Source organism: Paenibacillus sp. FSL R7-0313, assembly GCF_037969885.1.
Lineage (GTDB): Bacteria > Bacillota > Bacilli > Paenibacillales > Paenibacillaceae > Paenibacillus.
This window is the reverse complement of sequence record NZ_CP150219.1, coordinates 288,357-749,729: the sequence shown is the minus strand read 5'-3', so window position 1 is coordinate 749,729 and position 461,373 is coordinate 288,357. Positions and strand designations below refer to the sequence as shown.

At 47.4% G+C, this 461,373-nt stretch carries 396 protein-coding genes, 6 rRNA genes, 6 pseudogenes and 6 riboswitches (2 of these 414 running past the window's edge); of the genes and pseudogenes, 289 read left to right on the top strand and 119 right to left on the bottom strand.

All coding sequences use genetic code 11. From position 1 onward, the window contains the following. On the bottom strand, positions 1–250 hold the beginning of the coding sequence (locus tag NSQ38_RS03135) for a GerMN domain-containing protein (RefSeq protein ID WP_339787018.1). The gene continues 311 nt to the left of window position 1, outside the view; only the first 250 of its 561 coding nucleotides appear in the window; its start codon is at positions 248–250; its stop codon lies beyond the left edge, outside the window. Positions 251–284: 34 nt separating this feature from the next. Then, on the bottom strand, positions 285–1,697 hold the full coding sequence (locus NSQ38_RS03130) for an N-acetylmuramoyl-L-alanine amidase family protein (protein ID WP_339787015.1): 1,413 nt from the start codon (positions 1,695–1,697) through the stop codon (positions 285–287). Positions 1,698–1,979: 282 nt separating this feature from the next. Between NSQ38_RS03130 and NSQ38_RS03125 the strand changes: the two genes are divergently transcribed. Further along, positions 1,980–3,209 carry an anhydro-N-acetylmuramic acid kinase gene (locus NSQ38_RS03125; RefSeq protein WP_339787012.1) on the top strand — a complete coding sequence of 410 codons (1,230 nt, stop codon included), beginning with the start codon at positions 1,980–1,982 and terminating at the stop codon, positions 3,207–3,209. A gap of 123 nt (positions 3,210–3,332) precedes the next feature. Continuing rightward, positions 3,333–4,172, top strand: a complete 840-nt coding sequence (locus NSQ38_RS03120) for a MurR/RpiR family transcriptional regulator (RefSeq protein WP_036616797.1) — start codon at positions 3,333–3,335, stop codon at positions 4,170–4,172. 148 nt (positions 4,173–4,320) lie between these two features. Here NSQ38_RS03120 and murQ read toward each other — a convergent pair whose 3' ends face one another. Next, on the bottom strand, positions 4,321–5,226 hold the full coding sequence (murQ, locus tag NSQ38_RS03115; protein WP_339787009.1) for an N-acetylmuramic acid 6-phosphate etherase: 906 nt from the start codon (positions 5,224–5,226) through the stop codon (positions 4,321–4,323). Positions 5,227–5,248: 22 nt separating this feature from the next. After that, positions 5,249–6,211, bottom strand: a complete 963-nt coding sequence (locus NSQ38_RS03110; RefSeq protein ID WP_339787006.1) for a BadF/BadG/BcrA/BcrD ATPase family protein — start codon at positions 6,209–6,211, stop codon at positions 5,249–5,251. Positions 6,212–6,568: 357 nt separating this feature from the next. On the opposite strand from NSQ38_RS03110, the gene NSQ38_RS03105 reads away from it, so the two are divergent. The 7 genes from NSQ38_RS03105 (at position 6,569) to nagZ (ending at position 15,039) form a co-directional block, all read left to right on the top strand. Then, the gene (locus NSQ38_RS03105) at positions 6,569–7,921 is read left to right on the top strand and encodes an extracellular solute-binding protein (RefSeq protein WP_339787003.1); all 1,353 of its coding nucleotides are present in this window, start codon (positions 6,569–6,571) and stop codon (positions 7,919–7,921) included. Positions 7,922–7,976: 55 nt separating this feature from the next. Further along, positions 7,977–8,900: a sugar ABC transporter permease gene (locus NSQ38_RS03100; protein ID WP_017691097.1), complete on the top strand. Its 924-nt coding sequence runs from the start codon at positions 7,977–7,979 to the stop codon at positions 8,898–8,900. A 64-nt stretch (positions 8,901–8,964) separates the two neighbouring features. After that, positions 8,965–9,798: a carbohydrate ABC transporter permease gene (locus NSQ38_RS03095; protein ID WP_017691096.1), complete on the top strand. Its 834-nt coding sequence runs from the start codon at positions 8,965–8,967 to the stop codon at positions 9,796–9,798. A 43-nt stretch (positions 9,799–9,841) separates the two neighbouring features. Beyond that, positions 9,842–10,951 carry a sn-glycerol-3-phosphate ABC transporter ATP-binding protein UgpC gene (gene ugpC / locus NSQ38_RS03090; RefSeq protein ID WP_091038031.1) on the top strand — a complete coding sequence of 370 codons (1,110 nt, stop codon included), beginning with the start codon at positions 9,842–9,844 and terminating at the stop codon, positions 10,949–10,951. Positions 10,952–11,382: 431 nt separating this feature from the next. Continuing rightward, positions 11,383–12,093 (top strand): hypothetical protein, encoded by a 711-nt coding sequence (locus NSQ38_RS03085; protein WP_339787000.1) that lies wholly within the window; start codon positions 11,383–11,385, stop codon positions 12,091–12,093. After that, positions 12,093–13,289, top strand: coding sequence for a DUF1343 domain-containing protein (locus tag NSQ38_RS03080; protein ID WP_339786998.1), 1,197 nt, complete (start codon positions 12,093–12,095; stop codon positions 13,287–13,289). Before NSQ38_RS03085 ends, NSQ38_RS03080 begins: the two co-directional genes overlap by 1 nt. 31 nt (positions 13,290–13,320) lie before the next feature. Next, on the top strand, positions 13,321–15,039 hold the full coding sequence (gene nagZ, locus NSQ38_RS03075; protein WP_339786994.1) for a beta-N-acetylhexosaminidase: 1,719 nt from the start codon (positions 13,321–13,323) through the stop codon (positions 15,037–15,039). 172 nt (positions 15,040–15,211) lie between these two features. Here nagZ and NSQ38_RS03070 read toward each other — a convergent pair whose 3' ends face one another. Next, positions 15,212–16,567 carry a serine hydrolase gene (locus NSQ38_RS03070; RefSeq protein WP_339786992.1) on the bottom strand — a complete coding sequence of 452 codons (1,356 nt, stop codon included), beginning with the start codon at positions 16,565–16,567 and terminating at the stop codon, positions 15,212–15,214. A gap of 312 nt (positions 16,568–16,879) precedes the next feature. On the opposite strand from NSQ38_RS03070, the gene NSQ38_RS03065 reads away from it, so the two are divergent. The 3 genes from NSQ38_RS03065 to NSQ38_RS03055 all read left to right on the top strand — a co-directional run bounded on the left by NSQ38_RS03065 (position 16,880) and on the right by NSQ38_RS03055 (position 20,592). Next, the gene (locus tag NSQ38_RS03065) at positions 16,880–18,853 is read left to right on the top strand and encodes a methyl-accepting chemotaxis protein (protein WP_339786989.1); all 1,974 of its coding nucleotides are present in this window, start codon (positions 16,880–16,882) and stop codon (positions 18,851–18,853) included. A 272-nt stretch (positions 18,854–19,125) separates the two neighbouring features. Beyond that, positions 19,126–20,319 carry a DUF2087 domain-containing protein gene (locus tag NSQ38_RS03060; RefSeq protein WP_339786987.1) on the top strand — a complete coding sequence of 398 codons (1,194 nt, stop codon included), beginning with the start codon at positions 19,126–19,128 and terminating at the stop codon, positions 20,317–20,319. Between the two features lie 99 nt (positions 20,320–20,418). Then, positions 20,419–20,592 carry a hypothetical protein gene (locus tag NSQ38_RS03055; protein ID WP_176873052.1) on the top strand — a complete coding sequence of 58 codons (174 nt, stop codon included), beginning with the start codon at positions 20,419–20,421 and terminating at the stop codon, positions 20,590–20,592. Between the two features lie 188 nt (positions 20,593–20,780). Here the strand turns inward: NSQ38_RS03055 and NSQ38_RS03050 are convergent, their stop codons facing one another. Further along, a complete protein-coding gene (locus NSQ38_RS03050; RefSeq protein WP_339786984.1) occupies positions 20,781–22,277 on the bottom strand; it encodes a monooxygenase in 1,497 nt (498 codons plus the stop codon). A gap of 24 nt (positions 22,278–22,301) precedes the next feature. After that, the gene (locus NSQ38_RS03045; protein ID WP_091038044.1) at positions 22,302–22,703 is read right to left on the bottom strand and encodes a RidA family protein; all 402 of its coding nucleotides are present in this window, start codon (positions 22,701–22,703) and stop codon (positions 22,302–22,304) included. 287 nt (positions 22,704–22,990) lie between these two features. Between NSQ38_RS03045 and NSQ38_RS03040 the strand changes: the two genes are divergently transcribed. Continuing rightward, positions 22,991–23,470, top strand: a complete 480-nt coding sequence (locus NSQ38_RS03040; protein WP_235193904.1) for a MarR family transcriptional regulator — start codon at positions 22,991–22,993, stop codon at positions 23,468–23,470. Positions 23,471–23,546: 76 nt separating this feature from the next. Here the strand turns inward: NSQ38_RS03040 and NSQ38_RS03035 are convergent, their stop codons facing one another. Both NSQ38_RS03035 and NSQ38_RS03030 read right to left on the bottom strand, forming a co-directional pair. Further along, on the bottom strand, positions 23,547–23,693 hold the full coding sequence (locus NSQ38_RS03035; RefSeq protein ID WP_339786980.1) for a hypothetical protein: 147 nt from the start codon (positions 23,691–23,693) through the stop codon (positions 23,547–23,549). A gap of 154 nt (positions 23,694–23,847) precedes the next feature. Further along, positions 23,848–25,848 carry a methyl-accepting chemotaxis protein gene (locus NSQ38_RS03030; RefSeq protein ID WP_339786977.1) on the bottom strand — a complete coding sequence of 667 codons (2,001 nt, stop codon included), beginning with the start codon at positions 25,846–25,848 and terminating at the stop codon, positions 23,848–23,850. A gap of 446 nt (positions 25,849–26,294) precedes the next feature. Between NSQ38_RS03030 and NSQ38_RS03025 the strand changes: the two genes are divergently transcribed. From NSQ38_RS03025 to NSQ38_RS02995, 7 genes are all read left to right on the top strand, one after another. Next, a complete protein-coding gene (locus tag NSQ38_RS03025; protein ID WP_339790381.1) occupies positions 26,295–26,999 on the top strand; it encodes an AzlC family ABC transporter permease in 705 nt (234 codons plus the stop codon). Continuing rightward, positions 26,990–27,319 (top strand): AzlD domain-containing protein, encoded by a 330-nt coding sequence (locus tag NSQ38_RS03020; protein ID WP_076319591.1) that lies wholly within the window; start codon positions 26,990–26,992, stop codon positions 27,317–27,319. The genes NSQ38_RS03025 and NSQ38_RS03020 overlap by 10 nt, the downstream gene beginning before the upstream one ends. 288 nt (positions 27,320–27,607) lie before the next feature. After that, on the top strand, positions 27,608–28,405 hold the full coding sequence (locus NSQ38_RS03015; protein ID WP_338594811.1) for an NAD(P)-dependent oxidoreductase: 798 nt from the start codon (positions 27,608–27,610) through the stop codon (positions 28,403–28,405). 302 nt (positions 28,406–28,707) lie between these two features. Beyond that, on the top strand, positions 28,708–29,364 hold the full coding sequence (locus tag NSQ38_RS03010; RefSeq protein ID WP_076216567.1) for an SGNH/GDSL hydrolase family protein: 657 nt from the start codon (positions 28,708–28,710) through the stop codon (positions 29,362–29,364). 292 nt (positions 29,365–29,656) lie between these two features. Beyond that, the gene (locus NSQ38_RS03005; RefSeq protein WP_339786973.1) at positions 29,657–31,663 is read left to right on the top strand and encodes a heparinase II/III family protein; all 2,007 of its coding nucleotides are present in this window, start codon (positions 29,657–29,659) and stop codon (positions 31,661–31,663) included. Then, positions 31,656–33,626 (top strand): glycosyl hydrolase, encoded by a 1,971-nt coding sequence (locus NSQ38_RS03000; protein WP_339786970.1) that lies wholly within the window; start codon positions 31,656–31,658, stop codon positions 33,624–33,626. The genes NSQ38_RS03005 and NSQ38_RS03000 overlap by 8 nt, the downstream gene beginning before the upstream one ends. A gap of 190 nt (positions 33,627–33,816) precedes the next feature. Further along, positions 33,817–34,953: a glycoside hydrolase family 88 protein gene (locus NSQ38_RS02995; RefSeq protein WP_339786966.1), complete on the top strand. Its 1,137-nt coding sequence runs from the start codon at positions 33,817–33,819 to the stop codon at positions 34,951–34,953. 262 nt (positions 34,954–35,215) lie between these two features. Here the strand turns inward: NSQ38_RS02995 and NSQ38_RS02990 are convergent, their stop codons facing one another. Next, the gene (locus NSQ38_RS02990) at positions 35,216–35,821 is read right to left on the bottom strand and encodes a class I SAM-dependent methyltransferase (RefSeq protein ID WP_036616541.1); all 606 of its coding nucleotides are present in this window, start codon (positions 35,819–35,821) and stop codon (positions 35,216–35,218) included. A 226-nt stretch (positions 35,822–36,047) separates the two neighbouring features. Between NSQ38_RS02990 and NSQ38_RS02985 the strand changes: the two genes are divergently transcribed. Next, complete coding sequence (locus NSQ38_RS02985; RefSeq protein ID WP_339786963.1) at positions 36,048–38,405, top strand: Ig-like domain-containing protein; 2,358 nt, start codon at positions 36,048–36,050, stop codon at positions 38,403–38,405. A 159-nt stretch (positions 38,406–38,564) separates the two neighbouring features. On the opposite strand, the gene NSQ38_RS02980 is transcribed toward NSQ38_RS02985, so the two are convergent. The 8 genes from NSQ38_RS02980 to NSQ38_RS02945 all read right to left on the bottom strand — a co-directional run bounded on the left by NSQ38_RS02980 (position 38,565) and on the right by NSQ38_RS02945 (position 45,729). Continuing rightward, a complete protein-coding gene (locus NSQ38_RS02980; RefSeq protein ID WP_145152194.1) occupies positions 38,565–39,110 on the bottom strand; it encodes a chromate transporter in 546 nt (181 codons plus the stop codon). A gap of 2 nt (positions 39,111–39,112) precedes the next feature. Continuing rightward, a complete protein-coding gene (locus tag NSQ38_RS02975) occupies positions 39,113–39,700 on the bottom strand; it encodes a chromate transporter (RefSeq protein WP_074093159.1) in 588 nt (195 codons plus the stop codon). 12 nt (positions 39,701–39,712) lie between these two features. Next, positions 39,713–40,207 carry an Lrp/AsnC family transcriptional regulator gene (locus NSQ38_RS02970; protein WP_062837151.1) on the bottom strand — a complete coding sequence of 165 codons (495 nt, stop codon included), beginning with the start codon at positions 40,205–40,207 and terminating at the stop codon, positions 39,713–39,715. Between the two features lie 267 nt (positions 40,208–40,474). Beyond that, a complete protein-coding gene (locus tag NSQ38_RS02965) occupies positions 40,475–41,590 on the bottom strand; it encodes a PAS domain-containing protein (RefSeq protein WP_338590209.1) in 1,116 nt (371 codons plus the stop codon). Beyond that, positions 41,583–42,233 (bottom strand): response regulator transcription factor, encoded by a 651-nt coding sequence (locus tag NSQ38_RS02960; protein WP_017691068.1) that lies wholly within the window; start codon positions 42,231–42,233, stop codon positions 41,583–41,585. The genes NSQ38_RS02965 and NSQ38_RS02960 overlap by 8 nt, the downstream gene beginning before the upstream one ends. A 123-nt stretch (positions 42,234–42,356) precedes the next feature. Next, positions 42,357–43,355, bottom strand: a complete 999-nt coding sequence (locus NSQ38_RS02955) for an ABC transporter substrate-binding protein (protein ID WP_339786960.1) — start codon at positions 43,353–43,355, stop codon at positions 42,357–42,359. A 117-nt stretch (positions 43,356–43,472) separates the two neighbouring features. Then, positions 43,473–45,083, bottom strand: a complete 1,611-nt coding sequence (locus NSQ38_RS02950; protein ID WP_339786957.1) for an AraC family transcriptional regulator — start codon at positions 45,081–45,083, stop codon at positions 43,473–43,475. A 214-nt stretch (positions 45,084–45,297) separates the two neighbouring features. After that, the gene (locus tag NSQ38_RS02945; RefSeq protein WP_338590216.1) at positions 45,298–45,729 is read right to left on the bottom strand and encodes a GAF domain-containing protein; all 432 of its coding nucleotides are present in this window, start codon (positions 45,727–45,729) and stop codon (positions 45,298–45,300) included. Positions 45,730–46,102: 373 nt separating this feature from the next. On the opposite strand from NSQ38_RS02945, the gene NSQ38_RS02940 reads away from it, so the two are divergent. Next, complete coding sequence (locus NSQ38_RS02940) at positions 46,103–46,879, top strand: Crp/Fnr family transcriptional regulator (RefSeq protein WP_240768291.1); 777 nt, start codon at positions 46,103–46,105, stop codon at positions 46,877–46,879. Positions 46,880–46,968: 89 nt separating this feature from the next. Here NSQ38_RS02940 and NSQ38_RS02935 read toward each other — a convergent pair whose 3' ends face one another. The 3 genes from NSQ38_RS02935 to NSQ38_RS02925 form a co-directional block, all read right to left on the bottom strand. After that, positions 46,969–47,523, bottom strand: a complete 555-nt coding sequence (locus NSQ38_RS02935) for a GNAT family protein (RefSeq protein WP_339786954.1) — start codon at positions 47,521–47,523, stop codon at positions 46,969–46,971. A gap of 124 nt (positions 47,524–47,647) precedes the next feature. Beyond that, positions 47,648–47,803, bottom strand: a complete 156-nt coding sequence (locus NSQ38_RS02930; protein WP_017691064.1) for a hypothetical protein — start codon at positions 47,801–47,803, stop codon at positions 47,648–47,650. Positions 47,804–47,956: 153 nt separating this feature from the next. Next, a complete protein-coding gene (locus NSQ38_RS02925; RefSeq protein ID WP_339786951.1) occupies positions 47,957–48,250 on the bottom strand; it encodes a hypothetical protein in 294 nt (97 codons plus the stop codon). Between the two features lie 224 nt (positions 48,251–48,474). Between NSQ38_RS02925 and NSQ38_RS02920 the strand changes: the two genes are divergently transcribed. The 4 genes from NSQ38_RS02920 to NSQ38_RS02905 all read left to right on the top strand — a co-directional run bounded on the left by NSQ38_RS02920 (position 48,475) and on the right by NSQ38_RS02905 (position 54,521). Next, entirely contained in the window at positions 48,475–49,989 is a 1,515-nt protein-coding gene (locus tag NSQ38_RS02920) for a DUF6359 domain-containing protein (protein WP_339790378.1), read from the top strand. A 207-nt stretch (positions 49,990–50,196) separates the two neighbouring features. Then, a complete protein-coding gene (gene cdaS / locus NSQ38_RS02915; protein WP_339786948.1) occupies positions 50,197–50,826 on the top strand; it encodes a sporulation-specific diadenylate cyclase CdaS in 630 nt (209 codons plus the stop codon). Positions 50,827–51,112: 286 nt separating this feature from the next. Beyond that, positions 51,113–52,219, top strand: a complete 1,107-nt coding sequence (locus tag NSQ38_RS02910) for a Glu/Leu/Phe/Val dehydrogenase (protein WP_017691060.1) — start codon at positions 51,113–51,115, stop codon at positions 52,217–52,219. Positions 52,220–52,454: 235 nt separating this feature from the next. Continuing rightward, positions 52,455–54,521 (top strand): methyl-accepting chemotaxis protein, encoded by a 2,067-nt coding sequence (locus tag NSQ38_RS02905; RefSeq protein ID WP_339786945.1) that lies wholly within the window; start codon positions 52,455–52,457, stop codon positions 54,519–54,521. Between the two features lie 330 nt (positions 54,522–54,851). Here the strand turns inward: NSQ38_RS02905 and NSQ38_RS02900 are convergent, their stop codons facing one another. From NSQ38_RS02900 to NSQ38_RS02885, 4 genes are all read right to left on the bottom strand, one after another. Further along, positions 54,852–55,430 (bottom strand): nitroreductase, encoded by a 579-nt coding sequence (locus NSQ38_RS02900; RefSeq protein ID WP_339786943.1) that lies wholly within the window; start codon positions 55,428–55,430, stop codon positions 54,852–54,854. Beyond that, positions 55,431–56,447 (bottom strand): iron-siderophore ABC transporter substrate-binding protein, encoded by a 1,017-nt coding sequence (locus NSQ38_RS02895; protein WP_339786941.1) that lies wholly within the window; start codon positions 56,445–56,447, stop codon positions 55,431–55,433. 87 nt (positions 56,448–56,534) lie between these two features. After that, positions 56,535–58,118 (bottom strand): AraC family transcriptional regulator, encoded by a 1,584-nt coding sequence (locus tag NSQ38_RS02890; RefSeq protein WP_339786939.1) that lies wholly within the window; start codon positions 58,116–58,118, stop codon positions 56,535–56,537. 63 nt (positions 58,119–58,181) lie between these two features. Continuing rightward, the gene (locus NSQ38_RS02885; RefSeq protein ID WP_339786937.1) at positions 58,182–59,045 is read right to left on the bottom strand and encodes a LysR family transcriptional regulator; all 864 of its coding nucleotides are present in this window, start codon (positions 59,043–59,045) and stop codon (positions 58,182–58,184) included. Between the two features lie 165 nt (positions 59,046–59,210). On the opposite strand from NSQ38_RS02885, the gene NSQ38_RS02880 reads away from it, so the two are divergent. Continuing rightward, entirely contained in the window at positions 59,211–60,263 is a 1,053-nt protein-coding gene (locus NSQ38_RS02880) for an alkene reductase (protein ID WP_339786935.1), read from the top strand. A 141-nt stretch (positions 60,264–60,404) separates the two neighbouring features. Further along, positions 60,405–60,773, top strand: a complete 369-nt coding sequence (locus tag NSQ38_RS02875; RefSeq protein ID WP_091038078.1) for a VOC family protein — start codon at positions 60,405–60,407, stop codon at positions 60,771–60,773. Between the two features lie 142 nt (positions 60,774–60,915). Here NSQ38_RS02875 and NSQ38_RS02870 read toward each other — a convergent pair whose 3' ends face one another. Then, positions 60,916–62,130, bottom strand: a complete 1,215-nt coding sequence (locus tag NSQ38_RS02870; RefSeq protein WP_339786932.1) for an MFS transporter — start codon at positions 62,128–62,130, stop codon at positions 60,916–60,918. A gap of 286 nt (positions 62,131–62,416) precedes the next feature. Between NSQ38_RS02870 and NSQ38_RS02865 the strand changes: the two genes are divergently transcribed. Further along, positions 62,417–62,995 (top strand): TetR/AcrR family transcriptional regulator, encoded by a 579-nt coding sequence (locus tag NSQ38_RS02865; RefSeq protein WP_339786928.1) that lies wholly within the window; start codon positions 62,417–62,419, stop codon positions 62,993–62,995. 98 nt (positions 62,996–63,093) lie between these two features. On the opposite strand, the gene NSQ38_RS02860 is transcribed toward NSQ38_RS02865, so the two are convergent. Continuing rightward, positions 63,094–64,218, bottom strand: a complete 1,125-nt coding sequence (locus tag NSQ38_RS02860) for an LLM class flavin-dependent oxidoreductase (RefSeq protein WP_339786925.1) — start codon at positions 64,216–64,218, stop codon at positions 63,094–63,096. A 264-nt stretch (positions 64,219–64,482) separates the two neighbouring features. On the opposite strand from NSQ38_RS02860, the gene NSQ38_RS02855 reads away from it, so the two are divergent. The 10 genes from NSQ38_RS02855 to NSQ38_RS02810 all read left to right on the top strand — a co-directional run bounded on the left by NSQ38_RS02855 (position 64,483) and on the right by NSQ38_RS02810 (position 75,507). Next, positions 64,483–65,868, top strand: coding sequence for a transcriptional regulator (locus NSQ38_RS02855; RefSeq protein WP_338590247.1), 1,386 nt, complete (start codon positions 64,483–64,485; stop codon positions 65,866–65,868). 209 nt (positions 65,869–66,077) lie between these two features. Next, positions 66,078–66,602: a pyruvate kinase gene (locus NSQ38_RS02850; RefSeq protein WP_339786922.1), complete on the top strand. Its 525-nt coding sequence runs from the start codon at positions 66,078–66,080 to the stop codon at positions 66,600–66,602. 310 nt (positions 66,603–66,912) lie between these two features. Continuing rightward, the gene (locus NSQ38_RS02845) at positions 66,913–67,101 is read left to right on the top strand and encodes an aspartyl-phosphate phosphatase Spo0E family protein (RefSeq protein ID WP_223868875.1); all 189 of its coding nucleotides are present in this window, start codon (positions 66,913–66,915) and stop codon (positions 67,099–67,101) included. A gap of 241 nt (positions 67,102–67,342) precedes the next feature. Then, on the top strand, positions 67,343–69,166 hold the full coding sequence (locus NSQ38_RS02840) for a sensor histidine kinase (protein ID WP_339786919.1): 1,824 nt from the start codon (positions 67,343–67,345) through the stop codon (positions 69,164–69,166). Between the two features lie 5 nt (positions 69,167–69,171). Beyond that, positions 69,172–69,939 carry a response regulator gene (locus tag NSQ38_RS02835; RefSeq protein WP_339786917.1) on the top strand — a complete coding sequence of 256 codons (768 nt, stop codon included), beginning with the start codon at positions 69,172–69,174 and terminating at the stop codon, positions 69,937–69,939. Between the two features lie 103 nt (positions 69,940–70,042). Continuing rightward, a complete protein-coding gene (locus tag NSQ38_RS02830; RefSeq protein ID WP_339786914.1) occupies positions 70,043–71,338 on the top strand; it encodes a sugar ABC transporter substrate-binding protein in 1,296 nt (431 codons plus the stop codon). A gap of 30 nt (positions 71,339–71,368) precedes the next feature. Next, positions 71,369–72,079, top strand: a complete 711-nt coding sequence (locus NSQ38_RS02825; RefSeq protein WP_339786912.1) for a hypothetical protein — start codon at positions 71,369–71,371, stop codon at positions 72,077–72,079. A 278-nt stretch (positions 72,080–72,357) separates the two neighbouring features. Continuing rightward, the gene (locus NSQ38_RS02820) at positions 72,358–73,272 is read left to right on the top strand and encodes a sugar ABC transporter permease (RefSeq protein WP_339786909.1); all 915 of its coding nucleotides are present in this window, start codon (positions 72,358–72,360) and stop codon (positions 73,270–73,272) included. Further along, positions 73,256–74,110 (top strand): carbohydrate ABC transporter permease, encoded by an 855-nt coding sequence (locus NSQ38_RS02815; protein ID WP_338590262.1) that lies wholly within the window; start codon positions 73,256–73,258, stop codon positions 74,108–74,110. Before NSQ38_RS02820 ends, NSQ38_RS02815 begins: the two co-directional genes overlap by 17 nt. Before the next feature lie 59 nt (positions 74,111–74,169). Next, entirely contained in the window at positions 74,170–75,507 is a 1,338-nt protein-coding gene (locus NSQ38_RS02810; protein ID WP_339790376.1) for an FAD-dependent oxidoreductase, read from the top strand. A gap of 518 nt (positions 75,508–76,025) precedes the next feature. Here the strand turns inward: NSQ38_RS02810 and NSQ38_RS02805 are convergent. From NSQ38_RS02805 to NSQ38_RS02790, 4 genes are all read right to left on the bottom strand, one after another. Further along, on the bottom strand, positions 76,026–76,676 hold the full coding sequence (locus tag NSQ38_RS02805) for an amino acid ABC transporter permease (RefSeq protein WP_339786905.1): 651 nt from the start codon (positions 76,674–76,676) through the stop codon (positions 76,026–76,028). A 223-nt stretch (positions 76,677–76,899) separates the two neighbouring features. Next, a complete protein-coding gene (locus NSQ38_RS02800; RefSeq protein ID WP_339786903.1) occupies positions 76,900–77,622 on the bottom strand; it encodes an amino acid ABC transporter permease in 723 nt (240 codons plus the stop codon). 101 nt (positions 77,623–77,723) lie between these two features. Next, positions 77,724–78,554, bottom strand: a complete 831-nt coding sequence (locus NSQ38_RS02795; protein WP_017691036.1) for a transporter substrate-binding domain-containing protein — start codon at positions 78,552–78,554, stop codon at positions 77,724–77,726. Between the two features lie 39 nt (positions 78,555–78,593). Beyond that, entirely contained in the window at positions 78,594–79,322 is a 729-nt protein-coding gene (locus NSQ38_RS02790; protein ID WP_051449904.1) for an amino acid ABC transporter ATP-binding protein, read from the bottom strand. A gap of 480 nt (positions 79,323–79,802) precedes the next feature. Between NSQ38_RS02790 and NSQ38_RS02785 the strand changes: the two genes are divergently transcribed. Continuing rightward, positions 79,803–81,416, top strand: coding sequence for a glycoside hydrolase family 28 protein (locus NSQ38_RS02785; protein ID WP_339786901.1), 1,614 nt, complete (start codon positions 79,803–79,805; stop codon positions 81,414–81,416). Positions 81,417–81,568: 152 nt separating this feature from the next. On the opposite strand, the gene NSQ38_RS02780 is transcribed toward NSQ38_RS02785, so the two are convergent. Then, entirely contained in the window at positions 81,569–82,420 is an 852-nt protein-coding gene (locus NSQ38_RS02780) for an AraC family transcriptional regulator (RefSeq protein ID WP_339786899.1), read from the bottom strand. Between the two features lie 257 nt (positions 82,421–82,677). Between NSQ38_RS02780 and NSQ38_RS02775 the strand changes: the two genes are divergently transcribed. Next, positions 82,678–83,139: a cupin domain-containing protein gene (locus NSQ38_RS02775; protein ID WP_017691032.1), complete on the top strand. Its 462-nt coding sequence runs from the start codon at positions 82,678–82,680 to the stop codon at positions 83,137–83,139. Between the two features lie 152 nt (positions 83,140–83,291). Here NSQ38_RS02775 and NSQ38_RS02770 read toward each other — a convergent pair whose 3' ends face one another. From NSQ38_RS02770 to NSQ38_RS02760, 3 genes are all read right to left on the bottom strand, one after another. Then, a complete protein-coding gene (locus NSQ38_RS02770) occupies positions 83,292–84,143 on the bottom strand; it encodes a hypothetical protein (protein WP_339786896.1) in 852 nt (283 codons plus the stop codon). Further along, the gene (locus NSQ38_RS02765; protein WP_339786893.1) at positions 84,140–84,658 is read right to left on the bottom strand and encodes a sigma-70 family RNA polymerase sigma factor; all 519 of its coding nucleotides are present in this window, start codon (positions 84,656–84,658) and stop codon (positions 84,140–84,142) included. The genes NSQ38_RS02770 and NSQ38_RS02765 overlap by 4 nt, the downstream gene beginning before the upstream one ends. A gap of 271 nt (positions 84,659–84,929) precedes the next feature. Then, a complete protein-coding gene (locus tag NSQ38_RS02760; RefSeq protein WP_339786890.1) occupies positions 84,930–85,757 on the bottom strand; it encodes an aldo/keto reductase in 828 nt (275 codons plus the stop codon). Between the two features lie 455 nt (positions 85,758–86,212). On the opposite strand from NSQ38_RS02760, the gene NSQ38_RS02755 reads away from it, so the two are divergent. The 4 genes from NSQ38_RS02755 (at position 86,213) to NSQ38_RS02740 (ending at position 89,779) form a co-directional block, all read left to right on the top strand. Continuing rightward, entirely contained in the window at positions 86,213–87,469 is a 1,257-nt protein-coding gene (locus NSQ38_RS02755) for a DUF445 domain-containing protein (protein ID WP_339786887.1), read from the top strand. A gap of 378 nt (positions 87,470–87,847) precedes the next feature. Next, the gene (locus tag NSQ38_RS02750; protein ID WP_017691026.1) at positions 87,848–88,129 is read left to right on the top strand and encodes a hypothetical protein; all 282 of its coding nucleotides are present in this window, start codon (positions 87,848–87,850) and stop codon (positions 88,127–88,129) included. Between the two features lie 31 nt (positions 88,130–88,160). Next, a complete protein-coding gene (locus tag NSQ38_RS02745) occupies positions 88,161–89,450 on the top strand; it encodes a hypothetical protein (RefSeq protein WP_338590282.1) in 1,290 nt (429 codons plus the stop codon). A gap of 56 nt (positions 89,451–89,506) precedes the next feature. Further along, a complete protein-coding gene (locus NSQ38_RS02740; protein WP_339786884.1) occupies positions 89,507–89,779 on the top strand; it encodes a hypothetical protein in 273 nt (90 codons plus the stop codon). A gap of 228 nt (positions 89,780–90,007) precedes the next feature. On the opposite strand, the gene NSQ38_RS02735 is transcribed toward NSQ38_RS02740, so the two are convergent. The 4 genes from NSQ38_RS02735 to NSQ38_RS02720 all read right to left on the bottom strand — a co-directional run bounded on the left by NSQ38_RS02735 (position 90,008) and on the right by NSQ38_RS02720 (position 94,611). Continuing rightward, a complete protein-coding gene (locus NSQ38_RS02735) occupies positions 90,008–90,769 on the bottom strand; it encodes a YcnI family protein (protein ID WP_339786881.1) in 762 nt (253 codons plus the stop codon). 387 nt (positions 90,770–91,156) lie between these two features. Continuing rightward, positions 91,157–92,872: a copper resistance protein CopC gene (locus tag NSQ38_RS02730; protein WP_339786878.1), complete on the bottom strand. Its 1,716-nt coding sequence runs from the start codon at positions 92,870–92,872 to the stop codon at positions 91,157–91,159. A gap of 250 nt (positions 92,873–93,122) precedes the next feature. Next, a complete protein-coding gene (locus NSQ38_RS02725; RefSeq protein ID WP_036616682.1) occupies positions 93,123–93,779 on the bottom strand; it encodes a response regulator transcription factor in 657 nt (218 codons plus the stop codon). A gap of 1 nt (position 93,780) precedes the next feature. Continuing rightward, complete coding sequence (locus tag NSQ38_RS02720; protein WP_339786875.1) at positions 93,781–94,611, bottom strand: histidine kinase; 831 nt, start codon at positions 94,609–94,611, stop codon at positions 93,781–93,783. A 305-nt stretch (positions 94,612–94,916) separates the two neighbouring features. Here NSQ38_RS02720 and NSQ38_RS02715 point away from each other — a divergent pair, with 305 nt between their 5' ends. Continuing rightward, positions 94,917–95,084, top strand: a complete 168-nt coding sequence (locus NSQ38_RS02715) for a hypothetical protein (RefSeq protein ID WP_017691019.1) — start codon at positions 94,917–94,919, stop codon at positions 95,082–95,084. A 133-nt stretch (positions 95,085–95,217) separates the two neighbouring features. Here the strand turns inward: NSQ38_RS02715 and NSQ38_RS02710 are convergent, their stop codons facing one another. The 3 genes from NSQ38_RS02710 to NSQ38_RS02700 form a co-directional block, all read right to left on the bottom strand. Beyond that, positions 95,218–97,050: a diguanylate cyclase gene (locus NSQ38_RS02710; protein ID WP_339786872.1), complete on the bottom strand. Its 1,833-nt coding sequence runs from the start codon at positions 97,048–97,050 to the stop codon at positions 95,218–95,220. A gap of 311 nt (positions 97,051–97,361) precedes the next feature. Beyond that, positions 97,362–97,952, bottom strand: a complete 591-nt coding sequence (locus tag NSQ38_RS02705) for a DUF5317 domain-containing protein (protein ID WP_338590296.1) — start codon at positions 97,950–97,952, stop codon at positions 97,362–97,364. 242 nt (positions 97,953–98,194) lie between these two features. Then, a complete protein-coding gene (locus tag NSQ38_RS02700) occupies positions 98,195–99,616 on the bottom strand; it encodes a hypothetical protein (protein WP_339786869.1) in 1,422 nt (473 codons plus the stop codon). A gap of 276 nt (positions 99,617–99,892) precedes the next feature. Here NSQ38_RS02700 and NSQ38_RS02695 point away from each other — a divergent pair, with 276 nt between their 5' ends. The 7 genes from NSQ38_RS02695 (at position 99,893) to NSQ38_RS02665 (ending at position 106,855) form a co-directional block, all read left to right on the top strand. After that, positions 99,893–100,924 carry a BMP family protein gene (locus NSQ38_RS02695; protein ID WP_017691014.1) on the top strand — a complete coding sequence of 344 codons (1,032 nt, stop codon included), beginning with the start codon at positions 99,893–99,895 and terminating at the stop codon, positions 100,922–100,924. 114 nt (positions 100,925–101,038) lie between these two features. Beyond that, a complete protein-coding gene (locus tag NSQ38_RS02690) occupies positions 101,039–102,538 on the top strand; it encodes an ABC transporter ATP-binding protein (RefSeq protein ID WP_339786866.1) in 1,500 nt (499 codons plus the stop codon). Next, positions 102,535–103,602: an ABC transporter permease gene (locus NSQ38_RS02685; protein ID WP_062837193.1), complete on the top strand. Its 1,068-nt coding sequence runs from the start codon at positions 102,535–102,537 to the stop codon at positions 103,600–103,602. The genes NSQ38_RS02690 and NSQ38_RS02685 overlap by 4 nt, the downstream gene beginning before the upstream one ends. Next, a complete protein-coding gene (locus NSQ38_RS02680; RefSeq protein WP_076332630.1) occupies positions 103,586–104,509 on the top strand; it encodes an ABC transporter permease in 924 nt (307 codons plus the stop codon). Before NSQ38_RS02685 ends, NSQ38_RS02680 begins: the two co-directional genes overlap by 17 nt. Before the next feature lie 47 nt (positions 104,510–104,556). Beyond that, positions 104,557–105,228, top strand: a complete 672-nt coding sequence (locus NSQ38_RS02675; RefSeq protein ID WP_339786863.1) for a sulfite oxidase-like oxidoreductase — start codon at positions 104,557–104,559, stop codon at positions 105,226–105,228. 1 nt (position 105,229) lies between these two features. Further along, the gene (locus NSQ38_RS02670) at positions 105,230–105,988 is read left to right on the top strand and encodes a nucleoside phosphorylase (protein WP_339786859.1); all 759 of its coding nucleotides are present in this window, start codon (positions 105,230–105,232) and stop codon (positions 105,986–105,988) included. Between the two features lie 255 nt (positions 105,989–106,243). Beyond that, on the top strand, positions 106,244–106,855 hold the full coding sequence (locus tag NSQ38_RS02665; protein WP_339786857.1) for a hypothetical protein: 612 nt from the start codon (positions 106,244–106,246) through the stop codon (positions 106,853–106,855). 65 nt (positions 106,856–106,920) lie between these two features. Here NSQ38_RS02665 and NSQ38_RS02660 read toward each other — a convergent pair whose 3' ends face one another. Then, positions 106,921–107,106 (bottom strand): Arc family DNA-binding protein, encoded by a 186-nt coding sequence (locus NSQ38_RS02660; RefSeq protein ID WP_339786854.1) that lies wholly within the window; start codon positions 107,104–107,106, stop codon positions 106,921–106,923. A 159-nt stretch (positions 107,107–107,265) separates the two neighbouring features. Here NSQ38_RS02660 and NSQ38_RS02655 point away from each other — a divergent pair, with 159 nt between their 5' ends. From NSQ38_RS02655 to nfsA, 8 genes are all read left to right on the top strand, one after another. Then, on the top strand, positions 107,266–107,454 hold the full coding sequence (locus tag NSQ38_RS02655) for a hypothetical protein (RefSeq protein ID WP_244898276.1): 189 nt from the start codon (positions 107,266–107,268) through the stop codon (positions 107,452–107,454). Between the two features lie 123 nt (positions 107,455–107,577). After that, entirely contained in the window at positions 107,578–108,066 is a 489-nt protein-coding gene (locus tag NSQ38_RS02650) for a GNAT family N-acetyltransferase (protein WP_339786852.1), read from the top strand. A gap of 123 nt (positions 108,067–108,189) precedes the next feature. Then, on the top strand, positions 108,190–108,591 hold the full coding sequence (locus NSQ38_RS02645; protein WP_283945829.1) for a metal-sensitive transcriptional regulator: 402 nt from the start codon (positions 108,190–108,192) through the stop codon (positions 108,589–108,591). Positions 108,592–108,650: 59 nt separating this feature from the next. Then, positions 108,651–108,851: a copper ion binding protein gene (locus tag NSQ38_RS02640; RefSeq protein ID WP_017691004.1), complete on the top strand. Its 201-nt coding sequence runs from the start codon at positions 108,651–108,653 to the stop codon at positions 108,849–108,851. Between the two features lie 217 nt (positions 108,852–109,068). Then, the gene (locus NSQ38_RS02635) at positions 109,069–111,558 is read left to right on the top strand and encodes a heavy metal translocating P-type ATPase (protein WP_339790372.1); all 2,490 of its coding nucleotides are present in this window, start codon (positions 109,069–109,071) and stop codon (positions 111,556–111,558) included. A 352-nt stretch (positions 111,559–111,910) separates the two neighbouring features. Then, positions 111,911–113,071, top strand: a complete 1,161-nt coding sequence (locus NSQ38_RS02630; protein ID WP_091038143.1) for an ABC transporter permease — start codon at positions 111,911–111,913, stop codon at positions 113,069–113,071. 155 nt (positions 113,072–113,226) lie between these two features. Next, positions 113,227–113,826: a TetR family transcriptional regulator gene (locus tag NSQ38_RS02625; protein WP_339786850.1), complete on the top strand. Its 600-nt coding sequence runs from the start codon at positions 113,227–113,229 to the stop codon at positions 113,824–113,826. Next, on the top strand, positions 113,819–114,562 hold the full coding sequence (nfsA, locus tag NSQ38_RS02620) for an oxygen-insensitive NADPH nitroreductase (protein WP_339786847.1): 744 nt from the start codon (positions 113,819–113,821) through the stop codon (positions 114,560–114,562). Before NSQ38_RS02625 ends, nfsA begins: the two co-directional genes overlap by 8 nt. Positions 114,563–114,678: 116 nt before the next feature. On the opposite strand, the gene NSQ38_RS02615 is transcribed toward nfsA, so the two are convergent. From NSQ38_RS02615 to NSQ38_RS02595, 5 genes are all read right to left on the bottom strand, one after another. After that, positions 114,679–115,509: a TatD family hydrolase gene (locus NSQ38_RS02615; protein ID WP_339786843.1), complete on the bottom strand. Its 831-nt coding sequence runs from the start codon at positions 115,507–115,509 to the stop codon at positions 114,679–114,681. A gap of 81 nt (positions 115,510–115,590) precedes the next feature. After that, complete coding sequence (locus tag NSQ38_RS02610; RefSeq protein WP_339786840.1) at positions 115,591–116,499, bottom strand: ABC transporter ATP-binding protein; 909 nt, start codon at positions 116,497–116,499, stop codon at positions 115,591–115,593. 37 nt (positions 116,500–116,536) lie between these two features. Further along, positions 116,537–117,295 (bottom strand): ABC transporter permease, encoded by a 759-nt coding sequence (locus NSQ38_RS02605; RefSeq protein WP_339786838.1) that lies wholly within the window; start codon positions 117,293–117,295, stop codon positions 116,537–116,539. Then, positions 117,295–117,585, bottom strand: a complete 291-nt coding sequence (locus tag NSQ38_RS02600; RefSeq protein WP_017690996.1) for a thiamine-binding protein — start codon at positions 117,583–117,585, stop codon at positions 117,295–117,297. Before NSQ38_RS02600 ends, NSQ38_RS02605 begins: the two co-directional genes overlap by 1 nt. Before the next feature lie 225 nt (positions 117,586–117,810). Next, complete coding sequence (locus NSQ38_RS02595; protein WP_339786833.1) at positions 117,811–118,851, bottom strand: ABC transporter substrate-binding protein; 1,041 nt, start codon at positions 118,849–118,851, stop codon at positions 117,811–117,813. Between the two features lie 221 nt (positions 118,852–119,072). Beyond that, positions 119,073–119,185: riboswitch (TPP riboswitch) on the bottom strand. Positions 119,186–119,292: 107 nt separating this feature from the next. Here NSQ38_RS02595 and NSQ38_RS02590 point away from each other — a divergent pair. The 3 genes from NSQ38_RS02590 to NSQ38_RS02580 are packed head-to-tail and all read left to right on the top strand — an operon-like array spanning position 119,293 to position 122,719. Further along, on the top strand, positions 119,293–120,702 hold the full coding sequence (locus NSQ38_RS02590; protein WP_339786830.1) for an SIR2 family protein: 1,410 nt from the start codon (positions 119,293–119,295) through the stop codon (positions 120,700–120,702). Next, positions 120,692–122,491 carry an ATP-binding protein gene (locus tag NSQ38_RS02585; RefSeq protein WP_339786827.1) on the top strand — a complete coding sequence of 600 codons (1,800 nt, stop codon included), beginning with the start codon at positions 120,692–120,694 and terminating at the stop codon, positions 122,489–122,491. The genes NSQ38_RS02590 and NSQ38_RS02585 overlap by 11 nt, the downstream gene beginning before the upstream one ends. A gap of 12 nt (positions 122,492–122,503) precedes the next feature. Continuing rightward, complete coding sequence (locus NSQ38_RS02580; protein WP_339786824.1) at positions 122,504–122,719, top strand: KTSC domain-containing protein; 216 nt, start codon at positions 122,504–122,506, stop codon at positions 122,717–122,719. Between the two features lie 324 nt (positions 122,720–123,043). Here NSQ38_RS02580 and NSQ38_RS02575 read toward each other — a convergent pair whose 3' ends face one another. After that, positions 123,044–123,973: a hypothetical protein gene (locus tag NSQ38_RS02575; protein WP_339786821.1), complete on the bottom strand. Its 930-nt coding sequence runs from the start codon at positions 123,971–123,973 to the stop codon at positions 123,044–123,046. Between the two features lie 550 nt (positions 123,974–124,523). Between NSQ38_RS02575 and NSQ38_RS02570 the strand changes: the two genes are divergently transcribed. Beyond that, positions 124,524–124,985, top strand: a complete 462-nt coding sequence (locus NSQ38_RS02570) for a hypothetical protein (RefSeq protein ID WP_339786819.1) — start codon at positions 124,524–124,526, stop codon at positions 124,983–124,985. A 430-nt stretch (positions 124,986–125,415) separates the two neighbouring features. Here the strand turns inward: NSQ38_RS02570 and NSQ38_RS02565 are convergent, their stop codons facing one another. After that, a complete protein-coding gene (locus NSQ38_RS02565; RefSeq protein WP_339786816.1) occupies positions 125,416–126,651 on the bottom strand; it encodes an MFS transporter in 1,236 nt (411 codons plus the stop codon). Between the two features lie 387 nt (positions 126,652–127,038). Between NSQ38_RS02565 and serS the strand changes: the two genes are divergently transcribed. Further along, complete coding sequence (serS, locus tag NSQ38_RS02560) at positions 127,039–128,337, top strand: serine--tRNA ligase (protein WP_339786813.1); 1,299 nt, start codon at positions 127,039–127,041, stop codon at positions 128,335–128,337. 223 nt (positions 128,338–128,560) lie between these two features. Here the strand turns inward: serS and NSQ38_RS02555 are convergent, their stop codons facing one another. Then, complete coding sequence (locus NSQ38_RS02555; RefSeq protein WP_062837211.1) at positions 128,561–128,764, bottom strand: hypothetical protein; 204 nt, start codon at positions 128,762–128,764, stop codon at positions 128,561–128,563. Between the two features lie 181 nt (positions 128,765–128,945). On the opposite strand from NSQ38_RS02555, the gene NSQ38_RS02550 reads away from it, so the two are divergent. The 26 genes from NSQ38_RS02550 (at position 128,946) to NSQ38_RS02425 (ending at position 155,991) form a co-directional block, all read left to right on the top strand. Next, positions 128,946–130,052, top strand: coding sequence for an Ig-like domain-containing protein (locus NSQ38_RS02550; protein WP_339786809.1), 1,107 nt, complete (start codon positions 128,946–128,948; stop codon positions 130,050–130,052). 385 nt (positions 130,053–130,437) lie between these two features. After that, positions 130,438–130,989 (top strand): GrpB family protein, encoded by a 552-nt coding sequence (locus tag NSQ38_RS02545; RefSeq protein ID WP_339786806.1) that lies wholly within the window; start codon positions 130,438–130,440, stop codon positions 130,987–130,989. A 4-nt stretch (positions 130,990–130,993) separates the two neighbouring features. Further along, the gene (locus NSQ38_RS02540; protein WP_339786803.1) at positions 130,994–131,401 is read left to right on the top strand and encodes a DUF2809 domain-containing protein; all 408 of its coding nucleotides are present in this window, start codon (positions 130,994–130,996) and stop codon (positions 131,399–131,401) included. A 28-nt stretch (positions 131,402–131,429) separates the two neighbouring features. Continuing rightward, positions 131,430–131,987, top strand: a complete 558-nt coding sequence (locus NSQ38_RS02535) for a GNAT family N-acetyltransferase (RefSeq protein WP_339786799.1) — start codon at positions 131,430–131,432, stop codon at positions 131,985–131,987. A gap of 51 nt (positions 131,988–132,038) precedes the next feature. Next, positions 132,039–132,368: a DUF952 domain-containing protein gene (locus NSQ38_RS02530; RefSeq protein WP_339786796.1), complete on the top strand. Its 330-nt coding sequence runs from the start codon at positions 132,039–132,041 to the stop codon at positions 132,366–132,368. 68 nt (positions 132,369–132,436) lie between these two features. Next, complete coding sequence (locus NSQ38_RS02525) at positions 132,437–133,027, top strand: DUF1572 family protein (protein WP_091038170.1); 591 nt, start codon at positions 132,437–132,439, stop codon at positions 133,025–133,027. Further along, a complete protein-coding gene (locus NSQ38_RS02520; protein ID WP_339786793.1) occupies positions 133,024–133,614 on the top strand; it encodes a histidine phosphatase family protein in 591 nt (196 codons plus the stop codon). The genes NSQ38_RS02525 and NSQ38_RS02520 overlap by 4 nt, the downstream gene beginning before the upstream one ends. A 3-nt stretch (positions 133,615–133,617) precedes the next feature. Beyond that, the gene (locus NSQ38_RS02515) at positions 133,618–134,451 is read left to right on the top strand and encodes a DUF2785 domain-containing protein (RefSeq protein ID WP_339786790.1); all 834 of its coding nucleotides are present in this window, start codon (positions 133,618–133,620) and stop codon (positions 134,449–134,451) included. A gap of 37 nt (positions 134,452–134,488) precedes the next feature. Further along, a complete protein-coding gene (gene pxpB, locus NSQ38_RS02510; protein WP_339786787.1) occupies positions 134,489–135,205 on the top strand; it encodes a 5-oxoprolinase subunit PxpB in 717 nt (238 codons plus the stop codon). After that, positions 135,202–136,233, top strand: coding sequence for a biotin-dependent carboxyltransferase family protein (locus tag NSQ38_RS02505; RefSeq protein ID WP_339786784.1), 1,032 nt, complete (start codon positions 135,202–135,204; stop codon positions 136,231–136,233). Before pxpB ends, NSQ38_RS02505 begins: the two co-directional genes overlap by 4 nt. After that, positions 136,233–137,006 (top strand): 5-oxoprolinase subunit PxpA, encoded by a 774-nt coding sequence (locus tag NSQ38_RS02500; RefSeq protein ID WP_339786781.1) that lies wholly within the window; start codon positions 136,233–136,235, stop codon positions 137,004–137,006. The genes NSQ38_RS02505 and NSQ38_RS02500 overlap by 1 nt, the downstream gene beginning before the upstream one ends. Before the next feature lie 86 nt (positions 137,007–137,092). Beyond that, a complete protein-coding gene (locus NSQ38_RS02495; protein ID WP_339786778.1) occupies positions 137,093–137,551 on the top strand; it encodes an NUDIX domain-containing protein in 459 nt (152 codons plus the stop codon). Positions 137,552–138,013: 462 nt separating this feature from the next. Continuing rightward, positions 138,014–138,430, top strand: a complete 417-nt coding sequence (locus tag NSQ38_RS02490; protein WP_339786775.1) for a pyridoxamine 5'-phosphate oxidase family protein — start codon at positions 138,014–138,016, stop codon at positions 138,428–138,430. Positions 138,431–138,907: 477 nt separating this feature from the next. Further along, entirely contained in the window at positions 138,908–141,157 is a 2,250-nt protein-coding gene (locus NSQ38_RS02485) for a bifunctional 2',3'-cyclic-nucleotide 2'-phosphodiesterase/3'-nucleotidase (protein WP_036673194.1), read from the top strand. Between the two features lie 214 nt (positions 141,158–141,371). Then, complete coding sequence (locus tag NSQ38_RS02480; RefSeq protein WP_339786772.1) at positions 141,372–142,439, top strand: EAL domain-containing protein; 1,068 nt, start codon at positions 141,372–141,374, stop codon at positions 142,437–142,439. Positions 142,440–142,612: 173 nt separating this feature from the next. Then, on the top strand, positions 142,613–144,700 hold the full coding sequence (locus NSQ38_RS02475; protein ID WP_339786770.1) for a methyl-accepting chemotaxis protein: 2,088 nt from the start codon (positions 142,613–142,615) through the stop codon (positions 144,698–144,700). A 187-nt stretch (positions 144,701–144,887) separates the two neighbouring features. After that, entirely contained in the window at positions 144,888–146,180 is a 1,293-nt protein-coding gene (locus tag NSQ38_RS02470; protein WP_047840355.1) for an arsenic transporter, read from the top strand. Positions 146,181–146,744: 564 nt separating this feature from the next. Further along, positions 146,745–147,671, top strand: coding sequence for a phosphate ABC transporter substrate-binding protein PstS family protein (locus NSQ38_RS02465; protein WP_338590379.1), 927 nt, complete (start codon positions 146,745–146,747; stop codon positions 147,669–147,671). A 142-nt stretch (positions 147,672–147,813) separates the two neighbouring features. Further along, positions 147,814–148,722, top strand: coding sequence for a phosphate ABC transporter permease subunit PstC (gene pstC, locus NSQ38_RS02460; RefSeq protein ID WP_100528178.1), 909 nt, complete (start codon positions 147,814–147,816; stop codon positions 148,720–148,722). A 2-nt stretch (positions 148,723–148,724) separates the two neighbouring features. Beyond that, a complete protein-coding gene (gene pstA, locus NSQ38_RS02455; protein ID WP_026081329.1) occupies positions 148,725–149,612 on the top strand; it encodes a phosphate ABC transporter permease PstA in 888 nt (295 codons plus the stop codon). A 12-nt stretch (positions 149,613–149,624) separates the two neighbouring features. Continuing rightward, positions 149,625–150,380 (top strand): phosphate ABC transporter ATP-binding protein PstB, encoded by a 756-nt coding sequence (pstB, locus tag NSQ38_RS02450; RefSeq protein ID WP_036616781.1) that lies wholly within the window; start codon positions 149,625–149,627, stop codon positions 150,378–150,380. Positions 150,381–150,563: 183 nt separating this feature from the next. After that, positions 150,564–151,595: a phosphotransferase gene (locus tag NSQ38_RS02445; RefSeq protein ID WP_339786768.1), complete on the top strand. Its 1,032-nt coding sequence runs from the start codon at positions 150,564–150,566 to the stop codon at positions 151,593–151,595. A 355-nt stretch (positions 151,596–151,950) separates the two neighbouring features. Further along, a riboswitch (glycine riboswitch) is annotated at positions 151,951–152,075 on the top strand. 252 nt (positions 152,076–152,327) lie between these two features. Further along, positions 152,328–153,017: an L-serine ammonia-lyase, iron-sulfur-dependent subunit beta gene (gene sdaAB, locus NSQ38_RS02440; protein ID WP_339786766.1), complete on the top strand. Its 690-nt coding sequence runs from the start codon at positions 152,328–152,330 to the stop codon at positions 153,015–153,017. After that, a complete protein-coding gene (gene sdaAA, locus NSQ38_RS02435) occupies positions 153,007–153,945 on the top strand; it encodes an L-serine ammonia-lyase, iron-sulfur-dependent, subunit alpha (protein ID WP_339786764.1) in 939 nt (312 codons plus the stop codon). The genes sdaAB and sdaAA overlap by 11 nt, the downstream gene beginning before the upstream one ends. A 264-nt stretch (positions 153,946–154,209) precedes the next feature. Next, positions 154,210–155,424 (top strand): ABC transporter permease, encoded by a 1,215-nt coding sequence (locus tag NSQ38_RS02430; RefSeq protein WP_339786761.1) that lies wholly within the window; start codon positions 154,210–154,212, stop codon positions 155,422–155,424. Between the two features lie 54 nt (positions 155,425–155,478). After that, the gene (locus tag NSQ38_RS02425) at positions 155,479–155,991 is read left to right on the top strand and encodes a PadR family transcriptional regulator (RefSeq protein ID WP_339786759.1); all 513 of its coding nucleotides are present in this window, start codon (positions 155,479–155,481) and stop codon (positions 155,989–155,991) included. Positions 155,992–156,125: 134 nt separating this feature from the next. Here the strand turns inward: NSQ38_RS02425 and NSQ38_RS02420 are convergent, their stop codons facing one another. Continuing rightward, entirely contained in the window at positions 156,126–157,880 is a 1,755-nt protein-coding gene (locus NSQ38_RS02420; RefSeq protein WP_339786757.1) for an alpha-glycosidase, read from the bottom strand. A 215-nt stretch (positions 157,881–158,095) separates the two neighbouring features. On the opposite strand from NSQ38_RS02420, the gene NSQ38_RS02415 reads away from it, so the two are divergent. The 5 genes from NSQ38_RS02415 to NSQ38_RS02395 all read left to right on the top strand — a co-directional run bounded on the left by NSQ38_RS02415 (position 158,096) and on the right by NSQ38_RS02395 (position 162,785). Beyond that, complete coding sequence (locus NSQ38_RS02415) at positions 158,096–158,779, top strand: response regulator transcription factor (protein ID WP_339786755.1); 684 nt, start codon at positions 158,096–158,098, stop codon at positions 158,777–158,779. 44 nt (positions 158,780–158,823) lie between these two features. Next, positions 158,824–160,341, top strand: coding sequence for a HAMP domain-containing sensor histidine kinase (locus tag NSQ38_RS02410; protein WP_339786752.1), 1,518 nt, complete (start codon positions 158,824–158,826; stop codon positions 160,339–160,341). 80 nt (positions 160,342–160,421) lie between these two features. After that, positions 160,422–161,336, top strand: coding sequence for an ABC transporter ATP-binding protein (locus tag NSQ38_RS02405; RefSeq protein WP_339786749.1), 915 nt, complete (start codon positions 160,422–160,424; stop codon positions 161,334–161,336). After that, the gene (locus NSQ38_RS02400) at positions 161,333–162,049 is read left to right on the top strand and encodes an ABC transporter permease (RefSeq protein WP_091038202.1); all 717 of its coding nucleotides are present in this window, start codon (positions 161,333–161,335) and stop codon (positions 162,047–162,049) included. Before NSQ38_RS02405 ends, NSQ38_RS02400 begins: the two co-directional genes overlap by 4 nt. Position 162,050: 1 nt before the next feature. Further along, positions 162,051–162,785 carry an ABC transporter permease gene (locus NSQ38_RS02395; RefSeq protein WP_339786747.1) on the top strand — a complete coding sequence of 245 codons (735 nt, stop codon included), beginning with the start codon at positions 162,051–162,053 and terminating at the stop codon, positions 162,783–162,785. Positions 162,786–162,878: 93 nt separating this feature from the next. Here NSQ38_RS02395 and NSQ38_RS02390 read toward each other — a convergent pair whose 3' ends face one another. Then, positions 162,879–163,439, bottom strand: a complete 561-nt coding sequence (locus NSQ38_RS02390; protein ID WP_091038205.1) for a DapH/DapD/GlmU-related protein — start codon at positions 163,437–163,439, stop codon at positions 162,879–162,881. A gap of 657 nt (positions 163,440–164,096) precedes the next feature. On the opposite strand from NSQ38_RS02390, the gene NSQ38_RS02385 reads away from it, so the two are divergent. Then, entirely contained in the window at positions 164,097–166,805 is a 2,709-nt protein-coding gene (locus NSQ38_RS02385; RefSeq protein WP_339786744.1) for a PAS domain S-box protein, read from the top strand. A gap of 257 nt (positions 166,806–167,062) precedes the next feature. Here the strand turns inward: NSQ38_RS02385 and NSQ38_RS02380 are convergent, their stop codons facing one another. Continuing rightward, a complete protein-coding gene (locus NSQ38_RS02380; protein ID WP_339786741.1) occupies positions 167,063–168,016 on the bottom strand; it encodes an L-lactate dehydrogenase in 954 nt (317 codons plus the stop codon). A gap of 543 nt (positions 168,017–168,559) precedes the next feature. Between NSQ38_RS02380 and NSQ38_RS02375 the strand changes: the two genes are divergently transcribed. Both NSQ38_RS02375 and NSQ38_RS02370 read left to right on the top strand, forming a co-directional pair. Then, the gene (locus NSQ38_RS02375) at positions 168,560–169,246 is read left to right on the top strand and encodes a hypothetical protein (RefSeq protein WP_338590414.1); all 687 of its coding nucleotides are present in this window, start codon (positions 168,560–168,562) and stop codon (positions 169,244–169,246) included. Between the two features lie 105 nt (positions 169,247–169,351). Continuing rightward, positions 169,352–170,203: a protein kinase gene (locus NSQ38_RS02370; RefSeq protein ID WP_339786739.1), complete on the top strand. Its 852-nt coding sequence runs from the start codon at positions 169,352–169,354 to the stop codon at positions 170,201–170,203. 220 nt (positions 170,204–170,423) lie between these two features. Here the strand turns inward: NSQ38_RS02370 and NSQ38_RS02365 are convergent, their stop codons facing one another. Further along, positions 170,424–170,633: a hypothetical protein gene (locus NSQ38_RS02365; protein WP_017690946.1), complete on the bottom strand. Its 210-nt coding sequence runs from the start codon at positions 170,631–170,633 to the stop codon at positions 170,424–170,426. Positions 170,634–170,840: 207 nt separating this feature from the next. On the opposite strand from NSQ38_RS02365, the gene map (NSQ38_RS02360) reads away from it, so the two are divergent. Next, on the top strand, positions 170,841–171,587 hold the full coding sequence (gene map, locus NSQ38_RS02360; RefSeq protein ID WP_211084250.1) for a type I methionyl aminopeptidase: 747 nt from the start codon (positions 170,841–170,843) through the stop codon (positions 171,585–171,587). 174 nt (positions 171,588–171,761) lie between these two features. After that, positions 171,762–172,775 carry an NADP-dependent oxidoreductase gene (locus NSQ38_RS02355; RefSeq protein ID WP_076215938.1) on the top strand — a complete coding sequence of 338 codons (1,014 nt, stop codon included), beginning with the start codon at positions 171,762–171,764 and terminating at the stop codon, positions 172,773–172,775. Positions 172,776–172,894: 119 nt separating this feature from the next. On the opposite strand, the gene NSQ38_RS02350 is transcribed toward NSQ38_RS02355, so the two are convergent. Further along, a complete protein-coding gene (locus NSQ38_RS02350; RefSeq protein WP_339786736.1) occupies positions 172,895–173,380 on the bottom strand; it encodes a cytochrome c biogenesis protein CcdC in 486 nt (161 codons plus the stop codon). A 217-nt stretch (positions 173,381–173,597) separates the two neighbouring features. Here NSQ38_RS02350 and NSQ38_RS02345 point away from each other — a divergent pair, with 217 nt between their 5' ends. The 3 genes from NSQ38_RS02345 to NSQ38_RS02335 are packed head-to-tail and all read left to right on the top strand — an operon-like array spanning position 173,598 to position 177,360. Beyond that, on the top strand, positions 173,598–174,752 hold the full coding sequence (locus NSQ38_RS02345) for a HEAT repeat domain-containing protein (RefSeq protein ID WP_339786734.1): 1,155 nt from the start codon (positions 173,598–173,600) through the stop codon (positions 174,750–174,752). Continuing rightward, positions 174,733–176,175, top strand: a complete 1,443-nt coding sequence (locus tag NSQ38_RS02340; RefSeq protein ID WP_339786732.1) for a glycosyltransferase family 2 protein — start codon at positions 174,733–174,735, stop codon at positions 176,173–176,175. The genes NSQ38_RS02345 and NSQ38_RS02340 overlap by 20 nt, the downstream gene beginning before the upstream one ends. A 54-nt stretch (positions 176,176–176,229) precedes the next feature. Further along, entirely contained in the window at positions 176,230–177,360 is a 1,131-nt protein-coding gene (locus tag NSQ38_RS02335; RefSeq protein WP_339786727.1) for a hypothetical protein, read from the top strand. A 492-nt stretch (positions 177,361–177,852) separates the two neighbouring features. Here NSQ38_RS02335 and NSQ38_RS02330 read toward each other — a convergent pair whose 3' ends face one another. Both NSQ38_RS02330 and NSQ38_RS02325 read right to left on the bottom strand, forming a co-directional pair. Further along, the gene (locus tag NSQ38_RS02330) at positions 177,853–178,425 is read right to left on the bottom strand and encodes a TetR-like C-terminal domain-containing protein (RefSeq protein ID WP_339786724.1); all 573 of its coding nucleotides are present in this window, start codon (positions 178,423–178,425) and stop codon (positions 177,853–177,855) included. Next, positions 178,422–179,153 (bottom strand): MBL fold metallo-hydrolase, encoded by a 732-nt coding sequence (locus NSQ38_RS02325; RefSeq protein ID WP_339786720.1) that lies wholly within the window; start codon positions 179,151–179,153, stop codon positions 178,422–178,424. Before NSQ38_RS02325 ends, NSQ38_RS02330 begins: the two co-directional genes overlap by 4 nt. Before the next feature lie 431 nt (positions 179,154–179,584). Here NSQ38_RS02325 and NSQ38_RS02320 point away from each other — a divergent pair, with 431 nt between their 5' ends. After that, a complete protein-coding gene (locus tag NSQ38_RS02320) occupies positions 179,585–180,049 on the top strand; it encodes an Rrf2 family transcriptional regulator (protein ID WP_091038227.1) in 465 nt (154 codons plus the stop codon). Positions 180,050–180,311: 262 nt separating this feature from the next. After that, positions 180,312–180,938, top strand: coding sequence for a nitroreductase family protein (locus tag NSQ38_RS02315; RefSeq protein ID WP_076215923.1), 627 nt, complete (start codon positions 180,312–180,314; stop codon positions 180,936–180,938). Between the two features lie 194 nt (positions 180,939–181,132). On the opposite strand, the gene NSQ38_RS02310 is transcribed toward NSQ38_RS02315, so the two are convergent. Together NSQ38_RS02310 and NSQ38_RS02305 are read right to left on the bottom strand one after the other, a co-directional pair. Continuing rightward, complete coding sequence (locus NSQ38_RS02310; RefSeq protein WP_282319572.1) at positions 181,133–181,816, bottom strand: S-layer homology domain-containing protein; 684 nt, start codon at positions 181,814–181,816, stop codon at positions 181,133–181,135. A gap of 146 nt (positions 181,817–181,962) precedes the next feature. Continuing rightward, the gene (locus tag NSQ38_RS02305; protein WP_338590447.1) at positions 181,963–182,823 is read right to left on the bottom strand and encodes an AraC family transcriptional regulator; all 861 of its coding nucleotides are present in this window, start codon (positions 182,821–182,823) and stop codon (positions 181,963–181,965) included. A gap of 235 nt (positions 182,824–183,058) precedes the next feature. Between NSQ38_RS02305 and NSQ38_RS02300 the strand changes: the two genes are divergently transcribed. The 7 genes from NSQ38_RS02300 (at position 183,059) to NSQ38_RS02270 (ending at position 191,718) form a co-directional block, all read left to right on the top strand. Next, positions 183,059–184,114 (top strand): lactonase family protein, encoded by a 1,056-nt coding sequence (locus NSQ38_RS02300; RefSeq protein ID WP_339786715.1) that lies wholly within the window; start codon positions 183,059–183,061, stop codon positions 184,112–184,114. A 379-nt stretch (positions 184,115–184,493) separates the two neighbouring features. Continuing rightward, entirely contained in the window at positions 184,494–185,750 is a 1,257-nt protein-coding gene (locus NSQ38_RS02295; protein WP_339786713.1) for a transcriptional regulator, read from the top strand. Positions 185,751–186,147: 397 nt separating this feature from the next. Then, positions 186,148–187,893 (top strand): rhamnogalacturonan lyase, encoded by a 1,746-nt coding sequence (locus NSQ38_RS02290; protein ID WP_339790369.1) that lies wholly within the window; start codon positions 186,148–186,150, stop codon positions 187,891–187,893. 482 nt (positions 187,894–188,375) lie between these two features. Further along, a complete protein-coding gene (locus tag NSQ38_RS02285; RefSeq protein ID WP_339786710.1) occupies positions 188,376–189,455 on the top strand; it encodes a sulfate ABC transporter substrate-binding protein in 1,080 nt (359 codons plus the stop codon). Positions 189,456–189,542: 87 nt separating this feature from the next. After that, positions 189,543–190,379: a sulfate ABC transporter permease subunit CysT gene (gene cysT / locus NSQ38_RS02280; RefSeq protein ID WP_017690928.1), complete on the top strand. Its 837-nt coding sequence runs from the start codon at positions 189,543–189,545 to the stop codon at positions 190,377–190,379. 67 nt (positions 190,380–190,446) lie between these two features. Further along, positions 190,447–191,322 (top strand): sulfate ABC transporter permease subunit CysW, encoded by an 876-nt coding sequence (gene cysW / locus NSQ38_RS02275; protein ID WP_076332673.1) that lies wholly within the window; start codon positions 190,447–190,449, stop codon positions 191,320–191,322. 156 nt (positions 191,323–191,478) lie between these two features. Then, on the top strand, positions 191,479–191,718 hold the full coding sequence (locus NSQ38_RS02270) for a YezD family protein (protein WP_036607453.1): 240 nt from the start codon (positions 191,479–191,481) through the stop codon (positions 191,716–191,718). Positions 191,719–191,819: 101 nt separating this feature from the next. Here NSQ38_RS02270 and NSQ38_RS02265 read toward each other — a convergent pair whose 3' ends face one another. Both NSQ38_RS02265 and NSQ38_RS02260 read right to left on the bottom strand, forming a co-directional pair. Then, on the bottom strand, positions 191,820–193,460 hold the full coding sequence (locus NSQ38_RS02265) for an extracellular solute-binding protein (RefSeq protein WP_339786707.1): 1,641 nt from the start codon (positions 193,458–193,460) through the stop codon (positions 191,820–191,822). A 210-nt stretch (positions 193,461–193,670) separates the two neighbouring features. Further along, the gene (locus NSQ38_RS02260) at positions 193,671–195,992 is read right to left on the bottom strand and encodes a helix-turn-helix domain-containing protein (protein ID WP_339786705.1); all 2,322 of its coding nucleotides are present in this window, start codon (positions 195,990–195,992) and stop codon (positions 193,671–193,673) included. 364 nt (positions 195,993–196,356) lie between these two features. Between NSQ38_RS02260 and NSQ38_RS02255 the strand changes: the two genes are divergently transcribed. Further along, a complete protein-coding gene (locus NSQ38_RS02255; protein ID WP_339786703.1) occupies positions 196,357–199,068 on the top strand; it encodes an S-layer homology domain-containing protein in 2,712 nt (903 codons plus the stop codon). Positions 199,069–199,845: 777 nt separating this feature from the next. Here the strand turns inward: NSQ38_RS02255 and NSQ38_RS02250 are convergent. Beyond that, positions 199,846–200,733, bottom strand: coding sequence for a hypothetical protein (locus tag NSQ38_RS02250; RefSeq protein WP_339786701.1), 888 nt, complete (start codon positions 200,731–200,733; stop codon positions 199,846–199,848). 111 nt (positions 200,734–200,844) lie between these two features. Between NSQ38_RS02250 and NSQ38_RS02245 the strand changes: the two genes are divergently transcribed. From NSQ38_RS02245 to NSQ38_RS02200, 10 genes are all read left to right on the top strand, one after another. Continuing rightward, a complete protein-coding gene (locus NSQ38_RS02245; RefSeq protein ID WP_253429549.1) occupies positions 200,845–201,258 on the top strand; it encodes a GNAT family N-acetyltransferase in 414 nt (137 codons plus the stop codon). Between the two features lie 159 nt (positions 201,259–201,417). Further along, positions 201,418–201,795, top strand: a complete 378-nt coding sequence (locus tag NSQ38_RS02240) for a hypothetical protein (protein WP_047840324.1) — start codon at positions 201,418–201,420, stop codon at positions 201,793–201,795. Continuing rightward, a complete protein-coding gene (locus NSQ38_RS02235) occupies positions 201,785–203,065 on the top strand; it encodes an MFS transporter (RefSeq protein ID WP_256332437.1) in 1,281 nt (426 codons plus the stop codon). The genes NSQ38_RS02240 and NSQ38_RS02235 overlap by 11 nt, the downstream gene beginning before the upstream one ends. Positions 203,066–203,251: 186 nt before the next feature. Continuing rightward, positions 203,252–203,389: a hypothetical protein gene (locus NSQ38_RS02230; protein WP_161799395.1), complete on the top strand. Its 138-nt coding sequence runs from the start codon at positions 203,252–203,254 to the stop codon at positions 203,387–203,389. A gap of 118 nt (positions 203,390–203,507) precedes the next feature. Beyond that, positions 203,508–206,252 (top strand): lanthionine synthetase LanC family protein, encoded by a 2,745-nt coding sequence (locus NSQ38_RS02225; RefSeq protein WP_339786699.1) that lies wholly within the window; start codon positions 203,508–203,510, stop codon positions 206,250–206,252. Next, complete coding sequence (locus NSQ38_RS02220; RefSeq protein WP_339786697.1) at positions 206,230–207,030, top strand: hypothetical protein; 801 nt, start codon at positions 206,230–206,232, stop codon at positions 207,028–207,030. The genes NSQ38_RS02225 and NSQ38_RS02220 overlap by 23 nt, the downstream gene beginning before the upstream one ends. Then, positions 207,027–208,493 (top strand): hypothetical protein, encoded by a 1,467-nt coding sequence (locus tag NSQ38_RS02215; RefSeq protein ID WP_339786696.1) that lies wholly within the window; start codon positions 207,027–207,029, stop codon positions 208,491–208,493. The genes NSQ38_RS02220 and NSQ38_RS02215 overlap by 4 nt, the downstream gene beginning before the upstream one ends. Next, positions 208,475–210,229 (top strand): prolyl oligopeptidase family serine peptidase, encoded by a 1,755-nt coding sequence (locus NSQ38_RS02210; protein WP_339786693.1) that lies wholly within the window; start codon positions 208,475–208,477, stop codon positions 210,227–210,229. The genes NSQ38_RS02215 and NSQ38_RS02210 overlap by 19 nt, the downstream gene beginning before the upstream one ends. Before the next feature lie 261 nt (positions 210,230–210,490). Further along, positions 210,491–211,123: an NAD(P)H-binding protein gene (locus NSQ38_RS02205; RefSeq protein WP_091038252.1), complete on the top strand. Its 633-nt coding sequence runs from the start codon at positions 210,491–210,493 to the stop codon at positions 211,121–211,123. Between the two features lie 201 nt (positions 211,124–211,324). Continuing rightward, positions 211,325–213,004 carry an NAD(P)H-hydrate dehydratase gene (locus NSQ38_RS02200; RefSeq protein ID WP_339786691.1) on the top strand — a complete coding sequence of 560 codons (1,680 nt, stop codon included), beginning with the start codon at positions 211,325–211,327 and terminating at the stop codon, positions 213,002–213,004. Positions 213,005–213,890: 886 nt separating this feature from the next. On the opposite strand, the gene NSQ38_RS02195 is transcribed toward NSQ38_RS02200, so the two are convergent. From NSQ38_RS02195 to NSQ38_RS02180, 4 genes are all read right to left on the bottom strand, one after another. After that, positions 213,891–215,543: a methyl-accepting chemotaxis protein gene (locus tag NSQ38_RS02195; protein ID WP_133386892.1), complete on the bottom strand. Its 1,653-nt coding sequence runs from the start codon at positions 215,541–215,543 to the stop codon at positions 213,891–213,893. A gap of 26 nt (positions 215,544–215,569) precedes the next feature. Next, positions 215,570–216,583 carry a BMP family ABC transporter substrate-binding protein gene (locus NSQ38_RS02190; RefSeq protein ID WP_133386891.1) on the bottom strand — a complete coding sequence of 338 codons (1,014 nt, stop codon included), beginning with the start codon at positions 216,581–216,583 and terminating at the stop codon, positions 215,570–215,572. Positions 216,584–216,950: 367 nt separating this feature from the next. Beyond that, positions 216,951–218,561: a gamma-glutamyltransferase family protein gene (locus tag NSQ38_RS02185; protein ID WP_339790367.1), complete on the bottom strand. Its 1,611-nt coding sequence runs from the start codon at positions 218,559–218,561 to the stop codon at positions 216,951–216,953. A gap of 124 nt (positions 218,562–218,685) precedes the next feature. Beyond that, a complete protein-coding gene (locus tag NSQ38_RS02180; RefSeq protein WP_036607429.1) occupies positions 218,686–219,585 on the bottom strand; it encodes a glucose 1-dehydrogenase in 900 nt (299 codons plus the stop codon). Positions 219,586–219,740: 155 nt separating this feature from the next. Here NSQ38_RS02180 and fosB point away from each other — a divergent pair, with 155 nt between their 5' ends. Both fosB and NSQ38_RS02170 read left to right on the top strand, forming a co-directional pair. Then, positions 219,741–220,160 (top strand): metallothiol transferase FosB, encoded by a 420-nt coding sequence (gene fosB / locus NSQ38_RS02175; RefSeq protein WP_091038258.1) that lies wholly within the window; start codon positions 219,741–219,743, stop codon positions 220,158–220,160. 141 nt (positions 220,161–220,301) lie between these two features. Further along, positions 220,302–222,113, top strand: a complete 1,812-nt coding sequence (locus NSQ38_RS02170; protein ID WP_339786688.1) for a S9 family peptidase — start codon at positions 220,302–220,304, stop codon at positions 222,111–222,113. A gap of 184 nt (positions 222,114–222,297) precedes the next feature. Here the strand turns inward: NSQ38_RS02170 and NSQ38_RS02165 are convergent, their stop codons facing one another. Beyond that, positions 222,298–223,332, bottom strand: a complete 1,035-nt coding sequence (locus NSQ38_RS02165) for an aminoglycoside phosphotransferase family protein (RefSeq protein WP_339786685.1) — start codon at positions 223,330–223,332, stop codon at positions 222,298–222,300. 21 nt (positions 223,333–223,353) lie between these two features. Then, positions 223,354–224,328: an SMI1/KNR4 family protein gene (locus tag NSQ38_RS02160; protein WP_339786683.1), complete on the bottom strand. Its 975-nt coding sequence runs from the start codon at positions 224,326–224,328 to the stop codon at positions 223,354–223,356. A gap of 60 nt (positions 224,329–224,388) precedes the next feature. Between NSQ38_RS02160 and NSQ38_RS02155 the strand changes: the two genes are divergently transcribed. Next, the gene (locus tag NSQ38_RS02155) at positions 224,389–224,970 is read left to right on the top strand and encodes a hypothetical protein (RefSeq protein WP_339786680.1); all 582 of its coding nucleotides are present in this window, start codon (positions 224,389–224,391) and stop codon (positions 224,968–224,970) included. 386 nt (positions 224,971–225,356) lie between these two features. On the opposite strand, the gene NSQ38_RS02150 is transcribed toward NSQ38_RS02155, so the two are convergent. Beyond that, complete coding sequence (locus NSQ38_RS02150; protein WP_036607380.1) at positions 225,357–226,388, bottom strand: ribonucleotide-diphosphate reductase subunit beta; 1,032 nt, start codon at positions 226,386–226,388, stop codon at positions 225,357–225,359. A gap of 209 nt (positions 226,389–226,597) precedes the next feature. After that, complete coding sequence (locus NSQ38_RS02145; RefSeq protein WP_339786677.1) at positions 226,598–228,916, bottom strand: ribonucleoside-diphosphate reductase subunit alpha; 2,319 nt, start codon at positions 228,914–228,916, stop codon at positions 226,598–226,600. Between the two features lie 773 nt (positions 228,917–229,689). Between NSQ38_RS02145 and NSQ38_RS02140 the strand changes: the two genes are divergently transcribed. Continuing rightward, the gene (locus NSQ38_RS02140) at positions 229,690–230,016 is read left to right on the top strand and encodes an MTH1187 family thiamine-binding protein (protein WP_339786675.1); all 327 of its coding nucleotides are present in this window, start codon (positions 229,690–229,692) and stop codon (positions 230,014–230,016) included. A gap of 185 nt (positions 230,017–230,201) precedes the next feature. On the opposite strand, the gene NSQ38_RS02135 is transcribed toward NSQ38_RS02140, so the two are convergent. Next, positions 230,202–231,326, bottom strand: coding sequence for a PsbP-related protein (locus NSQ38_RS02135; RefSeq protein ID WP_339786672.1), 1,125 nt, complete (start codon positions 231,324–231,326; stop codon positions 230,202–230,204). A gap of 343 nt (positions 231,327–231,669) precedes the next feature. Between NSQ38_RS02135 and NSQ38_RS02130 the strand changes: the two genes are divergently transcribed. The 6 genes from NSQ38_RS02130 to NSQ38_RS02105 all read left to right on the top strand — a co-directional run bounded on the left by NSQ38_RS02130 (position 231,670) and on the right by NSQ38_RS02105 (position 236,886). After that, on the top strand, positions 231,670–231,774 hold the full coding sequence (locus NSQ38_RS02130; RefSeq protein ID WP_017690880.1) for a hypothetical protein: 105 nt from the start codon (positions 231,670–231,672) through the stop codon (positions 231,772–231,774). A gap of 43 nt (positions 231,775–231,817) precedes the next feature. After that, complete coding sequence (locus tag NSQ38_RS02125) at positions 231,818–231,925, top strand: hypothetical protein (RefSeq protein WP_017690879.1); 108 nt, start codon at positions 231,818–231,820, stop codon at positions 231,923–231,925. A gap of 264 nt (positions 231,926–232,189) precedes the next feature. Beyond that, positions 232,190–232,501 (top strand): hypothetical protein, encoded by a 312-nt coding sequence (locus NSQ38_RS02120; RefSeq protein WP_017690878.1) that lies wholly within the window; start codon positions 232,190–232,192, stop codon positions 232,499–232,501. 1,105 nt (positions 232,502–233,606) lie between these two features. Continuing rightward, on the top strand, positions 233,607–234,203 hold the full coding sequence (locus tag NSQ38_RS02115; RefSeq protein ID WP_076215584.1) for a sigma-70 family RNA polymerase sigma factor: 597 nt from the start codon (positions 233,607–233,609) through the stop codon (positions 234,201–234,203). After that, positions 234,200–235,183: an anti-sigma factor gene (locus NSQ38_RS02110; protein ID WP_339786669.1), complete on the top strand. Its 984-nt coding sequence runs from the start codon at positions 234,200–234,202 to the stop codon at positions 235,181–235,183. Before NSQ38_RS02115 ends, NSQ38_RS02110 begins: the two co-directional genes overlap by 4 nt. Before the next feature lie 191 nt (positions 235,184–235,374). Then, complete coding sequence (locus NSQ38_RS02105) at positions 235,375–236,886, top strand: HD domain-containing phosphohydrolase (protein ID WP_339786666.1); 1,512 nt, start codon at positions 235,375–235,377, stop codon at positions 236,884–236,886. A 4-nt stretch (positions 236,887–236,890) separates the two neighbouring features. Here NSQ38_RS02105 and NSQ38_RS02100 read toward each other — a convergent pair whose 3' ends face one another. After that, positions 236,891–237,544 carry a phosphatase PAP2 family protein gene (locus tag NSQ38_RS02100; RefSeq protein ID WP_083657323.1) on the bottom strand — a complete coding sequence of 218 codons (654 nt, stop codon included), beginning with the start codon at positions 237,542–237,544 and terminating at the stop codon, positions 236,891–236,893. A gap of 478 nt (positions 237,545–238,022) precedes the next feature. On the opposite strand from NSQ38_RS02100, the gene NSQ38_RS02095 reads away from it, so the two are divergent. The 4 genes from NSQ38_RS02095 to NSQ38_RS02080 all read left to right on the top strand — a co-directional run bounded on the left by NSQ38_RS02095 (position 238,023) and on the right by NSQ38_RS02080 (position 242,121). Continuing rightward, a complete protein-coding gene (locus NSQ38_RS02095; protein ID WP_339786661.1) occupies positions 238,023–239,438 on the top strand; it encodes an ATP-binding protein in 1,416 nt (471 codons plus the stop codon). Positions 239,439–239,592: 154 nt separating this feature from the next. After that, positions 239,593–240,804 (top strand): MFS transporter, encoded by a 1,212-nt coding sequence (locus tag NSQ38_RS02090; protein ID WP_339786658.1) that lies wholly within the window; start codon positions 239,593–239,595, stop codon positions 240,802–240,804. Between the two features lie 113 nt (positions 240,805–240,917). Further along, positions 240,918–241,598, top strand: a complete 681-nt coding sequence (locus NSQ38_RS02085; RefSeq protein WP_339786655.1) for an oxidoreductase — start codon at positions 240,918–240,920, stop codon at positions 241,596–241,598. A 148-nt stretch (positions 241,599–241,746) separates the two neighbouring features. Next, positions 241,747–242,121: a RidA family protein gene (locus tag NSQ38_RS02080; protein ID WP_017690870.1), complete on the top strand. Its 375-nt coding sequence runs from the start codon at positions 241,747–241,749 to the stop codon at positions 242,119–242,121. Between the two features lie 116 nt (positions 242,122–242,237). Here the strand turns inward: NSQ38_RS02080 and NSQ38_RS02075 are convergent, their stop codons facing one another. Next, complete coding sequence (locus NSQ38_RS02075; RefSeq protein WP_339786653.1) at positions 242,238–242,996, bottom strand: tryptophan-rich sensory protein; 759 nt, start codon at positions 242,994–242,996, stop codon at positions 242,238–242,240. A 225-nt stretch (positions 242,997–243,221) separates the two neighbouring features. Between NSQ38_RS02075 and NSQ38_RS02070 the strand changes: the two genes are divergently transcribed. Both NSQ38_RS02070 and NSQ38_RS02065 read left to right on the top strand, forming a co-directional pair. Further along, positions 243,222–244,187, top strand: a complete 966-nt coding sequence (locus NSQ38_RS02070; protein ID WP_339786649.1) for a bile acid:sodium symporter — start codon at positions 243,222–243,224, stop codon at positions 244,185–244,187. A 72-nt stretch (positions 244,188–244,259) separates the two neighbouring features. After that, positions 244,260–244,454, top strand: a complete 195-nt coding sequence (locus NSQ38_RS02065; RefSeq protein WP_339786647.1) for a hypothetical protein — start codon at positions 244,260–244,262, stop codon at positions 244,452–244,454. A 90-nt stretch (positions 244,455–244,544) separates the two neighbouring features. Here the strand turns inward: NSQ38_RS02065 and NSQ38_RS02060 are convergent, their stop codons facing one another. Together NSQ38_RS02060 and NSQ38_RS02055 are read right to left on the bottom strand one after the other, a co-directional pair. Continuing rightward, positions 244,545–246,173, bottom strand: coding sequence for a response regulator (locus NSQ38_RS02060; RefSeq protein WP_339786645.1), 1,629 nt, complete (start codon positions 246,171–246,173; stop codon positions 244,545–244,547). Between the two features lie 5 nt (positions 246,174–246,178). Further along, complete coding sequence (locus tag NSQ38_RS02055; protein ID WP_339786643.1) at positions 246,179–248,008, bottom strand: sensor histidine kinase; 1,830 nt, start codon at positions 248,006–248,008, stop codon at positions 246,179–246,181. Positions 248,009–248,151: 143 nt separating this feature from the next. Here NSQ38_RS02055 and NSQ38_RS02050 point away from each other — a divergent pair, with 143 nt between their 5' ends. From NSQ38_RS02050 to NSQ38_RS01980, 15 genes are all read left to right on the top strand, one after another. Continuing rightward, positions 248,152–249,033 (top strand): sugar ABC transporter permease, encoded by an 882-nt coding sequence (locus NSQ38_RS02050; protein ID WP_036607341.1) that lies wholly within the window; start codon positions 248,152–248,154, stop codon positions 249,031–249,033. Continuing rightward, positions 249,033–249,869, top strand: coding sequence for a carbohydrate ABC transporter permease (locus tag NSQ38_RS02045; protein WP_091038297.1), 837 nt, complete (start codon positions 249,033–249,035; stop codon positions 249,867–249,869). Before NSQ38_RS02050 ends, NSQ38_RS02045 begins: the two co-directional genes overlap by 1 nt. Before the next feature lie 1,004 nt (positions 249,870–250,873). Further along, positions 250,874–252,172 carry an ABC transporter substrate-binding protein gene (locus NSQ38_RS02040; RefSeq protein ID WP_339786641.1) on the top strand — a complete coding sequence of 433 codons (1,299 nt, stop codon included), beginning with the start codon at positions 250,874–250,876 and terminating at the stop codon, positions 252,170–252,172. Positions 252,173–252,486: 314 nt separating this feature from the next. Further along, positions 252,487–253,710 (top strand): ATP-grasp domain-containing protein, encoded by a 1,224-nt coding sequence (locus NSQ38_RS02035; RefSeq protein ID WP_339786639.1) that lies wholly within the window; start codon positions 252,487–252,489, stop codon positions 253,708–253,710. Positions 253,711–253,732: 22 nt separating this feature from the next. Beyond that, a complete protein-coding gene (locus NSQ38_RS02030; RefSeq protein WP_339786636.1) occupies positions 253,733–254,785 on the top strand; it encodes a YqcI/YcgG family protein in 1,053 nt (350 codons plus the stop codon). Beyond that, positions 254,782–256,050 carry an ATP-grasp domain-containing protein gene (locus tag NSQ38_RS02025; protein ID WP_339786633.1) on the top strand — a complete coding sequence of 423 codons (1,269 nt, stop codon included), beginning with the start codon at positions 254,782–254,784 and terminating at the stop codon, positions 256,048–256,050. The genes NSQ38_RS02030 and NSQ38_RS02025 overlap by 4 nt, the downstream gene beginning before the upstream one ends. After that, positions 256,047–257,279: an MFS transporter gene (locus NSQ38_RS02020; protein ID WP_339786629.1), complete on the top strand. Its 1,233-nt coding sequence runs from the start codon at positions 256,047–256,049 to the stop codon at positions 257,277–257,279. Before NSQ38_RS02025 ends, NSQ38_RS02020 begins: the two co-directional genes overlap by 4 nt. Before the next feature lie 338 nt (positions 257,280–257,617). Continuing rightward, on the top strand, positions 257,618–258,184 hold the full coding sequence (locus NSQ38_RS02015) for a TetR/AcrR family transcriptional regulator (RefSeq protein ID WP_036607516.1): 567 nt from the start codon (positions 257,618–257,620) through the stop codon (positions 258,182–258,184). Positions 258,185–258,244: 60 nt separating this feature from the next. Continuing rightward, complete coding sequence (locus NSQ38_RS02010) at positions 258,245–260,233, top strand: alpha/beta fold hydrolase (RefSeq protein ID WP_339786626.1); 1,989 nt, start codon at positions 258,245–258,247, stop codon at positions 260,231–260,233. Positions 260,234–260,326: 93 nt separating this feature from the next. Further along, positions 260,327–261,274 (top strand): aminopeptidase, encoded by a 948-nt coding sequence (locus tag NSQ38_RS02005; RefSeq protein WP_338590545.1) that lies wholly within the window; start codon positions 260,327–260,329, stop codon positions 261,272–261,274. 624 nt (positions 261,275–261,898) lie between these two features. Then, positions 261,899–262,318 carry a chemotaxis protein CheW gene (locus NSQ38_RS02000; RefSeq protein WP_249913036.1) on the top strand — a complete coding sequence of 140 codons (420 nt, stop codon included), beginning with the start codon at positions 261,899–261,901 and terminating at the stop codon, positions 262,316–262,318. A gap of 205 nt (positions 262,319–262,523) precedes the next feature. Continuing rightward, entirely contained in the window at positions 262,524–265,727 is a 3,204-nt protein-coding gene (locus tag NSQ38_RS01995; protein WP_339786624.1) for a DEAD/DEAH box helicase, read from the top strand. A 46-nt stretch (positions 265,728–265,773) separates the two neighbouring features. Further along, entirely contained in the window at positions 265,774–266,586 is an 813-nt protein-coding gene (locus NSQ38_RS01990) for a hypothetical protein (protein WP_339786621.1), read from the top strand. 405 nt (positions 266,587–266,991) lie between these two features. Continuing rightward, on the top strand, positions 266,992–267,966 hold the full coding sequence (locus tag NSQ38_RS01985) for a M15 family metallopeptidase (protein ID WP_339786618.1): 975 nt from the start codon (positions 266,992–266,994) through the stop codon (positions 267,964–267,966). Positions 267,967–268,199: 233 nt separating this feature from the next. Then, positions 268,200–268,601 carry a RidA family protein gene (locus tag NSQ38_RS01980; RefSeq protein WP_339786615.1) on the top strand — a complete coding sequence of 134 codons (402 nt, stop codon included), beginning with the start codon at positions 268,200–268,202 and terminating at the stop codon, positions 268,599–268,601. A gap of 641 nt (positions 268,602–269,242) precedes the next feature. Here the strand turns inward: NSQ38_RS01980 and NSQ38_RS01975 are convergent. Then, positions 269,243–270,301: a copper amine oxidase N-terminal domain-containing protein gene (locus tag NSQ38_RS01975; protein ID WP_339786612.1), complete on the bottom strand. Its 1,059-nt coding sequence runs from the start codon at positions 270,299–270,301 to the stop codon at positions 269,243–269,245. 261 nt (positions 270,302–270,562) lie between these two features. Between NSQ38_RS01975 and NSQ38_RS01970 the strand changes: the two genes are divergently transcribed. Together NSQ38_RS01970 and NSQ38_RS01965 are read left to right on the top strand one after the other, a co-directional pair. Next, entirely contained in the window at positions 270,563–271,039 is a 477-nt protein-coding gene (locus NSQ38_RS01970) for a GNAT family N-acetyltransferase (protein WP_017690853.1), read from the top strand. Positions 271,040–271,086: 47 nt separating this feature from the next. Next, entirely contained in the window at positions 271,087–272,157 is a 1,071-nt protein-coding gene (locus tag NSQ38_RS01965) for a Gfo/Idh/MocA family oxidoreductase (protein ID WP_047840275.1), read from the top strand. Positions 272,158–272,250: 93 nt separating this feature from the next. On the opposite strand, the gene NSQ38_RS01960 is transcribed toward NSQ38_RS01965, so the two are convergent. The 3 genes from NSQ38_RS01960 to NSQ38_RS01950 form a co-directional block, all read right to left on the bottom strand. Then, positions 272,251–272,619 carry a hypothetical protein gene (locus tag NSQ38_RS01960; RefSeq protein ID WP_076332722.1) on the bottom strand — a complete coding sequence of 123 codons (369 nt, stop codon included), beginning with the start codon at positions 272,617–272,619 and terminating at the stop codon, positions 272,251–272,253. 93 nt (positions 272,620–272,712) lie between these two features. After that, a complete protein-coding gene (locus tag NSQ38_RS01955) occupies positions 272,713–273,030 on the bottom strand; it encodes a hypothetical protein (RefSeq protein WP_339786609.1) in 318 nt (105 codons plus the stop codon). A gap of 20 nt (positions 273,031–273,050) precedes the next feature. Beyond that, positions 273,051–275,633: a UvrD-helicase domain-containing protein gene (locus NSQ38_RS01950; RefSeq protein WP_339786607.1), complete on the bottom strand. Its 2,583-nt coding sequence runs from the start codon at positions 275,631–275,633 to the stop codon at positions 273,051–273,053. 349 nt (positions 275,634–275,982) lie between these two features. On the opposite strand from NSQ38_RS01950, the gene NSQ38_RS01945 reads away from it, so the two are divergent. Then, positions 275,983–276,798 (top strand): zinc ribbon domain-containing protein, encoded by an 816-nt coding sequence (locus NSQ38_RS01945; RefSeq protein ID WP_315939146.1) that lies wholly within the window; start codon positions 275,983–275,985, stop codon positions 276,796–276,798. A gap of 73 nt (positions 276,799–276,871) precedes the next feature. After that, positions 276,872–277,678 (top strand): TrmB family transcriptional regulator, encoded by an 807-nt coding sequence (locus tag NSQ38_RS01940; RefSeq protein ID WP_101315035.1) that lies wholly within the window; start codon positions 276,872–276,874, stop codon positions 277,676–277,678. A gap of 269 nt (positions 277,679–277,947) precedes the next feature. Here the strand turns inward: NSQ38_RS01940 and NSQ38_RS01935 are convergent, their stop codons facing one another. Further along, on the bottom strand, positions 277,948–278,640 hold the full coding sequence (locus NSQ38_RS01935; protein WP_339786604.1) for an NUDIX domain-containing protein: 693 nt from the start codon (positions 278,638–278,640) through the stop codon (positions 277,948–277,950). Positions 278,641–278,719: 79 nt separating this feature from the next. Here NSQ38_RS01935 and NSQ38_RS01930 point away from each other — a divergent pair, with 79 nt between their 5' ends. Beyond that, the gene (locus NSQ38_RS01930; protein ID WP_339786601.1) at positions 278,720–279,022 is read left to right on the top strand and encodes a hypothetical protein; all 303 of its coding nucleotides are present in this window, start codon (positions 278,720–278,722) and stop codon (positions 279,020–279,022) included. Positions 279,023–279,263: 241 nt separating this feature from the next. Here the strand turns inward: NSQ38_RS01930 and mscL are convergent, their stop codons facing one another. Further along, positions 279,264–279,758, bottom strand: coding sequence for a large conductance mechanosensitive channel protein MscL (gene mscL / locus NSQ38_RS01925; RefSeq protein WP_249913043.1), 495 nt, complete (start codon positions 279,756–279,758; stop codon positions 279,264–279,266). A 271-nt stretch (positions 279,759–280,029) separates the two neighbouring features. Further along, positions 280,030–280,129, top strand: a riboswitch (purine riboswitch). A gap of 300 nt (positions 280,130–280,429) precedes the next feature. Between mscL and NSQ38_RS01920 the strand changes: the two genes are divergently transcribed. Then, positions 280,430–281,017 carry a xanthine phosphoribosyltransferase gene (locus tag NSQ38_RS01920; RefSeq protein ID WP_036613196.1) on the top strand — a complete coding sequence of 196 codons (588 nt, stop codon included), beginning with the start codon at positions 280,430–280,432 and terminating at the stop codon, positions 281,015–281,017. A gap of 1 nt (position 281,018) precedes the next feature. Beyond that, positions 281,019–282,380, top strand: coding sequence for a nucleobase:cation symporter-2 family protein (locus NSQ38_RS01915; RefSeq protein ID WP_289391047.1), 1,362 nt, complete (start codon positions 281,019–281,021; stop codon positions 282,378–282,380). Between the two features lie 289 nt (positions 282,381–282,669). On the opposite strand, the gene NSQ38_RS01910 is transcribed toward NSQ38_RS01915, so the two are convergent. Genes NSQ38_RS01910 through NSQ38_RS01900 form a run of 3 tightly spaced genes read right to left on the bottom strand, consistent with a single transcriptional unit; the run spans position 282,670 to position 283,476 of the window. Next, positions 282,670–283,008 (bottom strand): hypothetical protein, encoded by a 339-nt coding sequence (locus NSQ38_RS01910; RefSeq protein WP_338590575.1) that lies wholly within the window; start codon positions 283,006–283,008, stop codon positions 282,670–282,672. Between the two features lie 28 nt (positions 283,009–283,036). Continuing rightward, positions 283,037–283,189, bottom strand: coding sequence for a hypothetical protein (locus NSQ38_RS01905; protein WP_338590577.1), 153 nt, complete (start codon positions 283,187–283,189; stop codon positions 283,037–283,039). A gap of 11 nt (positions 283,190–283,200) precedes the next feature. Then, positions 283,201–283,476 carry a transposase gene (locus tag NSQ38_RS01900; protein ID WP_338590579.1) on the bottom strand — a complete coding sequence of 92 codons (276 nt, stop codon included), beginning with the start codon at positions 283,474–283,476 and terminating at the stop codon, positions 283,201–283,203. Between the two features lie 399 nt (positions 283,477–283,875). Between NSQ38_RS01900 and NSQ38_RS01895 the strand changes: the two genes are divergently transcribed. From NSQ38_RS01895 to NSQ38_RS01855, 9 genes and pseudogenes are all read left to right on the top strand, one after another. Next, positions 283,876–284,064 (top strand): hypothetical protein, encoded by a 189-nt coding sequence (locus NSQ38_RS01895; RefSeq protein WP_017690840.1) that lies wholly within the window; start codon positions 283,876–283,878, stop codon positions 284,062–284,064. Positions 284,065–284,197: 133 nt separating this feature from the next. After that, positions 284,198–284,959, top strand: a complete 762-nt coding sequence (gene map / locus NSQ38_RS01890; protein ID WP_091038334.1) for a type I methionyl aminopeptidase — start codon at positions 284,198–284,200, stop codon at positions 284,957–284,959. Positions 284,960–285,524: 565 nt separating this feature from the next. Beyond that, positions 285,525–286,577 carry a cytochrome c oxidase subunit II gene (coxB, locus tag NSQ38_RS01885; RefSeq protein WP_047840266.1) on the top strand — a complete coding sequence of 351 codons (1,053 nt, stop codon included), beginning with the start codon at positions 285,525–285,527 and terminating at the stop codon, positions 286,575–286,577. 32 nt (positions 286,578–286,609) lie between these two features. Then, positions 286,610–288,497: pseudogene (ctaD, locus tag NSQ38_RS01880) on the top strand (cytochrome c oxidase subunit I). Then, the gene (locus NSQ38_RS01875; protein WP_047840264.1) at positions 288,494–289,120 is read left to right on the top strand and encodes a cytochrome c oxidase subunit 3; all 627 of its coding nucleotides are present in this window, start codon (positions 288,494–288,496) and stop codon (positions 289,118–289,120) included. Before ctaD ends, NSQ38_RS01875 begins: the two are co-directional and overlap by 4 nt. Before the next feature lie 3 nt (positions 289,121–289,123). Then, a complete protein-coding gene (locus tag NSQ38_RS01870; RefSeq protein WP_036613178.1) occupies positions 289,124–289,444 on the top strand; it encodes a cytochrome C oxidase subunit IV family protein in 321 nt (106 codons plus the stop codon). Positions 289,445–289,552: 108 nt separating this feature from the next. Further along, positions 289,553–290,476: a cytochrome c oxidase assembly factor CtaG gene (ctaG, locus tag NSQ38_RS01865; RefSeq protein ID WP_339786599.1), complete on the top strand. Its 924-nt coding sequence runs from the start codon at positions 289,553–289,555 to the stop codon at positions 290,474–290,476. A gap of 35 nt (positions 290,477–290,511) precedes the next feature. Next, positions 290,512–290,976 carry a DUF420 domain-containing protein gene (locus NSQ38_RS01860; protein ID WP_036613174.1) on the top strand — a complete coding sequence of 155 codons (465 nt, stop codon included), beginning with the start codon at positions 290,512–290,514 and terminating at the stop codon, positions 290,974–290,976. Positions 290,977–291,118: 142 nt separating this feature from the next. Beyond that, positions 291,119–291,490, top strand: a complete 372-nt coding sequence (locus tag NSQ38_RS01855; RefSeq protein WP_074093350.1) for a hypothetical protein — start codon at positions 291,119–291,121, stop codon at positions 291,488–291,490. Positions 291,491–291,600: 110 nt separating this feature from the next. On the opposite strand, the gene NSQ38_RS01850 is transcribed toward NSQ38_RS01855, so the two are convergent. Continuing rightward, the gene (locus NSQ38_RS01850; RefSeq protein ID WP_339312009.1) at positions 291,601–291,930 is read right to left on the bottom strand and encodes a hypothetical protein; all 330 of its coding nucleotides are present in this window, start codon (positions 291,928–291,930) and stop codon (positions 291,601–291,603) included. A 209-nt stretch (positions 291,931–292,139) separates the two neighbouring features. On the opposite strand from NSQ38_RS01850, the gene NSQ38_RS01845 reads away from it, so the two are divergent. From NSQ38_RS01845 to NSQ38_RS01800, 10 genes and pseudogenes are all read left to right on the top strand, one after another. Next, the gene (locus NSQ38_RS01845; protein ID WP_339786597.1) at positions 292,140–292,853 is read left to right on the top strand and encodes a hypothetical protein; all 714 of its coding nucleotides are present in this window, start codon (positions 292,140–292,142) and stop codon (positions 292,851–292,853) included. Positions 292,854–292,942: 89 nt separating this feature from the next. Further along, positions 292,943–293,332, top strand: coding sequence for a GntR family transcriptional regulator (locus NSQ38_RS01840; protein ID WP_091038380.1), 390 nt, complete (start codon positions 292,943–292,945; stop codon positions 293,330–293,332). A gap of 15 nt (positions 293,333–293,347) precedes the next feature. After that, a pseudogene (locus tag NSQ38_RS01835) lies at positions 293,348–294,243 on the top strand (ABC transporter ATP-binding protein). Between the two features lie 20 nt (positions 294,244–294,263). Further along, the gene (locus NSQ38_RS01830) at positions 294,264–295,166 is read left to right on the top strand and encodes an ATP-binding cassette domain-containing protein (RefSeq protein WP_062837363.1); all 903 of its coding nucleotides are present in this window, start codon (positions 294,264–294,266) and stop codon (positions 295,164–295,166) included. Next, a complete protein-coding gene (locus tag NSQ38_RS01825; protein ID WP_339786595.1) occupies positions 295,159–296,454 on the top strand; it encodes an ABC transporter permease in 1,296 nt (431 codons plus the stop codon). Before NSQ38_RS01830 ends, NSQ38_RS01825 begins: the two co-directional genes overlap by 8 nt. A 147-nt stretch (positions 296,455–296,601) precedes the next feature. Beyond that, entirely contained in the window at positions 296,602–297,822 is a 1,221-nt protein-coding gene (locus NSQ38_RS01820) for a TraB/GumN family protein (RefSeq protein WP_339786592.1), read from the top strand. Positions 297,823–298,406: 584 nt separating this feature from the next. Further along, positions 298,407–299,959 (top strand): 16S ribosomal RNA (locus tag NSQ38_RS01815). A gap of 312 nt (positions 299,960–300,271) precedes the next feature. After that, positions 300,272–303,195: ribosomal RNA gene (locus NSQ38_RS01810) — 23S ribosomal RNA — on the top strand. A 75-nt stretch (positions 303,196–303,270) separates the two neighbouring features. Then, positions 303,271–303,387: ribosomal RNA gene (gene rrf / locus NSQ38_RS01805) — 5S ribosomal RNA — on the top strand. The 16S, 23S and 5S rRNA genes sit together here, the layout of an rRNA operon. Before the next feature lie 284 nt (positions 303,388–303,671). Continuing rightward, positions 303,672–304,025, top strand: coding sequence for a FlxA-like family protein (locus NSQ38_RS01800; RefSeq protein WP_339786590.1), 354 nt, complete (start codon positions 303,672–303,674; stop codon positions 304,023–304,025). 160 nt (positions 304,026–304,185) lie between these two features. Here NSQ38_RS01800 and NSQ38_RS01795 read toward each other — a convergent pair whose 3' ends face one another. Continuing rightward, positions 304,186–305,541 carry an MATE family efflux transporter gene (locus NSQ38_RS01795; protein ID WP_339786586.1) on the bottom strand — a complete coding sequence of 452 codons (1,356 nt, stop codon included), beginning with the start codon at positions 305,539–305,541 and terminating at the stop codon, positions 304,186–304,188. Positions 305,542–305,703: 162 nt separating this feature from the next. Here NSQ38_RS01795 and NSQ38_RS01790 point away from each other — a divergent pair, with 162 nt between their 5' ends. From NSQ38_RS01790 to NSQ38_RS01740, 11 genes are all read left to right on the top strand, one after another. Beyond that, complete coding sequence (locus NSQ38_RS01790) at positions 305,704–306,438, top strand: class I SAM-dependent methyltransferase (RefSeq protein WP_339786584.1); 735 nt, start codon at positions 305,704–305,706, stop codon at positions 306,436–306,438. A gap of 230 nt (positions 306,439–306,668) precedes the next feature. Beyond that, positions 306,669–307,247, top strand: coding sequence for a sigma-70 family RNA polymerase sigma factor (locus NSQ38_RS01785; RefSeq protein ID WP_339786581.1), 579 nt, complete (start codon positions 306,669–306,671; stop codon positions 307,245–307,247). After that, positions 307,244–308,521, top strand: a complete 1,278-nt coding sequence (locus NSQ38_RS01780; protein WP_339786579.1) for a hypothetical protein — start codon at positions 307,244–307,246, stop codon at positions 308,519–308,521. The genes NSQ38_RS01785 and NSQ38_RS01780 overlap by 4 nt, the downstream gene beginning before the upstream one ends. Positions 308,522–308,579: 58 nt before the next feature. Further along, on the top strand, positions 308,580–309,038 hold the full coding sequence (locus NSQ38_RS01775) for a DUF523 domain-containing protein (protein WP_339786577.1): 459 nt from the start codon (positions 308,580–308,582) through the stop codon (positions 309,036–309,038). A 161-nt stretch (positions 309,039–309,199) separates the two neighbouring features. Continuing rightward, complete coding sequence (locus tag NSQ38_RS01770; protein ID WP_339786575.1) at positions 309,200–310,978, top strand: methyl-accepting chemotaxis protein; 1,779 nt, start codon at positions 309,200–309,202, stop codon at positions 310,976–310,978. Between the two features lie 211 nt (positions 310,979–311,189). Beyond that, positions 311,190–311,867, top strand: coding sequence for an NAD(P)H-dependent oxidoreductase (locus NSQ38_RS01765; RefSeq protein ID WP_249913872.1), 678 nt, complete (start codon positions 311,190–311,192; stop codon positions 311,865–311,867). A gap of 160 nt (positions 311,868–312,027) precedes the next feature. Then, positions 312,028–312,471, top strand: coding sequence for a MarR family transcriptional regulator (locus NSQ38_RS01760; RefSeq protein WP_339786571.1), 444 nt, complete (start codon positions 312,028–312,030; stop codon positions 312,469–312,471). 170 nt (positions 312,472–312,641) lie between these two features. Beyond that, the gene (locus NSQ38_RS01755; protein WP_339786568.1) at positions 312,642–313,223 is read left to right on the top strand and encodes an NAD(P)H-dependent oxidoreductase; all 582 of its coding nucleotides are present in this window, start codon (positions 312,642–312,644) and stop codon (positions 313,221–313,223) included. A gap of 114 nt (positions 313,224–313,337) precedes the next feature. Continuing rightward, on the top strand, positions 313,338–313,649 hold the full coding sequence (locus NSQ38_RS01750) for a metalloregulator ArsR/SmtB family transcription factor (protein ID WP_036668255.1): 312 nt from the start codon (positions 313,338–313,340) through the stop codon (positions 313,647–313,649). 159 nt (positions 313,650–313,808) lie between these two features. Next, positions 313,809–314,843, top strand: a complete 1,035-nt coding sequence (locus NSQ38_RS01745) for an LLM class flavin-dependent oxidoreductase (protein ID WP_051449565.1) — start codon at positions 313,809–313,811, stop codon at positions 314,841–314,843. 313 nt (positions 314,844–315,156) lie between these two features. Next, positions 315,157–316,317, top strand: coding sequence for an AI-2E family transporter (locus NSQ38_RS01740; RefSeq protein ID WP_036614215.1), 1,161 nt, complete (start codon positions 315,157–315,159; stop codon positions 316,315–316,317). A 151-nt stretch (positions 316,318–316,468) separates the two neighbouring features. Here NSQ38_RS01740 and NSQ38_RS01735 read toward each other — a convergent pair whose 3' ends face one another. Continuing rightward, positions 316,469–316,840 carry a metalloregulator ArsR/SmtB family transcription factor gene (locus NSQ38_RS01735; protein ID WP_100526808.1) on the bottom strand — a complete coding sequence of 124 codons (372 nt, stop codon included), beginning with the start codon at positions 316,838–316,840 and terminating at the stop codon, positions 316,469–316,471. A gap of 227 nt (positions 316,841–317,067) precedes the next feature. Between NSQ38_RS01735 and NSQ38_RS01730 the strand changes: the two genes are divergently transcribed. The 7 genes from NSQ38_RS01730 to NSQ38_RS01700 all read left to right on the top strand — a co-directional run bounded on the left by NSQ38_RS01730 (position 317,068) and on the right by NSQ38_RS01700 (position 325,485). Further along, entirely contained in the window at positions 317,068–319,401 is a 2,334-nt protein-coding gene (locus tag NSQ38_RS01730) for a heavy metal translocating P-type ATPase (RefSeq protein WP_339786564.1), read from the top strand. 205 nt (positions 319,402–319,606) lie between these two features. Next, positions 319,607–319,975, top strand: a complete 369-nt coding sequence (locus tag NSQ38_RS01725; RefSeq protein WP_339786561.1) for an SdpI family protein — start codon at positions 319,607–319,609, stop codon at positions 319,973–319,975. Between the two features lie 190 nt (positions 319,976–320,165). Next, complete coding sequence (locus NSQ38_RS01720) at positions 320,166–320,618, top strand: MerR family transcriptional regulator (protein ID WP_338590632.1); 453 nt, start codon at positions 320,166–320,168, stop codon at positions 320,616–320,618. A gap of 229 nt (positions 320,619–320,847) precedes the next feature. Beyond that, positions 320,848–322,068 carry an MFS transporter gene (locus tag NSQ38_RS01715; protein WP_062837652.1) on the top strand — a complete coding sequence of 407 codons (1,221 nt, stop codon included), beginning with the start codon at positions 320,848–320,850 and terminating at the stop codon, positions 322,066–322,068. A 21-nt stretch (positions 322,069–322,089) separates the two neighbouring features. After that, the gene (locus tag NSQ38_RS01710) at positions 322,090–322,512 is read left to right on the top strand and encodes a universal stress protein (RefSeq protein WP_339786558.1); all 423 of its coding nucleotides are present in this window, start codon (positions 322,090–322,092) and stop codon (positions 322,510–322,512) included. Between the two features lie 177 nt (positions 322,513–322,689). Continuing rightward, positions 322,690–324,114: an aldehyde dehydrogenase family protein gene (locus tag NSQ38_RS01705; protein WP_339786555.1), complete on the top strand. Its 1,425-nt coding sequence runs from the start codon at positions 322,690–322,692 to the stop codon at positions 324,112–324,114. A 558-nt stretch (positions 324,115–324,672) separates the two neighbouring features. Further along, positions 324,673–325,485 carry a TipAS antibiotic-recognition domain-containing protein gene (locus tag NSQ38_RS01700; protein ID WP_339786553.1) on the top strand — a complete coding sequence of 271 codons (813 nt, stop codon included), beginning with the start codon at positions 324,673–324,675 and terminating at the stop codon, positions 325,483–325,485. Between the two features lie 151 nt (positions 325,486–325,636). Here NSQ38_RS01700 and NSQ38_RS01695 read toward each other — a convergent pair whose 3' ends face one another. Beyond that, positions 325,637–326,134: a GAF domain-containing protein gene (locus tag NSQ38_RS01695; RefSeq protein WP_036614172.1), complete on the bottom strand. Its 498-nt coding sequence runs from the start codon at positions 326,132–326,134 to the stop codon at positions 325,637–325,639. 185 nt (positions 326,135–326,319) lie between these two features. Between NSQ38_RS01695 and NSQ38_RS01690 the strand changes: the two genes are divergently transcribed. The 3 genes from NSQ38_RS01690 (at position 326,320) to NSQ38_RS01680 (ending at position 328,941) form a co-directional block, all read left to right on the top strand. Beyond that, a complete protein-coding gene (locus NSQ38_RS01690; protein ID WP_036614170.1) occupies positions 326,320–326,616 on the top strand; it encodes a hypothetical protein in 297 nt (98 codons plus the stop codon). A 199-nt stretch (positions 326,617–326,815) separates the two neighbouring features. Beyond that, positions 326,816–327,388 carry a GNAT family protein gene (locus NSQ38_RS01685; RefSeq protein ID WP_339786551.1) on the top strand — a complete coding sequence of 191 codons (573 nt, stop codon included), beginning with the start codon at positions 326,816–326,818 and terminating at the stop codon, positions 327,386–327,388. A gap of 47 nt (positions 327,389–327,435) precedes the next feature. Further along, positions 327,436–328,941 (top strand): MDR family MFS transporter, encoded by a 1,506-nt coding sequence (locus tag NSQ38_RS01680; protein WP_339790364.1) that lies wholly within the window; start codon positions 327,436–327,438, stop codon positions 328,939–328,941. Between the two features lie 467 nt (positions 328,942–329,408). Here the strand turns inward: NSQ38_RS01680 and NSQ38_RS01675 are convergent, their stop codons facing one another. Beyond that, the gene (locus NSQ38_RS01675) at positions 329,409–329,870 is read right to left on the bottom strand and encodes a MarR family transcriptional regulator (RefSeq protein ID WP_017690799.1); all 462 of its coding nucleotides are present in this window, start codon (positions 329,868–329,870) and stop codon (positions 329,409–329,411) included. Between the two features lie 510 nt (positions 329,871–330,380). Between NSQ38_RS01675 and NSQ38_RS01670 the strand changes: the two genes are divergently transcribed. The 3 genes from NSQ38_RS01670 (at position 330,381) to NSQ38_RS01660 (ending at position 334,748) form a co-directional block, all read left to right on the top strand. After that, the gene (locus tag NSQ38_RS01670) at positions 330,381–331,712 is read left to right on the top strand and encodes an MFS transporter (RefSeq protein ID WP_339786549.1); all 1,332 of its coding nucleotides are present in this window, start codon (positions 330,381–330,383) and stop codon (positions 331,710–331,712) included. Positions 331,713–331,919: 207 nt separating this feature from the next. Continuing rightward, the gene (locus NSQ38_RS01665; RefSeq protein WP_339786546.1) at positions 331,920–333,272 is read left to right on the top strand and encodes a hypothetical protein; all 1,353 of its coding nucleotides are present in this window, start codon (positions 331,920–331,922) and stop codon (positions 333,270–333,272) included. A gap of 45 nt (positions 333,273–333,317) precedes the next feature. Then, a complete protein-coding gene (locus tag NSQ38_RS01660) occupies positions 333,318–334,748 on the top strand; it encodes a hypothetical protein (protein ID WP_339786544.1) in 1,431 nt (476 codons plus the stop codon). 80 nt (positions 334,749–334,828) lie between these two features. On the opposite strand, the gene NSQ38_RS01655 is transcribed toward NSQ38_RS01660, so the two are convergent. Next, on the bottom strand, positions 334,829–335,221 hold the full coding sequence (locus NSQ38_RS01655) for a type II toxin-antitoxin system death-on-curing family toxin (RefSeq protein WP_339786541.1): 393 nt from the start codon (positions 335,219–335,221) through the stop codon (positions 334,829–334,831). A gap of 1 nt (position 335,222) precedes the next feature. Then, on the bottom strand, positions 335,223–335,516 hold the full coding sequence (locus tag NSQ38_RS01650; RefSeq protein WP_339786538.1) for an AbrB/MazE/SpoVT family DNA-binding domain-containing protein: 294 nt from the start codon (positions 335,514–335,516) through the stop codon (positions 335,223–335,225). A gap of 195 nt (positions 335,517–335,711) precedes the next feature. Between NSQ38_RS01650 and NSQ38_RS01645 the strand changes: the two genes are divergently transcribed. The 3 genes from NSQ38_RS01645 to NSQ38_RS01635 all read left to right on the top strand — a co-directional run bounded on the left by NSQ38_RS01645 (position 335,712) and on the right by NSQ38_RS01635 (position 338,207). Beyond that, positions 335,712–336,443 carry an ABC transporter ATP-binding protein gene (locus NSQ38_RS01645; RefSeq protein ID WP_339786535.1) on the top strand — a complete coding sequence of 244 codons (732 nt, stop codon included), beginning with the start codon at positions 335,712–335,714 and terminating at the stop codon, positions 336,441–336,443. 21 nt (positions 336,444–336,464) lie between these two features. After that, positions 336,465–337,712 carry an ABC transporter permease gene (locus NSQ38_RS01640; protein WP_339786532.1) on the top strand — a complete coding sequence of 416 codons (1,248 nt, stop codon included), beginning with the start codon at positions 336,465–336,467 and terminating at the stop codon, positions 337,710–337,712. 111 nt (positions 337,713–337,823) lie between these two features. After that, positions 337,824–338,207: a hypothetical protein gene (locus tag NSQ38_RS01635; protein WP_339786530.1), complete on the top strand. Its 384-nt coding sequence runs from the start codon at positions 337,824–337,826 to the stop codon at positions 338,205–338,207. A 143-nt stretch (positions 338,208–338,350) separates the two neighbouring features. On the opposite strand, the gene NSQ38_RS01630 is transcribed toward NSQ38_RS01635, so the two are convergent. Further along, positions 338,351–339,619 (bottom strand): NAD(P)/FAD-dependent oxidoreductase, encoded by a 1,269-nt coding sequence (locus NSQ38_RS01630; RefSeq protein WP_338590663.1) that lies wholly within the window; start codon positions 339,617–339,619, stop codon positions 338,351–338,353. 195 nt (positions 339,620–339,814) lie between these two features. Here NSQ38_RS01630 and NSQ38_RS01625 point away from each other — a divergent pair, with 195 nt between their 5' ends. From NSQ38_RS01625 to nadE, 3 genes are all read left to right on the top strand, one after another. Continuing rightward, complete coding sequence (locus NSQ38_RS01625; protein ID WP_338590665.1) at positions 339,815–341,509, top strand: ATP-binding protein; 1,695 nt, start codon at positions 339,815–339,817, stop codon at positions 341,507–341,509. A gap of 221 nt (positions 341,510–341,730) precedes the next feature. Further along, positions 341,731–342,165: a BrxA/BrxB family bacilliredoxin gene (locus tag NSQ38_RS01620; RefSeq protein WP_091038991.1), complete on the top strand. Its 435-nt coding sequence runs from the start codon at positions 341,731–341,733 to the stop codon at positions 342,163–342,165. A 139-nt stretch (positions 342,166–342,304) separates the two neighbouring features. Beyond that, positions 342,305–343,114, top strand: coding sequence for an ammonia-dependent NAD(+) synthetase (gene nadE / locus NSQ38_RS01615; RefSeq protein ID WP_338590668.1), 810 nt, complete (start codon positions 342,305–342,307; stop codon positions 343,112–343,114). Between the two features lie 160 nt (positions 343,115–343,274). On the opposite strand, the gene NSQ38_RS01610 is transcribed toward nadE, so the two are convergent. Next, positions 343,275–344,090, bottom strand: coding sequence for an alpha/beta fold hydrolase (locus NSQ38_RS01610; protein ID WP_339786528.1), 816 nt, complete (start codon positions 344,088–344,090; stop codon positions 343,275–343,277). A gap of 249 nt (positions 344,091–344,339) precedes the next feature. Between NSQ38_RS01610 and acpS the strand changes: the two genes are divergently transcribed. The 6 genes from acpS (at position 344,340) to NSQ38_RS01580 (ending at position 351,067) form a co-directional block, all read left to right on the top strand. Beyond that, positions 344,340–344,738, top strand: a complete 399-nt coding sequence (gene acpS / locus NSQ38_RS01605; RefSeq protein ID WP_036614140.1) for a holo-ACP synthase — start codon at positions 344,340–344,342, stop codon at positions 344,736–344,738. Positions 344,739–344,767: 29 nt separating this feature from the next. Then, the gene (gene mutY, locus NSQ38_RS01600; RefSeq protein WP_339786525.1) at positions 344,768–346,135 is read left to right on the top strand and encodes an A/G-specific adenine glycosylase; all 1,368 of its coding nucleotides are present in this window, start codon (positions 344,768–344,770) and stop codon (positions 346,133–346,135) included. Positions 346,136–346,388: 253 nt separating this feature from the next. After that, positions 346,389–347,045: a TetR/AcrR family transcriptional regulator gene (locus NSQ38_RS01595; protein ID WP_339786522.1), complete on the top strand. Its 657-nt coding sequence runs from the start codon at positions 346,389–346,391 to the stop codon at positions 347,043–347,045. Between the two features lie 157 nt (positions 347,046–347,202). Beyond that, a complete protein-coding gene (locus NSQ38_RS01590) occupies positions 347,203–347,988 on the top strand; it encodes a tyrosine-protein phosphatase (RefSeq protein WP_339786520.1) in 786 nt (261 codons plus the stop codon). Positions 347,989–347,991: 3 nt separating this feature from the next. Further along, positions 347,992–349,353 (top strand): glycoside-pentoside-hexuronide (GPH):cation symporter, encoded by a 1,362-nt coding sequence (locus tag NSQ38_RS01585; protein WP_339786518.1) that lies wholly within the window; start codon positions 347,992–347,994, stop codon positions 349,351–349,353. Continuing rightward, on the top strand, positions 349,346–351,067 hold the full coding sequence (locus tag NSQ38_RS01580; protein WP_339786515.1) for a glycoside hydrolase family 3 N-terminal domain-containing protein: 1,722 nt from the start codon (positions 349,346–349,348) through the stop codon (positions 351,065–351,067). The genes NSQ38_RS01585 and NSQ38_RS01580 overlap by 8 nt, the downstream gene beginning before the upstream one ends. Positions 351,068–351,202: 135 nt before the next feature. Here NSQ38_RS01580 and NSQ38_RS01575 read toward each other — a convergent pair whose 3' ends face one another. Continuing rightward, a complete protein-coding gene (locus NSQ38_RS01575; RefSeq protein WP_339786512.1) occupies positions 351,203–351,814 on the bottom strand; it encodes a superoxide dismutase in 612 nt (203 codons plus the stop codon). A 420-nt stretch (positions 351,815–352,234) separates the two neighbouring features. Here NSQ38_RS01575 and NSQ38_RS01570 point away from each other — a divergent pair, with 420 nt between their 5' ends. The 8 genes from NSQ38_RS01570 (at position 352,235) to NSQ38_RS01535 (ending at position 359,171) form a co-directional block, all read left to right on the top strand. After that, complete coding sequence (locus NSQ38_RS01570; RefSeq protein WP_017690782.1) at positions 352,235–352,660, top strand: GNAT family N-acetyltransferase; 426 nt, start codon at positions 352,235–352,237, stop codon at positions 352,658–352,660. Between the two features lie 325 nt (positions 352,661–352,985). After that, the gene (gene lepB, locus NSQ38_RS01565; protein ID WP_339786509.1) at positions 352,986–353,591 is read left to right on the top strand and encodes a signal peptidase I; all 606 of its coding nucleotides are present in this window, start codon (positions 352,986–352,988) and stop codon (positions 353,589–353,591) included. A gap of 171 nt (positions 353,592–353,762) precedes the next feature. Next, entirely contained in the window at positions 353,763–355,643 is a 1,881-nt protein-coding gene (gene queG / locus NSQ38_RS01560; RefSeq protein WP_339786506.1) for a tRNA epoxyqueuosine(34) reductase QueG, read from the top strand. Positions 355,644–355,658: 15 nt separating this feature from the next. Then, a complete protein-coding gene (locus NSQ38_RS01555) occupies positions 355,659–356,690 on the top strand; it encodes an HD domain-containing phosphohydrolase (RefSeq protein WP_339786503.1) in 1,032 nt (343 codons plus the stop codon). Between the two features lie 165 nt (positions 356,691–356,855). Beyond that, complete coding sequence (locus NSQ38_RS01550) at positions 356,856–357,119, top strand: YneF family protein (RefSeq protein WP_017690778.1); 264 nt, start codon at positions 356,856–356,858, stop codon at positions 357,117–357,119. Positions 357,120–357,233: 114 nt separating this feature from the next. After that, a complete protein-coding gene (folE, locus tag NSQ38_RS01545) occupies positions 357,234–357,827 on the top strand; it encodes a GTP cyclohydrolase I FolE (RefSeq protein WP_036668229.1) in 594 nt (197 codons plus the stop codon). Positions 357,828–358,021: 194 nt separating this feature from the next. After that, a complete protein-coding gene (locus tag NSQ38_RS01540; RefSeq protein ID WP_339786500.1) occupies positions 358,022–358,876 on the top strand; it encodes a lipoate--protein ligase family protein in 855 nt (284 codons plus the stop codon). A 70-nt stretch (positions 358,877–358,946) separates the two neighbouring features. Beyond that, positions 358,947–359,171: a hypothetical protein gene (locus NSQ38_RS01535; RefSeq protein ID WP_036614132.1), complete on the top strand. Its 225-nt coding sequence runs from the start codon at positions 358,947–358,949 to the stop codon at positions 359,169–359,171. 148 nt (positions 359,172–359,319) lie between these two features. Here the strand turns inward: NSQ38_RS01535 and NSQ38_RS01530 are convergent, their stop codons facing one another. Next, entirely contained in the window at positions 359,320–360,600 is a 1,281-nt protein-coding gene (locus tag NSQ38_RS01530; protein ID WP_339786498.1) for a Fe-Mn family superoxide dismutase, read from the bottom strand. A 150-nt stretch (positions 360,601–360,750) separates the two neighbouring features. Further along, a complete protein-coding gene (locus tag NSQ38_RS01525) occupies positions 360,751–361,776 on the bottom strand; it encodes an alpha/beta fold hydrolase (protein WP_339786495.1) in 1,026 nt (341 codons plus the stop codon). A gap of 359 nt (positions 361,777–362,135) precedes the next feature. Between NSQ38_RS01525 and NSQ38_RS01520 the strand changes: the two genes are divergently transcribed. Both NSQ38_RS01520 and thiC read left to right on the top strand, forming a co-directional pair. Then, positions 362,136–362,879: an IclR family transcriptional regulator gene (locus tag NSQ38_RS01520; protein ID WP_017690772.1), complete on the top strand. Its 744-nt coding sequence runs from the start codon at positions 362,136–362,138 to the stop codon at positions 362,877–362,879. A gap of 149 nt (positions 362,880–363,028) precedes the next feature. Further along, positions 363,029–363,142: riboswitch (TPP riboswitch) on the top strand. Between the two features lie 418 nt (positions 363,143–363,560). Next, entirely contained in the window at positions 363,561–365,345 is a 1,785-nt protein-coding gene (gene thiC, locus NSQ38_RS01515; RefSeq protein ID WP_339790361.1) for a phosphomethylpyrimidine synthase ThiC, read from the top strand. A gap of 534 nt (positions 365,346–365,879) precedes the next feature. Here the strand turns inward: thiC and NSQ38_RS01510 are convergent. The 4 genes from NSQ38_RS01510 to NSQ38_RS01495 all read right to left on the bottom strand — a co-directional run bounded on the left by NSQ38_RS01510 (position 365,880) and on the right by NSQ38_RS01495 (position 369,231). Continuing rightward, positions 365,880–366,566: a hypothetical protein gene (locus tag NSQ38_RS01510; protein ID WP_339786493.1), complete on the bottom strand. Its 687-nt coding sequence runs from the start codon at positions 366,564–366,566 to the stop codon at positions 365,880–365,882. A gap of 186 nt (positions 366,567–366,752) precedes the next feature. Continuing rightward, positions 366,753–366,920, bottom strand: coding sequence for a hypothetical protein (locus NSQ38_RS01505; RefSeq protein ID WP_017690769.1), 168 nt, complete (start codon positions 366,918–366,920; stop codon positions 366,753–366,755). A 468-nt stretch (positions 366,921–367,388) separates the two neighbouring features. Continuing rightward, complete coding sequence (locus NSQ38_RS01500) at positions 367,389–368,207, bottom strand: zinc ribbon domain-containing protein (protein WP_339786490.1); 819 nt, start codon at positions 368,205–368,207, stop codon at positions 367,389–367,391. Between the two features lie 73 nt (positions 368,208–368,280). Further along, the gene (locus tag NSQ38_RS01495) at positions 368,281–369,231 is read right to left on the bottom strand and encodes a YafY family protein (protein ID WP_339786488.1); all 951 of its coding nucleotides are present in this window, start codon (positions 369,229–369,231) and stop codon (positions 368,281–368,283) included. An 84-nt stretch (positions 369,232–369,315) separates the two neighbouring features. On the opposite strand from NSQ38_RS01495, the gene NSQ38_RS01490 reads away from it, so the two are divergent. The 7 genes from NSQ38_RS01490 to NSQ38_RS01460 all read left to right on the top strand — a co-directional run bounded on the left by NSQ38_RS01490 (position 369,316) and on the right by NSQ38_RS01460 (position 373,828). Next, a complete protein-coding gene (locus tag NSQ38_RS01490; protein ID WP_036614121.1) occupies positions 369,316–370,011 on the top strand; it encodes a response regulator transcription factor in 696 nt (231 codons plus the stop codon). Continuing rightward, positions 370,004–371,092 carry a HAMP domain-containing sensor histidine kinase gene (locus NSQ38_RS01485; RefSeq protein ID WP_339786486.1) on the top strand — a complete coding sequence of 363 codons (1,089 nt, stop codon included), beginning with the start codon at positions 370,004–370,006 and terminating at the stop codon, positions 371,090–371,092. Before NSQ38_RS01490 ends, NSQ38_RS01485 begins: the two co-directional genes overlap by 8 nt. A gap of 98 nt (positions 371,093–371,190) precedes the next feature. Then, the gene (locus NSQ38_RS01480; protein ID WP_339786484.1) at positions 371,191–372,054 is read left to right on the top strand and encodes a M15 family metallopeptidase; all 864 of its coding nucleotides are present in this window, start codon (positions 371,191–371,193) and stop codon (positions 372,052–372,054) included. Between the two features lie 28 nt (positions 372,055–372,082). Continuing rightward, positions 372,083–372,643, top strand: coding sequence for a VanZ family protein (locus NSQ38_RS01475; protein WP_339312069.1), 561 nt, complete (start codon positions 372,083–372,085; stop codon positions 372,641–372,643). A gap of 13 nt (positions 372,644–372,656) precedes the next feature. After that, entirely contained in the window at positions 372,657–372,866 is a 210-nt protein-coding gene (locus NSQ38_RS01470; protein WP_074093413.1) for a hypothetical protein, read from the top strand. Positions 372,867–373,082: 216 nt separating this feature from the next. Continuing rightward, entirely contained in the window at positions 373,083–373,481 is a 399-nt protein-coding gene (locus NSQ38_RS01465) for a hypothetical protein (protein WP_339786481.1), read from the top strand. 32 nt (positions 373,482–373,513) lie between these two features. After that, positions 373,514–373,828: a hypothetical protein gene (locus NSQ38_RS01460; RefSeq protein WP_047841416.1), complete on the top strand. Its 315-nt coding sequence runs from the start codon at positions 373,514–373,516 to the stop codon at positions 373,826–373,828. Between the two features lie 132 nt (positions 373,829–373,960). Here the strand turns inward: NSQ38_RS01460 and acnA are convergent, their stop codons facing one another. Continuing rightward, positions 373,961–376,675: an aconitate hydratase AcnA gene (gene acnA, locus NSQ38_RS01455; RefSeq protein ID WP_339786479.1), complete on the bottom strand. Its 2,715-nt coding sequence runs from the start codon at positions 376,673–376,675 to the stop codon at positions 373,961–373,963. A gap of 377 nt (positions 376,676–377,052) precedes the next feature. Between acnA and NSQ38_RS01450 the strand changes: the two genes are divergently transcribed. From NSQ38_RS01450 to NSQ38_RS01375, 16 genes and pseudogenes are all read left to right on the top strand, one after another. Further along, complete coding sequence (locus NSQ38_RS01450; protein ID WP_339790358.1) at positions 377,053–378,057, top strand: amidase domain-containing protein; 1,005 nt, start codon at positions 377,053–377,055, stop codon at positions 378,055–378,057. Between the two features lie 137 nt (positions 378,058–378,194). Then, positions 378,195–379,295: a D-alanine--D-alanine ligase gene (locus NSQ38_RS01445; protein WP_339786477.1), complete on the top strand. Its 1,101-nt coding sequence runs from the start codon at positions 378,195–378,197 to the stop codon at positions 379,293–379,295. Positions 379,296–379,325: 30 nt separating this feature from the next. Further along, positions 379,326–379,649 carry a hypothetical protein gene (locus NSQ38_RS01440; protein WP_338590712.1) on the top strand — a complete coding sequence of 108 codons (324 nt, stop codon included), beginning with the start codon at positions 379,326–379,328 and terminating at the stop codon, positions 379,647–379,649. Between the two features lie 155 nt (positions 379,650–379,804). After that, on the top strand, positions 379,805–380,806 hold the full coding sequence (gene uvsE, locus NSQ38_RS01435) for a UV DNA damage repair endonuclease UvsE (protein WP_339786474.1): 1,002 nt from the start codon (positions 379,805–379,807) through the stop codon (positions 380,804–380,806). Positions 380,807–380,904: 98 nt separating this feature from the next. Beyond that, on the top strand, positions 380,905–381,777 hold the full coding sequence (locus NSQ38_RS01430; RefSeq protein ID WP_036614103.1) for an inositol monophosphatase family protein: 873 nt from the start codon (positions 380,905–380,907) through the stop codon (positions 381,775–381,777). A 24-nt stretch (positions 381,778–381,801) separates the two neighbouring features. Then, on the top strand, positions 381,802–382,092 hold the full coding sequence (locus tag NSQ38_RS01425) for a hypothetical protein (RefSeq protein ID WP_338590718.1): 291 nt from the start codon (positions 381,802–381,804) through the stop codon (positions 382,090–382,092). A gap of 393 nt (positions 382,093–382,485) precedes the next feature. After that, a complete protein-coding gene (locus NSQ38_RS01420; RefSeq protein ID WP_339786472.1) occupies positions 382,486–383,808 on the top strand; it encodes a stalk domain-containing protein in 1,323 nt (440 codons plus the stop codon). Positions 383,809–384,074: 266 nt separating this feature from the next. Beyond that, positions 384,075–385,052: pseudogene (locus NSQ38_RS01415) on the top strand (InlB B-repeat-containing protein); the annotation flags it as partial. Between the two features lie 71 nt (positions 385,053–385,123). Next, the gene (locus NSQ38_RS01410; protein ID WP_339786469.1) at positions 385,124–387,472 is read left to right on the top strand and encodes an InlB B-repeat-containing protein; all 2,349 of its coding nucleotides are present in this window, start codon (positions 385,124–385,126) and stop codon (positions 387,470–387,472) included. A 269-nt stretch (positions 387,473–387,741) separates the two neighbouring features. Next, positions 387,742–389,529: a histidine kinase gene (locus NSQ38_RS01405; protein ID WP_338590722.1), complete on the top strand. Its 1,788-nt coding sequence runs from the start codon at positions 387,742–387,744 to the stop codon at positions 389,527–389,529. Next, positions 389,504–391,056, top strand: a pseudogene (locus NSQ38_RS01400) (response regulator). The gene NSQ38_RS01405 and the pseudogene NSQ38_RS01400 overlap by 26 nt, the downstream one beginning before the upstream one ends. A 221-nt stretch (positions 391,057–391,277) precedes the next feature. Beyond that, a complete protein-coding gene (locus NSQ38_RS01395) occupies positions 391,278–392,561 on the top strand; it encodes a sugar ABC transporter substrate-binding protein (RefSeq protein WP_338590726.1) in 1,284 nt (427 codons plus the stop codon). Positions 392,562–392,698: 137 nt separating this feature from the next. Beyond that, positions 392,699–393,600, top strand: a pseudogene (locus tag NSQ38_RS01390) (sugar ABC transporter permease). Between the two features lie 2 nt (positions 393,601–393,602). Next, positions 393,603–394,442 carry a carbohydrate ABC transporter permease gene (locus tag NSQ38_RS01385; protein ID WP_338590729.1) on the top strand — a complete coding sequence of 280 codons (840 nt, stop codon included), beginning with the start codon at positions 393,603–393,605 and terminating at the stop codon, positions 394,440–394,442. Positions 394,443–394,515: 73 nt separating this feature from the next. After that, complete coding sequence (locus tag NSQ38_RS01380) at positions 394,516–395,757, top strand: rhamnogalacturonan acetylesterase (protein ID WP_339786466.1); 1,242 nt, start codon at positions 394,516–394,518, stop codon at positions 395,755–395,757. An 805-nt stretch (positions 395,758–396,562) separates the two neighbouring features. After that, a complete protein-coding gene (locus NSQ38_RS01375; RefSeq protein WP_339786463.1) occupies positions 396,563–396,979 on the top strand; it encodes a sensory rhodopsin transducer in 417 nt (138 codons plus the stop codon). 86 nt (positions 396,980–397,065) lie between these two features. On the opposite strand, the gene NSQ38_RS01370 is transcribed toward NSQ38_RS01375, so the two are convergent. From NSQ38_RS01370 to NSQ38_RS01350, 5 genes are all read right to left on the bottom strand, one after another. Continuing rightward, positions 397,066–397,578, bottom strand: coding sequence for a Ger(x)C family spore germination C-terminal domain-containing protein (locus tag NSQ38_RS01370; RefSeq protein WP_339786460.1), 513 nt, complete (start codon positions 397,576–397,578; stop codon positions 397,066–397,068). Further along, positions 397,497–398,144, bottom strand: a complete 648-nt coding sequence (locus NSQ38_RS01365; RefSeq protein WP_339786457.1) for a hypothetical protein — start codon at positions 398,142–398,144, stop codon at positions 397,497–397,499. The genes NSQ38_RS01370 and NSQ38_RS01365 overlap by 82 nt, the downstream gene beginning before the upstream one ends. A gap of 73 nt (positions 398,145–398,217) precedes the next feature. Then, a complete protein-coding gene (locus tag NSQ38_RS01360; RefSeq protein WP_289391102.1) occupies positions 398,218–399,687 on the bottom strand; it encodes a spore germination protein in 1,470 nt (489 codons plus the stop codon). Beyond that, a complete protein-coding gene (locus tag NSQ38_RS01355) occupies positions 399,668–400,774 on the bottom strand; it encodes an endospore germination permease (protein WP_339786455.1) in 1,107 nt (368 codons plus the stop codon). Before NSQ38_RS01355 ends, NSQ38_RS01360 begins: the two co-directional genes overlap by 20 nt. A gap of 207 nt (positions 400,775–400,981) precedes the next feature. Further along, positions 400,982–401,929, bottom strand: a complete 948-nt coding sequence (locus NSQ38_RS01350; RefSeq protein WP_339786452.1) for a DMT family transporter — start codon at positions 401,927–401,929, stop codon at positions 400,982–400,984. A gap of 159 nt (positions 401,930–402,088) precedes the next feature. On the opposite strand from NSQ38_RS01350, the gene NSQ38_RS01345 reads away from it, so the two are divergent. Then, positions 402,089–403,483, top strand: a complete 1,395-nt coding sequence (locus NSQ38_RS01345) for a PLP-dependent aminotransferase family protein (RefSeq protein WP_339786449.1) — start codon at positions 402,089–402,091, stop codon at positions 403,481–403,483. 209 nt (positions 403,484–403,692) lie between these two features. Here the strand turns inward: NSQ38_RS01345 and NSQ38_RS01340 are convergent, their stop codons facing one another. Further along, positions 403,693–405,009: a glutamate-1-semialdehyde 2,1-aminomutase gene (locus NSQ38_RS01340; protein WP_339786447.1), complete on the bottom strand. Its 1,317-nt coding sequence runs from the start codon at positions 405,007–405,009 to the stop codon at positions 403,693–403,695. A 131-nt stretch (positions 405,010–405,140) separates the two neighbouring features. Further along, entirely contained in the window at positions 405,141–406,184 is a 1,044-nt protein-coding gene (locus NSQ38_RS01335) for an LCP family protein (protein ID WP_091018703.1), read from the bottom strand. Positions 406,185–406,396: 212 nt separating this feature from the next. Between NSQ38_RS01335 and NSQ38_RS01330 the strand changes: the two are divergent. The 4 genes and pseudogenes from NSQ38_RS01330 (at position 406,397) to bcp (ending at position 409,539) form a co-directional block, all read left to right on the top strand. Continuing rightward, a pseudogene (locus tag NSQ38_RS01330) lies at positions 406,397–407,442 on the top strand (ATP-binding cassette domain-containing protein). Between the two features lies 1 nt (position 407,443). Then, entirely contained in the window at positions 407,444–408,238 is a 795-nt protein-coding gene (locus NSQ38_RS01325) for an ABC-2 family transporter protein (RefSeq protein WP_062837592.1), read from the top strand. A 4-nt stretch (positions 408,239–408,242) separates the two neighbouring features. Then, complete coding sequence (locus NSQ38_RS01320; RefSeq protein WP_076333833.1) at positions 408,243–409,028, top strand: ABC-2 family transporter protein; 786 nt, start codon at positions 408,243–408,245, stop codon at positions 409,026–409,028. Positions 409,029–409,074: 46 nt separating this feature from the next. Further along, positions 409,075–409,539 (top strand): thioredoxin-dependent thiol peroxidase, encoded by a 465-nt coding sequence (gene bcp, locus NSQ38_RS01315; RefSeq protein ID WP_339786445.1) that lies wholly within the window; start codon positions 409,075–409,077, stop codon positions 409,537–409,539. Positions 409,540–409,629: 90 nt separating this feature from the next. On the opposite strand, the gene NSQ38_RS01310 is transcribed toward bcp, so the two are convergent. From NSQ38_RS01310 to NSQ38_RS01275, 8 genes are all read right to left on the bottom strand, one after another. Beyond that, positions 409,630–410,757 carry an endospore germination permease gene (locus tag NSQ38_RS01310; RefSeq protein ID WP_339786444.1) on the bottom strand — a complete coding sequence of 376 codons (1,128 nt, stop codon included), beginning with the start codon at positions 410,755–410,757 and terminating at the stop codon, positions 409,630–409,632. Between the two features lie 86 nt (positions 410,758–410,843). Next, complete coding sequence (locus tag NSQ38_RS01305) at positions 410,844–411,206, bottom strand: GerAB/ArcD/ProY family transporter (RefSeq protein ID WP_339786441.1); 363 nt, start codon at positions 411,204–411,206, stop codon at positions 410,844–410,846. Beyond that, entirely contained in the window at positions 411,137–411,973 is an 837-nt protein-coding gene (locus NSQ38_RS01300) for a GerAB/ArcD/ProY family transporter (protein ID WP_339786438.1), read from the bottom strand. Before NSQ38_RS01300 ends, NSQ38_RS01305 begins: the two co-directional genes overlap by 70 nt. 18 nt (positions 411,974–411,991) lie before the next feature. Next, positions 411,992–412,228 carry a hypothetical protein gene (locus tag NSQ38_RS01295; RefSeq protein ID WP_339786435.1) on the bottom strand — a complete coding sequence of 79 codons (237 nt, stop codon included), beginning with the start codon at positions 412,226–412,228 and terminating at the stop codon, positions 411,992–411,994. Between the two features lie 6 nt (positions 412,229–412,234). Next, entirely contained in the window at positions 412,235–413,182 is a 948-nt protein-coding gene (locus NSQ38_RS01290; RefSeq protein ID WP_339790355.1) for a Ger(x)C family spore germination protein, read from the bottom strand. Beyond that, complete coding sequence (locus NSQ38_RS01285; RefSeq protein WP_339786432.1) at positions 413,179–413,436, bottom strand: hypothetical protein; 258 nt, start codon at positions 413,434–413,436, stop codon at positions 413,179–413,181. The genes NSQ38_RS01290 and NSQ38_RS01285 overlap by 4 nt, the downstream gene beginning before the upstream one ends. Before the next feature lie 20 nt (positions 413,437–413,456). Then, positions 413,457–414,971: a spore germination protein gene (locus NSQ38_RS01280; RefSeq protein ID WP_133387491.1), complete on the bottom strand. Its 1,515-nt coding sequence runs from the start codon at positions 414,969–414,971 to the stop codon at positions 413,457–413,459. A gap of 132 nt (positions 414,972–415,103) precedes the next feature. Next, positions 415,104–415,751: a DedA family protein gene (locus NSQ38_RS01275; RefSeq protein WP_339786430.1), complete on the bottom strand. Its 648-nt coding sequence runs from the start codon at positions 415,749–415,751 to the stop codon at positions 415,104–415,106. Between the two features lie 240 nt (positions 415,752–415,991). On the opposite strand from NSQ38_RS01275, the gene NSQ38_RS01270 reads away from it, so the two are divergent. The 10 genes from NSQ38_RS01270 to rrf (NSQ38_RS01225) all read left to right on the top strand — a co-directional run bounded on the left by NSQ38_RS01270 (position 415,992) and on the right by rrf (NSQ38_RS01225) (position 432,216). Further along, positions 415,992–417,188, top strand: coding sequence for a polysaccharide deacetylase family protein (locus NSQ38_RS01270; protein ID WP_339786426.1), 1,197 nt, complete (start codon positions 415,992–415,994; stop codon positions 417,186–417,188). A gap of 206 nt (positions 417,189–417,394) precedes the next feature. Continuing rightward, complete coding sequence (locus tag NSQ38_RS01265) at positions 417,395–418,384, top strand: MoxR family ATPase (protein WP_339786423.1); 990 nt, start codon at positions 417,395–417,397, stop codon at positions 418,382–418,384. Next, positions 418,381–419,646, top strand: a complete 1,266-nt coding sequence (locus NSQ38_RS01260) for a DUF58 domain-containing protein (protein WP_339786421.1) — start codon at positions 418,381–418,383, stop codon at positions 419,644–419,646. The genes NSQ38_RS01265 and NSQ38_RS01260 overlap by 4 nt, the downstream gene beginning before the upstream one ends. After that, positions 419,633–421,996, top strand: a complete 2,364-nt coding sequence (locus NSQ38_RS01255) for a transglutaminase-like domain-containing protein (RefSeq protein ID WP_339786418.1) — start codon at positions 419,633–419,635, stop codon at positions 421,994–421,996. The genes NSQ38_RS01260 and NSQ38_RS01255 overlap by 14 nt, the downstream gene beginning before the upstream one ends. Before the next feature lie 380 nt (positions 421,997–422,376). Further along, complete coding sequence (gene guaA / locus NSQ38_RS01250; protein WP_091018677.1) at positions 422,377–423,915, top strand: glutamine-hydrolyzing GMP synthase; 1,539 nt, start codon at positions 422,377–422,379, stop codon at positions 423,913–423,915. A 241-nt stretch (positions 423,916–424,156) separates the two neighbouring features. Next, positions 424,157–424,408, top strand: coding sequence for a hypothetical protein (locus NSQ38_RS01245; protein ID WP_339786414.1), 252 nt, complete (start codon positions 424,157–424,159; stop codon positions 424,406–424,408). A gap of 402 nt (positions 424,409–424,810) precedes the next feature. Beyond that, positions 424,811–424,910: riboswitch (purine riboswitch) on the top strand. A gap of 170 nt (positions 424,911–425,080) precedes the next feature. Continuing rightward, complete coding sequence (locus NSQ38_RS01240) at positions 425,081–426,457, top strand: NCS2 family permease (protein WP_091039082.1); 1,377 nt, start codon at positions 425,081–425,083, stop codon at positions 426,455–426,457. Positions 426,458–427,231: 774 nt separating this feature from the next. Then, positions 427,232–428,782 (top strand): 16S ribosomal RNA (locus NSQ38_RS01235). Positions 428,783–429,097: 315 nt separating this feature from the next. After that, positions 429,098–432,025: ribosomal RNA gene (locus NSQ38_RS01230) — 23S ribosomal RNA — on the top strand. Between the two features lie 74 nt (positions 432,026–432,099). After that, positions 432,100–432,216: ribosomal RNA gene (gene rrf, locus NSQ38_RS01225) — 5S ribosomal RNA — on the top strand. 182 nt (positions 432,217–432,398) lie between these two features. Here the strand turns inward: rrf (NSQ38_RS01225) and NSQ38_RS01220 are convergent. Next, a complete protein-coding gene (locus NSQ38_RS01220; protein WP_339786412.1) occupies positions 432,399–432,953 on the bottom strand; it encodes an NAD(P)H-dependent oxidoreductase in 555 nt (184 codons plus the stop codon). 300 nt (positions 432,954–433,253) lie between these two features. Here NSQ38_RS01220 and NSQ38_RS01215 point away from each other — a divergent pair, with 300 nt between their 5' ends. After that, entirely contained in the window at positions 433,254–434,258 is a 1,005-nt protein-coding gene (locus tag NSQ38_RS01215; protein ID WP_339786409.1) for a ketoacyl-ACP synthase III, read from the top strand. 178 nt (positions 434,259–434,436) lie between these two features. Here NSQ38_RS01215 and NSQ38_RS01210 read toward each other — a convergent pair whose 3' ends face one another. After that, on the bottom strand, positions 434,437–436,371 hold the full coding sequence (locus tag NSQ38_RS01210) for an amidase family protein (protein WP_339786406.1): 1,935 nt from the start codon (positions 436,369–436,371) through the stop codon (positions 434,437–434,439). 371 nt (positions 436,372–436,742) lie between these two features. On the opposite strand from NSQ38_RS01210, the gene NSQ38_RS01205 reads away from it, so the two are divergent. The 22 genes from NSQ38_RS01205 to NSQ38_RS01100 form a co-directional block, all read left to right on the top strand. Next, positions 436,743–438,872, top strand: a complete 2,130-nt coding sequence (locus NSQ38_RS01205; RefSeq protein ID WP_339786404.1) for a DNA topoisomerase III — start codon at positions 436,743–436,745, stop codon at positions 438,870–438,872. Positions 438,873–439,037: 165 nt separating this feature from the next. After that, complete coding sequence (locus NSQ38_RS01200; RefSeq protein WP_017690703.1) at positions 439,038–439,175, top strand: hypothetical protein; 138 nt, start codon at positions 439,038–439,040, stop codon at positions 439,173–439,175. A 125-nt stretch (positions 439,176–439,300) separates the two neighbouring features. After that, positions 439,301–439,564: a DUF1294 domain-containing protein gene (locus NSQ38_RS01195; protein ID WP_017690702.1), complete on the top strand. Its 264-nt coding sequence runs from the start codon at positions 439,301–439,303 to the stop codon at positions 439,562–439,564. Positions 439,565–439,742: 178 nt separating this feature from the next. Beyond that, entirely contained in the window at positions 439,743–440,177 is a 435-nt protein-coding gene (locus tag NSQ38_RS01190) for a universal stress protein (RefSeq protein ID WP_047840488.1), read from the top strand. A gap of 270 nt (positions 440,178–440,447) precedes the next feature. Beyond that, a riboswitch (purine riboswitch) is annotated at positions 440,448–440,549 on the top strand. A 194-nt stretch (positions 440,550–440,743) separates the two neighbouring features. Further along, complete coding sequence (gene purE, locus NSQ38_RS01185; protein ID WP_017690699.1) at positions 440,744–441,229, top strand: 5-(carboxyamino)imidazole ribonucleotide mutase; 486 nt, start codon at positions 440,744–440,746, stop codon at positions 441,227–441,229. After that, positions 441,226–442,428, top strand: coding sequence for a 5-(carboxyamino)imidazole ribonucleotide synthase (purK, locus tag NSQ38_RS01180; RefSeq protein ID WP_339786402.1), 1,203 nt, complete (start codon positions 441,226–441,228; stop codon positions 442,426–442,428). The genes purE and purK overlap by 4 nt, the downstream gene beginning before the upstream one ends. Further along, complete coding sequence (gene purB, locus NSQ38_RS01175) at positions 442,425–443,723, top strand: adenylosuccinate lyase (RefSeq protein ID WP_047840491.1); 1,299 nt, start codon at positions 442,425–442,427, stop codon at positions 443,721–443,723. The genes purK and purB overlap by 4 nt, the downstream gene beginning before the upstream one ends. A gap of 252 nt (positions 443,724–443,975) precedes the next feature. Continuing rightward, entirely contained in the window at positions 443,976–444,848 is an 873-nt protein-coding gene (locus NSQ38_RS01170) for a phosphoribosylaminoimidazolesuccinocarboxamide synthase (protein WP_339312112.1), read from the top strand. Between the two features lie 556 nt (positions 444,849–445,404). After that, entirely contained in the window at positions 445,405–445,650 is a 246-nt protein-coding gene (gene purS / locus NSQ38_RS01165) for a phosphoribosylformylglycinamidine synthase subunit PurS (protein ID WP_017690695.1), read from the top strand. Positions 445,651–445,654: 4 nt separating this feature from the next. Beyond that, positions 445,655–446,344 carry a phosphoribosylformylglycinamidine synthase subunit PurQ gene (gene purQ, locus NSQ38_RS01160; RefSeq protein WP_036606071.1) on the top strand — a complete coding sequence of 230 codons (690 nt, stop codon included), beginning with the start codon at positions 445,655–445,657 and terminating at the stop codon, positions 446,342–446,344. Next, positions 446,322–448,565, top strand: coding sequence for a phosphoribosylformylglycinamidine synthase subunit PurL (gene purL / locus NSQ38_RS01155; RefSeq protein WP_339786399.1), 2,244 nt, complete (start codon positions 446,322–446,324; stop codon positions 448,563–448,565). The genes purQ and purL overlap by 23 nt, the downstream gene beginning before the upstream one ends. Beyond that, a complete protein-coding gene (gene purF / locus NSQ38_RS01150) occupies positions 448,550–450,028 on the top strand; it encodes an amidophosphoribosyltransferase (protein ID WP_339786397.1) in 1,479 nt (492 codons plus the stop codon). The genes purL and purF overlap by 16 nt, the downstream gene beginning before the upstream one ends. A 642-nt stretch (positions 450,029–450,670) precedes the next feature. Then, positions 450,671–451,711: a phosphoribosylformylglycinamidine cyclo-ligase gene (purM, locus tag NSQ38_RS01145; protein ID WP_339786394.1), complete on the top strand. Its 1,041-nt coding sequence runs from the start codon at positions 450,671–450,673 to the stop codon at positions 451,709–451,711. Continuing rightward, on the top strand, positions 451,711–452,328 hold the full coding sequence (purN, locus tag NSQ38_RS01140; protein ID WP_338590815.1) for a phosphoribosylglycinamide formyltransferase: 618 nt from the start codon (positions 451,711–451,713) through the stop codon (positions 452,326–452,328). Before purM ends, purN begins: the two co-directional genes overlap by 1 nt. A 295-nt stretch (positions 452,329–452,623) precedes the next feature. Continuing rightward, on the top strand, positions 452,624–454,171 hold the full coding sequence (purH, locus tag NSQ38_RS01135) for a bifunctional phosphoribosylaminoimidazolecarboxamide formyltransferase/IMP cyclohydrolase (protein ID WP_133387391.1): 1,548 nt from the start codon (positions 452,624–452,626) through the stop codon (positions 454,169–454,171). A gap of 129 nt (positions 454,172–454,300) precedes the next feature. Further along, positions 454,301–455,566 (top strand): phosphoribosylamine--glycine ligase, encoded by a 1,266-nt coding sequence (purD, locus tag NSQ38_RS01130; RefSeq protein ID WP_339786391.1) that lies wholly within the window; start codon positions 454,301–454,303, stop codon positions 455,564–455,566. A 502-nt stretch (positions 455,567–456,068) separates the two neighbouring features. Then, complete coding sequence (locus NSQ38_RS01125; protein WP_339786388.1) at positions 456,069–456,221, top strand: hypothetical protein; 153 nt, start codon at positions 456,069–456,071, stop codon at positions 456,219–456,221. A 63-nt stretch (positions 456,222–456,284) separates the two neighbouring features. Next, positions 456,285–457,622 carry a hemolysin family protein gene (locus NSQ38_RS01120; RefSeq protein ID WP_339786385.1) on the top strand — a complete coding sequence of 446 codons (1,338 nt, stop codon included), beginning with the start codon at positions 456,285–456,287 and terminating at the stop codon, positions 457,620–457,622. 280 nt (positions 457,623–457,902) lie between these two features. Further along, entirely contained in the window at positions 457,903–458,985 is a 1,083-nt protein-coding gene (locus NSQ38_RS01115) for a hemolysin family protein (RefSeq protein WP_124118555.1), read from the top strand. A gap of 251 nt (positions 458,986–459,236) precedes the next feature. Next, positions 459,237–460,190, top strand: a complete 954-nt coding sequence (locus NSQ38_RS01110; RefSeq protein ID WP_091038938.1) for a ring-cleaving dioxygenase — start codon at positions 459,237–459,239, stop codon at positions 460,188–460,190. A 14-nt stretch (positions 460,191–460,204) separates the two neighbouring features. Continuing rightward, entirely contained in the window at positions 460,205–460,810 is a 606-nt protein-coding gene (locus tag NSQ38_RS01105) for an alpha/beta hydrolase (RefSeq protein ID WP_339790352.1), read from the top strand. 217 nt (positions 460,811–461,027) lie between these two features. After that, positions 461,028–461,373: the beginning of a glycoside hydrolase family 3 C-terminal domain-containing protein gene (locus tag NSQ38_RS01100; RefSeq protein ID WP_339786382.1), read on the top strand. The gene runs 1,946 nt beyond the window's last position; 346 of the gene's 2,292 nt are visible here — the first part of the coding sequence; its start codon is at positions 461,028–461,030; its stop codon lies beyond the right edge, outside the window.

The window sequence follows — 461,373 nt, the reverse complement described above, 5'->3', positions numbered from 1 at the left end:
TTTTGTATTCAATTTCCTGCTCTGTTTTCTCAAGCTCCAGTACCTGAGAATCTGCCAAATATACATCGACGACTTGTATATTCATTGTGCCCAGATCCACCTCCGTTTCGGATGGGTTTGGTGACTGCGCCTGTCCTCCCTGAACAGCAGGTTCATTTGAACCGGATTGGCTCACTGGCTTCTGGGCACATCCAACTCCGATAAGGATCAAGCATGATAATATAAGTGCACAACCTAACTTCTTATTCAAAGAATCACTTCCTTCATTTAATTTATTTGATAATTTATAGGCCCAAATACTCCTTGATTCCATCGGCTATCGCTTGAGCGGCTTTCATCTGAACAACTTCGGACGACATCAGTTCTTCATCGAGTACATTACTCAAGAATCCCACCTCCAAAAGCACTGCAGGCATGGTCGTGTCTCGGATTACTTCCAAGTTGCCATTTTTCACACCACGATCTCTGAGACCCATGGCTTTCACCAAACGTTGATGAATGATAGTAGCTAATTCCTTGCTGTTACTGCGTTGATAATAATATGTCTCTGTACCTGTGGCTTGGGGGGCGGACTTCACACTATTGCCATGGATAGATACAAATACATCTGCATTTAATTGATTGGCAAGCTGAACACGCTCAGGACGGGTCGGATAGGTATCACCTTCACGAGTCATCACCAATTCGATATTAGGTTCATTGAGCAACAGGGCTTGTACTTTGTGAGCCAATGCCAGGTTGTATTCTTTTTCGGGTTTGTTCGTGATGCTGATCGTCCCCGGGTCACTGCCACCGTGTCCTGGATCGATGACCACGACCTTGCGTCCTGAATCGCCTACTGGAGTGACTGGAGCAGGTGTGACATTGTCTCCCGCAACATTCAGATCAATAATCAGTTTGTCGGCAATCACATTTTGGCTGTACTGGACATTCTTCACATTCTTCAATTCCACGACAATGCGAACTTGTGCCGGTTCTCGTTTGAACAGTGAATATCTCACTTCTGTCACATTGGGATAACCGCTCACATCCAACTTGCCATTGAGTCCTTGATCCAGCGGTTGGGAGATATCACCAAAGGTGGCTCCGGGCAAGTCCACAACCAGACGATCAGGGTACTTGAGGGTCGTTACTATCGGCTGAACGGCCCCATCGGTGGATAAAACGAGCTGATTATTAGCAAATTGGATATCGGTAACCTGAGCGGTAGAGCTTGAATCCCCTTTTCCAGGACTATTTCCTGGTTCAATAGCAGGTTCCTTACTGGTGTTTGTTAAGTATACGATCTTATCTTGATTATTCCATCTTACCTTAAGCCCCATTTGTTCACTGACAAATCGAATGGGCACCACCAGCGTTTTATTCAAAATCTGCGGTGCTGTGTTCAAAGTGACTTGTTTGTCAGCAACCATGGCTTGCTTTTGATCGACGGTTAGGGAAATTGTCTGTTGATCTTGCTGAATTTTTACAGTTCGTGCTTGTTGGTTCCAATCAACTTTGAATTTCAAATTTTCGGCAACGACACGAATCGGGATCATCACGTTTTTATTGATAATCGTCACCTGTACATCACTTGGGAGGACTAATTCCTCTCCATCCATAAAGATTTTCGACGAACTTGCAGCGGCATTTCCCTGATTAGGGAACAAAACGAGTAAGAACAGGCTCAGAAACAATAGTAAAATGGTTTTCTTCATTATGCACCTCGACTAGTATTAGATCTATATGACACTTCCAAAATATGCCTACATAGTATAAACGGTAAAAATGTAAAAATGTTTCTCTTCTGATATCTAATTATCAATTGATGGAAGAAAACATGATGTGTGATCGCAAATGGGATGAATATCTCTCTTTTTATTTTCAATGATGTAATTAAATTTCATATAATGTTTGACTTGTGAAATTTAATATCATATACTGGGTGAAATTATGGCAGGATGACGTGTTCATCGGGTCTTGCAGGAGGTTGGAAGTGGATGGATACAGGCAGCTATCCGATGTGGGAGAAGTATCGTTTGAAGCAGGAGCATCTGGTCATCGGACTAATGTCAGGAACGTCACTTGATGGAACTGACGCGGCATTGGTGCGTATTCAAACCGATATGAGCGGGGCATTACAGCAGATCGAGCTGGTTGATTTCGTCTGTGTGCCGTATTCGAATGGATTGAGAGACGTGCTGATCCGGTTATGTTCACCGGGGACAGCTCGTGTCGACGAGCTGACAGCCGCGCATTTTGGTGTATCGGAGTGGTATGCGCATAGCGTTACGGAACTGATGCGGTCTGCCGGTATTTCAACGCAGCAGGTGGATGTGATTAGCATGCATGGACAGACGGTATGGCATGCTCCTGTAGCCTCTGCATTTCCAGGGCCAACGGGAGCCAGTATTGATGTGGTATCGACATTGCAGATCGGTGAATGTGCTGTCGTTCGAGAACGGACAGGGCTGCCAGTGATTGGTAACCTACGAGCAAGGGACATGGCGGCTGGTGGGGAAGGTGCCCCGCTTACGCCTTATGCGGATGCTCTGATGTTCCGCAGCCCGACGGAAGGACGGCTGGTGCAGAATATCGGTGGCATTGGCAATGTGACGGTGCTTCCATCCGAGTCATCTACCGAAGGTATTTCGGCATTTGATACGGGACCGGGGAATATGGTGATGGACGCCATTGTGCGGCAGGCAACGGATGGGCGGCAGCATTATGATCCGAATGGAAGTATTGCCGCACAGGGGAAGGTCGATCAGGGTCTGGTAGAACTGTGTTTGGAGGATGAGTACTTCAAAAGACTTCCGCCGAAAAGTACCGGGCGAGAAGTATATGGAGCCGCATATGCAGTGAGACTCATGGAGATGGCCGCAGCGCGTTCCTTAACGTTTGAAGATACGCTGGCTACTGCCACCTGTCTGACCGCGGAGACCATCGTGCGCGCAGTAAAGGATTTTATCCTGCCCAAGGTGCAGATATCGGCCATGCTAGCGTGCGGTGGTGGTACTTCCAATGCCACGTTGATGGAGATGATCCGTCAGAGACTACCGAAAGATATCCGTTTGGAACGAACAGCAGATTATGGCGTACCTGATGATGCTCGGGAAGCCATTGGATTTGCTCTACTTGGCCATGAGGCACTTATGGGAAGAACCAATACACTCCCGGCAGTAACCGGAGCGAAACACGCCGTAATCTCAGGCAATCTCACACTCTAGTGAGGCCTGACTTTAATTTGAGTTCAGTTATGGAAGGGCGAGGGATTCGATTAGACGCGAGTGGAATTATAAGATAAAATGCTTGTACATGAATGCAGTAGAAAGGAGGAGCGAATGGAAGGCATGAAAGGTGGACTTGTACGTTTACGCGCATTAATGGATGACTTGACCCCGTCCGAACGGAAGATCGGAGCTTATATTCTCGATCACCCGCAAGAAACTGTTCAATCCTCGGTGGCCCAGTTGTCTGAACGGAGTGGAGGCAGCCCAGCTGCCATTATCCGTCTCTGCAAATCACTTGGTGTAACGGGTTTTCAGGAGCTGAAGCTGAAGATTGCCGGAGATTTGCAGACGAGTGAGCCATATCAATATACGGAGATTCGTCCCCAGGACTCCATGGAGAGCATTATTCAGCATGTGTCCGCAAACAATATTCAGTCGGTGAAGGATACGGTTCATATTCTGGACCCACGTCTGGTGGAAAAAGCCGTGGACGTGCTTCATCAGGCGAACCGAATCTTTTTCTATGGAGTAGGGGCCTCCAACCTGATTGCGCTGGATGCACATTACAAGTTCATGCGAATCAATCGTACAAGCTTTTCGTTCGCCGATCCGCATATGCAGATTTCGTCCGCAACGACGCTTCGTGAGGATGATGCGGTGGTATGTATCTCGTATTCAGGGGAGACTTCAAACGTAATCTCCTGTCTCAAGCATGCTCACGATGGCGGTGCAGCGACAATCAGCATTACCAAGTGGGGCAGCAATACACTCAGCAGTATGGCGGATGTGCCTCTGATGATTACTTCCACCGAAAGTGATATTCGGAGCGGAGCCACATCGTCACGGATTGCTCAGTTGAACGTGATCGACATTTTGTATCTGGCGATTGCCAGTCGGGATTACAACCAGTCGGTGGAGTATCTGGAGAAGAGTCGACAGGCTATTCTGGAGCACAAGTGAAGTAGAACCATATGAATCCCTTTCTGATTATGCAGGAGGGGATTTTTTGACGATTATATCCGCTTTTAGTATAAAAAAATCAAAAAAAGAGCCCAGACTAATATCGGGCTCCTCTCTTTCAACCTCTAGAAATATCCCACTGTACGGCTCAGGAAGGCCCCGCAATGGCGCTGCGGACAAATCCGTCAGCCAGATCAAGCCTGTGCTGGGCTTCTGTTGCATCCACGCCTGCCATCAGCATGACGATTGCCGTTTTTACATGACCGTCTGCACCAGTAAAAGCCTCTTCAATATCTGCTTCATTCGCTCCGGTTGCCAGATGGATCATGCGTTTGGCCCGATGGACAAGCTTCTCGTTCGAAGGGTTCAGATCAACCATGAAATTACGGTAAACCTTGCCCAGACGAATCATGGCGGTAGTTGTGAGCATGTTCAAAATCATTTTCTGGGCGCTGCCTGCCTTCATACGTGTTGAACCCATGACAACCTCTGGGCCGACAACGGCCTCAATGCTCACATCAGCCAACAGTGTCATCGGCGTGCCTGCATTATTACTGAGGCTGATCACCGTAGCCCCGATCTCCTTGGCGTGTCTCATCGCACCCAGCACATACGGGGTTCGTCCACTGGCTGCAATGCCAACCACGACATCGTTTTTGTCTAAGCCATGTTCATCAAGGTCCGCAGCTCCCAACTCCTCACTATCTTCAGCACCTTCAACCGGGTCCTTCACTGCCCGGAATCCCCCTGCAATAATACCCTGCACCATGGAAGGCGGGGTTCCGTAGGTAGGCGGGCATTCCGAAGCGTCAAGTATTCCTAATCGTCCACTGGTACCTGCGCCTACATAAAAAAGCCTGCCGCCAGACTGAAACGCCTTCAAGATTCGATCCGCAGCCTGAGCAATGACCGGAATTAGGGGCTGAATGAGCTCCGCAATCCGTTGATCTTCCTTATTAATTAGCTCCATAATTTCTGCCGAAGGCAATTCATCTATATGATCCGTTAGTGGATTGGGTTGTTCTGTTATTAGTGAATTCAGCATGTGATTCATCTGTATGGCCTCCTTCTCTCTTTTAAAATGATTCATTCAGGGAACAGCGTTTTCTTGCCAGTTGTGCTGCGCCAACCGCTGGAGCGGGGGCATCTTCACGATATACAAAGTCCAACTCTCCATAATATCCCGATAACTTCTGAATAAATGTATTTCGGAAAAGTGCAGCGTATCGAAAAAGTGATCCGGACAGGACAACCTGAGTGGATGCAAATTCCCGATGACGGGCAATCAGCGCCTTGGCGGTATCCGCCAATTGGGAGGCTTCGTCGATGACCAGTGCCCGGGCGGCCTCATCTCCGAGTTCAGCTGCTTCTATAGCTAAGGGGGCGATGGATGCGGTCTCGGTTTTGCCCCAATCCGTCTGATAAACTCGCGTCTTTAGCTCCGATATATCTTGAAGGCTCAGATTCTTTAGAAGAAGCGGGGTTAAACGGGTTGGAGGAAGAACACCGTCATAACTCTGCATAACTACTTGGAGTGCACGCTGCCCAATACGATAACCGCTACCCTCATCTCCGAGCAGATGACCCCAGCCTCCTGCACGGTATCGCTCTCCTTCCAGCGTAAATCCGTACACGATGGAACCTGTTCCAGAGATACACAATACACCGTGAGTATGTCCGAGAGAGGCCATCAGAGCAATCTCTCCTTCGGATACAACCCAGACTGGACAACCTTCTGATGCCTGTCGATTACGACTCTTCATATAGTTATTTACTGCTTTGGCTATAAGTTGCCGCTCTTGGATCGCATCTATACCTGACATACCAAGGCATATACCCTCACAATTTGTCGATAAATCACTTATTAGATTAAATAGCTGTTCCAGCACTCGTTGCAGTTCGGAAAGGGCCTGTTCAGTTGATACGCTATGAGGATTCGTGGGACCTCCGCTGAGTCGGGCAAGAATTTCACCAGATTCGGAAATGATTGCTGCATCAGTATTGGTACCGCCTCCATCTACGCCTACATATACTCGCAAAGTGGCTCACCTCGCTTGCTTGGGTTTTCTTTTTACATAGTATAGTGGCATGAAAAGAAAAAGTAAAATTAAATTTTATAATAAAAAATAATGTTGAATTTTTATTTTACAACTCATATAATGAACTCAATCTACAATTTTGGAAGGAATTAATACTGTTAATGTCAATTAAGTTGACGTTAATATTGCATTTAAGAGATTTAGCCTGCGACTGGCAGGTCCAATCTCCAGGGGAGGTGCTTTTCCTTACTGCCGAGTTTATGGGTGGATGCCGTTTAAAGGCTGAATGATCACAAAAGGGGTAGCATGGTTAGGCAATGAAAGAATCGGATGATGACATGCGAAGGAGATGAAGGGATGAAAAAGAAGGGTCTGGTATGGACGATGTTGTTGATGATGGTCTTGGTTACTGCCTGTGGGAATAGCGGGGGTGCTGCTTCAGATGATCCGAATGCGGAAGATACAGTGACGGTATGGACCTATCCTGTACATGGCACATATGAAGATGAACTCAAGGATCTAATCGTTGATTTCAATAAAGAACACCCCAACATTACCGTGAAGACGGAAATGCTCTCCTGGGCGGAAGGGCCCAAAAAATTCGATGTCGCTTTGAACGCGGGCAACCCGCCGGATCTTTACTTTCACAGCGTAGATGGCACATATGTGAATACGGGATTGGCACTTGAATTGGACAGTTACCTGACACCTGAGGTTAAGGACGACTACCTGCCAGGTACGCTGGATTTAGGCCAGATTCAGGGGAAACAGTATGGTCTGCCCTTGTATCAATTCCAATGGGCTTGGGGTGGTAACAAACGCATTCTGGAGGAAGCGGGCATTGATTGGAAGTCCATTCAGCAAAATGGCTGGACCTGGTCCGAATTCAACGATGCTGCTGCCAAGCTGACCAAAACGCTGGATGGCGGGGCCAAGCAATATGCACTGGTTACCGACGGAACCTCGCTTGACTTCATTGAAATGCTGTCCCGGAACAACGGGATGATTGATGTTCTTGATAAAGACGGCACTTTCCAATGGAATGATGGTCGGATTCTGGATACCCTCTCTTTTATCAAAAACCTGATGGATCAAGGGTATATGCCGAAGGAAACGGCGGCTCTCGCTCCAGCGAAACGGACGGATATGTTCTACGCGGGGGAAACGGCGATTATCTCCAAAGCGATTCCTTATTATGATGTGATGATTCAGAACCGCAACAAGGACATCGATGATGGCAAGGTGCAGGGAGAGAAGATTGATTTTGTCCTGTTGCCTGTACCGCATAATGATGATCAACCTGAAGCAACAACGATGGGCGGCGAAGGGTATGTAGCCTTCAAACAGAAGAAGGACAAAGGCGAACAGCATGCCAAAAATACGTTCCTTGTGATGGAGGCGCTTAGTGGTGCCAAAGCAGGGAACTCGGCCAATGAACTGGCACTTCCATTCGTAAGACAGTCCCAAGTGGAACTGTTTAAAGGAAAAGAACTTGGTCAACCGGATAATCTGGCTGCTGCAAAAGTCATGGCAGAGAATATCGCGATGCCGGTTGTACTGGAACTGGATATCGACAAAGCATCCCAGCAAAAACAATTCAAGGAACAGGTTGTGAAGCCAAACATCCAGGCGCTGTTCTCGGGAGAAAAATCACCAGAGCAGATCGCAGAAGACTTCAAGAGCAAAGGCCAGCAGATGTTTGGACAATAACTCGGACAATCAAACATAACGCAAAACCACACTGATTAGGAGAGGAGGATTCGCCATGCAGACCGCCCTTGCGCCAAAACCGTCTGTGCCCCGGACTTCCCGGGTTGCCCGGTTTTGGCGAGACTACGGGTGGGCGTATTTGTTTATTTTGGCGCCTGTCCTGCTGTTTCTCATTTTCACACTGTATCCCGTTCTGACGGCTCTTGTGATGAGCTTCCAGAAATACAACATTATGAACTCGACGTGGGTTGGATTGGATAACTACGAGCGTTTGGTAAAAGATGAGACGTTCTGGAAGTCGATTAAAAATACAGTGATCTTCACCGTAGGCACAGTCCCGGTCAATATTCTCATTACATTTGTACTGTCCTATTTCATCTATCAAATGAAAAGCAAATGGCAGACATTTTTCAAAGCTACCATGTATCTGCCTGCGGTAGCCTCCGGGGTAACCATCTCCATTGTATGGCTGGCAATCTTTGACCCGACGGATTCAGGACTGCTGAACCGCTTCCTCGGCCTGTTCGGTCTTGACCCGGTAATCTGGCTGGGCCAATCGGGAACGGCACTTTTTTCCCTCATTCTGATGAACTGGCTTGGATCACACGGAGCGGGCATTATTCTGTATCTGGCAGCCATGGGCGGTATTCCGAAATCGCTGTATGAAGCGGCGGATATTGATCATGCCAGCGGCTGGACCCAGTTCAGCAAGATTACATGGCCGCTGCTCAAACCAACGACGCTGTATCTGCTCGTCACGGGTGTCATTACATCCTTCCAGGTGTTTATCTCGGTATATCTGATGACACAGGGTGGACCGAACTTTGCGACAACTACTATCGCTTATCTGATCTACGAGACGGCATTCAAGTTCTATGAATTTGGATTGGCTTCGGCTCAGTCGTTTGTACTGGCGATTATCATCATTGTCATCTCCGTCATACAGTTCAAATATTTCTCCAGCGATATTGAGTATTAGAGGTAGTTCAAAACACGTACGATTAGAGCACGTTGCATTAAGCATCCGGGGGTGAATGAAATCCATGAAATCAACACAGAAAAAGATTCTGCTCGTTGTTGCATCCATTCTGCTGGTGGTCTGGGCGCTGGTGACGGTCATTCCGATGTATTGGATGCTCGTTGGTTCGGTGCAGGATAGTGCGATGTCGGCTTCGTTTAAACCACAGATGATTCCGGAGCAGCTGTCGTTATCACCATATGAGCGCTTTTTTGCCAAAACCGATGCCTGGCGCTGGTTATACAACTCGCTGCTCATCTCGATCATTCTGACCGTTACAAATGTATTCTTCGCCTCCTTGGCGGGATATGCGTTCGCCAAACTGAAGTTTCCGGGTAGTCAGGCGGTATTCTGGACGTTGCTTGGGACAATGATGATCCCGGCACAGGTGACGCTGATTCCTTTGTACATTCTGATGGTCAACGTGTTTGACCTGGGAGATACGTATACGGCCATTATTCTGCCTGCTGCCGTTAGCGTAGGGAACATATTCTTGATGAAACAGTTTATGTCTACGCTGCCCACATCGCTGATCCATGCGGCACGTATCGATGCATGCAGTGAGTTCGGTATCTTCTGGAAAGTCATTCTGCCGATGGCAAAGCCGGGAATCGCGGTGCTGGCGATATTCACGTTTGTGGCTTCGTGGAACGAATTCTTCTGGCCGTTCCTCATTACCAATTCCAACGAGATGCGTACCATTCAGGTGGGGTTGGCCTCGTTTGTATTTGCCGAATCAACGGACTTCGGCGCAATGATGGCAGGGGCTACAATAGGTGCGCTGCCCATGATCATTCTGTTTTTCTCACTGCAACGTTACTTCCTGCAGGGCATTACGATCGGTGCGGTTAAAGGTTAACTTTTAGTTCAGGACAAGCGACAACGTAAAGGGGGATCTACCTATGGCACGCGTGGAGTTTCGCCAAGTGCGCAAAGAATTCAAAGACGATCATAAAGGAACGTTCACGGCTGTGGCCGGCTCGGACTTTGTTATAGAAGATAAGGAATTCGTAGTGTTTGTGGGTCCTTCGGGCTGTGGCAAGACAACGTCACTGCGGATGATTGCCGGACTTGAAAAGCAAACGAGCGGTGATATTGTGATCGGTGACCGGCTTGTTAACGATCTGCATCCGAAGGATCGGGATATCGCGATGGTGTTTCAGGATTATGCACTCTATCCGCATATGACCATCCGCGAGAATCTTTCCTTTGGCCTGAAAAATCTGAAAAAGCCAAAGTCCTATATTGATGAACAGGTGCAGAATGCGGCCTCCATTCTGGGACTGGAAGCAATGCTGGAGCGCAAACCACGCGAGCTGTCTGGTGGTCAGCGCCAGCGTGTTGCGGTGGGACGGGCGATCGTCCGTGATCCGCAGGTGTTTTTATTCGACGAACCACTGTCCAATCTGGATGCCAAGTTGCGGGTGCAGATGCGGGTGGAGTTGGGAGAGCTGCATAAACGTCTCGGTGCCACGATTGTGTACGTGACACATGATCAGGTAGAAGCCATGACGCTTGGGGAACGCATCGTGGTCATGAATCATGGAGATATTCAGCAGGTGGCTTCACCAAAAGAACTGTATGCGAGTCCGCGGAATATGTTTGTTGCCGGATTTATCGGTTCCCCGGCGATGAACTTCATTGATGCCCGGATTGAAGGCACGCAGGTTGTCATCGAGGGAGCGTCATTCACCTTGCCAGCAGATGTACTCGCTCGTCTTCAGAGTCATCAAGGCAAACCGGTGATTATGGGTCTGCGTCCAGAGCATATTTTTGGTGATGATGTCGCTCCGAATATCCCGACAGACCACATGCTGCAGGCGCGAGTTCAAGTTGTAGAACATCTGGGCTCCGAGAATTTGGTGTATTTCCATTCCGGTGCCCGTACTGTTACGGCTAAGGTTCACCCGGAAACACATGCTTATGTAGGAATGGACAAAAAGTTTGTGCTGGACCTGCGTAAGGCACACTTTTTCGATCCAGAGACGGAGCTTGCGATTGGACGGGAGTAAGTGGGGCTGTCCTAAAAGCAATGAGCGTGAATGTGTACTATTTTTTCTCGTTATAATTTTGTTTTAAGGAACCTTACACACGTTATTCGCTCCCATTTGCACCGGTTTGAAATGTAACGAATCACAGAGACGTTATTTACTCGAAGATGTTGTTTTTCAGGCTCTGACGCCTTGGTTGTACCGAAATAACGGCACTGAAGTTCGTTAAAATTGGCATGCCTCGAAAATCTGTCGTTTAAGGTGCGGTAGATTCGTTAGCACGTTGCAAGTTTGGTACAACATACTGACCGGCGGTGCGGCCAAGCCAACCCAAATGGGGAGCCCTTTTAAGACAGCCCTTGTGGGCGAACGCTTCGCTTCTCCAGATTTGTTCTGTTTTCTCCGTTATCGTGTAAATGTTTAGTCCAACTTATATAGAAGGGAGAATAAAAATGCGTAAGCTGAGTGAAGTATTGATCAAATCGGGTGCGGAAATCTATCGGGATATTATTTCGGTGGCCTTGTACAGTGTCGTTAGCTCTATCGTATTGGTTCCCATTCTGATGTTTGCTCCGCTGCCGATCGCTATACTGCTCCTGGCCTTAATATATATGCCCATCCTGTTCGGTGTTTGTTATGCCGTGCATCACAGATTGGAGCGTAAGGAACGGCGCAATGGGCTTAAGGATATATGGATCGGAACGTTGAAGGGAATAATCCCTGGAGTGTCGGTGGGGGTGCTTTTCGCGGTGCTTGGCTTCATTCTATGGTCAACCTGGTGGTATTACGGTGGACAGGGTGGAATTACAGGTACAGCAGTGGGTGTATTCCAGACGTTCTTTGTTCTCATGGCGCTGATGTCACAGTTCTATACCTGGCAGCTTGTTTTACAAAAAAACATGGGCATCGTTCAGGCGATGGGGGAAAGTGTAAAGCTGTTCTTCCGTCACCCGGGGTACACGATGGGCGCTTGTTTTCAGGCCATGTGCCTGACTGCGCTGCTGATGCTGACTGTCGTTGGTTTCGGAGCGCTGTTTGGAGGTATGTTTGCCATCTATCAGCACAAGGTTGCTCTTAATGTGCTGGAGCCTGAAGAAGAGCCTGTCGTAACAGGTGGTAATGATCACCAGCATACAGGCTGGATAAGCCAGGGGAATGTGTGATGGGCCAGTTGAAGGGGACCGAGCAGCTCCCGGCTGTAAAAACGGGAGTTGATCTTCTGTCCAGAGGGTTATCGCATCCATGGTTAAAGGGTGCTCGCATCGGTCTAATTACGAACCCAACTGGTATTACAGCGAATTTTGTATCGACAATAGATGTGTGCGCCGGACTTGCTAATGCCAAGCTTACAGCGCTCTATGCCTGTGAGCACGGACTGGAAGGAGAGCTTCAGGCGGGTGTCAGATTTGGGGACATGATTCATCCGCGTCTGGACATTCCGGTGTTCAGCCTGTATGGAGATCACAAGAAACCTATGCCTGCAATGCTGGCTGGAGTTGATACGGTCCTGTTTGACATTCAGGACGTGGGCGTTCGTTATTACACGTATGCCTCAACCCTCTTCCATATGATGGAGGTCTGTGCTGTAGCAGGCAAACGTATGCTGATTCTGGACCGCCCCAATCCGTTGGGGGGAAACGTTGTTGAAGGCGGTGTGCTGAACGCGGGGTATGAATCACTTGTTGGCGCTTGGCGTGTACCCGTACGTACCGGATTGACGGTAGGTGAATTGGCCTTGATGGTCAATAGCGAGATGGATGTACCTTGCGAATTGGACGTGGTTGCCATGGAAGGATGGCAGCGCTCCATGGATTTTGCGAATTGTGGGCTTCCCTGGATGTTGCCTTCCCCCAATATGCCTACGCTGGACAGTGTGCGGGTATATGCGGGGACGTGCCTGTTCGAAGGCACTAATGTATCGGAGGGCAGGGGCACGACCCGCCCATTTGAGTGGATTGGGGCCCCCTGGGTTGAGGGTGAACGTTTGGCGGAACGATTTCGGGAATACAAGCTGGAAGGTGTGCATGTGCACCCAGTGTACATGTCCCCAACATTCTCCAAAAATGCAGGTGAGCTGTGTGGTGGTGTAAGGATTTTTGTAACGGACAGCAGGAAATTCCGGGCGGTAGAGACAGGGTTGGTGCTTTTACATGAACTGGTATCACTCTATCCGGAGCAATTCTGCTGGCTGGAGCCACCAGAGCCGGGTTCAAGGTACTTTATCGACCTGCTGGCAGGGGGTAAGGAAGTCAGGGAAACGATTCATGACCGGGCGGGCTTCGTTCGTTTAATGGAAGCGTGGAATGTACAGGCAGCGGAATGGAAGGAGCGGCGAAAGCCGTTTTTGTTATATCAATGAATGGATGTTTGTTATCGGAGGGAGGCATGAAATGAGTGGGCTAAACGAGTTATACCAGTCGAGGCTGAAACAGATGACTTTGCGTGAGAAAGTTGGGCAAATGCTGCTTTGTGGCTTTCATGGCACTGAAGCTGCTGGCGATGTGGAATCCTTTCTCCGAAAGTATCCCATCGGTGGCGTAATTTATTTTGCGCGCAACATTGAGTCGCCAGAGCAGGTAGAGCGGTTATCGTTAGGGTTACAGCAGATTGCCAAAAGCAGTGGTAATGTGCCGCTCTGGATCTCCATTGATCAGGAGGGCGGCATGGTTGCTCGAATTACCGAAGGGATCGCCTTGATGCCTGGACCAATGGCCATTGCCGCTGCCAGTTCCATTGAAGATGCGTATCAGGCGGCATATATCAGTGGGTTGGAGCTGAAGTCCATGGGCATTAACATGAACTTTGCTCCGGTATTGGATGTGAACAATAACGCGGCTAATCCGGTCATCGGTGTGCGATCATTCGGCGAATCTCCACAATCCGTTGCAGAATATGGGGCCAGGACCATTGCGGGAATACAGGACGCTGGGATTGCAGCGACAGCCAAGCACTTCCCGGGGCATGGGGATACGGATACCGATTCCCATCTGGACCTCCCGATCATCACTCATGATCGGGAACGGGTAGAGCGCCTGGAGTTGATTCCATTCCGAGCCGCTATCGCTGAAGGTGTCGATGCCATGATGTCGGCGCATATTTATTTCCCTGCACTGGAGCCAGAGCGTCTGCCCGTAACGCTATCGCAAACGGTATTAAGCGGTCTGCTTCGCCAGGAACTGGGTTATCAGGGCATGATCGTGACAGATTGCATGGAGATGGATGCCATTGCCGTGAATTATGGCACTGTCGATGCAGCCGTAATGGCGGTAGAGGCCGGGGCAGATCTGGTGTTAATTAGCCATACGGCTAAGCTTCAGGCAGAGTCATTTGAAGCATTGTTAGCAGCTGTGAGGAGCGGGCGGATTAACGAGAGACGTATTGATGAGTCGGTGAATCGCTTGCTGATGTACAAGGCGAAACGTGGTTTGCTGGAGAGTGAAACGGGCGGTGCAGGTGATGAGAAAGTGAATATTGCAGTATCGAATGCATCATTGCCAAAGGCATCAAACACTCCTGCTCTATCCAGTTGGTCGGAGCGCAACAGTTCATTACACCAAGAGGTTGCCCGCCGTATTAGCGAGAACAGTATCACACTGGTGCGCGATCAGCTGAATATGTTGCCTTTGAAGTCGGAACGCACGCTGGTCATAACGGTTGCCACGTCCGTGACGACAATTGCCGACGAACAGCTGACTCAGACGTTCACCTTGGGCTCAGCCTTATCCAATTATGGTCTGGATGTTGTCGATCTGACGGTCACACCAGAGGACGTTGCCATTCGTTCCGCACGTCTGCTTCAGGCAGCGGAAGCAGATGACATTCGGCAGATTGTGGTGGGTACCTACAATGCGGGAAGTCCCTCCGGCGATCCACAGTGCAGGCTGATTGGTTGGATACAGCAATTGGGCAAACCGCTGGCTGTTGTGGCATTGCGAAGCCCCTATGATCTGCTGGCGCTCCCGGATGCCCAGGTCTATGTAGCGGCTTACGAGAGCCGGCCACTTGCCATGGATAGCGTCGCTCAGGCGCTGATGGGGCGTATTCCTTTTGCGGGAAAACTTCCTGTAACATTAAAGCAGACAGATGATGAAAGAGCGGATGTTTCCTAGGCAGTGATAAGAATATGAGTTAATCTGCCTTTTGCAGAATGGAGAAGAGATGGATTGTGGGTTGAGCGAAACGGAAGTGTGAGTCGTTAAAATGAGAACATATACAGAGCAAAGAGACGATCCTCCATAGGACCGTCTCTTTGCTCGCTCTGTATAAATGAATCATTATAAATTATTGCAATTGCAGTGCTTTGGCTGTTTGTGCCTCAACTTCATCCAAAAGTGAAGTCATGTCCATACCTGCGTGGTTGCCGAGCAGGATAATCGTGATATCATCGGACAGATTACGTGAAAAGGCTGTAGCGAACCCGCCACCACTACCGTTATGGAAGACGGTACGGTTGGTGCCGTTCTCTTTGAGAATCCAGGCGTAGCCATAGTTTTTATCGGAGTAGGGCTCATACATCTGTTCAATCGTATCTTGGCTTAGAATCTTGTCCGTATACAACGCACGATCCCATTTCAGCATATCATCCACCGTAGAATATATGGTTCCTGATCCGGATTGGGAAACATAATATGGGGCAGTTACCCATGCGTTATCTTGTTGAACAAAACCACTAATCGTGTGCACTTTACGGGAAGCCTCTCCCGAATTTTTCATGCCAAGTGGTTTCAATATCGTCTGCTGCACGTAGTCGGCATAACTCATGCCAGATACCTGTTCAACGACGTATGCAAGTAAAACATAACCGCTGTTGCTGTACAGATAGGCACTTCCTGGTTCAAACTTCAGCGTTTTGTGGCGAATCTCCTCTACAGTCTCTTCCATAGAAGTTCCTTCACCCCGACCGAATGCCGATGGCAGACCTGAAGTCTGGGATAACAGCATATGCAGCGTGATCTGATCTCCCTTCGGTATACCGGAGATGTACTTAGAGATTGGATCTTGCACATTAATCTTACCATCCTCCACGAGACTCAGAATGGACGCGGCTGTGAAGGATTTGCTCAGCGATGCGATTCGAGTCTTCTGATCCGGACGATTCAGCGTCTGTTCGTCGGCAAGTCCGTAGCCTTGTCTTAGCAGAACTTCGCCATCACGGGCAATCAGCGCCATACCTGGATAGTTGATCTCGCGCAGATACGCATCTACACTGGCAACTTCGCTGTTCAGCAGGCTAACTTGATCGGTTACCATATTCACACTCATCTGACCTGTAGCTGTACGTTGGACTTTGATATCGGCCTTGATTGAATTAGCCATAGCCCGGACAGGTATCATCAACGTACCGTTAACGGTACGTGAATTCACACCTGTGGCCAGATCGACCTTGTTTACCTTAATGGAATTGCTGCCAGCCTGATGGATCAGCTTGTCTCTGCCAACGGTAATGGTAGCCGTCTTGGTGCGATTATCCCATTTCAACGTGCCTTTAACCGATGTGACCACATCCCGTAGTGGAACAAACGTTGAGCCTTTGATTATAAGTGGTGCGTTCTTCCAAGATTGTTGCTCACCATTCACTTCAATGTGAACTGCTTGCGTCGTCTGCGCTGCGGATGCCGTAATACCAGCTTGTCCCATAATCGGGCCTGCGCACAGGATGAACGCTAACAGAATGCGGAACATGGATGAATATAACGTGGAAATACGTTGTCTTTCATTTGACTTGCGTAAGATGTGAATCCTCCCCTTCCAATCGTTTCATGAATAGTCAACTTATGAGCATTGTAAACGATCTCGCGTAGAGGGTCAAAACGATTAAGCGGATATAATCCATATCATCTGATCAGATCATTTAAATTAAATTTGTACTAATTTAGTATCGATACATAATATTTTTATAGCGATTGTCCGATAAAAGGATGGGTGAAGATTATGATGGGGGATAGTTAAATGAAGAAAAGGATTCGAAATTGGTTTACTTTAACCGTAAAAAAGCGCCTGATCGCTGCATTGCTCCTGTTCCTGATTGTACCGAGCATTACCGTGGGATGGTTGTCTTATCAAAAAGCTGCTGACCAGGTTAAAATGGAAATTATTCGTTCCGCACAGGCCAAAACAGAAATGCTTAGTCTGCAGATAAATCAAATGCTGGATATGGAGAAGGATAACGCAGCGCAGATGGCTGCGGGTATTACTTCAAACGATATTATTAATAAATCTCCTGCACTGCAAAGGCAGATGGATCGGATGTCTCAGAATCATAAGGAACTGGGTGTACTCACCGCAGGTGCGGAAGATGGCAGCTGGATGAAATCTCCTGATCCTGGGGAACAGATCTATGATCCGCGTGAACGTTCATGGTATACGATGGGCATGTCTCAGGACGAACCTGTAATCTCGGATACATTCCAGTCGGCCACGACAGGTGAATGGGTCGTAACGGCGGCTGCCAAGCTGGCTGATGGCAAAGGGGTATTCGGGGCCAATGTCAGTCTCAATCATCTGAAAGAATCCGTTGATCAGATACGTATTGGTAAAGAAGGCAAACTGTACATGCTGGATAACGGGGGTAAATTCCTGTTCCACTACAATATTGAATCCGGTACACAGTCGGATGAAAGCTACATTAATGAGATGTATACAAAGGAAAGTGGAACGGTGAAGTATACATATGATGGTCACGAAGTGGAAGCTGTGTATTTCACCAATCCGGTGACAGGTTGGAAAATTGTTGGCGAGATGGTTCCTTCCGAAGCAAGTGAAGCCGTAATGCCTATTTTGATCCGTGCAATTACAATTGTTGCATCTGCATTGGTTATCGGGTTGATTCTGCTTATATTCATTATCCGCAGCATTCACCGGCCATTGCTGCAATTAACGCAGGCAGCATCCAAAGTAAGCGCCGGGGATCTCACCGTTCGGGTTGGTTTGCAGCGCAAGGATGAGTTCGGACAGCTTGGAGATAGCTTCGATACGATGACGACTTCACTTCGTAATGTGCTTGGAGAAGTGCATGATACGTCCAGCCAGCTGGCGGCATCTTCTGAAGAACTGATGGCAAGTTCCGAACAGACATCCAAAGCCACAGAACAGGTGGCCGAACTGATGCAGGATGCAGCTGCGGGAACGACTTTGCAGAACAATAGTCTTGCTGCTACAGGTCAACTCGTGGGCGAAATGTCCATTGGAGTCAAAGAGATCTCATCAAGTGCTGAAGACACCGCTCGTATCGCTCTGGATGCATCCACCAAGTCGGAAGCGGGTATGGTTACAGTAGAAGAAGCGGTTACCCATATTCAGCAGGTGAATGATGAGAGCAAAGCCATGTCTGTGGTCATTGAGGATTTGCGCGCGAAAAATGAAGAGATTCTTGTGATCGTGGCCGAGATTACGGCCATTGCCAAGCAGACGAACATTCTCGCTTTGAATGCATCTATTGAAGCTTCAAGAGCTGGTGAGCAAGGGCGTGGATTCGCGGTTGTAGCCAACGAAGTGAAGACACTGGCTCACAGTTCAGGCGCTTCAGCCGAGCGGATTAATGAACTTATGCATGAGATGCAGGAGAAAACCAATGCGGTGCAATCCACTTTTGCCCGTACGGGAGAAGGTATGGTGAAGAGTTCGCAGATGGTTACAGAAGCGGGCGAAGCATTCCAGAACATTCGTACTGCGGTTCAGTTGGTGGCTGCACAAGCTGGAGAAGTATCCGCGGCTTCCCGTCAAATTGATGGGGGCATGAGTCATATCAACAAGGCAGTAAGTGATACAATGGTTCTGTCGGACAGAATTGCCTCTGGAACGGAAGATGGATCAGCGGCTGCTCAAGAGCAGTTGGCTACAATGGAAGAGGTTGCAGCTTCTTCGGCAGCATTGTCACGTATGGCTGAAGATCTGCAAAGCATGATTGAACGGTTTAAGTTGTAACAGAGATTGAAATGAAAATGATTGAGGATAAATACTTATGGAAGGTGCTGAAATGCCCTTTCTGCGATGAGACTGCAGGGTTGCGACCCTGCGGTCTTTTTTCTGTTGAACAAGGGGCATCCGTTATGTATTTAAACACAGCATTCTTTTCCGTTATATTGACATATAACAAACAAGATTATATTATATCTATAAATAAACAAACAAAATTATATTATATTTGATTATTATACGGTTGAAATGACCATAACAATGATAAAAGGAGCTTTTACATGAAATCATCGGAATCCTGGTTGCAAACAGCTTCATTGGAAGAGATCAAGCGTGGTTATATGGAGGAGGGTCCCGCCTATATATGTGTCTGCTGCGGATACAGGACGGAATCTGGGATTATCTACCCTGAAGAAGGAGTGCTCTATGAGGCAGCCCGTTATATGCGAGTACACATTGAGAAGGTTCATGGATCGGTATTTGAATATTTGCTGGAGCTGGATAAAAGCGTAACCGGATTGTCTGATGTCCAGCGGGGCTTGTTGTCACAATTCTATGAAGGCAAGAAGGATGCTGAAGTACAGAAGACCCTTGGCATCGGGAGTGCCTCCACGATCCGTAATCATCGGTTTGTATTAAAGGAGAAGGAACGACAGGCCAAGATATTCCTGGCATTAATGGAACTGCTCAAAAGTAAGGATACCCAGGCTCCAGCCGAATGGGTGTCACCGGTGACCAGGCATGGACATACGATCCGTCGTGATTCATTTGATATTACAGAACAGGATCGGGAGAAGGTGCTGAATAAGTATTTTCCAGAGGGTACTGGCGGTCGGCTGACGACGTTTCATATGCAGCAAAAGCATAAATATATTGTGCTTATCGAAATTGCCAAACGATTCGAGACAGAGCGCAAATATTCCGAGAAACAGGTCAATGAGCTGCTGAAGGAAGTTCATGATGATTACGTGGAAATACGGAGGTATCTCATCGACTATGGTTTGCTGGAACGTGAGCCAGACGGCAGTCAGTATTGGCTGGCAAGCAGCGCAGATCAACAGATCGCCGGAGATGGAAAACAGGAACGCAAAGAAAAGGGGGAGCAGGAGAAGATGAATCGTCGTAAAGAATTGCAGGAACAGGCCAAAGAAGTTAAAACGGAAGCGGGCGTCTACCAGATTCGGAATGAACGTAACGGCAAAGTTTATATCGACAGCACACTGAACCTGAAAACCATTAACGGACAACGGTTTATGTTACAGATGGGTAGCCATCTGAATCGAAGATTGCAGGCTGAATGGAATGAATATGGAGAGACTGCGTTTGTGATCGAGGTGCTGGAGACATTGAAACAAGACGATAACCCGTATTACGATTCCAAAGATGCACTCGCCAAATGTCTGAATCGCTGGTTTGAACAGTTAGAGCCCTATGGAGATCAAGGGTACCACGGAGATAAAAAGCAATCGGTTTAACTCCGTTATTCCGTACCAAACCCCTCTTATTCAAGCGAATGCATAGAATTGCTTAATTTTCTCAGGCTTCAGGGATCATCATGAGTTCGAATAATTCTATTGTGCAGTTGGGCAGCTGTAGAGGCTGTAATCGGAGGTATTGTTGTAGAAAGCATCTCGCTAGCATCCGTTGGTTTGCTTGGTGGAGCTTTGGTTGCCATTGGACTGATCCCGGCTATTATTTCATTGTCCCTGCGTCGCCGATCTGCAGCTGCGGAACGAAATGGAGCGTAAAGTACCTTCTTTCTCAGAAATGAAAATACCGCCTGAGCGTTGTTGAATAACGCTCAGGCGGTATTTCCATACTCATGGAGAACATTGCATTGCGTTTTTTTAAGTGCAGCATACCGTGATAGTTCATTCAGACGCCCCAAATACAAGTTCATCCTATGGGAAGTCAGTTGTGCACCTCGAACGAATGACTACACGGTAATGTCTCCGCACCAGCGAGTGATTCCTTCATTTATGGTTTGCATTGGATTTGGATCGGATAGAGAAATCGCCCAGGCAATATGCCCATCCGGCCGAATAAGCGCCGTGTGGATGTCGTTCCAATCCGCGTCAGCCTCAGCCAAAGAGGCATGTACAACTTGAAGGTTGTTATACGATTCCCATTGACCGCTATTCTGTTCATTAGAATGGAAATGCAGCAGAAGAAAAGTACCTTTGTGTAGTAACGGATAGGCGTTGATCAATTGCCCGTCTTTCAGCTTTAAGCCTAGATCCTTAAAACGTTTCCCATTTAAAGGATGGGGAGGCGCTTCGGCGTCTGGAGCATAATGTACATCCATTGCGGAAACTTGTGCGGCGATTTGATAATTTGCCTCCGGTATTTGAATCAGTTTAGCTAACATGCTTCGAAGTTCCGTGATAGGGGGAGTCACGTCCAGAAGCAAGGTTTGGACCTCGGTATTCCGGAGCAAGGCCGTATTCCATGGAAAGCGTTCGGCATGATAACTGTTCAATAGCCAGTCCGGAGCCCAGCCTTTGATTGCTCCTGCAAGCTTCCAGCCTAAGTTCATCGCTTCTTGTAAGCCAACGTTCATTCCCTGTCCACCAGCGGGAAAATGAATGTGCGCCGAATCTCCCGCCAAGAACAATCGACCATTCCGATATCGTCCCGCTTGCCGCGTCGCATTTCCGAAACGGGACATCCATTTCACATCGTTCAATCCCAGGTCGCTTCCGGTCGTACGGATGAGCGATGAACGAAACTCTTCCAATGTAACGGGCTCATCCTTAGAGATGTTACTTCTCTCCATATCGATCATCAAGATCCGATACATATGATCATTGATCGGCATGATGCTGACCAATCCTTTTTCTGTAATCCGGGATATGACACTCATAGGAGCCAAATCAGATAGAATGGCATCCCCCAGAATTGCCGTGAAGGTCGCATCTGTACCTTCAAATGATATATTTGCATGCTTGCGAACCAAACTTCTGGCTCCGTCTGTACCTACCACATAAGCTGATCTTAACGTTGTTTCTCCATGAGGTCCTGCGATCTTAACGTCAACCCCATCCTCATCCTGGTGTACAGATAGAGCCTCAACCTCTCTCCAGACCTCTGCGCCAAGGCTAAGCGCCCATTCCTCCAATACCTTCTCCGTCTCACTCTGCGGTAAAAATAGAGTGTGATTGGAAGAAGAATCCAAAACGGTGAAATCCAAAGGAGTTTCTAATCCGGCGAAATGTCCTCTCGAAAGTAAGCGGCCTTGACTGATTAATTGTGATTTCACTCCACGCATATCTAATATTTCAAGAGTTCGAGGATGTACGGTAAGCGCGCGTGAATAAGGGGTTGTCTCTTTTAATCGCTCAATGACGCAGACCTTTACACCGGCTAATGCCAATTCCCCAGCCAGCATCATGCCGACAGGTCCGCCACCAATCAGGATGACTTCATATTTCATATCAAAACCCTCTTTTCTTATACATTATGGGAAAATCACGATAGCGTCTATTTCGATAAGCCATTCAGGATCGGCTAGTGCTTGAACGCCTATATACGTACTTGCTGTCTTCGGCCAGTTAGGGCCAAACACATGAAATCCTGCCTCAAAAATAATCGAAATCAATTCCGGGTTGTGGTTTACAACAAAAATATTCATCTTTACAATGTACAAGGGATCCGCTCGCACGGCTTCCAATGCATACTTAAGGTTGGTGAACACTTGAATCGCTTGCGCGTAATAGTCCCCTGAACCGACCAATAATCCTGTTTCATCTACAGAAACCTGACCTGAGATGAAAGCCAATTTGGAGGCAGTAGTCACCACGACATGAGAAATTACAGATGTAACCTTATCCGTCAAGGTCTTCGGATTTACGACTTCCATAGGCAGGTATGCTCCATTTCCATATTTTATAAATTTCCTCTTGAAAAGTGGACAAGTATTTCCGTCAAACCTCCTTCATCAATTATTGTTTCGTTAGAACCTTTTTTATTGCCTGTTAAAACAAGTGTGATGAAAATTATATATAATTTTAGTTTCATACGAAACAATATAACTTTACTTGGTTTCTATTTACCATGTCAACCCCAATCCCAATATGGGTATGCCCATATGTTTCTCAGAGAACAATCTATGATATAATAAAACAAATAAGTCGAGGAGCCAGCATAATGATGGATACTGCCAGTAAAAACAAAACGGCCATTCATGAATTTTTCGTTCAGTTTCTTGAGCAAAAAGAGCAATATGAAACCCGAATAACTGCCTCATACCTGGAGGATATCCGGAAGCATATTGAATCAGAATTCAGCTTGAATATGACGGAACTGCACACCATTGCATGCATCGGAGAGCAGGAGCCGATCAATCTCACTTCCATCGCGGAGAGAATCAATTTAAGTAAAGGAAATACCTCCAAGATCGCAAATAAATTACTAAAGGCAGGTTGGGTGCGAAAATCCCAGTTCAACGACAACAAAAAGGAAGTGTATTTTCGGCTAACGCCTATCGGCAAAAAGCTATTTGCTGCTCATGATGAGCTTCATACGAAGGAAAAGCAAAGAATGTACGAATTTTTGGAAAGATATAACGAAAGCGAGCTCGAATTTATTAAACGGCTGTTTGGAGATATGGTGGACTTCTATCGGTAACGTACCCAATAAATTGTTGTACATAGGTTAGACATCAATAACAATTGGGGATACAGTTCAAGTGGGAGGCTGCTTATTACACGCTTAACCTCGTCCGCAAAATGCAATATTTTAGCGAAGTATTGATCTCAAGTTGAAACACGTTGGTGAACACATCGATGATGCTCATCAGGAAGAAGAAGCGTCCTTCGCCTTCGATCAGCCATATTTCACGTCCTATCATTACCAAAATCCCCTCTGCCAACGTGATGGCAAAGGGGATTTTGATGTAACAGACTATTTATTAAATAAGTTGGACTAATCTTCTGTACGAAAGCAGCGATTGGCAGATTATTCTGTCATCGTAGTGTTAGTGTAAACAATCTTTCGTTCAACGATTACAGCTTGAATTGTTCCACCAGCTTCTGCAGCTTGTGAGCCAGATGTGCAAGGGAATCAGCAGAGGATGATATCTCCTGCATGGAAGCCACCTGCTCCTCCGTAGCAGCAGAGATGTTCTCCGTTCCATCGGCATTGGTTTCCGATATCGCGTGGATCTGATCAATGGATTGCACCACTTCGGCTGTACTTGCAGACATCTGTTGTGAGGCAGCTGCAATGTTCTCAAGCTGATGATTGACGACCCCAACAGCCTCACTAATCTGGGCAAAAGCTTCATCTGCAAACTGAACGGCACGAATGCCGTTGCTTACATCCTGTTGCCCGATCTGTACATTGTGATTGGCCATGGAAATCTCCTGTTGAATCGCTCCGACCATCTCTACAATCTTCTGGCCTGAAAGGCTGGATTGTTCCGCGAGCTTGCGGACCTCGCTGGCAACAACGGAGAAGCCGCGTCCATGCTCACCTGCACGAGCTGCTTCAATGGAAGCATTGAGAGCAAGCAAATTGGTCTGTGCAGCGATATCTGTAATGACAGATACCATCTCACCAATCGATGTGGAATGCTGTTCAAGTCGTCCAGCAGTATCTGCCATACCTTGCACAAAGCGACTCACGGAACTCATCTCGGATACGGCCGTCTGCATGGTGGCATTCCCTTTATCCGCGAGCTCACTTGCTTGCATGGCAGCTTCGGATACTTGCTGTGTGCTGTTCGTTACCTGTCCTACACCTCCAGCAAGCTCATTCATCTGTAGTGCCGTATGTTTCAGGCTGCTTGTTTGTTTCTCAAGTCCAGCTGCGGATTCTTCCGTGATTAAGGCGACTTGCTCTGTTGCTTTGGTTGTCTCCGATGAGTTGACTGCCAATTGTGTAGATGAGGCGGTTAACTCGTCAGCCGTGTGTCGCACGTCCTGAATAACGGTTCGCAGGGATTCGCTCATTTTATTGAAGCTGGTGCTCAGCTTGCCAAATTCATCCTGTCCCAATACAGCAACCTCGATGGTCAGATTACCATTACTAATTTCGTCAGATGCCTTCACCAAGCGGTTCAGTGGTTTGGTGATTGATTGCACAATCCAGAAAATAATGATTGAGCTTACCGCAATTGCAATCGCTACAACAATAAGTGTGGTGTATAGGATTGGACGGACAGAAGCCGTCACTTCCCCACTGTCAATGACACCAACCACGGTCCAACCCGTCGTTTCATTGGTGGAGAAAAAGGCGTGTTCCTGGTTTCCATTTAGCGTATAAGTCAGACTTCCGTTTTTCTGTGCAAAAATATCTTTATAGGGTGCCATGGTTCCTTCGGTCCCCGGTTTTTCGGTAGGATGTACAATGATTTTATTGGCATTATCAATGATATAGATATAACCCTTCTCGCCAATCTTTGTGGAATTAACGGTCTTCGAGAGGGCTTCAAGCGACAGGCTGACAGAGACAACACCATGGCCATCTGCTGAGGTCTGAGCTACCGAAGCAACAACATTGCCGGTATTGCTTGATATGTAGGGGGTGATTACGGTAGGGACATCTTTGTTCTGTGTAGCAGCCTGATACCACGGGCGTTCGCGCGGGTCATATCCTTCTTTGTTCACCGCAGTTACAGGGGAATTAATATACACACCCTGATCAGTACCGATGGAGGCAAGTTCCACGTCATCATGGGTTTCCTTATACGCGTCGAGCAAGGTACGGATGGTCTCCGTTTCGTCACCCTGATTGGGTCCGACATTGCCTGCGTCCAGCTGACTTGCCAGGAAATCAACATTTTTGCGTGTTGCACCAATGATCTGGTCAATGGTCTGGTTGAGCACCGTAACACTGCTGATCGCGTTCTCATACATTTTCTCTTCAACCTTGGCTTCGGCTGTTTGGAAAGAGATAATGCCCAGACTGATTGTTGGAATGAGTAGCACGATGGCAAATGACAAAATCAGTTTCTCTCTCATCTGCATCGTTCTCTTGGCCCCTTGTTTACGAATCTTTTTCATACACATTCCCCCTCTGTGTAACTCATCCCCATGTCTAGTGGACAAGTCCAACTGTTAAAAGATATTTCGTTCCATTCTTTCCAGAAGTTTCTGGTGCTATCGTATGACAAAATTCGAGTTTATTCAACATTTTTTATGAGTTTCACGAAATTTTTTTTCGTTTTTATAGGTATTTAGGATCACAGCTGTTCTATAAAAAGTAATCTGTCTCTCCCTTAGTGCACATCTTGTGGTATATTTCTAGATTAATGTGAAGTGAATACTGCAGATTGTGAAATCCATAACGCATGTACCTGGTCATGTTGAATACATAAAAAAGTTGTTTTCATGGAGAATGTACCTGGATGAATCTACATCCATATATATCGGTTTATGGAGACAGAAATTGGAGAGGGGTTGTACGGCAGTTGGACCAAAGTACACTACAGATATCTGGACAGGAGAACATGGAAGAGGTCCAGGATCAGGCTACATTCATGCAGGGAGTCAAAGATTGTATCCCAACCCTGCTTGGTTATTTGAGTATTGGTTTTGCAGCGGGTGTCATTGAAATGACCGCAGGTCTGAGTCTGGCGGAAACGGCACTGCTCAGCCTGATTTTATATGCAGGATCGGCTCAGTTCATTGCAGCAGGCATGCTCGCATCGAATGGGTCAGCAGTAGCGATCATATTCACCATATTTTTTGTGAATCTTCGCCATTTGCTGCTCAGCGCAGCTGTATCGCCGTATTTTCGGCATCTGACCCCGCTTAAAAATATGTGGATTGGTTCATTGCTTACGGATGAGTCTTTTGGCGTAGCGATGACACGTGCAATTGGCAGAGAAAGGCTCAGTGAACGCTGGATGCATGGTCTGAATATTACCGCGTACCTGAACTGGTTCGTGGCTAATATGGCGGGAGCATACTTTGGACGCTGGATTACCAACCCGGAACGGCTGGGTCTGGATTATGCCCTGCCAGCGATGTTTATCGGACTGGTTGTCCTGCAGTTGGTGCATCGTAAAAACAAAAAAATACACATTAATGTGGCTATTATCGCCGTGGTCTGTGTAATCTTCGCCAGCATGGCTTCACTTGGCAGCATGAGTGTCATTGTGGCTGCGGTCATTGCGGCAACGATGGGAGTGTTCATGGAACGATGGAAGTAAGATGGGATGTATTCTGGATTATTATGGGATCGGCGCTGTTAACATTTATCCCGCGTGTACTGCCACTGATGCTGTTCAGCAAGATACAGATTCCAATGTGGTTGTTACGCTGGCTGGAATATGTACCCGTAGCGGTCATGGCAGCGCTGATTGGTCAGGAACTGTTCATGTCGGACAACCAGTTAGTGCCGATTACGCAAAATGCAGCTCTGTGGGCTTCCCTGCCTACGATTGCAGTAGCGATCTGGACACGCAGTCTGCTTGGAACGGTATTGGTCGGTATTGTAGCTATGATGATTCTGCGATATTGGATCGGATAGTTGAACTAAAGAATATTTACACTAACCACTTCGATGACAGAACAACCTTCCGATCACTGTTATCCCCAGATTTTTCAATTCACTTTTATAAAGGTGGAAATCTTGTGATAAAGGCGAACGCTTCGCTTCTTCAGGTTCTTTCTGTCCTCACGTTCTCGTGTAAATGGCTAGTTCAACTTATATAGGTTGTATTGTAATATCCGGTAACTCTTTCGCAGGATCGGTTAATACTGTTCTATAGAGGACAGATAGCCTATCTGAGCGAAGGGAGCTGGATTCATGAGTGAACTGAGGCGCAAGTTGTTAATTACGGGAGCTGCCGGAGTCATTGGTCGCAGTCTGCTGGAGGGGCTGAGAGCCAAGGGTGCGTATGACATCGTTGCAGCTGATCTGCGTGAAGACGAGGAAGCTGGCATTGTAGCCATGGATGTGACAGATGGGGAACGCCTGAAGGAACTAATGCAGGGGGTTCACACCGTTCTGCACATTGCATGGGCCAAGGATGAGGAAGATTTTCTGGGCAAAGTTCTGCCGATCAACCTAACCGGAGCTTACCATGTGTATGAAGCTGCACGGTTAAACGGTGTTCAGCGGGTGATCTTTGCAAGTTCCAACCATGCGACAGGCTTCTATCCTACAGGTGAAGATATTGAAGTGGATGACCCATACCGGCCGGACAGCTTCTATGGACTTAGCAAATGTTATATCGAACTGCTGGGACGTTATTACGTCGACAAATATGACCTGTCCTCATTCAACATTCGGATCGGAAACTTCTCAGGTGATACATACCCGCACTCGGAGCGCTCGGCTCATATTTGGATCTCACCAAGGGACATGGTCCAGCTCGCTGAGTGTTGTATTGAAGCGGATTCGGATATGAAGTATCTGAATCTGTACGGGACTTCAGCGAATACAGACAATTACTATGATATTGGCTATCTGGCGCAGAAGATTGGATACCGCCCACAGGATGATGCAGCCGAGTTGTGGGAAGAGGCAAAGCTTAGAGGCGTACCCGACAAACAGGATGAGACAGCCTATCAGGGCGGAGGCCATGTGGAGAAAGAACCAAAGGATTCATAGATGGGTATCTATATAAGATGAATTAATCATTTATACGATAACGGAGAGGGCAGAAAAAACCTGAAAAAGCGAAGCGTTCGCCTTTATCCTCGGATTTTTCCCTTCGGAAAAGGGAATCAAAAAAATCTGGGGATAACAGCGATTGGAAGGTTGTTCTGTCATCGTAGTGTCAGTGTAAATATATGTAGTTCAACTTATATAGTGATGAAAACGCTATTTTCTATTGTGGCCGAAAGGGATAAAATGGAGACTGAGGTGTTCAGTGTTTCCATTTTGCACAAGAGGAAGGAACGATTTCAATCATGAGTACTAGTCCATCCGTTATATTGTTTCAGGGAGACTCGATTACAGATGGGGGAAGATCACGCAATGATGATCCGAATCATTTTCTCGGACACGGATATGCGTATCTGATCTCCAGCAAACTGGGTATGGAACTGGCGGGCAAGCAAAAGACCTTCTATAACAGGGGCATCAGCGGGGATCGAGCATCCGATCTGTACGCACGCTGGAATGAGGATACAATTAGTCTGAAACCGGACCTGATCAGCATCCTGATTGGGGTTAATGATGCATGGCGCACGATGAATGGTGAACCTAGCGGGGTAACGGATCGTTTCGGACGGGCGTATCGCCATTTGCTCGAAGAGACTCGGGAAGTGATGCCGGATACGGGGCTGATTTTGATGGAGCCGTTTATTCTGAGAACCGGAGCGACCGCGGAGAAATGGGAAGCCTGGGAAGAGTATATCGGTCAATATCAGAAACTGGCCCAAGGTCTTGCTGAAGAATTTGGAGCTGTGTGGGTGCCATTACAGCAGACGTTTAATGACGCTCTGAAGCAGGCGGATGCAGCGTACTGGTTATGGGATGGCGTACATCCAACTGCGGCAGGTCATGAGCTGATTGCACGTCAATGGTTGTCTGTTGTACAGAATTCTTCGCTTGCAATTGTGTAACATAAACAACAGCGGACAGTTGCGATATGGGCAACAGCATTATAGGTATACAGGATTAGTTGAGGATATAAGATAGTTAAGAATATGAGATAGCCATAAAAAGCCTGTGGTGACAGGCAGAATGTAACGGAGAACCTGACGAAGGTTCTTCGTTTTTTTGTGTTGGGAAGGAGAAGGGCGTAACGTCGTGGAAAGGGTTCTAATGGATAATTCTTCAAAAGTGCTATCATATCCGGTAAAATGAAATCGATTACATTGTAATATTGATATGACAATCCATTAACGAAGAGTGGTGAATCCAGTGGAAGATTCCATTCACGAAGTCGAAAATGAAAATATAAACCAATGTGGAAATGAGAGCAGAGCATTGAGATCCTTAAGTGCCGACAGACTCTTAGAGAAGTTATCCCGGCCTGAATTGGCTACGTTATACACAGACTTGAAGGCTTACGCTGAACGTGCCTTGAAAGAACCGATGCCTTCCTTGTCGTTCCGTCTATATCGACAGTTCAGTGATACGGGTGAGCGCAAAGCCTATGAAGAGGCTTATTTCGATCGAAGAGGCAGACTTGCTGCTGTGGCGATGCTCGCCTTGGACACGGCTAGGCCGGATGCACTGCTAGCGCTGGAAGAAATGTTGTGGGACGTGTGTGGTGAGTATACGTGGTGTTTGCCCGCGCATCTGGGTACGGGGGAGATCAACCAGGTGGATGGAAACATCGATCTGTTCGCCGCAGAGACGGTACATATGCTGGCCGAGATTGTGAACATTCACACCGAGCGACTGGATCCCCTTGTCATAGAGCGGGTTAGGTCTGAAGCAGAGCGGCGAATTTTCAAACCGCTTTACCGGGAGCAACGGAAGTTCCACTGGCAGACAGCGGATCACAACTGGTCGGCGGTCTGTGGTGGGTGCTGTGGCATGGCTGCATTGTTGCTGCTCGAGGATGAGTTCACACTACAGGAATCGATCTCCCATACGGTCAGCTGTATGAACGCATTCTTGAGCGGATATGGCGAGGATGGCGGCTGTGCCGAAGGCATTGGATATTGGGTATATGGCTTTGGTTATTTCACCTATTATGCCGAGATGCTTCGTGAGTACAGTGAGGGCGAACTAGATCTGCTGGCGGGTCCCAAAATCGCAGACATCGCGGCTTTTCCGCTGCGAGTTCATCTGTCGGGCGGCACATATGTGAATTATTCGGACAGTGCCGAGCAGGAAGAGATCCCTTCTGGATTACTCTCCCTACTCGCGTCCCGGGTTGGGTTGCAGATAGATCTTCCGTTTCATATTCCACTGCTTACTGATGATCCATGTCATCGCTGGGCTCATCTATTGCGGAACGTGATGTGGAGCGATCCGGCAGTATACGGTGATGAAGGTGCCTCTGGGCAGGCTGAACGTGGGTTCGTTTTTCAAAATCTGGGCTGGATGATTGCAAAAGGCTCGCTCGATTCTCCGGATACAAAACGTACAAACGGCGCACCCCTTCATGTGGCTATTTCCATTAAAGGCGGGCATAACGATGAACCTCACAACCATAATGATCTGGGACAGTTCATTATCCATTGCGGTGGTGAGAATATTCTGTGTGATCCAGGAGCAGGGTTGTATACCCAAGCGTATTTTGCACCAGGCAGAGAGCAGTTGTTACACATCTCATCATCCGGGCATAACGTTCCGCTCATTGAAGGCCAGGAGCAAAGCTCGGGCCGGCAAGCGCAAGCCCATGTGTTAGAGGCAAAGCTGGCAGAGGGTGGCTGTGAGCTGAATGCAACAATGGATCTAACATCCGCATACTCTGGAGCTGCTTCACTGGCTCGTTATACGCGCCAATTTCATTGGAAGATGGCTGCTGACGGTAGCGGGAATGGAGCGGAATTGCGTCTGATTGACCGTTTTCAATGGAAGAGCAGGATTATGCCTTCGGCTAAACGATCATCTTCGGTGGACGATTCAGTTTCACATGCAGAGTGTTCAAGTGTTGTGGAGCGATGGATGAGCAGAGTAAAACCTGAGGTGGTGAAGAGCGGTAATCTTCGCTGGCAAGGCATACATGGAACGGTCCATATGATGTATGATGCGAACCAGTGGCAGGTCTTTACGGAGGCAATAGACACAGTTGATCATGATAATGTTCCGGTCACATTCTATCGGACGTCACTATCATGGACAGGTGTGATTGATGAGACGGATGTTTGCATAGAAAGTTCTGAGCTGATTGAAACGGTATGTGAGGTACGCTTCATCATTGAACCGAAAATGGGAGAAACCGAGGTGAGCATGCATGAGTAAATATACATCCGCGTCCACGTATCCATGGAAAGATGAACTCGAACATTACCGCACATTGGCAGAACAAGCGGGCCCCCCTCCGGCAGACGGCTGGAATAGGGAGCGCAAGTTGGCACTTGTTGAGAGTGTTGTTCGCGCTTACACACCTTATCAGGACAGCCAGGGTGCAATTATCGACCCGTTCTCGGGTGTGGAGAGATATTATTCTACACCAGCCTATGCGATGGCTGCGGCGGTTCTGGTTGACGCAGGGCGTACAGATCTGCTCCAATCCGCAGCGGCAGCCCTGTCACAGAGCATTGATGCCGTGGTCAAACGTAGTGCACCTGACAATCACCCTGATTTTTTTCCTGTACTCATGATGAGAGCTTATATGTTGTTGAAGTCACATCTGCCTGAACAAGCACAGATCTGGGCTGAGGCACTCAAGACGATCCATCCTGAACAAGATTATGTATTTACGATGAGCAACATGAACAACCCCAATCGGATGATTAACTGGAATGCCATTATGATCTCTGGCGAATATCTGCGGTGGCATGAACAGCTGGCGAGTGAGGATACAACGTGGATGGATCGTTATCTGGAAGCCTATCATGTGCCCCGATTTACAGCACTCGGATTGTATCAGGATGGACCGCTGGATCGTCCGAATTGTCCATTTTCCTATGATATTGCTACCCGTTATCACCTTGGGGTGATGCTTGAAGCTGGTTACGAAGGTGCCACTGCCGACAGGTTGCGTGAGCAGCTGCGCCATGGTGCCTTCAGCTCGCTACTGACGCTCTCGCCGCTAGGTGAGATTCCGCCGCGTGGTCGCAGCTCCCAGCACCAGTGGAATGAAGCAGCCGCAGCTTATGTATGCTCCACACATGCAACGCAGGCTCTGGAGGCGGGAGATCCGGTGATGGCGGGTGCTTTTGCACGTGCGGCCAATCGGTGTTTTGCTGCTGTTGAGCGCTGGAAGATGGATGATGGACGTTTGAAAATCGTGCGCAATGAATACTCGCCAGAAGATCGGCACGGGTATGAAATCTATACCAACCACACCTGTTACAACCTGTGGACGGCAGCAGCGCTGGCTCACGCTTGTCTCAGTGATCCGGGAGACGATGTGGGCGAAGTGTACCTTCCTTCCGAGGTGGGCAGCCGGGTTTTGCAGACCGATGGGTGGTTCGAAACCGTGATTGCTTCCATACCTGGTCAGCAACTGGTACTACACACGGCGATGAATGATCCGTATACGATCCCTGGTTTGGTACGGATTCAGCAGATGGGGTTACCTGGTCTGATTGGTCCGTCCGCTGCCAGCCATGTGCAGGCCGGGTTTACGGAATTTGCCGAAGGGGAGGTCCGTCCGCTCAGCTACTGTCCTGCCTGGAAGACACCAGATGGGGTATGGCACAGTCTTGCAGAGGGGATTCCATCCGGTGGTGCATATGATCGTGACGTTGGATTAGACCCGGCTCAGGGAGGAGGGTCTATAGTGTATGAGAAGGTGGACTATGATACGCGGAATCAAGTGGAGCAGCATCTGGCGGAAAGAGCGGCGGAAGATGTGGTAAACGCCTCGGAAAATTCTTTTGCCGTGACATGGGTTGGTCCATTACCCGGAATTGAAACATTGCGTACTCATTATGTGCAACAGGCAGACTTGCTGACCATAACGTATGAATTCGAAGGTGAGATCGCGGCGGCAGGTGCACTCATTCCGTTGATGTTCCATGATGGTCGTGAACAGGCGGTGATTACGCATGCGGATCAACGTGTACGAACGGAGTATCGCGGGGCATATGTAGAATCTGCAGCGCTGGATCAGGGAGCCATTATTCATCTGGAGGAACAGGCTGTGGCTTCACGTAATGGGTTGCTGAAGGAAGCGCGGATTGAAGTAAACGGAGCACGTAGTCTGTCATTTACGATCCGATTGGGCGAGGTTACGCATGAAGGCGAAGGCGTTTAGGTCGAGGCTCATTAGATCTCCAAACATCTCAAAACAGCTCGAAGCATAGTTAAAAGTGTTATTCGTGGATGATTAGTGATATTTATCGGATAGATATTGCAGTTACGGCATACGACGCTATAGATAAGTTGAGGATGAGCTGGAGCATCAAGCATAGGTGTCTGGTATTGAATCGAGGAGGGATATGTTCATGAACACATCAACATCGGTAAAATGGCTCGAGGAAGCGTGGCAACAGGGTGCTGCCAAAACGATTCGGAACGCAAAGCGGATCAAGGATACATTTCCACACATTGCCCCGCAGGGGACGTATGACCGGAATGATCCGGAATGGTGGACAGCAGGTTTCTGGCCTGGATTGTTATGGCTGGTCTATGAGGATGCGCCGGAAAGTGAAGCGGTCGCTCCGTTACATCGCATTGCCGAAAGCTGTGAGCGGCAACTGGAAGGTTGTCTGCGTGATCCCGAATCGGTGGATCACGATCTGGGGTTCATCTGGCTGCTTAGTGGCGTAGCCAACTATCGCCAGACGGGCAGCATGGATGGACGGCGGCGTGGCATGCTTGCCGCCAACTTGCTCGCTGCCCGGTTCCACGTGCGCGGTGAGTTCATCCGCGCCTGGAACTTCAGCTCGTCAGCAATGGATACGCGCGGCGTAGCCATCATTGACAGCATGATGAACCTGCCGCTGCTCTACTGGGCATCCGAGCAGAGCGGCGATCCTCGCTTCCGCTGGCTGGCGGAAGCACATGCGGACACCGTGGCGCGCGAATTCATCCGCGCTGACAGGTCCATCTGCCACGTGGTGGAGTTTGATCCACACACGGGGCAGAAGTTGCGTGAGCATGGCGGACAGGGCCATGCTCCAGGTTCCGCCTGGGCGCGGGGCACCGCCTGGGCGCTGCACGGGTTTGCGCTGTCTTTCCGGTATACGGGCGAAGCCCGATATCTGGAGACAGCGGAGCGTGCGGCCGATTTCTTCCTCGCCATGCTTGGCGAAGAGATCGTGCCGGTGTGGGATTTCCGCGCACCTGCGGAGCATCAGGTGGCGTGGGACTCGTCCGCTGCGGCGATTGCCGCGAGCGGGTTGCTCGAGCTGGCGAAGCTGTCGCCACGCGGGGAAACCTATGCCGCCGCGGGAGAGCGTATCGTCCGCGGCTTGCATGAGCACTATAGCTCTGGCGACTCGGCAGCGGAAGAAGGTCTGATCATGCAGGGAACGGTGCATTACCCGGAAGGGCGAGGGCTGAATGTGCCGATTATATACGGCGATTATTTCTATATGGAAGCGTTGGCGAAGCTGCGTGGATATGCGGGGTTATTTTAAAAAAGAATTGAGTGCTATGAACAAGAGGAACTGAAGGTGAGAACGGATCAGTATGGTTGTGTTCGTGTTATACGTTATATATTCAGTATGTAATTGTCAGTAACATCATTAGCAAACCATCATCACCTGTCCGCATAAGGCTGTCTCTAGGATTAGGAACGATATTCCTTCTATTGGAGACGTAGTATATCTAAGTTTGAGCTTTGAATAGACAAATCAAGGTAAGCGGACAGGCGGATGGCTCTACTGAAAGAATCGATTTTCACTTCGAAGGCGTACGTCTCAGGATGACAAAGTCGGCAGAAGATTGATCAGGATAACGTTGCGGAATAATCTCATGAACTTTGAAATCAGGGTAGTCGAAGAGATATTCGAACAGATTACGGTCCTGGATTGTATCAATCCCCGGGTTGCCGTTTTCTTTCAAACGGGTGTAAAGCACCACCCATGCTGTTGAGGAGTGCAGAATATCATAGAGGGTATTGCGAAAATCTGTTTCATCCGTGATGTGATATAACACATCCAGACAGACCGTCAGATCGGCTTGCAGGAAACCTCGGTTAATCCATAGGCCTGGTGTATACAGCATGAAGCTCTTGGACGAATCCTTGGCAAATTGGGAAGCACAACGCTTTACTGAAGAAGCCGCTACATCCACGCCCAGGTAGTCCTCATAATTCATGTATTGCAACTGGTTGCCATCCCCACACCCAAACTCAATGACACGATGAATACCTTCACGTTGAATCAGTCCGTTCACGACCTCGGCCTTAAATTCAGCCAAAACCCCGTATGAACCCCTCCCGGAAGTTTCACCCGAACGATATGTTTCCTCCCAATACCCGATGTAATCAAAAGGCTGATGCATTATGTTTCCTCCAATCCTGTTAAAAGAAGTTCAAGACAGTCAATATACATAGGTATGCGTAATATACGCAGGTATGATCAGTTGAAACAGGAATAGAAGATAAATTAATTTCCATAGAATTCCCTGAAAATTTCCTGAAAGTCTAAACATCTGGAAAGGACTTGCCGACATAAAACATAAGGAAAAAAATGATGATAATCGGGGGGAAATGATGTTAAAGCCAAGATTGACCAAGTACATGGTGATGATGCTGGTGTTGATGCTGAGTATTTCCAACGTAGGCTTGGCCGCTGCGGCAGATAAAGAACTGTCCAAAATTGTGGTTTCCAAGAATGAGATGTCGCTCGAAGTTGGTGATTCCAGTTCCGTTACGGTGACAGGTGTATATTCTGATAATACGTCGGCAAACGTAACGATCAGTTCATCCTGGAGTACCAGTGATGCTTCGATAGCAACTGTATATAATGGCGCAATTACAGCCAAAAAAGAAGGTACAGCGACGATTACCGCAGCTTACCAGGGTCAGAGTCAGACCGTTCAAGTGAAAGTGACGAAGAAAGTCAAAGCCCTTTCGAAAAACGTGCAAAGTCTGGATTTGCGCACGGGAGATACAAAAGAAATTATTTTGACAGCAACGTATAGTGATAATGAAACAAATAATGCAGCAGCAAGTACCGCAGAATGGTCTACCAGTGATGAGAAGGTTGCTACCGTTGTGAATGGTAAAGTAACTGGACAAAGCGCAGGTACGGCAGTTATTACTGCGAAAGTTGGCAGCCAGAGCGTGACGGTGGATGTTAACGTTGAAGTGGTTAAACGTGTAGATGTAGATAAACAGCAGGTTAACCTGTTGTTGAACAAAAGTGAAAGTGTGAAAGTGACGGCTACGTATCCAGATGGCACAACCAAAGATGTAACGGATCTGGCGGAGTGGACATCCAGCAATGAGAAGGTCGCAGACGTTCTTAAAGGCGAAATTACAGGATACTCGGCAGGTTCTGCCAAGATCACAGCCAAATACGGTACGAAATCCGTTTCCGTTGACGTGGATGTAGATCTGACCAGCAAGCTGAGTGTGGAGAAACAAAGTATTTTCTTCCGTTTGAGTGAGACAACCAAAACGGCTAATGTCGTTGTAACGGCTTCTTATCCAAACAGTAGCGATGTGAATGTAACGGATCAGGCAACATGGACATCCAGCAACGAGAAAGTTGCAACGGTGTTCAAGGGACAGATCACAGCCATTAGTGCAGGTTCAACAACGATCAAAGCAACCTATAGTGGCAAAACTGTAGAAATTGCTGTGGATGTAGATACGGCAAGATATTTGGATATCAAAGATGTAAATGACAAACTCGCTATGAGTGTTACGGGTGATAACAAGTCCAAAACATTGGTAGCCAATGCAGAGTATATTGATGGAAGCACAGAAGTTGTAACTTCCAAAGCAACGTGGACTTCAAGCAATGCAGATGTTGTATATGTATCCAACGGTGATCTGATCGCATACAAATCCGGTACGGCTACGATCTCTGTAACTTATGGCGGTAAAACAGCTAAGTTTACCGTAAATGTTGACGTTCCGGACAAGTATGAAATGGATAAGAAAAAAGCATCCGTAGCTGTTGGTGGAACGACTTCTGCCAAAGTACTGGCGTTGTATGGTGAAACATCCAAAGATGTATCCGAAGATGCAACATGGAGCAGCAGCAGCGACAAAATCGCTGAGGTAGATAGCAAAGGGGTTATCACAGGTGTTGCTACAGGTAAGGCAACCATTACAGCGAAAATTGAAGGCAAAACGCTGACTCTGCCTGTTGAAGTAGGTATGGCTAGTGGACTGGAAGCAGATGTGAACTTCGTTGTTCTGTCTGCCAAAGAAACTCAGACGATCCTTCTAACAGGTACGGATGAGGACGGCAACACGTTGGATGTTACATCCGAAGCAACCTGGAAATCCAGCAATGCACGTGTAGCGGATGTGAAAAAAGGCGTGATCACGGGTAACAGCAGTGGTAAAGCCAACATCACAGCAGAATACGGCTCCAAAAAAGTGACGATCCAAGTTGAAGTGGATGTCATCTCACGTATTGAAGCTTCCGAGCCGGCTCTGTCCCTGAAATCAGGCGATACAGCTGATCTGACAGTAACTGCTATCTTGAGCGATGGTAGCGAGCGTGATGTTACGGACAAAGCTGAGTGGAAAACGAACAGTTACAAAGTAGCTCAAGTGACCAAAGGTAAAGTCAAAGCTACAGGTTCAGGTAAAGCCAAAATCACGGCCAAATACGGCAGCAAGTCTGTCACGATCGCTGTAGATGTGGATACACTGAAATATTTGCAGACGGATAAAGTAACGTTGACCATGAAACCTGGTGAAAAGGTAACTGTGGCGGCAACTGCAACGTATGCCGATGGCAGTGAAGCCAATGTATCCAAACCGGCTCTCTGGAAATCTTCCCGTATTGCAACAGCATCGGTGAAAGATGGAGTTATTCAGGCGAACGGTAAAGGTAAAGCAACGATTACGGTGACATTTGCAGGTATGAAAACCAAAGTCACGGTAGTGGTTGAAGCGAAGTAATTGCTTTTCCAAATGTGAGCGTGAAACACACAAATAAAAACGGTGATGCCAGCTAATAGCTGGTATCACCGTTTTTGGTCTATAAACTAAAGTGTGGTCTTCATACGCTAACGAATCTGAAACGTCTTATTCAGGGATCGTTCCCTGCACGTTCTACTACTACATCGTGTGAGACAGTACCAGCGCACCATAGGCAAAAGCGATCACGATTAGAATGGCTGGATGCAGCTTGGTCTTGGTCATGACCCAGAGCGAGATGCCTGCAATGATCAATGTCTGCCAGATGCCGATGGAATCGGTGGATAGCTGGCCGAATTCCCATGTGAGCAGAATCATGAGTACAGCGATAACCGGCTGCACGAGTAGGGTCATACCTTTGACTTTTGGTGACGTGCGATGTTTGTTCAACAGACGAAGTAATAAAATTAATGCGGTTGCGGAAGGTACGATCGTGGCAAAACTTGCGATAAATGCCCCAAACCAGCCTGCCACGTGATACCCGACAAATGCAGCGATTTTGGTTGCAATTGGGCCGGGAAGGGCATTACCAATCGCCAGTACATCCCCGAATTGCTCTGTGGTCATCCATTGGTAATGGTTCACAATCTCTTCCTGCATTAGTGGGATGGAAGCTGGACCGCCCCCATATCCCAAGATGTTCGCTACAAAAAATCCCCAAAATAATTCCCACCATGTCTGGAGCATCCTTAGGACACCCCCTTATCGGACTTGCCTTTGGATTTGAAGCGCTGGACTAGCTCCAGATGGAAGACACCATATCCAAGGAAAACAGCGATCACAATCCCCGGATGGATATCCAGAAGCTGCAACAATACAAAGGCAATCACGCCGAATAGGGCGGCAAAAACTTTACCGAGTCCCTTCCAGGCTTTCATGGCAAATTCATAAGCCATCATGCCCAGCATGACAAAAATGACCGGCCGCACGGCGGCTACCATGCCTGCTACCACTTTTGACTCGCGCAGCGCGTACATGGAACCGAGCAGAGCAATAATGGCAATGCTTGTCGGCAAAATATGAGCGAGTACGGACACAATCGCGCCCAGCACACCTTTGGTTTTATAACCGAGATATGCGGCCATTTTGGTCGCGATGGGACCCGGCAGGGCGTTGGCGATAGCCAAAATCTCGCCGAACTCCTCATCACTGACCCATTTGTAGCGCGTAACGGCTTCGTAACGGATTAACGGGATCACCGAAGGGCCACCGCCATATCCGAGAATTCCGGTTCGTACCATTCCGATGACGAGACCGTTGTAATCTTTCCAACCCATGCTGATTTCCTCCTAGAGTCTCATGCCCATCCGGCTTTTATAACGTTTCAACAATAGCTGTGATTCCACTTTGACGATACCTGGCATCTTATAGAGCTTCTCCAGCAAGAACTGCTCCATCTCTTCCATATCCGCAAAAATACCGTGCATGTGCAGGGTACTCGGACCTGTCATATGATAAAGGCTGGTGACGGCTGGCTCTTCGTCCAGTTTCTCAGCGACTTCATCCAGGAAGGGCGGTTCAACATCGACATTAAAAAAGGCGGAGACCTGAAGCCCAACCTTGCCAGGGTTGATCACCACGGTGAAACGTTCGATAATTCCTTTTTCGGATAACGCATTAATGCGCGCCTGAACAGCTACACGCGACAACCCAATCTGTGTACCCAGGTCCGTGTAGGATATCCGGCTGTTCTTGTGAAGCGCGGCGATGATTTTGCGATCCATCTCGTCGAGATTGTACATTTGTGGAATTTCTCCTCCTTTGGAGGAGCGTTTCTCTGACATGTTGACCATCCTTTTCTCTCGCTATATGAAATGAACAATGAAATTTTACTAAACATACAATGTGTATGTGGCATTCATAGTTTAATGACGAATCGTAACTGGAGTCAATCTATTTATCTTGATTATTGAATTTAACCGATTTTGAGCCTTCATTTTGTCATTTTGACCAATCGGAAATAAAAAAGACCACTCGCACAGTCCAATAGCGAGCAGCCGGTTAATAGGTAGCTAAAGTGAAGCGAAGAGCACGATACGAAGCATGTCCGGTTATACTTGGGCTGTCTTGGGCAGTAAAAGGGTAACTGTCGTGCCTTCGCCAGGCTCGGAAGAAACTCTCAACGTTCCTCCTGCACCACGGGCACGCTCTTCCATACTGAACAATCCAACGCCATTGCCAGCAGTTGCTTCGCTGAATCCGGCACCCTGGTCTTCAATAATAACCATCGTCATGTCCTCAGCGTCTTCTATAGTAACACGTGCCTCGGCAACATCGGCATACTTCGCGACATTCGTTAAGGCTTCCTGAATAATTCGGTAGATGGCTATCTCCCGGTTCATCTCCAGTCGTTTGCGCAAATTACATTCCAGATCAACTTCGATCCCGTAGTGACGGGTGTAATTCTCGATATACGTACGAATCGCCGGAACAACACCCAGGTCATCCAGAACGGACGGTCTCAGCTCCCATGCCATACCACGTACATCTTCCATAATACCCGTGACCTGCTTACGAAGTGCTTCAACCCCAGGTTGAGGCTGGTCTGCCAGCAGTCGGTCCATCTGAATCACCAGAGAGAAGAGACTCTGTCCAATCCCGTCATGCAGTTCACGCGAGATTCGGCGTCGTTCCTCTTCCTGAATATTCATGACCTGGGACATCATCTTCTGCAATTCGGCTTCAACGGATTTCAGCTTGGTGACCTCACTACGTACAGCCAGGTATTGATATGGCTCGCCGTCGTTATCAAGGAAAGGCACGATGGTGGTGTTGACCCAATAATGACTGCCATCTCTGGCACGATTGCGAATTTCCCCGTTCCATACCTTACCTGAGGATATCGTGTCCCACAGGTTTTTCATAAAACTTTTGCCATGGTATCCGGAATTAATGATTCGATGATCCTTACCGATCAGTTCCTCACGCTCATACTGTGAGATTTCACAGAATTTATCATTCACATATTGGATTTTCCCTTTGCGGTCCGTGAGGGCAACAATGGAGGACTCATCCAGAGCAAACTTCAGATCACTCAGTTGATGCAGGGAACCCTTCAACCTGCTGCGAAATTCATTATCCGTAATGTGATTATCGATTTCGTTCAGCAGGAGGCGTACGGGCTGGTCTGCGAGTCCACTTAGTCTGTTCTTGCGTGCACTACTCAAAGTTCAGCAACCCCTTTTTCATGGCGAACTTCACCAGTTCCGGTCGTGTACGCAGGCCAAGTTTCTCCATCAGATTGCTTTTGTGAGATTCGACCGTTTTGACACTGATGATCAGATGTTCGGCGATTTCCTTGTTGGCGTAACCTTTGGCAATCCAGGACAAAATCTCTTTCTCCCGCTCGGATAACGTGTCATACGGTCCGGCGTTTTCCTGTTTGGCTTTGTCCAGGTATTCACTCATCAGCCGTTTGGTCGCACTGGGGTACAGATAGGCGCTACCCTCTGCTACGGAACGAATCGCGGCAAGCAATTCTTCATGCGGCGCACTTTTGAGTATGTATCCGGATGCTCCTGCATGGATGGCTCGGAACAAATATTCTTCATCGTCATGCATGGTCAGTATCAAAATGGAGACATCTGGCATCAATTTCTTCAATTCAGCAGTAGCGGTCAGACCGTCTTTGCCTGGTGGCATGCTGAAATCCATCAAGACCACATCTGGCTTCAACTCTTGAGCCTTGGCAATGGCTTCATCGCCATCTGCGGCATCTCCAACGATATGTATATCATTCTTTCCTTCAAGTAAGGCGATCAGCCCGGAACGCACGACAACATGGTCGTCTACAACTAATAGTTGAATCACATGATTTCCCCCTGTCCGCTTCCTTAGTTCTATCTATATCATAACAAAAAAAGAAGCCATTCAGAGCTTTAATCTCCGAATAGCTTCTTTCTCTCTCAGCTTGTGGGATAGAAACATTGAACCTTAATGTTCTGTTTGGCCGAAACGTTCCTGAATCATATTGGCAATCTCCTGGACCTGTGCCTCCACGGCAAGAGGATCATAAGGCCAGAACCGTTCCCCATCCAGCTTAAACACTCGATTGTTCTTCACAGCGTCCAGGGATGACCAGACGGGTGATGTTTCATCCAGCGAACCTCCATTGGATAAATCGAGGAAAATATAATCACCTGCATAATCCGCCAGTTTCTCCTCGGATACAGTTACAGTATCTTTATCCTGATCAATCAGTTCCTTTTGCACAATGTCTGGTGCTTTCAGTCCGAGCTGTTGGTAGATGGCTTGTCCACCGCGGTTGACACCATCTCCGTTGATGTACCAATCCTTACCAAAGAGACTGAAGTTGGAGAAGGTCGTACCTTCCTTGACCAGCCCTTGAATGGAGTCCTTGGCTGACTTCACTTTTACTTCAAATTGGGACAACCAGTCTGCAGCTTCCTTTTGTTTGTTTAGGATTTCCCCAAAGGCAGTGATTTCCTCATGCACATTGTCGTATGTACCATAAGGGATGATGAGGGTTGGTGCGATTTTGCGATATTGCTCATTCAGCTTCTCATCCCCACCTACAGTGACGATCAGGTCGGGCTCAAGCGAAAGAATTTTTTCGACTGAACCGCCGTCGATACGACCAATGTCTGCTACACCTTCAATCAGATCAAGCACATAAGGGCTTTCCAGCTCATAATCCGGTGCGCCTACTGGCTTGACGCCAAGTGCGAGAAAATCAGCGAGGTAACCCTGCGTCACAATCCGCTGCGGGTTCGTGGGTATTTCAACGTCTCCATTAACGGTGGATATGATCTGCGTTTCTGCGGTGCTGTCTGCCGTTTGTTCTTCTGTAGTAACAGGTGAGGAAGGTTTATTTTCTCTTGTATCATCCGCTTGGCTTGAGCAGCCAATAATTCCAATCACCAGTACCAGGAACATAAGCCCAGTCCACCATTTTGATTTAACCCCTGTCATTCTGCCTCTCCCCAATCAATAATGATTATCTTTCTCAATAAAACCTCCTTAGTATCGTAGCTTTTGGATACAAGTATCGTCCATCTCAAAATGTGACCTCTTGAGCATGGACAATGGTTACCTGTTCTTGTCACCATTCTCCCGAATCAGGATATCTACCATAAGCTGAAGCTGCTTTTCCAGAGCCAGCGCATCATTACACCAGAATTGTTCCAGCTTGAGCGGATATATCCGGCTATTTCCGTTATTCATAATCTTGTTCCAGTATGGTCGTTCCCTGAGTTTGACTTGTGCATCATGATACAGACCACCTTCATGTGAGGGAAGCACGAGAAACATGTGGTTTGCCGCATAATCCGTCAATTGATCTTCCTGGATAAACTGATGATTGTGGGATTCCAGAACGTCACGCAGGATATTGGGGGCAGGTGTAAGATTGAGTCCGTAATATACGTTGTATGCCGCTCTGGCGGTTACATTCCAGATACAGATTGTGCCATCTTCCCAGAGTTCATATAACCCAACGGTTTCATCAGGCTGGATTGCAGCATCAAGTCGTTCAGCTTCACTGCTGACCAGTGCGGTGTAATGCTCTATCCAGTCTTCGGCAGCCTGCTCTCGACCTATGATTCGTCCGATGAGTTGAACGGTCTCCAGTCGATTTAACTGGTCCCATGGCAGGACCATAACCGGAGCAATCTGTTCCAGTTGTTCGAGCTTATGGGGCAAATAGTATAGATAATCTGGCGCAATGATCAGATCAGGTGGTTCAGTTCGGAGGACTTCTTCCACACCATGTTCATCCAAATCCAGCACATCATGCAACTCGTCTTGGATCAGCGGTGACATCGCCCAGGGTAGGAATGAGGCGGCAATGGGTTGAACGCCTAAGGCTAACAGATCTCCTGTGTACTGAACGGTAGCAATTCGTCTTGCGCGGGGCTGTAGTCGGTATTCACTTGGGCTAATCCCAGTAAACTGCTTAAATTTTCGACTTAGGTATAAACCATCGGAGTACCCCACAAGCAGCGCAATTTCATTCAAGGTGGCCTGCGTAGACAACAGATATTGCTTCGTCTTGTCCATACGAACTCGGGTCAAGTGAGCCTGGAAGCTGCGTCCAACCTGTTTTTGAAAGAACCTGGAGAAGTAACTCGCATTAAACCCGGTTAATCTGGCGAGTTCTTCACGGGTGAGATGGCTGTCATAGTGATGGTTAATATAGCGAAGTGCTTCACGAATTATACTGTCTACCATCTCTGTAAAAGGTTTAATCGCCAGCTTGAATAATTCAAGCAATTCACTCAGCAGATAATGGGATCTGGCTTCTTCGGTCTGGGCACTTCCTGTCCTCGTTTCGGAAAGCTCCTGGATGATTGCGAGCATTCGCAGAACCTGTGGACTTGCTCCGGTCTTCGAACCGTGTGAGGGCAAGTTCACTGATGTAAGCTGATAAACACGCTTGTCAGGACTCTCTTCCGTTAATACGTAATCCTGGAAACCGATATGATACAAGGTGAAGGCAGAAGGCGGGGTATGGATAAGCTCCAGGGAGCACTGGGAATGTAGAAAAAGTAACTGCCCTTTATGTAAAACACCGTGCTCATTACCATATCTATAGTCCACCGTCGCTGTGCAGGTAACCAATGAAGGCGTTTTTATGGAAATGGTACTGTTGTGCTGTGTGGATTCCCATGGAATAGCACTGGCATTTGTCAGTACAAACATATCTGTAGCCTCCTTAGCTGTACATACTATCTATGAATATATGAATGTATGGACTCGATTATATCAATCTGTGTGAGTGACGTCGATGTATACAGATGAGCGAAGACAGGTGAACAGACTAAGGCTTGCTCCGCTGTGAATAACGATAATAAAAAAGCCTTGGTACTCCCCTAAGGAAATAACAAGACTTCTTCCATATGAAAGACAGATGTCGTTATCCATATACGTACGGCTGAAGATGTAGAGCGACTTGCTCCGTCTGCCGGACCATGTCCGGTGAGAAGGTGCAAGGCAGTCTGCTGCCAACGAGCAGCACGGCGCCAGGCACGCTTCCTTCCTGGAACACAGGTACCGCTATGGCACTTACCAACCGCTCAGCAAGCATTAACGGGCAACGACCGGGTGTATGCTCCCCGGTGGATTGTGCATCAGATCGGGCTGTGCGTCCAGTCCGAAGGGCTGTGCCCACCAGATCTTGTCCGGGGCGCATTTCCATGCGCTTCACCCGTTCATTACTAGCCCCGGAGGTATACTTCCAGCGTAGCATCGTCCCGTTCAGACAGGCAAGTCCACAGAAGTCGCTGGATGTGTTCAGGCGCAGGCCGTCGATCATCTCCTGAATGCCAGATGGCAGTTCATCATGCATGAGAGGACACTTCCTTTTTCGAAATTATAACGTACGTAACGTGTAATTATTATCATTAACCTTTTAGGATCATCTTAAAGTAAGGGTATTACGATGTTAGTTCTATTGTAGACCCTTTCTCGTACATTGTAATTCAGGGAAAACCCCTATTTCCGTTCCATAATCTACTGAACCTGGGCAGTGAAGGACTCCTGAATCAGGTGCACCAAGGGATTGAAGAAATGCGAAGGATGAGGCATATCGGTGAAATGTGACTTTTCTCACAGCAAATTCAGGGAGTTTCTCGTCAAGGATCAGGTAATCCCCCGATAACCCTCGCGCTACTTTCGCGGTATGATGGATACATAAGGAATCACCGAGGGGGACGAAGGTTATGGGTACAGTATTTGTAGAAAGAACAACCCAAAGAGCAGAGCAGAAACAAGCGGAGGCGGGCAAAATGACACGGGAAACAGGCGGAATCCTTTCGTTCGTTACATCTGAGCAATGGGACCTGATTGAAGCAAAAATGCAACCCAAACGGGTGAAGTCGGGATATAGTCTCTTTCTCGAAGGCGATGAAGCCGGATATCTGTACTACATTCGTTCGGGACGAGTGAAAATGACCAAGTCGACGGAGGATGGCAAGGAAATTATTTTATCCATTCAGCAAAGCGGCGATCTCATCGGTGAATTCGGTGGCATCGGTGGATTGAATCATAGCTACAGTGCAGAGATGGCGGAAAAAGGGGAACTGGCCATTATCTCGCTTAGCGATCTGGAAAGTATACTCAGCAAACATGGCGACCTTGCCTTGAAATTCTTGCAATGGATGGCACTGTCGCAGCGGATTACCCAGTCGAGATTCCGTGATTTGCTGCTCTATGGCAAGGCGGGTGCCCTCGCTTCGACACTGATCCGTGCCAGCAATTCGTATGGCAGGGTTACACCGGATGGTATTGTGCTGGACATGAAGCTGAACCATACCGATCTTGCCGAGATGATTGGAGCTACCCGGGAGAGCGTAACGCGGATGCTGGGGGCATGGAAAGAACAAGGTACGCTGGATATGATGGACGGCAAACTGATGATTCGGGATCTGGCAGCCTTGCGTTGTATGTGTGGATGTCCGACATTCCCGAGCTGTCCGGTAGAGCTGTGCCGACTGTAAATTAGTTTGTTCAGAGGCTTCACCTCCATTGGCGATTGGGGTCGTTACGGAGAAAAAGAAAAGAAAAGCTGGCGTCCCATATATGGGAGTCAGCTTTTTGAGTTTCCGTGAAATTGTTCATGTGCATATTCCTTTGCAAGAATCGAATATAGACACGAATCATGATATTCCCCTTTGTAAAACCAATGCTCTCGCATCAGACCTTCACGCTGCATACCGATCTTCTGCATAACGTTCTCTGAAGCCTCGTTGTTCGGGCGGCATTTCGCATAAATTCGGTGTACACCAAGTGTATTGAAGCCAAAGCCAAGCATAGCTCGGGCTGCTTCGGCAGCATACCCTTTTCCCTGATAAACGGGATTGAGCACATAACCGATCTCAGCGTTCGTGTTTTCGATGTGAAGGCCAACACCACCGATCAGTATGCCCTCCTTTTTCAAACATATCGCCAGTTCAAAGCCCGCTCGTGGTTGTGTTTGCTGCATGTCCAACACAAACTGCACGTATTCTCGAGTATCCTCTTCGGTATTTGGTCCCCATGCCGTGTGTTGAGTAACCTCTGTCATGGATGTGTAGTTATGTATACTTTTCCAGTCTGTCTCCAGAATATCCCTGATGATGAGTCGTTCGGTCTCCAGTTGCATCGTTGTTCCCTCCTTCACGTTTGAATAACTTTACTGTACATTGTACAACAAAAATAGCCCATAACAGATTCAACGAATGAATCGGTCATGAGCCATAATGTAGATTTATGATGTATGTGGAATGCTATTGTGGTTGTTTACATTGAACTGCGGGATAAGTATAAGCCAGCTTACGGATAATTTCCTTCTGCCATCTCGTATCACCAAGATTGGTTGCCAGGTTCAGAAGATCCAAATAATCGTCAAGCTGCAGATCAGCCTTTTGCAGAGTTGTATTCATTCGATGTTCGTTCCCCTTTATCTATAAAATCGTAAAATCATATGCAGTAGAAAGTTACAAAGAGACAAGTTCAATAATGATAATCATTATCACATTTATATACTCATTATGCAATGAACGCTGGCAAAATGCAATCCCAAGTCCGCAACGAATTTAACTTTTTTCTGAAAATAGGCTCATCCACAGCACATAGGGAATGTATACACCGAGATATGCAGACGGATACAAGAACCAGCCATTCAGCAGGAAATGGTGAATCTCGGTGGTGAATGTGGTCATATGCGCATTCGTCGCATACACATCACCTGCGATGACCGTTGCCGCACTATAGAAGCAGAGCAGCGCAAGAATATGAAACAATCGTCTAACCATCCGGGAACGAAGAGCAACATAAGCCATAATCAGCGGAACAATCAACAAGAGTATCAAAAATACCAATTTCATCATCGTTTTACTCCTTCGGTAAATGGAATTCTAATGATAATCAGTATGGGCCAATAGACGCAACTTCTAAACTTTTTCATAAACTTTACAAAAAGAAAGAGGAATTCAGCATATGAACAATTAAATTAAAGGAGGATAACCCATTATCAGGTAATTATGAGGAGGAGAAAGGGAATATGAAAAAGGCGTTATGGCAGCACTGGATCGGGGCATTCCTGGTCTTTATCATGATGGCAACTGCACTGCTGGGGCCGGGTTCGCAAAGTCCGGTACAAGCTGCAGCACCACTTACGGTATCTCAGGCCATCGCTGCCCAGAGCGGTGGAGGAACAGCGACGGTTGAAGGAATCATTGTTGGACATGCTACAGGGTCACTTACAGCCAAGTTTACATCTCCTTATGCCAATGATTTTAATGTTCTGATTGCCGATTCAGCGTCAGAGCGGACCAACGCCAGATTATTGGATGTACAGATTCCCTCATCTTTCCGATCGCAATATGGATTGGCGTCCAACCCCAGTCTTGTAGGCAAAAAGATCATCGTAACCGGAACCCTTGGTGCCTACAACAGCTATGCAGGAGTCAAAAACCCAACGTCCATCGCGCTTTCCTCCGGAACAACCAATCCTGATCCAGAACCGAACCCGGGCACAACACTGCCGGATGGTACCGGTAAGAAAGTATTGTTCGATAATACCCACGCCCAGACAGCAGGTGCTGCCGACTGGATTATTGACGGGGCATTTTCGGATTTTGCCAATGGTTTGCGAAACGCAGGCTTTGCCGTGGATCAGCTGGAACGCAGCATCCCGTATACATTCGGTGAGCAAGCCATCACCTATAATAAATTGAAAGATTACGACGTCTTTGTCATTGGCGAAGCCAACGTACCGTTCAAAGCGACAGAGCAGGCTGCGCTTGTGCAGTACGTACAGAACGGAGGAAGTGTTTTCTTCATCTCCGACCACTACAATGCAGACCGCAACAAAAACCGCTGGGATTCTTCTGAGGTATTCAACGGTTATCGCCGCGGTGCTTTCCTGAATCCGGCCAAAGGCATGTCTTCGGCTGAAGCCGAATCACCAGCGATGCAGAGTGTGACGAGTTCAGACTGGCTCGCGACGAACTTTGGTGTCCGTTTCCGCTACAATGCTCTTGGAGATGTAAATGCATCGGATATCGTTGCACCTGCACAATCCTTCGGCATTACGGCTGGTGTTAATTCTGTAGCGATGCATGCGGGATCGACCATTGCGATTATAGACCCTAACAAGGCTAAAGGCTTGGTCTATGTACCAAGTGGTGTGTCCAAGTGGGGTAATGCCGTGGATCAGGGCGTATATAACGGTGGTGGACGAGCTGAAGGAGCCTATGCAGCCATTGCAAAGGTTGGTGCGGGCAAAGCCGCATTTATCGGAGACTCTTCACCTGTAGAAGACGCGACTCCGAAATATTTGCGTGAAGAGACCGGTGCTACCAAGAAGACCTATGATGGATTCAAAGAAGTGGATGATGCAACTTTCCTTGTGAATACTGTGAAATGGCTCGCGGTCAAAGAGAGCTACACCAGTCTGGCACAAGTGCCAGGACTGACATTGGATACGGCAACAAGCCTGCTTTCGATGGAAGCTCCAGCTGCATCAACCGAGCCGCAACTTGAGCCATGGGCTGCACCCGCGGCAGGGTACAAATGGTATGACCCAACTACATTTAAAGCAGGTTCATACGGAAAAGCACAATAAGTGAAGTAGACATCAACTCAACATGCGAATAGGGCCTGGCCGTGGAGTTTTGCGGACAGGCTCTTTTTTTGCTTGTTATATTCAGTGACATTCACGAACATGATTAGCTCATACCACCCTGCCATTGCATAAATATCTGCTACAGAGGGGAAGGTATGGGTACTAATGATGCGGCGTGAAGCCCAACCCAACCAGAGGAGGCGGCGAATGATGACTCACCAAGCAGACTGTGACAGTTCCTCGATGAGACAGAAGCTCAAGGCAGATCTGCATCGTGTGGCGGATCGAATGAACATGACGTTATCCCGTTTTGACAATGACAGTGTCTGTCTGTTGGGGCAGTTTGCAGAGATTCGAGCGGAAATCAAGCAGATTGAGGTGCTCGCCTCTTCGTTTTATCTGGATTGTTATCTGTCACCCTTTACCGAGAAGTTTGCCGAATTAACATCAAGCGTACAGCATCTATCTGACCGGAGATATGGGGCGTTGATTGTGATTGAACGGGAGATTCCGTTGGAGTCGATCATTCACTCAGGCGTGACTGTGGATGCAAGAGTGACACATGCGTTGCTGGAATCACTGTTTATCCCCGGTGCACCTCTGCATGATGGGGCTGTTCTGATTCGTGGCAATCAAATTGTATCCGCGGGTAATGTGCTGCCGTTGTCGCAAGCGGAAGTGCATGAACGAAAAATAGGCACTCGTCATCGGGCAGCACTGGGACTCAGTGAATTGACGGATGCGGTTGTATTGGTTGTTTCCGAAGAGACGGGGCAGGCTTCATTTGCTGTAGATGGGGATTTGCATCCAATCAATGTGGTTGAAACGATCCCTTAATGTGAACGATCAAGTGGCCTACTTGGGGCGAATAGGTTGATGCAGTTGAGGGAATTGTACCTTTCTCCTGTAAGGGAGAGGGGTTTTTCTATGGATAGACGATAAAATTATAATCTGAAATTCGACCGCTTTGCTCTCGCCATATGAGAAACATCGATCGATGCTTCTCTGACATTGCGATGTGATTTTGCACAAACTGGGTATTCATGGGTACAATAGAGGATGGTCAATGAATAGAGAACAATGCGATTGGATCGCAAAAATGGTTGGAGGAGACGGTTAGCACATGAGTTGGTTTGAAGCAATGGAGCATCACGATTATGAGGAACTGGTTCTGTGCCAGGATCGAAATTCAGGGTTAAAAGCAATTATCGCCATACACGACACAACACTCGGCCCTGCGCTGGGAGGCACGCGGATGTGGACTTACGCTTCAGAAGAAGCAGCCATTGAAGATGCCCTGCGCCTTGCCCGTGGTATGACATATAAGAATGCGGTATCCGGACTGAATCTTGGCGGCGGCAAAACCGTTATCATCGGAGATCCAAGGCGCGACAAAAACGAAGCGATGTTTCGGGCGTTTGGACGATATATTCAAGGGTTGAACGGACGTTATATCACAGCCGAAGATGTGGGAACAACGGAAGAGGACATGAACCTGATCTATCAGGAAACCGATTATGTGACAGGCATCTCGGCGAGCTATGGTTCATCCGGTAACCCATCACCTGCAACGGCTTGGGGTGTATATCGGGGGATCAAGGCAGCAGCCAAAGAAGCATTTGGTACCGATCTGCTGGAGGGTAAAACGATAGCGGTCCAAGGTGTCGGCAATGTGGCGATGCATCTGTGCAAATATCTGTATGAGGAAGGTGCACACCTGATCGTTACGGATATCCATAAGGACTCGGTGAAACAGGCTGTGGATCGCTTCGGCGCGACAGCTGTTGACCCCGCAGACATTACTAGTGTGGATTGCGATATCTATGCACCATGTGCACTGGGCGGCACGATTAATGACGATACGCTTAAGACACTTAAAGCGAAGGTTGTAGCGGGCTGTGCCAATAATCAGCTGCTGGAGACCCGGCATGGGGATCAACTGTATGATATGGGCATCGTTTACGCGCCTGACTATGTTATCAATGCAGGTGGTGTCATTAACATTGCGGATGAGCTGAACGGTTATAATGCGGATCGGGCCTGGAGCAAGATCGGAGAGATCTATTCCAATCTGGAGAAAATATTCGAAAGCTCACGTACCGAGGGCATCGCAACCTATGTTGCCGCAGATCGACTGGCTGAGCGACGGATCGAACAGATGAAGAATACGCGCAGTACATTCCTGCAGAATGGTCACCATGCACTGAGTTCCCGGAGATTGCGCAAGTAAACGTCATTGAATCATATCTTTTATCAAATCTGTAAACGGTCTGTTAGGTAACGGCAACATCCATTTCAAAGATGGATAATGTCGATCTAACAGGCCATTTTTTTACGTTGCTATCAGAAAAAAAGAAAACAGTGGCAATATCTCCCTAAATGATCAATTCTACTATAGATTTTTCCGATAATGTATGTACATCGTTCAGATGCATATGGTTCAGGGAAGTGGGGAGAAGTGGGAAATGGGGAAAAGAAAAGGGTTAGGGCATAGGATCAAAAATATGTCGCTTAAAATCAAACTGCCTTTCATGATCAGTGTATTGGTTGTTTTGGTTCTGCTTGGTGCAACGACCACAAGTTATATGATCTCATCTGATGTTGTGGTCAGGAAAAGCAAGGATGAGATTAATGTGATGGCTGACCGCCTTGGGGAAGGGCTTTGGACAGCGATGCAACTTCAGCAACAATTGAGTCATGCGATATCCGTACATAATACCTTCAAGGAACTCTTGGAGCTGCGTAATACAACTGACATGACGGATGAAGAATTTTTATCGGATGAGAACCCGTATTTTAATAAGGCCAATACGATCTTGACCGACAGTATATCGGAAACGGAAGGAAGCAAGCCAGATCTGTTCGTGTTTGATAAGGAAGGAATCATGGTGGCGGGAACCATGCCGGAAGTGATTGGACAGTCACGGGGAGATCGGGAATATTTCCAGGAGTCCATAGAGGGGAAATCCTTCATCAGTGATGCGATCGTTTCGAAGAATAGCAAGAAGCTCATTATTGCATTCTCGGAGCCCATCATCGATGAAGAGGGGAATATCCTGGGTGTGCTTGCTATGTCGGTGGACAGCAGCTTTTTCCTGGGCCAACTCGGGGACATCCAGATCAATGGTCAGGGCAGAGTTGAAGTGCTGAGCCGGAGCGGTATCATTATGTATGATTCATTGGATCCTTCCATTGTGGGACAAACGCTGGAAGAGGACAAGGAAGCCATGGAACTTATGGAGGCCAGAGCCACCGACAAAGTGAAAATCAATTCGATGGATCGAGATGATACCTACTATCGTATCAATCAGATTCCTGGTGCAGATCTCTCCGTGGTCATTATTGACGATTATGATGATATTAAGCGCCCAGTAGAGGATATACAGCGCCAGATGCTTATCGTGACCTTGATTGGAATTGCTCTGGCTATTGGCGTGGGATTGTTGATCTCTCGTAGTATAACGAGACCTATCATTCGTCTGATCGGGCTGTTCAAACAGCTTGCTCAAGGGGATCTGACCGTTAAGGCCAATGGCAGATATAACAGTGAATTCAAGGATCTGGCTGAGAGCTTCAATGTTATGGTGGAGCAGAACAGGAACCTTATTACCGATATGAATAATTCGATTCATGTTCTTCAGGACAGCACTCAGGAATTGGAGGAGACATCCAGACAGACGGCAAGATCCATTGATGAGACCTCGGCGACGTCCATGGGGATTGCAAAAGCGATGGAGGCCCAATCGGAAGATACCGAGCAGATTGCAAGTAAATTCAACACCTTTGGCGATAAAGTGGCTGCCATGAACAGTAGTGCACAGGATGTGAAGGCAAGAGCGGGTGAGATCGAAACGGTATTCCACAACGGGAATGAAGTTGTGAATGAACTGATGCGTATTAATGAAGTGAACGAACGGGAAGTGGAGAAAATCTCGGAGATTACCGTCAAACTTCAAACGAGTTCGGGCAGTATTAGTCAGATCACGGAAGCCATCAGCCAGATTGCGAAGCAGACCAACCTGCTTGCATTGAATGCTTCAATTGAAGCATCACGGGCGGGGGAGCATGGCAGAGGATTTGCAGTTGTAGCCGAGGAAATCCGCAATTTGGCAGAGCAGAGTTCCCGCCAGTCCAAGGAAATCTCCAGCATTATCGAGCAGAATCTGGCCGATGTCGCCGAGAACAACCAAAGTGTTGCAGAGATTCACACCATCTCGTCCAGACAGGATGAGCTTGTCTTGCAGACTCGTCAGGCGTTTGATGTGATTTTGGAGAAGGTATCGGTCATTAATCAACAGATCGCTACAATGGCAGGACAGATGCAAGAGATGTTGCAGAACAAGGATGTTGTATTGGAGTCAGCCCATAGTTTGTCCGCTTCAGGAGAGCAGGTATCCGCTTCGGTTGAAGAGGTAACAGCAACCATGATGGAGCAGTCTTCCACGGTGCAGCAGTTGGCAAACATGGTCGATACGATCGATCAATTGACGCAAAAGCTGGCCGAATCGGCTGCGCGATTCAAGGTGGAGTAAGAGTCTGTCTCAAAAGGAATTCCGCCTCGCTCCAAGCGCTAACGAACCTACCGCACCTTAAAAGGCGGATCATCAGAGCTTGCAAGATTTAAAGAATCTCAGTAACGCTATTTCGTCAAAAACGTTGTCAAAACCTAAAAAATTGAGCGAATCGACGAAATAACGTCTCTGTGATTCGTTAGATTTCAGATCGGGGCAAATGGGACCGAATAGCGTGTCTCAGGTTCATTAAAACCAAATAACACAAACAAGGGATGTCCCCTGTCATATTCATGACTTATAGGACATCCCCTTCTTTTTTATGGTCCAGATCAATGTGCTCTAATCCATTTAGTGATCAATGAGATGCAACAGCTCAGGGAGCGGTGTGCGAGGCTTGGGGATAGGCTGATCTTCAGCGTTAAAATACCCCATGTGAAGTGTACCTACTATTTTTTCCTCTGATGTCACACCAATGGCTTCACAGAATAGAAGATTTTCGTTGAAAGGACTTGTCTTCCATACGACGCCGATCTGTTGTTCCCAGGCGAGCAACTGTATGTTCTGGATCAGTGCCGAGGTTGCAGCAAAAGCCTCTTCCCACGCTTTGGAGGGCAGGTTGGCTGTCATAACCACAACCAGATGCACAGGTGTCTGTTCACAATAGGCTGCTCTGATTTGTTGTCCGTACTTTGCTACAAATTCAGGATTGCGTGTACTCAATACAGCGCTCGCGAATTTCTCTCTGCCCTCATTCATAAACAGAATGAAGCGCCAAGGTTCCTTTTTGGAATGAAAAGGTGCCCATATCGCGGCCTCCAGAATCTCATGAATCGTTTCCAAAGGAATGGGTAGGCCATTAAATTCCTGAATCGTGCGTCGTTCGATCACAGTCTGCCTAAGGCTTGTTTTGGGTTTCATCATGTCCATCTATAACTCGAAGGAAGCAGCGATCTCATCAATGATTTTACTCAGACCGATGGGACCGTATCCTGCAAACCACAGGTTGGCATCACCGATATATACATGATCGTTCTTAACTGCATTCAGATTGGCCCAGATGGATGTATTCATGATGTTATTAAGCACAACCTTGTTTTCTTCCCCTGGACGAAGAATGATAAACAGTCGATCCGGGTTCAGCTCAGGCAGAATTTCTTCCGAAATTGCCACATTCCATGATCCCTGAAAATCTACACTGTCTACTGAAGCAGGGGTTAATCCCAGAGCACCAAACAGAGTGAAGTTATCATCAGGTTTAATCAACTGAAGCTGTTTATCCTGTACGCGCATGTAGGCCACCGTTTCGTCTTTGGCTTTTACGGCAAGCTCATCATGGGTTGTGGTCACTTTGGCATCATAGGCATCTTTGACCGCTTGGGCTTCTTTTTCTTTGCCAAGAACGGTTGCCGTTTCCATGAATCGCTCCCAGTCTCCTTTTTCTTCATTATCAAAAAGGATCGTTGGAGCAATCTTGGAGAGTTGCTCATAGTTTGCTTCATTTAACGTTTTGGAGGCCAGAATGAGATCCGGCTCAGCCTGGAGTAATGCTTCAAAATTGGGAGACTCGCCGGAACCTATGGCAGTGGTATCTTTCATCTGATCTGCCAGATATTCAGGGAATCCGAGATCGTTATACGTTACCATGGCTGTCGGTTCAATGCCGAGAGCGAGTAATTGGTCAGCAAAGACGTAGAGCATACCCGCTATTTTTTTGGGTTCAGCAGGAATTTCGATGTCCCCTTTAATCGTGGAAATGGTACGTGTATTCTCACTTCCCTGTTCAGCGGTTGATGGCTCTGCCCCATTGGATTCGGGTGAAGTGGAGTTCCCGCTGTTCTGGGAAGTCCCACAGCCCGCAAGCATGCTGCATAGAAGAAGAACGGTTATAAGGAATCGTCCTGATTTGAAAAAGCTAGAGAAGCGTTGGTTGTTAAGTAAAGACACGTTGTACACACCCTTTAACTGATTTTGATTATCATTATCAAAATAATTATAGGTGCATTCCAAATCGTAATCCATGGATATTCCTGTTTAATCCATGGACGTTTGGCTCAGGAACAACTGACTAACCCGATTGAGAAACAGATTATGAGCCAAGGAAGTATAACAGGAGTAGGGGGAGGAATCGCCCAATTCATAGACTTGATTCGTACGAACCGCCTTCCATTGCTGCCAGATTGAATTTTGCATAAGCAACGCTACAGTGTGCGCACGCTCGTCTGCTCGGCCACTTGTAAACAGAATGAAGTGTTCAATATCGGACTGGACCAGCTGTTCCAGTGACATTAAACGGGAATGGGATACGTGGTGTAGAGCTTGGGGTACGGATAACTGCAAATCATCATAGAGTACCGTCCCCAGATTACGGTTGCCGTAGACCCGGAACTGTCCATCCTCGTATTGCGCCACAGCCACAGGACGGTCATCCAGGGCATGTTGTATTCCGGATATGTTTCGGTTGACCGATAACTCATAACGTTCCAGCCATTCTTCACCAGCTGTTATTTTACCCACGGATTGTGCAATGGAGTACAACTGTTTACGCCAATCTCCTGCAAAAGGTATGGTACAAGTGGAGGCAATATGCCGAAATAATTCGGCTTTTTTGGGCTCTTCATAATCGGTTCCTTCATAACCAATGATTAGTTCCGGGTGTGCGTTCATTAATAGTTCCAGATCAGGCTGATCTCTGCCCACTTGAATCACATTTTTGAATTCATATGAGGTTCTATGGACTGGATTAATCAGTGCCGCATATGGCTCAATACCAAGGGCAAGCAGATGCCCCGTATATGGATGGGCAAGTGAAGCGATACGTGTTACGGAGCGATGCTTTTTAATATAGACCATGGGAGACAATCCGGTGGTTGCTTTGAATTTTCGGCTAAAATAGAATTCATCTTCATACCCGACCTGGCGTGCTGTTTGTTTGATCGTGTTGTCTGAGGCCAGTAGCAGATCACCGGCTTCCCGGATACGTACGGCGTTCAAATATTCGATGGGGCCTTGTCCAATCATTTTTTTGAACAATCTGGAATAACGGTTGACACTCAGTCCAGCCATTTCAGCCAGTTTTTCGCGTGTGAAGTTCTCCTGATAATGTGTATGGATATATTTTTGGCTCTGCCTTACCGCTTCAATTGCTGTATCTTCCTGGAATTTCTGCTTCTTCTGCTTCAATAGGACAAGACACAGTTCCTGAAAGAGGATCTGACGTGCCATTCCAGCCCATGGATCTTCCTTCTGCCCACCTTCATGGATTTGAATGGCGAGTACGGGAGCTGAGGGAACAACAGTGGCAATGCATTCAAGATGTGGATCAATAACTTGCTGCATGTTGCCATCCAGTTCTTCGTTGTAGACATTGTAGGTTAAGGTGACACATTGAAAATCATGCTGTACCTCGGTAGTTGCAAGACAGGTGTGAGAAGGCGGGACGGAAAGGACTTGAGGAGCGCATAAGGAGATGACTTTGTCTTCGACTTTGACGGTTAAGCTCCCTTTGATCACAACAAGCAGCGTATGATGTGGACGGGATGGAAAGGACACTTGTTCAGCATTGTTGTCGATACGCCGGGCATCAATGAGCCTATATAAAAGATTCATGAGTTTCATCTGATCTTCTCCTGACTGCTGTGAATGTACATACTATACTGCTGCTTATAAAAGTTCTCTATATCAAAACGTAATGCACTTCTGGTTCAGCAGCTTCATGAATTGATCCAGCGCACTGCTGACATACCGATCCTCACTGCGGACAAAGGTTGTCGTGGTATGAGTAAAACGATCTGCGAGATCAAATACGGAGAATTCATCCGGTTTCTTGTGAATAACGTTGCACGGCATAATGGTAAAAGCAATTCCAGACTCCACACAGCTAAGCAGGTTTTCCATCGTACTCACTTCGATGATATTACGCGCGGACAACCCCTCTTCCTGCAAAAATTCTTCGGTCATTTCACGATACGGGCATCCCTCGGGGAAAACAACCCATGATACTTGGCACAGGCTTTCGGGTGGTACGTCTGTCTTCTTGGAGATGATATGAACGGTGTCCTGCATCTCATATTCCACCTTCAGACCCTCTTTCACACAAGCCCCGCTGATAAAAGCACCATCAATCTCATAGTTCTGTATTTTCTTGCGCAGTACTTTGGGTGAAGTGGCGTTAACAAGTGAAATGGACACCTTCGGGTAGGTTATTTGATATTCATTCAGAATCTCCATAAAGCGGCTGGATGCCGCCGTTTCTACAATGCCGATTTTCAGCGTACCGGAAGGTTCACCGGGATCGGTCATATCCTGCTTCAGATCGTGCAAAAGGTTGTGAATGCGTGTGGCGTACTCAACAAACTGCTCACCTTTGGAGGTCAGCACAACACCTTTGGGAAATCGGTTGAACAGCTGGATTTGATATTCCTGCTCCAGTTTTTTGATGCGCGTAGTGACATTGGATTGCGCATAATTCAGTTCTTTGGCGGCCTGTGAGATTTTGCCTGAACGTGCCACCGCGAGAACAATATCGATATCGGAAAGTTCCATGCTGTATCCTCCTGAACGTGGATTAACTTACATTGCTTCCGCAGATGTTGATGTCAGGTATCTCTCTGAGAGATACAAGTATATATTTCAATCATTTTACGATATATCAGAGCCGCCGTACAATATCCCTAATGACAAAGAGAGTAGGGATATGAGATGGATAACATGAATACACGTTCAACACTATTAAGCCCGGTGACGATTCATCAGTGGCAATTAAGGAACCGAGTGGTGATGGCACCGTTGACCCGGGGATTTGCTGATGATCAGGAGGGGACCGTGACGGATGAGATGGTGGCATATTATGAGCAGCGTGCGCGGGATGGTGTGGGACTGATCATTACCGAGGGTATTAACCCGAATCTGGCAGGCAAAGGCACTTACGGCATCCCCGGTTTATATACAGATGAACAGACGACTTCTTGGAAAAGGGTAACGGATGCTGTTCACAGACATGGCGGCACCATTATTGCTCAACTGTGGCATGTCGGCAGGTTGTCCCATTCCGATCTGATCGGAACCGCTCCACTGGCACCTTCCAGCCTTGCGGCAGAGGGAAGAGTGCATAAGCTGCATAAGCCGTATCAGGTGCCCCAAGCGATGAGTACACAGGATATAGCGGATACAATTCAGCATTTTCAGACGGCCGCCCGCAATGCGGTTCTGGCAGGGTTCGACGGGATCGAGCTGCATGCTGCGCATGGGTATCTGATCGACCAGTTTATTAATGAGAAGACCAACCACAGAACAGATGAATATGGAGGAGACACTGAGGGCAGATTGCGGTTCCTGCGGGATATTATTGTGGCTGTGAAAAAAGAGATCCCTGTGGATCGCATATCGGTACGATTCTCTGAGAAAAAGGATGATGATGCATCCTATGCTTGGGTAGACAAAGCTGGAATGATCGATGCATATCTGAACTTATTCCGCGAGACGGGAATAACAATCTTGCATCCCTCAACAGATCATTATGCGAAAGCGTGGGATGGTGAGCAGTCCTTTCACGAGTGGATTCGAAGTCAGTGGGATGGAATCATCATTGGTGTGGGGGATCTGGATGTTCATACTGCGGAGCACGCGATTGGCAAGGGAAGTATAGATCTGGCTGCGTTTGGAAGACCGTTTATCGCAAACCCTGATCTGGTGCATAAATTGAATGCTGGTGAGCAATTGGTCGAGTATGATGCGACTACGCATCTGCCCGTGTTGGTGTAAAAGAGAAAACCGAGTAAGAGAAGAAATCGAAAAAATCGAAAAAAGTAGAAAACACTACTGACATACTGTTGGCAAGAGCGGTCTTGTATGATCAAGATAACCTAAACAACCAACCCCATATATAAAGGAGATCATTACATTATGTCAGTAATCGGACCGGATTTCATTTCACTTCAAGTGAGCAATCTTGAAGGCTCTGCCGAATTTTATCAAAACTATCTTGGACTGGTACGTTCACAGGCGGGACCACCTCATGCGGTAGTCTTTGAAACCAAGCCTATTGCATTTGCTCTACGTGACCTATTGCCAGGAACAGAACTCGGTTCAGGTGCTCAGCCAGGACTTGGTGTCGCTCTGTGGCTTCATGCTCCTGATACGCAAGAAATCCACGACAAGCTTGTTGCGGCAGGCGTACAAATTACATCTGCACCAATAGATGGACCATTCGGACGAACCTTTACATTTGCCGACCCAGACGGGTACCAAGTTACCCTTCACAGTAAAGCCTAATACGCAAATGTATCCATCTTAATAATAGTGATAACTTCCTGTCACAGGGAGACAAGTGAGTATTACAACAATAAGGGCAGAGCTAATCTTGATGATTAGCTCTGCCCTTATTCCGTTATTCGGATTCAGCGATATATTCATTCTATTCATTGCTGACAACTACCGCTTTCTTTTCCGTAAAGTAATACACCAAAGCGAGCAGCGGCATGATCAGGCCAATCAGCGTTGTGAGACTCCAGCCTCCGTGAGCATAAGACCAGCTTCCAAGAGATGAACCAATCGCACCGCCGACAAAAAAGATCGACATGAATATGCCATTCACACGTCCTCTCGCTTCACTTCCTAAGGAGTAGATAATGCGTTGACCCAGCACTAGATTTCCCGAGACAGCCATATCCAGTGTGATCGCTACGATAACAAGCAGGATCAATGCAAACGTGGAGTGGCTATGGAACACATAAGCAAGACCAAACGAAGCAGCAGCGATCACCATGGCAGCACCTGTCAGAATACGTGTTAACCCGCGATCAGCCAGTCTCCCGGCAATGGGAGCGGCAATAGCACCTCCGACACCAGCCAGTGCGAACCAGGCAATGCCTTGCTGTGACATACCGAAATCGTTAGCGAGTCTGAGTGGAACCGTGGTCCAGAACAAGCTGAAAGCACCAAACAGACTGGCCTGATAAAACGCCCGGCGGCGCAGTAGCGGCATCGTTCTGAACAGTGTGCCCAAGGACACGATTAATTGCCCGTATTTCAAGGTGGGTTCAGGCTGGCGAGCAGGAAGAGCACGTGATAGGAGCAGCATGAGAAGTGTTATGACAATGGCGGAGAATATAAAGACCGTCTGCCATCCGAAGAGGCTGGTGATAAAGCTTGCGACAGGACGAGCCAGCATGATGCCCAGCAGCAGACCACTCATTACATTGCCGACAACCCGTCCGCGTTGTTCCTCGGAAGTAAGATATGTCGCATAGGGCACCAGAATTTGAGCGACCACAGAACCTATACCAATGAACAGAGAGGCAGTCAGAAATATAACAGCAGTGGGCGAGAAAGCCGCAGCAATCAGGGCAACAACAAGTACGATGAGGAAAAGAACGACCAGGCGTCGATTCTCGGTAATGTCACTGAGCGGCACGATGAATAACAAACCAATAACATAACCAATCTGAGTCAACGTTACGATCAATCCGGCAGCGGCAGAAGACAGACCCGTTGTCATGCTGATCGGACCGATAACGGTCTGAGCATAATACAGGTTTGCCACGATCAAACCACAAGCGGATGCCAACAAAAAAATAATCCAGGTGGGTACAGGTGCCTTCTTTACTTGTTGTCTCATATCCATATCCATGATAATCATCCTCCACAATTCTAAATTGGTATTCGCAATAAACAGTTAATATTAAAATCGTTAATTACTAAACGTTGTGTTCACTAATTACAAATATATAATAAACTAAACGTATAGTATTGTAAATAGGCTCGAAATATTTTAATGAGAATATTAATTAGGATGAAAAGGTGAACCGAGGATGGAATTATTGTGTGTACTCATGGCATTTTAGTATAATGAACGTATCGTTTTTATGAATATTACTGATGATTAAATATACTTTATACATCCAGGAGGGCTCAAGATGACTGCCAAAAGAGGACGTCCACGTAACATGGAAACCCAGAATGCCATTCTTACAGCATCGTATGAGTTGTTGTTGGAGCACGGATTCGGAGCAGTTACAATCGAGAAGATTGCTGAACGTGCACAGGTGAGCAAAGCCACCATCTACAAATGGTGGCCGAACAAAGGTGCTGTCATCATGGACGGATATATGTCTGCGGCAACAGCAAGATTACCGGTACCGGATACAGGCTCGGTATTGGAGGATATACGCATACATGCGAGTAATCTGGTTCGTTTTTTGACCAGTCGGGAAGGAAAAGTGATTACACAGATCATCGGAGAAGGGCAGTCGGATGAAGGGCTTGCCGAAGAATACCGTACAAGATATATCCAACCACGTCGGCGTGAAGCTCGGGGAATTCTGGAGAAGGGTGTGGAGCGTGGCGAATTGAAAAGTGGGATAGACATTGGACTGTACATTGATCTGATCTACGGGCCGGTGTTCTATCGTATGTTAGTGACGGGTGAAGCGATGGAGGATGCGTTTGTAGATGTGTTGCTCAGTTCATTGTTTGAAGGCATTCAGTCCAAGTAGGTACAGGGAGAGCGGATACAAGAGGGAGGAAGAGGGAAGAGGGCGATTCGTAGGAATCACCCTGGAAGGAGCACGTGTATATTGTACGAGGTAGATTGTTAGACCTGGAATATAGGTGAGATGGCTGTGGGCCATGAATCTGTAACATTAGAGGAAAGGAAGGATGAGTGCTGGGTTAACACCGGGGGTTCATTCCATACCGAACTGGGCAGTTCGCGGCGTAAAACAGGGGCAACTTCCTTGGCAAAACGCTCCACTTGCTCCAACTGCTCGCTATGCGTCAGTCCATCTACGCTGATACTCAGCACCTGATGTCCGTAAGCGGCATGATAGTCCAGAATTTTCTCAATGACCTGCTCCGGACTACCGATTAACGCAGGACCTCGTGCAATGTTATCCTCCAGATCGGTAAAGGGCGACTGATTATGCTGTGCGGCGGCGGTGGTATGGAACGCTTCATAATATGGCTTATAGCGGCGAATGGCTTCCTCACCTGTATCCGCCAGATAGAGACTGCCGGCACCAGAGCCAATTACGGCTTGCTGCGGATCATGACCATAATAATCGAGGCGTTCCCGATAATGATCAATTAACGCTTTATATTTGGCCTGAGGGTGAAAAGAATTCGACGTGAAGAGCGGCTCGCCATATTTGGCAGCGAGTTCGGTCGAGACCGTGCTGGACGCGCTACCATGCCAGATCGGGATGGATTGCTGAAGCGGCCTGGGCCACGTGGTCACTCCCTCAAGAGGAGTGCGATACGTTCCCTGCCAGGTTACATTCTCTTCAGACCAAAGTCGTTTTAGCAAATGATAGCGTTCATCAAGTGAATCCCATTGTTCCTCTTCGCTTATGCCGAACAGCGGATAGTGCCGAGGGTCATTGCCTTTCCCGATGATCATCTCCAGCCGTCCGCCCGATAATTGATCCAGCGTGGCATAATCCTCGGCAACCCGGACCGGATCAAGTATACTAAGAACAGTAACGGTGGTTAGTAACCGAATGCGTGTGGTTGCTGCGGCTATTGCGGTTAATACGACAGGTGGCGAGGAAGATAGAAAAGGCGCACCGTGTCGTTCACCGATTCCATAGGCATCGAATCCCAGTCGTTCAGCCAGCTTTGCTTGCTCTAATATATTGTGGAATTTCTGCTGAGTCGTCAGAGCTTCCCCGGTTACGGCATTAGGCAGATTCATCATGAGACTAAACAAGGCAAATTTCATCTGACCTTCTCCTCGAACTGAATTGATAATTCCTGTGTCGTATAATCCTATTGAAATACTAGGATATGTAAGTTGGATTAAATGTATCACGTTCTCACGGATTCTTCTAATGGATTTTTTCTATAAGCAGGAACAATCAGGCATAATTGCATACATGTGAAGGAAATTGCCACGATTTTTATTGACCGCTGTAAAATTTAGGATTAAAATTGTGCTTATCATATAAATTCAAAATTATGGATTTTCATTGTGGAGGTGGGATACATGGAACCTACAACTACGATACGCTCATATATTGAGGACTACATCAGGAAACAGGGGTACACCCTGCAGTATTTTGCCGATATATCGGGAGTTAACGCTGGAACGCTTAGTGCAATTATTAAGGGGACTCGGCCCATCGCTATGGCGCAACTGGATCTGATTACCCAAGGCATGAAGCTGGAAGAAGGGTATTTCTACGAGATTTATGGGGCTGAATGTTTCGTGGAATCGGCACCTCATTGGAGGAGACTGGAACCATTCCTGCAACGCTGTGCTGAATTGGACAAGCTGGAATGTATTCATAAGGTTATCCAGGAAGTGACGGATGATCGCTCGTATATCTCGGAGTTGTTCGAGATGGCTGAAGGCATGCTTGAACGTGGACAGACAAAGGCTGCACGGATGTTGTACGAATGTGTGGCGGAGTGTGAGAAATATCAACACTCGGAACGTCTGGCTCTGTGCCAGTATCGCATCTTCACCCTCTCACTCGGTCAGAATCAGCATGATAATCTCCGGGCCGCTGTGCACTTTGAGCCGTATATTAATCGCTTGGATGAAGAGAGGCAACTGGATGCGATTAAGGATTTGGCGAATACGTATGCTTCACTTCGATATCGGGACAAGGCTTTTGATCTGGCTGAAGAATTAGATCAGAAAACAAAAATTTTACAATCGTATACAAAGAAGAAAATAGATAAAAGCGATAGACTCACTGCCTATCCTTTATTCGTATATAGAGCATATTCCAATTTGCTTAAATCATCGGCATGTGAGAAGCAGGGACGTTATGAAGAAGCTTTGCTCTATACAGAAGTCTATGCCAAGCTTGCTAAAGTCTCTGAACCGGATGAAGAGGATCAGATTTTTATTGATAAATTTGCTGGTTGGGCGGAAGCCAATACTTATTTATATAAATTGATGATGGGTGATCAAAACGTTTTACCTGCATATGTGGAATTTATTGAAAGAAATGAAGAGGAAATTTTACCTGCGATAATTAATATTTTGGAGGTAGCTAATAAGTTTGATAGAAATATTGATGATATTTTGAATAGGTTCAGCGATCGGATTAACTCCGAAATAAATGGTTTAAAAGGGTACACTGAGCAGATGAAAAATGAAATTTATGCAGCATTCTTGTTGGAACGTTCACTCTACCACTTAAATCGCCATGAATATCCGGAGGGTTTAAAGCAACTTATGCACTGTCTGAGAGAGTCTGTACGATTTAACAATCAAACAGATATCATTCATTGTATTTCGCTTTATGAGAATTACAAAAACATGGGTACGACTGAAATCGAGCATCAGTACAAACTTATCATGATGGAGGTTCAGAAATCTTATGAAAAAAAAGAAGATCTTCTATGTAATCTTGCTTAGCATAATGATTATTAATATAGATCAATTAGTTAATTTGGATAGTGATGTTATTACACAAATAATGTCTGTAACGCATGGCGAAGGAAGACTATAACAGCTAAGATATATTAAATCCTTTCATTAACATGCGTCTTATTTCCGGGATATGGAGATGGGGCGCTTATTTGTACTATCCATTAGTTTATCCATAACAAAAAGAGGATTTATCATTGCAGATTGATATTCAGAAGCTTTACGAAAAATATATAACTTTGGACATTCCTAATCCATTCACGTTAGAGCAGATTCATGACCGACTAACCAAGAAATACTACGCTGATAAGGTAGATTTAGAGGAGTTTTCCGACTTACGTAACGATCCTTATGCGGGATTTGATCAGGCGATTGCAGCTTATGTATTTAAGGATGAGAGGGGAACCAAACAATTAATTAGCCTGAACAAGGAAGAAGATATCCATGAACCATTAGAGTTTGCATGGATCATCAATTCCACTGTGCGAGGATTTTCTCTTCTATTAGTTCTTGAAATCGAAGTATTTTACGGAATGGAAGAGAGTGAGATGACTCTTGGCAATAAACGTTTTGAGGAATATCTGATCCTACTCTATTTAACAGGTTACATTGAGTTTGAGAATGACTCCTTCATTAATCCATTGCGTGCTCGTTATCGAGAGGGCTACAGACTTCGTTATTTTGGTATGCAGAACGGTGATGAAAATTATCTATACAAATAGATTACTTTTCGATAAATTTATTAACTTCTCGCGTGAGAAAGGTGCAAGAGATACTTAGAATAAAATGGATAATATGTCCATAACGCACTTTAACGGTAAAGGATTCGTGTATTCTCGAATACGATATGTAGACATGTTATAATTTTCTTTTCCCACATCTTGTAGAAAAGAAGAGACGTCAACTCTCTATGCAAATTGCTTGATGTTGAAAGTATCTCTATGTAAATAAATATTTTATTCTGCAAAGGAATATAATATGAATTTTTTGGCAATGTATCCTAAAATGTTATACAAAGAGGGGGTGCATGCTGTGAGTGAACCGGTACAGATCACAGATAAAATCGAACGGAACAGGCAAGAGTTGAGTCGTTTGGCGGAGAATCATGGCATGCAGGACAACCAAGTCCTCCGACAGTCCATGGTACTGGACGAGCTGATTAATGAATATAATCGATTCAAATATAAAAGCCATCTCAGGAACAGACAACCGATTGCATAATGCAGTCGGTTTTTTGGTCTAATTAGTGTTCTATAGAAATAGCGTAGTCGACTGTAGCGATACAGTCGGCTTTTTTGCGTTCACCCTGAAACCTATGCGGATAACTTGAAATTCCGTACCAATTCCAGGATTGGCAGGATAGCGGATGATCATTAAAACTGGATATGATGACCCCAGTTATATCCAGATTGATCAGTGAAGGGGCTCATACAATGATCGGGAGAGGGAGGGATGAACGGAAATGATGGACAAGGTACGCATTTTTTTCGGAAAAGACCTAAACCTGCGCACCAAGTTGCTCCTGTTGTTCCTGGCGCTGACGTTGCTGCCGCTAAGTTTGCAGGGAGTGATGAACTACAAGCATTTCTCGCAGACGATGGATCGCAAGACCGAGCAGTTCACCATTGATATGGTTCGCCAGATTAACGCCAATCTGAATCGGCTGCTGAAGGACTTTGAGCGGTTGTCGCTCTTGCCGCTTTACGATCAGATGGTGCTTGGCATTCTGGGCAAATACAACGCTTCAATGGGTTCGGGTACATGGGCGAGGTCTGAGGATTATCTGAAAATGAAGCTTTACACATCTGGTCAAGCTTATGACCGGCCCGAGATTCGGGGGATTCACCTGATCAGCAACAGCGGCATTTTGTTCTCCAATCTCGATTCCCTGGCGGTCAAGCCGGTATGGGACAGTAGGCAGGATGATTGGTTTGCAGAGCTTGAAGGCTCGGAAGGGACATGGCGCCTGCTTCCTCCGCATCAACCCAGCTATTACACGGGTGGTCAGCAAGAATCGTATATATCGGTGGGCAGAGTGCTTCGAGATCCGGGTACGCTCCAGCGATTGGGTTACATTCTGATTGACATTCGTCTGGAGGCTTTCGGTCAACTGTTATCCAATCTGAATTATGAGCAAGATGCAAGCCTGATGATTGTAGACAGCAAGCAGCGTCTTCTGTTCGAACGCACCTCAACCGGAGGAATGTCTGCGTACGACCAGTTGCTAATGCATGGACAGCTTCCAAGCTATGCGGGAAACCAAAAAGTTGTTCTGGATGGGCAGTCCTATCTCTACGTACAACACCACTCCAGCTATTCCGGGCTTTCGGTGATTAGTCTTACACCTATTGCTGTGATTCAAAAGGAGTCAGGTGAGATGCTCACCTTTACAATATGGTTCGCAGTGTTGTGTATGGCGGCCATAGCGATTCTGGCGGTTCTTTTATCCTATCGCATCACCCGGCCACTGATTCGACTGAAGCACCACATGATTCGGGTGGAGCAGGGAGATTTTAGCCAGCGGGTAGCACACTTCAGCACTGATGAATTCGGACAGATAAGCCGGGGCTTTAACCGAATGATGGAAGAGATTCATCGACTGTTCAATGAGGTGTTTCTGCTGGGCATTCAAGAGCGGGAGGCAGAGTTGTCAGCGTTGCAAAGCCAGATGAATCCCCATTTTATATACAACACGCTGGAGTCCATTAACATGATGGCCATTCGCCAGAAGCACGCAGAGGTATCGGACATGGTGACGGCGCTTGGCAAGCTGCTGCGCTATACGATTGATAAGGTGGACCGGATGGTTCCACTTGGGGAAGAACTTGCTTTTGTACAATCCTATATACGCATTCAGCAGGTACGTTACGACGGCAAGTTGGAGATTATCTATGACATCGAAGAAGGGATAAACGAGTATTTGATTCCTAAGCTGGTACTGCAACCGCTGGTGGAAAATGCCGTCTACCATGGTATTGAAGGGCAGGAAAATGGAGGAGTAATCTGGGTATCTGCCTTAAAATTCGACCATGAATTGCTGATTAGTGTGCGAGACAACGGTAAGGGTATGGCTCAGACAAAGATTGACGAGTTAAACAAATCCATATCAAAACAGCCTTCCAATGAGGCATTACGTTGCCATGCCGGGGACAGTCTGGGGCTTAACAATATCGCTCAGAGGCTTCGCCTCATGTATGGAGAAGGCGGCAGCCTAAGCATTGATGGAAGTCCCGGGCAGGGCCTGGTGGTCACGATATCCATTCAACTTCTACCGAAAGGGGATTGAAGCGCATGTATAAAGTATTGCTTGTAGAGGATGAGACGGTCATCCGTCAGGGACTGAGGGAGCTGATCGTACAAGTGTCTTCTCAGTTTCAGGTAACGGGCGAAGCATCGAGCGGTACCGAGGCGCTGGATTTTCTGAGATGTGAGGTGCCGGATGTGTTAATCACAGATATCCGCATGCGTGAAATGGACGGTTTAACTTTGGTAAGCAAAGCCAGAGACATGTATCCTGAATTGCTAATGCTCATCATAAGCGGCTACGGCGAGTTTGAATATGCACGCAGAGCGATGGAGTTTGGAGTGTTGAACTACCTGTTGAAACCAATCGATCGTTATGAACTGGCATTATGCATACAAAAGATTCAATTGCTGCTGGATCGCAGATACGGTATTACAACTATTTCTATCCCTGAGCCATCTGGGAAAATAGAACACGCTGGTGGAGATACACGGAAGATTATTCGAGATGTGAAGGAGCACATCAAGCAACATCCCGATGGAGATCTGCGACTTCAGACGATAGCAGATCTCGTTAACTTGAACCCTACTTATTTAAGCCAGTTGTTCAAGAACGAAATAGGCATCAATTATTCGGAATACATCACGGAGGCACGTATGGAGCGGGCCAAGTGGTTGCTGATTAACACGGGTCTCAAAATCTATGATGTGGCACGGTTATCCGGGCATCAGAGCCCCAAACACTTCATGCTGGTGTTCAAGCAGCAGGTGGGATGGACCGCAGGAGAATATCGAGACCGATTCAGTATCTCTTGAAAAACCATACCATTTCTGTAGTTGACGTGATTTCAGGGGGAACGATGCTTTCGTTATACTTTGGTTGCACATGTATACCACGACGTCCATAAGGGGGATTTCCATGAAAAAAGCAGGATTGATACTGGTGTTTATACTCATGATGATGGCTTCAATCGCGTGCACAAGCTCCAATTCCAGCAGTGAATCTGGCAGTTCAAGCGGAGAGAACGGAGAGGTCGAGCTGAAGTTCATGATGTGGGGCAATCAGGCGCATATGGATGTGTACAACAAGTTGATTGATGACTTTACAAAGGAAAATCCAGGCATCAAAGTAACGATGGAATCCGTACCTTTCGCAGAATACCAGCAAAAAATTTCGGTGCTTGCCGCCGGAGGCTCCCTTCCCGATCTCGCCTGGGTATCGGAGCGAATGGTGCCACAATTCAAGTCCAACCACATTCTGGCCGATGTATCCGAGTTCAAGGATGATGCACAGTTTAAGCTGGATGATTATATTCCAAGTACATTGGATTTGTTCCGTGATGGCGATCAGCTGCTGGGACTACCTTTTTCTACACCTCCGGTGGTCATGTTTTACAACAAAGCGCTGTTCGACCAAGCCGGCCTGACTGATCCAAACACACTTGCCACCCAAGGACAATGGACATGGGAACAGTTCGAAGAGTCCGCCAAAGCCATTACCAGCAAGGATGCGAGCAACCGAGTCTATGGCGCCAACTTTTTTCGCGACTGGAAGACCTGGGCGGTGCTTTCCTCCTATTCCTGGTCCAATGGAAGCGGTCCGTTTGATGAGGGCATGACAACGTTCACCTGGAACGATGCCTATGGCGTACAGACCTTTGAATTGCTGGAACGCATGATGTTCACCGATGAATCACACCCGAAGGCGGGCGAACAGGTCAGCTTTGATGCGGGTAATGTGGGCATGTTCTTTGATAATTACAGCTATGTTTCCAAAGCAAGGGAGATTACGGATTTTGAATGGAGCATCGCTCCTATGCCTTCCGGCTCTCAAGGCAGTGTGCCGATGCTGGGGCAGGCCGGATATGCCATGTTCAACGACAGCAAACATCCAGAGGAAACGAAGAAACTGTTGAAGTATTTTGCCAGTGAACAGGGGATTCAGGCGACAGCCACCTACTTTGTGCCTCCGCGTACCTCTGTTCTGAACTCAGATGCATTCATTCTTCAGCCAAATAACCCGAGCAAAGAGCATATCGTGCAGGCCGTCATTGATGAAATGCCAAAAGCGCGCTTAATTCCCGGTCATATCCGTTGGCAGGATATCGACAATGCGGTATTGCAGGGATTTGACCGACTGTTTGCAAAGACAGCGACAGCTGAGGATAACCTGAAACAAATGCAGGAAGAGATCCAAAGTGTGTTGCAACCCTAAATCATTCAATCGAAACCGGAGGTGAGAACGATGGGCAAATTCAAAGAGTTACTTGAACGGAAACCGCTGTCGCTGGTGGTCAGCCTGCCTGAGAATGATATTGCTTTGGCTCGGGCAGCTATGGAAGAGGGCGCTGATGCACTGAAGGTGCATTATAATGTCGGTCATCGCGCCAGCGGGAATCATTTTGGTCCATTGGACATGTACGCCGAGGTGTTTCGGGCGATCCGCAGTGAGTTTGGTGGTCCGCTTGGGGTCGTACCTTCTGGCAGTATTGATGGAGCAAGGCGAGAGGATGTGGAGCGTCTTGGGGGGCTGGGCTTTAATTTCTATTCCATCTATGCACATCACTTGCCATCTTTCATGTTGAATGACTTGGGGCTGGACCCAACGTTTGCGATCAATGAAGAATATGATGCTTCCCTCGTAACATCGGCAGCGTACTTCGGGTTCACTGCTCTGGAGGCATCCATTGTACCTGGAAAAGAATATGGTACACCGCTCAGCTTTGCGGATGTGCTCAAGTATCGCCGTCTGGTCTTGCAAGCCCAGATACCGGTATTGGTTCCTTCCCAGCGAAAGCTGGTGCCGGAGGATGTTCGGGTGCTGCGCGATACCGGGGTAAAGGCGATCATGCTTGGGGCGGTCGTGACAGGCAACACGGAGGAACAGTTGCGAAGGGCTGTGAACGGGTTCCGTAATGCGGTGGACTGTCTGAACCGTCCGAATTATATAAGTTGAACTAAAGGATATGTACACTTGCCACTCCGATGCCAGAACAACCTTCCGATCGCTGTTATCCCCAGATTTTTTTTGAATCCCTTATATAAAGGGGAAATCCGGGGATAAGCATATGCTTCCGATGCAGCTTTCTTCCAGAAAGCTTTTAGGCGACCACTTCGCTTCTTCAGGTTTTTTCTGTCCTCTACGTTCTTGTGTAAATGTATAGTTCACCTTATATAGAATCGTCACAGAGTTCAGCTTCGGAGGAAATTTGATTAAAAGGGGGAGGCCTGATTGTGACCCATTTACGCAAGCGCAAAAGAGGGGGGCCACTTGCCAGAGAGGCCCAGATCGCAGGTTGGCTGTTTATATCGCCGATGGTGCTTGGGTTTACCCTGCTGCTGTTATTTCCCATGGGTCTCGCGTTATACATGAGTCTAACCGATTGGCCGCTGCTGGGGGATCATCATTTTATTGGAGTGGAGAATTACCGGAATATTATGACAGACGCGATGTTCTGGAAAGTGCTTGCCAATACGGTTTATTTCACAGCGGGGCTGGTGCCGCTTAATATTGTGCTCGCCTTGCTACTTGCGTTGCTTCTATCCAGAAATCTGCGGGGCATCGGAATTTTCCGAACCGCCATCTTTGTTCCGGTCATGACCTCATTGATCGTATGGGCCATCGTGTGGAAGCTGATGTATGCGACAGACTCGGGACTGATTAATCAGCTTCTGTTGATGGCCGGCATCAAGGGTCCGGCCTGGCTTTACAATCAGGATTTGGCAATGCCGGCGGTGATTGTGACAAGTGTGCTGAAAAATGTCGGTCTGAATATGGTGCTGTTCATTGCAGCGATTCAGCAGGTACCGCGTTCACTGTACGAAGCAGCAACATTAGACGGGGCGGGCAAAAGGGGAACCTTTTTTCACGTCACGCTGCCCATGATCACGCCAACCGTGTTTTTGACCGTAGTTATGACCGTGATTGGTTCACTCAAAGTATTTGGGCAGATCTATGTGATGACACAGGGCGGGCCGAGCAACAGCACCAAGGTATTGGTTTATTATATCTGGGAAAAAGCATTCAAATTAATTCAGTTTGGCTATGCTTCTGCTCTCGCATATGTACTGTTCTTTATCGTGCTAATTCTGACGCTGCTTCAATGGCAGCTCCGAAAGAGGTGGGTATTCAATGAAGGCGATGCCTAGTCCTTCGGGGCGGAAGATAGGAAGTACTCTGGGGACGTACTTGTTGCTGACTCTGATTTCACTCATTATGATTGTGCCATTTATCTGGATGATATCGACATCATTCAAGGAACCCCAGAGCATATTCACCTATCCACCGCAGTGGATACCGGAAACATTCCGATTTCAGAACTATATCGATGTCTTTCAATTGATACCGTTTCACCGTTTTTATTGGAACAGTATCTACATTTCTGCGTTGGTTGTGCTGGGAACGGTATTTTTTGCTTCCCTCGCCGGTTACTCATTCGCCAAAATTCCGTTTAAAGGACGTAATGTGGTATTTCTCATCCTACTGAGTGCGATGATGATTCCCCATGAGGTGACGGCGATACCGATGTTTCTGTTCATGCGGCAGCTGGGGTGGATTGATACCCATCTTCCGCTGATATTATTGCCGATCTTTGGCGCGGGTGGTGTGTTTGGCATCTTTGTGATGCGGCAGTTCTTCATTACGGTGCCAACGGAACTGGAAGAAGCGGCGATGATTGATGGTTGCAACCGATTCCGGATATATGCGCGAATTATGCTGCCCATTGCCAAGCCAGGTATGGCTACGCTGACGATCTTCACGTTTGTGACGATCTGGAATGAGTTTTTTGATCCGTTGATCTTCATTAACTCGCGTGATCTAATGACGCTGCCGCTTGGATTATCTCTGTTTACAGATGAAGTGGGTACAGCCTGGCAATATCTGATGAGCGCCACCGTCATGGCAACCTTGCCACTGTTAATTGTTTTTTTCCTGGCACAACGGCGCTTCATTGAGGGAGTTGCCATGACGGGACTGAAAGAGTGAGCCGTGCAACATGTGCAATAGCACGGAAGGAGGGACAACATTTGCGTGAACGGATGAGCATGAAAAAGGAAGAAGCAGATGTCGTTATTGTGGGAGGAGGCCCTGCGGGTATAGCGGCAGCCATTGCGGCTGGACGGCAGGGTATACGAACAGTGCTGGTGGAGCGATACGGATTCGTGGGCGGGATGTCAACTGCTGCTATGGTCTATCCGTGGATGACTTTCCATACGGAGCGTGGAGAGCAGGTTATTAAAGGCATTGCGCAGGAGATCGTTGAACGGTTGCAGAAGCTTGGCGGCTCCCCGGGGCATTTGCGTGATACGGTTGGATTCGTACATACCGTAACGCCGTACCATCCAGCCATCTTTCAGGTGGTTGCGGCAGAGATGTTACAGGAGGCCGGCGTCCGGCTATTATTGCACAGTTTTGTGGATGAAGTGGTCGTTGCAGATGATCGGGTGGAAGCGGTGCGAGTGACCAACAAGTCTGGGCGAAAGGAGTTCCAGGCGAACGTATTCGTGGATGCAAGTGGTGATGCGGATCTGGCTTTTCTTGCGGGTGCTTCTGTGGCAAAGGGACGAGACGGCGACCATCAGTCACAGCCGATGACCATGAAATTCCGCATGCGTGGTGTCGATCTTGGACGAGTGAAACAATACATGCAGGAGCACCCGGAGGATTTCTATGTGAAAACTCCCTTTGCTGAACTGGACAGCATTCCGTTAACCGGGGTGAGTGGCTTCTACTCCCAGTGGAAAAAAGCAGGTGTGCCGATTAATCGCGACCAGGTATTATTTTTTACCGGACCGGCAGAGGATGAAGTGCTGATTAATTGTACGCGGGTACAGGGACTCGATGCGACAGATGCCGAGGATCTGACCTCTGCGGAACAGGAAGGCCGGAAGCAGGTGCTGATGATCGCTGAGTTTTTGCAGCGTGATGTGCCTGGATTTGAACGGGCTTCGATCTCGGCAGTAGCGCCGCAGATTGGTATCCGTGAATCCAGACGAATCATTGGGCATTATGCCTTAACTCAGGCGGACGTGGTTGCAGGACGGAAATTTGACGATGTGATTGCCAGAAGTGGTTATCCGATGGATATCCATGACCCTTCGGGTCAAGGTGTTGTGGCTGCCTTTATAGAGGGGGATGGGGCGTATGATATTCCGTATCGCTGTCTGATCTCTCGCAATATCCGCAATCTGCTGGCGGCAGGACGCTGCATCTCCACCACACATGAGGCGCATGCAACGACAAGGTTGACTCCAAGCTGTATGGCTACCGGGGAGGCCGCGGGGACAGCGGCTGCACTAACAGTGAAGATGAAGCTGGACCCGGTTGATCTGCGAATCGAGCTGTTACAGGCGGAATTACGTCACAACGGAGCGGCGATCTAGCGGATGAGCTGAGTCTGGGCTAAAATGGGCGAATCGGGCGAATCATTAATAGTGGGAGTGGGTGTTTATTTAATTCGCGGTGGCGTACGTTTTAACGAACTTGAGACGTCTAATTCCGGGCTATAAGCTGAAATAAAAAATGTAACGAATCTCAGTGAAGTTATTTTACTCAAAACCTTGAAATAGGGGGTAAAAGCCGGGTGAATCGGAAGATTAGAGTGTCTACGATTCGTTAGATTAGGAAATGTCCGGAAAATGGCTAAATAAGCTTCCCTCAGTTCGTTAGAAATTGGTGGGAAGCTTGTGAATTGATGAGCGTAACTGTAGCCCCAAAGACTCCAAATCCACTACATAGGAGGGTTTAGAGTCTTTGGGGCGTTCTCATTCTTTTCATCTATTAGGTTCTTTCCTTCATCTCTATTCCTTCATATCTAATCAATCACGAGGTCTCGGTTCCTTCATGTTCCTTGATGTTCCTTCATGCATCGTATTCTTTCATGCCTTAATCCTTCCGATTATCAATTCATCCGTGCCTCAAGTCGCCTTGCAACAATGGACAACGCGTAGTTGATCACAAAATACAATACGGCTGCGAGTAGCAGGGCCGGGATAATGTAATCGAAACTTTGACCGCCAAGGATCTGCACGTTGTGCATCAGCTCCGGCAGAGAGATGATGATCGCCAGTGAAGTATCCTTCAGGAGTGAGATGAACTGGCTGACCATCGGCGGGGACATGCGACGTAGCGCCTGTGGCATGATGATGCCACCGAGTGTCTGCATGTAGCTGAGGCCCGAGGAGCGGGCGGCTTCTACTTGACCGCGCTCAACAGACTTCAGACCGCTACGGACGATCTCGGCGATCATCGCGCCTTCAAACAGACTCAGTCCAACGACCGTGGACCAGAAGACGGACATTTTAATCCCGAGCTGTGGAAGTACCATGTGGATGAAGAAAATGATGAGCAGCAGCGGCAGATTCCGGATCGTATCCACGATCACTGCCACGATCTGTGACAGAACAGGGATACGGGTAAACCGGATTGTACCCAACAAGGTGCCGAGCACAAAGCTGAGTATAATGGATAGCCCTGCTACCTGCAGGGTGATCAGGAATCCGTGGAGCAGGAAACGAAGGTTGGGCCACGCATAGGCCCCGCTAAAGTCCATATTTTATTAGCCTCCTTCTGTATGCAGGAATGGAATATCGAAGATCAATAGATGGGGCATGGACTGTGTATAAAGCAAATCAAGCACCGTAGCTGTGAAATACAGTATGCACTGTGACATGATCACCAATGCCAGTAAAACACAGACGATCCAGTACTCATTTAAACCACTTGGACAAGCCGATACATCTCCCTAAAAATCTGCGCAGGTACAAGTCGATCTGTTACATGGTGACCTGACCTGCCGGTTTGTTCTTTTTCGGTTTGCCCTTGGTGCTGCGCGTCTCTGCATCGCTCTGTCCAAACCTGCGCTCCATATAATGCACCAGGAAGCTAAGTGGTAGTGTCAGCACCAGATAGAACAGCGCAACAATGGTGTACACACTTAGCGGCTGGAACGTATCCGAGTTAACCAAGTCGGCAAAATACATAAGATCCATACCGGCGACAACGGCAAGAATGGATGAGTTTTTGACCAGATTGATGAACTGGTTGCCGATGGACGGCAATACAATCTTGATGGCCTGGGGCAGAATGATCAGGTTCATGGCCTGTACATAGGACAAGCCGGAAGACCGTGCTGCTTCCAGTTGTCCACGCGGCACCGTCTGAATGCCCGCTCGGATCGCTTCGGCAATGAAAGCGGCGGTGTAGATGGTCAGACCCAGAGTACCGGAGACAAACCCATCCAGCGAAATGCCAAGTGCAGGCAGTCCAAGATAGAAGAAAAACACAACCAACAGCAATGGAATGTTTCGGATAAATTCCACAAAAGCCGTGCCGATCCAATTCAGAGGTTTCACAGGGGATATCCGAAAGATAGCCAGGATTGCGCCAAGGATAAAGCTGCCAATGAGAGCCATAATGCTCACTTGAATGGTATTCAGGAACCCTTCCAGAAAACGATCCGAGTGTCGCATTAGTACGCTGAAATCCAATGTGCCCATATAGGCGAAGCCTCCGTTCTCCAGATGTAGAAACGGCGATTACGTCTGCTCATGCTTCGCATCCAGCAGACGAATTCGCCGCTTACCTATCTTAATTCGGGTTACTCGGGCTTAGAGCCCAGCCATTTCTCATGTAAAGTGTCATATTCCCCGCTGTCTTTCATGCTTTTGAGCAGCGTGTTGACTTCCTCCACGAAGGCAGTGTCGCCTTTGCGAATAGCCATACCATAAGGTTCGCTTGTGAAATTGCCACCAACCAATTGGAAGCTGTTATCCGTCTGTTGCATGCCGATGAGGATGATGTTATCTGTGGTCAGCGCCTCGCCTTTACCTGCTTTGAGAGCAGTGAATGCATCCTGATAGTTATCGAATTCAAGCACCTCAGCATCCGGGGCTTTCTCGCGAATATTCTGAGCGGATGTGGAGCCTTTCACCGCGAGTACTTTCACCCCGCTGAGGCTTTCCAGGCCGGTAATCGCACTGTCGTTTTTCACCAGCAGGGATTGGCCTGCTTCAAAATAAACATCACTGAAATCCACCTGTTCCTTACGCTCATCCGTAATGGTCATCGTGGCGATGATGATGTCGATGTCTCCATTTTGCAGCATGGGAATACGTGTCTTGGAAGTGACCTCTTTCAGTTCAACCTTTGTCTCATCTCCAAGGATCTGCTTGGCGAGTGCCTTGGCGATATCAATATCGAACCCTTCAACGTTGCCACTTGCGGGATCTTTCAAGCCAAACAGCTTCGTATCGTATTTCACACCGGCAATGAGCTTGCCGCGTTCCTTAATCCGCTCAATCGTGCCTTTCGCCTCGGCGTCACCACCACCGCTCGCTGAAGGTGTATCTGTACCTGTACTACAACCTGACAATACAAGGGAGAGAATGAGGACAAGCATAAATGATGGCCATTTCAATAATTTCTTCATGAATCAAGACCCCTTTCAAAATGGAATAGTGGATTATTCTCAATGATGAATCAGACGGCTCAGGAATTGCTGTGCTCGTTCTTCTCTGGGGTTGTCAAAAAATTCAGCAGCGTTGGCCTCTTCTACAATTCGGCCTTCGTCCATGAAGATGACACGGTCCGCAACTTCGCGGGCAAATCCCATCTCATGGGTAACAACGACCATGGTCATGCCATTGTGGGCAAGGGAACGCATCACATCGAGGACTTCCCCGATCATCTCGGGATCGAGTGCAGAGGTCGGTTCGTCAAAAAGCATGATTTTGGGCTCCATGGCAAGTCCTCTGGCGATGGCTACCCGTTGTTGCTGTCCACCGGACAACTGGGAGGGATAACTGTCTGCTTTGTCAGCAATGCCCACCCGGGTCAGATACTTCATAGCTGTTGCGGCTGCCTGTTCTTTGGGTTGTTTGCGCACCTTCATGGGTGCAAGGGTAATGTTATCGATGACTTTTTTGTGAGGATAAAGATTGAAGTGTTGAAATACCATGCCGATGTCACGGCGGAAGAGGTTAATGTCCACCTTTTTCTGATGTAGAGGAATCCCACTGACGACAAGTTCACCTTCGGTAATGGTCTCCAGGCGGTTAATACAGCGTAGTAACGTACTTTTGCCGGAGCCGGAAGGTCCGATAATGACGACGACCTCTCCTTCTTCAATGTGAAGATGGATATCCTTGAGGACATGAAAATGACCGAAATGCTTCTGGACACCCCTAAATTCAATCAAGAGTACACCCCATCCTTTCTGCAACGTCTGTGTGTAAAAGGAATAATAAGGAATAAATTGAAACTAGTTATTTAATCATACATAGTCATCCTGCTTATGGCAATTGGTTTGTGATAAAACATGACATAAGTAATGGGTTTACTAGGGCTATAGCCAGAAAATATGTTATATATCTGTCATGTTATTAAACCCCTTGTGACGAATCCTGACAGAAAAATGAATCTATTCTCCTAGTTGTTTTCCAACCTTTGGAATAGTTGTATAGAGTATACTGAAAGTGATGTTTGATTTATGACTCTGATCATAAAAACAAATAGCATCAAGTTCCACGTGTACATGGCAAGAAAGCTCAACCCTACACGTCATGCCATTGATATGATGGAGCGAGAGAGCGTCCGTTTGAACGTAAGTAAGGAAAGCAAAAGCGATGTATTGATCCCATAACAATTCCATTACATGTAGAGAGGATGATTCTGCACGATGAATACATATCACTCCCCAGTGTCGACAGGAGCAAATGCCCAGTCCGATGTTCGAGCTTATGAAGCCAATTTGCCTGTCATTCCTGCTCAGGATTTTCAGCTTACAGACTATGGAGCTGTTGGAGACGGCGTAACAGATAATACGGAGATGTTCCGACTTGCCATCGCGTCATGTGCTGAAGCAGGAGGTGGGAGAATCGTCATTCCTGCCGGGGTATGGCTCACAGGCCCGATTGTAATGCGCAGCCGTATCGAACTACATGTGGAAGCAGGGGCACTGGTTACATTTAGCCGAGATTTTGATCAATACCCATTAATTGCATCAAGCTTTGAAGGCTGGCAGGTGGTACGTTGCCAATCCCCGATCGATGGTGATCAACTGGAGGATATTGCGATTACTGGTGAGGGGATATGGGATGGGGGCGGGGAGGCATGGCGTCCGGTGAAACGCTCCAAAATGACCACTTCACAATGGAACCAATTGGTCGCTTCCGGTGGTGTTGTAGAGCAATCCGGCGGAGATGAAGGAATCTGGTGGCCTACCACAGCTGCACTTGAGGGCGGTACTATCGCGAATCGGTTGCATCAGGAGCAGGTACGTGATGTCGCTGCCTATGAAGAAGTCAGAGACTTTTTGCGTCCCAACATGGTCAGCTTGCGCAGATGCAAACGGGTATTGCTGGACGGTCCAACGTTCCAGAACTCGCCTGCATGGAATCTGCACCCCTGGGCATCTGAGCATGTCACCATTCGTAACGTGAGTGTGCGAAATCCGTGGTTTTCTCAGAATGGAGATGGGCTGGACATTGAATCCTGTCGTCATGTAGTGGTGGAGAAGAGTGTATTCGATGTCGGTGATGATGCGATCTGTCTGAAATCAGGCAAGGATGCCGAAGGCCGTGAACTGGGTCTTCCATCGGAGTACATCACTATTCGGGATTGCACGGTGTATCACGGTCATGGCGGGTTTGTAATTGGCAGTGAAATGTCCGGTGGTGTGCGGCATGTGCGTGTGTCGGATTGTACGTTTATCGGCACGGACATCGGACTTCGCTTCAAAAGCGCACGTGGGCGCGGCGGAGTGGTTGAGGACATTCAGATTGAGCGCATATATATGAAAGATATCATTATGGAAGCGATCTCGTTTTCCTTTTTCTATGCAAATCAGGAAGGGTCTGCCCGGGGCAGTGATCTATCTCAGGAGATTAGCGAAGAGACGCCAGTGTTCCGAGATATTCGAATATCGGATGTGGTCTGTGCCGGTGCCGACACTGCGTTGCTTGTGAGTGGATTGCCGGAACAGCCTTTGGATGGCGTGATCATCCAGCGTTACAACGTGCAAGCTCGCAGTGGTATCCAATGTGCTCATGCAAAACATCTGCATATCGCTGAATTGCAGGCGCAGATCACTGAAGGTCCGCTGGTTCATTTGCACCAGTGCAAAGGGGCAGAATTAGAGAGCATTCAGGGCAAAGGTGCAGATGGCCGACTTCTGATGGTGACCGGACACGAGTCCGCAGGCATTGTATGTCGTGAAGGCGATGCTGACACAGACGGTCGTCAGATATCTGTGGGTCCCGAGGTGCGAAGTGGCGTGATCATTCGCAGGTAAAATGTATGTAGTAGGGTTATACAAGTTGGTCCAATTCAGCCGTAGTGGTGCAGCCTATAGATCCATTAATCGTGATGCCTTTTGATATAAGGAGTACGTAATCTCTGGAGCAAGGTTACCCACTCGGCTTTTATATGAAGTTATCTGAAGATCTACCGGTGTTCCTTGCGATAGCGTAGCGGTGTTGTACCGGTAACCTGTTTAAATGTTTTGTTAAAATGAGCCGTATGCTCAAATCCTACCTTCTCAGCGATCATCTGGACACGCTCTTGTGTGGACAGTAATCTTCGTTGTGCTTCCCGGACACGAACAACCCGCAAATATTCGCTAAATCGAAACCCGGTAAACCGGCTGAACATTCGGCTCAGATAGGATGGACTGATATAAAAACGATTGGCTGCACCCTCCAGTGTAAGTGGTTCGGTATAGTTTTTATTCACATAAGTGACAATTTCACTGATTTTGTCCTGCATTGGATGCAAGGGACCGGGGCATGACTTCCGGATGTCCTCCTCTACCCGATGAATACGGATCAAAAGTTGGGCAAGCAGACTTCTTACGGCGATCTCATAGTGAGGGCGTCGCTCTTTGCATTCTTGCAGCATCTGCCACAATATACGCTCCATCTCGGGCTGTTCCGCTTCAGGCAGGCGAAGGAGTCTTGAACAGTTAAAAGGCAGTAGACCACATATGCCAAGTTCCATCCCCGTTGCAAAAGCAGGCGAAAAACCGATTAGAATTCGTTCGAAGCCGGGAATGCTTCCTTTGGAGGTGGTATGTACATCGTGTGGATTAATCAGAATAAAATCACCCTTGCGGGCGGACAGAATCTGACCATTCATGGAATACACTCGTTCACCTTCAAGTAAGTAATACAGTTCGTAGAATGGATGAGCGTGAGGTTGTGGCATACCGTTCCCATCATGTCTTCGCATATGTTCAATGGTAAATGAATGTTCACCGATTCGATATTTGGGTCCAATCCGATCCTCTATGAGACTCATGGTACAGCTCCCCTCTGCTTCACGGATTAACAACGATATCCATATCATAACGGAAAATCCATCTTTTTGTAAACGCTATCATTGGAAATGAAATATTTCTTTAATCCTATCGTTAAATACCCAGAGAACGAATCTGGCATGACCCATATGTGCTGTCAAGGTGACAAAACTTGAATGATGTTTTAGAGTAGGGGGAGAGAGGCGAAACTCTGGTTAAGGAGTGTCTCCAATATGATTTGGAAGGAAGGAAACAGGTTATGACGACACATGAATTATCGCCATTGGTTGCTGCGCTCAATATGCAGCCTCACGTTGAAGGCGGTTGGTATAAGGAAGAATGGAAGGCATCTTATCAGATTCCACAGTCCGTTCTGCCGGATACATACTCCGGCCCACGATTCTCGGCAAGTTCCACGTATTTCCTGCTGCACGCACATGAAATCTCCGAGTGGCATACGGTTCTGTCCGATGAACTTTGGCTGTGGCACAGCGGCAGTCCAGTTGAACTGAAGCTGGGTGGCAACGGGGAGAACCCGGAGAACGAGGAAGTTCTTGTTCTGGGGATGGATATTGCTGCGGGGCAATCACCACAGGTGCTCGTTCCTGCCGGCGTATGGCAGACAGCACGTCCGCTGGGCGATGAGCCTGTACTGGTAACTTGCGTAGTAGCGCCAGGTTTCCACTTTGATGATTTCAAGCTGGTATCCAAAAGCGAATAGGTTTTGATATTTTGAAAATCCCGATCGGAGATGCTCAGTGCATCCGAATCGGGATTTTTTTGGATCGAGCGTATTAAGTATGCTGAGGTCTATGCCCAGTTCAGGGATGTAGGATTCCCTTTTGAATCAGCATCACTTTTGGCAATGACTAATCACTTCGGATTCTCGTTACTCATCCAGCTGTCCACATAAAACTCCTCATGATAATCCGGTTGCTGAGCGAGTTCTTTGAGCTTCTGTTCAGCTTCTTCAGCGGTAAGATATTCTCCAATAACTGCTGTGAACTCACCAGTGGACGTTTTGAGGAAAGAGATGTCCTCATCCGGATAGGATTCTTTCATTATACCCATCGATTCTCCAAAAGGCATTGATTCTGTGCGGAGAGAGTATACCTTCCGAGGTGTGACCGGTTTGCCGTCGGAAGTCAGTTTCACTTCTAGGTATCCAGGGTTCTTGAATTCCGTTACGGCATACTGTACCCCTTCTTTTAAAACAACTACGAATCCGACGGAAGAGTCGTCTAAAATCATGGAACCATAAACATCTTTCACTAAAGGCTGGGTCATGAAGTCGGCTTTGACTTTCTCTATATCCATGTAACGTGCACCGCTAAAAGTGAAGAGGATACGATTCGGTGCTTCTTTGTGTACTACATTATAATGGGGTGCATCATTAGTCTGATCTTGCTCGTCGGTGCTAAAATTGATTTTAAGCGTATTTTCGGTTGCTTCCGATCCCACAGTTACTCCATCGGTAATCTTGCCTCCATCGCCAAATTGCAACACCTGAACAATAGAGCCGACCACAGGTATTTTGACCATGGCGTTTGCGACAGTAGGAATGTTGACTATGAACAGAAAAGCAGCACATGCTGCCAGAATGGAAGCGTAGCGAATGATACGGGAGGAGCTTTTGCGAGCGACAGCCTTTTGCTGGGCTTGATTAATAACATCTGTAAGTTGAGCTGGAATTTCAATGTTTTCATAACGTTCTTTTCCTGTCATAGATCTCCAACCTCACCTTCGATTAAATCCATTTTTAATTTGTTGATAATCCGATAGAATTTTGACTTAACGGTATTCTCCGACAGGGAGAGCACTTCAGCGATCTCCCGGAAACGCATATTACCAAAGAATTTTAATATAATATAGGCTCTTTCCTCGGGGATAAGCCGGTCCAGTGCGTCATATAAATCCATTTTTTCTTCCAGCGACGCCCCTCGCTCTGGAGCCACAAACTCCTGCACATGATCCTCCATATAGGTGACTCGCTGGTTGCGTCGAATGTGATCTATCGCTGTGTTAATCACAATTCGTGACATCCAGGAATCAAAATAAGTCATGGACTCCATCTTTCCATAAGCGATGTACCCTTTATAGACCGCTTCGGATACGATATCCAGCGCTTCTTGTTCATTTTTAACATAGCAGTATGCGAGTCGATATAATTTATTTTGAATCTCTGTTATTTTTTCACTGAACTGTTCTTCTTTTGTTTTTCTATGGTTCAGTCTAATCACTCCTGATCCCCCCTGATCAACCTAAATATTCAAGTCACCGCTTGTTCCAGGCCTGGATTCTATATAAGTGCTTGAGTTCGCTTGACACTCGTTAGACTGATGAGGAGACAAAATAGTTGTAACGGTCAAAAAAATTTTTCTTTCGGCCCTGAATAGGATAACGAACCTCGCCTCCATTCTTATCAACGAATAGTTTGCCTATAACATCACATACCAAAACACCCGCTCTTCCAAGATCGAAGGCGGGTGTAATCGAATTAATCTGCTTATATTAGAAGTTAAAGTTGTCTGGATCAGAACCAAAGCGTTTGTTCTCGTTCAGGCCGTTAATCTGCTCTACTTCTTCCGAAGTTAACTCAAAATCGTAGAGATCGGCATTCGCGCGAATACGCTCAGGCGTGACGGATTTCGGTATGGTCACGATGCCATTCTGCAGATCCCAGCGCAGAATCACTTGTGCCGGGGACTTGCTGTATTTGGCTGCGATGTCCTTCAGCAACGGATGATCCATCAGATGACCTTGTCCGAGCGGAGACCAGGCTTCGATCTGAATCTGATGTTTGTTGCAGTACTCACGAAGCTCTGACTGAATCAATAGTGGGTGAAGCTCCACCTGATTAACTGCTGGTTTGATCGTGGCATCGATCATTAAGTCTTCCAGATGGTGAATCTGGAAGTTGCTCACACCGATCGCGCGGATGCGTCCTTCTTTATGGAGTTTCTCCAGCGCTCGCCATGTATCTTTGTACTTGCCTTTAACCGGCCAGTGGATAAGATAGAGATCCAGATACTCCAGTTCGAGTCGTTTCATGCTGGCTTCAAAGGCAGCTAGCGTGGATTCATATCCCTGATCACTATTCCATACTTTAGTGGTAATGAACAGATCCTCACGAGCTACTCCAGATTCACGAATACCCTGAGCGACACCTGTTTCGTTGTTATACGCTTTGGCTGTGTCGATGCTGCGATAACCAGCTTGAATGGCTGTTTTGACAGCATGAACGACTTCGTCTCCGTCTTTAACTTTGAATACCCCAAAACCCAGCCATGGCATTTTGACTCCGTTATAGAGCGTGGTTGTGTCCTGCACGTGTTTCATGGTCCGAAATTCCTCCTCTTAATTGATTCATTGTTCCACTATGTAATTACCCTGCTGTTCAGCAGCCAATCGATATCGAAGGGCCGTCTTAATTGATTATACTAAAATCTTCCTGGTCTTGGAAAAGGGAGTGATCCATTTTACGAAGTAAACGCCGTTATTATCCTTTTTCTTCAACCAGAGGTTTGGTTTTGACGCTTGTGGGTGATAAGATGAAGTATACGATATATGGAAGTCAAGACTTTGCTATGGAGAGTTTACATAAGCATTTTGCATAAATCCCATGAGTGTCTTCCAATCAGCAAGATATAGATTGAAATGATCCTGTTCGTCTATATCTTGTACCCGTGAGCGTTTAGAATCGAATTATGCAAGATGCCGACATAAGAACAGACGAAGTGCGGAATCGGACTATTCCGGACCGTGCGATTTAATCATAAAGGAGAAAGAATACAATGGCTAAACCTAAACAAACCAAAAAAGCAGCTGCTTGGTCTCTCGTAGTAATGGGAGCGGGATTTGCTGCATCCTTGCCGTTCCAGGGCGTTCCCGTGGGCAAGTTGCTGGTAGGATCATTTGAAGCGGGACTCGTGGGTGGACTTGCCGACTGGTTCGCCGTTACCGCACTATTCCGTCACCCGCTGGGTATTCCAATTCCGCATACAGCTTTGTTGCCAAAAAATCGGGATAAAATGACGGAAGGTCTGGTCTCCGCGGTAGAGAATAACTTGCTCAACAAAGACAGCATTACCGAGAAAATTGCAGATTTCAAAGCAGCAGAGACGGTGCTCGATACCTTGACACGTGAGCTTCACAGTGACGGGATCAAGATCATGATTGATACGCTCTGCAAACGAATTCTGGCTGGTCTGCCGTTAGAGCAGATTGCTCCGCTCGTAGCACGTGAGATCAAGTCACAAGCGGGCGCCTTTGATCTGGGTCCGATTCTGGAACGAGCTGCCCACCAGATGACAGAGCGGGGTTACGACGCCAAAGCGCTGGACTACGGACTGAAGCAAGCCGAGGAGTGGCTGGTTAAGCCCGAGACGATCATGTTTTTAGGTGAAAGCGGCATGAAAGCCATCAGTGGCATTCAGATGAACGGATTGATGCAGTTTGCGATGAATGCGTTCTTGGGTTATATGAACGAGGAGCGTCTGGGTGGCATTTTACAAGGATATCTCTTCGATCGGGTAGAGGATATGAAACGTGAAGGCAGCGCTCTAAGGTACAAGGTGCTTGATATGGTACGTACCCAGACGGTGCGTCTGGCAATGAGCGAGGCTATGCAAGATGGAATCAACAACTGGAAGAACAATATGCTCGAGGGCTGGAACGCAGAGGAAACGGTGCTGAACAAACTCACCGAACTGAGAGACAAGGCGCTCGCCGCGATGGAAGATGGACAGTATGTAGATACGTATGCACTGCCTGCCATTGAGCGGGTATTGGTTGATCTGCGGGCAGATGACGAGTTGATGACAGGCATGAATGCCAAGATCGTAAATGGCGTCACAACACTGCTGGAGAAAAATCATTCCAAAATCGGTAAACTGGTACGCGAAAATGTGGACAAAATGGACAATGCCACTTTGGTTTCGATGATTGAGGATAAGGTTGGACAGGATCTGCAATGGATTCGGATCAACGGAGCTGTTACCGGATTTGTTATCGGGATTGCGCTGACTGCGCTGCAAATGGCATTGGCATAAAAGTTCAACATGGCAGAAATGAGGGCCGCTCTTTACGAGAGCAGGCTCTTTTTGCCGTGGAAGGGAAATACGAAATACTTTAAACATTTATGATGCAAAATTCAGGAAATCGGGTAATATACACGCGAACACGCGTATGAATCATATAGGAAGAAAGATACATAAAAACGATGCTCTCAGCCGATGTGGTCATGTTGATTTTGTACTATGATTCAGTTAACAGAAGCAGAAGGCATGGGTAATGATCCTGATTCATTGGGTGCACATATACATTGAAATCATAAGAAGAAGGTGATTGGTATGAGGCCAATACAAAAAAAGGTATGTGTATTCTTACTAATTGTGCTATCTATCTTTATTTTGGGAGGCTGTCAGAACATGAAAGAAAGTGAGAAACAGGCACTTTTTCAGGAAGCAGAGGCGAAAGCGGTCAAATATTTCAAAGACAAGTATGAGATGAATGTTGTTATTACCAGCAAGGAGTTGCTACCCGAAATGGCACTGGACTCGATTGCAATGGAAGGGCATGTGGTAGAGCAGGAGGATCAGGAGTTCACTATTTCCTATGACTATAATGATAAAAAAATCAAAAATTTTGGAATGAGCCCTGCAATCAAGGCAGCCATCATTGAGAAAGGCTACGATCCTTTTGCCAAGTAGATTGTATTGAATTTTGGGAGGTGAACATAACATGGGAGATACACCACGAATTGATGATGAAACATACCGTCTGATGTCGGAACTGGCTTACGAAAATGCCAAAGCAGGCACCGAATATGCGAATCTACCAGGATGGCAAGTGCTTGAGGATACCCATGGCAACGGTTATTCCGGGTTTGACGCAGTGACTTTTTACAATCAGGAAACGGGGCAGGCGGTCATTTCTTACCGAGGAACAGAAGGAAGTGCCGGATGGGATCGTAAAGGGCTTGATTTTCTGGCGGATGGTCAGATTGCGATCCCCGAACTGGGCAGAAAAATTGAACAGTCTACCGATTTTACACCCGATTGGTTATCAGGTGGAATCCAAAAGGTAAAAGACGTCACTGGACTGACCCATTTGGATAATGCTGTGGGTGAGCTGGATAGGCAGATTGATAAAAAGCTGAATCCTTTTCCGAATCAAATGTACGAAGCAGAAGACTATGCGAAGGATATGCAGAACAAATACAAGAATTTGGACTTCTCTCTGACAGGGCATTCACTAGGCGGTGGAAATGCTCAGTATGCAGCAGCCCATACGGGAATGACGGCAGTGACCTTTAGTGCGCCATCTGTAATATCCAGCTTAACACCATCACTGAAACGCAAGGCAGAAGAGGGTGGATTCGATAATCAGATCGTAAACTTCGGTCACCCGGGTGACTTTGTTGCCAGTGGATTCTTTGGTGGCTATGATCGTCATGTGGGTTCCATGTATTACATCAACTCTAATTACAAGGACATGAATGACAACATGAGCATGGGGGATAAGATTGGTAACACCTTTGGTGGGAAGGAATACCACGACCTGAAGCAGTATCAGTTCGAGAATGGTTATATTTCCAATGATCTATACGACCCTACCACTGGTGAGAAAATCAATAAAACTCCCCGTGAACCTTCCAATATCATGACGGAGCTTGCGGATATTATGCGTAGCTTTGGTGTGCAGACCAGCAAGATGGTTGCAGGTGTCGGTTCAGTGGGGGGAGCTTCTGGACTAATTCAGGTAACGCCGGAAGAACTGAAAAGTGTCGCTTCACGGTGGAAGCAAAATGCACAACAGTGCAATGCGGAGCTGAATCAGGTGCGAACCCGCATGGCCCAATATCTGCATACAAGCCGCAGTCGCAGACTGGAGCCAATTGTCACCCAATTGGACGCATCCATTCATGAGCTTGGCACATGGCATATGAAACACACCAGCCAGTTCCTGAACTTTATTGATGAGAAGGCGGATGCCTTCCGGCAGGCTGACGAGAGTCCGGTTCATTTTTAATTCGGATTTCTGGGTGGCTAGCGTTGATATCACGTACATAGGGGAGGGGAACACGAGTGGGTGGACAATTGCTGGTGGAATTGAATGATCTTCGGATTGCGGAAAAAGAACTGACACAGCTTCTTGCCCGTCTGCAAGCCGATGAGCAAGAAGCGCGGGCGCTATACAGTCGGCTAAACGATTGGAAAGGCCAGTCCGCAGATCATACAAGACAGCAGATTGAAGAGTTTTTTGCGGGCCTGTCCAAACGTATTCAATCCATTGAACAGCAGAAGAAAAGCTTGCTGCAATATATTGAGATCATGATCCAGACGGATCAGGAACGCTAAAGAGTGGTTTGGCTGATGCCATATTGCGGATGGCAATCAGGGTGGATAAGAGTGTGACTGTGGAGCGGCATGATTAGTGCTTTAACCACGTATTGTAAAGAACATGGGTAGCCAATCAAGATGATGATAGCTAAAAAGCCTATGGCACATCGGGTTTGATCCCGTATGCCATAGGCTTCTTTGTTATCTGAATTTTTCTCAGGTTTTCGTAAAACTGTAAGTTAGTTCTTAACGTTTTTTGCGACGTGTAGCCAACGCAATCCCCAAGAAGGACAAGATCAGGGCCAGAATGGATACGATCAATGTTGCTTGTTGAAGCTTCAGTGTACCCGGATCTGTATCCGTGTTGTTTGGCTCACCTGTAACGGTGTCATTAAGTGCATCGCCCAGCGTGGTGTCATCATTTGCTTTGCTATCGTCGGTAGCTGCATTATCCCCAGTGGTTCCTTCTGTACCTGCACTATCATGTCCGCCACCTGCCGCAGCATTATCAGCAGCAGCCGGATCTTCGCTAATCGTCGTGATACTGTGCGGGTTGGCGTCACTTGGTTGGCCTGTCCATTCTACGATGCTACCATCACTGTAGTATTGGAAGGCATCCCAAGCTACTTCAGCTTCCCCCTTAGGGTTCTGTGCAACGAAGTTGAACTGCTGGAATTGTCCTGCCAGAATCCCTTCGTTATCGCCGTCAATTTCCCACGTAATCGATGTTACTTCATTGGAATCGTTTTTCTCTGTAGTGATTTTCCAGCCTGCCAGTGGTTGATATTGCTTGAATGCAACACCTTCCGGAACTTTCATGGTGATTTTGGTTGTAGGCAGTTCTTTCTCGGATGGAATCTTAATCGTGTACGTCTGCCATGCGCTTGTCTGTGCAACGGATGGGCTAACGGTAACGTGAGCGCTCGCGAATCCGGCGAATAACATGAATGCTGCGGTACCTGTTGCGATAGTGGATGTTAGTTTGGAAATCCATGATGTTTTCTTCAAAATAAATAACCCCTCTCAGTTCTTATCATATATGATGCGGCCCATTTTCTTAAATGAGTGTCTACGTTCTGCAAAGGCCGTTTCGGTTACGAATGGTCTTTCGAGTGATTAAAAAAGCAGGTTACACTTGCTACTTCGATGACAGAATAACCTTCCGATCGCTGTTATCCCCAGATTTTTTTGATTCCCTTTTCTCAAAGGGAAAATCCGGTGATAAAGGCGAACGCTTCGCTTTTTCAGGTTTTTTCTGTCCTCTCCGTTCTTGTGTAGATCAGAAAGCTTTTAGCTTCGCTTCTCCAGAATCAATTTCGTTCCCTTCACTACATTTGCAGTTTGTAGAAACACTAATTTTAGATTGGGTCACTTTTCAATTTGATCTTTGTGTAACTATGGCTTGGCGGTGTCGATCTCAAATTCGGCATCCAGTGCATCCAACGTTTTGGTCAGAAGATGTACCTTGATATTCCAACGTCCAGGCATGGAGATGTAATCTTCAGCCTTGTACACACCGGTGTCGTTTTTCGGAATGGTAATCTCATAGATCCCCATATCCATGTCCAGATGTGTGAGTGACAGTGTGATCTGTTCCAGATCGTTAACGATACTTCCATCTGCTCGTTTCACATCGACTTTAAATTGGTTCTCTCCCGTTACATTGGGACTCACCTGAAGTGTGATCGCCGAGCCATCTTCTGTAGTCTTTGTCTCCTGATACGGTCCGACCGCAGCCGGTTGTCCTGGAGACAGGTGTGTCAGTACGGCAGCAAGAGCGAGAATCACAGCACCAGTAGCAAGCTCGGCTTTCAGGCTGCCGGATAATCTGCTTCCCGTTGCTGCTCTTGCTAATCTGGCATGACGCCATGCAAAGAGAACCATCACAATCAGCAGAACGATCTTGCCGATCAGGACAAGGCCATAGGCTGTAGTGAACAAGGAGGTGAGCACAGGTGCTGGTAGAATAATCAGACTGCTGTATATTCCTGTAGCAACCAGAGCGGCTACGGCGCCAATCCCCCAAGCGGTAAACCTGCGAATGGCAGTCCAGTAGACTTCTCCTCGCACCTTCAAAGGTAGCTTGTCGGCGAGTGGAGGCAGACATATCGCCATGGCGGTTAAAGCACCAATCCAGAAGGCTGCCCCGATCAGATGCACGAAGTCCATGGCAATCGCGAGAGCACGTTGATCCGCCGCAGCTGGATGTCCTGTCATGGCATGAGTGAACAGCCATCCAAGCACGAGCACGAGTGACCCGTAAGAAGACCAGATGCGAGCACGGATGGATCGATCACGATCATATCCAGAGAGTATCGTGACGGCCAGCAGCATTACAATGAGTATCTGTAACATCCAGATCTGACCAAATGATGTCAGCTTGAGCGCACTTCCGATTAGTCCCCAGCTTAGCTCGCCCAGAGCCACACCAGATTCATATAACGTATTTAGTGGCAGGCTGATCAGAGCGGCAAAGGAAGCAGCAGCATAGCTGATCCATAACAGTCTGTAGCTGCCCGGAACATCCATAGGTTCTCTTGTCATGGATGTCGGTGCGATTCGCAGCAGCAAGAATGCAAGTGTCCCCAGAATGACAGACAATCCGAGATACTGAATCCAGTCTGTCAGGGATACGATCCATTTCAGCGGCCCACCTGTTGAGCCGGAACCGGATGTAAGATCACTTAGTCCGGCAGGAGAACCGGATGGTTCACCGATATGGAAAACATATGCTCCTTGAATCGGGTGTCCATCGGCAGACACAGCTTTCCAGTTAACGGCATAAGTCCCGTTCCCGAGTCCAGCCCGCAGGCCAGTCTCCAGAATATGAGGGCGATCCACATCAATCTGAACTTTTCCATCGTCTGCCTGAGTACCGTCAGGACCGGTAATTTTGATATCATAAAAGGCCGTCTGCAAGGATTCGTTGAACTCCATTGTCAACCGCTCTGGAGCAGCTACGAGGATCTCATTTTCTCCTGGCGAAGCCTTAACAATATAAGCATGGGCAGATGCCCACTGTGGCATAACAAGGCAGCACACAAGCAACAGGCTGGTGACCAATGCCCAGTGCCGTTTGCCCCATTTCAGGGTAAAGCGTGTAAAAATCAAAAAATCATCACCCTCAGGTTATAGATTTGTAGTCATTCATGGCCTTTAAACACAATCTAACCCATTATAACTTTGTCCAAAATGACTGCGTATGACTACATTGGGCTATAAAAAAACGAATTGTTCTTCAAAATTGTGACAAAAGCATGAATGTGTAAGGTGCAGAGCACCCATCTCGTCTTATGTTACAAATCTCATATTGGTGTGCGATACGTTCGTGCTACCATTCACATATTGTTACGAAGCCACATTATTTGCGAAGCTTACGTCCCGCAAGCCCGCTTTCCAGTGCGTAACGGGTGAGTTGTACCCGGTTTTCAAGCTGCAACTTCTGCAAAATGTTCTTCAGATGATTCTTCACCGTCTGGTCTGAAATACCGAGCTGATCAGCGATCTCCCGATTGGTATATCCCGCGGATACCCATTGCAGAATCTCAAGCTCCCGCGCTGTTAGTGGGTTATCTTGCACATCTTCACTGCGTGGTGCAGGAAACTCCTGCAAAATCCGGTAGGCCAGTTCCTTACTGAGCGGTGCATCGTCACTGACGATGGCGCGCAGGTACTCCAGCCAGGTGGAAGGTGTTAGATTTTTGAGCAAATAACCTTGAGCGCCTTGTTTCAATGCTTCGAACAGAAAGGTCACATCATCCGATACCGTGACCATAACAACAATAACATAAGGGAATCGCAGCTTGATCTGACGGGTGGCTTCCAGCCCATCCATGCCCGGCATCTGCACGTCCATCAGGATCAGGTCAGGCATCCATTGTCCGGTGAGCTCCAGCGCTTCCTGTCCATTCGAAGCTGTACCAATCACTTCAAACAGGCTGTCCTCGGATAAAATGCTACAGATCGCTTCACGCGCATGCGCATGATCATCAACAACCAATACACGTACATGTTCCATACTAAGCATGCTCCTTCCCTATCGTCATTCGTGTATGCCCCGGTCTTGAATCGAGGGTAAAAGACCAACCCATCTCGGCAGCACGCTCCTTCGTAATTCGCAGTCCGTACCGATCCTTCAGATGAAGAGGATCTTCACTTAGTCCATTCCCATTATCCTGAATATAAATGAACCAGGCAATCGGGTTGCCCTCCGCGTGAACCTGAACGTGGGTAGCCTGTGCATGTTTGCGTACATTCAGTAAACCCTCCCGAATACAGGCGAGCAGTTCCACTTGCTCCTTGGCAGAGAAGGTTACACCCCTCAGGTCCCAATGAATCTGTGCACCAGGTACCGTTTCCTTGACGAGCACTTCGACCTGCGCATGCAGTGAAATAATCTCGGGTGCCACGTTAGAGGAAGGAACATAACGCAACTGGGCAATGGCTTGCCTTACATATGTATTGACTTCATGCACGGTTTTTTGAATCTCCTGGATCTCATGCTCATGCCCGCTCCCTGCCAGACTACGGCCCGCTTTATCCGTCTTTACTGACAGCAGGAAAAGAGACTGAGATATGCCATCGTGTAGCTCTCTGGCCAATTGGTCACGAGCTTCCAGAGCTGCTTTCGCGGCACGTTCCTGCTCCAGAGCAGCCCTGGCACCTTCGAGCATGTGGAACAATCGGCTGAGCAGTGTCACGCTGACGAGGTAAACGATGACGGGTGTTAACCAGTTTCCTGCATCCATCGAAAGGTATGGCATCAGAAACTGATGGCGAATATATTCCCAGATGCCAACCGTGAATGTGGGGATCAGCAGAATCATCCATTTAATTTGTTTATAGGACATGAATGCAGAACTCCTTTGATCTAGGATTAGCTTAATAAGGTAATTTATTTATACAGGGATGGGACCATTATAACGCAAGCTTGTCCAAGACCCTAGTCTGTGTCTTTGAAGAAAGCTGGGGAGGATCAGGGAGTATTTAGAAGGATATCTAAGAATGACAAGGGGTGAAATGTTGTCACGCTAGGTGAGGGTTGGTGTGTCCAGCTGAGGAAGGCTGAGTCCGTTTTCCCTATCGGAGAAGGTCCTCTATACTTAATATAGAACGTGAATTCATTACAAAACATGTTAAGGAGTGACGCAACAACATGAGTCAAGAAGTATTGGAACGTCGCAGTGAATTGCTCAAAAAGAACATTCATCAGATGCTTGTTCAAGACAATCAGCACGGTATCAGTCGCCAAGACAACATGTTTTTGCAGCAGATGATTAAAGAGCTGCATCAGACCTCACATGAGCTGAATACCAAATCTTAATGTAGAATCTGCACGAGAATGAAGTTGTCTGGTGTACGATTCATTCCATGAAAATGAAAATGGCGCTATCTCCGATCAGACCGGGGATAGCGCTTTTACTTTTTCTGGGCTTATAGAAGAAGCTCTGTTTATTTTACTGCAACTGTTGCTGAGCGGTTCTTTTCTCAATATATTGAATGAACAACTCGGCAAGCTCCGGATCGAACTGTGAACCCGAACATGAGCGTAGCTCCCGAATCGCTTCTTCCACGTTCTTGGTTTCCTGATACGGCCGCTCTGTCGTCATGGCGTCAAAGGAGTCAATCACGGTCAGCATGCGGCAGAGCCGGGGAATCTCGTTACCCTTCAGTCCGTAAGGATAGCCCTTGCCATCATAGCGCTCGTGGTGAAGTTCAATGTACGGAATCAGATCGGCGAAGCGATCGTTCGTGATCACCATTTTTTTGCCCCAGGTGACATGTCCTTTGATCGTTTCCCATTCTTCTGCGGTGAGCTTGTCCTTTTTGTTCAGAATGGACCAAGGAATCTCCAGTTTTCCGATGTCATGAATCAGTGCTCCCAGCACGAAACGACGTTTTTCCGCATTGTCCAGTGCGAGCAATTCACTGATATCCAGTGCATATTTGTAGACCCGTTTGGAATGTTTAAACGTATCCATATCCTTGTATCTGAACAGATTAAGCTGCTGCTCGATGTCACGAACGTCCTGTACCAGATCAATCTCATGTTCCATGCCATCATTGCTGCCGTGGCGGTGCACGTTGTTCTTGCCTTGTTTCTTCGCATAATACAGTGCTTTATCCGCCTGATCCACCAGCTGGGATTTGTTATACATATCCACCTGATAGGGCGCGACGCCAGCAGAGAAGGAGAGACAACCGTGTGGAAACACTTCAACGCCTTCAAATGGCGTGTCGTTCAGTTGTTTACGCAGTTTGTTCATGAACCTGTAGGATTCGTCCAACTCCATGCCTGGCATGAGCAAAGTAAACTCTTCCCCTCCATAACGAAAGGCGGTAACAGGTGTACCTTCCGTCTTTCGCATCAGAAAATCCCCCAGCAAGGCCAGCAGACTGTCGCCTTGTAAATGGCCAAACCGATCGTTATACTTTTTGAAATCATCAATATCAATAAGTCCCAGACAGAGCGGTGTTCCCTGCGTACGAGCGGTAGTCAGTTCATTCTCCAACATACTTTCAAAATAACTATGGTTGAAGAGACCTGTGCGTTGATCCGTGTTAGCCTTCTCCTCAATGCTCTGATACATGACAAACAACTGCTTGAATGCATGGGAGAGCAGAATACTGAGACTCAGATACAACAACAGACCGAGCACGCCATTGTGCACAACCAGAATCGTCAGGACAAGCGCCAGAATCAGCGTACATAAATAAACCAGCAGGGATTCGGTAACGAATACCCGCTTCATCTGCTGTAAAGCATCCTTTGTTGAGAAATGAAAGAATAAGCCAAGTGTGATCGTGTTGATGATGAAGTAGGCTGCGAGTGCTGCAAAATAAGGAATCAGGTTATAGCCGTCCAGTGTTCCCGATTGCCCGCCAGTCCACTCAAACACGGCAGCTGCTCCCGTAATCATGAGACTGTAGATGCTGAAATTGACAATGTGTTTCCACCAGGTGAGCTTGCGCTCTTTGATTAACAGGATGATGGAGACAGGAAGCAGTACGGATAAACTGAAAGCTCCGCCAAACATGAATATACAGGCAAGGTATACCGATGAATCCATGGATTGCTGATTGCCTTTGGGTGGAATCTGGAACGTGAAATAATCCAGAATTAACGCCGCACCAAGCATAGTGTAGACCATAACCCAATCCGCCGTGGTTAGATGAAGGTAAGACCACTTGTTCATGTACAGAAAAACACCGATCCCGGTACAACTAAGCAAAATAACATACAGACTGCTTCGATCTGCCTTATGGATAAGGTTACGAATAAAGTTCATAAAAAATCTCCTGCTTGGGTTTAGTCTACTCTTGATGTGTATATAATTGGTATTCTTGTATCGGTGTATACTATATAGATGTATAACATAACAAGTTGACTGGCAAAAATCCAGAAAGAAAAAACAGGCCGCTGGCAGCCTGTTTGTCTTGTTTGGCGGTATGGATACTAGCCGCCCAGCTTGTATCCCGAAGTTAATGCTACAACGACAGAAGCCACGATGATTGCGTTGATGACAATGCGGGAATATTTCACACCTTCAAATTTTTTCATGGAGAAGACCTCCCTTCCTTGGAGTCTACCTGGTTCTCATTAAGCCTGATGAGTTTTAGCAGGTTGCACAGCCTTTTTATCCCGATTCACCATCATGTACTGGATAAAAAGGAATATGCCCACGTTCATAACCACATCACCGATGCTGATGACTTGAGTCCGTGGATAAGGGCTGGAGAGTGGGATGATATCACCGAGAAAAGGCAAACGTGTAGACGCATCCATCATAAAATGCTTTGATACTGCGCCGCCTTCCCGGAGCATGTCTACATAGTAGGGTCCCAGTACAGCAGAAGCTTCTACAGAAACTGGCATTCGCCCACCATTTACAGCCATAACGGCAAAATTGAGAAATACCCCAATCCAGATGAGCATGAAACCGGTGTGGTGTCTGTTGAGCCACAGGAAAGCGAGCCCTGTAATGTAGACGGCAGCAAAGAGATATCCATTAATGGATGCCACCCATTCGAATCGTTCCTGGAGATAGAAAATAAAGAACTGGATTAGCAACAATACAGGGAAAATCCAGCCACTTCGCAGCTTGAGTGCTGCAAACTGGTTGAGTCCATGCCGCAACCCGCCCCGAAAAAATCCAACGATCAATCCTAGTAGAATACCGTCATATACCATGGAGTAACTCCTGTTCGTGCGGAGATATGCAATATGATTGCGTGTTTGTGTACATAAAGGATTCGACCTTATATTGGTAATTCCTGCATGAGAAAAATGATTTTTTAGAAGAAATTTGCAAAATGCTGAACAAAAAACCGCCTTTACGAATCCAGGGGTCGAAATCCCTGTAAAATTCGGTAAAGACGGAGGTTTATAATGGCAAAATACGAGCTTTAATTCGGTTGGAGTTGGAAATTATCTTATTCGGAACCACCGTTCAGATAATTGAAGAAAGGTTGGTCCACCCAGAAGTCATAGGTCGTAATGTCTGCATCAGGTGCCAGTTTCAGGAAACCTTCCCGAATGGCTTTGGCATTTTCTTTCAGCGAGAAGGACTGAGCATAGTAATTGCCAAGCGCGATCTTATTATTGGAAATGACCGGATAGTTGGCTAATGCAGTTGGTGAGTAATAAAGTGGTTGCCACCAGGAACTGAGAATCAATGGCGATGTACTGTCACTGTTCTTCTTGGCATATTTCAGCACAATGTCGTTGAAGCGAACTTTGTCTGCCACATTGTTGAACTCGAACTGAATATCATATTCCTTCGCAGAAGCAATATAGTTGCCGTTCTCGATCTGTGTCACTTTATAGTCTGGCGTTTCCTTCGGCTCGCCCCATTCCTTCAAATAAATGAAGGCAGATGTCTTCGGCTGGAATTGTACATCGGCGTCAATGCCTTCGCTACGCAGCAAACCAACCAACTGTACAGCATGTTGGATATTATCGTGGCCGTAGGTAAGTGTCAGTTCATCGATAAAGTTGGAATCAAAGCGGCTATCCTTCAGGTTGTAACCTGTTACGAGATCATCTCGCAGGGCCTGATCCACAATCTTTCTCAGCTCAGGTGATTCGATCAGATCCGCTGTGCGATATGCAGCATACAGTTTGGAATAGATGTCCGCATCGCCAGAACGCCCAATCTCATGTTTGTATTTCCCTTGGCTGACCAGCACGCGTCCAAGCAAAGTATTAGCAAAATCTTTACTTGCCACGCCACCCTTAAGGAGAGCAGGGTAAAGGCTCTCGGGAATCAGGCCTGTATCAATCGCTGCAGCCAGTTCCTGTGCGGCTTGTCCCTGAACACGGTTCGGGCTAATGCCAACTTTGGCAAGTGCTTTGGCCGTTTTCTCTGTGGGATATGTATAAGCGAGTTCCTTGAATCCGGCTGCTTTCACCGCGATGAAGACGGCGGCATAAGTGCTCAGTTGATCCTTGGCACGTACTTCTGTACCCGTAAGAACCCCGTTATTGTATAAGGATACGGCAGCATCATAGGAAGAATCACCAGAAGACAGATCGGTAAAGACAGGAGTTTTGGCTTCACTGTCACTTGCTTGAGTTGCTTCCGTGATGGCTGCAATGGCTTGAATGAAATCACCTTTGGTAATCTGTTGCGGCAATTGAACGTTGTATTTCGCTTGCAAGAATTGAGCAAAATCCGCTGCGCTTTCCGTGTAAGCAACTGGAGCCTGAGCTACCGGTCCTTTGACACTTTGTGAGGTGGTTGGTTTAGCCGGAGTTGCAGATGCTGCAGAAGCAGAAGCGGGCAAGCTAAGGCTGCCGAGTGTTACCGGAGCGGCAAGTAGGGCCGCCAACGTGATCTGGGTGATTTTTTTCAAATGAATAGCCTCCTTAAGATGGGTTGGAAAATGATCAGCTTTGGGTTATAATTCTGACAATTCCTATCAGAATATAATAATTGGATTGACTTTAGCACGGAGACGCGCTGGATGTCAACGAAAAAAAGCTTGATACAGAGCGGTTTCCAAAGCTTGGTAGAAAGCGAGTTGTCAATTATATTCTATTTGAGTGTATACGCTCAAAGATTTATTGACAAGGATCGACAGTATCCGCTAGGATAAGAAAAAAGAATGTTGAAAAGGGGTATTTTCAAAATGAAAAGAGGTTTATCGTTCGTCTTATCGATCATCATGTTGGCTATTTTGTTGGCAGCTTGTGGGAATTCGGCTTCCAAAGACGAACAATCCGCCCAAGGCAGTGATTCGGAGAAATCTCTTCGGATGGCCCTCGTACTTCCCGAAAAAATAGGGGTTAACCCTTTCTTTGTACAGATGGATGAAGGCTTCAAAAAAGCAGGCGAAGAATTCAAAGTAGACACCAAGACGATTGAATCGACAGATCCGGCAGCATTTGAACAAAATCTGCGTGCTGCGGTTGCCGAGAATTATGATCTGATTATTACAGCCACTTTCCAGGCAGAAGATGCATTGAAGAAAGTTGCTGCAGAAAATCCGGACAAGTCCTTTGCAATTGTAGATACAACAGTGGATCTGCCTAACGTACGTAGCGTTGGTTTCCGTGAATATGAAGGGGCGTATCTGCTTGGTGCAGCTGCTGGATTGTCCACCAAAACAGACAAAGTCGGCATGATCGCAGCAATGGATGTACCATTGATCAAGAAATATACGGAAGGTTTCAAAGCAGGATTGGAATCCGTGAATCCGGACGCAGAATTCCTCGTGAACTATGTAGGTGGATTTAATGACCCGGCCAAAGCAAAAGAATTGGCGCTGGTACAATTCGGCAAAGGCGCTGACTTCATCGCTGGCGCATCCGCTGTAGGTGATCTCGGCGTGTTCGAAGCAGCCAAAGAAAAAGGCTTCTACACTTCCGGTCAGGATACGGACCGTACTGTTGAAGACCCGGAACATATCGTATTGTCTCAATTGAAATCAACGGATACCGTTGCTTATGAGACTGTGAAAGATTTTGTAGAAGGCAACTTCAAAGCAGGCGCTGTTAACTACGGTTTGAAAGAAGACGGTGTAGGCCTGACTTACGTTACACGTGACAGCGAATCTCCATTGAATGCTTTTGTTGGACAAGAAGTGATCGACAAGGTTAAAGCAATCAAGGATGATATCGTATCCGGCAAAATCGTAGTCAAAGATCCATTGCAACAATAGTTTTGATTGTTCTTTTCAATGAATGAGTGATGGAATTGATCAGCCGGCTGCCCGATCAGGCAGCCGGTTTTGCTGCTATTAAATGACCGAGACCGAGAGGAGCGAACGCAAGATATGCTGTTGGAGATGGAGCACATTACAAAGAAATACGGCGGCTTCACCGCTAACCGGGACATCCGTTTTAATTTGCGTGAGGGAGAGATTCATGCCCTTGTAGGTGAGAACGGAGCCGGTAAAACAACCTTGATGCGTATGCTGTACGGTATGGAACAGCCTACGTCAGGCACAATCAAAGTCCGTGGACGCGAGGTAAGCTTTGCTACGCCGTCCCAGGCGATGGCAAGTGGCATCGGTATGGTGCACCAGCATTTCATGCTGTTCCCTTCCTTTACGGTGGCGGAGAACATCGTGATCGGACGTGAACCGGCTAAGGCAGGCGCATTTGACCGCAAAAAAGCAGCGGCCCAGGTGAACGAGCTTGGCAGACAATATGGCATGCCGGTTGACCCGTGGAAAAAAGTGTCCGAGTGCCCGCTTGGCATGCAGCAGCGTGTTGAAATTCTCAAGGTGCTGCATCAGGGCGCAGACATCATTATATTGGACGAACCTTCAGCGGTACTGACACCGCTTGAAGTGAAGGAACTGCTGGCGAATATGAAATCTCTCGCCAAGCTGGGCAAAACCTTTGTACTGATCACGCACAAGCTGCAAGAAGTCATGGATGTAGCCGACCGGATCACGGTACTTCGGGATGGTCAGGTGACAGGTACGTTGGAAGCGAAGGATACACATGTGGAGGAATTGTCCCGTCTGATGGTTGGTCGTGAACTTGTGCGTATGGACAAGCAGCCATCGGTTCCAGCGGAAGCGGTGCTTCAGGTGGAAGGGGTCAATCTGTCCGGAGCGAAGGATCGTTCCGCGCTCAAGGACATCCACATGGAGGTACGAAAAGGCGAGGTTGTTGGTATAGCAGGCATCTCGGGTAACGGCCAGTCTGAATTGATTCAGGTCATTGCCGGACTGCGTAAGGCGGATAGTGGTCGCGTTGTGCTCTCCGGGCAGGATACAACCAACTGGCCTGTACGGCGCATCCGGGAGCATGGACTTGCTCATATTCCGGAAGATCGTTACATGTGGGGAGCGGCCAAGGATGCGAGCGTTCGCGAGAACGGGCTAATGGGACACCATCATCGCTTACAGTCACGCGGCATTATCAAAGCTAAAGCAGCAAAAACGATGGTAGAGAGTTGGATCAAACAGTTCAGCATCAAGACAGGTTCTGCGGAGACCAAGGCACAATTCCTGTCCGGAGGAAACTTGCAGAAGTTGATTGCTGCCCGTGAATTTGCACAAGATACACCGTTTCTGATTGCAGCCGAACCGACCCGTGGTGTGGATATCGGAGCGATGGAGACGATTCATGCCGAATTACTGCGCAAACGCAGTGAGGGTGCGGGTATTCTGCTCGTTTCATCAGAGTTGTCCGAAATTTTGCAAATATCTGATCGCATTATTGTCATGTATGAAGGAGAAATTGCCGGAGAATTGAGAGCAGAGGAAGCGACTGAGGAACAGATCAGCTTGTTAATGGCAGGAGGGAAAGAGCGGATATGAATCGGGTAAAAGAAACACTTCGCGGACTCGTACAGCCGCTGCTTGCCGTATTCATCGGTCTGCTTGCAGGGGCTGTAGCGATTCTGATCGTTGGCGGTAATGTGGTGGATACGTATGCGGAGATGTGGAAAGGGGCCTTCGGCAACTTCTACTTCTTCACCAATACGTTGGCTCGTTCCACACCAATCATCTTGGCGGGACTTGGCGTAGCATTGGCATTCCGTGCCGGATTTTTCAATATGGGAGCCGAAGGTCAGATGATTCTTGGCGGGCTCAGTGCGGCGCTCACGGCGCTTTATCTGCCAGGCCCGGGCTGGTTTGTGTGTATTGCTGCGATTGTGGCTGGTATTGTTGCCGGTGGAATCTGGTCCCTGTTTGCAGGTTGGCTGGATGCTCGGTTTGGCATGAACTTGTTGATCACAACCTTACTACTTAACTATATTGCCATTTATTTTGGCGGCTACATGGTCTCCTATCCATTCAAGGATCGGACTGGATCAGCAGCGATGGCGCAGACACCGATGATTGATCAGAGTATCTGGTTGCCGAAGTTGTTCCAGGGGATGGGGCTGCATGCTGGCTTCATTATTGCCATCGTAGCGGCTATTCTGATCTACTGGTTCACCCACAAAACGGTGACTGGTTACGAGATCCGCATGCTCGGAAGTAACCCGTCCTTTGCAACCTACGGTGGTGTTCGCCGCATTCGCATGATGATGTTGTCCATGGTCATTAGTGGTGGACTTGCTGGACTGGCAGGTGCGGGAGAAGTGCTCGGTACACAGTACCGTTTCCTTGATGGCTCACTGTCATCGGCAAGTTACGCATGGAGCGGTATTATGGCAACGCTGCTTGCCCGCTCGCATCCACTCGGTACAGCTGTGGCAGCTATTTTGCTGGCTGCGTTACAGACAGGTGCCATGGGGATGGAACGGAATACGGATGTGCCGCTGGAAGTTGGCAGTGTCATTCAGGCTGTATTGACGTTATTTGTATCAGCTCAGATCGGTTATTCATTCCTGAAGCGGAGAAAGGAGAAAAAGTCCAATGCAACAACTGTTTGATGCAGCCATGTTTGGCTCAACCTTGCGGATTATGACTCCAATCCTGCTTGCAGCGCTCGGTGGGGCTTTATGTTCCCGTGTCGGTCTGTTCAACGTGGGTCTCGAGGGACTGGTTTTGATCGGTGCGTTCTCCGCCATTGTTGGTAATTATCTGTTTGGCAATGTGCTGTTGGCTGTACTCTTTTCCATTATTATTGTGATGTTATTCTCGGCGCTCTTTGCCTTTATAAGTATTAATCTCAAGGCTAACGCCATCGTGGTCGGGATCTCGCTCAACTTCCTGGCTGCGGGGGTGACGACCTTTGCACTGCGTGCGATTTTTGATGTAAAAGGTGCATACTACGACAAAGACATGGTGGGACTTCCCAAATGGGATATTCCGCTAATCAAGGACATCCCGTGGGTGGGCGATGTATTATCGGGACATAGTCCCCTGGTCTACCTCGGCATTGTGCTCGTGATTGGACTGCAATTTTATCTGTTCAAAAGTGTATCCGGCTTCCGCCTGCGCTCCGTTGGTGAGAACCCGATTGCAGCACAGAGCATTGGGATCAAGGTGCGCGGCATCCAGTATGGTGCCGTTCTGATGTGCGGCGTATTGTGTGCCCTGGCTGGAGCACAGTTGTCGCTTGGTCAGGTGACGATGTTTACCGAAGGTATGACCGCGGGTCGTGGTTTTATCGCGCTGGTCGCAACGATGCTGGGACAAGCGAATCCGCTGGGCGTCATGGGCTCCAGTGTGCTGTTTGGCTTCATGGAAGCATTGAGTATTCGTCTGCAAGGATTCTCCTTGCCAACCCATTTCACGTTGATGCTGCCGTATATTGTGACGCTAGTCGCGATGTTCTTTTTCAAAGACCGTACCTATGCACAGGATGCACTGAAAGCGGGCGGAAGCTCGCGTTAATTCCTGAATGTCTATGTTAGAGGCAGAAGAAGAAGGAGGAAACTCACTTGCATAACAAGGCTGAACGTTTGAAAAAAGGAAAAACCCCGGCACCCAAAGCAGGCATTGATCATGGAGATCGCTTGCCGCCGGGACAGATGCTGACGGAGAAATTCCCGATTCTGCATGAAGGGGAAGTACCGGAATATGACCTGTCTACGTGGGATCTGAAGGTATTCGGCGAAGTGGAAGAGGAGAAGGTCTTCTCCCTAGCTGAGTTAAAGGCGATGCCACAGGTGAACACGGTGAGTGATATTCACTGTGTCACACGCTGGTCGAAATTCGATACGCCGTGGGAAGGTATTCGCTTCTCCGATTTTGTGAAACTTCTGGGGGTTAAACCGGAAGCGAAATACGTCATGATCCATGCAGATCATGATTATGAGACAAATGTACCGCTTGAAGAATTGATGCATGATGATGTACTGCTTGCATTCAAATATAACGGCGAGCCACTAACACCCAAGCATGGTTTTCCACTGCGTATGGTTGTGCCACAACTTTACTTCTGGAAGAGTGCCAAGTGGATACGTGGGCTGGAGTTTATGACAGAAGACCGTAACGGCTTCTGGGAAGTGAATGGTTTCCACCATTTTGCCGATCCGTTCAAGGAACAACGCTTCTCGGGTGAAGATCTGCCGATTCCGGAAGACGAGTGGACGAAGAAGGAGTTTGATTGATATGTTGATGCCTATTTTGCAGATTCATTCGGAAGACATGCCGGCATATGCCATCGTCTGTGGTGATCCGGCACGTGCGGAGAAGATTTCCCGTAAGCTGGAGCAGGCGAGAGAACTGGCGTTCAGTCGGGAGTATCGTACATTTGTTGGATTGTATGAAGGGGTACAGATCGCTGTGGTCAGCCATGGTGTAGGTTCACCTGGAGCAGCTGTCTGCTTCGAGGAATTGATTCGCGCGGGTGTAACAACTCTGATTCGTGTAGGTACCGCAGGGTCGTATACAGCCGATTATCCGGCAGGCAGTGTGATTGTGAGTACAGCCGCTGTTCGTACGGACGGGTTGACTCGCCAACTGGTGCCGGATGGTTTCCCAGCGGTAGCGGACATTGGGGTGACACAAGCGTTGATCGAAGCTGCTCGTGAGCAAGAAAGCGCGGATGCTGCAACGTTTGCAGGCAAAGTGGGCGTTGGTATCACCGTAACGCTGGATGCGTTCTTTGCAGGCGTGGAAGAGATTCAACACCGCAAGTACAAGCAGGCTGGAGCACTTGCAGCCGAGATGGAAATTGCTGCGCTCTACATCGTCAGCACCTTGCGTGGCGCTCGCGCCGGAGCGATTGTCGCGATCGATGGATTCGCGGACAGTGATCTGGCTGCCGAGTATGATCCGCATACGGATGCGGTTGGACAAGCGGTGGAGCGCGAGATTAATGCAGCGCTACGTGCGCTAGCGGTGCTTGCTCGCCAGGATCAGGCATAGGTTGGTTAAAACAAGTATGCATTTTTGCTCAGTGTTACAAGCAAACCAGTAGATGATGTCCATTTGAGGTGGATAATATAAAAAAGGGCGTCCCGTAAGGTCATGAATATGACTCAAGGGGCGTCCTTTCCTTTTAAGTTTTCCGTTTATAGTTAAGTGGCGCCTTTTTAAATAAACTGAAAAAGAAGAGGGGATGCAGGTACAGTAGCGAATTGTATTTCATGGAATGTTATTAAATTAGGAGAGTGATTAAATATGGGCTGGAGTGAATTACGTGAAATTCCTAATGAATACAGCGATGAGGTACAGCGGATTGATGAGCAACTTTTGAAACTGGTTGCAGCCAGAAAGGACATAACCGGAGCAGTCCAATACCAACCTCCTCAAAATACCATCGATGAATGGGTGAGCTTACTGGATATGAAGGAGGAAGATATCCGATATGTTCTCCGTAGCGTGCAACCGATGCCGCAAAGACACTACTTTCCAAGTGAACCTCTCCAATTGACAAGTGTGGTGCCGATTATGAAGAAAATGTTCAAAGATTCGTGTGAATATATGATTACGCATTCAATGCAATATGAAGGCGAAAGCCTCGTTTACGTGGAAATTCGATATAAGGGGAATGAAGCTGAGCGTATACAAATGGTTCCACATTTGGCTCTGGAAATATTCAGCGAACAGAGACATATCACCATGAGACATGGCAGTCGTGGAGGAGGTGGGGAGACTCAAATTAGTTTCCGAGTGGTTCCTGCTCTTCCTTCTTCTCTGGAAAACGTTCGATTCTCCTTGATTCCCTCAATACCAGAGATGGAATACAAAGTAGAGGAAATCATTTTGGATAAACAGGTTGATTTCGATTAACGGGGAACAGGATATATCATGAAAAATGACGTATGGATAATGCGCATGTATTAAGGGCGCAAAATCTATACGTCATTATGTTTATCTGGGTAAATAACACCGTGTTCTTTCTCAAATTCATCAATATGTTGTTCAATAAGATACTCAATCTGCATTGCAATAGATCGTTTGTTTTTGTCCGCAATCACTTTAATTTTCTCGAAATTCTTTTCTCGCAACCTAAGTGTAAAAACTCTTTTATCTGTAGCCATGAAATAAAATCTCCTTAAAAAGTAATGTTCATATTGTATCATTAATTCAAGTAACACATAACTTGGGGACGGCCTGATCCTCGAAGAGAATGATAATGCAGAAAGTGGGCACGTTATATAAAGGAACATCAACCATGAATACGAAAAAGGGAGGACTCTATGATGACACAGAACAATCAACCTCAGGACGAGGCGGAAATTCGCAACAAGCTGGATGAAGACGGGGATTCCTTGATGGAGAAAAAGAAGATTCTAAGCGGAGTGGACATTGAGCCGCAGGCGGATGAATGGGCCGCGAAGCCATCACCTGTTGCTTTTAATGAAGGAAATGCTTCTTCGAAAAAATAAACAACATGAGCATCACATTCGCTTTGTGAAATGTAAATAAATTTAGCGAAGCAGGTACCCTTATGGTATCTGCTTTTTGGTTGTATAATAATGTAAAATTCAGTAGATGAAAGAGTGATGGGGATGAGTAAGGGGAAGATTAACATCCGAAAGGCAGAAATGAGGGACTACTCTGGCGTGTCATTGTTGATGGATGAGTTGCACCAGATGCATGTCGAGGGGCGGCCCGATCTATACAGAGCGTTAGAGACGAGAATGGAGGAAAAGGAGTTCACCGAACTGCTGGAAACGGACAAGCGTTATCTGTATGTTGCCGAGTCTTCGGAAACGGGTTTGATTCTGGGTTACGGGAGTGCGCAGTTAAGTGTTATTCAAGATAACTCGTTGATGGTGGATCGCAAGATGCTGTACATCCATGAACTTGTAGTGGATACCAAGCATCGGGGCCAAGGAACAGGCAAACAGTTACTAGAAGCATTCATCGAGCTAGGGAGAGAGCTTCAGGCAGACAGCGTGGAATTATCCGTGTCGACTTTTAACTCTGGGGCACAGGCTTTCTATGAACAGATGGGTCTGGTCGTCCGCAGCAGCAGGATGGAGTATACCTTGTAAGATCACCGCTCTATTTAATTAGGGAGTAAATCATCCATTTTAATTAAAATATCAGAATACTCTTGAATACCCCCATGGGGTATGTTACTCTTAGAAAAGAACGAAAGAAAAGGGGTGTTCATGATGGATCATCAGAGCCATCCCGAGGAACCTTTGCAATCCTCCAAGTCAGATTCAACGGAAGCTTTGGCTACAGTCCAAGAAGAAGCGGTATCCTGTCATGCCGAGGGCAGTGATGGGAAGCATGTGCGCAAGAGTCACCATTCGCAGGAGATGAAGAGTAACCTGGTTTCTCGTTTGAACCGTGTGGAAGGTCAGATTCGCGGGATCAAGGGATTGATCGAGAAGGATACGTACTGTGATGATGTGCTGACGCAGATTGCGGCGGCTCAGTCTGCTCTTAATTCAGTAGGCAAACTTTTGCTTGAAGGCCATATGAAGAGCTGTATCGTTGAGCGTATTCAGGCTGGTGAACATGAGGTTGTGGATGAACTGCTGGTTACGATGCGGAAGTTAATGAAGTAAGCTGAATCAATTCACCTAATTAAGTTATCATTTTAATATACCCCAAGGAGGAATTTACAATGTCTAATGTTACGTTGAACGTTACGGGAATGTCTTGCAATCACTGCGTGAAATCAGTTGAAGAAGCTGTGAAGAATACCGGTGCTAGTGGTAAGGTTGATCTGGCAGCGGGAACAGTAGCGGTGGAATATGATGAGCAGACGGTGAACGTGGATCAGATCAAAGCTGCGATTGAAGATCAGGGATACGATGTAGTCTAACGGGATCACAGGCTTAAACCGAACATGCTCATGGGCGAAAAAGAGGTCAGAGTACCTTTTTCCAAGAGTCAGGTTTAAGCCTAATTTTCTGTCTGATATATACCCCTTGGGGGTATAATGGATGCAACATACAATAAATTGAATCGACATGAAAGGAGCTGACATGATGGATAACTCAACGAATAAACCAATGGATAGATCATCCGAACCCACACCAATGCCACCTATGGCAGAAGCACCAGGACTGAAAGCAACACTGCACATCACGGGAATGACTTGTGCTGCATGTTCGACACGAGTGGAGAAGGGCTTGTCCCGTATGGAAGGGGTGCATCAGGCCAATGTGAATCTTGCCATCGAACAGGCAACCGTATCTTATGATCCGAAGACAACTAACGTGAACGCGTTGCGTGATAAAGTAGAGGCGCTTGGTTACGGCACGGTGTCCGAATCAGTTGATTTGAACATCACCGGTATGACGTGTGCTGCCTGTTCTGCCCGGATTGAAAAAGGTCTTTCCCGACTACCGGGGGTATCTCAGGCGAATGTGAATCTGGCGCTGGAAACAGGGCATATCGAATATGCCGCTGGTGCATTGAAACCTTCGGATATTACCGCCAAGATCAAGCAGATGGGCTACAGTGCTGAACTGCAATTGACGCAAGAAGAGACCACATCGGTTCGTGAACGTGAGCTGCAACGCAAAAAGTGGAAATGGATGATATCTGCGTTGTTATCGATTCCTTTGCTGTGGGCAATGGTCGGGCATTTCTCGTTCACATCCGGAATCTATGTCCCAGATCTGTTCATGAACCCTTGGTTCCAGCTGATTCTGGCAACGCCGGTACAGTTCGTGATTGGATGGCAATTCTATGTGGGGGCATACAAAGCACTACGTAACCGCAGTGCCAATATGGACGTTCTTGTCGCACTGGGTACCAGCGCAGCGTTTTTCTACAGTCTGTATCTGACGTTATCCAGTGGGTACTTACCTTCTACGACGACGATGGATCACGGCGCAATGGGAACGAGCACAGCCGCCATGCCTTCGGTAGAACTCTATTATGAGACAAGTGCAATTCTGATTACGTTAATTTTACTGGGAAAATGGTTCGAAGCTGTGGCGAAAGGTCGCTCTTCACAGGCGATCAAAAGCCTGATTGAACTGGCTCCACGTGAAGCCCGTGTCATCCGTGACGGACAGGAAGTTATGGTTCCTGCCGCATATGTTGCGGTGGGTGACTTGGTTCTGGTGAAGCCGGGTGATAGCATCCCGGTGGATGGTATTGTTGAAGAAGGCCAATCCTCAGTCGATGAATCCATGCTTAGTGGAGAGAGCCTTCCCGTGGATAAAAAACCGGGAGATCCCGTTACAGGTGCTACGCTGAACAAAAACGGGGTGTTACGACTACGTGCGACCCGAGTGGGATCGGACACGGCTTTGTCCCAGATCATTAAAGTAGTCGAGCAAGCTCAAGGCTCCAAAGCACCGATCCAACGGATTGCAGATGTAATTTCAGGCATATTTGTTCCCATTGTCGTGGGTATTGCCGCGCTGACATTCCTGATCTGGTATCTGTTTGCAAGTCCAGGTGACTTCGCTAGTTCCCTGGAGAAAGCCATTGCCGTGCTTGTCATTGCCTGTCCATGTGCACTGGGGCTGGCAACGCCGACCTCTGTCATGGCTGGATCAGGACGTGCGGCTGAATATGGCATTCTGTTCAAAGGCGGCGAACATCTGGAGTCGGCACAACAGATTCAGACCGTGGTGCTCGACAAAACAGGTACAGTAACCCAAGGCAAACCGGTCCTTACCGATGTTGTTACGGCTCCGAATTGGACGGAATCCGATCTGCTTGAGCGAGTGGGAGCGGCAGAACAGAGTTCCGAGCATCCGCTGGCAGAGGCGATTGTTGCGGGTATACGTGCCAAGGGTCTGGAGTTAACCCCAACAGAGAAGTTCGAGAACATACCGGGATACGGTGTGCGAGCTTCAGCAAAAGGGCAGGAAATTCTGGTCGGCACGCGTCGTTTGCTTGCAGATGCAAAGGTGAATGTCTCTGAGGAAACCGTTCAGCAAATGAACCGTCTGGAAGAACAAGGGCGTACAGCGATGCTAGTAGCGGTGGATGGTCAGTGGGCAGGGATCGTGGCTGTGGCTGACACCATCAAGGATACCTCTCGAGAAGCCATAGGTCGACTTCAGGCAATGGGGATTGATGTCATCATGATCACGGGAGACAATGAGCGTACTGCTCGCGCTGTAGCAGAACAAGCAGGGATTGGTAAAGTTCTGGCTGAGGTTCTGCCGGAAGGCAAAGCCGCGGAAGTGAAGAAACTTCAGGAGAGTGGCCTGAAAGTTGCGATGGTAGGTGACGGCATTAATGATGCTCCGGCACTCGCTACTGCTGATATTGGGATGGCCATCGGAACAGGAACGGATGTAGCGATGGAAGCGGCGGATATTACATTGATGCGTGGTGATCTGAACAGCATTGCAGATGCGATTGAGATGAGCCGGCGCACGATGGGTAACATCAAACAAAACCTGTTCTGGGCACTCGGATACAACGTTATTGGTATTCCCATTGCGGCAGTTGGCTTCCTGGCTCCATGGCTGGCAGGGGCGGCGATGGCGTTCAGCTCCGTATCGGTTGTCCTGAATTCCCTACGTCTGCAACGCATGAAGCTGAAGAGAAATGACTGACCGACCTTTGCTTGGAGATATATTCAACGCCTTATTGCAAATGAAGTGAGGATGAATAAATGCGCGGTTCGCTGCAGCGGGCCGTGTTTTTTGTTGAGAAAAAACAGTTGAATAGCCAGACAAGTGCGGCCTGAATCGTTGGTATAGATGTTCTTTTCTACAGAGAAATGATAGCATAATGCTCTTTTGTGAAAATGGATCAATTGCATTCATGAATAAAGCTTATATTTTCTGAATTTTTCAAAAATGAGTTGACAATATGGACATATTCACATAAAATTTAAACGATCGTTTGATTCAAACAACTGTTTAAATCAAATTAGAACTATTTGAGTAATGGAGGACACCTTTTATGTTACAGGCTTTACGTACATTGTTTAAAAAACCGCCAGTGATTGTAGGGATCGTAACAGCACTTATGTTCCAAGTGATCTTTAGCGTGATCTGGATGACCGCATATTCTGGAGTAAATGACCGTACGAAAGAATTGACGGTTGCGATTGTGAACGAGGACGGCGAAATGTCCAAAGGAATCGCGGATTCCCTCGCAGGAACACTGCCTTTCCACACCGTATCCAATCTGAGTGCGGCTGAAGCGTTGGACCAGCTGAATCATCACCAAGTACACATGGTGCTCGATATCCCGGCTGGATTTAACGAATTGCTTCAGACGGCTGGCTCAACCGCCGAGATTAAATACACCATTAATGAAGCGAACCCGGTTACGATCAAAAGCATGATGCAAGGTGTATCACAAAGTGTGACAAACACAATTAACAAACAAGCTACAGCACAAGGGGTACAGACGGTGTTGACCGCTTCAGGCGCGCCTGCCGAACAGGCTGCTGAAGCCGCTACAAACCTGACTACCCGAGTGGAAGGAACGACAACGTCCATCAACCCGGTTAACGGGATGAATAATCAGATGGTGCCAATGATGATGGTACTGGCTTCCTATGTAGGTGCCATGATCATGGGGATGAACCTCCAGACAGCCATGGGTATGCTGTCATCTACCTATTCCCGATTGACTTTGTTTGGCGCGAGAGTAGTCATTAACGTGGGTTCTGCATTGGTCGTTTCCTTGCTGGGATCTTCACTGATTGTGGCACTGGGAGGACAGATTGCACAAGGATTCGTTGCATTCTGGTTGTTCCAGGCGCTTTTCCTGTGCACGTTCATGTTCTTCTCCCAGTTCTTCCTGATCTGCTTCGGACCTGCAGGAAGTCTGTTCAACATCATCTCACTGTCCTTGCAACTGGTATCTTCCGGTGCAATGGTACCGCGTGAATTGCTGAACAGCTTCTATAGCGGCATTGGGCAGTACCTGCCTGCAACATACGCCGTACAGGGTATTCTGAGCGTGCAGTTGGGAGGCCCGGGGGTTCAGTCTGCTGCGGGCTCTATCGTGATTGTACTGTTGGTTGCCGTTGCGTTGTCACTGGTCGTGACGTTGTTGAAAAAACAACGCATGCCAGCTATGGCTCCAAGCCCTGCTCAAGCAAACAACTAATACAGCAGATGCATACCATTGCATCATAGGATAGGACAAGCACCCCGATGATTTTCATCGGGGTGCTTGGTGTAATATAATAGACAGATGAATCGCTGGCTGCAGTCCTTGAGCTGGAGCGAATAAGATGAACGGACAAGAGGGAGCGGGACGGAATGACGGAACCGGAGTTGGATATCAAAACGAGGATATTGCTTGCAGCCAAGAAGCTTTTTGCACAGCAAGGGTATGACGGGACGAGTGTTCGTCAAATATGTGATGAGGCAGGTGCCAATGTGTCGTTGGTGTCTTATCATTTTGGCGGCAAAGAAAAGGTGTTCGAAGCATTATTTGAGCATTTTTTCCCTGGGCATATGATGAACTCACTGGCGGAAGAGTCGATGTCCTCGCCTGTGGAAGGTATCCGCCGAATTATTGGTGAAGTTGTGAAGTTCACGATGACGGATCGGGAGATGAGCGATATTGTGCAGCTTGAAATTACACTGCGTACACATCGTACAGCTACCGTATTTCGTTTTCTAGACCCTGTATGGACCCGAGTGAGGGAACTGCTGCAAGAGGGTAAGGATCAGGGATTGTTCCAGATCGAGTCCGTATCTTATGCGATGCTTCAGGTGATGGGTGTGGCTTTGGCGCACAAACGGGCCAAGAATTCACGATTTGGCTTTGATTATCAGGATATGAATACAGACGAGCTCGCTGAGCAGACGATTGAGTTCGTACTTCGAGGATTGGGAGTGAACCACCATGAATGAAACCATTGAGTTGATGATGAAACACCGCTCTGTACGCAAATTCAAGCCAGACCCGGTAAGTGAAGAGCAGCTTGCAGCCATCGTAGCGGCTGGACAGATGGCTTCCTCTTCAAGTAGTGTGCAAGCCTATACCGTAATTGCTGTGACTGACTTAGAGCAGAAAGCCAAGCTGGCTGAATTGGCAGGCAACCAGGCCTATGTCAATGAATGTCCGGTATTTCTCGTATGGTGTGCTGATCTGTATCGGCTGAGTGATGCTGCGAAACGTCATCTTCCTGAGAAGGAATCGTATGCCGATTCAACCGAGAATTTCATGGTAGCTACGATTGATGCTGCACTTGCTTCCCAGAACGCCGCTCTTGCAGCGGAGTCACTAGGGTTCGGAATCGTATATATTGGCGGGCTTCGTACCCGAATTGAGGAAGTAGCCGAGTTGCTGGGTTTGCCGGAAGGAGTATATCCGGTGTATGGCATGTGTATTGGTGTTGCAGATCAGGAAACGGGAATTCGTCCACGTCTGCCACTGAATGCAGTTCTGCATCGTAATCGTTATAATGCCGAGCAGAGCATCAAAGGTGTTGAGCAGTATGATGAGACAACGACGGCGTACATGAAAGAACGGACTAACGGTGAAAGAACAACTCCATGGTCCGAACTGATGGCAAAGCGTCTGACTGAGCCGACACGGTTGCAGGTGAGACCATTCCTGGAAGGCAAAGGCTTCTTGAAGCGTTAAGTTATATAGTAAATTAGAAGTCAGTCGGAGCCAAACCGACTGGCTTCTTTGTGTTTTGTTGTAAAGTGCTGTGTTGGTACGGGCAAGCGAGAGTGCTTGCTGCTACCAGCTGGTAATCAAGTTAAGCCATAGAAACGCTTTGTGTTCTGATAAAAGAGACGGGCGGCCCGCTCGGTTCCCATGCCAGTGATTTCACTCCATGCCTGGATGACCTGTCTGGTCATGGCCGGGTGTGTCATTCGTCCCTGAAATGGCCCTTCAAAGGGCCAAGGTCCGTCGGTCTCGGCCATCACTTGTTCGGATGGATATTGCCGGGCGAGTTCACGAATCTCTTCTTCATACCGAATATCCGGCGTGAAAGAGATGAAATAACCGTTGTCAGCCATACGCCGTACCGTTTCGCGGGATCCTTTGAACCAATGGAAATGGGCGCGTCGGAACTGATATTGCTCCAGCAGATCACAGACGATATCTGCATCATCGTATACCGCATGAAGTACAAGTGGTTTGTTATACTTTTTGGCGAGTTGGATGAAACGTTCAAGCAGCTTGATATACCCGCTCTGATCGAAGCGCTGCCCTGCCTGTTCCGCTTCCAGACGGTTGTAATAGGGAAGGCCGACTTCTCCTATTGCTATGGCTTGTCCCATATGCTTCTCGATCCATTGGAAGAACAGGTCCATTTCTTCAGCGGACGGCAGTTCCTGTTCCGGATGGAAACCGAAGGCTGGATAGATGGTGCGTGGATGTTGTTTTGCAAGCTCCAGATTGGTCTGGGCAGAAGCGAGATTCATCGACACGGCAATGACTGCTTCGACCTGCTGAGACGGGAAAGATAGCAGCATCTCGCGTTGTTCGTCAGGGGTATACTGATCGAAGTGAATATGAGCATCAATTAATGATGCAAAAGCTTGAGAATGCACGAGGGAATTCCTCCTTGTGTTCATTTATATTCTAACTATGTTACGCAGAATTCATTGTGGTGGATCACCCATTAAAGGAAAATAATAACTTAAAAACCCGCGCTATCAAGATAGGCGGGCTTTCTGCTGTTCTTCTCTCATCCACTGTGCAATCTGCCGTTTACGCTCCAGAAAAGCGGATTCCTCCGTAATTTCTTCTCGTCTTGGGCGATCAAAAGGAACATGTACCTCGTGCAACACTGTTGCAGGTCGGTTGGATAACACATAGACCCGATCCGCAAGCAGCAGTGCTTCTTCGATATTATGGGTGATGAACAGCACCGAGCGGCGGTTCTGTTCCCAGATATCGAGCAGCCAGCGTTGCATGTCGCTACGTGTCAGTGCATCCAGCGCGCTGAAAGGTTCGTCCAGCAGCATGAGTTCCTGCGGACTGAGCAGGGCACGCAAAAATGCAGCACGCTGCTGCATTCCGCCAGACAGCATATGAGGGTATGCTTGCTCAAACCCGGCAAGACCCACGCTGCTTAACCACTTACGAGCTTCCGCAAGAGCTTCAGCCCGAGGAGGAGCGCTTGAAGCTACTTCACCAGCAAGTAGTACATTATCTTCAATGGTACGCCAAGGGAAAAGAGCGGGTTGTTGAGGCATATAACTAATCTTGCCACGTTGTCCCGTTACATTCTGACCGTTCATAAGCACTTGGCCTTCCTGTGGCTTCAGCAGACCGCCGATGATGTGGAACAGGGTGCTTTTGCCACAGCCGGATGGTCCAACGATAGCGACAAACTCGCCTTGCTCCACAGTCAGGGACAGGCCGTTCAGAACCGGTAACCTGCTCCGCCGTTCACGGAATGATGCATGAACATTAACAACGTCCAGTGCAGGTGGAACCGAAGCAGGAGTCGTATTGGCAGGTCGATTAGGCGTAGCCGAGTTTAACTTTTCACCGTGCGTTGGCTCCACTACACTTGCTCCTCGTCCAGGCTGGACTTGTTCGTCCTGTTGCCGATTCATATGGTCATCACTTCCTAATATACAGATTACTTCTTTATTATCGCTTCTGTGGCCGCCAGCGCACGAGTAGCTTCTCCAGCAGGGCAATGAACAGGAAGAGCAGCAAGCTGAGCGCGACAATAATCATGATCGCCACGAATAGGCGATCCGTGCGATAAGCCGACTTTTGCAGCATCATATAATAACCAATACCCTTGTCTGCACCAATCCATTCGGCGATGATGGCACCCATCACGCTATAGGTAGCGGCAATTTTGACACCGGAGAACACGGATGGCAGCGCATGGGGGAGCTCCAGCTTCCAGAAGATATGGTGACGTTTCGCACCAGCCATGCGCATATAGTTCATCATCGCGGCGTCAGTACGGGTCAAGCCATCCATGGCCGCCACTGCAACGGGGAAGAAGCAGACGAGGATGATCGTAATCAGCTTGGGCAACAGCCCGAATCCGAACCAGATTAACAGGAGTGGCGCGAGCGCGATGGTCGGGATATTTTGACTAAGAATAAGTAAAGGGTACAGGGCTGACTTGAGAAAAGGGACCAAATGCAGCACCATCGCTATCAGTAATCCGACCGCTGTGCCAGCCGCGAATCCAATCAGCGTTAACTGAATGGTTGCGGAAGCGTGTATGCCAAGCCGTTCGGCCTGGGTTGCCGCTTCGCGGGCGATGTCGGACGGTGCAGGCAGCATCCATTTCTCAATATGGAAGAGGGAGACGGCTCCCTGCCATATCGCTATAAAGAGAATAACCGCCACAATGGGCGGCCATACACTTTTGAAATAGGCAGGCATTAGCGATACTTCTCCGTCAGGGTGTCCATGCTGAAGCCGGTAGGGCTATGGGCGATTTTGATCTGGGAGATGATGCTTGGGCTGCCAGCCTCCACGAGTACCTCGTGCATTTTACGGACAACTTCCAGCAGTTCCTCCAGTTCCCCCTCCATCGTGGTGTCGAGCGCGTTCACCTGATATTTCAGGCCGGATTGCTGAATAACTTCAATGGCGCGATCAACGTATGGATAAGAGTTCTCGCCATTTGGCGTTTTCGGAATAACCTGAATGCTAAGTAGTGTGCTTGCCATGAGAGATCACGGCTCCTTTCGAAAATATATAAAATGAACTAATGACGGTTACACTTGCCACTTCGATGACAGAATAACCCTCCAATCGCTGTTATCCCCAGATTTTTTTTGATTCCCTTCTCTAAAGGGAAAATCCGGTGATAAAGGCGACCGCTTCGCTTTTTCACGTTATTTCTGTCCTCTCCGTCCTCGTGTAAATATTAAGTTCGTTTTATATGAGAAATTTTATTGGGGTAAAAAATCGTTCGTATATGCTTTGCTCACATCGATCTGTTCATCCAGCAGTTTTTTGCTAAACATCCAGTCGGTGTAGTTCTGCCACACTTCCTGTTTTTGCTCACCCCAGCGCGGGGCGTCATCTGTGTACTTGGGACTAAGCCACTTCTGGCTTGCCAGGACCAATTCCTTGTCCAGATCCGGTACAGCCTTGATCAGAATGTTCGCTGCGTCTTCGGGATGATCGATCGCATATTGATACCCTTCAGAGGTGGCTTTCAGGAATGCTTTCACCAACTCAGGGTCGTTTTGGATCGTCTGCTCGTTTGTTACGAGGACAGGCGTGTAGTAATCCAATGCATCTGAATAATCCTTCACATATAACATGTCGATTGGTTCCCCGCGAAGTTCGGCTTCAATCCCCGTCCAAGCGTAGAAAATCCATGCGAAATCAATGTCTCGTTTTACTGCGGTGAAAAAGTCGGCATCACCCATGTTAATGTTTTTCACTTTGGATACATCGGCTCCGTCGCCTTCCATAATGGATTGCATCACGGCTTCTTCCACTGGGGAACCCCAACCGCCATAGGTTTTGCCTTCAAAATCTTTCGGTGATTTGATATTCCTATCCGCCGGAGCAGCGAACCCGGATGTATTATGCTGAATAACTGCTGCAATGGAGACGAGAGGCACACCCTGTGTGCGGGCTTGAGTTACACTCTCCTGATAACTTACGCCAAAAGGCACTTCGTTCGATGCAACCATCGTATCTGCGCCACCGGCACCTGGTTGTACAATCTCCATGTTTAAGCCTTCGGCCTTGTAAAAACCTTGATCTACAGCCGTATACAGGCCGGTATGATTCGTATTCGGTGTCCAGTCGAGCACCACTTTAATATCTTTCAGGGCGGCAGTGTCACCTTCGTTACTGCTTTCCGCATTTGTGTTGCTGTTCTGTTCTGCCGGGGCAGCTTCTTTGCCACCACATGCGGCTACAGTCACCATAAGCACGCATAAGAGCAACAATCCCATCGTTTTACGCCATTTCATCTGTGGTTCTCTCCTTCGGTATGTCCGGCCGAGTGGCACGGGGTACTCCTTGGCTTCATATCCAATCATCTTGCATAAATCGACAGATTTATACCAGTTGAGATCTGGATAACGTCACTTTTTTTAGCTCTCTGGCTATATAAAAGAACATTAAAAAAGCGTCCCGTAATCCGGGACGCGTGCAGGCGTTAGAGAGGTGGCGTTCAGCCATAGGGCTGTGCCATTTCGATATACTCCGATTCCTACGCTGGCATGATCCAGATCAGGTCTAAGGGTTAGTATCTTGGTGGGATACACTCTCAGCCGGCCAATTCCGACTCCCCTGGGAAACTATGAAGTTACGGGCATTACTAGGTGTAATTATAGGCCAGCCGGTGGAACGTGTCCAGTCAGGAACTGGATGGGTACACGTATGAACTTATCTAACAGGCCGATATACATATGTATAACAGCCTGTTTGGATGTGTTATTTTCATTAATTATCGTGGCGAATCATATAAGGCAATCTGGCTGAGTGCAAAAGCATCGGATTTTTCGCAAATCTTGTTGTTGGAATATATTGGTGATCAATGTATAATCGAAGTGCATACTATCGAAAAATGTATGAATTTAGATTTTTTTTGTATATTCCCACATCCCCCTGAGCCGATAAGGAGTAAATATATGAGCCAAATAAATGTAGTTCAAGAGATGGATGAACTTAAAAAGGTATTGTCCTATTCAAAAAATATAGGTTTCTTTTTTGGAGCAGGAAGTTCTTGTGCATTTGGGCTACCTAATATTTACAGATTAACAGATTATGTTGAAGAAAGCCTTAATAGTAGCCTTAAGCCACACTTTACAAGTCTTAAATATAGCTTAGCTAGTCTACATGCTGGTAGAAATATTAGTGTAGAAGATATATTAAACTATGTCCGACAAATAAGAGAGATAACAGGGGAAAAAGAAGAAAGAGAATATGATGGAATAAATGGAAGAGTCGCTCAAATGTTAGATGAACAAATATGCAAAAAAATATTTGATATCATTCAAGCTAAAGAGCAAGATGCAGATATTACTGATCTCAGGAAATTTTTCGCATGGCTTGACATTGCGAATAGAAATAGCATTAAAGAAATTTTTACCACTAACTATGATTTATTATTAGAAAAAGCTATGGAAGATAACCGAATTCCATATTTTGACGGATTTGTAGGTTCATACGAGCCATTTTTTTGGCCAGAGAGTATTGAGAAAATAGTAGGTAACAATGATTTGACTTTTAACTGGATAAGATTATGGAAAATACATGGTTCTTTAAACTGGGAGTTTAGAAAAGACAGTTTATCCGACAACTATAAAATTGTTAGAAATGGAAAAGTTGATGTACCAGAAAATGAACTTGTGGTTTACCCTTCAAAGGAAAAATATAATTTATCTCGTAAGCAACCTTTTATTGCATATTTTGATAAATTAAAACACTATTTATTGCAAGGAGAACGTCTCTTTATATTTTCTGGTTATTCTTTTTCAGATCAGCATATCAATGAGATTATTTTCAATGGCTTAAGACAGAATCCTCGGCTATATGCAGTATGTATGTGCTTTTCGGATGAACAAGTTGATTTTATGGAGTCAATTGCCATAACACATTTAAACCTTTGTGTAATGGGTCCAAAAAAAATGATTACTAATGGCAGGCTGTATCAATGGAAATATGATGATAGTATCGGAAATGCCAACGAAAGCAGTTTTTATTGGGACAAACAAGAAGATAAATTCATACTCGGCGATTTTAAAAAATTATCAGCTTTTCTCATTTCTAATTCAGGGAAGAAAAAGAGCATAGAGGAGGCTGTGCATGGAAAATGATATTACTTTTTTAGGGAAAATCATCCGAGTCGATTCAAATATTGTAGAAGTAGAAATTAGTGATAACATCCCATCTTCTAGCCCAATAATAGAAGGCAAGGTATACAAAATTGGTCAAATAGGAACTTTTGTAAAAATGCCTATTGGTAATGTAGTTTCGTATGGAATTGTATCAAGTGTAAGTAATACTCCAAGTAAGATTAATGACAGTGAATTAAAACAAGCAATTGGATCACGATTTCTAACCGTTAACTTAGTTGGAGAAAAGATAGGTAACGGAGATTTTGAAAAGGGGATTGGTCTATATCCAACTATAAATGATGAAGTCCATATTGTAACAGAGTCTGATTTAGTGGACATATACGGAAAGGGAAGTTTGGGTTCCACTCCTATTGGAAAACATTCGTCATCGGATAATTTAGATGTATTTGTTGATGTACATAAACTTGTACTTCGACATGCAGCGATACTAGGTTCAACAGGAAGTGGAAAATCAAATACTACCGCGGGGATGATTAAAAGAATTATCAATGATTATTCAAACTCAAGAATGGTTCTTATAGACCCCCATGGGGAATATGCAACCGCTTTTCCTGAAGCCAAGGTTTTCAAAATCAATGATACACATAACCCACTATATATTCCTTTTTGGCTTATGAATTTTGATGAATTAGCTTATTTTCTTGTAGGAGCAAAACCCACAGACGATCAAAGGCCTGAGTACAGACTACTCAGAGAGTTGGTTGTCCAGTTAAAAAAAGAAAATTATAATTTGAAGGCGGGAAACGTTAATCAAGATTATATTACTGCTGATTCACCGATACCATTTAACTCTAGGAAACTATGGTATGAAATGAATTGGTGGTTAAATGCAAGTTTTTCTTCAACTAAAAAGGATGAGCAATCTAAAGAGGATTCCAAAAAATATCTTAAAACACTGGAAGGTCAAGTAACTGAAGATTTTGGAGACTATGAAAATCTTCAGGGAGCAAAATTCCATTCTCATTTAAATACTGCTCCAAATTCACCTCCATTTAAAAGCCAACATAACGAGTACTACTCCTATGAAAAAAAGCTACTTAGCAGACTGAGAGACAGCAGGTATAACTTTATGTTTCATCCAGGTGATTACAAGGACGCAGATTCTCCAAAGGACCTGCATAACCTGCTTAATGAATGGATTGGTAGTCATCAAAGGCTAACAATTCTGGATTTAAGCAATGTCCCGTTTGAAGTACTGGACATAGCAGTTGGTTTAATAACACGTTTTGTATATGATAGTATGTTTTGGGGACGAAATGAGATTAGTACAGGTAAAAATAGACCTCTGTTTCTTGCCTATGATGAAGCCCATTCATATTTAGGTAAGAACGATGCCGCTAGCTATGCTAAGGTTGCTGTAGAAAAAATCTTTAAAGAAGGTCGGAAATTCGGATTGGGTGCTCTTGTAATCTCACAACGACCTTCAGAAATCTCAGAAACAATACTATCACAAGTCGGAACCTTCATAGCTCTTAGACTTACTAACTCCTCAGATCAGTCAATTGTAAAATCTTTAGCACCGGATAACATGAATAGTTTGATAGATTTATTACCATCTTTAAGAATTGGAGAAGCAATCGTTGTAGGGGAAGCTATTAAAATTCCTTCTAGAATTCGGCTTCCATTACAAAATCCTAGGCCGGATAGTGCTGATCCTAAGTTGGTTGAACAATGGAAAATTGAATTTGCGGAAGACCTTCAGTGTTACCAAAAAGTAGTAACCAAAATCAGAGAACAAAAATTATAGGGAGGCATTTTCATGGATAGAAAATATGTTGAATCTTCAATGATAACTAACATTGGTTATGATGAATCTCAAGCTATTTTGGAAGTGGAATTCAAGTCGAACGGACATGTGTGGCAGTACTATGACGTGCCAGAATATATCTGGTTTGAAATGAACTCTGCACCTTCAGTTGGTAAATATTTTCATGCTAACATTAAAAACACATATTCTGAAAGTAGAGTAGGTTAGCAATCGTACGGGGCAAACTTTTTAAAAGTATGCCCCATTTCCTAAATATTGATCTTTTTGCTCTATATTTCTTAAAAAACTCATGGTCTTCCAACGGTATGTACTGAAATACATAAAACACCCTATAAAATATCATGTTCTCAAATGTTGGGGGTGTGTTTTCCGGATTAAAATAAAAGCCCTAGGAAGTTCCCTGATAGTAATAATGATTAACATACCATTAGTTAATCATTTGCAATATATGATTTTATTTTATGCTGATGCATGTCACGGACATTACAACTTTTACTCGCTTATTAAGGAAATGCCTCTAATACCTCTCATTTAGTATCTATTAATTCGTAGTCCAACTCTATCATTGTCGATATACAAAGTATTCTCTTTGCTATCAAGCAGAAAGGGCTTCTCATTTTCTTCTAGTCCATCTTTTGCATATTCTCTAATTTTTCTTGGTAAAATTAAACTTAACTTATAATCACAATGGAATTTCCATAAATAAATTAGATTATGTAGAGATTCATCTGAAAAAAGACGAAAAAGATGGTCGGATAAATTTACTTCATAAAAAGATTCCCCTTGAATTACTAGCTCACTATATTCAAAGTGTTCATTATTTAAAAATCCTAATAATCCCGTGTAGTATTTGCTTGTTAGTTGACGAAGCAGAATACTATCAAATTCAATTGCATCATTTAAAGGGTCATAATATTTACAGCGTATATTTTTGTAAAGGTTGTATGAAACACAAGCTACTGTAAAATTAACAGGTATCCCGCCTGTTTGGGATTGAATTTTATGAGTTTGCATATCGCCAGATCTACCAGAGTATCCTTTCGCTTCAAGTGCAAACATTCCACTTTTCTTAAATGCAAACAAGTCAGGTCTTCCACCTTTTAATGCCATTCCTTTCATTTTCATCGCAGCCTCATAGTTAACTGTAAAAATGCTTTGATCTATACGTTTTGATAGAAAGTCTGCTATAGCTTTACCCGCAAGATTTGAAAATTGTCCCTTTTCAGTAGGATCAGAAAGTTCGATTGAAGGTTCCGAAAATCTATCCTCATAAAATGCTTTCCGTTGAATATAGCTACTATAATGGAGAAACATAGAAATTGTTCTTATAAGTTTTTGTGGTTTCGGAGCGTACCCTTGCCCAGCTATACCTAAGTGCTTTGCAAAAGCAATTCTTGATAAGATATGAATCTGATTATTTATTTGTCCATTAACATCTTTATACTCTACTCTTATCTTCAATGTGTCTTTCTCCTCGTAAAAGCATATAGTAAATCATACATTTATTAAACAAGCCTGCTGATTATCCAAAATCTGCAACTAGAATGAACGTTTCTAACCATATAATGAATTTGTCCAATGTAAGCTATTCAAAAGGCAGTGGAGTGTTTTCAAAATCAATTCAAATTCACGAGAGATGTATGGGACAAGAGAAATCTTTTTCTTTACTCCCTCCGATCACCTTATAAATTATGGTTTCGACATTTCCCTTTCTTTTCCCTCTTTAGAGTAATTAATATATGAAAAAACCACTTTCGCTTATAGCACCAAAGGTGGCTTTTTAAGCAGATTTATTGATGGTTCCAATGATTTTGAGTTTACCACATAAAAAAAGAATATCTATGTGTGGTTTCCAGATCGTGAACGTCAATGCCGGACGTGGTCGATGCGCTTTTGAAAACTCATCGTGGTAATCCCTCTTATGATACTTGAATGTATGAGGATAATATTTCCTTTTTATATTAAAGAGTATGATAAATTTGTAATAATTAGTTATCAAGTGGGAAATGTAATGATGTGTACAGGAATGGTTGTGGTCATGATGTTCTTCAATCTATGGCACAGTGGGTTACTCGGCAAGATGTCCCCGCTTGAAATATTACTTCAATTCATATTATGTTTTGTCATCGCGTTTCTGGTGGAGTCTTTCATTGTTGGCCCTGTGGCGAGAAAGATTGCATTCTCCATGCCCTTCGACAAGTCCAATAAAATTCTAGGAGTGCTCGTCATGTCATTTTTTATGGTAATTGGCATGGTTCTGATCATGTCCATGTATGGAATGATTTCGGCATATCTTGCGGATCAGTTAAGTGGGGGTTCTATATTCCGTACCTATCTTCAGACGATCGCTCGTAACTTCAGCTTGGCGCTTCCATATCAATTGATCATTTTGGGGCCAATCGTCCGATATGTATTTGGTAAATTCATCAAGGACAACGGGCCAGTAATGCCTGTCGTTAACAAAAGTGTGTGATTCGGCTGGCGCTAAGTATTTCCTGGGCAATCTTGTGCAAATGAATAGATCGTATTCTCACCTTTAATGAAAGGTGATCAGAGAGACAAAGATAGGGCACTTCCCACCATGATAACAGCGCTAACGAATCGAGGACACCTTATTAGGCCAGTTTTTAGGGAATGAAAAATCTAACGAATCTCAGCGGCGTTATTATGCAAAAAACCTCCAACGAGACCTTGAATTTTAGATAATTACCTATAATAACGTCTCTAGGATTCGTTAGATTTCAAATATCCTGAAATGCAGATAAATAGCGTGTGCTAGGTTCGTTTGCACAGAAGCTACAACAAAATGTCCACCGTCAGGTCATGGCGGTGGACATCTCAATCTCTATAATAGGTATTCTATTTCTAATTCTAATTCTCAGGACTGCATCGACACATAACTGTTAAGTCGCTGGATCCACCATATGTTTGTTCTGCCATTGATACGTGATTACGCTAATGACAAGCAGGCCAACTGCAAAGATCGCAAGCATCCATGCAGATTGATTAACCGCCAGATGATCAAGACTCCATCCCGTGGTCAAAGGCAGAATGGCACCGCCAACCCCACCTGAGGCAATCAAAATGCTGGGTGTGGATTCTTCAGTTCCGGGCAGCAGTTTATTGGCGAAGACAAGGGCAATGGAGAAAATACCTGACATCGCTAGTCCAAGCAGTAAGATGATGAGAAATGCAGACCAGATTTGGTTTGTAAATGGAAATACCATTAACAAAAGAACAGATGCGAGACAACTGTACAGGACATAGACGCGGTATTGGAATTTTTCTGCGATATATCCGGCGAAGAGTCGTCCCACGGACATGGCAATCCAGAAACAGGTGACACTAAGCGCTGCTCCGGCTTCCTTCATGTTCATTTTCTCAATCAGGATCGCCGGCATGAAGTTCGCAAGACTCATTTCTGTGCCAACATATAGGAAGAAGAACAGAACGAATAATACCAGAAGAGTCCTGTTACGGCCACGATAGGTTGGACTGGGTGTACTTGCAGATGCGGGATGCATCTCACCCGATGTCCCAGCAGAGTGCGTATTTACGGAAGCATGATTTGAATTCTGTCGCTCCAGAAACTTATCGAGTTCACCGAATGATCCTTTTGCCCAGAAAACAAAGGTCAGCGCTGCGCAGATCGCAACAACGAGAAAGGAAAGGCGCCAGTATCCGGCAGCAATCAGACCGCTGGCAATGAGCGGCATGACCATCGCCCCGATCCCGAATAACACTTCCAGTCGACTCATGGCAACGGCTGTATTGTCTTTGATTGCAGCGATGATAATGGTACCAATGACTGCTTCAACCATTCCGAACCCAAAGCCGGCAGCGGGTGCAATGACGAACATCCAGCCCCATGGTGGCAGCAGCATATAGGATAATTCTGCAATACAGAGCAACGCTGTGGCGATTAACAGGCCCCCGCGTTTACCAAAGCGTCTGTTCAGCCATGGAGATAACAATACACCACCGAGGAATCCGGCAAATTGAGCAAAGATCAGCGTTCCGCCTTGGCTATAATCTTTGCCGTAATGTTCAAGTGCAACCGGTAAAATGGAACCGAGCACAACGTGGGCAAGTCCAATCAGGAAATAGGACAGACATCCGATCCAAAGTAATTTTTTCATAAAGAACTCCTTCTACTTATATACATAAATTGAGGATCACAATAAAGCGCAATCTTGAAGACAAAGTCTATCATAACAGGACATGTTACGATGTGCCATGAATTCCTGATCTATACAGAAGGTTGCAATTTGGTCCGGCGTTCGTATATACTGAGACCAACAATTACAGATCGGACCATGCCGTTGAAGAGAATCCAACTCGGAGGCGTTTTCGCCAGGGGAGCGATATTTCCCCAAGTTAACCGGAACCGCCCGTTATCGCGGACCAAGAGGCTGGAAGCAGGATATCCTGATTCAGCAAGTTGGGTGGCACCGCGAGCAGAGCGCTCCTCGTCCCAAGGGATGAGGGCGCTCTTTGCATTTTTACAGCCAAAGGAGACGGTGACCATGTTGGAAATGAAGTGGATTCGTGCACATGAAGAAGAGGTTCAGGCGGCAGCAGACGGGAAAAAAATTAATATCAGCATTCGCACATTGCTGGAGCGGGATGAGGAACGCAGAGCACTTTTGCAGGAATCGGAAGAAGGGCGCAGATTGCGCAATACGTTATCTGCAGACATTGGCAGACTCATGCAAGCTGGGGATCGGGAACAGGCCGAGGGTTTGCGGGCTCAGGTGAAACAGATCAATGAACAGTTGGAGCAGGTGGAAGCGAAGCTCGCCCCTGTGCAGGAGGAAGTAACCAAGCTGCAATGGCTGGTACCCAATATCGTATCCCCGGATACCCCGAAAGGCACGTCGGATGCGGATAATGTGGAGCTGCGACGTGTGGGAGAGGTGCCGACGTTCGAGTATAACACCAAAGATCACGTGGAACTTGGGGAATTGCATGATCTGATCGATATTCCCCGTGGAGTTAAGATTGGTGGTACGCGAAGTTATGTATTAAAGGGCGCAGGTCTCTTATTACATCGGGCAGTACAGCAACTTGCGCTGGATCTGTTGCTGAAGCATGGCTTTACACCGATGGAGGTTCCGCTGATGGTCAGGGAGGATGCGCTGGTGAACACCGGATTCTTCCCAACCGGTCGAGATCAGGTCTATGAGCTCGAAGGGGAGAACAAGTGGCTGGTGGGAACTTCTGAAGTGCCACTGGTCTCGTATTATGCGGATGAGATTGTTGATGTTCAAGAGCCTGTGAAGCTGGCCGCGGTATCGACGTGTTTCCGCAGTGAAGTTGGCTCCGGCGGACGTGATGTACGCGGATTGTATCGGGTGCACCAATTTGCCAAAGTTGAGCAGGTCATCCTCTGTGCCCCTGATGCGGAAGAATCGGAGCGCATGTTGCAAGAGATTACAGGACACGCTGAAGAATTGCTGCAATTATTGGAACTGCCGTATCGTGTTGTCGCTGTATGTACCGGGGATATGTCGCAGAAAACGTACAAACAGTATGACATTGAGACCTGGATGCCAAGCCGCGATGCATATGGAGAAACGCATTCGTCGTCGAATCTGCATGATTTTCAGGCTCGCCGTTCGAATATTCGTTGCCTGGATGCCGAAGGCAAGTTGGCCTATTGTCACACGCTCAATAATACGGCGGTAGCGTCGCCGCGTATCCTGATACCTTTGCTTGAGAATCATCAGCAGGAGGATGGAAGCATTCGCATTCCGGCAGCCCTGCGGCCCTATATGGGCGGGGCCGAGAGCTTGATTTTGCCAGAGCAGGATGAAGTGAATTAGAAAGGTTAGTTAACGCTCTAGTAATTCAAAAAGGGGATGTTCCAAACGTCATGTTGCATGTGACGATGGACATCCCCTTTTCAACGATAACACTATTTAACGAACCGATCTCCTACTATGTTGTGCCAAATATAACTGATGGTTAGTGCTCGGACCTAAGATATAGCTTTCTTAATCAGAATTTTCTTCGTTTATGTAAATAAATAAAATTATTTCTTACATGTTAATGCAGCTTCCATTCACGCTCGTTAATGATTTCAATTTGTCCAGATTCAAGGGCTTTTTTGAAACGATTGCGGGCTGTTTTCATCAATAGAACCATTTCGTCTTCAGGACGAATCTTGGTGGATGTCGAAGTGACTATAGCTTTCATACGTTTACGGTTATTTTTAGGTGAAACCATATCAAGCAAATTCTTTTCGATCATACATACCCCACCCCCATCTTTTAGGTTTATTAAAACAGTATTACGCGGCCTTCCCATATTATACAATGAAAATCATGAATTGTTCCAAGACTCTCACTTACGACATTCAACTTTATGCAATTCATATCCGATATAATATAATAGAAGTAAAATATTGGATTATGGGAGTTGGAAATTAAAAATGAATAGAATCAAACTGGCGCTTCGAGGCACGCTTGCTCTAATTATGGCATTAACAATACTGGTCCCTTCGTTGGCCTTGGCGGCTACTGGTGACGTGAAATCGATTGAAATAACCAATAGCAGCCCGCAGAAGATGAGTGTTTCCGAAACAGCTGCGCTTCAGGTGATGGCAACGGTAGAAGGTTTTGATAACAAGCAGGATGTTACCGAAGGCGTGACTTGGTCCACCAGTAATGCAGCAGTCGCGACGATGGTGAAAGGTAAAGTCAAGGCTGTGGCCGCGGGCGAAGCAACGATTTTTGCAGAGGTAGACGGGGCAAAAGCCCAGTTGGTTGTGCAGGTGCAGGAGAAGATCAAAAGCATCAAAGCTTCACCGAACTCCTATAATTTTGTTAAAGGCAGTGAGAGTACCCTTCCCAAAGTAAGCATTACCCGTGCAAATGGTAAGGAAGAGGATGTAACGTCTGAGATCGTATGGTCGGTATCAAGTGCTTCGGCTGTGTTGGAAAACGGTAAAATCAAAGGTGTTACGCCTGGCAGAGTATTGCTTCAAGGCAAATACGGAACAACGATTGTGAAAGTCCCCGTTGCTGTGACGGATGAGATTACCAAAGTTGAAGTCACTCCTGCCACAATGCAGTTGAACATCAAGAAGTCCAAAGCGTTGAAGGTGATTGGCACCTACGCAAACGGCAAAACGATTAACCTTTCGAAACAAATCATATGGACCTCCTCCAATACAAATGTAGCTATCGTGAAAAATGGAGCAGTTAAAACGCTGACAGAAGGACAAGCCACCTTGACAGGAACTTATCAAAATCAGACAATAAAGGCAGAGCTTACCGTTGTACCTTTGCTCAAAAAGTTGATTACAGGGCAGAAAAAACTGGTTTTGTCCCCACAGGGAAGTACAACGCTGAGTGTGATGGCCCAGTATGATACGGGCAAGACCACTGTTGTGACCAACAGCGCGGTGTGGAGCAGCACAAAGCCGGGCGTAGCGACAGTAACAAATGGCAAGATCGTGGCTGTAGGCAAAGGTAAAACGTCTATCACGGCCAAGTGGGGCAACAAAAAAGTGATGATCCCTGTTACGGTAAAATAAATCTTCATATAATAAAGCATCTTGCATGATCCAAAAATTAGTTTCAGTACATGACATCGTTAAAATCATCAATATCATCAAGGTAACAGACAACCAAGGGGCGTAAACATACGCTCCTTTTTGGATATATAGAAATATGTATCTGGGATGCCTTCCGCTAGAACAAAATTATAACGGGATGGGATGGGATGGATATGAAAGCTTCGATTATAAGCTCAGACGCTAACTCTAGTGATCTGGCTTACCTGAAATATCTTCTTTTATCCCTAAGTTCCACACTTACATTTCAACGGAGTACTACGATTGAGCGCATGAAGCAACGCACCTATGAAAAATACAGAGAAGGTTACCATTTAAAATGTCATGGTGAAGAGGAGGTGCCTGAATGAAAGATCCAATGCAACCGGAAAACTGGCCTGCCTGGGCGACAGAGTCGGTAGAGATTGCTCCGGCCAACCCCAATTGGGATGCGCAGGCTCAGGATGAAATCCGGCAACTTAAACACCTGTTACAGCAGTTTAATATCCATCAATTCGAACATATTGGAAGCACGTCCATTCCAGGGTTACCCGCCAAACCCATTATTGATCTAATGGCAGAGGTACAGTCATGGGACGACATGGATTTGATTGCGGATCAGCTGAATCCGGTGGGCTGGAATTACGTTCCGCCTGAACTGGATGGACGGGAATACAGGCGATTCTGGGTCAGGGTCAAGGATGGCAAGAGAGCGGTACACCTTCATCTAATGCGCCCGGGAGAAGAACGCTGGGATCGTCAAATTCGGTTTCGGGATGTGCTGAGAAAACGCCCAGATCTCGTGGAAGCTTACGCCATCCTGAAGACGAAGCTTGCTGATGAGAACAAGGAAGATAGGGAATCGTATACCGCTGCCAAAACGCAATTTATTTTACAAGTGCTTGATGAAGGCGTGTGATTGATTGAAAAGCGTACTTATCAGAGACAGGCTGATCTATTTCTTCGCAGTCATGATGACCATGACGGCAGGGCTCGCATCCAGACACTATGGTGAACGATTGCCAGGTTGGGTGCATGAACATTTCGGGGATGCATGTTGGGCGGGCATGATTTATTTCGGAGTACGCATGGTGTGGCCTCATCGCAGCTTGGTATGGGCGATGTGTTTGAGTTGTGCATTCAGTTGGATGATTGAGTTCTCACAGTTGATTCAGACGCCTTGGCTGATTGAGATACGTTCAACCGTATGGGGTGCGCTTATTTTGGGACATGGTTTTCTGGTGATCGATCTGATTCGATATTCGGTTGGTATTCTGTGCATGGTTATGATAGATCGTTATTTCCTGAGAAATAAGATGGCTGGATCATGAAATCAAGTGAATCATGGAGGTGTGCTGAATGAATGTAGAAAAACTTTTTGCCGAATTACCCGAATTCGAAACACAGCGGTTAAAACTGAGGCGGCTTACGATGGATGATCTTGATGAATATTATGCGTTTGCCTCTGATCCGCGAGTGAGTCAGCAAAGCTTGTGGAACTGCCATGAGACGGTGGAGGATTCGATTCAATATATTCAGCGGGTACTGGATAATTATGAACGAAAAACGGTACATATCTGGGCTTTTGTCCTGAAGGAAACAGGGACCTTGATCGGGAGAGGTGGCATCTTTCATCTCAACGAACCCATGCAGAGTGCTGAATTGGGGTACGCAATAGCCAGCAGTCACTGGGGTAAGGGTCTTGCAGTAGAAGCGATGCAACCTATCGTGGATTATTGCTTTCGGGAACTGGACTGCAATCGGCTGGAGGGAAAATGTAATGCAGGCAACATAGGCTCTGCACGCGTAATGGAGAAGCTGGGCATGTCGTACGAAGGTTTGATACGCAAACAGTTGAAGATCAAAGGTGTATTTACAGATCAAAAATTGTACTCCCGTATCCGGGATGATCTATAATACTTCCAATGCCACATAGGGTACATCGCAGAAATTGAAGGAGGCGGAACCATGATTTATAGTATTATTTCCCGTTCGTTGTGGGAGCAAGTGTCGAAAGGGACTGAGTATGCACCAGATAGCCTGGAGACGGACGGATTCATTCATTGTTCCACCAAGGAACAGATTCCATGGGTAGCCGGGCAATATTATGCAGGCCACACGGATCTGTTATTGCTTAGTATTGATGAGAAGGCGTTAAAGCCAGAGTTGGTATATGAGGATCTCTACGAATTGAATGAGCTATTTCCACATATCTATGGAGAACTCAATCTGGATGCGGTTCGCAAAGTCATTCCATTTGAACCGAATGCAGACGGCACATTCTCATTTCCTGAATAAATAACATGTGACGCTTCTGTTTGGACGTGATCAGGGGACAACATACTTTTCCGAAGGGTGGTTAACGGATGGATATGAATCAGGTTTTTCTGGAGACAGCCGAGAAACAATTCCTGTATTACAAGCAGCTCGGGGAAAAAGCCATGGCACAACTGGAGTCCGAGCAATTGTTTCAATCTTGGAATGAAGACGCGAACAGCATTGCGGTAATTGTAAAACATCTATGGGGCAATATGCTGTCCCGTTGGACGGATGTACTGACAACAGATGGTGAGAAACCGTGGCGTGAGCGAGATGCTGAATTCGTGAATGATATTACATCCCGGGAAGAGTTGCTCGCTAAATGGGAAGAAGGCTGGACATGCCTACTCGAAGCCATTCGTTCGTTTACCCCGGAACAATTGTCTCATATCATATACATTCGAAATGAAGGTCATACCGTCATGGAGGCAATTATTCGGCAATTGGCGCATTATCCGTATCATGTCGGGCAGATTGTATTTGCCGCGAAAATGCTTAAAGAAACAGCTTGGGACAGTCTCTCCATTCCGAGAAACGGGTCTTCTCAATATAATGGCGGCAAATTTGCCAAGCCGAAGGCACGCAAACATTTTACAGAAGATGAACTTCATATAGAAAAAGGTGAGGAACAACAATGACTCAAATTGCATTGATTCGCCATGGAAGCACAGCGTGGAATAAGGAAAAACGTTCGCAGGGGCAGACGGATAACCCGCTGGATCAGGATGGCAGGGAACAGGCCGTTTTACTTGCTGCGAGACTAGCCGAAGAATCCTGGGATGCCATCTATGCAAGTGACTTGGAGCGTGCAAGTGAGACGGCTCGCATCATTGGTGATCGCTTGGGTATTCAAGAGATTCATCTGGACCCTAGACTTCGCGAGATGGGCGGAGGACAGGTCGAAGGAACGACGGAAGAGGAACGGTTAGCCAAGTGGGGAGTGGACTGGAGTACTCTGGATCTGGGACGTGAGCTTGCAGATGCAGGGACTGTTCGAGGCAGTGCGGTGCTTGAAGATATTGTACAGCAGCACCCCGATGGAAGAGTGATCGTTGTCAGTCACGGAGCCGTTCTGCGGAATACACTGCGAGGTCTGGTGCCTGAGCTTGATGTCAGCGTGAAGCTGTCCAACACATCCATTACCCGGATTGCCAAGAAAGATGATACGTGGCAATGCGAACTGTACAATTGCAGCGTGCATTTGGATTCGTCCAGGGAGTCTTAATAGATGGATGCTCTGACGTTAAAGCAAAAATTGCAGCATATCCAGTCAGCTAATCGTTCCATTAATAACGAGGAACAGCCTTACGAATTGGCGCTGCATATGATGAAACATATTGGCAGTCCTGATCCTGTCCTGCGAGATGAATTGATCTATGTTACGTTTGCAACCTGGATTGGACAGGGCGTATTTTCGGAAGATCAGCTAAGGCATGTGTTGCAGTTGGCGCTGGACGACCAGCACCTGTTCTATGGGGTCGGAGAGCAGGGAACGGATAGTGTGTTTACGCGGACGTTCTCTGTATTGTTACTGCCTCCCATTCTGAATGTGGATCGTCAGCGACCTTTCTTGGACAAAGAGGATATCGCAGGGATTCATCATCGGTTGACTACATATCTGGAATGCGAAAAAGATCTTCGCGGCTATGCCGATGAGAAAGGCTGGGCGCATGCCCCTGCACACGCGGCGGATGCGGTTGAAGATCTGGCACAGTCGCCATATCTGAAGCAGGCGGATCTTTTGGAACTTTTGCATGCAATCAGTCTGAAAATAACCGAATCAAGTGAAGTTTACATCCACGATGAAGATCAGCGAATAGCGCATGCCGTAACAACCATTCTGCGTCGCAATCTGTTGGAGCAAAAGGATATTACGGCGTGGATCGATTCCCTTCATCAAGGGGATATGGCAGTGAACAGATCATTTCTGGAAACCAGTCATAGGAGCCTGAATGTGCGTCTGTTTTTGCAGACACTGTATCTTGCGATACGTACAGAAGAAGATGAGCCGTTTCCGGCGGTTCGTTCACTGGTACTGCAGGCACTGGAGAGAGATAAATAACGATACGCTAAACGTGTGGATAAGGGGGAGATGGCGCATGACCGAATTGACGTATGCATGGACAGAGGAGATTTTATCTCCGCTGGGTGAGGCAGCGGTTATCATCCAGTGTGGAGATCAATTGTCTGACGCTGTGCAGCGCAGAGTGATGTCTGTGTGTGCTTTGCTGGAAAAAAGCACTTTGCCAGCCATGATCGAATGGGTGCCTTCATATACGTCCGTTACAGTATTTTATGATCCGTTCATCTCCCCTTACCCCGAGTTATGCCGAACTCTGCTTCTGCAGTTGAATCAATTGAAGGAATCCGTACAAAACAAGCCCAGAACAGTCACGATTCCCGTATGTTACGGTGGAGAGTGGGGGCCTGATCTGGACTATGTTGCCAGTGAGCATGGACTGACCGCAGAGGACGTTATTGCGATTCATACATCCGGGGAGTATCTCGTACATATGATTGGGTTTGCACCGGGTTTTCCGTATCTCGGCGGGTTGTCTGAACAGATTGCTACGCCCAGACGGGCAACGCCAAGGCTTCGGGTTGAGGCGGGTACAGTAGGTATCGGTGGCAAACAAACGGGAATCTATCCGGTGGATACACCCGGGGGATGGCAATGTATTGGACGAACGCCACTCCGGTTGTTTCGGCCGGATGAGAACGTACCGAGTTTGCTGGCAGCAGGTGATCGGGTTCGATTCGAACAGATTACGATGCAGGACTATCTGGCGTTGAAGCGGAAGGAGGGCGAACGATGAGTATTGAAGTGATTCGCCCTGGTCTGTTATCTACCGTTCAGGATGAAGGCAGAACCGGCTATCGCCGGTATGGTATTCATCCTGGCGGGGTCATGGACACCTTTGCAGCCAGAGCAGCCAATATGCTTGTGGGCAACTCCCGACATGCGGCAGTGCTAGAGTTGACGATGACGGGGCCGGAGCTTCTATTTCAGGAGAGCCAGCTCATCTCATTATGTGGGGCCGATCTGACGGCAACGGTGGATCATCTGCCCGTACCTTTGTGGCGTCCGGTGCTGGTGCGGGCTGGAAGTGTACTGAAATTTGGCCCATGTCGTCATGGCTTGCGTGGATATCTGGCGATTGCGGGTGGAATAGCTGTGCCTGAAGTGATGGGCAGTCGAAGTACAGATCTCAAGACAGGTCTTGGCGGTATGGATGGGCGAGCCTTACGCGTGGGCGATCTGTTATCCATAGGTGAACCTTCAGGTGAAGCGCAAGGTTGGATGAAGCGTCTTGAGCAGCAGGTAGAGGAGAGTGAGCGGGATCAACGATTTTTGGCGTCTGCGTGGTTTTTATCTGAACGTGAGAGACCTGACTATTATGGGAGATCTGTTATTCGTGTGATGGAGAGTAAGGACAGATCGCTGTTCAGCCAAGAAAGTTTGGAGCAATTATATGCCGAAAAATACGTGATCTCTCCGCAATCCGATCGGATGGGCTATCGCTTGCAAGGCTCCAGACTGGAGCTGGATCAGCCGCTGGATCGGCTGTCTGAAGCGGTTACCTATGGCACGGTGCAGGTGCCACCGGATGGTCAGCCCATCATCTTGATGGCAGATCATCAGACGATTGGAGGTTATCCTGTCATTGTACAGGTAGCTCAGGTGGATATGCCAATCCTGGCTCAGGCTAGGCCAGGAACCCGAATTTCTTTTGAACAGATTACGCATGATCAAGCCCGGCAGTTGTATATGGAACAGGAAATCAATATGCAGCTCATGGATAAGTTGATACGCAGAAGAATGGCAGGAATGGGGGGCACTTAATGAATACCTCAAAAACTTTGGATATCAATTGTGATCTGGGCGAAAGTTATGGTATATATCGCACGCTGTCGGACGAAGCCATTCTACCCTTAATTACATCAGCCAATATTGCCTGCGGGTATCATGCAGGGGACCCGGCTACGATGCGGCTAACGGTGGAGAGGGCATTAGAGCATCAGGTGGCAATTGGAGCCCACCCCGGGTTGCCGGATTTGCAAGGGTTTGGCAGAAGGCGTATGGACATAACGCCACGGGAAGCTTATGACATGGTGGTGTATCAGATTGGTGCGCTGGATGCCTTTGTACGGGCAAGTGGGGGGCGAATGCATCATGTGAAACCGCACGGTGCCTTATACAATATGGCTGCAGAAGATACGAAGCTTGCTGAAGCCATCGTGGAGGCGATCTATCAAGTACAGCCTGATCTGTATTTGTATGGTCTGGCGGGCAGTGAGCTGATTCACGCCGCGGATCGCATCGGTATGCGCAGTGTGAGCGAGGTGTTTGCGGATCGAACCTATGGGGCGGACGGAAAGTTAACTCCTCGAAGCCAAGCTGGAGCCCTCATTGAAGAATCAGGACAAGCGATTGCTCAAGTGCTCCAGATGGTGAAAGACGGCGTGGTTGTATCCACGGATGGTACGCTGGTTTCCATTAAGGCAGAGACGGTCTGTATCCACGGTGACGGAGCAAACGCTTTTGCATTTGCTCAAGAGATTCGTCGTGTGCTGGAATCTGAAGGTATTAAGTTATCCGCGCATACAACAGGATGATACGCCTTTTCAGCAGAACGATAGTAGTATCAGGTTGTTCGGATTGAACTTTGAAATTTTAGAATGACAAGGAGTGGATCAACAGAATGAAACCCATACGCAACTCCGCGAAGGCTGTCATTGTGCAGGATGGACGATTGCTGGTCATCCGGCTGGAAGACCAATATGGTACGGCTTATGTGTTCCCAGGTGGAGGACAGGAGAAAGGTGAAGAACTCAAGGATGCGGTCGCGCGTGAATGTCTGGAGGAGATTGGTCAGGCTGTGAACGTGGGAGAGCTGTTACATATTCGAGAGTATATCGGAAAAAATCATGAATTCGCCGAGTGGGATGCAGACATCCACCAGGTTGAATTTTATTTTGCGTGCAGCCTGATCGATCCGGGGGCAACTATTTTCGAAGGCTCCAATCCAGACGACCATCAAGTCGCCGTGGAATGGATTGCACTTGAAGAGCTGTCTCAGATTCGTTTATATCCAAAAACCATAGGTGAGTTGCTTCTTCAATCGGGCTCTTCATCAATCTATCTTGGAGATCTGAATTAAATCAGCGATGAAGAATTTAAGCGATAACCCCTTTATGTAAACAATTTTATAAAGAACTTTTCCAATTTTGTCACGTTAGCGTATCGGTTCATGGATTCACCATAGGTGAGGTGGGTACACTATAAGTACAGGCTTATTACACTTAACGTAAGTTGACTGTATTTATACACAGCAACGGAGCGGATAAAACCTAAAGAAACGAAACCTGCAAAGTTAAGTACAGGTTTCTGTTGAACTTCAGCTTACCCACTCCTCAAATTGGAAGAACGGTAGACGTAGTGGAGGGGACGGAATCGATTCTGAGGAAGCGAAGCGTTCGCCTTTATCACCGGATTTTCCCTTTGAGAAAAGGGAATCAAAAAAATCTGGGGATAACAGCGATCCAAAGAACGATCCGTACCCGGAACGACCTTCTACAAGAGTCCTCCCAATATTCCCCCAAAACCGAAAGGAGCACTTCCCATGAACCAGACTGAATTGGAACAAAACATTGTAAAAGCATTGAAAAACAACCCTTTTTGCAGCTTCTCAACTGTGGAGAATGGTAAACCGAAATCCCGCTATATGGCGCTTTTCAACGATGGACTGAACATTCATCTGGCAACGAACCGCCGTACACACAAAGTAGAGGAACTGGAGAATAATCCGAATGTTAGCCTGCTACTTGGTTATGAGGCTGGTGGTTCCAAGGAAGTGGTTGAGATTGAAGGAACCTGTGAAGTGACCAAGAACGAAGGTTTGCGTGAGCAAGTATGGAACGACGAACTGAAGGCGTGGTTCGATGGACCTAATGATCCGAACTATGTCATTCTGGACATCACCCCGACTCGTATTGAATACACAGGGAAAGATCATGAGCATCATGTGTGGGAACAATAATCCGAATATGAAAATAACCTCTGCAAAGTAGCGTCCTTATGCGAAAATACGCGCAGAGTTTAATCCAACCGTGAAAGCCATTATGGTTTCACGGTTTTTGGTATGGATGAATAACGCTGAATTGGATATACATGTAAGACACATGTAATATACGTATTTTAAAGATAATAAGCACTATATACCTACTAAAATGTTGAAAAAATTGTCGAAATCACGCATGATAATGTAAACTCGCCTAGGTATGTGCGGGTAATGTAAAAAATAATGCTTTTCAATGGCTGAACATTGCGTTATGATTTGGAATGTAAACGACAAGCACAGACATAAATAGATGTTCATGTGAGATAAACTTACCTGAAATTCCGATGCATGTCATCAGAGCGTCAGTACGCACAACCCATGAAATCTATCTTTTTTCTGCGCTCTTCGTTTGCCCATTAATGCATGATTCAATGTACATAACCGGGAGGGGTTATTTTGAAAACGAGTAAAAAAGTATTATCAAGCCTGACTGCCGCTTTGGTTGCATTAAACGTGCTTGCGGTGTTTCCAGTACCTGTATCGGCTGCGGATGCTGCCAAGGTAAAACTGCGGATCATGGAAACCACAGACATTCATACCAACCTGGTTAACTATGACTACTATTCCGACAAAGAGACAGACCAGTATGGACTCGCCAAAACAGCTACACTGATTAAGAAAGCCCGTGACGAGGCGAAGAACAGCCTGCTGTTTGATAACGGGGATCTGATTCAGGGGAATCCGCTGGGAGACTACTCTGCGAAAATTGATCCACTGAAAAAGGGTGAGACTCACCCTGTATATAAAGCGATGAATCTGCTCGATTATGATGCAGGTAACATCGGTAACCATGAGTTCAACTATGGTCTGGACTTCCTGGACATGACGCTGGAGGGAGCGAACTTCCCTTACATTAATGCCAATGTTTATGTAGACGATGGTGATGATGATGAGACAAATGACAAGAACTATTTCACACCATATGAGATTTTGGATAAAAAAGTAACGGATGAGACTGGCAAAGAACATACGATCAAAGTAGGTGTGATCGGATTTGTACCGCCACAAATTATGCAGTGGGACAGCGCTAACCTTGAAGGCAAAGTAATCGCCAAGGATATTATTGCTACCGCGAAAAAATTCATTCCGAAAATGAAGGCCGAAGGTGCCGACATTATTGTAGCTATTCCTCACTCCGGATTTGAGGAAATTCCTCAAACGGATCTGATGGAGAACTCCGTACTGTATCTGAGCCAAGTTGAAGGCATTAATGCCATTCTATTTGGACATGCCCACAAAGTGTTCCCAAGTGCTGATTTTGCCGGCAAAAAAGGGGTAGATCTGGAAAAGGGCACCATTAACGGCGTTCCTGCTGTAGAGCCAGGATTCTGGGGTGATCACCTGGGGATTATTGATCTGGATCTAGAACAAGTGGATGGCAAATGGAAAGTGGTCGATTCCAAAACGGAAGCACGCCCAATCTATGACACAGCGGGCAAAAAACCATTAGTAGAGGCTGATCAGGACATCATTGATGCGGTTCATGAAGAGCATGAAGGTACATTGGAGTATGTTCGTGGTCCGGTGGGCGAAACGACTGCACCTATCAACAGCTTCTTCGCTCTGGTTCAGGATGATCCATCCATTCAGATCGTAACGAATGCACAGAAATGGTATGTCGAAAAACATATGCAAGGTACGGAATATGAGAAAATCCCTGTATTGTCCGCAGGTGCACCATTCAAAGCCGGTGGACGTTCAGGCGCTTCGTATTACACGAATATCCCTAAAGGCACCATTGCGATCAAAAACGTTGCTGACCTGTACGTATATCCAAATACGGTACATGCTGTAATGGTTAACGGCGCAGAACTGAAAGAATGGCTGGAATGGTCTGCAGGCCAGTTCAACCAGATCGACCCGGCTAAAGGTGGACAACAACAACTGATCAACAACGACTTCCCAACGTATAACTTCGATGTTATCGATGGTGTAACGTATCAGATTGATGTGACCCAACCAGCCAAATACGATAGCAAAGCTACGATTGTTAATGCATCTGCAAGCCGGATCAAGGATCTGAGCTTTAACGGCAAACCGGTTGACCCAGCACAAAAATTCATTGTAGCGACAAATAACTACCGTGCTTCTTCATCCAAACTTGCTAACCCGGACGGCAAACGGATCGTTCTGGCTGCACCGGATGAGAACCGTCAAGTGATCATCGACTACATTCGTGAAAATAAAACGATTAATCCAGCAGCGGACGGCAACTGGTCCCTGGCACCAATCAAACCATCTGCTGGTGTAACTGCAGCAGCGCTGAACGATCTTGAAGTTGTGTTTGCTTCTTCCCCGGATGCGAAAGATCTGGTTGAAGCGAACCCGGCGATGTCATTTATCGGTACAAACAATGAAGGTTTTGCAGAGTATGGCTTGAAACTGACAGGTGAAGCAACGACAACACCTGAAACAGGTGCGGAGCCAGCTCCAACGCCTAAACCAACGCCAACACCGACGCCTAAGCCACAACCTGAGAAACCGGCAACCAACAACAAGGTTGTATATGTAGTGAAAAAAGGGGATAACCTGTACCGCATCGGTTTGAAATATGGTGTGGACTGGCGCAAACTTGCGACAGCCAACAAGATCTCAAATGTGCATAACCTGAAAGTTGGACAGAAAATCGTGATTCCCGCTTCTTAAAGTTTAATAAGCTGAGGAGGAGACTGACAGTCATCAGACTGTCGGTCTTTTTTTCTGCAAATTTGAATATATTTGTTCCAAGAACCGTCATACAGGAAGTCATCAAAACAGTAGAGATTAATTTTAAGACCCATGATATAATATTTACAAACTTTGGGTATATACAAGTGAACATTAATGGACATGGAATCTAAATTGGCAAGGGGGGTCCTACATGAATTGCAGTGGCTGCAGTCCAATCTATCCTATAGAGGGCCAAGGTACCTTGTACTTGCGTCCCATTTCCCCCGCTTTGCTGGAAGCGCTACAAACGCTACAAACGCCGGGAAGACTTATCGAGACGTCGGATGACATGATGTGGATGCATTTTTCGAATCTGGAGACGGTTCAGAGCTTAATTGAAAAGATCGGCGAAATTGATCCGACATTACGTGATTCCCTAACTGTTCAGATTATGCCTATATACGAACAGGCTAATGAAGAAAGCTGGATTAGTCTAACCATGCAGGAGTCCCGTTTCAAACATGCGGAGCTTGTTTCCATTATTCTGGAGCATCAATTCAGCAGTCATATGCAACCCATCGTTGATGCATCGGAGCAGATTATCGGATATGAGTTTTTGCTTCGTCCTGCTGAGAATGGAAAATCCTTCAGTTCCTATGAATTATTTGAAGTTGCGCGTGAGACCGGACTACATTCTTTTCTGGATCGATTGGCGCGTATTACTGCTATTGAGACCAGTGCCCTTTTTCTGCCGCATGGTGTCAAACGCTTCGTAAATTTCCTGCCTTCCTCCATATATAATCCCGAATATTGTCTGACACATACGTTTGAAGCGATTGAACGCCTTTCGCTGGACCCTAAAGATTTTGTGTTTGAAGTCGTGGAAACAGAGCAGATTCAGCATATGCCCATCTTGCAGCAAATATTTGAGGTATATCGTTCCCGTGGAATGTCGGTTGCACTGGATGATGTGGGTGCCGGATATTCGACAATAGAGTTGATGAATCGGTTAGAACCGGATTTTGTCAAAATAGATCGAAGTCTTATTGACCGTTGTGATCAGGATTCGACCAAACAACAGCAAATTCTTCATATTGTTGAGATGTCGAGTCGATTTGGAGGGCAAGTCCTTGCCGAGGGGATCGAACGGATGGAAGAGTTTGAATTCTGTCGTTCCATAGGTATTGAGCTTGCCCAGGGCTACTATTTTGGTAAACCTTCGGCACAACCGCCAGGCGGCCCGTACTCCAATACTTCATCTAATTCATGGAATAATTAGTAACCTGTACCTTGTACAAGTCGCTTCTGATCAGAGGTGGCTTGTTTGGCGTGCCTGCACATTTTTCTCTCAAATAAAAACCCTCATTTAGCCGATATATAAGATAAGCCTTTTAGATTGATCCATACATACAAAGAAAGAGGGCATTTTTACATTTTGAGGGGGAGAAAGACATGAGTGAAACTCAGGATAATAAACCAATGAAAGCAGCGAAACCTGCCAAACCAAAACATAATCAAAATAAAAAGAAGAAAAAGAAAGGTTTCGTCTGGAATATAAGGAACAAACTGTTAGTCTCCTTCCTGGCCGTTCTACTCCTGCCAAGCTTGGCAGTCGGCTTGATCACACTAACGATGGCTGAAGATGGCGTACAAGGACAATTAGTAGATAGTGCCATGCAAAGTGTGAGCACTGCCAATACCATTGTAGAAAGCCAAGTGAATTACAAGATTCATGACATTAACTATTTCGCGGATGCCCTTGATCCGAGCCTGATCAAAGGGGAGAACGATAGTCCGGAGCTTCAGGTGAAGCTGGAGCAATACCTGGGCTTGCATCCCGATGCCATGAATATTTTTGTGGGAACAACAGACGGAGTCATGGTTCGAGGTAAACCAACAGCGAGCAGTACGCGGGGAGATGCTTATGATCCTAGGGAGCGGGAGTGGTACAAACTAGCGATGGAAAAGCCAGGTACAGCTGTTGTATCAGCTGTGTCTGTTAATACCGATGGTGTTGCAGTTGTATTTATTTCCAAAACATTAAAGGATCAATCCGGTGTTATCGGTTTGTCTCTGGATCTGACAGACCTGCGAGAACAGGCATCCATTAAGGTGGGCAAAGAAGGTTACGTCATTATTATGGATGCAAACAAAAACTATGTCGTTTCCCCTATAGCAGATGCAGGTACACAGGAAACTAGCGGCACCCTTGATGAGATGTATCAGAGTCAAGAAGGCCAATTCGATTACGTGTATAACAATCAGCCGAAAATGATGATTTTCTCAACAAATGAAGCAACGGGCTGGAAAATTGCCGGCACGATGTTCAAGAGTGAAATAACCAATGCGAGTAAGGATATTCGCATGGCCACATTTATTGTTATTCTGGCGGCTACTTTCCTTACACTCATCTTTATTATCTGGTTTACACGCTCCATGCTGCGTCCAATTAAACGACTGCAGGAATCTGCCAGAGCCGTGAGTAAAGGTGACTTGACCGTGAAAATGGAAACAGGGCGTAAAGATGAAGTCGGAGAACTTGCGAAGTATTTTGAACGTATGGTCGATAACCTTCGAATGATGATTCTGGGCGTACAGGAAACGACAGAGCAGGTATCTGCTTCTTCTCAAGAGTTGTCTGCCAGTGCAGAACAAACCACCAAAGCGATTGAACATTCAACACAGGCCATTCAGGAACTGGCTGAAGGTGCAGAGCAGCAGGTAAACAGCGTGAAAGACGGATCGGGACAGATGAGCCGAATGGCAGAAGATGTCCGGATGATGTCAGAGCGTGTGCAATCGATTACGGCGAATATGCGGAATACGTCCGGAGCAGCTACTTCTGGTAATGAGGCAGCAGGACAGGCTGTGGTGCAGATGAACAGTATCCAGGAAACGGTGGAGCAGCTGGGGACTGTGGTTCAATCTCTGAATGCTCGTTCCGTTGAGATTGGTAGTATGGTTGATGTCATTGCATCCATCTCCAAACAAACGAACTTGCTCGCATTAAATGCTTCTATTGAAGCGGCAAGAGCGGGGGATGCGGGTCGTGGGTTTGCAGTTGTAGCCGGTGAGGTACGCAAACTGGCAGAAGAATCCGGAAGTTCGGCAGCGCAGATCGGTGAGGTGGTTCATAATATCCGTCAGGACATGGATGCCGCTCTAATCGCTATGAATGCGGCTCAGACTCGGGTAGGAGAAGGAATTCAGGCCGTGAATACATCAGGGCAATCCTTTGCTCAGATTCGGGAGGCGGTGGAAGATGCGGTTCATACATTGGATGACTTATCCGCAACAACGAAGCAACTGGAGAGTGGTGCATCCCACGTTGCCAAGGCGATGAGTGATATTTCGAATGTGACCCAGGAATCGGCTGCGAATACAGAATCCGTGTCTGCATCTTCGCAAGAACAACTGGCATCGGTAGAAGAGATTGCATCATCGTCGGCACATCTGAATAGCATGGCAGAACAATTACAAGGACTGCTTGGCATGTTCAAGATGGTAGAGGATACACCGAAGGATAAGGGCAAAGAATAAATCCTAGCATTTTACCACCACAATTTACCATACATTTTATAATAGAAGAAAATAAAGATAGACATTGCTCCTGTAGCCCTGTATAAATATATCGTCTGGTTATTCTGCGCATATAGCGGTGTAATCTTACAAAACAAGATTGAATTAACGAAATAATATATGGATACAGGGTACAGCAGGAGGCTCTATGGTATACGTAGCAATACTGATTTTTGTAGTGACAATCACCTTGGTAATCTGGCAACCTCGTGGGTTGGGTATCGGTTGGACTGCCTCGGGCGGGGCATTGCTTGCCCTGCTATGTGGAGTTGTCAGCTTAAACGATGCCTCGGATGTGGCATCTATTGTATGGAATGCAACGCTGGCCTTTGTCGGCATTATTATGATTTCTCTCATTCTCGACGAGACGGGTTTCTTCGAATGGGCTGCCCTTCATATGGCAAGGCTGGCTGGAGGAGACGGTCGCAGACTGTTCTTCTACTCCATTCTGCTGGGAGCCGCGGTGTCTGCCTTGTTCGCGAATGACGGTGCGGCGCTCATTCTGACGCCAATTGTGCTCGCGATGGTGCGTGCATTGAAGTTTGATGAGCGCATGGTGCTGGCTTTTGTGATGGCGAGTGGATTTATCGCCGATACTACATCGTTGCCGCTGGTCGTCAGCAATCTGGTTAACATTGTATCGGCCGATTTCTTTGGCATTACATTTGTGGAGTATGCGGTACGCATGGTTGTGCCCAATCTGTTCTCAATTGTAGCGAGTACGGGGATGTTGTTTTTGTTTTATCGCAAAAGCATACCCCTTCGCTACGACATCTCCGCTGCACGTGACCCGAAGGAAGCGATACGTGATCCACGGATGTTCCGAATCGCCTGGTTCATGCTTGGGCTGTTATTGGTTGCCTATGCATCCAGTGAGTTTCTGCCGATTCCCGTGTCGGTTATCGTTGGCTCCGTTGCGTTGCTGTTCGCTTTATTGGCACGCAAGAGCGAGGCTGTTGATCTGAAACGGGTAATCAAGGAAGCGCCATGGTCGATTGTGGTGTTCTCGGTGGGCATGTATATCGTCGTATATGGACTACGTAATGCAGGGTTAACGGATCATCTGAGCCGCTGGCTGGATGCCATAGCAGAGCATGGTCTGCTGGCTGCTTCGCTTGGGATGGGCATCATCGCTGCTGTATTATCATCGGTGATGAACAACCTGCCAACCGTGTTGATTAACCTTCTAGCCATCCAGGGCGCGCATACCGAAGGTATTATTCAGGAAGCATTGATCTATGCCAATGTCATTGGTTCTGACCTGGGTCCCAAAATGACCCCGATTGGATCACTTGCCACATTGCTGTGGCTGCACGTGTTATCCCGTAAAGGTGTGAAGATCACATGGGGGTATTATTTCAAAGCAGGCATCATCCTGACGATTCCAACATTGTTAATTACCCTAGCCGGGTTGGCATTGTGGTTATGGATCCTAGGTTAGTAAAATTAGATTTTACATTAAGTATCAATAAGGTAATTCTGTTGTAATGTAAAAGCTGCTCTCACAGCTGGTGCTACGCACTGGCAGCGAGGCAGTTTTTTTTGTTCCTCTTTTGTTTCTTCTATAGAAGAAATGAATGCTCTATTTCAATTAAGCAGTTAAGCATTTACATAAGGCCAGCCCATTGTAGGGCTGGCCTTCTTTGCCTACTCCCCAGGCAGGAGATTGAAATGCCTGAGATCCAACAAGCGCTGACACAGCGCAGGGAGCGGAACGATTGTGGAAAAGCGAAGCGTTCGCCTTTATCCCCGGATGTATTCCATATAAAAAGTAAATCATATAAATCCGGGGATAACAGCGATTGAAGCAACGTCCACTCCCGAAGCGGCCACCTCAGCGCCAAATAAATCCCAAATGTTTCAATATACAGCCGATATTTTTAACATTGCGTTTACAAAACACTGATTTTAAGATGACATACCGAAACTACAATGAGTAAAGAGTTGATGGTGAACAAACAAATTCACAAAACGCCATCACTACATTGGGGGAGGAAAACAAAACATGTTTAAAAAGTTGCCGTTTATTTTGATGACCTTAACGTTCGTACTGGTACTCGCAGCATGCGGATCGAAAAATGACGCTGGTACAGAGGGTGCCGCAAGCAATGGATCAGGAGAAGCTGCTACTGAGCTTAGCGGTAACATTCTGGCAGTCGGATCGACAGCATTGCTACCTCTGGTAGAACAAGCTGGACAGAAATTTATGGCAGTTGATGAATATAAGAACGTAACGGTTCAAGTTCAAGGTGGCGGTAGTGGTACTGGTTTGACACAAGTATCTGACGGACAAGCTACAATCGGTAACTCTGATGTATTTGCAGAAGAGAAACTGGAGGACGAAGCCAAAGTAAAAGAATTGGTTGACCATCAAGTAGCAGTAGTAGCTATGGCGCCAGTTAGTAACAAAGATGCAGGTGTAGAAGATTTGACGAAGCAACAACTGGTCGACATCTTCTCCGGTAAAGTAACGAACTGGAAAGACGTTGGCGGCGCGGATAAAGCAATCGTTATTGTAAACCGTCCGAGCAGTTCCGGTACTCGTGCAACTTTTGAGAAGTATGCATTGGGTGCAAAAATGGGTGATATCCAAGGTTCGATTCAAGAAGATTCTTCTGGTAACGTAAAAAAATTGGTATCTGAAACGCCAGGTGCTATTGGTTACCTCGCCTTGTCTTACTTGGATGACAGCTTGCAAGTGTTGAAATACGAAGGTGTAGAAGCAACAGTTGAGAACGTAGAAGCAGGAACTTATCCAGTATGGGCTTACGAGCACATGTACACGAAAGGTACGCCAGATGCAGCAACACAAGCATTCCTGGACTACATCTTGAGTGACGAAATTCAACAAAATGACGTGACAGAACTGGGATACATTCCAATGTCAGGTATGAAAGTAAAACGCGATGCAGCAGGTAATGTGGTTCAATAATCTTTGAACTTGCGCATACAGCGAAAGAGGCGGACTTAGGTCCCGCCTCTTTACGCGGTTTGCTCTAAAATAATCCCATATTTTGCATTAATTCTACTATAGAAGGATGGTTGTTATGGAACAGACCGAAGGGGGAACGGTAATGAATAACAAGTTGAAACCGCGCCGGCCCTTAAAAGAGAAACATTATTGGGAAGAGTGGACGGGACGGATCTATACGTCGATTTGTGTCGTTTTCCTGATCGTTGTCATGTTTTCCATTGTTTATTTTGTAGCGTCCAAGGGACTATCAACATTTTTCCAAAATGGAATAAGCATAAGTGAATTCCTTGGTGGGAAAACGTGGAATCCAACGGGGGAACCTGCTTTCTATGGGGCATTGCCGTTCATTACAGGTTCTTTCATTACAACCTTGCTTGCAGCATTGATCGCAAGTCCGCTTGGCCTGTGTGCAGCGCTCTTCATGACAGAGATTGTCCCGGGTAAAGGGAAAAAAATCTTGCAGCCTGCGATTGAGCTCTTGTCCGGAATTCCATCCGTTGTGTACGGATTTATCGGACTGAGTGTCATCGTACCCTTGCTTCGCAGTATCTTTGGTGGAACAGGCGTCGGGATTGCAGCCGGATGTCTTGTTCTCGCGGTAATGATTCTCCCTACGGTGACAAGTATTATGGCAGATGCATTGTCCGCATTGCCAAAAGGATTACGTGAATCCTCCTACGCACTGGGTGCCACTCGCTGGCAAACCATCTACCGTGTCATTATTCCAACAACTTTGCCAGCTTTGTTGACAGGTGTCGTTTTGGGTATGGCTCGTGCGTTTGGTGAAGCTCTTGCTGTACAGATGGTTATTGGTAATGCACCGCATGTTCCAACATCCTTGCTCGAATCAGCTTCAACATTAACAAGTGTAATTACTCTCAGCATGGGTAACACCACGATGGGTTCTGTTCATAACAATGCACTGTGGAGTATGGCGCTTGTCCTGTTGGTGATGACATTTGTCTTCGTCATTCTGGTTCGCCTGCTTGAAAGGAGAAACCGGGTATGAAAATGAAGGCAAAGACGGTAGATAAAATTGCAACATCCGTTATCGTTGTACTGGCCCTGTTCATTGTTATTTTATTGCTCGGTCTGCTTGGCTTCATCATGTATAGAGGTATTGGACATATCAGTTGGAACTTCCTGACAAGCGCACCACAGTTGCTTAAGGGTGGCGGCGGGATTGGTCCACAGCTCTTCAACTCCGTATTCTTGCTTGTCCTGACCTTGATTGTTACCATTCCACTCGGATGGGGTGGCGGGATTTACATGGCGGAATACGCCAAACCAGGCAAGATTACCAGCTTCATTCGTCTGGTCGTTGAAGTATTGTCATCATTCCCATCCATCGTTATCGGTTTGTTTGGTCTCTTGCTGCTAGTAAATCAATTTGGTCTTGGTTTCTCCCTGATCTCGGGTGCCTTGGCTCTGGCGATCTTTAACTTGCCACTGATGGTACGGACAACGGAGCAGGCCTTCCGGGCCGTTCCGAAGGAACAGAAGGAAGCAGGTCTGGCGCTTGGACTGTCCAAGTGGAAGATTATCACTTCCATTCTGCTGCCTGTGGCATTGCCGAGCTTGATTACGGGTACGATCCTGGCATCGGGCCGGATCTTCGGTGAAGCAGCCGCGCTGATGTTCACCGCAGGTATGAGTAGTCCACCATTGGACTTTACAGATTGGAATCCGACGAGTCCAAGGTCACCGCTTAATCCTTTCCGTCCGGCAGAGACACTTGCTGTCCATATCTGGAAAGTGAATAGTGAAGGTATTGGACCAGATTCCAAAGAAGTGGCAGCAGGGGCATCCGCCGTGCTTGTCATTCTCGTGCTGGCGTTCAATCTAAGTGCACGCTGGATCGGTCGGGTTGTATTCCGCCGCATGACAGCTTCGAAATAAGGAGGAACCAACATGGCCATACCTTTTGGTACGGAACAGTTAAGCATATATTATGGACATTTCCAGGCGGTCAAGCAGATTAGCCTGACGTTTCCTGAAGCAAGCGTAACGGCTCTTATTGGGCCGTCTGGTTGCGGTAAATCGACGTTCCTCCGGTCGCTGAACCGGATGAACGACGAGATTGCCGGTTCCCGTACAGAGGGACATATCTGGATGGACGGTAACGATCTGAATGAGCCTGGAACCGATGTAATCAAGCTTCGCCAGAAGATTGGCATGGTGTGGCAGAAGCCGAACCCTTTTCATAAGTCCATCTACAACAATATCGCGTTTGGCCCCCGCTACCGCGGTACGAAGAGTAAGAAGGCACTGGATGAAATTGTGGAAAAAAGCTTGCGTCGTGCTGCGCTCTGGGACGAAGTGAAAGACAGACTGCATGAGTCAGCTCTGTCTCTCTCTGGCGGACAACAGCAGCGCCTATGTATCGCTCGCGCTTTGTCTGTTGAACCACAGATTCTGCTGCTCGATGAGCCGGCATCTGCACTTGACCCGGTATCTACGGGTAAAGTTGAAGAGTTGATTACCGAGCTCAAGAAGGAGCTGCGGATTGTTATTGTTACCCATAACATGCAGCAGGCGGCACGCATCTCGGATTATACAGCTTATTTCTATCTGGGAAGTATGATTGAGCACGGGGATACAGAGCATATTTTCACGAACCCGGACAATCGTCTGACGCAAGAATACATTATGGGACGTTTCGGTTAATTGGATCATGGAGTGTAACATAGAGTAATAGACAGAGAGATAAGAAATAATAGAGACAAAAGAAAGCACAATGCCTGGACGGTTGTTCGGGGGTTGTGCTTTTTTAATTTATAATTTTAGTGGGATTTTCTGTATGCGGGATAAACATTATGCTACGATATTTAGTGTGAAGAGAACGTTTACATGAATTCAAAGGAGATGTTGATAATCACTACGGATCAGATGTCTTACGACCATATGGCAGCTCAGATTATACAGAACTACGCTATTGAGAAACCTGTCGTTTCATATATTCGTCATAATGAGAATCTGACGTATCATGTCGTCGATGAAGCAAGCGGGCAGAAGTATCTGCTACGTATCCATCAAGCCGCATATGCAAGTATGACAGGCATTCAGCATACGCTTCCTGCGCTGGAGGCAGAGATGAACCTGCTTCATGAGTTAAATGCAACGACGGCATTGCGCGTGCAGCATCCGGTACGGAATGTATCGGGAGACTGGGTCACGGTATGGAAAAGTGAAGCGGGTAAAGAAATCTGCTGTACAGTACTGGAGTGGATTGAGGGAAGGGACATCCAGCAGGGAGAACGCCTGACAACAGAGCAGATCTATGATCTGGGGGCACAACTGCAGATGCTTCATCAATATGGGCGTGAGCAGAATCAGACAGATCGAACAAAGGTGCGGCCGGCATATGGCAACATCCATGAGAACTTGGTCATGCTAGGGCAGCTGGAGGAAGGCGTCCGACTGGGGATTTTTACAACGGAAGACTTTGATCTGCTTCGTGAGACGTTTGAGAACATTAATGAACAGTTAGAAATATACCCGCAACACGCAGGGACATGGGGGATCATTCATGGGGATATTACTCGCAACAATCTGCTGATAACGGATCAGGGGATATCCATGATTGATTTTTGTCTACACGGTTATGGTTATTATCTTTTTGATGCCGGAGGGGCAGCACTTATGTTCAATCGGGAGGAACGTGACATATTCTTATCCGGTTATACCCAACAGATCGCGTCACTGACGGATCGTGATATCCGATTAATGGAAGGGTTCATGTTGATCTTTACACTAGGTTATTATGCCTTTCAGATGGCGAATGAGTCGAGGCACGAATGGATGAAAGATCGCATGCCGAAGCTATGCAGCAAGTATTGCAGACCTTATGTACAGAACAAGAGTATCTTCTACGAATTGTGAATTATAATCCAGATGTGCAGACTCGGATGGGTTAGTGAGCAGTGTGGATCAAAGATTATGGTTGCCTGAATACCCGAACGGTTTCATGGACAATATCATAAATAATAGTAAGCACATCATTGATTGAAGTAGAACGAAATGAGCTGTTTAAAAGATCTTTTTAACGTATTAATGTAATGAAAGCTGACAAAATATTCTGGTTTTCATCGGTTCAATCGAAAATGAAGGAAATACATCCAAAGAAATCGTCAAGTTTGTTGACACTGATCTTCCGGTCGATTAATCTTAATGAAGAAGAAATTAATGACTTCCATGACTGTTCTGACATAAGCTCAGAATGGTTCCATATAGCGGATGATAACGAGCGGGAGAGATCTGGATTAGCCGAGCAAAATGGCTAGTGCTCAGGCACCGAAGGAGCAAGCTGCTGCGCACCCGGCGCAGTGGTTAATCTCTCAGGTAAATGTACCATCGTTGGACGCAACTCTGGAGAGTGCGCGAACTGCGCCACCCAAGGGGTATATGATCAGTCAGACCGGTGAACTTGTCTGTAATCGCAGGCAATGCACCTTGTCGTGAGACACTGCTGATCGTGAAACTCTCAGGTATCGAGGACAGAGAGAGGGCCTGAGGCCTTCTTCTGTCCTTTTTTGATGTCATCATTCAGTAAATAAGGAACAATATGGATTAGATTCTGGATGTAAATGACGAATACAATTGGAGGGTTATAAAGTGCGATTTAAAGATGTTTTCTCAATTATTGGTCCGTCCATGACAGGGCCTTCAAGTTCACATACAGCTGGAGCGGCAAGGCTGGGAAGAATCGCTCGTCAGTGGCTGGGATGTACGCCAGAACGTGCCCGGCTGACGTTATACGGTTCATTCGCTGACACCTATCAGGGGCACGGAACAGATCTGGCACTGATCGGCGGTCTTTTGGACTATGTCACAGACGATCCACGTATCCCGGATGCAGAGCAATACGCAGAGGAAGCAGGCATGGAGGTTGAGTTTTATACAAGTGGCCTGCCTGCTCCTCATCCGAATACGGTCAAAATTGAGTTGTGGCATGGAGAACGTGCCTGCTCCTTAATCGGTGCATCCATTGGTGGTGGCAGTGTATCGGTGCATGCGATGAATGATTTTCGTGTTCAGATTAGTGGTGAGTTTCCAACACTCGTTCTGCGACATGCAGACAAGGCAGGGGTGCTTGCATCGGTAACGTCCACGATCAGTTCATCCGGGGTTAACATCGGCTATATGCAGGTGGACCGGAAAGCCCGTGATGGCGAAGCACTTACCGCGATGGAAATGGATGGTGTGCCTAATCCTGATATGCTCAAGCGTCTAAGGGAGCTGGACCATGTGTTAGACATTCGTGTCATTGATTTGAAGAGAGGAGTTGATTCGGATGCGATTTAAACATTTACACGAACTGAATACGATCTGTACAGCGGAATCCAAAACCATTGCTCAGCTGATGATCGAGGAGCAGGTTCAGGAGACCAATACACCGGAAGCGGATGTTGTGAAGCAGATGTCTGAATATTATCAGGTGATGAAGGAAGCGGTACGCAAAGGGTTAACGGAAGATACAACATCACGCAGTGGGTTAACCGGTGGGGACGGGAAAAAAATGGCCGAGTACATTCGCAAGGGTGAGACTTGTTCAGGAGATGCTTCCGCACTTGCCATGGCGTATGCCCTGTGTGTATCTGAAGTGAATGCCTCCATGGGTCGGATCGTGGCAACACCAACAGCTGGTTCCTGTGGCATTATCCCGGGTGTGTTTATCAGTTCACAAGAGCGGTTTGGCTGGACGGACGAACATTTGGTGAACGGGTTGTTCTGTGCGGGAGCGATTGGTTATGTTATTGCCAACAATTCATTTATCTCCGGTGCCGAAGGTGGCTGCCAGGCGGAAGTGGGTTCAGCTATCGGCATGGCTGCGGGTGCCATGGTTGAACTGCGTGGAGGTACACCGGAACAGGTAGTTCATGCCGTTGGTTTGGCGTTAAAAAATACACTGGGCCTGATCTGCGATCCGGTTGCAGGCCTCGTTGAAATTCCTTGCATCGTCCGTAATGGACTGGGTGCGGTTACGGCGCTGGCTGCGGCTGACATGGCCCTGGCCGGAGTGCGTAGCGCCATTCCGTCAGACGAAGTCATCGACGTCATGCTGGAAGTAGGCAGTGCGATGCCGAGCCGCCATCGGGAGACAGCCCAGGGCGGACTGGCCCAGACACCAACCGGCCGCAAAATGATGCAGAAGTTGGCTAAACCAAAGGCAAAGCGTGCCGAGCCTGAGCAGGAGTCTCCTGCTGAAAATGACGTAGAACCTAAGGCATAAATAGGATTGATATGAATTAAATCTAACACTAACTCGTGATACCATGAGCCTTGATTATTAGAGGTGAAGAAGAGTTCCTTACATGATACGAAAAGCCGATACAAACCTTCCTGGTGAAGAGATGTATCGGCTTTTTTTTGTCTTTTTCCAACGAAGAAAAACAAAAAACATTGACGACATATATATCGTATTGATATATTAACTATTGTCATATATCAATACGATATATATGAGAGCGAAACAAAATTAAAGGAGATGGATAGAATGAAAGGAATTTTCCAGACGAGTCTACTGTTTTTGAAAAACGGAGCCACCATTGTAGGTTTAATTACGGCCGTGCTGTTCCAGGTTTTTTTTAACATCATCTGGCTTAGTGGATATGATCAGGTTAATGAGAGAATGACTGAGCTAGCTGTCACCATCGTGAATGAAGATGGGGTAGCGGCTGAACCGGTAGCCGAGTCTTTGGCGGCAGGTCTTAATTTCGAGATCAAACCATCTGAATCGATGCAAGAAGCACGACAGATGTTAACGGATCGGGATGTGTACATGATTATTGAGATTCCATCAGGTTTCATGCAGCAGGCAGAAGACTTGTCGAAGCCGATTGCAGTTAAGTATGTGATGAACGAATCAAACGTGGCTACCGTGAAAAGTGTGATGCAGAACGTAGCCGCACAAGTTACAGCGACGTTGAACCGTGAAGTACAAGAGAATGGCATTCGCGGAGTGCTGAATCAGTCCGGTATGACTGCTGATCAGTCCGATGCGCTTGCGGTAGGGTTGTCTTCACGCGTGGAGGCAGAGGTGGAGCGACTGAATCCTGTTGATAATTTTGCTTTCTCCATGGTACCGATGTTGATTGTAACGGCTACGTTTACCGGAGCGATGTTGCTTGGCATGAATCTGCAAAAAGTGTCTGGTGAACTGAGTGGAAGGGCAGGGAAATGGGAGCGTTTCTGGGCCCGCAACATCGTTAATCTTGGTGCTGCATTTATTGTTTCGCTCGTTGGATCGGGGATGATGCATGTTATGGGGGTATCGTCAGCAGACGGTTGGTTCATGTTATGGCTGTTCCAGTTGCTGGTCACCATATCTTTTATACTCATGGCTCAGTTGAGCTTGTTGTTGCTTGGCAATGCTGGGGCTTGGTTAAACAGTGCGCTGTTGCCTCTGCTGATGTTGTCCTCGGGCTCAACAATTCCGCGTGATGTAATGTCTGAGTTCTACCAAGGGATCGGTCAGTATCTACCGGCGACCTATGCCGTAGAGGGGATGACGAACCTTGTGCTTGGAGGAAACGGGATCGGCAGGGATGTATTGTTCCTTGCAGCAATAGGGGTTACAACGCTAACTCTGGGTGCCCTTAGCATCTGGATCAGACGTTCCGGCCCGGCAATTTCTGAATCTCACAGGGAGAAACAGATTGCTACTGTACCTTCTTCTCTGGAAGCATCCGTGTCTTCATCCGATCATTGAATATGGGGGGCTGATTGTGATACGTTAAGAGGAATGGAAAGGAGCGGTGCACCGATGAACACGCAGCATGTCATCCTCGGAATACTGCACAATCAGCCATGTTCGGGATATGAGATCAAGCAGTACTTTGAACAATATTTTTCATTTTTCTTTGATGCCAGCTTTGGCACCATATATCCTACACTCGCGAAGATGGAGAAGTCAGGGTTGCTTACGAAGGAATCGGTGAGGCAGGAAGGGAAACCCGACAAGAATGTGTACTCATTGACTCCGGAGGGAGCAGCACAGTTTCACGCATACCTGATGAGTCCCCTGGAAGACGAGGTGTTCCGTTCTGATTTTCTGATGCGGTTGTATTTCGGAGAGTTGGCGGATGAGAATACTGTAACGGGGTGGATTTCAACAGAGTTGAAACGCAAGGAATTGTTATATGACAAGCTTCAGCATCAGATGAAGGAATTTGGCGAACACATTTCGCCTTCACAACGGTTGTGCATGCAAGTGGGACTTGTTCAGTATGAAGCCACCATTCAATTGCTCAAGGAACAACTGGATCAGCCGGAGTAATCCCATGATAGTGATTGATATGCAAAATAGGCGCTCCACAGATCAGGAACAGATCTGTGAGCGCCTATTTCGTTTGATATGCCGATGAATTGAACAGACTCCTGTCTTGCATATGAGCAAGTATAACTTGATATTTATGTGAGACTAGTACTTAGTACGGCATATCCATACGCAGGCAGTTCAATGGCGAGTACGCCATCTTCCTTGGCGGTACGATGGTTTCCGCCGAATAACTCGGTCCATTCCTCGTCACCAGCCTCCAGCTCGACAATAGCCGTCTCTTCTGATCGATTGAACAGAACCAGAATGCGTTCCTCCTCATTTTGCCGCTCAAATACCAGCTGGCTGCCATCGGGACGAGCCTGCAGGAAACGAACGGTGCCTTCTGCACGCAGGGCAGGATGAGCATGACGCAGGGAGATCAATTTTTGATAAAAGTCGAACAGTTCTCGGTCCTGCTTCGCTTCATCCCATTCCATGCATTTACGGCAGCCTGGATCATGTTCGCCGTCCATGCCAATCTCGTCTCCGTAATAGATGCACGGAGCGCCCATATAACTGAACTGGAATAACGCAGCCAGCTTCATCTTGCGCTGGTCGCCTTCACACAGCGTGAGCAGCCGCGGGGTATCGTGGCTGTCCAGCAAGTTGAACGCCACTTCGCTGGCCTGAAGCGGATAACGGGACAACTGTCGCCCGATGGAGTTTGCGAACTGTTCGGCGTGCATTGTATTTTTCACAAAGAAAGCATTCACGGCATCGGTAAACGGATAGTTCATGGACGCATCGAACTGGTCACCTTGCAGCCAGGAGGAAGACTCATTCCATACTTCGCCCAAAATGTAGGCATCCGGGTTAGCGGCTTTGACTACACGGCGGAAATCACGCCAGAAGGCATCGTCCACTTCGTCTGCCACATCCAGCCGCCATCCGTCCGCACCCACTTCCTTGATCCAGTACTCGGCAACCTCCAGCAGATAGGCCTTAACTTCGGCATTCTCCGTATTCAGCTTTGGCATGTGCGCTTCGAATCCGAAGGTCTCATACGTAGGAATACCGTCCTTCACGTCCAGCGGGTATTCGTGTACATGGAACCAGTCCTTGTATTTGGATTGTTCTCCGTTCTTCTGCACATCCACAAACGGCGCAAATGTCTTCCCGGAATGGTTGAACACAGCATCCAGAAGTACACGAATTCCACGTGCATGGCATAGCTCGACCAGTCGTTTCACGGTATCTGCGTCACCAAAGTGCCGGTCTACCCGCAGGTAGTCCTCAGTATCGTATTTGTGATTGGTGGTGGCTTCGAAGATGGGTGTGAAGTAGATCGCATTAATGCCAAGATCGCTGATGTAATCCAGATGGTCGATCACGCCCTGAAGGTCACCGCCGAAGAAATTGAAAGGTGTTGGCTCGCCGCCCCACGGCTCTACCTTTTCCGGACTAATATCCGGGTTGCCGTTGGCGAATCGTTCAGGGAAAATCTGATAGAACACGGCATCCTTAACCCATGCAGGGGGTGTGAATACAGCTCCGGCATGAATATAAGGGAACTGGAACATACGACCCGGATCGTCCGGTTCTTCTTCCTGGAAGTCCGTCTCGGTCATCCAGATCTGTTCTTCGCCGCTTTTGAGCAGAAAAGAGTATTTGAGTCGGTGGTAGGGAGGTTTCACTTCGCCTTCGAAGTAATCGAACATGGAGTCAGAGGTGAACTTCGTTAAGGGAACCAGCGCTTTGGTTGCATCCCACGCATATTTATCCCCGGTCAGGGCATGTACCTCGGTCAGATCATTCTTTTTGGCACGCAAACGCAGATGGATTGTATCTTGGTCATAGGCATAGGCCCAGTTTCGTTTCGGTTGATGATAGATGGCTTCCAGCAGCATAATGAATTTCCTCCCGTCAGGTGTAGAACTAGTATGTACTTGGTAGACTTGATGGATATGACGTTACCCGAGTTAATGGATAAGCTATAATTAGAATGCGTGATAACGCGAGACTTCAACAAGACATGAATCCATATGGTATAGACAGCTTTTATGATGATGATGCTCAGATATATCATTAACCCAATGGGGGCAGAAAGGAAACGAATATTCGGATGAAAACCAAACTGTTATATATTGAAGATGATACGGAAATTGCGACTTGGGTCAGAGCCGATCTGGAGGAGCGCGGTTATGAGGTGATATGGCTCGGCAGTGGTGAAGGTGCAGCGGAGGCTGCTGTCGGTTGCTCACTCATTATTCTGGATGTCATGCTGCCCGGGCTGGATGGATTTACGGTGGGCCAGCGACTGAAAAAAGAACATCCTGCCGTGCCCATTGTCATGCTCTCGGCCAGAACGTCTATTGACGACAAGTTACACGGTCTTGATTTTGCCGATGACTATGTGACCAAACCATTTCACCCCGATGAACTGGCTGCCCGGATTGAAGTACAGCTGCGTAAGGCAGGAACAGCGGTATCCACGGATGCTGCCCTGAAGCTGGATCATCTCTCCATCTATGAGAAGGACAACCGGATCGTTAATGAGGAGACGGGGGATGAGATTATTTTATCGGGAAAACAGTTCCACATCTTCGCCTACCTGCTACGACATATGGGCATGATTCGAACCAAAGAGCAGATCTATGAAGCCGTTTGGAACGAGCCCTATCTGGATGGGGACAAAACTTTAATGGTACATATTCGGCATCTACGCGAAAAGCTGGAGCTTGATCCGGCCAATCCTGCAATTATTCAGACGGTCCGTGGTGTGGGATATCGTGTGAAGAAGCCATGATCAGGTGGTTCAGGGAACGGAAGATCATGAAGGGAGAACGAAGCATGGATCAAAAGCAATCCGGGCGGCGCAAGCTTCGCTTTGGGCGGTCCTTGATGTCCAGATACATCCTCCTGATCTTGGCGGCTGTATTATTTGTGCCTGTTGTGCTTCCGATCATATCCGTTATATATATTGTCGTAGTGAATAACACGGACACGAATACGAACCGAGCCGCGCCTTATGGTGATGTTACTCGGATAAGTAACCTCTGGTCACGTGAAGCGAAGAACCTGGATGGTGCTTCGGATGAAGAGATTAAGGCCCGGTTGGAGCAATTACATGGCTCGTATCCCAAATCTTCGATGTATCGTGTGAATGTGAAAGGGGAGACCCTACTTATTCTCGGTGGTGAAGATGTAACGCTTCTAAAATCCACGTCGCCGGATGGCAGGACAGACACGACATTGAGATGGTCATTGGATTCCGGGCAAACGACAGAGACTCATATTCCAGCCTTATGGAATGTAAATAATACAGTGCAATTCATGAAAGAAGCTTCCTTTCGCGATCCACTCACCGTAGTTGCATATATTGGCGGAGATGAGCAGGACAAAGGACAGGGATTCATGATCATTGAAGTGCCTCGGTCACTTCTGCAAATGAATCAGAGTAACTGGCCGATGGAACTCTTGTATCTTGGTATCGTAATGACCCTCATCTTTCTGATCTTCATCATTATGTCGATTCTCTTCTTCGCACGCATTCGCAAACGACTTATTCGTTTGCAGACGGCCATGATGACCACAGGCAAGGAAGGCCTCCCGCTTCCGGTAGATATCCGCCGGTCAGACGAGATTGGTCAACTGGAAGAATCCTTCAATCAGATGGTGCATCAACTGTCCAACAGCCGCCACCGTGAACGCGAGGAAGAACAATTGCGCAAACGTCTCATTGCGGGGCTTTCCCACGATCTGCGTACCCCGTTAACGGTAATTCGTGGACATATGCATGCTTTGCACAAGGAAGAGCTGAGCGAGCAAGGTGACCGTTCATTACATCGCATGGAAGCGAAAATGGAGGACCTCGGCGGGCTCATTGACAACATGTTATCCTACAATTTGCTCACGAGCGGGAAATATACACTGAAGCTGGAAGAGAAAGATATACTGCGGATCGTCAGGGAAACGGCGGCGGCCTGGTACCCGGTCTGGGAGAAAGAGCAATTTGATATTGATATTGACCTCCCGGAGGAACCGCTGATCTGGCATATGGATGAACAGGGCATGCGCCGTGTACTCGATAATTTGTTTCAGAACGTAATCCGTCATGCTGCTAGCGGGAAATATATTGGCATAACAACCGAGGAGATTCAGGGTGAGACGGCTATCGTTATTCAGGATCGGGGTCCGGGTATGCAACCGAATTCCGACACAAAAGGCACAGGTCTAGGCTTATCCATTGTAGACCTGTTGATTCGTGAGATGGGTCTGCGCAAGCGGGTAGACAGTTCCGATACGGGTGTCCAGACATATATCTACAGTGGTAAGGGAAACAGGGAAAACAACAAACCGCTGAAATAGCTTTTTTAAACTAAACTTAAACTAGAGACTACTTTGGCTTTAACCTTGGAAGGTTACGATAGTTCCGAGGTGATCATACAGTGAGTGAAAATATTATTCAAACGGCGAATTTATGGAAAACATACCGGGACCGTGCAGCGGTCCGTGAACTTGATCTGCATATTAAAAAGGGAGATATCTATGGCTTCCTCGGTCCCAACGGTGCCGGCAAAACAACAACGATTCGCATGCTTCTCGGCTTGATTAAACCAACCAAAGGCGTGATCCGTGTCTTCGACAAGGATATCCGCAAGGATCGCATGGATATTTTGCGCCGTGTGGGCTCTTTGGTCGAATACCCGTCCTATTACGGACATCTGAACGCAGTAGAGAATCTGGAGACCTTACGTCGCATCATCAATGTACCAAAATCAAGAATTGCTGAAGTGCTGTCCATTGTAGATCTGACCAAGGATGCCAAACGTTCGGTAAAGGGATACTCCCTTGGGATGAAGCAACGTCTGGGTATTGCCAGCGCTTTGCTGGGTGAACCGGAGTTGCTGATTCTGGACGAACCAACGAATGGGCTTGATCCTGCCGGTATTCAGGAGATTCGGGAACTGATCAAACGCATGCCTCTGGAACATGGCATTACCGTTCTGGTTTCCAGCCACTTGCTGAGTGAAGTCGAACAGATGGCAAGTCGCGTTGGTATTATCCGTGAAGGCAAGATGGTGCTTCAGGATACTATCGCAAGTCTGCATAGTCAGACGGGTAGCTCTATCCGGTTAACGGTTTCCGAGCCGGAAGAGGCTATGAAGCTGGCGAGAGAACAGGGACAATTTGGTCAGCAACAAGGTTCTGCGTTAATATTCCCTTATATGGATAACAGTTCAGTGGCACTGCTTGTGCGCCGATTAATTGAGCAGGATCATGATGTGTATCGTGTAGAGGAACAGCGACAGTCGCTGGAAGATCTGTTCATGCGGGTCATTGGTGAGGGGGCTTCCATATGACCGGACGTGCATTATCGTCAGACTGGCTCAAGATTCGGGGGAAAGGGATCTGGTTTCTTGTCTTTCTGGCCCCTCTTGGATTGACAGCGATGCAGGCGCTTAATTTTGGCTTACGGCTGGACTATCTGAAAGAGCAGTATGCAGATAACCTGTGGGGCGGATTGCTGGGCAATGTGGTGGTCTTTGTGCCCTTGTCTCTGATGCTGGGAGCAACCATTCTCAGCTCCATGATCGCTAATGTTGAGCATGAACAGGGATCATGGAAACAGCTGCTCGCGATGCCGATTCCCAGACCAGCCGTGTATTTAGCCAAGTTCCTGCTTGCTTGTGTGCTGCTGGTGATCTCCTGCCTGCTGTTAACCGCAGGAATTGTGGGTCTGGGTCTGATCCTCGGATTCCATGCCAGCGAAATACCTTGGACACATGCGATCAAGCTGGGGCTATTGCCTTTGGCTGGTGCACTTCCCGTGTTGTCACTGGAGTTGTGGCTCACGATGGTTAACAAGAATCAGGCACTTCCCGTCACCCTGGGCATCGTTCTCGCGATAACGGGCATGTTCGCACTCAGTATCTCACCGAACTTTCCACTCGCTTGGGCGCAGATGGCCTGGAATGGACCCAATCCATATCTGTATGCAGGCATGGGTGCAGGTCTAGGGTTATTGATCCTGCTGCTGGGTATGGTACATTTTAGCCGGAAGGATGTGGCCTGATATGAGCTTTGCGACAACGTACTTCCGAATTTTGTCCGCTGAACGATTGAAAATGGGCAAATCGCCCATATGGCTCCTGATTCTGCTGAGTCCACTTATTACGCTGCTCATCGGACTGTTGTCCACGCCATCGGGAAATTGGCAGGTATTGATGACCACGATGGTTTTCCTGCACGGATTGTTATTGTTACCGATGCTGACTGGTGTGTTTACGTCCTTTGTCTGCCGTTTCGAACATGCAGGTGGAGGGTGGAAGCAGATGCTGGTTTTACCGCTCACACGTTCAGGCGTATATGCAGGTAAACTGACGATTGTGCTCATGCTTCTGGCGGGTACGCAAGCATTGTTGCTGATGTCCATTCTACTGGCAGGCATGATTCACGGCATTACGATGCCAGTACCTTGGGGATTCTTGACGAGTAAACTGCTGCTTGGGTTGCTGGCCTGTGTACCCCTGGCTGCCCTGCAGATGTTCGTTTCATTGGTGTGGAGCAGCTTTGCCGCACCGCTCGCACTGAATTTTGCACTGACCATACCGAATATTCTCATTGTAAACTCGGCGACGTACGGGCCATATTATCCATGGGCACAACCGATGATTCTGATGACACCCGTGGACGGCGCGGGTTTCGGAGCCTACAACGTTCCACTGATGACAATGCTGACGGTTGTTGGAGGCAGTGCTGTTATTTTCATTGGAATCGGAATGATGTATTTTGCGAAAAAAGAAATCTGAATAATCCGTTACACACTTGGTTATCGTAATCAAAATCCTCTTTAAGCAAAACATGCAAAGCTCTATTGTATGTATGCTTCAGGAGGATTTTTTCTAATGTCTGACCCACCCATCATGAATGGTCAGCTCCCGAATGATTTTGGCTGGTGCCCCGGCTACAAGTGTATTTTCGGGTACATCTTTGGTTACCGTGCTTCCTGCTGCCACAACTGCATTTCTGCCAATGGTCACTCCGGGCAAAATAAGCGCGCCTGTACCAATCCAGGCATTATCCTGAATCACAATCCGCTTGGCAGTCTGGCTCCCGTCATCCAGCGAGTCAATCCGGTGATAGGCACTGTCGAATATGCTAGTTCGAGGACCAATCATGACGTTATTGCCGATGGTCACTTCAACGTTAGCGGCAATCCCGACTCCTGCATTAATCATGACGTCATCGCCAATGGTTAATCGCGCACCTTTGACCACGGTTAACTGGGTCCCCCAAGGTTTGCCTATGATGTTAAGCCGTTTTCCCACCTGTAAGTCACCCAATCTATTCAGATAAACCTTACCCCTGATTCGTGGCAGCAGGCCCATAGAGGGCTGGATTTTACCAAAGATGGCCAAGCCTCTTAGTTTACCGTAAGCAATTTTAACTCTGTTGGGCAGCATGATTCATCCGTCCTCTCCGTAGTTGAAAATCGTTTTTTTTTAACGATTATAGCCTTTTTGATACAAATTGTATCGTTAATTTTATATCAAGGCATCGCAAGAGCAGATGATCTCTCTTTCCTTGAGAAGATTTGCTTCAGGCGGGGGTCGGAGTCATCCTCTCACCTCACTAACGAATCTGAGGAGTCTTAATCAAGGATTTGAAGTGATCTCAGAAATCTAAGGAACTTGAGACATGTTATATCCAATGAAACAACCGTTTGCAGCGTTTTTGTCAGGAGATTATGGGGATTAACGTGTCTGATGTTCTTTAAAATTTTAAAAGGGGACCTGGACACCAAATAAGATGTCCTGAGTTCTTTAGAAAATCGTTTAGCCATTCGTCAGAATCAGCTGACTCGGAATTGAACTTCAAGCTTGTTAGAGGCTTAATTTGATCCTTGTATAAATTGTAAAATCAAAATTCCAAGTATTACATCACACATCATGTGAATTGAATCATAGATTGTAAGCAAAATGAGACGAGAATCTGGTAAAATAAAAAAAGCTGTTTCTAGGCAGGCTTACATGGTTATTCGAGGGTAGGCCCATTTTTGTAAGGGATAATTAATCCCTGCTGTTAGATGAAGATATTGGCTGAGAAAAGAGGGGTAAGCCTTGGATATTAATAAAACGGAAACCCTGAAGCGCATTATTTCTGAGGGAAGTTCTTACCAATCACTGTTTTTTAACCATCCGGATGCCATTTATGTAATGGACATCCATGGAAACTATATTGATGCTAATCCCTCGGTAGAGCGGATATCTGGGTATACACTGGATGACTTGATTCGTATGAATCAGAGTGAGATCTGTCCTCCGGACAGTGAAAATTCACGCAAACAATACATTAAAGAGGTACTGGCTGGACGTTCAGTCAGTAATCCCATTACTTTTTATCATAAAGATGGTTCCCTGAAACACGCAGAAATAACGTATGTGCCTATAACGGAGGGAAAAGAAGTCGTAGGAATCTATGGCATTGCCAAAGATGTTACCGATATCCTGGAAGTGCAACGTGAGCTTAAGGAGGCACAGGAGAAATATCAGGTGCTGGCTGACCATGCACAAGATCTGATTACAACTTGTGCTACGGATGGCGAGTTGTTATACGTCTCCCCTTCCGTGTACACCCTACTGGGTTATAAGCCAGATGAAGTCATAGGAAGGTCCTTCAAGGATTATTGTTATCCGGGAGATTATCCGGACCCTATGGATCTTTCCAAGATCGGCAATGGCTGCAAGATGCGTGTGTTGCACAAGAAGGGACATTATATCTGGATGGAGACATTGGCGAAGCCTGTGGCTGGAGAGCGTGGCAAGAGTGTCCAGATTGTAAGCATCAGCAGGGATATTACCCAGCATAAGGATGCGGACAGACGTCTTCGAGAAAGTCGTCAGCGATACAGATCGTTGTTCGAATATAACCCGGCAGCTGTGTATTCATTGAATCTGGAAGGTAAATACAGCGCAGTGAACAGCAAACTGGTGCAAATGCTGGATATTCCACGCAATAAGCTGATTGGCCAATCTTTTTTATCTAATCTGGATAAATGCGAAGTTCAATATGGCAAACATTATTTTGACATGGTGAAGCAAGGCGAACCGCAATATTATGAGACCCGAGTCGTTAATTCAAGTGGTCGGAAGATTGAAGTATCTGTTACGAATGTGCCCATTATTGTGGATAAGGAAATGGTGGGCGTCTATGGGATCGTGTCCGATATTACCGAGCGCAAGGAATACACGGAACGGATTCAGGAGCTCAGCAAGCAACATGAGCTAATTCTCAACACGGTTACGGAAGGAATATTTGGTTTGGATGCGGATGGAATCACCATGTTTATGAATCCAGCAGCAGCTTCGATGTTCGGTTATGAGGCGAAAGAATTCATTGGCAAAAACTCACATCCTATCATCCATCACACCCGTGCAGACGGAAGTCATTTGCCACAAGAAGAGTGCCCGATCCACATGACTGTGTTGGATGGACAGAGACGTTCAATCAAGGAAGATGTATTCTGGCGTAAAGATGGCAGCAGCTTTCTGGTGCAGTATCAGGTGACGCCGATTATTGAACAGGGACAGATTCAGGGCGCGGTGGTTGTATTTAATGATGTGACTGGCGAACGTGAAATTGTACGTGCCAAAGAAACAGCTGAGCTGGCGGCTCAGGCCAAGTCAGAATTTCTGTCGATGGTTAGCCATGAGATCCGGACACCGATGAACGGGATCGTGGGGATGACAGAATTGTTGATCGGTACCGATTTATCGGAAGAACAGCGTGAATATGCCGAGATTATTCGAGACAGCGGCGATGCTCTGCTGAACATCCTTAATGATATTTTGGACTTCAGTAAGCTGGAATCCGGGAAAATGGCACTGGCTTATGAACCATTTGCATTACGCAAGATGCTGGAACAGGTTGCCGAACTGTTTAAACCGCGTGCAGATGAGAAACATCTGGAGATCAGATATCGCCTCAATCCGAGCATCCCTGAGTTCATGGTTGGTGACGCCATACGTATCCGGCAGATTCTGGTGAACTTGGTTGGTAATGCGCTCAAATTCACAGATCAGGGAAGCATTGATGTTGCCGTGGATATTATCAAGGGTAGAAAGCCTGAAGACAGCGTTCTTGATTTTGCGGTGCAAGATACGGGAATTGGCATCCCCGCTGACAAGCTGGATCAGTTGTTTCAGTCCTTCTCTCAACTACATCCGGTGATTAACCGGAAGTATGGTGGTACCGGATTGGGACTGGTCATCTCCAAGCGACTCGTGGAGATTATGGGAGGCAGTATCAGTGTCGAGAGTATAGAAGGGGAAGGCTCAACCTTCCGGTTTGCTGTTCCTGCGGCGAGTGTAGATGCTTCAGCAGAACAGACAGCAAGTCAGTTCCATCATGATCGTACACGTCAGAGTGATAAGGTTGCCATGCGTATTCTGGTGGCGGAGGATCATCCGGTAAACCGGAAGATTTTGCGAGAATATCTGGAGAAGCTTGGATACCAGGCAGATGTGTGCACTAATGGCGTGGAGGCGATTGATGCCATCTCTCAGAATGCTTATGATATTGTCCTGATGGATATTCATATGCCTGTGATGGATGGACTGAAGGCGACAGACCTGTTACACCGCCTAATTCCACAGGATCGCATACCTCCAATCATCGCAGTTACAGGCAATACCAAACGTGAAGATAAGGAAGCTTGTCTGGAGATTGGAATGCGTGACTTTATTAGCAAACCGGTTATGCTGAGTGAGTTGAAGCGGGTGTTACAGCAATGGGGGCCAAGGGACGAACCTCAGCTTGCACCAAATTGAACAACTACTCAAATCAATTTCATAACTTACTAAAATAGATTTTTGTAACTAAATATAGACAAAATGAACCGTTTTGATCTATATCTAGCCTTGATTGGAGCAGCTGAAGGTATTATGAATTTGATTCATCTGGCTGTGAAAATAATACACACAAACACGCCAATAATCCTCCACTGATGGAGTGTTATTGGCGTGTTTGTGTGGACAGGCTTTTGAAGTTGAGCTGAAGCGTATGCAGTGATCTGTATACGAATGAGTTATGCCAATGTCAGGCGATTAATGTTACCAGATAATATTTCACAGGAGCTGTTGAATTTCTCACGTTCCGCTGCATCCAGATGCAATTCGATAATCTCTTGAATACCATTGCCACCGATGATTGCAGGAACACCGACGCAGACGTTGTGTTGCTCGTACTCTCCGTCCAGAATAGCCGATACGGCGATGATCTTGTGTTCGTCATTGAGGATGGAACGAGTGATGTGCGCGAGGGCATTACCGATTCCGAATTGGGTAGAACCTTTACGGGTAAAAATCTCCCAGCCAGCATCCTTTGTTTTGCGTGCAATATCGTCCAGATCCAGATGTTTGAAGCGCTCCTTGTGCTGATCCATGATGTGCATAATCGGTTTGCCACCGATGGTCACATGAGACCAGGCTACGAACTGGGATTCTCCATGCTCCCCGAGGGCATAACCGTGCACACTGCGTGGATCGATGGAGAAGACTTCAGACAGCAGCGTTTTAAGCCTTGAAGAGTCAATGGACGTTCCTGTGCCGATGACATGCTCACGCGGCAGACCAGATAATTTCCATACCATATAAGTTACTATGTCAACCGGATTGGCAGCGACGACAAAAATCCCGTTAAATCCACTTTTCATGATCGGGACCACGATGTCTTTGGCAATCGATTCCGCTTCCTCCAGAATATCCAGCCGTGTCTGTCCTGGCTTGGGATTCGCTCCGGCAGTTAAGACAATAACATCCATATTGCCACAATCCGCGTACGTGCCTGCATATACCTTGGTGCGGTTATGTGTGAAGTCCATACAATGGGAAAAATCCAATGCCTGTGCTACAGCACGGTCATACGTCCGGTCCACCATCATAATTTCCCTGCATATCGATTGATTAATCATGGAATACGCACAACTCGAACCGACAAGACCCGCCCCGATCACCGCTACTTTGCCTGATTTGCCTAACACTGCCGTTCAGCCCCCATTTTGATTGATATTTATTCGTCACTTACGCGTCCTATGTTAAGTATAGTCCTTTATTTTATGCTGGAATGCACTTCTACGTTACATAAGATAACACATGGAAAAGCTGTGCAGCAATGATATCCGCTATCGCGGGAGCGTATTGGAGTAACGGAGTTAACAAAATTGACATGAATTATTCATAATCATAAGATTTGACGGCGTTTGCACCTATGTCTTCGACATGACAGCATTCATGCTCGTTGTCGGATTGGGGGTTATTTATGCAGATTATATACCTGACAAAACTTCTTAGGAATCCGCAGAAACAGAACAAAACCGCCAAAGGGATCTGCCGAGGAGCTGACGAATACATACGGACAAGCAAAAGATAAGCATACTTGATCCATGAGACAGGTTGCCCCGATCCGATGATGGTTCCAAAAAGGAACGCTGAAGCCATAATGTTTTTATCCAAGAATCAATTTCATAACTCACTAAAGTTATATGAAATTGATTCCCAAAAGACTTCATTCCGGGAGGGAATTAATGATGATTGAAGAAGCAGGAGCAACGACGGAAACGGCCAAGAGCCTGGGCATAGGTGCCAGTACTCTTCGTAAATATGCGGCGGCACTGGAAGAACAGGGATACCGGTTCGAACGGTCCGCCAACAAATCCAGACTATTCAAATCCGACGACATCGAGTGCATTGAACGCCTGATGACCGAACTCAGAGAGCATAATCTACCCCTGGCTGATGCTGTGGTGACTGTATTGGCTCCAGAAGTACCTGTAGCTGTAGTTGAAGTAGATGTTCCGGTGGTGGGAATTGAAGGTCTGTCAGAGTCGGAATGTGCAGCGACAGTCATGCCATCCGTATTCCCTGAAGAACCTGAAATAATGGGTAATCTAAGATCCTATGAAGGTCTGGGGCAACTTGTAAGTGAGGTGACTTATGGTGCTGTAGAACAACAGCAGGATGATCGGGTACAGCTGCTGCAACAGCGGGTCGATGAACTGGAGCTGACCCTTCAGCATCTGGCGGAGACACATATGGCTCTCCAGGAACAGATGGAGAAACAGCGCGTGTGGATGAATGAGAAGCTGGAGGAAGAGCGGGATCGTGAACTCGTGACCAACTTGCGCAGCTTCCAGGGAAGAAAACGCAAACCAAAAGGAGTATCCTTGCGTATGTTGTTCGGGTTCCTGCCCAAGAAGCATAAGGAAGCTTGAGTGAGAGGCTCTTGCTCATCGTGATTTTGCATTATGGGCCTGATATAATAAGCTCCATACAACATGAAGACTGGCAACGGACTGCTCGGTATAGATAAAGACTGAGTGGATCAGGAAGCTGGCGTGGGAGGATCTGTGGAGCTGCGACGAAGTTGGCAAAGATTGCTTGGACTATGGACGGATCGTCCTCGGCGGGAAGGCATGACCATTGCTGAGCGTTATACAATACAGGAACTGCTGGGTATGGGGAGCTATGGGCTGACATACCTGTGTACAGATGACCAGAATGGCAGGGAAGTGGCGTTGAAGGAGTCCAAGCCTAGCAAGGGCAGACTCTCTGCGAAGCTGTTGGAGCGGGAGGCGGACGTGATGAGACGTCTGCATCATCCGGCGATCCCTGATCTATTGGATGTGTTCACATCCGGGAGACGAAGTTATATCGTTACCGAATATATTCGTGGACAGACGCTGGAAGATTGCATATTTGAGCAAGGTCTTCGATATACGGAGCGGGAATGTCTGGAATTGGCAGGTCAACTGCTGGCTCCGGTGGCTCATGTGCATGAGCAGGGATACATTCATGGAGATGTGCGGATTCCCAATGTTATTTTACGTGAAGGGACTGTACATCTGATTGACTTTGGCCTGGCGAGACGCTTGGGGGAGCCGTTGTTGCCGGAGCTGAAGCGACGTATGCGTGAAGTGCCTGAGCCTGAAGATGAACCGGCTACACCGGATCATGATCTGCAGGATATCGGCCACTTTCTTCTCTTTATGCTGTATTCGGCTTATGAGCCAGAGAAGGGCAGTGAACCCACCAGCTGGCAGGAGGAACTCAAGCTTACGCCGGAATTACACCAGATGTTGGAACGACTTCTTGGACTCCGTCCAGGTTATGAGGGTGGGGCGAGGGAGTTACAGGCAGATATGGAAAATGTGTTGCTGAAATTACCATGAAATAAGCTCTGTAGGCGGGCCTATATTTGTTATCCGTGACCTCTTCGTATGATATCTGTAGGGGTCTTTTTCCTTTTTGCTATATAGAAACAAATAAAGGGGTGTTCTGCTGGCCGTAAGTACGGCTAGCGAACACCCCTTTATTACATATTCATTTATTGTAGCGTCTAATAAACTGCTGGCACGATCATTGCTCTTTAAAAGCAGTCGTGAGAGCAGCTTAGCTGGAGCTGTATTTTCTGCTTTTGTAATACCCGGAGCCACTGCGGCTGTCCCGGTATTTCACATCCGAAGAAGAATAGCGCTTGTAGGAACGCTTGCCTGAGGAACTGCTGTGACGTTTATATGAGCGCCTGTCCGAGGAGCTGTAACGTTTGCGGTGAGATGAAGATTTGGAATCAATAAGTTTGCCGATAATCTTTTTGAACATGAGCTTTCACCCTTTCGACTTCAACTGTTTTAAGCATATACGTGGCTAGATCAGAAGGGGTTTCGAGTTTTTCATGGAAAATTGTATTCATTGGACAGGAGCTTGGCGTATAATAGGATGTTGCTGATTGTACGGAATTTTTTATTTTGAGCGTTTAGCGTTACAATAGAGGACAGGATAAGATTTTAACGGACAGGAGTAGTTATCATGATTACATTGAAGACCAAAGAACAGATTGAATATATGAAAAAAGCCGGAGAAATTCTCGCCGCATGCCATAGAGAAATTGCAAAGATGATTCGTCCAGGCATTACGACACAGGAGATCGACCAGTTTGCAGAAGCTTTTATGAAGAAAAATGGCGCTACGCCGGAACAAAAGGGATATAACGGATACCAATATGCGACATGTGCGTCGGTTAATGATGTGATCTGTCACGGGTTTCCGGGAAAATATGCACTGAAAGACGGCGATATCGTCACAATCGACATGGTGGTTAATCTGAATGGCTGGCTGGCGGATTCGGCTTGGTCATATGCCGTAGGTGAAGTGACTCCGGAAGCACAACATCTGCTGGATGTAACCAAAAACTCTCTCTACAAAGGAATTGAACTTGCCGTGGTGGGCAACCGGATCGGGGATATCTCCAATGCGATTCAAGTGTATGCAGAAGGTGAAGGCCTATCGGTTGTGCGTGAGTTTATCGGACACGGCATTGGTGAGAAGATGCATGAGGAACCACAAGTCCCTCACTACGGTCCGCCTCATCGAGGTCCGCGTCTCAAGGAAGGCATGGTTATTACGATCGAACCGATGCTGAATATTGGTACGTTCCGAAGTAAGCTGGATTCAGATGGATGGACTGCTCGTACTTTGGATGGAAGTCTGTCTGCCCAGTATGAACATACGATTGCGATTACGGCGGATGGTCCAGTGATTTTGACAGCACAATAATAGCCAAAAGCAGCTACAATGTGACGATATTTGCATATTTCAAGGCGGCCCACGTTTGTGAACCGCCTGTTTCGGTTTAAACTATTAAGAAGTGATAACACAGAGCCAGTGGTAAGTGATCTCAGCTGACAAGGGTTAACCTTGCGTCCACTTGGCAACAAGGAGGTAATTTTGGTGTCTTTAAATAAACAGATCGTACTTGCTTCTCGTCCCGAAGGTGCCCCATCCAGAGAGAATTTCAACTTCATTGATGCACCTCTTCCTGAACCGGAAGCTGGGCAAGTCCTGGTACGTACATTATATTTGTCGGTCGATCCGTATATGCGGGGCCGCATGAAAGATACAAAATCCTATGCTGCACCGTACGCGTTAAATGAAGTGATTAAGGGTGGAGCCATTGGACAGGTTGTGGAATCTTCGGAACCGAATCTGCGCAAAGGTGACCTCGTATCCGGTATGTGGGGCTGGCAGCAATATGCCGCAGTGAATACGGCTGATCTTTCGCTAATTGATACCGAAGAAGCACCAATCACGGCTTACCTGGGTGCGCTGGGCCTGACGGGTCTGACGGCTTATTTTGGTATGGAGGACATCGGCAAACCGAAGGACGGCGAAACGGTTGTTGTATCGGGAGCAGCCGGAGCGGTAGGCATGATTGCTGGTCAGATTGGTAAAATTGTGGGAGCGCGCGTGGTTGGTATTGCAGGCTCTGATGAGAAATGCGCTTATTTGAAAGAAAAGCTGGGCTTCGACGTGGTGTTGAACTACAAGAAGGAGCAGGATATGTCAGCGGCCATTGAACGGGCTTGCCCGGATGGTGTAGATGTCTACTTTGACAATGTGGGCGGTGACATCTCGGATGCAGTCTTGCGCCACATCAATCGGAATGCACGTATTCCGTTATGCGGTCAGATCTCATCCTATAATCTGGAGAAACCGGATATCGGGATGCGCCCACAGACGTTGCTGTTAACAAATACAGCATTAATGAAAGGTTTCCTGCTGGGTGACTATACGAAATCCTTCAAAGAAGGCCGCGCCAAGTTGGCGAAATGGATCAAGGAAGGTCATATCCAGTATGAAGAAAACATTGTGGATGGGTTCGAACAGACGCCGGAAGCATTCATGGGCCTCTTCTCGGGAGATAATCTGGGCAAGCAGCTGGTTAAGGTTGCAGATCCTGAATAGATATTGAATGGTTTACATGTACTATTAGTTTGAAAACGAAAAGACACGTTCTGCACACCGAGGGTGCTGCAGAACGTGTCTTTTTATCTGTAAATCTGTGCGTGGTCTATGTAGGGTGACTAGTGTTCGGCGACCAGCACTTCTTTGTAGTGTTTGTACATATATACACGCCAGCGTACAATCATGCCAAAAGCCAGCAGGAAGAACAATCCGCCCGTTTGCGGGATGCTTACATATCGCTGAATGACTTCATGCAGGATCAGACGTACGGCCAGCAATCCAAGCAAGATAAAAGCAAAGCTACGAGAACGTGTGGCAAAAATTTCTTCGCCTACTCGTTCAAACCGTGTACTGCGAATGAGGGGATAGGAGAAGAGGAACCAGCCCACCAGAAACGCAATGTATGCCCAGAGTAGAGGAACATGAGTTTCCGGTACAACAAACATAAGAAATCCTGTGCTCATGCCGAGCGGAGGAATAAGGATTTTGCGAATGGTCACCGGTCTGTGACTGGCTTTCATGCGGATGAAGATGGCAAGCAGTGCCATGACGAGCATGCCCACGGTTGCTCCGATTTGCAGGTAGTACGGACTGATTTGAGCCACGTAGAACTCCCTCTTTCTGGAATAATATGTTATCCGGAGATCCGGAACTCAGTACGAATTGCCGGAATTTTCAGTTCCTATTATATCACAAACGTAGAAAGCCGATAGAAAGCTTAGTGTATCATATACCCGATATGTATTCACAGGGTGCATTTGAAAATTTTGTATTATTGTGCCCGTTGTAAGGCCGTTTATTCGATTAAGGGGAAATCATGCAATGATTGGACAACAATGGATGTATTTCAAGCTTATAGGCTCACATCATAGAGGGTGGCTTGTGGGTAATACAGATTGGTTAGTACATGTGGTCAGCCTTGTATGTGCAAGTGTACTGGCTTTTTTGCTGATTATCTACGGTTACATCTTATGGATGAAATATAGCAGTAGGCGCAGGGAAAAGGTTAAGACGGTACTGATGCAGGAATTAATTTCTGAAGATTCGGTGCTACAGCGGTATCTGGGCCAAGGAGAAGTAAAAGTAGACTTATTGAATATGAGTGGAGATCAACAGAGTGTTTTGCAGCAGCTGTTATTGCAACGGCTCACTCAAGGTCCGGTAGAGCACGAGACTCTGCGAATTCGTCTGTTATCCTGGCAAGTCTTTGGAAGTTCATACCGGTCGGTTTTGAAGACGGGAAAGTGGAGTGAACGGGTCAACACGTTGTTATATATTGAACAGTTTCATATGGTGGAGCTCCTGCCCAGGTTAGAGGATATGCTAAGGGTTACCTCCTGTACGCCGCTTGAACGCTTCATCATTTTGCGCATATATGCCAGAACCGGTTATTTCAGAATCGTGAAGGAATTGATGCGTGAGCAATATGTATGGTCCGATTCGCAGTATCTGCAGATTCTGCTGTTGCTTACCGATTCATCCTGGACTCGTCTTAAGGATCATTTCAAGGAGGTACCTTATCAGGTCCAGTCTAATATCGTACATGCCATTCGTATTCGGGATGACCAGACGGAGGGTGCTGTTGTTCTACTGGAGAAGCTTATTCTTGGAGAGGATGCATTGCTGCGTACCTACGCTTATCAGGCATTGGCTCAAGTGGGCAGAGGTCGCGAAGAGTTGCTGAAGGGGCTATTGCTGGTATGGAACGAATCTGGCGAGGAAAGGCAACGCTCTGAAAGACTAACAGTGACCCAGCTTATGGGCACTGTTCATGCGGATGCTTTTATTCCTAGACTGAAGGTAATGATGGGTGATCCTTCTTTTCAGATCAGACAGGAAGCGGCGAACTCCCTTGCCCGGTACGAGCAGGGACTTGAAGAACTCCGGGATACGGCTGTAAACCATCCGGATAGATATGCAAGGCAGATAGCGGAAGAAACGCTGGAAAGGATGCAGTATGGACGAAAGATGGATTGAGATGCTGCGGAGTTTTGTTTTGGCATGTTACGAGGGTATATTTATCTATCTGGTGCTTGCGATTTTGACGTGCAGTGTTCTGGTAGTTGCTGCCGCTCGCACATTGATCCCGAGAAGGGATCTGGACCCGCTGCAATATCACGAGATGTTGGATGAAGAATTGGCTCCGGCGGTATCCCTGCTTGTCCCCATGCGTAATAGCGAGAATACGATCGTACAGCGAATTAATTGTCTGCTGGATATTCAGTATTCACGCTATGAAGTGATTATCATTAATGATGGATCAGAGGATGGAAAAATGCCACAGTTAATAGAAACCTATGATCTGATGCCGATTCGGAGTAAAGTTCATTACTCGGGACTCGGTCAGGAGACGGCTCAGATTAAATGTGTCTACCAATCCAGGCTGCATCATCGTCTGATTGTGATCGACAAGGCGTATGGAGGACGAATGGACTCCTTGAATGCAGGTCTGAATATCTCGCAATATCCTTATATCGCCTCAGTTGGACCCCGGACATTTCTGGAACGGGATGCATTGGTGAAGATTATGAAACCCGTTATGGATGCTCTCCCAGGAGAAGAGGTCGTTGCTTGTAGTGGACGAGTAGATCTCATGGCCCCCAGAAATACGGATCAAACGGATTCAGCCGACAACAGCACAAAACTTACGGGCAGTACGTTGTATGTTATGCAGACCATTGAATACGTGCGTGCTTTTCTGATTAGCGGTGTGGGACTCGTTCGTTATAATATTAATGTGCTTTTATTTACAGCAGAAGTATTCGGTGTATTCAAAAAGAACCGGGTGATGGAAGTTGGGGGTTACAAGAGCGATGACCAGGTTGCTCACATGGAACTGGTAATGCGGTTACAGAAACATATGAAGCAGATCCGGGAACCTGGCCGTATTATATATATTCCCGATCCGATCTGCAGGGTAGAAGTACCTGGTACATGGCGTAAGCTGTGCAGACAGCGTATCGGTTGGCACATGCAGCTTGCAAGCAGTCTATGGACTCAGCGGAGCATGATCTTCAATCCGGCCTATGGCTGGATGGGGATGGTATCCATCCCGTATTTTATTTTGATCGAATTGCTGGGACCTGTGATGGAACTGGGAGCGATTTTGCTGTTCATCTCAGGCATAGGGCTACAATTGGTGGATATCAACCTATGCATCATTCTCGCTCTACTGCTGACGCTCTATGGTTCACTGTTGTCCGCAGGTATGGTAATGTTCGAGGTATGGTGTTCACGCAAAGCGTACACGTCAAGAGAGGTGACGCGTCTGTTATTGTATGCTTGTTCGGAGACGTTCTGGTTCAGACCACTGAATAACATATCCCGTATATATGGCATGTTGCAGGCTATGGGATTGCGGAAGGCAGAGGAAAAGGACAGCAGACATGGATTAGGGTAATCTAACGACCGATCCTGACAATACCTTGGAACAGAGCAAGGAGGAATACGCTTCATGAAAAAAAGTTACAGGCCAGCCACGATGTGGACGCTGGCTTGTTTTACAGTGGTATCAGTGGTGCTGGTTGTCCCCTGGATTATGTGGCAATCCCAGGCCCCGGTTCCACTGAACATCATGATTATTGACAAGAGCAGACCAGACTTATCCTATCAGGGGCACAAGGGGTTGGTTTGGCTTCTGAATCAACAGAAGATTGTACAGCACACAGGGGAATACTACTCGTATGAAGAGGATTATTACGGCTATGATCTTCAGGACGGGCTTCCACGGATGAAACAACTGCTGCCTGATGAGGTGACGGATACGGATCTGATCTATCTGACGGCGAATCGGAGTAGTCTGTCTGCACACAAGAATGAACGGAAGCAAGACGAAATTTATGAAGGATTAACGATATATGATGTGCAGAAGATCCGTGAGGCTGCTTATAAAGGGGTAACGGTTGTCGCCGAATATAGTGCATTGGCAAATACGGCTTCGAAAATGACCAGAGAGCAGCTGTATCCCATTTTGGGAGTGAACAGCAGTGGATGGCAGGGGAAATCGGTATCTAATCTGCAAAGTATGGAAGAAGTCCCCCGGTGGGTTCGGGCGAATTATGAGCAGCGGGAGAAGAAGAAATGGTCTTATCACGGAGCGGGTATGCTGCTGATCCATATGGATGGACAGGTCATGGTACTGGAGAAAGGTCCGGATGTGAAGACAGGCAATATACAGATTGCATTTACACCGGCAGGCAGCGATTGGAGCAGTATAACCCAGGATATACATTACAATGGCTGGTTCGATATCATTGTCCCGCAACAGCAGAATTCCATACTGGCCTGGTATAAGACGGATCTGACGGAGACAGGCGAGCAGAAGCTGGTGGATGCAGGAATTCCCGCGGAATTTGCTGCACTTGTCCGATATGACGACTATAATCGGTCGTATTACATGGCAGGGTCATTCGGAGAGATGAAGCATTATTCTTTTTGGCGCCGAATCCGGGGTTGGGAGGTCGTCCGGTCCAAGCTTACGCCAGATCAGAAAGATGTTCCGGACATGTTCTACTGGAAGGTGTATGTGCCCGTGATGAAGCATATTTTGAATGAAGTGCAGGATGGACGGCAACAATGGCCATAGGGTGGGTGTAAAGAAAAACGTTCGGATGGAGAGCAGGTAGTGAAAGGCCGTTCTTCTGGAGTGAGGACCGGGGATGTACATATTAGAGAAGCGTGTAGATGTGAGGGGCAGAAGTTTTGAGCGGAGCACGATATGTATCAGGCGGAAATTGAATTGCAATGTGTAATGCGATGCCGCTATGGCATCATGAACTGAAGTAACATATGTAGCAGACTCTAACGAACGTAGCGCGTCTTATTCGGCCTAATTTGCTACGTTGGTAGATCTAACGAATCACAGACACGTTAAATGATGGAATATGCTCATTTTGCCTGTCCCACTGCCAGTTTTCTGCGAAATAGGGTGTGTGGGGTTCGTTAGATTTTTCTATCCGCTCTAATTGGTGTTATAGCGTGTCCTGGGTTCGTTAGATTTTGGCAAGAAGGTGGAACAGCAACGTAAAAAGGACTGCAGCGAATCTGCAGTCCTTTTTTATGATACAACCCGTGCGTACTAGTTTTCGTGAAGATGCCGGAGTCCGTGCAGAAATGCGGATACGGTCAGACGCAGACTTTCGTCCGGATCAAAGTCCATGCCGAAGCCGCCTTGTGCCTCAATGGAGGCAAATCCATGGCAGAGGCTTCGCAAACCACGAACGGCGTGTAATGCTTCCGCTTCGGTTAGTGGGTAGGGCTGCAAGCTGTGCAGCAGCAACTCCAGCGTGGCTGTGCTGGCCGCGGCGAGCTGTGGCTCCTCGCGGTCCGGGGCATGAAATGAGGCTTCGTACAGCCCGGGGTGCTCGCGGACGAAGCCAATGTATGCCGCAGCGATGGCCTGGATGGCATCATCGCCAGTGCGGTCAGCAGTAGCCGCGGTTAATGCGCGGCTGAGCTGTTGTACGGACATCAGCGCCATTTCCTGGCGAAGCCCGGGAAGTCCGCTGATGTGGTTGTAGAGCGACGGCGAGCGCACATCCAGCCGCTGGGCGAGTGCGGCCAGTGTCAGCGCCTGAAAGCCGTCGCTGTCAGCAAGCTGGGCTGCGGCGCTGAGCAGAGCGCCGCGATCCAGCCCTTGCCGGGGGCTCATCGTTGCCCCCCGGCAAGATCGAACCGCTGCTGTGCATCAGCGGTTGCCGCGCGCATGGCGCCCGCGGGCTGGCGCAGCATCCGTCCGTGGCCTACAGCCAGCACGGACGGTTCCAGCTCCGCCAGGCGCTTCGCGCTGGCCAGAGCCGCTTCGCGGTTCCACGTTGCCAGCGCGGGGAACGGGAAGAGCGGGCGCACGCGGCCGGATACGGCAAGGCCGCCGTGCAGCTGGTACGCGTCGCCAGCGATGAGCACGCGGCTGCGCGTATCCATGAAGGACATATGTCCCGGCGTATGTCCTGGTGAGGCAATGGCGACCAGTGAACCAGTCTGGTCACCGTCATCCAGCAAGTGGTTTGGCTGGGTGCGCACCGCTTTGGGCTTGGGCACGCCGCCGCGTACCGGGGTTGGAGGCTCACCGGGAAGAAGGGAAGTATCACCCGCCAATAGCCGTGCATCCCGTCTGGAGATGAAGACCTCAGCTTGGGGTAGTGCCTCTTTGAGACGATCCAATGCACCAATATGATCGCTATGAGCGTGAGTCAGAATGATCTTGGTAATGGGTTTTCCAAGGGACTGGGCAGTTGCCAAAATCCCCTTAAAACTGAACGGTATTCCGGCATCAATCAGGGTTAATCCATCTTCCTCTTCAACCAGATATACGTTCACAGGGAAGAGTCTTGGAAAAAACGTAACTTGAATGACATCAAACTCTCGGGTAATGCGCATCGATAAACCCTCCTTAAAACTAATGATATTAGTATAATAACTAATGGCATTAGTTTTAGCAATACTTGTTGTTCATTTTATTCAAATAAAAAAAATTTGAAATAATGATTCACTTTACAAAAAAAGCGTTTTCAAATTGAAGATTACCGATTATAATAATCACGTAAGCCCTTTCATATGTCTATCTTATTGGAGCCCTTCGCGTAGCGGAAGGCTCACTTTTTTTGTCTTTTTTAGATTAGAATGAAGACGGGATGTTAATCCCAGCTTAATTGTGTTTATGAGCTGTAAGTATTGGTATAACAGGAAAAATCACGTTTGATCTCCATCCTGGTTGAAAGTTGACAAACATAACTGTTATTCATATAATGACAGTTATACTTACCTTGGGTTGGAGTTCATCGGTGTTGTAAGCCGGGAAGGAGTAAGTTATGAACAGCGAATTTACCATAGCGGTACATTGTCTTGTTTTTCTGTCGATGAGAGATGAGTGTATGGCCAATAGTGAAGATTTGTCCCAGAGTGTGGGTACACACCCGGCCAGAGTCCGTAAGGTACTTAGTGTTCTGCGCAAGCATGGTTACTTGACGACCAAGGAAGGTGCTCATGGTGGGTACTTGCTTAGCCGTCCAAGTGAAGAGATCAAGCTTGGAGAATTATACAGACTGGTAGCTGGTGGCTCACTCGGTCCCAATTGGTGCTCAGGGGAGTCCGGTTCATCGTGCGTGGTATCTTCCAATATGCAGGATGTGATGGGGAACATATATAACGGAGGCGAAGAGGCGCTCAGCGCTTATTTTGACCGTATATCCATTCAGGATGTGAAAGAGCGTATAGGTCATGGGGAAGCGATAACCTTGTCGCTGAATGGATTGCCTGCAAAGGAGAAGTCCTGACGGAGTCCACAACGAATGGTTCTTCATGACATGGCCTTGGTTTAGTCAGGCATGGTGGACAAGTTATGGTATTGGCGTGTGCTCCGGTGAAAGATCCATTGATGTTCTCAGGCGATTCCGGGCATAACGTGAACACAGATGGGGAGAGATCGTCTGCGCTGATGTTATTTTCGGAAGGCAAATCCTTGGTAGAGTAAACTTCGAGATCACCTTGCGGAAGTAAAAGAAGAATAAACAAATTAGATTCTGGGGAGTGGAACACATGTCAGGCATTGAAAAAAATGAAACACTTCGCGTCATTAGCGAACGCCATGCTGTCAAAAAGTACGAAAAAGGGTTTGAATTGCCTGAAGCTGATCTCAATGCGATTCTGACAGCAGCTGCGGAAGCACCATCTTCATGGAACCTGCAACACTGGAGATTCCTCGTGATTGAATCCGAAGCAGACAAAGCGAAATTGCTGCCAGTTGCTTACGGTCAAAGTCAGATCGTGGAAAGTTCGGTTACGATTGCTGTTCTCGGAGATTTGGAAGCAAACCGTAACACGGTAATCTACGATCAAGCTGTTGAAGCAGGCGCACTGACTGCTGAGGTTCGTGACGCATTGGTTGGACAGATTAACGGTGCTTACCAAAGCCCGCAAATCGCTCGTGATGAAGCGATCCGCAATGCATCCTTTGCTTCCCAAAATATTATGCTTGCTGCACGCTCCCTGGGTTACGATACATGTCCAATCGGTGGATATAATCCACAAAAACTGATCGAAACATTCAACATTCCTGCACGATTTGTGCCAACGTTGTTGATCACTGTAGGTAAAGCGGCACAGCCAGCTCGCCCGTCAGGACGTTTGCCGTTGTCTGAGGTTGTTGTTAAAGGTTCTTTCTAAGTTAGAGAGTTAAATCTGATGATTTTGCATCAGTGATATAAGTATAATACAAACAGCCGCACTTTCCTGTTGATGGAAAGTGCGGCTGTTTGGCATATTGAGGGTGTATGGAAAAGTCCAAACTCACTTTAGTGGTGACTCCAATAGATCAGATTCCACACTAAAGTGAGTTCGTAGCTTCCAACATGAAATGATTACTTCTCAGGTGTTTCCGGGATTTGTGGTGCATGGAACGATTCCATGTACTCGATTGCGTTATACATCATCACTGCTGCTTCGGCACGGGTAATCGTTTGTTTGGGATTGAAGTTTCCGTCGGCATCCAGTTCATTGATTTTGAGAACAAGTGAACGCTGAATGGCACCTTGATACTCTGGCGTAAGTTCCTGTTCGTCGGTAATATCCACAGGTTTGATATTAATCATTGGCAGACCGCCTTTGGCCTCGATGCCTTGCATCAGGAACAGTGTGAATTGTTCACGAGTAAGCGGTTTGGACGGATCGATACCCTGTGACATCTGGATGCCATTATATTGCGCGCGGATAAATGCATCACTGTACCATACGCCATCTTTTACAGCAGAGAAGTAGTCACTTGGTACCGGCATTTTGATAAAACGAATCGTGTCCAGATTCAGATTCAGGCCGTCCGCAATCAGTTGAATGCCCTGAGCGGTATTTAACTCCAGTTCAGGTTTGAACAAGCTGTCACTCACGCCTTTGATGAATCCATCTTTATGGAGAGATTCGATTTTGTCAGCTCCTGCGATACCTTGAATATCCGTGAATTGGGCCTGCGCCGCGTTGATCGGTCCTGCACTTAGAGACAGCGTGAGCAGAGCTCCCGCAGTTAATGTAGCAAGTATATTTTTTTTCATGATAGGTTCGCCTCACTTTTCCAGGGATGATCCCTTTATATAAAAGTTATTTGCCCCTATAGACGACCCTTCTGTTCAAAAGGTTGCTGCAATTTTCCAACTGAAATTCATAATCATTCAGAAAGGGCTAAGTGAAGGCACTGCATCTATCCTTTGGATTTATTCCGATAATCCGTGGGTGAACGTCCCATCATTTTGCTGAACAGACGGGAGAAGTAGTACGGGTCTTTGAACCCAAGCTCCGAACTGATCTGCTTCACGGTCCAATCGGTAAAATCCAGATAGCGGCAGGAATGCTGAATCTTAAGCCGCAGGAAATAATCGATGGGCGAATGCCCCGTAGCTTGCTTGAATAACTGAGAGTAATGAGGAACAGACAGCCGCGCATGAGCCGCCAGTTCCTTGAGGGTGATTCCATTCTCCAGGTGCTCCAGCATATATTGAACGGATTGTTCAGCCGCACGTTTGCTGCTCACGATCCCGCCATCCGTTCCGGTTGTCTCCGGTCCATAAGCGAGCATGCCAAGCATATAACCGATAATCTGGGAGGCATATGTCATCGTCTGCATGGAGTAACCCGTCTCTAACGCGCCGTAACATTCATGGAACAGCTCAAGCCATTTTTGAGCCTTGGCCGGTGGCATGGTAGTGATATGATGGGTTAACAATGGTTCTATGTAGGTTAAAGCGTGTTCCCCGCGCAGATGAATCCAGAAGATGCTCCATGGTTCAGCTGTGTTGGCACCATACACATGAGGAACGTGTGCAGGCAATATGACGAGGTTTCCCGGGCGGACATCATATGTCTTGCTGCCATCCATCGTATACCAGCCTGTGCCTTGGGCACAGTACATCAGAATGTGTGACTCACAACCATCGGGACGGTCTCGGTAATGATGCTCCGCTTCGTGAAAGTAACCGATATCGGTAACGTATAGTCCGGACGTGACCGGATAAGCTGCGGTTTCTTGCAGCAGTGAGTCCGGAAGCACAATGAGTTTTTGCATACGAAATCCGTCAGATTTACGCTGTAGGGGTGGTCTGTTGTTAGGTCTCATACTTTGTATTATGGTGAGAGGGGATAGGGGAGTCAATGCCAGATATGAGAGCGCTCACCGGGGGTTGTTCTCAATATAGAAAGCCACGTTACAGGAAGTGAAGCAGTTGCCCGTGAATTGGGTAAGTACATACCAGTGGGAAGAATCAGACCAATGAATATATAGGATAAGGGAGAGATTAGATATGGAACCAGTCACAACTCAGGAAACACTTTTCTATACAGGTACGTATGCGTCAGCGGATGAACCAGGAATATTCCTATGTGCGTTGAATACGGATTCAGGAGAGATGCGGATCGTCAATCACATGGATGGCGTGGATAATCCGTCTTATCTGGCGTTATGCCCAGATGGAAACTGTCTGTATGTGGCGAGTGAGACGGACGAGGGAGAGGTGTTGGTCTATCGTAGAGATGCAGCAACGAGTGAGCTGCACCTGATGGATCGAAAACAGACCAGAGGGGCTTCTCCATGTTATGTGTCTGTCTCCACGGATGGTCAGTGGGTGTTCTCATCCAACTATAGCAGCGGCAGTGTCAATGTATTCCCGGTTGGCGATCAGGGGACGCTTGGTGAGATGAGTGCATGGGTGGAGCACACGGGAAGTGGAATCAACGAAGAACGGCAGGAAGGGCCGCATGCACACTCCATTCAGCCAGATCCGTCCGGGCAGTATGCTGTCGTATGTGACCTCGGTCTGGATCAGATCATTGTGTATCGGTTGGAAGAGGGACGTCTGGTAACCCATCGTGAGATGGATCAGCCACCAGGCGCAGGGCCAAGGCATCTTGTGTTCCATCCCAACTCGAAGTGGGCATATGTAATCAACGAATTGAACAACACCGTTACGGCATTCCTATACGATGAGCGCAGAGGGGAGTTCACTACGGTGCAGCACATCTCCACACTTCCAGAAGGGCACAAAGGAGAGGGGACGGCTGCAGACATCCGTATATCTCCATGTGGACGTTTCCTGTATGCATCCAATCGGGGAGATGACAGCATCGTGCTCTATCATATTGACCAGGAGAGCGGCGAGTTGGAAGCTGTAGAGTGGACGTCTACGATTGGGCAGACACCGCGTAACTTTAATATTTTGCCAGGTGGGATTCTGGTCGTGGCAAATCAGGACAGTAATAACCTCGTAGGTTTCCAGATCAGTGAAGAAGACGGACGCCTGACGCATAACGGGTTCAAGCTGGAACTGCCTCGTCCGGTATGTATTGCTCCTGTGGTATAAAAGTTGTAATACGGTGAAGAGAACGTGAAATACTACATCTAAAAAGTGGTCTAATAAGCTGTGAAATCATGGAGAAACACATGGTTTTACAGCTTTTTTAGGCTTTTTATGCGATTAACTTGAAAATAGTGGCAATTATCACATTTTTTTATTGACCATCGTTCTAATGTTCATTATGATCAGGATATATAGGGGTAAAACCTAAAATCTGGATGTTGCACGAAGGGTGGTGCTTTCCTTGGAACCTGCAAATTCAATTCGGGAGCAATTAACCCAGTTTATCGAAAAGAACAGCATGACGCTCACCCGATTCTCGGAAGTCTCTGGCATTAATACAGGCACAATTAGTCGTATTTTACATGGGAATCGTCCCATATCCGTGAGTCAGTTGATTGCGATCTCATCAGGAATGGGCGTGGCAGCGGATCATTTTTTTTCCGACTATGTGGAAGAATGTTTTGCTTATTCTGTCTCCATGCGGCGAATCAGACCGTTTATTCTCCGAAGTGCGGAGTTGAATCGGCTGGATTGCATTGAGCAGATTCTTTATCGGCTACTGGACGACCTGGATTATGCGACAGAATTATTTGAGATGGCTGAACAATTATTTGAACAAAATCAGCGGTCTGCCGCGGCATTGTTATATAAGAGTGTGAGTGAAGTTGAGAAATATCAGCATTCTGAACGGCTCGCGATGTGTCAGTATCGGTTGTTTTTAATTGGACAAGGAGAGAACCTGGAAGAAAATCTAAGGACAGCTATCTTGTTCGAGCCTTATGTTGACCGGTTGGATGAGGGATACCAACTGGACGCGCTGAAACATTTAATTCATGTGTTTATGGCAGTTCATAAATGGGATAAAGTAGATGGTTTAGCGCAAGAGATGTACAAATTAGCGAAGATTTTCTATGAGTCTAAACACCTTTCTAAACGAAGGGAACACCACCATGAGAATCACACCGAACGCCCACTCTATACTTATATTTTATATGCTTGGTTGATTCGATCCACAGTTTATGAGGAGTATGGAGATTATAAAAAAGCTTTGGAGTTTGTATCGTTGTATGCATACGGACAGGGCTGGTTACAGGAACAGGATGAAGAATCAGAGCGCATACAGCAACAATTTGGGGAATGGGCTACAGCTAATACCTATCTCTACCGAATGTTATCTGGAGAAAGGGAGATTGTTCACGAATACGCGGACTACATCTCGAAGTATCCTGATGAAATTTTTTTAGCTTTACGTTACATGATACAGGCAGCCAATCGGTTTGACTGGAACATTGATGACATTTTGGATCGCTTCTCCGAACATACGCCTTTACGTACCTACAAGACTGAGTTTGGAGATTATAATAAACGTATTATTAATGAAAGTTATGCGCGGTTTTTAAGTGATCTAGGGATGTACCAACTTAAGAGAAATCGTAATGATGCAATGAATCTTATTCTTGAAGGATTGCAAATGTCAGTTAAAATAAATAGTGATCGAAATATTATTACATGTATGACATTATTTGAGCAGTACAGAGATCAAGCTGATCCAGAAGCAAAACAGAAGTTCAAATCCTTATCAAGTGAGGTGCAACGGCTCAATGCGAAAAAAAACGTCTTTCTTGCTAACCATTTTTAGTGTTACAGTTACAATCTGTCCAATCATTCATGCCTTAATGGGCCACGGAGCAGGCGGAGTGTAAATTTAAGAATTCATTCAAAAAATTACGAAGTCGAAGGAGAAATCCTTCGGCTTTTTTATGTACCAATCATTCAATTACTAAATTAGACCTATAGATGGAATTATATGTTTAATTTAAAATGAATATATTAAAGCGCTTACATGAAAAGATGGCGCTACAAGGGCATCGGGCTTACCAATACAATTGGGGAGGCAATTGTTTATGGGGAATCGATCATCATTGTGGAAGCGCACATTACGTACAGCGGGAGTATCCCTGCTGAGTTCCGCGCTACTGGTTACTTCGTTTGGTCTTGGCAACACGTCGGTAACACATGCAGCAGGTGCAAGGCAGATGGAATATCTGGATCGCGGTGTGGTGGCTGTGAAGACCGGGACAGGTGTGTTTGTCAGCTGGCGGCTTCTGGGAACGGAAGGTTCGAATGTATCGTTTAATGTCTATCGGGATGGAACCAAAGTGAACGCTACGCCCATAACAAACAGCACCAACCTTCAGGATGCAAGCGGGACAAGCAGTTCCAAATATACGGTTCGCGCTGTCGTGAGTGGAACGGAGCAGGCTGCTTCAGCGGCAGCAAGCGTATGGGGCAATAACTATCTATCTGTACCGCTCAGTGTACCCGCAGGTGGGACAACGCCTGATGGAGTAGCCTACACCTACAGTGCCAATGATGCCAGTGCAGGTGACCTGGATGGTGATGGTGAGTATGAATTGATCGTGAAGTGGGACCCTTCCAACTCCAAGGATAACTCCCAGAGTGGTTATACCGGGGAAGTGTTTATCGATGCCTACAAATTAAACGGTACACGCCTCTGGCGAATTAGTTTGGGCAAAAATATCCGTGCCGGCGCTCACTACACCCAATTCATGGTGTATGATCTCGACGGTGACGGCAAAGCCGAGGTTGCGATGAAAACAGCCGATGGCACCAAGGATGGCACTGGTGTGGTCATCGGTGATGCCAGCAAGGATTACCGCAATTCCAGCGGTTATGTATTATCTGGCCCCGAATTCCTGACGGTTTTCAATGGGCAGACCGGCAAAGCACTCTCCACGGTGAACTACGAACCGGCGCGTGGCAATGTGTCTGACTGGGGAGACAACTACGGCAACCGGGTGGACCGATTCCTTGCCGCCATTGCGTATCTGGATGGAGAGCGTCCAAGTCTGGTCATGGCGCGTGGATACTACACCCGTACCGTACTGGTAGCTTATAACTGGCGGAATGGACAGCTGACCAAACAATGGACATTTGATTCCAATACGTCCGGTAACTCAGGTTATGCCGGGCAGGGTAATCATAATCTGAGTGTGGCGGACGTAGACGGAGATGGGAAAGACGAGATCGTCTATGGTGCGATGGCGGTGGACGATAACGGCAAAGGATTGTACACGACAGGACTTCATCATGGCGATGCCATGCATCTGAGTGACCTCGACCCGGACCGCCCTGGACTTGAGGTATTTCAGGTTCATGAGACACCGTCCAATGCCGGAGTGGAATTCCGTGATGCAGGCACAGGTCAATTAATCTGGGGAGTCAAAACAACAAAGGATATTGGACGCGGCATGGCGGCAGATATCGATCCAAGATATAAAGGCGCTGAAGTATGGGCAGACGGCAGTCTGTACACAGCCAAAGGGCAGAAACTCGGCACAACCCTGCCTTCCTCCACGAATTTTGGAATCTGGTGGGATGGTGATCTGCTCCGTGAACTGCTGGACAGCAACCGAATCGATAAGTGGAACTATGCCAATAACACAACGATGAACCTGCTCACCGCTTCCGGCGTATCTTCGAACAACGGAACCAAGTCTACGCCGAATCTACAGGCCGATCTGTTCGGGGACTGGAGAGAAGAAGTGGTATGGCGGACGAATGACAGCTCAGCACTGCGGATCTATACCACAACAGCAGTTACGGACAAACGCATCTACACGCTGATGCATGATCCAGTGTACCGTCTTGGCATCGCTTGGCAAAATGTAGCCTACAATCAACCGCCGCACACCGGTTTTTATCTGGGAGAAGGCATGAGCACACCACCGGTACCCAATATCCGGTATGCAGGCAGATGAGGAATGGACAAGATGTGACCGTCCAATTCCGTTCATGTTTACAATAGCCAGCGAAGCATGGGATTCGCTGAAGGGAACAACGGATGATGGTTCGTTGTTCCTCTTTTTTTGCCAATAGCCCAGAAATACGGTAAAAATCGGAAAAAACGTTTGACAGGTATATAGACTGCCTTTATTATACGTATATAACTTACTAAACAGGTAGGAATAATAAAAATGAATCTGTTTTCATTGTGAAAACGGTCATTTTACAGACAGATGCAACCATGCAACCTGAACAGAATAACGTTCTCACCGTATAGACGGAGGAACACCGCAGCGCATCCTTTCCGGATGAAAGCATACACGGCCTAGGGCCGGCATGACTTTATGGGGAGAAGTGCGCGGGGGTTCCTCCGTCTTCTTGTTTTTTACGGGGCGTTCGATCCTGTTCAGCCGGCCTGAGGTAGTCATGCAGATCTATATCGGGGGGAGTATTATTCATGAAAAAGAGAATTCATAAGGGTATTTTGGTTGGTCTGGCACTGGTATTAACAGGAGTTCTGGCAGCATGCGGATCGGATAGCGGCGGGTCCAGTGCGGCAGGAACATCGGGGGGAGCGGAAGGCGGCACAGAAGGGCCCAAGGCCATCGAACTGCTGAATGTCTCCTATGATCCAACGCGGGAACTCTATGAGCAATATAACAAAGCGTTTGCGGCGCATTGGTTGAAAGAGAAAGGCCAGGAAGTAACCATCAAGCAATCCCATGGGGGATCGGGCAAACAGAGCCGTTCTGTTATTGACGGACTGGATGCAGACGTGGTGACGCTGGCATTGGGATACGATATTGATGCGATTGAAGATAAAGGTCTGATTAACGAAGGCTGGCAGAATAAATACGAGCATAACAGCTCACCGTATACCTCTACGATTGTATTCCTTGTACGTAAAGGTAATCCAAAAGGCATCAAGGACTGGGATGATCTGATCAAAGGGGATACGCAAGTCATCACACCGAACCCCAAAACGTCCGGCGGGGCGCGCTGGAACTATTTGGCGGCATGGGGATATGCCCTTAAGCATAATAACAATGATGAAGAGAAGGCGAAGGAATTTGTTGGAGAATTGTTCAAACATGCGCCTGTGCTGGATTCGGGTGCTCGCGGGTCTACGACAACGTTTGTTGAACGTGGCATTGGTGATGTGTTGCTTGCCTGGGAAAATGAAGCTTTCCTATCGGTAAAAGAGTTGGGTCCAGACAAATTCGATATTGTCGTGCCTTCGGTTAGTATCTTGGCTGAACCGCCCGTTGCAATTGTGGACAAAAATGCAGACAAAAAAGGAAGCCGTGACGTAGCGGATGCCTATCTGAAATATTTGTACAGTGAAGAGGGGCAGACAATTGCCGCTGAAAATTATTACCGCCCAACGCTGGACAGCGTGGAGGAAAAATTCAAGGATCAGTTCCCGGCGCTTGAACTGTTCACGTTGAAAGATGTGTTCGGTACATGGCGGGATACTCAGGCCAAACATTTTAATGACGGTGGTATCTTCGACCAGATCTATGTTCCAGGCAGCTAAGGTTGCTCAGTTCAATGAACACTCGATCAATCGCGCTGTGAGCGGCCAACCAGCCTTACCGGCTGAAGGCAGAGAGGATGAACGTGCATGAGCAAGGTGATGGTGGCGCGGAGACGCACATTGCCGGGATTCGGATTAACGATGGGTTACAGTGTGTTCTACCTGAGCCTGGTTGTACTTATTCCACTGGCTGCGCTGTTGTTTAACTCCACAGGGCTGACGTGGGCAACCATGATTGAGGTTGCGACCAATCCCAGGGTGCTGGCTTCCTTCCAGGTCAGCTTTCTGACCGCAGGTGCAGCGGCCCTGATTGATCTCGTGCTGGGGTTACTCCTGGCATGGGTGCTTGTTCGGTATGAGTTTCCTGGCAAAAGGCTGTTTGATGCGGTCATTGATCTGCCCTTTGCCTTGCCAACAGCGGTAGCAGGGGTTGCCCTTACGGCGATTTATGCCGGCAATGGCTGGATTGGACAGTTTGTAGAGCCCTTGGGCATTAAGCTCGCCTATTCACAGGCTGGGATTACGCTGGCGCTGATGTTTATTGGAATTCCGTTCGTGGTTCGTACGGTGCAACCGGTGTTGGAGGAGCTGGAGGCAGAGGTGGAAGAGGCGGCTGCCACACTAGGGGCAGGAAGATGGCGGATATTCCGTACGATTCTGCTGCCGGATCTGATTCCACCACTGCTGACGGGCTTTGCTCTGGCCTTTGCTCGGGGCATCGGTGAGTATGGCTCCGTTGTATTTATCTCAGGCAATATGCCGATGAAAACGGAGATTGCTCCCTTGCTGATCATGGCCAAGCTGGAGCAGTTCGATTATGCAGGCGCTACAGCTGTAGCGTTGCTACTGCTACTGGTCTCTTTCATCCTGCTGCTAATCATTAATTCCCTGCAACGTTGGAGCCGGAAGGCGGGCAGAGCATGACCATGAAGCATGATGCAATATGGATACGAACAGATGTCACTCACCCAAACCAAAGGAGGTGCAGCGTATGGCGGGTTCCGTTCCACTGAGCCCTGTTCCACCTGTGAAGACTGGCCGTGGAACTAACCGTGCAACAACGGAAGCTCCATGGGTCAAATGGTTGTTGATTGGACTGGCGAGCCTGGTACTCATATGGCTGCTTATTTTGCCACTGGTTATTGTGCTCATGGAGGCGTTGAAGCAGGGCTGGGGTGTGTACATCGCCGCTCTTACCGAGCCGGATGCCATGTCTGCACTGAAACTCACGTTATTGGTTGCGGCGATTACAGTGCCGCTGAATACGATATTTGGTGTGGCTGCTGCCTGGGTGATTACCAAGTTCCAGTTCAAGGGCAAGGGGCTCATGATCACCCTGATTGATCTTCCCTTTTCCATCTCGCCTGTGGTGGGCGGGTTGATCTTTGTATTGGTTTTTGGTTCCAATGGGTGGTTTGGGCCGTGGCTGTCCGAACATGATATCAAAATCATTTTTGCGCTGCCAGGCATTGTCATAGCAACGTTGTTTATTACCTTCCCTTTCGTAGCGAGAGAACTGATTCCGCTGATGGAGGACCAGGGAACCCGGGAAGAGGAAGCGGCGGTTACGCTGGGTGCCTCCGGGTGGCGAATCTTCTGGAGTGTAACTTTGCCCAATATCAAATGGGGACTGTTGTACGGTATTATTCTTTGTAATGCCCGTGCTATGGGTGAGTTCGGAGCGGTATCTGTGGTGTCCGGACATATCCGCGGGGAGACCAATACGCTGCCGCTACATGTCGAAATTTTGTATAACGAATATCAATTCTCAGCTTCATTTGCCGTAGCTTCCCTGCTCCTGATTCTGGCTCTCGCCACGTTGCTTCTCAAGAGCTGGCTTGGACACAAAGCCGTTTCAGAAAAGTGATGATGAGAAGAAAAAAATACAGATTGACAGCTACTGGAAGCCCTGCTAATGTATAAACCAAGTATATAGGTTGGATAAGAATGATTTATAAATCCGTTGGATGATAGCGCACTTAGGAATATGGCGGGCAGTAGCCCGAGAAGAGGAGGCGGCTCTATGGCTAAGCCGTTAAAAGTGGATGAGGTATGGTTGGACCGAATTGCCGGACAGCTGAATGACATGGAGTTTGGTTCTTTGCACATCGTGGTGCACGAAGGTCAGATTGTGCAGATGGAGCGGACCGAACGCAAGCGTTTTGAAAACACGCCCTCAGGCAGCGCCTCCAAATCCGGAAGCACGGCACGAAGCAGTTCAGCCCGTTCACTACGCGGATCGAATGCGAGTGCGAAGGGATAGAGAGTGACTAGCGTGAGGGAAGCGGGGATGGGTGCATAGGAACACACACGTATACTTTCCAGAAACTACTCATGGGAAATGTATGTTCCATATCGTCCCACCTATTGCGCGTGACTCGTCTCCTTATGCTCGTTATACCAATGATTCGCTTCAAGCAGCACCTGTTGCCCACCTGCATCCATGAATTCTTCCACAAAGGTATCGAAATACCCCACAGGCTGATCGCCCGTGATGATGGAGATGTACGCTCTGTCTCTCATGCGAATCAATTCAGATGAATATTGAATCAGGGCAGGGGTTGCAACCTCCAGGCGATTATAGATACCATTCTCCGTCAACCCTGCAGATGCAGCCCACTGTTCACGTTTATCCGAGGGTGTACCTGGAACCGTCATGCCGATGCTTGAGCCGATCATATTAATATAATTCTCCATTCTGTTGTATGGGTAAAGTAAATGGAACGAGTTTGAATCTTCATCACTCCAATTCCAGTGTTTTCCTGGAAGGCCATACTCCATTTTGATCTGCTCCTCCGGATCGGGGTTGGCACTTACATAATCGAGTATCTCCAAAATTTTCTCCAGTTTCCCCGGCTCCTTCGCAGCCTCAGCACCTATAGCAATAAAATTCATCAGCAGATTGTTCCCTTTTGAACCGCTATGTCCATCAGGACCAATAACAGGAGAACCAAATACAACCTCTGCAGCTGCGTTCTTCTGTAACAGCTCATTAACATTGAACGAGGCTCCCACAGGGGTTGCTTGGCCATTTTCATTGAGGACACTGTAGTCTCCCTCTTGATTCCAATGATAGTAGTTGCCCATCGAGGTCATCCCAATTTTTCCATTAATAAAAGCATGGGATAGATGTTTATAACCACCCTTATTTTCGCCGGTTATAAACTCGGGGTCGATAATCCCGTCCTGATACCACTTTTGCATATAAGTCAGGGCTTTTTTCATCTCCGGCTCCAAAGCGCCGATCACGAGTTGGTTGTTTTTTTCATTAAAATACAGCTGTTCGGTGAAAACGGACTGTCCAAAAGCACCAAACACCACATTTAAGCCCTCTCTGGATAGGCCATACGTATCCTGTTTACCATTCCCGTCCGGATCATCTTTGGCAAAAGCATACATAACCGTTTCAAATTCATCTAAAGTCTTCGGAACGTCCAGACCAAGCTTTTTAAGCCAGTCCTCTCGGTATACGACTGGAGTTCGATAGATGTTGGTCTGATTAATGGCCGGTATTCCATATAAGGAGCCGTTTATTTTTCCATACTCTAAGTAACGTGAATCATAATTGCGAATCCGCTGTACGATATTTGGCGCATATTGCTCAAGTACATCCTGGGGGATTTCTGCTAAAACCCCCTGCATTTGATACTTCAGCAGATCATGGGGCTGCCTGATCCGGAACAGATCCGGTATTTTACCTTGAGCCAGCTCCAAATCCAGAAGTTCCTCGTACCGCTTGTTCTCAAGGTTCCATACCTCCAGATCGACATCAAATCGATCCTCAATATATGCAATCATCTCAGCGTCCTCAGGAACAGGGATATTCTGATGCATGGTCCAGGATATCGTGTATTGTGGTGCTGTCTCCTTCTCAGCGCTTGCTAGATGGTCTTGCTGTTGCACTTGTGCTGTTTCTCTTCCTAAAGAGGTACACCCACTTGTAAATACGAGAAGGAGGAGCATTGCGGAATATAGACATATCTGTCTTGAAAGGTTGATGTTCATAGCAGCTCCTTTCCTAATTTTAATTCTATATAGGTTCAATTTAACATTTACACAATAACGGAGAGGACAGAAAGAACCTGAAGAAGCGAAGCGTTCGCCTTTATTCCCGGATTTCCCCTTTTAGAAAAGGGATCAAATAAATCTGGGAATAACAGCGATCGGAAGGTTATTCTGTCATCGGAGTGTCCGTGTAAATATTCCTAATTGACCCTATATAGATCCCTGTTCCATTAGACTGCGCATGAAGTTTTTTGGTGTACAGCCGTGAATTTCTTTGAACTTCTTAATGAAATAAGCAGGGGTACGGTAACCGACCGTACTTGCGACCTGCTCAACTGTAATTTCACGCTGTGTCATGAGCTCGCGTGCGCGTTCCATTCTCTGATTCGTAACATATTCGGAATAAACAATCCCGGTTTCTTCCTTGAAAAGTTTACTGAGATATTTAGGGCTGATGAATACTTGCTCTGAGACATGATCCAGCGTGAGATCGCCCGATAAGTGCTCACGAACATAGGCTTTGACAGCTGAAATGGTATCCACGCTTCGTACCTCACTTCGCTTCTCCATATGCATCACAAATTCGGTGACGAGATGAATGATCCATTCCGAATAGCGGTTGATATTGTAGAACAATGAAAATTGCTTGTACAAATTCAATGAATTCGCCTCGGCGGGCTGCCAACGAACCTGATTAACACACTCAGCGTAAATAGATACCGTTTTTAATAAGATGATCCGACTGTATTCGGCGGAATAGGGGCCTTTCTTTAATGTCGCGACCAATTCCTGAATGGCCTGAACCGTACCTTGCACATCCCGAGTCTGCAATTTCTTCTCAAAATTTACGAGGTATGAGTCCGAAATTTCCAAGCTGCTGGTTTCCCTGTTCAGAAGATCAAGATCCTGAATGGCAGACTGCTCGGGGAAGAAGTAGCTGTATCGAATCAGGGTATTCGCCTGATGATAGCTTGTGTGAATCTCTGTGAAGTGTTCTACCCATCCGCCTAACGATAGTACAAATTCCAGACCAAATCTGCTGCTCGCCTCAGCGTGAATAAAGTCTACAATGTGATCAGAGAGAGGTTCTTCGGGTTGGTTGGTACAGATAATTACGGCTATTTTGTGATCCTGCAATTCCTCTGCCAGCAGTTGAGTTCCATCCATTTCTGCGATCTCAAGTTGCTGAATCATCGTGTACAACGTATGCTGCAACTGTCGTGGCTTCAGATCCTTCCACTTCTCATTAACGGGGTCAATGACGATGCAACGGAAGCGAGAGTAGGCCATTGAAATGTGAACAGACTGGAGCTGTTCCGTAAGTTCCTCCGGTGTAAATCGATTATTTAACATATTAAGCATGATACTATGCTTAATCATCTTGTGATTGGCCTGTAAGGTTTCTTCAAGACTATCAACTTTATTGGACAGACTGTTAAACGTTGTATCGATGAACCGATATTCGTCCTGCTTTAAGCTGGTTGGGCTATCCATCCGGCTCTTGATGTTATTCAGGATTCGCTTAAGAGGACTATAGTTGGCCCTGGTAAAGATAGACGACATCGCTATCCCAACCGCAACAGCCAATAAACCGAGAAGAACCGAAATCTCCTTCAAGCTATCCAATTTATAATAGAAGCTTTCATTAGGTGTGGTGGTGTAGATTCTCCATGTATTTCCTTTAAATTGATCTTGGGTAACGACATGAGAGTCATAGTTAAATACAGGCGTGAAGCTCTCATCTGAAGAATGAAAGGTGAGCAGCGACTGCGTCAGATTCTCCTCCGTGGAGCTGCCTATCAACGTTTTGTCCGCGGCAGATATGACAGTTCCGTCCTGGTCGATGATTAATGTATTCGCATAGTCAGCAGGGAGCATATTTTTAATGATCTGACTGATCGCTGACTCTTTGATATCAATCGCAATCATGGCCGTACTGTCCTGTCCAGACGATTGAAACGGGTAACTGTGGACATAGGAAATCAGAGGACTCATGTTGTCCTGTTCCCGTGATTCGATATAAGCATCCTGAGGCACCATGCGAGTCTTCATCCATAAGGAGCTTTCTGGAGTCTCTTTCATCGCAGCAATCCAATCCGTCGTATGATCCACACTCGAAGGCGTGTCCTCATAGAGCAATAGCCCATATACAGATGAGACAATGAAGTGGTTCTTCGTATCGTACACATGAATAGCTTCAATGAGATCGGAATAATTTTGCACCATATTTTTGAGGGACTGTTCGATGTCCAGGATTTTGCTATGGTTTCCTTTTAAGCTATCTAGATCGATACTTGCAGCGTTACCGAGTGCCAGGGACAGATAAACCTGATTCACCTTCTGGATAACGGAGCTCTCAATAGTATTGACAGTGCTTTTCAGCGAAAGTTGATTATTGATTCGAATTTCTTTGCTGTATTGATGGGAGAAGAAGAGGTATAGAATGGAGCCGAAAAGAAGCGCAATGACAAGAACGACAGCAAGGTAGGAAAGAACCATTTTGGATCTCACAGATTGAAATGGCTTAAGCATTCTTTTTCCCCCTTCATTTCTCTTTTCTAAACAACTTCATCATTATATAGCAGGCCGAGGACTAGAAATCATGTTGATCGAAATTTAACAAACTCCCACTGAATAATTTACTTTCAGTTAATAAAGCGTTTACAAAAGTAGGTATTTTAATTGATAAATGTAGTATCTAACTCCATTTTTCTTGGCATATAAGCTCCGGAACGTACGATTTTGATATAAAACGGAATTTGTTCTATAGATGCGAAACGCTCCCTAATGCTACAGTAACGGCAGATCAGACATCTGTATAGAGTCTTTCTTACTCATTTGCAGATGCAGAAGCAAAAAAATAATTTACCATAACGGGAGCGTGTATTTGCAAGCCATGAGAAAACCACTTAAAAAGTCACTGGCATTACTTCTAATGTTGTCTATGGTAGGTCCGACATTTGCAGAGAAGAGTTTTGCAGCCGATCAGAAGGTTCAATTCTCTGATATTCAGGGACACTGGGCGGAAGCAAATATTCAAGCATGGGGTGATCAAGGTTTAATTCGAGGCTATCTGGATCGTTCATTTAAACCGAACACGTATATTACGAGAGCAGAATTTATGAATTTGGTAAACGGTGCATTTGGATATTCCGGACAAGCTAAAATTACCTTTAACGATGTGTCTGAGAGTGCATGGTATTACGAAGCAATTTCTATTGCAAATGCGAATGGATATATAGATGGATACACCGATGGCACAATGAAGCCACAAGATCCGATCACCCGTCAAGAAGCAGCTAAAGTGATCGCTGGCATTTTGAATCTGGAGTTAAATGAAACAGCAGCGAATGTATTTAGCGATTCATCGTCTATTGCGGCGTGGAGCAAGGGAGCTGTAGGTGGAGCAGCAGCAGCGAAAATTATCTCCGGTTATGCAGATGGAAGCTTCAAACCGCTTAATTCCATTACGCGTGCCGAAGCGGTGTCTGCGCTCGTTAAGGCTGTGGAAACAGATGCTACTACAGCTGCCAAACCAGCTAAGCCAAAAGGAACGGCAACCGTACTGAATGTTAATCCCCCAGCAGATGAAGCTCGGTTATCCGCCGTGAAGCACGGAGCCAATGCCGGAGACGACACCTTGAAAAATATTGCCGAAACCAATCCGTTTATTGATATTTTGGACGGTTTTGATCAAGTATGGTCCATGAACCAAGCGGATTGGAGAGATGGGACAGCGGCAACCAAAATTGGAGCTGACGGCAAAAATGCAAAGTATGGAGATGGACCGTCCCCATATTATGATGGCTTTAAAAACGATCCAACCGTAGCTGTCGCTGATCAGAAAACATATGCAAATGAAGAGATCCGAAACAAAGCGACTTGGGAAGCCAATATCAAATATGTAGAAAAGGTCACGCAAAATCGCACGGCTGAAGAGACATTGGCAGCCTATTATGATGACCAAAGAGATAAGATCTATAGCGTGATGGAGGGCTTTGGTCCGTTGGCTAACACGTATGTAGATATCATCAAGCCAAAGACAAACGTTGAACGAACGGTGGACGAAATGAATGTGGTATTGACCGAAGAAACAGTGGAAGATGAAAGCCAAGGCATTGGAGATTGGGAAGCAAAGACGGAACTTTCAGACTTGGTCAATTTAGTTGATCTGGTTCGATTCAAAATTCCTGCCTCATCTAATCCTTCTAAATATTTCTACTCTTCCCCTAGACCGTGGAGAATGAATTCCAATGGAGAAGTGAAAGAAGTTGTTGACAGCAAGGGACTGCCTGTATGGGAAACCTTGAGCGAAGGTGAGAAAAAAGAAGTACCTTTGGCTTCAGGCGGCACCAAATCAACAGGAGAAAAACATTACCAGCAATACGAAACTAACGTTAAGCTTATTCCTGCGTTAACTTATGTCAAACGAATCGCTGAGGATGGAAGAGGAAAAGATGGCGCATTTCCGAGCGGACATACCAGTGCAGCTTACTTATCCGTATTTCCTTTGGCATACGCTACACCAGAACGATTCTCTGAATTGTTAACGAGAGCAGCTCAGTTGGGCGAGAATCGAGTCGTAACAGGGATGCACTCACCGCTTGATATTATAGGAGGAAGAATACAGTCGACAGCCATGGCTGCCTATGCACTTAATCAGGCTGAGAACAAAGATGTGTTAGAGAAAGGCTATGAGAATGCAGGAGAAGTATTTGGAGCTGCAGCCAAGGAAAACAATATGAGTCTGTATGAGTATGCACACACCGTAACCGAAGATTACACGTTCAAGAGTGCTTACGATGAACACAAATGGGAAGATCATGATGCCAATAAAGCCTTCTATAGAGAGAAGATGACTTATGGTCTACCACAAACAGGAACCAAAGGGTTGGCTCCCGTTGTACCGCTAGGAGCAGAAGCTCTGTTGGAAACACGTCAACCGTATTTAACAGATGAGCAACGCAGACAAGTATTGTATACAACGTCCATTGACTCTGGATATCCTGTACTGGATGAATCCAAGGGCTGGGGTAGAATTGATCTGGTCACGGCTTCGGATGGATACGGTGCATTTTTGAACAATGTAACTGTGGATATGGATGCTTCCAAAGGACGGTTTAATGCAGAAGATTGGTGGAGAAATGATATTACGGGTAGTGGAATGCTTACGAAAAAGGGAACAGGAACCCTTACATTGACAGGAAAAAATAGCTATACTGGTGGAACATTGCTGCAAGCAGGAACGCTGGTAGCCGAATCTGCAACTGCTTTTGGTACAGGTGATCTGTATGTAGAAAATGGAACAGTTGTTGTAAATGTCGATGGAGCATTAACCTTGAATAGAAACTTCACCATGGATAAGGGGACGCTGGAATTGGGTGTCGCTGATGGCAACAGTCAACTGAATGTTGGCAGAAAACTCTATATTGAAGGAGGAAGTCTCAAACTCGACTTGTCCAACTATAAGATTGAAGGTTCCAAAGATATTACGTTAATCACGGCTAATGGAATTACAGGTGAATTCGACAGTGTAACGGCAGATGGTTATGACGTTACGGTCACGTACGAAAAAGGTCGTATCATTGCACATGTTGTAGCCAAATAAGTGAAGTAATTATCCATGATACAAAGTGAACTAAAGAATGTCACACATGCGACTTCGATGACAGAATAACCTTCCGATCATTCTTCGCAAAACAATTAGTAATATAGAAAAGGGCTGAAACTACATTGTAGTTTCAGCCCTTTTTGCGTACAGATACGTTGGATTTAGAGCGTTCTTTCAAAATCTACTGAAAGCCGAGACGTATATTAACGAGTCCAGAGTTGGAAAGCGTGCTGCATACTGAATGTAAGAGCAAGCGATCAGGACGTCGCAAAGGTGGCTTTCCTATTTTCCTCTACCAATGAAAATTTTCTTTTCGTAAGGGAGGGACACGAGCTTGTCCTCTCAGTCGCTCTTGGAACAGAGCATGAGCAGGGATTGAGCTCTAACGAATCTGAGGCGTCGTATTCAAGGATTTGAAACGCCCGCAGAAATCTAAAGAATCTGAGACACGTTATATCGAAATGTACGGCGTTTTAGAGCATTTTTATCGAGCGATTTTGGGAAATAACGTGTCTGAGGTTCTTTACAATTTTGAAAGAGGCTGTAGAGGTAATATAAGACGTCCTGTGTTCCTTAGAAAATCGACTGGCTACTCAATAGGAACAGCCAGACGGGAGCTCGATAATTTTGGGACACTGACATTCATCATCGTATAGCATGCCGAGTAAGGAGACACGACCTGATCTGTAAAAATCCAGCCGAAGGATGGCCAAGTCTCGTATCATCGAGGTGGGTATCTAAGTTTAATCATACGGAAGCGGCTGGATGCGTAGGTTATTCGTCGGTGTTGGTACCAGATGTACGACGTGTATTCCCTTCTATCTCCGTAGAGACTTGCTTCGTAGGTTCCAGATCCGTATGTCCTGCATAGGGGCGATCACTGCGAGAGCGCGTCCCAGTCAACCCGAAACCCGAAGTAAATATAATCAGCTGTAGTCCCAGTGCATAGGGTGCAGCAACAGGTCCAATCAGATGGAGCAAGGAGCATAGGGCGATCAGCAAGGAGAGCATTTTGGTTACTGTACGTGACCTATCCCGTCGTGGGCTGGCCCAGAGCAGGTAACCATATATTATGGTGATCATTAGGGAAATTGCGCGAATCCATGGCAAGATGTTGTCCCATGAGTCCACAGAAACGTCCAACATCCGCTGACGAAATACCAGATCTGTAAACAGAAACCCTGTAGCCGCCAGTGCGGCTGGTTCGGCTACAGGCCGAAGGATGGTCCAGACCGCTGTGCCCCAATGATCTGCAAGAGTATCCCGGCTGAGTTCATCTGATAATACGGTGCACTCCCGTTCAAGTGCTCTGTGCATCAGTCCAAGTCGGGCAGGATCATGATCCTTAATACAGTCACGGATCTGGTCCTGTAGCTGAGGGGATAGGTAAGATGCAGCTTTGCAGGCTAACATTGCCGTTATCAGATCGTTATGTTCGTGTTCAGACCGTTCATAATTCCGATTTTCCTGGATGGTAAGTTGTCCCAAGAGGGCTGTACTTATGTATAATGTATCTCGTATCCTTTGCATTCGCCTTTCGTGGCTGCGGCGAACTTCAGTGGCAGACCATATGTATATTCCCAGAAGCAAAGCCATGACGCCAAGCAGCACAGCCACAGCACCTGGGCGTGATGTCAGATCCTCAATCCAACGTTGAAACACACTTGTTCCTCCTTTGCAGCAACTTCACGTATCATGAAACACGCTTCACGTAAGCTTTCTCTCACTATTACACAGGAAGTAGATGAATTCAAGCAGAAAGGGGCACAATTCATGGATCATGTGAGTATTGAACACACACCACCCGCAGCAGTGGAGTATCTTGCCTTGCGGCAGATTGCCGGCCTTAGTGCAATGAGCAGGGAAGGGGCGGAGATTGGATTACCGAATAGCCTGTTTGCCGTATGTCTGCGTGAAGAGGATATGCTGATAGGCATGGGGCGAGTGATTGGAGATGGAGGTTGTTTCTTTCAGGTCGTCGATATTGCTGTACACCCGGATGTTCAGGGCATGGGGTATGGAAAACTGATCATGAGCGAAATTATGAATTATCTGCGTAAAGCAGTACCTGCCCGTGGTTTGGTCAGTCTGCTGGCGGATGTTCCGGCTGATCAACTTTATGCTCAATTTGGATTTGAATACACCAGCCCAAAATCGGAGGGTATGTGGTGGAGGCAGGGAGACTAGTGAACTAGTTAAATAACATATTCGGCGAACCTTTGGATAAATCCAAAGGTTTTTTTGCTTTACAACCATTTATTTACAGGTATAATGTAAATTAAATCCAATTTACGATTTACAAATTACGATATACGCGTGTACTCGTGAAGAATGGAGGAATTAAATATGTACAATGACCAGAAAGCTCAGTTTAACCAGATGGTGGAACGATCTGTGGAGCAGGCGAACAAAAATCTTTCGGGAGCCAAGGGAGTTGTTTCCGTTCGATTAAGTCAGGAAGAGATTGATATCATAGATCAGCTTGTATTTCTTGAATTAGCGAAAAACCGTTCTGATGCGACTGCAATGTTGATTAGGGAAGGCATACGAACCCATCAGACCTTATTGAACGAGATACGCGAGTATACGGCTGAACTGGAACGGGTAAAAGCCAAGATACAACAGACCATTCGAGATTCAGGTTTGGTTACGCGTCTGCATCGTATTAGTGATGATGAATCTGTTACGTACGAGGGAGAGGTGCGTGAAAAAGATGAAAAATGAAATTCGCGGCGACAGCTATCGAGCGGTTTTGCGCCTTCCTTCTTTTGTTGTGCTTCTTGTTGGTAGATTGGTTTCTGGCGCAGGTCAGATTTTATTTTCTATGGCGACGATGTGGTATATCCTCCAATTAACAGAGTCGGCACTCGCTGCGGCACTGATTCCGATGCTGCCGTACTTGATCTATGCATTTTTGGGTATTCCCCTGGCAACGATCAGTGATCGCCTGCCCAAAAAGCAACTTTTGATCTGGACAGATATATTGCGTGCAGGCATAGCCTGCATATTGGCACTTTTGTTCATGACAGGATCCATGCTTCCGTGGCATATTTACGCAGCCAATCTGCTCATTGCAATCCTTGGTTTTTTGTTCAATCCGGCAACCCAGACAGTCATCCCCGCTATTTTGCCAGAACCTACAAAACAATTAGCTCCAGCCAATGCACTACTGAACTCTTCCTCCAAAACGATTGAATTGCTTGGATACGCCTTGGGGGGAATATTGATCGCGCTCATCTCCGTTCAGTCCATCCTGTTCATCTATGCCGTTACATTTCTGCTATCCGCCATATCCATTTTCTTTATTCGCATCCCTGTAACCAAAGTAGTGAAACAAAAAGGAGTCTCTGGTTTTGTTAAAGATAGCATGCAGGGAATTACATTCCTGTTTTCCCGTAAAATTTTGGCCTGTTGCATTATCTTTGGAGCTATTATCAATTTTGCGGGGGCGCCACTGCACATTTTCACGCCGATTTTTGCCAATATGGTGCTGCAAGCCGGACCACAAGGCTACGGTCTGCTTCAGTCAGCCTTTGCCGCTGGCAGTATTGCAGGTTCTCTGCTCAGTGGTAAATATGCCAAACGACTCTCGCTCGCTCACTGGTTTTTGATCAGTTATCTCATCTCAGGTACAAGTCTGCTGTTCATGCCGATGTTTCCTAACCTGTATATCGCGATTGCATGTTCATTTTTGTTGATGATGGGACTAGCTCTTGTGAATGTACCATTGGTTACTTCCATTCTTTTATCCACCCCGGAAGAAAAGAGAGGACGTGTCATGAACAGTATGGGTGTTTTGATGAGTGGCATTAGTAATCCGCTTGGGCTGTTGCTGGGAGGGTGGTTCATTGAAACGTACAACCCTTCATGGGTGTACATGGGGATTGGTACATTTGTTATTTGTATGGGCATGGCAAGCCTATTTGTCCGACCTTTCCGTGAAGAACGTAGCAAGCGTACCCAGCGTACCCGGCAACAAACGACCTCGATGTAGTCTGGAATCTGATGTCATATTGCACCTCTTTTTAGTCTGAGGAAACAAGTAATTTGACATGATCAGGCGAAATAAATGGATTAAGTAAATAATTTATGTAAAATAATTCAATTAAAAAGAAGGAATATCAAATTTTATGTAGAATTTGGTTTATAAGAGGGGGAGACAAATGGGAGGTAATATATCATGGAAAACAAGGAAATTTTATCTGTACAGGATTTGATGGCACTAGAGGTTGAAGAGGATAACAACATGTTTGAGGAAACAAGCTTGTGTACAGTGTGCAGCTGGACTAGCTCACAAACAATTGTTGTTGAGAGCTAGGAACTTCTTTACACGCTCTATTCACTGAATCATTTGAAAGATAAGTCTTTGATTTTCGCGCATTACTAAAATAATTGTACCTCCCCCTCTTACTTTATTCAAAAAGGAGTGATTCTCATTGAAATTCGCAAGCGTAACCCCCAAGAAGGACGCCTTTGAGAACGCTTTGGAACATATAATCCGGGAACTTCCCCAATCCATCCAATGGTCGAATGACGGCCATTGGATTTGTTTTAGACCGGAAGAATTAAGGCTTCCCGCACAGGGCTGGAAAATTCATCTGTCTGTTATCCCTGTGGAAGGAGCTGAATTGCTGCGACGCATTGCACCTGTTCTCACAGAAAATGATGTGCAATGGAAAGTAGTGAGCAGCGGTCTGAAACTGATTGAAACATCTAACGGTTCCATACCTCTCCCTCAGACTGGGAAGTGTGTCACCATCTATGCACGAGACGAAGAGCAATTCTTGAAGTTACTTGAGCTAATGCATTCATGTACAAGCGATCTGAAAGGACCAGCTATTCCGACAGATCGGGCATACCTAGGTAGCCAGTGTGTATTTTATCGTTATGGTGCATCCACTGATCGTTTCTACTATGACCGGTACTCGGGTGCAAAAGTGTATGCCATCCAGAATCCAGAAGGCATGCTGGAGGAGGATCGAAGAACACCTGGCAGGTATAAACCGGAGTGGGTGAATGAACCTGAGGAGTTACTGCGGATTCAAGCTATGGAGAAGAACCAGGCTGCTTCTCGTCACTCCGATTCCAATAACAATGAGTTTGGTATACGAAATATTCGTGTGAGACGTGTTCTCAAGAAGTCCGGCAAGGGAGGAGTATTTCTCATCTCTGGTACATCCTATGAACAGGCTGTCATGAAAGAAGCGGTTTACCGCATGCGTGTAGACGGTGGTGGGCGCTCTGCTCATAACTATTTGGACAATGAATATCGCGTGCTTGATCTGATGAAGGATACGGGGGTTACCCCAAGGCCGCTTGATCTGTTTAGTACTGAAAATAACCGCTATCTGATCCTGGAGTATTTTGAAAGCATCAGCTTGCGTGAATATATCCATCGCAGACATGTAGCCGCAGATTACAACCGGGCGGATATGCATCGGATGGGTATACATATTCTCAATATGGTGCAGCAATGTCACGATAAAGGAATTGTGATCAATGATCTGACGCCCAACAATATTGTTGTACTGACGGACGGAAGTGTACGCCTGATTGATCTTGAACTGGCTTATGTCAGAAGTGATGAGAGTCAGGCTGATCCATTGACTGGTCATACTCCGGGCTATGTACCACGGGGACGTGAGCACAGCAGGCGATCCAGTTATGCGGATGATCTGTATGCACTGGGAGGTGTCTTCTATTACATGGCTTCATCCATCGACCCCTATCTGAAATATCGGCAATCCCATCTGGAAGCTGCACAGGCTTATCTGAATCATCAGAGTATTACACAGCTTCGTGGCTTGGGAAGTCTGGGCATCGAGATCATGTCTGGCGGATATGTGGAGTTATCAGAAATTCGTGAAATACTGGTTGCATTGCTGGAGCAGCAAGAGGTCAATTCAGGAGGAGGCATGGATGTAATAGAGAAAAATGAATGCAATATGGAGCCAGAAGAAGTACTCCGTCAGGCCGAGCGTATGGTAAACACATTGTATACTTCTCTTGATTTTAATAGCCCCTTGCAACTGTTCCCGGAAAACAGCATGAGCAAGATGTTTCATCCGGCGAATTTCAACTTTGGCTGGACAGGGATGATCTTTGGTTTTAATCAGCTTGGTCAGATTACACAAAACAGACAATACCATCAATATGCATGTGAAGTATTGGAATGGATTTTGACGAATCACCCTTACGTTCCAGTTGAGACACCTGTAGCACTATACTTTGGATATGGCGCTGTTCCCTGGGCAATGGCAGAGACGGCTGAACGAATAAATGATCCATCGTTGCTTCGACGTGCAGAGGATCTGGCATTGGAAATCACCCGGCATGAGCCAGTACAGACCAATATTAGTCATGGAGCAGCGGGGTTGGGATTGATGCTGCTTGAGATATACCGTATTGGTGGCCGCCCTGGACTTCTGGCAAGAGCAGAGGAACTGGGTGTTTATATTTTGGAACAAGAAGAGCAGACAGATGAATCATTGAGTTTGTGGAAAGTGAAAGATAAATCGGACAAAAAAGGCCATTATTCCCTTGGATTTTCTCATGGCATCGCAGGTATCGGATATTATCTGCTTGCCTTGGCGGAGCGTACAGGAAAGGAAGCGTACTATTCTGCTGTGAAGCGAATTGTAGATACACTTGATCGTACGAGTCATGGAGGACAGAATGGCGTGAGCCTGTGGCCTGCATCCCCCGAAAAACCGGATACACTCTGGGTACATTGGTGTAATGGATCGGCGGGTATTGGGCGATTTTTGATGGCAGCGGCTGATATTTTGCAAGATCCCCTCTGTACCAGACTTGGACTTCAAGCAGCAGATGCAGTGGCACAGGCAACGGTATTTGCTTCTTTTGGGCAGTGTCACGGAATTGCAGGCAATGGAGATTTTCTGCTCTTGGCTAACCGCAAGTTCCCAGGCAGATATGAAACCAAACTAGCTGAGTATACACAGAGCTTGTATGTATTGCGAAGTGATCCACAGGAAGACATATGGATGTGGCCTCTGGAGGACATGGAGTCCTTCTCCCCGGATTATATGACCGGTTATATGGGGATCTATACATTCCTGCTACGCCGGTTTTATCCGTCTGTTGCATCCGAACCACTGGTTTATTCAGGTTTCGATTATAACAGGGAGGGGAAAGCGTATGATGCTAACATCCATATCTGATATCCTGCCGCAATGCCAGCACGAATCGGGGAAGACGGGGGATCGCTATTATGCAGTTGAACCTGGAAACGACGAAACCCTATCTTCGTTCATGATGATTGATCAGGGTGAGGGGCAGTATACATTGGATTTATGGAGTGAAGCACATTCCAATCCTTATTGGGAAGATCGGATGTCATCCGTTTTGGATAAAATCACATGGTCCTCTCTATATGCAACTGCTCCTGCCTCATTTCCGTGGGAGAAGCTTGGATACCGGGCGGATGTTCTTGCCCATCGGTATCGATTTTTCGGCAAGTTGAGGGACGTTCCCGTGCCGGCTATGCCTAATGAAGATGCGGTTTGGATGTCTGCGGAGGGGCAGGCGGATTCCCTTGCACACTTGCTCCAGGCCAGTGATCCTACCTGTCCAAGTTGTGAAGCTGCTCGTCAAGCTATCGGGGATATTTATCAGGGTGTATATGGCAATTTGCTGAAAGGTTCCGGGCTTGTGGAACTGGAGGGAAGTAAGATTGGGGGCTGCCTGTTAAGCGATGAGTTTGGGAGTGTACTCCTTGCTCATATATTTACAATACCAGAAGCGAAACGTCAAGGATGGGCCCGATGGCTTGCTGCATATGGTCTCCATCGGTGCAGTTCAGATCCGGATCAGTGGATTAAAGCTTCACTTGATGCAAACAACCGGGGCAGTTATCAATTGATGACGGCGCTGAATTTACAACAGGTGCCTGAACTTATACACGTATGCCGAATCACGAAAGAGAGTGAACTTTCATGATGCCTGTCTCACTGGAAAGTACGGATTATCATGATCTGAGAAGTAAATGGTTTCGTGTGAGTCATGAACCTGGATTGTTTGTTGTTGAAGGGACATCAGATGTGGTGAAGCATGAAATTCACAAACTGAGAACGCATTGGCAGGATAAGGTTATACAAATTGCGGTTGGTGATCCGTATGCTACTCTCCCGCTGATCTATCAACTAAATCCATTTCAGCCAATAGATGATCTTGTGGCATGTAAAAATGCGTTATTGAGATTCCAAAGATCAGGGTGGACGCCTGGTAATCGGAAATGGGTTCTGGTTGAAGTATCTTCCTACCTTCACCCTGCGGATCTGGGAGCCATCCACTATATCTTGTATCGACAGAAACTAAGGGGAGTAAGTGTAGTGCTTTTTTTTCATCGCTATCCAACCATGGCGAATAATCCTGAGGATATACCCAAACTTCCGGTATCTATTGTCAGGGATACGCCCGATCAGACCCGACGTTTGTTGGAAGAACAGCTACAAATGGTAAGCAAGGATAATGGAAAGGAAAAAGAGGCAGCGTTGGCGCTCTACAATAGGCTGGCCTGGGTTTTGTTGTCCAAATCGGCTGATCCGGCCCGTTACATGTCCTGTTTTCATTTTTTCGACCATAATTCTTTATTTCAACGGTTGTCGGCGACACAGCAGGCAGTACTCTGGTTTGAGTTGGGTCAGCTGTTGACCAAAAACGGGAAGCAGTATACCGAAGCACGACACTGTTATTCGAAAGCTCGGGCAATCATTGACCATGAAGAACTAACTGAAACGTATCGTACTGGGAAATGGGCTGCGCTTGATAATGGTGAGGCATTAATTGAGATGCAGGAGGGCAATGTAGAACGCGCAATTATGCTGGAGCAACAGGCGGGCCAGCGTATACGCCAGCTTTCTGATGGACCCGATAAGCGAGTTTTTCAGATTCAGACGTTACTAAACATTGCGGGCTTGCAGCTCCGGGCGGGTCTCTATGCAGAGGCAGGTAAGACGTTGCTGGCTGCGGAGAAGTTATGTGTTGATGCGTATGTAGATTGGCTGGGGCATGTACTGCAATTAAAAATGGTATTACATCAACAGCTGGGTGAGCGGGAGCAGGAATATGAACTGTTGATTCAGTTGTTACGTATGAAGACAAACACTATCCATTCCAAACTGCTTGGCCGTGCGGTGGAAATCGCTGGTGCGCTGATTACTCAAGGGTTAGAGGAACGGGCATCCCGAGTGTACCGTCTATTGATGATGGGGCTGCCGGTTGCCAGTCTGCCACAGATCAGATTGATTCGGGAAACATTAGGCAGACTGGGGACCGTTACGCCCCTAGATGCATACACGCAGGACCAGTATATTGATAAACTGGAATCGCAATTGGAGGGATGGGAGCAGTTAAAGAGCTGGAATGAGAGGAGGAAATCCGGTTGGGTTATCCATTCTTGACACGAATGAGTGTGAATAAGGAACGAACGGGTATGCTCTTGGGCTATGATGACAATACATGTGAATGGTGCAGTCTTGATGATACAGGCCGGATTGATAGCCGGCAGAGCCTTTCTGAACATGGGACAGAGTCAGATCAGCACACGCAGCATATTCAGTTTATGGGAAGGAACCGTGTTCTGGTGATTACTCAGGACAAGTCGGGGAAATGGCTTCATATATACGAGAATGAGAAGCAAGCAATTTTGGTTCAGAGCCTTTTTGTGAAGTTTCCATTTCCTGTGATGCAGGCCGCTTGGCAAGAGGGACAATTAATTCTGCTATTTTCCATTAGACATCGTTCAGGAGCTGTCCGCATAGGTCTTTACGATCCCGAGAAGGATGAGGCTCGATGGGTGACTCCTGATCTGGACAACCCGCAATTTGTATTCTGGTCTGCGTCAACACGAGAGGTTGGTGTAAACGTTGGTGGATTCGGAAGAGTGTACTCGTATTCCGAAGATATCCTTCCATCATCCGAAATACCCTATAAGGAGTATCCCTACCCTATGATGGATAAGCAGGGGGATCTGATAGCCGTTTCTATTCCTGTGGAAGATGGCTTCCAGCCTGGATGGATCAGGCAGGGAGAGGATCGGGTGCATGAATGTTCAACGGATAGCCAACCCTTCTCTGAACTGATCAGAATGCAACTCGATCTACATCAACAGCTAGTCCTCTGCGAAGGGATAACCTGCGGCAGGTGGCAATATGTTCAATATACATTGGACAGAGAGAAGAGGTATGAGCTGTATGATTATCCGGGAATCTTGACACAGGCTGTGCTCAGCAGGGACAGGCAGGGCTTGATCGGAAAATATGAATCTATTGTAAGTCCTCCGGTGCCGGGGATATACCGGTTTTTGGAACAAACGCGTACGATTACCCGTTTCCCGGTTGAGCGAGATGAGAGAATTGGCAAGCATCCTGACGAGGAACCCGATGTAATCTATGGATGGGTTCGTTATGGACATGAGATGATTCCGTACATGGACATACACCCGGAGGGCGCAGAACAAGTGGTCATCTATCTTCATGGCGGACCTCATAATTGCCTGTTTGACAGCTTTAGTCCGGTCATCAGCGGATTATATCAGGCAGGAGTGCGGGTTATCGGGCTGAACTATCCCGGTAGTTCAGGGTTTGGCACGGATTACAGGATGCGCATTCAGAACGATTGGGGCGGCGTGGATGCAGATGTCATCCAGTTCATGCGGAAGCAGATGTTATCTTCCTATTCACACGTATCTCTCTATGGAGTAAGCTATGGGGCTTATCTGGCATTGCTGGTAGCAGGTAAAGGTCCGGCGTTATGGAGTACTGTGGTTGCCTGTGCACCGTTTACGGATCTGGAAGGACTGTACGCAGGCGGAGGAGCGAAGCTGAGATCATTCTTGGAAACTGAAATCGGTGAGCTTTTGCATGATCATTCTGCCCTGCGGGATAGAAGCCCAACAGCTTATGTATCCGGACTCAGTGAGGTGAATATTCAACTCATTCACGGTCAGGCTGATCAACTGTGTCCCGTAGAACAGACGGAGAGGTTATATCTGGACATCATGGAAAACAAGCAAATGTCTGGTGCTGTAGGCAGGATTGAGCTTCATATCGAGGATATGGCGCATGAAGCTTATTCGGAGCGAATCTGGGCGCAGAAGGCTGTTGATTTTCTAACCTATAGTAGAGTATCCACGTAGAAAAATACGTGATGTTGAAGCCGCAAATGCGGCTTTTTTGGCGATGTTTAAGGTAATGATATGGAAAGGAAAGCAGTTGGGGAAGTATTGTTCGTGGTCTGGTGCATAGTTTGAGAGGTTAAGCGGATGAACATTAACGTTTACAAGATGTCTCATCCGGTTTAAGATGGCGTGAGCCGTTTAAGGTATATAACAATAGGATTAAGTATTAAAATAACGGTAAGTTGATGAGAAGATATCTACAGAAAAGAGGGAATTTATATGAAAGTAGCCATTTTTGGAGCAACCGGAGCGATTGGTAAGACAATACTGTGGGAGCTGATGGATCGCGGGCATGAAGTGACAGCGGTGGTGCGTGACCCGTCCAAAATTGAGATGGTGCATGAGCGTTTGCGTGTAGAACAGGGAGATCTGCTTAACCCGGATCAGGTGGCTGATTTTGCAGCGGGTCAGGAAGCGGTTGTCAGTGCATATGGACCGAAGTTTGGTGGTGAAGAAGAGATGCTGGAAGTGACACGTTCGTTAATCGAGGGTGTGCGCCGGGCAAAAGCAGGACGTCTGGTTGTAGTTGGTGGAGCGGGAAGTTTGCTGACCGATTCCGGAGAGATGCTGATGGATACGCCGGGATTCCCGGAAGAAGTTAAGCCACTTGCGAAAGCCCATGCAGAAGCATATGACCTGATTGAAGCGTCAGGTATTCACTGGACCTACATGAGCCCTGCTGCAACAATCACAACAGGACGTCGGACTGGCCAGTTCCGAGTTGGTATGACCCGTGTGATTACAGATGATATCGGGGAAAGCTCAATTTCCGTTGGCGATTTTGCAGCGGCTTTGGTGGACGAACTGGACGATCCGCAGTTTATTCAGGCACGATTTACAGTAGGTTACTAAGCGTAGACAGGCTTTGGAATGGATAATTTAATCTGAAGGTCTCGTACACGGAATCGATAGAGTTTCCGATGATGTATCGATTGGATTGTGGTAACTGGATGGGGTAAGGGAATATAGTGATACACTTACAGAACACAGCGTTTAGGTGCGAAGTTGTTGCTTTTAGGTTTGAGATGAGCTTGTCACGGGGAGGGATGAACATTGTTTATCGTAACCGCTGAACAGATGAGAGCTGTGGACGAGCATACCATTCATCAGCTCGGTATTCCGGCAGCTAGTCTAATGGAGAATGCAGGCCGTGCCATAGCCGAGGAAGTCATCAAGCTGTGCCGGGAAGGGCAGGCAGAAGGCCGGCTTGTGGATTCAGGGCAGCTTGGCTATAGCAGCAAGACAGGTGTGAGGCGGGCACACACCGGGCCCGGTGATCGGCAAGGTTATGGTGGCGACATCATCGCCGATCCGGCGCTGGTGATGGAGCGTCCAGGAGATCAGCAGTGGTACATGCTGATCGGCAAGGGCAATAATGGCGGCGATGGACTGGTGGCCGCGCGCCATTTGGTTGAAGCAGGGCTTGGCGTGACATTGGTCTACGCCGATGCCCCTGAGGCACTGCGTGGCGAAGCTGCAGTGCAACGGGATGCCGCTGCTCAGCTCGGCATCCCTGCTCTTGTCCACGTGCGCGAAGCCGTGGACTTCAGCCGGTGCACAGGCATCGTGGATGCGCTGCTGGGCACCGGGTCGCGGGGAGCGCCGCGGGGGGCTTACGCGGCGCTGATTGAGGCGGCGAACGACAGCGGCAAGCCAGTCGTGTCCGCCGATGTGCCAAGCGGGCTGAACGCCGACACCGGAGAGGTGTACGAGCCCTGCATTCAAGCACGGGTGACTGTATGCCTCGCGCTGCTCAAGCGCGGGCTGGTGCAGTACCCGGGCGCTTCTGCCGCGGGGCGCATTGTGGTGCGCGCCATCGGCATTCCCGCGCGGCTTGCGCCAGAGCATGGCCCCTCGGTCCGTCTGCTGACGGACGAGGTGCTGCGCGGTGCGCTGCGCGTGGATACAGGCCGCCGCCGGGCACCGGACGGTCACAAGGGCACCTACGGCCACGTGTTGCTGGCCGCAGGAAGTCTGCCGATGAGCGGCGCCGGCCTGCTCTCGGCCAAAGCCGCGCTGCGCGCAGGCTGCGGGCTCGCCACATGGGCGCTGCCCGCGGCACTGCTGCCGCATGTCATCGGCACCGTGCCCGAACTCATGCTCGCTGCCGCCGCCGATGGCGACAGCGGCGAATGGAACGCGGCTTCCGCGGGCGTCGTGCTGCGTCTCGCGGAGAGCCGCGACGTGCTCGCGACCGGCCCGGGCCTCGGCCGCTTCAAGGGCGACACAGACTGGCTGCGCCGTCTGTGGCAACATACGGATCGTCCGCTCGTCATTGATGCGGACGCCCTCAACATGCTGGCAGACGCTGGCCCACATGGGCCTCGCGACTGGGGCCAGCGAAGTGCGGCGACAATCCTGACGCCGCACCCTGGCGAAATGGGTCGACTGCTGGGCATGTCGACCCAAGAGGTGCAGCGTGACCGCATTGGACACGCTGCAAAATACGCCCGCGAGCAGGGCGTGACCCTTGTGCTCAAAGGAGCACGAACGGTCATCGCAACGCCATCCGGCGAGGCGTACATCAACACCACCGGGCACGCCGGCATGGCGACTGGCGGTGCCGGGGACGTATTGACCGGCATCATCGCCGGTCTGCTCGCCCAAGGGCTCAGCGCGGAGCAAGCCGCCACGTTCGGCGTATATCTCCACGGACAGGCTGCCGAACGAGCAGCACTGCTGCGCGGTGAGCCATCGTCCCTGCTAGCCGGAGACATCATTGACGCACTGTGAGGATGGGACAGGTATGGGACAAGCTCGCGGTTTTGGGTTACTGCCTATGCCGATTCATTTTCAAACTGCAAGTAATCCAACGAACCAAAGAACCAGCGCAACAGCGCATCAAAAGTAGATGAGTGCACGTTGATCATTGTCCATTATTCAATGATCAGTACTCAATGCCCAATGCCCAATGCCCAATGCCCTAACGAACCTGATACACCTTATACCACGGTTTACATCGAGGAGCAAAAGCTAACGAATCTCATCCACGTTATTTCTGCGTATTTCAGAGAAAACACCTGAAAAACCGGACTAATTTAGGAAATAGAGTGCCTGAGATTTGTTAGATTTTATAATCTACAATTAATGGCCCAATAAGGTTTGCACGGTTCGTTAAACGTTTGGATATGAAACGCTGATGCCCTGTTATCTATATAAGTTGAACTAAAGAATATTTACACTGGGACACTCCGGTGACAGAACAACCTTCCGATCGCTGATATCCCCAGTTTTTTTCTTCTATAAAGTGGGAAATCCGGGGATAGCGTATGCTTCCGAAGCGGCTTTCTTTCAGAAAGCTTGTAGCTCCGCTTCTTCAGGTTTTTTCTGTCCTCTCCGTTTTTTGTATATGTTTAGTTCAATTTATATACTTTCATATCTTTGAAACGAATTAATTTTTTAGATGAGACGACAACGATCAGTTACTGAAAAGGGGAGCCCTGCCATGATTCATGACGGAGGCTCCCCTTTATTTGTTTGTTTGTATGCTCACGCTGCCTGATCCTGGCTCGGATCTAACCTGCCTATAATCTGCCTGAAATTTGCATCTAACCTGCATCTAATCTGCATCTAAACTACATCCGGCCTACGTCCGTCCCGAATTCTCCCGGCATCCTCCTTACAGTCGGAATCGAAGTAGTTCCTGATGCATCTCTGCACTGATATCACGCAATGACTTCACTTTGATACTTGCATCAGCGAAAGAACGTTGTTGTTCCGACGTGGAGGCGGTAATCTCTTCACTGCTGGCAGCCGACTGCTCGGTGATGGCACTGATATTTTCGATGGCCTGTTGCACCTGTGTACTGAGTTCATTGGAGTGTTGCATGTCCTCAGCAAGCTGATGGATGCCCGTACTAATGCGCTCCACACTTTCACGAATGGCAGAGAAGGATTCGCGAGTCTGGCCAGTGGCTTGTTCTTGTTCACCGAATAACTGCATGCTCTGTGCTACAGAGTTCTTCACCTTGTCCATGGAGGTTGTGATCTCGCCCACAGCCGCATAGATATGTTTGACCGATTGCGCAGATTGTTCGGCGAGTTTGTTCACCTCGCCCGCAACAACAGCGAAGCCACGTCCGGCTTCTCCAGCGCGAGCAGCTTCAATAGAGGCATTTAACGAGAGCATGGTCGTTTGTTTGGCAATCTCCGATACATATGCCGTCATCGTAGTGATTCGAACCGCGCTTTCTTCCAGTTCCCGCACCGTTTGTTCCACCTCGGACATCGCCATGCGATTCACTTCGGCCAGGCGGAGTTGCTCCGCTACAGCCTTATTACCTTCCTCAACGGTAGTTAATACTTCACGACCATCGATCACCGATTGGGAAGTGGCCTCCAAATTGCTATTGAAAGTAGACTGCATTTTGTCCACAACCATCACCGTTTCACTTAGATCCTCGGCAATCTTTTGACTGCCAATCGAGAGTTCCTCCGTGGTGCGGGATACTTGCTGCACGATCGCTTGGGCTGTATCATTACCGCGGTCAATATCTTGCGCCATCCGATCGACACGATGACCTGCTTCACCAATGGATTGAATAATGCCGCGGATATTATGAGTCATGATACCGAAGGAGCGACTCAGGTCATCGAGTTCATCTTTGCCCCGAGCTTCCGGTAATTGTCCGGTCAGGTCACCGTCCGCAATTTGTCCTGCGGCGTCTTTGAGTGTTCGAATACGCTTGGCGATCTGCCGTGAAGTATACATATTAAACAGCATTACGGCGACGAGCAATACGATGGCTCCTACCAGAGCGGTTTGCCACGTTTGCTGAATGTCATGTTCCAAATCGACGGTGTATTGATCATAACGATCCCGAGTCATCTCATCTAACGAATAGATATCATTCTGTATGCCCCGAACCCGAGTGCTGTAACGTTTCGCTTCCGCACTGTTCATTGCACTCATCGCTTCAGTGGCTCCCTGGTTGAGAGCTTGTAATTTTGTCTCGATGGACTGAATAAGTTGTAACTGCTGATCTGTTTCGAGCAATCCGTCCGTAAGGTCCTGAATCATCGTTTGGCCTTCATCCAGCAAGCGGAGTACTGCATCCTGATTTCCTGCTGTCATGGAGAACGAATAGACATCCAGTGCCTGCTGGGTCTGAATCTGATTAGCATTCAGTTCACTAACCTTGAGCATGGCTGGTACCAGATTTTGATTTTTGGCATTCATACCGAGCAGTTGCATGATGATATAAGCGACCAGCACAAGGCTTAAAAGTAGTGAAATTAGAGCATTAAGTATCAGTTTTCCCTGTAGTTTCATGTGCGTACCTCCTTGTATCCGATGGGTTATTGATCAAGCTTAATTTTGATTTGACCGGAAGAGATATTTGCCTTCAGATCTTCGAAGGTTTGCTGTTGTTCATCACTGAGCGTGATATTATGTAGAGCAGTCAGACCCACGGCGTTCTCCGCCAGCCCCTCCACGATTTCCTTTTGAGGGAAAGTATGATTGTTTTTAATAAACGTGTTAACGGCATTATAGATAGAGACATCCACATTTTTCAGCATGGACGTAAGAATGGCTTTTTCCGCCAAAAAGAATTGATCGGTATCTACACCGATGGCGTATTTCCCTAATTTCTGAATCTCCGTCAGTGCGCCCACACCTGTGAGACCGGCAGCCACATAGATCACGTCAGCGCCCTTTTCCTGAATCATCTGTGCAGCCAGTTGTTCACCGAGCTCGGCATTACCGAAGTCCCCTGCGTAGACAGCATCAACGGTTGCATCCGGCTTGACAGCCAGAACACCTTGCTTAAAACCCTGCTCGAAATTACGAAGGACCGGTATCTCCATTCCACCAAGGAAGCCGACATGATCTTCCTTTGAAGCCATAGCGGCAATAACACCTGCCAGATAACTCCCTTCTTCGGCCCGGAATGAAATGGAGGCGATGTTAGGCAGTTCGGACTGACTGTCAATCATGAGGAACTGTTGGTCAGGATATTTGGCTGCAACTTTCTCCATATCCGCTTGAACTGTATCACTTAGGCCGATAATCAGATCGAATTTGGCTTCTGAAAACTCCTCAAATGCAGCTTCGGCAGTTAAATTGTCGCCCGGTTCACGATAGTCAAAGACAATGCTTTTCTCATTTCTGGCTTGAACCAGCCCATCAAAAGCAGCATCATTAAAAGAACGGTCACCCAGACCCACTTCCGTAAGCACGATCCCAACCTTTGTTCTTGTGTCTGTTGCCGTTGTTGTATTATTGGCTGAACATGCCCCCAGGATCAGTACCGTCAGGATCATCATTAGGGTGAGACCTAGACCTGCGCGTCTGTTCTTGTTTGTTTTCATGTGTGTTACCCTCATTTCTGTAGTCGCATTTTTCTGTTTTGCATGGTTCCGTAGCTCCAGGGAATGACGTGTACATGATGACACGTATGGTGAGGATTTCCCTTTATCTATATCGGTAAGAAAGGCACTGTGAATTATGGTATGTAGTGAAAAATTACGAAAAAATAAATATTTTTCATGAATTACACATTATTTTTACATTTCTCTGGTTAAAAGGGTACATAAATATCTACAGTAAGTTGTTTACTGACGTTAAAAGTCCCAAAAAGGCACAAGAGAGGTGACATAAATCATCTCTCTTGTGCCATAGAATAGCACCCTATACGGATGATAAGGTGATCATCCTATTATAAAAATGAAGCGAGTTTTACCAAGCCGCAATCGAGCCGTCGGCTCGAGTTTCCGTACCCCCGCATAATACGCCATTGTCCGGGTTGCGCCAGATGATCTGACCACGTCCAAACTGGGATGGATCGAGTGCCACTTGAATATCATGTCCTTTGCGGGCGAGTGCCTGTGCAATGTGCTGTGGAAACCCCGGTTCCACGAGAATTGTTTTGCCCTTCGTCCACTGCCAGCGTGGAGAATCCAAGGCGGCCTGTGGGTTCAGGTGATAATCGATCGTATTCATGACCACCTGTACATGACCTTGCGGCTGCATGAAACCACCCATGACACCGAATGGCCCAACCGCTTCGCTGCCGCGGGTGAGGAACCCCGGAATGATCGTGTGATACGTCCGTTTGCCCGGCTCCAGGGCATTTGCATGATTCGGGTCCAGTGAGAAGTTGTGTCCACGATTCTGCAATGCAATGCCTGTCCCTGGAACAACTAATCCAGACCCGAAGCCCATGTAATTGCTTTGGATAAAGGAAACCATGTTACCTTCACCGTCCGCCGTAGCCAGATAGACCGTTCCACTTGCTCGTGGATCACCTGCCTCAGGTGCGCGTGCGGTATCACCAATGAGTTTGCGCCGTTCTTCTGCGTATGCCTCGGATAGCAATTCTTCCACCGTCACGCCCATTTTGCGCTCTTCGGTAATATATTTTTCCCCGTCGGCAAATGCCAGTTTCATGGCTTCGAGCTGCTGATGATACGCCAGAACGGATTCTTTCTCGTCGAATGCGTAACCTTTCAGCAGATTAAGCGCCGCCAGAGCAATCAGTCCTTGTCCATTCGGCGGAATCTCCCACACATCGTATCCGCGATAGGAGACGGAGATGGGATCAACCCACTCGGGCTGGAATGCCGCCAGATCATCTTTGGTCAGATAACCACCGTGTTCTGCCATAAAGGAATGAATGCGCTCTGCCAGTTCTCCTTCGTAAAAGTCTCGCGCTTCGCTCTCGCCAATCTGGCGCAAAGTCGCCGCATGATCCGGCGAGCGCCACAACTCTCCAGCTGCGGGAACACGCCCGCCTGGAGCAAATGTCTCAAACCACGCACGCCCTGCTTCCGCATCACCCTGGCGTGCGTAGATCTCGGCTGCCCTTGCCCAGTGGCGGGCCAGCCCAGGCGCAAGCGGATAACCTTCCACCGCGTAGCGGATGGCCGGTTTCAGCGCTTCCGCCAGCGTGAGCCGCCCAAAACGGCGGCTCAGCTCAGCCCAACCCGCCGGTGCGCCAGGCACCGTCACCGGAACAACCCCAAGCTTCGGCATCTCCGTATAGCCTGCCGCTTGAAGCGCCTCAATGGATATGCCCTGAGGCGCAGGGCCGCTGGCATTCAGGCCATGCAGTTTGCCCTCGGTCCAGACGAGGGCAAAAGCATCGCCTCCAATGCCATTAGACGTGGGCTCCAGCACCGTGAGTGCTGCCGCAGTTGCAATGGCGGCATCGATGGCATTGCCGCCTTTTTTCAATACATCCAGACCGGCTTGTGCAGCCAGTGGCTGTGACGTGGCGACCATGCCTTGTTTCGCATACACAGGCACGCGGTAAGAGGGGTACGGTTGGTAGAGTGGATCGAAGTTCATCAGGTTGTTCAGCTCCTTGTCGCTAGATGTCAGGCTCCGGCATAACCGGATCATACTCCTAACCCTCTTCGCAACCGGACAACCGATATCCTGCCACACCTGCCAAATTCAACCTGACATCAGCCTATGTCGTCACCATATCGCCGCCATTTACATGAATGCATTCACCTGTGACGTAGGATGAATCGCGGGAAGCGAGATAAACGTAGGCTGCCGCCAGTTCGTAAGGCTGACCAGCTCGACCCATGGGTGTATCTGTTCCAAATACCTGTACATCCTCAGCGGAGAAACTGGCAGGGATGAGCGGTGTCCAGATGGGGCCCGGGGCGACGGAATTCACACGGATTCCCTGTGCAGCGAGTGATTGGGCGAGTACACGAGTCAGCGATACGACGGCTCCTTTGGTAGAAGAGTAGTCGATCAGTTGGGTATTGCCTTTATATGCTGTAATGGAAGCCGTATTGATAATGGAGGCACCTCTGCACAGATGGGGGAGAGCGGCCTGAATCAGAAAGAAATAAGCGAACACATTGGTCTGAAAGGTGTGATACAGCTGTTCTTCTGTAATATCAACGATGCTTGGCTGCACATACTGTACGCCATGATTGTTGACCAGAATATCGATCTTCCCGTAGGTTTCCATGGTTGTGCGAATGACGGCTTCACAGTTTTTCTTTAAGCGGAGATCAATCTCGATTAAGAGACAGCGCTGTCCCAGCTCTTCGATCCGTTCACGAGTCCTTTCGGCATCTGTCCGTTCATATAGATAAGCAATGACGATATCCGCACCTTCCTTGGCAAAAGCGATGGCGGCCGCCCGGCCGATTCCACTGTCCCCACCCGTAATAATGGCAACTTTACCTTGGAGTTTGCAGCTGCCAATATAGGCAGGATCTTCACTGATCGGTTCAGGCACCATCAGGGTTTCCAGACCAGGTTGCTGGTCCTGATGCTGGGGTGGAAATGCCAGCTTTTGCTCCTTGCATACCGTTTTCTCACCATAAAAAGGATAGACAGGATTCATTCGCTTTACATCCTCCTCGAACGTTCATTGATACGGATAACCTATGCATTCGCCCAGAAGAAGGTGCGGGAGGAAGCAGCAGAGCGGTTGTTTTTTGCACAGAATATACCATAATAAGGATAGATCCTTAAATTGATGGAGGTGTCAGGAGCCACATGAATATTCAAGGAATTAATCATTTGTGCTTTTCCGTATCCAATCTGGAGCGGGCCATTACCTTTTATGAGCAGGCTCTCGGTGCCCGAATTCAGGTGAAAGGACGCAAACTGGCTTATTTTGAGCTTGCCGGTCTGTGGATTGCCCTGAATCAGGAGGATGTTATTCGCAACTATACGGAACGAACCTATACCCATATTGCATTTACCGTTACAGAAGAGGAGTTCGATGCGTCTGTGCAGCAGCTGCGAGCAGCGGGGGCTGACATTCTTCCCGGAAGGCCAAGAGATCCGCGGGATGCATTATCTGTATATTTTACCGATCCGGATGGTCATCTGTTCGAACTGCATACAGGTACGATGAAGCAAAGGCTGGATTATTATCGCGAAGACAAAGCTCATATGACCTTTTATACGTGAATTTCATGTACAAATCGAGAAAATCTGGAATTATAACTCACATATCTATTGTCTAAACATTGGCATTACCTATAATATGGACAAATGGTACCTTAATTTACCAATGTTAAATTCGTTGGTTCCATTCCAAGGAGGTTTGTCATGATTCAGTTCCCTAAACCGGATGTTGAGCAATATTTTCAGACGTACCGTATTTCGCATTTTGCCGTATCGGCAGACGAGAAACGTTTGTTCATGGACAGCAATCTGAACGGTCAGCCGAATATTTGGGCGATGGATTTGCCTGGAGGATACCCGTATCCTTTAACGTACTTGAATCAGAGCAGTCAATTTATCAAAGCAGACCCGCAAGGACGTCATCTTCTTACCGCATTTGATCGAGATGGAGATGAGAACTATCATCTGTATGCACTTCCACCCGAGGGTGGCGTTCCACTGCCTGTGGTTTCGGCAGAACCAAATGATCGCTGTTATTTCTCTGAGTTGTCCGAGGATGGACAGCGTCTCTATTATGTCACCAGCGCGGGTAATCCAAATTATCTGAATTCACGCCGCATCGATCTGGAGACAGGGGAAGATGAACTGTTATACAGTGGAGAAGAGGTTACGAGCAGCCTGTTTGCTGTAAGCCCTGACGAGAAAAGTTTTGTTATTTTAAAGATGTACTCCAATACGTATCAGACGGCGCATCTGTATCGTAATAATGAAGAATTGGAGATTCTGCCAGCTTCAGAACGTCATAGTCAGGTATCTGATCTGATTTTTGCAGATGACAATCGTCTTCTGTTCATTACCAATGATGACTCCGCATACGCCTATGTGGCTGAGTACCGTATCGATACCCGCGAATTCCGTATATTGTGCAGAATCGAAGGGGAAGATGTGGAGTTTATCCGCTGGCATCAGGCTTCCGAGACCTTATATTTCTGGACACTTACAGGGCCGGAGAATCGTATGTACGTATTGGGTAAAAATGCCGATGAGCCTCGGCGCATAGATATGCCGCTGGATACGATAGAACAGGTGAACGTTACGAAGGCTGGCAATGTATATATCCTCGGACGTGGAGCGATCCAACCGCATAACATTTATCGCAAAATCGCAGGTTCTGAGTCCTGGGAGCCGCTGACTGCCAATCGGGTAACCGGACTGGACCCAAGTGATCTCGTGTACCCTGACGTTATTCGGTATAACTCCTACGACGGACTGGAGATCGAAGCTCTCTTGTTCAAAGCAAAGCCAGAGCAGGCCAATGGCTACACCGTATTTTGGCCTCATGGTGGGCCGCAAGCATCCGAAGCGAAGTTTTTTCGGCCCATGTTCCAGATGATGCTCGCTCAGGGCTATCATGTCTTTGCACCGAATTTCCGGGGCAGTACCGGATATGGTGCGGAATTCGTCAAGATGGTTGAGCGTGATTGGGGTGAGGGTCCAAGGCTGGACTGTGTTTCCGGGATCAACTGGTTGTTTGATCAGGGAATTACATCGCCAGAGCGGTTGTTTGTGGTAGGTGGAAGTTACGGGGGATATATGACCCTGTTATTGGCAGGTCGCCATCCGGAGCTGTTCCGGGCTGCGGTCGATATTTTTGGGCCAAGTAACCTGTTCACATTCCTGGAATCCGTACCGGAAGACTGGAAGCCGATGATGGATAACTGGCTGGGTGACCCGGTCCGTGACCGCGAACGTTTAACGAAGGATTCACCGATTACGTATCTCGATCAGATGGTTAACCCCATGCTGGTCATTCAGGGTGCCAATGATCCAAGGGTCGTGAAGGCCGAATCCGATCAGATCGTGGCTGCGCTCCAGTCGAAGGGACTTGATGTGGAATACATCGTTCTGGATGATGAGGGACATGGCTTCTCCAGAAAGACTAACGAGATTCTCGTATACCGCAAGATGCTGGAGTTTTTGCAGAAACATCAGGAGTCACCCGTCGAACAAGCTTAAGTTGAGAGATTCCATCGTTGACTGAAATACAGTGAGATGAGGAAAACCGCCAAAGATCAAGGATGATCTCTGGCGGTTTTATGCGTGCGCCCGCATGTTGGGCGACATATATGGAACGATACATACATTAGTTTGGAAGGCCGCTATCCATTGAGCGACCTGCCCAAATCTAATAACTAATCTACTAATCTAGCAATGTGACAATCGAATGGATGGACTGCTGCGCCCACTGTGCAAAAGGCAGGTCGGCTGCCCACGTCACTTGTCCTGTCGCTTTGGCTTCGCCCCACCACAAGATACGTTGATAGAGCAGATGCATGCTGAGACGTGTGCGGAAGTGTTGGCATTTCTCCTCATCTGCTGCACAGACCAGATCCCGGTAGCAGCGAAGGAACTGTGCGGCCAGCTCTGGTTGACCCTCACGAACATACCTGGTGGATATTTTGGTTAGGTCGGCTGTACCATCTCCGAAATAGGCAGTTGTAAAATCGAACAGACCACTAATCTGCCATCCTGAAGAATGGTCGTCCAGATGTTGAATCAGGATATTCTCGACCTTGAAGTCTCCCATGACAAAAACCGGAACAGCTTTGGAACGAAATGCTGGTTCAGCATTCTTGAATTGCTCGTCCACCCACTGAACATCTTCATCCGTAATCACCGAGTACTGTTCAGCATCATGTAACCAGTGACGAATGGTTCCGTACAACCAGTCCAGATAATCGCCTGCAAAGGAAACAATCTGCTGCGCTACAGGGTCATATTCCCCTGCATCAGGCACCTTCCAGCGGTGCAGTTCAGCCAAAGTATGGGCAAACATACAGGCGATCTCTTCCTGATCTTGCTGTGACAGTAAAGCCTGGAATGCTGGATCATACAGGTGATTCCCGGGCAGGCGCGGCATTATGGCATAACTCCAGCCTAGCAGATGGGTATCTTCATGTAATAAATATGGATCAGGGACAGGAATGGACGTATGTTTTGCCAGTTGTTCTACAAAAAACTTTTCTTCCTGTAACTGTCCTGCATATAAAGGATTACCTTTCAGAATATACTCTCCACGGGAAGAGCGAATGAGCAGTGTCTGACCCATAACACCTTTATCCGTTCGTCGATAATCTTCAAGGGTTCCCAGGTCAAGCTCATTCAGCGCATCCTGCAATGAAACTGCGGCCACTTCGCCAAGTTGATTGGAACCAAAATATATACGGGTTGTCATATGGCCGGACCCTCCTGGGTGTTAGTCCTCATTAACTTCGTCAGACAGGTCATACGTATCCTCATCGACCAATCCACGGATGAAAGCTTCAAAATTCGGCGCAAGATATGTAATCTCATAATCATTTTCCTGATCCACATGAACTACACAGGGTTCGCCTTCAGGGCCACAGAAGCGATAATCCAGCATAACAACATCATGACCAGCGGATGGACAATCACAGATCACAATCCCCAGATCGGGGTATCCCCAATCTTCGATCATGAACCGACTTCCTAACTCTCCTCCAATGGAATATATCTTGTCCCGGCCGATCCCCGAAATACTTGAAATCTCAATATGGTCCTCAGCCCAGGATGTTGCTTCTTCGGTCGGGAACACCGTTCGTGTAGGGATTCCGCCGTTTTGAGTATGCATAAGCTGAATATAGGAGGCAGGGATCTTGTAACCCAATTCGTGTTCAAGCGATACAATCGTGGCTTCGTCAAAGGGAGTCGAAACATGGTTGTCCCGTGCATAATCACTCTGCTTCCAGAATGTCGCTGGGTCGTACGTTCCTGAAGCAGCACGAAGATGGTTCAACGTACCACGCTGCTCCCATTCTCTCACTTGTTCTTCATGGCGTTGACGATCCAGCCGCATCTTCTCCGCTTGGGGACGAATCTGACGAAGGAATTCAAGGGTAGATTCATCATGAGGCAGAAGTTCGTCAGCTCTCTCAAAAGCCAGTAGTGCCTGTTCATAACTTGCGATGTAACAGTATGCGTAACCCAAGCGATATTGCCAGAGCGGGTCGTTTACCCCTTGCTCCTCGACAGACAACAAATGTTGAATAGCTTCGCGGTAACGTGCGTCATTATTATAGGCTCTGGCGAGTTGACCAATCAGATCATAATCCCGCTCTGAGACGGGGATACGTTCAATACGTTCAATAATAAGTCTGAATTGGTCCTGCTCATGCCATAAGTTGATTTGTTCCAGCAGTTCTCTTTCCATGAATAGGCCTCACTTCCGTAGGAGGGGTATGAATCTCTTTCATTATATAATAAGTGTAGGTTGGTTGGAGAATGTATAAATCAACCTCTTCGTAGCCTGGATGAATCTATCTTTGAAGATGCTGATATTTTTAGAGAAAAGTATGTTACGCTTCTCAAACATGCGTTAAGTCAAGCAGTGGATGTACCGACAGGAATTACAGACAGTGGTGTTCCTTCTATTGAAGCTGTACGTTCTTATACTCCTAAAGAATTATCTGTATTTTTTGGAGTAAGTATTACGACGATTTTCAACTGGATTGATCAAGGCCGTTTTATGGGAGTTCAAAGAGCCGGGGCCAACAAACATAATCTCATTCCAGACGATACTACATATGTGTGTGGATCAGGTAAGAGAACGACGATTAAAGAGATTGTGACTATGTGGAAAAAGGAAGAGGCAGAACACCAATCCACAATAGGAGTCAGTGACCTGGATTACCACACAGGGCAAATTGCCTTATACGAAGATAAATACAAAGGGGAATTCGAATGGACACTCGGAACTAAATTGAACTTAACACCTGAAGAAGAAACCGATGCACAAGTTTGGAAACACCATTTGGGGAGGCAGCGTCTTGGCTTTAAAGATACCGAAAAGTAATTTTCGTTTTATTGAGAATGATTTTTCAGATATTATCTTGAAAAGAAATATCTCTATTAAATTATAATAGTTCAATACTGATATGAGATTGTACATACGAATTAAATAACACTCCCTGAACTTAGGCGTAGTAGCCACAGTTCAGGGAGTGTTGTTTTTATTTATAGTGTATGTGATTAAAACGATATGAATTGAACTAATCATTTACACAGCAACGGAGAGGACAGAAAGAACTTGAAAAAGCGAAGCGTTCGCCTTTATCACCGGATTTTCCCTTGAGAAAGGGAATCAAAAAAATCTGGGGATAACAGCGATTGGAAAGTTGTTCTGTCATCGTAGTGTCAGTGTAAATAATTTTCAGTTTAATTCGATATGGGGAATCTTTATTACAAATCGTCAAATCCGTTATCGTCGCCAACTTTACCGTAGTTACGGGATTTAGCTTCGAAGAAGTCGGTTTTGGTTGCATTCAATGCTTCATCGGAGAATGGTTTAATCCAAGGCATGCAGTTTACATCCACACCTTCATATGCTTTTTCCATACCCATCAGACGCAGACGTTTGTTGGCGATATACTTGATGTAATCTTCCAACTCGTTCAGGTCAATACCGCGCACGTTGCTGAGTGTGTAATGTGCCCAGTTGGTTTCAAGCTCAACAGCACGATGGATGGTTGTGTATACGTAGTCCATGTTCTCAGGTGTGTTCAGTTCAGGGAAGTCTACCAGCAACTGTTTGTACACTTCAGCGAAGAAGTAACAGTGTTGGTTTTCATCCCGCTGGATATACGAGATCATCTGGCTGGTTGCCATCATTTTCTGGTCACGGGCCAGGTTGTAGAAGAAGGCAAACGTACTATAGAAGAAGATACCTTCGAGTACCAGATCGGCTACCATAGCTTGGAAGAACGTCTGTGGAGACGGCTCGTCACGGAATGTTTGGTAAATGTCTGCGATGAAACGGTTACGGTCAAGCAGGACTGGATCATGTTTCCAGTATTCAAAAATTTCCTTTTGCTCCCGATCAGATACGATGGAAGACAGGACGTAGGAGTACGATTGGTTATGAACGACTTCCTGTTGTCCGATAATGGCCGAGATCGCTTCGAGTGAAGAATCGGTAAAGTAACGTTTTACGTCACCAACAAACATCGTCTGCATGGAATCAAGTACCGCGAGCAGGGAGATGTTGATTTTGAACGTACGTTGCTCTTCCTCGTCCAGTTGAGCAAACTGGGAAGCATCTTTGGACATTGGAATCTCGTCTGCGATCCAGTGGTTAAGCAATAGTACTTTGTACAATTTGTACATATGAGGCATGCGAATGTCGTTCCAGTTCAGGATACCGGAGCATTCACCTTCAATAATACGGGTCGATTGGTTAGGGGCTTCGGTGTTGAAAATTTTCTGTACTTGCATTGTTCCGTTCACTCCTTGAAATTTCATAATGTTCTGCCGACAGAACTTTGGGAAATCATCTATATCAACATCTTGCGATGCTGTGATCATGTTTTAGGCAAAAAAGAACCAGGGCAGCGCCATTTTGCAATCAAAACAGGATGCCCTGGTGGTCACCTTGAATCTAGTAAATCTTCTCTATCATGGATAAAACGTAACTTGCGCAAAAATCAAGATTCTTCAATCGTTAATGCCCGGCTACGAACATAATAAGTTGATTTCATGCCGGCTCTCCAGGCGTGCAGATGCAATTCCAGGAATTCTGTTGCTTTAATATCTGGTCGAACGTAGAAGTTGAAACTTTGTCCCTGATCGACATGGCGCTGACGGGCAGCCGCCATATTAATGGAAGCATGTTGGTCCACCTGGAACGCCGTTTGATAATAAGGGCTTGTTTTTTCGGACAGATCCGGAGCCGGGTTGGCAATTTTGTAAGTTGTTTTCTCTTCATAAGATAACAGCTCATAGAGCGGATCAATACTAGCGGTGGAACCGGCAATAATGGACGTGGAACCATTAGGTGCAATGGCGAACAACCAAGCATTACGTACACCGTTTTGTCGTACTTCGGCTTGCAGTTCTTTCCACTGTTCAGTTGTCACGAACTCGCCTACGCGCTCACCTGATGTGTACTCGCGTTGGTCGAAGTAGTGACCACTTTCCCAATCGGAACCTTTGAATTTCGGATAATGTCCTTTTTCCTTGGACAGCTCCATACTGGATTTCACGAGCAGGTAGTTAATTTTTTCATACAGATTATCGTTATACGTTACCGCTTCTTCAGACTCCCAATGAATGCCTTCGAGAGCAAGCAGGTGGTGAAGTCCAAACGTTCCCAGACCGACTGCGCGATATTGGCTGTTGGTATATTGGGCTTGCAACACTTCAATGTTGTTAATGTCGATAACGTTGTCCAGCATGCGCACCTGAATTGGAACGAGACGCTCCAATACATTATGAGGTATAGCACGTGCCAGATGGATGGAGTTCAGGTTGCAGACAACAAAGTCGCCAGGCACTTTGGAAATCACGATGCGAGTTTGTCCATCCTTGGTTACGAGTTCTTCCTTTTCAATCACAGTGGCAGACTGGTTCTGCATAATTTCGGTACACAGATTGGAGGAGTATACCATACCGTGTGCACGGTTAGGATTCGAGCGGTTAACCGTATCCCGGTAGAACATGTATGGCGTACCTGTCTCCAGTTGGGATTTCAGTACACGCTTCATGATGTCAATCGCCTGTACTGTAATCCGGGACAGCAGTGGGTGATTCACTGCTTCTTCGTATTTATCACGGAACGCACCTTTGCCAAAGGACTCATCATAGAAATCTTCCAGTCCGAGTGCACGACCATTCTCGTCCTTCCAGCCCATTACTTTCTTTGTTTCGTGCGGACAGAACAGGCTCCATTCGCCGCGAGTGGATACCCGCTCCATGAACAAGTCAGGCAGACAGATGCCGTGGAATACGTCATGCGCACGCATACGCTCGTCACCGTTATTCAGCTTCAGATCGAGGAAGGCCAGAATGTCTTTGTGGAAAACATCCAGGTAGACGGCAATGGCCCCTTTACGCGTACCGAGCTGGTCTACGCTGACCGCTGTATTATTCAGTTGGCGAATCCAAGGGATTACACCGGAACTTGTATTTTGGTGACCACGGATATCCGAACCACGAGCTCTGACTTTGCCGAGGTAAACGCCGATGCCGCCACCCATTTTGCTCAGACGAGCTACATCCGTGTTGGAATCGAAGATACCTTCGAGTGAGTCGTCCACCGTATCAATGAAGCAGCTGGAGAGCTGACCGGCTACTTTTTTACCTGCATTGGACATCGTAGGAGTAGCTGCGGTCATGTACATGTTGCTCATTGCCCAGTATGCTTCCTTGACGAGATCCATACGTTTCTCGGCAGGCTCTTGGTGCATTAGGAACATGGCGATAACCATATAACGCTCTTGCGGCAATTCCATTACTTTTCCATCAAAATCGTGAGCGAGGTAACGTTCTGCCAATGTGAGCAAGCCGATGTAATCGAAGAGCAGATCGTTGCGGTAGTCAATGCACTCAGCAAGTTCGTCGATCTGTTCTTTGGTGTAACATTCCAGCAATTCTTCGCGGTAGATACCTTTTTTCACGAGATCTACAAGAAGGGGATGGAATGCGCCATAAGGCTCGTCCGGGTAAGACTTGTATCTGCGGTTGGTAGCCGCTTTTTTGTACAGGGAAGTGAGCAGGGAGCGTGCCGCTGCAAATTTCCAATTAGGCTCCTCTTTGGTTACCAGTTCCAGTGCGCTCATGATAAAAGCGTTGCTGATTTCGTCTCCGGTAACTTCATCACGGCGGAGCTTGCTGTTTACCCCACGTACCAGACGTTCCTTGTCCAGCATTTCCAGTCCTTCCAGAGTACGGTCGGCATATACCGAGATGCGCATATCATCAAAGGCAAGCTGGCGGTTGTTCGGCTTGGTCACAACTTGTGGCATGAATATTCCTCGCTTTCGCATGTTTAAGAGATAAATTGGAGAAATTCTTTATATAAAGAATTGAGTGTTGTCTTACGGTGAGAAAAAGATAAAGGTTGCTTTTGGCAGACTGAAACGGCGGTGACAAGTTCATGTCTTAAATCGCTCAACTTGAGGAGCACAAAACAGCACAATTCAGAACATGCTCATATAAAAAGCATTCTCCCGCCTCGCGGCTGAAAATGCCCATGGATGCTCTGGCTTCCTTACTGTCTTAGAAGTTCTGGATATCGACAGAAAAGGGTGCTTATGTAAGCTTTGGTCTATTGCAGATGTGCCTGTAGTTTGAGGATACCGGATGCAGTCCAAACAGCCCCGTTAACCTCTGTGTCAACTCTGTTTCGAGAAAGCGATTTACACCTACAGGGACGTGCCTTTGGAGGTGATTTCATCCTGTTTTTCGCGAGAATGCAGAAGGTGACTAATAGAAGCGGAGAAATCTAGTGTTACTACATTTTGTAGCTGTCAACATACTGTAACCCAACATATTGTGTTTGTAAAGTGGGCCGATACAGTAAAACGTAATTCCGAGTATACCATTTAAGCCAGGAATCCGCAAAGGAAAAGGACTGGAAGATTTGAAGATTTATCAAAAAAAATTTTTGGCCAATTTGAATGACGTCTTCACGTCAGTTTGAATTGTAACGCATTCAACTGGTAGAATAAAAATAGTCAAAAATCGACTAAAATTAGCGGCAGCGGTTGTTCACGGGGCCCTGAGGAGGCGGAGCAAAATGGCAATAGCAGAAGTGACTGTAATTCCAATCGGAACGGGTACAACCAGTCTAAGCAGTTATGTGGCGGACATGCAAAAGGTATTGGAACATCAACGGGGCATTACATATCAGTTAACTTCCATGAGCACCATTATTGAGGGACCGCTTAACGAGATCTTTACAGCAATTGCGGCTCTGCATGAAGCACCGTTTTTGTCAGGAGCTCAGCGCGTTTCCACATCCGTCAAAATTGACGACCGTCGTGATAAACCGGATGCCTCAAGTATACAGAAGTTACAATCGGTTCAGGATAAACTTTCGTCACTTCAGGCAAGACCTAATTAATGGTTTAGTATAAACATCCGTATATACGGTTATTCGGTATGTTACAAGTCATTAATTAAAGGTTAGATTGTGTCTGTATGTGTAGTTAACGTGAATTTCTGACATCTATAAACAGAAAGACAAAAAAGACCAGCTTAACGTTCATTAAGCTGGTCTTTTTGTATACTCATTTAACATTTTAATTATTAATCTGCAACTACCAATGAGGCTCCAATCAAAGTGGCGTTGGTGTAACCACCGCCAACATTTTCAAAAGAGAAGTTGGTAATTGGCGCACCGATAACCGTGGCATAATCACCATCAAGCAAATCTCCGGTCGTTGCAGGATATAGCGCTATAATATCGTTTCCGTTCTCATCCATGACATGAACGATAGAGAAAGTTGCTCCGAGAGAGCTATCTTCTTCAACGGAAATGACTTCCCCGTTAACTTGTACGAAAGTATTGTAATAGTTGGCTACATTTTTATTCAGATGACGGGTCGTTACATTGGAGTCAACGAGCCCCTGTACCTTTTTGCTTAGTTCTGCCGTAATGGCTGGGAATACATCGTTATGTTTACCAAAGAAATCATAAGATGCCTGCTCCATAAAGGCTGTGTCTTCTGTAATGTACGGAGTTAACTCATTAAAGAAATCGGCAGCTGATGCCGTAACAGATGAATTTCCAGTCGTTGCAGTTGGTGCTGTTTGCTCCAGAGAAGCAGTAATGCTTAGGGAATCAAGGATATCTTTGATCTCATCCTGATTATAAGTATCCTTGGCGTAGGTTAACGTCATGGTATAGAGTTCTGTATTGGTCGGAATCAGATACTGCACAAGGATAACATCTGTACCCGAGGAATGCTTATAGGCTCCTTCCAAAACACCAGCGCTATATTCTTTATAAGGCTTGTTTGTGTAGCTGGTTTTTTTATAATCGGAAATGCCGATGCTTGAACCGCTTTGTGTGTAATAATCCACTATATTATTGGCGTATTCTTCAGGATTAATTGAACCGGTTGAACTGGCCTCAATCGTCAGATTCATATTATCTGCAAATGTGACTGATGAAGATTGGTCTGAAAAAGCAGCTTTAATGGATGGAGCATTCATTTGACTTGTATCTACGCTTTTCCAGGATTCAGGATATGCAAAAGAAAATCCTTCTCCACTATATGTAGTGTATTTCGTAGCTTTTTCTTCTGTTGAGACAGTTTCAGTTGCCTTGGATGCTTCGGTCGTTGGGCTATTGGTTGTTGTGTTTGTTTCTGAATTACTACAAGCACTAAGCAATGTGGCTAATGCCAAAATCGTAATAAGTTTCTTCATTATGTCTAATTTCTCCTAATGTGCTTCCCATCGGTTGGGATTTTTTCTAAGGTCATCATTTCGTTTGTAATCTAGTTTAGGTGGTGGGGATAGAAACTCCTTTCTGCTTTTATTAGTAAAATAATAACATAAATAAAGATTTCAGTATTCATAATTACTAAAAAGGTAATTTATCTGTATTTAACAAGTTAAAAGCTAATAATGGACCGTATGGGTATCCATTTTGAACGATAGTACATACATTTGGTTGATATAACCGTGAGCCCATTTTCGACCTGAGCCCGGTCCCATGTGTGATTGGTGCATATAGTGAACTGTACCTCAAATCAAAGGAGGGGTTTACATGAGTGGAGTAGTAGGTGGATACGGCGGCGCATGGACATCGACTGGCGCGATCTTGGTTCTCTTTATCTTGTTGGTCATCATCTCTAAAGCATTCTTGATCTAATAAACCGCTTGGACCCTAATATATTTGTAAAGGAGGGTTCTGCATGAGCAATGTAGTTGAAGGCGTAGGATACGGCGGCTGGACATCGACTGGAGCAATCCTGGTTCTGTTCATTCTTCTCGTAATCATCACTAAATCTTTCTGGGTATAATATGGCGAGCTCTGCCGGGCAACCGGTGGGGTTTTTTTTTCTAGAGGACAAGCATGGTGGAGAGCCAGGGAGATGCGATAGCTTGTGGTTGAACGGAAGAATTGGTGGAATTCAAGAAATGGAAGGATGGAGTATGCTTCGAAAATGGGGAAGGTATCTCATGGCTAAACGCCCATTTTGTCAAAATGAGGGCGATAGCCCGGTCCAGAAGTAGGCTGAATACATAGCTTAGGGGTGTAGGCAAATGTTAAGGAGGAATGAACAATGAGCGAAGTAAAACCGAATTCACCGAACGGACAGGGACACGTATACGGACATATGGGAGGTTATGAGCATATGCAAGGATACCAATACACAGGTCATGAAATGCATGGGTATGGATATGGTTGTGGAACAATGCCAATGGGATATGGCTATGGATACGGACACCATGCCAATCAGGCTCCAATGATGCACGGTTATCAACAGGGTTGTGGAGTATCCTATGGTCACGGCGGCGGAAGCTGGGGTTCGATGGGTACGATCCTCGTACTGTTCATCTTGCTGGTCATTATCTCTAAAACGATGTTTATCTAAGAATTTGTGGGTGCAAGGAGACTTTGCTGATCGTGGATCGTTACGATAAATGCTCTAAATAAACTCCGAGTTTGAGTTCCATGTAGAGGCATAACGTACCTATGGTTTAGAAAGGGACAGCGTAGGATTTCATCCTGCGGTGTCCCTTTTTTATCAGAATTAAGTGAAGGAGCGTTGGGATTACTTTCTTTAACGAACTCCACAGATGCTATTTCATGCATTTTTGCCATTTCACAAGTTTAACGAATCGTAGATGTCTTATTTCCTCAATCTGGGCATGTTTGGAGCCTATATTCATGAAGTGACATGGATTAACGTGGCTGAGATTCGTTAGATTTTACATAGCATAGAAATCCTCAATATAAGGTGTGCAGGATTCGTTAGCGTCTGGTGAGCGTATACATTTGCTTTATAAGCCGGAGTTATTTGCACAATTGGAGAAGTAAGGAAGTTAGGAGTGTAGTCAGTGGGAGAATGGAAAAGTTTTAAAAGCAGAGCCGAATTTATCTGGTTAGTCTGATAAGTGAAAGGAGGACTTTACTCAATGGTGGGGGCGGCGCTTGTCTGTAGATGTTGCTAAATTGGATATGTAGACATGGATAAACACCCGGAACCCAATTCCGGGTGCTTTGTGTATGTTTTCAATCTTCTCAAGAATAAGTGATATCCAAAACAACAAAAGCCCTACCTCTCTTTTGTCCTTGCGGCTCCGATGACCGCGCCAGTGTGAATGGGAACATCTTGTGAAACTCTGTACTACCGGGTTATTGTGATTCAGGTTCTTCAATCTTCATAGGTTAATTGTGCTTAAAAATTCGCTGCGGTCGCAGCATGAAGAAAATATTCCGGGGTTTAAAGAAGACAGAAATCATATGAGGTTGTTTAATACAACTTTTATAGTATACCACAGGTTGTAATTTTCTGCAATAAAAAGGAAAGCGCGACCAGAGCAACATGTTTTCGGACTGTTTTTATGTTAGAAAGTGAAAGATTGTTTTGAAAAGATACAGAAAATTTTTCAAACTATTTCTTCATAGGGGTAATCCTCTTCAAAAGATTCTGCGTAGGTTATAATAAGAGGGAAGAAACAGAAAGGGGCCCTCGCATGACTGAATCGATGGAGGACAGCAGGTTAATGCGGCAGATCGCGGAACGTGATGCCTCCGCACTGGAGCTTTTATATGACCGTTATGAGCGAGCGGTGTATTCTTTTGCCTATCGGATCGTTGGTGATCCTATGACGGCAGAAGAGACCGTTCAGGAACTTTTTATGCGGGTCTGGAATAATGCTGAACGTTACGATGCCTCACAGGGGAAGCTGACCACATGGATGTTTGCCATTACGCGTAACATTGCAGTGGACATGCTGAGGCGGAAATCAAAAGGGGCAGCGGCTACTTCAGTTGAACACGAGACACTTGCAGCCTATGCCGATGAGCATACGAACACGGAAGAAGAAGTGCAGCGTAAATGGGAAGGTACCCGGATTAAAGAGGCGTTGTCCCAATTGAACGGTGATCAGCAACAAGTTATAGAATCGATATATTATGCGGGATTAACCCAGCAGGAAGTATCCAGCCGATTCGGGATTCCGCTGGGTACAGTAAAGAGCCGTGTCAGGCTTGCCATGCGACAGCTCCAAAAGTTGCTGGCCGATGCTGAATTGCATCCGGACGCGGGAAGGGAGGGCATACATCCATGATAGAACGACATGAGGAGTGGTCTGATCTGGCACCGATGTATGTGCTGGGCGGACTGGAAGCAGAGGAAGTGGCGGCGTTTGAAGCGCATATGGCAACTTGCGAACCTTGCCGCCAGGAGGTGAGGGAATTGCAGGAAGTGACTGGCTTCCTGCCATTTGCGGCGGAACCTGTAGCACCGCCGCCAGGCATGCGAGCACGTGTGCTGGGCAACGTGCTCGGACATGTGCAGGAGAGCGCCGAGGCGAAGCCAGCGGCTGCTCCTGCAGAGCCTGAAGCACCGGTGGTGCTTCAGGAGGATCTTGCGCCGCAGCACGAACGTGCGGCGCAGCCCGGGCCAGGCTTGCCGCCGGTAACGGCGGTGCCTGCGGCCCGGGTGGAAGAGGCTGCCCAGGCACAGCCATGGCAGCCACAAGCGCGCGCGCGTGCGCGCAGCAGCAGCGCCTGGCGCATAGCCAGTGCCGGCCTTGCGGCAGCGGCACTGTTGCTGGTCGTGTACACGGCACAGCTGCGGAGCCAGATCGACTCGCTGACGCAGCAAGCGGCGGGCTCGTCGGCTACACAAGAGCAACTGGTGCAGGCACAGGCGCAGAATGCGCAGCTGCAAGAGCAGCTGGCATCAGCTCTGGAACCTGCACAGGGCATGCAGACTGGCGAGGCAGTGAAGCTGAATCCTGCAACGCAGGACATTGTAGCTCAGGGTCTCGCAACCATCGTTATTGACAGCAAAGGCACTCACCTGGTTGTGCAGGCTGAGAACCTGCCGAACCTGGAAGGCAACGAGGCTTTTCAGGTCTGGTTGATCAAAGGAGATACCCCTCAGAATGCCGGTACGTTCCTTAGTCGTGACGGAACGGGAGCAGTATATTACACATTGGATTCGGCCAACGACTATGATACGGTTGCCATCACGCTTGAACCGGATGCAATGGGAGATGAGCCGCGTGGCACAATGATTCTGGCTGCCAAGATTAAAGGATAAATATAGGATATATCACTAAAGGCTGCTCCGTCGTGGAGCAGCCTTTTTGTGTTTTCCAGTTCTGATGCCCACCCATTGGATTTTATTAATTTTTTTAGTCGAAGCAACCGATAAACAAATAGAAGGCAATACCCTTAATCTCCCTGTGTCTCAAGGGAGAACTGGTTGCACATAGAGAGTGAGGGGTTCAGTTGGAAGCATACCGTTCATTTATCTTTCGCCTGATACGCAATTATCTGATCGGTTCACTGGTAGCTGTTTTTGTTGTCGGTACAGTAGTTATGGTATCTACTCTGCAAATACCCAATATTCAATTTGTTCGACTCATCTTCATTGTACTGATTTCACTCTTGTTCATGCTGGTTGCAGAATTAATTACGCTGTGGGTGCAGCTTGTCCCCATAAGACAATTTTTCACTTCCGAGCATCATGAGAGAGACGAACTGAACCACATGTATGAGAAAATTCATCGTTTTCCGGGACAGACCATATATCGGATCATGGGTCCGCACATGCTTGGTTTTTCACTTCCGGCAGCCGGATTAACAATATGGATGATATCCACAGGGTGGCTTGAATTCCCTTACTTGTATATTGTCGTGGCCGCTGCATGTGCCTTTCTGATTGCCATCATGCATGCGCTGATAGAGTATTACCTGACGGTGCGGGCGATTAGACCCCTGTTACTTGAGATTCGTCATCGAGGCAAAGTCCAATACGGGATGGAACCTTCACTGGGAGGACGCATTCTCGTATCGATCCAGCGTAAATTTCAGCTAAGTACGGCACTGATTGGCTTATTTCCTCTATTTCTATTTTTCCTGGCTACATATATCAGACTTCAGTATATGGACAGTGAATTTGCGAAAGAGTACATTCTGTGGGGAATTCTCATCGTTGTTCTGGGCGCGGGGTTTGCGCTGGTAGGAAGCTGGCTGTTGATTCGTGATGTTCGTGATCCAGTTGCTGAACTGACGCATGAGATGAACCGAATTCAGGGGGGAGATCTTGGCAGACGAGCTCCGGATCTATATGCGGATGAGTTTTCGGCACTGATCTCCGGCTTCAATATGATGATTAATCGGCTGGAGATGAGACAGGAACGCAATCGACAGCTGTTGCAAAGTTATTTTTCTACACTGGCTGCTGCTTTGGACGCCCGAGATAAGTACACGGCAGGACATTCCATGCGTGTGGCAGAGTATTCGCTGATGATTGGCAAGCTGAGCGGAATGAATGAGGAACAGGCGGATTTATTGTACAAATCAGCCCTGCTTCATGATATCGGGAAAATCGGCATACCTGATGAGGTACTGTTGAAGGATGGAAAACTAAGCGATGAGGAATTCGCCATTATTCGCACACATCCCGTGCAGGGAGAGAGTATTTTGTTACAGATAGAGCCTATTGATGCCATGGCCGACTTTCTGCCAGGTGTACGATCTCACCATGAGAGATATGATGGCAAAGGATACCCGGATGGGATGGCTGGTGATGATATTCCCCTTTTTGGCCGCATCATTGCAGTAGCGGATGCCTTTGATGCCATGACGTCAGATCGACCATATCGGAATGGGATGAGTCACGAGAAAGCGCTAACGATTTTGGAAGAAGGAAAAGGGACCCAATGGGACCCCTATTTTGCAGGTTTGTTTATTGATGAATGGAGACGACAACATCATCTTCAGAAACCATCGAAGTGAGGGATCAGTTGATCCCCTCTGTCCACTTCGATTCTTTTCTGCGTCTCCGGTGTAGAGCGAGGCCTGTTATGATGGTGAGAACACATTCGCCGAGTATGACTGCACCCAAGGCATCATAGATCACATGTTGTTTGATCATTAGCGTGGATACGATAATGGTTGCTGCCCCGGCGGCCACCAAAATCTTGATGGGTTTGCGGATGCTTGGAACCGAGAGAACGGCACGCATAACCAGATAAGAGTGAAGAGAATGAATACTTGGAAAACAATTATAAGGACGATCCTGGCTATAGAGCCATCCGAGAACAGATGCTCCCAGGCCTGTACCCGTCAGTTCCGGGCGCGGTACCATGGTCTGAAAGTTGAAGTAGATCAGATAACATATCCAGACACAGATATTCATGGATAACAAGACACGGTAATACGTCAGGCGATCCTTGGCACATAGGTAAGCGAGCACACCGAATACAAACGGGTACCAGCCCAAATATGGAATGGACATGCCAGGCACGTAGGGAATGATCCGGTCGAGCGGTGAATCAAGAACTACGAACCCGCGTTCCGGACTATTAAGAATATCATAGAAGAGCCCCATGACGGCCAAAGACAGCATTAAACTCAATGACAGCCAATAGGATTTGCTTTTTAACAATTGCACAACACCTTACTCCTTTCATTCATGCTCCCTAGGAGCATGACCCCAGCAAATAACTATATAAGTTGCACTATACATTCATTTACACGAGAACGCAGAGGACAGAAATACCCTGAAGAAGCGGAGCTAAAAGCTTTCTGAAAGAAAGCTGCATCGAAAGCATACGCTTCGCCTTTATCCACGAATTTTCCCTTTCAGAAAAGGGAATCGAAAAAATCTGGGGATAACAGCGATCAGAAGGTTGTTCTGTCAACGGAGTGGCCAGTGTAATTATTCTTTAGTTCAATCTATATAGTAGTTTAAATTTAAACAACAATATATTCTACTACGACCAGCGCACAAATTGAATCCTGATTTGTGTATTTTTGTGTATTTTTTTGACGAAGAAGGAATGCCGAAGCTTCAATGGGCATGATATGATAGAGACACATACGGACGAAGGCACTTTGGCCAGTAAAGTCGGTACAACAGGAGTGAGTGAATGCAATTTTCAAAAATGTTCGTATTGAATATGGGGATGCTTATTACCATTGCATATCTTGCTAGTGTGTTCTATAAATATGTCGTAATACGTACCTCTTCCCGAGTGAAGCAGATCAGTTCAGTGCTTGTCCTTATATTTGCAGGTTGGATCAGTACGGTTTTTGGGTTTCAACTCACCGATGAAGTGGTCTTTGACCTTCGTTATGTTCCTTTAATTGTTGCCGTTCTAACGTATAGACAACCCTATAGCGTAATTATCGTGGGTATTGGGATTGGGCTATCGAGGCTAACTTTTGGCATCACGGATGCTACATTGGCGGCAGTACTTAACATGTCTGTTTTGGGCGTGATATGTGCAGGTTTGAATATATGGATGAGACGCAGCAACTACAGGCTGATTATTAAAGGAATCCTTGTTACAGTTATCGTCAATGTGGTCAACAGTATAAACATCGCTATCGTTGGTGTGATCCCGGCTACATACTTCTTTTCACATATTATGCCTTATACACTCCCTACAGGCATTTTGCTAAGCCTTATTTTTGCATTTATTTTACGTGATTTTCAGAATGAACAGAATCGTATTTTGCTGATCCAGAGTACAAACCGGCTATTGTCTGTGCAGAAGGAAGAGTTACAGAAAGCCCAGATTGTACTGGAGGATCGAGCGAAACAATTGATGATTGCCTCACAGTACAAATCGGAATTTCTCGCCAATATGTCCCATGAACTGCGTACACCGCTCAATAGTGTCATTAACTTTGCCCAGATGATCAGCGAGAATGCCGACACGATGGATCAGGAGGATATTGTACGTTTTGCCAATATGATCGACCACTCCGGGCAGGAACTGCTCACGCTCATTAACGATATTCTGGATCTTTCCAAAGTAGAAGCTGGGCGGCTGGATATTGTACTGGAGGATATCAGTGTCGCACAACTTACAGAAGATGCCATGAGCCACTTTCAGCTCGTTGCCGAGAAAAAAGGTATTCAGTTGGTTCTGGATAAGAAAACGGGACTGCCTGATACGCTCTGGTCTGATCCCCAGCGGGTTCAACAGATTTTACGGAATCTGATGTCCAATGCCATCAAGTTCACTCACCGGGGGAAGGTCACGCTGACCGTAAGCACCAAACAGATTAAGAATGCAGGTATTCAGAATCGATGGCTTATTTTCTCCGTTCAGGACACAGGTATTGGCATTTCTGAGGACAAGCATCATTCCATATTTGAAGCATTTCAGCAGGCTGACGGGTCGATTAGTCGAAAATTTGGCGGTACCGGACTAGGCCTGTCGATCAGTCGGGATTTAGCGAGATTACTGGGGGGATCGATTGAACTGGAGAGCACTGAAGGTAAAGGAAGCACCTTCCATCTCCATCTTCCGTTGGACCGTGAAAAAATGAGTTGACAACCTTCGCGCTGTGAGTAGAATTTGGGATGACAACTAGCATCGACCGGCTTTTGAGACCCGGTCTAAGGAGTGTATCCCCATACAGAAGACGGTCAACGTTAACCCTCCCCCGTCAGCAAGCAAACCACGGCGCAAGGGTTCGACACAACGCATGAATTTATCGATTGCAACATGGGAGGGTGTACCGGCAATTATTTTACAGACCTTGCTGGGAGGCCCGTTTTTAACCGGATTTCTGCTGTACCTTGGGGCCGGGTCGAGACATATCGGCTTTGTGCTCGCGATTACAACGTTCGTAAACATTGCCCAGATCGGAGCAGCTTACTGGATGCAGCGTATTCGCAGCCGAAAACGCATGTTGCTACTATTTGTGGGCACACATCGTATCTTGTGGAGTGCGACGGGACTGATCCCGTTTATATTTCCCAAAGAGTGGTGGGTAAGCGTATATATTGGCGTGTATACGGTTGCTTTTATATCAAATACCATCGGCGGCATGATCTGGACTTCACTGATTGGCGATATCGTACCTGCCAAGGTGAGAGGGCGTTATTTTGGAATTCGAAATACGATTCTGAATGCTCTTGGAAGCGTATGCTTATTCGCTGGTGGTATTGTTTTGGACCGTTACCCCGGAGAAATGGGCTTTCTGATTCTGTTTATTCCGGTTTGGATCTGTGCTATTGCCAACACAGTCATTTATTTCTTCTATCCGGACGTGCCATTTGAACGTTCTACCGAAAAGGTTTTCTGGCGCATGTTCATCAAGCCGTTCCAGGATCGTTCTTTTCTGAAAGCAACGCTGTTCCTGGCTGTCTGGTTATTGATCCAGACCTTGATTGTTCCGCTCTATTCCTATGTGATGTTGGATCTATTGAATATTAATTATCAGACGGTATCCCTGATCACGGTAGTCCAGACGCTGGTTATGATGGCCGGTTTCTATATCTGGGGCAATCTGAATGCCAGATTCAGCAACAAAACCCTCCTATTCTGGACATTGCCAGTCATTGCGCTCTCCTGTCTGTCGTGGGGGTTAATGTCGTTCATGCCTGTATTGATCGCGCTATTTTTATCGCATATCTTCCTTGGGATTGGTGTAGGTGGATTCAATCAGCTGGCGTTTAACTTTACGATTGGAGACACGCCCAAAAGTGAAAGACCGATGTTTGTTGCGGTGTATTCGGCTCTGACCGGAGTAACTTCATTTATTGGGCCGCTGTTGGGTGGCTGGTTGTATGAAAAGATGGGGACTTGGTCCGATGCGCTGGCCTGGATCTCAGCCTATGGATTTCAGGTGGGGGTCGGTGTCGTGATGTTGATTCTTACATTTACCCTTGGACGTCGTGTACTGTTAAAATAGATATTGAATATTTACACTGGCACTTCGATGACAGAACAACCTTGTAAATGTTTAGATTGATCCTATATATCTGGTATGACTTCAAAAAAAGATGGCGAAGTGGAGGGATGTAATTGAATCGTCTCGAACGGAAAGCCATGGTGATTGGAGCCACGGGGCTTGTAGGCGAATTACTGGTTCATAATCTGCTGGAGCACTCGGTATACAGCTTGGTTCGGGTTCTGGTTAGACGTCCGCTTGAGCTGCAACATCCCAAACTGGAACAGCATGTGGTGGACTGGGAACAGCTGGAGAGCCAAGGCCACTTATTCGATGGAATCGATGACCTGTATTGTTGTTTGGGTACAACGATCAAAAAAGCAGGTAGTCAGGACAATTTCCGTCAGGTGGATTATCATTACCCGGTTCGTGCAGCTACTATGGCGAAGCAACAGGGTGTATCACAGATGCTGGTGATCTCCTCCATGGGAGCGAGTGCAGGTTCCCGGGTCTTTTACAGTCGGACCAAAGGGGAAATGGAGGATGCATTGTCCGATATCGGTTTTCCGTCATTGCATATCTTCCGCCCTTCATTAATTCTGGGAGATCGAAACGAGAAACGGTTTGGTGAGCAGATGGCTGCCCATGCCATGAAGTTTCTGGATCGCTGGATGAAAGGCAGAGCAGACAAATACCGGGCGGTACACGCCGCAACCATCGCACAGGCCATGATAAATATTGCGTTGGTGCAAGCCAAGGGAAACCATGTGTATTCGAATGAAGTCATTCATGTCCTTGGTGTGGACGGGGGCTAAGAAACCTTTGAACGAGCTGTTTGCTTCATGTGGCTAGTGAGGAGCGTTTCTCGCTTGAGGTAGATCGTGGTATAATAGGCAACAAAAATGAGTTCGAACCCTGACTCCATGCGGCAGCAGGATAACGAACATGAAGGAGAACTCGTCCATGAAAAAACCAATCTCTACCGATCAGGCGCCAGGCGCCATTGGTCCATACAGTCAAGCCGTTGATGCAGGCGATTTCATCTACACTTCCGGGCAACTTGGCCTGAATCCTCAAACGGGAGAGTTCGGCGCAGATGTACAGGAGCAGACACGTCTGTCCCTGAGCAATGTAAAGGCTATCCTTGAAGCAGCAGGCACAAGTATGGATAAAATCGTGAAAACGACGGTGTTCCTGAAAGACATGAACGATTTTGTTCCTGTGAATGAAGTGTATAGCACGTTCTTCGAACAGCCGTATCCTGCACGCAGTGCAGTGGAAGTTGCTCGTTTGCCAAAAGATGCACTGGTGGAGATTGAAGTTATTGCCCTGAAATAGGACAACCTTATTCGTTCTTTTATACATAAACAGCCGATTTCAGGTCGAAGACCAGAATCGGCTGTTTGCGTTACGTTTTTTCGTTATATTTAAGCGTTGTATATGATGGAAACTACTCAATCACGATCCTGATTACGGGCGAAGAACAGCCATACCGCATAGATGGCCAGTACGATCACAATGATGATTGCCGTATAATATACGGAAGTGACATCCTTTTGTTTAAGTGCAATGGCGATATACGCCCATGTGAACACAAGTGGGTATATGCTATCGCGATAACGGAAGCTAACGAGTACAGCCAGCACCATACCCACAATCAGCATAATGATCGTCCAGGTTGGTTCGCTGATACCAAAACCATCCCAGCCTATTTTATATAACAGCACCGCTGCATTGACAATGGTTGCAACGCTAATCCATCCAAGATAAATGCTGAATGGCAGCTTCACAAGCCAGATCTCAGCAGTGGTCGGAACCGTAATGGTACGTGTTTTTACATACAGCATGATCAGGCACAACAGAAGCAGTACAATAATCAGTAAAGCGAGACCGGTCTGCAAGTTTTGAAAAGCAAAAATCCAGGCTACGTTGAAAGCACAGCTTGCCAGAAACCAATACCCGAGACGGGTAATCGAATCCCTTTTCCAAGAAGCGGGCACGAACTGATAGATCACGAACCCTGCTAATAGCAGGTAGATCAGACCCCATATAGAGAAGGCATAGCCAGAAGGTGTGAGCAGCACAGGGTACATATCCGATACTTCCTTATTGGTTCTGCCCCCGATCGGCAGAGCGTTGGAAAGGTAGTTCACGATAATTACAGCGATAAAACCAATGGCGTTTAACCACTTGTACGGATTGTTACGTGACATTGTGTTTCCTCCTTGGTTTAACGAATGAATGAACCACGGGTCAGTCTACAATGAATATACCCAGTTCTTGCACATTCTAATAACAGCCGCAAAAAATTCACAAGTTGATCTTTCAGATCCTTGCGCTCTGCCGCTATGTTGGAACGGTACTCTGTCCCAATGTACGCGAAACGATGCAGAAATATGTCCATGCCCACGATGTCCCATTAGAAGAGGAGGCAGAGAATGCTCACAAGAGAAACGATGGAGAAACAGCAGACTTGGTTCTATGTAGCTGCACTGTTCTTAGGAGCAGTGATCGGGCTGAGTAATCCGGTATGGGGGAATGTTTTACACTACACCGTGTCCCCGGTTCTTGCCGTTCTGTTATATAGCATGTTTGTACAGATTCCCTTTTTACAGTTAAAAGAGTCCTGGTCGAATCTTCGATTTATGGGGGCGCTACTGGTGGCTAATTTTATCGTTGTACCTGTAGTTGTATGGTTGCTTACACTGGTCTTTCCACAATCACCAGGCGTTCTGATCGGAGTTTATCTGGTACTGTTAACGCCCTGTATTGATTACGTCATTGTGTTCACACAGCTCGGCAGGGGCAATGAGAAACTGATGCTCGCCGCAACACCCCTTTTATTTGTTATACAAATGATCCTGTTGCCGTTTTATTTATGGGTATTGATGGGGGCTGAGGTGGCGCAGGTCATGCAGGTAGGGCCGTTTGTGGAGGCTTTTCTGTTCCTGATCGTTATTCCACTGCTGCTCGCTGTTGTTACACAAGTTCTCTCCAGAGGTAAAGCGAGCGGGGAGCGGGTCATAAATGCGACGGCATGGCTCCCGGTTCCGATGATGGCACTCGCGCTGATTGTGGTTGTCGCTTCCCAGATTGGCAAAGTTTACAATGATATGGCGATTATCGTGAACGTGATTCCGATCTATGTTGCTTTTCTAATCCTTATGCCTTGGATATCTCGGCTCATTGCTACTTGGTTTGGATTGAATCCGGGTGCAGGGCGGGCGTTGATATTCAGTTCAGCCACACGGAATTCGCTGGTCGTTCTGCCACTGGCGCTGGCACTCCCTCCACAATGGGCAAACATAGCCGCAGCTGTTATTGTTACACAGACGATGGTGGAGCTGGCTGGGGAGCTAATCTACATTCGACTTGTACCTGCGGTGATTTTGCGGGATCGGTGAGCGGACTAGGACATATCTATGTTATGATTTAATATAATTAATAAAACCATTTTTGGTAAATAAAAGGGGGTAATGAGTATCCATACATACCGGAAGATCATGTTCTACCTGGACATTGCACTGGTTCCGTTCATCGTTGTCTTTTTTCCTATAGCGGCTCATACATCGGGAAATAACATTTATTATCTCTACTTGGTTATAGCTGTAGCTGCAATCTTTCGGATCGTATCCTATCTGAGAAAAGAAAGAGCCAACAGGTCATCATGATATAGGCTATTTTCTGTAAAAGAAAAATATAAAGAGTACTTCCGGTGGGTTATGCCGGGAGTACTCTTTTTAATTCGGATCAGGTACTCGTTACGTACCAGCCTCCAATAATGTTTTACGATATTCCGCTGGCGTGATGCCCTCCATTTTTTTGAACACTTTGCTGAAATACTTTTCATCCTGGAATCCAACCATCTCCGAGATTTTGGCAACTCGCAGGGAAGGGTTTTGCAGTAGCAGCTTGGCGTTATTGATTCGCAGTTTGCCCAAATATTCCGACCAGTTCAGGCCAAATTGCTGTTTGAATTTACGGGAAATATACTCCCGGCTCAGGTAGAAACGCGCGGCAATCTGCTGCAAGGACAGGTCCTCCTGATAATGGGCGTCCATATAACGTGCAATCTCACTCATGGGATCGGGATTGGCGTGGTGATGAGCGGTGAGCGCCTTTCCTGCGGCAAGCAGTCGTTGTTCCAATAATGAACGAAGCAGGGGGAAGGATAACAGTCCTTCAGCGTCCAAAGGTAACTCGGCAAAGGGAATAGACTGTTCCTCCGTTACTTCTTCCTCTTTGGGTGACGAACCTGCCGTATCATCAAGCCAGCGGCTCAGCATCCATTCCAGCTCGTCGATCCATTGCTGAATCTGCTCAGCACTGACAACTTCAAGATTAGTAATCGGGTCAAGCCACTCGGCGACCGCAGCAGATACACTGGAAGATCGGCAGCTCATGGCTGCCATACGCAGGGGTTCTTCATGGGCGGTTAAGCGCCTGATTTTCTTCCCATTTGATGATTCCACTGACGCATGAATTCGCTGTTTAATTTGCACAGCGTTACGTCTCCACAGTCTTGAACTTGCTTCCAGATAGGCTGCTGAGATTCCGCCAGGGTAGGACTCACAGGTGGAGATGCCAAAATGAAGCCGGCGCTGAATCGTCTGCTCCAATCCCTGATTAACCTTGTCCAGAATATGTTCCAATGAAGTGGATGGGCCCCAATGCAGCAGAACAATCTCGTCCGGTTGATCCAACTGCCGAAACATTACGCCTTCGTCTGGTGTGGATAACATCTCGGCACAGATATTGAGCACGGAGAACACAAGCAGGTCCGGTTGACTGCGATATTTTGCCAGACAACCTGCATCCAGATGGGACAGGCTGGTGACAGCGACACTACAGACAGGGATAACACTAGGGAGATTCAACTCATCCTGCAATCGCTGCATGTGTGATGGGCTGCTGCCTCTGCCGACGGCAAGTTCGGTGAGCAGACGATCCTGGTAGTGGGGGCGCATTCGATTAACGACAATGGATTGCCTGGTGGATTGTATCCGAATGGCGTCTTCCTCTCCCCAAGCTGTAACGGCCTTTAATAGAGATGCATTCAGCTCATCCGCTTCCACAGGTTTCAGGAGGTAGTCCATGCCACCATGTCTGATTGCATGCCTCACGAGTTCAAAATCATCATATCCACTAATAACGAGCACTTTGCTGTGTGGGGCATGAGCCGATATCCATTCAAGTAATGCCATACCGTCCTTGCCCGGCATACGCATGTCACTGAGTATGATTTGAGGTTGATGTGCCGTGATGGCGGCGATGGCTTCATCCCCGTCTGCCGCTTCGATTAACGTATCAATGCCAAACTCTTCCCAATGACCAAGCAACCTTATGGCATCGCGGACATGTTTTTCATCATCTACAAGCAGTGCCTTCATGTTGTTCACTCTCCCGCGTATAGTTTAACCCTGATCTTTACACCATTGGGTTCCCGATTGTTGATCTCAAGCCTGGCTGAGTGACCGGGATGTGAGTTCAATTGAAGTCGGCGTATTACATTTCGTAGACCGATGGATTCAGACTCGTCGGATTCTTGTGTAGATAACCCGGTTGTTGTATGACTTTGATGCAGCCATCCTCGGATCTCCAGTAATTTATCTTCAGGTATGGATGGGCCGTTATTATTCAGTTCTATTTCAATCCAATGATCGTTGATCCGGCGGCTGGATAGGGATATGTGACCTTTGCCAGGCTGAATATCTGCTCCATGTTTAAAGTAGTTCTCAATTAAAGGTTGTAACGTCATTCTTGGCATTTCGACAGACAAGGTATCTTCGGCAAAATCCAAGTCCACCTCAAGGCGGTCACCGAACCGCTCCTGCTGCAGTTCCAGATATAACCGGGCATGCTCCGCCTCTTCGCGTAAGGTCACGGAGGTCTGATCCCGCATGCTGTAGCGCAGCATTTTGGACAGGGAAGAGAGTAGTGTATACGCCCGTTGTCCTTGCTGTTGAAGGGCAAGTGTACCGATCGATTGCAGTGTATTATACAGAAAATGCGGATGAATCTGCGCTTGCAACGCTTTGAGCTGATTTGTTTTATTGGCGATTTCGAGTCGATATTCCCGCAAAATAAGATTATTTACCGTATCCATCATATCTCGGAAATGACGAGCGAGCACCCCGAATTCATCTCGGCTGGATAGATGGATATCCACATGCAAACGCCCGGCTTGGATCTGGTTCATATATCGCATGAGTTGCTTGAGTGGACCGGTGATTCGGATGGAGATGAACAAGGTTGCAACAATGACCAATACAAGTGCCGCAATGGCAATCATCGCGTTATTCCACGTAAGTGTGGTCGCTCTGGCGTATAACGTCTCATTCGGAATCTGTTTGACAATGGTCCAGTCGGCGTACGTGCTGCCAAGCTGCTGGTATACATACATGGAACGATCCTGTTCAAAATGTCCTGCGACATTCTGGGATGTACCAGCGCCAGTTCGCGCGATATTCAGTTCACTGGCCGTTTCCTCTCGCAGTGCATCCGTATGATTGGCCTCGGAACGTCCCTGGTAAATGATCTGATTCTGACCATCCACAACATAGATCTGTTCCTTAGCCGGATCATACAGTCTGCCACAGATTGCTGCAATGGTATTCATATTCAGATCAATGGCGAGTACACCCAGACGCTCTGTGGACGGAATATCCTTGATCACCCGATGCAGGGTAATGACCGTTCTTTCAGGATCATCGGGGGAGGCAGCCTTGAATCCGTACGTGTGACTCATATGGGCCGATTCCACCCAGATATCCGGGCTATCACCGCCTGTTTTTCCATGGAGCGAGCCGGAATAGGCCTGTTTGCGTTCCTCCCGCTTCGGAAAGGGATTTGTAATTAAGGTGGATTGATTGGCGGCAAAAGAGTGCAAATACAGCTGGAATACATCTGGCACAGCCGCGCGGATCGTCTGCAAAGTGGTGTACACCTCGGCAACCGCACGATAATCACCAGGAATTTTTGCCAAGTTGCGCAGAAAGTTCGGGTCATTATACACAGCCAGCGACGCTCTGGCCACGTTATCCACATAGTTGTTGAGATTGGTGGACGCTTGGTAGATCAGGCGTTTGTTCTCTTCAACAGCCTGTTCCCGCAAGGCTGTCTTGGTCTGAATAAACGTCATGCTGATCGAAGCGAGCAGTGGAAGTGTGGTAGCGATGAGCATAAAGGCAATCAATTTGGTGCGTATACTGTAGTATTTGGACATCGGAACACCCCTTCTGGTTGCAGGTTAAGAGAGGACAATATTTTACCCCCAACTGTTCACAAGGGTCGGTGTTTCCCTCGACGATAATGGGGTTTAATAGAAAAAGAGACCAATTTCATCCATCTATAGAAGGGGAGAACGATATGAAGCATCGCAAATCTTCACAGCTGTTACAGCAGCTTGTGTTCGTGGGTCCCTCCATCGTGTTTTTTATTCTCATCATCGTGGTCCCTTTCCTGCTTGGCATGGTGTATTCCTTCACGGACTGGAACGGGGTATCCGAGAACATTAATTGGGTAGGGTTCGATAACTTCGTGCATGTTTTTGCGAATGATCCCAAGTTCCAAACGGCGTTTTGGTTTACGGTGCGCTTCACCGTGGTTGGTGTGGTACTGACCAATGTGATTGGCTTTTTCCTAGCGTATTTCCTGACCAAACCGCTCAAGACGAGAAACATTCTGCGTACGATCTTTTTTATGCCTAACGTGATCGGTGGGTTGTTGCTCGGCTTTATCTGGCAGTTCATATTTGTGAAAGGGTTTTCAGCAGTAGGCGATGTAACCGGCTGGTCCTTCTTCAACCTTCCTTGGCTGGGAGACGAACCAACCGCCTTCTGGGGAATCGTGATTGTGTTTGTATGGCAGACCGCAGGATATCTGATGGTCATCTACATCTCATCTCTGACCAATGTATCCCCCGATCTGCTGGAAGCTGCAGAGATTGATGGCGCAAGCCGCTGGCAGGTACTGCGGAGCATCATTCTTCCGCTCATTATGCCGGGTGTGACAATCTGTTTGTTCCTGGCGATCTCCTGGTCGTTCAAAATGTTCGATCTCAATCTGTCGCTGACCAAAGGTGGACCGTTCGGATCAACAGAGTCGGTTGCACTTAATATTTACAATGAAGCCTTTGTGAATAACAGATATGGCATCGGAACCGCCAAAGCGCTCGTGTTCTTCGTAATCGTTGCCATCATCACCATGATTCAGGTACGTCTGACGAAGAGCAAGGAGGTAGAAGCCTAATGGAGACGACGAAAAATTACCGCTTCAGTACCATTTTAACCGAGATTGTCATGGTACTCCTTGGACTTTTATTCCTGGTTCCGTTTTACTTCCTGTTTGTGAATTCGGTCAAAACCTTCGGTGATCTGCTAACCAATTCGGCTGCATGGCCGGAAGTGTTCCAGTGGGGCAACTATGCGAACGCTTGGGAGAAAATTAACTTCCCGTCCGCGCTGATGAACTCGCTTATCGTTACGGTGGTCAGCAATCTGTTGCTTGTGCTGATCAGTTCCATGGCCGCGTACCGAATGGTCCGCAGTGATACCCGGTTCAACCGGATTTTGTTCGGCATGTTCATTGCCGCTATGGTGATTCCGTTCCAGTCTATCATGATTCCACTCGTTACTGTAACCAGTAATCTGGGATTGATCGACAGCCTTGGCGGACTCATTATCTGTTATCTCGGTTTCGGGGCACCGATGTCTGTCTTCCTGTTCCACGGATTCGTAAAATCCGTCCCACTGGAGATTGAGGAAGCGGCACGGGTAGATGGAAGCTCTGCCTACGGGGTGTTCTTCCGGATCGTATTTCCACTCATGAAACCGATGTATGTAACCGTCATCATTCTGAACACACTCTGGATCTGGAATGATTATCTGCTCCCATCCCTGATCCTGCAAAGCTCCAACCTGCGTACGATCCCGATTGCGACCTTTGCACTCTTCGGTCAATACACGAAGCAATGGGATCTGGCCTTGCCGGCACTTGTGCTCGGCATCATGCCGATCATTATTTTCTTCCTGCTGATGCAGAAGTACATCATTCAGGGAATTACCGCTGGATCAGTTAAAGGGTGAGGGTGCGAGGGAAGGGTCGCTGGCGGGATCAAGCGTGGAGTGCGAGTGCAGGTCGCTGCGGGATCAAGTTGCGCTTTCGGTCGCTGTTGCTCCTCGGTGGCCTGAATGTATTAGGGCAAGGAAGCCACCGAGTATCAAAGGCGAACGCTCCGCTCCTACATCGCATCCTGATCCCTTTGCTCCCACCTCGCACGTAGGTGTGCAAAGGGGAGTCATGCCCGCATAGCTTGGGCATGACTCCTGGGGAAAAGAGCAATAAGAGAAAAAGACCAATAAAGAGAAAAGACCAAGAAAAAAAGATTTAAAGACCAGGTTCGATAATGCAGAAGGTGAGTGTGTATGGGGAGGTCGCTGCGGGTTCAAGTGGGGAGTGCGAGGCAAGGTCGCTGACGGGCTCAAGTGGGGAGTGCGAGTACAAGGTCGCTGCGGGATCAAGTTGCGCTTTCGGTCGCTGTTGCTCCTCGGTGGCCTGAATGGATTGTGGCAAGGAAGCCACCGAGTATCAAAGGCGAACGCTCCGCTCTACAACGCATTCTTGATCCCTTTGCTCCCACCTCGCATGGAGGTGTGCAAAGGGAGTCATGCCCGTATAGCTTGGGCATAACTCCTGGGGAAAAGATTAGTCAAGAGAAAAGACCAAGAAAGACGCTTGTATAGCCAGGAACTTCTTTTACAGAGTGATGGCATGCTCCCTTTTCAAAGCGCTAACGAACCCACCGCATCTTAATAGGTGGATAATCAAGGAATCCAAATTATAACGAATCTCAGTAACGTTATTCGGGTACAAAATGGCTTCAGAGCCTTGAAAATCGACCAAATCGACGAAATAGCGTCTCTGTGATTCGTTAGGCTGGAGATTTGCGCAAATAGGAGCGAATAACGTGCGCTCGGTTCGTTAGAATGAAAACACGCTTCAAGGGAAGGTTTTTCTGTCATCGGAGTGCCAGTGAAAATATGCCTTAGTGAAACTGTTATACTGAAACTACTATAGGGAGAGTGTATGTATGAAAAGAATGACAAAGTTGACGTTGCTTATGCTGATTGCTTTTTCGGTAATGCTTGCGGGTTGTGGCAATGGGGACAAGAGCGGCAGTCCGGTCAACACGGATACTCAAGGTGGCGGCGAGGCTGCTGCCGGGGACAAAACCATTAAAATCTTCCAATTCAAAGTCGAAATTGCGGAAGCGCTCAATCGTCTCAAAGCGGAATATGAATCCTCCCATCCAGGCGTCAAACTGGACATTCAAACCGTAGGTGGTGGTAGTGACTACGGCGCTGCATTGAAAGCCAAGTTTGCCGCAGGCGAACAACCGGACATTTTCAACGTAGGTGGTTATCGTGAATTGGATACATGGCTTGAATATCTGGAAGATCTGTCTGGAGAATCATGGGCCAAGGATGCACTCGAAGTAGCCAAAGAGCCAATGACCAAAGACGGCAAGCTCTATGGACAGCCGCTCGCGCTGGAGGGTTATGGTTTCATTTATAACAAAGACCTCTTCCAAAAAGCAGGTATTACCGAAATTCCAACAACACTGGAACAATTGGATCAAGCTGCACAGAAACTTCAAGCTGCAGGCATTACCCCATTCTCGAACGGATATCAGGAGTGGTGGGTGCTGGGCAACCATAATGTAAACGTGGCCTTTGCAAATCAGGCAGATCCGGTGAAATTCATCCAAGGACTCAACGAAAGTACGGAGAAAATCCCTGGCAACCAGGTGTTCAACGACTGGATTAACTTGCTCGACTTAACGTTGAAATACAGCAACAAAAACCCGCTGACAACCGACTACAATACGCAAGTTACGTTGTTTGCGAGTGGAGAAGCGGCGATGATGCAGCAAGGGAACTGGACTCAAGTACAGATCGATGGAATCGATCCGGATCTGAATCTGGGTATTCTGCCGATGCCAATTAACAATGAACCCAATGACAAATTGTTTGTCGGCGTGCCGAACTATTGGGTTGTGAACAAGAATTCCCAAGTGAAACCGGAAGCAAAAGAGTTTTTGGAATGGCTCGTAACTTCGGATATCGGGAAACAATACATGACAAAAGAATTCAAATTCATCCCGGCGTTCAGTTCCATCACAGCATCCGAAGAGGATCTGGGTGACCTCGCCACAGAGATCATGAAGTATAGCCAGGAAAATAAAACACTCAGCTGGAACTTCAACCGCTTCCCTGAGGGGGTTCCACAAGAGTATGGCAGCACAATTCAGGCTTACGTTGCAGGCAAATCGGATAAAGCCGGATTGCTCGACGCATTGCAACAGAACTGGGATAGTCTGAAAAAATAACGGCTTCCCCTTCAATGAATGAAGGTGTGGATAAGTAAAAACATATAAAAAGGTGACTCCAGATTAATTGGAGTCGCCTTTTTTTAATGAGAAAATTTCCAGTTAAAAAGTGCAAATATGAACCCAAATATCGACTAATACAGATGGTCGGGTGTTTGTATGATGTCTACAACCTGTTGTTAGTACACATTATGGCAACAAATAGCCAAACTTTAAATATTTGTAATTTTTAGATTGACAGTTCCATGTGATATCCATATTATAGAAAAATATAGCAGAAAGTAAAGATATTTGAATCGGAGGTGAAGTTCTTTATGAGGGATATTGTATTCCTGTGTGACAAGCGGATTAACACCAAAACAGGGTTTCTCGAAGCCTTGTCCAAAATTTCGGACACAACCAACATTTTGCTGGTGGAACAGGGCTATGAACAGTTTGCTACATTACCAGAAGGGCTGTTCAGTGCAGTGTTCGAAGTGGGTGATATTACTCAGATTGACCAGGTGGAAGAGGTTTTTGAGCGCATTTTGGATGAATATGATGTGGAGCGCATCATTGCCCCGACTGAAAATGTGGTGGAGACAGGCGGGTATCTCAGAACACGTTTTGGTATCCCTGGTATTCAAAAGAATCAGGCTGAGACGGTACGTAACAAATGGATCATGAAGGAGACATTGCGGCAGGCGGGAATCCACACGTCACAGACACGTATTGCGTCCAATGCAGTACAGATCAGAAAGATTGTCGCAGGCATTGGTTTTCCCATCATTATCAAACCGATTAGTGGGTGGGCGACGATCATGACGTACAAGCTCAATAATCAAGAGGAACTTGAGCATTATATCAACCATTCCTGGAATCGGGAATCAGTGCTCATTGAGGAATTTATTACGGGTAGGGAGTTTCATATTGACTCCATCGTTTCCGAAGGTGAGCTTGTATTTTCCTCCGTCTCTGAATATTTGTTTAATTGTCTTGAGATTGTCCAAAATGATCGCCCTTCCGGTACGATCTGTTATCCCACTAATACACATTATGAATATGTAGAACGGATGCAGTCGTTTAATGAAGAGATCATACGGACACTGGGGATACGTAACAGTGTGTTCCATGCAGAGGTATTTCTTTTGCCGAATGGGGAGATCTGTTTTGGAGAGATTGGAGCAAGAATTGGAGGGATTGTCATCATTCCACCTATGGTGTTGAATTCCCATCAGGTTAACTTGTTTGATGCAGCCATTCAAACGGAACTTGGAATATATGAAGCGCCAACCTCGGTTAATACAGGCAAGTACACCGGTGCGGTTAATTTTCCATCTGCTGTAGGCAAGATCGAAAGCATCTCATCCGCAGAAGATTTCAAATCGATGGAAGGACTCATTGATATTCGAATTAACTATACATCAGGCCAGTCCATTTCAGGTGGTCGAGATACGATGTCCAGATCCGGATTTGCCATTGTGGAAGGCCCGGATATTGAATTCGTTAGAAAACAACTTCTAGAATTACATGACAAGTTTGTCCTGGTTCACCATTAAACCATTCTAGGAGGGCTTTGGGTTGTTGCTAGATAACGCTGATGTGAAGAGATTGGATAGTCATGATTGGAGAAAGCAGGAATTTGAGCATTTTGAAAAGGATATGACCGGTGACAGCCCTCGGTTTCCCTGCATTTTCGGTGCCATGGGGCTTAACCGCAATGAGCTGCGGTTCTCCTTTTTGGATGATGTAGAAGACCATTCCATAGAAGAGCTTGCAAAGGCATTGAGAGAATATGTGGAACAGGCAAGGAGCTTCGGAAACTACACCTCCATGGTTACATTTTTTAATATTGATAAGGATCTATCCATCCATGAATATCAGCATACGTTTTGGTCCATCCTGACCCGGCTGCACACCATCGACTTGAAAGAATGGCCAGAATTCATACCGAATGAAGAGAATGATCCTTTGTGGGAATTTTGCTTTCATGGGGAACCCATTTTTGTCGTTTGTAATACACCAGCACATGAGGTGAGAAGGAGCAGACATGCCAATACATACATGATTACCTTTCAACCACGATGGGTCTTTGAATCGATTGGCTTGGGAACACCAAAAGGAGATAAATCCAAGGATTTGGTGCGAAGCTTGCTTCGGCAATACGATGCCATTGATCCATTCCCGCATCTAGGGATCTATGGGAATCCGAATAATCGAGAGTGGCTGCAATATTTTATTCCAGATACCAATGAAGTTTCTGCTACAGCGCAATGCCCATTTCATCATATGAGGAGGAATAGTATGAGTTCAGTTCAATATATTAAAGGGTCTGACATAACACTTGAAGAAGCTGTAATGCAGTTGCTGCCTGTAACCGGTTCGGTAGAGGTTCAAAGAGATACACCATTCAGGGAGCACAAATCTCACACCCATCCTACAGACGAGACACTTCTGATTATCAATGGAGATATTACCTTCTTCACAGAAGAAGGAGAACTGCATTGCACGCCAGGTGACCGCATTTTGCTTCCGGCTAATACGGTGCACTCCTCCAAAGCCGGGGAGAAGGGAACGTTGTATATTATCGCTTTGGAGTTTGTGGAGCAGCCGAAAGAAGAGGTTCTGGCATGACTCGTTCCTCCGTTGGTTTGCTCATGAGAAAAGGCTTATCCCTGCACGGGGATCATATTGAAGCTCTGGGAAGAATTTTCGAAGAGGTCCATTTATGGACCTCTGTTTCTGGATTTGAACAAGATCCTCGCTTTCGTTCTGTTCAGCATATTCCCAAGAATGAGAATGTGGAAGAAATGATCGTGCAGGCGAGACAAATAGGCGTTCCGTTTTTCATTACCTGGCAGGAGACGGATATTGTACTAAATGCGAGATTAAATGAAGGATTGGGAAGACAGGATATTCCTGTCCAAGCGGCCGAAATTGCCAGAGACAAGTCCAGACAGCGTCAGTTCCTGAAGCAAGAGAACGTGGCCTGTCCTGAATTTTATGCCGTAAATACGTTGGATGAGGCTGTTACAGCCGCAGCAAGTGTAGGCTATCCGGTGATTATTAAACCCACACTGGCCGCATCCAGTAGCCATGTTGCGCTCGTTCATTCGCCTGCCGAATTGAAGGAGGCCTTCGATAGCATATCGCAACTGGCCATTTCGCAGTCCGGGCTATATTTTGACGAGGAATGTCCTACAATAGCGCTGATTGAAGAGTTCTTGCCGGGGGAAGAGATTACGCTGGATGGCGTAGTTGTGAATGGCCTGTTTTACCTGGGAGGAGTACATAACAAGCTCAGAATGCCAGGTCCTTACTTTGAAGAGGATGAATATACGCTACCTTTTCAGGGAGAATCCAATGTGGAACAAGAACTTTGCGAGATGGCTCAGCAAATATGTACAGGTCTGAAACTTGAAAATGGTCTGTTTAACGTTGAAGCCAGGCAAAACGCCAATGATGAGTATAAAGTGGTGGAGTTCAGCTGTCGTATCAGTGGTGGGCATGTCTATCGCAATATACGTGATGTGTATGGGACTGATCTGGTGACCGCTCATGCTTATGGTCTTCAGGGCGAGGAAACGTTGGCAGTCCATTTTGCGAAAAGAACGGCTCCCAAGTGTGCTACCTGTATCAAATTTGTATACCGTGATGGCAAGGTGTTGAATAATGCCAGCGGTGAGGCAGCAGATGATGTCAGGTACCGGGCTTATTATCCAGTGGCTGCCAAAGGTAGAGTGGTCCATTCTGCTCCGAAAGGATTCGATATTACAGGTCTGCTATCTGTGCGTACCCAATATGAGGGACCTGAGGACATCGAGTCGGTAAAACAAGCCGCAAGATCTCTGGAACAAAAGCTGGATTTGCAAGTTGCTGAGGTGAGACAGCTTCAATGATACAGACTATTTTGTTCATACTATTTCTGTCGATTACCCTATGTGGAGATACGATTCTAAATATTACTCTGATCTGGTCTGTACTGGAGCAGGGCGGATCTATTACTCATCTGAGTATTATTATTACGATCATGAGTTTGGTACCTATTTTATTGCAAAAATATAGCTTTTTTCTCAAAACTGCGCTTAAAGAACGACCCTTGCTGATTTTCAGCTTGGCACGCATCTTGGGCATTGTGTTTCTGCTTGTGTTTTTAATTCAATTTGCGGGCAACACCAATGTGTATGGCTTATATCTGATTGGTGGCGTATTCTCCGTGATTCTCTTTCTGACCAATCAGAGCCTGGAGATCTACATGTCCCAGATGGTATTGGACGGGAAAATCAAATCACACAAGGCCTCACATGACTTGCAGACTGCGATTCAAATTGGTGCCTTTGGAGGAAGCGCAATAACCGGAGTTCTACTCAGTATAGGCGGATTGCCAATGATCTCAACGGTACTGATGGTGACACTGGCTGTGGGCATGATGGCTCCATGGCTCATTCCGATTCTGTCTCGATCTGGTCAGGCTGAGCAGAACATACAGAAAGAAAAAACGGAGGCTCCGCAGATTACATACTCCGACGCCGTGCGAAAAAAAGTACTGAACATGACCATATTGGCGGTAGTTGTATTAACCGTGCAATTGGGAGCAATTAATTTTATCGTACCGATTTTGTTCCACGATATCTTCAATTGGGACTCATCCCGTTACGGGGCCATCGGAGCAGCGATGGGGCTAGGTGCCTTTCTTGCAACGCTGATTCGTAAGTGGGAACACCGAATTCCAATGTATCTATTTATACTGATCGGCGTGATCGATATCATCATTGGCACGGTACAGGTGTTTGCGGTGTCGTTAATCTGTGGATTCATGCTTGGGTTTGTGTTTAACCGGACTCGTATTATGCAAAGGTCTGTCATGTTTGATAACTTACGCAGCCGCGAAGAGACCATGAAGTGGTCGGGGAGATCAACGTTCGCCACTCAATTTACAAGATCAGTTGTCCCATTGGTGCTGGCACTTCCGTTGTCCCTGATGGGGCAGGAGAATACAGGCGTACTGTTAGGAACACTCGGTGTTACGGTGACGATAATCCTGTTTGTCGCCATCCGATTGGAGAACAGATTGCCGCTTCAAGGTACCGAACCGATTATTGCTGGGGACAGTAAACCTTCGGTTTGAAGCAGGGAAACAAAAGTAACAGTTGGAAAATGAATTGTACGAAGGGTCAGCCGGGTGCGTTCTGGTTGGCCTTTTTTTGTTTTATTCACTGGAATACATGTGGATAACCCAAAAGCAGTTTAACGATCTCATGACGTATTTAACACAGAGTTAATACTATATGTGGATATCCTGTGTGTATAGCACTCTAAATGTGGACAAGTATGGAGTAGTTGGAGTAGGAAATCCTCTTTTGTTAACAGAAATACTTGTTTTCAACTTACTAGTACTGTATAGTTCTAAATATGACAAATCAAAAAATGAACATGAGACCTGCCAAATCCAAAAGTTCCAATCCGGTGAACCGGACCAAGGCGGTTGAAGTGGCGGCACAATTATTTCTGCGTCAGGGGTACAGCTACGTCAGCATGGATGAAGTCGTGCGAGTGAGTGGGGTATCCAAGTCGAATATTTATTATCATTTTAAAAACAAGGAGGAACTGCTCCAGGCCGTGGTACAATACTGGATTGCCCAATATGAGTCGGAGCTGTATCTGCTGCTCAGTCAGCGTGAGCGAGGAGTGGAGGAGCGTATTTACTCATTCATGGCATTGCTATCGGCAGGGATTGAGGGCCGAAATTACGAAGGGAGCTGCCCGTTTGTTACGTTATATATGCAGACACCGGACAGTGCACCCCAAGTGAAGGAAAGCATATCCAGATTCTTTCGTGAGCTTAGACCTATGGTGGAGAAGTTGTTTCAGCAAGGTTTGGATCGTGGTGAATTTCGCAAAGAAATTGAACCGGGACCGGCTGCGTTGTTGTTTATTGCAGCATTGGAAGGTTCTCTGATCCTCGCGGGAACTGCGCGTGATGTAGGGATTATAGAACAATCGGCGCGTACTTTTTGTCAGATGCTTCGTTAATCGAAGCTCTTTTTTTGAATATAACTAGTACTATATAGTACTAAAAGGAGCCGTAACAGAATGATTGTACATACTAACCGTGTATCCAATGAAGTAAACACAGCAGCAAATTCAACAAAGATGAATCAGGTAATAAGCAAGTCTGATATTGCAGCCACGACCATTTTTATGACAGGAAGCACAGGTTTTATCGGCAAAGAAACGGTCAAACAGCTCACACAGGGAGACGCACAATTGCTCTTGCTGGTTCGTTCGGAACAGCGAGCCAGAACTGTGCTGAAGGCTTATGGAGTGAAGGATTTCGACCGAATTACCTTTATTACAGGTGATTTGTCCATGTCGGGTCTTGGCCTTACCGCAACGGACCGGGAGCGTGCTCTTGAAGCGAATGTGATCATTCATGCGGGTGGAACGATGGACGTCACTTTGGAACGAAAAGTAGCTGAGCAGATATTCATGAACGGGGCCAGAGAAGTGGCACAGCTAGCACAGGAAATCCACCGTACTCATGGATTGAGACACTTTATCCACGTTGTTGGTTATATGAGTCCTTATGGAGAACGGAATGAACAGGGGAATTATCTACAGGTTGAGCATGTGGATAACAATGAAAGTGCATATGAAGAGATGAAGTTCCATGCCGATCTGCACATTCGCGAGCATGCAGAACAGCATCACTATCCCTTATCCGTTGTAAATCCGAGTACAGTGGTTGGACCACGTCCGACAGGTGAAACCGAGCAAACGGGTGGGATTGGACTGCTCATTCAGGCGATTCAGAAAGGGCTTATGCCGGTAGTGCCGGGAGGTTCATCCTATTGGTTACCGCTTGTGGAGAATGACATTGTTGCACAGACGCTTGTTTTTCTATCCAGGGAAGCTGCTCCAGTCGGAGGAACTTATCCATTGTTGGCGCGGAAGGAGGACAGTCCCAATATGAAGGAACTGCTGCAACTCTTGGCGCAGCAATTGGACGTACCCAAGCCCAAAGGGGCTGTGCCACTACCATGGATTCAATGGATCATGAAATCAGGTGGTTCACGCATCAGTGGTGTTCCAGCGGAGTCGGTTGCTTTTATTACCAACAGGTCATTCCCGGTTGAAGAGACGGAGGCTCTGTTCACACGTATGGGGCAATCGTGGCCGGACATCCGGGAACAGCTTCCGCTGGTTACAGCTGATCTGGACTATCGTCTGCGGTATACGCCGTTACCTGAGGGTTTTCCGACAGATTATATTCGGTCACGGAGCGGAAATATGGCTATGCTTGGTTGGGAGGGTGAGGGAGAGCCTTGGATTATTGTACATGGTCTGCTTCAATCTGCGGATGAGATGTTACCGTTAGGAAAACAGCTTAGGGACCGGACCGGAAACCCGGTATGGTTAATCGATCTCGCTGGATTCGGACGGTCCCCGGTGCATCAGGGGGATGAAGCATTTGAAGGTCAGGTGGGTGCACTGCTTACGGCTCTTGGTGAGTTTGAAGGTCCGGTGAAGCTGGTGGGTCATTCAATAGGGGCTGCTATTGCAGCTGCGGCACAGATGCGTAGCGGGCGGACAGACATTCGGTTAGGTTTGCTTCAGCCAGTTGCCAACAATTCGAATCCGAATGTGCTAAGATGGGTTTCCCGTTTGCCAAGAGGGGTGATGCGCTCCCTGCGTGGACGATCGGAGAAAAGTTGGAATCAAATGTTCAGTTCACATAGCGGCGTAGGCGACAGCAGTGTTATGGCCCATACCATGGGCAAGAGAATACGTTCCAGTCTCCAATCCCCTCGCATTGCAGGAGCACATGCAGACTTGTTGCGCTGGATTCACTCGGGTCAGAGGAAAGGCGCCAGATCAACGTTGTGGGCGAAAATGGAAAGTCAGCATTATGCCAAGAATGCATTAGTTGTATGGGCCAATCAAGATCGGGAATATCACTATCCCCAGGATATGAACTCACAGGTCAAACGGATAGATGTACCCTATGGACATTACTTTCCGACGTTTCAGTATAAGGAAACAGCCGCAATCCTCGCCGAATGGGCCGATACCTTGAGGTGAGTTCAGGTTTGGACATGCAGGAATCCCGTGCCAATTGTCGAAAGGGTCAAGTCGACTTTTGAGAGCTGAACCAAAGACAGGAGAGATGAATGTATGAGCAAGCAACGTGTGGAAATCAGTAAAAATGTGCTAACGGAATGTCTCGGACTGCGCAGCGGAGAGAATCTGGTGGTTGTCGCAGACGATATGAAACGGGATCTGGCTGAATCCATCTATGAGGCAGGCAAAGCACTTGGTGCTGAGTCGGTCCTGTTAATTATGGAGGAACGCAGCAGATCTGGAGAAGAGCCACCTGCGCCGATTGCAGAGGCCATGATTCGAGCAGATGTAGCTGTGTGTGTAACGCGATATTCATTAACACATACCCAGGCACGCAAAAAAGCCGCTGCTTCAGGGACCCGAGTGGCAACAATGCCTGGCATGACAGAGGATATGTTTGTGAACGGAGCCATTACAGCTGAATATTCGCAAGTAAAGGCGTTGACAGAGAAGGTAACGGCTCTATTAACCGCAGGTCGCCATGTGCGAATAGAGAAGCAGGGCCATAGTCTTTCCTTTTCCATTGAAGATCGTGACGGTGTACCAAGCACAGGTATGTATTTGAACCCTGGTGAATCGGGCAACTTGCCATCAGGAGAAGCCTATATTGCTCCCGTTGAGGGCAAGGGCGAGGGCAGTATTGTTGTAGATGGTTCCATTGCTGGAATTGGGGCACTCCGTGAACCGATGCTATTGACCGTTAATGAAGGACGGTTGGTGTCAGCTGAAGGACCAGATGGGGCTCAATTACTGGAAACGCTTGGTGAGGGCGATGGTCGTTTTCTCGGCGAATTCGGTATTGGTACCAATAACAAGGCACGAATCACGGGTGTTGTGCTGGAAGATGAGAAGGTGTACGGCACAATTCATGTGGCCTTTGGCAGCAATAACACATTTGGTGGAACGATTGCCGCGGGTGTTCATATTGATGCAGTTGTACAAAAGCCGGACGTGTACATCGATGACAAGCTGATCATGCGTCAGGGTGAATTGGTCGAATAACTACAGTGAAGGAAATTAGGCATGTCCACAACGTGTCCACAGTAAGGGATAACTGAAGCGGAAATTTAGATTTTACGTTAGATTTACAAACAAATACACAACATGTCCACATTAAATTAATGAATATCCACATGAAACGCCAAAGATATCCACAGCATGTGTGCAATATGTGCACAACTTATCCACAAATCAGGTATAACTCGTGTTTTCATCCGATAAAACAGTCGTTTTGGAGTAATGAAACAAGTTATCCACAGGAATATCGCTTTTTTGTTCCAAGTATTTGAAAACATAGAAACAGATCCATAATATATGGGGATAAAAAAGACCAAAAATCGGCATAAAGCTGATCTTTGGTCTTTTTTTGAATATATTTTTTCAATCCAATGTCAGGTTACTTACTCTCAATATTAAAACGACTGACTTCCACCACCCCCCACAACAGGGCAAATGAGCAGAGCCGAGACAGCAACCGTAATGCAACGTCTGTTGAAGTTGGCAAAATTGATCTGAAGCCTAAACATTTGATCAAAAATAACCGATACACCAAAGTAACATCTAATAGGACGAAAGTAGTCTGATTATACGGAATGAGAGGGTATGGGGATAACTATGGACGAGGGAATGCAATATATTAATTTTTCGGTAGGAGACCAGATTTTTGCACTACGAATTGATGAAGTTCATGAGATCATCAGAATGGTGCAGGTGACTACGGTCCCGTTTGGAAGTCCGGAGATCAGAGGTTTTGCTTCGTTGTACGGTAAGGTCGTTTCGGTAGTGAGTCTTCGAGTATTGTTAGGCATGCCGGACCAGGAGGATACCTCTTCTACACGTATTATTGTGGTGCCTTACAAAGGAGGATTTGTACCTCTAATCGTCGATATGGTTGATTCTGTCGTAAGTTACGATCGTTTCGAGGAACCTGCTGAGGAACACCGCCGTTTCATGCTTGGCGTTTTTGACAAAATCGGGTTCTGTGCAGATCACCGTGCAGGCATTTTGAACCTGGATGTATTACTGGGCAGCTTGATCAGATCATAGTAGTATAACGATCCGTTATTCTTTTAATATTCAGTACAATCCTTCGGTTTACCCAAATGTTCCTCATCCGCTTTTCGGGAGAAGGGACATTTTTTTGTGCTGCAAAGCATCGAAATAACCACTTTTTATGGGCAAAGGTTTTTAAATCCGGTCATTTTCGTATATGATGGAGAGTAACAATGCGAAGGGATGACGGGAGACTTTAATGATGCAATCGCTGTATGGAGTATGGCTTGGTGACGTATTTTTTTGTTTTTCCGGTGAAACATCGGAACCACGTGTGGATGCATGGAGCCACGTGGTAAGAAGGTTGAATTTTGGCGACGGGGGTCGTCTGTTTCAGCCTGCCGCTCTGCGTCTTGCGGAGCTGCGCTGGCCGAATCCGTTGAGGAACACGGCTGAAGCGAAGAACACGAAGCGGCGTCAGCTGCTGGGGCGCACATTGGAAGGATTGGCAGTCTCGCCTAAGGATGCCTTCAGGTTGCTGCTGCAATGGGATGACCGTTTGTTAAATGCAGCCGGAATTCAGGTTGGAGAAGAGATGCGTTACTGGATCAAAGCAGCGCAGTTCACACAGGAGCTGCTGTTGCGAGGAGCAATTGCTCCATCGGCTGAATTCGCAGCAAAGACCGGAGCACGGCGACGGACCGGGCAAGAGACATTAACAGGTGTATGGCGGCCACGCTTGCAGCAGGAGGAGGACATCGAACGCTTCCGCGATCTTGCAGAAGCGATGCCTCCGATTGGATTGGCTGCTCCTGGAGCTTACGCTTCATTGGAACCGGAAACGCGTGAAGAAGCAGGGGCTGCGGTATTATTTTCATTCATGAGTGGCATGATTCATGCTGTAGTGACAAGTGAACTGGAGGGCATGGACAGTGAACTGTCCCGTTACCGCACCCCATATCGACGCGGATCTTCGCCAGTAGCCGAACTCTGGTGGAACAGTCTGATCTCGATGTTCCGTCCTGTGACGGTGCAAGGGCCGACGGACGATATGACAGCGTTTATTCATACGCTGCAAGAAGTTGGTGGAACGTCAATGCCAATCGTGGGAGCAGAAGAGATGGCGCCTGCTGAAGGCCAATTGAAGCTGGTGCTCCGCTTGGAGCCTCCACTGGGCGAACATGAAACGATCTGGGGAATAAGCTTTTGGGTGGACAGTGAGCAGGAACCAAGCCTGAGGTTGCCTGCACGGACCATCTGGGCACATCCGGAGCGAGATCTGGACCGAGGTAAGGTGTTATATACCTCGGCGGCAGAGCAATTATTGATGGCACTCGGGCATGCAGCAGAATTGGCACCTGAATTGGAGACGGCGCTGCTTACCGCTCGCCCAGAGGAAATTAAGCTGGAGCAGCAGGGTTTCTTCGAATTTCTCACGCATGCGGTTCCACGTTTGCAGAAGGCTGGGATAACCGTTCTCATGCCTTCAAGGTGGAGTCGTGCCGGGAAACGTCGTGCGGGACTCCGTCTGCAGATGTTGAATCGGGGAACAGAGCGGTTGCCTGGAGCCACATCGGCACTGGGCATGGAGCAATTGGTTGCTTTCAAGGCGGAGCCTATGCTGGATGGTAAACCGGTCACGGCGGAGGAACTGGCAGCGCTCGCTGAATCCACAGTTCCGTATGTTATGTTCCGCGGTGAATGGATTGAAGTGGATACAAAAGAGATTCGCCAAGTCCTGCGTTATATGAAAAAAGAAGAAGAACAATATATGCCTCTCTCCGAATGGCTGCATCTGGCAGCGGATGAAGGGGAGGATTCCGCATGGAAGGGTCTTTCCGTCTTTGGCGCCGAATCCGATGGGATGCTCGCTTTCCTGCTCGATGGACAGGTGCTTCGCAGCATTGAGCCTCGTCAGGTTCCGGCAGAATTGCATGGTGAACTAAGACCTTATCAGGAACGAGGTTACCAATGGTTATCCGCGATGCGTGAGCTGGGCTTTGGCGTATGTCTTGCGGACGATATGGGACTTGGGAAGACCATTCAGGTAATTACCTGTCTGCTGGACCGCAAACACGAGGAACGCCAGGCGGCTGAAGAGGAAGCACGTGAGAATGAGCTGCTGAATGGATCAGATGATTCTTTCTCGGCGGATCAGCACACGAATGAGCAGCCTGTTCATCTGCCTGCACTTATTGTGTGTCCTACCTCGCTGCTCGGAAACTGGCAGCGTGAGCTGAAGCGATTTGCCCCGGATCTGTCGCTGTACATTCATCATGGCGGACAACGGTTGCACGGGAATGATTTTCAGGCAGAAGCGCAGACACATGACATTGTACTGACGACCTATCATCTGGCAGGCAGAGATGGCCCGGATCTGGCTTCGCTGCACTGGTCCACCATTGTGCTGGATGAGGCTCAATATATTAAGAACTACCGTACCAAACAAGCGCAAAGTGTGATGCGTCTGTCTACACTTCATCGTATTGCGATGACGGGAACGCCTGTAGAGAACCGATTGAGCGAACTTTGGTCGATTTTCCAGTTTCTCAATCCGGGGTACCTGGGCACAGCTTCATCGTTCCGTCAGCGGTATACGGGACTGGGGCCATCCGAAGAAAATGCAGCATCCTTGCGTGAGCTTCATCGACTGGTATCTCCATTCATGCTGCGCAGGCTGAAAAGTGATCCGGATATTCGCAAGGATCTGCCAGAGAAGCTTGAACTGAAATCCTATTGTTCCCTGACGCCGGAGCAGACGGTGTTGTACCAACGTGTAGTGGATGATCTGATGGGTGGTCTGGACGGCAGAAATGGCATTGCCCGGAAGGGAATTGTTCTTTCCTCCTTGACCAAGCTCAAGCAGATCTGTGATCATCCAGTGCTGGCGGACAGTAATCGGAAAGACCACGGCAAGGCTGAGGCATCTGGTAAGATGGAGCGATTGCTTGAACTGCTGGACGCCATCCGTGATAACGGGGAATCTGCTCTGATCTTCACGCAGTATGTTGCTATGGGAGATCTGCTGGTGTCGAGGTTGAAACAGCGATATGAGGAAGAACCATATTTCCTGCATGGTGGTGTGTCGAAGGCGCAAAGAGATGATATGGTGGAGACTTTCCAAAAAGGAGAGGGGCCGTCCATGTTTGTTCTATCTCTTCGTGCCGGAGGTGTGGGTCTGAATCTGACACGGGCGAGTCATGTCGTTCACTATGATCGGTGGTGGAATCCCGCGGTTGAGAATCAGGCGACGGACCGTGTATTCCGAATCGGACAGAATCGCAACGTGCAGGTGCATAAGTTGATCTGTCAGGGAACACTGGAAGAACGGATTGATGAGCTGATTGAGAGCAAGAAGGCACTGTCCGAGCAGGTCGTTGGTTCGGGTGAGAATTGGCTGACAGAGATGTCGGATGATGAGCTGCGTGGTCTAATCTCACTTCAGGGTGAGACGTGGCTGTGACCTTGAACTTTCAAAGGAATATAGATGTTGAGAAAGGGGGATTATTGTGAGCGAAAAATGGAAGATCGAGCTGCATATGTCCCCCGGTGGATGGACAGCAGAAGTCAATACAGCAGCGGAAGCGGACCAGGAAGTTTCCGTTTCCGCTTCCGCTGCTGAGGGCAAGACCGGATCAGCCGCAGGCATGTTCACGGTCACGGGAACGCCCGCGCGACTGAGCGAAGCCCAGCGCGAGGCTGTACTGGCTCAGCTGCACAAGCGCCCGCTGACGCTGTACGCCCTGCTGCGCGGTGGCCCGGCGTCCGAGGAGCTCGCCGGGCTGCTGCCGGCTGCGCAAGCGCCCGATGGCTCGCCAGGCGCAGCAACGGCCAGCGCGGCCGTGGCATGCACCTGCGGCCACACTGGCTGCGCGCATGCCGCGGCCGCTGAGCGCGCCGTAGCCGCGCGCCTCGCGGCCGAGCCGCTGTTGCAGCTGGCGCACGCCGGCCTGCCGCGCGAAGCGCTGCTCGCCGGCGTGCTGGGGGCATGGGCGGAGGAACTCGCCCATGATCCCAGCGGCCCCGGCCGCGCAGCGGAAACGGCTGGCCGCCCGCAAGTGCGGGGCGGCGAAGGCGGCGCGGCCGTCGGCGAGTGGATCGCCGAGGCTGCCGCGGACGGCGCCATGCACCAGCCGGGGCCGGGCTTTGGCGCCGTTGAGGTGCGCCTCGCGCAGCCGGGCAAGCCGCCGGCCTTGCCGGAGCTGACGGCGCTGCTGCCGGGCGTGCCGGCCACCGCAGGGCTGGATTTGATCCGCGAGCGTGTAGCCGCGCGGATGTGGCAGGCTGTCCAGAAGAAGACGGACAGCCCGGCAACCAAATGATGCACCCATCAGAGCGGGGGAGATCTCAGATCACCCCTGCTTGTTTTTATTGCAGCATGTTGCATTATTCGATTTAATTCATTTCCCGGTACAAGACGCTCTTTGTCTTGATTGAAAATGCTCATTAGTTAGTAAAGTGCATCTCGGTATAATCATTTTTTTGCATATTGGATATATGAAGGCATATTCCCATTTCACTTTTATTGTGTACAGCACGGGGATGTTGCTCTAAAAGTCCAAAAAACGATCATACAGGCTGTACAGCCCGTATATGTTCATTCTGATCTCTTCTAAAGGAGGTCTTTACCGGTGGAGCTTCGCTCCCAATTAAGGTATACTGTCGCAGGGAACACTGCACGCAAGAGAACTATATAACATTTATATTATTGCGATAGGAGTTTTTACATGAAATCACATACAGGAAGGCAGCGCCGCATAGTGGTTATGCTGTCCTCATTGATGATATGCGGAGCATTGCTTGCCGCGTGCCAGAACGGTTCAGGCACAGAGGAGAGCCAGAATCCGAGTGGAACAGGTAACACACAACAGGAGTCGGACGGCACAACGGTTCATTTTACGGAGGACAAGGGAGCAGACGGTGACAATGCTGGGGGGGATGACACATCATCTTCTGACAACAGCGGTGAAGGCACGGATAGTGAGTCCGGGAATACTTCGGCTGGCGAAGAGCAGGGTTCTTCAGACGATGGTAACGGGGCGACAACGGAAGATCCATTGATGGAGAAACGCAGTATCAGCGCACTGCAAACAACGATTGATGCAGAATCTGTGGTGACCAACGCCAAGTCTATGACCGTCATTGTGAACAAGCAACGTAGTCTGCCTGAAGGGTATGAGCCGGACGATCTGGTAGAGCCCAATGTACCGTTCTCTTTCGACGGACCTCACGAGAAGCGGCATATGCGCAAGGAAGCGGCGGAGGCACTGGAGAAGTTGTTTGCAGGTGCAAAAGCGGATGGTATTGAGCTTCGTGCGGTGTCTGGTTATCGTTCATATCAGCGTCAGGTGTCCATTTACAACAATAATGTCAAAACCAAAGGTCAAGAATACACGGATCGTGTAAGCTCTGTTCCGGGCAGAAGTGAACATCAGACCGGTCTTGCCATTGATGTATCCAGTCCAAGTGTGGGCAATGTGCTGGAAGAGGTGTTTGGCACATCGAAGGAAGGCCAGTGGTTGGCTGAACACGCTGCAGAATATGGATACGTCATCCGTTATCTGCAAGGTGAAGAAGACATAACAGGTTACGTCTATGAGCCTTGGCATATCCGGTACATCGGTACCGATTTGGCAAAGGATGTGGCGAAGAGTGGGTTAACTTTGGAAGAATACTTCGATGAGGCTAATATCAAGTTGTAATTTGGATGTTTCATCCTTAAAGAAAAGATACTAATACTAATTCTCATAAATCCCCGAATGAACCGTCCTTGATCTAACCAATGGGTAGTCATTCAGGGGATTTTTTCTGTGCAAAAATGTTAATGGAGTTAAGATAGAATTAGACCTCATTCCATTGTTTTGGATGATGATAGACTGATATAATTCATGTTTAATCCGAAGAGACAAATACAACCAAAGCGAGGGACGAGAGAATGAGCAGACAGCAGGTATTTACGGGCTCCCCATGGGAACCATTGGTGGGATATTGCCGTGCCATCCGTGTAGGTAACCGAATTGAAGTGGCGGGTACAACCGCGATGCAAGATGGTGTAGTTGTTGGAGCAGGTGATCCGTATGCACAGACAAGGTTCGTTTTGCAGACGATCGAGAATTCACTGAAAGAACTGGGGGCTGACATGTCGCATGTGGTGAGAACCCGGATGTTTGTGACCGATATCTCCAGATGGGAGGAAGTTGGCAAGGCGCACGGTGAATTTTTTGGACAGATCCAGCCTGTAGCTACCATGGTTGAAGTTAGCGCACTCATTGATCCCTTATTGATGGTTGAGATTGAAGTGGAAGCGATTGTTGAAGATGAAACCCAAGCCGGTTGATTCTGGCAAATACCCGGAAGATTTTCTAAGGAACACGGGACGTCTTATTTGGCGATAAGGTCCTCTTGCTAAAATGTAAGGAACATCAGACACGTTATTTCCCAAATTACTCTGATAAAAATGCTATAAACAGCTATTTATTCAAACATAGCGTGACTGAGATTCCTTAGATTCCTGCGGGTGCTTCAAATCCATGAATAAGACGCCTCAGATTCGTTAGCGTTAACTCCGCTTGCTCTTACATTCAGTACAGAACGTATTTCGTATGCAGCGCACATCGCACGTGTCTGCTCCGGACAAGTTTCAGGTACGCTTCGGTTTGAAGCAGTTTTTAGACACGCTCTAACAAACTAAAAACCAACAAACTAAAAAACTAAAAACTAAAAACCAACAAACCAAAAAAATAACCTTACCCATGCCTGTCAAAAGACAAGCGGATAAGGTTATTTTGAATTGACTTCGCCGCCTGGCCGCACGGCCGAGCTCTTGATGCACCAAACTCATGACACTGCGCGCCAGGAGCTACATGCGGATGGCTGGTCTTATGATGCTCCACACTCATGACCCCGCGTTAAGCGATGCACGCGGTCGTCTGCAACAACATATAACATGTGTTTCAGCCAGACGTTTTTCTAACCGTATTATTTCGCTTCAAGCTCTGCTGCAGGTGTTTCAACAACCACTTTCCAAGCTGTTCCGATTGGAGGCAGGCTGCGTGTCAACACAGGGCTGTAGAATCCAATGACTTTAGCGCCTTTGGTTAGTTCTTCAGCTTTCACCGTCTCTCCTTCGTGGTTCACGAGCAGCGTGTCTTTAGCAATGTTCAGCACGACATGGTCAGGAGCTGTTTCTGTTAACCGTGTACCTGTAATCTCAATCTGTGAGATGCTGCCTTCAGCTGTTGTTACATTTTCAATTGTACCCGCTGTACCCAGAAGCTCTTTAGGTTGTGCTTCAGATGTTGTAGCCGTATCCAGCACAGTGACTGTATAGGTCGGCGTTTGTGGTGGCAGGCTGCGGGTAGTGATCAGGGAATGCTCAGCTTCCACATTCATGCCAATGGCCAGATCAGTCAGTGCAATCTCTTTCCCCTCAACTGAGATGAATTTCGTCTCATCGCTCAGATTAAGCACAATACCCTCCGTACCTGCACCGCCAATCTGGATGGACTGATATTTATCTTGGTTTGAGATTCTGGTAATTACACCACGTTCAGTAACCGTCTTCACGTCCTCTTCACTGGAAATAGTCACTTGATTCCCTGTTGTGTTCACTTGTCCATGCAGTACCTTTTCGGCAAAAGAAGCAGGTACATACAAAGTGCCGCCTGTGATTTCAGGCGCTGTGCCCAGCGTGAGCAGCATTTTATTTACGGAATATTGGTCCTTGCCTGTAATTACCTGTGTCCACAGAGCACCCCGAGTCAGCTCTGCAGTCTTAGTTTCTTTATTCCATTTAAGTTCAATACCCAGTGCGTCGGTAAGATCACGCAGCGGGATCATGGCTACTTTGCCATCCTTGTTCCAATAACCATCGGAGATGGATGCACCATTCACGGATACGTTTACTACACTCAATGCGTTACTATCTGCTGAAACGGATGTTTGATGGACTGGTTTTGTGTTGTCCAGTGTTGCTGCATAAGCGGCTCCACCACCCAATGCCATGGATAGGGCCATCAGTGCACTTACTTTTTTCATGTTGTTGTTCATCAATATTCATCCCTTCTAATCTGTGTACTGACGCGGTAAAATCTTCCTTAGGGCCGCGTTTCAAGTTAATAGACGGGACAAATCGTCTAAGTGTTGCAGTTGAAATGTAATGAATGTAAGCGGTAGGTTAGTTTAAATTAGAAATATCGCTTGTATTGCAGGTTATCCGCAGCAGGATCAGGTTAATTTCAGGTAAGTGGCCAAACCTTTGTCCTATTTCACATTCAAGTACGAGGAGGAACGGATTAGATGAGTGATATGTTGGTAGCGCTCTATCGTTTACCGGAGCAAGAGAGTGGACTGAGAGCGTTGGAGGAATCCTCTATTGTGATTCGAAGAGCCATTGCCCCAGAGAAACAACTTGTATTGGATTGGGTGAGGTCACATTTTAGCCAGGCTTGGGTGGATGAATGTGAAGTTGCTTTTGCACGTCAGCCGGTGTCCTGTTATATTGCGGTTGAGCATGGGAAAATGATTGGATTTGCCTGTTACGAAGCGACATGTCGCAACTTCTTCGGACCGACAGGTGTGAGCCAGGATGCACGGGGCAAAGGTGTAGGCACAGCCCTGTTACTGGCCTGTATGCATGCAATGAAGGCGGACGGTTACGGGTATGCGATTATCGGATCAGCGGGACCTGTGGATTTCTATGCCCGGACACTGGGTGCCGTGAAGATTGAAAATTCAACGCCGGGTATTTACGAAGGCATGCTGCGGGCAGACTAGACCATAATGATGTTATGGAAGTTGTGAAAAAGGAAGGGAGGACGATGATGAGCACGAAACAAATGTTGCACATCGGAATGATCGGTACAGGATCAATCTCGGATCTTCATATGAGGTGTTACGCCAAAAACGAGGATGCCGTCATCTATGCCATTTGCGATCTGAACGAAGAACGGGCTAAGGCTGCGGCACAGAAGTATGATGCTCAATCCGTTTACACCGATTATCGGGAGATGCTGGAGGACCCGCATGTGGATGCTGTCAGTATCTGTACCTGGAACAATACACACGCCGAATTTGCCATTGCTGCACTGGAGGCAGGCAAGCATGTATTGTTGGAGAAACCAGTAGCAACCAATGTGGAAGATGCGCTGCGGATTGAAGAAGCGGTGAAGAAGAGCGGACGTACCTTTATTGTTGGATTTGTGCGTCGGTATGATAACAATATGCAGATGATGCGCAGATTCATTGATGCCGGGGAGTTTGGTGAACTGTATTATGCCAAAGCCTCCATTCTGCGGCGTCATGGCAATCCAGGCGGTTGGTTTGCTGATAAAAGCCGTTCCGGCGGCGGCCCCCTGATTGATCTCGGCGTACATATTATCGACCAATGCTGGTACCTCATGGGCAGGCCGAAACCTGTTTCGGTCAGTGGTAATACGTATCGGAAGTTGGGCAATCGTGCCCATATCGAACATCTTTCTTTTTACAAAGCAGCCGACTACAGCGCAGCTGTGAATGACGTGGAAGATATGGCGAATGCACTTATTCGGTTTGAAAACGGGGCTTCGCTGGCGGTGGATGTGAGCTTTACCCTGCATGCACGCGGAGATGAATCTTCGGTGAAATTATACGGCGAGCGTGGTGGGTTCGAATTGGAGCCGGAGACACTGATCGTCACGGAGAAAAATAATACCATCCTGAATATTGAACCCCAGACGGACAATACGGGTCTCCATATTCATAGTGCATTCCAGAACCAGATTGACCACTTTGTGGATTGTTGTCTGAACGGTACAGAGCCGATCAGCCCAATTGCGGATGGTGTGGCTTCCACGCGCATGTTGTGCGGAATCTACGAATCCGCTGAGAAAGGGCAGGAAATTCGTCTGGATTGAGATCATTTTACACATGGCAGTTGTCCTTCATCATATTTAAAAAGCATGCGTCTTCCGCGTGATCTGCGGTTACGCATGCTTTTTGGCATCAGGTCATTTATTCAGTGGTGAATTCTCGTATCCAGGGTCATCATAATCCGTATCCTGCAGCCTTGGAAGCACGTTCATGCTCTCAATTGCCTGCCGGGTATCCGGCGTACCATGGTCATACAGAAAGGTATACAGCAAGGTCATGCCATCCGAAAATTGCTCTGTTGCCTCATCGTGGTCTGCTGATTTGTAGGGTACCGGCGCCCGTTGCAAGGTATAGGCATCGTCATCCTCCAGCACCTTCATCAGATCTTTTAATCGGCCCAACTGCCCGTCATCCACCAACACTTCAAAGGGTGTAGATTCGTTCTTTGTTCGTTCAATCAGGTTATGAGTTACCGATACATACAGATGTTGTTTGTCGTCCTGCATAATCCAACCCCCATTCTGAAATGGAAAAAAGACGCTTCTACTGTTAATAAACAGCAAAAAGCGCCCTGAAACGAGCTTGTATGCTCGTATTAATTACTCATCAATATGTTCAGTCACATATGACCAGCCATTGCCTTTACCTTCTAATCGACTTTGTTCAAAAAAATCAATTCCATCTACTGTGATGCTAACTGACACGAGTGATGGTTCATCTTTAACGGGATGAACCACTATGAACCCTTTATCTAATAGATAAGTAATGGTTCTAAGTCTTTCAATATGTGCTTGTGGAAAAAGTTTTTCTTTGGGAGCGATATAAGCCGGATTTTCGGTAAACCACATATCGTACAATTCCTGTAGGGTGTCGAATCTTTCTTGAATCCGCTCTTTAATAATCATGTCTAACTCCATAAGGGACCTCTTCCTTTGAGTTATTTCCCAAATCTCCCCGTTACGGGCACCTGGCGGGTGCCGGCCTCCATCGATCCTGAACACAGGGGACAGGAGGGAGGGCCCGTGGATGCCTTCTTGGTTGCTTTTGAAGGCACAGCCGGCTTCTGTCTTAGCCACGCTTTACAGGTGGATGAACTGCACTTCCAGACCGCAACGGTCTCCGTACGCTCAGCATTACCTGAACCTGAAGTGTACGACTGTGAACTGGAGGAACTCGCAGCTGTCGGTCTCACACCAGTGGTGCTGAACGCCTTATGGTTGCGAATTTCACCACTGCCACGCCGTTCACCGAAGCGATCCTCATCACGTTCGTTGTGAACCTCGTAGTCACGACGGTCACTGTGGCTGATGGCACGACGTTGTGCCACATCCCGACCTTCTGAACGGGCACCTGAGCCGGACGAGCGGGCATACTGTCCGTTGCCTTTACTATATGAAGCCTGACTGCTCGTCCGGCTCTCCTCACGAGGTTTACGTTTGTCCGGAACTTCCATGCCGAAGGCTTCAAGCAGGAAACGGGACACATCCGCTGGTTTTCCGTGATGACTTGCCGGTGAGGTGACATACAAGTACTGCTTGGCCCGTGTGATGGCAACGTAAGCGAGCCTGCGTTCTTCCTCCAGCGCCATGTCCAGCTCCGCGTCTGTCTGTTGCACAGCAAGCGCAGCTTTCTGATCCTCAGGGATATCCTGACGAAGTGCTGTACTGTGGGGCACAATGCCTTCACTGGCTCCGATCCAGTACACACAAGGGAACTCCAGTCCTTTGGCCCGATGAATGGTCATCAGCTGCACTGCGTCACTGTCCTGTGCGCGGCGCAGAGATTCCATCTCCCGGTGTCTGCGGGAGAGCTCATCCGCGAATTGGATGAACTCTTCCACGGTTTCGAATTTTTTGACGGCAGCTTCGAATTCATCCAGGGTTTCCAGCATCGTTTCCTTATAATGGGTGAAGATGCTGGGATCACCACTTTCCATATACTTGTCGTAGAACTGCCTGCGCATCTCCTGAATGGCGATGATGGGCTTTAGTTTGTGCAGCGATTTGATCAGCTTGATACGTTCTTTGACCTGTTCCTGCTGGAACGGTTTCAGCTTGTCCCATTTTACCAAATGAATAAGCGGATATTTCTTCGCCTGTTGTTGTTCACAGCGCTGAATCCACTCCAGACCCGCATCACGTGACACATAGAGCGGTCCCAATGCACTGGGGAGAGCATCCATGGCACGTGGATCAAGGGACAGACGCAGATGATCCATCAGGGGTCTGATGAGAGACTGGTCATAGAACACCGGGGAAGCACCATGCTGTACAAAAGGCACGTCTTTCAACACAAGTTGCTCAAATACAGCCCGGCTGCTGCTTGCTGTCCGGTGAAGAATCGCAATATCACGATAGGTGTGTTGTCCTTCTTCAACCTGCTGGCACAGCTGGTTTACAACCCACGCCGCTTCTTCCTCTGCATTGGAAGGTGTAGCGAAACGAGGCGCATCTCCACGGTTTCCGGCGGCACGTAGCCGTTTGTCACGTCTGCGTTTATTGCGGGCGACCAGTTCACTTCCGAGTCCCAGAATGCGTGCATCACTGCGATAATTGATATCCAGCGTCACAATGCGTGCACCGGGGTATACTTTATCGAATTCCAAAATCGATTCCTGGCGTGCGCCATTAAAGGTATAGATCGTCTGGTCATCGTCTCCCACAACCATCAGGTTGCGGTGAGCGGAAGCCAGTTTTTGCACAATTTCATACTGTAGGTGGTTGGTATCCTGGAACTCATCAACCATAATGTACTGAAAACGCTTCTGAAGCGGCCCCAGAACAGCAGGGTCACGAAGCAGGGCGGCTGCCCGCAGTAAAATATCGTCAAAGTCCATTTTGCCCCGATCCTGTTTCCAGGCTTCGTAACCAAGCAGAACACGCTTGGCATCGCGTTCTTCCTGCGATTTTTCAGGCAGGTCGGTTGTTTCCGATCCTTGCATCTTCCATGCGGACAGCATGGCCAGCAGACTTTCAGGCTGGAAGGCTTCACTCATGCCATTTTGGCGCAAAAGCATCTTCAGCACCGTATGCTGAGCCCGCGACTCGCCAAAGATCTCTTCCTGCACACCGTAATGACGCAATAATGTCAGGGCAAAAGAGTGAAAGGTACGAGCCTGCACGGCTCTCGCGGCTGCCGGGCGTATACCTGGCAAAGCCGCGATCCGGTCTTTCATCTCGGTGGCGGCTTTGTTCGTGAACGTCACCAGCAGGATACTGCCTGCATGTACGCCGCTGACCTCTATGAGGTAACCGGCTCTTGCAGCCAGCACAGTGGTTTTGCCACAACCAGCTCCGGCAAGCGTCAGAATCGGTCCTCTGCCGTGACGGACTGCCGAGATTTGTGGTGCATTTAACTTGATGCCTGCCTCTTCCAGAGAACGAAAATAAAAGGCATCCTGTTGCTCATTACCCACGAGTTGCCGACTGGTCTCCAGCGGAGCAGACGGGGACTGGGGCAGGGACGCCGCCGGGGTAACCCCGAGCGGACGGGGGTAGAACGTTGAGTTCGGACTTAACATGTTTCATCCACCTCTGTATGCATTCAGGGATAGGACTATCCCGGCTAAAAGTAAACCATTTGCCCTTTTCACAATCACATTGTAAATTGGTATGATAGAGTTAGTCGCCTAATCAGGCGGTTAAGTATGGTCAAAGCTTCATTATACCCGAACATATGGTCTTGACGAAAGCCCCCGATTTCATCCAGTATCGGTATAAAACGGGCACCTGCACGAGATTACGCAACTTTTTGGCATGATATCGTATAAGTTATATGCCTGAGCATTTTGCATGAAGGATGTAATATGCTAATTTACTACTAAATAGAAATGATAATATTGGTTTTGACGGGACAGAGGAGGAATGGTCATGAAACTACTTCAGCGCATCAAAGACGGAGCGAACAAAGCAACAGAGCGTGCCCAACACGCCGTTGAGATTGGGAAACTGAACAACCAGATTGTGGGCTTGCAACAGGAACAGGAAGTCCATTTTACAGATATGGGTCGCATCTTCTATGAGGGTTATCGGGCACAGGATATGACGCGTGCGGAAAAAGAAATGGTGGATCTGTCGCAGCTCTGCGACGAATTGCAGGACGAGATTGATGGTCTGCGCAACAAGATTGCACAACTTAAGAACGAACGGTTGTGCGAGTGTGGACACGTCGCTTCCCTGGATGCCAACTTCTGCCCTAAATGCGGACGCAAGTTGGGTGAACTCAAGACTGCAGCGCCCAAAGTAGGAGCAGCAGGAGTCGCAGGAGCCACCACAGCCGCAAGACAGGAGGCAGCTGTAGCTCAGACCCCAACTGAAGAGCCGGACTTCTACGATGCGCCACCTGAGTTGGAACTGGAGGAAGACGAGCCGTATCATACGGTCATTCCGTCCATAGCGGATCTGGAAACGGAATCGGAATATAACAGTACGGAATTTACCCAGGAAGAAAAGGAAGCGTTTGATGCGGAGTGGGAACGTCGCAGAGATGAAGAGATGCAACGGGAACGTGAGCGTCAGCAGGAACTGGACGAACGCATCCGCTACTGGAAAGAAAACAACCCGATCGTGAACACGGTGGACGTACAGACCGAAGTATCACGTGAAATGGTGAATTGTCAGATTTGTGCAGCCGAGCTGCCCAAAGGGTCGAAGTGGTGCCCGCGCTGTGGTGCCGAACAGATCTGATCTGATGCAGTAGAAGCACTGCCGCATCAGTGTGAGGCAGTGCGGGTTGCTGACAGCATGGGGGGACGGGAATATGGACCAACTGCTGCATCATTTGCGTCATCTCGGGTTTACCGAGATGGAATCTAAAATTATGGTGGAACTCGCTCGTCAGGGATCAGCCTCAGGATATGAGGTTGCGAAGCGGCTGGGCGTGTCCCGTTCCAATGTATATGCGACCCTGCAACGGCTGGAACAGCGTGGGTTCTTGCGGTGTAGTCCGGGGGAACCGGCGAAGTATAGTGTGCTGAAGCCGGAGGAGATGACACGTATGATCTCCGATCAAATGCGTACCTCTCTGGATTATGTTCAGAGCAGCATGCCCAAGAGTGAACCGGAGAAGCCGGTCTTCTATAACGTCGAAGGGGACAAAAATGTGTTTGAGAATCTGAGCCGTGAATTGGCCGAGGCTCAGCATGAGATTGTTGTGGACGTTTGGCGTGAAGAGGCAGAACTGCTGCGTAATGACTTACAGCAGGCTGAAGCTCGGGGTGTGCGGCTGTTATGGTCGTGTGATGGTGGCGAAGGCATGCTTGATCAGCCTGTCCCTTGGCCGGGTTTGCCTATGTATGGTACAGGTAATGGTCGGAAATTTTCCCTGGTGGTTGATCGCCGCTGGTGCATGCTGGGCATGCGCGGGGAATCATGCGCCACACAGGCAGTGGTGACGGAGCATCCGGTGATGACCGGACTGCTGCTGAATCATTTTGCTCAAGAGCTGGTGTTGTACGAACTGGAACAGGATATGGGGGAGGAACTGGAGTCCCGCTATGGGCACCGGTACGAAGAACTCTCTGCGCGTTATTGGTCTTCTCCTTCAGGAGAAGGTGACCAGAGCTAGACAGATCGGCGACTAATTCACCTCTGATGGAGTGAACATGCCAGCACAAAGGTATCTATCTTGATGAAACGAATACGTGTGTACATAAAGCAGGCGCTGCCCGGAGGCAGACGCCTGTTTGTGCTGGTTTGAGATATGACAGTGATGTTCGTCACAGCATCTGTTTCCAGTCAAGTCGATAGTAAAGGTATGAAGTTATGCTATTTTTGAGAAAATGAAGCTATGAACATTCGATTGAACTGGATCGGGTTGAACAGGATCGTACATGATCACTCTTTGGGCACGTGATATAGAGCTTCAAGCACATCCGTATAATATGCTGTACCATGGGGTACAAATTCCGTTGCCCGAATCTCGCGAACGATACGTTCCGGTTCATCAGCTGCCTGATCGCTTAACGGGTCCTTATGACCGATGGAATGTGGTGGTGATATCAATGGCTGAGTCTGAACTCCAGTAGCTTGGATGACGTCGATCTCGCCACGGAACATAGCGAGTAGATCATCCAGCGGCACTTCATACAGGCTATCCACCTCGCTGGGCTGCAGAACGTAGGCTTCGAGCGGCTGGTTCAGACATAATCCATAGACGGCGCTGAATTCCCGATCTATGAATGGGACACCACGCACCTCTCCTTGGAGCTGCTGTGTAGCCGTGAGTAGATAGGTTAGTGCCTCGAATGGAGTATTCACACCCAGTTCTTCCTCCAGCTCACGACTGGCGTCTTGCAGTTGTTCACCTGCGGTAAGATGGCCTGCTGCTGTAATGTCGTAACATCCGGGAAAGGTATCCTTAATATCACGCCGCCGCTGAAAAAGGACCTGTCGTTGTTCGCCGTTGTCGCGCACAATCCAGCAGTGGAATGAACGGTGCCAATATCCTTTGGCATGGACCTCGCTGCGTAATGAAGTGCCGATCCAATTTTGCTGATCGTCATAAATGTCGAAACGTTCTGGGGTCATGAAACGTATCTCCTTATATAGCAGATTTTAAAGTTCAAAATTTCACAAAGTATGTTTTAAACGAAAGGGGAACGATCGTATGGAATGCATTGTACACTTTCAGGTGATTTATCCGCAACCTCAGGAACGTAAAAATCTTAGAGGACTTATTTTTGTAGGGCAAGGTCAGGAACCGGCTAACAGTCAGTTAAGCAGCATGTTTAAGGATATGGGATTTAATGTACGTTTGGAAGATGAGGCCCAATTGTTGTTCAAGCCAGTGGATGCTTCGGCAAACTTTGAATATATTCGTGTGACAGAGCTTGATACTGGAGAAGAAGTTTACAAAGAAGATAAGGATCTGAAGTCGATCCTGGAGCATTTGCTGCCACGCCGCTTCTAATTCATGAGCATGGCCGCAAATGACATTCATGGGGGAGCACGTGTAACACATGTATGTTAGGCACGAAAAAAGGCCCCACCTTTACGGTGGAACCATCAAACCTTTAAGCTACGCAACCATTGTTAATGAAGCCCATATGGCTAGCTTTTCATACATACACCCTAGCAAGTAAGAGGTTGTCCCCCGCATCAGGTTTTATATCCGTAATTCAACTCGGTGCGTCTTTATACGTTCATTGTGATTATGCTAGAGCGCCGGTTCCTTCTGCTTCAAGTTCTGAAGTACAGTGCGAGCAGCGGGTAGCTGCGGCTGGAATTTCTGATAGGCAATACTTGCAAGCCTTGGTCGTTTTTTGCGGCTCGGGCTTTTTGTGTTCTTTGCTTTTGAGATAGTTGATGCCCTTCACAAGCATGAAGATACAGAACGCAACGATAAGAAAATCAATCATGACGTTGATGAACTGACCATAAGCAATCACGGTAGCCCCGGCTTCGTTGGCTTGAGCAAGTGTGGTGATCTCCTGTCCGTTTGCTGTTTTCATGTCTCTATCCAGGTTGATGATTTTCTGACTGAAGTCGATTCCACCCAGCAGTTTTCCAACCGGAGGCATGATGATATCATTCACAAGGGACGTGACGATTTTACCAAAAGCAGCCCCAATAATGACACCGACCGCCAGATCGATGACGTTGCCGCGGACGGCAAATTCCTTGAATTCTTTAAGTACGCCTTTCATGTTTGCATATCTCCTTTGATCATTCGATTCAAAATATAGGTCGCGTTTCCATCTATTCTCCGTTCAGATCCGCGCTTCCGTTCTCATATTGTACATAAAAAATAGATTCCAATCACCCCCTGTTTGCAAATTAAGACAAGTTTCCGCAACTTCCATGAAAATACTTCTTTATTTCATGCCGTCGATTCGGTATACTTCTAACATTGTCAGTTATGTTTAACCTTTTACATTCAGGTTCGCGATCATACATTGTAACGAATCATGGAGCCAAAAAATTAAATATGCCGTTACTCGTATATGTGCAGGAATAGGCCTGCATGTCTCTACCTGATCACCGGAATGATCGGACTACGGGAAAGATGTTGCAATGTTTTGTATGGTTGGCATGAGATCATTCTCAGGCAGTTTGACTGAAGAGCAGGTTCAAGTGGCTTTTATCTGTTTCTGATTACACTGTTTAGAGTTTCTCACAACAGGACTGAACTCCTGTCATTCTGTCCATCCATTACACTTGTAGTATCCATACGGCTTGTCCATATACGTACAAGTCCGTCTTTCCCGTCTCCGGTTATTCCGCAGCGTGTGAAAAGGCGGGCTTTTTGCTTTTTTACCATGCGATTGGAAGAGCATGTGGGATTCTGTGCGGAGGGCATTCAGGGGGAAGAATTACAATGCAATTGTTAAAAGACAAGGTAAGACAGGAAGGTATCGTCCTGTCCGAGCAAGTACTCAAAGTGGATTCATTCCTGAACCACCAGATGGACCCGGTTCTGATGAAGGAAGTAGGTAAAGAATTCATTCGCCGCTTTGAAGGTGAGAATATCACACGTGTGCTGACAATTGAGTCGTCAGGGATCGCACCGGGCATCATGACCGCGTTGGAGCTGAACGTGCCGCTGATCTTTGCACGGAAGCAGAAGTCGCTCACACTGACGGAAGACATTCTGGTAGAGAAGGTCTACTCCTTCACGAAGCAGGAGACCAATGAAATCACCGTTGCCAAGAAATTCATGAAGCCTGGTGATCGCGTGCTGATCATTGATGATTTTCTGGCGAATGGTGAAGCAGCATTTGGTCTAGCTCGCATTGTGGAGCAAGTTGGAGCCGAAGTGGTGGGTATCGGTATTGTTATTGAAAAAGCATTCCAGCCGGGAGGTCGCTTGCTGAAAGAAGCAGGATACCGTGTGGAATCGCTGGTTCGCATCGGGGCACTGTCGGATGGACAGGTTACATTTGCGGACGAGGAGGGCACGAACTAATATGGCACGCGAACGTATTTTTCAACGGCATCGGCATCCAATCAAAACGTTCTCCCTCGGACTACAGCACGTGCTTGCTATGTATGCAGGAGCCGTCGTTGTCCCATTGATCGTTAGTAACGCATTGGGTTTTACACAGGAACAACTAACCTATCTGATTGCCATTGACCTGCTCGCATGTGGTGTGGCTACACTGCTTCAGGTATGGGGAAATAAATATTTCGGCGTAGGGCTGCCTGTCATGCTCGGCTGTGCATTCCAGGCTGTGTCTCCGATGATCCTAATCGGGATGAACAGTGGGGTATCTGCCATTTACGGAGCAATTATTGCCTCAGGGCTGTTCGTATTGATATTCTCCGGAATCTTCGGGAAGCTTATTCGGCTCTTTCCGCCAGTGGTTACGGGTTCGGTGGTTACGATCATCGGTTTAACCTTGATTCCGGTTGCTTTCCACGATCTGGGCGGCGGTCAGGGGTCAGAAGATTTTGGCAGCGGAGTGAACTTGTTACTCGGTTTCGGCGTGCTGCTCTTTATCATTTTAATGACTCGATTCACTACAGGTTTTATCCGTTCCATCTCGGTACTGATTGGTCTGCTGGTAGGTACAGTGGCAGCAGGGTTTATGGGTGAAGTGAACTTTGCCCCTATTCGCGATGCAAGTTGGTTCCACGTTGTTCAGCCGTTTTACTTCGGCAGACCTACGTTTGAGATTGTACCTATTCTGACGATGATTCTGGTGGCGATTGTCAGCGTGGCCGAGTCCACAGGTGTATTTATGGCTCTGGGCAAAATACTGGACAAGGACCTGTCTTCCAAGGATCTTGCCCGTGGTTATCGTGCGGAGGGTCTAGCCATTGTATTAGGTGGTATTTTCAACTCGTTCCCGTATACAACGTATTCGCAAAATGTAGGACTGGTACAGATGACACGTGTGAAGACACGTGATGTCATTGTGGTGGCTGGTGGAATCCTTGTGGTCATTGGATTTGTACCAAAAATTGCAGCCCTTGCACAGCTCGTTCCAGGGGCAGTACTTGGCGGAGCGATGGTGGCCTTGTTTGGCATGGTGGTATCATCAGGCATTCGGATTATCGGCAGTCAGGTCGATCTGAACCGACATGAGAATCTGTTTGTCATCGCTTGTTCTGTAGGTATGGGGCTTGGGGTTACCGTTGTACCTGAGTTGTTCGCAGGTGCACCGGCCTGGGCTCAGATTATGCTCGGTAATGGTATCATTGCAGGTAGCTTCACGGCGATCTTCATGAACCTGCTGTTCAATGGTCTTGGTACCAAGGAAACGGCTGCCAAGATGGCTGAACAACAAGCAGATGCCATCCTTGGAGAGACGGGCAAGTCAGCTTAAATTAGCCGAAGTAGGCTAGGATTATCATCCAGCAGGATTGTTATGTTAACTGTTATAGATAGATGATTCACAAGATGAATAATGAATCAGATTAATCATGAAGATATACAGCATGAATGGTTTATGACATACATCGTTTATGCTATGAATGTTCAAGCGCATGAACAAGCCCTCTTTATATGTGAAACACCGAAGATCCGTTGAAGTGGGACATATAATCAAAAGACGATCCAAACCCCGTTTGAAAGGGGATGGATCGTCTTTTCTTTTGAATCATGTCTTCCTCAAATTACAGATGACGCATCTGTTTCTCTGCAAAATCGCCAACCCACGGCAGCTTCAGCCACTTCCCCTGTAGACTGGTGACGACCATAATAAGCCAGACCACCACACCAAGCAGGGATAACAGCGATGCCACCAGTGGTCCAAACAACGGAAGGAAAGCCGATAATACATGCCCGACCATAATGATGCCAAAGACCGTTACAGATTGCAGCGCATGAAATAACACGAACCGACTCCGCTTCTCCACAGCGAGAAAGACAATCCCGCCTATAAAGGTAAACAGATAACAAAGCATGCCAGCAATATTTTCATCCAGACCGCTAGACGATTTCATGGGGGACATCCGGTCCAGCCTCCTTTGTCCTTTTTAACTAGGTTATGAGAGAGATGGACAGAACTGAACCGATGAATTTATTTGCCTGTGAACGGATGGGAATCAACACATAGGAAAAAGCAAACAGGGGCAGAGCAAGCCATTGTACAGCTTGCTCTGCCCCTGTTGTCGTTACGATTAAACGTTGCAAGAACGAAATCGTTATCCGCCCTCGATCTGTCTGCGAGGGTTTGTAATCTTGCCCATTTTATCGGTGTCGTTTTCTTTGGGAACCAACCGCTCATCGGTTCGTCCTTCGTGATGATTATCATATGCATATTCGGTCAGTTTCCATTCTGACTTGCCGAGAACGGGATCAGCCGGGAAGTGTTGCCCGCGGTGCAAATGTTCCTCACGTCCGGCTTCGTTGATATATACTCCGTCGACTTCCACCTTTTCATGTGAGAGGGGCAGCATATCCTGTTCTTTGCGTTCCATGAAACGGCGCCTCCTTTGGATACCAGTAATTTAACTGTATGGGTTGTCCGTGATAATATCCCCCGAATAGTTCAGTGTTATGCTGGATATATTAATTCCGTATAGAATGGTGGCAATCGTAACATATGATTCGGAATTAAACTTTTTGGGCATGAAAACCGTTATATTTATTAGAGGAAATCGTCAAGTCGTAAGATACTTCCGAATATGCTACAATAAGATTATGATTCATTCCGAATCATATCGGGTATTTATAGTGTCAGGTACTTGCTTTCTAGCGAGGTTCCCGACCTAAAGCTTGCTTTAAGCCGCGCACACAACTTCATGGATGGCATTTAAGACTTATTCGGCATTCTCTAAACGGAGCATTCACTTTCAACGTTTTGGGAGGGAATTACAATGGCAACGAAAGGTCACAATGAGGTCAAAGAAAGTTTGAGGGAAATGACTCGGATTTTCCGTCCTAAAGATCCAAAAAAATTCGTGAAGGAGTACGTGAGAAAATACCGGATTACGGGTGGATACGAGGAAGAATTGACTTCTGTGGTTGAGCATGAGCTTGTCAAGATGGATTCTTCCGTGTCCTGAAACAACACACAACTCTGATTATACTGTTCCGATAATGAATAGAACCGTCTCCCGGGCGATAAGCTCCGGCAGGCGGTTTTTTTTGCGTTCCTGCTGCATATATATGGGAGTACACCTACAGCGGGAAGGATGAATGCATGTGGACCCTATTTTGAAAACCAAAGAAGAGATTGGCTACATGCGGGAAGCTGGACGAATTTTGCGAAGTTGTCACCAGCATATTGAGCAGTGGATGATCCCCGGTATCACGACAGCAGAGATTAATGAGCGGGTGGAAGAGTTTCTGGCAGCACGAGGAGCCACACCTGAGCAAAAAGGGTATAAAGGATATCCGTACGCGACGTGTGCCTCTGTTAATGAAGTAGTCTGCCACGGATTTCCTGGGGAAGAGGAGCTGGCAAGCGGGGATGTAGTGACCATCGATATGGTCGTGAACAAGGACGGCTGGCTTGCTGACTCGGCCTGGACATATGGAATTGGTGAAACAAGCAGATCCATTCGCAAGCTGATGAGACGCACGGAGAAGGCACTTGAGCGGGCGATTGCCCAGGCAGTTCCGGGGAATACACTCGGAGATATTGGAAGTGCCATTGAACGAACAGCCAGATTGTATCGGTACGGGATTGTGAAGCCTCTCATCGGTCATGGGATTGGTCAATATATTCATGAACCCCCAAACGTTCTGCCTTATGGCAAACGCAGAACGGGCACGATGCTCACCGAGGGCATGGTTATTACGATTGAACCAATCTTTACAAAAGGCAGTTCCGGGGCCGTTGTGTGGGATGAAGATGGATGGACGGTAAGGACCGTAGATGGCAGCTGGGGGGTCCAATATGAGCATACGGTTGCGATTACTGGGAATGGCCCCTTGATTCTGACCGATGGCACGTGAGATGAATTCAGTGAAGAAGAGGACCTGAGTTGAACTTTCTCCGAAATGCTCCATGCTGTTTTGAGCTTGAAAATAGCGGTATGGAGCGATAGGCATGTCTTTGGAATGGATATGGAAGAGGTTTTCCATAAATTCTGATCTTTCTTTTGCATAATAGCACATGTTTTCAATGTGAGAAAAATCGCCAATAAATCGAGATTTATCACCGAAATTTGGCAAAAATTTTCAAATGTAGAGTGTAATACTTTTAACTGAAATCGTTTGCAAATCAAGTTGTAGAGCGGTTTTTTACATAAAGTGAACAATTTGTGAACATGTGTCCAAAGATTGACAAAATCATACCCTCAACTTATATTTAATAAGTGATTGAAGCATATAGAATGAATTGGAAGAATGCGCAGACATGCCCTGAGCAGGAAATCACGGGAGTACTGGAAGCGTTATTTTTGTAAGCGTTCTGTATGATGAAGAGGATTATGCGTATCGTGCTGAAACGTACCTTTTGTTGCCTTTCTACCGAACGACAACGGTAATCTACGAAAACGTAAAAAAGTGGGGTAGATCAATGATGAAACAGTGGCAGGTTGCAAAGCGAATTCTCCCCTTGCTGGCGGTGTTCTCTTTGCTGCTATCCGCATGCGGGCGGGAAGACTTGTCGGTAATGAAACCTCAGGGTCCTGTAGCGCAAGGCCAATATGATCTGATGAAGTTATCCATCGCGATTATGATCGTGGTGCTCATCATTGTATTCGCCATAGCTGCCTATGTTCTGATCCGGTTTCGTAGACGAGCCGGGCAGACTGAGATGCCCGAACAGGTTGAAGGTAATTTCAAGCTGGAAGTAATATGGACAGCCATTCCGTTATTGCTGGTTATTGTTCTGGCAGTACCGACGGTCCAAACGATTTTTGCCCAAGGCGAAGATCTGTCCAATGACAAAAACGCACTTAAGGTCCAAGTCACCTCGCATCAGTACTGGTGGGAATTCACTTATCCTCAATATGACGTAACCACCGCTCAAGATCTCATCATCCCGACCGGAACAAAAATCGCATTCGAATTAAAAACCGCTGACGTGCTTCACTCCTTCTGGGTGCCGTCACTTGCGGGCAAAATGGACACAAACCCGGATGGAACACTTAACAAGTTCAGTTTCTCTGCACCGAATGAAGGCGTTTACCGCGGTAAATGTGCCGAATTATGTGGCAGATCGCATGCTTTCATGGAGTTTAAGGTAAAAGCAGTGAGTCAGGAATCCTTTGACAGATGGGTGAACCAGATGAAAGCACCCGCAGTCCTTCCTGAAGACACTCAATTGGCCGAAAAGTTCAAAACAAACTGCCTTTCTTGCCACGCTGTTGGTGATCAAGGTGGACCGGTTGCACCTAACCTGACGGGAATCGGCGGCAAGGAATCTGTCGCAGGCATTTTGCTGAATTCTCGTGAGGGACAGGAAGAAGGTAGCCCGGTACTGGATAACATGAAAGAATGGCTCCATGATCCACAATCCGTGAAGCCGGGCAATACCATGCCGAATCCCAAAGATCTTGGGTTGACGGATGAAGAAATCGACGGAATTGCCGAATATCTGGCCAACTACAAATTGGACTATGAATAGAACAGCAAGGACGAAGAAGGGGGTACACAACCTTGGCTCATGCGCATAGCGTCAAGAGGTACAGGGGCTTGATGGATTGGATCACCACCGTCGATCACAAAAAAATCGCCATTCTCTATTTGGTTGCGGGTGGATTTTTCTTTGGAATCGGCGGCATTGAAGCCATTTTGATTCGGATTCAACTGATGAAGCCTATGAATGATTTTGTATCGGCACAGGTCTTCAACGAATTGATTACAATGCATGGAACAACAATGATTTTCCTTGGTGTCATGCCACTTATTTTTGCCATTATGAATGCTGTCGTGCCTTTGCAGATCGGGGCACGGGACGTTGCTTTCCCGTTTCTTAACGCGCTGGGTTTCTGGACATTCCTGTTTGGTGGATTGTTGCTGAACCTGAGCTGGGTTATGGGCGGAGCACCGGATGCGGGCTGGACCTCATATACGCCGCTTTCGGGCAGTGAGTACAGTGGAACGCATGGTGTGGATTTCTACACCATCGGCCTTCAGATCGCGGGTCTGGGAACGCTCATCGGGGGCATTAACTTTCTCGCAACGATTATTACAATGCGTGCTCCAGGCATGTCCTACATGCGGATGCCGATGTTTACATGGACGACATTTATTACATCCGCCATTATCCTTTTTGCTTTTCCTGCCATCACGGTAGGGCTTGTACTTTTGACGTTTGACCGTATACTGGGAGCGAATTTCTTCGATGTCGCAGGTGGCGGTAACCCCGTACTCTGGCAGCACATCTTCTGGATCTTCGGGCACCCGGAAGTATACATTCTGATTTTGCCCGCATTTGGGATTATTTCGGAGGTTATTCCGACCTTCTCGCGTAAACGGTTGTTTGGATACAGCTCCATGGTATTTGCCACCATCCTGATTGCCTTCCTGGGCTTCATGGTATGGGCGCATCATATGTTTACAACAGGTCTGGGTAATGTAGCCAACGCGCTTTTCTCCATCTCCACGATGTTGATTGCTGTACCTACCGGGATCAAAATCTTTAACTGGCTCTTTACGATGTGGGGTGGACAGATCCGCTTTACAGCGGCAAACCTTTTTCTGTTGGATTTGTTCCAACCTTCGTTATGGGTGGTGTTACAGGCGTCATGCTGGCATCTGCTCCGGCAGACTTCCAGTTCCATGATACGTACTTTGTTGTAGCCCACTTCCACTACGTTATTGTAGGGGGACTGGTGCTCGGCTTGTTCTCGGGACTGCATTACTGGTGGCCGAAGATGTTCGGACGTATTCTCAGCGAAACACTGGGCAAATGGACGTTCTGGACATTTATGATCGGTTTCCAATTAACGTTCTTTGTACAGCATTTCCTCGGTCTGATGGGGATGCAGCGCCGGATCGTTACATACTTGCCGAATCAGGACTTTGACCTGCTCAATCTGGTCAGCTCCGTCGGTGCGTTTCTAATGGGTGTTGGGGTTATCATGTTCCTCGTGAACATCGTAATCACAATGAGAAAACCGGCTGGCGCGCCAAACGATCCGTGGGAAGACGGCCGTACACTGGAATGGTCTATTCCATCTCCGCCGCCGGAATATAATTTTAGCAGACGCCGCTGGTACGCGGAATTGATGCATACTGGAAGGAAAAAATGGCAGGACATACGGAGATGACACCGGCAGAACCTGTAGGTTCGATTCATATGCCTTCAGCAACGCCGTTGCCGTTTGTAATGTCAGTAGGTATCTTTATCGCCGGACTTGGCTTGATGTTCAGCAAGGACGAATTTGGTAATGCATTTATGAATGTCATTTTTAACAATTATATTGTAGTTATTATCGGTCTCGTAATCACATTTGGCGCAATGGCACTTCGTTCACTTTATGATGATCATGGCTGGCATATTGAACCGGAGGATCAGGATGAGAAGGGGGCTAGAACATGACAACCTCACATGCCGAACCGGTGAACGACAAATTGCCGCATGAACCGGAGAAAGCAACGCTGGAAGGCCGTAACAAACTTATCGCCTTCTGGTTGTTCCTTGGCGGCGAGACGGTACTGTTCGGTACACTCTTTGCTACCTTCCTGGCTCTTCGTGGCCAAACCAATGATGGACCTACGGCGAATGAACTGTTCCACCTGCCACTTGTGGCCGCTGCAACGTTCATTCTCCTGGTCAGTAGTTTGACGAGTGTATTTGCGATTCAGGCCATGCATAAGGGCAAGCGAGATGCACTGGCGTTGTGGCTTGGCATCACGGTAGTGCTGGGTATGGGATTTCTCGCACTGGAAATTTACGAGTTCTACGAGTATGTGAAACATAAAGAGTTTGGCATGACCACGAGTGCATTCAGTTCAGCATTCTATACACTGGTCGGGTTCCACGGAGCCCACGTTGCTTTTGGTATTGTGTGGATCGGAATCATTATCGGTCAGCTGTTCAAAAAAGGATTGACGGTCGTAACCGCACCTAAAGTATACGTCTCCGCAATGTACTGGCACTTTATTGACGTGGTATGGGTGTTCATCTTTACGGTCGTGTACCTGCTCGGAAAGGTGGGGTAGCACATGTCGGCACAGGATAAGACAGATCAACAGCCTGTGAAACACCGTCACCGGACGGAAGGGCCACAGAAACACGTCGTGGTGTTTATCTTCTCCATTATTCTCACGCTGATCGCGTTTGCGGCTGCTTCTGCCGGAGGGGTCAACACAACCTTTATCATTATTATTTTGCTCGTCATGGCTATTCTTCAAGTATTCGTTCAATTGGGTTATTGGATGCACTTGAAGGACAAAGGGCACTTGATGCCGATTCTGTTCATGGCCTTTGGCTTTTTCGTAGCCTTTACGTGCATCATTATGGCACTCTATTGGGTCTGGTGGTAAAAGAGATGGCGGCGGCGCATTGCCGCCGTCTTTTCCCCTTTTTGGCGAATGAATCTTCACAAAGTAATGAAGGCAACAACCAAATCAGGTCACGGGGAGGTTTCCCGTATGCTCGGGTTGCAATATTTTAGCTTCAACGACTTATGGAGTCCGCTTATATTGGCTTTATTTCTGATCATTGCTGCGGCTTATCTGGTGCTTGTGGGACCGTTAAGCGAGCAAATAAAGGATGCAGAATCTGCGACTGTTGCACAGAAAATCATGTTTATTACAGGGTTGCTTGTCCTGTATCTGGCTCAAGCTGGCCCATTTAATCTGCTTGGTCACGTAATGTTTAGCTTCCACATGGTGAGCATGGCGTTATCCTATCTGGTAGCGCCGCCGCTGATGATGAAAGGTTTGCCGATCTGGGTATGGCGCAGAATCGTACGCTGGTTGCCAACACGCCAGCTATCGTTCCTGGCTCATCCGATCGTTGCGGCTGTGATCTTTAACGGGCTTTTCTCGCTGTATCACCTACCGATTGTACATGATTATGTCATGCTGAATTTTACCGTTCACCGGTTGTATTATATTGCACTGTTCATCACCTCGATGCTCATGTGGTGGACATTGCTGAATCCGTTGCCAGAGGGTAGACAAGCGTCGGGGTTATCCAAGATTGGTTTTATTTTTCTGAATATGGTATTGCTCACGCCTGCCTGTGGCTTGATTATCTTTGCATCAGAGCCGTTGTATCAGACGTACAGCAACCCGGCAGTATGGGCTGAAGCCATGCGGTATTGTGTGTCTGGAGATTCTACGGCTTTACTTCGCTCCTTCGGTGGGCCAGCCTTCTTCAACTTTCTGTCTTCCGCGAAGGAAGATCAGCAGGTTGGTGGCATTGTAATGAAGTTTATTCAGGAAGGGATCTTCGCCTCCATGCTGGCTTATGTCTTTTTCCAATGGTATCGGAAAGAGAAGCAGGAAGACGACGATGATTCGTATCCTGCAGGGGGCGCAGGGGGGCCACTCAATCCGGCTGCCAAATAATTAAGTCAATGTTCTGACAAGAGGGGGAACACACGATGGATATGTATTTTTGGCTACCCACGATCAGTACTTCTTTCATTGTGATTAGTGCAGTACTGGTGGGGATTGGATGGGTACTGATTATTCGGGGTAAACGTGAGGCTCATCAGTCCGCCATGGTAGCAGGTGCGATTGCAGCTCTAATCTTCTTTGTGATCTATATGTCGCGAACGGTGTTCGTGGGTAATACGGCTTGGGGCGGGGACCCGGATCTGGAGATCTTTTATCGGATATTTCTGATCTTTCATATTATCCTCGCTACCGTGGCAGCGATATTCGGCATCTCCACACTGGTCCTGGGGTTCAAAAAGAAGTTCGGAACACATCGCCGCTGGGGCAAGTTCACGTCCATGATCTGGTTCGGATCAGCGCTAACAGGTGTTGTCGTGTATGTTCTTCTATATCTCTTATATCCTGGTGGTCATACACGTCCGGTATGGGAAGTTATCCTCGGCGTATAAAAGTATAGGTATAACCTCTGGCTACTTGGGCGTGTGTCACTATGACCTTCTGAAACTATGAAAATAGACGAATCTAGTAGACGATTCGTCCACGCTCCCTTTCTCATTCATTCATAGAATGAGTTTGAGAGGGGGAAAGTAAATGAAAAAAACAGTCAATGTCAGTCAAACGTATCCACGTCTCACGGTGTATTCTGAAGAGAACTACAGAGGGAGAAGCCGCATTTATCGTGGCAATACGGGGCTCCGCAACCTGGACAATATTTTGGATGGGGTGGAGAGCCTACGCTTTTTCTCAACAAGTTCGAATGCAACGCTGGTTGTGTTTACGCGTCCTAACTTTCAAGGTGGATTCCGTGTCTTCCGTGGCAACACCAACTTGAGAGATTTGGATGATCTGATCCGTGGCAATGACGTGGAATCCCTGATCTCTACGAATCAGCGGTTGACTCTGGCCGAGATTCGTGCGATCCGCGCCAACCGCAGTCTGCCTAGTGGCTATAACCTCGTTTAATCGTAAGGCCTCTTCTTCTAACAGGTGCTAGAGAGCGGCAAAGGGCTGTACCCGAATTGTGTTTACACAATAACGGGTACAGCCCTTCTTTTGTGATTGGGAAAAGATGTTTAATCCCCGCCACCCCCACTGTCGCCGCCGCCACTATCCCCACCACTGTCGCTGCTGCTACCACTATCGCTGTTGTGATGAGAATGTGTGTCTGATGAATAATCCGACTCATGATGTTTGTGATCCGGTGTGTGTCTGGAATGTCGATCGTAGGAGTCATCTCCTGTAATGACCGGATATCCCGAAGCAGAGTCGGTATAACCGTTGTTACGACGGATGCGGTGTCTCCCTTTTTTGGCAGAATGACGATGAGGCTCGTCCCGAAGGACCAACCATATTACGACGATAAGGAAAAGTAGGACAAATCCGATCTCTACCAGCCAATCCATAGCTGTAACCTTCCTTTCTTTGATTTGTTACTATAATTTATTTTAACGTAAATTCGTACTGTGTCCCATCCCGTCTTCCTGATTCAGGAAAATTAGGGGTTGACGGGATGAGATTTCAGTCTATATACTGTGTATATTGATATATACAGTAAACACAGTGAACACAGTAAGCAAGATGAGTGAATGACAGGTGAAAGGCAGGCATGCATATGAACGAATGGAAGCAGGCGTGGTGGTTGACCCGCAGCCAGATGAGTAAGGATAAGCTTCAATGGCTATGGTCTGCAATATTCATGATATACACTGGCGGTATGAGCGGTGTGATGTTAATAGGACAACAACAGACAGATTTCATTAATCCGGTAGTGGATGCCTTCTTTTTACTTATGCTTCCATTTCAAGGGTTTATGTTCTGCAGGCGCTCCTTCCGTTACATACATGAGGATTCCTATACGCAGATGCTGGCCTACTATCGCAGAATTCCTATCCCTGAACAAGCGGTGATGTGGTCCAGGTTACAGCAGTCTCTGATGGCGTTTGCTTACAACGGTATCTTTTTCTACGGATCGCTATATGTGGTTTACCTTCATTCCGAAGGATTCCGATGGGATCAATACCTGGCCTTTAGCCTTACCTGTACAGGTTATGGCCTTTTGGTAACAGGATTGTATATTTACGGAGAGTTTCTGAACAGTGGTAAGAAATACTTGCTTCTCAGTACGCTTTTTATACCCATCGCCATTGGCATATCCATACTGATTCGAATGTCAGGCAGTTACGGATTACGGATTGTAATGGATGGAAGTAAATCATGGGGGCTACTTTCCCCGATCATGTGGATTTCTCTGGTGGCTGGCGTAGCGGGACTGTGGCTGTTTAGTCGCTTGACGCTGAAGAAGCTGGTTCAACGGGATTTGAATTAAAATGAGAATTGAGCTTATGTACGAATACAGGATGAAACCGGCACGGTCAGGTAACAGACTGGAGTGTACCGGAGGGCGAGGTGCAAGATGTGAAAATACCCATTCAAATTAATGAAAATAGCGCTGAACCTTTATACCACCAAATTGAAAATCAGTTAAGATCGTTAATTATTACGGGTCAGTTGGGGGAGGGAACACATTTGCCGTCCATTCGTGAGTTCGCCGGAGCACTGAATTGCAGTGTTATTACGGTTAGACGGGTCTATCAGGATCTGGAGAATGAAGGCTTGCTTCGTACGAAGCAGGGGACAGGTACATTTGTGGCCCAGGTAGAAGCCGGCGACAGAGAAAATTATAGATTAAAGGCCGCACAGGAAGCGATGCAAGCAGCGGTGCAGTCCGGGAAATCGGTAGGCTGTACGGAAGAAGAGATGGAGAGCCTGTTCCGGGAAGTCCTGAAGGCTATTTACGCGAAGTAAGGGAGTGATTCATACGTGGAACCGATAGCAATCCAGTTGAACGGCGTATCCAAAATGCGAAAACGCAGAGTTATTGGCCCAATTGATCTGACCATCCCGGAAGGGTATATAGTGGCTATTCTCGGTCACAACGGTTCAGGCAAAAGCACCCTTCTTAACATGCTGCAGCAAGTGGTGCTGCCAGATGCTGGGCAGATTATATGGTTTGGTCAGGAACATGATGGGCCACTTCCCATTGAACTGAGACAACAGATTGGTTTTGTGGCAGATAACGCTGGTTCAGAAGAGAACCGGATAACAGCACAGGAAGCAGCCCATTTCCGGGCGTACTGGTACCCACGTTGGGATATGAAGTTGTTCGACCAACTGATTCAGGATATGGAAGTACCTGTTGATGTGAAGCTGAACAAGATGTCCAAGGGAGAGCGGCGAAAATTTGAGATTGCAGCTGCAATTGCAGCTCGCCCAAGATTATTGCTTTTGGATGAGCCTTCATCAGGATTGGACCCCTTTGCCTGGAAAGTGATGGTTGAGCAGTTCCGTACCTTCATGGCGGGGGAGACACCACGATTCTGATTGCAACACATATCGCGGATGAAGTCAAAAGGCTGGCGGATTACATCGTATTGATGCACCGTGGTCAGTCACTGGGGATGGCCGAGAAAGATATGGTGCTCGATCAGTGGAAGGAAGTCTGGTATGAAGGAGACTTAAGGCCAGAGAGTATCCCCGGTGTTGTGGAATCTTCTATAGAAGAGGGAAGTCTGGTTCGCGTAATTACAACCCGGGTCAGCGAAGCGCAGGAAAGGCTGGAACTGTCGAATAACCGGGTATTGAGAATCCGTAACTTGGAATTGGATGAAGTGCTGGCATTCTGGATTGCCGGGTATGCACCCGTACAGTGGAAATAACCGAAGGGAGACGATAAATGATGAACCGATTGGAATTGAAGCAAGTCGTCAAGCAATATGCAGACAAAACAGCCGTTAATGGAGTCACTCTCAATGTAAAAGAGGGGGAGATTTACGGATTGCTCGGAGCCAATGGTGCAGGTAAAACAACAACAATGCGCATGGTGCTCGGACTGATTCACCCTGATGGAGGGAATATCCTGTACAACGGCAAACCCTATAATACGGAGCTGCAACAGATTATGGGTTATCTTCCGGAAGAGCGCGGATTGTACCCCAAGGTGAAAGTCAGCGAACAGATTAATTATCTGGCACGACTTCGTGGCATGAATGGTAAGGACGCAGATCAGAGCCTCAAGTACTGGCTGAATCGGTTTGAGGTACCTGAGTATTACGATAAAAAGATCGAGGAGTTATCCAAAGGTAATCAGCAGAAAATGGGCTTTATCGCGGCTGTAGTGCATAGACCGCAGATTCTTATTCTGGATGAAGCGTTCAGTGGTCTGGATCCTGTGAACGTGGAATTACTCAAGTCCACTGTCAAGGAATTGCGTGACGAAGGCACGGCCATTCTGTTTTCAACACACCGCATGGAGCACGTTGAAGAGTTGTGTCGTCAGATCACTATTCTGCATCGTTCCAACACGGTGGTACAAGGAGAGATCAAGGAGATCAAGAGCCGGTATCCGCGTGAACAGGTTTTCCTGGGTACGACTGGAAATGTGGAAGGGCTCGAACAATTGTCTGGTGTGAAGAAAGTTGAGCGGAATGAGCGCGGGTACCTGATACATATTAGTCAGGTGGAAGCTGCTCAAGAGATTCTGAGAACAGCCATGACCCAGACGACAGTGGAACACTTCGAACTGAAGGAACCAACGCTTAACCAAATCTTTATTCGTGAGGTAGGTGAGTCGAATGAATAAAATGGGAACGATTACGGGTTTTACATTTAAAAACAAAGTTAAAACGAAATCATTCATGGTGACGACCATTGTACTTGCACTTTTAATTTCAATCGGACTCAATGTCCCGTATTTCATTACCTTATTTAATGGAGGTTCCATTGGTGGAGCTTCAAGCAGTAATCCTGTAAATATTGGTCTTCTGAGTACAGGGCAGCCTGAAGTTTCCGAGAAACTGGAGAGCTTCTCTGCGGCTCAAGGGGATCAGCCCTATCGATTCATTGCCAGCGGAGACAAAGATGAGGCGGCCCTTGCGGCGGATGTGGAAGCAGGGCTTACCGATGGTTATCTGAAGTTTGAGGCTGTTTCCGGGCAAGAGTTCCCTCAGCCCATTCTATATTCAGCAGAAGACGTATCACCTCAGATCATTGCATCCATTGAGGCTGCATTACAGAGTGTGAAGCTGGATGTGGTTGTGAAGGATGTACTCACAGCAGAGCAGAAGGAACTGATTACAACACCTGTGAAGCTTACTGAGCAAAGCCTGAGCACAGATGAAAATGGGGCCGGTGCAGAGTCAGAAGGTGCCATGAGCCCGATTAACTATATTGTGGTGTACTTGCTGATCATCCTGCTGTTTACCTCAACGATGATGACAGGTAACATGATTGCCTCCGAGATTACAGCTGAGAAGAGTTCACGTATTATGGAAATTTTGATTACGAGTGTATCACCGCTCAGTCAGATGTTTGGTAAAATCATCGGTATATTCATGGTGGGGATGCTGCAAATCGGGATCTTCGGAGCGGTGTTTGCCGGAAATATCTTGCTGCCGCATAACCGTGCAGTATTAGGTGACTTCAATATGAGTCTGAGTGATGTGAATAGTGCAGTTATTGTGTACGGACTTATATTCTACATTCTGGGTTACTTCCTGTATGCCGTGTTGTTCGCTGCCATTGGTTCAATGGTAAGCCGTACTGAAGAACTTGGTCAGGCTGTTCTGCCGATCACGATGTTGTCGCTTGTATCCTTCTATATTGCGATCTTCAGTATTTCTACGCCGAACATTCTGTTGTTAAAAATCGCAAGCTTTATTCCATTCACATCGCCGACCGCGATTCTGGTACGGATTGGTGCAGGGGTTGCACCAACCTGGGAGATTCTAACTTCATTAGCGATTCTCATTGTATCCATTATCATCTTCGGATGGCTTGCAGCCAAAATCTATCGCACGGGTGTGCTGATGTACGGTAAACGTCCAACCTTTAAGGAATTGTTTAAAGCCATGAAGGCATATAAGATCTAGGTTGAGTGTTTGAAGGGGAGGGATTGGATAAGTGCTGCTCCGTTTGTGGATTGGCACCAATTCCCACTTTTATCCGTAGTATCTAAGTATGTCTATTCTATTAAAAATTGGATTGGCAACTATATTCAATTAAGGAGAATACATAATATGAAAAATTGGAAACGCATGCTCTTATCTCTTACCATCTCGGCAGGTTTGCTCTCATCTGCAGTGCCGGCTATGGCTGCTCCACAAGGAACTTCCGTCAAGGTCAATGACCAGGCTGTGAAATATGCTACAGGAGCACCAATCTTGGATAAAGGTACAACATTGGTTCCACTGCGGACTACGCTGGATGCTATGGATGTGAAGCTAACAACTGCGACAGATAATACGATCACGGCTGTGGTAGATGGCAAAACGATTACACTCAAAAGCAAGCTTACACGTATCAACGGTGTAACGTATGCGCCAATCCGCATCGTCGGTGATGCTGCGGGTTATGAAGTTCGCTGGGATGCTGCAACGCGCACAGTACTGTTGGTATCCAAGGGCGGAGCAACCGAAACTGCTCAAACCGGTGGACGCGGCTTCATGTGGGAAGTTGAAAGCAATGGCAACACGGTCTATCTGGTAGGGTCTATGCATATTGCTGATGAGAGCTTCTATCCATTGCGTCCGGAGTTCGAAGAAGCCTTTGCGGAAGCCGACTATCTCGGGGTAGAGATTGATATTAGCAAAGCCGCTGATGAAGAGCAACAAAAGCTGGTTCTAAGTCTGGGTTCGTATCAGGATGGCACAACACTGAAAGATCACATTTCCAGTGAAACGTATACTAAGCTTGGCGATGTATTGAAGAAAAATGGTCTGGAGCCTAATGCTTTGGATGCATTTAAGCCTTGGGTGGTAGAGAGTACACTTGCAAGTTTGAAGTCGGCAACGGCAGGATACGAAGCGTCAGCAGGAGTGGATCTGTATTTCATCCAGAAAGCGATCGAGCGCAAACTTCCAGTTATTGAGTTGGAGAGTTATCAATCTCAACTTGGCATGTTTAACGATTTTTCCAAAGAAACACAAGAGGAAACACTGAAAGCGACAATCGAAAACTTCGACGTGTTGGATAACAGTGTGAAAGAAATGGCTGAGATGTGGAAAACGGGGAATGACGAGCAACTGCTTGAACTGACAAACAGCTTCTCCACTAACGAGGAATATAACAAAGCGATGCTTGTCGATCGTAATATCGGTATGGCGGATAAAATCGATGGCTATCTGAAAAACGGCAAAGGCGAGGAATATTTCATTGTTGTTGGCGCGGCACACTACCTGGGTGATCACGGCATCGTGAAACTGCTTGAGGATAAAGGATACAAAGTAGAACGTAAATAAACATAGATTACTTTATAAGGTAACCCTTTCGTCTCGAATATGAGAGTTGAGAGGGTTATCTTCTATATATAGAAGAAAGACAGATTAAGTAGAGATGATTAAGCTAAAGGAAACTACAATTAAAACCAAGATTTCATCCTAGATTCATGGTCGTTACTACAGTTAAAATGTGGATTAAATATTTTTAATAATTAACTCTTTACAATTGCTTGTTCTGCGTGGTATATTATTTATCCGGCCAAGAAAACACGAGATACACGGTGCGGCAAGCGAATGAAATAAGCTTCGAAAGAAACTTAAAAAAAGAGCTTGCAAAGTTGGTTCGGACATGGTAATATATAAGAGTTGCTGAAGAGAACGACATTCGGTAACGAAACGAGTTTGATCTTTGAAAACTGAACAACGAGTGAGTAACGATCTTGCTTGCAAGATCGACGCTGAGAAATTGGTACAAGTCTTCGGGCTGTATGATTTCGAAGCACAAATGAGATTTTTAATCTCGTCAGATTCAAAATGAGCTTATCGCTCTTTTCAAATACTGAGATGATTTTCATCGCGTTTAACCGCGTTGCTGAAATTCATCTTTATTGGAGAGTTTGATCCTGGCTCAGGACGAACGCTGGCGGCATGCCTAATACATGCAAGTCGAGCGGACTTGAAGAGAAGCTTGCTTCTCTGATGGTTAGCGGCGGACGGGTGAGTAACACGTAGGCAACCTGCCCTCAAGTTTGGGACAACTACCGGAAACGGTAGCTAATACCGAATAATTGTTTTCTTCGCCTGAAGAGAACTGGAAAGACGGAGCAATCTGTCACTTGGGGATGGGCCTGCGGCGCATTAGCTAGTTGGTGAGGTAACGGCTCACCAAGGCGACGATGCGTAGCCGACCTGAGAGGGTGATCGGCCACACTGGGACTGAGACACGGCCCAGACTCCTACGGGAGGCAGCAGTAGGGAATCTTCCGCAATGGGCGAAAGCCTGACGGAGCAATGCCGCGTGAGTGATGAAGGTTTTCGGATCGTAAAGCTCTGTTGCCAGGGAAGAACGCTTGGGAGAGTAACTGCTCTCAAGGTGACGGTACCTGAGAAGAAAGCCCCGGCTAACTACGTGCCAGCAGCCGCGGTAATACGTAGGGGGCAAGCGTTGTCCGGAATTATTGGGCGTAAAGCGCGCGCAGGCGGTCATTTAAGTCTGGTGTTTAATCCCGGGGCTCAACCCCGGATCGCACTGGAAACTGGGTGACTTGAGTGCAGAAGAGGAGAGTGGAATTCCACGTGTAGCGGTGAAATGCGTAGATATGTGGAGGAACACCAGTGGCGAAGGCGACTCTCTGGGCTGTAACTGACGCTGAGGCGCGAAAGCGTGGGGAGCAAACAGGATTAGATACCCTGGTAGTCCACGCCGTAAACGATGAGTGCTAGGTGTTAGGGGTTTCGATACCCTTGGTGCCGAAGTTAACACATTAAGCACTCCGCCTGGGGAGTACGGTCGCAAGACTGAAACTCAAAGGAATTGACGGGGACCCGCACAAGCAGTGGAGTATGTGGTTTAATTCGAAGCAACGCGAAGAACCTTACCAGGTCTTGACATCCCTCTGATCGGTACAGAGATGTATCTTTCCTTCGGGACAGAGGAGACAGGTGGTGCATGGTTGTCGTCAGCTCGTGTCGTGAGATGTTGGGTTAAGTCCCGCAACGAGCGCAACCCTTATATTTAGTTGCCAGCACTTCGGGTGGGCACTCTAGATAGACTGCCGGTGACAAACCGGAGGAAGGTGGGGATGACGTCAAATCATCATGCCCCTTATGACCTGGGCTACACACGTACTACAATGGCCGGTACAACGGGCTGCGAAATCGCGAGATGGAGCCAATCCCAACAAAGCCGGTCTCAGTTCGGATTGCAGGCTGCAACTCGCCTGCATGAAGTCGGAATTGCTAGTAATCGCGGATCAGCATGCCGCGGTGAATACGTTCCCGGGTCTTGTACACACCGCCCGTCACACCACGAGAGTTTATAACACCCGAAGTCGGTGGGGTAACCGCAAGGAGCCAGCCGCCGAAGGTGGGATAGATGATTGGGGTGAAGTCGTAACAAGGTAGCCGTATCGGAAGGTGCGGCTGGATCACCTCCTTTCTATGGAGAATCGTTTCCTGCAACGGAAACATTCAAATATGCAGCTCAGCTGCAAACTACTCACTCGTTGTTCGGTTTTGAGAGCTCAAACTCTCAAACAGCTTGCTTTTGCATGGAGCTTGTTCTTTGAAAACTAGATATCGAAACGAAACAAACGCGAATTATAACATTCCTTTTTAGCTGAACTTGTGTTAAAACAAGTTTAATAAATTGGTACTTAATTGCTTTTGCGATGGTATTGGGTGGGAGCGACTTTTGGCTTTGGACGTAGTCCAAAACAAGGGAAGCGAGCAGTCAAAACCGGAGCAAACTGGTTAAGCTACTAAGAGCACACGGAGGATGCCTAGGCGCTAGGAGCCGATGAAGGACGTGGCGAACAACGAAACTGCCTCGGGGAGCTGTAAGCAAGCTTTGATCCGGGGGTGTCCGAATGGGGAAACCCAGCTGGGGTAATTTCCAGTTACACCTAACTGAATACATAGGTTAGTGTGAGGCATACCAGGGGAACTGAAACATCTAAGTACCCTGAGGAAGAGAAAACAATAGTGATTCCGTCAGTAGCGGCGAGCGAACGCGGAGAAGCCCAAACCAGAGAGCTTGCTCTTTGGGGTTGTGGGACGTCTCACATGGAGTTACAAAGGAACCGGTTAAGCGAAGAGGTCTGGAAAGGCCCGCCAAAGAAGGTAAAAGCCCTGTAGTTGAAAGTCTGTTCCCTCCGAGACGGATCCCGAGTAGTGCGGGGCACGTGAAACCCCGTATGAATCCGGCAGGACCATCTGCCAAGGCTAAATACTTCCTAGCGACCGATAGTGAAGCAGTACCGTGAGGGAAAGGTGAAAAGCACCCCGGAAGGGGAGTGAAATAGAACCTGAAACCGTGTGCTTACAAAAAGTCAGAGCCCGTTTTAGGGGTGATGGCGTGCCTTTTGTAGAATGAACCGGCGAGTTACGTTCCCGTGCAAGGTTAAGGTGAAGAGCCGGAGCCGCAGCGAAAGCGAGTCTGAATAGGGCGACATAGTACGTGGACGTAGACCCGAAACCGGGTGATCTACCCCTGTCCAGGGTGAAGGTGCGGTAACACGCACTGGAGGCCCGAACCCACGCATGTTGAAAAATGCGGGGATGAGGTGGGGGTAGCGGAGAAATTCCAATCGAACTCGGAGATAGCTGGTTCTCCCCGAAATAGCTTTAGGGCTAGCCTCGGAAAACAGAGTCGTGGAGGTAGAGCACTGATTGGGTGCGGGGCCCGCAAGGGTTACCAAGCTCAGTCAAACTCCGAATGCCATAGACTTACTTCCGGGAGTCAGACAGTGAGTGCTAAGATCCATTGTCAAAAGGGAAACAGCCCAGACCATCAGCTAAGGTCCCCAAGTGTGTGTTAAGTGGGAAAGGATGTGGAGTTGCACAGACAACCAGGATGTTGGCTTAGAAGCAGCCACCATTGAAAGAGTGCGTAATAGCTCACTGGTCGAGTGACTCTGCGCCGAAAATGTAACGGGGCTAAACACACCACCGAAGCTATGGCTTGATGCTTTGCATCAGGGGTAGGGGAGCGTTGTATAAGGGTTGAAGGTGTACCGTAAGGAGCGCTGGACATTATACAAGTGAGAATGCCGGTATGAGTAACGAAAAGATCAGTGAGAATCTGATCCGCCGAAAGCCTAAGGGTTCCTGAGGAAGGCTCGTCCGCTCAGGGTAAGTCGGGACCTAAGGCGAGGCCGAAAGGCGTAGTCGAAGGACAACAGGTCGAAATTCCTGTACCACCGTAAGCCGTTATGAGCAATGGGGGGACGCAGTAGGGTAGTGACGCGGACTGATGGATGTCCGTCTAAGCAGTAAGGCTGATGTGTAGGCAAATCCGCACATTGTAAGGCTAAGCTGTGATGGGGAGCGAAAATTGTAGTAGCGAAGGTCATGATCTCACACTGCCAAGAAAAGCCTCTAGCCAGGTGATGGTGCCCGTACCGCAAACCGACACAGGTAGGCGAGAAGAGTATTCTAAGGCGCGCGGAAGAACTCTCGTTAAGGAACTCGGCAAAATGACCCCGTAACTTCGGGAGAAGGGGTGCCCCGGTAGTGTGAATAGCACGAGGGGGCCGCAGTGAAAAGGCCCAAGCGACTGTTTAGCAAAAACACAGGTCTGTGCGAAGCCGTAAGGCGAAGTATACGGGCTGACGCCTGCCCGGTGCTGGAAGGTTAAGGGGAGTGGTTAGGAGTAATCCGAAGCTGTGAACCGAAGCCCCAGTAAACGGCGGCCGTAACTATAACGGTCCTAAGGTAGCGAAATTCCTTGTCAGGTAAATTCTGACCCGCACGAATGGCGTAACGACTTGGGCGCTGTCTCAACGAGAGATCCGGTGAAATTTTAATACCTGTGAAGATGCAGGTTACCCGCGACAAGACGGAAAGACCCCATGGAGCTTTACTGCAGCTTGATATTGAATTTGGGTACGATCTGTACAGGATAGGTGGGAGCCTTTGAAGTGGGAGCGCAAGCTTCCATGGAGGCAACGTTGGGATACCACCCTGATCGTATCTAGGTTCTAACCTGGTACCGTAATCCGGTGCGGGGACAGTGTCAGGTGGGCAGTTTGACTGGGGCGGTCGCCTCCTAAAGAGTAACGGAGGCGCCCAAAGGTTCCCTCAGAATGGTTGGAAATCATTCGAAGAGTGCAAAGGCATAAGGGAGCTTGACTGCGAGACCTACAAGTCGAGCAGGGACGAAAGTCGGGCTTAGTGATCCGGTGGTACCGCATGGAAGGGCCATCGCTCAACGGATAAAAGCTACCCTGGGGATAACAGGCTTATCTCCCCCAGAGTCCACATCGACGGGGAGGTTTGGCACCTCGATGTCGGCTCATCGCATCCTGGGGCTGAAGTAGGTCCCAAGGGTTGGGCTGTTCGCCCATTAAAGCGGTACGCGAGCTGGGTTCAGAACGTCGTGAGACAGTTCGGTCCCTATCTGTCGTGGGCGTAGGAAATTTGAGAGGAGCTGTCCTTAGTACGAGAGGACCGGGATGGACGTACCGCTGGTGTACCAGTTGTTCCGCCAGGAGCACCGCTGGGTAGCTATGTACGGACGGGATAAACGCTGAAAGCATCTAAGCGTGAAGCCCCCTCAAGATGAGATTTCCCAGTATGTAAGACCCCTTGAAGACGACGAGGTAGATAGGCTGGGGGTGGAAGTGCAGCAATGCATGGAGCTGACCAGTACTAATCGGTCGAGGGCTTATCCAATTAGCAAGTGATAATTCGCGTGTTTCGTTTCGAATCTAGTTTTCAGAGAACGATCTCTGAAATGTAAGCTACGCGTTTGGTGGCGATGGCGGAGGGGTTCCACACGTACCCATCCCGAACACGACCGTTAAGCCCTCTAGCGCCGATGGTACTTGGACCGCAGGGTCCTGGGAGAGTAGGACGCCGCCAAGCAACAAGGAAGACACACTTGATGATATCGAGTGTGTCTTTTTTTGTTACTATTTTTCTGCCGAGAAACAAACTAACTATATAGATAAGACAGCATCAATATAATCATTTATATGAAGACTCTCAGTATTAATAATTGGACTACGGATTAATGCTGATATACATACTTCCAATAAAAATGATCAACTTCTGTTTCTTAACTCCTTCAGCAACCCTTCAGTTGAATTTAACGTACGTTTCAGAGGGATAGGGTATAGTGAAGCCATGTAAAGAGGAGGAGAACCATAATGAATATATCTTCTACAGCCAGCTCCACAACATCATACATATCCACATCTTCGAGTTCGGACAATTCAAGTAGCTTGGAGAAACAAAAGACGAAGCTTGAGGCTCAACTGGAGAAAGTACAATCCAGCAAGGACGATGAGAAGACGAAGGAGACAAAGACCAAACAGCTTGAACAGCAGATCAAACAGATTGAGGCACAGATTGCACAGCAAAGCTCTCAAGGAGCCGGTACAAATGCTACGAAGGAGGCACCGCCTGCCCAACCTCCAGCCAATGGAAAGGGCGTAGCTACCCCTAAGGAAATTGCAAATGCAACAACAGATAGTAATGGTCGATTTGATATACGTATCTAGTTGCTTACATCTAATGTGGGATAAAAGAAAGCCCTGACCGATCTATATTGATCGTGCAGGGCTTTGTTTATTTGTCTGTTAGATTATTGATGAGGTCTACCTACATTCTACCTTCGTATCATTTATCTTCAATCTGATGCCGTTGTATTATCTGTTAACGTTATTCAGCCTGCAGCGCGTTTATTCGATCCGTAAGGGATCGTTTTCTATAGTACATCGCTATGGTTGCAAGAACGAGCATTTCAGATAACGGTACGGCAAGCCATACACCCGTGACACCAAAGATTGAAGGGAGGATCGCAATCAACGCAATCATAATGATCATTTCACGTGCAGCAGTAATCCAGATGGCCATCTTGGCATTACCCACAGATTGGAAATAGGTACTCATGACAAAGTTAACACCCATGAATACATAGGCAAATGTAAATATACGTAATCCGTATACGGCATTATCCGTTACGTCGCTGCTGAAGTTTCCAAAGATTTGCACGAAATAAGGTGCACCGATCTGAACAACAAGTAATAATAGTAGACCGCATGCCAGAGCCGTTTTGGTGGCTAAACGTAACGTTTGTTGTACCCGTTTAATCTTTTTCGCACCGTGATAATAGCTAACCAGAGGTTGGGCAGCAGACGCCAGACCCAGGAACGCTAATAGTACCACACCATGAATATAGTTCAGCACGGTAAAGGATGCTACGCCAGCCGTTCCCGCAATACGGTCCATGGAGATATTGTGAGAGACAGAGAAGACCGACATGCCGAGTTCAGCCAGAAAGCTGGGGAAACCAATGAGCAGCAGGGAGGCCAGCAGTTTGTTATTCCATTTGAACCGGGTCAGCGTGAGATTATTTGTTTTTTTGAAAAAGTGAGTGAACAGGACAAGCAGCGCAAGAGACGCCGATACGATTGTACCGATGGCTACACCACGTACACCCCATTCGAGTACATACAATGTTACATAATTGATGATGATATTGGCCACAGCAAAGGTAATCTGAGCGTACATGGATGTGTTGGGATTCCCATCGTTTCGTACAAAAATAGAGAGCGCATTCTCAATGGTGAAGACAAACCCAAACAATAACATGATATTCATATAGTCCGAAGCAAACGGGAAGGTCTCGGCGTTAGCACCGAGGGAGTATACCAGCTTGTCTTTGAACGTAAATGCAGTATATCCAATGGCTATCGTAACTAGCATAATCAGCATAATGGATTTGGTGAAAATTTGTTTGGCTGATGTGATATCTTTTCTACCCATAGCGTTGGAGTACAACGTTGCCCCGCCCATACCAATCCACAGCGACATGGCAACAAAAAGCGTGTAGACAGGTGAGGCAATGCCGATCCCGGCCATCGCGGTAGAACCCAGTTTGTGTCCAACCATAATGCCGTCGATAATAAAATTAAAAGCAACTACCAGCATCCCCAATACAGAAGGCACGAGGTAGCTTATAAAAGCTTTACCTACAGATTGCCCTTCCAATGGATGCGTCCAATTCGTATTCATAATGACCTCCGTTAGTAAACTGAATGTTCATTCTGTATTTAATAATACTGAACGTTCGTTCTGTATAATAACACGCCATGAATTCGCTTGGCAACTTTTGCGTTTAAATATCGTTTATGTGGTAGAGTAGGTGGATATTTATAAAGCGGGAGGAATCTCTTGATGAAACAAAATAAATACGATGAAGCTGAGTTTTTCGACAACTATAGTAAAATGGCTCGTTCCGTTCAAGGGCTGGAGGCAGCGGGGGAGTGGCATGAACTGCAGACTCTTTTGCCTGAGTTGAAAGACAAACGTGTGCTGGATTTGGGATGTGGTTTTGGTTGGCACTGCCGGTATGCGCGCGAGCAACAAGCCAGTTCAGTAATCGGTGTAGATTTGTCTGAAAATATGCTTCAGCGTGCTCGTGAAATGACGGACGATCCGCAGATCGAGTACAAGCAGCTGGCGATTGAAGATATTGATTTTGCACCGGGACAATTCGACGTTGTGATCAGTTCACTTGCCTTGCATTATATTGAACGGTTAGACACGGTGTACGCTAAGATCAATGATTGTCTCGTAGAAGGGGGCACATTTGTACTATCTTCCGAACATCCCATCTTCACCGCTCGCGCTGAGCAGGATTGGCATTACGGACCCACAGGTGAGATTCTTCACTGGCCCGTGGATGATTACCATGATGAAGGGAAGCGTGTGGCGAACTTTCTGAATCAGGATGTGGTTAAATATCATCGCACACTGGCAACACATCTCAATGAACTGATTAGGGCTGGGTTTGCTATTCAACAGGTGGCTGAATCCAAGCCATCACCGGAGATGATTGAACAGGTTCCTGGCATGCGAGACGAGAATCGGAGACCGATGTTTCTGATGATTGCTGCGGTGAAAGTATAACGATGAAAATGATACGTTAGATCAGAGGGCAGAAAGAAACTGTGGAAGTGGAGCGTTCCCCTAAAAGATTTCTGATAGAGATTTCTAACTAAGCAAACTTGAAGGAATCAGTGTGTTCAGCGATGTTGAACATGCTGTTTTTTTATTTTGCTACAATTATAAGAAATAATGCCCAAAACAGGGAACCAAACCACAGTAGACTCAGTCATATTAAGTGAGGTGAACAACAGTTGGATGATCAATTACTGGCACAGGCTCAGACCATAGACAATTACACACTTAGCAGCATAATGGATGACTACGGAAATGACGTGTGGAATTACGCTTATTTTCTGACCAAAAGTGCCGAACAGGCAGATGAATTGTCACAGGAGGTATTTATTCGGGCGTACTCGGGGATCGCTCATTATCGTGGAGATTGCTCACTGAAAACATGGCTGTTGACGATTACTAGAAACACGACTTTTACATATCGAAAATCCAGATTCTTTCGTAGCAGTCTGTGGGGAGAGACGTTACCCATTGAGACAGAGCGTGGGGGTTCGGGCCAAAGAGTCATGATTGCAGAGCAGCCTGCACATCCTTCGGCCGAGATGGAAGTGATACGTAAGGAGCATGTCCATGAAATTTGGGATATTGTTCTGGCGTTGCCGAGAAAATTCCGGGAGATTCTTTTGCTAAATCTGAAGTATGAGCTTACGACGAGTGAGATTGCTGAGATGTTGAAAATCAGCTCAGGCACAGTAAAGTCCAGACTATCCCGAGGTAAGGATAAGGTACGGAAACAATGGGAGGAGCGAAGCGAATGAGACACAAGGATGAGCAATGGGAAAAGGAGATCCGGAAGGGACCGTTTGCGTTGTCTCCTTTTACAGAGGATCACAAGCGGAATGTGCTTCAACAGGTGGAGTGGAGGAAGAAGTCGGAAGAGGGAAGCAAGGGAGATAGGTCAGAGGACAGTTCCAGGTCATCCAGGCCGTTTAGACCGCAAGTAGTCAACGCTTCACACAAACGTCGCACTAGAAGAGGGCCTCTTGTTGCAGGTATGGGTGCATTGGTTATTGCTGCGGGATTGTTCCTATGGATCTGGGATGATGGACAGCTGGTGAAACCCGTAATCGAGCAGGTCTATCCGACAGCAGCGTTACAGTTATCCGATGATTTGAACACGAATCTGCTAACCGACAAAATGAAAAGAAATGTTGCGACTACGATGCGAGACGATCTGGGTAAGCAGCTGCGGGTCACAAAAGTGGAAGACTTGCCTGTGTCCGGCAGAATATATGTAGAGGCTGGAAAAGAAAGTGAGAAGGAGTACGCGCAGATATGGCTCGATGCGGCAACAGGCAATCTGCGTGAAGTAGGAATGAGACGTGAAATGCAGCCAAGCGAGTTGGAGCATCGTTATCTGCGTCAAGTTCCATCGCTTTTGCAAAGTATAGGCAGTACTCCAACGCTTAAACCTGTATCAATTCAACGTTATGTGAGTATGAAGCAAGGGGAATTGGAGCCGATATCGTATACGACATTAGCGTTAGAGAATGAGACTGGTTATGGGGAGATTGTATGGCAACAGGACGAGGCTGTATCGATCACAGGCGACCTTAGTCCTGATCAGGTATCCCAGGTGGCGCTGGCGGATGCCAGAAACGCGATTGAGGCTCTGTCTGGTAAAGCCAATCTTGATCTGGTAAGAGCAAGCCGAAGCAAAGATGATGAACTCGGCAAGGATACAGTCTCCTTTTCCTTTAAAGATAACTACTTTGTCCAGATGACCGAAGGAAAAGCGGGCTTGGGTTATACGGTTGGGGATGCTAATCACTATGAGCAAGACTTTGCAGACTGGGAAGAAATAGAGGCTTATTATCAGGAATTATATAACATACAGGAGTCTCTTCTTAGAGGAGAAGTAGAACCTATAATTAAAAAAATATTTAAAATAGATCTTCAAGCGTATAAACTTCACCGTAATCCTGATCATCCAGGCATGGTCACATTTGAACTGGAGTCGAGCAAGGATGTTTTTCAGGTTGAATATAGGGAAGATGGACGGATCAAGATGATCACCAGAGGCGAGTTATAGGGCTGACCTTATATGTTACAATTTACTTCACAGATGGAATGGGTATAAGGAGATAACGATGAAATATTTGGTGAGTTCATGTCTGGCAGGGGTAGCTTGCCGTTACAATGGAACAGCGAGCCTGGATGAGAAGATTCAGGAGCTTGTGGAGCAGGGGCAGGCTAAGATAGTATGTCCGGAGCTGCTTGGCGGATTCTCCACTCCACGGGAACCGGCTGAAATTATTGGTGGCACGGGTAAGGACGTACTGGCAGGCACTGCAAAAGTGATCGAGAAAAGTGGCAAGGACGTCACAGAGCTGTATATTAAGGGAGCCTATCAGACGCTCGAATGGGCGCGAGAATTGAATGTATCGTGTGTGGTATTGAAGGAGTTCAGTCCGTCCTGTGGTACACAGATGATCTATGATGGGAATTTTGCCAATCACAAGGTAATTGGAGAAGGTGTCACCTCAGCATTGCTGAGACAAGAAGGATATAACGTCATTTCTGAAAATGAATGGATGGATTATTTATAGGTCGCACAGATATCGTTTCATATTTACAGAAAAGCCGCTGGATTATATCCTGGCGGCTTTTCTGTTGTCTCCCATTACTTTTCTCATTAAAAGAATAAAGTCGATTTTCCTGAAATGCTAACAAACAGTATGTATACATACGATAAATATATAAGATATATATGGATATCAACTACATAAGCGGGGGAATACTCATGTCAATTCAGTCTAAGTCAAAATATAAGAAAGGAAATAAACTCAAAAATATAAAATTAACAACAACCATGATCATCATGACTGTAATTAGTCTAATCGGCTTGTTTACTGTCTTTCTGATTGGGATTTTCGGAATGAACGAAGCAAAAATGGGACAAGGTATCCTCTACAATGACCGCTTTCAGCATCAAACCAATGTTCTTGAATTGAAAAGTAATTTCTATAATATGCGTGCCAATTATACAAAGGTTCTTGATAATGCAGAGTATACCGACAAACAGTACGATCAGGTTCAGAAAGGTAAGAAGAGTATCACAGATGGCTTGAATGAATTTTCAGCAAGAACATTGGATACCAAAGAAAAAGAGATATTTGCAGATTTGGTAGCAAAGATGGATACATATTATCAGGATATTGAGCAAATCATGGATACCAAAAAGATGTCGGGCACCTACGATAGTGAAGAAAGAGGAAGAATTAACAAAAGCAGTACAGCGATTGTGGAGACGATCACCCTTTTGAGTGCGCATAACGAAGAAGAGTCAGCCAAGCTCTATGCGGATACACAGGAAGTGATTCAGCAGCGAGCATTGGTGCTCGGTTCGGTTCTTTTGTTTTCACTTGCAGCACTCATTCTTATTTCATTTGTAGTGATTCGCAGTATACGTCAACGAATGAAAGCAATCACCCGTTATTGTGAAGAAATAACACAAGGCAACTTAACGGCATCCTTAGATCCGCATCTAACACAGGGAAATAATGAGATAAGTGTCATCGCACGAGCTATTCGTACAATGAGCGATTCCACAACAAATGTCATTCGTGGTGTAGTTCAGGAATCTCATCATATCAACCAGGTTAGTGATCTTACCAACCAGAACATGGCTGGTCTGAATGAACGAATTCGTGAAGTATCAGCTACAGTTGAAGAACTCTCTGCTGCAATGGAAGAGGCCTCAGCCCATACGGAAAATATGAATCATTCGGCTGCTGAGATGCAACAGGGAGCTGAATATATATCGGAACGGACATCTAAACAAGCAGAGTCCGCCTATGTGACCAGCACGAAGGCTGAAAAGTTGAAGCAGGAAGCCCGCGAATCTAGTCGAGCAGCCATAGACATGTATGATCATACGAGTAAGAAGATGTCAGAAGCGCTGGAACGTGCAACAGCTGTAGATCAGATTGGTATATTATCTCAGTCTATTTTGGATGTTACGGCACAGACCAATCTGCTTGCACTCAATGCATCCATTGAAGCTGCAAGGGCTGGAGAAGCAGGCAGAGGCTTTGCGGTTGTTGCAAGCGAGATTCGAAAGTTGGCTGATGATTCCAGGCAGGCTGCCGATCAAATTCAGCAGGTCACGGAAGAAGTTATGCAGTCTGTAACCAATCTGTCCTCGAATGCCAAAGAGTTGCTATCCTTTATGTTCAATCAGGTTGGCAAAGATTATAAATTATTGGAGGATACAGCTGAACAGTATTATGTCGATTCTCTTGATCATGCCAATGCAGTTAAAGATCTCAATGCAACCTCACAACAAGTGACTGCAAATATCAAAATACTAGTGGGCTCCATTCACGAGATTGCATCAGCCAGTGAACAATCAGCCGCATCCAGTCAGGAAATCGCAGGACATATGGTCGCCTCTGCTGCGCAATCTGTGGAAGTAGTTAATCAATCTGATCAAGTGAAAGATAGTGCATTAAATCTGAATAAGCTGGTTCAAGATTTCAAGATTTAAAAGGAAAAGAGTCGTAGATAATCCACTAGGCCAGGTAAGTGCCCAGTGGATTATTGCTGTCTCTCATCCATTACTTACTTTTATAAACCAAGAAACAATAATGTGCGTACTTTTAATTTATATGCATAGGACCTAAACTAATACTTGAGATGAAACCACTTAAACATTATTGTTCAACATAAAAAAATATTTAAAAAGGACGTGGAGCTACATGGAAGTTACAGCGAAGTCAAAGACAAAGGAAGACATCTTAAAGGCATATCATTTCCGGCATGCAACAAAAATATTTGATGATACCCGCAAAATCTCGGATGAGGATTTCCAATTTATATTGGAAACAGGCAGATTATCTCCAAGTTCCATTGGTCTTGAACCGTGGAAGTTTCTGATTGTACAAAATCCGAACCTGCGTAAGCGCCTGTCCGAAGTCTCTTCCGGTGCTCAAAAGCAATTGGCTACAGCAAGCCATTTTGTTGTTATTTTGGCCCGATCAGATGCCAGTTATAATTCTCCTTATGCGGAGTACATGTTGAAGGAAACAAAGGGAATGCCAAATAACGTATTTGAGCTAACAAGTGAGGCTTATGGAAAGTTCCAAAATAACCAGAAAATTCTGGATAATCCACGATCATTATTTGACTGGGCATCTAAACAGACTTATATTGCACTCGGCAACATGATGACGGCGGCAGCTCAGATCGAGATTGATTCTTGTCCAATCGAAGGTTTCAGCCGTGAGGACGTACACCGTATTATGGAAGAAGAAGGCTTGCTGGAAAATGGCGCATGGGGCGTCTCTATGATGGCAGCCTTCGGTTATCGGGTAGAGGAGCCCCAGCGTGAAAAGTCCCGACAATCCGTTGAGAAAATCACGCAATGGATTAACTGAATTCAGCATGGATTCAACTTGAATCCAAAAATGATGATCTAAGATCTCACATTATAGATCAGGATCAAAGCATACTCGAAACAGCCCGATATTTTCCACATGCTAGAAGGGTGGAGAGGGCTGTTTTTCTTTTTATAAAAAAGAACTTGAAAATACATAGATGTCTATGTATAATGAGGTCATGCCAAAATACAACGCAATTGCACTGATTGCAAGAATCAGGGACCATGTCAACAAACGGATTGTACACGAATTGGAACAGCATGAGGTAACAGGGATTGTTCCTTCTCATGGGGATGTATTGATGTTCTTGTACCGGGAAGAGACGCTGTCGATCAAGATGTTGGCTGAACGTGTTCAACGCACGCAACCAACGGTAACGGTACTGGTCAACAAGCTGGAGAAGCTTGGCTATGTTGAACGCAGCAAGAGTGCCGAAGATAGCCGAGTGACTATGATTCGCCTAACCGACCAGGGGAAGCGACTCGAACCGATCTTTTATCAGGTATCAGAGCAGATTAATGACATCATCTATAGTGGCTTGTCCGATGAACAGTCAGAGCAATTGGAGAGTTTGCTATCCATTATTGTCCGAAAGTTATAATGAATGAACTCTTCTGTCTGCAACCCTTCCAGATTTGACTGGGATGGAGGCAGAGGAGCCCAAATATTTTTTCAACCACATACATAGATATCTATGTATGTATGTGGAGCGTATCAATGCAACCCCATTTTCGCAACCTAACTCAAACCAAACTCGGAGGGATTAACACTATGAAACATCTTATCGTATATGCTCACCCGCACACAGACAGCCTTAATAACGCAATCCTCAATACTGCTGTAGAAGCGCTCGAAGCTCAAGGCCATGAAGTGGTAGTTCGTGACTTGTATAAGCTTGGATTCCAACCCGTACTGACTGAAGCCGATACAGCTTCCATGCGAGCAGGACAGACACCACAGGATATCGCTACAGAGCAACAGTTTGTTACAGATGCAGAAGCCATTACATTCATCTGTCCGATCTGGTGGACAGGTCTTCCTGCCATTATCAAAGGATATGTTGACCGTGTATTCGCCTATGGTTTTGCGTATGCAGCGGGTGAAGCGGGAATCGAGAAATTGCTGACAGGCAAAAAAGGACTCATCATCAACACACATGGTACACCAAGTGAAATTTATGATCAGATTGGCATGACTGCTGGATTGAAAATAACTTCAGACGTAGGTATCTTCGATTTTGTAGGCATTGAAGCCGTAGATCATCTGCTCTTTGGAAGTATTGGATACCTGGATGCACCCGCATATCAAGCCATGTTGGATCAGGTTAAACAAACGGTTACAACCAAATTCTAATGTGGATGTTGATTCCAAATACGGATTCCATATGATACCAGACCGACTCGATCATGAGTCGGTTTGTTTGTTCATGTGTTTGCAAAATGGATGAAAGGGGGTATAATCGTACCCATGGAACCTATACTTATATTTAAAGCATTATCGAACGAGACACGTAGACAAATCTTGTTGTGGCTCAAAAACCCGGAGCAACACTTTCCACCGCTGGAACTATCTCAGCATCCGGATGGTGGCAAGAACGGAATCTGTGTTGGCACGATTCAAGTGAAGGCTGGACTGGCTCAGTCGGTTATCTCCAGTTATCTGCTGACCATGCTCAAGGCAGGGTTGCTGCTCTCCGAGCGAAGAGGACAATGGACGTATTATCGGCGCAACGAGGAGACAATCCGTCAGTTTGCTGAATACGTGCAGAACGAGTTATAAGCCGGATGCCGGAACGGAAGCTAGGATGCACATGTAGGCAGGGATTCCGTCCGGATGTAAACGGCTAGTTTATCATCACATCACCATATCCAGTTGCGATTTAATTAATCTATATATCTGGATATACAAAAATATAATCATCGAGGAGATTAAACGATAATGACTACAGAAAATACAGCTTCATCCCATAAAGAACATATTAATGATGTTAAGCTTTCCATCCTGGATTTGGCTCCCGTCGTTGTGGGTGCAACACCTGCTGATGCTTTGCGCAACAGCCTGGATCTGGCACAGCATGCTGAGCGTTGGGGATATCACCGTTACTGGGTAGCTGAACATCACAACATGCCGGGTATTGCTTCTTCCGCAACTTCGGTCGTTATTGGATATCTGGCTGGTGGAACCAAAACGATTCGTCTGGGTTCAGGAGGCATCATGTTGCCTAACCATGCACCGCTTGTCATCGCTGAGCAGTTCGGCACACTGGAATCCTTGTATCCTGGCAGAATTGACCTGGGACTGGGTCGCGCACCAGGTAGTGACCGCCGTACATCGCTTGCACTACGCAAAGATCTGAACAGTGGGGAAGATTTCCCTGAGCTTTTGGCAGAACTTAGAGCATACTTTGATGCTTCGGCGACATCTTATCATGCGCCTGTTCGCGCAGTTCCTGGAGAAGGATTGAATATTCCAATTTATCTCTTGGGATCCAGTGATTTCAGTGCACGTCTGGCAGGTCAGCTGGGATTGCCGTTTGCTTTTGCCAGCCACTTCTCGCCCGATTACACCCGTATTGCACTAGAGACGTATCGAAACAATTTCCAACCATCTGATAGCTTGAAGGAGCCACATGTGATTGTTGGTGTCAACGCTGTTGTTGCGGATACAGATGAGGAAGCCGCATGGCTGGGTACAACGATGCAGCAGCAGTTCCTGAACATTATTCGCGGCACAACGGGATTGGTACAGCCTCCGGCAGAGATGGAAGGCAAATGGACGGATCGTGAGAAAGCTGGTGTGGAGCAGACGCTGAAGGCAGCTGTTAATGGTTCGCCAGAAACCGTACGTGGACAGCTGGAATCCTTCATTCGGCAGACGCAGGCAGATGAGCTAATTATTACGTCGATGATCTATGATCATAAGGCACGTCTGCATTCCTATGAGTTAATCGCACAATTGGCGGGAAAAGCCTGATCTTAAATTTTTCAGCATAAGAGCTGCTTAAAGGTAAGTTATAGATACAAATTTACGGTTCGTCTCACAGTGAGGCGGGCCGTTTTTGAATAGGGAGAATTTGCAAATGTTTCGTGTGGGGCAGAAGACTCATTTTGGGGTAAAATGACTTTACCGGTTTAATTTGAAACGGTTAATCAGCACCATACGTATAAATCCAGAGTGTTATACATATGTTGGCTTGTACAAGGTACTTTTTTATTCGTGTGTAGGGCATTTATCTAGCTTAATAGTTAAGTTTTGATTAAGGGTCATAAGAGAGGACGACACGCCTATGGAGCAACCTGAGCAACCCCGCGTTTGGCCGGAGCGGTTCAAGCGATTTTTTCTTAACAACAAGTTTGTGCTATTTCTGCTAATTCTGCTGTTGGTGGGACTGAACGTGATGGTTCTGACCAAAGTATCCTTTGTTCTTCATCCGCTAGCAGTACTCATCAAAACCATTGTACTTCCTATTATTCTGTCAGGAATACTCTATTATCTGCTGAATCCGATTGTGGATGTGATGGAAAGGTGGAAAATCAAGCGTGGCTGGTCCATTCTGATCCTGTATCTTGCGATTGGAGGCATTCTGACAGTCGTAGTATTGGCGGTCATTCCAGTTGTGCGTAACCAGATTGTGGGGCTGATTGAAAATTTCCCAACGTACAGTGAGACGGTAAAACAGCAGTTTGAGGAGCTTACGGGCAGTAAATTGTTCGGTCAGTTCCAGGAAACGGTGAATCTGAATTCGCAGGACTGGTGGGGAACAATCTCCCAAAAGGCTACTGAAATTCTGAACTCGACCTGGACCAAATTGGGCGGATTCCTCGGAGCTTTCACGGAGACCGTGCTGTCCATCGTAACGGTTCCGTTCATTCTGTTCTATCTGCTAAAAGACGGCAAGAAGCTGCCAGCGAAAATTCTGTCTTTCCTGCCGATCAAGAGCCGTACGGGCGCAATGCATGTGCTGGAAGATATCAATCACCAGATCAGTTCATTCATTCGTGGACAGATTATCGTCAGCTTCTGCATCGGTATTCTGCTCTACATCGGTTATATGGTCATTGGTCTGGATTATGCACTGATTCTTGCAATTATCGCATCGTTCACAAGTGTTGTTCCGTATCTGGGACCTGCAATTGCGATTACACCAGCATTGATCGTGGCACTCGTCACTTCCCCGGTGATGCTGCTGAAAATGGTTGCCGTGTGGACGATCGTACAGTTAATTGAAGGTAAATTCATCTCACCACAGATCATGGGTAAAACGCTGAAAATCCATCCGATCACGATTATCTTTGTCATTCTGACTTCGGGTAATCTGTTTGGAGTCGTGGGCATTCTGCTCGCTGTTCCAGGATACGCGGTGCTGAAAGTATGTGTATCGCATATCTTCAACTGGTTCAAGGACAGATCGGGCCTTTACGATCCAAACAAGAACAATCTTTTATAACCAAAGTGGCAAGTTCCAATGGATAGTTAATCAGAAGATTTAGTCACTTTTTATTTTGTACAAAACGGTACCCTTACCAAGAAGAACCCCCGTCCATCGGCAAATAGCCGAGAGGCGGGGGTTCTTCTTCATGAACAAGCTTGGCTGCTGCCTAGCTGTGTTTAATATGCTGGAGCGTTTGCAGGAAAATCTGCTCAATATGAGTATCATCCAGAGAGTAGTACACCGTCTTGCCTTCCTTGCGCCGCTTGACGATCCGCATGTTGCGGAGAGAACGTAGCTGATGTGAAATGGCCGACTGTCCCATGTCGAGCAGAACCGTCAGGTCATGAACACATAATTCCTTCTGTAACAGCGCATCAATAATACGTAGACGTGTGGGGTCGCTGAATGCCTTGAACCAATCTGCCATCTCGGAAGACGTCTCCCGATCTATGAGTGAAGTGCGAATCGTCTGCACGTCGGCTTCAGTACCTGAGCAGGCTGCATCACATTCGCTTGGTGCTTTAACCGGTTGTTCCATTTCCTATCACCACCTATGTTAACAACTATAGCTCTATTATATCCAAAACCCGCCTAAAGCGAAATGATTACTATTAGCATAATCTGTATGAAAAATCAACAACGATTGTTGACACTCATGTTTAGGCGTGCATATAATAGGGGTAACTAAACATATGAATGAGTGCTCATATATTGAAGACAATTGAAATATAACATCGTTTTTGTACTGCAAAGGGGAGAATTCACATGGGAACCGGACAGGAACGGGTGAAAAGGGAACTGCTGCTTGATGGACTGGATTGTGCGAACTGCGCATTAAAGATCGAGAATGGCGTCAAAAAAATTAAGGGCATTAACGAATGCTCTGTCAATTTTGTTACCAAAACATTATCGCTACACACCACTTCCGACATGGATGAACAGGTAGTGGAAGAAGCAAAACGCAAAGTGCTTCGGCTGGAGCCGCATATTCGCATTTCGGAAAAAGGAAAACACGTGAACGGACATGTGCACACTCATACAGGGAGTGCAGGTAAGGCGAATAACCACAGTCATAACCATACTGGACATGATCATGGACATTCACATTCACATGGCAAACACTCGCATACTCATGATCAACATCAACATGGTCATACACATGAGCACGGGAGTCATGCTGGACATGATCACAGCCATACCCATGATGATGCCCATGCAGGCCACTCGCATGAACATGGTGCAGGACAGACGAAAGTGTTGCTTGCTCGTCTTGCTGCAGGTTCTGTGCTGCTCGCAGCTGCGATCTGGTCGCCGCTGGAGGGCTGGGCACAGCTTACTCTATATGCGCTCGCCTATCTGATTGCTGGGGGAGACATCGTGCTCCAGGCGTCCAAAAACATCATCCGCGGTCAGGTGTTCGATGAATACTTCCTGATGTCCGTCGCTACCTTGGGTGCCTTTGCTATTGGAGAGTATCCCGAAGGGGTAGCGGTCATGCTCTTCTATCAGCTCGGGGAGCTGTTTCAGGGCATGGCGGTTAATCGGTCACGCAAGTCGATTCAGTCACTGATGGACATTCGCCCAGACTACGCGAATATCCTGACGGGTTCGGGTGACGAGACCCGGCGTGTATCTCCGGAAGACGTACGGATTGGTGATCGTATTGTCGTGAAAGCAGGAGAGCGAGTACCGCTGGATGGTATCGTTAGAGCTGGGCGTTCCATGGTGGACACTTCTGCTCTGACAGGTGAATCGGTACCTCGTGAGCTGGAGCCCGGAAGTGATGTACTGAGTGGATTTGTGAACAAAAATGGTATGTTGACGATTGAAGTAACCAAAACGTTTGGTGAATCAACGGTATCCAAGATTTTGGACCTGGTGCAGAACGCGAGCAGTCGGAAAGCGAAAACAGAGCATTTTATTAGTAAATTTGCCCGTTATTACACACCGGTTGTTGTTATCCTTGCAGCCCTGATTGCATTTGTTCCGCCGTTGATACTTAGTGGCGCAACATTTGCTGACTGGATCTATCGTGCATTGGTCTTCCTGGTTATCTCATGTCCTTGTGCGCTGGTGGTCTCTATTCCACTTGGATTCTTTGGTGGTATCGGAGCAGCTTCACGTAACGGGATTCTTGTCAAAGGCAGTAACTACCTTGAAGCGTTGAACGATGTGAAAGTCGTTGTTTTTGATAAAACGGGAACACTAACCAAAGGTGTATTCAAAGTAACAGCCATTCGTCCTGAAGGCGGACACACGCAAGAAGAACTGATGAAGCTGGCAGCCATTGCCGAAGCGAATTCCAATCATCCGATTGCCGAATCCATTCGCGCAGCTTGGGCCAAAGCTATTCCTACGCAAGGTGTAGAAGGTTATGATGAAGTTGCCGGACACGGGATCAAGGTGAGTGTGGATGGTCAGGAAGTGCTGGCAGGCAACGCCAAATTAATGAAGCGGGCAGGTATATCCTATACCACACCAGAGACGGCCGGAACGATAGTCCACGTTGCTGAAGGTGGCACGTATGTTGGTCATCTGATCATTGCCGATGAAGTGAAGGATGACGCAGCCGCGGCCATTCAGGCGCTAAAACAACTCGGCATCCGCAAAACGGTCATGCTGACAGGTGATGCCAAAACCGTAGGGGAAGCGGTAGGTCGTGAACTGGGTGTGGATGAGGTCTACGCTGAATTGTTGCCACAGGATAAAGTCGAGCGACTGGAGCAACTGGAAGCTGCCAAATCTCCGAAGGAAAAAATGGTGTTTGTCGGTGACGGCATCAACGATACACCTGTACTGGCGCGCGCCGATGTGGGCGTGGCCATGGGTGGACTTGGTTCAGATGCCGCGATTGAAGCCGCTGATGTGGTCATCATGACCGATGAACCGTCGAAACTAGCGAGTGCAATACGCATTGCAAAGCGTACACGAATGATTGTGTGGCAAAATATCGCGTTTGCTCTGGGGGTTAAAGCGATCTTCCTGCTACTCGGTGTGTTCGGCATAGCTACCATGTGGGAAGCGGTATTCTCGGATGTCGGTGTCACGGTGCTGGCTGTTCTGAACGCCATGCGTGTACTTCGTGTGAAGAATATCTAAGTTTACGAAACGATCCAGGCGGCTCTTCGTATATACGTAGAGCCGTTTTTATATTTTTTATGTAGATAAGTCTAACTAGACATTTACACGAGAACGGAGAGGACAGAATAACCTGAAGAAGCGAAGCTGCATCAGCAGGTTATTCTGTCACCGGAGTGTCAGTGTAAGCAGGTCTATGGAAGACAACAGTGAAGGGGAGAACGTTTTGACAGGAGCAGTAGTAGGGATAATTATCGGAGTGTGTTATTTCATTCTGGGGTTAATGGTGTTTAAAAAACCACCGAAAATGATTAACGGAATATATGGATATCGGACCCCGCGTGCAATGAGTAATCCCGAGTTGTGGGACGAAGCGCAAAGTTATAGTGCCAATCTGATGATGCAATTTGGTGTGATTATTACGGTATTCGGCATTATCGGTTTCTGGCTTACAGATGTACGAGCTTTGGTGCTCAGTCTGGTTGCTACAGGGTTCTATACGATCAGACTATTTACCAGAGTTGAAGGGCGGTTGAAGCAAATGCAGCGTGCTCAACAGCAACAGCAACAGCAACAGCATGAGCAGAACGTTTAAGGTAAAATGAATGAATAGTGTAGAGAGGAAGACCTGCGTGTGAAGCGGGTCTTTTTTTGTTGAAGTAGAGAAGCGAAGAGGCTGTTAAACTCGCTAAGACTTCATACATAAAATCTAACGTTGACGTTAACGTTAATATTATATATAATTATGTACATAACATTATAGACATATGGAAGAGGTGAGGGAAATGAGTTTATATAAAATCGACGACGTAGCCAAGGAATGCGGTTTGACCAAGCGAACCATTCGGTATTATGAAGAGATTGGTGTCATGCCTTCACCTCAGCGGACAGATGGCGGGACGCGATTGTACACTCGAGAGGATATCGATTATCTGAAGAAGGTGGTTCGCGCTAAAGAGGTACTTGGATTCTCCCTTCAGGAGCTACATACCTATGTGGCAACGGCAGATGCCTTGAACGAACAACGTTTTGACTACCAGCAGACGACCGAAGTAAGAGAACGGATCGAGAAGCTTGCCACGATGGAAACAACGCTGGATGGTCAGCTACAACTGATTGAGCAGAAACTTCAGAGCATACATGCCGTACAGACTGAACTGGAAGAGCTGCGTGAACGCGTTCGGAGCGGTATTCAGAAGTTACAGGCACATGATCCGCAGAGTGATGAGGACGGCTAACCGAATTAGCATCTAATGTTTAATAACAAAACTGTATACACATAATCGCTACATGGAGTGAGCACCATAGTACCTGTCGCGATCCTGTACAAACACCGGATCTTCCGGTGTCATTTGTGCCGTTTTGTTACCTCTAATTCTGAAAATGTATAGATTGTTTTCATTATTTTCACGGTCGTTTTCAAATAAAAAGTTTCACCACATAAATTATTCACAGGAGGAATTACGTATGAAAAGAGAGCCATCATTACCGGACGAATTGCCGTCATCACGTGGGGGCCTGTTATCCCAGCCGCGAGCGGTATGGGCGGTTGCCTTTGCATGTATCATATCCTTTATGGGTCTGGGTCTGGTTGACCCGATTCTGCCCGCCATTGCAGATCAGCTGCATGCTTCCAAAAGCCAGGTGTCACTGCTATTTACCAGTTATAACGCTGTAACCGGGGTAGCGATGCTGATTACAGGTGTTGTATCCAGCCGAATTGGTGTGAAGTGGACGTTGCTCAGCGGTATATTGCTGATTATTATCTTCTCGTTCCTCGGCGGTACCTCAGACACGGTAGGTGCACTGGTTGGTTACCGTGGCGGTTGGGGACTTGGTAATGCCTTGTTCATCGCAACGGCGTTATCCGCCATTGTGGGACTGTCCACGTCGGGGACAGCCAAAGCGATTATTTTGTACGAAGCAGCACTTGGTCTCGGGATTGCGGTTGGTCCGCTGCTTGGTGGTGAGCTAGGTTCCATCTCTTGGCGTGGCCCGTTCTATGGCGTAGCTGTCCTGATGGCGATTGCCTTTATAAGCATTACATTTATGCTGCCCAAAATGGCCAAACCGAAAACACGCAGTTCGTTGTCTGATCCGTTCAAAGCATTAAGTTATCCTTCATTGAAAACATTGGCGATTACCGCCTTCCTTTATAACTTTGGTTTCTTTACCTTGATGGCTTATTCACCTTATGTAATGAATCTGGATGAGCACGGCCTGGGTTACGTATTCTTTGGCTGGGGACTGATGCTGGCGATTACGTCTGTATTCGTCGCACCAAGATTACAACGCCGATTCGGATCGGTTCCGTCCATGAGTGTCATGCTTACATTGTTCGCGATTGATCTGGTTGTTATGGCAGTAGGTACGGTGATGGGTTCACCAACTACCGTTATTGTGGCGGTCATTGTAGCGGGGATTTTCCTTGGGATTAACAACACATTGATTACAACGGCTGTTATGGAAGCTGCACCTGTGGAGCGTTCTGTTGCTTCTGCTGCATACAGCTTCGTTCGTTTCCTGGGTGGTGCACTTGCTCCATGGCTTGCGGGTAAATTGTCCGAGTGGTTCCTGCCGGAAACCCCGTTTTATTTTGGCGCATTAATGGTTCTGATTGGTGTCGTGGTACTGCTGGTACGCCGTCATCATCTGCGGGATATTGATTCCGCCATTACATCTCATTAATTCACTGGAGGAGGAATTGCAATGCTGAAACGTATATTGGTTGCTGTTGATGGTTCGGATCATGCGCATAAAGCTTTGGAGCAAGCACTGATTCTGGCTGAGAATATGAAACAACCCGCAAGTCTGTTGATCGTGCATGTTAATCCTGCCATCTCCATTAATGAACCTGCATTGGGTGTTGATCTGGAAGCTCGGATTGCCGAAGAAGGGCAACATATCATAGAACCGGTGACCAGACAGATGTCTGGACGAGACGTTGCATATGAAACACTGCTGATTGCGGGTGATCCCGTTAATGAGATTTGCCGTGTGGCGCGTGAACGAGATTGTGGAATGATCGTGATGGGCACGGGTGGGAAAGGCATGCTCGCAGAGATGATCGAGGGCAGTGTCAGCCATGGCGTGTTAAAACATGCAGAATGCCCCGTCCTGACGGTTAAATAGGTTGTGAAATCCTTTATAATGCAACAGCTCAAGATCGCCACAATGGCTCATCAGGTACGTTACAAGCTATGATTGCCGAACACCGTAGTGGGTTGATGGAACGGAAATAGTGTATAAATAGATAAGGTAATATACCGCCATATTCTTGAAGTAATTATTGGATGGAGGATGCAGCATATGAAAAAACAACATCTGTTTATCGGTGGCAAACCGACCGAATCCGTAGATTATAAAGAACTTCAAGCACCATACTCCGGGGAAACGCTGGCAGAAGTCTCTTCGGCTTCAGCCGAGGAAGCGGAGGCTGCTGTTGTAGCTGCGGTTCAAGCCGGGAAGGCAATGCGCCAGATGCCTGCACATCAGCGTGCAGATATTCTGTACAAGTTGTCCTCCATGCTTGAAGAACGCAAAGAAGAAGCAGCGCGAATCATAGCGCTTGAAGCGGCGAAGCCGATTACCGCAGCACTGGCCGAGGTTGACCGGACGGTGGAAACGTATCGTTTTGCCGCTGAAGAAGCCAAGCGACTGACCGGAGAGACGGTTCCGATGGATGCAGCCAAAGGTGGGGAAGGGCGTATCGGTTATACGATGCGGCAACCTCTAGGCGTCATTGGAGCCATAACGCCGTTTAATTTTCCAATGAATCTGGTAGCCCACAAGGTAGGTCCAGCGCTGGCAGCGGGCAATACGATTGTTCTCAAACCTGCGGAGCAGACGCCTCTGTCTTCCTATTACATTGCTAATCTGCTTCAGGAAGCCGGATTGCCGGATGGTGCACTGAATGTGGTGAGCGGTGATGGTAAAACGATTGGTGATGTGCTTGTGGAGCACCCCCATGTTGCTCACATTACGTTTACAGGCAGTCCAGCGGTAGGAACGAGCATTCGTAGCAAAGCAGGACTCAAACGCGTGACACTGGAGCTTGGGTCGAATGCAGCGGTAATCGTGGATAAGGACGCAGATCTGGACAAAGTGGTTCCTCGATGTGTGACGGGAGCTTTCACGTATCAGGGACAGGTATGTATCTCGCTACAGCGAATCTACGTACATCGTGACATCTCGGAAGAATTCATCCAGCGTTTCGCTGAAGCGGCTAAACAAGTAGTGGTCGGAGACCCGCTGAACCCGGATACGGTGGTCTCTGCGCTAATTACCTCCAAGGATGTACAGCGTACACTCGACTGGATTGAAGAAGCCAAACAGGCCGGGGCTGAAGTAGCAGCAGGTGGTCAAGCTGAAGGAGGAGTTCTGCGTCCAACGGTACTGATTAACGTTCCGCGTGATGCGAAGGTATCCTGTCAGGAAGTGTTTGCACCCATCGTTGTGATCAATACGGTAGATTCCGTTGAAGAGGGTATTGAACATGTTAACGATTCGATATACGGGCTTCAGGCAGGCATATTTACAAACGATATTCATACTGCCCTCCATGCTGTCGATCAGATCGAAGCAGGCGGAGTTATGATTAATGATATTCCGACGTTCCGAGTGGATCACATGCCCTATGGTGGGGTGAAACAGAGTGGTATCGGACGTGAAGGTGTAAAATATGCTGTAGAGGAAATGACGGAATTGAAGTTTGTCATGTTTAACAAAGGGTGATTCTTTTCGTTTCCCGTGCTCTATATTCCGTATGCCAATGAGAACATAATCATACGATCCTGTGCCACGATAATGGCGCAGGATTTTTTTATAGGAGATCATAGAAATTATATAAGTTCAACAAAATATTTACACTGATAAAGGAGAGGGCAGAAATAACCTGAAGAAACGAAGTGGTCGCCTTTATCACCGGATTTTTCCCTTTAAAAAGGGAATCAAAAAAATCTGGGGATAACAGTGATCGGAAGGTTATTCTGTCATCGAGTGGCCAGTGTAAATATTATTTGGTTGAACTTATATATCAAAAAATACATGCGAATTCTTAGCCGACTGCGGGTTCACATCTGATGAGACGGGTATAACATAGTTAACATACCGCAACATAACTGACCAAACGCCGCTCATATCACCGAAGCATGATGTACCCATCCAGAGCACGAGCGGAATGAAGCGGTACAGCATTGCCGAAAGTCTTATATTCTCTCATTATTCAAATACAATGCAGTATGAATTAAGCCTGAACTCTGGAGTTGCAGGACAGGCAGGAGGTGTATTCAAATGGCGTATTCCATGGTTGACGTATCGGGAATGTCAGGCGTAAGTCTGAACGAACTGAGTCAGTATGCAGAGACAGGTCTTCTAAATCCGGCTTTTGGGGATGTAGATGAGGACATCTATTATGAAAAGCAGGAATTGTTGAGACTCCAGCAAATCCTTTTCTGTAAGGAAGTGGGTATGCAGGAGAATGAGATTGGACCGATGCTCCGGGATAATCCTCAGGATGTCATACGCATCATGAAGCAGCACCGCATTGATATTCTGGAGAAGGCATTCCGTCTGCATGGATTGATTCAGACACTGGACAAAACGATCTCTCATTTGCAAGGTGAAAAGGAAATTGATGAACATGAGCTTTATTTCGGTTTTGTAAATAAGGGGCGTCACCAGTTGCTGAATGAATCGGGTTCTGACCCTGTAGTCACTAATGATATGAGCCATGTGCAGACAGACGGTGCTCAGAGGTCCGACATCCAATCTTCCAATTCATCCACATTGCCTGAAAAGCAGGAGTTGAAGTCAAAAGAAGATTATCTGGATTCCCAGGCGAAAATTGATCAAGTTCATCTGGACTTGCAACAGGCCATTGAGGATGGCTTGGAACCCGGTAGTGCAAAAGTACAACGGATTATTGGCAGGCATCTTGAATGGATCAAAGGTTATTATACACCCACCGCTGAGATCTATCGGGATTTGGCCAATCTGTATGTAGAGCATAAAAATTTCCGTCAGATGTATGATGGTTACCACCCGAGACTGGCTGAATTCCTGCGGGATGGGATGATGATTAAAGCGGAACATGATTTATCCTAGATGCATAAAGTAACATGGGCGAGCAAGAACATGGGTGTGAATCATAATGGATAACAAAGAGCGCAGACCTCTGAGAGGACTGCGCTCTTTGTTATCACGGGCTCTTCAGCATCGTGTGTGATGAGACTCCGATCACCTTATTCATCAATTCCTAAAGGGGTATGGTTGCCTCCAACTGCTCTGTGAGCAGGCTTACGGCTTTCTCCAGGAAGACGCGGTCTTCGTCGTCAAAACGGTTTTTGATCGGGCTGTCGATATCCAGCACCCCGTACAGTTCGCCGTTTTTGATAATCGGTACGACAATCTCACTGTTCGATGCTGCATCACAGGCAATGTGGCCTGGGAAGGCATGAACATCATCAACGACCAGGGTACGTTTTTCCGCAGCAGAAGTGCCGCATACACCACGTCCCAGTGGAATTCGGATACAGGCAGGAAGTCCTTGGAATGGCCCGAGGACCAGTTCTTTTCCATCATAAAGATAGAAGCCGACCCAATTGGTGTCGGTCATAAATACATTGAGCAGCGCAGCAGCGTTCGCCAGATTGGCAATCGCACTAGGTTCATCGCGGATCAGAGCACTTAACTGTCCCAGGACGGCGGTGTGCTGCTCACTTCGTGTTCCTTCATAGGAAACAGCTTGAAACATGGTAAATCACCCTCCCGAGCAAAATGGTACTTATTTTCAAGATAGTGCAGAGGATGCGGTTAGTCAAGCGGAGGATTTCGGAAAGGGAAGGGAATACCTGAAGAATCCTCCTGTTTCTCAGCTTCTTGCGCGGGGTAATTACTTAGCAACCACGGAGGGCTATAACCCGGGAAGGAGCTTGGCTTATGCATGCAGAGGTACAGAATCTTTTTGTACGGATTCATCTACTATATTTCGCGCAAAATCAGGATTTGAACGTTAGCGAGGCACTGCCCCTATTGGAAGAACGGGGATATCGCGTTGGAGAGCGGGAGATCAAGCAGGAGCTTGAACACCTGACACAGGAGAATTTCCTGACCGCCCACGGGGACCAATGGAGCCTAACCGGGACTGGCATCGAAGAATTCAAGGAAATCACGGCTGTGTTTGGCCGGGTTAGCGATGAATTACTGGGGAAGGGCAAGAAAACGTCCAAAGCTTAAAATTCATTTGGACAAGCCATGATTCCGTAATTCACTCAAACTTGAATTGATCCATACGTACAACAAGACCGGGAGCGACATTGGCCCGGTTTTTTGACGTGTGTCCATGACTGAACAGTTGCCATTCAGCGCAGGTTATGATTAGATGACTAGTGAATATTATGGTCTGCGGAGATAGATCGGATCGGAGTGTCTTTATATGTATAAATGCAAAGGAAGAATTCCCGAAATGGAGACTGCGCGGCTTCGTCTGCGTAAAATGCGTCGCCGGGATGCGGCCCAGATGTTCGCATGCTGGTCAGATCGCGAGGTGACCCGTTACATGAATCTTGCACCCATGATTGGGACAAGCGAAGCGGCGGACATGATCGCACTGCTCAACCAAATGGCAGGAGAAGAGGATGCGATCCGGTGGGGGATTGAACTCAAAGAAACAGGCAAGCTCATCGGCAGCTGTGGCTTCAATACATGGCAGCTTGAAGGCGCATTCCGGGGTGAGATTGGTTATGAGCTGGGACGTGATTATTGGCGCCACGGTTATATGACGGAGGCTTTCTCTGCATTGCTGCCTTTTGGATATGAGACCATGGGTCTTAATCGGATTGAAGCGCTGGTTGATCCGCGTAATCTGGCTTCCGGCGAGTTCCTGACAAACCGCGGCTTCACGCGAGAAGGGCTGTTGCGACAAGTACAACATACGTCCACCGGATACAAGGATATGGTGATGTATTCCATGTTGTATGATGAGTTCCTTCGCAAGAAAGCTAAATAAAAGAGAGAAACGAAGAGAGAAGGGTTTGTGTGAATGCAACTGGAGGTTTGAAGCGCAGTTTCATCTTGACGGGGCTGTTGCTCGCGACATTTCTGTCCGCGATTGAAGGTACCGTAATTGGTCCGGCAGGGCCGACCATTGTCAGTGAGCTGGGGAGTGTACAGCTGCTGAGCTGGATTTTCACCGCATACCTGCTGACAATGGCTGTGAGTACGCCCATTTTCGGTAAAATCAGTGACTTGTATGGACGAAAGCCTGTATTTCTGATTGGCTGTGCCTTATTTTTACTGGGTTCACTCTTGTGCTGTCTGTCGCAGAACATGGAGCAATTAATTATTTTTCGTGCCATTCAAGGGATCGGTGCGGGTGCGGTAGTTCCTGTTACATTTACGATTATTGGGGACATCTACGCCATTGAAGAACGTGGCAAAATTCAGGGCTGGATCAGCTCCGTGTGGGGCATTTCCTCTCTGGCAGGACCACTGCTTGGAGGTTATTTTGTAGATAATCTGGGCTGGCAGTGGATCTTTGGTTTTAATGTGCCGTTTGGTCTGCTTGCGATGTGGTTTGTATTTCGTTATCTGAAGGAAGATATCTCTCCACGTACGGCCAAAATTGATTATGTCGGTGCACTGACCTTCACGGTGGGTATTACCGCGTTGTTGTTCGTCCTGTCGGCGGGTGGGCAGTATTATGCCTGGAGTTCTCCGTTGATTGTAGGACTGAGTGTGGTTGCCGCTCTGTTTATTATTTTATTTTTTGTGGTGGAAAAAAGAGCTCAGGCCCCTATGGTTCCACTACATTTGTTCCGAATTCGGGACATCCGTGTGGCGAATATCGCCGGACTGCTGACCAGTACCCTGATGATCGGCCTGACCAGTTATTTGCCGCTCTGGGTGCAGGGGGTTCGGGGAGGTAATGCGACGGAATCCGGGTTGCTGCTCGCGCCGATGTCGGTGGGTTGGCTCATTGGTAGTGTGTTGGCAGGCCGCCTGTTGATGAAAATTGGATCACGTATGACTGCATTGATTGGATTAACCGGAATTGCGATCGGATCGGGTGGACTCTTTCTGGTGGGCGGGACATCCCCGCAGGCTGTGCTATTTATATTGACCTTTATTTATGGTCTCGGCTTCGGATTTGCGTTCACGATCTTCACCATTATTGCGCAGTCTTCTGTAGGGTATAAGGAGCGTGGCTCCTCTACGGCACTGCATACGTTCATGCGTACGTTGGGACAGACGATTGGTGCAGCGGCTTTTGGTACCTGGTTGAACTATCGAATCTCCACGTTATCGAGTGAGCAGAATCTGGCGGAGGCTGGAATTTCGGAGAATGATCTGAATGAACTGCTCGCACCACATACGGATGCAGCACTATCAGATGATAAATGGGCGCTGCTGCGTAACGTGCTGGAAGGAAGCTTGCATTCCCTGTTTGTGATTATGTTTGTCATTGCACTGGTCTCGTGGGTAACGACGCTTGCTCTACGCAAACGTTTAATTGTACCCGAAGATGCAGATGCTCCCCCGCAGCCACAAGGCTCAGAGTAAGAGGAAGATATATATACAAAAAACATATGAAAAACCGGATTCGCCGATGTCAGGCAAATCCGGTTATTTTTGTTGATGGCACATGTGCAGTGGACTAGAGTGTAACTTCAAACTCAGGCAAGAGATACGTTGGGGGATGCCCGGGTCTAAAGCATTTTGAAGTACAGGCTGGCTGATCCTGGTGAATCGTCCAGACGAATTTCTTAGGAACTGAGGACGTCTTATTAGACCTTCTGCTCCTCTTTCTAAATTGTAAGGAACATGAGACACCTTATTTCCCGAAATCACCTGAAAAACACGTTGTAAACGGCTGTTTATTCAAAGATAGCGTGTGTCAGATTCCTTAAAATGCTGCGAGCGCTTCAAACCCCTGAATAAGACGTCACAGGTTCGTTAGCGCTCCCGCTCCATATCTTCTCCAGTACATTCTGTTACGCTCCCGCTTTCGGCAGGTTTGAAGATACACTCTAGCTGCTTGCTGATAAACGGTCTGCAGAATGTGCAAGCCTTCCCAAGAGTTCGGACAGCAATTCCTTGTCTTCCTCACTTAGTCCACTTACAGCCCGATCAATCTTCAACGCATAGCCTGGATAGATGTCATCCATGGTACGCTGTCCTTCTTCGGTCAGTTCCACAAAGATGATACGTCTGTCTTGCGGACAATGTTTGCGGTGTAACAATCCTTTTTGCTCCAGCTTATCGATCACATAGGTCACATTACCACTTTGCAGCAGAAGTTGTGCGCCAACCTGTTGAATCGGCTGAGCTCCTTTCATATATAACACTTCGAGCACCCCGTATGCGGTGGGGTTGAAGCCATGCACTTTGCTTCCGGATACAGCGTGTTCATTCACGCTCTTGAATGTCTGGGCCAAGGTGCGGTACAGATGAAGTGAACGTTCGGTTCCGATTTCTTGTAATTCCAGCATGCTGATCCCGCCTTTTCAGATTAGTTTTATAAGTTGAAATGATAAAGTTACAACCTACCACTACGAGGACAGAACAACCTTCCAATCACTGTTATCCCCAGATTTTTTGAAATATTCTTCAAAGGTAAAATCCGGTGATAGCGTATGCTTCCGATGGAGCTTTCTTTCAGAAAGCTTTTAGGTGAACGCTTCGCTTTTTCAGGTTATTTCTGTCCTCTCCGTTATGCTGTTCATGTAAAAGAGTATTTCAACTTATATGAGTTGGTTAGTTATGTTTGACGATTCAGGTTGTCGCCATGGTTTAATTGTAAACTTCTATTTCTACGAAAAACATGCGATATGTCACAAGATTTGCATTTTTAGCATTTAAAATTTGATCATTCATCATGCTAAAAAAATCATCCTTCAGATGTCGCTTCTTCTCCGTCTCTGGCAGGAGGTTGAGTCAAGCCCTAATCTCTTATAATGAGTTCATATTATGAATTCGGAAGGTAATGGAGGAGAAGAAGGATGACAAGTGATTTAACGTTTGCAGGACAACGACCGCTGAAAAATAACCGATCTTTTGTAACATTGATGGTGGCACAGGCCATTTCCAATCTGGGTGATTGGCTGCATCTGCTCGCAATCCTGACCCTCGTGGGTATCCGCTGGAATGCAACGCCATGGGAGATTACATTTGTCACACTTTCCGCAGCACTGCCTATTCTGTTGACAGGGCCATTCGCAGGCACGCTTGCAGATCGCCTGAACCGAAAATGGCTGATGATTGTAGCTGATGGTGCACGGATCATCATTGTGGGTGCATTAATTTTTGCTGACCAGATCTGGCACGTGTACATACTGCTTGTCCTCAAATCCCTGTTTGATGTAATCTTCTCTCCGGCCAAAAACGGAAAGCTGAAGGAAATTGTACCTCGCGAACAGCTTGCGCAAGCTGTATCCATCAGCTCGGTGATCGAACAGATGTCCAAAATTATCGGTCCAGCGCTTGGTGGACTGCTGGTAGCCGCTTTTGGCATCACCTGGTGTTTTGTTCTCGATTCAGCCTCTTTTCTGATCTCCGGCATCATTTTATTGTGGATTCCTGGAACTCGGGTGATCCAATCTGCAATTCATAACGTAACAGAAGTAGAGGAAGAGACAGCTGGGGATGTTCGCAACCGCCCAAAAGACTCTTTTTGGAAAGAAACACAGGAGGGCATCCGTATGCTCGCATCTCTCCCTCATGTAGGAACGTCTCTCATCTTGCTTGCTTCAGCCATACTTTTTCTGCAATTTGCCGATTCACAGACTGTGGTGTTATTCAGACAACTTCCCGGAATTTCAAGTGATCTGCTGGGATGGTGCGTGGCAGCAAGTGGCGTAGGCACATTAATTGCAGCGATGAGTGTGCGGAAGTGGAAGCATGCAGGGCATGTTTTGAAAATGGGTCTGGGTACCATACTCATGGGTCTGGTTATCGGCGGAGCCGGAGTTATTGTTGGGATTTGGCCGCACGCCGGGCTAGGTGCCAATCTGTTGTTAGTATCCCTCTTTGCCCTGGCAGGTGTCGGAATTGGGTTTGCGATTGTACCCTTTCAGATCCTGTTGCAGGAACAGACACCTGAGGCAATGACAGGCAGGGTATTTGGAACGGTAGGCAGCGTAATGACAGCCAGTAATATTATGGGCCCGGTGGTAGGCGGATTCATGGTCACCTCATTTGGTGTAGTGCCGGCTTTTGTCTGTTCAGGCATTTTGCTCACCCTGCTTGGGTTGATTTATTTGATGAAACGTAGCGGGGAAAAAGCCGATCTGAATGGCTCCATTGCAGCCAAGACCATGGTTGCAGGCGACTGAAAACAGGCCGAATCTGCTCAGGTTAGAACAGTTGAAATGAAGGTTTGAATTTACTTCAAATTTTAAGTTTATGATTAAAAAGCGTTTGAGTAAACGCCTTCACGTTTAATGAGGAACAGGCATAAATCCCTGTATTCAAATTAATCCTAGGGGAAAACTCATATGCCTTGTCCCACCAACGCATTAGCGGAAAGGGGGTGAAGCAACTTGAATGTAAAGTTACCAAAATCGATTGTGCGTCTTGGAAGCATACCACTGGCTATACTTGCCGGGACTTTGCTTCTGGGAGTTGGATCGTCACATGTATACGCCGATGATGCTCAGGCATCTTCTGAAAAACCGTCCAGCGGATTGTCGCTAAATTTGTTTTCACGTGATTCGGATGGCGGGTTGAATCTGACTCCGTCGGTATCGGTATCCACACCACTACTGGATGTTGAAGTTCCGTCGATCAAAGCGAATGAATCCACAGGTAAGTTGAGTGTATCTGAGCTGAAAGTAGATACACCGCTTGGATCGGCCGGAACATCAGAGATTGGGATTGATGCGAAGAAGGGAAACGTCGAACTGCCGTCTGTACAGGCGGATACACCGGTGATCAAAGCCGATGTATCAAGCAGTCAGGTGAACCTAAACGAAGGTACAGCTTCCTTGCCTGGCGTTACCGCAGAGGTACCCAAAGTGATCAAGGCAGAGACGTCTGCTGTGAAAACAGACCTTCGACAGGGTAAGGTTGAATTACCTTCCGTGAAGGTGGATGTACCCGAGGTTACTTCGGTCAATATCTCTTCATCCCGAGTGGATCTGAGTAAGGGAAATGTCCAGCTCCCTTCTGTGAGAGCAGAAGTTCCAGTTGCAGACGTATCCGCTGAACTCAATCCTGATCAGGAAAAGATGGAGATTCCGAGTGTGAAGCCGGAACCGCCTGTAGTCACTCCGGAAAAGCCGACGGTTGTCAAAACACCGAATGTTGAAATTTCCAATACGAGTGCACTCGCAGATCCTGTTTCACCACAGAAAAATGAGGAAGGACAGGACGCGGTACAGGCTACGGGCAAAGTGGTGGAGGTCACCCCGGAACCAGGAGTACGTCCAGAACAACCTGTTGTCTCGCAGGCATTGCCTGTAGAAGGAACCGATCTGACGCAGGATTCCGATGTCAATGCAGGTTTGCCCGATAACGAGTTATTCCTCGTAGAGCAATCATCTGCTAAACCAACTGTCACTGAACAAGTGCAGAGTAACCAGGAAGCCAATCTGAAGCAAGATGATGCTGATGCAGCATCTCCATTACAGCCTCGCACAGAACGACCAACAAGTTGGTCTGTTGCGGCAACTTCTCCCGGAGCAGCTAATGCTTCCGCAGGGACAAGCTCCGGTTCGTCGGGTTTAAATGGGGGGGGAGCAACCGCTCCAGCCGCTGCACTTCCGGGAGCAACAACGGGTCTGGTTACGCCAGATTACGATTTTGCTTTCCGAATGGAACGGCTCGATGGATTCAGTCAATGGTCACAGGCACCGCCTGGGCGGCCGCCGCAATATACCTCTTTCTCTCAATAACAATGGCGTTAATTCAACCAAAATTGAGAAGGAGTGTATATAATCATGAAAAAAGTGAATCGTTGGGTAAAATTGTCGGTATTGTCGGGTACGTTGGTGGCTGGATTGCTGGGAACTTCGCAGGCAACTTACGCAGATAGCTATAGCAATAACAGCAGTGGAAATCTGGATCTAAATGCAGGTTTGCGCCTGGAACTGGGATCTCTTCTGTCTGGACACCGTGACACGGGTTACGGAAACCATGGTAGCTATGGAGGTTCATCCAGTGCAAGCGGAGCATTGAATTTGGATCTTGGACTCAATGCCGGCTTATCCTCAGAGAGCACGAACCGATACAATGATCGTTCTTCCGACCACACTGCTGAGCGTAGCAGTGCTGGCAAGCTGGGCCTTGGCCTGAATGCCAATGTTTCGGGAGAAGGTACAACGATGAGCGATTATTCACGAGGCGGCGACCATCGGAACGTGAACAGCAGCTATGCGAGCGAAAGCCGTGGAGCACTGGGTCTTGGTCTGAATGCGAAAGCAGAAGGAGAGAGTGCGACATGGACTCAATCTGAACGCAACAACAGCGTAAATGACCGTGATCGTAACGTAAACAGCAGCTACGCAACTGAAAGTCGTGGAGCACTGGATCTTGGTCTGAACGCGAAAGCGGAAGGAGAGAGTGCGACGATGACTCAATCCGAGCGCACTAACAGCGTGAAAGACACCGAGCGTAACGTAAACAGCAGCTATGCGAGTGAAAGTCGTGGAGCGCTGGGGCTTGGTCTGAACGTGAATGCCGAAGGAGAGAGTGCAACGATGGCTCAATCCGAACGCACTAACAGCGTGAAAGACACCGAGCGTAACGTAAACAGCAGCTACGCAACTAAAAGTCGTGGAGCGCTGGATCTGGGTCTGAACGCGAAAGCCGAAGGAGAGAGTGCGACATGGACTCAATCTGAACGCAACAACAGCATAAATGACCGTGAGCGTAACGTAAACAGCAGCTACGCAACTGAAAGTCGTGGAGCGCTGGATCTGGGTTTGAACGCGAAAGCGGAAGGCGAGAGTGCAACGATGACTCAATCTGAACGCAGCAACAGCGTGAAAGACAGCGAGCGTAACGTGAACAGCAGCTACGCAAGCGAAAGCCGCGGCGCCCTGGATCTGGGTCTGAACGCTAAGGCAGAAGGAGAGAGTGCAACGATGGCTCAATCCGAACGCAACAACAGCATGAAAGACACCGAGCGTAACGTGAACAGCAGTTATGCAAGCGAAAGCCGCGGAGCCTTGGATCTGGGTCTGAACGCTAAGGCAGAAGGAGAGAGTGCAACGACGGCTCAATCTGAACGCAGCAACAGCGTGAAAGACACCGAGCGTAACGTAAACAGCAACTACGCGAGCGAAAGCCGTGGAGCACTGGATCTGGGTCTGAACGTGGATGCGGATGCAGAGAGTGGAACTACATCTGTGGTGGAGACAAATCGGTAATATGAGATTTTCACTGTAATATGAAGAAGCAGGGGATCCGGAACCCCTGCTTCTTTTTTTGCATTGTTACGACATATGAGTTAGCGTTCTTCTGAATGTTCTTCTAATATGCGCACTATCTTTTCAAATGTATACTCGCCTTCGGCAATGTTGACCATAAATTCTACGGCATATTTACGTTCCATCTGCAAATGGTAGCCATTCACTCGCAGAAAGGACTTGGTTACAAGATAAGCTGTACGTTTATTTCCGTTATAGAAACAGTGGTTTTTAACCAATGACTCTAATAAGGCAGTAGCTTTATCAAATATGGAAGGGTAGGCATCCTCTCCAAACAAACTTTGGAGAGGTCTATTTATCGCAGAATCCAACAAAGCAGAATCCTTAACCCCAGCTTGTGCTGTATCATTCATCTTCTTCATCATAAAATGGTGAGCGGCTACTACTTCTTCAATGGAAAGGAATATGGTCATCTTAACGATCCCTTAAATCATTTAGGATATCCTCATCTTCTTCGAAAACGTCGAAGAAAGCTTCCAGTACTTCGGGTCTTACATGTTCGGGTATTTTTATTTGTTTAACCTTTTTTAGTACAATTTCTCCCTGACTATTTTCAATAAATTCAATCTCATCGCCCTGAGAAACATGGAGCTTATCAATCAAAACCTTAGGCAAGCTAATGCCCAAGCTGTTTCCCATCTTGCCTATTTTGCGAGAAAGAATTTTTCTTTTGGAATGCTCCTCTTTCATCTGAGCCCCACCATTCATGATATATTCCTCCTATAGTATGATCTAACTTATGAAAGTAATACATTTGTATGTAATAATGTTAGTATGTAATAACATTATAACATGGTTTGTACTTCAAAATGCTCAAAATGATCAAACAAACAGCCCGTAACTCGATTACAATAAAACATAAAGAATGAAATAAACGCCTGATCAGAACAGGGAGTGAATGATATGGGAACGGAATATAAAAGCACGGAAGTACAGGAGTCCATATTGGACGTACATATTACCGAGGCAGGATACGAGCCGGGACAATCGACCATACGCAATATTCGAATGAATGTGGCGCGAGGAGAGCTGGTAGGCATTATCGGACCAAATGGTGCGGGCAAAAGTACCACCATCAAAACGCTGCTTGGTCTGCTGGAACATGCGAACTATGAAGTGACGATTGGAGGAGATGGTCGTTATGCCTATATCCCGGAGCAACCGGTTTTTTATGAATATATGACGCTATGGGAACATCTTGATCTGGCCGCAGCCGCGTATGAAATGGAGGAAGAAGCTTTTGTTGTCAGAGCGGAGGAGCTTTTGGTTCGTTTCGGTATGGACCACGTTCGAAATGATCTTCCAGCCAGTTTTTCGAAGGGCATGCGGCAGAAAATGATGCTGATGATCGGATTTCTGTCTTCACCGGATATCTATATTGTGGACGAGCCGTTCATTGGACTGGACCCTCGTGCAACCAAGGATTTTCTAAAATTACTAGATGATGAACGTCGCCGTGGTGCGGGTGTGCTCATGTCTACGCATGTGCTGGATACCGCTGAACGAATCTGCGACCGGTTTATTCTGATTGCTTCGGGCAGATCTGCTGCCGAGGGAACATTGGATGAGATCCGTGAAGCGGCAGGATTGCCGGAAGCCTCTTTGTTTGACTGTTTTGATATACTGACGTCTTAGATAGAGAGAGGGTGAGAGAGGATGGGAACTTCCCAGCGTTATACACCACTTCGTTTATACAGACGAAGACGCAAAGAGCATTTCAGGGAACAGATGAAAAATCTCAGACTCGTCGTGGATTGGACGGTGTGGGTATACCTGCTTGTGCCGGGTCTGCTCTATCTGATTGGATGGTACACGAGTCTGTGGACCAAACCTCTGCCTGCATGGGCGACTGGATTACCGCTTCCCGTACTGACTGGGCTGATTGACGTCGTTATGCTTACCGGTGGTGTGTTGATATTTGTGGAGGAAGCGGATGTATTGTTTCTGAAATCAAGGCCGTTGTGGATGCGCACGTTAATGAGGCAAGGGCTCTACCGGTCCTGTCTGCAACATCTGGGCAAAATGATCATGATTACAGCGCTGACTGCTCCGCTATGGTCCCGTGTCTATGAGATGTCGAATCTCCAGATTGCACTTATGGCTGTCTGGTTTGGTGCAGTAGCTTCATTCCAAGCCATAACACTACATATGACAAAGGTTCGACATACAGGATGGCGACGCTGGATTCAGATGATCCCTCTCGTCATAGGCATAGGTTATATGACCATTCATACGACATCATGGATGCATGGACAGACGTGGAAAATCATATTTGGAATCGTAATTATCATGCTTCTTCTAATTACAGTTGGACAGATGAGGCTACTGATGAAGGGAACATTTGAAGGGGATGTGCGGGAGGATCTGCGGAGCAGGCTGCAGCTTACAGCTCTAATGTTAAGCCGGGCGGTGAGCAAGCCGAAAGCCCCACGAACACGGTCCATCATCTTCCGCAAACCGCGTAAACTGTTACGCAAGCGTTCCATCGCGAATCGGACAGCGGAGATTGCATTCAAGGCATTTTTCCGAAACTCGGCCACGATGAAATTATATTTACAGCTTGGTGGACTATCCATTGCAGCGGTGGCATTGCCACCTTTTCCGGTCAATATCATCGTGTGTGCGTTATTAATCATCATGTTGACGGTGATGTTTTATCGTTCCTGGGATGTTTTTGCCACGTCCGACTATGTTCAGCTTATAACGTATGACTCGGAGGCGCTGCATTTTGCAGGTTCAATGATGGTTCGGATGTTGTTTGTCCCGATTGGTATTCTTATGGGATTCACGCTGGGATTGGCTTGGCTCGGCTGGATCGTCGGTATTCTGACAGCTGCAGGTGCGGTGGCTTTTGGACTCTGTGTCTTATCTATTGCTGGATGGGTTCGGCTGACCCGTGCTTAAAAGAATTCCTTCTAGGTTAGAGCATATCGTGCGCTATATCTGCCCATGCTATAGAAGAAGAATCTCATCTATAGATGATGAGAGATTAGCTGTAGCAAGGAGGAAGAGACGATGATGGATAATAGCGAACTACAGGTGCACTTTTCAGACGATTCAGCGTTGAATGCCGCCAGGGCAACCTTAGAGGAATTGGGATATAAACCGTATCAGTCCGGCCCGCTGGAATTGTACATCCCTACAGATCGCCAAGATCCTCAGTCTGCCGTAGAGATTGTACAATCTCATGGAGGAAGTGCCGTATTTGCCTCGCAAACGGAAGAGCTGGATCAGTTTCAGAATATATCGATTCCGGCTCATCTCGTGAATGAAGACTGGCATGAGGGTTATGCGAGCGGAAACCAAGGAAGTCAGACGGAGCAAGGCAGACATAACTATAGCGATGACCCGACATACGATGATTCGGCTGATGGATTCTCAGGCAGTGTAAAAGCATAGAAGCATCACAAGCTAAGAGCAGTTCGAGCCAATTTTTCTAAAATGGAACAATACCCAAAAACCCCGATCGTCCACAGATAGTGGATATCGGTTTTTTTGGTATTAGAGCTAATTCATAATAGGGTTAAAGTGTGTAATACCTATTATAGTTTAGCGTGTTTATATTCTGCCGCATGCATGCCAGCCGTATATCCGGTGGAGAATGCAGCGGTGATATTATACCCTCCGGTGTAGCCGTGAATATCCAAAACTTCACCGCAAAAGAATAGTCCAGGCAGCAGCTTGGATTCCATTGTTTTTGGGTATATCTCCTTTAAGTGGATCCCTCCCCCAGTAACAAAGGCTTCTTTGAGCGATCTCGTTCCGTCTGCACGGAAGGTAAAAGCTTTCATTAGCCCACACAAGTTGCTTAACATACCTTTAGGGAAATGGTGGAACGTAAGGTCATCGCTGATCTCTGCCCGTTTCATCATTAAGGGAATCATGCGTTCAGGAACCCATGTTTTTAAAATGTTTTTGACAGCCTTGCGGGATTCTTGTTCCAATACCTGTTGCACTTGTGCTTCCAATGCACCTGGGGACAGCTCCGGGAACAGATCAATACTCATAATGACCTGTGGGTTTCCAGACTTCATCTGAACCTTGCGGATAAATTGGCTGCAACGCAGTGCGACGGGTCCGGACACCCCAAAATGCGTGAAGATCATATCCCCGCGATGGGAGATGACTGTTTTTCCTTTGGCATCCACTACGGATAGAGCGATATCCCTCAAAGACAAACCTTGCAGTTCTTTGGACTGAATCCAACTCTCTCCAGACACAATGGGCACTTCGGTCGGATATAACTCCGTTATCGTGTGGCCCGCAGCCTCAGCCCAAGGATAACCGTCTCCGGTTGATCCGGTTTGGGGTACGGATTTGCCGCCGGTAGCGATGATGACAGATCGCCCAAGAATGGTTTTACCGGATATCAATTTAACACCCTGTACCTGTTGACCGTTCTGAATAATTTCCTTGACCGGTTCTTTGGTGCGAATCTCAACGCCGAGGGAGACAATCTTTCCTACCAGCGCATCCACAACTGTTTTTGCTTTATCGGTTACAGGGAACATTCTGCCGTTGTCTTCTTCTTTCAGGGCAATTCCGAGATTCTCGAAGAAACGCATGATTCCCTGGTTGTCCAGATTTTGAAACGAACTATATAAAAAGCGTCCATTACCCGGAATATGTCGGATGAGTTCATCCGTTTCCTTGGCATTGGTTACATTGCATCGACCTCCGCCAGAGATGCCGAGTTTACGACCCAGTTGATCTCCTTTATCCAGCAGAAGCACGGAGGCTCCATGCTCGGCAGCAGCAACGCAAGCCATCAGGCCCGCAGATCCACCACCAATTACAATGACATCATACATATGTTATTACCCTCTTTTTTCATTGATTTTGTCTGTTTTACGTAAAATGTGTCTACTCCTGGCTTTTTCTGAAATATAATGGAGTTATGAGCAGTTCTATTGTGCAGTCTTAAGGGATATATTGTAATATACTGTCGCCTATGTTTTAATCAGAAATACATGAGGGAATGTGCAGGCAGAGGAGGAGATGGCATTGTGGTTGCGTTAAAGGACATGCTTTTACAAGTACTGCTGGCAGGGTCGGCGGTATTTCTGATTCCCTTATTCCGTCTGGTACTCTCCAAGCGGGCTATTGCCAGAATGGAACATGCCGGAACCGTTGATACCAGTTTTGCTGTGACAAGTGTCGCGAGCATGTTATTGTGTATGGTGTTTGCGCTCGATACAAGCCCTGTGACCGTACCCATATCATTAAGCATCGTACCAGTGATACTTGTTATTTTGTATTGTAAGTCCGTTATAGGCATAACGTTGTCCATTCTACATATTCTCTTCTATTTTCTTTTTGCGCATCCCTATGATCTGTACGGATTTCTCCTTCATACGGGCATTCTTCTCTATCCTATTGTATGGTTGTCTGCCAAACGATTCAAGCATAATACACCTTCGCGCAAAATGGCGATCCTCATCATCCTGATTACAATGGAACTGGTTGTAACGAGTCTGTTATGGATCGCATCCCTCCAGAATGAATCCACACACTCTGCGACCTACATGATACTTACAGCACTTGGATATACGGCTGGAGCCATTGTTGCGGGCAGTCTGAGTCTGCTATGGCTGGAACGGATGAAGCACTATCGCGGGCTGGAGCAGCATCTCTCGGAAGTCCACCACCGATACATAGCCGAAACGGAGAAACTTCATCAGATTCTGAACGCAGTGCCTCTCTCCATTGCTACCGTAGATAAACAAGGCACAGTGATGTTTGTCAATGAGATGATGGAGCAAACCGCAAGGGAGCAGCTACCTTGTACCTCCACGCCTGATCTCATTGGACAGCCTGCCAGTCAATTTGTTGAACAAGGTCAGGCGGACAAGATGGATAAAAGCATTCGCAGAGCTATCGTTCATGGTGAGATTAGTGGGTTGACCGTTCGTTACGGTGCGCACGTATTTCAGTCCCGAACTGTACCGATCTATGCCTTTTCAACAGAGCCTGCGAGAGAAGTTACAGGAGCCATGCTGATCATTCAGGATATCACGGAGCTTGAGATGTTGCGAAGTGAACTGGATAATGTGGATCGTCTCAGTCTGGTGGGGCAGATGGCTGCAAGCATTACGCATGAGGTGCGTAATCCAATGGCGGTTGTGCGGGGTTTTCTTCAGCTTATGCAGGAAAAGAGTCCTGACTCCCTCGATCACTATTACCGGATCGTTCTGGAAGAGCTGGACCGGGCCAACAGTATCATTAATGATTTCTTGTCTTTGGCTCAGAATCGTGTTGCCGAGAAAGAAGAATCCCAGTTACACGATATCATACATGAACTCAGTCCATTGTTATGGGCGGATGCGAACCTGCGTGGTCAGAGTATTGAACTCATGTTGGCCCATAATGTGCCGAAGCTGAATCTCAATTCTAAGGAAATCAAACAGGTGGTGTTGAACCTGGCCCGTAACGGGATGGAAGCCATGAATGAGAAGGGTGTGCTTACGCTGGAGACACGGATAGTGGATGATAAAGTGGAACTGTGTGTACGTGACACAGGACCTGGTCTACCCAGAGTGAAGAAGGAAAAGCTGTTTGAACCGTTCTATACGACAAAAGCCAAGGGAACCGGACTTGGATTGTCCATGTGCCTGAGTATTGTGGAACGACATAACGGAACCATTACTGTGGAATCGGAGGAAGGCCAGGGCACGACCTTCAAAGTGGCATTTGAACGTTAGTCATTCAGCATATTTTGCCAGACATTGAGACATAATATTATGGAAGAGGCCTTTCCGCAGGCGGTTTCTGAATCTTGCTTTCATTGCTTATGGATGTATAATAGGAATAGCACATCATTACATCCATAATGTTCGATATGAATGTAACGTTGTTTTGGAGAGTTATTCGCCTTTAATTCTATCGAGATCATAGAACAACCATTTATAAGGAGTGAAACCGAATGTCGATGTCATTTGATCAATACATGAAAGATATGGTTCAACCCATGCGGGATGAGTTAACTCGTCTAGGAATCCAGGAGTTGCGTACTCCTGAAGAAGTGGAAGCAAGTCTTCCGGATGCAAAAGGAACAGCGCTGGTTGTCATTAACTCTGTCTGCGGATGTGCCGCAGGTCAATGTCGTCCAGGTGTGTCCCAAGCACTTCAGCACGATATTACACCGGATCACCTGTACACTGTATTTGCTGGTCAGGACAAAGAAGCAACTGCAAAAGCACGTGAATTCTTTGCACCGTATCCTCCATCTTCACCGTCCATCGCTCTGATGAAAGACGGAGAACTCGTTCACTTTATCGAGCGTCATCAAGTGGAAGACCGTTCTGCAGAGGATATTGCGGCTGATCTCAAAAGTGCATTTGACCGTTACTGCCGTTAATTCACTCCAATAGAACGCCCCGCCCTTCGGATCACCGATGCCGGGGCGTTTCATTTTGGATAGATAAGGTTATTGAACCATTCGGACCTTTCAAGCTGGACATCAAATTTCATTCATTGAGAAACGGGGTGTGTGAACGATGAGTTTGCAAGAACAGATCATCGCTGAATTGAAGGTTAAACCAAGCATTAATGAAGAAGAGGAAGTACGCAAGCGTGTTGATTTTCTGAAGACGTATGTGAAAAATGCGGGTGCCAAGGGTTTGCTGATTGCGATCAGCGGCGGTATTGACAGTGCAGTGGCTACGGCGCTTTGCAAAAAAGCGACGGACGAGCTTACGCAAGAGAATAACCAAGAGTACAAAACGCTTGGTGTGTTCCAACCTTATGGTGAACAATCCGATATTGACCACAGCTACGCTGTAGCCAAAGCATACGATCTGAAGCATGTCGTGGAAACCAATATCGAAGATGCAGTTAACGAGATTGCGCTCGAAGTGGAGCAAGGTTTCAAATCCTTGGGCAGCCCACGCCATATGACTCACCAAGGCAAAGGTAATGTTAAGGCGAGAACTCGTATGGTTATGCAATATGCGCTTTCGTTTGAAGAGAACCTGCTTGTTGTAGGGACGGATCATGCGTCCGAAGCTATTACAGGTTTCTATACCAAATGGGGCGACGGTGCTGTGGATATCACACCACTGAGCACCCTGAACAAACGTCAGGTACGCCAGCTGGCAGCATATCTGAACGTGCCACAGGCTATTTTGGACAAGGCACCATCTGCAGGATTGTGGGAAGGTCAGACGGACGAAGATGAGCTGGGAATTTCATATGAAGCAAACAGCGACTATCTCGAAGGCAAACAGATCGATCCGGCTGCACAAGAGCGCCTCGAAGCGTTCTATACGCGCACACATCACAAACGAAATGCCATTCCTGGTATCTAATACGGGTGGATGAGCATGATCGTTATAAGCTGTTAACACCAACATTGAATACCGTCCCTCTTAGGAAATGCAAAAAGAGTCACTGTTCACACAGTGACTCTTTTTGTTATGTGGAACGAGAAACCGCAAAAATCCAGGTGACTACTATATTAAAGATGAGTTAGTTATTCCAGTCTTTGATCTGTTGCAGGGTTTGGGTGATGGCTTGCTCCAGTTGTGGAGTGGTTTCTTTAAAAGGATGTACAGTATTGAAAGTGTGGTTGCCCTCATTAATCTGGTGCCATGGGATATCAGGGCGTGCTTGCACAAGTGCGGCAGAACCGTCCCGCAGACGCTGGGGATCTTCTGTTCCCTGAATGAGTGCGACTCGCAACGTTGAAGCACCCAAGCGGTCAATAATAGCATATCGTTCGTGATGCTTGTCCAGGTCTTCCAGTATAGACACGTCCAGTGGCATCTGCTGGCCTGTTCGTCCGTTAACAACATGGCTGCGGCCATGTGTACGCATTTCTTCTTTTTGCTCCGCTGTAAAGAGATCTAGATTGGTTACGCCATTCCAGGAGATGACACCTGCCACCTGCTCGGGATGATCCAGTGCATAGACGAGACTTACGCCCGCACCGCGGCTATGACCAACCAGGTATACAGGAAGTCCTGTGAGTTCAGGTTGTGTAGCCACATGTTCCAGTACCAGGGCCAGATCGGCAAGCTCCCGGCTGTAGGTATTCACTGCGAACTTTTCAAGTTCAGAGAATTGCTCCAGATATTCGCCGATACCGTTGTGAGAGAAATTAAAGGTCAGCACATGATGCATCTGGCTTAGCTGTGCAGCTGCATAGGGGAACATGCCCCAGTCTTTGAAGCCTTTGTATCCGTGAGACAGAATGATAACACCTTGAGCGGGTTGTTGTGCAGGAAAAAAGTCTCCGCGAATGATCGCATCTACGTCAGTGGGCAATTCAAAAGTTATGGGCATTATTCAGACCTCCTAAGAATTTCAGACGATTCCTGATTCATATTTTAGCATATATGGTAATGCGGATAGGTACTCGCTTCTGATCGCCCCTCCTGCTACAATAGAATACGTGTTCGGAGAGTTACGGATCATGTGATTGAATGGAGATCTTTTACAATGCATGTTCAAAAAGAGCGGTTTTCAGTACCAAGAAGATGGAACTTTTGAACAACCTCTTACAGTATAAAAGATTAAGCGGGTGAAGCGTTGATGATATATGGCATAGGTAATGATGTGCTGGAGATTGGACGTATGCGGAAGTTATTGTCCGGTCGCCATGCGGAAGCTTTTATAAAACGAATTTTAACGCCAGCAGAGCGGGAGATCGCAGTTCGTCGAGGGAAGCGGATGACGGAGTTTGTATCCGGTCGATTTGCAGCGAAAGAAGCGGTGTCCAAGGCATTTGGCTGCGGTATTGGTGGTGTCATGGGTTTCACTGACATTGAGGTGCTGCCGGATGGGACAGGACGTCCAGTGGCCTCGCTGTCCAGTCAAGCCTGGGAACGTCTGCAGCTGCCATACGATAAGCAATATGACATTCATTTGAGTATTACGCATCAGACGGAATTGGCAGCGGCCTTTGCGATCGTAGAACAGATGGAAAAGTAGCTAGCTTGGCAATAGGAGAGGACGGAAATATGGGTTTACAGGAACAGAAACAACATTTCAGCGTGAATTTGCTGGACTGGTATATGGTCAACCGACGGGATTTGCCGTGGCGTCGCCACAACAATCCGTATTTCACATGGGTATCGGAGATTATGCTTCAGCAGACTCGGGTCGATACGGTAATTCCGTATTTCAATCGTTTTATCGGGAATTTCCCGACCGTGCAGGCGTTGGCGGAAGCACCCGAAGAGGATGTGTTGAAAAATTGGGAGGGACTCGGTTATTACTCCCGTGCACGTAATCTTCAGGCAGCCGCGAGACAAGTCATGGAGCTGCACGGAGGCGAGATGCCGCAGGACAAGCAGGCTGTCTTTGCATTAAAAGGGGTGGGCCCGTATACTGCCGGGGCCATTCTCAGCATTGCCTTCAACCAGCCGCAGCCTGCGGTAGATGGCAATGTCATGCGGGTACTGTCCCGATACTTCCTCATCGATGAGGACATTATGAAGGGCAGCACCCGGGTGTTGATGGAAGAGCTCGCAGGAGAGCTCATTCCGGAAGGGCGGGCGCGTGATTTCAATCAGGCGCTGATGGAGCTTGGTGCGCTGGTGTGTACACCCAAAGCGCCGCACTGCCTGACTTGCCCGGTAATGGAGCAATGTTCCGGCCGTATCGCCGGAAGAGAGCTTACACTGCCGGTTAAGACCAAGGCGAAGCCGCCGCGCCCTGAGCAGCGGCTGGTCGCCATTGTGGAGGGCCGCGGTGCTCATCGCGGCCAAGTGCTTGTGCGCCAGCGCCCAGACACGGGCCTATTGGCCCGCATGTGGGAGCTGCCGCATGTGCTCGCGGCGCCCGCCGCAGCGAGCAAGAAGGCAGCGCCGCTGGCGGATGAGCCGGCCATGGCATTGCTGGCCGGCAGTCTATGGGCGGAAGGCTTCGCTGCCCGCCCGGAAGGGCTGGCTACCCATGCGGAGCATGTGTTCAGCCACATTGTCTGGAGCCTGCAGGTGTACAAGTGTACCGAGCAGGACCAGAGCAGTGAGCTTCCGCTGATCGCAGCGGAAGCCAGAGCCGCCTACGATGCACAGGCGGCAACAAGGGAGGGCACAGCCTCATCATCAGCTGTGTCACCTGAGCCAGCCACAACGCATTCATCGGAGCCAGGCACGCCTAATGCGCAGAACATCTCAACATCTCTTAACGATGGAGAGATGTTGATGTCATCATCTGACGTTAGTGACCTAGCGCTGAGCACTCCGACACTGACTGGTAAAGGCGATGGCTTGACCTACCGCTGGATCGGTCCGGAAGATATGGATAAGATGGCATTCCCGAATATATTTCTGAAGCTGATCAGTCAATACTTTGCAGGTAACTACGACAACATAAATCCCTGAATGGGAAGGGGTTAACGAGCAGGATGGAGAATTTGAGTTTATTCTGTTCCTTATATTCCTTGTAGTAAGTATGAGACGTGTACTGGAGTCTTGGTCGCCATGTACGAGCAACCCAGTCACGTCTTTTCTCTAATATGCTGGTCGCAATGAACCTAATGAATGCAGACACTGTATAATTATCGAGGCGAGGGTGGAAGCCAAACAGATGGCAGACTCGAGATGAATTAGCATGGAGAGAGAGGGCTGTGAATTCATGAACGATAGCTGGAGAAAACAGTTGGATGAACATCGCGGCAAACGAAAGGAAGAGATCATAGCGGCTGCGGAAGCGGTCTATATGGAGATGGAATTTTCAAAAGTCACCATCCAGGACATTGTGGAGCGGTGTGGCATTAGCCGGGTAACATTGTATAAGTACTTTAAATCCATTGATGAAATTATTTTTGAGATCCAGATTCGCATTCTGGAGCAATTTAAGGTTGCTATGAATGATCACGTTCCATCAACGGTAAATGGATTAATGAAATTTCAGGCAATGTTTGACTACATACTGCTGCATTTTGAAGAACACAAGCAGCGCAATCAATTTATCGCCGTTTTTGATACACGCTATAAGGATAATTATTCGACGCCAGAGCTTGAGCAAAGATACCGTAGCTATCTTCATCAGGACAAGGCCCCATTTAGCAAATGGCTGGAGGAGGGCCAGCTTGACGGCTCCGTTCGCCCAGAAATTGATGTAGATGTTGCTACGGCAATGATCAGCAACGTTGTGAACGCGACCCTCCAGCGCATGGCTTTGCGAGGCGAGTTGCTGCACCTTGATCAGAGGGTCGATCCAGAACGGGTGATTCATGAGATGGCTGCAATGATTATTGCTTATTTACAATCGAATTCACGTTTTCAATGATCGGTGGCATCCTTAATGGATGCCATTTTTCTTTTACAAATAATCAATAATACGATAATACGCAGTTAACATTAGCTCTTTAGTATTAAAGGTGTTAACTGCCTGTTAATATATAATTACTATTAGTTAACAACTTGAAGGGAGCCTACTAAAACATATGAATCAGGATCTAATGCATCGTATTAATTTGAGAGAATTAGGCGGTTACCCTGTGAATCAGGGTAAAAAAGTGGTAAAGACCAACCATTTGTATCGTTCGGGCGAAATTTCTGATTTGAGCCTGGAGGATATACGATATCTGCAAAATTTGGGGCTGTCTTTTATCTGTGATTTGCGTTCAAAGGAAGAACAGGAGCAGCATCCTAACCCGCCAATCGAGGGTGTGGAGATGTTCAGTAATCCGGCATTGGGCGGGGCTGTTGCCGTACAGAGCCTGGATCAGCTTCTGCCTGCTCTAATGAATCACCGCTTGACAGAGGACCCTCTCTTGGGAGTTTATAAGCAATTCGTAACGGATGAACAATCGAAACAAGCATATCGTTTGCTTATTCGCACACTCCTTCAGTCCGGGGGGCGTCCGGTACTTTGGCATTGTACGGCAGGCAAAGATCGCACTGGCTTCGCTTCGGCTATCATTCTCCTACTCCTTGATGTTCCTCTCGAGGCGATTATGGAAGATTATATGAAGTCGTCTCAATATCGGCAAGAAGCTAACCGAAAATGGATAGATCAAATCAAGGAAGTAGTACAGAACCCCGAGCATGTATCCCTCATTCAAAGCTTCATGGGGATTAAGCCTGAATATTTAAGGGCTGCCATTGATGAAATAGTTCGGGTATACGGTTCTACGGACAATTATTTGCTGGAAGGTTTAGGGGTCAGCGATTTAGAGCGTGAACAACTGCAAGCCTGGTATCTAATCGAACAAGAGGCAGGCGAATAAGCGATGAAGGTATCCATGAAGACGGCCATTTCCTTCGGGATGGGAAGCCTTGGCCAAAATATGCTCTATACACTCACGGTCAGCTACTTGTTAATGTTTTATACGGATTATTTGGGCATTGCGGCTGCTTCCGCCGGTGTATTGTTATTAGTTGTAAGGGTAATTGATGCATTTGCTGACCCGTTGTTTGGCATTTTTATGGATAATACTCATACACGATGGGGGAAGTTCAGACCCTATCTGCTGTTTACTCCGGTAGTTTTGACGGTGCTGACGCTGTTTTTGTTTATGCAGCCTAATCTGAGTGACAACGGCAAGCTGATCTACGCTTTTGTTACTTATGCCGTATGGAGCATAGCGTATACCTTTCTCGATGTGCCATATTGGTCCATGACCGCTGTAATTACCGATGATCCGCGGCAACGAACCAAGGTTGTTGTCGTTCCACGAATTATGGCGATTATTGGTGCAATAGTGTCCAGTGCTTTAACGATTCCGCTGGTGAAGGCAACGGGATCATGGACTGTTCCTGCCCTACTTTTTAGTGGGGTATGTATGCTGTGCATGTGGTTGACCTTTTTCACGGTTAAGGAAAAAATTCATACTCCTAGGAAAGAAACTTTCAAAATTTCTGCTGCATGGACCTTATTGCGCAGCAATGTACCCCTGCTTATGCTGTTACTATCCCTCTTTATTGTTGATATGACCATGAACCTACGCAGTGCCTTTTCGATCTACTATTTCAAATACGTTCTCCATAAGGAGAACTTAATCGCCCTTTATACAGCGGTTAGCATTGTGCCAATCTTGGCAGGTGCCTTGCTCTCTATCGGGGTGATGAAGAAAATAGGGAAGCGTAATACGGCAGTTGTCGGAAACATCGGATTTGGTCTGTCATATATTTTGCTGTTTTTGTTTGGGCATGGAGTGACGATGCTATTCGTATGGTCCATCCTTGGAACATTGATGATTGGTATGTCACTAATTGCCATGTCATCCATGCTTGCTGACACGGTGGAGTATGGCGAGTGGAGGACAGGAGACCGGGCAGAGGCCACCATTTTCTCGACAAATACATTTCGATCCAAGTTTGCCGATGCAATGGGCGGGTCCCTTGGAGCATTTGCTTTGGCTATGACAGGTTATGTTCCAAATCAGGCACAGTCTCCCGGTACGGTGACCTCAATCGGCTTGTTTTTCAGTGTGATTCCCGGTGTTCTTATGATTCTTGCCGCTTTGCCTTTCCTGAAATACAAGCTGACGGAGTCTTTCTATGACCAGATATTAATTGATATTAAATTGCGCCGGACAGCGGCAGACAAATCCCGGTTTGATGAGGGAGAAGGAGGCGTCATTGGTGCTTAATCATAACCTTTTACGAGGCAATCCTTTTTACTTGGACGAAGGGGATATTCAATGGGTGGAGGGTACACTTGGAGAGATGACCCTTGAGGCGAAGGTGGGACAGTTATTTTGCATGCACGGAATATCTGGGCACAGAGACATGCTGGATCGTTTCCTGGAGGATATACAGCCGGGGGGATTCATGTTTCGTCCAGAAGACAAGGAGTCCATTGCTGATGTCCATCGTTATCTTCAGGAACGGTCAACGATTCCGCTGCTGCTTGCAGCCAATCTGGAAAACGGAGGGGGCGGAATTGCCATAGACGGCACTGTATTTGCTAATAACATGCAGGTAGCAGCGACGGGTGAACCGGAGATGGCGCGGCGTCTCGGCATGATTGCGGCCCGCGAAGGCAAGGCTGTAGGCTGTAATTGGTCCTTTGCTCCTGTGGTTGATATTGACTTGAACTTCCGCAACCCGGTCACCAATACCCGGACCTTTGGTTCGGACCCCGAGAGGGTACTTTCGATGTCTCGGGCTTACACTGAGTCATTGCAGGCTCATGGGCTTGCAGCTTCGGTGAAGCACTTTCCAGGGGATGGGGTTGATGATCGGGACCAACATCTGCTGACATCGGTAAACGCCCTTTCCATAGAGGAATGGGATGCAACCTTTGGGCAGGTATACAAGGGTTTGATTGAAGGTGGGGCCAAGACGGTTATGGCTGGCCATATTCGTCTTCCCGCCTATTCAAAAAAGCTGAATCCCAAGCTGCGCGATGAAGAGATTATGCCAGCAACCCTATCCAGGGAACTGTTGACGGGATTGCTCCGGGAACAGCTTGGCTTCCAAGGCTTAATTGTATCCGATTCAACAATGATGGCCGGATATACGATGGCATTACCGAGAGAACAGGCTGTTCCGCTATGTATTGCAGCGGGCTGTGACATGTTTTTATTTACACGAGATGTCAGGGAAGATATAGGTTATATGTACCAGGGCATTCAATCGGGACAGTTAACGTTGGACAGATTGGATGAGGCGGTGACAAGAATTCTAGCTTTGAAAGCCTCGCTTGGTCTTCATAAGCAGCCCCGTGAAGAGCTCGTCCCGCATAAGGGTGCATTAACCGTTATTGGATGCGCAGAGCATCGGGAGTGGGCGAAAGAGGCGGCAGACAAAGCGGTTACAGTGGTGAAGGATATAGACGCTATACTGCCGCTCCATCCTGTTTCTACGAAGCGTGTGTTACTCGTCCCAGTTGAAGCGAACAGTTCCCTATTGAAAAATGAGGGCTTCTATTCTTCAACAATCGCGGATACAATGACGAAGCATCTTAGAGAGCAGGGATTTGAGGTGACATTATTCGAACCGGGACGGCAGCAACATGCGGCGTTCATGGAAAGTGTGGAGGCAGTTCGTCAACGCACCGATCTTGTAATCTACGCCTTGAATATGCCAAGCTCTAGCCTCAAACCTTCGATTCGGCTAGAGTGGGCTGAACCCTTCATTGAGAATCTGCCATGGTTTATCCAAGAACTGCCAACGGTGTTTGTATCCTTTGCGAACCCGTATCATTTATATGATGTTCCACGAGCAAAGGTATTTATTAATGCATACTCAGCCAGCGAGGATACGGTGCGAGCCGTTGTAAGCAAGCTGATGGGGAAAACCCCTTTTGAAGGCATCAGTCCGGTGGACCCGTATTGCGGAAGCTGGGACGCCCGCCTTTAATTCTGCTGAAGAGGATATCACCCAAAAAAGCCCCCTTAACATTGGTTATTCATCCAGGCAGGAGAATAATGAATGTTAAGGGGGCGATTTATTTCAGATCCTTAATGGTTTGTTCAAAATTGCGGTGAAAACGTCTTATTTTGCAGAAGCGTAACGTTTGTTCACTTCATCCCAGTTGATTACATTCCAGAAAGCGGCGATGTAGTCAGGACGTTTGTTTTGGTAGTTCAGGTAGTAAGCGTGCTCCCATACATCCAGACCCAGAACCGGTGTCAGACCTTCGAAGAGAGGGCTGTCTTGGTTAGGTGTGCTAGTGATGGACAACTTGCCATCTTTACCAACTACGAGCCAAGCCCAGCCGGAACCGAAACGAGTTGTAGCTGCTTTAGCAAAATCTTCTTTGAATTTGTCAAAGCCACCCAGTTCGCTATCGATAGCTGCTGCGATATCGCCTGTAGGAGCGCCGCCGCCGTTAGGTCCGATGATTTCCCAGAACAGGCTGTGGTTAGCATGTCCACCACCATTGTTGCGAACCGCTGTGCGGATGCCTTCAGGTACGCTGTCAAGGTTAGCAATCAGATCTTCCAAGCTTTTTTCTTGCAGTTCAGGAGTGCTTTCCAGAGCTGCGTTCAAGTTGGTTACATAAGTATTGTGATGGCGATCGTGGTGGATTTCCATCGTTTTTGCATCGATATGTGGTTCCAGTGCGTCGTTAGCGTAAGGAAGTGCTGGTAATTGAAAAGTCATAATGAAATACCTCCTGAGATTTTAGGTTTTTTTGAAAACAGGTACATATGTAATAATACCCTTGCCACTAATATTAAACCGCATTCGAGCTAATTAAGCAACATTTTTGTTTATTAAGTCCCCCGAGGCGTTGATCTAATGAAGGGCCAGAGATAACAAACATATTTTACCCTTTATTCAACTATTTATGTGTTTTCAGGCGTTTAAATGGAGGAAAAGTTTAATATTCGTATGTAAACGGTTACAATTAAGCGCTTTCAAAAGAAAATGCGTGTTTTATGGAGAAAAGTATGGTTTAATTGACGAAGAAGCGGTATTTTCTCGTTTTTTGTCATTATATGAACATTGGGTTTTTGGTAAAAAGGGATTCCCTTTTTGTAAAAAACCTCATCTAAGCTAACGAAAAGGGAGATTTAAGACATGCACGTTCGTTCCTTTCAGTTGAGTGATGCAAGCCAGATGACGGAGCTTCTCCAGGTTGCACTATCGGAAGAGTGTTATGAGAACACGATGGGCCCGTTTGCCCGTCAATTGTCATGGGATTCTGACCTGATCATGGTTGCGGAAGAAGAGGGAGACCTCGTAGGCGCTTTGATCGGTACGATTGATCACAACCAAGGTTGCATCTACCGTATTGCGGTACATCCAGACTATCGTCGCCGTGGAGTCGGCAAAACACTTGTCGAGGCTATGGAACAGCGGTTCCAGCAGCGTAAAGTCAGCCAGGTATGGGTGGCGGGTGATGAGCACAACAAAGTAGCCATGCCTCTATATGAAGCAATGGGTTACGGTGCCAATCAGATTATGAGCGCTTTCCAGACTCTTAGTATTTTGTCTAAAGCTTAGTTTGCATGTTTAAAAAGAAATAAAAAAAGATTCTCATTTCATATTAGGCATATCTCTTTAACGTGTAATAACGTGAGGGATGTGCCTTTCTATTTATATGAGTGTTCTTCACGTCATATTCCTCTGGTTTCCTCATTTACTGAACATGCTTCGGTGTCTCCGAATTTTATTTAAATCACCGCGACTATCCCGGCTGAATTGACGATAACCAAGGTATTGGTGCTCATAACCAATTGTTTCACTCTCCCAAATGGAGTAGACTGAAAGGGAGTATGGTCACTATGTTACAAGTTTAATTCAACTATTTAATAAATGAGGTGTCCCTTTGAATTCCAATAACCATTCAATGGAACATGTGACTTCCGAGCAACGAAATGAACCGTCAAAGCCTGAACAACCGGGCAAATCCTGGGTTGTCGAGCTGTGGGACTGGGTCAAAACGATTGTTGTTGCTTTTGTAATCATGATGCTGCTGAACCTGTTTGTGTTTAATCTGTCGATGGTCAAGGGACAGTCCATGCAGCCGACACTGGTTGAGCGAGATCGCCTTTTCGTCAACAAAATTGTATACCATCTGGGTACTCCTTCCCGATCAGATGTGATCGTACTTCGTGATCCAAGCGAAGGCGAGGAGAAGAAGGATTTTCTGGTGAAACGGATCGTTGGACTTCCGGGAGATACAATTGAAGTCAGGGATCACCATCTATATGTGAACGGCGAGCAACAAGCGGAAACGTACACCGATATTGAGGTGCAGGACCCGGATTTTGGCCCAATCACACTGGAGCCGGATCATTTCTTCGTGATGGGGGATAATCGTCATGAAGGCAAAAGTAAGGATAGCCGAGTGTTTGGCAGTATTACATCCGACCAGATTGTAGGCAAGGCTGAATTTATTTTCTGGCCGTTTTCTGAATTGAAGAAATTGTAAAATGCTGACAGGACAACAACTTCAGACTGCATTTTGCGTTAAACCATATAGACTTGTTCCGTTTGAATTCAAGTATGCAAGGCATATATAGAAATTAACGCCTGTCCTCTTACCGTGAGGCGGGCGTTCACTATTTACGGAATAAGTATCGGAAGAAGAGAGGGAAGAGAAATGACGAGCGTACAGACCGGGGCAGCACAGGATGCCTCCGTATGGGAGAAGTTAAAACAGGAGATCAAGGCAGCTGGCCCCGGACTGGGCATTGATGATATCGGATTTGCTTCGGCTGATCCCTTTGTTTCCCTGAAGTCGCTGCTGGAGCAGTCGCGGGATAAGGGGTATGCTTCAGGTTTTGAAGAGCCGGATATTGAAAAAAGAGTGCACCCCGCCTTAAAAGATGGCGAGCCCGCTTCACTTATTGCAATAGCCGTGGCATACCCATCCAAAATGGTGAATCCGCCGAAATCGGAGCCTGGTGCGTATCGAGGTATTTTTGCCCGTTCGGCTTGGGGTCAGGATTATCATCAGGTCCTGCGAGCAGCGATGGACAAGCTGGTAAACTTTATACGTGAACGTGTACCTGAGGCCATGATCGAAAGCATGGTAGACACCGGAGCATTGGTGGATCGTGCGGTGTCCCAGCGTGCGGGGATTGGTTTTAGCGCCAAAAACTGTGCCATTATATCACCCAAATTCGGTTCATGGATTTTTCTCGGGGAACTGGTGACGAATATTCCTTTTCAACCAGACACACCTGTGACCGAAGACTGCGGTGAATGTACAAAATGTATCGATGCCTGTCCTACAGGAGCATTGGTGGGGCCGGGGCAGTTGAATTCACAGCGTTGTATTTCTTTTGTAACCCAGACGAAAGGGTTCGTGGACGAAGAATTTATGCTGAAAATAGGCAACCGTCTGTACGGTTGTGACACGTGTCAGATTGTCTGTCCGAAGAATCGGGGCAAGAACTGGGATCACCATCCCGAGTTTCACCCCGATCCGGAGATTGTGAAGCCACTCCTGCTACCGTTACTGGATATTGGTAACCGGGAATTCAAGGAACGTTTCGGTCAGAGTTCCGCCGCTTGGCGGGGCAAGAAGCCGATTCAACGCAACGCCGTTATTGCCCTGGGCAATTTCAAAGATAAAAGTGCTGTACCCAAACTTACAGAAGTATTAAAACGTGATCCGCGCCCCGAGTTGCGGGGAACCGCAGCCTGGGCGTTAAGCAGAATTGGAGGAGAAGACGCCATGAGAGCAATTGGGGAAGCTGCCGCTAACGAACAAGATGGGAACGTACTAAGCATGCTGCAGAAGGCCGAGGAGCGACTGAGTTCGTCCGAGACCTTACCCAAACAGCCACAGGCTGGGCAAGTGAGTAAGAAGCAGCCAGAGGAACAGAACAACGAGAACAATGCCTTGCGTGCGTTACAACAGGACTTGAAAATGGAAGCTGGGATTGAACCGGGTAGTGAGCAGTCTGCACAGCCTGCCAAACCGGAAGCCGCAGCGTGGAAACCTTCAGCCGTTACGGGTCTTCATGGCAAGCCCGTATACTACGATGAGATACTGACACCGATTGGTACTCTTACGTTATGCGCGACGGATGAAGGGCTGTGTCACATAGATTTTGGCGCCTTTCACGTACGCGAGGCTCATCTGCAACAATGGGCCCGCACCTGGATTGGCGAGTATCGATATGAGAAGAATGAAGAGAAGCTTAGCGAAGCTGCTAAGCAGTTAAAGCAGTATTTTGCAGGGGAGAGAAAAACGTTCGACTTGCAGCTTGATCGGCTTGGAACACCCTTCCAGCTACAAGTATGGCAAGTTCTGTCCGATATATCTTATGGAGAGGCCTCATCACACCAACAGGTTGCGGAAATCATCGGCAGACCCAAGGCTGTTCGTGCAGTTCTGGACGCCATTAGCAAGAATCCGATTCCGATTATTATTCCCTGTCACCGTATCAGTGGTAAAGACGGTACCCTGGTGGGTTATGTAGGCGGTCTGCAAACCAAGGAGCAATTGCTCGCATTGGAGCAGCTATCGTAAGAGCGGGGGACGTTCATGAAGTATGTAAACGTGGAGAGCGTGGAAGCGGGGGAGCTTCTGGGCAAGACGGTATATTCCAGTAACGGCACGGTACTGCTGTCTGCCGGAGTCCAGCTCACCGTATACATGGTCAATACGCTGAAGCGTATTGGCGTGACCATGTTATACATCCAGGATGAAGCGTATAAAGATGTGGATGCAGAAGACATTCTGGATGAAACCACGAAACGGGCAATAATTAACGAAATGAGTGTCACACTCGAATCCATTCGCTCCGGGAAAGACTGGAGCCCGAGAAAGGTTGCCCTCAGTATAGAGAAGTTGCTGAATGATGTACTGAACGGGCGTGAAATGCTTGTGCAGCTCACCGATATTCGTACCAAAGACAATGAACAGTATGTTCATGCGATGAATGTATGTTTGTTGTCTTCGGTCATCGGACTGAATATGGGACTCAATTATAATCAACTGAAGGACCTTGCCGTGGGGGCATTATTGCATGATATTGGCAAAGTGGGGGAACCTCCGGGCAGTGGCTCTGCTGCGAATTCTTCGCTGCACCATACATGGCGTGGATTCGAAGTAATTAAGAACAAACGGGAGTTCAGTCTGTTGGTCGCCCATACAGCCCTGCAACATCATGAGCATGTAGATGGTACAGGCATGCCGAGAGGGATCAAGGGGAGTGACATTCATCTGTTTGCGAGAATCGTTAGTGTGGCTAATATCTATGATAATCTCATTAATGGTTTATCCAAGGACAGTTTGATGCCACATGAGGCCTGTGAAGAGATGATGGCGTTGTCTGGTACGAAGCTGGATCGGGACATTCTGATTGAGTTCAATAAGAGTGTATCCGTGTATCCCAATGGTACAGCGGTACGACTGTCCACCAAGGAGACCGGAGTCATTGTGCGTCAACATCGGGGATTGCCCGGCAGACCTGTAATCAGGGTGGCGCGCGGAAGTACGCGTTATTCTCTGGATGTGGTTGAAATTGATCTGGCTCAGCATACAACCGTTTTCATTGAAGCTGTCATGACGTAGCTTGTGTGCGGTTCAACTGGAAAATCCGTTTGCTCAAGGCGTGCGGAAATGCTATGATACTTTCAGGAAATCCGGTCTGTGTCAGGTTTGCAACTTATGTGTTGAACATCATGAAGTGACACGGATTATCAGGCTTTTTAGAATGCATACAGAGGTGTCTAAGAGATGGATATTGTTATACCGATTATCACATTGATTGTTGGTCTGGTCGGGGGATTTTTCATCGGGGTGTTCTACTTGCGTAAACAACTTGAGAAAATGCAAAGCAATCCGGACATGCTTCAGAAAATGGCGAAGCAAATGGGCTACAACCTGAATGGCAAGCAAATGCAGCGTGCCCAGCAGATGATGAAGAATCAGCAGCCAGGAGCGAAAATGCCTCAGCCGCAACAGCATCCTGCGCGTAAAAGTTCGGGCCGCCGAAAATAATAGCAGGGAATAACTGCTTAAAGTGCGTGTTCAAAAAGTTGGGTTTTCAGTACCTAAAAGCGGACTTTTTGAACAACCTCTTAAAGTATGTGGTTCGAAAGGAGGCGTTTGGCAGTGGCTGGCGTTAAAGATTATTTGAATTCAAAAGTATCCGACAATCGGGAAAAGATCGAATATCATGTAGAGCAGATCCTGAAATTGATCGGAGAAGATAGTACACGTGAAGGGCTGCTTGAAACGCCTGCACGTGTGACCCGAATGTATGAAGAGATTTTTGGCGGATATGAAGTAGACCCGCGCGATGTGCTCGGTGTCACGTTTGACGAGAATCATGAAGAACTGGTTATCGTCAAGGATATTGTCTACTACAGTCAATGTGAGCACCACATGGCGCCGTTCTTCGGCAAGGTGCACATTGGGTATGTACCAAGTGGCAAGATCGTTGGTCTGAGCAAAATGGCTCGTCTGGTCGAAGCAGTAACACGTCGCCTTCAAGTTCAGGAACGTATTACTTCACAGATCGCTGACATTCTGACAGAGGCCGTTGAACCTCATGGAGTTATGGTCGTTGTGGAAGGCGAGCACTTGTGCATGTGTTCCCGCGGCGTGAAGAAACCGGGAAGCAAGACGGTAACGTCTGCTGTACGTGGTTCTTTCCGTGAGAATCCGGCACAACGTGCAGAATTCTTGTCTCTGGTGAAAGATTAAGATCAGGTATGTCCATTTGTTGGACAAGCCGGATGAGTAGGTCCTTGTGGTTTTGGAAGCAGGAGCTTCTGAAGCCGCAGGATATGATATAAATAAGCCGTGTTCCCAGGGGAACCGGCTTATTTATATATGGCGTTGTCATACCTATAAATACTGAATACATATGAATTCGTTAAGCCGGAGGTAATGGAACGATGAGTGCACCTTCCCATTCAGAACACCCGGTTCAGCCGGAACAGGGAATACAAGCGGATAAACATGCTACATTGCGTCTGCAAATCTGGGAGACACCACTCAAGCGACATGGTAGCAGTGTACTCGAAGCTTTTGCTTGGGAAGAAGTTATGTGCAGGCGGGTTGGGGCAGGACATCTGCCTGTTGCACATATATGGAGGCACCCAGATGCCTTTGTAGCGGGTCTGCGTGACCGCAGGTTGCCACAGGCTGTAGAAGCGATGGAACGGATAGGAAGCCAAGGGACAGCGGTCTGTGTTCGGCCTTCCGGTGGAGCGGCAGTACCGTTGAATCCAGGGGTAGTTAATGTGTCACTGATTCTGCCTAATCCCGGACATGCCATCAATATTCATGATGATTTCCGGGAGATGGCTTCGATTATTGCCGAGTCGCTAACGCCGTGGTCGAATCAGGCGCAAACTGGTGAGGTTCAGGGTGCTTTTTGCCCGGGAGATTATGATGTCAGTGTAGGTGGCCTAAAATTCTGTGGTATTGCCCAGCGCAGGCAGGCAAAGGCGTATATTATTACTGCTTTTATCATCGTGGAAGGTCAGGGAGATCAACTGGCAGCGGACGTTCGACAATTCTATCAGCATGCAGCAGGTGGGGCGAGTGAAGGATATCCTGATGTTCAGCCCGGCACGATGGCAAGTCTGAAAGAATTGGCAGGTGTACCTTCAGCTGCGGCATATACTGCTGCTTTGGTTCGAACACTGCGCGATCGCTATCCACAGGCGGAGACCAGCAGGGTGCTTAGCGTTGGCTCTGAAGAAGTACGCCTGACAGCTGAGCAGATGAAGCTGCGCTACGATTAACACTTTTTACTAGGGCTTGGAATTGGTTAATAGAGATGATATGATGTGATTTCGGAAGGAGAGTGTTAGGATGGACACATTGAGATATACGTATTTATATGAGGTTGTATCAACAGGCGAAAAATCCGAGTTTAGCCAAATGGCAACAAGCAAGGAAGAGGCTGCTGCACTGATCGTTGCACGTATAGCCGATCTGGAGTTTACAGATGAGTCTGATATCAAGCTGGGCGATCTGATCTCCATTAGCAAACAGGTTGGCGACAACTATGTGGCGTGCGAGGGCTGTGCTTCTTAAGTGAACATTTAGAAATAGGAAGTCTCTCAAAATACAAGCAAGTCTCTTTTTACAGGAGGCTTGCTTTTTTGTATACACCCAAAAGAGATATCTTTCAGTCATTCGGCTGGAGATATCTCTTTTTTCTCTAATCCATCTAACCCCAAGCTTAATAAGGCGGCCACAACAACTTGCGTGCTGTTTCGTAACGCTCGGCAACAGCGGGCCAGTAGACAACATTCCACCAATCCTCGATATACTTTTTGCGTTCGTTTTGATGTTTCAGATAGTAGGCATGTTCCCACACATCCAGTGGCAGGAGCGGTACGATATCGGACTGGGACAGGTTCTGGTGTTTTTCCGCCTGCAAAATCTCCAAACGATGTGCTCTCGGGCTCCAGACAAGCATCGCCCAGCCACTGCCTTCCACCTTGTTCGCGGCTTCTGTGAATTGATTCTTAAACGCTTCATAACTCCCGAAATCTCGCTTGATCTGCTCTGCAAGCATGCCGGAAGGTTTGCCGCCGCCAGCAGGATTCATAATCGTCCAGAAAATCGTATGCAGGTAGTGGCCTGCCCCGTTGAAGGCGAGTTCACGTTCCCAATGTTTGATGAGTTCAAAGTTATTCTTTTTTCGCGATTCCGCCAGCTTTTTCTCTGCTACATTTAGTCCGTCCACATAAGATTGATGGTGTTTGTCATGATGGATACGCATCGTCAGCTCATCAATATGTGGCTCCAGCGCATTGTACGCATAGGGGAGAGGCGGCAGTGTGTGTCCTCCGATGGGAACCGGCTTCTCTTTTACGGGAGGTGCTGTAGAGCTTGGTGTGGCTTGTGTTGTTCCGGTAGAAGGCGGTTGAATGGTTGCGGATTGGATCTGAGCTGAAGCGGCAGGTGCATTTACATTTCCCTCTGGAGAAGTTGGAGCTTCTGAAGCTTGGCGATGGATGCTTCCTGACTCTGACGTATGCAACGCATTTTCCAGAAAAAGTGACGGCTCCGAATCCGTTTCGCGCAAGATGCCAGGTTGGCCAAGCGTATCCAATACGCCCAGAAAATATTCCGATTCGCGGATAAAATGCAGAATGAGTACTTTGGCAAGCGGAACAGCTTGCACAGCAGCACTTTGTTCCAGAAGAACATACAGCTGTCTGATGAACTCTCTCGATTGCTGCCGAGCTGCCAACACAAGTTGATCGATACAACGAACCATGTAGGGAGCAGGTGGGTGGGTTGCGGGCAATAGTTGTTTTAAAAGCTGATTGGCTACTCGCTCACTGTTTGCAAAGGTAGCCTCCCATTCCTCCAGTAGCTTGACGTATGGGGGCTCCAGATCAGGAACCAGGGCACGAATGACGAGTGTATGTTCTTTCTCCTGCTCTTTCCAGAAACGGATTTCCTCCAATGTCCGCAGAGGCAGTAGGTGACCATATCCATACCAGTTCATCTATGTTGAACCTCCTTCAGATGAAATTCATTACATGCAGACCATCTGTTCATGCGTCCCAAGAGTATATTCCGCGAGCTTGTTGTCCTATGATTGCAAAAAAAAAGAGCCCCTGAGGGCTCTGGAAAAAATTCGATGATTGAAATTTGGTTATTCTCCACTATTCGTGTTTTGCACATCGTCACTGCTTGTCTTCGTTACATGACTCAGGAAAGTTGAGACACGGCGCAGATATTCTTTCGGATGCTCCCGGAAAATAAGTTCATGATGCGCGTCCTGTACAATCCATACATCCGAATACGGATTAGTCTGGTTGGCGGCGAGCTGCTCCGCAATTGGATAAGGCGCCTTCTCGTCCTCTGTACCATGGATGAAGAAAATCGGGAACGGATAATCTTCCTTTTTCACTTCCTGATACGGGATCTGTTGCAATCCGGTACCATTCAGAACAGGGAACAACAGATTCATGATCTCGAGTGTGGGCTGACGCGGGAGATCGATCTGGTTATGAATGTTGTGGTACAGCGTATCCGGCTCAAGCAGGAACGTACTGTCCAGAATCATTGCATCCACTTCCTGTGTAATCAGCCCAGTCTGAAGCGCTGTACCGGCACCCATCGAGAAGCCCCAGACAACCAGTTCCTGCGCACCACGTTGCTTGGCGAACTGGATCGCACCGAGCAATTGCTGTGACTCAGCTTTGCCACCTGTGGCTACAGCTTTGTTCACCTGTGAGGCGAAGCCATAATCGAACATGACCACGTTGAACCCAAGTTGATGGGCATAGTGTGCCAGGTCATACATGGGTACCCATGTTTCTTCACGATTGGCACCATAGCCGTGACTGAAAATAATCGTTTTGCTTGCAGCATTGTCAGCAGGTATATACCATCCCTGCATCGTCCGGCTGCCATCTGCTGCCGGGAACGTGATGTCTTCATACTTCATGTTCTTGGCCTGCATTGGATTGGAGAAGACCGGTGCTACAGTAGGATTGGATAATACCCATGCGATATAACCATGCAGTGCGATAAAACAAAACAGTAGAAAAAATACAACGGAGAGCAGCAACGCTACGATAATATGTTTGAACCGAATCAGCCTCGGTGATAGGGAAGAGGGCAGATCGGACACTTTTGTATGCAGCGGGGCTTCGCTCTGGGATGTTGGATACATGAATGCCCCTCCTTTGAAGTTCAGTTGAAGATAACAACGACATGAAAAGAGAATTGCGTTTATTTCAGAGCCTGCTTCAGAGCGATATCTTAATGTAATATATCTTTATCGTATGTTCCAGTATAGTCAAAGTCAATTGATTGAGGGCATTTGTTACGCAATTGTTATATAGTTCTTAAGATATATGGGTAACATTACCTTAGTGTGTAAATTACAGGGGATTAAGTCTTATAAAAAGGAAAAATTTACAGGTTAGCCTATTTTGATTTTGGCTCTTTTTGGTTTACAGATGAGACCGTTTCTCATATAATTTATGTAACCAAGTTTCATGTGATGAAACATGAGGAGGGCATTATGCCATGGAAGATCGCAAGTTAACCGTCCGGGCTGTGGAACGGGCGCTGGATATATTATTATGTTTTACCACACGCAGTGATCTGGGACTCACCGAAATTGCCAGCCAGATCGGCTTGCACAAAAGTACAGTGCACCGTTTGATGGCTACGCTGGAGGATCGAGGGTTCGTGATCCGTGATGCAGCAACAGAGAAGTACCGACTTGGCATCCGAATCTGGGAGCTGTCAGCTCATATGTCCCGCAGTGATGATCCCGCTATTCTGCTGCTGCCTGCGATGGAGCGACTGAGAGATCGATTGGGAGAGACCGTGAGTCTGTACCTGCGTGATGGGAGTGAACGGATACGGATTCAGGCTGTGCAAAGTGATCAGGCGATTCGCCGAGTCGCCCCCGTTGGTGTTAGACTCCCGCTGTCTGTGGGCGCTTCCAGCAAAGTTTTGATGGCGTTTGCCACGGACGAGGATCGTGAAGAACTGATGAACGGCCCGGAATGGCCGGTGTTTATTGATCCCGCGGTGTATTTAGCGCAAATGGGAGATATCCGGGATAACGGATATGCGACGAGTTATGAGGAACGTGAGCCGGGAGCTGCCGCGGTATCTGTACCGATTATGGATCGCAGAGGCAATATTGCAGCTGCGCTCTCGGTCTCAGGGCCTGTCAGCCGACTCTCGCAGGAGACATTGCATGAATACGCACCTGTGTTGAAGGATGCTGCTACGCAGATGGGGCTCATGTTATCCTGATGTTGAGGTGAGGTTTTTTCTCCAATTGAGTTAGTGTTCTGGAATATAAAGGTTGTTTTTATGTTCCGGTTGCGCTACTCTGTAATGGACGGCCCAACGGAGCCAGCTTCATTGAATATGAACGGCGGCTTATGTAAGCCGCAACTTACTAACGTTACTGGGGGAGTCCGAATTGTCCGGACTGAGACGGAATCGCATGAGATTCCGGACCCTTTGCACCTGATCTGGATCATACCAGCGTAGGGAAGTAATCGGCGATATGACCTCAACCACCTCATGATGTGACCCTTGTAGTCTCCGTTAAGGAGCTGATTGAAGGTGCATTATTGGTGATGGACATAAAAGTCGGTTCCTTCGGGGACCGGCTTTTTTATATACAGGGAACGGGCGATATAGCGCGGATTTTATGGGCTTCTTTTTCGATAACCTGCGGAAGTGGGCTTGGATGAGGAGGGAAGTCTTATAGATCGATGATCTGTGGCAGCCTCCGTCTGTTGTGAACTGTACATAAATAATGTCTCCTCTGGTCTGGTGTAGGATCGCTCTTTCTTCTCTGTGCTCTGGATGATTTGGGACAGGTGCGTAAGTGAGCTGATGACGATACCAATGAAACCAAGTGAACGAACACTGAGGAGGAGACAAGCGAACATGAGTACAGGAAACCAAACGGGACAACAAGCGATGGAACAGGAACATAACGGTCAGCAGGTGGGAAAAGAAACAGGAGCGGCCGGACGGGTTCAGCCTTTTCCGGGCAGCCGCAAAGTCTACATTCAGGGCTCACGGCCGGACATTGCTGTACCGGAGCGTGAGATAGCCCTTCATGACACGAATACTCCCCAAGGGGTGGAGCATAACGAACCGCTGCGTGTCTACGATACGAGCGGCCCGATGACCGATCCCGCATTTCATGCGGATATCCGTGCAGGTCTGCCAGCCCTGCGCACCCGATGGATCACAGAGCGCGGCGATGTTGAAGCTTATCAGGGCCGTACGGTTAAACCGGAGGATAACGGACTGAAGCACGGAGGGAAGAGAGCGGGAGCCGAAGAGTACCCTGGATTACGTGGCAGACCGCTGCGGGCACAGCCAGGACGCTGTGTGACCCAGATGCACTACGCGAGGCAAGGAGTCATTACGGCAGAGATGGAGTTTGCCGCCATTCGTGAAGGCGTGGAACCGGAATTTGTGAGGCAGGAGCTGGCGAGTGGACGGGCCATTCTGCCATCCAACATCAATCACCCGGAGAGTGAGCCGATGTTGATCGGTCGTCATTTTCACGTGAAGATCAATGCCAACATAGGTAACTCTGCCGTATCTTCCTCCATTGAGGAAGAGGTCGAGAAGATGACCTGGGCGGTACGATGGGGATCGGATACGGTGATGGATCTGTCCACAGGCAAAAACATTCATACCACCCGGGAATGGATCATCCGTAATTCACCTGTGCCGATTGGTACGGTGCCGCTGTATCAGGCGCTGGAGAAGGTGAATGGCGAAGCGGAAGCGCTGACCTGGGAGTTGTACCGTGACACACTCATAGAGCAGGCAGAGCAGGGCGTGGACTACTTTACGATTCATGCAGGTGTACTGCTGCGTTATATCCCGATGACGGCCAAGCGGATGACAGGCATTGTGTCCCGCGGCGGGTCCATTATGGCAGCATGGTGTCTGGCGCATCATCAGGAGAATTTTTTGTACACCCATTTTGAAGAAATCTGCGAGATTATGAAAAGGTATGATGTGGCGTTTTCGCTGGGAGATGGACTTCGTCCAGGCAGTATCTACGATGCGAATGATGAAGCACAGATGGCGGAACTGGCTACGCTCGGTGAACTGACGCAGATCGCATGGAAGCATGATGTGCAGGTGATGATCGAAGGCCCGGGGCATGTGCCGATGCACAAGATCAAAGAGAATGTGGACTTGCAGATGGAGATATGCCAAGAGGCACCGTTCTATACGCTGGGGCCGCTGACGACCGACATTGCCCCGGGTTACGATCACATCACCTCCGCCATTGGTGCGGCCATGATTGGCTGGTTCGGCACGTCCATGCTCTGTTATGTTACGCCAAAAGAACATTTGGGCCTGCCCAACAAGGATGATGTGCGGGAAGGGGTTATCGCCTACAAGATCGCAGCTCATGCCGCCGATCTAGCGAAAGGCCATCCGCGTGCTCAACGCCGCGATGATGCATTGTCCAAGGCACGCTTCGAGTTCCGCTGGAGGGACCAGTTCAACCTGTCGCTAGACCCTGAACGTGCGCTGTCCTACCATGATGAGACGCTGCCAGCAGAAGGGGCTAAGGAAGCTCATTTTTGCTCCATGTGCGGTCCGAAGTTCTGTAGCATGCGCATTACGCAGGACATTCGTACCTTTGCGGCGGACAAAGGATTGTCCGAGAATGAGGCTGTAGCAGCGGGCATGCAGGAAAAGGCCGAGGAATATCGGACACGTTCCTAGGAGCGGGTACAGCGCAAGCTGGGCAGTCTGACATCGTTTGTAGGTGAGAATACTGCTATTATGTCGTCTGCTTCATCTTACTGATCAGCTTCCTGATACTTTTTATCAGCATTATGGTTGATTGTCTAGCAGATGTTTAATAAAATGAATGTAAGTAAACACCAATAAGAGTAGCCAGGCCAATGGCTACTCCTGCACAGCATTTGCGGTGGGTATTCCTCCGAGTGCAGCAAGTTCAGATGAAGTGACCCGTCAGGCCGTCAACCTGTGGCGGGTCACTTCTTTTTACGATCGATGTATGTCAGGAGCGCAATAATTAACATCGCGAACACGATTACGTCGTTAAAAGAGAAGTTCATAGGATCACCTCCCACTGGAGGCAAGCCTATTTCCCACCACAAATTGGCTGTACAAAGTGATTATACCATTTGAAATGCTCTTGTTCGAGAGCATTTTTATTTTGCAAAAGGAAGCAATATAGTAGTTTTCACATGATTTTAGCGATTGTAATATTTCACTCCAAACCCGCTACTACTATCGAGCCAGGCCCAAATTCTTCTCCAAATACGCGGCAAGCAATGCCAGCGGACTATGGATCTGAATACCACCATTCGTTGTAACCTGTGCAGCAGCGGGAGCCATAGACAGTTGGGCTGCCACTACCGTTTTACCCGGATACTGCTCAGCAATCTGCTGTAAGCCTTCTCGTACCGCTTCGAGATACCCTTGCTGATCTCCACGCATAATCAACTCAAATGTCCCAGGGATGCATACCGCTTCCGTCTGATATGTCTTGGCAACGTGTAGTTGCCCATTCTCATCCTCTTGCTGTAATGCCTGATTCAACCGTGCCATCGTTCCTTCAACGGTTGCCGGGTTGGTGAATGCTATTATGTAATCTCCTGCTACTCGCCGCATCTCCTGCAATAACGGATCATCTATGCCGATCACGGGCACAGGGACCTGTGTGGCTTCCTGCTCCAGTACTGTCGCAAACAGGGTACACGTGACCAGAATGGCATCGGCATGACACTCAGCGATCCATTGGAGCGTCTGGGCTACCTTCTCGTGAATAACGACCTCGGAAAAGTCAGCGTCATGTTTAAGACGGTCCAGACCTGGATCGACGTAATGGACCAATTCAACTTCATAAGGAGCAAGCGTCTCTTCAATTAAGGCGATGTTGGAATAATGAGCGTGAAAACAACCAATGGTGATCATGTGCTAAGTCCCCTTTTACAGTTCGTATATGTCATGTCATGGAAATGATTGTAGATATTTAAACCATTATAGAAACATGCCTTAGAACTGTACAGTCGTTTATGGCTCAACGCCAATAACCGCCCTTCCGCCAAGCTGCGGAAAGACGGTCGATAACCTGACTCGAATAGGGTCCGGTGTCCATTTTTATCTAAGGGAAGGAGAAGCATTTTTCTTCGCCATTTTTTGCTGTAGAATTTCATGAAAGGATAGACCTTGAGTGTTCTCATTCTCCTTTTTAGGAGCAGTGGTCGCCGTGTTGCGCGGATATTGGTGATGGTACGGGATCATTTGCTGAATAGGCATGCGGATCATCTTGGTTCCTCCTTTGATGCGTTTTTTTGAATTATGTATTTCGACTGGTTACCATGCCAGGTGCGCATATAGGTACATGTGACTTGTTAGACGAAATAGATGACTTTAGAATGTAATTCCAATTGGATTGTAGTGATTTTACCCGGTTTTAAGGAGATGTAAACGTTTTTAGGGAAATTCAGGAGTAAAGGACCTGATATGAAAGGTTTGATATGGGAGGATCGAATCGGTTGTTATGTGAATAGTCCCAATTTTAAGGAAGTCAATGGTACCCGCTTATGAGGCATATTGTCTGGTTAAATGATGCAAAGCATGCTAACTAACTTGGTACCATGGTCGGGTTGTTTAGGGGGTGATGTAGTTCCGTATATAACAAAAAAACTGCCGAGCGAACTCGGCAGCTTGCATGATATACAGAAGGATGCCAGGGAAACTTTGATCCTGTGTGAGGTGGTATCGTGTTGGGCTTTATCTACTTTGGCGAACAGCGATGTATATATCCACTTGTACACTCTCGGGATTCAGGCTGCGTTCATCATATAATTCAAAATCCCCGGTGAACGTACGATCGCTTTGTTTGTCCCATGCCCATATGGCTCCCCAGGCTTCGCCAACAACCTCTGCCATCGGTCCTTTTCTGGAAGTGAATACGGCGTAAGTTGCAAGAGGGAGTGAAGTGTCATCCAATCCTTCAGGCAATGATTCGTTCGGACTGACCTCATGCCCTACCAGTATGGTGTATTCTCCGGTTATCCCATCGGTGTAATCCGTGTAACAACCATAGCGAACAACTTCAGGTGCAGGGAGGTGCTCTGAGACAAAATAATTGTTCCAGAGTCCCTGAATACAGCCTTTGCCACTGATCTCAATGGCGTTGGTTGTGCGGGCGGATACGCCGGCAATGCGTTTGCCAGGAAGAGTGACATAACGAACGGGCTGGGCAGAGAACGAATGATCTGTTGTTACCTGACCAAGATTAGCAGAAGCAGTAGGGTTTTCAGCGAGTGATTCTGCATGTTGATCCGTTGTATTCGTGCGCCAACGCTTCAAAAAAGGAAGCTGGTTACGCAGCATCGAACGAGCGGATTCCTCATCCATGCCTTCGTCCTTCAGAATGGCAGTGCACATCTCCGTCATGCCTTCAAGTGACATACCGGGCTGCTCAAACTTGCCCTCTTTGTAACAATAAATACAGTACTCACGGGTTGTGCTTCCATCTGCTTCCGTTCCGAATTGGGCAGGGGTGGTGAGCGGCATACCGCAGCTTTGACATACAGTGACGTTCATGATTAGTTCCTCCTCATATATGTACAGATTGAATATATCTGAAGTATACGGGTAGGAACTGGACAGCTGTCTGTCAGGTTTGAGTTGGGGGTATATAATTTTGTACAATTTGCTCCGCGATACGGCAGATTTCATCCCGAATATGCTGAGGTTCCAATACTTCAACGTCCGCGCCGAAGCCCAGAATGAACCCATATAACCAGCTATCCTCAGGAAAAGCAACCTGGCTGATATAATACCCAGTCCCATCAGGCATGACGTTCTCGATCCCAAACCATTCTTCCGCAATATGACGGACACGAGCATGGAATTTCAAGGTTAACCTAGCTTGATTGTCTGGGCGGCTCCATTCCTGTTGCCAGGGTCTGTCCTGTGGGTTGATGACTTTACGCTCAAAGTGCTCATTAGCAAGTGTGACATCTTGCATGCGCACAAGCTTGAACATGCGAAATTGATTCCGCTCGTGACAAAAAGCATACAGATACCAGGAATGCTTCTTGAGTACGATGGTATGAGGGTCGGCAGTTCGGTGAGTATGGATACCTTCCGCACTGCAGTAGGTAAAGGTTACGGGGCGTAATTGATCCATACCCTGTTCGATAACTTCAAGCTTGATTTTCAGCGCTTCGGGATGCGTCCAGGTTGAATAATCAACAATGAATCGATTGGTATTGGCCTGAAAATCGTCATTTTTGGATTCAGGGACGATACTGCTAAGTTTTTCGACCAGAAGCTCACGCGCCGCATTAGCATGGGAAGTGGATACACTGCGTAGTGCAGTGACGATGGAAGCGAGGTCCTTGTCTGTTAATACGTTTCGATCCAGACGGTAGCCCTCTGCCAGACCAATCCCGCCACTTGCCCCCTGATACGTCACCACAGGGATGCCTGCTTGCCCCAATGTATCGATGTCCCGATAAATGGTCCGAATCGATACTTCGAACATATCTGCCAAGTCTTTGGCTTGTACCCGTCCACGATTGATTAGCAACACCACGATGGCTAACAAACGCTCCAGTTTCATATGTATGGATTCCTTTCATTGGTTTATCTGTTGGATTCAAATATGTTATAATGCCCAGCATCACACATAGGAGTGGAATAAGCAATGAAGCGAATTACGATTCTGATCGCAGACGATGAAGTTGAGATCGCTGATCTGGTTGCTTTACATTTACAAAAAGAAGGATATCACACCATCAAGGCCTTTGATGGGAAGGCGGCGGTTCAAGCTGTTCAGACTCAAGCGATAGACTTGGCGATTCTGGACATTATGATGCCTGGTATGGACGGGTATGAGGTGACCCGTAAAATTCGGGAGCAACATCATTTACCGATCATTTTCCTGAGTGCCAAAACGTCAGATATGGACAAAATTACGGGACTTGTGATGGGCGCGGACGATTATATGACCAAACCGTTTAATCCGATGGAACTTGTTGCCCGGGTTAACTCCCAGTTACGTCGTTCCCTGCAATTCAGCCAGTCTGCGCCTGTGCAGAGGTCCATTCTGGAGAAAGGTGGGCTCATCATCACGCCAGATCAACATCGTGTTACACTCTACGGCAAACCAGTGGAACTAACACCGAAGGAGTTCGACATTTTGTATCTGCTCGCGAGCCACCCCAAGCAGGTGTTCAGTGCAGAAAACATTTTTGAACAGGTGTGGGGAGAAGCCTATTACGAGAGTGGGAATACCGTGATGGTCCATATTCGGACCCTGCGCAAAAAGCTGGGGGAAGATGTGAACAAGAACAAGTTTATCAAAACCATCTGGGGTGTGGGGTACACGTTTAATGACTAAACGAAGAAGTTTTCGTACAACCATGATTATGTTGCTAGGGTTAAGCATGCTTGCCTCTGGTGCAATTACCTATGGGATTTACAAGATTATGCAAGCCTATTATTCGGGTGTCCGTGCAGAAGATCAGCTTGCTGAATATCGTCATTTTATGAGAAGTATCGGGGATATCTATTTCTTCCTGATTTTATTTATCCCACTGGCCATTCTATTTTTCTTCTGGTTTACCAAGCCCTACGCGACGTATTTCAAGGACATTTCCTCAGGGATCAGGCATTTGGCCAATGGAGACTTTCAGCATCGTGTGCAGATCTCCTCGAAGGACGAGTTAGGTACGATTGCGGAGGATGTGAACCTGGCAAGTGAGAAGTTAAAGGAAGCGGTAGAACGAGGGGATTTTGCTGAAAATAGTAAGGACCAGCTTGTCGTCAATCTGGCGCATGACCTGCGAACACCACTGACGTCTGTGCTTGGATATTTGGATCTGCTCATGAAGGATGATCAGCTAACGGAGGAGCAGGTACGGCACTTTACGGCGATTGCATTCACCAAATCACAGCGTCTGGAGAAACTGATTGATGATTTGTTCGAAATTACCCGTATGAATTATGGCATGTTGCCTATAAACAAGACACAGCTGGATCTTAGCGAACTGCTGAAGCAGATGAACGAAGAACTCTATCCTGTATTTGAAAAGAACCAACTAGTCGCCCGACTAAAAATAGACACTGACCTTACGGTCTCCGGTGATGGCGAGTTGCTGGCTCGTGTGTTCGAGAACCTACTGATTAACGCTGCACGGCATGGCAAGGATGGCATGTACGTAGATATTAATGGATATCGCGATGCAGAACAGGTCATCATTCAGGTAATTAACTATGGTGGACATATTCGTCCGGAGGAATTGCCACATATCTTTGATATGTATTACACCGGAGATCGTGCCAGAACCCCTCAAGAGGGTGGGACAGGCCTTGGACTGTTTATCGCTCGCAATATTGTGGAGCAGCATGACGGTACGATCTCGGCCCAGAGCGACGTGGTACGGACGTTATTCGAAGTTCGTTTGCCCGTATTCCAATAAGGTTGACGTCAAATTTAAGAAAAACTTTAAAATTGCCCTGCTTTTTCTTTAACTTGTGTTGTCTATCCTTGATGTATGAGGTAAAAGGAGGAACAAGCATGAAAAAGTGGGGCTTTTTGATATGTATCATTTTGATCGGATATATCGTTACGCAATCACCGGGATGGATTCAGCAGAAGGATGAGTTGCCCATCGAGATTCAGAATACACGTGAAAATCCCGCAGGTTATACCGTATCCGTCACCGGAAACATTCAGGATCAGGTACATAAGGGCAACTTGTTACTGGTCGATAAGCAGTACCCCGTTCACCCGGAAGGAGTTAAATCCGATATTGTATATGTGGCACATGAGGATGATCTGCTTCGTGGATATGGAATACTGGATCAGAAAATCATGTTATCACGACAGGTGGCCCAGGAGTTTCAGAGGATGGTTGAAGCAGCAGGCGAAGAGGGAGTCCGATATTTTCTCGTCAGCAGTGGGTACAGGGACTTTGAAAAGCAGGACGAGTTATACCAGGAAAAGGGTTCAAACTATGCACTTCCTGCGGGTCACAGTGAGCACAATCTCGGGTTATCCCTGGATATTGGCTCCAGCCTGGCTGCGATGAATGAAGCACCAGAGGGTGCGTGGCTGGAGAAGAATGCATGGAAATACGGATTTATTTTACGTTATCCAAAGGATAAAGTGCGCATCACGGGTATTCAGTATGAACCATGGCACTTTCGATATGTAGGGCTACCGCACAGTGCTGTCATGTATAAGAATAATCTGGTGCTGGAAGAGTATCTCGATATGCTTAAAGAGAAAGAGAACATAACTGTGGAAGTAGAGGAAGAGGAGTATCATATCCGCTATTATCGTGCCACCCGAGACACAACCGTTTACATACCTGAGCAAGGCCAAACTGAAATATCGGGTGATAACAAGGATGGCGTCATTGTCACCGTGAAGAAATAACAGGGCAACACAAGGGAGGCGAAACAACATGAAGCACAACAACCAGAAGAAAAGCAAACATTACATCCTTTGGATTGCCGTTTTCATTATCTATTTATATCTGCTGACGAAGCTGATCCTGTTCAAAGGAAGCCCGGTCGATTTTGGCATCGTGAAGGATCGACTGATGGCGTTCTTGCAACAACCGGATCTGGTCCATACGCGAACCGTCAACCTGACACCATTTCAGGAAATCTCACGAGACTGGAACAGTCTGTCGTTACATCGTCCGGGTACCGCAATCCATCTGGCAGGTAATATACTGGCCTTTATCCCGCTGGGCATCTTCATTCCTGTGTTGACGGGCAACAAGTTATTCTCTGGAATAAAGGTGCTCCTGCTGTCACTGCTGCTCAGTCTGGGTTATGAAGTGACACAGTTAGTGACTGGCATGGGCATATTTGATGTGGATGATCTGATGCTTAATACACTCGGCGGCTTGATTGGATATATCATTTATACCATGGCTATGGGTCTGAAAAAGGTGTTGGTGGGAGGAGAATCCCGCGTGACGACGAAAAAGTTGAATTCTAAGGAAAGTCACGTGTAAGGAGGAGAAGAACTTGATTATAATGGCTGTACTGTTCATTAGCGCAGGGCTAATGTTTCTCGTGTATCCACACAAGGTAACGGATGCTTCGGAAAAACAGATTACGGAGCGAGTGATCATGTCTAGATGGGTCGGAGGCTCGTTAATTGCTCTGTCGTGTCTGTTTCTGATCATGGGCACGATTCAACTGTTAGATCAAGCCTCACATCACATTGGGCATTAGAAGGCAGTTGGCCTTGAAGCAACGGAGAACACACACATACTGAAACCCAAGGCTCTCCATCACTGTGCAGATTGCACGTTACGGGGAGTTTTTTGTTGTTTCATAAGGTATCGAATTTAGCATAGGACCAGTGAACTTTGCGAGTAACATCGCAAATGAGGTAGAGTAGAGATGATGCGTTAGTGCCTATTCCTTACAAAAAAAGGAGGACATACATTGTATTCATTAGCTAAAGAACTAGCAGGAACCATGAGAGCCATTATGCAAATTGAAACCGAAATTGCTGAAGCTACGAATAATCACTACGATGAAGTAGTAGTGCGTGATTTAGAACAGAAAAGAACTGATCTGATAAGAGCTTGTACACGTGATGAGTTGCTGGTGATAAAAACAGTCTTGAAAGTAGGACAATCGGAGAGAGGATATCGTCATTATTTCGATTCGAATGATGTTGAGATTATTTATCTCCCTGTTGAGTTAAACGAGCATGAGTTGATGCAGAAATATTCCTATTATCTTATACATAAGACTGAACGCGAACTTGCGGATAGCATTGAGTACTATACCGCTGTGTCGGAACAACTGAGAGAAGGTATGGAGATCTTAAAACTCTAAACTGTGATCTGTAAGTTCTAGGAGGCTTGTAAATGTTAATGAAAATTGTTGTATATCACTTTGATGTGTTCTACTATTACGTTCCCAATCAATATGCAGGAAAAATTGGCGAGTGGAGAGGAGAATTTATCGATTTTTTGCAGAGCCTAGAGTATAAGCACCCATTCACCCTGTATATCGAGTCTATTGATCATGAGGGAAATACGGAATATGCTCACTTTATTCGTAGTTATGGGGCGGATGATTTTGTGGACTGGATTAACGTGGAGAAACTAAATTGCAGAGGTGTATATCGTATTCCTGAACCACCTGATGATTCAGAAGTTGGATTAAATTTTGAGTTTTAAGTGATAAGAAGCTACTCATAATTAAATTGATGATGCATATCGACAGTTAAATAAAAAGCTCCCCATCACGTGCGATCTGCACGTGGTGGGGAGCTTCTTTTTATAACTTCGTTACATTAATGATTCATGTAATTAAGCTTTTTTCATCATTTGACGCAATACAGTTTGCAGGATACCGCCGTTATGGTAGTAATCCACGTCAACCATGCTGTCCAGACGAGCGATAACAGGGAAGTCAAACTGTGTACCGTCTTCACGAGTTACGGTAACTTTTAACTCTTGTCCTGGCTTCACATCATTGCTGAGGCCAGTAATGTCATACGTTTCACGTCCGTTCAGACCAAGGCTGGACCAGCCATGACCTTCCTGGAATTGCAGTGGCATTACACCCATGCCCACCAGGTTGCTGCGGTGGATACGCTCGAAGCTTTCTGCGATAACGGCTTTGACGCCGAGCAAGAATGTTCCTTTTGCCGCCCAGTCACGGGAGCTTCCTGTACCATACTCTTTACCAGCGATAACGATCAGGTTCTGTCCTTCATCCTGATACTTCATGGAAGCATCGTAGATGGACATTTCTTCGTCCGTTGGCAGGTACTTCGTGATACCGCCCTCGGTGCCCGGAGCCACCTGGTTACGAATACGAATGTTGGCGAATGTACCACGCATCATGACTTCATGGTTACCACGGCGTGAACCGTAGGAGTTGAAGTCTTTGCGCTCTACGCCATGCTCTTTCAGGTACAGTCCAGCCGGGCTGGATGGTGCAATATTACCTGCTGGCGAGATGTGGTCCGTTGTTACGGAATCCGCAAGCAATGCCATCACGCGTGCAGAACGGATATCTGCGATATCGTTCAACTTGTCGCCAAGCTCTTGGAAGAACGGAGGATTCTGAATGTACGTGGAGTTCGGATCCCACTCGTACAATTCGCCTTCCGGTACAGAAATTGCATTCCAACGCTCATTGGCTGTAAATACATTCTCGTACTTGTTGCGGAACATCTGAGCGTTCAGGGAACTAGCGATAGTATCCTTAATTTCCTCGGAGGTAGGCCAGAGGTCTTTCAGGAATACAGGCTCATTGTTCGTATCATAACCGATTGGATCGGTTTCAAAGTCAATATTCACAGTACCTGCAAGTGCATATGCCACAACGAGTGGTGGTGATGCCAGGTAGTTGGCCTTAACTTGTGCATGCACACGGCCTTCGAAGTTACGGTTACCGGACAATACAGCCGCTACGGTCATATCGTTCTCAGCAATAGCTTCGCTCACTTCGTCCGGCAGTGGGCCGGAGTTACCGATGCATGTTGCACAACCGTAGCCGGCAACGTTGAATCCAAGTTTGTCGAGATACGTGATCAGACCTGCTTTTTCCAGGTACTCGGTAACAACAAGGGAACCTGGTGTCAGACTGCTTTTCACATATCCTGGTTTGGTCAGGCCGCGTTCAACTGCTTTTTTCGCCAGCAGTCCCGCTCCGACCATAACACTTGGATTCGAAGTGTTCGTACAACTTGTGATCGCCGCGATCACAACAGCGCCTGCTTTCAGTTCACTGGTGGAACCGTTCGGGTGTTTCACAGGTACGGTTTGTTCAATTTTCTCATCACTCAGCCCGTATCCGCCTTTATCTACAGGTGTACGGATGATGCTGTTGAAGCTTTCTTTCATTTGTGTCAGCTCGATGCGATCCTGTGGACGTTTTGGTCCGGCAAGACTTGGTACAACAGAGCCGAGATCCAGTTCAATCACATCTGTGAATTCAGGGTCAACGGTGCTGGAAGTACGGAACATGCCTTGAGCTTTGTAATAAGCTTCAACCAATTCTACTTGCTCGTCAGGACGGCCAGTGCTGCGCAGATAGTTCAACGTTTCACTATCAACAGGGAAGAAACCGATCGTTGCGCCGTACTCTGGTGCCATGTTGGCTACTGTTGCACGGTCAGCCAGACCGATGTTGGCAAGACCTGGGCCGTAGAACTCAACGAATTTACCAACAACGCCTTTTTTACGAAGCAATTGGGTAACGGTCAGTGCCAGATCCGTTGCTGTTGCGCCTTCACTCAGGCTGCCTGTCAGTTTGAAACCGATAACGTCCGGTGTTACAAAATAAAGCGGTTGGCCCAGCATGCCTGCTTCGGCCTCGATTCCACCAACACCCCAACCAACAACGCCAAGTCCGTTGATCATGGTGGTGTGGGAGTCTGTACCTACGAGGGAATCCGGGAATACAACGGTCTCGCCGTCCACGGTTTTTGTTGCTGCCACGGAAGCCAGATACTCCAGGTTAACCTGGTGAACGATCCCTGTGGATGGTGGAACTGCACGGAAGTTGTTGAATGCCGTTTGCGCCCAACGCAAGAAGCGGTAACGCTCTTCATTACGCTCGAACTCAACTTTGATATTGTAATCAAGTGCATCGTTGGTACCAAAAGCATCAACCATGACGGAGTGGTCAATAACGAGATCGACCGGTACGAGTGGGTTGATCTGTTTTGGATCGCCGCCTGCTTTTTTCACAGTATCACGCATTGCAGCAAGGTCAACGACAACCGGTACACCGGTGAAATCCTGCAGAACGATACGTGCAGGGATGAATGGGATTTCCTTGTTATTATCACGGCCATCTGCCCAGCCGGTCAGTTGTTTTACATGTTCTTCGGTAATGGCACGTCCGTCGAATTGACGAATTGCTGCTTCAAGCAACACTTTAATGGAGAAAGGAAGCCTGGAAAGATCGCCGTGGCCGTTTTCCTGAAGAGCATCGAGACTGTAGTAGCGGTAAGACTTGCCTCCAACCTCAAGACTGCGAGCGGCGGAGAAATGATTCTTTGCTGACATACATGTACCTCCTTGGGATGTGTCGGTGAGATGAAGAAAACGTTCATTTAGGTGAAGAACAGGCCTTCATCGTTCCGTGTTCTTGTTCGTTAGTTTCATCAGATGAAACGTAATTTCATAATCATGACTTTAGTTTTAAGTATACCGTTTTCACCTCCGTACGTAAAGGTCTTTTTGCCTGATCAAGCAAGCTTTTGAACTAATGAAGGCGTTTTCGTGAAGAGGGCAGGAATAAGATATCTCGTGTACCTGTATTTGCCGAATTTTGGATCTCCTTCCCGAGCCGTGTACATACAACCGAGGACCCTCTCATATGAATAGTAGGAGTTTATATACGCCATGAAATAATCCGGACAGAACTCATGCCAAAGGGGGACATAGGCTTGGAACGGGAATGGAAGAGTGCCTTATATACTTACGTGAACCAGTACAATCGCTGTGAGATCGACTACCGTCCACAGACCAGCGAACGGATCGTTACCGATCCTGACTTCGTGGTGGAACGGGGAGAGCGTATGGCAAGGCTGGATGAATGGTATCGTAAGCGGCGCGCCGTGCCTCTTCGCAGCGAGACCAGCGCCAAGCTTGTGCGCACGCTTATGGATGGCCAGGAAGAAGCGGTGGTGGATGTACAATTGTACAGCAGACTGTTCTACGAGAAGAGCGGGATCACCCACCGGGAGGACCGGATTGAGCGGGAGCGGTTAACCTTTCTGCGGCAGAGTGGTGGATGGATTATTGGACGGGTCGAGCGAGAAGTGCCGGAGCGTCGCTCTGCTGGGGAAGGACGCCCGTTTCAACAAGCTGATTTTGTACAGGCGATGAATCGGCCGCTGCTGAATCGGGAAGTGCTGGGTCAAGGAAGAAGCTCACGGCAACAGTCATATCGCAGAGATCTGGCAGTTGCCTATGCAGATCGGTGGTGGAATGCGGGGAATCCGGCATTTGAGGAATTTGATGTGGATTGCACCAATTACGTGTCCCAATGTCTCTTTGCAGGGGGCGCACCCATCCACTATACTGGTAGAAGAGAAGCTGGCTGGTGGTATAAAGGGTATGTGAACGGCTCCGAAATGTGGAGTTACAGTTGGGCAGTTTCCAACAGTCTGGAGCGTTATTTGTCAGGCAGCAGTTGGGGTCTGACCGCGACAGAAGTGGAGCGTCCTGAGCAGCTGATGCTCGGCGATGTTATTCTCTACGATTGGGATGGAGATGGGCGATTTCAGCACAGCACCGTTGTGACCGCATTTGATGCGGGCGGTATGCCGCTTGTTAACGCACATACGGTTAGTAGCCGTCACCGATTTTGGGATTACCGGGATTCTTACGCTTGGACGGAGCGGACGGTATACCGGCTTTTTCATATTGCAGATGAGTTTTGATGACGAAAGATTTTCGGGATGCGGTGACGCAGACATCCAGTTCCGTGTAAAATAAGATCAGATAACGCAAGCAGAATAACAAGGGTGCTGAGCATGCAAGCATGACAGCATCAGGCACAGATAATCGGAGGGTACACATGAGTATGGATAAATTAAAAGTAGGCGTCGTGTACGGCGGGAAATCGGGCGAGCATGAGGTGTCGCTGCAAACGGCGTTTGCTGTAACAAACGCATTTGATTATGAAAAGTATGAACTCGTTCCTTTTTATATCTCCAAGCAGGGGACGTGGAAAAAAGGACCTGTCATGCATGCGCCGTTCGCGCAGATTGAAGATCTGAAGCTGGAGCAGTCGGCGGGTGGAACGCAGGATGCGCTGAACGCCCTGTTTGGCCGTTTGTATGGCGGAGCAGAAGCGCTGGACGTGATGTTCCCTCTGCTGCACGGTACGTTTGGAGAGGATGGCACCATTCAGGGCATGTTCGAGATGGCGGATATGCCATATGTAGGTGCAGGTGTACTGGCTTCGGCTGGCGGCATGGACAAAGTGGTCATGAAAAAGCTGTTTGCACAGGCTGGCATCGACCAATGTGCCTTTACGTATTTTAATGCTACACAATGGAAGCAGACAGAGCACGAAATGATCGTACAGGTCGAAGATCAGCTGGGGTATCCTTGTTTTATCAAACCGGCGAATCTGGGCTCCAGTGTGGGCATCTCCAAAGCGCGTAACCGCGATGAGCTGAAGACAGCTGTTGAGTTCGCACTTCGTTATGATACGAAGGTTGTCATTGAGGAGTTTGTTGAAGCCCGCGAAGTTGAGGTCAGCGTCCTCGGCAATGACGAGCCCATGGCTTCCGTTCCAGGTGAGATCGTATCCTCCGGTGAGTATTATGACTATGCAGCCAAGTATATTGATGGTCAATCACAGATGCTGATTCCAGCTCCACTGGACCCAGAGGCCGCAGATCGCATTCGCGAGGCAGCTTTGCAGGCGTTCCGTGCGATTGAAGGTAACGGTATTTCACGTGCGGACTTCTTCATTCGGAAAAATGACGGCGCCTTGCTTATTAATGAAGTCAACACCATGCCTGGTTTCACACCATACAGCATGTATCCAATTCTTTGGCGTGAGACAGGTGTATCGTATGCCGAACTGCTGGATCGCATGATTGAGCTGGCACTGGAGCGTTACAACCGCAAGCAGGCACTGAATTACGAGAACGGCGTCCAGGCGTAGCCTGCGACCACAAGATCAGGAGGGATATGCATGGGATTTCAGACTGAATTCAATTCCGTATGCAAGTTCAAGAATGAGCAGGAGCTGTTCGAACTGCTTGAATACGGACGCGGCAAAATGGTCAAACAGGGTTTCCGGGTATTTCCTACCGGCCAGAAAGTGATTGCATACACACCGGATAACGTGGCTGTAGCCATCGTCAAGATCGTGGTTTCCATTGCAGAGATCAACTTCCAGGGGCAAGAGGTAACCGAGGTGGAGATGCTACTCGTCCGCAAATTGACTGAGGAAGAATCACGCATCCAGACTGCCCTTGCGGATGAGATGTTCTTTGGAGAGCAAGCACAGGAGTAGTTGTTGACTGTAAGTGCGAGTCGGAAGGACTGATTTGCCAGAATACGATTATGGTCACTCTTTTAGGGTAAAACTTGGTTATATACAGTGACGGTACATCCTGACGGCTGAATATGCCGTGCGGGTTTTCCGCCCTAATAGAGAGGAAGAGATTCATGCTCGTACGCTTTGGTTACGTGGCAATGTCCGTGCTTATAGAGAACGCCTCGCCTTCCCGGACCATGACCATGTCGAGTTTTAACAAAATCGATGACAGGGAAGCAGCGATCCGCAAGCTCGAACGGATTGCAGCCGAGAACCTGCACAATACATTACGTTTGCTCAGGCACAACAAGGGTAGCCATATTCATGTATATCGCTTCTCTTCCAAATTGATTCCACTGGCAACACACGAGGACCTGAATGACTGGGACCCGTTCCCGGCACTGAAGCAGGACTTTGCGGCCATTGGTGATTTTGTGAAGGAAAATCGTATGCGTGTGTCCTTTCATCCGGATCATTTTACCGTACTTAGTACCCCACGCGAGCAAGTTCTGCACAACTCGATTCGCGACCTTCGTCATCATGTTCGGATGCTGGATGCCATGGGGCTGAATGCCACTGCCAAGAACAATATACATATTGGTGGTGCATACGGGGACAAGCCTTCGGCGGCGCTTCGTTTTGAAGAAAACTTTTTGAAGCTGGATCGGGACATCCAGGAGCGGCTCACACTCGAAAATGATGACAAAACGTTCAATGCGCCTGAGACACTAGCCGTGTGCCAGCACTTGGGATTGCCCATGGTACTGGATATCCATCACCAGTGGGTGAACAACGAAGGAGAACAGGCATGGGATCTGTGGCCTGATATTCTAAAGACTTGGCAGTCGCCGCTTGCTCAGGCAGATTCACCGGCTGATCAGCCATTGCCACCCAAAATTCACGTCTCCAGTCCGAAGAGTGAGAAGGATCTGCGAGGTCATGCTGATGGTGTAGAGGTAGAGCCTGTGCTCGACTTCTTGCGTCATATCGCAGCAGACACCCCTAGGCTTGACGTGATGATTGAGGCTAAACGCAAGGATGAGGCTCTTGTGCAACTGATGCAGAAGCTGGCATTCTATCACGAAGAGGGCGTGGAGTGGGTGGACGAGTCTACCGTCATCATTCATCCGTAGTGCCAAAAGGGGCCTGGGCAACGAGAAACTTTACGACCTGTGGGGCGTATACTTTTAACAAGTATTTCAACTTTTCGTAGATTGATATAGAAAGTAGAGTGAACGCTTTGAATGAGAAGGAAAAGACACCTTATGTCGTGACAAGCAAAAGCTATACTGCCGTTGCCATTAATGCAGCTTCCAAAGCTGGCGAATGGATCAAAAGCCGTCTTGGGACGGTAGCTGAACTTGGCACCAAATATTCACCCCAAGATCTGGTGACCGAAGTGGATAAAGGAGCGGAGCAGATGATCCGCCGCCTGATTCTTACGCATTTTCCCCACCATGCCATTCTGGGTGAAGAAGGTGTCGAACCGGGACCTGAAGCTTCGGCAAAAGCACTGAAAGAAGCAGAGGAAGAAGAGTTCCTGTGGATTGTTGATCCTGTGGATGGAACGACGAACTTTGTACACGGATTCCCGTTTTATTCGGTGTCCATCGCATTGGCTCACAATGGTGAAGTCATTGTCGGCGTGATCTACGACCCTTCCCGTGATGAAATGTTTGTTGCGGAAAAAGGGAAAGGGGCTTACGTTCATGGAAACCGGATGCTGGTATCTGGTGAACAGGAATTGGCTCAAAGCCTGATTGCGGTTGGATTCCCGGCAGACACAACCTTTGCGTTGCCACTGAATATGGCAGCTGTGCAGGCTCTTGCTCCGCAAGTTCGTAACTTGCGTGCAGGCGGATCTGCCGCCCTCCATCTGGCATATGTTGCAGCAGGACGTCTCAGCGCCTATACCGAAGTTGGATTGAAACCGTGGGATATTGCCGCAGGTGCGCTGCTTGTTGAAGAATCAGGTGGCAAGGTGACGGATACCATCGGAACACCTTATCAACTGTCTGTGAATCATGTCGTGGCCAGCAATGGCAAAATCCATGATGCACTGACGGATGTGCTGAAGGAAGCGAAAGCAACCGGCTTGGAATGAAATTCATTATAAGGAGCGAAAACAATGGATGAATCCAAAGAACTGGAACGACGGCTCAGTGATATGCTGACGGAAGGGGACATGGAAGAGTCCGGCGACACCGATCAGCGTGAACGCCAGCTGATTCCTCCCAAGTATGAAGTGCGAATCCAGACGGAACGTGATCCAATTGTCGAGGAAACGTTAAAGTACCGGAAGATGGCACGCGAAGTGGACGATCGTTATGATCGGTATCTGGAACGAGCTACCGGGAACAAACCGGAGAGCGACAAAGGTCATTCGATTGCTGAAGACTCGAATAAGCCGCAATCTTAACTAATCACTGAACGTCATAGCTGAGCTTATCCAGTAACAGGCCCCCCTTTAGGGAGCCTGTTATTTCATGTGTGCTCTCAGCAGAGAGGACAACGCCTACTTTAAAATGATAGAATAGAGTAACACGACTTATATCATTGGAATGACCGATGTACTATATATTAGGGAGGTAGTTCAAAAAGTCCGCTTTTGATTACCAAGGATGCCTATGAGGCATCATCAGCATCGAATATGGAATTCAGCCGAAATGTCCGTTGCTCACGTAGTTTTCCCTACGCTCCGCTACTCCATTTCTAGCTTCATCCCATCTTCTCGGTACTGAAAACCGCCCTTTTTGAACACGTACATTTAGTGTGAAATTATTATAGATTCGCGAAAAGGAGTGTTACCTGAATGAAGCGTAAACGTATATGGGAAAATACTGCTGCCGGTTTAACGGTAAGCATGTTGGCAGGAATGCTGCTCTTCACATCATCTGCATTGCCTGCACACGCGGCTGACACCAAAACCGGTGTATTGCCAGCAGGTACAAACGAGACTTCGCTGACTGCGAAGAAAGATGCAGTAGCCGTAACCAAGGAGTTCCGCATCGTCACATTGGGAGATTCCATAACGGTAGGTTATGAGCCCAACACAAAAGAATTGCCTTATGGTTATGTAGAACGTTTGCATGAGCAGGGTTTGCTGCATGGACGTACACAGGTGGACAACTACGGGATTGCCGGATTGAAAACCAGTGGCCTGAAAAACTTCACTACCGCAATTAAGGATGGCAAAACACTGACTTCTGAAGCCATTCAACCAAGTCTTCCTGATCCAAGAGCGGGACAGATCGGAGCCAATACTGCTGCAATCCGTGAGAGTGTAGCACAGGCCAATCTGGTTGCAATTACCATTGGGGGAAATGATGTATCTGAGCTTCTCGGTACAGCAGACAAACTGAGTGATCAGGAACTGCAAGCGAAGGTAAAAGAATTACTCGCAACATATACAGCTAATGTTAGTGCAGCGATTAATGATATCCATGAAATTAACCCGACAGCTAAAATTGTCATCGCCGACCAGTATCAACCGATGCCAGAAGTAGCAGGCAAGGCACTCTATGCCAAACTGATGGAGGCATCGCAAGGCTTCACACAGACTATTGATGGCATTGCAGCACAATTTACTGCTCAGGGTACCGATGTCAAAGTCGCACACGTCGCCAAGGAGTTTGTTGGTGGTGAAGGCACGATGACACATATGATCAAAGATCGTGATTTCCACCCAAATCAATTTGGATATGCGGCCATTGCCGAAGTATTTGCCAAAACGATCTGGGGAGATTACACCAAGCTGACTGCACCTGCCACAGGTGAACCAATGAATATTATCGTGAGTGGCAAAACATTAAATACACCGTACAAACCGATTATCCGTAACGGCAAAAACTTTGTGGCGATTCAAGACATCGTAAACGCTGTAGGTGCTACTACGGTGTGGGATAACAAAACTTCAACCGCAACCATTACATATGGAGACCGAAAGGTTGCTGTGAAGATTGGTGCCAATGCTGTGAAGGTAAATGGAGCATCGGTTACCGTGGATACACCTGCATTCCTGAATAAGGTAGGCAAAGAGTCCAAAACATATGTACCACTTGCCATGGTGGCTGAAGGTCTTGGCTTTGATGTGCAGTATGTAGCGAAGCTGAAAACTGTTTTTGTTAACCCGTAATATACGAATATGAATGGAATGAAGGACAATCTGCTTTTTTATAAAGCAGGTTGTCTTTTTTGCATCTTTCTGAAAATTATCGAGTAAAATGGCCCGTGAAGATGAGAGGGCAAAAAGGATATCGGATGTTTCACTGGCTGACTCAACGGGTTGTCCTTTTTGTTCAGAAGTTGTTCAGAGCGATCCTATAATGTAGCTAGTATAAGAGGAGGAAAAGCCTTATTATTGTGTAAAAATCATAGTTTAGACATATTTGATGGGGTTACATGAAAAATTTACGAGAGAAGAGGAGAAACATGCGCGTTATTAAGAAATTGATGCTAAGCATGATGGCATTCATTCTACTGTGTTTTACTTGGCCAGTTCTGCCCATACATGCGGCGGGACAAATGGTGTTTGAAGGTGTACCTTCAGTTGAAATGCGTCCAGAAACAGAAGGCAACCAACTGGTAAAACCTGATGTAGCGAAGGTCGTTTGTTCAGATCCTACTACCGAAGCAAGTTCACCAAGTTGTCCAGTAATTAAATGGGGCGACCTCACTTATTGGATATACAGCGATAAAGATAATAACTTTGTATTTTATGTTGCAGTGTATAACCAAAAAGGGGCCTTGATTAATCATAAAATCTTCTCAGGCGCTCGCTATATTAAAGAAATCACAGTGGGTGGCAGTAGTGAGCGAGTTACCTTAAAAGGGCAAGGTAACCAAATCGTACAAGTGACTTTTGACCAGCTAAAAGAAATTACCTATACTCCCGGAGTGGATCTCAGCGTTACTGATAGTAAGGTTGGGATGAATGAAACGGTTAACTTGATTGTAAACATGAGGAGTCCCATAGAGGATTTGGACGGGGATATCGTGTTTAAATCAAGCGGCTCAACGTTGACACAGGTAGAACTTGCTGACGGCAAAGCGGAGTATTCATTAGACTCTTCTACTCTAGGACTCGGTGTGCATACATTTACAGCAGATTATATCCCAAAATTGGGCAGTGAGTTCAAAATGAATACATCCAAGCCGGTTACTATTGAGGTGGCATACAGGGTCAATTTTATGGATGGACAGGGTAACGTTTTTTCGAAAAATATCGTGAGGGATGGTGGACTCGCTCAAGAACCGAACCCAAGCCCAACGCGACCAGGTCATACCTTTGTAGGATGGTACACAGATCAGACAGATCCAACCACCAAATGGAACTTTGGGAGTAATACGGTGGCGCGAAATATGGCGTTGTTTGCACACTGGAAGGTGAACAATTACACCGTAACGTATGATGCGAACTACAGCGGAGCTGGAACCGCGACACAGAGACAGTGGCGTACGGAGCGAAAGCGAGTGAGCCAAACCCAGCCCCAACGCGAGAAGGCTATACCTTTGCAGGGTGGTACACGGATGCGACAGATCCAGCAACCCAGTGGAACTTTTCCAGTAATACGGTGGCGGGCAATGTGACGTTGTACGCACATTGGACGGTGAACAATTCCACCGTAACGTATGACGCGAACTACAGCGGAGCGGGAACCGCGACCACAGAGACAGTGGCGTACGGAGCGAAAGCGAGTGAGCCAAACCCAGCCCCAACGCGAGAAGGCTATACCTTTGCAGGGTGGTACACGGATGCGACAGATCCAGCAACCCAGTGGAACTTTTCCAGTAATACGGTGGCGGGCAATGTGACGTTGTACGCACATTGGACGGTGAACAATTACACCGTAACGTATGATGCGAATTACAGCGGAGCGGGAACCGCGACCACAGAGTCAGTTGCGTACGGAGCGAAAGCGAGTGAGCCAAACCCGGCCCCAACGCGAGAAGGCTATACCTTTGCAGGGTGGTACACAGATCAGACAGATCCAACCACCAAATGGAACTTTGGGAGTAATACGGTGGCGCGAAATATGGCGTTGTTTGCACACTGGAAGGTGAACAATTACACCGTAACGTATGATGCGAACTACAGCGGAGCTGGAACCGCGACCACAGAGACAGTGGCGTACGGAGCGAAAGCGAGTGAGCCAAACCCAGCCCCAACGCGAGAAGGCTATACCTTTGCAGGGTGGTACACGGATGCAACAGATCCAGCAACCCAGTGGAACTTTTCGAGTAATACGGTGGCGGGCAATGTGACGTTGTACGCACATTGGACGGTGAACAATTCCACCGTGACGTATGACGCGAACTACAGCGGAGCGGGAACCGCGACCACAGAGACAGTGGCGTACGGAGCGAAAGCGAGTGAGCCAAACCCGGCCCCAACGCGAGAAGGCTATACCTTTGCAGGGTGGTACACGGATGCAACAGATCCAACCTTCAAATGGAACTTTGCAAGTGATGTGGTGGAGGGGGATGTAACGCTGTACGCACACTGGACAGTCAAAATTACGCCACAGCCACCGACTCCTTCACCTTCTGTTCCATCAGCACCTTCTGTACCGGTGGTTGTCCCTTCCAATGGGCAACAGAGTCAATCCACCGTGCTAATTAACGGTCAGGCAGTATCCACACGCAGAGTAGATGAAACGTTAGCTAATGGTCAGCCTGTCGTTCGGTTGATCTTAACGGCTCAAGGATTAACGAATGTGATGAATACTAACGCTTCGGAAGCAAAGATAGTCATCGACGGATTAGGGACAGCGGTCAAGCTGGAGATTCCCATGCAGCCGTTACAGGTAAAGGTTAAAGCTGATGCCAATGCTAAACTCCAGATAACAGTGAATGGTAATAGTGTATCTATTCCATTAAATAGTCTGGCTGATCGGCAGTCAGACTCTGCGTTGACCATTTCCATCGTGGAAGGTTCCAAAGAGGCGCAGGCACGTGTAGAACGTGTGGCACAAACGATGGATGCACGAGTCGTATTGAAACAACCAGTCACGTTGTCTGTTGATATCAATGGGCAAGATACAGAGGATGGTTCGAACGATTACTTGCATAAGTCTATCGTGATCCCTGCTGGGTTTAATCCAGACCAGATCACAGTCGTTAGAATTGATGCGAATGGGCAACTTCATTTCGTACCTGCTGTTTTTACCGCCACACAAGCTGAGATATTGTCTACTCAGGGCGGTGAGTATACGATTATTAGTATGAATAAGGTATTCAACGATGTGCAGCAACACTGGGCTGGCGAAGACATTCAGCAGATGGCCAACAAGCTGATTGTTGATGGGCGGCCTGATGGAAGCTTTGCACCTGAACAACCGATTACTCGTGCTGAATTCACAGCCATGCTTGTACGTGCCATGGGATTATCCGGAGGTAGCGTAAAAACCGAATTGCCTTCCGCTTTTAATGATGTGGATTCGGAACAATGGTATGCCAATGCACTCATAACGGCAGGAAGTAAGGGGTTGGTTAATGGTTTCGCAGATGGGTCATTCCACCCGGATGGTCAGATTACTCGGGAACAGATGGCTACGATGCTGGATAGGGCATTGAATTTGATGAAGATTCCTAATGACCAACTGACAGGTACCACTCCTTCATTTACAGATGCATCAAATATCTTGAACTGGTCTTCTGACGCCGTAGCTCGACTGGTAGAGACAGGGATCGTTAAGGGAATGAACGGGGGAACCTTCGCGCCTCAGGAGAATGCAACGCGAGCACAGAGTACGGTGATGTTAATGAGACTTATGCGCTTTGCTCAACTAATCAATTAATGATTATACAGGTTAATGATTACTTGTGAAAAAATAAAATCCAGGTTTAATTGAGAAAGCAAAAAGCAGTCTGCTCTTTGAATGAGTAGGCTGCTTTTTGCTTTCTCAAGATACATTTACACATGTATACCTTCTCTAATGACCTAAAATGTTGCATAAATATATCTTGTCAGATGACCAATGGATGTGTAAATATGAAAATAACTTACAATAAAACCACTAACCTATAGCATGACAGGCACCCCTCGCAAGCCAAAGGAGCGCTTAGGATGAACAAAATTAAGAACGCTTTCACAACACTACCGATTCATCACAAAACGATTCTTCTCATCGGACTCTTGATGTTAATCAGCTTTACGTTTTATGCGTCCGTACTCCGATATGTGTTCAGTATCTATGACCGTCAGATCTATGAGAAATCCTCGCAGGTCCTCAATATGTCCTCGGTAGGTATTGAGAATCAACTACGTGAAGTTTCCAATCTCTCCTTCAAGGTGATGTCAGACGAGCCGCTTCAACAATATTTGCTTCAACTTGAAAAGGCCGAGACGGGATATGAGAGAAATGGTCTGCGCAAGAAAATTACCAACCGATTGGTTGCTTATGCGGGTTCTGAGAAATACGTCTATTCCATGCTATTTATCGATAATGATAATAACGTCATGGCTGCAGGGAACCGGGAAGGGATTTCGGAGTCGAAGCAAAGGGAACTGGTATCGCTGGGAGATCAATATACAGGCTCCAATGTCTGGCACACTAGCGGGGATAAACAAGCCAGGCTTTTATCTGTACGACAGGTGAAATCTTTTACTGGGGGCGCATTTACACTGGATAAGCTCGGGACTCTAATTATCCGAGTGCGTCTGGACCGAATCGTACAGGATCAGATGCAGGAACCCGCAGAGGACTCACAGTTATTGATTTCGGATGGAAAAGAAGTAATCTATCCAACCGAATCTTCGGTAAGTGAAGCTGAGATTGAATCGGAACTGAAGCGTACCCAACCCTATGGAATTGCCATGTTTGAGCAGGGGAGACACTTTGTGGCCCGTGCCAATTCTTCCTACACAGACTGGACGTACCTGTACACCACTCCTTTTGACCAGATGTTTAAAAAAATTCAGTTTGTTAAACAGTTGGTCACGGTTATTTTTATCATGATTTTTCTGGGGGCACTCATAATTGGAGCAAAGTTCTCCCGCAGTATTACCCATCCGATTGCGCAGCTGATCAAAAAGATGCGTAATATCGAAAAAGGTGATCTGGATAAATTGGAGGAAGCTGCCTTAGGTAACGTTCCGATGTCTCCACAGAATGAGGTTGGGCTGCTGCATCGTACATTCAAGATGATGCTTCAGCGGATTCGTGAATTAATTGATGAGAATTATGCGAAGCAACTGGTGATTCGTGAAACTGAGTTGAAAGCGCTTCAAGCACAGATTAATCCTCATTTCCTATACAACACGCTTGAATCCATTAACTGGATGGCCAAAGTACAGAAACAACGTCAGATCTCGGAAATGGTTGAGGCGCTTGGATTCCTGCTGCGCAGCTCTGTGAATATGACGGAGAAGTGGATCACGCTGGAAAGAGAGCTGGACATTGTCCGCAGCTACGTTACAATTCAACGCACCCGTTTTGAAGAGAGACTGGATTTTGATATGGAGATTGCACCTGAGGTGGGATCAGCACGAATTCCCAAGTTAACATTGCAACCGCTGGTAGAGAACGCCATACACTATGCACTCGAACCAAGCATTGATCCTTGCCGAATTCGAATAAGGGCGAGAGCAGAGGGAGAACAAGTCATTATTGAAGTCGAGGACGATGGTCCAGGGATGACACCGGAATTCCTCGAACAATTACAAGAAGGACGCATACAGACAAGAGGACAGGGCATTGGGTTATCTAACATCCAGGAACGAATCAGGCTGACCTTTGGCGAAGAAGGCAGAATGGTGATGAGCAGCAAGCCCGGATCAGGAACTGTAGTATCGATCAGCATACCTTGGATTAGAGAGGACGATGACGATGTACAAAGTGATGCTCGTAGATGATGAACGTGTCATTCTGGAGGGAATATCCCAAGTGGTCGATTGGGCCGCAGCAGGTACGGAATTAGTGGGTACGGCGCGGAATGGGATTGAAGCGCTGGACAAAATCGGGCAGTCGAAACCCGATATTATCATTACGGATATTTCCATGCCGGGTCTGGATGGTCTGGGACTCATAGAGAAAGCATCCGAAGCATACCCGGGAGTACGGTTCATTATGTTATCTGGTTATAAAGAGTTCGAATACGCCCGTAGAGCGATGCAGTATGGTGTGAAGCATTATTTGCTCAAGCCTTGCAACGAGAATCAGATCCATGATGCGTTAACTGAACTGTTGCAGGAACATCAGGATGCGCAGGTGAAGGAGCATGTCGCTGGTGAGATGAAACAGCGTTTGCAACGGGTCCTTCCCCATGTAAAGGAACAATTTTTGCTGGAGTTCATGACGAACCGAACCTATGGGCCGGTTGATCTGGAATATTACCAGGAGCTGTTTGATCTGGAACTTGAAGATACAGAAGTTCGGTTACTGCTGTTCCGAATTGCAGATGAACATGATTACAGTCATTTATTTGCCATCAAAAATATCGCCAGTGATCTGCTCCCACATGTACTGTTAAGTACAACCATTGAAGGTAGACTCTTGATCCTGCTTGCAGATTCAGCTGATCCGGCTGGACTGAACGAGAATATTGAAGAAGTTCGGGCTGCATTTACCAGACTATATAAATTGGAAGTGACCGCTGCACTGAGCGAAGCAGATCGAATGATCCAATCTCGGCGATTATTCCGTGAGGCATTACAATATTTGAATCATCGCTTCTTTATTGGTGAAGGCAAGTTGATTACGAAGAATGATCTGGTTCTGGCCGGAGAATGCGACGGGTTGCATGTAGAACAGGATGCCGAGCAGTTGTGTCAGTTGATCAAATCGGGCAATAGCGAGGAAACAGCCGCAGAGGTGGATCGTCTTTTCGATCTATTATCGGGTCAGCAGTTGGAGATTGAGGTGACACGTTCGTATGTAGTGCAGCTGTACTCGGCGATGATTCATGTCTGTCCGCCTGAAGAGGCAACAGAATTTACTCAACGTATGGCAGAGTTGCCCCATATGGACACGTTATCTGCTTTGAAGTCTTTTGTAGCGAGCAGTGCAGCCCGGTTAACCTCTGGTTATTATAAAAATCATATAAGTCGCCAGTCTTCAGCCGTGGAGAAGATGATGGACATCGTGGATCGTCATTATGGAGAGGCAGATCTTTCACTCAATGGAGTCGCCCATCAGATGTTATATATGAATCCGGATTACCTCGGTAAAATTTTCAAAAAGTCACGGGAGAGAATTTCTCCAACTACGTGAATCGTCTGCGCATTGAACGAGCATGTGATCATATTCGCAGAGGCGGGGATGTGAAGGTATTCGAGCTTGCGGAATTATTCGGATTCGGCGGTAATTCACAGTATTTCAGTCAGGTGTTCAAAAAATGGACGGGGATGACACCTACGGAATTCCGCAGGATCGGCATATAACAATGGGCTACCAATCATGTGATTCTTGTCTGGGGAGGACGAACAGCGCCGAGAGGGGGACTGTTGTCCTCCTCTGTTTTTTGAACCAACAAGACGGTTTTGTGTATTCAACTCTGGTCGTACATTTGCGAAAATGACATTAACAAGTTTGTGAAAGCGTTATCAGAAACGAGAAGATAACTCTTTCATACAACCATATCAACATAAAAGGGGAGATTGGCATGGTGAAAAAGGCAATATTCCTAATGATGGCTGCTTTGCTCGTGTTTACAGCGGCATGTAGCTCAGGTGGAGGAACTGAAGGAGCATCTGGAGATGACTCAGTTACCCTGCGGATCGCTTGGTGGGGCTCGGATGCAAGGCATGAATATACACAGAAGGTCATCGACCTGTACAAATCGAAAAACCCGAATGTCAAAATCGACGTGGAATATGCTTCATTTGATGACTACTGGAAAAAGCTAGCACCACAAGCAGCTGCAAATCAGTTGCCTGACATCGTTCAGATGGATATTTCCTACATCAGCCAATATGCACAGAATGGTCAGCTTGAGGACCTAGCACCTTATCTGGGCAACCAGATCAAAGTGGACGATGTGTCCGAGAACGTTATTAGCACAGGTGTAATTAACGGTAAACAATATGGTGTACCTGCCGGTGTAAACGTTCTGGGCTTCCAATATGATCCGGCATTGCTTAAAAAAGCAGGCGTGGATGCAATCCCTGACAATATGACTTGGGAATCATACGAAGCACTGGGTAAACAAACCGCAGAGAAAGGTCTGTATTTGGATGGAGGGATAGCTCCGGATATTTTCTTCCACTACTTCCTGCGTACCAAAGGACATTCCCTCTACAATGCAGAAGGAACTGGTCTTGGTTATGATGATGACCAATTGTTTGTGGAATTCTTCGGACTTATGCGCCGCATGATTGAGCAGGGCGCAGCACCTACACCGGATGTAGCCAACCAAACCAAAGGCATTATTGAGGAATCGGATCTGGTGAAGGAAAAAGGAATCGGCGTATGGCAATGGTCCAACCAGTTCGTAGCCTTGCAACAGGTAGCGAACCGTCCACTCGAAATCGCTCCAATGCCAGGACCGGATATGGAAAAAGGACTATATATGCAACCAAGTATGTATTGGGGTGTAACGTCCAACTCCAAAGTGAAGGAAGAAGCGGCTAAGTTCATTGATTTCTGGGTGAATGACGTGGAAGCCAACAAACTGATCAAAGGTGAGCGCGGTGTGCCAATTTCAGGAGCAATCAAAGAAGCTATCGCACCTGAGCTGAGTGACGCAACGAAACAGGTCTTTGAATTCGTAGCAGCCATGGAGCCAAAAGCTTCACCAATGAGTTCTCCGCCACCGGTTGGTTCACCGGAAGTAATTTCTGCTCTGGCAGATGTGGTTGAAGAGTTGAACTTTGGCAAAATTACACCTGAACAGGCAGCAGAAACATTCCGCAAGAACGCCGAATCTGTACTTGCGAACAATAAATAACAGTTGAATGATGGCTTGCTCGTCCCACTTCAGGGATGGTCGGGAATGGGGCTACTCGCGAATGCGAGGGCCTTTCCCCGTCCAGATGACCGAAGCAAGGATGAGGGCAAGCTGATCCATGAAGGAGGTTCGTTCCATTGAGGCAGTATTCGTCGTTACGTAGAAACTTAACCGGATATGCGTTCATAAGCCCGTTTATTATTGGATTCCTGGGCTTCACACTGATCCCCATGTTTGTGTCCTTATATATGTCGTTTACGAGTTATAACTTGTTCACTTCTCCGCGGTGGATTGGGCTCGATAACTACACCAAAATGTTTTTTGATGACCCGAAATATTGGAACTCGGTCAAAGTGACGTTTCTGTATGTATTCATTGGGGTACCGTTAAGGTTGATCTTTGCCCTCTTCGTAGCGATGGTCCTGAACACTGGCTCTCGTATGATTGGAACGTACCGGACGCTGTATTACCTGCCATCCATTATCGGTGGTAGTGTGGCTGTATCCATCATGTGGCGTAACCTCTTCAGTAATGAAGGTGTTATCAACAGTGCTCTAACGGCAATTGGGATCGGGCCTATCAGCTGGTTTGGTGACCCGAATGCGTCCTCGTTATGCTTATCTCACTGTCTGTGTGGCAGTTCGGTTCGTCCATGCTGATCTTCCTGGCTGGCCTCAAAAATATCCCCACTGAGATGTACGAGGCAGCAGGTGTAGATGGTGCAAATCCTATTCGGAAATTTTTCAGCATTACCTTGCCGCTCCTTAGCCCGATCGTCCTGTTCAATATGATTATGCAGACGATTGGAGCATTCATGACGTTTGTACCTGCCTATATTATCTCCAAAGGCGAAGGTGGTCCAATGGACGGTACGATGTTGTACTCCCTGTATCTGTTCCGTCAGGCGTTTATGTTTAATAACATGGGTTATGCTTCGGCAATGGCCTGGGTCATGCTCATCATGATCGGTATACTCACGGTAGCTGTATTCCTGACATCCAAGTACTGGGTGTTCTACGAATCTGAAGGAGGGAAGTAACGATGGTTTGGAGAAATGTGAAATGGCCCATTTATCACCTGTTCGTTGCAGCTCTTGCCCTCCTGATGCTCTATCCCGTCCTATGGATGCTATTCAGTTCATTCAAGGAAAGCCGTACGATTTTCGTCACAGCGGATACCCTGTTTCCTGCGGAGTGGATCTGGAGCAACTATGTGGATGGCTGGAAAGGCACAGCTGGAAGACCGTTTATGGATTACATCACCAACTCACTGGTAATTGTGGTTATTTCCACCATCGGTGCTGTAATATCGTCATCGCTGATCGCTTTCGGTTTTGCCAGACTGAATTTCAAGGGACGTACGTTCTGGTTCTCCTTGATGATGTTAACACTGATGTTGCCACATGACGTGGTATTGGTTCCTCAGTACATCATCTTCACGAAGCTGGGTTGGCTGAATACAATTCTTCCAATTGTTGTACCTACATTCTTCGGAATGCCGTTCTTCATTTTCCTGATGGTACAGTTCATTCGAACGATTCCGAAGGAGCTGGATGAGGCTGCAACCATCGACGGATGTAACAAATTCAGGCTGTATATTCAGATCATTATGCCTCTGATCAAGTCTTCTCTGGCGACTGCAGCGATTTTCTCCTTCTACTGGAGATGGGAGGATCTGCTCGGTCCGGTATTGTACCTGAACTCGCCTGAAAAATATACCGTATCCATGGCGCTGAAAATGTTCCTGGATAGCGAATCTGCTTCCAACTGGGGTGCAATGTTCGCCATGTCCATCGTCAGTCTGGTTCCGGTTGTAGCTGTGTTCTTCATCTTCCAAAAACAAATTGTTCAAGGGATGAGCACCAGCGGATTGAAAGGATAAGCCAGACTCACTGTATCTTCGTATCTTCGCCCGAATGAACGTTTACGAAAGTTAACCAAGGAGGTTATCGCTTTTGAATAAAGCTCAGGGTAGTCAGGCCGTTGCCATGGAGGCAGCGGCAGAGGGCCAGGTAGTGTCCGTGACCAGCTGGAAGTTTAACTTTGGACCAGACTCGGGAAGAGCAGATGAGACAGGGGATTATCTGAAAGTAACTGCAACAACCGCATATGAGGAACGCGAAGGATACGGATTCGAGGCAGGATCTCTGGTGTATGAGAAACAACGCATTCGTGATGACGATGTGTCGGATCCTACGAAACAACATCATAACAATCCGGGGCAGACAACCATGTCTGCCCGATTGCGTTCAGGCTTCTGTATTCCGCTCAAAGCATCATTCATCGTGGATGTTCCCGACGGAACCTACCAAGTATTACTCGTTGCAGGTGATGAATTGGCTGAGACAGTGACCCGCGTGAAAGCTGGTGAGGGTAGACTTGTACTGCCAACCATTCGCACACTTCCCGGACAATGCGCAGAGGTTCGATTCTCGGTTGTTGTTCGTGGCGGCAGACTTCGTCTGTCATTCTCCGGTCCTGCGCCAAGAATCAATGCGTTAGAGATTACCCTTGCGAATCAGACCATGACCGTATTTCTTGCCGGGGATTCAACCGTAACAGATCAGCCGGAGAGTGGATATCCGTATTGCGGGTGGGGCCAGTTATTGCCAGCACAGTTCAAACATGATGTGGCAGTAGATAATCACGCCCAGTCAGGGCGCAGTTCCCGCAGTTTTATTAATGAAGGCAGACTCAGCGCCATTCTGGAGCGAATCAAGCCTGAAGATTTTTTGTTTATTCAATTTGGACATAACGATGAGAAGCCGGACCCCGAACGTGGGACGGACCCATTCACAACATATAAGGAATATTTGAAAAAGTATATCGACGCTGCCCGGGAAGCCAAGGCTCGTCCGGTGCTCATCACCCCGGTGCATCGTCGCTATTTTGCGGATGATGGCACTTTGACCGATACGCATGGCGATTATATCGTCGCCATGCGTGAGCTGGCGGAAGAGGAAGATGTTCCACTGATCCATCTGGCTGAGCGCAGCCGTCTTCTGTTCGAGCAGGCGGGCGTTGAAGGCACCAAGGACGACTTTATGTGGGTACTGCCAGGCGAGTATGTGAACTTCCCCTCAGGCGTGGAGGATAACACGCATTTTCAGGAACGAGGTGCCCGCCGCCTTGCCCAGCAGGTGGCAGAAGCCATCCGCGAGTTGCAATTGCAACCGTTGCAGATGTATCTGCGATAGGTTCATCCCCTAAATAATTAAGCGAGTTAAACGAAGTAACGAGAAAAACAAAGTCGCCCAGCCAATAGCGAAGGCAATAAACTTTAAAAAAACAAGCGAGCGTAGCAGCGGAGGAGGGCGGAATCGGGTAGAGGGAGCAAAGCGTCCACCTTTGGAGCGGGATTTCCCCTGCTGAGGGGGAATGGATAGAAATCCCGAGCCAACAGCGGCCCGCAGCCCGATCTGCCCACCGAAGCGACTGCCCCGCAGCTATTCAGGGTTTAAAAGCTGTAGCGAGTTAAACGAAGTAACGAGCCAGTAAAAGTTGCCCAGCGAAAAGCGAAGGCAATAATCTTTAAAAAAACAGGCGAGCGTAGCAGCGGAGGAGGGCAGAATCGGGTAGAGGGAGCGAAGCGTCCGCCTTTGGAGCGGGATTTCCCCTGCTGAGGGGAAATGAATAGAAATCCCGAGCCAACAGCGGCCTGTAGCCCGATCCGTCCGCCGAAGCGGCTGCCCCGCAGCTATTCAGGGTTTAAAAGCTGTAGCGAGTTAAACGAAGTAACGAGCCAGCAAAAGTTGCCCAGCGAATAGCGAAGGCAATAATCTTTTAAAAAACAGGCGAGCGTAGCAGCAAAGAAGGGCGGAATCGGGTAGAGGGAGCGAAGCGTCCGCCTTTGGAGCGGGATTTCCCCTGCTGAGGGGGAATTGAATAGAAATCCCGAGCCAACAGCGGCCTGTAGCCCGATCCGTCCGCCGAAGCGGCTGCCCCGCGAGCCCGCCGATTTTTAACCTATATTGCAATCGTAAAAAAGGAGGATGTATTTCAATGACACCTGACCAGACAGAATCAGGCACATCTGCCCGTAAGAATGTTTCAGCAGCGACAGGTCACACCTACTGGGTCATTCCGGATGGCTACATCCCGCCGGAGAGCAGCGGCACACTGGAGAGTCACGAAAGCATCTGTATACTGAACACCAGTGCAACGGATGCGGAGCTGCACATCACGATTTACTTTGAAGATAGAGAACCACTCGAAGGTATTGTCGCTGAAGTGCCAGCGAGAAGGACGAAGCATATTCGCACTGCATCGCTACGATCCGGGGAGCAATCTATTCCGCCGGGCGTACCTTATGCAATTACGGTTTCGAGCAACATCCCCGTTATCATCCAGTACAGTCGTTTGGACACGACCCAGCCTGAATTGGCTTTGATGAGTGTCATGGCGTATCCATCAGGATAACTTCCCCAATAGACAGCATAGTTGGAGATGGTAAAAAGCCCCGTAACCTTGCATCCAATGCAGGCACGGGGCTTCTTTTTCTTCATTTAATCGCTGTATTTATACGTGCTCGCATTAAGGATATCCACATGGACCTCTACTTTGCCGAGCTTGAAACGCTCCAGGGGGTCAGCACGTTGGGAGACCTCTTGTTGCCATAAGGGCAGATTGTGGCGATAGAGGTGTTCCACGAGACCGTATGAATCGATCTTGCGTGACTTGGTTTTTTCGAACGTATCTCGGATTTGGGATTCGATTTGTTTCTCCGCTTCCTGTTCCATGGCATGTGGAGACCGAGGAGCCCCGTGATCTTCGGTGATGGAGCTTTTGACCGAGGTAACTAGATCAAATGTGACGCCATCTCCTTGTTTTCTCGCCGTTATTCTCGTCTTGGGATGACGAAGCATCAAGGTTAAATCAGGAGTTTTCCCACCATTCCCATATACGTATAGTGGGTACTGATGTACGCGCTCATAATTTACGTATCGTGTACCATCTGCATCTGCTCCTGCAACTCTACCCTGACTTGTGCCTTTGGAAATGACATAAACCCCATCCATTCTAACAAGGGGGGCGTTTTATCGCCGTTGAACCAGGTCTCGTTCCTCGTTGAAACCGAGGGTAAAAGAACGACGGAAGCCGGCTCACGCAGTCCATCGAGAAGCTGATGGAGCCGGATAGGTTCGAAACCGGAATGCTGTTTGTATAGCCTCATGGGCTCGAATAACTCAATCGTCTGGGCAGATTGGTTCAGCAGCGCAGATGGGGAGAGCACATCCGGAATGTTCTGCTCTGTCGCGTAAATCCAGGGTGTATATCTCAGTTGACCTGAATGTAGCAACGTATTAAATATATCCTCCAGCTTCCCTTCCAGAGCATTTTTCGATAAAACAATGGCTTTAACATGAGTCCAGAGCGTTTGCTGCTGTGATGTTTCATACAAGTCGTTAATAGCCATGCTCAGTGTTGAACCTTCGCCCCGTCCAATCCAGATATCCCTTGTTTCCCGGGAAGTTGGCGTTTCCTGTTTTGCAATACTGGAGAAGTCAATCAACTGGGCATACGCAATATATTGGTTGTCCACATAGTCTATTCCAATGGCCGTGATGAAGTTAATACTTTGCACCTCTTTGGAATCCCAGCATCCCGTTAGCAGGATCAAGCACCCCGCGGTAGGCCACTCATGGACATCCATCTGGTCATGACCGTTTTCTCCAGCGAGTGGAATCTTGGGTGTGAAGTGCTTCTGGACGCTTGTTTTTTTTCATGGAAGGGGGCATGGATACGGCCTGAGTGAAGTCTCCTGGAATGTAGGGAGATACGGGTGACAGATAGGATACGCCATAACACTCCAACGATACGAGGTGTACCAACAGAGCGAACAGTCCGATCATAAATCCAAATAATCCAAGGATCGAAGAAATAATAAGCATTCCGATACGAATTTGTGCAGTAGCCCCGCTGAGCACGGTATTCACGAGAATATAGCTGGAGATGACTGAGATCGCTACCGTAACTATGATGGTGGGCGATGTAATCCCGGCACGAATGGCTGCATCCCCGATGATAAGTCCGCCGACCACGCTGACCGTCTGCCCTAACGCACGTGGTAACCGCCGACCGGCTTCGTTAAATAGCTCGAACATAAAAATCATTAAAAAGGCTTCCAGCGTCACCGGCATGGGCAGGCCCATTCTAGTACCAGCAATTGTAGCCAAGAGAGGTAGCGGAATTTGTTCCACATTGAAACTGGTCAGGCCGATGTAGAAGGCTGGGAAGAAACAGGCAATCAGCAGACCGGAAATACGCAAAATCCGTTCGAAGGTAACGATGAAAAAAGGTGTGCTTTTGTCTTCCGGGGACTTCAACTGATTGAAAAGTGTAGTTGGTGCGATGACCGCCACAGGAGAACCTTCAATGAGAACGGCAAAACGTCCATTTAACAGGGAATCGACGACAAAATCAGGACGTTCAGTATTATCTGTGAGTGGAAAAATACTCCGAATCCCTCCCATGACAGCTCGCTCCATGATTGAGGTACCCAGAATGCCGTCAATCTCAATCTGATCCAGATTGTGTTGTGCTTCTTTCAGAATGTCTGGATTAATAATATCTTTTACATATAGAAGTCCAATGGCAGTTTGGGTACGACCACCTTTGACATATTTCTCATAACACATCGAAGATGTTTTCATTCGTTTGCGAATAAGGGCCACGTTGGTAGTGAGTTCTTCGGTGAATCCATCGCGCGGGCCTTTAACAGATGTTTCAATGGCTGATTCTTCTGGACTGCGTCCCGGGATATCAGCGATATCCAGACTGCAGGCCTGCACACCATTACCAAAAATGATCAGTAGTTGTCCACTAAAAATCAACAGATTAAGTTTCTTGGAATCAGTGAGATCCTCAATCGGATTTAAGGTTAATCCCAGTTCGTGGGGATGTGATTCCTCAATGATCAGGGAGTGTTGTTCCAGACGGGGAATAATAAATTGATTGATTTGTTTGCCGTCGACCAGTCCTTCGCAATAGAGCAAAATGACTGGCTGATCGGATTCATCTTTGACAGGAAAGGTCTGAATAACAACATCTGCGCATGGATTGAACTGCTCTTTCAAAGAGGCAAGCAGTGTTTCATGGGACGTGGTGTCAATCGCTTGATGCTCCATGATGTTTCCTCCTCTGATGGCGTGAATGGATAAAGGCAACCGTCGTCGCGATAATCGCAAGTCCGCTCAGATACAAGAGATTGAACGGAAATATGTATTCGACCAGAAGCTTTTCGAAGGTCATATCATCCAGAGGATACAACATGGTTAGAATAAAGAAGACACCTAACGAGATACAACTGATAAGCCTTCTGGTAGAGCTCTTAATATTCCATATTTCTACTACAATATACATGGCGAGACTAATCCGGGTGAACGAGCCTGCGAGCCATTGGTAGATGGAAAAGAAGTCGGTTTGGGCGATGTATTTGCCCAAGGAGGCAATTCGCCATTCTTCAAAGGCGGGATATCTCATTTTGGCAGCCTCAAAAGGATCGAATTCCACAATCGCCCCGATGAGTGGGCCGACAGTCAGTCCCACAAGAATGAGTGCGAGCATCAGATACTGCCATACACGTATACGTTTGGAGAGATGAGGCTGGATATACCAGATGAACACCAGTTCAAACATGCCTGCAAGACTGTAAATCATGCCATTCAGCACCGGATGCCAGCCATGTTCTAACACAGGCAGGAGACGGCTATAATCCTTGTATTGAGTGTTGACAATTGCAACATAGAAGCCCAGCAGTACCACTAGTGGAAGGATCAATCCTGCCGTAAATGCCAGTGAGCGTATGCCTTTATATGCCCCATAGGCACAGAGAGACATGATGGCAATACTGGTTACCAGAATTGGCGTTTCTGTCAGATAATTTGTTTTGGCCCAAGTGGTGGTATCGTGCAGGGTGAAATAGATTGCGCTCAGAAAAAAGAGACTGTTCCCAACTCGAAATAACATGCCAATGGGCTTGCCGAGACGGGATGTTAACCATTCATGCAAGGTTTGATGCTGGAGGAAACGAGAGACATAAGCGAGCATTAGCGCAAATATCAGAAATGGTCCGGCTGATAACAGGACGGAAATCCAAGAATCCCTTTTGGCCGCAGCCAAAAGGGCAGGAATAATCAGAACATGGCTGATCAAGCCAACGGACAACATGATCAACATCATAGCTTGTAAAAAAGAAGGTTGTGTTCGTTTCATGCTGAGGGGTCTCCTTTTCCCGATAGACTGTCCTCAGCAGTGTTAACGGGATTGGAGCGCTTCATACTGTCAGTCAAAATAACGAATACCCATGGCTTCTCTTACCTCTAACATCGTTTCCCGGGCCGCTTTCCAGTCAAAATGCGGGGTTCGGGGAGGAGGGGAGCGTATAACTCGTTGAACCGGCGAACCAACTTCTGCGCTGTCTCAATGTAAGGAATCTGACTTGATTCCACTGACCAGCCTATGTTTGCGACCACTCATATTGGTGCCAAGCACACCAGCGATAATCAACAATGCACCAATATAGTGGTAGCTACCCACTGGTTCATGCAGTATCCATGCACCTCCTACGATGGAGATGAGCGTGGACAGATTGCTGAATACACTCATTTGCGAAGCCTCCAGATGGGTCAGAGCATAGCTCGCGAGCAGGGTGGAGATCATGGTGGAGAGAATTGCCAGATAAGCGAGCGCACCCAGATAGGATGTATCTCCAAGTGGTTTGATGTAGTCCATCATGGAACCGCTGGAAGCATGACGGATCAGGGAAGCGGCGTTAAATACAATACAGCCAACCATTAATGTGACCCATGTTAGTTCCATTGGTTTGTACTTCTGGGTTAATGGTCTTGCAAGCACACCATACCCTGCAAAACAGACTGTGGATAACAGCAATAATGCAATGCCTTTCAGGTTACCTATAGACATGCCGCTTCCTTGCATTATGAAGATAAAAACTACTCCAGCGACAGACAGAAGCAGGAACATCTTCTGCATCGTGGATGTGCGTTCCTTCAGGAAAACTGAAGCGAGAACGAGTGTGAATACAGGAGCCATAGCTTGAATAATACCAGCTTCCGATGAGTTGGAAGATACAAGTCCAAAGGCTTGAAAGGCAAAAAATAAAACGGGAGATAGTAGCCCTAGCGGAATAATTCTCCACAGATCACGAAGGCTAAGTCGAATTTTGATCCAGCCAAAAATGATAGGAATGCTGACAACGATCAACGACAGCGCGAATCGGTGGGCAAGCACATCAATCGGATGTGCAACAGTGACGGTCATTTTAACAAATAGAAAAGATAGACCTATAATAGCTGCGTACAGTATAGCTGCGATATAAGCATATACCCGAGTGTGTGTTGTGTTCATGAATGCTCCTCCAATACAGTAGTCATAGCGTTTTATCTTTCATTATCCTGAATTATGTCAGGTTCGAGGCATGTGCTGGCCTTATTCAATATACTGCCGGGTGCATCGTGCTACAATAGATAAAAGGTTGAACTGTATCGGTACAGTTGTTGGAGAGGGATGGGTGCATTGAGAAAATACGAAGTGATTGCCGAAGCGTTAAAGCAATGGATTCAGGAACAGATGCAGCAGCAGGATCGTCGCCAGTGGGCGGATAAGGGAATTCGACTGCCAGCAGTTCGAGTTGTAGCAGAACAATATCAATGCAGTGTAAGTACAGCGATTCGAGCATATGAGTGGCTGGAACAGCGGCATTTGGTGTACGCCATACCTCAATCCGGTTATTATGCTGTACAGAACGGGACAGGTGCTCAGGATATGGACTGGCAGGGAGCGTTGGACTTTGCTTCAGCTGCTCCCGATCCAAGGGTGTTCCCTTATGCAGACTTTCGTCATTGTGTGGATCAGGCTATGGAGAAGAAACAAGCAGAGTTATTTATGTATGGCACGGATCAGGGATTACCTTCGCTCATTCTGCTGTTGCAGAAGCAGTTTGCGGATTATCAGGTGTTTGCGAGAACAGAGCAGTTCTTTATCACGTCAGGTGTGCAACAGGCACTGGCTGTACTTGCATTGATGCCTTTTCCCAATGGAAAGAGAAAAGTACTGCTTGAACTACCTACCTATCACAATATGCCCTCGCTACTGAGTGGATTAAATGTGCCGATTGCCGGTGTGAGACGTGCCCTGGATGGGCTGGACTGGGCATCGCTTGAACGTCAGTTTGCTGAGGGAGATATCAAGTTTTTCTATGTCATGCCGCGCTTTCACAATCCGATTGGTACATCGATGACTGTTGCTGACAAGAAGAGACTAATCCGGCTTGCACAGCGGTACGATGTCTATCTGGTGGAGGACGATTATCTGGCTGATCTGGAGGACAATACGAAACAGGACCCGTTATGGTCCTATGATACGGAAGGCCGGGTTATCTATCTGAAGAGTTACTCCAAAATTTTGTTTCCAGGTCTGCGCATTGGTGTAGCTGTTCTGCCTTCACCACTAATTCAATCTTTTGGGGCTTACAAAAAAATGCTCGATATCGACACTTCCGTTTTGTCTCAAGCTGCTCTGGAGATCTATGTCCACAGCGGAATGTTTGCTCATCACAGGAAAGTGATTCGTAACCGCTATGCTGCCAGGATGAACACGGTGCATGAGCAACTGGACACATATCCAGACTTTGCTCCATTTATGGATGCTCCTCGAACAGGAGGGGAGCATACCGTATTACCTTTGGCGGGTGATATGCCGCTTCGTGTTCTGCTATCCCGGCTTCAAAAGCGCGGAGTCATCGTTGATACGACTGAACGGTATTATCCGGAGGGAACATATCAGGCGCATCAGGATCAGATGCTGCGCTTGAACATCTCCAATGTGCCGAAGCAGCGAATCGAGGAAGGGATACAGAAGATCCGGGAGGAAATTTTGAAACTGCAGATCAGGCAGAGATAAAGACAAAGCTATAACAGCAAGGCCATTACAATAAAACGCATATAGTTGTTAAACTTAGCATCTATCTAGTCGTATTGGCCACTCACCACTGTCTGTATATAACAAAAGGCGTCCACACAAGTTAATCACTTGTTGGACGCCTTTTCCATGAATTGTTATCCACCTACCATACAGCTTGTACGCTATATGGTAGATGGAAATAATCTAATTTATTCCTGAGCCATCGCCTTGAAGGAAGCTTCTGCGGCTTCCAATGTAGCCTGAACATCCTCATCTGTATGAGCCGTGGTCAGGAACCAGGCCTCATATTTGGATGGAGCCAGGTTAATGCCACGGTTCAGCATGTGACGGAAGAAGGAAGCAAACAGCTCTCCATCCGTGTCTTGAGCATGATCATAATTCGTAACCGGATGGTCACAGAAATGGGTGGAGAATGCACCACGAATCCGGTTGATCGTCAGTGCAATTCCATGACGGTCAGCAGAAGCTTGCAGACCTGCTGTCAGGTCGATAGCAAGGCGTTCCATCTCTTCGTATACACCTGCGCCTTGCAGGACCTCCAGACATGCGATACCAGCCGAGATGGATGCAGGGTTACCAGCCATCGTTCCTGCTTGATAAGCAGGGCCGAGTGGAGCAACCTGCTCCATAACATGTTTGCGTCCGCCGTAAGCACCGATTGGCAGGCCGCCACCAATAATTTTACCAAGAGCCGTCAGATCGGGTTCAATCTCCGCATGATTATCGAGTCCGGCATACGTCTGTGTAGAACCGTAATGGAAACGGAAAGCCGTAATCACTTCGTCATAGATAACCAGGGAGCCGTTGGCCCGTGTCATGGCACAGAGACCTTCCAGGAAGCCAGGCTCCGGCATAACCATACCGAAGTTCCCAACGATCGGTTCAACCATGACTGCGGCAACATCATCACCCCAGCGCTCCAAAGCATCCTTCAGGGCTTCCAGATCATTGTAGGGCACAGTAATGACTTCTTGTGCAATACTGGCTGGAACTCCCGCACTGTCAGGAATTCCGAGCGTGGACGGCCCAGAACCCGCAGCCACAAGCACCAGATCCGAGTGACCGTGGTAACATCCGGCGAATTTTACGATCTTGTTGCGTTTGGTGTAGGCACGAGCGACCCGAATCGTAGTCATGACCGCCTCCGTACCGGAGTTTACAAAACGAACTTTATCCATGGAAGGAATGGCTTCCTTCAGCATTTTGGCGAGCTTGATCTCAAGTTCAGTCGTACCGTACAGCACACCATTTGCTGCAGCTTCCATAATGGCCTGCGTAATATGAGGGTGGGCATGTCCTGTAACAATTGGACCGTAAGCGGCCAGATAATCAATATAACGGTTGTCATCGACATCCCAGAAGTGGGCGCCTTGGGCTTTTTTCATAAATACAGGTGCACCGCCACCAACGGCTTTGAACGAGCGTGAAGGGCTGTTAACACCCCCAACAATATGTTCAAGTGCTTCTGCGTATAGAAGTTCGGAACGGGAACGTGATGTATTCATAAGCTAACTTCCTTTCGTAATGCAAAATATGATAAAGGTACAAGCTACAGAAAGATATGATGATTTTCTCATAATAGTATAGCCGGGCACAACGAGAGGGCAGCGTAATGGCTGCCCTCTGCATGTTTAGATTACTGAGCCGGTTGCTCTGACTTTTGATCGTCACCACTGGCTGTTTTATCTTCGGTGCTGGTTGTACTATCATCCGTTGTAGCAGGCGGGTGAATAATATCCTGAATATGCTGCTTCAATTTCTCTTCATTGGTAACCGTCAATACTTGCGCACCGCCTGCTGTACGTTCTTCTTTCAGCAGGTTCATTGGCGGGATCTGCTCACTGCCATTCATGCTGCTCTGGTAACCGAGGCCACCCAGTTTCCACATATCGGAGAGTGTCAGATTCGTATCCACATAGGGATTAACCTGTTCCAGAATGGAAGGCAGCTTGGCAATGGTAGTTGTTGACTGCATTTTTGCCGTCACAGCTTTCAGCAACTCACGCTGACGCTCGGAACGAGCGAAATCCGACATCGCATCATGACGGAAACGAACGTACATGAGGGCTGTTTCGCCATCCAGATGCTGATACCCTTTTTTGAGATCAATATCGTATTCGTTATTGTCTGCTTTACTTGTATAGTGCATGTCTTTCTCCACATCAAAATCAACACCGCCAACGGCATCCACCAATTTGATGAATCCCTGGAAATCCGTATACACATAATACTGTACAGGAATGCCGAGCAGGTCGCCGGCAGCTTGCATCGCTGCATTAGGACCATGGGTGATGGCAGTGTTGATCCGTTCCTTGCCATATCCGTCAATATTGACGTAAGTGTCGCGCAGAATGGAGAACAGATTGATTTTTTTGGTAAGTGGGTCGAGCGATACAACCATCATGCTGTCGGAGCGGGGAACTTCACCTTTTTTCAATCCGCGCGCATCGACACCCATAACGAGAATATTTACCGTTTCTGTGCCTTCCCATTTGGGTGGGTCAGGAGTATTTACTTTCTCCACATTCTCGATACCTGCGAATGGTGATTCGTCGCCGTCTTTTGCCAAACCGTCCAACTGATTGAGAATAGAACCGAAATAATATGCCGCTGCTCCTCCGATAATTAACACGAAGGCGGCAAGAGAAATCCATATGGTTCTCTTCGTCTTTCTGGTCATGCTAGCTCTCCTTTGTATTTGAGATGAAATAAAAAAACGAGTTCGAGTATTCAAGTAAGATCTAGTCGAAGCTTTCCGTACACGTCTTTTCCCAACATAAGGGCAGGACGCGGCTCCAGACTATTTTAAAGCTTGCTGAATTTTGACTGATACCATTATAATTTCTTTTTGGGCTACAAGCAATTTCAACAAAATCCAAGTGAGGTATAATCATGCTGGCGATTGATGTCAAAGATTTGCGCAAGTCGTTTAGCGTCCAGAAAAGCCGAGGTGGGCTGAAGGGCGCATTCCAAGACCTGTTTGCACGTCAATACCAGGAGGTATTGGCTGTAAATGATATTTCATTTCAGATTCCGCAGGGCGAAATATGCGGATATATTGGGGAGAACGGTGCCGGTAAATCAACAACGATCAAGATGTTGACCGGCATTTTGGTGCCTACTTCAGGGCAAATATCGGTTGGTGGATATGTTCCGTATCAGGAACGGGAGAAGTTTGTACAGAATATTGGTGTTGTTTTTGGTCAGCGCAGTCAATTGTGGTGGGATATTGGCGTTATCGATCCTTCCATTTATTGCGTAAAGTATATCGTGTCGGAGAGGTCGATTTCCGTAAAAGGCTGGATGAACTGGTTGAGCGATTGCAGCTTCAGGACCTGTTAAGCCGTCCGGTGCGGAAGCTCAGTCTTGGTCAGCGTATGCGCTGCGAGTTAGTGGCAGCCTTGTTGCATAATCCGAGTATTGTTTTCCTGGATGAGCCAACTATTGGTTTGGATATTGTGGTGAAGTCGGAAATTCGGGATTTCTTGAAAGATATGAACAAGGAGCATGGAACGACCATCCTGCTCACAACCCACGATTTGCAGGACATTGAGGCCCTGTGTTCCCGGGTGATCATGCTTGATGCGGGCAACATCATCTATGATGGTGGTCTGGATCATCTGAAGTCCCAGTGGGGCAAGGAGCGGGAGATCCGCTTTAAGTTTGGCTCAGCTCACAACATCAGTCAGATGCAGGAATGGACTGCTGCGTTGCCTGTGCGTTGGACAGTAGAGAATGAATTGTCCGCATCTGTATGGATTCCGCTGGACCTGAATGTTTCGGATGTACTCGGACGTGTCGTTGGACAGGCTGATATTACCGATATTCAGATTATCGAGATCAACACGGATGAGATTGTGCGCAGTATTTACCAATCCGGTTCCGCCGAGCGTCCCGAGATTGTGGGAGCAGGGAAAGAAGCGGTGGGTGTATCCTGAGATGAATAGTGCATTTATTGATTTTATGCGCATCCGTTTTCTAACGATGCTGGCATACCGGGTGAATTATTACTCCGGCATTTTGATATATACGCTGAATATCGGCGTGTATTACTTTACCTGGCAAGCCATTTACGGTAGCAGTGGTGAACTCGGCGGTTTCACGGCAGCGCAGATGACCACTTACATCGCTGTATCCTGGATGGCACGTGCTTTTTACTTTAACAACCTGGACCGGGAGATTGCCGCAGATATACGGGATGGCTCCATTGCGATTCAATTCATCAGGCCGATCAATTACGTTATGGTCAAAATGATGCAGGGTCTTGGTGAAGGCATTTTCCGCTTCCTGCTCCTCATGATTCCGGGGATGCTCATCGCCATTCTGCTGTTCCCGGTTGAATTGCCTACGGCGCCATCGGCGTGGATTGGCTTTCTCGTCATGCTGTTCTTCAGTTTCCTCATTAATTCCCAGATTAATGTGATAACGGGACTGGCAGCTTTCTTTGTGGAAAACAATGAAGGCATGATGCGTATGAAACGCGTCGTGGTTGATCTGTTCTCTGGTCTAATCATCCCGATCAGCCTGTATCCAGGCTGGATGTCCGCGGTGATGAAGGTATTGCCTTTTCAGGCCATTACGTATCTGCCCGGTTCTGTGTTCACTGGAAGAGTGGAAGGTACCGCCATCTGGAATGTACTCGGTATTCAGGTGTTCTGGTTTGCCGTGTTACTGCTCCCGATGGTATTGATCTGGCGTAAGGCGCGCAAGCGTCTGTTCGTGCAAGGGGGATAACGGAATGTACTATATGGGTCTGATCTGGGAATATTTGAAGAACTACATGAAAACACGACTCACGTACCGTGCTGATTTCTGGGTGGAGATTCTATCGGATCTGCTGTTCCAGGCAACCAACCTGATCTTTATCTTTGTGGTCTTCCGTCATACGGATAACCTGGGCGGCTGGAGCGAGAGTGAAGTACTCTTTGTTTATGGATATTTTATGGTGCCCTATGGCATCTTCAGTTGTTTTATCAATCTGTGGGGGTTCAGCGAGCGGTATATCGTCAAAGGTGAGATGGATCGTATCCTGACACGCCCTGCACATAATCTGTTCCAGATCTTGCTTGAAAATGTAGACCCGCCTGCACTCGTGGGCTCGTTTATCGGCTTGATTATCATGATCTTCAGCGGAGCAGAGATGGGCTTGATGCTGGAGTGGTGGCATATTCCTGCCTTGATTATTTTGGCACTCAGTTCAGTAATGATCTATGCCGGCATTTATACCACACTGACTTCGTTGTCCTTTTATTCAGACGCACCAACAGGTATTCTGCCATTGATGTATAACATCCAAGGGTATGGGCGTTACCCTGTGACGATCTATAACCGTGCCATTCAGGTGCTGTTAACCTGGATCATTCCGTTTGCCTTTGTGGGCATCTATCCGGCAGCCTTGTTCCTGGAGAGGTCCGAGATGCATCGGATGGCGCTCCTCACACCTGTGATGGGACTGGTGTTTGGTTCCATGGGCTTGCTTCTGTGGAATTATGGCGTGAAACGGTATCGCGGAGCAGGATCATAATAACGCCCTGATAGCATTTCATGGGCAAGACTAGGGAGGAACTGACATGACGTTAACTGTAGGCGAACTGGCACCGGATTTTGAGCTTCCGTCCAGTACGAGAGAATCAGTAAAGCTTTCGGATTACCGCGGACAGCGGGTACTGCTTTATTTTTACCCCAAGGATATGACTTCGTCCTGTACACAACAGGCTTGTGATTTCCGGGATCGACATGCTGAATTTGAAGGGCTGAACACGGTCATTCTCGGAATCAGCACCGATCCAATGAAACAACATGACAAGTTTATTGCCAAGTATGGTCTGCCGTTCACCTTGTTATCGGATGAAGAGCATGTTGTAGCCGAGCAATACGGTGTATGGCAGCTGAAGAAAATGTATGGCAAGGAGTACATGGGTATGGTTCGCTCCACTTTTCTGATTGATGAAGAGGGGAAATTGATCAAGGACTGGTCCAAAGTTCGGGTCAAAGGACATATCGAGTCTGCGCTTGAGGCTTTGAAAACATTGTAATTAATGATTTAGACATGTGTGAATAAATCATCTTAACCGTTTCATCATTAAAGGCTGTGTTTCGCGGAATTAACCGTGAACACAGCCTTTTTAGGTGGGCAATCGTTTTTGATTGGATGAATTGTTCTTGCTCTTGCCAGAACGAAGCCGATGCACGAGCAGAAGGAATAGCGGAATAATAAAGCTTACCGTGATATCCCAATCCACCCAAGCGGGCATGATCGTATTGGTGTAGAAAATGACATTGGGAGAAATCAGTACAGCTAACGCGAATAATAACATCGCTGATGGCAGGATGAGAGGTTTGTATGTCTTTAACCGAAATAGCTGAGCTGTTCCAACGACAAACGAGAACATATACAGCAAACTTTTGAAATAGGTAGCAATTAACCAAGCAGTCGCCATGAACGCCTCAATTCGTTCGAAAAAGTTGCCGATATTAATTTTCTGGGACAGGGTATAGGAGATATAGATCTCATGTTGGGTAAGAAAGGGTCCAAAAACCATGAGCGAAATGAGCAAAAGTGTAGTTAGCAGTAACCCTCCACATAAGGTGGCGAGTAACATGTCACGTTTGATATGAGGCCCGGACATCACATAAGGAAGAACCATGGTGATTACGATGAGTTCACCAAAGGAAGTAAATGCTCCCCGAATGATGGAATGAACCAGATGGAGCCAAGGGATGTTCAAGTAAGGTTGCAGATGTGAACTGTTTACTTTGGGCATCAGCCCCAGAAACAACAAAATCATAAAGGCAACAACGATGGGGGTCAGCAGTTCACTGCTACTTCCTATTGTATGCAAGCCATGCATAAGCCCCCAGACCAGAGCGCACATAAGGATAATTAGGATGACCCGGATGGGGGTCTGAAGGTAGATCTGTGTGGTCATAAAGTCACCGACTTCACGGATACATATGACAGCGCCTATGGCGAAATAAAATAGATATGCAGCTGCCAAAACAGACCCTGCCCACCGGCCAAGTATTTTTTGGCAGATTTCAATAAGGGAAAGATCAGGATACGTCTGATGAAGTTTATATAGCACCCACATGATGAGTATGCCGATCGGTTGACCGATAAGAGAACAGATCCACGCATCCTGTTGACCCGAAGCAGTAACCACGGAGGGATAGAGTAGAATCATGTCCCCAATCATGACGAGAAAGGTAAGGACTGCAAATTGCCTAATGGTGATTTTCTTCTTAATTAACATAGACACCTTTCTCCTTCTCTATATTCAGCATGGATGAACTCCATTTCTCCATCCATACCAGGCTCCTTCCCCCAAAAAAATAGTACTCATTCCTGTGAGGAATTGTTTGGAGTAACCGATGATTTTCTGTAAGACTTGAGCAATTGTATCAGCAGAAGACAGCCCGGCAGAATGATTCCCAGTGTGGTATCCCAATCTACCCAATATGGAACAATGGTGATCACGATAAAAGTGATGCTTGGTGAGATCAGATTGGCTAATCCGAAAATGTATATAGACGCAGGGAGTACCAGTATCTGATACTGCTTAAGCTTGAACAGTTCTGCACAACCAACAATAAAAGCGTATAAGTATATCATCGCTTTGAAGTACGTCGAGATCAGCCAGGAAGAAGCCATAATGGCTTCAATGCGTTCAAAAAAGCTCCCAATACTGATTTTCTGGGACAAAACAAAAGAAGCATATATGTTGTGTTGCGTAAGAAAGGCACCCAAGACCAGCAGCGATATGTAACGGTAACGAGTGTTGCCAATACCAAGCTGCCTAAACCAGCTGCAATAATTACGTCCCGTGTTCGATGAGCCTGCTTGGCAACATAGGGCAGTATCATCATGATGGGAACGACTTCACCGATCGGATATATAATGCTTACCAGAATGCCTTGCGAGATAGAGACAACACCCGTATCACTTACTGGCTTCAAATTTCTAGTATCAATCTGAGGAAGCAGGCAGACTGCAAGGACGACAATAAACACAATAACGACGGGCATCAGTAGTTCACTACTTCGCCCCATCGCCTCTAATCCATGAGACACTCCCCAGGCGATTACGATGACGAACATCAGAATGATGATGCGAATGGGAGTGTACGGGAAGATTTGAGTGGTCATGAAATCGCCGACTTCTCTCGTGTGGGTGGAGGCACCGATAATGAAAAAGAACAGGTAGAAGCAGGAAAAGAAAGTACCTGGCCAGAACCCTAGAATGCTTCGTGCCATCTGCACCAGATTTTTTTCTGGATGCATACTACATAGCTTCAGGATCATGGCCATCAGTGCCATCCCCAGAGGAACGCCTATAAAAGCACAAATCCAGGAGTCTTGTTTCGCATAGGACGTGATGACCGAGGGGTAGATCAGCATCATATCCCCGACCACCATCATAAAGATGAGAGTGGTCAATTGTCTTGTTCCAAGGCGCCCCTGTTCCAGCATGATGGTCCTCTCCTTTTTCTAGGTTCCTGTCAGATGTGCCAAGAATTGATTAACAGGTTCATAGATCCACATGATGATATAGAGTGGACTGGGGAAATCCCACAGGTTGGCTGCAATCACACTGAACCCTGTGGCTATGACGAGCATTCCGCTGTACACAACTGTTTCCCTCCATTCCTTGCGACGGATGAGACCTGGAAGATCAACCCAGCCTACAAGGCCCCCTATGACAATGACAGTAATTGTAATCAACATCCGGTCTCACTCCTTCAAATCCTCCTTGAATGAATCATCCAGTGTACCTACACGTTTGATCTGTACATTGGCTTCATATTTAACATCCAGATTCTCAAAATATTGATCCCAATCCTTCTCAATCTTTTTAAAAAATTTAGGATCGGCATGATATACTTCCTGACCAAATCCAAAAATGTCAATATGGAACTTTCGCCGCACTGAATTCACGGAGTTTTCCATCAGGTCTATCAGTCGCTCCTCACTGTCCTTTTCCAACTCTTTGAGCGTCTTCATTGAACCAATTCTGATTCCGCACTCTACTGCACCAATGGAAGACACATTTTTGAGTTTGATGTGGATCACAGGCTGATCGTCAATGACCTTTGCTTTTCGTTGGGTCTTGGTACGGAGAGCTTTGAACGTCACATTTCCTCCCTTTCGGCAAGGCATGTGACTGATGGTAGACACCACATTGTCGCGGATGTAGTTGTATCCTTTCGATTCATCTTCCGTTAACCAGCCGATCAGTTTGTCCTTTTTGAAGATGCTTAATCCCGTAGAATACAGATTGGCCGGAGATTTGATTGTCGCTATATTATCTTTGCTTCCGCTTATCGCTGAACTGCCAACAACCTCTACTCCGGTGATGACAGGCTGTATTCCGGGAGTTAGCATGTATTCCATTAACTGATCACCAGTTACCGTAGTAGTGGGAGACCAGGTTTTGGCAGATACGTCCAGAGAATTAAACATCTTCTCCGCAGGGATATTCTCAAGTGGGGTAAGTACGTCCAGTACTTTGGAAGCTGTAGTATTTCGTGCAACCATGACGTAATAATCGGGACGGACCGTAGGTTCTCGCATTAACGCTTCCATGACATCGTAGATGCCCTCTTTGCGTGCATATTCTTCTCCGAACACCAGTACACGGATATGTGCCATGAATATGCGGCGTGGGCTTGTCTCGGTCAGCTTTTGAATTGCTTCAAACAGCGTGGACGCGGACGCTTCGTACAGCGTGACAGGAGTACCATTGCCTCCCCTGACTTGGAGGATACTTCATTCGGCACGACGACCTGAGCACTCACTTTAATCAAATCGCCATCCTTGTCTACACCAAGACCCAGCATAATACCAAGTTCATTTAATTCCTGGCGATCCCAGCATCCGGTAAGGAGAGGGAGCAGGAATACAATGCATACAATTAATCGGAAGCACTTGTTCATACGTTCTTCTCCTTACCGAATTAACGCTTCATTTTTTTGCTGGCTTGTCGGATTTTGTTCGGGGTACCCGTAGAGAATGGACGTGTTTTCATATGGGACCAGGGTACACGAAACAGCGTATCTTTCAGATCTTTCTGAATTAGAGGTGCAAAGGGAGACATATACGGTACGCCAAAAGAACGCAAGCTGCACAGGTGTGTAACCGTAATGAGCAGAACAATTAGAATACCGTAGAAACCAAAAGCTGCCGCGAGTATCATCAATACAAATCGCAAAATTCGGACAGAGATAGAAAGTCCATTCTCTGGAATGACATAACTGGATATGGCCGTTATGGAAACGATAATAACCATTGCGGCGGAGACAACTCCTGCATCTACGGCTGCTTGGCCAATTACCAGTGTTCCGACAATGGAAACGGCCTGACCGACCGTTTTCGGAATACGTATACCTGCTTCTCGCAAAATTTCATAGGTCAGTTCCATCAGTATGGCTTCAATGAATGCGGGAAAAGGAACGCCTTCACGTTGAGCTGCCAGACTAATGAGCATATTAGTGGGCAACATTTCCTGGTGAAAGGTGGTAATGGCAATATAGAAGGATGGAGCTAGTAAAGCGATAAAAAAGGACAGATAACGAATCAAGCGAATCAATGTGCTGATATCGGCCCGTTGATAGTAATCCTCCGGCGATTGGAAGAAATGCACGAACAAGGCTGGAACCAGCAGCACAAAAGGCGTACCGTCCACGATGATGGCTACTCTGCCCTCAAGTAAGGCAGCACAAACCGTATCTGGACGTTCACTATTGTAAACCGTGGGGAATAACGTTCTGGTTTCGTCTTGTACAAGTTCCTCGATGTACCCGCTCTCAAGGATACTGTCGATATCGATCTCATCGAGTCTTCGACGCAGTTCTTTTACAATCTCCTGATCCACGATATGTTCCAGATAGAGCACAGCAACTCGGGTTTTGGTAACCCGACCTATTTCTCTTTCTTCGATCCAAAGATGAGGATTACGGATTCGTTTGCGGATCAATGATGTGTTGGTACGCAGGTTTTCGTTGAAGCCTTCCATAGGTCCCCGAACGACGGTTTGGGAGACAGGTTCTCCAACGGATCGATCTTCCCAGCCTGCTGCACCAATCTTCAATCCTCGTTCAGATCCTTCAAGCAGTAAGATAGCTGATCCCGAAAGAAGTGCATTCATTACTTCATCCATATCATCGACCAGCAATACATCACTGGCGATCAGGATATCATTCTGGAGGTAGCTGAGATGTTCATCGTCTGCAGAGAATTCAGGGAGATCACGCTTTTGCAATAATGATTCCATGATGGAGTGATTCAGAATCTGCACATCCACTAATCCATCAATGTACAACATGACTGCAGGCCATTTATGTAAACACTGGAGAGGGCGCATCATCAAGTCGTTGCTGTTCCCCATCACTTGCTTGCAGTATTCCATATTTTCGCTTAGATCCGGAGAGATTTGCCTCTGATCTTGGCGTTCCAGCGACGATTCACTCATGCCTTCACCTCCCTATACACCCTATATTTTCAAGTTAGTATGACCTGGATGAATTCGGATTATCACAAAAAAAGGAGCCGCGATTATTCGCGACTCCTTGCCTGCTTATTATAGATGGACTTTTGTCCGAATTTACTTTTGTCTTTGTCGAACAGGGGCTGGCTTGGATACGGTGGATCTTGCTGCCCATGCTTTGCGGTAACGATAGAGCACGGCTATGATGAGCAATAGGCCGATTCCTCCCACGATATATGCTGCATTTTGATGAGCCAGATGGAATACGGCGTTCCACTGAGGGCCAAATATTTTGCCAATGCCCAGAAACAGTACAACCCAGAACAGTGCGCCTGAATAGGCGTAGAGAGCGAATTTGCGAAAGGGAACAGCGGCTATGCCCGCGAAATACCCGGTGAAATGCCTTACACCCGGAATGAAATAACCGATGAAGATTAAGGCATTACCATACTTGGCGAACCACTTTTGCGTTTTATCGAGCTTGTCCTGCTTCAGCAGAAACCATTTTCCGTATCGTGTTATAAAGGGCAGACCTGCTTTGGCTCCAATAAAATAAGTGATGGTCATGCCAATCGTTGTCCCCAGAAAAGCCAGTATGGTGAGGATTCCAAAGTCGAGATGCCCCTTGTAGGAGAGAAACCCTGCGTAAGCCATCGTTGTTTCACCAGGAAAGGGAAGTGCGATGAATTCAAGCAACAAGCCAAAAAACAAAACGCTGTATCCGTAGGACCCAAACAGATGTTGGATCTTCTCAAGCAATTCCAATAGATTTCACTCTCCTGAATACGGGGTGGGAGCATGAATACTCTCCAAGGTGTTTTAATGTGTTCTGCCTTTTCATTATGCTACCTAATCTGAAGCGAAGAATCAATCAGGCTACATAGCAAATTGTGAAAAAATATTAAACAAAATCACGTCTTTTTTCAATGAAGCCTCCATATAATTCTAACAAATCTGCTGAAGTCTATCAGCAAATTACTAGAGACGGTGGAGGTCGATTCGTAAATGGTACAGAGACCGGAATTGAGAAGCAAGGAAAATGGGGGAAACTCTGCAACAACCATACATATGTTTTTATCTGGACAATGGTCTGTCATTCTCGTGCGAATTGCGATATTGCTATGTGCATTCGCTTTATATGCAGGCACGGCTTATGCATCTTCTGCTTCCGGCTCAGGTGATCCAATTTCGGAAGATAAGAATACTCAAGACAAGGTAGTCTATCTGAGTTTTGACGATGGACCGGGTAACCATACCCGTGAAGTATTGGATATTTTGCGCAAGGAGAAGGTTTTGGCTACATTTTTTGTGCTGGGTGAGCAGGCAGAGCGTTATCCCGAGTTAATCCGGGGGCTTGTGGAGGATGGACATGCTTTGGGCAATCATACGTTTAATCATCAATACGAACAGCTATACAGTGATTTTAAAGTGTTCTGGAAACAGATCAAGCAGACAGAGGAAGTGCTGGAGCGTATAACCGGTTTCCGTCCGAATCTGGTGCGAGCACCAGGCGGTACATACGGGCATTTTGATCAAAGTTATTTTGATTTGCTGCAATTGGGTGGCTACACGGTTATGGACTGGAACGTCGACAGTGGGGACTCCAAGCGTAAAGGTGTTCCAGCCAAAGAGATCCTCAGCAATTCGACCAAAGTACCTGCGGGAGCACGTTCGGTCATTGTCCTGATGCATGACGGTGGTGCACATGCTGAAACGGTAAAAGCACTTCCGGGTATTATCAAATATTATCGTGATCATGGATATCGTTTTGACACCATAAAGAGTACGGATCAACCAGTTCAATTCCGTGTACATCCAGATGGTAAGTTTAAGGCCCGCAAAGCACCGGGAAAGGCTTGGATCGCAGAACATGTAGAAGCGAACGCGACGTTATGGCTTGCAAGCAAGAAGTTGAAGGTAGAGGTGGGATTGGCTGCAGCTACCTTGCAACCGGGTGAGTTCCGCATGGAGGGGCAGCGAATCATGGTGCCTTTGCGTACTTTCATGAAAAAATTCGGGGGTAGCACTCGTTGGGACTCTGAAACAAGGACAGCCATAGCAGTATGGAAGGAAAGAACGATTCATGCAGACAGTGTGAGCGGAACACTGACAACAACCGGGGCAATTGAAACGGGAGCAGTACAGAGTCAGGGGGAACCATCTGGGTTCCGTTACGTGAGTTACTGGAGCAGATGGGGTTGAGGGTGAATTCCTTAACCAGTAATGAAGCAGAGTGGACGGTAAAGGCGGGCACTTCCAGATCCATTTCGGCAATGAATAGCATATTTAAGTATAAAATGATCTGAAGAAAGTCATTCTTGCAGGACTATTCTCTCTACTTCCGGGCAACACTGAATCATAGATTACTATGGTTCAGGAATGCTGATGAACGGAAGGAGATCAGAGAAATGTCTTATATCCGAATGGAACATGAACATGCGGTCGAATTGTTAAACAGGGTTATGAAGCGTGTTGAGAGTGTGATTATTGGCAAAAAAACAGAGATTCGTTATGTCCTCACTGCAATGCTCAGTGGAGGTCATGTACTTCTGGAAGATGTGCCGGGTACCGGGAAAACGATGCTGGTTCGTGCCGTTGCTTCTGCACTGGACTGCTCCATGGGCCGGATTCAATTCACGTCCGATGTCATGCCGGCTGATGTTACGGGCACTTCAATCTATCATCCACATACAGCTGAATTCAAGTTTCGGCCCGGACCTGTCATGTCCAACATTGTCCTGGCTGATGAAATAAATCGCGCTTCACCACGCACTCAGTCTGCCCTGCTGGAGGCAATGGAGGAACGACGTATTACGGTTGATGGCACAACCTATGCCTTGCCACGCCCGTTCTTTCTGCTGGCGACACAGAATCCGTTACAGTTCGAGGGTACGTACCGTCTGCCTGAAGCGCAGCTGGATCGATTTATGATGAGAATTGGACTGGGGTATCCCGATCCGGCACAGGAATTGGAATTGTTAACCCACATGCAAGGTAGAGAAGCGCTTGATGAACTTCGCCCTGTCCTGCTTGCTGAAGAAGTCGTAGCCATGCAGCGTGAAGTCAAACAGGTACATGTTGATCCGGTCGTCAAACAGTATCTGGTGGCCGTTGCTGTAGCCTCTCGCAGCCTTCCGGCGGTCAGATTGGGCATCAGTCCGCGTGGAACACTGGCCTGGATGGCTGCGGCGCAGTCATTTGCCTATCTTCAAGGACGCAGTTATGTCATTCCGGATGATGTGAAAGAGGTAGCTGTGCCTGTCCTTTCCCACCGTATTCAATTGAAGGCCCAGAACAGAGCGGAGGTTTGGGGGCAAGTACAGGTCATTGAAGAAGCATTGTCATCGGTCCCGGTACCTGTACAGATGGCATCACAGGGAAGGGGACGGAAGCAATGACTGCGCTGGGACAACGGATTGTGAGTGCTGTCTTGGTGGTGGCTTTTGCTTCCTTGTATCAGTGGCATGGGGGCAAAGCGGCGTTGTTTCTATCCGTTATAACTTTCTTGATGTTCACAGGAGGTCTGCTTCTCCATTGGTTCAGACCACGACGTATTCACATCCGTCGGAAAATACACACGAACCGGATTGAGGCAGGCGAGCAGGTACGGGTTCTGGTCGAACTGGAATTCAAATGCCGTATTCCATTGTTGTGGATCGTTCTGTGTGAGAACACACCTGCAGGTGTTCATCGCAAATTAATTTTCCCGGGAACACGGCGACAATTTTCCTATCAATATGAATGTTCCGGGTTACGCAGAGGAATCTACAGATGGGATACGGGCAGATTGTACTGGGGTGATATGTTTGGCTGGAATACCCTCTCCGCAGAGACCGAAGGAGGTACACCCCTGATTGTTGTTCCTCAAGCAACGGCTTGGGGGAAGGGTGATTCGGTAGAATTCGCAGCGATGATCGAAGGGACTCTGTCGGAGCGAAGAAATAGCCAGGGAAACCGTAGCCCTGAATTCCGTGAATATCAGCAGGGTGACCCACTGGGAAGAGTTCATTGGAAAAGTACAGCCAAAACGGGTAAACTTCAGACCTTTCTGCCTGATACCACGGATCTGGCTTCGCTAGGCATCCTTGTGTATGAAGGCGCGTCGGGTTATGACGTAAAACAACAGGAGAACATGGATGCACCTGCTTTTGAACGAGTGGTTCGTGCAGCTGCCCGCTGGATTCATACCGCTGAGCGGGATGACATTCCTTATCACCTGTGGATGGAAGGCGGCGATAAGAGCTATGATGCACAAGATCAATGGCAGCATGGGCCGTTCCATGCAGATGATGAGAATCATGGACTGGACAAGTTAGCGGGGGCACAAATATCCAAAGCACAATCAGGCTCTGTTTCACTCCGAACGGAGATGCTGGATGGACTGACGAGTGGGTCGCGAATTGTGGTTCTCACCGGTAAGATGGATCAGGTTCTGGCCGAATGGATCTTAACTGCAATCGGGTCGGGTTATCGTGTAGAGGTGCAATTGACTGAAGCAAACCAGGACCAATTAGGATCAACGGATAGATTGATGAATGGATTGGGATATGACAGCTTAAGTTTGGAGCGGCTTCGTCACAGCGGGGTGCCGATCCATGCGGTTACAGACGTTGCGTTATCTTCATTGGGAAAGGTGGAGGTAACGGATGTGGGAGCGTAATGGTAACCAGCAACCCAATTCCACTGTGGCCGACTTAGAGTCAACGGACCGTACGAGAATGGAATCGGCCCATTCCGTATATAAAGTTGTGAACCAGAATTCTGTGACGGATATAAAGGATGAGGGATATGTGAGCGTACCTATCCTGTACAAAATTGTTATTTCGGCCATTTTACTTATACTGTCTCTGGAGTGGATATATCCTGTTACATCATCAGATCAGCAGGGCAGTGAACGGTTCTTGTCCGTAATGGCGGGATTAACGGGAGCATTGTTGCTCGCGGGGTTAATTCGTACAGGATGGATCACCGGAGTACTGATTCGATTATTCATTGCACTCGCTGCTTTATGTCTGATGTACGGAGGAAGTGATCCTGTCCGTTGGGCGGTCGCTTATCCGGGGATATTTTCAGCGGATATGGACACTTTTATAAATAACTGGCGATTTCACTCGATTAGTACAGAAACGAGAGGTTTGTTCATGATGTGCGGCTGGAGCATGCTCATGGCTTCTGTGCAATCCCTCGTATTGTTACGTCGAAGCGTTATGCTGTTTGGCAGTGCAACACTGCTCTATTTGCTTTTGCTTGAATCCTTTGCGGGGCTGGATGTGTATGCTTCTGTAATACGGTCTGTCCTATGGACTTTTCTTATTCAGGCTCTGCTCCAGCTATTACGTCTCAATGCAGGAGTCACTACTCCGAGTTATTGCGGCAGCCCCTATGGCCGTTGGAGTGCAGTAACTATCGTTGCTTCTGCAGGTATGGTGCTTTTCTCCGCGTTACCTGGCCAGTTTGCTTCCATTCCTCAGCCGGAACGCATATCTTTGGAGCAGATGGGTGAACGCTTAGCTCGATGGGCAGGGTATACACAGCACAGTAGTATCCCTGCTGCAACGGCAGTCACGGGATATAGCACAGCGGACGCGCCTATGGGAGCACCGTTGGTGCAGGGGAATTCCATCTTTTTTATAGCAAAGAGTCCAAAAGTGACGTATTGGCGAGGGGAGACCCGTTCATATTATAACGGTAGTACTTGGAGTGATCCGGGTCAAAGCTTCGAAACGGCCAGTCCATCCGGAATGCTGCGTGCTGATGGTTGGGAGAATCCAACCTATTGGAGTCGCATTCGCCAAACTGTCACGATGCAGCGAGAGTGGAAAGGACCAAATCCACTTTTTACCGGGGGCATACCGGTCAACGTATCGTTTCAGGATAAGAACAAGGATAATCAGGAAAACATGTTTTCTTTGCTGTCTAATCGCGATTCGGCAACATTGTGGCTCGCGAGCTCAGGGGATGATAAGATAGTTAAAAATTATTCGGCAGACGTCATGGTTCCTATCGCAACACCTGAACAGTTACGTCTGCTTGAGGAAACGAATAAAGGGAAAGATCCGGCAGCCATTCGGAGGGACTATCTGCAATTGCCTACATCACTCCCCGGTCGAGTGCAGACGCTTGCCAAGGAAATCATTCAAGGCAGTGAGACCCGGTATGACGCTGTGCAGGCCGTCAAGACATATCTGGCTGCTCATGCCGAGTATACGTTGGATACCCGTATGCCACCGCGTGGAACCGATTTTGTGGATGATTTTCTATTCGTCACCCGGCAGGGGTATTGCAATCATTTCTCCACAGCCATGATTGTGTTGCTGCGTGCAGAGGGTATCCCCGCACGTTGGGTTAAAGGTTTTGGCCCCGGAGTAGCTGACCCGGATGCACCCGGTCAGTATGTGGTTTCACAGGGAGATGCACATTCCTGGGTAGAGGTGTATTTTCCGGGTGCAGGCTGGATGCCGTTTGAGGCCACGCCAGGCTTCACCATGGCGCAAGGCGCGGGCGAATATGCTGCAGCGCTTGCCGGGGCGCAGCCTGTTGCGGAGACTCCGTCGTATATGAGCGGCGGATTGGCTAAAGCGGGCGCATGGCTGCTCGCCCGCGCACGGGCCATTGCCGCGGAGCCATGGCTCGCGGCAGCCCTTGTGGCAGCGGCCCTGCTGGGCGCCGCTGCTCTGGTCCGCATGCGGCGGCTACGCCCCGCGCTGCGGATTAGGCTGCTGCTGGCGTGGCCACGCAGCAGCTTCCCGGACCGCGAGCGGCTGCTGGGTGCCGCCGCTCCGGTCTGGGCCGCGCTCGCGCGCCGGTACGGCCCGCGGCCGCCGGGGATGACGCTGCGTGAATATGCAGCGTCACCGGCTGTGGCCGCAGGCGCGGACGGCGCGGACATCGCGCGGTTTGCAGCCGACTGGGAACGGCTGCTGTACGGGCCAGACCGTCCGCTGCGCGCGGACAGCCTGGACTTCCTGCGCCGGGCACTTCGTCTGGCCCGGCGGTTGCAGACGTTGTAACACAAGGATGTTACAACGTTACACCAAAGATGCGAAGCTGCTGCCATACAATCGCTATCACTTATCAATAGAGCTTGGCCACTTGTGGGCAGATGAAGATCGCCATTGACTGGCGCATTGTTATTTAAGTGCAGCGTTTGGTTTATCGCTGCATGCCATACATAAGACGCCTTTCGCACTACGCTGCGAACGAGGCGTCTTTCCACGATCATACACTTGAACCAGCATCTTGCTGCCAAGCTTTTCTATTCGGAATTTCATATTTAAAGGCATTTGGTAATCCTGTTTTGATATGTCGAAAAAAGGAGTTTCGCCTTTCCTTGACGGTATGTTTTGTCGTTGCGTATAATTAGTTTCATTGAATTGAGGGAGGCACGGTTATGAATAAGCAGAATGAGATTGTGGTTGTCCTTGACTTTGGGGGCCAATACAACCAGTTAATCGCCAGAAGAATCCGGGATCTTGGCGTATACAGCGAGCTTTTGCCGTATAACACACCGGCGGAAAAGATCGCAGAAATGGCACCAAAAGGAATCGTATTTTCAGGTGGGCCGTCCAGCGTATACGCTGAGAATGCTCCACACGTGGACCCAGGTGTTTATGACCTAGGCTTGCCAATCTTCGGTATCTGCTACGGAATGCAGCTTATGGCACAACAGCTCGAAGGTAAAGTAGAACGTTCCGAGAAACGAGAATACGGTAAAGCAGACCTTGAGTTTGCCGCTGGATCTACACTGGCAAAAGGTATCGAAGGCGAACATACAGTATGGATGAGTCACGGTGACCACGTGGTTACACTTCCTCCAGGTTTCAAACTAGATGCAGGTACGGAAAGTGCGCCAATCGCTGCCATGAGCGACGATGAGCGTAAATTGTATGCTGTCCAGTTCCATCCGGAGGTACGTCACTCTGTTCGCGGTAACGACATGATTCGTAACTTCCTGTTCGAAATCTGTGGTTGCGAAGGCAACTGGACGATGGAAACATTCATCGATGACACCATTAAAGACATTCGTGAAAAAGTTGGCGACAGTAAAGTACTATGTGCGCTTAGCGGCGGTGTAGATTCTTCCGTTGTAGCTGCATTGCTTCACAAAGCCATTGGTGATCAACTGACATGTATGTTTATCGACCACGGTCTGCTGCGCAAAGGCGAAGCGGAAAGTGTAATGGAGACGTTTGTCGGCAAATTCGACATGAAAGTTGTCAAAATTGATGCACAAGAGCGCTTCATGTCCAAACTGGCTGGCGTGGATGATCCAGAACAAAAACGTAAAATCATCGGTAACGAGTTTATTTACGTATTTGACGAAGAGTCCAAGCAGTTCGATGACTTTGCATTCCTCGCGCAAGGTACACTGTACACAGACATCGTGGAAAGTGGTACAGCGACTGCACAGACCATCAAATCCCACCACAACGTGGGCGGTCTGCCTGAAGACATGAACTTCAAACTGATCGAGCCACTGAGTACGCTGTTCAAGGATGAAGTACGTAAAGTCGGTACAGAGTGTGGCCTGCCGGACGAAATTGTACACCGTCAGCCGTTCCCTGGTCCGGGTCTTGCGATCCGTGTTCTTGGTGAGGTTACTGAAGAGAAACTTAAAATTGTTCGTGATTCAGACTACATCCTGCGTGAAGAGATTGCCAAAGCCGGTCTTGACCGCGAAATCTGGCAGTACTTCACAGCCCTGCCGAACATGAAGAGTGTTGGCGTTATGGGTGATGCGCGTACGTATTCCTACACCGTAGGTATCCGTGCTGTAACATCCATCGACGGTATGACTGCAGACTGGGCACGTATCCCTTGGGATGTGCTGGAGAAAATCTCCGTACGGATTGTTAACGAAGTTGATAACGTAAACCGTATCGTCTATGACGTAACTTCCAAACCACCTGCAACGATCGAGTGGGAATAGGGTATAGACTCTTAAAATAGATTATAAAAAAATGCTCTTTTATCTGCGGTATTTCGCAAATAAAGGGGCGTTTTTTATAAGGAGAATATTTTGATTAATTTTTGTGAGGGTATTGTTTTACAAATAATAAAGTCTCAAAATTAATCCCATTTTAAAGTTCACTTCATGATCCTTTCAGGTCCGGCCTGTACAATAAGTACATACTAAAGGCAATATGTCTACTGAAGGGAGAATTGAATGTATGCGTAAAACCGACTATATGAGCAAATGGAAGATGGGCATTGGAAGTGCGTTTCTGATGGTGATGCTGGCAGGATGCGGTTCAGGTATGCAAGATCTGGCTTCCGGTTCGGGGGACTTTCCATTTGTGAACTTAGAGGCAACGGATGCTTCTTCCGATCAGACCAGAAACCAGGAATTATCCTCTGACTCAACAACGAACGCAAATCAGGAACAACAAGAGGTACAAGATACTCCGCAGGCAGAGATATAATTAACATAGGACTGATCCGGTAAAAAGTAGCTCCGGAACATGTCGCAAATTGCTCCATATACCTAATGAGTATAAGTCTTCGGAATACGAGACATCGTTATTCCTATATCATCATTCACCTGATTGCTAAAACGCATCAGAAACATAAGCTAGCCTGATTAGAGCGCTTCTCGCCCTTTAATCAGGCTAGCTTTTTAGGTTATCCTGCGGAACTTTCGCCATGAAAGAATGGACATATTCCATTGAGATCTCATCGAAAAAAGCGTATTCAATTGGGTTGTAAACCGCTGAACTGGTTCAATCTGTTAAATAATACGAACGATATTATAAAAGGGTGATATTAATATTCGTTTTTCTCATTGACAAAAACATACTGCCCTCCTAAAATAGTGATGGGAAACAAACAAATAGCGCATACTTATTCGTATAATCCTGGGGATTGGCCCGGGAGTCTCTACGAGATCACCCTAATGATCTGGCTACGAAGAGGAGAAGGCTAAGCACATGAATTCTACATGATTGCGGGGACATCACGCACATTAGAATTTTTTTGTTCTTAGTAAAGGCATCATGCCACTCCTTGTCAGCTGAACCCTGGGTGAAGAATCTTCATCAGGGTCATTTGTCGTTTTTCAATATGGCTTCAACATCTCTAAGGGGGAGTTAGTAATTATGGATCGTTTCTTTAAATTAAAAGAAAACGGAACAAACGTTAGAACGGAGATTGTTGCGGGTCTCACTACGTTTATGACAATGGCTTACATTCTTTTTGTAAATACGTTGTTCTTGGGACAAGCCGGTGCGGGGATGTCGGATAATGCAGTATTCTTTGCAACAGCCGTCGGCGCCGGATTAATGACTATTATTATGGGATTGTTCGTGAATATTCCGATCGCACTTGCACCAGGTATGGGGCTGAATGCGTACTTCATGACTGTCGTTCTAAGTTCGAATGGAGCGATTACTTGGCAAGCGGCTCTCGGAGCGGTATTCCTTTCCGGTATCGTGTTCATTATTTTGACCGTGACGAAGATTCGTCAAATGCTGCTTGTTGCAGTTCCACAATCGATCAAAATGGCCATTACAGTTGGTATCGGTCTCTTTATTACCATTATTGGTTTCAAACTTGCTAATCTCGTGGCTGTAACAGTTAATGTTGCACCAGACGCAGACCTGAGTCAGCCGATTCCAGGTAGCAGTTTTAACCTGTCATTGGGTAACTTTATAACACATCACGATGCATTGCTGGCTCTGATTGGTTTGCTCCTTATTGCTATACTGATGGTTATGCGCGTCAAAGGCGCTCTGCTGATCGGGATCGTAGCAACAACGCTGATTGGTATTCCGATGGGCGTTACGAATCTGAGTGGTCTTTCAGGCGCAAGCTGGTTGCCTAACTTCAGTGATCTGGCGGTTGGACAGCTGGATTTGAAAGGTGCCATCAGTCTCGGATTGTTCGAGATCATCTTCATCTTTACCTTCGTTGAATTGTTCGACACGTTTGGTACGATGGTAGGTACTGCAACACGTATGGGGATTATGAAAGATAAGAAAAAAGGCGAGAAAACGATCGGTAAAGCGATGCTCGTCGATGCAGTTGGTGTCAGCGCAGGTGCTGCACTGGGTACAAGTACCATTACAGCATACGTTGAAAGTGCTTCAGGTGTTGAGGCGGGTGGACGTACAGGACTGACTTCGGTAACGACAGGTTTGTTGTTCATTTTGGCCCTGTTTATTGCGCCACTTGCGCTAGTTGTTCCATCTGCTGCAACGGCTCCGGCATTGATCATCGTGGGTGTGCTTATGATGAGTCAGGTACGTAGCATTGAGTGGGATGATTTCCTGCAAGCTTTCCCCGCTTTCCTTACCATTGTATTGATGCCTTTCACAGGTGGAATCGCAAACGGGATCTCCGCAGGTATCGTATCTTATGTGATTCTGGCGGTGTTCAGTAACTTGGTTACAGAGCGTAAAGTGAAAATTCACTGGCTCATGTGGATCTTGGCGATCATTGTAGTCTGCCGATACGTATTTATTGGCGGGGAATAAGCGTACATTAGTTTTAATGAAGAATACGGAGATAAGTTTGTTACCTTATATATGAGAAAGAAGCGAAAGCCACGGGATTTAAACCCGGAGCTTTCGCTTTTTTTGTTTTCTTTTCTTGGGAAAAATGAATTTTAAAAATGTTTTCCTTCTATATAGAAGGAATGAGTATAATGTTCTATGATCTGTTGGTTGTTTATCCAATGAAATCATCGGTTAATAAGTTTCTATAACGTGATGAGTCTATACTGTATACAAGATGAGTTTCTCTATAATTGGATTAGGGATCATGTGAAAAACTTTTTGCGTATATAAGTTAATTACTCCGATCATTAAAGTTAGTGCGCAGATGTATCATTTAGCCGGTTATAAGGAGATACTTGTTAAAAGGTCTACAGAGTACTCATTTTATAAGAATTTAATGTTTATCGAAAAAAAGACTTGCGTTCCATAATTGTACATGGTATATTCTATTTCCGGCCAAAAAAACACGAGATACACGGTGCGGCAAGCAAATGAAATAAGCTTCGAAAGAAACTTAAAAAAAGAGCTTGCAAAGTTGGTTCGGACATGATATTATATAAGAGTTGCTGAAGAGAACGACATTCGGTAACAAAACAAGTTTGATCTTTGAAAACTGAACAACGAGTGAGTAAACATTCTGCTTGCAGAATGAACGCGAAAGTTGAGACGAGCCTTGGCTTGAATCGACTGGAGCACAAATGAGATTTTTAATCTCGTCAGATTCAAAATGAGCTTATCGCTCTTTTCAATACTTTATTGGAGAGTTTGATCCTGGCTCAGGACGAACGCTGGCGGCATGCCTAATACATGCAAGTCGAGCGGACTTGAAGAGAAGCTTGCTTCTCGGATGGTTAGCGGCGGACGGGTGAGTAACACGTAGGCAACCTGCCCTCAAGTTTGGGACAACTACCGGAAACGGTAGCTAATACCGAATAGTTGTTTTCTTCGCCTGAAGAAAACTGGAAAGACGGAGCAATCTGTCACTTGGGGATGGGCCTGCGGCGCATTAGCTAGTTGGTGGGGTAACGGCTCACCAAGGCGACGATGCGTAGCCGACCTGAGAGGGTGATCGGCCACACTGGGACTGAGACACGGCCCAGACTCCTACGGGAGGCAGCAGTAGGGAATCTTCCGCAATGGGCGAAAGCCTGACGGAGCAATGCCGCGTGAGTGATGAAGGTTTTCGGATCGTAAAGCTCTGTTGCCAGGGAAGAACGCTTGGGAGAGTAACTGCTCTCAAGGTGACGGTACCTGAGAAGAAAGCCCCGGCTAACTACGTGCCAGCAGCCGCGGTAATACGTAGGGGGCAAGCGTTGTCCGGAATTATTGGGCGTAAAGCGCGCAGGCGGTCATTTAAGTCTGGTGTTTAATCCCGGGGCTCAACCCCGGATCGCACTGGAAACTGGGTGACTTGAGTGCAGAAGAGGAGAGTGGAATTCCACGTGTAGCGGTGAAATGCGTAGATATGTGGAGGAACACCAGTGGCGAAGGCGACTCTCTGGGCTGTAACTGACGCTGAGGCGCGAAAGCGTGGGGAGCAAACAGGATTAGATACCCTGGTAGTCCACGCCGTAAACGATGAGTGCTAGGTGTTAGGGGTTTCGATACCCTTGGTGCCGAAGTTAACACATTAAGCACTCCGCCTGGGGAGTACGGTCGCAAGACTGAAACTCAAAGGAATTGACGGGGACCCGCACAAGCAGTGGAGTATGTGGTTTAATTCGAAGCAACGCGAAGAACCTTACCAGGTCTTGACATCCCTCTGATCGGTACAGAGATGTATCTTTCCTTCGGGACAGAGGAGACAGGTGGTGCATGGTTGTCGTCAGCTCGTGTCGTGAGATGTTGGGTTAAGTCCCGCAACGAGCGCAACCCTTATATTTAGTTGCCAGCACTTCGGGTGGGCACTCTAGATAGACTGCCGGTGACAAACCGGAGGAAGGTGGGGATGACGTCAAATCATCATGCCCCTTATGACCTGGGCTACACACGTACTACAATGGCCGGTACAACGGGCTGCGAAATCGCGAGATGGAGCCAATCCCAACAAAGCCGGTCTCAGTTCGGATTGCAGGCTGCAACTCGCCTGCATGAAGTCGGAATTGCTAGTAATCGCGGATCAGCATGCCGCGGTGAATACGTTCCCGGGTCTTGTACACACCGCCCGTCACACCACGAGAGTTTATAACACCCGAAGTCGGTGGGGTAACCGCAAGGAGCCAGCCGCCGAAGGTGGGATAGATGATTGGGGTGAAGTCGTAACAAGGTAGCCGTATCGGAAGGTGCGGCTGGATCACCTCCTTTCTATGGAGAATCGTTTCCTGCAACGGAAACATTCAAATATAAAATCTAGCCAGGTCGGCTAGTTACTCACTCGTTGCTCAGTTTTGAGAGCTCAAACTCTCAAACAGCTTGCTTTTGCATGGAGCTTGTTCTTTGAAAACTAGATATCGAAACGAAACAAACGCGAATTAGAACATTCCTTTAAGCTGATCTTGTGTAAACAAGTGAAGTGTATAAAGGTAGTTAAATTGCTTTTGTGATGGTATTGGATGGGAGCGACTTTTGGCTTTGCGCAAGCAAAACAAGTGAAGCGAGCAGTCAAAACCGGAACAAAATGGTTAAGCTACTAAGAGCACACGGAGGATGCCTAGGCGCTAGGAGCCGATGAAGGACGTGGCGAACAACGAAACTGCCTCGGGGAGCTGTAAGCAAGCTTTGATCCGGGGGTGTCCGAATGGGGAAACCCAGCTGGGGTAATTTCCAGTTACTCACAACTGAATACATAGGTTGTGTAGAGGCATACCAGGGGAACTGAAACATCTAAGTACCCTGAGGAAGAGAAAACAATAGTGATTCCGTCAGTAGCGGCGAGCGAACGCGGAGAAGCCCAAACCAGAGAGCTTGCTCTTTGGGGTTGTGGGACGTCTCACATGGAGTTACAAAGGAACCGGTTAAGCGAAGAGGTCTGGAAAGGCCCGCCAAAGAAGGTAAAAGCCCTGTAGTTGAAAGTTGGTTCCCTCCGAGACGGATCCCGAGTAGTGCGGGGCACGTGAAACCCCGTATGAATCCGGCAGGACCATCTGCCAAGGCTAAATACTTCCTAGCGACCGATAGTGAAGCAGTACCGTGAGGGAAAGGTGAAAAGCACCCCGGAAGGGGAGTGAAATAGAACCTGAAACCGTGTGCTTACAAAAAGTCAGAGCCCGTTTTAGGGGTGATGGCGTGCCTTTTGTAGAATGAACCGGCGAGTTACGTTCCCGTGCAAGGTTAAGGTGAAGAGCCGGAGCCGCAGCGAAAGCGAGTCTGAATAGGGCGATGTAGTACGTGGACGTAGACCCGAAACCGGGTGATCTACCCCTGTCCAGGGTGAAGGTGCGGTAACACGCACTGGAGGCCCGAACCCACGCATGTTGAAAAATGCGGGGATGAGGTGGGGGTAGCGGAGAAATTCCAATCGAACTCGGAGATAGCTGGTTCTCCCCGAAATAGCTTTAGGGCTAGCCTCGGAAAACAGAGTCGTGGAGGTAGAGCACTGATTGGGTGCGGGGCCCGCAAGGGTTACCAAGCTCAGTCAAACTCCGAATGCCATAGACTTACTTCCGGGAGTCAGACAGTGAGTGCTAAGATCCATTGTCAAAAGGGAAACAGCCCAGACCATCAGCTAAGGTCCCCAAGTGTGTGTTAAGTGGGAAAGGATGTGGAGTTGCACAGACAACCAGGATGTTGGCTTAGAAGCAGCCACCATTGAAAGAGTGCGTAATAGCTCACTGGTCGAGTGACTCTGCGCCGAAAATGTAACGGGGCTAAACACACCACCGAAGCTATGGCTTGATGCTTTGCATCAGGGGTAGGGGAGCGTTGTATAAGGGTTGAAGGTGTACCGTAAGGAGCGCTGGACATTATACAAGTGAGAATGCCGGTATGAGTAACGAAAAGATCAGTGAGAATCTGATCCGCCGAAAGCCTAAGGGTTCCTGAGGAAGGCTCGTCCGCTCAGGGTAAGTCGGGACCTAAGGCGAGGCCGAAAGGCGTAGTCGAAGGACAACAGGTCGAAATTCCTGTACCACCGTAAGCCGTTATGAGCAATGGGGGGACGCAGTAGGGTAGTGACGCGGACTGATGGATGTCCGTCTAAGCAGTGAGGCTGATGTGTAGGCAAATCCGCACATTGTAAGGCTGAGCTGTGATGGGGAGCGAAAATTATAGTAGCGAAGGTCATGATCTCACACTGCCAAGAAAAGCCTCTAGCCAGGTGAAGGTGCCCGTACCGCAAACCGACACAGGTAGGCGAGAAGAGTATTCTAAGGCGCGCGGAAGAACTCTCGTTAAGGAACTCGGCAAAATGACCCCGTAACTTCGGGAGAAGGGGTGCCCCGGTAGTGTGAATAGCACGAGGGGGCCGCAGTGAAAAGGCCCAAGCGACTGTTTAGCAAAAACACAGGTCTGTGCGAAGCCGTAAGGCGAAGTATACGGGCTGACGCCTGCCCGGTGCTGGAAGGTTAAGGGGAGTGGTTAGGGAGTAATCCCGAAGCTGTGAACCGAAGCCCCAGTAAACGGCGGCCGTAACTATAACGGTCCTAAGGTAGCGAAATTCCTTGTCAGGTAAATTCTGACCCGCACGAATGGCGTAACGACTTGGGCGCTGTCTCAACGAGAGATCCGGTGAAATTTTAATACCTGTGAAGATGCAGGTTACCCGCGACAAGACGGAAAGACCCCATGGAGCTTTACTGCAGCTTGATATTGAATTTGGGTACGATCTGTACAGGATAGGTGGGAGCCTAAGAGACATGAGCGCCAGCTTGTGTGGAGGCAACGTTGGGATACCACCCTGATCGTATCTAGGTTCTAACCTGGTACCGTAATCCGGTGCGGGGACAGTGTCAGGTGGGCAGTTTGACTGGGGCGGTCGCCTCCTAAAGAGTAACGGAGGCGCCCAAAGGTTCCCTCAGAATGGTTGGAAATCATTCGAAGAGTGCAAAGGCATAAGGGAGCTTGACTGCGAGACCTACAAGTCGAGCAGGGACGAAAGTCGGGCTTAGTGATCCGGTGGTACCGCATGGAAGGGCCATCGCTCAACGGATAAAAGCTACCCTGGGGATAACAGGCTTATCTCCCCCAAGAGTCCACATCGACGGGGAGGTTTGGCACCTCGATGTCGGCTCATCGCATCCTGGGGCTGAAGTAGGTCCCAAGGGTTGGGCTGTTCGCCCATTAAAGCGGTACGCGAGCTGGGTTCAGAACGTCGTGAGACAGTTCGGTCCCTATCTGTCGTGGGCGTAGGAAATTTGAGAGGAGCTGTCCTTAGTACGAGAGGACCGGGATGGACGTACCGCTGGTGTACCAGTTGTTCCGCCAGGAGCACCGCTGGGTAGCTATGTACGGACGGGATAAACGCTGAAAGCATCTAAGCGTGAAGCCCCCCTCAAGATGAGATTTCCCAGTATGTAAGACCCCTTGAAGACGACGAGGTAGATAGGCTGGGGGTGGAAGTGCAGCAATGCATGGAGCTGACCAGTACTAATCGGTCGAGGGCTTATCCAATAGCAAGTTGTAATTCGCATGTTTCGTTTCGAATCTAGTTTTCAGAGAACGATCTCTGAAATGTAAGCTACGCGTTTGGTGGCGATGGCGGAGGGGTTCCACACGTACCCATCCCGAACACGACCGTTAAGCCCTCTAGCGCCGATGGTACTTGGACCGCAGGGTCCTGGGAGAGTAGGACGCCGCCAAGCAACAGAAGACACACTTGATGATATCGAGTGTGTCTTTTTTGTTTTTCCTAAATGCTTAAATAAACCTTAACAGCCTTGGTTATTTACTAGGGCTGTTAAGGTTTATTTCAATATTTATGAGAATTTTAAATAACTTTAAAAGGATCATTTCTCTTTCGTTCATTTAATTAAGCAACATGTGTCTATACTTTGATGTGGTTGCAAGCCTCCGAAAGGATTGTAAGGGAGTTCTGCAATGCACGCTGGGTTTCCGAATCAATGATGACGCCTTGTTTGTTCATTTTCAATGTAATATGAGGAATAGTTAAGCAGCCCTCTTGTAAGACTTGTGCATTAATCATGTTTAGTGTCAGCAATAAGGAAGCATGGGCTTTGTTACCTCCCATGGGGCTTGGGGAAGCAGCAATGACAATGGTGAGTTTATTGAGCCATTCTCCAGAAGATACAACCCAATCTAGTGCATTTTTTAAGACCCCAGGAACGCCATTTCCATACTCTGGCGTGCAGATAAGGACACCGTCCGAATGTTTAAGTTGGGCTCTCAAGTTCTGTACGGACACTGGACCCTCCGCGACATCGAGGTCAGGGTTAAAATGCGGTAGATCATTTAATCCATCATATACTTCAAACTTAAGGTTAGGCGTAGCCAGCTTAATCATGGCGTGCATTAGTAACGTATTGGAGGACTGATTGCGCAGACTTCCGGAAATGGCAAGGATTTTTAATTCTTTTTTCATGAGCGTAGATCATCTCTATTCTTTAGTAATGTAGGGCAATCTGTTTATTTTCCTCCTGATGGAATGAGCTGTCTATAGAAAACGCATTTAATTAAGGCATTCTTCATGTTAGTCAGGCGCTATCCACAATTCTTCATCAAAAATACATGCCATCGTTTGTATTACTCTGGGTAATAGAATGAAGAGATCACTTAAAATAGACAACTAACGAAAGAATCATAATAAATATTTTATAAAATTAGTACCAAGTACTAAGACTAAGTGCTATAATGGTAAAAAACAAGTGAGGTGACTACCGGTATGAATCATCATTCAAAGGCAACCATCACGGCAATGGGGACGTATGTACCGGATCGAATATTAACTAATGCTGATCTGGAGAAATTAGTCGAGACAAGTGACGAATGGATTGTGCAACGTACAGGCATGAGAGAACGGCGAATTGCAGCTGAAGATCAATTTGTATCTGACCTGGCTACGAAGGCTGTAGAAGATATGATACGTCGTTATGATGTAAGTGTAGGAGATGTGGATATGATCCTTGTGGCTACAAGTACACCTGAATATGCTTTCCCAAGTACGGCATCCAGAGTACAGGCTAACCTTAAGATCCCACACACGGGCGTACTGGATTTAAATGCTGCATGCGCAGGTTTTACCTACGGGCTACAGCTTGCTGACAGTTTGGTGACCAGTGGAATGTACCGCAAAGTACTGGTTATTGGAGCAGAGACGTTATCCAAAATTACGGATTACACAGACCGCACGACTTGTGTACTGTTTGGTGATGGAGCGGGGGCCTTCTTGGTCGAGAGATCATCGGGTGCTGAAGGTGACTTTATGGCAGCCATATCAGGTACACATGGAGAAGGCGGTGTACATCTCTATAAGAGTGGTCTGTCTTCGGAGATGAATGGTATGCCTTTGCAGGGTGAGGGATGCCTTGTTCAGAATGGGCGAGAGATTTATAAGTGGGCTGTACGGACGATCCCAGAGCAATTAGGTAATCTTATAACGAAAGCTGGATTAAGACCTGAGCAGATTGACTGGTTTGTCCCGCATAGTGCCAATATGAGAATGATTGAGGCTGTTTGCGAACGTGGTCCGGTTCCTTTGGAACGTACTTTAACCAGTGTCGAATATCGTGGTAACACATCTGCTGCTTCCATTCCGCTTGCTTTACAGCTTGCAGTGGATGAAGGGGAATTAAAAGAAGGACAGAGCGTAGCTCTCTTTGGTTTTGGCGGTGGTCTGACGTACGCAGGTCTGGTGCTGAAATGGGGCGTGCCGGATAAGGTTCAGTAATATGAGTAACATACGATTGGATGCAACACAAAAATAAATAGAAAATAAAAGAGACCACCCAAACTTCATGCAGTCATGAAGAGGGTGGTCTCTTTAGTAGCTTAACTCGTTTCAAAAAAAGTGATATGATTGCATCTATTTTTTGTGTTTACTGGAATTGCTTAATCCCATAAATATTTTACGGCGTAAGCTTAGGCGCTTGGCGGTGATGTGTACCTTGTTCGTAGCTGTAAGCCAGCTTGATCAAGGTACCTTCATCAAAGGCACGACCCAGGAATTCCATGCCTACAGGCAAACCATCAGTTGTGAAACCAGCAGGGACCGTGATCGCCGGGAAGCCGGAGAATGGACTCAGACGGTTGTTACCACCGGAGTTTTGTCCTTCGCCAATAACACCAGCGGCTTGTGTGGACGTAGGATAGATGATGGCATCCAAGTTATTGTCTGCCATAACTTTCAGCAAGGACTCACGTGTAACTTGGGTACGTTTCAGGACGATGTCCTTGTATTCGGTAGTCTCCAGGGTTTGGCGTGCATCCCGAGTCTTCATAGATTGTTCTTGTGACTTATCAAACTCTCCGGAAGCGATGATCTCGGTCAGACTGTGATATGGAGCATCTGCACCCAATGACTCCAGATAGTCATTCAGCTGGAACTTGAATTCATATCCACTAAGGCTTGGGTATTTGTTGATCTCAGCCAAGTTCGGGATGGAAATTGGAACTGCGGTAGCGCCTAGTGTCTTCAGTTCTTCCACAGCGGTGTTGATCACGTCAGCAACGGCTTTTTCTTCAGCTTTGGTACTTGGGATGAGTTCTGTGGCCACACCGATGCGTGCACCTTTCAGTCCGTTTACATCCAAGAAGTCTGTATAGCTGGAAGGGATTTTTCCAACCGCGTAAGCTGTAGCGACATCTTTCTTGTCATAGCCGGCTGTAGCATCGAGCATGATTGCGGCATCACTTACGGTACGAGCCATAGGTCCACCGACATCCTGTGTCAAAGCCAATGGGATAATGCCTTCACGGCTGGACAGTCCAATGGTTGGGCGGATACCCACAAGGCTGTTGAAGCTGGATGGGATTCGGATTGAGCCACCAGTGTCTGTACCCATGCCGGCTGCGGCAAAGTTAGATGCAATGGCAGCACCTGTTCCGCCGCTTGAGCCACCTGGATAGTGGTCCAAGGCGTATGGGTTCAATGTTTGTCCACCCAATGAGCTGGATGTCGTGATGCCAAATGCAAATTCATGCAGGTTTGTTTTGCCCAAAATAATGGCACCAGCTGCTTTGAGTTTCTTCACTTGTTCAGCATCGTGAGCAGGAATGGAATCTTTCAGACAGATACAGCCTGCGGTTGTCGGCATGTCATTGGTATCAAAATTGTCTTTCACCAGAATTGGAACGCCATGCAGAGGTCCACGAGCACCTTGAGCTGCACGTTCTTCATCCAATTGCTCCGCAATTTGGAGCGCATCCGGGTTCAGGGTTAATACAGCGTTGATGCTTACACCTTGATCATCGTATTTTTCAATGCGGTCCAGATATTTCTGAACCAACTCTTTTGATGTCAGTTTTCCCTGCGTCATTGCGGCCTGAAGATCCATAATGGTTGCTTCCTCCAGGACAAACGGTTTTATGTAGTTATAAATGCGGTCTTTCAGTATGGAGAGGTCATTCTCGGTAAGTACAGCGTTTGGAAGGAAGAGTGATTCCGTATAACCTTTCATCAATCCCGCAGTGTTCAATGCACCAACAGCACCTGCGAAAGTGGCTTCATCCGGGACATCCTTGAATGATTCGGTTGTCGAATCCAGCTTGAGCCATTGTTGCAAGGCGACCGCAGCATCTTTACGTTGTACGGTTGTGCCGGAGAGCTTGTCCATGGTAAAAGGAACACCTGCAAGTGTTGCCGCTTCTTCCATGGCCTGAACAAATGCTGCCGGAGTAGCAGGCGCTTTTCCTTTGGATACAGCAGCTACTGTTGTTTTACTCGTAGGCGTTGCCGTTGCAGCTGATGCCGAAGGTAACGTTCCTCCCCATGTTGTGGCAACAACAGCTCCCGCCAGTAACAAAGCCCCACTTTTTTTCAATACAGATCCATGATAAGTCATGCATCCACGCTCCCTTCCTGTGTCTCATTGATGTGTGTAGCAGCGATTCTGTTTCTATGCTTTTGACACATTGTATAGTCATGTTAGGTAATCTTACAAGGTTTATATTTATCCAAAAAAACGTATACATCAATACTTTACAGTGTTAATACTTATTCATGCTTCTGTTTACATGTACTCAGAAAAACTATTACACATTTCAATGTGAAGAAATATAACATGTAATCGATATGTTGATTAAACATGAGGTTACAGGATACGAGTAGATTAGGAAGTAGAGATGACAGAGCATACCTTTAGTGTGAAATGATATAATGAATAGATAGGTATAAAAGAGACATAACGTTCTACCAGAGAGGAAGAGATATGAAGTGAAGACATTGGTACTCGCAGAAAAACCATCTGTAGCACGCGAAATAGCCAGAGTTATGGGTGCGCGTGATAAACATAAAAGTTACATGGAAGGCCCGAAATATATCGTTACCTGGGCGCTTGGACATCTGGTTGGATTAGCTGAACCCGAGGATTACGATAAAAAGTATGCAACATGGAATCTGGAGGACCTGCCCATTCTGCCAGAGCGTACGAAACTGAAGGTACTTAAAGAGACCAACCATCAATACAAAGCCGTGCAGCAGTTGATGAAGCGTCAGGATGTGGGCGAGCTGGTTATTGCGACGGATGCAGCACGTGAGGGAGAATTGCTGGCCCGTTGGATCATGCAGATGGCGGGGTGGAAAAAACCTTTTAAACGTCTGTGGATTTCATCCCAGACAGATAAGGCGATCAAAGACGGATTTGCTTCGCTGAAGCCAGGCAGTCAGTTCGACCGTCTTTATGAATCTGCACGCTGCCGTGCGGAAGCCGACTGGATGATTGGACTTAACGTGACCCGTGCACTAACCGTTCGTTTTAATGCGCAGTTATCAGCTGGACGTGTGCAAACCCCGACATTAGGCATGATTATGGATAGAGAAAATGAAATTAACGGTTTCCGCTCGCAGGAGTATGAGACGTTAACGGCAGATTTGGGTGGTTTTCAGGCTGTGTGGCGGGCAGCTGGGGGAGATTCACGAATTTTCGACCCTCAAGAAACGCAAGAATTGAAGAAACGGGTAGACGGGCGCAAGGGCACGATTGCCCAGGTGAAGAAAAGCGAGAAGGTTGAGCCGCATCCCCTGGCATATGACCTGACGGAATTGCAACGGGATGCCAACCGGAAGTATGGTTTCTCTGCAAAGCAAACATCAAATGTCCTGCAACGTCTGTATGAACAGCACAAACTCGTGACGTATCCACGTACGGACAGCCGGTATCTGACTTCGGACATGACAGCTACATTGAAAGAACGTCTGGACAGTGTAGCCATTGGACCTTATGCATCTCTGGCACGTCCTTTGCTGCGCAAAAATCTGAATATCACCAAACGTATTGTGGATGACAGTAAAGTTACGGATCACCATGCGATTATCCCCACGGAGCAGACGGTGCTTCTGAATCAACTGAATCCGGAGGAACGCAAATTGTACGATCTGATTGTGCGTCGATTTATCAGCCTGTTTTATCCGGCAGCGAAGTACGATTCGGTTGCGATCACGGTTCAAGTGGGGAATGACTCCTTCCATGTCAAAGGAACAACAGTGAAAGAAAGTGGATGGCGTGAAGTATACGGCGGTGATTACAGCGATGATGACGATGACCGTGCTGATGATGCAACAGACCATGAGCGTGCGCTTTTGCCAGATGTGCAGCAAGGACAGTCCGTGACGGTTCAGCGTTGTCATATTAAAAGTGGACGGACGATGCCGCCCAAACGGTATACCGAAGCTGCTTTGCTTTCTCAGATGGAAAAGCATGGACTCGGGACTCCGGCTACGCGGGCGGATATTATCGAGAAGCTGGTCAGTTCCGATACAATAGATCGTCAAGGCAACAGCATGCACCCGACTGGTAAAGGAAAACAGTTGATTGAACTGGCTGCTCCGCAGCTTCGTACACCGGATCTGACTGCTCGCTGGGAAGCTGAACTGGAACGCATCGCTCGTGGGCAAGGGAAACCGGGGCCGTTTCTGGATAGTATCCGATCCATGGCGAAAGAGCTGGTGTCTACGGTAAAAGGCAGCAAAGCAGAGTACAAGCCGCATAATGTGTCCAATAGCCATTGCCCGGACTGTAACGCACGGTTGTTGGAGAAGAAAGGCAAGCGCGGCAAGTTTCTTGTATGTCCTACCGAGGACTGTGGGTATCGTCGTTCGGCAGAAAAAAGATTGTCCAATCGTCGTTGTGCGCAGTGCCACAAAAAGATGGAAATCAAGGAAGGCAAGGCGGGGTTATACGTACAATGTCTACCTTGTGGTATTACTGAAACGTTGGATAAGGATAAACAGCATGTGAACAAACGCGATCAGCAAAAGCTGGTGAAACAATATGCTAAGCAGGAGTCCATCGGTTCCAATCTGGGTGAACTGCTGAAGGCGGCTATGGAGAAAAAGGGAGAGTAACACGCTTGAGGGTAGTTGAGGTAATACCTCGTGCGGTACGAGCTATGCGAATGATGTACTCATTTACTCCAAAGGGACTAATTATAATTTTTCTCTACTCATCTATGTGAAGTCGTATAAGATCCTCCGTTTTCAGGCAACGTAAGCCAAGGAGGTGATACCTACATGCCGCATAACAAACCAGAGAAGATCCATAACCAGCAAAACAAAGACAGTATTCGGGAAGAGAGTATCGCTGTGCGCCCGGACAAAGCAGCCAAAAGAGCACCAAGCCTGAACGGTATTCCAAAGCAGGAATCCTAAGTCAGAGTGAGGTAGCGTTTATACACCAATTTCCGGTTCCCTACCCGGTGCGTTGAACATGTCTCTGATGAGGACTATAATGGAGACAGGGAGATGTCCCGGGACAGGGGGATCGCTAGAATTATATGCAAACCGGACTTATATTGTGGTTTTTATTTATTAATGTAGTTGGTTATCTGGTGATGTCGGACGATAAGAGGCGTGCACAACAGCGTCGTGACCGTACACCTGAACGGACGTTATTCTTGCTTGCGTTTATTGGCGGTGCTTTGGGAGTCTGGATTGCGATGTATCGGAAAAGGCATAAAACCAAACATCCGAGCTTCACCATTGGCATTCCATTGTTGTTATTCCTGAATGCGGTAATCTATGGTTACTTTATTCAATGAACACACGGAACACATGTATAACCGTTCATAGTAGGGTTTCATATGTAAATTAAGTCGTATAAATGGTTCATTGTGGCTCTGGAACGTTTAAGGAGTTATATGGTTCTGTTAGTTTATTACATGTCAGACCGAAGCTTGCTTCGCATGTTCTACATATAAAGGAAGGGACGGGATTCACATGTTATTTTCCAAAATATTAGTGGCTTATGATGGTTCGAAAGCTTCAAATAAAGCACTTGATCGTGCGATTGAGCTAGCTAAAGTGTCCCCAAATGCAGTACTGGATGTCATTCATGCTTTTGATTTCCCGCGTGTATTCATCGGTGAGGGGTTGGCTCCACTGCCACCTTCACTTAATAATGACTACTACAATCTGGCGGTACAGACGACAGATGAAGCAAAAGAGCGAATTCAGGCTGCTGGTGTAACGGCCAATGTGGATCTGATTCAAGGAGCGGCTGCGGAAGTACTGCTTGATTTTGCCAAAGAAAATGATTCTGATATCATTATTATTGGTAGCCGCGGACTCGGTGGAATTCGGGAATTTGTCCTGGGTAGTGTCAGTCACAATGTGGTACAGCATGCTCAGGTTCCAGTACTGATCGTAAAATAATGGATGAAGTGTGTACGCACTGAAAAGCAGGAAGCCGGTTGTCTTCGAGAGATTGAAGAGGAGCCGGCTTTCTTTTATGGGATGAAATGGATGGCTAACCGAATTTAATGAAGCAATTCCCGAACATTATATTTGTCAATATGTTAAATGTTCGTCTTTAAGTTGACATTAGCTGTAGGGGATTGTTAGAATGTTAGATGTGTCGATCAGGTAAGAATAAGGTCGAGTAGGAACGAAATATGTAATAAGAGATTACCAAAATGAACGAAGATAGTTTGATAGATATTTGCTCGTATAACGCCGGGAATAGGGCCCGGAAGTATCTACCCGGGAACCGTAAATTTCCGGACTACGAGGAGATACGGCTGAGAGTCGCATGCAACCAGATGCGGACAGCAAGCCCCATTTTGGCATGCCCAAATGAGGGATACGTATTTCTTGGAGTCCGGTGTCCGGAGAAAATGTGATGTTTTCGCGGGTAGCGGATTTTTTCATTTCACACGTAATAAGAGTTCCTTAATAGTCAGATGTAATCAAAAAAGCGCAGACGGGAGTTGGATGTATTCATGTCACTGCAAGTCGCTGTAATTATGGGCAGCAAGTCGGATTGGGAAACGATGAAACATGCGTGCGAGGTGCTGGACGAGCTGGAGATTGGGTATGAGAAAAAGGTGGTCTCCGCCCATCGTACACCGGATCTGATGTTTGAATACGCAGAGCAAGCAATTGATCGAGGATTCAAGGTGATCATTGCAGGGGCAGGCGGGGCAGCACATCTACCCGGTATGGTTGCCGCCAAAACGATGCTTCCAGTCATTGGCGTACCGGTTCAATCCAAAGCATTGAACGGTCTCGATTCCTTGTTGTCCATTGTTCAGATGCCTGGTGGTATTCCCGTCGCAACTGTGGCGATTGGCAAGGCAGGGGCAACGAATGCAGGATTGCTGGCAGCTCAAATGATCGGTGCTTTTGACCCGGATGTCCAACGTCGCTCTGAAGCTCGCAGAGAGCGCATCAAACAAGAAGTACTCGAAAGCAGTGAAGAACTATGACTAGAGAAGGTTTACAGTCGGGTGTGGCAGGAGAACTGAAAAATGTCCTGCTGCCCGGGAAAACAACCATCGGCATTCTTGGAGGCGGACAGCTCGGACGTATGATGACGCTCGCAGGAACGGCAATGGGGTATCGATTCGTTACTCTTGATCCCGCTGCGGATGCACCTTGTGGACAAGTTGCTCGTCAGATTCAAGCTGGTTATGACGATGCCAAAGCTGCACTTGAACTGGCTCGGCAATGTGATGTCATTACGTATGAATTCGAAAATGTGGATGCAGAAGTCGCTGGGCTGCTCGAACGTGAGTCTTACGTTCCGCAAGGAAGTGCGTTACTGTACACCACACAACATCGGTTGCGTGAAAAACGTGCAATCGAAGCTGCTGGAGTAAGAGTCGCGCCTTATCGTGAGATCACAAGTGCGGATACGATGCTTGCTGCTGTTAGCGAACTTGGAGTGCCATGTGTACTGAAGACGGTTACTGGAGGTTACGATGGCAAAGGCCAGCGTGTAATCCGGGAAGCAATTCAGGCTGTTGCAGCATACGAAGAACTTGCGGCTACTGGTGCGGAACTGGTGCTGGAACAATTCATCAAGTTTGAATGCGAGATATCGGTCGTTGTAGCGCGTAGTACAAATGGGGAGATTAAAACGTTCCCGCCAGCGGAGAACATTCATGTAAATAACATTTTGCATGCTTCAATTGTACCGGCTAGAGTTGCCGCAGACATCCAGATTGAAGCGCAAAAGCTGGCAGCAGCGGTGGCAGAATCAATGAAGGCTGTCGGGTTGCTGGCAGTGGAACTGTTTGTAGCGGCGGATGGAAGACTGTACGTCAACGAACTGGCACCAAGACCGCATAATTCTGGTCACTATACGATGGAAGCTTGTGCGACTTCTCAGTTCGAACAACATATTCGTGCGATCTGCGGATTACCACTTGGGGACACTTCGTTATTGAGTCCGGTTGTTATGGTCAATGTGCTTGGAGAACATCTGGAAGGCATTATCGCCAGAACAGGGCAACCTGATGCAGAAGCGATAGAACTCGGTGTGATTCCCAAGCTTCACATATATGGTAAAACCGAAGCGAAAACAGGACGTAAGATGGGGCATGTGAATCTGCTCTGTCAGGATGTTGAAGAAGGATTGCAATGGATTGAACAAACTAATCTCTGGAGGAATACAAATTCATGATTGAACGTTATAGCAGACCCGAAATGAGAGCCATCTGGACCGAAGAGAACAAATTCCAATCGTGGCTGGAAGTTGAAATTTGTGCATGTGAGGCGTGGGCCGAACTGGGTGTAATCCCTAAGGAAGAAGCAGCATTGCTTCGTCAGAACGCATCTTTTGACATCGACCGCATCTATGAGATTGAACAGGAAACACGTCATGACGTTATCGCATTTACACGTACGGTATCTGAAAGTCTGGGTGCGGAGCGGAAATGGGTGCACTACGGACTGACTTCCACGGATGTCGTGGATACGGCTCTGGGTTATGTATTGCGTCAAGCGAATGAGATTCTGGAAAAGGATATCGTGAATTTCATTGAAATTCTTCGCGAAAAAGCACTGGCTTATCAGCACACACCAATGATGGGACGTACGCACGGCGTGCATGCAGAGCCAACAACATTTGGACTGAAAATGGCATTGTGGCATGAAGAGATGAAACGGAACCTGGAGCGTTTCCGTCATGCAGCAGACAATGTACAATACGGCAAAATCTCAGGCGCAGTTGGAACGTACGCGAACATCGATCCTTTTGTTGAAGAGTTTGTCTGCGAGAAGTTGGGCACGAAACCTGCGCCAATCTCGACTCAAACATTGCAACGTGACCGTCACGCGGAGTATATGGCTACACTGGCGTTGATCGCAACGTCCCTGGACAAGTTTGCTACAGAGGTACGTGCGCTGCAGAAGAGTGAGTTCCGTGAAGTGGAAGAAGCTTTTGCTAAAGGTCAAAAAGGATCGTCCGCGATGCCGCACAAGCGTAATCCAATCGGTAGCGAAAACATCTCCGGCCTGTCCCGCGTCATTCGCGGACATATGGTATCGGCATACGAGAACGTAACACTCTGGCATGAGCGCGACATCTCGCATTCTTCCGTAGAACGTATCATTCTGCCGGATGCAACGATGCTGCTGAACTACATGTTGAACCGTTTTGGTAACATCGTGAAGAACCTGACGGTATTCCCTGAGAACATGAAACGCAACATGGAGCGCACCTACGGGGTACCATTCTCCGGTCGCATTATGACAAAGCTGATCGACAAAGGTTTCAGCCGCGAGCAAGCGTACGATACCGTTCAACCACGTGCGATGCAAGCATGGGAAGAACAACGTCAGTTCCAGGATATCGTGAAATCCACACCGGAAATCACGGAAGTGCTGAACGAAGAAGAAATCGCAGATGCGTTCAACCCGTCATGGCACCTGAAGCACGTAGACACGATCTTCAAAAAGCTCGGCTTGAACGATTAATATATTAAGGCTTTGAATTATTCTATTCCCTAAAAGTATAGGTTGATTATGTGTTCACGCTGGAACGGAGAAGGCAGAAAAAACCTGAAGAAGCAAAGCGCTCGCCTTTATCACAGGATTTTCCCCTTTAGAAAGGGGATCAGAAAAATCCGGGGATAACAGCGATCGGAAGGTTCTTCTGCATTCGGAGTGGCCCTGCGTGATGAGGGGAATTGGACGTATACTTTACATCTCCTGAAAGAAGGTGAGCCCATGGCACTGTCCACTGCGGCAGATCTCGTTAAAGCACCTCTGTTATATAAAGGAAAAGTACGTGAATTGTACGATCTGGGTGAACATTTTCTAATCGTGGTTACCGACCGAATCTCGGCATTTGATTATGTGCTGGACCCGGCAGTTCCCGAGAAAGGAAACGTACTGAACAAACTCAGCAGCTTCTGGTTTGAACTGACAGGTAGCATGATGGACAATCACGTGGTTCATACCGATGTGAATCAACTGGGTGACCTGATCACAGACCCTGAATTGCTCAAAGACCGCATCATGGTAACCCGCAAAGCAGAACGCATTGATATTGAATGTGTCGTGCGTGGATACATCACTGGTGGGGGGTGGAGACAATACGAGACGAGTGGTGAAGTGAATGGCATTAAACTGCCTGACGGACTTCGCAAAAACGCCAAGCTCGAAGTTCCCATTTTCACCCCGGCAGCCAAAAACGATGTTGGTCATGATGAAGACATCCCAATGGATCGCATGAAAGAACTGGTAGGAGACGCACTTGCAGTGGAGCTTCAAGAAAAAAGCTTACGCCTGTACGAATTCGCCCGTGATTACTGTGATCAACGTGGCATCATTCTGGCAGACTGCAAATTCGAGTTCGGCATCGTGGATGGCAAGGTCATCCTGATTGACGAAATCTTCACTCCAGATGCTTCACGTTTCTGGGCCAAAGAGAATTATGAACTAGACATCGAGATCGACAGCATGGATAAAGAGCCAGTGCGAACCTATCTGGCTGGAACCGACTGGGACAAGAACAGTAAACCTGATCCACTCCCACAAGAGGTAGTTGAAGCAACAACCGCAAGATACGTCGATATTTATAACCGTTTAACGAAATAATAAAGTTTAACGTTTGAGCGGGCTAAGGGAAAGTTTGGCTTTCGATCGCTGTTGCCCCCGGAATGTTTTGATTGGAATCCTTTTTTCAAAAGGAAACATTCCGGTTGCAAAGGCGAACGCTTACGCTTCTCTAGTTCAAATCTTTCCCTCCGCCAGTGTTCAAACTGGTGGGTGAGGCAATTAAAGACAAAGACTTCTCTTCACATACAGGAAGTCTACAAATATAAAAATAATAAGGTTACTCATGTAACGTAAAGACCATTCACCGTTTTCACGTAATGGTCAGTCTAGACCATTACACACCGTGCAACGTAAAGGTTTAGGCATTTAAAAAACGTCGCATGGACTAGCGGAGGGGCGGGATTGTTCTTAAAGGAGCGATAGCGTTCGCCTTTGTCCCCGGGTTTTGACCGCACAGCGGTTCAAAACAATCAAAAAACCTGGGGACAACAAGTGACCGGAAGAACAATCCGCCCCGGAGCAAGCCCCCCAAGTCACTTTTTTTAACAGCGTAAAGCATTTATCCCGTTCATTACTGAGGAGGAACATAAGGATCATGATCAAAGCAACCGTATATGTCACTATTAAGCAAAGCGTACTCGACCCGCAAGGCGTAGCTGTTCAAGGAGCCCTGCATTCAATGGGATTCAATGAAGTGGAAAGTGTACGGATCGGTAAAGTCATGGAATTGAACCTGGATACAACAGATCGTGCGGAAGCGGAGAAACGATTGAAAGTCATGTGTGAAAAGCTGCTGGCCAACACCGTTGTTGAAGATTACCGCTACGAATTGGAGGGTTAATCTCATGAAATTTGCAGTTCTTGTGTTCCCTGGCTCCAACTGCGACATCGACTGTTACAAGGCAGTGGAAGATGCGATTGGACAAGAGGTTGATTATGTATGGCACACGGCTACAGATCTTTCGGCTTATGATTGTATTTTAGTTCCGGGTGGTTTCTCTTATGGTGACTACCTGCGCTGCGGAGCGATTTCCCGCTTTGCACCGGTAATGAACGAGGTAGCGAAAGCTGCTGAACAAGGTAAATATATTTTGGGTATTTGCAACGGCTTCCAGATCCTGACCGAAGCTGGATTGCTTCCAGGTGCATTGATCCGCAACACTTCCCTGAAATTCCGTTGTCACGATACGGTACTGAAAGTGGCGAATGCAGATACGCCATTTACACGTGACTATGCACCGGGCGAAGAGATTATCATCCCGATTGCTCACGGTGAAGGCAACTATTATTGCGACGAGGAGACGCTGGCGAGTCTGCAAGCGAACAACCAGATCGTATTTACGTATGGTACCAACCCGAACGGTTCCCTGGGTGATATTGCAGGCGTCTGTAACGAGGCTGGAAACGTGGTCGGCATGATGCCGCATCCAGAGCGTGCAGTGGATTCACTGTTTGGTTCGGAAGACGGAAAACGTATGTTTACATCTATTTTGAAAGCATGGAGGGATCGGCATGACGCAGCAGCTATCCGCTAAGGAACCAACAGCAGAACAGGTCGCAGAACATAAACTTTACGCACAAATGGGCGTATCTGACAGCGAGTATGAGCTGATCTGTGAGTTCATGGGGCGCAAGCCAAACTACACGGAGATTGGTGTGTTCAGTGTAATGTGGTCCGAGCATTGTGCTTATAAAAACTCCAAGCCATTGCTGCGCCGTTTCCCAACCACTGGACCACGTGTCCTGATGGGACCTGGTGAAGGTGCCGGTATCGTGGATATCGGTGATAACCAAGCCGTTGTATTCAAAATTGAAAGCCATAACCATCCTTCCGCGGTTGAGCCTTATCAAGGTGCGGCAACAGGTGTGGGCGGCATTATCCGTGATATTTTCTCCATGGGTGCAAGACCGGTAGCATTGTTGAACTCCCTTCGTTTTGGCAAGCTGGAGAGTGATCGCGTTAAATATTTGTTCGAACATGTTGTAGCGGGTATTGCTGGATACGGTAACTGTATCGGCATTCCTACCGTTGCTGGCGAAGTGATGTTTGATGAGAGCTATGAAGGCAATCCGCTGGTTAACGCGATGTGTGTGGGTCTGATTGATCATGACAAGATTCAGCGCGGTGTAGCCAAAGGAGTAGGTAACCCAGTGTACTATGTTGGACCACCAACGGGCCGCGATGGTATTCATGGAGCAACCTTTGCATCGGTTGAACTGACGGAAGAATCCGAGTCCCAACGGACAGCCGTTCAGGTCGGTGACCCATTTATGGAGAAACTCGTGATGGAATCTTGTCTGGAATTGATCGACACGGGCATCGTGCTCGGAATTCAGGATATGGGTGCTGCCGGTCTGACATGTTCGAGTGCTGAGATGGCAAGTAAAGCGGGTAACGGTCTGGAATTGTATCTGGATCAGGTACCACAGCGTGAAGAAGGCATGACGCCTTACGAGATGATGTTGTCTGAGTCCCAAGAACGCATGTTGTTCGTCGTTGAGCCGAAGGATGAGGCACAGGCGATGGAAATTTTTGAACGTTGGGGCGTAATCTGTGCGAAAGTCGGTAAGGTAACGGATGACGGACGTCTGAAATTGATCCATCACGGCGAAGTGGTCGGAGATATGCCAGTAACGGCACTGGTTGACGAATGTCCAGTCTATGACAAACCTTCTTCTGTACCTGCCTACTACGAGCAAAGTGCTTCCATCGACACGCTTCGTTACGACGAAGTGTCGGATCTCGGCGGAGCACTGAAACAAGTGCTGGCTTCACCAACCGTAGCGAGTAAAAAATGGGTGTATGATCAATACGACTATATGGTGCGTACAAGCACTGCCGTTCGTCCAGGTTCGGATGCAGCCGTAGTCACGATTCGTGGCACACGCAAAGGTCTCGCGATGACAACGGACTGTAATGGACGTTATGTGTATCTTGATCCTGAAGTTGGTGGACGGATTGCCGTAAGTGAAGCAGCGCGTAACATTGTATGTTCCGGTGCTGAGCCGCTGGCGATCACGGACAACCTGAACTTCGGTAACCCGGAGAAGCCGGATATTTTCTGGCAAATGGAGAAAGCGGTAGACGGTATGGCAGAAGCTTGTCGTGTGCTGGATACGCCGGTTATCGGTGGTAACGTAAGTCTGTATAACGAAAACGCCAAAGGCTCCATCTATCCAACGCCAGTTGTCGGTATGGTAGGTCTCGTTCATGATACGGATCATATCACGACACAAGCATTCAAATCCGAAGGTGATGTTATCATCCTCCTCGGTGAAACAAAAGCTGAGCTGGGTGGTAGCGAGCTGCAATACGCGGTTCATGGTCAGACGGAAGGTCGTCCACCAGAACTGAATTTGCAAACGGAAAAAGCGTTGCTCAGCACGGTGCTGGAAGCTATTCAATCCGGTCTCGTTCGCTCGGCACATGACTTGTCTGAAGGCGGCTTGGCTGTAGCACTCGCAGAATCTTGTATCAGCGGTAACGTAGGAGTACAGGTGAATGTGGAGACTGCACTGCGTGCAGATCATGCCCTGTTCAGTGAGAGTCAATCCCGTATCTTGTTGTCGGCTACGCCAGAGCAAGCGGGTAAACTTGAAGCATTTATACGTGAGCGCGGTGTACCTGTAGCTGTGATTGGCCGTGTAGAAGGAAGTAACCTGACGATTGAATTGAACGGAACATCAGCCGTGAGCGAACCTGTAGGAGGTTTGGCTCAGGTCTGGGAGGATGCGATTCCATGTCTCATGAACTGACGACAGGACCGTTGTGGACAGGCGATTATTATAATGAAGGGTCCGGCAAGGAAGGACTCGATAAATTGAAGGAAGAATGCGGTGTGTTCGGGGTGTTCAGACACCCTGACGCGGCTTCGCTCTCCTATTATGGACTGCATGCGTTGCAACATCGGGGCGAAGAAAGTGCAGGCATGTGTGTGAGTGATGGCAGCCAGTTTAACTATCATCGCGGCATGGGTCTGGTGAAAGAAGTGTTCACCAAAGACCTGATGCAGACGTTGACCGGGGATATCTCCATTGGACATGTCCGGTATTCAACAAGTGGTGACAGTAAACTGACGAACGCACAGCCGCTAGTATTCAAATACCGTGATGGCGATTTGGCAGTAGCGACCAACGGGAACATTGTAAATGCACCAACGATCCGGCGTGAGCTGGAGCAGAGCGGTTCCATTTTCCAAACAACGAGTGATACCGAGGTTATTGCGCATCTGATTGCACGATCCTCCAAAGGGCTTGTGGAAGCGGCAAAAGAGGCATTCCAGCGCATTGTTGGCGGTTATGCATTTCTGATCATGACCAATGATAAGCTGCTCGTGGCTTCCGATCCGCACGGACTTCGTCCGCTCACGATGGGTAAGCTCGGGGATGCGTATCTGTTTGCATCCGAGACGTGTGCACTGGAAACAATCGGCGCAGAGTTAATTCGGGATATTGAACCGGGTGAACTGCTTGTGCTGGATGCAGAAGGTCTACACGAGGATCGCTTTGATCATCACAAACACCGCAAGGCATTATGCGCGATGGAATATATATATTTTGCTCGTCCCGATAGTGATATGAATGGTGCGAATCAGCATGCTGCCCGTAAACGGATGGGAAGCCGGATGGCGATTGAGTCGTTTGTGGATGCGGACTTGGTTACGGGGGTACCAGATTCCAGCATCTCGGCGGCGATTGGATACGCTGAACAGACAGGCATTCCGTATGAGATGGGTATGATCAAGAACAAATACACCGGACGTACGTTTATCCAGCCAAGCCAGGAATTGCGGGAGCAGGGCGTGAAGATGAAGCTGAGTGCTGTGCGTCGCGTTGTGGAAGGAAAACGTGTGGTTATGATTGACGACTCCATTGTACGGGGAACAACCTCCCGTCGGATCGTGAACATGCTGCGTGATGCAGGAGCAACGGAAGTACATGTACGGATTACATCACCACCTTTCAAAAACCCGTGTTTTTATGGTATTGATACGCCTGACAGCCGTGAATTAATTGCTTCTCAGTTGTCGGTTGAAGAAATTTGCCGTGAAATTAATGCAGATTCCCTGGAGTTCCTCAGTCCCGATGGACTGATTGCATCGATTCAGGGAAATAATCAGGATGATCCTAAAGGCGGACTATGTCTCGCATGTTTTGATCATGATTACCCAACCCGCCTCGACTTTGGCGGCGAAGAAAAATTCGGCTGCAGTTGCTAGCTGTTATGTGGCGAGACAAACGTATCTCGCCGCCCCAGGCATAGCCCGCGCCCTCAGCCCCGCTTTGCGGAGCAACAGGGGCCAGGGCAGCCAGACGAAGCAGCTGCCCCTGGACGCAGCCCGCGCCCTTAAGCCCCGCCTTGCGGAGCAACAGGGGCCAGGGCAGCTAGGCGAAGCAGCTGCCCCCGGACGCAACCCGCGCCCTTAAGCCCCGCCTTGCGGAGCAACAGGGGCCAGGGCAGCCGAGCGAAGCAGCTGCCCCCGGGCCTAGCCCGCGCCCTCAAGCCCCGCCTTGCGGAGCAACAGGGGCCAGGCAGCCGAGCGAAGCAGCTGCCCCCGGGCCTAGCCCGCGCCCTCAAGCCCCGCTTTGCGGAGCAACAGGGGCTAGGCAGCCAAGCAAAGCAGCTGCCCAGCGGGCTTGCCCCGCAGCGTAGCTGAGCGGGGTTCGCCGACCGATGGCTTGCAGCCAACGGAATCGGCGAACAATCCCGCGAGATCACGTACGAATCAACCATAGCAAGATCACACCAGCCACCTCTGCACCGCTTTTTTGGCGGGTGTCCAGAGGGCCTGCCAAGGTCCTATGGGGTCCTCCCGGGCGGGAGGATTTAGGTGGGGCGAAAAAAAAGGAGATGATTCCACTTGTCTGAAGCATATAAAAAGGCCGGCGTCGATATCGCGGCAGGTAATGAAGCGGTTGAACGGATGAAAAAACACGTGAAACGTACCTTCCGTCCGGAAGTGATGACGGATCTGGGTGGATTCGGTGCCCTGTTCGGTTTGAACAAAGATAAATACGATGAGCCTGTGCTTGTATCCGGTACGGATGGCGTAGGCACCAAACTGAAAATTGCATTTGCCATGGACCGTCACGATACCATCGGAATCGACGCGGTAGCGATGTGTGTGAACGACATTGTGGTACAGGGTGCAGAACCACTCTTCTTCCTTGACTATCTGGCATGTGACAAAGTCATTCCTGAGAAGATCGAAGCTATTGTTGCGGGTATCGCTGAAGGCTGTCATCAATCTGGTTGTGCGCTCATCGGTGGCGAGACGGCGGAGATGCCGGGCATGTACAGTGAAGGCGAATACGATATTGCCGGATTCACGGTGGGCATCGTGGACAAAGCAAAGATCATCAACGGTACAACCATTGCCCCTGGTGACACAGTGATTGGACTGGCCTCCAGCGGTGTGCATAGTAACGGATTCTCGCTGGTACGCAGACTTTTGTTGGAAGATGCGGGACTTGATCTGCATGATGAAGTCGCGGAACTGGGCGGTAAGCTGGGTGATTCCCTGCTGGAACCTACGAAGATCTACGTTAAACCTCTGTTATCATTGCTGGAAAAGGTGAAAGTGAAAGGCATGGCACACATTACAGGTGGCGGCTTCATCGAGAATATCCCACGTATGTTGCCAAACAACGTGAATGTGGATATTGACTACGGCTCTTGGCCGATCCTGCCGATCTTCAACCTGTTACAGGAAAAGGGTGCTGTCTCGAACCGTGACATGTTCACCACATTTAACATGGGTGTTGGGCTTGTACTGGTGGTTAATGAAGCAGATGCAACGGAAGCGCTGGAACAACTGAAAGCATCTGGTGAAGAAGCGTACATCATTGGACGTGTTACTGAGGGAGATGCGCGAGTAACCTTCACGGGAGCGGATGTTTAATGGCGAACTACCGCATAGCTGTATTTGCCTCGGGTGAAGGGACTAACTTTCAGTCATTGGTCGATGCAGTACGGAACGGTGGGCTGAATGCATCCGTAGATCTGCTCGTGTGTGATAAACCCGCTGCACGCGTTGTGCAGCGGGCACAGGACGCAGGCGTGGATTGTCATCTGTTTACTCCAAAAAATTATGCTTCCCGTGAAGCCTATGAGGCAGAGATCGTGGAAGTGCTTGAATCCAAAAAAATCGACTTGGTTGTTCTTGCGGGATATATGAGATTGTTGACTTCGGTTGTGGTGGATCGTTACGCAGGGCGGTTGATTAATATTCATCCGTCCTTGCTACCAGCATTTGCAGGCAAGGATGCGATTGGACAGGCTCTCGAATATGGCGTGAAAGTTACAGGCGTGACGGTGCACTTTGTGGACGGTGGCATGGATACAGGGCCGATTATTGCCCAGCATCCCGTTCCCATTTTGCCAGAGGATACGCCTGAGTCAATCAGCCGTTCCATCCATGCAGCTGAACAGCAACTTTACCCTGAAGTGGTATCCTGGTTCGCTCAAGGTCTGGTTCAATTAGACGGACGTCACGTTACTGTTAACAAACCGGTTTAATATAAGTTGAAATTTTTTTACACATTAACGGAGAGGACAGAAAAAACCTGAAAAAGCAAAGCGGTCGCCTTTATCACCGGATTTTCCCTTTAAGAAAAGGGAATCAAAAAATCTGGGGATAACAGCGATTAGAAGGTTGTTCTGTCATCGGAGTGTCCCGTGTAAACATCTTAGTTCCACTTATATAACAGAAGTCGAATATTGGTACGCATTTTGTGATATTTCTCGGGAAATAAATCGGCTGTGTTTCGTCAGGAAACGCGAAGCCATGGGACATTTAAAGGAGGAGCATATTGTGAGTATCAAAAGAGCGCTGGTCAGCGTATGGGATAAAACAGGCATCGTGGACTTTTGCCGCGAGCTGTCGCAAATGGGTGTGGAGATTATTTCGACAGGAGGTACAAGCAGCCTATTGTCGAAGGAAGGCGTACCTGTCATCGGAATTTCGGATGTGACCGGGTTCCCGGAAATCATGGACGGACGTGTTAAAACATTGCATCCAGCAGTTCATGGTGGGTTGCTGGCTGTTCGTGACAGCGAAGAGCATAAGCGCCAGATGGAAGAGAACGGATTGGGTTATATTGACCTCGTTGTCGTAAACCTCTATCCCTTCCAAGATACTATCGCCAAACCGGATGTGACGTACGAAGACGCGATCGAGAACATCGATATCGGTGGTCCAACCATGCTTCGCTCGGCTGCCAAAAACCATGCCTTTGTCAGTGTCGTTGTTGACACAGCAGATTACGGCAAGGTGCTTGAAGAAGTGCGCAGCAATGGAGATACCACACTCGAAACACGCAAACGGCTTGCGGCAAAAGTGTTCCGCCATACAGCGGCTTACGATGCAGTTATTTCTGACTATCTCTCTAACCTGAACGGCGATCCGTTGCCAGAGCGTCTGACGGTTACTTACGAAAAACTCCAGGATTTGCGTTACGGCGAAAATCCACACCAGCAGGCGGCATTCTACCGCAAACCGCTGGCTGCACAAGATACGTTGACAACAGCCGAGCAATTGCATGGCAAAGAGTTGTCTTACAATAACATCAACGATGCGAACGCAGCATTGCAGATTGTCAAAGAATTTGAAGAACCGGCGGTTGTTGCGGTTAAACATATGAACCCATGCGGCGTAGGTATTGGTGCAAGTATCTATGAGGCTTACAGCAAGGCATATGCTGCAGATCCAACGTCTATCTTTGGTGGCATTGTGGCAGCGAACCGCATTATCGATAGTGATACAGCAGGCAAATTGAGCGAGATTTTCCTGGAAATCATACTTGCTCCTGACTTTACACAGGAAGCTCTCGATATCTTGACGAAGAAGAAAAACATTCGTTTGCTGAAAACGGGTGAACTGAATGCTGCTCGTAAACGGGAGAGCCAATTCGTGGTAACGTCCATCGACGGTGGTATGATCGTGCAACAGTCCGATGTTCACTCCATTGAAGCGAGCGAGTTGAATGTTGTAACCGATCGTGCGCCATCGGAAGAAGAACTGAAACAGCTGTTGTTTGGCTGGAAAGTAGTTAAACATGTGAAATCCAACGCGATTGTACTTGCTGCAAATGACATGACGGTGGGTGTAGGCGCTGGACAAATGAATCGTGTGGGTGCAGCCAAAATTGCGATTGAGCAAGCTGGCGAGCAAGCAAAAGGTGCTATTCTGGCATCCGATGCGTTCTTCCCAATGGGTGATACGCTGGAACTGGCAGCAAAAGCCGGAATTACAGCGGTAATTCAACCTGGTGGTTCGATCAAAGACGAAGAATCCATCAAAGTAGCCAATGAATACGGAATTGCCATGGTCTTCACAGGCGTTCGTCACTTCAAACACTAGAGCAAAAAAGGTTTAATAAGGGGTGTCGCCAGTCATACTTATGACTTATGGTACACCCCCTCTTTTTTAGGTTGTTCAATACGCAGTAGCGTAACAAATCCAGTTATGCACGGAGGGGGAACAGAGCGAATGGATATTCTGGTAGTAGGCGGCGGTGGCCGGGAACATGCAATCATCTGGGCGTTGGCGAAGAGCCCAAAGGTAGACAAGATTCACTGTGCACCGGGAAATGCAGGCATTGCTCAGCTGGCTGAGTGTCATGCCGTTGCGGTGAATGAATTCGATAAACTAACGGCTCTTGCTGTAGAGCTTAAAGTGGGTTTAGTGGTTATTGGTCCGGATGATCCGCTGGCGGATGGGATCGTGGATGCATTTGACGTGACAGGTATTCCGGTGTTCGGACCTCGTCGCAATGCAGCTGAGATCGAAGGAAGTAAAACGTTCATGAAGGATCTACTGCACAAATACAACATTCCAACCGCAGCCTATGAGAAATTCGACAACTACGAACAGGCTCAAGCATACCTGAATGAACAAGCAATTCCGGTTGTCATCAAGGCAGATGGACTGGCAGCGGGCAAAGGTGTGACGGTAGCTTATTCGCGTGAAGAGGCTGATAAGGCACTTCGCAGCATCATGGTGGAGAAGGTATTTGGTGAAGCAGGAGCCAAAGTGATCATCGAGGAATTCCTCGCAGGGCAGGAGATGTCCATTCTGGCTTTTGTAGATGGAGAGACGGTTCGTCCGATGGCGGCAGCACAGGATCACAAACCTGTATTCGACAATGATCAGGGGCCAAACACAGGCGGTATGGGTACATACTCACCATTGCCACATATCCCTGCTTCGATTATTGAAGAAGCCGTGGAGACGATCATCAAACCAACGGCTAAAGCGATGGTGTCCGAGGGACGTCCATTCCAGGGTGTATTGTTTGCTGGGCTGATGATATCGCCGGATGGTAAACCCAAAACGATTGAGTTCAACGCACGGTTTGGTGATCCCGAAACACAGGTCGTATTGCCACGTCTGAAGAGTGACCTGTTTGACATCTTCTGGGCAACTGTTCATGGCAAACTGGCTGACATTGAGATTGAATGGAGTGATGAAGCCGCAGTATGTGTGGTGCTTGCTTCAGGAGGATATCCGGGTCCTTATGTGAAAGGTGTAGTCATTGAAGGACTCGATCAGGTGGATGATGCGGTTGTATTCCACGCAGGTACAGCGCGTAGTGAAGCAGGAGACTGGGTCACCAATGGTGGACGAATCCTGGGCGTAGTTGGCCTTGGTGCAGATATTGCCGAAGCTAGAAACAAAGCCTACGCAGAGGCGGAGCGTATCCAATTTGATGGCAAACATCAGCGGACGGATATAGCTGCTAAAGCACTGGTATAGAATGAATACAAGAGCCCGTATAGATGTATACCGGAAAGGTATTTGCATCCTGCGGGCTCTTTGCTGCGTATATAGATGTATCTTGTGCAAACGGCCGAACTTGTCCATACGGGAAAGACATGGGAAAGATACGAAACAGGATTTAATCTGGGTGTTTAGGCATGTTGTTTAATGCCCTAAAGTACAGGGTAGTATTTTTATAAATTGGACTATACTAAACATGTGAACATGTTCACATTATGAGATAATATCAATCATATTATATAAAGTACGTAACATACATAAAGACTAATTTGTGAACATTATACTGTAAGCTTGTGGCAAACCATAACGTGCAACTGGATGGTTGAGCGGGAAACATGGTATACTTTTCGGAAACAGGAATGAGTACGAGGGGAGGTGGATATCTATTGGGTAGGCGATATTGTAAATTGTCCAAATGGCGAATCTAGGTGGAGTTAAGCGAGGAACAATTGACAGCATGAGGGGTAACCCGATTTGAATGGAGAAGTTTCTGCAAGTCATTGACTTCATCTTGAATTCCTGTTTTGTATTTTACAAGGTCAAACAGTACGACATATACAAATATGATCATTATTCGATTTCATATAAGGCATACGCCATGATGAACGACAAACAGCGCATGAATGGTTAACCTAGTTAACGGATCACGCTGTAACTATCTCTGGAGGTGAATCCCTGAGAACCGGGGAAATCATTGGACATAATTACCATATTGAATATCGCTTTACTTATTATCTTGATTGCATTGACTGCATTTTTCGTAGCATCGGAGTTCGCTGTAGTCAAAATTCGTACATCAAGAGTGGATCAACTGGTTGCCGAAGGCAATAAAAAGGCAGTACTTGCCAAAAAAGTTGTCTCGGACCTGGATTATTATCTGTCAGCCTGTCAGCTCGGTATCACGGTTACTGCTCTAGGACTGGGAGCGCTCGGCAAACCGACGGTTGAGAGATTGTTATACCCGGTATTCAATTATTTAGATGTACCTGCTTCGATCTCATCAATTGCTTCCTATGCCATTGCCTTTATCCTCGTCACGTTTTTGCATGTGGTTGTTGGTGAGATGGCACCGAAAACGCTGGCGATTCAATTTTCAGAAAAACTGACATTAATGCTTGCCCCATCACTATACTGGTTTGGTAAAATCATGTATCCGTTCATCTGGGCGCTTAATGGAACCTCTCGTGTTCTTCTGCGAGGATTCGGTGTGAAGCCTGCCAAACATGATCAAGCCTACTCGGAGGACGAGATCAAGATCATCATGAACCAGAGTTATGAAGGTGACGAGAACAACAAGACCAAGCTTTCATATCTGGAAAATGTATTTGTGTTCGACGAACGTGATGCCAAAGACATCATGGTGCCACGTACGGAACTGGTGACATTAGATCAGGAAATGACCTATGACGATATTATTCCTATACTGGATGAACATAACTATTCACGTTACCCTGTCATCGAGGATGGGGACAAGGACCGCATTATTGGCGTTGTGAATGTGAAAAAGATTTTGCCCGACATGGTTGCCGCAAGATCGTATCAACTAAGCGAGTTCGTTCGTGAGATCCCATTCGTGTCCGAAGTTACGTCTATCCAGGATGCGATGATTAAAATGCAGCAGGAACGTGTACACATGGCCGTGGTCGTGGATGAATACGGTGGTACTTCGGGAATCATTACGATGGAGGATATTCTGGAGGAGCTGGTCGGTGAGATTCGTGATGAATTCGATGCCGATGAGGTGGCTGATATTCAGGAGACCGGAGAGAATCAATATCTCATTAATGGTCGGGTACTTTTGGATGAAGTGGAGCGACAGTTCGGGCTTAGCTTTGAAGGTAATGAAGAGATGGACACCGTTGCCGGATGGATTCAGTACCAGAAGGGTGTAGGTGTGGAAAAAGGCGACACGGTAGAACACGGCGATTATGTCTGGACCGTTGTTGATACCGAAAATTATCACATCAAACAAGTTCTTCTGGAGCGGGTAAACGGCGCGCAGGTTGAGGAAGCTACAAGCGATCTGGCGTAATGTTGGTTCGATCATAACTGTAATCTAGGGTTTTATTGCCTATTTGGCTACTGCCCTCAGAATTTAAAGCGTTTTGGCAACGTAACAGTGTAGGGGACGGAATCGATTCTGAAGAAGCGTAGCTTTCGCGTTTGCAAACCAATTTTATACCTTTGAAAACAACAATCAGGGAAATTTGGAGGCAATGGCGATCGGAAAAACGAGCCGTCACCGGAACGTCACTCGTGCAACCTTATTTTAAATTTTAATGGAGGTGAATCCCTCAGGTTGAGGGAAATCATTGGACGGAATAATAGCCTTGAATTTATTTTTAGTAGCCGTATTTATAGGTCTGACAGCCTTTTTCGTTGGAGCCGAATTTGCAATTCTTAAAGTACGGATGTCCCGAATCGATCAATTGATCTCGGAAGGTAACAAAAAGGCAGTACTGGCCAAAAAAGTGGCGCACAACCTGGATTATTATCTGTCAGCATGTCAATTGGGGATTACCATCACGGCGCTGGTATTGGGAGCCTTGGGTGAACCTACCGTTGAGAAAATGCTTCATCCGCTCTTTGAGCGCATGGAAGTGCCGGCGGCATTGTCTACCGTGCTTTCCTATGGTATTGCTCTGGCGATCATTACCTTCCTGCACGTGGTTATTGGTGAATTGGCACCGAAAACGCTGGCGATTCAGTTTGCAGAGAGAATGACGCTGTTGTTGGCACCACCACTGTACTGGTTCGGTAAAATCATGAATCCGTTCATCTATGCGCTGAATGGAGCTGCTCGTCTGTTGCTTGGTATCTTTGGTGTAAAACCTGCCGGGCATGATACCGTTCACTCCGAAGAAGAGCTGAAGCTGATTATGGCACAGAGCTATGAGAGTGGCGAGATCAACCAGACGGAGCTGGACTATCTCAAAAACATTTTTGCTTTTGATGAGCGTTTGCTTCAGGAGATCATGATTCCACGAGATAAAATTGTTACGTTGAATAAGGAAATGCCGCTTGATCAGATCATTGAAACGCTGAATCGACACGAATACACCAGATACCCTGTTATTGCGAATGGGGATCAGGCGCACTTTGTGGGCTTTATTAACACAAAAGAAATGTTGACGAGTGTCGCTGCGGGCAGAGACTTTAATATGGAGACATTTGTCCATAATACACCGAGTTTCTCCGAGCGTTCTCCAATCAAGGATGTGCTGATTCAGATGCAGCAAAGCCGCGTACACATTGCAACCGTGAAAAACGAGGCAGGTGCTACGGTAGGTATGGTTACGATGGAGGATATCCTTGAAGAGATTGTTGGAGATATCAAGGATGAATACGAGCATAAAGATTTGGTGAATCCACCAAAAAGAATGAAACTGGTTTAGGAAGCAGTGATACAAAAGTAATACAGGAATACGAAACAATCTAATCAATCGTTATAACGCTAAGCAGGTTCCCGGAGTGATCGGGGCCTGCTTTTTGTATTAAATCTTAATTTTAAAATAAAAGCTTGCATATTGAGGTACAATGGATTAATATAAATTTAAAGAATCTTAATTTAAAGATAAATAACGAAAAGCAATAAATAAAAGAAGCAAAAACAACCTATGATACAACTAAAACCAAGGGAGTGAAGATTATGTTCAGAACTTCAGGAATTCATCATATTACAGCTTTTGTTGACGATGCGCAGAAAAACGTTGATTTTTACGCAGGTGTGTTGGCGCTCAGACTGGTGAAAAAAACAATTAACTTTGATGCACCGGACGTGTATCACTTGTATTACGGGAATGAGCAGGGTGCACCGGGCACAATCATTACCTTTTTCCCACAGCAAAATTCAAGAAGAGGTGTCATTGGTTCCGGTCAGACTGGAGTTACCGTATATGCGGTTCCTGTAGGAAGCCTGCCTTTCTGGAAAGAACGTCTTGCTTCCTTTGATATTCCATATGAAAATAAAACCAGATTCGGTGAGCAGTACATTCGTTTCTTCGACAAAGGCGGTCTGTTGCTTGAACTGGTTGAACGTGAAGGTGGTCAGCCAAGCAACTGGAGTTTCAACGGTGTGACACCGGAGCATGCCATCAAAGGATTTGGTGGAGCCGTATTGTTCAGCCACGTTCCTGAGAAAACTATGGACGTCTTGGTGAGCAAACTGGGTCTGGAGCAAGTCGGTGAAGAGAACGGACTCCTTCGTCTTCAGGCAAGCGGCGATATTGGTCAGATCATCGATATTCAGTCCACAGGTATCCAGCGCGGGATTGGCGGAGCCGGAACGGTTCACCATATTGCATGGCGTGCCAAAGATTACGTGGAACATGAACAAATTCAGCAGGATCTTGAACAATCCGGATATCATCCAACGCCAGTCATTGACCGTCAATACTTCAACGCTGTGTATTTCCGGGAGCCGGGTGGTATATTGTTCGAACTGGCTACGGATCCTCCGGGATTTGCACGGGATGAACCAGCAGAGAGCATGGGTGAGAAACTGATGTTGCCTGAATGGTATGAACCACAGCGTGAGCAGATTGAACAATTGTTGCCACGAATTGAAGTACGTGAATGGAAAGGAGAGTCCAAATCATGACCACAACCAATACAATGAAACATATCTATAAAGCAGGTGCTCAGCCGGATGCTCCAACAATCCTGTTGCTTCATGGCACAGGCGGAACCGAGAACGATCTGATCGGTCTGGCGGAGATGATTGCGCCAGGAGCTGGCATACTTGGGGTACGGGGTAACGTATCGGAGAACGGGATGCCCCGTTTCTTCCGCCGATTGGCCGAAGGTGTTTTTGACGAAGAAGATCTGATTGCACGTACGGCGGAGTTGGGATCTTTTGTAGATGCAGCTGCGGTGGAATACGGTTTTGATCGGTCCAACGTGTATGCACTGGGTTACTCTAACGGTGCCAACATTGCGGCAAGCCTGATCTTCCATCAAGCGGATGTATTCAAAGGTGCAATTCTGCATCACCCGATGGTACCGCTGCGCGGACTGGAACTGCCGGATCTGAAAGGTCTGCCTGTGTTCATTGGTGCAGGTGAGAATGATCCGATTGTACCAAAACGTGAAACGGAGGAACTTGCTTCGCTACTGAGCGGTGCAGGTGCCGATGTAAACACGCATTGGGAGCGTCAGGGTCATCAGTTGACTCGTACCGAGGCAGAAGCCGCGGCAGCTTGGTTTAAGACTCAGGCGTAAATTGGGTGGATAGACGGTTATAAAACGTATAGAGACAGCCTGATCGTGAAGATCGGGCTGTTTTTCCTTTTTATTTTGATCATCGTCAGGAAGAGGAAATGATTGACTGGTGTTATGTAACCGTTTCTAACCGGGTAAACATTTGAATGTGTGGTAGATAACCTTGTATGCTTAGTGATATAGCTATGTATCAACATCATGAACTGGAGGGGTTAATGTGGAACGTAACATCAAGGAACTGGTACAGCGGATGACACTGGAAGAAAAAGCGGGCATGTGCTCGGGACTGGACTTTTGGCATCTGAAAGGGGTGGAGCGTCTTGGCATTCCATCCATCATGGTGACGGACGGACCTCACGGGCTACGCAAGCAGGATGGAAGTGCAGATCATCTAGGTCTGACGTCGAGCGTTCCTGCGACCTGTTTCCCGTCTGCGGCAGGACTGGCTAGTTCATGGGACAAGGAGCTGGCTCGTCAGGTCGGGGTAGCCCTGGGTGAGGAATGTCAGGCCGAGGATGTAGCAGTATTACTTGGACCGGGTGTAAATATTAAACGTTCCCCAT

Bases quoted from the DNA above. Each gene is read 5' to 3' on its own strand.
- NSQ38_RS02180 (WP_036607429.1), bottom strand. From the start codon at position 219,585: ATGAATCCTGTCTATCCTTTTTATGGTGAGAAAACGGTATGCAAGGAG.
- NSQ38_RS01525 (WP_339786495.1), bottom strand. From the start codon at position 361,776: ATGTATCCAACATCCCAGAGCGAAGCCCCGCTGCATACAAAAGTGTCC.
- NSQ38_RS02320 (WP_091038227.1), top strand. From the start codon at position 179,585: ATGAACAGCGAATTTACCATAGCGGTACATTGTCTTGTTTTTCTGTCG.
- NSQ38_RS02395 (WP_339786747.1), top strand. From the start codon at position 162,051: ATGAGCTTTGCGACAACGTACTTCCGAATTTTGTCCGCTGAACGATTG.
- NSQ38_RS01550 (WP_017690778.1), top strand. From the start codon at position 356,856: ATGGATATTGTTATACCGATTATCACATTGATTGTTGGTCTGGTCGGG.
- NSQ38_RS01105 (WP_339790352.1), top strand. From the start codon at position 460,205: ATGAAACATATCTATAAAGCAGGTGCTCAGCCGGATGCTCCAACAATC.
- NSQ38_RS01355 (WP_339786455.1), bottom strand. From the start codon at position 400,774: ATGAAACGAACACAACCTTCTTTTTTACAAGCTATGATGTTGATCATG.
- NSQ38_RS02975 (WP_074093159.1), bottom strand. From the start codon at position 39,700: ATGGGTTGGAAAGATTACAACGGTCTCGTCATCGGAATGGTACGAACC.
- NSQ38_RS02495 (WP_339786778.1), top strand. From the start codon at position 137,093: ATGAAACCCATACGCAACTCCGCGAAGGCTGTCATTGTGCAGGATGGA.
- NSQ38_RS02600 (WP_017690996.1), bottom strand. From the start codon at position 117,585: ATGGCAAGCACACTACTTAGCATTCAGGTTATTCCGAAAACGCCAAAT.
- pstB (WP_036616781.1), top strand. From the start codon at position 149,625: ATGGCCATACCTTTTGGTACGGAACAGTTAAGCATATATTATGGACAT.
- NSQ38_RS02605 (WP_339786838.1), bottom strand. From the start codon at position 117,295: ATGCCTGCCTATTTCAAAAGTGTATGGCCGCCCATTGTGGCGGTTATT.
- NSQ38_RS01980 (WP_339786615.1), top strand. From the start codon at position 268,200: ATGAGCAGACAGCAGGTATTTACGGGCTCCCCATGGGAACCATTGGTG.
- NSQ38_RS02365 (WP_017690946.1), bottom strand. From the start codon at position 170,633: ATGTTCAAAAAGATTATCGGCAAACTTATTGATTCCAAATCTTCATCT.
- NSQ38_RS02570 (WP_339786819.1), top strand. From the start codon at position 124,524: ATGATGTGTACAGGAATGGTTGTGGTCATGATGTTCTTCAATCTATGG.
- NSQ38_RS02070 (WP_339786649.1), top strand. From the start codon at position 243,222: ATGCTCACAAGAGAAACGATGGAGAAACAGCAGACTTGGTTCTATGTA.
- NSQ38_RS02935 (WP_339786954.1), bottom strand. From the start codon at position 47,523: ATGCAACTGGAGACCGAACGACTCATCATCAGGGATATTCTGGAGACA.
- NSQ38_RS01655 (WP_339786541.1), bottom strand. From the start codon at position 335,221: ATGACCATATTCCTTTCCATTGAAGAAGTAGTAGCCGCTCACCATTTT.
- NSQ38_RS02260 (WP_339786705.1), bottom strand. From the start codon at position 195,992: ATGCTTAAGCCATTTCAATCTGTGAGATCCAAAATGGTTCTTTCCTAC.
- NSQ38_RS01480 (WP_339786484.1), top strand. From the start codon at position 371,191: ATGAAAAAGTGGGGCTTTTTGATATGTATCATTTTGATCGGATATATC.
- NSQ38_RS01715 (WP_062837652.1), top strand. From the start codon at position 320,848: ATGAAAAGAGAGCCATCATTACCGGACGAATTGCCGTCATCACGTGGG.
- nadE (WP_338590668.1), top strand. From the start codon at position 342,305: ATGAGTTTGCAAGAACAGATCATCGCTGAATTGAAGGTTAAACCAAGC.
- NSQ38_RS02545 (WP_339786806.1), top strand. From the start codon at position 130,438: ATGAAAGATCCAATGCAACCGGAAAACTGGCCTGCCTGGGCGACAGAG.
- NSQ38_RS01770 (WP_339786575.1), top strand. From the start codon at position 309,200: ATGGATATCAACTACATAAGCGGGGGAATACTCATGTCAATTCAGTCT.
- NSQ38_RS02025 (WP_339786633.1), top strand. From the start codon at position 254,782: ATGACTCGTTCCTCCGTTGGTTTGCTCATGAGAAAAGGCTTATCCCTG.
- NSQ38_RS01590 (WP_339786520.1), top strand. From the start codon at position 347,203: ATGAATCAGGATCTAATGCATCGTATTAATTTGAGAGAATTAGGCGGT.
- NSQ38_RS01375 (WP_339786463.1), top strand. From the start codon at position 396,563: ATGACACCTGACCAGACAGAATCAGGCACATCTGCCCGTAAGAATGTT.
- NSQ38_RS02215 (WP_339786696.1), top strand. From the start codon at position 207,027: ATGATGCCTGTCTCACTGGAAAGTACGGATTATCATGATCTGAGAAGT.
- NSQ38_RS02995 (WP_339786966.1), top strand. From the start codon at position 33,817: ATGAACACATCAACATCGGTAAAATGGCTCGAGGAAGCGTGGCAACAG.
- NSQ38_RS03125 (WP_339787012.1), top strand. From the start codon at position 1,980: ATGGATACAGGCAGCTATCCGATGTGGGAGAAGTATCGTTTGAAGCAG.
- NSQ38_RS03070 (WP_339786992.1), bottom strand. From the start codon at position 16,567: ATGGGACAAGCTGGTATTACGGCATCCGCAGCGCAGACGACGCAAGCA.
- NSQ38_RS02695 (WP_017691014.1), top strand. From the start codon at position 99,893: ATGAAAAGAGGTTTATCGTTCGTCTTATCGATCATCATGTTGGCTATT.
- NSQ38_RS02400 (WP_091038202.1), top strand. From the start codon at position 161,333: ATGACCGGACGTGCATTATCGTCAGACTGGCTCAAGATTCGGGGGAAA.
- NSQ38_RS01735 (WP_100526808.1), bottom strand. From the start codon at position 316,840: ATGGAACAACCGGTTAAAGCACCAAGCGAATGTGATGCAGCCTGCTCA.
- NSQ38_RS03020 (WP_076319591.1), top strand. From the start codon at position 26,990: ATGGAAGTAAGATGGGATGTATTCTGGATTATTATGGGATCGGCGCTG.
- NSQ38_RS01350 (WP_339786452.1), bottom strand. From the start codon at position 401,929: ATGAACACAACACACACTCGGGTATATGCTTATATCGCAGCTATACTG.
- NSQ38_RS01320 (WP_076333833.1), top strand. From the start codon at position 408,243: ATGTACTATATGGGTCTGATCTGGGAATATTTGAAGAACTACATGAAA.
- NSQ38_RS03050 (WP_339786984.1), bottom strand. From the start codon at position 22,277: ATGAAATATGAAGTCATCCTGATTGGTGGCGGACCTGTCGGCATGATG.
- NSQ38_RS01500 (WP_339786490.1), bottom strand. From the start codon at position 368,207: ATGAACGTCACTGTATGTCAAAGCTGCGGTATGCCGCTCACCACCCCT.
- NSQ38_RS02020 (WP_339786629.1), top strand. From the start codon at position 256,047: ATGATACAGACTATTTTGTTCATACTATTTCTGTCGATTACCCTATGT.
- NSQ38_RS01300 (WP_339786438.1), bottom strand. From the start codon at position 411,973: ATGCTGGAACAGGGGCGCCTTGGAACAAGACAATTGACCACTCTCATC.
- NSQ38_RS01765 (WP_249913872.1), top strand. From the start codon at position 311,190: ATGGAAGTTACAGCGAAGTCAAAGACAAAGGAAGACATCTTAAAGGCA.
- NSQ38_RS02775 (WP_017691032.1), top strand. From the start codon at position 82,678: ATGACGACACATGAATTATCGCCATTGGTTGCTGCGCTCAATATGCAG.
- NSQ38_RS02080 (WP_017690870.1), top strand. From the start codon at position 241,747: ATGAAAAAACCAATCTCTACCGATCAGGCGCCAGGCGCCATTGGTCCA.
- NSQ38_RS02710 (WP_339786872.1), bottom strand. From the start codon at position 97,050: ATGAACTTTATTCGTAACCTTATCCATAAGGCAGATCGAAGCAGTCTG.
- NSQ38_RS01975 (WP_339786612.1), bottom strand. From the start codon at position 270,301: ATGAAAAAAGTAAGTGCACTGATGGCCCTATCCATGGCATTGGGTGGT.
- NSQ38_RS03060 (WP_339786987.1), top strand. From the start codon at position 19,126: ATGAAATCATCGGAATCCTGGTTGCAAACAGCTTCATTGGAAGAGATC.
- NSQ38_RS01170 (WP_339312112.1), top strand. From the start codon at position 443,976: ATGGCACTGTCCACTGCGGCAGATCTCGTTAAAGCACCTCTGTTATAT.
- NSQ38_RS01860 (WP_036613174.1), top strand. From the start codon at position 290,512: ATGGATATGTATTTTTGGCTACCCACGATCAGTACTTCTTTCATTGTG.
- NSQ38_RS03035 (WP_339786980.1), bottom strand. From the start codon at position 23,693: ATGATAGGACGTGAAATATGGCTGATCGAAGGCGAAGGACGCTTCTTC.
- NSQ38_RS03105 (WP_339787003.1), top strand. From the start codon at position 6,569: ATGAAAAAGAAGGGTCTGGTATGGACGATGTTGTTGATGATGGTCTTG.
- NSQ38_RS01360 (WP_289391102.1), bottom strand. From the start codon at position 399,687: ATGGAGCATCAAGCGATTGACACCACGTCCCATGAAACACTGCTTGCC.
- NSQ38_RS01495 (WP_339786488.1), bottom strand. From the start codon at position 369,231: ATGAAACTGGAGCGTTTGTTAGCCATCGTGGTGTTGCTAATCAATCGT.
- NSQ38_RS01970 (WP_017690853.1), top strand. From the start codon at position 270,563: ATGAGTGATATGTTGGTAGCGCTCTATCGTTTACCGGAGCAAGAGAGT.
- NSQ38_RS02635 (WP_339790372.1), top strand. From the start codon at position 109,069: ATGCCACCTATGGCAGAAGCACCAGGACTGAAAGCAACACTGCACATC.
- NSQ38_RS02810 (WP_339790376.1), top strand. From the start codon at position 74,170: ATGAAAAAGGAAGAAGCAGATGTCGTTATTGTGGGAGGAGGCCCTGCG.
- NSQ38_RS02655 (WP_244898276.1), top strand. From the start codon at position 107,266: ATGATGACACAGAACAATCAACCTCAGGACGAGGCGGAAATTCGCAAC.
- NSQ38_RS02835 (WP_339786917.1), top strand. From the start codon at position 69,172: ATGTATAAAGTATTGCTTGTAGAGGATGAGACGGTCATCCGTCAGGGA.
- NSQ38_RS02065 (WP_339786647.1), top strand. From the start codon at position 244,260: ATGAGTATCCATACATACCGGAAGATCATGTTCTACCTGGACATTGCA.
- NSQ38_RS01670 (WP_339786549.1), top strand. From the start codon at position 330,381: ATGACAAGTGATTTAACGTTTGCAGGACAACGACCGCTGAAAAATAAC.
- NSQ38_RS03030 (WP_339786977.1), bottom strand. From the start codon at position 25,848: ATGAAAAAGATTCGTAAACAAGGGGCCAAGAGAACGATGCAGATGAGA.
- NSQ38_RS02060 (WP_339786645.1), bottom strand. From the start codon at position 246,173: ATGAAGGCACTGCTTGTAGATGATGAAAAACATGTCCGCGATGCCATA.
- NSQ38_RS02750 (WP_017691026.1), top strand. From the start codon at position 87,848: ATGAAAGAAAGTGAGAAACAGGCACTTTTTCAGGAAGCAGAGGCGAAA.
- NSQ38_RS02465 (WP_338590379.1), top strand. From the start codon at position 146,745: ATGTTTAAAAAGTTGCCGTTTATTTTGATGACCTTAACGTTCGTACTG.
- purE (WP_017690699.1), top strand. From the start codon at position 440,744: ATGTCACTGCAAGTCGCTGTAATTATGGGCAGCAAGTCGGATTGGGAA.
- NSQ38_RS02170 (WP_339786688.1), top strand. From the start codon at position 220,302: ATGATTCAGTTCCCTAAACCGGATGTTGAGCAATATTTTCAGACGTAC.
- NSQ38_RS02720 (WP_339786875.1), bottom strand. From the start codon at position 94,611: ATGTCCTATAAACAAATTAAATGGATGATTCTGCTGATCCCCACATTC.
- NSQ38_RS01750 (WP_036668255.1), top strand. From the start codon at position 313,338: ATGGAACCTATACTTATATTTAAAGCATTATCGAACGAGACACGTAGA.
- NSQ38_RS02335 (WP_339786727.1), top strand. From the start codon at position 176,230: ATGAAAAAAAGTTACAGGCCAGCCACGATGTGGACGCTGGCTTGTTTT.
- NSQ38_RS02970 (WP_062837151.1), bottom strand. From the start codon at position 40,207: ATGTCAGAGAAACGCTCCTCCAAAGGAGGAGAAATTCCACAAATGTAC.
- NSQ38_RS02010 (WP_339786626.1), top strand. From the start codon at position 258,245: ATGATTGTACATACTAACCGTGTATCCAATGAAGTAAACACAGCAGCA.
- NSQ38_RS03000 (WP_339786970.1), top strand. From the start codon at position 31,656: ATGAGTAAATATACATCCGCGTCCACGTATCCATGGAAAGATGAACTC.
- NSQ38_RS01845 (WP_339786597.1), top strand. From the start codon at position 292,140: ATGAACGAATGGAAGCAGGCGTGGTGGTTGACCCGCAGCCAGATGAGT.
- NSQ38_RS02375 (WP_338590414.1), top strand. From the start codon at position 168,560: ATGATGATTGAAGAAGCAGGAGCAACGACGGAAACGGCCAAGAGCCTG.
- NSQ38_RS02005 (WP_338590545.1), top strand. From the start codon at position 260,327: ATGAGCAAGCAACGTGTGGAAATCAGTAAAAATGTGCTAACGGAATGT.
- NSQ38_RS02550 (WP_339786809.1), top strand. From the start codon at position 128,946: ATGAATAGAATCAAACTGGCGCTTCGAGGCACGCTTGCTCTAATTATG.
- NSQ38_RS03100 (WP_017691097.1), top strand. From the start codon at position 7,977: ATGCAGACCGCCCTTGCGCCAAAACCGTCTGTGCCCCGGACTTCCCGG.
- NSQ38_RS02650 (WP_339786852.1), top strand. From the start codon at position 107,578: ATGAGTAAGGGGAAGATTAACATCCGAAAGGCAGAAATGAGGGACTAC.
- uvsE (WP_339786474.1), top strand. From the start codon at position 379,805: ATGCTCGTACGCTTTGGTTACGTGGCAATGTCCGTGCTTATAGAGAAC.
- NSQ38_RS01460 (WP_047841416.1), top strand. From the start codon at position 373,514: ATGTTAATGAAAATTGTTGTATATCACTTTGATGTGTTCTACTATTAC.
- NSQ38_RS01295 (WP_339786435.1), bottom strand. From the start codon at position 412,228: ATGTTGATTACAATTACTGTCATTGTCATAGGGGGCCTTGTAGGCTGG.
- pstC (WP_100528178.1), top strand. From the start codon at position 147,814: ATGAATAACAAGTTGAAACCGCGCCGGCCCTTAAAAGAGAAACATTAT.
- NSQ38_RS01420 (WP_339786472.1), top strand. From the start codon at position 382,486: ATGAAGCGTAAACGTATATGGGAAAATACTGCTGCCGGTTTAACGGTA.
- NSQ38_RS01285 (WP_339786432.1), bottom strand. From the start codon at position 413,436: ATGAACAAGTGCTTCCGATTAATTGTATGCATTGTATTCCTGCTCCCT.
- NSQ38_RS01985 (WP_339786618.1), top strand. From the start codon at position 266,992: ATGAAATCACATACAGGAAGGCAGCGCCGCATAGTGGTTATGCTGTCC.
- NSQ38_RS01935 (WP_339786604.1), bottom strand. From the start codon at position 278,640: ATGACCCCAGAACGTTTCGACATTTATGACGATCAGCAAAATTGGATC.
- NSQ38_RS02625 (WP_339786850.1), top strand. From the start codon at position 113,227: ATGACGGAACCGGAGTTGGATATCAAAACGAGGATATTGCTTGCAGCC.
- NSQ38_RS02900 (WP_339786943.1), bottom strand. From the start codon at position 55,430: ATGGACATGATGAAACCCAAAACAAGCCTTAGGCAGACTGTGATCGAA.
- NSQ38_RS01570 (WP_017690782.1), top strand. From the start codon at position 352,235: ATGCACGTTCGTTCCTTTCAGTTGAGTGATGCAAGCCAGATGACGGAG.
- NSQ38_RS01720 (WP_338590632.1), top strand. From the start codon at position 320,166: ATGAGTTTATATAAAATCGACGACGTAGCCAAGGAATGCGGTTTGACC.
- NSQ38_RS02095 (WP_339786661.1), top strand. From the start codon at position 238,023: ATGCAATTTTCAAAAATGTTCGTATTGAATATGGGGATGCTTATTACC.
- pstA (WP_026081329.1), top strand. From the start codon at position 148,725: ATGAAGGCAAAGACGGTAGATAAAATTGCAACATCCGTTATCGTTGTA.
- NSQ38_RS02205 (WP_091038252.1), top strand. From the start codon at position 210,491: ATGAAAGTAGCCATTTTTGGAGCAACCGGAGCGATTGGTAAGACAATA.
- NSQ38_RS02165 (WP_339786685.1), bottom strand. From the start codon at position 223,332: ATGACAACCCGTATATATTTTGGTTCCAATCAACTTGGCGAAGTGGCC.
- mscL (WP_249913043.1), bottom strand. From the start codon at position 279,758: ATGAAAGGCGTACTTAAAGAATTCAAGGAATTTGCCGTCCGCGGCAAC.
- purN (WP_338590815.1), top strand. From the start codon at position 451,711: ATGGCGAACTACCGCATAGCTGTATTTGCCTCGGGTGAAGGGACTAAC.
- nfsA (WP_339786847.1), top strand. From the start codon at position 113,819: ATGAATGAAACCATTGAGTTGATGATGAAACACCGCTCTGTACGCAAA.
- NSQ38_RS02475 (WP_339786770.1), top strand. From the start codon at position 142,613: ATGAGTGAAACTCAGGATAATAAACCAATGAAAGCAGCGAAACCTGCC.
- NSQ38_RS02345 (WP_339786734.1), top strand. From the start codon at position 173,598: ATGATTGGACAACAATGGATGTATTTCAAGCTTATAGGCTCACATCAT.
- NSQ38_RS02660 (WP_339786854.1), bottom strand. From the start codon at position 107,106: ATGGCTACAGATAAAAGAGTTTTTACACTTAGGTTGCGAGAAAAGAAT.
- NSQ38_RS02905 (WP_339786945.1), top strand. From the start codon at position 52,455: ATGGGGAAAAGAAAAGGGTTAGGGCATAGGATCAAAAATATGTCGCTT.
- NSQ38_RS02130 (WP_017690880.1), top strand. From the start codon at position 231,670: ATGAGTGGAGTAGTAGGTGGATACGGCGGCGCATGGACATCGACTGGC.
- cysT (WP_017690928.1), top strand. From the start codon at position 189,543: ATGAGCAAGGTGATGGTGGCGCGGAGACGCACATTGCCGGGATTCGGA.
- NSQ38_RS02420 (WP_339786757.1), bottom strand. From the start codon at position 157,880: ATGCTGCTGGAAGCCATCTATCATCAACCGAAACGAAACTGGGCCTAT.
- purF (WP_339786397.1), top strand. From the start codon at position 448,550: ATGTCTCATGAACTGACGACAGGACCGTTGTGGACAGGCGATTATTAT.
- NSQ38_RS02640 (WP_017691004.1), top strand. From the start codon at position 108,651: ATGTCTAATGTTACGTTGAACGTTACGGGAATGTCTTGCAATCACTGC.
- NSQ38_RS01640 (WP_339786532.1), top strand. From the start codon at position 336,465: ATGGGAACTTCCCAGCGTTATACACCACTTCGTTTATACAGACGAAGA.
- purB (WP_047840491.1), top strand. From the start codon at position 442,425: ATGATTGAACGTTATAGCAGACCCGAAATGAGAGCCATCTGGACCGAA.
- NSQ38_RS02240 (WP_047840324.1), top strand. From the start codon at position 201,418: ATGTACAATGACCAGAAAGCTCAGTTTAACCAGATGGTGGAACGATCT.
- NSQ38_RS01195 (WP_017690702.1), top strand. From the start codon at position 439,301: ATGCAAACCGGACTTATATTGTGGTTTTTATTTATTAATGTAGTTGGT.
- NSQ38_RS02885 (WP_339786937.1), bottom strand. From the start codon at position 59,045: ATGGAACTTTCCGATATCGATATTGTTCTCGCGGTGGCACGTTCAGGC.
- NSQ38_RS01930 (WP_339786601.1), top strand. From the start codon at position 278,720: ATGGAATGCATTGTACACTTTCAGGTGATTTATCCGCAACCTCAGGAA.
- ugpC (WP_091038031.1), top strand. From the start codon at position 9,842: ATGGCACGCGTGGAGTTTCGCCAAGTGCGCAAAGAATTCAAAGACGAT.
- murQ (WP_339787009.1), bottom strand. From the start codon at position 5,226: ATGAATCACATGCTGAATTCACTAATAACAGAACAACCCAATCCACTA.
- NSQ38_RS02160 (WP_339786683.1), bottom strand. From the start codon at position 224,328: ATGGAAAGAGAACTGCTGGAACAAATCAACTTATGGCATGAGCAGGAC.
- sdaAA (WP_339786764.1), top strand. From the start codon at position 153,007: ATGCGATTTAAACATTTACACGAACTGAATACGATCTGTACAGCGGAA.
- NSQ38_RS02585 (WP_339786827.1), top strand. From the start codon at position 120,692: ATGGAAAATGATATTACTTTTTTAGGGAAAATCATCCGAGTCGATTCA.
- NSQ38_RS02490 (WP_339786775.1), top strand. From the start codon at position 138,014: ATGAACCAGACTGAATTGGAACAAAACATTGTAAAAGCATTGAAAAAC.
- NSQ38_RS02875 (WP_091038078.1), top strand. From the start codon at position 60,405: ATGTCAGTAATCGGACCGGATTTCATTTCACTTCAAGTGAGCAATCTT.
- NSQ38_RS02530 (WP_339786796.1), top strand. From the start codon at position 132,039: ATGATTTATAGTATTATTTCCCGTTCGTTGTGGGAGCAAGTGTCGAAA.
- NSQ38_RS01900 (WP_338590579.1), bottom strand. From the start codon at position 283,476: ATGGAACGCAAAGAACAGGATATGCTGCCCCTCTCACATGAAAAGGTG.
- NSQ38_RS01910 (WP_338590575.1), bottom strand. From the start codon at position 283,008: ATGTCCCCCATGAAATCGTCTAGCGGTCTGGATGAAAATATTGCTGGC.
- NSQ38_RS02185 (WP_339790367.1), bottom strand. From the start codon at position 218,561: ATGAACTTCGATCCACTCTACCAACCGTACCCCTCTTACCGCGTGCCT.
- NSQ38_RS01755 (WP_339786568.1), top strand. From the start codon at position 312,642: ATGAAACATCTTATCGTATATGCTCACCCGCACACAGACAGCCTTAAT.
- NSQ38_RS01895 (WP_017690840.1), top strand. From the start codon at position 283,876: ATGGCAACGAAAGGTCACAATGAGGTCAAAGAAAGTTTGAGGGAAATG.
- NSQ38_RS01875 (WP_047840264.1), top strand. From the start codon at position 288,494: ATGACAACCTCACATGCCGAACCGGTGAACGACAAATTGCCGCATGAA.
- NSQ38_RS02305 (WP_338590447.1), bottom strand. From the start codon at position 182,823: ATGCAAAAACTCATTGTGCTTCCGGACTCACTGCTGCAAGAAACCGCA.
- NSQ38_RS01955 (WP_339786609.1), bottom strand. From the start codon at position 273,030: ATGGAGTTAGACATGATTATTAAAGAGCGGATTCAAGAAAGATTCGAC.
- NSQ38_RS02715 (WP_017691019.1), top strand. From the start codon at position 94,917: ATGAGTCAAGAAGTATTGGAACGTCGCAGTGAATTGCTCAAAAAGAAC.
- NSQ38_RS02515 (WP_339786790.1), top strand. From the start codon at position 133,618: ATGGATGCTCTGACGTTAAAGCAAAAATTGCAGCATATCCAGTCAGCT.
- NSQ38_RS02255 (WP_339786703.1), top strand. From the start codon at position 196,357: ATGAGAAAACCACTTAAAAAGTCACTGGCATTACTTCTAATGTTGTCT.
- NSQ38_RS02825 (WP_339786912.1), top strand. From the start codon at position 71,369: ATGGGCAAATTCAAAGAGTTACTTGAACGGAAACCGCTGTCGCTGGTG.
- NSQ38_RS02705 (WP_338590296.1), bottom strand. From the start codon at position 97,952: ATGGTATATGACGGTATTCTACTAGGATTGATCGTTGGATTTTTTCGG.
- NSQ38_RS01385 (WP_338590729.1), top strand. From the start codon at position 393,603: ATGGTTTGGAGAAATGTGAAATGGCCCATTTATCACCTGTTCGTTGCA.
- NSQ38_RS01635 (WP_339786530.1), top strand. From the start codon at position 337,824: ATGATGGATAATAGCGAACTACAGGTGCACTTTTCAGACGATTCAGCG.
- NSQ38_RS01535 (WP_036614132.1), top strand. From the start codon at position 358,947: ATGGACACATTGAGATATACGTATTTATATGAGGTTGTATCAACAGGC.
- NSQ38_RS02090 (WP_339786658.1), top strand. From the start codon at position 239,593: ATGAATTTATCGATTGCAACATGGGAGGGTGTACCGGCAATTATTTTA.
- NSQ38_RS01630 (WP_338590663.1), bottom strand. From the start codon at position 339,619: ATGTATGATGTCATTGTAATTGGTGGTGGATCTGCGGGCCTGATGGCT.
- NSQ38_RS01255 (WP_339786418.1), top strand. From the start codon at position 419,633: ATGTGGGAGCGTAATGGTAACCAGCAACCCAATTCCACTGTGGCCGAC.
- NSQ38_RS01440 (WP_338590712.1), top strand. From the start codon at position 379,326: ATGGGATTTCAGACTGAATTCAATTCCGTATGCAAGTTCAAGAATGAG.
- NSQ38_RS02150 (WP_036607380.1), bottom strand. From the start codon at position 226,388: ATGCAAGTACAGAAAATTTTCAACACCGAAGCCCCTAACCAATCGACC.
- purQ (WP_036606071.1), top strand. From the start codon at position 445,655: ATGAAATTTGCAGTTCTTGTGTTCCCTGGCTCCAACTGCGACATCGAC.
- NSQ38_RS02110 (WP_339786669.1), top strand. From the start codon at position 234,200: ATGATAGAACGACATGAGGAGTGGTCTGATCTGGCACCGATGTATGTG.
- NSQ38_RS02410 (WP_339786752.1), top strand. From the start codon at position 158,824: ATGGATCAAAAGCAATCCGGGCGGCGCAAGCTTCGCTTTGGGCGGTCC.
- NSQ38_RS02610 (WP_339786840.1), bottom strand. From the start codon at position 116,499: ATGAATCGGCAACAGGACGAACAAGTCCAGCCTGGACGAGGAGCAAGT.
- cysW (WP_076332673.1), top strand. From the start codon at position 190,447: ATGGCGGGTTCCGTTCCACTGAGCCCTGTTCCACCTGTGAAGACTGGC.
- NSQ38_RS03080 (WP_339786998.1), top strand. From the start codon at position 12,093: ATGGGCCAGTTGAAGGGGACCGAGCAGCTCCCGGCTGTAAAAACGGGA.
- NSQ38_RS01870 (WP_036613178.1), top strand. From the start codon at position 289,124: ATGTCGGCACAGGATAAGACAGATCAACAGCCTGTGAAACACCGTCAC.
- NSQ38_RS02120 (WP_017690878.1), top strand. From the start codon at position 232,190: ATGAGCGAAGTAAAACCGAATTCACCGAACGGACAGGGACACGTATAC.
- purK (WP_339786402.1), top strand. From the start codon at position 441,226: ATGACTAGAGAAGGTTTACAGTCGGGTGTGGCAGGAGAACTGAAAAAT.
- NSQ38_RS03045 (WP_091038044.1), bottom strand. From the start codon at position 22,703: ATGGAAGTCGTAAATCCGAAGACCTTGACGGATAAGGTTACATCTGTA.
- NSQ38_RS02190 (WP_133386891.1), bottom strand. From the start codon at position 216,583: ATGAAAACAAACAAGAACAGACGCGCAGGTCTAGGTCTCACCCTAATG.
- NSQ38_RS02310 (WP_282319572.1), bottom strand. From the start codon at position 181,816: ATGAAAAAAAATATACTTGCTACATTAACTGCGGGAGCTCTGCTCACG.
- NSQ38_RS02760 (WP_339786890.1), bottom strand. From the start codon at position 85,757: ATGAAACACGTGCAGGACACAACCACGCTCTATAACGGAGTCAAAATG.
- NSQ38_RS01695 (WP_036614172.1), bottom strand. From the start codon at position 326,134: ATGTTTCAAGCTGTTTCCTATGAAGGAACACGAAGTGAGCAGCACACC.
- NSQ38_RS03065 (WP_339786989.1), top strand. From the start codon at position 16,880: ATGAAGAAAAGGATTCGAAATTGGTTTACTTTAACCGTAAAAAAGCGC.
- NSQ38_RS02195 (WP_133386892.1), bottom strand. From the start codon at position 215,543: ATGAAACTACAGGGAAAACTGATACTTAATGCTCTAATTTCACTACTT.
- NSQ38_RS01690 (WP_036614170.1), top strand. From the start codon at position 326,320: ATGCATGCAGAGGTACAGAATCTTTTTGTACGGATTCATCTACTATAT.
- NSQ38_RS03130 (WP_339787015.1), bottom strand. From the start codon at position 1,697: ATGAAGAAAACCATTTTACTATTGTTTCTGAGCCTGTTCTTACTCGTT.
- NSQ38_RS02630 (WP_091038143.1), top strand. From the start codon at position 111,911: ATGTTACAGGCTTTACGTACATTGTTTAAAAAACCGCCAGTGATTGTA.
- NSQ38_RS02555 (WP_062837211.1), bottom strand. From the start codon at position 128,764: ATGATCGAAAAGAATTTGCTTGATATGGTTTCACCTAAAAATAACCGT.
- NSQ38_RS02725 (WP_036616682.1), bottom strand. From the start codon at position 93,779: ATGGAACATGTACGTGTATTGGTTGTTGATGATCATGCGCATGCGCGT.
- NSQ38_RS02860 (WP_339786925.1), bottom strand. From the start codon at position 64,218: ATGAAATTTGCCTTGTTTAGTCTCATGATGAATCTGCCTAATGCCGTA.
- NSQ38_RS02925 (WP_339786951.1), bottom strand. From the start codon at position 48,250: ATGATGAAATTGGTATTTTTGATACTCTTGTTGATTGTTCCGCTGATT.
- NSQ38_RS03025 (WP_339790381.1), top strand. From the start codon at position 26,295: ATGGAAGAGGTCCAGGATCAGGCTACATTCATGCAGGGAGTCAAAGAT.
- NSQ38_RS01645 (WP_339786535.1), top strand. From the start codon at position 335,712: ATGGGAACGGAATATAAAAGCACGGAAGTACAGGAGTCCATATTGGAC.
- NSQ38_RS01280 (WP_133387491.1), bottom strand. From the start codon at position 414,971: ATGAGTGAATCGTCGCTGGAACGCCAAGATCAGAGGCAAATCTCTCCG.
- NSQ38_RS01700 (WP_339786553.1), top strand. From the start codon at position 324,673: ATGGCGTATTCCATGGTTGACGTATCGGGAATGTCAGGCGTAAGTCTG.
- NSQ38_RS01520 (WP_017690772.1), top strand. From the start codon at position 362,136: ATGGAAGATCGCAAGTTAACCGTCCGGGCTGTGGAACGGGCGCTGGAT.
- NSQ38_RS01240 (WP_091039082.1), top strand. From the start codon at position 425,081: ATGGATCGTTTCTTTAAATTAAAAGAAAACGGAACAAACGTTAGAACG.
- NSQ38_RS02075 (WP_339786653.1), bottom strand. From the start codon at position 242,996: ATGTCACGTAACAATCCGTACAAGTGGTTAAACGCCATTGGTTTTATC.
- NSQ38_RS02890 (WP_339786939.1), bottom strand. From the start codon at position 58,118: ATGAAACTCATGAATCTTTTATATAGGCTCATTGATGCCCGGCGTATC.
- NSQ38_RS02830 (WP_339786914.1), top strand. From the start codon at position 70,043: ATGAAAAAAGCAGGATTGATACTGGTGTTTATACTCATGATGATGGCT.
- NSQ38_RS02840 (WP_339786919.1), top strand. From the start codon at position 67,343: ATGATGGACAAGGTACGCATTTTTTTCGGAAAAGACCTAAACCTGCGC.
- NSQ38_RS02955 (WP_339786960.1), bottom strand. From the start codon at position 43,355: ATGACAGGGGTTAAATCAAAATGGTGGACTGGGCTTATGTTCCTGGTA.
- NSQ38_RS02270 (WP_036607453.1), top strand. From the start codon at position 191,479: ATGGCTAAGCCGTTAAAAGTGGATGAGGTATGGTTGGACCGAATTGCC.
- NSQ38_RS02055 (WP_339786643.1), bottom strand. From the start codon at position 248,008: ATGTCCAAATACTACAGTATACGCACCAAATTGATTGCCTTTATGCTC.
- thiC (WP_339790361.1), top strand. From the start codon at position 363,561: ATGGAACAGGAACATAACGGTCAGCAGGTGGGAAAAGAAACAGGAGCG.
- NSQ38_RS01325 (WP_062837592.1), top strand. From the start codon at position 407,444: ATGAATAGTGCATTTATTGATTTTATGCGCATCCGTTTTCTAACGATG.
- NSQ38_RS02035 (WP_339786639.1), top strand. From the start codon at position 252,487: ATGAGGGATATTGTATTCCTGTGTGACAAGCGGATTAACACCAAAACA.
- NSQ38_RS02805 (WP_339786905.1), bottom strand. From the start codon at position 76,676: ATGGACTTTAGCGGGGCCTATGCGTGGCCCAACCTTCGTTTCCTGCTC.
- NSQ38_RS01855 (WP_074093350.1), top strand. From the start codon at position 291,119: ATGAAAAAAACAGTCAATGTCAGTCAAACGTATCCACGTCTCACGGTG.
- NSQ38_RS01760 (WP_339786571.1), top strand. From the start codon at position 312,028: ATGTCTATGTATAATGAGGTCATGCCAAAATACAACGCAATTGCACTG.
- guaA (WP_091018677.1), top strand. From the start codon at position 422,377: ATGAATAAGCAGAATGAGATTGTGGTTGTCCTTGACTTTGGGGGCCAA.
- NSQ38_RS01775 (WP_339786577.1), top strand. From the start codon at position 308,580: ATGAAATATTTGGTGAGTTCATGTCTGGCAGGGGTAGCTTGCCGTTAC.
- NSQ38_RS02990 (WP_036616541.1), bottom strand. From the start codon at position 35,821: ATGCATCAGCCTTTTGATTACATCGGGTATTGGGAGGAAACATATCGT.
- NSQ38_RS01945 (WP_315939146.1), top strand. From the start codon at position 275,983: ATGAAACTACTTCAGCGCATCAAAGACGGAGCGAACAAAGCAACAGAG.
- NSQ38_RS01335 (WP_091018703.1), bottom strand. From the start codon at position 406,184: ATGACCAGAAAGACGAAGAGAACCATATGGATTTCTCTTGCCGCCTTC.
- NSQ38_RS02665 (WP_339786857.1), top strand. From the start codon at position 106,244: ATGGGCTGGAGTGAATTACGTGAAATTCCTAATGAATACAGCGATGAG.
- NSQ38_RS01705 (WP_339786555.1), top strand. From the start codon at position 322,690: ATGAAAAAACAACATCTGTTTATCGGTGGCAAACCGACCGAATCCGTA.
- map (WP_091038334.1), top strand. From the start codon at position 284,198: ATGCATGTGGACCCTATTTTGAAAACCAAAGAAGAGATTGGCTACATG.
- NSQ38_RS01395 (WP_338590726.1), top strand. From the start codon at position 391,278: ATGGTGAAAAAGGCAATATTCCTAATGATGGCTGCTTTGCTCGTGTTT.
- NSQ38_RS02050 (WP_036607341.1), top strand. From the start codon at position 248,152: ATGAAGCATCGCAAATCTTCACAGCTGTTACAGCAGCTTGTGTTCGTG.
- NSQ38_RS02135 (WP_339786672.1), bottom strand. From the start codon at position 231,326: ATGAAGAAACTTATTACGATTTTGGCATTAGCCACATTGCTTAGTGCT.
- NSQ38_RS01475 (WP_339312069.1), top strand. From the start codon at position 372,083: ATGAAGCACAACAACCAGAAGAAAAGCAAACATTACATCCTTTGGATT.
- NSQ38_RS02290 (WP_339790369.1), top strand. From the start codon at position 186,148: ATGGAATATCTGGATCGCGGTGTGGTGGCTGTGAAGACCGGGACAGGT.
- NSQ38_RS02115 (WP_076215584.1), top strand. From the start codon at position 233,607: ATGACTGAATCGATGGAGGACAGCAGGTTAATGCGGCAGATCGCGGAA.
- NSQ38_RS01795 (WP_339786586.1), bottom strand. From the start codon at position 305,541: ATGAATACGAATTGGACGCATCCATTGGAAGGGCAATCTGTAGGTAAA.
- NSQ38_RS02855 (WP_338590247.1), top strand. From the start codon at position 64,483: ATGGAACCTACAACTACGATACGCTCATATATTGAGGACTACATCAGG.
- NSQ38_RS02145 (WP_339786677.1), bottom strand. From the start codon at position 228,916: ATGCCACAAGTTGTGACCAAGCCGAACAACCGCCAGCTTGCCTTTGAT.
- NSQ38_RS02930 (WP_017691064.1), bottom strand. From the start codon at position 47,803: ATGAATACAACTCTGCAAAAGGCTGATCTGCAGCTTGACGATTATTTG.
- NSQ38_RS01555 (WP_339786503.1), top strand. From the start codon at position 355,659: ATGAAGTATGTAAACGTGGAGAGCGTGGAAGCGGGGGAGCTTCTGGGC.
- purD (WP_339786391.1), top strand. From the start codon at position 454,301: ATGGATATTCTGGTAGTAGGCGGCGGTGGCCGGGAACATGCAATCATC.
- NSQ38_RS01825 (WP_339786595.1), top strand. From the start codon at position 295,159: ATGAATAAAATGGGAACGATTACGGGTTTTACATTTAAAAACAAAGTT.
- acnA (WP_339786479.1), bottom strand. From the start codon at position 376,675: ATGTCAGCAAAGAATCATTTCTCCGCCGCTCGCAGTCTTGAGGTTGGA.
- NSQ38_RS03120 (WP_036616797.1), top strand. From the start codon at position 3,333: ATGAAAGGTGGACTTGTACGTTTACGCGCATTAATGGATGACTTGACC.
- NSQ38_RS02950 (WP_339786957.1), bottom strand. From the start codon at position 45,083: ATGTTTGTACTGACAAATGCCAGTGCTATTCCATGGGAATCCACACAG.
- NSQ38_RS01790 (WP_339786584.1), top strand. From the start codon at position 305,704: ATGAAACAAAATAAATACGATGAAGCTGAGTTTTTCGACAACTATAGT.
- NSQ38_RS01950 (WP_339786607.1), bottom strand. From the start codon at position 275,633: ATGTTAAGTCCGAACTCAACGTTCTACCCCCGTCCGCTCGGGGTTACC.
- NSQ38_RS02445 (WP_339786768.1), top strand. From the start codon at position 150,564: ATGAATTCAAAGGAGATGTTGATAATCACTACGGATCAGATGTCTTAC.
- NSQ38_RS02770 (WP_339786896.1), bottom strand. From the start codon at position 84,143: ATGACAGGAAAAGAACGTTATGAAAACATTGAAATTCCAGCTCAACTT.
- acpS (WP_036614140.1), top strand. From the start codon at position 344,340: ATGATATATGGCATAGGTAATGATGTGCTGGAGATTGGACGTATGCGG.
- nagZ (WP_339786994.1), top strand. From the start codon at position 13,321: ATGAGTGGGCTAAACGAGTTATACCAGTCGAGGCTGAAACAGATGACT.
- NSQ38_RS02315 (WP_076215923.1), top strand. From the start codon at position 180,312: ATGTCAGGCATTGAAAAAAATGAAACACTTCGCGTCATTAGCGAACGC.
- NSQ38_RS02340 (WP_339786732.1), top strand. From the start codon at position 174,733: ATGGACGAAAGATGGATTGAGATGCTGCGGAGTTTTGTTTTGGCATGT.
- NSQ38_RS02680 (WP_076332630.1), top strand. From the start codon at position 103,586: ATGCAACAACTGTTTGATGCAGCCATGTTTGGCTCAACCTTGCGGATT.
- NSQ38_RS01345 (WP_339786449.1), top strand. From the start codon at position 402,089: ATGGGTGCATTGAGAAAATACGAAGTGATTGCCGAAGCGTTAAAGCAA.
- cdaS (WP_339786948.1), top strand. From the start codon at position 50,197: ATGATGACTCACCAAGCAGACTGTGACAGTTCCTCGATGAGACAGAAG.
- NSQ38_RS02220 (WP_339786697.1), top strand. From the start codon at position 206,230: ATGATGCTAACATCCATATCTGATATCCTGCCGCAATGCCAGCACGAA.
- NSQ38_RS02300 (WP_339786715.1), top strand. From the start codon at position 183,059: ATGGAACCAGTCACAACTCAGGAAACACTTTTCTATACAGGTACGTAT.
- pxpB (WP_339786787.1), top strand. From the start codon at position 134,489: ATGACCGAATTGACGTATGCATGGACAGAGGAGATTTTATCTCCGCTG.
- NSQ38_RS02470 (WP_047840355.1), top strand. From the start codon at position 144,888: ATGGTATACGTAGCAATACTGATTTTTGTAGTGACAATCACCTTGGTA.
- NSQ38_RS02645 (WP_283945829.1), top strand. From the start codon at position 108,190: ATGGATCATCAGAGCCATCCCGAGGAACCTTTGCAATCCTCCAAGTCA.
- NSQ38_RS02000 (WP_249913036.1), top strand. From the start codon at position 261,899: ATGCAATATATTAATTTTTCGGTAGGAGACCAGATTTTTGCACTACGA.
- NSQ38_RS02520 (WP_339786793.1), top strand. From the start codon at position 133,024: ATGACTCAAATTGCATTGATTCGCCATGGAAGCACAGCGTGGAATAAG.
- NSQ38_RS01200 (WP_017690703.1), top strand. From the start codon at position 439,038: ATGCCGCATAACAAACCAGAGAAGATCCATAACCAGCAAAACAAAGAC.
- NSQ38_RS01260 (WP_339786421.1), top strand. From the start codon at position 418,381: ATGACTGCGCTGGGACAACGGATTGTGAGTGCTGTCTTGGTGGTGGCT.
- NSQ38_RS02945 (WP_338590216.1), bottom strand. From the start codon at position 45,729: ATGCATGATGAACTGCCATCTGGCATTCAGGAGATGATCGACGGCCTG.
- NSQ38_RS01610 (WP_339786528.1), bottom strand. From the start codon at position 344,090: ATGCCCATAACTTTTGAATTGCCCACTGACGTAGATGCGATCATTCGC.
- NSQ38_RS02755 (WP_339786887.1), top strand. From the start codon at position 86,213: ATGGCTAAACCTAAACAAACCAAAAAAGCAGCTGCTTGGTCTCTCGTA.
- NSQ38_RS01220 (WP_339786412.1), bottom strand. From the start codon at position 432,953: ATGAAAAAAGAATTAAAAATCCTTGCCATTTCCGGAAGTCTGCGCAAT.
- NSQ38_RS01265 (WP_339786423.1), top strand. From the start codon at position 417,395: ATGTCTTATATCCGAATGGAACATGAACATGCGGTCGAATTGTTAAAC.
- NSQ38_RS02870 (WP_339786932.1), bottom strand. From the start codon at position 62,130: ATGGATATGGATATGAGACAACAAGTAAAGAAGGCACCTGTACCCACC.
- fosB (WP_091038258.1), top strand. From the start codon at position 219,741: ATGAATATTCAAGGAATTAATCATTTGTGCTTTTCCGTATCCAATCTG.
- NSQ38_RS01960 (WP_076332722.1), bottom strand. From the start codon at position 272,619: ATGCAGGACGACAAACAACATCTGTATGTATCGGTAACTCATAACCTG.
- NSQ38_RS02980 (WP_145152194.1), bottom strand. From the start codon at position 39,110: ATGCTCCAGACATGGTGGGAATTATTTTGGGGATTTTTTGTAGCGAAC.
- purL (WP_339786399.1), top strand. From the start codon at position 446,322: ATGACGCAGCAGCTATCCGCTAAGGAACCAACAGCAGAACAGGTCGCA.
- NSQ38_RS01370 (WP_339786460.1), bottom strand. From the start codon at position 397,578: ATGGATGGGGTTTATGTCATTTCCAAAGGCACAAGTCAGGGTAGAGTT.
- NSQ38_RS01445 (WP_339786477.1), top strand. From the start codon at position 378,195: ATGAGTATGGATAAATTAAAAGTAGGCGTCGTGTACGGCGGGAAATCG.
- NSQ38_RS01820 (WP_339786592.1), top strand. From the start codon at position 296,602: ATGAAAAATTGGAAACGCATGCTCTTATCTCTTACCATCTCGGCAGGT.
- NSQ38_RS02910 (WP_017691060.1), top strand. From the start codon at position 51,113: ATGAGTTGGTTTGAAGCAATGGAGCATCACGATTATGAGGAACTGGTT.
- NSQ38_RS01675 (WP_017690799.1), bottom strand. From the start codon at position 329,870: ATGCTGGAATTACAAGAAATCGGAACCGAACGTTCACTTCATCTGTAC.
- NSQ38_RS02325 (WP_339786720.1), bottom strand. From the start codon at position 179,153: ATGCGCATTACCCGAGAGTTTGATGTCATTCAAGTTACGTTTTTTCCA.
- NSQ38_RS03085 (WP_339787000.1), top strand. From the start codon at position 11,383: ATGCGTAAGCTGAGTGAAGTATTGATCAAATCGGGTGCGGAAATCTAT.
- mutY (WP_339786525.1), top strand. From the start codon at position 344,768: ATGGGTTTACAGGAACAGAAACAACATTTCAGCGTGAATTTGCTGGAC.
- NSQ38_RS01505 (WP_017690769.1), bottom strand. From the start codon at position 366,920: ATGATCCGCATGCCTATTCAGCAAATGATCCCGTACCATCACCAATAT.
- NSQ38_RS02390 (WP_091038205.1), bottom strand. From the start codon at position 163,439: ATGCTGCCCAACAGAGTTAAAATTGCTTACGGTAAACTAAGAGGCTTG.
- NSQ38_RS02580 (WP_339786824.1), top strand. From the start codon at position 122,504: ATGGATAGAAAATATGTTGAATCTTCAATGATAACTAACATTGGTTAT.
- NSQ38_RS01310 (WP_339786444.1), bottom strand. From the start codon at position 410,757: ATGTTAATTAAGAAGAAAATCACCATTAGGCAATTTGCAGTCCTTACC.
- NSQ38_RS02815 (WP_338590262.1), top strand. From the start codon at position 73,256: ATGAAGGCGATGCCTAGTCCTTCGGGGCGGAAGATAGGAAGTACTCTG.
- NSQ38_RS02245 (WP_253429549.1), top strand. From the start codon at position 200,845: ATGGATCATGTGAGTATTGAACACACACCACCCGCAGCAGTGGAGTAT.
- NSQ38_RS01920 (WP_036613196.1), top strand. From the start codon at position 280,430: ATGCAATTGTTAAAAGACAAGGTAAGACAGGAAGGTATCGTCCTGTCC.
- NSQ38_RS02415 (WP_339786755.1), top strand. From the start codon at position 158,096: ATGAAAACCAAACTGTTATATATTGAAGATGATACGGAAATTGCGACT.
- ctaG (WP_339786599.1), top strand. From the start codon at position 289,553: ATGCTCGGGTTGCAATATTTTAGCTTCAACGACTTATGGAGTCCGCTT.
- NSQ38_RS02125 (WP_017690879.1), top strand. From the start codon at position 231,818: ATGAGCAATGTAGTTGAAGGCGTAGGATACGGCGGCTGGACATCGACT.
- NSQ38_RS01540 (WP_339786500.1), top strand. From the start codon at position 358,022: ATGAGTGCACCTTCCCATTCAGAACACCCGGTTCAGCCGGAACAGGGA.
- NSQ38_RS02500 (WP_339786781.1), top strand. From the start codon at position 136,233: ATGAATACCTCAAAAACTTTGGATATCAATTGTGATCTGGGCGAAAGT.
- NSQ38_RS01780 (WP_339786579.1), top strand. From the start codon at position 307,244: ATGAGACACAAGGATGAGCAATGGGAAAAGGAGATCCGGAAGGGACCG.
- NSQ38_RS01800 (WP_339786590.1), top strand. From the start codon at position 303,672: ATGAATATATCTTCTACAGCCAGCTCCACAACATCATACATATCCACA.
- NSQ38_RS02880 (WP_339786935.1), top strand. From the start codon at position 59,211: ATGAATACACGTTCAACACTATTAAGCCCGGTGACGATTCATCAGTGG.
- NSQ38_RS01270 (WP_339786426.1), top strand. From the start codon at position 415,992: ATGGTACAGAGACCGGAATTGAGAAGCAAGGAAAATGGGGGAAACTCT.
- NSQ38_RS01830 (WP_062837363.1), top strand. From the start codon at position 294,264: ATGAACCGATTGGAATTGAAGCAAGTCGTCAAGCAATATGCAGACAAA.
- NSQ38_RS02535 (WP_339786799.1), top strand. From the start codon at position 131,430: ATGAATGTAGAAAAACTTTTTGCCGAATTACCCGAATTCGAAACACAG.
- map (WP_211084250.1), top strand. From the start codon at position 170,841: ATGATTACATTGAAGACCAAAGAACAGATTGAATATATGAAAAAAGCC.
- NSQ38_RS01995 (WP_339786624.1), top strand. From the start codon at position 262,524: ATGATGCAATCGCTGTATGGAGTATGGCTTGGTGACGTATTTTTTTGT.
- NSQ38_RS01125 (WP_339786388.1), top strand. From the start codon at position 456,069: ATGGAGAAGTTTCTGCAAGTCATTGACTTCATCTTGAATTCCTGTTTT.
- NSQ38_RS01405 (WP_338590722.1), top strand. From the start codon at position 387,742: ATGAACAAAATTAAGAACGCTTTCACAACACTACCGATTCATCACAAA.
- NSQ38_RS02615 (WP_339786843.1), bottom strand. From the start codon at position 115,509: ATGAACACAAGGAGGAATTCCCTCGTGCATTCTCAAGCTTTTGCATCA.
- NSQ38_RS01215 (WP_339786409.1), top strand. From the start codon at position 433,254: ATGAATCATCATTCAAAGGCAACCATCACGGCAATGGGGACGTATGTA.
- serS (WP_339786813.1), top strand. From the start codon at position 127,039: ATGTTGGAAATGAAGTGGATTCGTGCACATGAAGAAGAGGTTCAGGCG.
- NSQ38_RS02800 (WP_339786903.1), bottom strand. From the start codon at position 77,622: ATGGGCACATTGGATTTCAGCGTACTAATGCGACACTCGGATCGTTTT.
- NSQ38_RS01510 (WP_339786493.1), bottom strand. From the start codon at position 366,566: ATGATCACCATTGGTTGTTTTCACGCTCATTATTCCAACATCGCCTTA.
- NSQ38_RS01660 (WP_339786544.1), top strand. From the start codon at position 333,318: ATGAAAAAAGTGAATCGTTGGGTAAAATTGTCGGTATTGTCGGGTACG.
- NSQ38_RS02045 (WP_091038297.1), top strand. From the start codon at position 249,033: ATGGAGACGACGAAAAATTACCGCTTCAGTACCATTTTAACCGAGATT.
- NSQ38_RS01850 (WP_339312009.1), bottom strand. From the start codon at position 291,930: ATGGATTGGCTGGTAGAGATCGGATTTGTCCTACTTTTCCTTATCGTC.
- NSQ38_RS01595 (WP_339786522.1), top strand. From the start codon at position 346,389: ATGAACGATAGCTGGAGAAAACAGTTGGATGAACATCGCGGCAAACGA.
- NSQ38_RS02230 (WP_161799395.1), top strand. From the start codon at position 203,252: ATGGAAAACAAGGAAATTTTATCTGTACAGGATTTGATGGCACTAGAG.
- NSQ38_RS02425 (WP_339786759.1), top strand. From the start codon at position 155,479: ATGAACACGCAGCATGTCATCCTCGGAATACTGCACAATCAGCCATGT.
- NSQ38_RS02505 (WP_339786784.1), top strand. From the start codon at position 135,202: ATGAGTATTGAAGTGATTCGCCCTGGTCTGTTATCTACCGTTCAGGAT.
- NSQ38_RS01425 (WP_338590718.1), top strand. From the start codon at position 381,802: ATGGATGAATCCAAAGAACTGGAACGACGGCTCAGTGATATGCTGACG.
- NSQ38_RS02690 (WP_339786866.1), top strand. From the start codon at position 101,039: ATGCTGTTGGAGATGGAGCACATTACAAAGAAATACGGCGGCTTCACC.
- NSQ38_RS02330 (WP_339786724.1), bottom strand. From the start codon at position 178,425: ATGAGCCCCCGGCAAGGGCTGGATCGCGGCGCTCTGCTCAGCGCCGCA.
- NSQ38_RS02590 (WP_339786830.1), top strand. From the start codon at position 119,293: ATGTATAACAGCCTGTTTGGATGTGTTATTTTCATTAATTATCGTGGC.
- NSQ38_RS02040 (WP_339786641.1), top strand. From the start codon at position 250,874: ATGAAAAGAATGACAAAGTTGACGTTGCTTATGCTGATTGCTTTTTCG.
- NSQ38_RS01620 (WP_091038991.1), top strand. From the start codon at position 341,731: ATGTCGATGTCATTTGATCAATACATGAAAGATATGGTTCAACCCATG.
- NSQ38_RS01965 (WP_047840275.1), top strand. From the start codon at position 271,087: ATGAGCACGAAACAAATGTTGCACATCGGAATGATCGGTACAGGATCA.
- NSQ38_RS02940 (WP_240768291.1), top strand. From the start codon at position 46,103: ATGGGTACAGTATTTGTAGAAAGAACAACCCAAAGAGCAGAGCAGAAA.
- NSQ38_RS02285 (WP_339786710.1), top strand. From the start codon at position 188,376: ATGAAAAAGAGAATTCATAAGGGTATTTTGGTTGGTCTGGCACTGGTA.
- NSQ38_RS01730 (WP_339786564.1), top strand. From the start codon at position 317,068: ATGGGAACCGGACAGGAACGGGTGAAAAGGGAACTGCTGCTTGATGGA.
- NSQ38_RS02480 (WP_339786772.1), top strand. From the start codon at position 141,372: ATGAATTGCAGTGGCTGCAGTCCAATCTATCCTATAGAGGGCCAAGGT.
- NSQ38_RS01340 (WP_339786447.1), bottom strand. From the start codon at position 405,009: ATGAATACATCACGTTCCCGTTCCGAACTTCTATACGCAGAAGCACTT.
- NSQ38_RS02670 (WP_339786859.1), top strand. From the start codon at position 105,230: ATGTTGATGCCTATTTTGCAGATTCATTCGGAAGACATGCCGGCATAT.
- NSQ38_RS01915 (WP_289391047.1), top strand. From the start codon at position 281,019: ATGGCACGCGAACGTATTTTTCAACGGCATCGGCATCCAATCAAAACG.
- NSQ38_RS03040 (WP_235193904.1), top strand. From the start codon at position 22,991: ATGATGGATACTGCCAGTAAAAACAAAACGGCCATTCATGAATTTTTC.
- NSQ38_RS02565 (WP_339786816.1), bottom strand. From the start codon at position 126,651: ATGAAAAAATTACTTTGGATCGGATGTCTGTCCTATTTCCTGATTGGA.
- purS (WP_017690695.1), top strand. From the start codon at position 445,405: ATGATCAAAGCAACCGTATATGTCACTATTAAGCAAAGCGTACTCGAC.
- NSQ38_RS01685 (WP_339786551.1), top strand. From the start codon at position 326,816: ATGTATAAATGCAAAGGAAGAATTCCCGAAATGGAGACTGCGCGGCTT.
- NSQ38_RS02595 (WP_339786833.1), bottom strand. From the start codon at position 118,851: ATGAAATGGCGTAAAACGATGGGATTGTTGCTCTTATGCGTGCTTATG.
- NSQ38_RS02785 (WP_339786901.1), top strand. From the start codon at position 79,803: ATGAATACATATCACTCCCCAGTGTCGACAGGAGCAAATGCCCAGTCC.
- NSQ38_RS02235 (WP_256332437.1), top strand. From the start codon at position 201,785: ATGAAAAATGAAATTCGCGGCGACAGCTATCGAGCGGTTTTGCGCCTT.
- NSQ38_RS01245 (WP_339786414.1), top strand. From the start codon at position 424,157: ATGCGTAAAACCGACTATATGAGCAAATGGAAGATGGGCATTGGAAGT.
- NSQ38_RS02140 (WP_339786675.1), top strand. From the start codon at position 229,690: ATGGCAATAGCAGAAGTGACTGTAATTCCAATCGGAACGGGTACAACC.
- NSQ38_RS02685 (WP_062837193.1), top strand. From the start codon at position 102,535: ATGAATCGGGTAAAAGAAACACTTCGCGGACTCGTACAGCCGCTGCTT.
- NSQ38_RS02795 (WP_017691036.1), bottom strand. From the start codon at position 78,554: ATGAAGAAATTATTGAAATGGCCATCATTTATGCTTGTCCTCATTCTC.
- NSQ38_RS02865 (WP_339786928.1), top strand. From the start codon at position 62,417: ATGACTGCCAAAAGAGGACGTCCACGTAACATGGAAACCCAGAATGCC.
- NSQ38_RS01740 (WP_036614215.1), top strand. From the start codon at position 315,157: ATGGAGCAACCTGAGCAACCCCGCGTTTGGCCGGAGCGGTTCAAGCGA.
- NSQ38_RS01650 (WP_339786538.1), bottom strand. From the start codon at position 335,516: ATGAATGGTGGGGCTCAGATGAAAGAGGAGCATTCCAAAAGAAAAATT.
- NSQ38_RS03095 (WP_017691096.1), top strand. From the start codon at position 8,965: ATGAAATCAACACAGAAAAAGATTCTGCTCGTTGTTGCATCCATTCTG.
- NSQ38_RS02920 (WP_339790378.1), top strand. From the start codon at position 48,475: ATGATGGCAACTGCACTGCTGGGGCCGGGTTCGCAAAGTCCGGTACAA.
- NSQ38_RS01575 (WP_339786512.1), bottom strand. From the start codon at position 351,814: ATGACTTTTCAATTACCAGCACTTCCTTACGCTAACGACGCACTGGAA.
- NSQ38_RS01490 (WP_036614121.1), top strand. From the start codon at position 369,316: ATGAAGCGAATTACGATTCTGATCGCAGACGATGAAGTTGAGATCGCT.
- NSQ38_RS02745 (WP_338590282.1), top strand. From the start codon at position 88,161: ATGGGAGATACACCACGAATTGATGATGAAACATACCGTCTGATGTCG.
- NSQ38_RS01585 (WP_339786518.1), top strand. From the start codon at position 347,992: ATGAAGGTATCCATGAAGACGGCCATTTCCTTCGGGATGGGAAGCCTT.
- NSQ38_RS01940 (WP_101315035.1), top strand. From the start codon at position 276,872: ATGGACCAACTGCTGCATCATTTGCGTCATCTCGGGTTTACCGAGATG.
- NSQ38_RS01710 (WP_339786558.1), top strand. From the start codon at position 322,090: ATGCTGAAACGTATATTGGTTGCTGTTGATGGTTCGGATCATGCGCAT.
- NSQ38_RS02525 (WP_091038170.1), top strand. From the start codon at position 132,437: ATGGATATGAATCAGGTTTTTCTGGAGACAGCCGAGAAACAATTCCTG.
- NSQ38_RS01745 (WP_051449565.1), top strand. From the start codon at position 313,809: ATGACTACAGAAAATACAGCTTCATCCCATAAAGAACATATTAATGAT.
- bcp (WP_339786445.1), top strand. From the start codon at position 409,075: ATGACGTTAACTGTAGGCGAACTGGCACCGGATTTTGAGCTTCCGTCC.
- NSQ38_RS01190 (WP_047840488.1), top strand. From the start codon at position 439,743: ATGTTATTTTCCAAAATATTAGTGGCTTATGATGGTTCGAAAGCTTCA.
- NSQ38_RS01485 (WP_339786486.1), top strand. From the start codon at position 370,004: ATGACTAAACGAAGAAGTTTTCGTACAACCATGATTATGTTGCTAGGG.
- NSQ38_RS01530 (WP_339786498.1), bottom strand. From the start codon at position 360,600: ATGAACTGGTATGGATATGGTCACCTACTGCCTCTGCGGACATTGGAG.
- coxB (WP_047840266.1), top strand. From the start codon at position 285,525: ATGATGAAACAGTGGCAGGTTGCAAAGCGAATTCTCCCCTTGCTGGCG.
- NSQ38_RS02780 (WP_339786899.1), bottom strand. From the start codon at position 82,420: ATGAGTCTCATAGAGGATCGGATTGGACCCAAATATCGAATCGGTGAA.
- NSQ38_RS02430 (WP_339786761.1), top strand. From the start codon at position 154,210: ATGAAAGGAATTTTCCAGACGAGTCTACTGTTTTTGAAAAACGGAGCC.
- NSQ38_RS03010 (WP_076216567.1), top strand. From the start codon at position 28,708: ATGAGTACTAGTCCATCCGTTATATTGTTTCAGGGAGACTCGATTACA.
- queG (WP_339786506.1), top strand. From the start codon at position 353,763: ATGACGAGCGTACAGACCGGGGCAGCACAGGATGCCTCCGTATGGGAG.
- NSQ38_RS02265 (WP_339786707.1), bottom strand. From the start codon at position 193,460: ATGAACATCAACCTTTCAAGACAGATATGTCTATATTCCGCAATGCTC.
- NSQ38_RS01210 (WP_339786406.1), bottom strand. From the start codon at position 436,371: ATGACTTATCATGGATCTGTATTGAAAAAAAGTGGGGCTTTGTTACTG.